The 461,373-nt window shown below is 31.1% G+C and carries 391 protein-coding genes, 3 tRNA genes, 18 pseudogenes and 1 riboswitch (2 of these 413 cut by a window edge); of the genes and pseudogenes, 172 read left to right on the top strand and 240 right to left on the bottom strand.

The features are described 5' to 3' along the window. The 5 genes from IPK18_04465 to IPK18_04485 form a co-directional block, all read right to left on the bottom strand. Nucleotides 1-1,019, bottom strand: the 5' portion of a protein-coding gene (locus IPK18_04465) for a hypothetical protein (GenBank protein ID QQR98778.1). Its footprint begins 154 nt before the window's first position; 1,019 of the gene's 1,173 nt are visible here — the first part of the coding sequence; its start codon is at nucleotides 1,017-1,019; its stop codon lies off the left edge, out of view. A 148-nt stretch (nucleotides 1,020-1,167) separates the two neighbouring features. After that, the gene (locus IPK18_04470) at nucleotides 1,168-1,770 is read right to left on the bottom strand and encodes a hypothetical protein (GenBank protein ID QQR98779.1); all 603 of its coding nucleotides are present in this window, start codon (nucleotides 1,768-1,770) and stop codon (nucleotides 1,168-1,170) included. Between the two features lie 74 nt (nucleotides 1,771-1,844). After that, on the bottom strand, nucleotides 1,845-2,354 hold the full coding sequence (locus tag IPK18_04475) for a class II aldolase/adducin family protein (GenBank protein QQR98780.1): 510 nt from the start codon (nucleotides 2,352-2,354) through the stop codon (nucleotides 1,845-1,847). Between the two features lies 1 nt (nucleotide 2,355). Next, nucleotides 2,356-3,888, bottom strand: a complete 1,533-nt coding sequence (locus tag IPK18_04480; protein QQR98781.1) for an FGGY-family carbohydrate kinase — start codon at nucleotides 3,886-3,888, stop codon at nucleotides 2,356-2,358. Nucleotides 3,889-3,907: 19 nt separating this feature from the next. Then, nucleotides 3,908-6,277, bottom strand: coding sequence for a penicillin acylase family protein (locus IPK18_04485; protein QQR98782.1), 2,370 nt, complete (start codon nucleotides 6,275-6,277; stop codon nucleotides 3,908-3,910). Nucleotides 6,278-6,377: 100 nt separating this feature from the next. On the opposite strand from IPK18_04485, the gene IPK18_04490 reads away from it, so the two are divergent. The 7 genes from IPK18_04490 (at nucleotide 6,378) to IPK18_04520 (ending at nucleotide 12,564) form a co-directional block, all read left to right on the top strand. Continuing rightward, entirely contained in the window at nucleotides 6,378-7,583 is a 1,206-nt protein-coding gene (locus IPK18_04490) for an IS4 family transposase (protein ID QQR98783.1), read from the top strand. 200 nt (nucleotides 7,584-7,783) lie between these two features. Beyond that, nucleotides 7,784-8,242, top strand: a complete 459-nt coding sequence (locus tag IPK18_04495; GenBank protein ID QQR98784.1) for an NAD(P)H-dependent oxidoreductase — start codon at nucleotides 7,784-7,786, stop codon at nucleotides 8,240-8,242. A 173-nt stretch (nucleotides 8,243-8,415) separates the two neighbouring features. Then, the gene (pckA, locus tag IPK18_04500) at nucleotides 8,416-10,014 is read left to right on the top strand and encodes a phosphoenolpyruvate carboxykinase (ATP) (GenBank protein ID QQR98785.1); all 1,599 of its coding nucleotides are present in this window, start codon (nucleotides 8,416-8,418) and stop codon (nucleotides 10,012-10,014) included. A gap of 13 nt (nucleotides 10,015-10,027) precedes the next feature. After that, a complete protein-coding gene (locus IPK18_04505) occupies nucleotides 10,028-10,459 on the top strand; it encodes a peroxiredoxin (GenBank protein ID QQR98786.1) in 432 nt (143 codons plus the stop codon). A 36-nt stretch (nucleotides 10,460-10,495) separates the two neighbouring features. Continuing rightward, complete coding sequence (locus IPK18_04510) at nucleotides 10,496-11,092, top strand: Crp/Fnr family transcriptional regulator (GenBank protein ID QQR98787.1); 597 nt, start codon at nucleotides 10,496-10,498, stop codon at nucleotides 11,090-11,092. Between the two features lie 90 nt (nucleotides 11,093-11,182). Next, on the top strand, nucleotides 11,183-11,596 hold the full coding sequence (locus tag IPK18_04515; protein ID QQR98788.1) for a hypothetical protein: 414 nt from the start codon (nucleotides 11,183-11,185) through the stop codon (nucleotides 11,594-11,596). A 5-nt stretch (nucleotides 11,597-11,601) separates the two neighbouring features. After that, entirely contained in the window at nucleotides 11,602-12,564 is a 963-nt protein-coding gene (locus IPK18_04520) for an N-acetyl-gamma-glutamyl-phosphate reductase (protein ID QQR98789.1), read from the top strand. Here the strand turns inward: IPK18_04520 and IPK18_04525 are convergent. The 3 genes from IPK18_04525 to IPK18_04535 form a co-directional block, all read right to left on the bottom strand. Beyond that, nucleotides 12,561-13,040 (bottom strand): OmpA family protein, encoded by a 480-nt coding sequence (locus tag IPK18_04525; protein ID QQR98790.1) that lies wholly within the window; start codon nucleotides 13,038-13,040, stop codon nucleotides 12,561-12,563. The two genes, IPK18_04520 and IPK18_04525, sit on opposite strands and share 4 nt — an antisense overlap. Before the next feature lie 129 nt (nucleotides 13,041-13,169). Next, the gene (locus tag IPK18_04530) at nucleotides 13,170-13,889 is read right to left on the bottom strand and encodes a CDC27 family protein (protein QQR98791.1); all 720 of its coding nucleotides are present in this window, start codon (nucleotides 13,887-13,889) and stop codon (nucleotides 13,170-13,172) included. Continuing rightward, nucleotides 13,879-14,436: a sigma-70 family RNA polymerase sigma factor gene (locus IPK18_04535; protein QQR98792.1), complete on the bottom strand. Its 558-nt coding sequence runs from the start codon at nucleotides 14,434-14,436 to the stop codon at nucleotides 13,879-13,881. Before IPK18_04535 ends, IPK18_04530 begins: the two co-directional genes overlap by 11 nt. A gap of 100 nt (nucleotides 14,437-14,536) precedes the next feature. Between IPK18_04535 and IPK18_04540 the strand changes: the two genes are divergently transcribed. Beyond that, on the top strand, nucleotides 14,537-15,283 hold the full coding sequence (locus tag IPK18_04540; protein QQR98793.1) for a hypothetical protein: 747 nt from the start codon (nucleotides 14,537-14,539) through the stop codon (nucleotides 15,281-15,283). Nucleotides 15,284-15,285: 2 nt separating this feature from the next. On the opposite strand, the gene IPK18_04545 is transcribed toward IPK18_04540, so the two are convergent. The 12 genes and pseudogenes from IPK18_04545 to IPK18_04600 all read right to left on the bottom strand — a co-directional run bounded on the left by IPK18_04545 (nucleotide 15,286) and on the right by IPK18_04600 (nucleotide 21,434). After that, entirely contained in the window at nucleotides 15,286-15,735 is a 450-nt protein-coding gene (locus IPK18_04545) for a DUF1801 domain-containing protein (GenBank protein ID QQR98794.1), read from the bottom strand. Between the two features lie 26 nt (nucleotides 15,736-15,761). Beyond that, nucleotides 15,762-16,175, bottom strand: a complete 414-nt coding sequence (locus tag IPK18_04550) for a YeeE/YedE family protein (protein QQR98795.1) — start codon at nucleotides 16,173-16,175, stop codon at nucleotides 15,762-15,764. 9 nt (nucleotides 16,176-16,184) lie between these two features. Then, nucleotides 16,185-16,742, bottom strand: a complete 558-nt coding sequence (locus IPK18_04555; GenBank protein ID QQR98796.1) for a YeeE/YedE family protein — start codon at nucleotides 16,740-16,742, stop codon at nucleotides 16,185-16,187. 30 nt (nucleotides 16,743-16,772) lie between these two features. Then, complete coding sequence (locus IPK18_04560; GenBank protein QQR98797.1) at nucleotides 16,773-16,979, bottom strand: DUF2892 domain-containing protein; 207 nt, start codon at nucleotides 16,977-16,979, stop codon at nucleotides 16,773-16,775. Nucleotides 16,980-16,995: 16 nt separating this feature from the next. Beyond that, nucleotides 16,996-17,291: pseudogene (trxA, locus tag IPK18_04565) on the bottom strand (thioredoxin). A gap of 3 nt (nucleotides 17,292-17,294) precedes the next feature. Beyond that, the gene (locus tag IPK18_04570; GenBank protein ID QQR98798.1) at nucleotides 17,295-17,747 is read right to left on the bottom strand and encodes an OsmC family protein; all 453 of its coding nucleotides are present in this window, start codon (nucleotides 17,745-17,747) and stop codon (nucleotides 17,295-17,297) included. 6 nt (nucleotides 17,748-17,753) lie between these two features. After that, nucleotides 17,754-17,990 (bottom strand): hypothetical protein, encoded by a 237-nt coding sequence (locus IPK18_04575; protein ID QQR98799.1) that lies wholly within the window; start codon nucleotides 17,988-17,990, stop codon nucleotides 17,754-17,756. A 2-nt stretch (nucleotides 17,991-17,992) separates the two neighbouring features. Further along, nucleotides 17,993-18,301 (bottom strand): rhodanese-like domain-containing protein, encoded by a 309-nt coding sequence (locus tag IPK18_04580; protein ID QQR98800.1) that lies wholly within the window; start codon nucleotides 18,299-18,301, stop codon nucleotides 17,993-17,995. A gap of 26 nt (nucleotides 18,302-18,327) precedes the next feature. Continuing rightward, a pseudogene (locus IPK18_04585) lies at nucleotides 18,328-19,735 on the bottom strand (MBL fold metallo-hydrolase). Between the two features lie 10 nt (nucleotides 19,736-19,745). Beyond that, entirely contained in the window at nucleotides 19,746-20,330 is a 585-nt protein-coding gene (locus IPK18_04590) for a methyltransferase domain-containing protein (GenBank protein ID QQR98801.1), read from the bottom strand. Between the two features lie 8 nt (nucleotides 20,331-20,338). Then, nucleotides 20,339-21,133, bottom strand: a pseudogene (locus IPK18_04595) (sulfite exporter TauE/SafE family protein). After that, nucleotides 21,133-21,434, bottom strand: a pseudogene (locus IPK18_04600) (winged helix-turn-helix transcriptional regulator). The pseudogenes IPK18_04595 and IPK18_04600 overlap by 1 nt, the downstream one beginning before the upstream one ends. An 84-nt stretch (nucleotides 21,435-21,518) precedes the next feature. Here IPK18_04600 and IPK18_04605 point away from each other — a divergent pair. After that, entirely contained in the window at nucleotides 21,519-21,893 is a 375-nt protein-coding gene (locus IPK18_04605; GenBank protein QQR98802.1) for a DUF3127 domain-containing protein, read from the top strand. 115 nt (nucleotides 21,894-22,008) lie between these two features. After that, nucleotides 22,009-24,960: an FAD-binding protein gene (locus IPK18_04610; GenBank protein QQR98803.1), complete on the top strand. Its 2,952-nt coding sequence runs from the start codon at nucleotides 22,009-22,011 to the stop codon at nucleotides 24,958-24,960. Here IPK18_04610 and IPK18_04615 read toward each other — a convergent pair. From IPK18_04615 to IPK18_04635, 5 genes are all read right to left on the bottom strand, one after another. Next, the gene (locus tag IPK18_04615; protein QQR98804.1) at nucleotides 24,949-25,110 is read right to left on the bottom strand and encodes a hypothetical protein; all 162 of its coding nucleotides are present in this window, start codon (nucleotides 25,108-25,110) and stop codon (nucleotides 24,949-24,951) included. The genes IPK18_04610 and IPK18_04615 overlap by 12 nt on opposite strands. 170 nt (nucleotides 25,111-25,280) lie before the next feature. After that, nucleotides 25,281-25,517, bottom strand: coding sequence for a hypothetical protein (locus tag IPK18_04620; GenBank protein QQR98805.1), 237 nt, complete (start codon nucleotides 25,515-25,517; stop codon nucleotides 25,281-25,283). A 2-nt stretch (nucleotides 25,518-25,519) separates the two neighbouring features. Then, nucleotides 25,520-26,548, bottom strand: coding sequence for a COX15/CtaA family protein (locus tag IPK18_04625; protein QQR98806.1), 1,029 nt, complete (start codon nucleotides 26,546-26,548; stop codon nucleotides 25,520-25,522). After that, a complete protein-coding gene (locus IPK18_04630) occupies nucleotides 26,538-27,518 on the bottom strand; it encodes an NAD-dependent epimerase/dehydratase family protein (protein QQR98807.1) in 981 nt (326 codons plus the stop codon). Before IPK18_04630 ends, IPK18_04625 begins: the two co-directional genes overlap by 11 nt. Continuing rightward, a complete protein-coding gene (locus tag IPK18_04635; protein QQR98808.1) occupies nucleotides 27,519-28,688 on the bottom strand; it encodes a 5-(carboxyamino)imidazole ribonucleotide synthase in 1,170 nt (389 codons plus the stop codon). 153 nt (nucleotides 28,689-28,841) lie between these two features. Between IPK18_04635 and IPK18_04640 the strand changes: the two genes are divergently transcribed. Beyond that, on the top strand, nucleotides 28,842-29,450 hold the full coding sequence (locus IPK18_04640; GenBank protein ID QQR98809.1) for a hypothetical protein: 609 nt from the start codon (nucleotides 28,842-28,844) through the stop codon (nucleotides 29,448-29,450). Nucleotides 29,451-29,455: 5 nt separating this feature from the next. Here IPK18_04640 and IPK18_04645 read toward each other — a convergent pair. The 3 genes and pseudogenes from IPK18_04645 to IPK18_04655 form a co-directional block, all read right to left on the bottom strand. Further along, nucleotides 29,456-31,153 (bottom strand): annotated as a pseudogene (locus tag IPK18_04645) (amino acid permease). 73 nt (nucleotides 31,154-31,226) lie between these two features. Further along, entirely contained in the window at nucleotides 31,227-32,375 is a 1,149-nt protein-coding gene (locus IPK18_04650) for a galactokinase (GenBank protein QQR98810.1), read from the bottom strand. After that, a complete protein-coding gene (locus IPK18_04655) occupies nucleotides 32,335-32,478 on the bottom strand; it encodes a hypothetical protein (GenBank protein QQR98811.1) in 144 nt (47 codons plus the stop codon). The genes IPK18_04650 and IPK18_04655 overlap by 41 nt, the downstream gene beginning before the upstream one ends. 318 nt (nucleotides 32,479-32,796) lie before the next feature. Here IPK18_04655 and IPK18_04660 point away from each other — a divergent pair, with 318 nt between their 5' ends. Continuing rightward, nucleotides 32,797-33,183: a hypothetical protein gene (locus IPK18_04660; GenBank protein QQR98812.1), complete on the top strand. Its 387-nt coding sequence runs from the start codon at nucleotides 32,797-32,799 to the stop codon at nucleotides 33,181-33,183. Nucleotides 33,184-33,213: 30 nt separating this feature from the next. On the opposite strand, the gene IPK18_04665 is transcribed toward IPK18_04660, so the two are convergent. Further along, nucleotides 33,214-35,868 carry a hypothetical protein gene (locus IPK18_04665; protein QQR98813.1) on the bottom strand — a complete coding sequence of 885 codons (2,655 nt, stop codon included), beginning with the start codon at nucleotides 35,866-35,868 and terminating at the stop codon, nucleotides 33,214-33,216. Nucleotides 35,869-35,981: 113 nt separating this feature from the next. On the opposite strand from IPK18_04665, the pseudogene IPK18_04670 reads away from it, so the two are divergent. Beyond that, nucleotides 35,982-36,801, top strand: a pseudogene (locus IPK18_04670) (hypothetical protein). A 252-nt stretch (nucleotides 36,802-37,053) separates the two neighbouring features. After that, nucleotides 37,054-37,632 (top strand): alpha-glucosidase C-terminal domain-containing protein, encoded by a 579-nt coding sequence (locus tag IPK18_04675; GenBank protein QQR99295.1) that lies wholly within the window; start codon nucleotides 37,054-37,056, stop codon nucleotides 37,630-37,632. Here the strand turns inward: IPK18_04675 and IPK18_04680 are convergent. From IPK18_04680 to IPK18_04695, 4 genes are read right to left on the bottom strand one after another with little or no spacing between them, the layout of a single operon-like run. Then, nucleotides 37,579-39,057, bottom strand: a complete 1,479-nt coding sequence (locus IPK18_04680) for a hypothetical protein (protein ID QQR98814.1) — start codon at nucleotides 39,055-39,057, stop codon at nucleotides 37,579-37,581. The two genes, IPK18_04675 and IPK18_04680, sit on opposite strands and share 54 nt — an antisense overlap. Before the next feature lie 5 nt (nucleotides 39,058-39,062). Next, entirely contained in the window at nucleotides 39,063-40,310 is a 1,248-nt protein-coding gene (locus tag IPK18_04685; protein ID QQR98815.1) for an ABC transporter permease, read from the bottom strand. A gap of 4 nt (nucleotides 40,311-40,314) precedes the next feature. Next, nucleotides 40,315-41,736 carry an ABC transporter permease gene (locus IPK18_04690; protein QQR98816.1) on the bottom strand — a complete coding sequence of 474 codons (1,422 nt, stop codon included), beginning with the start codon at nucleotides 41,734-41,736 and terminating at the stop codon, nucleotides 40,315-40,317. Between the two features lie 9 nt (nucleotides 41,737-41,745). Continuing rightward, nucleotides 41,746-43,518: a hypothetical protein gene (locus tag IPK18_04695; GenBank protein ID QQR98817.1), complete on the bottom strand. Its 1,773-nt coding sequence runs from the start codon at nucleotides 43,516-43,518 to the stop codon at nucleotides 41,746-41,748. A 65-nt stretch (nucleotides 43,519-43,583) separates the two neighbouring features. On the opposite strand from IPK18_04695, the gene IPK18_04700 reads away from it, so the two are divergent. Continuing rightward, entirely contained in the window at nucleotides 43,584-44,483 is a 900-nt protein-coding gene (locus IPK18_04700; protein QQR98818.1) for a TIGR01777 family protein, read from the top strand. Here the strand turns inward: IPK18_04700 and IPK18_04705 are convergent, their stop codons facing one another. Then, the gene (locus IPK18_04705; GenBank protein QQR98819.1) at nucleotides 44,484-44,852 is read right to left on the bottom strand and encodes a hypothetical protein; all 369 of its coding nucleotides are present in this window, start codon (nucleotides 44,850-44,852) and stop codon (nucleotides 44,484-44,486) included. Nucleotides 44,853-44,932: 80 nt separating this feature from the next. Between IPK18_04705 and IPK18_04710 the strand changes: the two genes are divergently transcribed. Continuing rightward, on the top strand, nucleotides 44,933-46,345 hold the full coding sequence (locus IPK18_04710) for a T9SS type A sorting domain-containing protein (protein QQR98820.1): 1,413 nt from the start codon (nucleotides 44,933-44,935) through the stop codon (nucleotides 46,343-46,345). 5 nt (nucleotides 46,346-46,350) lie between these two features. Here IPK18_04710 and IPK18_04715 read toward each other — a convergent pair whose 3' ends face one another. Continuing rightward, nucleotides 46,351-47,082, bottom strand: coding sequence for a DUF45 domain-containing protein (locus IPK18_04715; protein QQR98821.1), 732 nt, complete (start codon nucleotides 47,080-47,082; stop codon nucleotides 46,351-46,353). Between the two features lie 9 nt (nucleotides 47,083-47,091). Further along, complete coding sequence (locus IPK18_04720; protein ID QQR98822.1) at nucleotides 47,092-47,754, bottom strand: metal-dependent transcriptional regulator; 663 nt, start codon at nucleotides 47,752-47,754, stop codon at nucleotides 47,092-47,094. Nucleotides 47,755-47,815: 61 nt separating this feature from the next. Here IPK18_04720 and IPK18_04725 point away from each other — a divergent pair, with 61 nt between their 5' ends. After that, entirely contained in the window at nucleotides 47,816-49,132 is a 1,317-nt protein-coding gene (locus tag IPK18_04725) for an Nramp family divalent metal transporter (protein ID QQR98823.1), read from the top strand. 8 nt (nucleotides 49,133-49,140) lie between these two features. Here IPK18_04725 and IPK18_04730 read toward each other — a convergent pair whose 3' ends face one another. The 14 genes from IPK18_04730 to IPK18_04795 form a co-directional block, all read right to left on the bottom strand. Continuing rightward, on the bottom strand, nucleotides 49,141-49,365 hold the full coding sequence (locus tag IPK18_04730) for an alkylphosphonate utilization protein (GenBank protein ID QQR98824.1): 225 nt from the start codon (nucleotides 49,363-49,365) through the stop codon (nucleotides 49,141-49,143). A gap of 11 nt (nucleotides 49,366-49,376) precedes the next feature. Beyond that, nucleotides 49,377-51,629: a transglycosylase domain-containing protein gene (locus tag IPK18_04735; GenBank protein QQR98825.1), complete on the bottom strand. Its 2,253-nt coding sequence runs from the start codon at nucleotides 51,627-51,629 to the stop codon at nucleotides 49,377-49,379. Continuing rightward, a complete protein-coding gene (locus IPK18_04740) occupies nucleotides 51,619-54,741 on the bottom strand; it encodes a tetratricopeptide repeat protein (GenBank protein ID QQR98826.1) in 3,123 nt (1,040 codons plus the stop codon). The genes IPK18_04735 and IPK18_04740 overlap by 11 nt, the downstream gene beginning before the upstream one ends. A 291-nt stretch (nucleotides 54,742-55,032) precedes the next feature. Then, on the bottom strand, nucleotides 55,033-56,964 hold the full coding sequence (locus tag IPK18_04745; protein QQR98827.1) for an OmpA family protein: 1,932 nt from the start codon (nucleotides 56,962-56,964) through the stop codon (nucleotides 55,033-55,035). Nucleotides 56,965-56,969: 5 nt separating this feature from the next. Beyond that, entirely contained in the window at nucleotides 56,970-57,572 is a 603-nt protein-coding gene (locus tag IPK18_04750) for a hypothetical protein (protein ID QQR98828.1), read from the bottom strand. A 54-nt stretch (nucleotides 57,573-57,626) separates the two neighbouring features. Next, entirely contained in the window at nucleotides 57,627-58,631 is a 1,005-nt protein-coding gene (locus IPK18_04755) for a type IX secretion system membrane protein PorP/SprF (GenBank protein ID QQR98829.1), read from the bottom strand. 116 nt (nucleotides 58,632-58,747) lie between these two features. After that, nucleotides 58,748-59,656: a gliding motility-associated C-terminal domain-containing protein gene (locus tag IPK18_04760; GenBank protein QQR98830.1), complete on the bottom strand. Its 909-nt coding sequence runs from the start codon at nucleotides 59,654-59,656 to the stop codon at nucleotides 58,748-58,750. Continuing rightward, nucleotides 59,628-62,147 (bottom strand): hypothetical protein, encoded by a 2,520-nt coding sequence (locus tag IPK18_04765; protein ID QQR98831.1) that lies wholly within the window; start codon nucleotides 62,145-62,147, stop codon nucleotides 59,628-59,630. The genes IPK18_04760 and IPK18_04765 overlap by 29 nt, the downstream gene beginning before the upstream one ends. Beyond that, the gene (locus tag IPK18_04770; GenBank protein ID QQR98832.1) at nucleotides 62,095-63,810 is read right to left on the bottom strand and encodes a hypothetical protein; all 1,716 of its coding nucleotides are present in this window, start codon (nucleotides 63,808-63,810) and stop codon (nucleotides 62,095-62,097) included. Before IPK18_04770 ends, IPK18_04765 begins: the two co-directional genes overlap by 53 nt. Nucleotides 63,811-63,882: 72 nt before the next feature. Next, on the bottom strand, nucleotides 63,883-64,764 hold the full coding sequence (locus IPK18_04775; protein ID QQR98833.1) for a hypothetical protein: 882 nt from the start codon (nucleotides 64,762-64,764) through the stop codon (nucleotides 63,883-63,885). Further along, complete coding sequence (locus IPK18_04780) at nucleotides 64,724-69,361, bottom strand: hypothetical protein (protein QQR98834.1); 4,638 nt, start codon at nucleotides 69,359-69,361, stop codon at nucleotides 64,724-64,726. Before IPK18_04780 ends, IPK18_04775 begins: the two co-directional genes overlap by 41 nt. A gap of 145 nt (nucleotides 69,362-69,506) precedes the next feature. Further along, on the bottom strand, nucleotides 69,507-70,454 hold the full coding sequence (locus IPK18_04785; protein QQR98835.1) for a hypothetical protein: 948 nt from the start codon (nucleotides 70,452-70,454) through the stop codon (nucleotides 69,507-69,509). A gap of 287 nt (nucleotides 70,455-70,741) precedes the next feature. Beyond that, on the bottom strand, nucleotides 70,742-81,628 hold the full coding sequence (locus IPK18_04790; protein ID QQR98836.1) for a hypothetical protein: 10,887 nt from the start codon (nucleotides 81,626-81,628) through the stop codon (nucleotides 70,742-70,744). Then, a complete protein-coding gene (locus tag IPK18_04795) occupies nucleotides 81,612-87,224 on the bottom strand; it encodes a DUF4347 domain-containing protein (GenBank protein QQR98837.1) in 5,613 nt (1,870 codons plus the stop codon). The genes IPK18_04790 and IPK18_04795 overlap by 17 nt, the downstream gene beginning before the upstream one ends. 786 nt (nucleotides 87,225-88,010) lie before the next feature. Here IPK18_04795 and asnS point away from each other — a divergent pair. The 3 genes from asnS to purS are packed head-to-tail and all read left to right on the top strand — an operon-like array spanning nucleotide 88,011 to nucleotide 91,006. Beyond that, the gene (gene asnS, locus IPK18_04800; GenBank protein ID QQR98838.1) at nucleotides 88,011-89,432 is read left to right on the top strand and encodes an asparagine--tRNA ligase; all 1,422 of its coding nucleotides are present in this window, start codon (nucleotides 88,011-88,013) and stop codon (nucleotides 89,430-89,432) included. Nucleotides 89,433-89,482: 50 nt separating this feature from the next. Then, nucleotides 89,483-90,733, top strand: a complete 1,251-nt coding sequence (locus IPK18_04805) for a DEAD/DEAH box helicase (protein QQR98839.1) — start codon at nucleotides 89,483-89,485, stop codon at nucleotides 90,731-90,733. A 30-nt stretch (nucleotides 90,734-90,763) separates the two neighbouring features. After that, complete coding sequence (gene purS / locus IPK18_04810) at nucleotides 90,764-91,006, top strand: phosphoribosylformylglycinamidine synthase subunit PurS (GenBank protein ID QQR98840.1); 243 nt, start codon at nucleotides 90,764-90,766, stop codon at nucleotides 91,004-91,006. Nucleotides 91,007-91,072: 66 nt separating this feature from the next. Here the strand turns inward: purS and IPK18_04815 are convergent, their stop codons facing one another. From IPK18_04815 to IPK18_04830, 4 genes are all read right to left on the bottom strand, one after another. Beyond that, nucleotides 91,073-91,672: an outer membrane beta-barrel protein gene (locus IPK18_04815; protein QQR98841.1), complete on the bottom strand. Its 600-nt coding sequence runs from the start codon at nucleotides 91,670-91,672 to the stop codon at nucleotides 91,073-91,075. Between the two features lie 500 nt (nucleotides 91,673-92,172). Beyond that, nucleotides 92,173-93,315 carry a molecular chaperone DnaJ gene (dnaJ, locus tag IPK18_04820; GenBank protein QQR98842.1) on the bottom strand — a complete coding sequence of 381 codons (1,143 nt, stop codon included), beginning with the start codon at nucleotides 93,313-93,315 and terminating at the stop codon, nucleotides 92,173-92,175. 25 nt (nucleotides 93,316-93,340) lie between these two features. Next, nucleotides 93,341-93,916, bottom strand: coding sequence for a nucleotide exchange factor GrpE (locus tag IPK18_04825; protein ID QQR98843.1), 576 nt, complete (start codon nucleotides 93,914-93,916; stop codon nucleotides 93,341-93,343). A 77-nt stretch (nucleotides 93,917-93,993) separates the two neighbouring features. After that, the gene (locus tag IPK18_04830) at nucleotides 93,994-94,530 is read right to left on the bottom strand and encodes a TlpA family protein disulfide reductase (protein ID QQR98844.1); all 537 of its coding nucleotides are present in this window, start codon (nucleotides 94,528-94,530) and stop codon (nucleotides 93,994-93,996) included. Nucleotides 94,531-94,646: 116 nt separating this feature from the next. Between IPK18_04830 and prfA the strand changes: the two genes are divergently transcribed. Together prfA and IPK18_04840 are read left to right on the top strand one after the other, a co-directional pair. After that, nucleotides 94,647-95,717 (top strand): peptide chain release factor 1, encoded by a 1,071-nt coding sequence (gene prfA, locus IPK18_04835; protein QQR98845.1) that lies wholly within the window; start codon nucleotides 94,647-94,649, stop codon nucleotides 95,715-95,717. Then, complete coding sequence (locus IPK18_04840; protein QQR98846.1) at nucleotides 95,717-96,424, top strand: glycosyltransferase; 708 nt, start codon at nucleotides 95,717-95,719, stop codon at nucleotides 96,422-96,424. The genes prfA and IPK18_04840 overlap by 1 nt, the downstream gene beginning before the upstream one ends. Here IPK18_04840 and IPK18_04845 read toward each other — a convergent pair. The 3 genes from IPK18_04845 to IPK18_04855 form a co-directional block, all read right to left on the bottom strand. After that, nucleotides 96,421-97,251, bottom strand: coding sequence for a hypothetical protein (locus IPK18_04845; protein ID QQR98847.1), 831 nt, complete (start codon nucleotides 97,249-97,251; stop codon nucleotides 96,421-96,423). The genes IPK18_04840 and IPK18_04845 overlap by 4 nt on opposite strands. A 68-nt stretch (nucleotides 97,252-97,319) precedes the next feature. After that, nucleotides 97,320-98,198, bottom strand: coding sequence for a hypothetical protein (locus tag IPK18_04850; protein QQR98848.1), 879 nt, complete (start codon nucleotides 98,196-98,198; stop codon nucleotides 97,320-97,322). Next, the gene (locus IPK18_04855; GenBank protein QQR98849.1) at nucleotides 98,198-100,294 is read right to left on the bottom strand and encodes a hypothetical protein; all 2,097 of its coding nucleotides are present in this window, start codon (nucleotides 100,292-100,294) and stop codon (nucleotides 98,198-98,200) included. The genes IPK18_04850 and IPK18_04855 overlap by 1 nt, the downstream gene beginning before the upstream one ends. Before the next feature lie 145 nt (nucleotides 100,295-100,439). Here IPK18_04855 and IPK18_04860 point away from each other — a divergent pair, with 145 nt between their 5' ends. From IPK18_04860 to murI, 13 genes and pseudogenes are all read left to right on the top strand, one after another. Further along, nucleotides 100,440-100,934 (top strand): dihydrofolate reductase, encoded by a 495-nt coding sequence (locus tag IPK18_04860; GenBank protein ID QQR98850.1) that lies wholly within the window; start codon nucleotides 100,440-100,442, stop codon nucleotides 100,932-100,934. Further along, nucleotides 100,931-101,827, top strand: coding sequence for an LD-carboxypeptidase (locus tag IPK18_04865; protein QQR98851.1), 897 nt, complete (start codon nucleotides 100,931-100,933; stop codon nucleotides 101,825-101,827). Before IPK18_04860 ends, IPK18_04865 begins: the two co-directional genes overlap by 4 nt. Nucleotides 101,828-101,956: 129 nt before the next feature. Continuing rightward, the gene (gene typA, locus IPK18_04870; protein ID QQR98852.1) at nucleotides 101,957-103,765 is read left to right on the top strand and encodes a translational GTPase TypA; all 1,809 of its coding nucleotides are present in this window, start codon (nucleotides 101,957-101,959) and stop codon (nucleotides 103,763-103,765) included. A gap of 110 nt (nucleotides 103,766-103,875) precedes the next feature. Beyond that, nucleotides 103,876-104,335 (top strand): annotated as a pseudogene (locus IPK18_04875) (transcriptional repressor). 46 nt (nucleotides 104,336-104,381) lie between these two features. After that, a complete protein-coding gene (locus tag IPK18_04880; protein ID QQR98853.1) occupies nucleotides 104,382-105,191 on the top strand; it encodes a hypothetical protein in 810 nt (269 codons plus the stop codon). Then, entirely contained in the window at nucleotides 105,127-105,804 is a 678-nt protein-coding gene (locus tag IPK18_04885; GenBank protein ID QQR99296.1) for a BamA/TamA family outer membrane protein, read from the top strand. Before IPK18_04880 ends, IPK18_04885 begins: the two co-directional genes overlap by 65 nt. A gap of 4 nt (nucleotides 105,805-105,808) precedes the next feature. Then, on the top strand, nucleotides 105,809-106,684 hold the full coding sequence (locus IPK18_04890; GenBank protein QQR98854.1) for an NAD kinase: 876 nt from the start codon (nucleotides 105,809-105,811) through the stop codon (nucleotides 106,682-106,684). 120 nt (nucleotides 106,685-106,804) lie between these two features. After that, the gene (locus IPK18_04895) at nucleotides 106,805-107,659 is read left to right on the top strand and encodes an outer membrane beta-barrel protein (GenBank protein ID QQR98855.1); all 855 of its coding nucleotides are present in this window, start codon (nucleotides 106,805-106,807) and stop codon (nucleotides 107,657-107,659) included. Between the two features lies 1 nt (nucleotide 107,660). Continuing rightward, on the top strand, nucleotides 107,661-108,431 hold the full coding sequence (locus IPK18_04900) for an isoprenyl transferase (GenBank protein ID QQR98856.1): 771 nt from the start codon (nucleotides 107,661-107,663) through the stop codon (nucleotides 108,429-108,431). Next, entirely contained in the window at nucleotides 108,373-111,141 is a 2,769-nt protein-coding gene (locus IPK18_04905) for a BamA/TamA family outer membrane protein (protein QQR98857.1), read from the top strand. The genes IPK18_04900 and IPK18_04905 overlap by 59 nt, the downstream gene beginning before the upstream one ends. Nucleotides 111,142-111,191: 50 nt before the next feature. Beyond that, nucleotides 111,192-111,704 (top strand): OmpH family outer membrane protein, encoded by a 513-nt coding sequence (locus tag IPK18_04910; GenBank protein QQR98858.1) that lies wholly within the window; start codon nucleotides 111,192-111,194, stop codon nucleotides 111,702-111,704. Nucleotides 111,705-111,763: 59 nt separating this feature from the next. Then, nucleotides 111,764-112,315, top strand: a complete 552-nt coding sequence (locus tag IPK18_04915; protein ID QQR98859.1) for an OmpH family outer membrane protein — start codon at nucleotides 111,764-111,766, stop codon at nucleotides 112,313-112,315. Between the two features lie 8 nt (nucleotides 112,316-112,323). Beyond that, nucleotides 112,324-113,133, top strand: coding sequence for a glutamate racemase (gene murI, locus IPK18_04920; GenBank protein QQR98860.1), 810 nt, complete (start codon nucleotides 112,324-112,326; stop codon nucleotides 113,131-113,133). 1 nt (nucleotide 113,134) lies between these two features. Here murI and IPK18_04925 read toward each other — a convergent pair whose 3' ends face one another. The 8 genes and pseudogenes from IPK18_04925 to IPK18_04960 all read right to left on the bottom strand — a co-directional run bounded on the left by IPK18_04925 (nucleotide 113,135) and on the right by IPK18_04960 (nucleotide 121,928). Further along, entirely contained in the window at nucleotides 113,135-114,703 is a 1,569-nt protein-coding gene (locus IPK18_04925) for a GMC family oxidoreductase (GenBank protein ID QQR98861.1), read from the bottom strand. A gap of 50 nt (nucleotides 114,704-114,753) precedes the next feature. After that, nucleotides 114,754-115,893, bottom strand: coding sequence for an arginase family protein (locus IPK18_04930; GenBank protein QQR98862.1), 1,140 nt, complete (start codon nucleotides 115,891-115,893; stop codon nucleotides 114,754-114,756). Between the two features lie 70 nt (nucleotides 115,894-115,963). Further along, the gene (locus IPK18_04935; protein QQR98863.1) at nucleotides 115,964-116,605 is read right to left on the bottom strand and encodes a methyltransferase domain-containing protein; all 642 of its coding nucleotides are present in this window, start codon (nucleotides 116,603-116,605) and stop codon (nucleotides 115,964-115,966) included. Between the two features lie 15 nt (nucleotides 116,606-116,620). Next, nucleotides 116,621-117,938: pseudogene (locus IPK18_04940) on the bottom strand (hydroxymethylglutaryl-CoA reductase, degradative). 6 nt (nucleotides 117,939-117,944) lie between these two features. Next, nucleotides 117,945-118,976 (bottom strand): type 2 isopentenyl-diphosphate Delta-isomerase, encoded by a 1,032-nt coding sequence (locus tag IPK18_04945; GenBank protein QQR98864.1) that lies wholly within the window; start codon nucleotides 118,974-118,976, stop codon nucleotides 117,945-117,947. A gap of 6 nt (nucleotides 118,977-118,982) precedes the next feature. After that, a complete protein-coding gene (locus tag IPK18_04950; protein QQR98865.1) occupies nucleotides 118,983-119,507 on the bottom strand; it encodes a hypothetical protein in 525 nt (174 codons plus the stop codon). Between the two features lie 77 nt (nucleotides 119,508-119,584). Then, nucleotides 119,585-120,658 (bottom strand): hypothetical protein, encoded by a 1,074-nt coding sequence (locus IPK18_04955; protein ID QQR98866.1) that lies wholly within the window; start codon nucleotides 120,656-120,658, stop codon nucleotides 119,585-119,587. A gap of 7 nt (nucleotides 120,659-120,665) precedes the next feature. Beyond that, entirely contained in the window at nucleotides 120,666-121,928 is a 1,263-nt protein-coding gene (locus IPK18_04960) for a right-handed parallel beta-helix repeat-containing protein (protein QQR98867.1), read from the bottom strand. 117 nt (nucleotides 121,929-122,045) lie between these two features. Here IPK18_04960 and IPK18_04965 point away from each other — a divergent pair, with 117 nt between their 5' ends. Beyond that, nucleotides 122,046-123,431, top strand: a complete 1,386-nt coding sequence (locus tag IPK18_04965; GenBank protein ID QQR98868.1) for a hypothetical protein — start codon at nucleotides 122,046-122,048, stop codon at nucleotides 123,429-123,431. Here IPK18_04965 and IPK18_04970 read toward each other — a convergent pair. From IPK18_04970 to IPK18_05030, 13 genes are all read right to left on the bottom strand, one after another. After that, entirely contained in the window at nucleotides 123,406-124,506 is a 1,101-nt protein-coding gene (locus IPK18_04970) for an endonuclease/exonuclease/phosphatase family protein (GenBank protein ID QQR98869.1), read from the bottom strand. The genes IPK18_04965 and IPK18_04970 overlap by 26 nt on opposite strands. Continuing rightward, nucleotides 124,503-125,450 carry a rhomboid family intramembrane serine protease gene (locus IPK18_04975; protein ID QQR98870.1) on the bottom strand — a complete coding sequence of 316 codons (948 nt, stop codon included), beginning with the start codon at nucleotides 125,448-125,450 and terminating at the stop codon, nucleotides 124,503-124,505. Before IPK18_04975 ends, IPK18_04970 begins: the two co-directional genes overlap by 4 nt. A gap of 90 nt (nucleotides 125,451-125,540) precedes the next feature. Beyond that, the gene (locus IPK18_04980; protein QQR99297.1) at nucleotides 125,541-126,200 is read right to left on the bottom strand and encodes a rhomboid family intramembrane serine protease; all 660 of its coding nucleotides are present in this window, start codon (nucleotides 126,198-126,200) and stop codon (nucleotides 125,541-125,543) included. Between the two features lie 318 nt (nucleotides 126,201-126,518). Further along, nucleotides 126,519-127,472: a hypothetical protein gene (locus IPK18_04985; GenBank protein ID QQR98871.1), complete on the bottom strand. Its 954-nt coding sequence runs from the start codon at nucleotides 127,470-127,472 to the stop codon at nucleotides 126,519-126,521. Between the two features lie 327 nt (nucleotides 127,473-127,799). Further along, nucleotides 127,800-128,078, bottom strand: coding sequence for a nicotinamide mononucleotide transporter (locus IPK18_04990; protein QQR98872.1), 279 nt, complete (start codon nucleotides 128,076-128,078; stop codon nucleotides 127,800-127,802). Next, nucleotides 128,075-128,611 carry a GNAT family N-acetyltransferase gene (locus IPK18_04995; protein ID QQR98873.1) on the bottom strand — a complete coding sequence of 179 codons (537 nt, stop codon included), beginning with the start codon at nucleotides 128,609-128,611 and terminating at the stop codon, nucleotides 128,075-128,077. The genes IPK18_04990 and IPK18_04995 overlap by 4 nt, the downstream gene beginning before the upstream one ends. A 457-nt stretch (nucleotides 128,612-129,068) precedes the next feature. Beyond that, a complete protein-coding gene (locus IPK18_05000; protein QQR98874.1) occupies nucleotides 129,069-129,371 on the bottom strand; it encodes a hypothetical protein in 303 nt (100 codons plus the stop codon). Next, nucleotides 129,371-129,826 (bottom strand): hypothetical protein, encoded by a 456-nt coding sequence (locus tag IPK18_05005; GenBank protein QQR98875.1) that lies wholly within the window; start codon nucleotides 129,824-129,826, stop codon nucleotides 129,371-129,373. Before IPK18_05005 ends, IPK18_05000 begins: the two co-directional genes overlap by 1 nt. Before the next feature lie 14 nt (nucleotides 129,827-129,840). Next, the gene (locus tag IPK18_05010; protein QQR98876.1) at nucleotides 129,841-132,336 is read right to left on the bottom strand and encodes an Hsp70 family protein; all 2,496 of its coding nucleotides are present in this window, start codon (nucleotides 132,334-132,336) and stop codon (nucleotides 129,841-129,843) included. A 17-nt stretch (nucleotides 132,337-132,353) separates the two neighbouring features. Continuing rightward, nucleotides 132,354-132,737 (bottom strand): hypothetical protein, encoded by a 384-nt coding sequence (locus tag IPK18_05015; protein ID QQR98877.1) that lies wholly within the window; start codon nucleotides 132,735-132,737, stop codon nucleotides 132,354-132,356. 17 nt (nucleotides 132,738-132,754) lie between these two features. Continuing rightward, nucleotides 132,755-134,671, bottom strand: coding sequence for a hypothetical protein (locus IPK18_05020; GenBank protein ID QQR98878.1), 1,917 nt, complete (start codon nucleotides 134,669-134,671; stop codon nucleotides 132,755-132,757). After that, nucleotides 134,672-135,094 carry a hypothetical protein gene (locus IPK18_05025; protein QQR98879.1) on the bottom strand — a complete coding sequence of 141 codons (423 nt, stop codon included), beginning with the start codon at nucleotides 135,092-135,094 and terminating at the stop codon, nucleotides 134,672-134,674. A gap of 20 nt (nucleotides 135,095-135,114) precedes the next feature. Beyond that, complete coding sequence (locus IPK18_05030) at nucleotides 135,115-135,501, bottom strand: hypothetical protein (protein ID QQR98880.1); 387 nt, start codon at nucleotides 135,499-135,501, stop codon at nucleotides 135,115-135,117. Between the two features lie 685 nt (nucleotides 135,502-136,186). On the opposite strand from IPK18_05030, the gene IPK18_05035 reads away from it, so the two are divergent. The 8 genes from IPK18_05035 (at nucleotide 136,187) to IPK18_05070 (ending at nucleotide 143,093) form a co-directional block, all read left to right on the top strand. After that, nucleotides 136,187-136,681: a hypothetical protein gene (locus IPK18_05035; protein ID QQR98881.1), complete on the top strand. Its 495-nt coding sequence runs from the start codon at nucleotides 136,187-136,189 to the stop codon at nucleotides 136,679-136,681. A gap of 815 nt (nucleotides 136,682-137,496) precedes the next feature. Beyond that, entirely contained in the window at nucleotides 137,497-138,081 is a 585-nt protein-coding gene (locus IPK18_05040; protein QQR98882.1) for a hypothetical protein, read from the top strand. A 215-nt stretch (nucleotides 138,082-138,296) separates the two neighbouring features. After that, nucleotides 138,297-138,380, top strand: a tRNA-Leu gene (locus tag IPK18_05045). Between the two features lie 44 nt (nucleotides 138,381-138,424). Then, nucleotides 138,425-139,663, top strand: coding sequence for a BatA domain-containing protein (locus IPK18_05050; protein ID QQR98883.1), 1,239 nt, complete (start codon nucleotides 138,425-138,427; stop codon nucleotides 139,661-139,663). A gap of 197 nt (nucleotides 139,664-139,860) precedes the next feature. Beyond that, nucleotides 139,861-140,445, top strand: a complete 585-nt coding sequence (locus tag IPK18_05055) for a hypothetical protein (protein QQR98884.1) — start codon at nucleotides 139,861-139,863, stop codon at nucleotides 140,443-140,445. 15 nt (nucleotides 140,446-140,460) lie between these two features. Continuing rightward, complete coding sequence (locus IPK18_05060) at nucleotides 140,461-141,717, top strand: dihydroorotase (GenBank protein QQR98885.1); 1,257 nt, start codon at nucleotides 140,461-140,463, stop codon at nucleotides 141,715-141,717. Beyond that, complete coding sequence (locus IPK18_05065; GenBank protein ID QQR98886.1) at nucleotides 141,710-142,147, top strand: hypothetical protein; 438 nt, start codon at nucleotides 141,710-141,712, stop codon at nucleotides 142,145-142,147. The genes IPK18_05060 and IPK18_05065 overlap by 8 nt, the downstream gene beginning before the upstream one ends. 1 nt (nucleotide 142,148) lies before the next feature. Next, nucleotides 142,149-143,093, top strand: a complete 945-nt coding sequence (locus tag IPK18_05070) for a glycosyltransferase (GenBank protein ID QQR98887.1) — start codon at nucleotides 142,149-142,151, stop codon at nucleotides 143,091-143,093. 1 nt (nucleotide 143,094) lies between these two features. On the opposite strand, the gene rsgA is transcribed toward IPK18_05070, so the two are convergent. The 4 genes from rsgA to IPK18_05090 are packed head-to-tail and all read right to left on the bottom strand — an operon-like array spanning nucleotide 143,095 to nucleotide 147,423. Then, a complete protein-coding gene (gene rsgA / locus IPK18_05075; protein ID QQR99298.1) occupies nucleotides 143,095-144,033 on the bottom strand; it encodes a ribosome small subunit-dependent GTPase A in 939 nt (312 codons plus the stop codon). A 33-nt stretch (nucleotides 144,034-144,066) separates the two neighbouring features. Beyond that, nucleotides 144,067-145,800 carry a gliding motility-associated ABC transporter substrate-binding protein GldG gene (gldG, locus tag IPK18_05080; protein ID QQR98888.1) on the bottom strand — a complete coding sequence of 578 codons (1,734 nt, stop codon included), beginning with the start codon at nucleotides 145,798-145,800 and terminating at the stop codon, nucleotides 144,067-144,069. After that, nucleotides 145,781-146,509 carry an ABC transporter permease gene (locus IPK18_05085; GenBank protein QQR98889.1) on the bottom strand — a complete coding sequence of 243 codons (729 nt, stop codon included), beginning with the start codon at nucleotides 146,507-146,509 and terminating at the stop codon, nucleotides 145,781-145,783. Before IPK18_05085 ends, gldG begins: the two co-directional genes overlap by 20 nt. Beyond that, on the bottom strand, nucleotides 146,506-147,423 hold the full coding sequence (locus IPK18_05090) for an ATP-binding cassette domain-containing protein (GenBank protein QQR98890.1): 918 nt from the start codon (nucleotides 147,421-147,423) through the stop codon (nucleotides 146,506-146,508). The genes IPK18_05085 and IPK18_05090 overlap by 4 nt, the downstream gene beginning before the upstream one ends. A 63-nt stretch (nucleotides 147,424-147,486) precedes the next feature. On the opposite strand from IPK18_05090, the gene IPK18_05095 reads away from it, so the two are divergent. Both IPK18_05095 and IPK18_05100 read left to right on the top strand, forming a co-directional pair. Beyond that, a complete protein-coding gene (locus IPK18_05095; GenBank protein ID QQR98891.1) occupies nucleotides 147,487-148,209 on the top strand; it encodes a DUF2807 domain-containing protein in 723 nt (240 codons plus the stop codon). A gap of 6 nt (nucleotides 148,210-148,215) precedes the next feature. Next, entirely contained in the window at nucleotides 148,216-148,746 is a 531-nt protein-coding gene (locus IPK18_05100; protein ID QQR98892.1) for a hypothetical protein, read from the top strand. Here IPK18_05100 and IPK18_05105 read toward each other — a convergent pair. Genes IPK18_05105 through IPK18_05115 form a run of 3 tightly spaced genes read right to left on the bottom strand, consistent with a single transcriptional unit; the run spans nucleotide 148,743 to nucleotide 149,826 of the window. Next, entirely contained in the window at nucleotides 148,743-148,907 is a 165-nt protein-coding gene (locus IPK18_05105; protein ID QQR98893.1) for a hypothetical protein, read from the bottom strand. The two genes, IPK18_05100 and IPK18_05105, sit on opposite strands and share 4 nt — an antisense overlap. 53 nt (nucleotides 148,908-148,960) lie before the next feature. Further along, a complete protein-coding gene (locus IPK18_05110) occupies nucleotides 148,961-149,350 on the bottom strand; it encodes a RidA family protein (protein QQR98894.1) in 390 nt (129 codons plus the stop codon). Further along, complete coding sequence (locus IPK18_05115) at nucleotides 149,347-149,826, bottom strand: RecX family transcriptional regulator (GenBank protein QQR98895.1); 480 nt, start codon at nucleotides 149,824-149,826, stop codon at nucleotides 149,347-149,349. The genes IPK18_05110 and IPK18_05115 overlap by 4 nt, the downstream gene beginning before the upstream one ends. A 78-nt stretch (nucleotides 149,827-149,904) precedes the next feature. On the opposite strand from IPK18_05115, the gene gcvT reads away from it, so the two are divergent. Further along, entirely contained in the window at nucleotides 149,905-150,981 is a 1,077-nt protein-coding gene (gcvT, locus tag IPK18_05120) for a glycine cleavage system aminomethyltransferase GcvT (GenBank protein ID QQR98896.1), read from the top strand. 36 nt (nucleotides 150,982-151,017) lie between these two features. Next, nucleotides 151,018-152,538: pseudogene (locus IPK18_05125) on the top strand (glycine--tRNA ligase). A 355-nt stretch (nucleotides 152,539-152,893) separates the two neighbouring features. Here the strand turns inward: IPK18_05125 and mutL are convergent. From mutL to truA, 4 genes are read right to left on the bottom strand one after another with little or no spacing between them, the layout of a single operon-like run. Next, a complete protein-coding gene (mutL, locus tag IPK18_05130; GenBank protein ID QQR98897.1) occupies nucleotides 152,894-154,729 on the bottom strand; it encodes a DNA mismatch repair endonuclease MutL in 1,836 nt (611 codons plus the stop codon). 27 nt (nucleotides 154,730-154,756) lie between these two features. Beyond that, on the bottom strand, nucleotides 154,757-155,347 hold the full coding sequence (locus IPK18_05135) for a ribonuclease HII (protein ID QQR98898.1): 591 nt from the start codon (nucleotides 155,345-155,347) through the stop codon (nucleotides 154,757-154,759). A 1-nt stretch (nucleotide 155,348) separates the two neighbouring features. Continuing rightward, nucleotides 155,349-157,109 carry an ABC transporter ATP-binding protein gene (locus IPK18_05140; protein ID QQR99299.1) on the bottom strand — a complete coding sequence of 587 codons (1,761 nt, stop codon included), beginning with the start codon at nucleotides 157,107-157,109 and terminating at the stop codon, nucleotides 155,349-155,351. Next, nucleotides 157,106-157,846: a tRNA pseudouridine(38-40) synthase TruA gene (truA, locus tag IPK18_05145; protein QQR98899.1), complete on the bottom strand. Its 741-nt coding sequence runs from the start codon at nucleotides 157,844-157,846 to the stop codon at nucleotides 157,106-157,108. Before truA ends, IPK18_05140 begins: the two co-directional genes overlap by 4 nt. Before the next feature lie 85 nt (nucleotides 157,847-157,931). Between truA and IPK18_05150 the strand changes: the two genes are divergently transcribed. Beyond that, nucleotides 157,932-158,345, top strand: coding sequence for a DUF4293 domain-containing protein (locus IPK18_05150; protein QQR98900.1), 414 nt, complete (start codon nucleotides 157,932-157,934; stop codon nucleotides 158,343-158,345). Between the two features lie 3 nt (nucleotides 158,346-158,348). Here the strand turns inward: IPK18_05150 and IPK18_05155 are convergent, their stop codons facing one another. From IPK18_05155 to IPK18_05165, 3 genes are read right to left on the bottom strand one after another with little or no spacing between them, the layout of a single operon-like run. After that, nucleotides 158,349-159,152: a hypothetical protein gene (locus tag IPK18_05155; GenBank protein ID QQR98901.1), complete on the bottom strand. Its 804-nt coding sequence runs from the start codon at nucleotides 159,150-159,152 to the stop codon at nucleotides 158,349-158,351. Then, a complete protein-coding gene (locus tag IPK18_05160) occupies nucleotides 159,145-159,933 on the bottom strand; it encodes a UDP-2,3-diacylglucosamine diphosphatase (protein QQR98902.1) in 789 nt (262 codons plus the stop codon). Before IPK18_05160 ends, IPK18_05155 begins: the two co-directional genes overlap by 8 nt. Before the next feature lie 30 nt (nucleotides 159,934-159,963). Further along, nucleotides 159,964-161,445, bottom strand: a complete 1,482-nt coding sequence (locus IPK18_05165; GenBank protein QQR98903.1) for a proline--tRNA ligase — start codon at nucleotides 161,443-161,445, stop codon at nucleotides 159,964-159,966. 168 nt (nucleotides 161,446-161,613) lie between these two features. Between IPK18_05165 and IPK18_05170 the strand changes: the two genes are divergently transcribed. Both IPK18_05170 and IPK18_05175 read left to right on the top strand, forming a co-directional pair. After that, nucleotides 161,614-162,723, top strand: a complete 1,110-nt coding sequence (locus IPK18_05170; protein QQR98904.1) for a hypothetical protein — start codon at nucleotides 161,614-161,616, stop codon at nucleotides 162,721-162,723. Nucleotides 162,724-162,735: 12 nt separating this feature from the next. After that, nucleotides 162,736-164,229, top strand: coding sequence for a hypothetical protein (locus IPK18_05175; GenBank protein ID QQR98905.1), 1,494 nt, complete (start codon nucleotides 162,736-162,738; stop codon nucleotides 164,227-164,229). 1 nt (nucleotide 164,230) lies between these two features. Here IPK18_05175 and IPK18_05180 read toward each other — a convergent pair whose 3' ends face one another. After that, nucleotides 164,231-165,613, bottom strand: coding sequence for a hypothetical protein (locus IPK18_05180; GenBank protein ID QQR98906.1), 1,383 nt, complete (start codon nucleotides 165,611-165,613; stop codon nucleotides 164,231-164,233). A 497-nt stretch (nucleotides 165,614-166,110) separates the two neighbouring features. Here IPK18_05180 and IPK18_05185 point away from each other — a divergent pair, with 497 nt between their 5' ends. Beyond that, nucleotides 166,111-166,620, top strand: coding sequence for a hypothetical protein (locus tag IPK18_05185; protein QQR98907.1), 510 nt, complete (start codon nucleotides 166,111-166,113; stop codon nucleotides 166,618-166,620). Nucleotides 166,621-166,737: 117 nt separating this feature from the next. On the opposite strand, the gene hisB is transcribed toward IPK18_05185, so the two are convergent. From hisB to IPK18_05270, 17 genes are all read right to left on the bottom strand, one after another. Beyond that, nucleotides 166,738-167,871, bottom strand: a complete 1,134-nt coding sequence (gene hisB / locus IPK18_05190; GenBank protein QQR98908.1) for a bifunctional histidinol-phosphatase/imidazoleglycerol-phosphate dehydratase HisB — start codon at nucleotides 167,869-167,871, stop codon at nucleotides 166,738-166,740. Nucleotides 167,872-167,884: 13 nt separating this feature from the next. Next, entirely contained in the window at nucleotides 167,885-168,946 is a 1,062-nt protein-coding gene (hisC, locus tag IPK18_05195) for a histidinol-phosphate transaminase (GenBank protein ID QQR98909.1), read from the bottom strand. Nucleotides 168,947-168,964: 18 nt separating this feature from the next. Further along, nucleotides 168,965-170,242, bottom strand: a complete 1,278-nt coding sequence (hisD, locus tag IPK18_05200) for a histidinol dehydrogenase (protein QQR98910.1) — start codon at nucleotides 170,240-170,242, stop codon at nucleotides 168,965-168,967. Nucleotides 170,243-170,252: 10 nt separating this feature from the next. Continuing rightward, nucleotides 170,253-171,113, bottom strand: coding sequence for an ATP phosphoribosyltransferase (locus tag IPK18_05205; GenBank protein ID QQR99300.1), 861 nt, complete (start codon nucleotides 171,111-171,113; stop codon nucleotides 170,253-170,255). A gap of 191 nt (nucleotides 171,114-171,304) precedes the next feature. Continuing rightward, nucleotides 171,305-173,083, bottom strand: a complete 1,779-nt coding sequence (locus IPK18_05210; GenBank protein ID QQR98911.1) for a hypothetical protein — start codon at nucleotides 173,081-173,083, stop codon at nucleotides 171,305-171,307. A 117-nt stretch (nucleotides 173,084-173,200) separates the two neighbouring features. After that, on the bottom strand, nucleotides 173,201-173,854 hold the full coding sequence (locus tag IPK18_05215) for a VTT domain-containing protein (GenBank protein ID QQR98912.1): 654 nt from the start codon (nucleotides 173,852-173,854) through the stop codon (nucleotides 173,201-173,203). Between the two features lie 3 nt (nucleotides 173,855-173,857). After that, nucleotides 173,858-174,844, bottom strand: a complete 987-nt coding sequence (locus tag IPK18_05220; GenBank protein QQR99301.1) for an SDR family oxidoreductase — start codon at nucleotides 174,842-174,844, stop codon at nucleotides 173,858-173,860. 31 nt (nucleotides 174,845-174,875) lie between these two features. Then, nucleotides 174,876-175,712: a DUF4403 family protein gene (locus IPK18_05225; GenBank protein ID QQR98913.1), complete on the bottom strand. Its 837-nt coding sequence runs from the start codon at nucleotides 175,710-175,712 to the stop codon at nucleotides 174,876-174,878. 131 nt (nucleotides 175,713-175,843) lie between these two features. After that, nucleotides 175,844-176,224 carry an OmpA family protein gene (locus IPK18_05230; protein ID QQR98914.1) on the bottom strand — a complete coding sequence of 127 codons (381 nt, stop codon included), beginning with the start codon at nucleotides 176,222-176,224 and terminating at the stop codon, nucleotides 175,844-175,846. Continuing rightward, nucleotides 176,191-178,383 (bottom strand): PD40 domain-containing protein, encoded by a 2,193-nt coding sequence (locus IPK18_05235; GenBank protein ID QQR98915.1) that lies wholly within the window; start codon nucleotides 178,381-178,383, stop codon nucleotides 176,191-176,193. The genes IPK18_05230 and IPK18_05235 overlap by 34 nt, the downstream gene beginning before the upstream one ends. A gap of 54 nt (nucleotides 178,384-178,437) precedes the next feature. Continuing rightward, nucleotides 178,438-179,325, bottom strand: coding sequence for a type IX secretion system membrane protein PorP/SprF (locus IPK18_05240; GenBank protein ID QQR98916.1), 888 nt, complete (start codon nucleotides 179,323-179,325; stop codon nucleotides 178,438-178,440). Between the two features lie 236 nt (nucleotides 179,326-179,561). Further along, nucleotides 179,562-180,515: a gliding motility-associated C-terminal domain-containing protein gene (locus IPK18_05245; GenBank protein QQR98917.1), complete on the bottom strand. Its 954-nt coding sequence runs from the start codon at nucleotides 180,513-180,515 to the stop codon at nucleotides 179,562-179,564. Between the two features lie 166 nt (nucleotides 180,516-180,681). Next, nucleotides 180,682-182,757: a hypothetical protein gene (locus IPK18_05250; GenBank protein QQR98918.1), complete on the bottom strand. Its 2,076-nt coding sequence runs from the start codon at nucleotides 182,755-182,757 to the stop codon at nucleotides 180,682-180,684. Beyond that, a complete protein-coding gene (locus IPK18_05255) occupies nucleotides 182,714-183,508 on the bottom strand; it encodes a hypothetical protein (protein QQR98919.1) in 795 nt (264 codons plus the stop codon). The genes IPK18_05250 and IPK18_05255 overlap by 44 nt, the downstream gene beginning before the upstream one ends. After that, on the bottom strand, nucleotides 183,427-184,824 hold the full coding sequence (locus tag IPK18_05260) for a hypothetical protein (protein QQR98920.1): 1,398 nt from the start codon (nucleotides 184,822-184,824) through the stop codon (nucleotides 183,427-183,429). The genes IPK18_05255 and IPK18_05260 overlap by 82 nt, the downstream gene beginning before the upstream one ends. Next, nucleotides 184,746-186,080 carry a hypothetical protein gene (locus tag IPK18_05265; GenBank protein ID QQR98921.1) on the bottom strand — a complete coding sequence of 445 codons (1,335 nt, stop codon included), beginning with the start codon at nucleotides 186,078-186,080 and terminating at the stop codon, nucleotides 184,746-184,748. Before IPK18_05265 ends, IPK18_05260 begins: the two co-directional genes overlap by 79 nt. A gap of 24 nt (nucleotides 186,081-186,104) precedes the next feature. After that, nucleotides 186,105-198,257 carry a hypothetical protein gene (locus tag IPK18_05270; GenBank protein QQR98922.1) on the bottom strand — a complete coding sequence of 4,051 codons (12,153 nt, stop codon included), beginning with the start codon at nucleotides 198,255-198,257 and terminating at the stop codon, nucleotides 186,105-186,107. Between the two features lie 355 nt (nucleotides 198,258-198,612). On the opposite strand from IPK18_05270, the gene hisF reads away from it, so the two are divergent. The 3 genes from hisF (at nucleotide 198,613) to metH (ending at nucleotide 203,437) form a co-directional block, all read left to right on the top strand. Further along, a complete protein-coding gene (hisF, locus tag IPK18_05275) occupies nucleotides 198,613-199,365 on the top strand; it encodes an imidazole glycerol phosphate synthase subunit HisF (GenBank protein QQR98923.1) in 753 nt (250 codons plus the stop codon). 95 nt (nucleotides 199,366-199,460) lie between these two features. Further along, a riboswitch (SAM riboswitch) is annotated at nucleotides 199,461-199,628 on the top strand. An 87-nt stretch (nucleotides 199,629-199,715) separates the two neighbouring features. Next, on the top strand, nucleotides 199,716-200,717 hold the full coding sequence (locus IPK18_05280; GenBank protein QQR98924.1) for a homocysteine S-methyltransferase family protein: 1,002 nt from the start codon (nucleotides 199,716-199,718) through the stop codon (nucleotides 200,715-200,717). Nucleotides 200,718-200,764: 47 nt separating this feature from the next. Further along, nucleotides 200,765-203,437: a methionine synthase gene (metH, locus tag IPK18_05285; GenBank protein QQR98925.1), complete on the top strand. Its 2,673-nt coding sequence runs from the start codon at nucleotides 200,765-200,767 to the stop codon at nucleotides 203,435-203,437. Here metH and IPK18_05290 read toward each other — a convergent pair. From IPK18_05290 to IPK18_05300, 3 genes are all read right to left on the bottom strand, one after another. Further along, complete coding sequence (locus IPK18_05290; protein QQR98926.1) at nucleotides 203,434-204,390, bottom strand: Fic family protein; 957 nt, start codon at nucleotides 204,388-204,390, stop codon at nucleotides 203,434-203,436. The genes metH and IPK18_05290 overlap by 4 nt on opposite strands. Nucleotides 204,391-204,531: 141 nt before the next feature. Next, the gene (locus IPK18_05295; protein ID QQR98927.1) at nucleotides 204,532-205,410 is read right to left on the bottom strand and encodes an ethanolamine ammonia-lyase reactivating factor EutA; all 879 of its coding nucleotides are present in this window, start codon (nucleotides 205,408-205,410) and stop codon (nucleotides 204,532-204,534) included. Between the two features lie 4 nt (nucleotides 205,411-205,414). Beyond that, on the bottom strand, nucleotides 205,415-206,461 hold the full coding sequence (locus IPK18_05300) for a M42 family metallopeptidase (GenBank protein QQR98928.1): 1,047 nt from the start codon (nucleotides 206,459-206,461) through the stop codon (nucleotides 205,415-205,417). A 74-nt stretch (nucleotides 206,462-206,535) separates the two neighbouring features. On the opposite strand from IPK18_05300, the gene IPK18_05305 reads away from it, so the two are divergent. Next, nucleotides 206,536-206,994, top strand: coding sequence for a DUF1569 domain-containing protein (locus tag IPK18_05305; protein QQR98929.1), 459 nt, complete (start codon nucleotides 206,536-206,538; stop codon nucleotides 206,992-206,994). 2 nt (nucleotides 206,995-206,996) lie between these two features. On the opposite strand, the gene IPK18_05310 is transcribed toward IPK18_05305, so the two are convergent. The 5 genes from IPK18_05310 to IPK18_05330 form a co-directional block, all read right to left on the bottom strand. Beyond that, entirely contained in the window at nucleotides 206,997-208,802 is a 1,806-nt protein-coding gene (locus IPK18_05310; GenBank protein ID QQR98930.1) for a tetratricopeptide repeat protein, read from the bottom strand. A gap of 65 nt (nucleotides 208,803-208,867) precedes the next feature. Further along, nucleotides 208,868-209,860 carry an MBL fold metallo-hydrolase gene (locus IPK18_05315; GenBank protein ID QQR98931.1) on the bottom strand — a complete coding sequence of 331 codons (993 nt, stop codon included), beginning with the start codon at nucleotides 209,858-209,860 and terminating at the stop codon, nucleotides 208,868-208,870. Nucleotides 209,861-209,862: 2 nt separating this feature from the next. Beyond that, nucleotides 209,863-211,074, bottom strand: coding sequence for a phosphoglycerate kinase (locus IPK18_05320; GenBank protein QQR98932.1), 1,212 nt, complete (start codon nucleotides 211,072-211,074; stop codon nucleotides 209,863-209,865). Between the two features lie 35 nt (nucleotides 211,075-211,109). Then, a complete protein-coding gene (locus IPK18_05325; protein ID QQR98933.1) occupies nucleotides 211,110-212,336 on the bottom strand; it encodes a PQQ-like beta-propeller repeat protein in 1,227 nt (408 codons plus the stop codon). A gap of 1,132 nt (nucleotides 212,337-213,468) precedes the next feature. Further along, complete coding sequence (locus tag IPK18_05330) at nucleotides 213,469-214,461, bottom strand: hypothetical protein (GenBank protein ID QQR98934.1); 993 nt, start codon at nucleotides 214,459-214,461, stop codon at nucleotides 213,469-213,471. Nucleotides 214,462-214,576: 115 nt separating this feature from the next. Here IPK18_05330 and IPK18_05335 point away from each other — a divergent pair, with 115 nt between their 5' ends. Beyond that, nucleotides 214,577-216,244, top strand: coding sequence for an NAD+ synthase (locus IPK18_05335; GenBank protein ID QQR98935.1), 1,668 nt, complete (start codon nucleotides 214,577-214,579; stop codon nucleotides 216,242-216,244). A gap of 7 nt (nucleotides 216,245-216,251) precedes the next feature. Further along, nucleotides 216,252-216,722, top strand: a complete 471-nt coding sequence (locus IPK18_05340) for a hypothetical protein (GenBank protein QQR98936.1) — start codon at nucleotides 216,252-216,254, stop codon at nucleotides 216,720-216,722. A 32-nt stretch (nucleotides 216,723-216,754) separates the two neighbouring features. Here the strand turns inward: IPK18_05340 and IPK18_05345 are convergent, their stop codons facing one another. From IPK18_05345 to IPK18_05360, 4 genes are all read right to left on the bottom strand, one after another. After that, complete coding sequence (locus IPK18_05345) at nucleotides 216,755-218,215, bottom strand: NAD(P)/FAD-dependent oxidoreductase (protein ID QQR98937.1); 1,461 nt, start codon at nucleotides 218,213-218,215, stop codon at nucleotides 216,755-216,757. A 113-nt stretch (nucleotides 218,216-218,328) separates the two neighbouring features. Further along, nucleotides 218,329-219,285, bottom strand: a complete 957-nt coding sequence (gene metF, locus IPK18_05350; protein ID QQR98938.1) for a methylenetetrahydrofolate reductase [NAD(P)H] — start codon at nucleotides 219,283-219,285, stop codon at nucleotides 218,329-218,331. A gap of 52 nt (nucleotides 219,286-219,337) precedes the next feature. After that, a complete protein-coding gene (locus IPK18_05355) occupies nucleotides 219,338-219,529 on the bottom strand; it encodes a hypothetical protein (GenBank protein ID QQR98939.1) in 192 nt (63 codons plus the stop codon). A gap of 27 nt (nucleotides 219,530-219,556) precedes the next feature. Further along, entirely contained in the window at nucleotides 219,557-221,302 is a 1,746-nt protein-coding gene (locus tag IPK18_05360; GenBank protein QQR98940.1) for an ABC transporter ATP-binding protein, read from the bottom strand. A gap of 99 nt (nucleotides 221,303-221,401) precedes the next feature. Here IPK18_05360 and IPK18_05365 point away from each other — a divergent pair, with 99 nt between their 5' ends. After that, nucleotides 221,402-222,148, top strand: coding sequence for a glycoside hydrolase family 25 protein (locus IPK18_05365; protein ID QQR99302.1), 747 nt, complete (start codon nucleotides 221,402-221,404; stop codon nucleotides 222,146-222,148). Nucleotides 222,149-222,414: 266 nt separating this feature from the next. On the opposite strand, the gene IPK18_05370 is transcribed toward IPK18_05365, so the two are convergent. Then, nucleotides 222,415-222,846, bottom strand: a complete 432-nt coding sequence (locus IPK18_05370) for a PaaI family thioesterase (protein QQR98941.1) — start codon at nucleotides 222,844-222,846, stop codon at nucleotides 222,415-222,417. Nucleotide 222,847: 1 nt separating this feature from the next. Further along, entirely contained in the window at nucleotides 222,848-224,452 is a 1,605-nt protein-coding gene (locus IPK18_05375) for a peptide chain release factor 3 (protein ID QQR98942.1), read from the bottom strand. A gap of 156 nt (nucleotides 224,453-224,608) precedes the next feature. On the opposite strand from IPK18_05375, the gene IPK18_05380 reads away from it, so the two are divergent. The 6 genes from IPK18_05380 to IPK18_05405 all read left to right on the top strand — a co-directional run bounded on the left by IPK18_05380 (nucleotide 224,609) and on the right by IPK18_05405 (nucleotide 233,735). Continuing rightward, complete coding sequence (locus IPK18_05380) at nucleotides 224,609-226,306, top strand: PorP/SprF family type IX secretion system membrane protein (protein QQR98943.1); 1,698 nt, start codon at nucleotides 224,609-224,611, stop codon at nucleotides 226,304-226,306. Nucleotides 226,307-226,462: 156 nt separating this feature from the next. Then, the gene (locus IPK18_05385) at nucleotides 226,463-228,166 is read left to right on the top strand and encodes an AarF/ABC1/UbiB kinase family protein (GenBank protein QQR98944.1); all 1,704 of its coding nucleotides are present in this window, start codon (nucleotides 226,463-226,465) and stop codon (nucleotides 228,164-228,166) included. A 16-nt stretch (nucleotides 228,167-228,182) separates the two neighbouring features. Next, nucleotides 228,183-230,234, top strand: coding sequence for a polyphosphate kinase 1 (ppk1, locus tag IPK18_05390; protein ID QQR98945.1), 2,052 nt, complete (start codon nucleotides 228,183-228,185; stop codon nucleotides 230,232-230,234). 90 nt (nucleotides 230,235-230,324) lie between these two features. Then, complete coding sequence (locus IPK18_05395) at nucleotides 230,325-232,448, top strand: nitrite/sulfite reductase (protein QQR98946.1); 2,124 nt, start codon at nucleotides 230,325-230,327, stop codon at nucleotides 232,446-232,448. Further along, nucleotides 232,448-233,101 carry an alpha/beta hydrolase gene (locus IPK18_05400; GenBank protein ID QQR98947.1) on the top strand — a complete coding sequence of 218 codons (654 nt, stop codon included), beginning with the start codon at nucleotides 232,448-232,450 and terminating at the stop codon, nucleotides 233,099-233,101. The genes IPK18_05395 and IPK18_05400 overlap by 1 nt, the downstream gene beginning before the upstream one ends. Nucleotides 233,102-233,138: 37 nt before the next feature. After that, nucleotides 233,139-233,735, top strand: coding sequence for a bifunctional phosphoribosyl-AMP cyclohydrolase/phosphoribosyl-ATP diphosphatase HisIE (locus tag IPK18_05405; GenBank protein ID QQR98948.1), 597 nt, complete (start codon nucleotides 233,139-233,141; stop codon nucleotides 233,733-233,735). A 119-nt stretch (nucleotides 233,736-233,854) separates the two neighbouring features. On the opposite strand, the gene IPK18_05410 is transcribed toward IPK18_05405, so the two are convergent. From IPK18_05410 to IPK18_05450, 9 genes and pseudogenes are all read right to left on the bottom strand, one after another. Beyond that, complete coding sequence (locus IPK18_05410) at nucleotides 233,855-234,220, bottom strand: hypothetical protein (protein QQR98949.1); 366 nt, start codon at nucleotides 234,218-234,220, stop codon at nucleotides 233,855-233,857. A gap of 103 nt (nucleotides 234,221-234,323) precedes the next feature. Then, the gene (locus IPK18_05415; GenBank protein ID QQR98950.1) at nucleotides 234,324-235,730 is read right to left on the bottom strand and encodes a SusD/RagB family nutrient-binding outer membrane lipoprotein; all 1,407 of its coding nucleotides are present in this window, start codon (nucleotides 235,728-235,730) and stop codon (nucleotides 234,324-234,326) included. 11 nt (nucleotides 235,731-235,741) lie between these two features. Further along, nucleotides 235,742-238,885 carry a SusC/RagA family TonB-linked outer membrane protein gene (locus IPK18_05420; GenBank protein QQR98951.1) on the bottom strand — a complete coding sequence of 1,048 codons (3,144 nt, stop codon included), beginning with the start codon at nucleotides 238,883-238,885 and terminating at the stop codon, nucleotides 235,742-235,744. Between the two features lie 313 nt (nucleotides 238,886-239,198). Then, complete coding sequence (locus tag IPK18_05425) at nucleotides 239,199-240,647, bottom strand: T9SS C-terminal target domain-containing protein (protein QQR98952.1); 1,449 nt, start codon at nucleotides 240,645-240,647, stop codon at nucleotides 239,199-239,201. Nucleotides 240,648-240,751: 104 nt separating this feature from the next. Beyond that, nucleotides 240,752-243,487: a TonB-dependent receptor gene (locus IPK18_05430; protein QQR98953.1), complete on the bottom strand. Its 2,736-nt coding sequence runs from the start codon at nucleotides 243,485-243,487 to the stop codon at nucleotides 240,752-240,754. Nucleotides 243,488-243,757: 270 nt separating this feature from the next. Further along, nucleotides 243,758-244,876: a dehypoxanthine futalosine cyclase gene (gene mqnC, locus IPK18_05435; GenBank protein ID QQR98954.1), complete on the bottom strand. Its 1,119-nt coding sequence runs from the start codon at nucleotides 244,874-244,876 to the stop codon at nucleotides 243,758-243,760. A gap of 58 nt (nucleotides 244,877-244,934) precedes the next feature. Beyond that, nucleotides 244,935-246,036: pseudogene (gene ychF / locus IPK18_05440) on the bottom strand (redox-regulated ATPase YchF). Between the two features lie 78 nt (nucleotides 246,037-246,114). Then, nucleotides 246,115-246,519 carry a DUF3276 family protein gene (locus IPK18_05445; GenBank protein QQR98955.1) on the bottom strand — a complete coding sequence of 135 codons (405 nt, stop codon included), beginning with the start codon at nucleotides 246,517-246,519 and terminating at the stop codon, nucleotides 246,115-246,117. Between the two features lie 66 nt (nucleotides 246,520-246,585). Beyond that, nucleotides 246,586-248,381: pseudogene (locus IPK18_05450) on the bottom strand (ABC transporter ATP-binding protein). 108 nt (nucleotides 248,382-248,489) lie between these two features. Between IPK18_05450 and nusB the strand changes: the two are divergent. From nusB to IPK18_05485, 7 genes are all read left to right on the top strand, one after another. Continuing rightward, nucleotides 248,490-249,437, top strand: coding sequence for a transcription antitermination factor NusB (nusB, locus tag IPK18_05455; GenBank protein QQR98956.1), 948 nt, complete (start codon nucleotides 248,490-248,492; stop codon nucleotides 249,435-249,437). A gap of 105 nt (nucleotides 249,438-249,542) precedes the next feature. Continuing rightward, a complete protein-coding gene (locus IPK18_05460) occupies nucleotides 249,543-251,198 on the top strand; it encodes an AMP-binding protein (GenBank protein ID QQR98957.1) in 1,656 nt (551 codons plus the stop codon). A 204-nt stretch (nucleotides 251,199-251,402) separates the two neighbouring features. Further along, the gene (locus tag IPK18_05465) at nucleotides 251,403-252,791 is read left to right on the top strand and encodes an aldehyde dehydrogenase (protein ID QQR98958.1); all 1,389 of its coding nucleotides are present in this window, start codon (nucleotides 251,403-251,405) and stop codon (nucleotides 252,789-252,791) included. Nucleotides 252,792-252,889: 98 nt separating this feature from the next. Continuing rightward, nucleotides 252,890-254,179 carry a T9SS type A sorting domain-containing protein gene (locus IPK18_05470; protein QQR98959.1) on the top strand — a complete coding sequence of 430 codons (1,290 nt, stop codon included), beginning with the start codon at nucleotides 252,890-252,892 and terminating at the stop codon, nucleotides 254,177-254,179. A gap of 142 nt (nucleotides 254,180-254,321) precedes the next feature. After that, entirely contained in the window at nucleotides 254,322-254,915 is a 594-nt protein-coding gene (locus IPK18_05475) for a Crp/Fnr family transcriptional regulator (GenBank protein ID QQR98960.1), read from the top strand. A gap of 141 nt (nucleotides 254,916-255,056) precedes the next feature. Continuing rightward, nucleotides 255,057-256,076, top strand: a complete 1,020-nt coding sequence (locus tag IPK18_05480; GenBank protein ID QQR98961.1) for an iron-sulfur cluster-binding domain-containing protein — start codon at nucleotides 255,057-255,059, stop codon at nucleotides 256,074-256,076. Between the two features lie 19 nt (nucleotides 256,077-256,095). Further along, nucleotides 256,096-257,175: an acyl-CoA desaturase gene (locus tag IPK18_05485; protein QQR98962.1), complete on the top strand. Its 1,080-nt coding sequence runs from the start codon at nucleotides 256,096-256,098 to the stop codon at nucleotides 257,173-257,175. A gap of 24 nt (nucleotides 257,176-257,199) precedes the next feature. Here the strand turns inward: IPK18_05485 and IPK18_05490 are convergent, their stop codons facing one another. The 5 genes from IPK18_05490 to IPK18_05510 form a co-directional block, all read right to left on the bottom strand. Further along, a complete protein-coding gene (locus IPK18_05490) occupies nucleotides 257,200-257,910 on the bottom strand; it encodes a carbonic anhydrase (protein QQR98963.1) in 711 nt (236 codons plus the stop codon). Between the two features lie 44 nt (nucleotides 257,911-257,954). Continuing rightward, nucleotides 257,955-258,572, bottom strand: coding sequence for an SCO family protein (locus tag IPK18_05495; protein QQR98964.1), 618 nt, complete (start codon nucleotides 258,570-258,572; stop codon nucleotides 257,955-257,957). 6 nt (nucleotides 258,573-258,578) lie between these two features. Continuing rightward, nucleotides 258,579-259,286, bottom strand: coding sequence for a formylglycine-generating enzyme family protein (locus IPK18_05500; GenBank protein QQR98965.1), 708 nt, complete (start codon nucleotides 259,284-259,286; stop codon nucleotides 258,579-258,581). Between the two features lie 79 nt (nucleotides 259,287-259,365). Continuing rightward, nucleotides 259,366-260,829: a nitrite reductase, copper-containing gene (nirK, locus tag IPK18_05505; protein QQR98966.1), complete on the bottom strand. Its 1,464-nt coding sequence runs from the start codon at nucleotides 260,827-260,829 to the stop codon at nucleotides 259,366-259,368. Nucleotides 260,830-260,862: 33 nt separating this feature from the next. Further along, nucleotides 260,863-262,134, bottom strand: a complete 1,272-nt coding sequence (locus IPK18_05510) for an alginate export family protein (GenBank protein QQR98967.1) — start codon at nucleotides 262,132-262,134, stop codon at nucleotides 260,863-260,865. 139 nt (nucleotides 262,135-262,273) lie between these two features. Here IPK18_05510 and IPK18_05515 point away from each other — a divergent pair, with 139 nt between their 5' ends. The 6 genes from IPK18_05515 to IPK18_05540 all read left to right on the top strand — a co-directional run bounded on the left by IPK18_05515 (nucleotide 262,274) and on the right by IPK18_05540 (nucleotide 266,632). After that, a complete protein-coding gene (locus tag IPK18_05515) occupies nucleotides 262,274-262,696 on the top strand; it encodes an Rrf2 family transcriptional regulator (GenBank protein QQR98968.1) in 423 nt (140 codons plus the stop codon). Between the two features lie 49 nt (nucleotides 262,697-262,745). Then, a complete protein-coding gene (locus IPK18_05520; GenBank protein QQR98969.1) occupies nucleotides 262,746-263,024 on the top strand; it encodes a c-type cytochrome in 279 nt (92 codons plus the stop codon). A gap of 5 nt (nucleotides 263,025-263,029) precedes the next feature. Further along, nucleotides 263,030-263,179, top strand: coding sequence for a c-type cytochrome (locus IPK18_05525; protein ID QQR98970.1), 150 nt, complete (start codon nucleotides 263,030-263,032; stop codon nucleotides 263,177-263,179). 182 nt (nucleotides 263,180-263,361) lie between these two features. Further along, the gene (locus IPK18_05530) at nucleotides 263,362-264,540 is read left to right on the top strand and encodes an aminotransferase class V-fold PLP-dependent enzyme (GenBank protein ID QQR98971.1); all 1,179 of its coding nucleotides are present in this window, start codon (nucleotides 263,362-263,364) and stop codon (nucleotides 264,538-264,540) included. Between the two features lie 57 nt (nucleotides 264,541-264,597). Beyond that, nucleotides 264,598-266,091 (top strand): cysteine--tRNA ligase, encoded by a 1,494-nt coding sequence (locus tag IPK18_05535; GenBank protein QQR98972.1) that lies wholly within the window; start codon nucleotides 264,598-264,600, stop codon nucleotides 266,089-266,091. A 10-nt stretch (nucleotides 266,092-266,101) separates the two neighbouring features. After that, nucleotides 266,102-266,632 carry a CopD family protein gene (locus IPK18_05540; protein QQR98973.1) on the top strand — a complete coding sequence of 177 codons (531 nt, stop codon included), beginning with the start codon at nucleotides 266,102-266,104 and terminating at the stop codon, nucleotides 266,630-266,632. Between the two features lie 68 nt (nucleotides 266,633-266,700). On the opposite strand, the gene IPK18_05545 is transcribed toward IPK18_05540, so the two are convergent. The 5 genes from IPK18_05545 to IPK18_05565 all read right to left on the bottom strand — a co-directional run bounded on the left by IPK18_05545 (nucleotide 266,701) and on the right by IPK18_05565 (nucleotide 271,311). Continuing rightward, nucleotides 266,701-267,549, bottom strand: coding sequence for an SDR family oxidoreductase (locus IPK18_05545; GenBank protein QQR98974.1), 849 nt, complete (start codon nucleotides 267,547-267,549; stop codon nucleotides 266,701-266,703). A 99-nt stretch (nucleotides 267,550-267,648) separates the two neighbouring features. After that, entirely contained in the window at nucleotides 267,649-268,251 is a 603-nt protein-coding gene (locus tag IPK18_05550; protein ID QQR98975.1) for a hypothetical protein, read from the bottom strand. A 3-nt stretch (nucleotides 268,252-268,254) separates the two neighbouring features. Then, nucleotides 268,255-269,739, bottom strand: a complete 1,485-nt coding sequence (gene rpoN / locus IPK18_05555) for an RNA polymerase factor sigma-54 (GenBank protein ID QQR98976.1) — start codon at nucleotides 269,737-269,739, stop codon at nucleotides 268,255-268,257. A 79-nt stretch (nucleotides 269,740-269,818) separates the two neighbouring features. Next, a complete protein-coding gene (gene panB, locus IPK18_05560) occupies nucleotides 269,819-270,637 on the bottom strand; it encodes a 3-methyl-2-oxobutanoate hydroxymethyltransferase (protein QQR98977.1) in 819 nt (272 codons plus the stop codon). Nucleotides 270,638-270,660: 23 nt separating this feature from the next. Then, nucleotides 270,661-271,311 (bottom strand): DUF4126 domain-containing protein, encoded by a 651-nt coding sequence (locus IPK18_05565; GenBank protein ID QQR98978.1) that lies wholly within the window; start codon nucleotides 271,309-271,311, stop codon nucleotides 270,661-270,663. A gap of 126 nt (nucleotides 271,312-271,437) precedes the next feature. Between IPK18_05565 and IPK18_05570 the strand changes: the two genes are divergently transcribed. From IPK18_05570 to IPK18_05585, 4 genes are all read left to right on the top strand, one after another. Next, nucleotides 271,438-271,830: an HIT family protein gene (locus tag IPK18_05570; GenBank protein ID QQR98979.1), complete on the top strand. Its 393-nt coding sequence runs from the start codon at nucleotides 271,438-271,440 to the stop codon at nucleotides 271,828-271,830. A gap of 99 nt (nucleotides 271,831-271,929) precedes the next feature. After that, entirely contained in the window at nucleotides 271,930-273,207 is a 1,278-nt protein-coding gene (locus tag IPK18_05575; GenBank protein ID QQR98980.1) for a DNA polymerase IV, read from the top strand. A gap of 63 nt (nucleotides 273,208-273,270) precedes the next feature. Continuing rightward, nucleotides 273,271-273,762: a DUF4442 domain-containing protein gene (locus IPK18_05580; protein QQR98981.1), complete on the top strand. Its 492-nt coding sequence runs from the start codon at nucleotides 273,271-273,273 to the stop codon at nucleotides 273,760-273,762. Between the two features lie 39 nt (nucleotides 273,763-273,801). Next, the gene (locus tag IPK18_05585) at nucleotides 273,802-275,841 is read left to right on the top strand and encodes an NAD-dependent epimerase/dehydratase family protein (GenBank protein ID QQR98982.1); all 2,040 of its coding nucleotides are present in this window, start codon (nucleotides 273,802-273,804) and stop codon (nucleotides 275,839-275,841) included. 4 nt (nucleotides 275,842-275,845) lie between these two features. Here IPK18_05585 and serS read toward each other — a convergent pair whose 3' ends face one another. Then, nucleotides 275,846-277,114: a serine--tRNA ligase gene (gene serS / locus IPK18_05590; GenBank protein ID QQR98983.1), complete on the bottom strand. Its 1,269-nt coding sequence runs from the start codon at nucleotides 277,112-277,114 to the stop codon at nucleotides 275,846-275,848. A 213-nt stretch (nucleotides 277,115-277,327) separates the two neighbouring features. Between serS and rho the strand changes: the two genes are divergently transcribed. Both rho and IPK18_05600 read left to right on the top strand, forming a co-directional pair. After that, the gene (gene rho / locus IPK18_05595; protein QQR98984.1) at nucleotides 277,328-278,953 is read left to right on the top strand and encodes a transcription termination factor Rho; all 1,626 of its coding nucleotides are present in this window, start codon (nucleotides 277,328-277,330) and stop codon (nucleotides 278,951-278,953) included. A 32-nt stretch (nucleotides 278,954-278,985) separates the two neighbouring features. Beyond that, nucleotides 278,986-279,714: a tRNA threonylcarbamoyladenosine dehydratase gene (locus IPK18_05600; protein ID QQR98985.1), complete on the top strand. Its 729-nt coding sequence runs from the start codon at nucleotides 278,986-278,988 to the stop codon at nucleotides 279,712-279,714. A 27-nt stretch (nucleotides 279,715-279,741) separates the two neighbouring features. Here IPK18_05600 and IPK18_05605 read toward each other — a convergent pair whose 3' ends face one another. From IPK18_05605 to IPK18_05655, 11 genes are all read right to left on the bottom strand, one after another. Beyond that, nucleotides 279,742-279,930 carry a T9SS type A sorting domain-containing protein gene (locus tag IPK18_05605; GenBank protein ID QQR98986.1) on the bottom strand — a complete coding sequence of 63 codons (189 nt, stop codon included), beginning with the start codon at nucleotides 279,928-279,930 and terminating at the stop codon, nucleotides 279,742-279,744. A gap of 110 nt (nucleotides 279,931-280,040) precedes the next feature. Then, nucleotides 280,041-280,964 (bottom strand): hypothetical protein, encoded by a 924-nt coding sequence (locus IPK18_05610; protein QQR98987.1) that lies wholly within the window; start codon nucleotides 280,962-280,964, stop codon nucleotides 280,041-280,043. Nucleotides 280,965-281,009: 45 nt separating this feature from the next. Further along, nucleotides 281,010-282,347, bottom strand: a complete 1,338-nt coding sequence (locus tag IPK18_05615; GenBank protein QQR98988.1) for a leucine-rich repeat domain-containing protein — start codon at nucleotides 282,345-282,347, stop codon at nucleotides 281,010-281,012. 138 nt (nucleotides 282,348-282,485) lie between these two features. Continuing rightward, entirely contained in the window at nucleotides 282,486-283,373 is an 888-nt protein-coding gene (gene atpG / locus IPK18_05620; protein ID QQR98989.1) for an ATP synthase F1 subunit gamma, read from the bottom strand. 18 nt (nucleotides 283,374-283,391) lie between these two features. Then, complete coding sequence (locus tag IPK18_05625) at nucleotides 283,392-284,969, bottom strand: F0F1 ATP synthase subunit alpha (GenBank protein QQR98990.1); 1,578 nt, start codon at nucleotides 284,967-284,969, stop codon at nucleotides 283,392-283,394. Between the two features lie 27 nt (nucleotides 284,970-284,996). Further along, complete coding sequence (locus IPK18_05630) at nucleotides 284,997-285,182, bottom strand: F0F1 ATP synthase subunit delta (GenBank protein ID QQR98991.1); 186 nt, start codon at nucleotides 285,180-285,182, stop codon at nucleotides 284,997-284,999. Then, nucleotides 285,183-285,536 (bottom strand): ATP synthase F1 subunit delta, encoded by a 354-nt coding sequence (gene atpH / locus IPK18_05635; GenBank protein QQR98992.1) that lies wholly within the window; start codon nucleotides 285,534-285,536, stop codon nucleotides 285,183-285,185. A gap of 2 nt (nucleotides 285,537-285,538) precedes the next feature. After that, nucleotides 285,539-286,033: a F0F1 ATP synthase subunit B gene (gene atpF, locus IPK18_05640; GenBank protein QQR99303.1), complete on the bottom strand. Its 495-nt coding sequence runs from the start codon at nucleotides 286,031-286,033 to the stop codon at nucleotides 285,539-285,541. An 86-nt stretch (nucleotides 286,034-286,119) separates the two neighbouring features. Then, the gene (gene atpE / locus IPK18_05645; protein QQR98993.1) at nucleotides 286,120-286,323 is read right to left on the bottom strand and encodes an ATP synthase F0 subunit C; all 204 of its coding nucleotides are present in this window, start codon (nucleotides 286,321-286,323) and stop codon (nucleotides 286,120-286,122) included. A gap of 52 nt (nucleotides 286,324-286,375) precedes the next feature. Then, the gene (locus IPK18_05650) at nucleotides 286,376-286,915 is read right to left on the bottom strand and encodes a F0F1 ATP synthase subunit A (protein ID QQR98994.1); all 540 of its coding nucleotides are present in this window, start codon (nucleotides 286,913-286,915) and stop codon (nucleotides 286,376-286,378) included. Then, nucleotides 286,902-287,471 carry a hypothetical protein gene (locus IPK18_05655; protein QQR98995.1) on the bottom strand — a complete coding sequence of 190 codons (570 nt, stop codon included), beginning with the start codon at nucleotides 287,469-287,471 and terminating at the stop codon, nucleotides 286,902-286,904. Before IPK18_05655 ends, IPK18_05650 begins: the two co-directional genes overlap by 14 nt. A gap of 213 nt (nucleotides 287,472-287,684) precedes the next feature. Here IPK18_05655 and lpdA point away from each other — a divergent pair, with 213 nt between their 5' ends. Next, on the top strand, nucleotides 287,685-289,091 hold the full coding sequence (lpdA, locus tag IPK18_05660) for a dihydrolipoyl dehydrogenase (GenBank protein QQR98996.1): 1,407 nt from the start codon (nucleotides 287,685-287,687) through the stop codon (nucleotides 289,089-289,091). A 9-nt stretch (nucleotides 289,092-289,100) separates the two neighbouring features. Here the strand turns inward: lpdA and IPK18_05665 are convergent, their stop codons facing one another. The 5 genes and pseudogenes from IPK18_05665 to IPK18_05685 form a co-directional block, all read right to left on the bottom strand. Further along, nucleotides 289,101-289,904, bottom strand: coding sequence for a DUF2520 domain-containing protein (locus tag IPK18_05665; GenBank protein ID QQR98997.1), 804 nt, complete (start codon nucleotides 289,902-289,904; stop codon nucleotides 289,101-289,103). After that, nucleotides 289,891-292,107, bottom strand: coding sequence for a cytochrome c biogenesis protein CcsA (gene ccsA / locus IPK18_05670; protein ID QQR98998.1), 2,217 nt, complete (start codon nucleotides 292,105-292,107; stop codon nucleotides 289,891-289,893). The genes IPK18_05665 and ccsA overlap by 14 nt, the downstream gene beginning before the upstream one ends. After that, nucleotides 292,095-292,316 (bottom strand): hypothetical protein, encoded by a 222-nt coding sequence (locus IPK18_05675; protein QQR98999.1) that lies wholly within the window; start codon nucleotides 292,314-292,316, stop codon nucleotides 292,095-292,097. The genes ccsA and IPK18_05675 overlap by 13 nt, the downstream gene beginning before the upstream one ends. 3 nt (nucleotides 292,317-292,319) lie before the next feature. Then, a pseudogene (locus IPK18_05680) lies at nucleotides 292,320-292,702 on the bottom strand (cytochrome c maturation protein CcmE). A 113-nt stretch (nucleotides 292,703-292,815) separates the two neighbouring features. Further along, on the bottom strand, nucleotides 292,816-293,739 hold the full coding sequence (locus tag IPK18_05685; GenBank protein ID QQR99000.1) for a sugar kinase: 924 nt from the start codon (nucleotides 293,737-293,739) through the stop codon (nucleotides 292,816-292,818). Between the two features lie 74 nt (nucleotides 293,740-293,813). On the opposite strand from IPK18_05685, the gene IPK18_05690 reads away from it, so the two are divergent. Then, a tRNA-Asn gene (locus tag IPK18_05690) sits at nucleotides 293,814-293,887 on the top strand. 67 nt (nucleotides 293,888-293,954) lie between these two features. On the opposite strand, the gene IPK18_05695 is transcribed toward IPK18_05690, so the two are convergent. After that, complete coding sequence (locus tag IPK18_05695; protein QQR99001.1) at nucleotides 293,955-294,848, bottom strand: hypothetical protein; 894 nt, start codon at nucleotides 294,846-294,848, stop codon at nucleotides 293,955-293,957. Between the two features lie 132 nt (nucleotides 294,849-294,980). Between IPK18_05695 and IPK18_05700 the strand changes: the two genes are divergently transcribed. After that, on the top strand, nucleotides 294,981-296,939 hold the full coding sequence (locus IPK18_05700) for an acetoacetate--CoA ligase (protein QQR99002.1): 1,959 nt from the start codon (nucleotides 294,981-294,983) through the stop codon (nucleotides 296,937-296,939). A 35-nt stretch (nucleotides 296,940-296,974) separates the two neighbouring features. Here IPK18_05700 and IPK18_05705 read toward each other — a convergent pair whose 3' ends face one another. From IPK18_05705 to IPK18_05750, 10 genes are all read right to left on the bottom strand, one after another. Then, a complete protein-coding gene (locus tag IPK18_05705) occupies nucleotides 296,975-297,319 on the bottom strand; it encodes a single-stranded DNA-binding protein (GenBank protein QQR99003.1) in 345 nt (114 codons plus the stop codon). A gap of 48 nt (nucleotides 297,320-297,367) precedes the next feature. Then, nucleotides 297,368-299,611 carry a TonB-dependent receptor gene (locus IPK18_05710; GenBank protein ID QQR99004.1) on the bottom strand — a complete coding sequence of 748 codons (2,244 nt, stop codon included), beginning with the start codon at nucleotides 299,609-299,611 and terminating at the stop codon, nucleotides 297,368-297,370. A 6-nt stretch (nucleotides 299,612-299,617) separates the two neighbouring features. Continuing rightward, complete coding sequence (locus IPK18_05715; GenBank protein ID QQR99005.1) at nucleotides 299,618-300,925, bottom strand: HTTM domain-containing protein; 1,308 nt, start codon at nucleotides 300,923-300,925, stop codon at nucleotides 299,618-299,620. Nucleotides 300,926-300,934: 9 nt separating this feature from the next. Beyond that, nucleotides 300,935-302,026: an imelysin family protein gene (locus tag IPK18_05720; protein ID QQR99006.1), complete on the bottom strand. Its 1,092-nt coding sequence runs from the start codon at nucleotides 302,024-302,026 to the stop codon at nucleotides 300,935-300,937. 44 nt (nucleotides 302,027-302,070) lie between these two features. Next, nucleotides 302,071-302,658: a hypothetical protein gene (locus IPK18_05725; GenBank protein QQR99007.1), complete on the bottom strand. Its 588-nt coding sequence runs from the start codon at nucleotides 302,656-302,658 to the stop codon at nucleotides 302,071-302,073. After that, nucleotides 302,579-303,199, bottom strand: coding sequence for a hypothetical protein (locus IPK18_05730; protein ID QQR99008.1), 621 nt, complete (start codon nucleotides 303,197-303,199; stop codon nucleotides 302,579-302,581). The genes IPK18_05725 and IPK18_05730 overlap by 80 nt, the downstream gene beginning before the upstream one ends. A gap of 144 nt (nucleotides 303,200-303,343) precedes the next feature. Beyond that, a complete protein-coding gene (locus IPK18_05735) occupies nucleotides 303,344-303,655 on the bottom strand; it encodes a hypothetical protein (GenBank protein ID QQR99009.1) in 312 nt (103 codons plus the stop codon). Nucleotides 303,656-303,675: 20 nt separating this feature from the next. Beyond that, nucleotides 303,676-304,101, bottom strand: coding sequence for an SRPBCC family protein (locus tag IPK18_05740; protein QQR99010.1), 426 nt, complete (start codon nucleotides 304,099-304,101; stop codon nucleotides 303,676-303,678). A 12-nt stretch (nucleotides 304,102-304,113) separates the two neighbouring features. After that, the gene (locus IPK18_05745) at nucleotides 304,114-304,890 is read right to left on the bottom strand and encodes an alpha/beta hydrolase (protein QQR99011.1); all 777 of its coding nucleotides are present in this window, start codon (nucleotides 304,888-304,890) and stop codon (nucleotides 304,114-304,116) included. Nucleotides 304,891-304,898: 8 nt separating this feature from the next. Then, nucleotides 304,899-306,179 (bottom strand): sterol desaturase family protein, encoded by a 1,281-nt coding sequence (locus tag IPK18_05750; protein QQR99012.1) that lies wholly within the window; start codon nucleotides 306,177-306,179, stop codon nucleotides 304,899-304,901. Nucleotides 306,180-306,309: 130 nt separating this feature from the next. Here IPK18_05750 and uvrB point away from each other — a divergent pair, with 130 nt between their 5' ends. After that, the gene (gene uvrB / locus IPK18_05755; protein QQR99013.1) at nucleotides 306,310-308,325 is read left to right on the top strand and encodes an excinuclease ABC subunit UvrB; all 2,016 of its coding nucleotides are present in this window, start codon (nucleotides 306,310-306,312) and stop codon (nucleotides 308,323-308,325) included. Here the strand turns inward: uvrB and asnB are convergent. The 3 genes from asnB to IPK18_05770 all read right to left on the bottom strand — a co-directional run bounded on the left by asnB (nucleotide 308,320) and on the right by IPK18_05770 (nucleotide 312,973). Next, nucleotides 308,320-310,218, bottom strand: a complete 1,899-nt coding sequence (gene asnB, locus IPK18_05760; GenBank protein QQR99014.1) for an asparagine synthase (glutamine-hydrolyzing) — start codon at nucleotides 310,216-310,218, stop codon at nucleotides 308,320-308,322. The two genes, uvrB and asnB, sit on opposite strands and share 6 nt — an antisense overlap. A 43-nt stretch (nucleotides 310,219-310,261) precedes the next feature. Then, nucleotides 310,262-311,101: a transketolase gene (locus tag IPK18_05765; protein QQR99015.1), complete on the bottom strand. Its 840-nt coding sequence runs from the start codon at nucleotides 311,099-311,101 to the stop codon at nucleotides 310,262-310,264. Nucleotides 311,102-311,365: 264 nt separating this feature from the next. After that, nucleotides 311,366-312,973, bottom strand: a complete 1,608-nt coding sequence (locus IPK18_05770; protein QQR99016.1) for a fibrobacter succinogenes major paralogous domain-containing protein — start codon at nucleotides 312,971-312,973, stop codon at nucleotides 311,366-311,368. Nucleotides 312,974-313,262: 289 nt separating this feature from the next. Between IPK18_05770 and IPK18_05775 the strand changes: the two genes are divergently transcribed. The 18 genes from IPK18_05775 (at nucleotide 313,263) to IPK18_05860 (ending at nucleotide 327,165) form a co-directional block, all read left to right on the top strand. Next, complete coding sequence (locus IPK18_05775) at nucleotides 313,263-313,442, top strand: hypothetical protein (GenBank protein QQR99017.1); 180 nt, start codon at nucleotides 313,263-313,265, stop codon at nucleotides 313,440-313,442. A 3-nt stretch (nucleotides 313,443-313,445) separates the two neighbouring features. Beyond that, nucleotides 313,446-313,730 carry a virulence protein gene (locus IPK18_05780; GenBank protein QQR99018.1) on the top strand — a complete coding sequence of 95 codons (285 nt, stop codon included), beginning with the start codon at nucleotides 313,446-313,448 and terminating at the stop codon, nucleotides 313,728-313,730. Nucleotides 313,731-313,840: 110 nt separating this feature from the next. Then, nucleotides 313,841-315,436, top strand: a complete 1,596-nt coding sequence (gene nadB, locus IPK18_05785; GenBank protein ID QQR99019.1) for an L-aspartate oxidase — start codon at nucleotides 313,841-313,843, stop codon at nucleotides 315,434-315,436. A 12-nt stretch (nucleotides 315,437-315,448) separates the two neighbouring features. After that, a complete protein-coding gene (locus IPK18_05790) occupies nucleotides 315,449-316,903 on the top strand; it encodes a hypothetical protein (protein QQR99020.1) in 1,455 nt (484 codons plus the stop codon). 132 nt (nucleotides 316,904-317,035) lie between these two features. Further along, nucleotides 317,036-317,377 carry a heavy-metal-associated domain-containing protein gene (locus IPK18_05795; protein QQR99021.1) on the top strand — a complete coding sequence of 114 codons (342 nt, stop codon included), beginning with the start codon at nucleotides 317,036-317,038 and terminating at the stop codon, nucleotides 317,375-317,377. A gap of 28 nt (nucleotides 317,378-317,405) precedes the next feature. Continuing rightward, nucleotides 317,406-318,248, top strand: coding sequence for a hypothetical protein (locus IPK18_05800; GenBank protein QQR99022.1), 843 nt, complete (start codon nucleotides 317,406-317,408; stop codon nucleotides 318,246-318,248). 19 nt (nucleotides 318,249-318,267) lie between these two features. Continuing rightward, nucleotides 318,268-319,221, top strand: coding sequence for a hypothetical protein (locus IPK18_05805; GenBank protein ID QQR99023.1), 954 nt, complete (start codon nucleotides 318,268-318,270; stop codon nucleotides 319,219-319,221). A gap of 46 nt (nucleotides 319,222-319,267) precedes the next feature. Continuing rightward, nucleotides 319,268-320,110, top strand: a complete 843-nt coding sequence (locus IPK18_05810; protein QQR99024.1) for a hypothetical protein — start codon at nucleotides 319,268-319,270, stop codon at nucleotides 320,108-320,110. Between the two features lie 35 nt (nucleotides 320,111-320,145). Beyond that, nucleotides 320,146-320,439, top strand: a complete 294-nt coding sequence (locus tag IPK18_05815; protein ID QQR99025.1) for a hypothetical protein — start codon at nucleotides 320,146-320,148, stop codon at nucleotides 320,437-320,439. Nucleotides 320,440-320,475: 36 nt separating this feature from the next. After that, a complete protein-coding gene (locus tag IPK18_05820) occupies nucleotides 320,476-321,531 on the top strand; it encodes a DUF695 domain-containing protein (GenBank protein ID QQR99026.1) in 1,056 nt (351 codons plus the stop codon). 137 nt (nucleotides 321,532-321,668) lie between these two features. Further along, nucleotides 321,669-322,226, top strand: a complete 558-nt coding sequence (locus IPK18_05825; protein ID QQR99027.1) for a hypothetical protein — start codon at nucleotides 321,669-321,671, stop codon at nucleotides 322,224-322,226. Between the two features lie 24 nt (nucleotides 322,227-322,250). Further along, nucleotides 322,251-322,817, top strand: a complete 567-nt coding sequence (locus IPK18_05830; protein QQR99028.1) for a hypothetical protein — start codon at nucleotides 322,251-322,253, stop codon at nucleotides 322,815-322,817. Nucleotides 322,818-322,828: 11 nt separating this feature from the next. Beyond that, complete coding sequence (locus tag IPK18_05835) at nucleotides 322,829-323,551, top strand: hypothetical protein (GenBank protein QQR99029.1); 723 nt, start codon at nucleotides 322,829-322,831, stop codon at nucleotides 323,549-323,551. Between the two features lie 26 nt (nucleotides 323,552-323,577). Continuing rightward, the gene (locus IPK18_05840; GenBank protein ID QQR99030.1) at nucleotides 323,578-324,369 is read left to right on the top strand and encodes a hypothetical protein; all 792 of its coding nucleotides are present in this window, start codon (nucleotides 323,578-323,580) and stop codon (nucleotides 324,367-324,369) included. 12 nt (nucleotides 324,370-324,381) lie between these two features. Further along, nucleotides 324,382-325,104, top strand: a complete 723-nt coding sequence (locus IPK18_05845; protein ID QQR99031.1) for a hypothetical protein — start codon at nucleotides 324,382-324,384, stop codon at nucleotides 325,102-325,104. A 26-nt stretch (nucleotides 325,105-325,130) separates the two neighbouring features. Further along, entirely contained in the window at nucleotides 325,131-325,697 is a 567-nt protein-coding gene (locus tag IPK18_05850; GenBank protein ID QQR99032.1) for a hypothetical protein, read from the top strand. 20 nt (nucleotides 325,698-325,717) lie between these two features. Continuing rightward, entirely contained in the window at nucleotides 325,718-326,446 is a 729-nt protein-coding gene (locus tag IPK18_05855; GenBank protein QQR99033.1) for a hypothetical protein, read from the top strand. Between the two features lie 17 nt (nucleotides 326,447-326,463). Next, nucleotides 326,464-327,165 carry a hypothetical protein gene (locus IPK18_05860; protein ID QQR99034.1) on the top strand — a complete coding sequence of 234 codons (702 nt, stop codon included), beginning with the start codon at nucleotides 326,464-326,466 and terminating at the stop codon, nucleotides 327,163-327,165. A 117-nt stretch (nucleotides 327,166-327,282) separates the two neighbouring features. Here the strand turns inward: IPK18_05860 and IPK18_05865 are convergent, their stop codons facing one another. The 7 genes and pseudogenes from IPK18_05865 to IPK18_05895 all read right to left on the bottom strand — a co-directional run bounded on the left by IPK18_05865 (nucleotide 327,283) and on the right by IPK18_05895 (nucleotide 339,562). Beyond that, the gene (locus IPK18_05865) at nucleotides 327,283-328,599 is read right to left on the bottom strand and encodes a hypothetical protein (GenBank protein ID QQR99035.1); all 1,317 of its coding nucleotides are present in this window, start codon (nucleotides 328,597-328,599) and stop codon (nucleotides 327,283-327,285) included. Between the two features lie 17 nt (nucleotides 328,600-328,616). Continuing rightward, nucleotides 328,617-330,053: a hypothetical protein gene (locus IPK18_05870; GenBank protein ID QQR99036.1), complete on the bottom strand. Its 1,437-nt coding sequence runs from the start codon at nucleotides 330,051-330,053 to the stop codon at nucleotides 328,617-328,619. Continuing rightward, the gene (locus IPK18_05875; protein QQR99037.1) at nucleotides 330,046-330,765 is read right to left on the bottom strand and encodes a type III pantothenate kinase; all 720 of its coding nucleotides are present in this window, start codon (nucleotides 330,763-330,765) and stop codon (nucleotides 330,046-330,048) included. The genes IPK18_05870 and IPK18_05875 overlap by 8 nt, the downstream gene beginning before the upstream one ends. An 8-nt stretch (nucleotides 330,766-330,773) precedes the next feature. Further along, nucleotides 330,774-331,952: an amidohydrolase family protein gene (locus IPK18_05880; protein QQR99038.1), complete on the bottom strand. Its 1,179-nt coding sequence runs from the start codon at nucleotides 331,950-331,952 to the stop codon at nucleotides 330,774-330,776. 24 nt (nucleotides 331,953-331,976) lie between these two features. Beyond that, entirely contained in the window at nucleotides 331,977-332,285 is a 309-nt protein-coding gene (locus IPK18_05885) for a DUF3467 domain-containing protein (GenBank protein QQR99039.1), read from the bottom strand. A gap of 57 nt (nucleotides 332,286-332,342) precedes the next feature. Next, on the bottom strand, nucleotides 332,343-336,665 hold the full coding sequence (gene rpoC / locus IPK18_05890; protein ID QQR99040.1) for a DNA-directed RNA polymerase subunit beta': 4,323 nt from the start codon (nucleotides 336,663-336,665) through the stop codon (nucleotides 332,343-332,345). A gap of 167 nt (nucleotides 336,666-336,832) precedes the next feature. Further along, nucleotides 336,833-339,562, bottom strand: a pseudogene (locus IPK18_05895) (2-oxoglutarate dehydrogenase E1 component). A gap of 237 nt (nucleotides 339,563-339,799) precedes the next feature. Between IPK18_05895 and IPK18_05900 the strand changes: the two are divergent. Continuing rightward, nucleotides 339,800-340,057, top strand: a complete 258-nt coding sequence (locus IPK18_05900; protein ID QQR99041.1) for a 30S ribosomal protein S20 — start codon at nucleotides 339,800-339,802, stop codon at nucleotides 340,055-340,057. A 58-nt stretch (nucleotides 340,058-340,115) separates the two neighbouring features. Further along, entirely contained in the window at nucleotides 340,116-340,820 is a 705-nt protein-coding gene (gene radC, locus IPK18_05905; GenBank protein QQR99042.1) for a DNA repair protein RadC, read from the top strand. Between the two features lie 54 nt (nucleotides 340,821-340,874). On the opposite strand, the gene IPK18_05910 is transcribed toward radC, so the two are convergent. Then, entirely contained in the window at nucleotides 340,875-341,324 is a 450-nt protein-coding gene (locus tag IPK18_05910; GenBank protein QQR99043.1) for an Hsp20 family protein, read from the bottom strand. 107 nt (nucleotides 341,325-341,431) lie between these two features. Continuing rightward, the gene (locus tag IPK18_05915) at nucleotides 341,432-341,758 is read right to left on the bottom strand and encodes a nucleotide pyrophosphohydrolase (protein ID QQR99044.1); all 327 of its coding nucleotides are present in this window, start codon (nucleotides 341,756-341,758) and stop codon (nucleotides 341,432-341,434) included. A gap of 82 nt (nucleotides 341,759-341,840) precedes the next feature. On the opposite strand from IPK18_05915, the gene IPK18_05920 reads away from it, so the two are divergent. The 7 genes from IPK18_05920 (at nucleotide 341,841) to IPK18_05950 (ending at nucleotide 346,156) form a co-directional block, all read left to right on the top strand. Beyond that, the gene (locus IPK18_05920; GenBank protein QQR99045.1) at nucleotides 341,841-342,428 is read left to right on the top strand and encodes a hypothetical protein; all 588 of its coding nucleotides are present in this window, start codon (nucleotides 341,841-341,843) and stop codon (nucleotides 342,426-342,428) included. A 52-nt stretch (nucleotides 342,429-342,480) separates the two neighbouring features. Beyond that, nucleotides 342,481-343,470, top strand: coding sequence for a hypothetical protein (locus tag IPK18_05925; GenBank protein ID QQR99046.1), 990 nt, complete (start codon nucleotides 342,481-342,483; stop codon nucleotides 343,468-343,470). A gap of 75 nt (nucleotides 343,471-343,545) precedes the next feature. Beyond that, nucleotides 343,546-344,304: an SDR family NAD(P)-dependent oxidoreductase gene (locus IPK18_05930; GenBank protein ID QQR99047.1), complete on the top strand. Its 759-nt coding sequence runs from the start codon at nucleotides 343,546-343,548 to the stop codon at nucleotides 344,302-344,304. A gap of 9 nt (nucleotides 344,305-344,313) precedes the next feature. After that, the gene (locus tag IPK18_05935; protein ID QQR99048.1) at nucleotides 344,314-344,640 is read left to right on the top strand and encodes an MGMT family protein; all 327 of its coding nucleotides are present in this window, start codon (nucleotides 344,314-344,316) and stop codon (nucleotides 344,638-344,640) included. Then, a complete protein-coding gene (locus tag IPK18_05940; protein ID QQR99049.1) occupies nucleotides 344,613-345,701 on the top strand; it encodes a hypothetical protein in 1,089 nt (362 codons plus the stop codon). The genes IPK18_05935 and IPK18_05940 overlap by 28 nt, the downstream gene beginning before the upstream one ends. Further along, on the top strand, nucleotides 345,701-346,027 hold the full coding sequence (locus tag IPK18_05945; GenBank protein ID QQR99050.1) for a DMT family protein: 327 nt from the start codon (nucleotides 345,701-345,703) through the stop codon (nucleotides 346,025-346,027). The genes IPK18_05940 and IPK18_05945 overlap by 1 nt, the downstream gene beginning before the upstream one ends. Before the next feature lie 56 nt (nucleotides 346,028-346,083). Continuing rightward, nucleotides 346,084-346,156 (top strand) — tRNA-Phe (locus IPK18_05950). A gap of 212 nt (nucleotides 346,157-346,368) precedes the next feature. Here the strand turns inward: IPK18_05950 and IPK18_05955 are convergent. Together IPK18_05955 and IPK18_05960 are read right to left on the bottom strand one after the other, a co-directional pair. Then, nucleotides 346,369-347,709: a choice-of-anchor J domain-containing protein gene (locus tag IPK18_05955; protein QQR99051.1), complete on the bottom strand. Its 1,341-nt coding sequence runs from the start codon at nucleotides 347,707-347,709 to the stop codon at nucleotides 346,369-346,371. Nucleotides 347,710-347,738: 29 nt separating this feature from the next. Further along, on the bottom strand, nucleotides 347,739-350,336 hold the full coding sequence (locus tag IPK18_05960) for a TonB-dependent receptor (protein QQR99052.1): 2,598 nt from the start codon (nucleotides 350,334-350,336) through the stop codon (nucleotides 347,739-347,741). Nucleotides 350,337-350,490: 154 nt separating this feature from the next. Between IPK18_05960 and IPK18_05965 the strand changes: the two genes are divergently transcribed. From IPK18_05965 to IPK18_05975, 3 genes are all read left to right on the top strand, one after another. Continuing rightward, nucleotides 350,491-351,552 (top strand): endonuclease/exonuclease/phosphatase family protein, encoded by a 1,062-nt coding sequence (locus IPK18_05965; GenBank protein ID QQR99053.1) that lies wholly within the window; start codon nucleotides 350,491-350,493, stop codon nucleotides 351,550-351,552. A gap of 68 nt (nucleotides 351,553-351,620) precedes the next feature. Further along, nucleotides 351,621-354,599 carry a tail fiber domain-containing protein gene (locus IPK18_05970; protein ID QQR99054.1) on the top strand — a complete coding sequence of 993 codons (2,979 nt, stop codon included), beginning with the start codon at nucleotides 351,621-351,623 and terminating at the stop codon, nucleotides 354,597-354,599. Between the two features lie 30 nt (nucleotides 354,600-354,629). Then, nucleotides 354,630-355,136, top strand: a complete 507-nt coding sequence (locus tag IPK18_05975; GenBank protein ID QQR99055.1) for a T9SS type A sorting domain-containing protein — start codon at nucleotides 354,630-354,632, stop codon at nucleotides 355,134-355,136. A gap of 13 nt (nucleotides 355,137-355,149) precedes the next feature. Here the strand turns inward: IPK18_05975 and carB are convergent, their stop codons facing one another. Beyond that, the gene (gene carB, locus IPK18_05980) at nucleotides 355,150-357,966 is read right to left on the bottom strand and encodes a carbamoyl-phosphate synthase large subunit (protein QQR99056.1); all 2,817 of its coding nucleotides are present in this window, start codon (nucleotides 357,964-357,966) and stop codon (nucleotides 355,150-355,152) included. A gap of 180 nt (nucleotides 357,967-358,146) precedes the next feature. Here carB and tgt point away from each other — a divergent pair, with 180 nt between their 5' ends. Both tgt and IPK18_05990 read left to right on the top strand, forming a co-directional pair. Next, nucleotides 358,147-359,274 (top strand): tRNA guanosine(34) transglycosylase Tgt, encoded by a 1,128-nt coding sequence (tgt, locus tag IPK18_05985; GenBank protein QQR99057.1) that lies wholly within the window; start codon nucleotides 358,147-358,149, stop codon nucleotides 359,272-359,274. A gap of 3 nt (nucleotides 359,275-359,277) precedes the next feature. Continuing rightward, nucleotides 359,278-360,357 (top strand): LptF/LptG family permease, encoded by a 1,080-nt coding sequence (locus IPK18_05990; GenBank protein QQR99058.1) that lies wholly within the window; start codon nucleotides 359,278-359,280, stop codon nucleotides 360,355-360,357. Here the strand turns inward: IPK18_05990 and truB are convergent. Further along, nucleotides 360,350-361,039, bottom strand: coding sequence for a tRNA pseudouridine(55) synthase TruB (gene truB / locus IPK18_05995; GenBank protein ID QQR99059.1), 690 nt, complete (start codon nucleotides 361,037-361,039; stop codon nucleotides 360,350-360,352). The two genes, IPK18_05990 and truB, sit on opposite strands and share 8 nt — an antisense overlap. Nucleotides 361,040-361,102: 63 nt before the next feature. Between truB and IPK18_06000 the strand changes: the two genes are divergently transcribed. Then, nucleotides 361,103-361,483: a RidA family protein gene (locus tag IPK18_06000; GenBank protein QQR99060.1), complete on the top strand. Its 381-nt coding sequence runs from the start codon at nucleotides 361,103-361,105 to the stop codon at nucleotides 361,481-361,483. Between the two features lie 4 nt (nucleotides 361,484-361,487). Here the strand turns inward: IPK18_06000 and IPK18_06005 are convergent, their stop codons facing one another. Beyond that, nucleotides 361,488-363,782 carry a bifunctional SulP family inorganic anion transporter/carbonic anhydrase gene (locus IPK18_06005; GenBank protein QQR99061.1) on the bottom strand — a complete coding sequence of 765 codons (2,295 nt, stop codon included), beginning with the start codon at nucleotides 363,780-363,782 and terminating at the stop codon, nucleotides 361,488-361,490. 87 nt (nucleotides 363,783-363,869) lie between these two features. After that, on the bottom strand, nucleotides 363,870-364,169 hold the full coding sequence (locus IPK18_06010) for a hypothetical protein (GenBank protein ID QQR99062.1): 300 nt from the start codon (nucleotides 364,167-364,169) through the stop codon (nucleotides 363,870-363,872). Between the two features lie 144 nt (nucleotides 364,170-364,313). Here IPK18_06010 and gldD point away from each other — a divergent pair, with 144 nt between their 5' ends. Further along, nucleotides 364,314-364,868, top strand: a complete 555-nt coding sequence (gene gldD, locus IPK18_06015) for a gliding motility lipoprotein GldD (GenBank protein QQR99063.1) — start codon at nucleotides 364,314-364,316, stop codon at nucleotides 364,866-364,868. A gap of 9 nt (nucleotides 364,869-364,877) precedes the next feature. On the opposite strand, the gene greA is transcribed toward gldD, so the two are convergent. The 3 genes from greA to IPK18_06030 all read right to left on the bottom strand — a co-directional run bounded on the left by greA (nucleotide 364,878) and on the right by IPK18_06030 (nucleotide 367,008). Beyond that, nucleotides 364,878-365,351 carry a transcription elongation factor GreA gene (greA, locus tag IPK18_06020; protein QQR99064.1) on the bottom strand — a complete coding sequence of 158 codons (474 nt, stop codon included), beginning with the start codon at nucleotides 365,349-365,351 and terminating at the stop codon, nucleotides 364,878-364,880. Nucleotides 365,352-365,446: 95 nt separating this feature from the next. Beyond that, on the bottom strand, nucleotides 365,447-366,376 hold the full coding sequence (locus IPK18_06025; GenBank protein QQR99065.1) for a hydroxyacid dehydrogenase: 930 nt from the start codon (nucleotides 366,374-366,376) through the stop codon (nucleotides 365,447-365,449). A gap of 8 nt (nucleotides 366,377-366,384) precedes the next feature. Continuing rightward, a complete protein-coding gene (locus IPK18_06030) occupies nucleotides 366,385-367,008 on the bottom strand; it encodes a CoA pyrophosphatase (GenBank protein ID QQR99066.1) in 624 nt (207 codons plus the stop codon). A 172-nt stretch (nucleotides 367,009-367,180) separates the two neighbouring features. Between IPK18_06030 and IPK18_06035 the strand changes: the two genes are divergently transcribed. The 5 genes from IPK18_06035 to IPK18_06055 all read left to right on the top strand — a co-directional run bounded on the left by IPK18_06035 (nucleotide 367,181) and on the right by IPK18_06055 (nucleotide 373,178). Then, entirely contained in the window at nucleotides 367,181-368,203 is a 1,023-nt protein-coding gene (locus IPK18_06035) for an alkaline phosphatase family protein (GenBank protein QQR99067.1), read from the top strand. Between the two features lie 69 nt (nucleotides 368,204-368,272). Next, the gene (pheS, locus tag IPK18_06040; protein ID QQR99068.1) at nucleotides 368,273-369,295 is read left to right on the top strand and encodes a phenylalanine--tRNA ligase subunit alpha; all 1,023 of its coding nucleotides are present in this window, start codon (nucleotides 368,273-368,275) and stop codon (nucleotides 369,293-369,295) included. 11 nt (nucleotides 369,296-369,306) lie between these two features. Then, nucleotides 369,307-370,518, top strand: a complete 1,212-nt coding sequence (locus IPK18_06045; GenBank protein ID QQR99069.1) for a glycosyltransferase — start codon at nucleotides 369,307-369,309, stop codon at nucleotides 370,516-370,518. 162 nt (nucleotides 370,519-370,680) lie between these two features. Continuing rightward, the gene (locus IPK18_06050; protein QQR99070.1) at nucleotides 370,681-372,096 is read left to right on the top strand and encodes an MBOAT family protein; all 1,416 of its coding nucleotides are present in this window, start codon (nucleotides 370,681-370,683) and stop codon (nucleotides 372,094-372,096) included. Continuing rightward, the gene (locus tag IPK18_06055; protein QQR99071.1) at nucleotides 372,096-373,178 is read left to right on the top strand and encodes a hypothetical protein; all 1,083 of its coding nucleotides are present in this window, start codon (nucleotides 372,096-372,098) and stop codon (nucleotides 373,176-373,178) included. The genes IPK18_06050 and IPK18_06055 overlap by 1 nt, the downstream gene beginning before the upstream one ends. Here the strand turns inward: IPK18_06055 and IPK18_06060 are convergent. The 3 genes and pseudogenes from IPK18_06060 to IPK18_06070 all read right to left on the bottom strand — a co-directional run bounded on the left by IPK18_06060 (nucleotide 373,170) and on the right by IPK18_06070 (nucleotide 375,874). Beyond that, on the bottom strand, nucleotides 373,170-373,814 hold the full coding sequence (locus IPK18_06060) for a 4'-phosphopantetheinyl transferase superfamily protein (GenBank protein ID QQR99072.1): 645 nt from the start codon (nucleotides 373,812-373,814) through the stop codon (nucleotides 373,170-373,172). The genes IPK18_06055 and IPK18_06060 overlap by 9 nt on opposite strands. A gap of 1 nt (nucleotide 373,815) precedes the next feature. Continuing rightward, complete coding sequence (locus IPK18_06065) at nucleotides 373,816-374,370, bottom strand: hypothetical protein (GenBank protein ID QQR99073.1); 555 nt, start codon at nucleotides 374,368-374,370, stop codon at nucleotides 373,816-373,818. Between the two features lie 8 nt (nucleotides 374,371-374,378). Then, nucleotides 374,379-375,874 (bottom strand): annotated as a pseudogene (locus IPK18_06070) (2,3-bisphosphoglycerate-independent phosphoglycerate mutase). Nucleotides 375,875-375,975: 101 nt separating this feature from the next. On the opposite strand from IPK18_06070, the gene IPK18_06075 reads away from it, so the two are divergent. Next, nucleotides 375,976-376,368, top strand: a complete 393-nt coding sequence (locus IPK18_06075) for a DUF4783 domain-containing protein (GenBank protein ID QQR99074.1) — start codon at nucleotides 375,976-375,978, stop codon at nucleotides 376,366-376,368. A gap of 3 nt (nucleotides 376,369-376,371) precedes the next feature. On the opposite strand, the pseudogene IPK18_06080 reads toward IPK18_06075, so the two are convergent. Next, nucleotides 376,372-377,431, bottom strand: a pseudogene (locus IPK18_06080) (NAD(P)-dependent glycerol-3-phosphate dehydrogenase). Then, nucleotides 377,406-379,076, bottom strand: a complete 1,671-nt coding sequence (locus tag IPK18_06085) for a 1-acyl-sn-glycerol-3-phosphate acyltransferase (protein QQR99075.1) — start codon at nucleotides 379,074-379,076, stop codon at nucleotides 377,406-377,408. The pseudogene IPK18_06080 and the gene IPK18_06085 overlap by 26 nt, the downstream one beginning before the upstream one ends. A gap of 95 nt (nucleotides 379,077-379,171) precedes the next feature. On the opposite strand from IPK18_06085, the gene rsmA reads away from it, so the two are divergent. Beyond that, the gene (rsmA, locus tag IPK18_06090) at nucleotides 379,172-379,954 is read left to right on the top strand and encodes a ribosomal RNA small subunit methyltransferase A (GenBank protein QQR99076.1); all 783 of its coding nucleotides are present in this window, start codon (nucleotides 379,172-379,174) and stop codon (nucleotides 379,952-379,954) included. Here rsmA and IPK18_06095 read toward each other — a convergent pair whose 3' ends face one another. The 7 genes and pseudogenes from IPK18_06095 to IPK18_06125 all read right to left on the bottom strand — a co-directional run bounded on the left by IPK18_06095 (nucleotide 379,955) and on the right by IPK18_06125 (nucleotide 388,814). Further along, the gene (locus IPK18_06095; protein QQR99077.1) at nucleotides 379,955-380,323 is read right to left on the bottom strand and encodes a gliding motility lipoprotein GldH; all 369 of its coding nucleotides are present in this window, start codon (nucleotides 380,321-380,323) and stop codon (nucleotides 379,955-379,957) included. Between the two features lie 104 nt (nucleotides 380,324-380,427). Continuing rightward, nucleotides 380,428-381,876: an O-antigen ligase family protein gene (locus IPK18_06100; protein ID QQR99078.1), complete on the bottom strand. Its 1,449-nt coding sequence runs from the start codon at nucleotides 381,874-381,876 to the stop codon at nucleotides 380,428-380,430. Then, complete coding sequence (locus tag IPK18_06105; GenBank protein QQR99079.1) at nucleotides 381,863-382,660, bottom strand: hypothetical protein; 798 nt, start codon at nucleotides 382,658-382,660, stop codon at nucleotides 381,863-381,865. The genes IPK18_06100 and IPK18_06105 overlap by 14 nt, the downstream gene beginning before the upstream one ends. 58 nt (nucleotides 382,661-382,718) lie before the next feature. Next, a complete protein-coding gene (locus IPK18_06110) occupies nucleotides 382,719-384,455 on the bottom strand; it encodes an Ig-like domain-containing protein (GenBank protein ID QQR99080.1) in 1,737 nt (578 codons plus the stop codon). A gap of 23 nt (nucleotides 384,456-384,478) precedes the next feature. After that, nucleotides 384,479-386,342 (bottom strand): annotated as a pseudogene (gene mnmG / locus IPK18_06115) (tRNA uridine-5-carboxymethylaminomethyl(34) synthesis enzyme MnmG). A gap of 182 nt (nucleotides 386,343-386,524) precedes the next feature. Then, the gene (locus tag IPK18_06120; protein ID QQR99081.1) at nucleotides 386,525-387,559 is read right to left on the bottom strand and encodes a PorP/SprF family type IX secretion system membrane protein; all 1,035 of its coding nucleotides are present in this window, start codon (nucleotides 387,557-387,559) and stop codon (nucleotides 386,525-386,527) included. A gap of 4 nt (nucleotides 387,560-387,563) precedes the next feature. After that, a complete protein-coding gene (locus IPK18_06125; protein QQR99082.1) occupies nucleotides 387,564-388,814 on the bottom strand; it encodes a hypothetical protein in 1,251 nt (416 codons plus the stop codon). A 57-nt stretch (nucleotides 388,815-388,871) separates the two neighbouring features. Here IPK18_06125 and IPK18_06130 point away from each other — a divergent pair, with 57 nt between their 5' ends. From IPK18_06130 to IPK18_06175, 10 genes are all read left to right on the top strand, one after another. Beyond that, a complete protein-coding gene (locus tag IPK18_06130) occupies nucleotides 388,872-389,627 on the top strand; it encodes a segregation/condensation protein A (GenBank protein ID QQR99083.1) in 756 nt (251 codons plus the stop codon). 22 nt (nucleotides 389,628-389,649) lie between these two features. Continuing rightward, nucleotides 389,650-390,162 (top strand): hypothetical protein, encoded by a 513-nt coding sequence (locus IPK18_06135; protein QQR99084.1) that lies wholly within the window; start codon nucleotides 389,650-389,652, stop codon nucleotides 390,160-390,162. A gap of 92 nt (nucleotides 390,163-390,254) precedes the next feature. Next, nucleotides 390,255-390,665, top strand: a complete 411-nt coding sequence (locus IPK18_06140; protein QQR99085.1) for a hypothetical protein — start codon at nucleotides 390,255-390,257, stop codon at nucleotides 390,663-390,665. Nucleotides 390,666-390,774: 109 nt separating this feature from the next. Next, entirely contained in the window at nucleotides 390,775-391,374 is a 600-nt protein-coding gene (locus tag IPK18_06145) for an O-antigen ligase family protein (protein ID QQR99086.1), read from the top strand. Beyond that, nucleotides 391,367-391,951, top strand: a complete 585-nt coding sequence (locus tag IPK18_06150; protein QQR99087.1) for a nicotinate-nucleotide adenylyltransferase — start codon at nucleotides 391,367-391,369, stop codon at nucleotides 391,949-391,951. Before IPK18_06145 ends, IPK18_06150 begins: the two co-directional genes overlap by 8 nt. Before the next feature lie 546 nt (nucleotides 391,952-392,497). After that, a complete protein-coding gene (gene nadA / locus IPK18_06155) occupies nucleotides 392,498-393,514 on the top strand; it encodes a quinolinate synthase NadA (protein QQR99088.1) in 1,017 nt (338 codons plus the stop codon). Nucleotides 393,515-393,551: 37 nt separating this feature from the next. Continuing rightward, on the top strand, nucleotides 393,552-394,193 hold the full coding sequence (locus IPK18_06160; GenBank protein QQR99089.1) for a hypothetical protein: 642 nt from the start codon (nucleotides 393,552-393,554) through the stop codon (nucleotides 394,191-394,193). A gap of 11 nt (nucleotides 394,194-394,204) precedes the next feature. Continuing rightward, nucleotides 394,205-395,980: an SLC13 family permease gene (locus tag IPK18_06165; protein QQR99090.1), complete on the top strand. Its 1,776-nt coding sequence runs from the start codon at nucleotides 394,205-394,207 to the stop codon at nucleotides 395,978-395,980. 9 nt (nucleotides 395,981-395,989) lie between these two features. Beyond that, the gene (locus tag IPK18_06170) at nucleotides 395,990-397,546 is read left to right on the top strand and encodes a Rieske 2Fe-2S domain-containing protein (GenBank protein ID QQR99091.1); all 1,557 of its coding nucleotides are present in this window, start codon (nucleotides 395,990-395,992) and stop codon (nucleotides 397,544-397,546) included. Nucleotides 397,547-397,562: 16 nt separating this feature from the next. Further along, nucleotides 397,563-398,237 (top strand): hypothetical protein, encoded by a 675-nt coding sequence (locus IPK18_06175; GenBank protein QQR99092.1) that lies wholly within the window; start codon nucleotides 397,563-397,565, stop codon nucleotides 398,235-398,237. Between the two features lie 11 nt (nucleotides 398,238-398,248). Here the strand turns inward: IPK18_06175 and IPK18_06180 are convergent, their stop codons facing one another. Together IPK18_06180 and IPK18_06185 are read right to left on the bottom strand one after the other, a co-directional pair. Then, on the bottom strand, nucleotides 398,249-398,704 hold the full coding sequence (locus IPK18_06180; protein ID QQR99093.1) for a low molecular weight phosphotyrosine protein phosphatase: 456 nt from the start codon (nucleotides 398,702-398,704) through the stop codon (nucleotides 398,249-398,251). Between the two features lie 3 nt (nucleotides 398,705-398,707). After that, nucleotides 398,708-399,274 (bottom strand): aminoacyl-tRNA hydrolase, encoded by a 567-nt coding sequence (locus tag IPK18_06185; GenBank protein QQR99094.1) that lies wholly within the window; start codon nucleotides 399,272-399,274, stop codon nucleotides 398,708-398,710. A 197-nt stretch (nucleotides 399,275-399,471) separates the two neighbouring features. Between IPK18_06185 and IPK18_06190 the strand changes: the two genes are divergently transcribed. Both IPK18_06190 and IPK18_06195 read left to right on the top strand, forming a co-directional pair. Further along, nucleotides 399,472-400,740, top strand: a complete 1,269-nt coding sequence (locus IPK18_06190; GenBank protein ID QQR99095.1) for a carboxypeptidase-like regulatory domain-containing protein — start codon at nucleotides 399,472-399,474, stop codon at nucleotides 400,738-400,740. Beyond that, the gene (locus IPK18_06195) at nucleotides 400,741-402,783 is read left to right on the top strand and encodes a hypothetical protein (GenBank protein QQR99096.1); all 2,043 of its coding nucleotides are present in this window, start codon (nucleotides 400,741-400,743) and stop codon (nucleotides 402,781-402,783) included. Between the two features lie 95 nt (nucleotides 402,784-402,878). Here the strand turns inward: IPK18_06195 and IPK18_06200 are convergent, their stop codons facing one another. From IPK18_06200 to IPK18_06215, 4 genes are all read right to left on the bottom strand, one after another. Continuing rightward, nucleotides 402,879-403,205: a hypothetical protein gene (locus tag IPK18_06200; GenBank protein ID QQR99097.1), complete on the bottom strand. Its 327-nt coding sequence runs from the start codon at nucleotides 403,203-403,205 to the stop codon at nucleotides 402,879-402,881. Nucleotides 403,206-403,286: 81 nt separating this feature from the next. Further along, nucleotides 403,287-403,808, bottom strand: a complete 522-nt coding sequence (locus tag IPK18_06205; protein ID QQR99098.1) for a hypothetical protein — start codon at nucleotides 403,806-403,808, stop codon at nucleotides 403,287-403,289. An 18-nt stretch (nucleotides 403,809-403,826) separates the two neighbouring features. Further along, nucleotides 403,827-404,354 carry a hypothetical protein gene (locus IPK18_06210; protein ID QQR99099.1) on the bottom strand — a complete coding sequence of 176 codons (528 nt, stop codon included), beginning with the start codon at nucleotides 404,352-404,354 and terminating at the stop codon, nucleotides 403,827-403,829. A gap of 30 nt (nucleotides 404,355-404,384) precedes the next feature. Then, nucleotides 404,385-404,909, bottom strand: coding sequence for a sigma-70 family RNA polymerase sigma factor (locus IPK18_06215; protein ID QQR99100.1), 525 nt, complete (start codon nucleotides 404,907-404,909; stop codon nucleotides 404,385-404,387). Between the two features lie 81 nt (nucleotides 404,910-404,990). Between IPK18_06215 and IPK18_06220 the strand changes: the two genes are divergently transcribed. The 10 genes from IPK18_06220 (at nucleotide 404,991) to IPK18_06265 (ending at nucleotide 411,102) form a co-directional block, all read left to right on the top strand. After that, entirely contained in the window at nucleotides 404,991-405,551 is a 561-nt protein-coding gene (locus IPK18_06220; protein QQR99101.1) for a thioredoxin family protein, read from the top strand. Beyond that, nucleotides 405,552-406,271: a DNA repair protein RecO gene (recO, locus tag IPK18_06225; protein QQR99102.1), complete on the top strand. Its 720-nt coding sequence runs from the start codon at nucleotides 405,552-405,554 to the stop codon at nucleotides 406,269-406,271. Between the two features lie 71 nt (nucleotides 406,272-406,342). Further along, complete coding sequence (locus tag IPK18_06230; protein ID QQR99103.1) at nucleotides 406,343-407,605, top strand: methionine adenosyltransferase; 1,263 nt, start codon at nucleotides 406,343-406,345, stop codon at nucleotides 407,603-407,605. A gap of 69 nt (nucleotides 407,606-407,674) precedes the next feature. Beyond that, entirely contained in the window at nucleotides 407,675-407,866 is a 192-nt protein-coding gene (locus IPK18_06235) for a 30S ribosomal protein S21 (GenBank protein ID QQR99104.1), read from the top strand. 60 nt (nucleotides 407,867-407,926) lie between these two features. Further along, nucleotides 407,927-408,775 (top strand): tyrosine-type recombinase/integrase, encoded by an 849-nt coding sequence (locus tag IPK18_06240; GenBank protein QQR99105.1) that lies wholly within the window; start codon nucleotides 407,927-407,929, stop codon nucleotides 408,773-408,775. 68 nt (nucleotides 408,776-408,843) lie between these two features. Then, entirely contained in the window at nucleotides 408,844-409,143 is a 300-nt protein-coding gene (gene raiA, locus IPK18_06245; GenBank protein ID QQR99106.1) for a ribosome-associated translation inhibitor RaiA, read from the top strand. 106 nt (nucleotides 409,144-409,249) lie between these two features. Beyond that, nucleotides 409,250-410,104: a M23 family metallopeptidase gene (locus IPK18_06250; GenBank protein ID QQR99107.1), complete on the top strand. Its 855-nt coding sequence runs from the start codon at nucleotides 409,250-409,252 to the stop codon at nucleotides 410,102-410,104. A 16-nt stretch (nucleotides 410,105-410,120) separates the two neighbouring features. Continuing rightward, the gene (locus tag IPK18_06255; GenBank protein ID QQR99108.1) at nucleotides 410,121-410,525 is read left to right on the top strand and encodes a polymer-forming cytoskeletal protein; all 405 of its coding nucleotides are present in this window, start codon (nucleotides 410,121-410,123) and stop codon (nucleotides 410,523-410,525) included. Next, entirely contained in the window at nucleotides 410,488-410,715 is a 228-nt protein-coding gene (locus IPK18_06260; protein QQR99109.1) for an AtpZ/AtpI family protein, read from the top strand. Before IPK18_06255 ends, IPK18_06260 begins: the two co-directional genes overlap by 38 nt. Nucleotides 410,716-410,862: 147 nt before the next feature. Continuing rightward, the gene (locus IPK18_06265; protein QQR99110.1) at nucleotides 410,863-411,102 is read left to right on the top strand and encodes a hypothetical protein; all 240 of its coding nucleotides are present in this window, start codon (nucleotides 410,863-410,865) and stop codon (nucleotides 411,100-411,102) included. A gap of 8 nt (nucleotides 411,103-411,110) precedes the next feature. Here IPK18_06265 and IPK18_06270 read toward each other — a convergent pair whose 3' ends face one another. The 11 genes and pseudogenes from IPK18_06270 to IPK18_06320 all read right to left on the bottom strand — a co-directional run bounded on the left by IPK18_06270 (nucleotide 411,111) and on the right by IPK18_06320 (nucleotide 419,749). Continuing rightward, complete coding sequence (locus IPK18_06270; protein QQR99111.1) at nucleotides 411,111-412,916, bottom strand: acetate/propionate family kinase; 1,806 nt, start codon at nucleotides 412,914-412,916, stop codon at nucleotides 411,111-411,113. Nucleotides 412,917-412,997: 81 nt separating this feature from the next. Next, nucleotides 412,998-413,432, bottom strand: coding sequence for a dUTP diphosphatase (gene dut / locus IPK18_06275; GenBank protein QQR99112.1), 435 nt, complete (start codon nucleotides 413,430-413,432; stop codon nucleotides 412,998-413,000). 39 nt (nucleotides 413,433-413,471) lie between these two features. Continuing rightward, nucleotides 413,472-414,938 carry a polysaccharide biosynthesis C-terminal domain-containing protein gene (locus tag IPK18_06280; protein QQR99113.1) on the bottom strand — a complete coding sequence of 489 codons (1,467 nt, stop codon included), beginning with the start codon at nucleotides 414,936-414,938 and terminating at the stop codon, nucleotides 413,472-413,474. 111 nt (nucleotides 414,939-415,049) lie between these two features. Further along, on the bottom strand, nucleotides 415,050-415,331 hold the full coding sequence (locus IPK18_06285) for an N-acetyltransferase (protein ID QQR99304.1): 282 nt from the start codon (nucleotides 415,329-415,331) through the stop codon (nucleotides 415,050-415,052). Nucleotides 415,332-415,338: 7 nt separating this feature from the next. Then, nucleotides 415,339-415,548, bottom strand: a complete 210-nt coding sequence (locus tag IPK18_06290; protein ID QQR99114.1) for a (4Fe-4S)-binding protein — start codon at nucleotides 415,546-415,548, stop codon at nucleotides 415,339-415,341. Nucleotides 415,549-415,581: 33 nt separating this feature from the next. Next, nucleotides 415,582-416,160 (bottom strand): annotated as a pseudogene (locus tag IPK18_06295) (DUF1211 domain-containing protein). 42 nt (nucleotides 416,161-416,202) lie between these two features. Beyond that, nucleotides 416,203-416,694: a 4-diphosphocytidyl-2C-methyl-D-erythritol kinase gene (locus IPK18_06300; protein QQR99115.1), complete on the bottom strand. Its 492-nt coding sequence runs from the start codon at nucleotides 416,692-416,694 to the stop codon at nucleotides 416,203-416,205. Further along, nucleotides 416,694-417,671 carry a Dam family site-specific DNA-(adenine-N6)-methyltransferase gene (locus IPK18_06305; GenBank protein QQR99116.1) on the bottom strand — a complete coding sequence of 326 codons (978 nt, stop codon included), beginning with the start codon at nucleotides 417,669-417,671 and terminating at the stop codon, nucleotides 416,694-416,696. The genes IPK18_06300 and IPK18_06305 overlap by 1 nt, the downstream gene beginning before the upstream one ends. A gap of 64 nt (nucleotides 417,672-417,735) precedes the next feature. Beyond that, a complete protein-coding gene (locus IPK18_06310) occupies nucleotides 417,736-418,614 on the bottom strand; it encodes a pirin family protein (protein ID QQR99117.1) in 879 nt (292 codons plus the stop codon). A gap of 79 nt (nucleotides 418,615-418,693) precedes the next feature. Continuing rightward, nucleotides 418,694-419,287, bottom strand: a complete 594-nt coding sequence (locus tag IPK18_06315) for a Crp/Fnr family transcriptional regulator (protein QQR99118.1) — start codon at nucleotides 419,285-419,287, stop codon at nucleotides 418,694-418,696. A gap of 72 nt (nucleotides 419,288-419,359) precedes the next feature. Beyond that, a complete protein-coding gene (locus tag IPK18_06320; protein ID QQR99119.1) occupies nucleotides 419,360-419,749 on the bottom strand; it encodes a DUF1398 family protein in 390 nt (129 codons plus the stop codon). 110 nt (nucleotides 419,750-419,859) lie between these two features. Between IPK18_06320 and IPK18_06325 the strand changes: the two genes are divergently transcribed. Together IPK18_06325 and IPK18_06330 are read left to right on the top strand one after the other, a co-directional pair. After that, nucleotides 419,860-421,134 (top strand): DUF2851 family protein, encoded by a 1,275-nt coding sequence (locus tag IPK18_06325; protein QQR99120.1) that lies wholly within the window; start codon nucleotides 419,860-419,862, stop codon nucleotides 421,132-421,134. A 64-nt stretch (nucleotides 421,135-421,198) separates the two neighbouring features. Further along, on the top strand, nucleotides 421,199-421,408 hold the full coding sequence (locus IPK18_06330; GenBank protein ID QQR99305.1) for a PspC family transcriptional regulator: 210 nt from the start codon (nucleotides 421,199-421,201) through the stop codon (nucleotides 421,406-421,408). 11 nt (nucleotides 421,409-421,419) lie between these two features. Here the strand turns inward: IPK18_06330 and recQ are convergent, their stop codons facing one another. Beyond that, the gene (recQ, locus tag IPK18_06335; protein QQR99121.1) at nucleotides 421,420-423,624 is read right to left on the bottom strand and encodes a DNA helicase RecQ; all 2,205 of its coding nucleotides are present in this window, start codon (nucleotides 423,622-423,624) and stop codon (nucleotides 421,420-421,422) included. A 172-nt stretch (nucleotides 423,625-423,796) separates the two neighbouring features. Here recQ and IPK18_06340 point away from each other — a divergent pair, with 172 nt between their 5' ends. Beyond that, complete coding sequence (locus IPK18_06340) at nucleotides 423,797-424,879, top strand: mannose-1-phosphate guanylyltransferase (GenBank protein QQR99122.1); 1,083 nt, start codon at nucleotides 423,797-423,799, stop codon at nucleotides 424,877-424,879. A 2-nt stretch (nucleotides 424,880-424,881) separates the two neighbouring features. Here IPK18_06340 and IPK18_06345 read toward each other — a convergent pair whose 3' ends face one another. From IPK18_06345 to IPK18_06360, 4 genes are all read right to left on the bottom strand, one after another. Then, nucleotides 424,882-426,777 carry an amidophosphoribosyltransferase gene (locus tag IPK18_06345; protein ID QQR99123.1) on the bottom strand — a complete coding sequence of 632 codons (1,896 nt, stop codon included), beginning with the start codon at nucleotides 426,775-426,777 and terminating at the stop codon, nucleotides 424,882-424,884. A gap of 90 nt (nucleotides 426,778-426,867) precedes the next feature. Beyond that, nucleotides 426,868-429,579: a translation initiation factor IF-2 gene (gene infB, locus IPK18_06350; protein QQR99124.1), complete on the bottom strand. Its 2,712-nt coding sequence runs from the start codon at nucleotides 429,577-429,579 to the stop codon at nucleotides 426,868-426,870. Between the two features lie 43 nt (nucleotides 429,580-429,622). Then, complete coding sequence (gene nusA, locus IPK18_06355; protein QQR99125.1) at nucleotides 429,623-430,861, bottom strand: transcription termination/antitermination protein NusA; 1,239 nt, start codon at nucleotides 430,859-430,861, stop codon at nucleotides 429,623-429,625. 5 nt (nucleotides 430,862-430,866) lie between these two features. After that, a complete protein-coding gene (locus IPK18_06360) occupies nucleotides 430,867-431,343 on the bottom strand; it encodes a ribosome assembly cofactor RimP (protein ID QQR99126.1) in 477 nt (158 codons plus the stop codon). 187 nt (nucleotides 431,344-431,530) lie between these two features. Here IPK18_06360 and IPK18_06365 point away from each other — a divergent pair, with 187 nt between their 5' ends. From IPK18_06365 to IPK18_06380, 4 genes are all read left to right on the top strand, one after another. Further along, nucleotides 431,531-431,995, top strand: coding sequence for a hypothetical protein (locus IPK18_06365; protein QQR99127.1), 465 nt, complete (start codon nucleotides 431,531-431,533; stop codon nucleotides 431,993-431,995). 14 nt (nucleotides 431,996-432,009) lie between these two features. Beyond that, complete coding sequence (locus IPK18_06370; GenBank protein QQR99128.1) at nucleotides 432,010-432,501, top strand: DUF4112 domain-containing protein; 492 nt, start codon at nucleotides 432,010-432,012, stop codon at nucleotides 432,499-432,501. Between the two features lie 66 nt (nucleotides 432,502-432,567). Then, complete coding sequence (gene ppk2, locus IPK18_06375) at nucleotides 432,568-433,560, top strand: polyphosphate kinase 2 (protein ID QQR99129.1); 993 nt, start codon at nucleotides 432,568-432,570, stop codon at nucleotides 433,558-433,560. Nucleotides 433,561-433,649: 89 nt separating this feature from the next. Next, nucleotides 433,650-434,219 carry a hypothetical protein gene (locus IPK18_06380; GenBank protein QQR99130.1) on the top strand — a complete coding sequence of 190 codons (570 nt, stop codon included), beginning with the start codon at nucleotides 433,650-433,652 and terminating at the stop codon, nucleotides 434,217-434,219. Here the strand turns inward: IPK18_06380 and IPK18_06385 are convergent. The 7 genes and pseudogenes from IPK18_06385 to IPK18_06415 form a co-directional block, all read right to left on the bottom strand. After that, entirely contained in the window at nucleotides 434,214-434,561 is a 348-nt protein-coding gene (locus IPK18_06385) for a hypothetical protein (protein ID QQR99131.1), read from the bottom strand. The genes IPK18_06380 and IPK18_06385 overlap by 6 nt on opposite strands. Before the next feature lie 23 nt (nucleotides 434,562-434,584). Beyond that, on the bottom strand, nucleotides 434,585-434,746 hold the full coding sequence (locus IPK18_06390; protein ID QQR99132.1) for a hypothetical protein: 162 nt from the start codon (nucleotides 434,744-434,746) through the stop codon (nucleotides 434,585-434,587). Next, on the bottom strand, nucleotides 434,712-435,332 hold the full coding sequence (locus IPK18_06395; protein QQR99133.1) for an undecaprenyl/decaprenyl-phosphate alpha-N-acetylglucosaminyl 1-phosphate transferase: 621 nt from the start codon (nucleotides 435,330-435,332) through the stop codon (nucleotides 434,712-434,714). The genes IPK18_06390 and IPK18_06395 overlap by 35 nt, the downstream gene beginning before the upstream one ends. 33 nt (nucleotides 435,333-435,365) lie before the next feature. After that, nucleotides 435,366-436,037, bottom strand: a complete 672-nt coding sequence (locus IPK18_06400) for a glycosyltransferase (protein QQR99134.1) — start codon at nucleotides 436,035-436,037, stop codon at nucleotides 435,366-435,368. A 15-nt stretch (nucleotides 436,038-436,052) separates the two neighbouring features. Further along, nucleotides 436,053-436,340: pseudogene (locus tag IPK18_06405) on the bottom strand (glycosyltransferase family 1 protein). A gap of 15 nt (nucleotides 436,341-436,355) precedes the next feature. Next, on the bottom strand, nucleotides 436,356-436,496 hold the full coding sequence (locus IPK18_06410) for a hypothetical protein (protein QQR99135.1): 141 nt from the start codon (nucleotides 436,494-436,496) through the stop codon (nucleotides 436,356-436,358). Next, a complete protein-coding gene (locus IPK18_06415; GenBank protein QQR99136.1) occupies nucleotides 436,496-439,126 on the bottom strand; it encodes an AAA family ATPase in 2,631 nt (876 codons plus the stop codon). Before IPK18_06415 ends, IPK18_06410 begins: the two co-directional genes overlap by 1 nt. A gap of 74 nt (nucleotides 439,127-439,200) precedes the next feature. On the opposite strand from IPK18_06415, the gene thiL reads away from it, so the two are divergent. Continuing rightward, the gene (thiL, locus tag IPK18_06420; protein ID QQR99137.1) at nucleotides 439,201-440,229 is read left to right on the top strand and encodes a thiamine-phosphate kinase; all 1,029 of its coding nucleotides are present in this window, start codon (nucleotides 439,201-439,203) and stop codon (nucleotides 440,227-440,229) included. Here the strand turns inward: thiL and IPK18_06425 are convergent. Further along, nucleotides 440,226-442,817 carry a zinc-dependent metalloprotease gene (locus tag IPK18_06425; GenBank protein ID QQR99138.1) on the bottom strand — a complete coding sequence of 864 codons (2,592 nt, stop codon included), beginning with the start codon at nucleotides 442,815-442,817 and terminating at the stop codon, nucleotides 440,226-440,228. The two genes, thiL and IPK18_06425, sit on opposite strands and share 4 nt — an antisense overlap. Before the next feature lie 10 nt (nucleotides 442,818-442,827). Next, nucleotides 442,828-443,271 (bottom strand): hypothetical protein, encoded by a 444-nt coding sequence (locus IPK18_06430; GenBank protein QQR99139.1) that lies wholly within the window; start codon nucleotides 443,269-443,271, stop codon nucleotides 442,828-442,830. Between the two features lie 169 nt (nucleotides 443,272-443,440). On the opposite strand from IPK18_06430, the gene IPK18_06435 reads away from it, so the two are divergent. The 6 genes from IPK18_06435 (at nucleotide 443,441) to IPK18_06460 (ending at nucleotide 450,259) form a co-directional block, all read left to right on the top strand. Next, nucleotides 443,441-444,265: an acyltransferase family protein gene (locus IPK18_06435; GenBank protein QQR99140.1), complete on the top strand. Its 825-nt coding sequence runs from the start codon at nucleotides 443,441-443,443 to the stop codon at nucleotides 444,263-444,265. An 89-nt stretch (nucleotides 444,266-444,354) separates the two neighbouring features. Next, nucleotides 444,355-445,350 (top strand): zinc-binding dehydrogenase, encoded by a 996-nt coding sequence (locus IPK18_06440; GenBank protein QQR99141.1) that lies wholly within the window; start codon nucleotides 444,355-444,357, stop codon nucleotides 445,348-445,350. Between the two features lie 12 nt (nucleotides 445,351-445,362). Beyond that, a complete protein-coding gene (locus tag IPK18_06445) occupies nucleotides 445,363-446,364 on the top strand; it encodes a nucleotidyltransferase (GenBank protein QQR99142.1) in 1,002 nt (333 codons plus the stop codon). A gap of 58 nt (nucleotides 446,365-446,422) precedes the next feature. Further along, entirely contained in the window at nucleotides 446,423-448,144 is a 1,722-nt protein-coding gene (locus IPK18_06450) for a tetratricopeptide repeat protein (protein QQR99143.1), read from the top strand. Between the two features lie 8 nt (nucleotides 448,145-448,152). Further along, nucleotides 448,153-448,998, top strand: coding sequence for a DUF4292 domain-containing protein (locus IPK18_06455; GenBank protein ID QQR99144.1), 846 nt, complete (start codon nucleotides 448,153-448,155; stop codon nucleotides 448,996-448,998). Then, nucleotides 448,991-450,259, top strand: coding sequence for a peptidoglycan DD-metalloendopeptidase family protein (locus IPK18_06460; GenBank protein QQR99145.1), 1,269 nt, complete (start codon nucleotides 448,991-448,993; stop codon nucleotides 450,257-450,259). Before IPK18_06455 ends, IPK18_06460 begins: the two co-directional genes overlap by 8 nt. On the opposite strand, the gene IPK18_06465 is transcribed toward IPK18_06460, so the two are convergent. Together IPK18_06465 and IPK18_06470 are read right to left on the bottom strand one after the other, a co-directional pair. Continuing rightward, on the bottom strand, nucleotides 450,260-451,630 hold the full coding sequence (locus tag IPK18_06465) for a cation:proton antiporter (GenBank protein QQR99146.1): 1,371 nt from the start codon (nucleotides 451,628-451,630) through the stop codon (nucleotides 450,260-450,262). Next, the gene (locus IPK18_06470; GenBank protein ID QQR99147.1) at nucleotides 451,576-451,878 is read right to left on the bottom strand and encodes a cation:proton antiporter; all 303 of its coding nucleotides are present in this window, start codon (nucleotides 451,876-451,878) and stop codon (nucleotides 451,576-451,578) included. The genes IPK18_06465 and IPK18_06470 overlap by 55 nt, the downstream gene beginning before the upstream one ends. 170 nt (nucleotides 451,879-452,048) lie before the next feature. Between IPK18_06470 and IPK18_06475 the strand changes: the two genes are divergently transcribed. From IPK18_06475 to IPK18_06485, 3 genes are all read left to right on the top strand, one after another. Then, nucleotides 452,049-452,627 carry a DUF4082 domain-containing protein gene (locus IPK18_06475; protein ID QQR99148.1) on the top strand — a complete coding sequence of 193 codons (579 nt, stop codon included), beginning with the start codon at nucleotides 452,049-452,051 and terminating at the stop codon, nucleotides 452,625-452,627. A gap of 10 nt (nucleotides 452,628-452,637) precedes the next feature. Further along, entirely contained in the window at nucleotides 452,638-453,228 is a 591-nt protein-coding gene (locus IPK18_06480) for a DUF4082 domain-containing protein (protein QQR99149.1), read from the top strand. A gap of 114 nt (nucleotides 453,229-453,342) precedes the next feature. Next, complete coding sequence (locus tag IPK18_06485) at nucleotides 453,343-454,482, top strand: cystathionine gamma-synthase (protein ID QQR99150.1); 1,140 nt, start codon at nucleotides 453,343-453,345, stop codon at nucleotides 454,480-454,482. Nucleotides 454,483-454,667: 185 nt separating this feature from the next. Here the strand turns inward: IPK18_06485 and proC are convergent, their stop codons facing one another. Together proC and IPK18_06495 are read right to left on the bottom strand one after the other, a co-directional pair. After that, nucleotides 454,668-455,474 carry a pyrroline-5-carboxylate reductase gene (proC, locus tag IPK18_06490; GenBank protein ID QQR99151.1) on the bottom strand — a complete coding sequence of 269 codons (807 nt, stop codon included), beginning with the start codon at nucleotides 455,472-455,474 and terminating at the stop codon, nucleotides 454,668-454,670. Between the two features lie 4 nt (nucleotides 455,475-455,478). Further along, a complete protein-coding gene (locus IPK18_06495; GenBank protein QQR99152.1) occupies nucleotides 455,479-456,336 on the bottom strand; it encodes a pantoate--beta-alanine ligase in 858 nt (285 codons plus the stop codon). Between the two features lie 86 nt (nucleotides 456,337-456,422). Between IPK18_06495 and IPK18_06500 the strand changes: the two genes are divergently transcribed. From IPK18_06500 to IPK18_06515, 4 genes are read left to right on the top strand one after another with little or no spacing between them, the layout of a single operon-like run. Then, nucleotides 456,423-457,232 carry a glycogen/starch synthase gene (locus tag IPK18_06500; GenBank protein ID QQR99153.1) on the top strand — a complete coding sequence of 270 codons (810 nt, stop codon included), beginning with the start codon at nucleotides 456,423-456,425 and terminating at the stop codon, nucleotides 457,230-457,232. A gap of 10 nt (nucleotides 457,233-457,242) precedes the next feature. Then, nucleotides 457,243-458,595, top strand: coding sequence for a DUF4270 family protein (locus tag IPK18_06505; GenBank protein ID QQR99154.1), 1,353 nt, complete (start codon nucleotides 457,243-457,245; stop codon nucleotides 458,593-458,595). Between the two features lie 40 nt (nucleotides 458,596-458,635). Further along, nucleotides 458,636-460,483, top strand: coding sequence for a glutamine--fructose-6-phosphate transaminase (isomerizing) (glmS, locus tag IPK18_06510; GenBank protein ID QQR99155.1), 1,848 nt, complete (start codon nucleotides 458,636-458,638; stop codon nucleotides 460,481-460,483). Next, on the top strand, nucleotides 460,476-461,159 hold the full coding sequence (locus IPK18_06515; GenBank protein ID QQR99156.1) for a hypothetical protein: 684 nt from the start codon (nucleotides 460,476-460,478) through the stop codon (nucleotides 461,157-461,159). The genes glmS and IPK18_06515 overlap by 8 nt, the downstream gene beginning before the upstream one ends. On the opposite strand, the gene IPK18_06520 is transcribed toward IPK18_06515, so the two are convergent. After that, nucleotides 461,152-461,373: the 3' portion of a TIGR02757 family protein gene (locus IPK18_06520; protein QQR99157.1), read on the bottom strand. It continues 540 nt past the right edge of the window; only the last 222 of its 762 coding nucleotides appear in the window; its start codon lies beyond the right edge, outside the window; its stop codon occupies nucleotides 461,152-461,154. The genes IPK18_06515 and IPK18_06520 overlap by 8 nt on opposite strands.

Consider the following 461,373-nt stretch of genomic DNA (forward strand, 5'->3'; position numbering starts at 1 on the left):
GTATTACTATTCTGATTGCTATTTACTTTTGGTTGTTGATTGCTGTTGCTATTTCCAGAATTTTGCTTATTCCAATTGCCTTTGTTCTCGTCATTACCATTGTTAGAATTATTGCCTTGTTGGTTTTGTTTATTCCAATTTCCTTTATTTTCATTGTTATTGTTTGAGTTACCAGATTTATTGGAATCATTGCCTTGTTTATTTTTTTGGTAATTTCCATTATTGCTATTTGGATTGTTATTTCCATAATGGTTACCATTATTTGATTTTACATTTGGATTGCCATTATTTTTGTATGCATTGTTGTTGATGTTTGTATTAACTGTTTTTGAAACTTCTCTTTTGTTGTTGTAATAGTTATTATAATATGTTTGGTTAATGTAAGTGTTTCTTCTGCTATAATTATCCCAACCAAAGTTATTAAAATTATTATAATATACATTGTATGTTTTTATTGGTCTGTTGTTCCACCAAGTTGGATAGTTTGCCCAATGCCATGGCGAAGTCCAAGGATTGTAACCAACTTTAAAGATAACACTAACACATGGCCAAGCCCAAGCATTTACATACTGTACTGTGTTTACTTGTCCTGCAATATATGGTTCTATTATGTAGTTTTTACCATATAAGTTTTCATCACCAATAATTTGTACATGTACTACATTGTTGCCATTATCTTTTTGCAAATCTATGATAGCTACATCTTGTACTTCGTAGCCACTTATCATATCTTGTATTACAATTGTATGATAGTTGCCATTGCCATAGTCAGTTACTTTTAGATAATCAATGTAACCATCATTATTTAAGTCAAGATTATTTACATTGTAATTTGAATTGTTCAGCATATATTCAAAATTTTCTACTGAAGAGGCATCTTTAAACATATCTAATACAACATATAAATTCAAATTATCACCAGGCATGCCTGTTGCAACTGGTGGTGCTTGTCTGTAATCTGCTGCATTCAAATTTAGTGCAACCATTACAATCATTAATAAACTAAGTAATTTTTTCATTTTAAAATATTTAATTATAGGTTAGACATCAAAAACTCTGCGAGGTTTATTCATGCTAAACGAAATAGATATATTTTAAGATTTATTAAGAAATTTGGCAATTATTGCTCTAACAATATAGAATGTACATTGTATAGATAATTGGTATTTATTTATTCTTTTCTGCTTCTTTAGAATATTTTAGTCTGTAAAATTTATGCATTAACCATGCTTCAATTTTGTTGATACTTTTTGCGCCATCTAAATATTTTGATTCTAAGAATGCTTTACTTGTTTTTTCTACCAACCATGCGGCAACATAGGTATCTTCTAATGAATCGCCAATACTGTAAACTAATCCATTACTATCTATACATGCAAATCTGCCTCTAAGTGCTCTAATTACATAATCTCTATTTACATTAGCTGTTGTTTGTTTTATATGTGCAATTTTAATACTTACACCTAATAATTGTGCTTGATCGTCTAATATAGATGGTATTTCAGTTTTCACGCTAGAACCATACATTTGCTTTGCAATGATAACAGCTTGAATATTTTTTCTTTTTGCAAATATTTCTTTGATTACTACATATTGTAAATTATCTTGAATTGATTCGTTGGTAATATCTATTTCTTTATTTTCATTTACATTTAATACATGAATGCTATTATCTTTTCTTATTCCAACATATTGAATATCTAGATTTCCCCAAGATGCATAACCTTCTGCATGTGTTTGTAACTTATCTATCTCTGTTTGTATGCTCATTCTCTTTTATTTTTTCAATGATTCTACATAATTTTTGTAATGCTAATTCTAATGTTTCACAGACATTAAAAACATTATCCATATCTGTTCCAATACATACTACGCCATGATTGGACATTAGTCTTTGCATTAGAATTCTCAATTGCTTTTGCTGTGTCTACTGTAATTTTTTTTGTATTTGGCACTGCATAAGATGCTGCTTTAATTATTTCTCCACCTAATATTTGTTGGTGTTCTTTATCAAGCACTACAACATCTTTTTGTGCTGCTGCAATTATTGATGCATACATTTGGTGTGTATGAATTACTGCATTTATATGTTTTCTTGTTTTATAAACTTCGCAGTGTAGTTTTAGCTCAGATGATGGTTTTAATTTCCCTTCGTATTTTAATGTATAAAAATCTACCACTACCATTTCTTCTGGCGTAAGGTCATCATATTTGCGTCCACTTGGTGTTATTACCATTTGCGTATCACTTACTTTAATACTTACATTTCCCCATGTGCGTGCTACTAATCCTTTTTTCAGCAACTGTTTTCCTGCGTTGCACACATCTATTTTTGCTTGTTCAATTGATATCATTTTATTTTATTGAAAATCTTGATGAATTGATTGTTGTATAACTCTGTTTTAAATTTGCGTATACGTTTTTATACATTTGATATAACTCTTGATAAATTGGAGCATTTGCTGTATTTGGTGTATATGTATTTCTTACTTGAATGATTTTATTTATCTCTGAAAAATCTTTTAGTGTATTGCTACCAACCATTGCACACATGGCTGCACCTAAAGCACCTGCATTTTTGGGTTGTGTAGTTGTGAGTACTTTCCTACCAATGATGTCTGCTATTATTTGCATCCAAGTATTGTTGTGCGTGCCTCCACCTGTAATTTTTACCTGATCTATTTTTAGTTTAAAATCTTTTTCCATATTGTCTAATGTCCATCTAAGATTGTATGCAATACCTTCGAAATGTGCGCGTGCAATATGTGCCTTTGTATGTTGGTGCGTAAGATTAAAAATTGTAGCGCGTGTAGTTGTTGTACTTACTGGACATCTTTCGCCTAAAAACCATGGTGTCATAATTAAATAATCAGCACCAGCAGGAACTTGTTTAATATCATTTTCAATTAACTCAAACAATTCCTTTTCAGACATATTTCCAGCTGCGTCTTTATAAAAATTATCTATAAGCCAAAGTGTATTTGCGCCAGCAGATTCTGTAATTCCAACAATCAAATTTTTTGTTGGATCTGCGCTCTGTAAGCAAACTGCACCGTTTTTAAATTTTGGTGCTTTAGCTGTAGATACACCAACCCAAGCTGATGTTCCTGTATAAATATGTGCTTCTCCTTCTGCAATTGCAGTTGTTCCAACTGCGGCACTCTGTGTATCATCGCAACCACCAAAGACTGGAATACCTTCAATTAGGTGCATTTCTTGTGCTGCTTTTGTAGTAAGCGTTCCTACTACATCTGTAGATTTTACAAGGTCTGGCAATATGCCTGAACCTATTCCTGTTAGTTTAAAAAATAAATGCTCCCAATCTTTTTTCTTTATATCAAATGCATACGAACAGGCACCTGACCATTCTGCTACCATTTTGTTAGTGCATTTATATTTTAAATATCCATTGACATCTAGAACTTTATAAGTTTGATTAAAAATATCTGGTTTCTTTTCTTTGAGCCACATGAGTTTTGGAATAACATCTTTTCCTGTAATTTCGATACCAACAATTGCTTTGAACATTCGCCTTCCTCCAAATTTTTTCATTGCTTTTGCTGCTTGTTCTTCTGCTCTTCCATCTACCCAAGTAATATTTGGATATAATACATTGCCATCTTTATCAACTGGAATAATACCCATGGCTTGTGTAGTGTACACAATTCCTGCTATGTTATTTTTATCTATTGATTGATTTTCTATTAAAGTTTTTGTAGCTAAACATACTGCATTCCAATAGTCTTCTGGTCGTTGCTCTACCCAACCTGGATTTGGTGTTTGTAAAGGATATTCTTCTATAGCATGTGCAAGAATATTACCTAAATCATCTACCAAAATTGCTTTTACTGAACTGGTACCAATATCGTATGCTAAAAAATATTTCATTGTCTCAAAAATAATGATTTTATATTTTTTTCAGCCATAATGTATGTTTTCGATATTCGTCTACCTTTTCTCTACTAAAACTCATTGGAATATTTTCTCCATTAAGCCATTTATTTAATTGGTTTTTATAATATGGACTTGCCATATTTTCGCTATTACCTAATGGCATAATTATGGTAGATTTATCAAAATCAGAGAAATCAATAATTTGTCTATATGATACAGAATCTAATTCTCCACCGTATTTATGTTCGTCCATTATAAAAGTTTGAAAAGGTGTATCTGTATCGCCTCCAATTGGAATTGGTCCAATATTAAACACCTTATCCATTGGTGGTTTTGCTGCAAATGAATGTGGAAATACTATTGCGTGTAAGTTGCCCCATGTCCATTTTTTAGTATTGTTTCCATAATGTTGTTTTATCCATTCTATTGCATTTTTAAATCCTTGTTTTAAAACATTTTTTCTTCCACCTGCTTTTTGTATCCACTCAGATTCTTCATTATCTAGCATTCTAAATAATGCTACAGTATTGTGTCCCATAAATGCATTGAGTGGTTGATATATTTCATGAACACCAATTCCAAGAAGGCTCTTAATTAATGCTTTATCTTGTATATTTTTTTCATAAATATATTTTACAACTTCTTTTTTTGCTACTTTATAAAAACTTCCTTCTATTTGTTCTGGTCTTAATACACCATCCCATTTCAGCATAAGTTGTACATATTGGTTGAGTTCTAAATCATGCATATCAATATCTTTGTAATAAGCTATAAATTTAGTTGCTGGTGTACAATGCCAATCCATTTGCATATCTATAAAATCTTTTGGCGATAGTTTTGTTTTAGATTGAATCATATGTTCTAATCTCTTAGCTCTATAGCCATTCATATAATTATCTCCTAAAAAGTATGGAAAATCATCTGGTTCTATTTTATGATTTGCTGTAACTAAGTAGCCTTGTGTTGGATTAAATGCATGTGGCATTTGCTCAAATGGCACATCCTCTTTCCAATCGTTTTCACTTATCCATCCTGGCATTGGTACTGCTGTATCTTGTTTGGTTCTAATAGGAACTTTTCCAGAATTATAATATCCTATATTGTCTTTTACATCAGCATACACGATATTTAATCCTGGTGCCTGTATATGTTTAACAGCATCTACAAAATCGTTCCAGTTTTGAGCTCTGTTTAATTTCATCCAGCCATCAAACACATTTGATGGTTTGAATGCTCTGGAACACAATGTATACGCATGATGCTTTTCGTTCGTAATGTTTGAAATTAGTGTACCATGTATTGTATTGACTACTTTTTCAATATATGGCAATGATTCTCCTTTTATATATATTTTTTCTTCTATAATATTAGAGTCTAAAATTTTCCCATCGTACATATACGTAGAAAATGAATGATCTGTAAATTTTTCAACATACACATCTTCTATATCCGTAAAAGCTAAAGTAATGCCCCAACCAATATGTTCGTTGTGTCCAATTAGTACACCTGGTGTTGCTGGACAAGATACACCTGTGACATGTAATTCATCACAATGGATGTGCATTTGATACCAAATATTTGGATTTTTTAGCGTTAGGTGTGGATCATTGCAAAGATAAGGTTTCCCTGTATCTGTTTTTGAGCCATGTATTGTCCATGCATTGCTACCAGAAATATGTGGAATGTATGGTCCGCTCATGGCATCGAATTTTTCATCTATACGTATATGATTAAACTCAATTCCATTTGGTAACAGCACTGGATTTTCATTAGGATAGCTATTGTTTATTTCCATTGCTTTTTTTTCGCCAACAGATTCTATTAGTCTTGCTCTAATGATTTCATCATACCATCCAAATGTTAGCAAAGAAGTAAGCATTCTACTAAATGCACAAACATCAATAGGTGTCCAATCTTCAGGTTTGTGTCCAATTAATTTATACTCAACTGGCAATTTTAAATTATCATGTTTTAGATATGCATTTATTCCATTACAATATGCTTTAATTAATTTTTGAGTGCTTTCTGAAAGTAAATCCCAGTCTTTTTTGCCTACTCTATCATATCCAAATGTTCGTGCAATACGGTCAGCATCCAATCCATCTTTACCTATTACTTCTGATAGCTTTCCTCTTGCTGCTCTCCTATTTAGTTCCATTTGCCACAATCTATCTTGTGCATGTACAAATCCTTGAGCAAAAATTGCATCTTCGATGCTTTTTGCATATACATGCGCAACGCCCCATTCGTCTCTAATAACCTCAATATCTTGATCAATTGTTTTTATATAGAAATTTCCGTCTAGCTTGGGTAAAGACGCTCTGCTCATTTCTTTTATAATTGGTTTTAGAACACCTGCTGCTATTTTATTTAGTATTGACATAGTTCTATTTTCATTAGTGTCCGATAAAGATAAAAAAAGAGAGCCATAATTTTGGGATTATGGCTCAAAATATATAGTTTGTTTTTGCACAACTTACTATATGAATAAAAGTACGCATAATTTTGGTAATTCGGTTCTCGGACAGCTGATTTCTTTAATTCCTAATTCTATTATTGATACAGCTGTTAACAAGCATAACAGTGATAGATATATCAAACGATTTACAACACTAGAACATTTAGTAACGATGTTGTTTTGTGTTGGCTCCAACAGTACTTCGCTTCGTGAGGTTTGTACTAATTTATTAGGTTTAGAAGGCAAACTCAAACATATTAAACTCAAACAACCACCTAAAAAGAGTACGCTTGGTGATGCTAACAAACGTAGAAATGCTGTTGTGTTTGAACAAATCTATTATGACTTGTTGGCTTTTTATAAATCAACTTTATCGGACAGCCGATTTAGAGAAAGTTATGGTAAAGAGCTGTCCATTATCGATTCTACTACTATTTTCTTGTTTAAAGACATCTTAAAATGTGTTGGGCGTAAACCGATAAATGGCAAAAATAAAGGTGGTATTAAAGTGCATCTGCAAATTAGAGCAGATTATAATTTGCCTACTTTAGTAAAATTTACAGATGCTACTGTTCATGATAGTAACTTTATCCAGCATATTTCTTTTGACTCCAACACCATCTATTGCTTTGACAGAGGTTATGTTGATTATCTACTCTTTGAGAGATTTAATCAAACACAAATACCATTTGTAACCCGTATTAAAGACAATGCAAAGTTTAGTTCTAAAGAAGAATTTAGTTTGGATAACTGCAAAGATGATGCTATTTTGAAAGATGAGCAAATAGAATTAGACATTAGAGAAAATGGCACAATAACAAGACAATTGCCACTTCGTAGAATTGGCTATTGGAGCGAACAGCATAACAAATGCTACGAATTTATTACCAATATCTACGATTTAAAACCAGAACAAATTGCTACAATATACAAGCAACGATGGCAAATTGAGTTATTGCACAAACAACTCAAACAAAATTTTCCACTTAATTATTTTTTAGGTGATAATGAAAATGCAATTATTATACAGATTTGGTGTACGCTTATTTACAATCTACTTATCACCGTTATTCAAAGAAAAGTAGAAAAACGAAAATGGGCATTTGCAAATCTTTGTTCACTAATCAGAACACATTTATTTAACTATATTAATCTAAAATCATTCCTCAAAAATCCACAAAAACACTACATCGTTGCTACACAAAATCAAATACAATTATTTTCAGGATAACCTGCTTTTGTTTTATTGTAATTTTATCACACATTTATATTGATTATCAATATCAAAAAAATATTCCGTAGTTTTATCGGACACTAATGTTCTATTTTATAATATAAATCTACAATTTTTCTAAGACTCTATTCTTAATTAGCTAAATAATATTGACTTGCTAAAGTATTTTTGTATTCATTCGTCTTATCTTTATCATTGTGAAGAAAAATATTTTGCTAATCTATCATACACAATCTGGAAATACCAAAATGATATCTGATGCAATTGCAGAATGCTTGAAAGATGAATCAGACATTATATTAGCCTACAAAAAAGCCACAGAAACATTATTTGAAGATATATTACAAGCTGATGGTATTATTATTTGTTCTCCAGAATATTTTGGATATATGTGTGGTGCAATAAAAGATTTTTTTGATAGAACTTATTCTTTAGCAAGAGCAGTAGAATTAAACAAACCATACGCCTTAATTGTTTGTTGTGAAAATGATGGTACAGGAACAGAAAGAAGCATTGATACAATTGCAAGAGGATATATCTTAAAAAAAGCATTGGATACGCTAATCATTAAAGAAAAAAATATAGCCTCACAATTATCTGATGCTCGAGAGCTAGGAATTGGATTTGCAACAGGTATTAAGCTGGGAATTTTCTAATATTGTACCAAAATCTTGATAAGAATTCCTTTTTCAATTAAAACACACACATAACATAAGTAAATAAATTTTATGTAGATGAGTAAATTAGGCTTTTGCTATGTTACTAAAAGTTTAAGCAATAAAAAGTAATTCAAAATTCATTATTTTTGTAGAAATCAATAATAATTAACATGGATACTGTTATAGGCGAAAAGCGTAAGTCATTAAACTACATTGGAATCAGCAATCAGAACCTATTTTGGAATATTTCTAGAGAAGACTTAATAAACAAAGCATTAGATCTTGGTCTTGGAACACTTAACAATACTGGTGCACTGTGCATTAATACTGGAGAATTTACAGGTCGATCGCCAAAAGATAAATTCACTGTAAAAGATGATTTGACTACAAATTCAGTTGATTGGAATAATATTAATCAAGCTTTTTCTCCTGAGAATTTTGATAAACTACAAGAGAAAGTAACTAATTATATCAATCAGTTTAATGAAATATATGTTAGAGATGTGAGTGCTTGTGCTGATGAAAAATATAAAACTAACGTACGTGTAATTACTGAAACACCATGGGCATCTTTATTTGCTGATAATATGTTTATCAGACCAAGTGCAGATGAATTAGAAAATTTTGAACCAGAATGGACAATTCTTTGCGCTCCAAGCTTTAAAGCTAATCCAGCTGAAGATGGCACAAGACAACATAATTTTTCCATCATTAACTTTACAAAAAAAGTAATATTAATTGGTGGTTCTGGTTATACAGGCGAAATTAAAAAAGGAATTTTTACTGCATTAAACCTTGTATTACCACATCAAAAAAGTGTATTGAGTATGCACTGTTCAGCAAACATTGGAAAAGAAGGTGATACAGCATTATTCTTTGGACTTTCAGGCACAGGAAAAACAACACTATCTGCAGATCCAAACAGAAAACTAATTGGTGATGATGAGCATGGATGGAGTGATACTGGTGTATTCAACTTTGAAGGTGGTTGCTATGCAAAATGTGTAGACCTTACAGAAGAAAAGGAACCAGATATTTTTAGAGCAATAAAAGGTGGTGCAATATTAGAAAATATTGGCTTCTTTGAAGGAACAAATGAAGTGAATTTTGAAGATGTTAGCATTACTGAAAACACTAGAGTATCTTATCCAATTAATCACATTGAAAATATAGCAGTTCCATCTGTTGGTGGAATTCCTAAAAATATATTTTTCTTAAGTTATGATGCATTTGGCGTATTACCTCCAATTACAAAACTAACAGAAGCGCAAGCAATGTATTTATTCATTTCTGGATATACATCTAAAGTTGCTGGAACTGAAGCTGGTGTTACTGAACCACAAACTACATTTTCTGCATGTTTTGGTGCAGCTTTCTTACCATTACATCCAACAAAATATGCTGAGATGCTTGGAAAAAAATTAAAAGAAAGTAATGCAAATGTATGGTTAATCAACACAGGAATAACTGGTGGTGCGTATGGTGTTGGAAGCAGAATGAGCTTAAAATATACAAGAGCATTAATTACTGAAGCATTAAACGGAAACTTGGAAAATGTAGAATATGAAACTCTTCCTATATTTAATTTCCAAATACCAAAATCATGTCCTGGTGTGCCTAGCGAAATTCTAAATCCAAGAAATACTTGGGCAAACAAAGATGAGTACGATACAAAAGCAAAAGAATTAGCAGTTAAGTTTAGAGAGAATTTTAAAAAATATGAGCAACAAGCAAGCGAAGATATTTTAGCTGCTGCACCTCAGATATAATAAAAGCATACCTATGTTACAAGAAGGCACAAAAGCACCAAAAATAAAAGGTGTAGATTTTAGTGGAAAGGAAACAATATTATATTTCTATCCAAAAGATGATACACCAGGTTGCACTGCAAATGCTTGTGACTTTAGAGATAACTATCAAAGTTTAACTAGCAAAGGTTTTACAGTTATTGGCGTTAGTCCTGATGATGAAAAATCTCATACAAAATTTAAAGATAAATACGAGTTGCCATTTGAATTAATCCCAGATACAGACAAGCTTATTTCAAAAGCATATGAAGTTTGGGGATTAAAAAAAATGTATGGAAAAGAATATGAAGGTATTCTAAGAACAACATTTATAATAGACGGAAAAGGTATTATAAAAAAAGTAATCTCTAAGGTAGATACAAAAAATGCTACAGCACAAATTCTTGATGTACTAGAAATAAAATAAAAAATATGCAAATTTATAATACTTTTGCAATAAGATATGGATATTAAAAACCTTATAGCACGTTCGCAAAGTATTATTGAATATTATAAGATTCCTAATTTAACACCTAAAGATTGGCTACAAATCATTCCAATCTGCCATTTTAAAAACATAAAGAAAGGCGATAATTTTATTAAATCTGGACAAGTTTCAGAAGAATTGGCTTTTATTCTGAGTGGAAGTTTTAGATTTTTCTATGAGAAAGAAGATGTTGAAAAAACTGCTTATTTTGTATTTACTAACGAAATTATGGCATCTTTTGAGTGTATATTAGAAAAAAAACCAAGCAAAACAACCATTCAAGCATTAGAAGATAGTGAGATATTTGTAATTGATTACAGTAGTATGCGAAAACTATACAATACATCTTCAAAATTTGAACAAATGGGCAGATTAATTGGCGAGTATTATATCTTAATGTTACACAATCAGCTTTCTTCATTTTTATTGGACTCACCAGAAGAAAGATATGTAAAGCTTGTTGAAGATTTTCCAGATTTATTGAATAGAGTACCACTTCAATATATTGCATCTTATATTGGTGTAACTCCAGTTTCTTTAAGTAGAATAAGGAAGAGAATAATCACAAAATAATTTCTTCAATAAATCATAATTATTTTATTACTGAAAATCAATGTTGATTTCACAAATAAATGTTAATTTTGATTATGAAACACAGTATATATGAAGGTACATTTACTACTTGCTATATTTTTAATAACCATTCAGTTAGTTATAGCTAAGGAATCGAATGCCCAATCTACAAACTACAATAAAGAAAAAGTAAAGTCGAAATCTGGTTCTGTGTGGATGCACGAAATTAATTATCCGCCATTAACTACAAAAAGTGGATTAAGAAGTCAAGTTTATTATTTGATATTATACCAAGATGGTACATACGAACAACAGGTTTTTTTGATTCCTGAAGATAAAGAAGTATACAAAGGCATAAGATATTATGAACTAAAAGGAAAATGGACTAGCACCGACAAAGAAATTTCTCTTGATGAGAATGGTAAAATAGAAAAAATAGAAAATTCAGTTTTTTACACTAAATTTGAAAATATTGATAACATAATTGTGAACGCAACAAAATAGGAAACATGATAAAAGCTGGAATTGTAGGTGCAACTGGATACACTGGCGGAGAATTAATAAGAATATTACTACAACATCCAAATACTGAAATTGCATTTTGTTACAGCAGAAGCAAGCACAATATTCCTATCACATCAATACATGATGATATATTTGACACAGATATATTTTTTACCAATGAAATAGATACCAATGTTGATGTTGTATTTTTGTGTCTACCACACGGAGAAACAAGTCCATTTCTAAAACAACATACATTCAGCAATCATACTAAGATTATAGACTTAAGTAATGATTTTAGACTACAAGCAAATGCTCAAGATTTTGTTTATGGTCTTCCAGAACTAAACAAAGAAAAAATTAAAGTTGCCAATAAAATTGCCAATCCCGGTTGTTTTGCTACTGCAATACAACTCAGTTTGTTACCATTAGCTAAGCACCAATTATTGACAAATGAGATACATGTTTCTGCAACAACAGGTTCTACTGGCGCAGGAAATTCTCTATCAGAAACATCGCATTTTACTTGGAGAAATAATAATTTTAGTACTTACAAAACACTTACACATCAACATTTAGATGAAATAAATGAAAACCTTACACAATTGCAAACAAATTATAATCAAGAACTATATTTTGTACCCTATAGAGGCAATTTTACAAGAGGCATTTTAGCAACAAGTATTATTACTTGCAATGAAACTATTGATGATATATATGCTATGTACCAAAACTATTATGCAGCGCAACCATTTGTACAAATTCTTAGAAAAAACATACATCTAAAACAAGTAGTGAATACAAACTATTGTATCATCTATTTAGAAAAACAAAAAAACAAGCTTATAATTGTAGCTGCGCTTGATAATTTACTAAAAGGTGCTGCTGGGCAAGCCGTTCAAAATATGAATCTTATATTTGGATTAGATGAAAAAACTGGATTGATGCTTAAGAACTGTACATTCTAATCTTCGCAAGGATTATATAACTTAGGCGAAAAATCGTTTGTATATGGAATATTTCTATTCTTAGCTTCTTGAATAAAGAACTCTATTCTTGTGTTTGTATATTTATCAGTCAAGCTATCTACAGGATTTGTGTTGCCAAAACCAGATGCTGTAAGTCTACTACAATCTACACCTTTTAGTGTAAGATAATAAGTAATGATAGCAGCTCTTTGTAATGATAGTTTTGTATTTTCATTCTCATCTTTTTCAGTAAAAACATGAGATTCCACTCTAAGTTTTGTAATTCCAGGATTGTTTAGCATATATTGCGCTACATAGTCAATCATAGCATCAGTTGTATCAAATACATCATTTGCGTGCTCCTGAAATATAATAGGTTCTGGTAATATTAGTCTATTTTGTGAAATCTTGTAATTCGTTTGTGCTTGTGCAGCAAAAAAACCGAAAAGTAATAGCATAACAATAAATCGCCTCATCTAATTGCTTTTTTTGCTAAAATAAGCAATATAAAAAGGAACAAATACAAATATTTGTTAAATCAGTTACTTCTGAGCAGAATATTCATCTTCACCTAAAGATTCGATAATCTCTTTGGCATTTTCAGTTTAATATGATTTTGTATTAGATAATTTTTTAAAATAAACTCTAGCATTGTCTAAATCTTTTATTTTTAGATACGCCATTGCCAAATACCAATTTCTATCATCAAGGTATTTATTTTCAGTTGTTGTTGCGTCTTTCAATACTTCAATAGCTTTTTCTGGTTGAAAATTTGCCAAATACGACACGCCTAAAAACAATATATTTTTCTCATTATTTGGATTTTGTTCCAATGCTTTGTTGTAATATTCAATTGCTTTCTTATAATTTTCCTGTTCATAATATTGTATTGCCTGCGATGTGTAATTGTTATCATTACTTGCTTCATTACTTCGGACAACACCATCTGGATGTGTAAGTACTTTGAAATAACTTGCATAGATTTTTTCTGAATGCTTTCGTTTTTCAAACAAAAAATTTACAGAGAAAAACAAAACGCCAATAATGGCAGCAGCTACTGCAATTACTCTAAAAATTGGCATTCTAAATATAGATTTTTTCTTAGTAACTACAGTTGTTTGTTCATTGCGAACCTTATCTATTTTATCATCCAATTCTTGTTGTAGTTTGTCAAAAGAAATAGTTTTGTTTTCTTTCCATTCTGTTAGTCCATCTAAGGCTTCATCTAGAAAAGGATTATCAGAATAGGTTTGTTCTAGTTTATTTTTTTCTTCATTACTTAGTTGTTCTTCTAAGTATTTTTTTAATTCATGTTTATTCATCATGGCTATCATTTTTTTGATTAAAAAATAGTTTCAGATTTCTTTTTCCGTTCTGAATACAGCTTTTTACTTTTTTGATATCGTAGCCAGTGTGCAGTACAATTTCCTGATAGCTTTTCTTTTGCAGATAGAATTGATCAATACAGATTTTTTGTGAGTCGTTTAAGCTATTCAGTGCATGTAATAATTGTTCTTTATTTATATCTTCTATATAATGACGTTCATACTGCTCATTTTCCATAAATCTAACCTCAGAATTTTGGTTAATTTCTTCAATTTTAACATTTTTTTTACGCAAAAGGTTAAAAATCTCATTTTTAGACACAATGTAAAGCCATCTATCAAATCGTTCTACACTATCATCCAGCTTTTCCATCACTCTAATAAAAATATCAGTTACTGCATCTTTAGCCTGATCTTCGTCTTTTAGATATTTAAAACATAAGCCAAAAACCAAAGTAGCATAGCGCTTGTACAAGACAGCAATTGCTTCTTTATTTTGATCTTCAAAAAACAGCACAATTAATTCTTTGTCATTTAGATGTTCCATGGAATTAAGAAAAATTATCTTGTACAACAATAATTAACAAATCAAATATACAAATATACTTACATTTGTTGGCATGAGATTGCTCATCTTTTTTACAATTATGCTATGCAACAGTGTGTTTGTTTTGGCTCAAAACAAAGAAATTACACTTGAGGTAAATATTGTAAATGAGAATAGCTATTTAATTCCACATGTTGATGTTGCTAATAGGAAACAGCAAATATCTTTTTCATCAGACAAGAATGGTTTTTTTAGTACAAAGGCAATGATAAATGATACGTTGGTATTGTTTAAAAATGGATATCTACCACAAAAAATATATGTGAATGATAGCTTAGCAAAACAAGATTATAAGATAACTGTAACAATGAATAGAATTCCTATTGAATTGACAGAGGTACAGATTACAGCCATCAAAACACATCAGCAAATTAGAAAATCTATAAGTAATATTTATTTACCAAATACGGATTTGTATCCAGATGCAAAGCCACTACAAAACCCAATTTCTTATTTGTATGAATTAATTTCTAAGAAAGAAAAAGAAAAAAGACTTGCTGCAAATTTAGAAACCGAGTACACCAAAAGAAATGTATTGAAAGATATTTTCAGATTGTATAATGCTTATAATATTATAGATTTGGCAGAAGAAGATTTTGAAAGCTTCATTACTTATTTAGATATGCCTTATGAATTTATGCAACGTGTAAGTGATTATGATTTGGCTGTTACAATAAAATACAAATTCAAAGCATATAGAAATGATAAACAAAATTGGCTAAAAAAAGAAGTTTATCCAGCTGCCTTGGATGATTTAGAAAGAATAAGACAACAGCCTAAAAATTAGTATTACTTATTTCTAAAACTTTGTTCATACAATTTTACCCAATCTTCCCAAGTCATTTTTGAAACTAATTCTGCTATCAACTGAAATGGAATTTCATTAACTTTTTTGAATCGAATACAACTTTTGCCCATGTCTAATTTTGATTTGCAATGCTTAGGATATTCTTCTAAAAACCAACCATACAATTTTGGATCTGCATAAATACCCATGTGATAGATTGCAATAAAATTTTTCTGTGATGCAATATTTATAAAAGGCAATGGTAATTTATTATCGCAATGATAGCCATTTGGATATAATGTTTTAGGCACTACATATCCAATGCTTTTATAAATGAATGTTTCCTCAAAACCTTTTGGAATATTTTGCAATATTGTTTCTCTTAGTTGTTGCATTACCTTTTGTCTATCTTCAGGTAACTCCTGTAAATATTTTTTAATATCTTCTTGCATCTTATATTATTCGTACAAAAATAATACTAATGTGGCAATTTATCTTTAACTAAGCCATACAAAAATGTACCAAAAAGAGCTGCCATTAGTACAATAATAAATGACCAATAGCCACCACCAATTAATATATAAATTGGTCCAGGACAAGCACCAACCAATGCCCAACCTAATCCAAAAATAATTCCGCCAAATATACTTGCCTTATAAGTTTTTGGTTTTGGATCTATCTTTATTTCATTACCATCTATTGATTTTAGATGACTTCTTTTTATAATCTGAACAATGATAACACCTAATATAACTGCACTTCCAATGATTCCATACATATGAAAAGACTCAAAACGGAACATTTCATAAATGCGAAACCATGATATAACTTGTGCCTTGGCTAATACAATACCAAAGAAGACTCCTAAAAGCAAAAATTTTATATATTTCATTTTTATTTTTTAAAATATTATTGGAATAATTAAAAATGTCATGATTAATCCACCAATGAAAAAACCAATAACAGCAACTAGAGATGGCAATTGCAAATCTGATAAGCCTGATATGGCATGGCCAGATGTGCAACCATTTGCCCAACGTGTGCCAAAACCAATAAGCAAACCACCACCAATTAAAATACATAAGTTTTTTAATTTGAATGTTTCAGCATTCCCGAATATTTCGTTTGGTGCAAAAGATTGATTGGCTGTAATGTTTAATGCTTGCAATGCTTCTGCTGTTTTATCAGATACAATTACTGCATCGCCTGCGTGTAGAAACTGAAATGCAATAAAACCACCAATAATTGTACCTAATACGTAAACTAATAGCCATTGTTCTTGTTTCCAATTATAATTAAAAAATGAGCTGAATTTACCAGCACCCAACATGCTACATGTTGTTTTCATGCTTGTAGAAATTCCAAATCTTTTTTCAAAGTATAGTAACAAAAATAAGTTGATGGCAATTAATGGTCCAGCAATATACCACGCAAATGGCATTTGAATTATTTTATCCATGTAGAAAATTTAATAGAATGATTGTATTTTTTAGCTTTCTTTTTTATTCGTATTGATGCCAAGAACTGTGTACAGTGGACAAAAATTTATAAAACTTGTAACTGCAAATACTATTGCTAATACCAAAAGTACAATTGCTAATGTACCTGTAATAATTTTTGTAAAATATAAAACTAAAATTACTGTTGCAATAATTACGCGAATCATCTTGTCTAAAGAACCCATATTTTTTTTCATATAATTTTTTTTGATGTTATAAATAAGTATTGATAATTGAAATTAATTGATTTTTGGGAATAACGCCACTTTGCCTCCACTTTATTTGTCCACTTTTGTATAATATAAGTGTAGGCACACCTTGTATTTGCAATTGTTGTGCAATAGCTTGGTTTTTATCTACATCAATTTTGATGATAGTAAGTTGTTCACCTAAATCTTTTTTTACATCTTGAAGAATTGGTGCTAATGTTTTGCAAGGGCACACCATGTTGCAAAAAAATCTACCAATACTGGTTTATCTCCATTGATTAATTCCTGGAATTTATTCATAGATTATACTTTTACAATAGGATTAAATGTTATTGTACTATTTATTGAATTAGAAATTAAACATGCTTTTTCAGCTTTATCTAAAATTCGTTTTGTTTTATCTAGAAGTGCTTCGTCTTCAATTTGTACAACTGGATTTAAGATAACTTCTGTCATTAAAAATTTTCCTTCTACTTGCTCTAATTTTCCTTTAGCTTCGCAATCAAAAGATATAAAATTTATTTTTGAGTTTTCTGCAATAGCTAGGAATGTTGTCATTAAGCATGATGCAACAGCAGCCGTGTACAAATGTTCTGGACTAAAAACTTGTGGCATTCCGCCAGCAAATGGTGGTGGCGTTGCAACGCTAATTCCATCTTCTAAAATATTTTTTTCTAGATTAATTTCAGCTGAAGAAAGTACACCTAGCCTTCCTTCCTTCCATTGTATTTTTACTTGATAATAATGTGGTTCCATATTTAATTATTTTATTTCTTCGTATATAATAGTGTCATCGTTATTTATTGTACTATTATTATTTTTTGTAGAACAATTTGTGTTACAACATCCTACATTGAATATTGCCATTAGTAGAAAAACAAATCCCATAATTGGTAATAGTTTGTCGTTTGTTCTTATTCCTTCAACAATAATGATAATTGCAAGCACCAACCTAATGATACGCATTGCATGCCAATTTGTACTTAGTATCTGTAGCATGATTATATTTTATTTTTTAATGAATTCCAACCGCCAGCATTCACTACATTTTGTATTCCATTCTTTTTTAGAATAGATGCTGCGCTTGAGCTTCGCATGCCCGATTGGCAACAAACAATTATTTGATTGTATTTTTTTACCTCATCAATTTTATTTGGCAAGATATTTAATGGTATGTTTTTAGAACCTTTGATATGTCCGTTTGAAAATTCTTGTGGTGTACGTACGTCAATAATAACAGCACCATTTTGCAACATTTCTTTAAAATTTTGTTCTTCTGCTTTTCCGAATATTTTAGATAAAATTCCCATTTGTTTATTTTTTATTTGTTGAATAATTATTTTAATGTGCTTGGGCAAACATAGTTTGTCTTTGCAATATTTGTTTCTGTCATTGCTTTAAAGCCACCATCAATATCTATTACATTATGATATCCACGAGCTTTTAATATTGATATCATTATTACAGAGCGATAGCCACTAGCACAATGTATGTAATATGTGTTTGCTTTATCTAAGTCTGAAATCCATTCATTAATATAATCTAATGGTTTGTTTTGTGCTATTGCAGCATGTTCTGCATTATATTCTGTTGGTTTTCTAGCATCAATTAAATTAATATTTTCTTGAATTATCATTTGCTCTAATTGTTCAGCATCGATAGATTTTATGCTATCTGTTTCTTTATTTTCATTAATCCATGCTGCCATTCCACCTTTCAAATAACCTAGTGTATTATCATATCCAACGCGCGCCAATCTAGTTATTGCTTCTTCTTCTTTGCCAATTTCGCAAACTAAAAGAATAGGTTGTTTCAAATCTGTGATTAACGCACCAACCCATCTTTGCGAAACTTCCATTCAATCCTATAAAAATTGAATTTGGTATATGTACGTTCGTAAAATCTGCTTTATCTCTTGTGTCTATTATTAATGCATCAGTGTCGTTGGCAATTTGTTCAAACTCATCTGGATTCAATGCTTTTAAACCTTTTTCATATACATCATTTATGCTTTCGTACCCATTTTTATTTAACAATGCATTCTTTGGAAAATATTGTGGTGGTGGCGTTAATCCATCTGTTACTTGTTGCACAAATTCTTCTTTGGTTTTTGCTTGCAATGCGTAGTTATGTTCTTTCTGATATTTTAATGTACTAAAAGTATCTTTGCTCATATTTTTGCCACATGCAGAACCTGCACCATGTCCTGGATACACAATAATATCATCATGTAAAGGCATAATTTTTTGATGAATTGAGTCATATAATAATCCTGCTAAATCTTCTTTAGTAAGATGTGTTTTCACTGCCAAGTCTGGTCTACCTACATCACCAATAAATAATGTATCTCCAGAAAATATACATATATCATTGTTTTTTTCATCTTTTAGTAAGTATGTTGTAGATTCAATAGTATGACCTGGTGTGTGTAATACTTTGATGGTAACATTGCCTAGTTTTAATTCTTCACCATCTTTTGCAATATATGCATCAAAACTTGGTTGAGCTTCTGGACCGTATACAATTGTTGCTCCTGTTTTTTTTGCTAAATCTATATGTCCTGATACAAAATCTGCATGAAAATGTGTTTCTAATACATACTTTATTGTTGCGTTGTCTTTCTTAGCTTTTTCAATATAAGGTTGCATTTCACGCAATGGATCAATGATGGCTACTTCGCCTTCTGACTCAATGTAATAAGCTGCTACAGCTAAACATCCTGTGTAAATTTGTTCTACTTTCATATTGTATTTTTTATTTTTTAATTAATTCTATCCATAATTCTGTACCAGCACGCTGTGGTATTGATTGTGTACATTCTTCCATTTTTTGTATCAAAAATTTCTCTTGGAACAATAACTCATATTCAGATTTTGAGCCACCAAATGGTGGATTTTGTTCAAATTCTCTATTAAATAGTAACCCTGCAATTATTCCATCTTTATTTAATAGCTCATACATTTTATCCTTATAAGCTGTGCGCAAATTTGGTTTTAATGCACAAAAAAATGTCTGCTCAATAATTATATCATACTTACCTGAATGCATAAAAAAATCTCCAGCAATAATGCTTAGTTCTTTACCAACATATTTTTCAAATTTTAGTAATAATTGACTTACTACAGTTGGTGCTATATCTATAATTGTAATATTGCCAAATCCATTTGATAAAAGATATTCAGCTTCATATGCATTGCCACATCCAACAATTAGAATATTGTAATTCTTGTTTGGTAATGTTTTAAAATAATTTACAATTGGTGTAGAAGCATAGCCAATATCCCAAGCTGTTTGTTTGCTTTGCCATTGTTTGTCCCAAAAGTTTTTGTCTAAATCCATACTAACTCTTATTTAATCAATAATTCTTTAATCAGAATATATATGCCCATAGCTAATACAAACCAACCGAAGCCAATTTTTAGTTTTTGTGCATCAACCTTTTTGTTATAATGTGTACCTATAAATATTCCAACAATTGCGATAGATGTAATCTTTAATAAAAATGTCCAATCTATTTCTAAATGAGATAAATCTCCAACAAATCCTATTAAAGATTTTGTTGCAATGATTAATAGTGATGTGCCTACAGCTTTTTTCATAGGCAATTTTGTAAGCAATACCAATGCTGGAATAATTAAAAATCCACCACCTGCACCAACTAAACCTGTAAATAATCCAACTACCACACCTTCTATTAATATTAATGGATAATTGTATGAAATTTGACCATTAGTTTAATCTTCTACTGATTTAGATCTTATCATATTGTAAGATGCCACAATCATTAAAAGTGCAAAAATTATTAGTAAGAATATTTGCTTTGTAATAATTAATTGATTGAGTTGAATTATTGTATCTGGAATGAGTGGAATAAGAAACTTTCGAGTAAGAAATACTACAACAATAGATGGCGTACCAAATATTAAGGCAGTTTTAAAATCTATTAATTTATTTCTATAAGCTGATAAACTTCCAGCTATACTTGAAATACCTACTATAAATAATGAATATGATGTAGCTAATACTGCATCTACTTTAAATATATACACCAATACAGGAACTGTTAGGATAGAACCACCGCCACCAATCAGTCCTAATGATATTCCAATAAATAAACAAGCTATAAGACCAAATATTTCCATTACATGTTTGCATTACAATTTCTAATACAATCTATTACTTTAGCAACATCTTTTCTTTTAGAAAATAGAATATCTGTTTACCTTCACGTACACTACCCAATATTCCTTTTATTTTCATATTATTTAGATGATGCGATGTTAGCGATTGTTCTACTTCTATGCTTTCAATGATTTCTGTTACAGTAAGCCTATTGTTGTTTCTTAGTAATTCTATAATTGCTAATCTTGCTGGATGCGCAACTGTCTTTAGAATAAAAGCTGCTTTTTCTAGCTGTTCTATATTTTCAATTTTGTTTTTCATCGTACAAATATATGTAAATACTTTCATATTTTCATATAAACGAATATTAAATCTAGTTTAAAAAAATTTTCTTAGTTTTGTTGTATGGAAATTAAAGGAAAAATCACACAAGTAATGCCATTGGTAACAGGAGAAGGCAAAAATGGCGTATGGAAGAAACAAGAATATGTATTGGAAGTGCCAAATGGAAATTATGCACCCAAAAAAGTATGTTTTTCTATTTGGGGCGATAAGATTGAACAATCTAATGTTAAAGAAAACGGAGAAGTAACGATATCATTTGATTTAGAAAGTAGAGAATATAACGGAAGATGGTACACAGATGTAAGAGCTTGGAAAGTACAAAGACAATCTTCTGATTCATCTAGCTATTCAGCACCACAAAATTATCAACCAGATTATAGCCAAGAGCCAGTTTCACAAAGCTCAAGTACAATAGATGATGATTTGCCATTCTAGTATTGTTTGCTAAGTAAGATTTAAATCAATATTATATCTTGCTAATATTTCCAAAAACAAAGTATAACTGTGGTTATATGATTACTTTTGTAAATAGGAATTAAGCAATGAAATAATGATTGAACTAAGTATTTTACAACAATTTGGGTCTACGTTAGAAGGAGATTTTTTTACTGATAAAAAAATGCAGATTTTGTATGCCACAGATGCTTCTGTGTATAAAGAATACCCATTAGCAGTTGCGTATCCAAAGAATAATGATGACATTAAAAAATTAATTCAGTTTTCAAATCAGCATAAAGTATCACTTATACCACGAGCAGCAGGCACATCACTAGGTGGACAAGTTGTAGGCAAAGGTATTGTTGTAGATATTTCAAGGTATCTAAATAAAATAATTGATATAAATGAAACTGAAAACTGGGTTATTGTGCAACCTGGTGTAATTAGAGATGAATTAAATTATTATTTAAAAAAACACAACTTATATTTTGGTCCAGAGACATCAACTGCTAACAGAGCAACAATTGGTGGAATGGTAGGTAACAACTCATGTGGAACAAATTCTATCGTATATGGTTCTACAAGAAATCATGTATTAGAAATTAAAGGATTTTTGAGCAATGGAGATGAAATACACATACATCAACTATCTCCTGAAGAATTAAAACAGAAAACGACATTAACGACATTAGAAGGCGACATATATAGTTTCATCCAAGATCAACTAAGTAATAAAGAAGTTCAGAAAAATATAGAGGAACAATATCCAAGTACTAATATACATAGAAGAAATACAGGTTATGCATTAGATGCATTGTTAGAACAATGTCCATTTGCAGAACATGGCAGACCATTTAACTTGGCTGAATTAATTTGTGGATCTGAAGGTACCTTATTATTTATAACAGAAATAAAAGTAAATTTAGTTCCTGTACCACCACCACATAAAGTTGTTGTTGCTGCACATTTTAAGCAATTAGAAGAAAGTTTAAAAGCAACAGTTGCAGCTATGAAGCTATCTCCATCAGCTTGTGAGCTAATGGATAAGATTATATTAGATTGTACAAAATCTAGTATAGAATATAGCAAAAACAGATTTTTTGTAAAAGGAGATCCAGCTGCAATTTTATGTGTAGAATTTTCATCAGATGATAAAGAACAAGCATTAAAGCATGCAAAGCAATTTCAATTACTATTAGAAAAAGAAGATTTAGGCTACCACTTCCCTTTTCTTGAAGGCAATGATATACAAAAATTATGGAGTTTAAGAAAAGCAGGTTTAGGTTTATTAGCAAATATTCCAGGAGATAAAAAAGCAGTAGCAGTTGTTGAAGATACAGCAGTAGCTATAGAAGACTTGCCATCATATATCTTAGAATTTGAGCAAATGATGAAAAAGTATGGGCAACAATCTGTGTATTATGCACATGCTGGCGCTGGCGAATTGCACTTAAGGCCAATTTTAGATTTAAAAGTAAAAGAAGACAGGCAGCTATTCAGAACAATTGGGACTGAATCTGCTAAATTGGTAAAAAAATACAATGGTTCATTAAGTGGAGAACATGGTGATGGTAGAGTACGTGGCGAATTTATTCCATTAATGATTGGTAATGAGAACTATGAATTACTACGAAAACTAAAATATACCTTTGACCCAAATAATATCTTAAATCCAAATAAGATTGTAGATACACCACCAATGGATACTTCATTAAGATATGAAGAAAACCAAGTGACCAAACAATTTAATACTATCTTTGATTTTTCTAATGATGAAGGAATTTTAAGAGCAGCAGAAAAATGTAATGGTAGTGGAGATTGTAGAAAACTACCTTTGAGTGGTGGCTCAATGTGTCCATCTTATATGGCTACAAAGAATGAAAATGATACAACAAGAGCTAGAGCAAATATTCTTAGAGATTTCTTGACACAATCAACGAAAGAAAATAGCTTTGACCATCAAGAAATATATGAAGTAATGGACTTGTGTTTGTCTTGCAAAGGTTGCACATCAGAATGTCCATCAAATGTAGATATACCTACATTGAAAGCAGAATTCTTATATCAATATTATAAATCAAATGGCATACCATTAAGAACTAAAGCCATTGCAAACATTACAAAATTAAATGCATTAGGTTCAAAGATTTCTGGTATTAGCAATGTGTTTTTGGCTAATAAATTCTTTTCTGGTCAGCTAAAAAAACAATTAAATTTTGCGCCACAAAGAAGTTTGCCATTGTTGCACAAACAAACTTTAGAACAATATTTTAAAAAAATAAAGGATAAACAGAACGTAAAATTACGTAAGAAAAAGATATATTTATTTATTGATGAATTTACAAATTATAATGATACACCAATTGGAATAAAAACAATTTCTTTATTAAATTTATTAGGCTACGAAATAGATTATATTGCACATAAAGAAAGTGGCAGAACATACTTATCCAAAGGTTTATTAGATGAAGCAAAAGCATTAGCAAATTTTAATGTTTCTGTATTTAAAAGTTGGATAAATAGCGACACGCCACTTGTTGGCATTGAACCTTCTGCAATTCTATCTTTCAGAGATGAATATCCAAGATTGGTAGATAAACATCTGCAACAAGATGCAAAGAAAATTGCTGAAAATTGCTTAACCATTGAAGAGTTTTTATACAAAGAAATTCAATCAGGCAATATAAATAGTGATAGTTTTACAAAAGGAAGCAAACAAATAAAACTGCATGGACATTGCCATCAGAAAGCTTTATCGTCAGTAAATTATTCTGCATGGATAATGAGCTTACCAGAAAACTACACTGTAGATGTGATTCCTAGTGGTTGTTGTGGCATGGCTGGTAGCTTTGGCTACGAAGCAGAACACTATGATGTATCTATGCAAGTTGGTGAATTAGTTTTGTTTCCTGCTGTAAGAAATACGACAGATGATACTATAATTGCTGCGCCAGGCACAAGTTGTAGACATCAAATAAAAGATGGAACAAATAGAGTTGCGCTACATCCTGTTGAGATTTTGTTTGATGCCGTTAATAAACCAAAAAAAGATTTAGGCATCTAAATCAAGATAGCTTTCATACATTTCATAAGGAATATCATCATCTTGATTAGGTAAGTTTGGAATGCAAATACCATATGGTTGAATATGTTGTAATGTATTTTTTAGTACATCAAAATTTATTGCATTAATATATACATTATATTTATTCATATTAGTATTAATTAAATTAATATCATCATTATTATTAATATTAATTATTATATTTGAGTTTTGTTGTATGTTTTCTAATTGACTTAAATACTGTGTGTCAATTTGTATAAAAATGTCATTATACTTTTTGGATATACTATCAAATTCTGGATGATTATAATTTATTTGAATTAATTGTGCGTTTGTTTTTCTATTAAAAATGCAATTTCATCAGCTGATTGATGGTTAGCAATTTCAAGTATGACAATTGGTTGGTACAACCATTTCTGAATATCATTTAGTTTATCAATACTAACATGATTGGGTTCTAATGCATCAAGAGTGAAGCCAAACAAATTAATACCATGAGCAATAAAATATCTTGCTGTATGCAAGCTATTTGTCTGATTGATTTTAAATTGGTACAAAATTAAGTTCTTTTAGTTGCGAAAAAATACATTGAAATACTACTCAATAATATAAAGAATGCACCTAATTGATGTGCTTCTGCCCAAAAAATTGGTATTCTTTCTTTTGTAAAAAACAATGTCATTATACCTAAAAATAACTGTAAGAAAACAGCAAACAAAAGTACCCATCTTGTTGTATGAAATTGCTTGACGTAATCAAGTTTTGAGAATTTAAAAAACAAAATGATACTTATTGAAAAAATTAAGTACGCAAATATTCGATGAATGAATTGTAGTGTTACATTATTTTCGTGAATAAAATCTACATATGGCTGATGAAATCCTATATTTTCTGGAATAAAACTACCATTCATCAATGGAAATGTTGTGCAATTATACGCAGCTTTTGAACCAGCTACAAGTGCACCAAACCCAATTTGAATAAATATTATTATAATAAATAATGACAATATACTTTTTGTTTTATTTGAAAATTGTTTGATAGATGGATAAATATATCCTAATGCAAATCTATATGTTAGTCCTACTATCAATGATGCTATGAGTAGGTGACCCATCAACTTTACTGGATTTACTAGAACTTTATTTTTTTCTAATCCACTTGCTACCATTATCCAACCCATTAAACCTTCTAGTCCACCTAGTAATATTACTAAAACTAATTTGCCTATATCTTTTGGTAATAATATTTTTCTTATAATAAAATATATCATTGGAATAAATGCACACAATGCCATAAATCTTGCCCAAAAACGATGTGTAAATTCCCAAAAAAATATTTGCTTAAACTCTGACAATGTAAATGTAGAATTGACCAATTTGAATTGGTCTATTTGTTTGTATTGTTCAAATGCTGTGTTCCATTCTGTATCATTCATAGGTGGAATAAAACCCATGATTGCATTCCATTCTGTGATGGAAAGACCAGAACCTGTAAGTCGTGTAACGCCACCTAAAAATATTTGGACCATTAGCATAAACACGCCAATCATCAACCAATAGCCTATTATTTTTTCTCTATTTTTCATGTGGTAATTTTTTTACAATTTCTTGAATTGTATTTTCGAAAGGAATAAATTGATAGTTTAATGTCTGTTTTAATTTTTGGTTGTTATAGAAAAAATCTTGCATAGCAACTTTAGCATTTTCTTTAGTGTACGCTCTTTTTCTATTTGGATTTATAAAGCTTAAAATTGCATCCATAGTATATCCAATAGTAGCTATTATTTTAGGTAGTTTGTATTTTGGTGCTGGTTTATTTACAGCTTTTGCTATCATCTGAAAATAATCTTTGAAATATATATTCTCATTTATTGCAATAAACCTTTCTTTGTTGTACGCACCATTCATCAACAAAATTGATATATTCACAACATCTTTTACATCTATCATTCCATTTCTTCCAGGAACATAAAATGGCATTTTCCCTTTTGCAATTCTTTTAAATAATTGCATTATACTTTTTTGCTCATCATGGCCAACGCCAATAATGATTCCTGGATTAATTATTGTTGCTTCAAGTCCTTCTTCTATTCCTCTAAAAATTTGTCTTTCTGCCATTTGTTTGGTAACACCATACGCTGTATTCCATTCGTTTTCTTCCCATTTAGTTTCCTCATCAACAATTGTATTTGGCTTTGCTGCAAATGCTGCAATAGAACTGATGTACAATATTTTTTTTACGCCACAACTGAGTGCTGCATTTACAACATTGCTTGTGCCTTCAATATTTGTTTTGTACATAGCATCGTATTGTTTTTTATTGTATGCTATAATAGCCGCACTATGGTATATTTTTTCTACACCTACAAAAGCTTCTTCTAAGCTCATAATATCTAGAATATCTGCTTCTACAACATCGATTTTAGATATGATATTTTTTAGATAATTTATATTAGAATTTTTCCTTACTATAATTCTAACTTGTTCTCCATTTGCTACTAATTGATGTACCAACTCTCCGCCTACAAAACCTGATGCTCCAGTAACTAAAACCATCTATTCTATTATTTCGATTGATAATAAATTTCTAACTAAGTTTGTTGTATTTAATACTTCTTCTTTGGTAGGCAAACAAATTGTTATATGTCCTAATTTACGATTAGGCTTTGCTATCTTTTTCCCATATAAATGTACATAAACACCTTTCATGCTAGATAATTCTTTGATGTATGGTAGTATGTAAGTTCCTTCTTGATTATTGCCTGCAACAATATTCAACATGGCACATGGCATTTTGAACTCAGTTTTGCCAAGAGGCAATTTTAATAAAATCCTTAATAATTGCTCATATTGTGATGTATAGAAACCTTCGATGGTATGATGCGCAGAATTGTGTGGACGTGGTGCTATCTCATTCACCAATAAATCTAAATCTTCGCTTAAAAAAAACTCAATGGCAAACAAGCCTGCACTGTTGAATGCATTTAGACATTGCTTGGCAATTTCTTTTGCTTTTTCTTCTATGTAAATTGGAATATTTGCTGGCGTGTGTAAGTAGCTTACTAAATTTGATTGTTTGTCAAATTCCATTTCTATAGCTGGATAGATTTCGATATTGCCATAAGTATCTTGTGCTGCAAGTACAGCAATTTCTGCTTTGCATGGTACAAATTTTTCTACCATTACTGCATCATCAAATGGAATGATATTAACGTTTTCAATAATATTCCTACTTGTATCAATATACACACCTTTCCCATCGTATCCTCCAATGCATGATTTTACTACAACTTTTTCTGAATTAAAGTCTTGAAGTTTTTCTAATAACTCAGTTTTATTTTCTGCAATAAAAAAATCTGCAGTTGGAATTTTATGTGTTTGATAAAACAATTTTTGTTTGCCTTTATCTTGTATAATTTCTAATGCTCTTGGTGATGGAATAATTATTTTTCCTGCTTCTTCTAATTCTATTAGTTTCTGAGTGTTTGTGTGTTCAATCTCATAAGTTATTACATCAGACTGTGCAGCCAATTCATCTAAGCCTTCTACAGATTTGATATCTTTTATAATATGATGATGTGCGTATATTGCAGAAACACAATCTTTATCTTTGTCTAAGATAATAATTGGAACAGACCATTGCATAGCTTTTTGTATTAGCATTTTGCCTAATTGTCCGCCACCAATTACGCCAATTGTTGGAATTTTTGTTGCTTGCGACATCATAAGCGAAAGTAGAAATAAATTTCAAATTAAACATTAGTAAAATGTAATTTATTATTTTTAGCATCTTAAACAATGCTAAGAAATTTATACTATTTGATATTTCTATTGCTTTTTGTTGTGTCATGTACCAATACGAGGAAAATTGCATCAATCATGCAACAAGAGATTGGTAAAATAAAAAATGAAAACTATGGCATTGATTCCAATTATCTATTCTTGAGTTATGGAAAATTAGATACAACAATTGGTGATGTGCATGTTGAGAAAATAAAGTCTAAGCTAATTCCTGCAATATTTTATTGGCACAATTCAAGTTCTTATAAAATTAGCATCAATGATAGTATTGTTCAATTATTATTTTCAAAATATTTTTATGCATATGCTGATAGTCTTCAATTGAAACAATTACTACTCAACACTAAACTTTTAATACATGTTCCAACATTGTCAAATAGTTTTGAATATGATATTGTCACAAATACATCTGTGCCACTATTGTACGTGATGTATTCAAAAAATCAATTAATAAAATCAGAGACAGATAGTATAGCTGCAAATTATTTTATTTTCTATCAGAACAAAAAAGCTGCGTATGGTGAAATGATGTACAAGAATGACACTACATTTCAAAAGCAATCAAAACCAGTTTCAACTAAAAACTATTTAAAACAATATATTCAATATTATACACAAACAATATCATCATTTGCTAAATCAATTGTAGATAGATGTGCCTTATTATTAAACCAAAAAGAAGATTAAACTATCTATTTATTTGGATGTAGTTTGCTGTTTTTATAACTATACAATGCATATATTACAATACCTATTAACATCCAAACTAAAAATCTAATCCAGTTTTCTAGTCCTAGTGTTGAAAGTAGATAACTGCAAGATAATAATCCTAATACAGGAATTGCTGACCATCTTTTTATTATTGTCAGTATACTTATTACAATAAATATTAAAATAAATACCCAATTTAGTATTTGATGTTTCCATGTATCATATCCACCTTCTAATGAAAATGTTTGAGATAAATAATTTCTAGCTTGTGTATTTGTGCTAAATATTGCAATTAAAGCAACCCAAAGCACCAGCATTGCCCATGTTCCATTGATATATGGTACTCGAAACTTTGATACATATTGGTTGTTATCTTCTAGTTTTTCTTTTTGTTGTAAAATAAGAACGCCACCACAAACTAATACAAATGCAAATAGTGTGCCTATGCTACATAAATCAGTTACTAAATTTGCATCTAAAAATAATGATGGCACGCCAACTAAAACGCCTGTAACTATTGTTGCGTATGATGGTGTTTTATATTTAGGATGGATTTTTGAAAATCTTTTTGGTAATAAACCATCTCTGCTTATGCTCATCCAAATACGTGGCTGACCTATCTGAAATACTAATAGTACACTTGCTGTAGCAATGAGTGCAGAAAATGCTATTAGTCCACCAATCCAATTCATACCTACTTGTGTAAATGCATTTGCTAAAAATGCTTCATTATTTAATTTAGAATAATGCACCATTCCTGTGAGTACTAGACTAACTAATACATATAATAAAGTAGCGATGATTAATGCATAAAACATTCCTCGTGGCAGATCTCGTTGTGGATTTTTGCATTCTTCTGCTGTAGTAGAAATTGCATCAAAGCCTATGTATGCAAAAAATACTGCAGAAACACCTTTGATAACTCCAGAAAAACCATTTGGTGCAAATGGGCTCCAATTTTCTGGTTGCACATAAAAAATTCCTATTGCAATGATGATTAGTATAACACTTACTTTAAACACAACCATACTATTGGCAAATCTTTTAGATTCTTTGATTCCAATATATACTAATGCTGTGATGATAAAATTGATAAAGAATGCTGGTAGATTAATTATTATTGGAATTCCAAAAATTTGTGGTGCTGAAGCATACAATTCTGGTATGTTTTTTTGTGCTTCTACAAATTATGTTGTTAGGTAATATGGAAACTCATAACCAATATTATTTAACCATCTTTCTACGCCACAGTCTTGTAAGAATTTTACAAAATTGCCAGCCCATGCAATCGAAACTGTTATATTTCCAATTGCGTATTCTAGTATTAAATCCCAACCAATAATCCATGCAATAATTTCTCCGAATGTTGCATAAGCATAAGTATATGCACTTCCTGCAATTGGAATTCTAGATGCAAATTCTGCGTAGCATAATGCTGAAAATCCACAGGCAACTGCAATACCAACAAATAATAAACTTACTGCTGGGCCACCATCTGCGCAAGCTGAGCCAATAGTACTAAAAATGCCTGCGCCAACAATAGCTGCAATACCTAATGATGTTAAATCAACAACAGAAAGATTTTTGGTAAGTTGTGGAAAATCTTGAATATGATTTGATTCTTTCTCTGCTAGAATTTTATCTATAGATTTTACTCTAAATAAATTGCTCCAATTCATTTGAACAATGTAGTAAAAAAATAGTGAAATATGAAGATGATATAAGTAAAAATATTTAACGTTTATATCATTCTTACTCAATTCTTCTTATACCATCAGAAATATCGCAAATGTAAAATGAAGCATCGTATTCTGTATTTGTTTTGTATTGTGTTTCTATATATGTAATAAAATCGTCTTTTCTTTTTTCTTCTACTAATGCAATACAACAACCACCAAATCCTGCGCCAGTCATTCTTGCTCCTATACATGCATCGTGTTTGGTTGCATATTCTACAATTATATCCAATTCATGGCAAGATACTTCATAGTCTTCCGCCAATGATTGATGTGATAAAGTCAATAAATTACCAAATCCATTAATTTCATTTTTTTGCAATAATTCTGTTGCAATCATTACTCTTTCATTTTCAGTAATGGCATGTTTTGCTCTTTGATACAAAATATCATCTTCTAAATACGCTAATGAAATTTGATGCACATTACACAAACTTTCTGCAATATCGAAATTTTGTAGTGTTGAAAATGCTTTTTCACATTCGCTTCGTCTTTCGTTATATTTAGATTCTGCGAGTGCTCTAGGTTTATTGCTATTTATGATTACAATTTTATATTCTCCAAAATTTGCTGCACAATATTTGTATTCTAAACTATTACAATCAAGTAGTATTGCATTGTTTTTTTTGCCATGTGCAACAGCAAATTGATCCATGATACCACAATTTACACCAACATATTTTCGTTCTGCTAACTGTGCATCTAATGCTAGTTGAGTTCTGTTGCTATCGTAGTATTGCTCATTAAAAATAAAAGCAATTAAACATTCTAATGCCGCAGAAGATGATAAGCCAGCACCCAATGGCAAATCGCTTGCAAGATAGATATTGGTGCCTTGATATGATACACCATTATTTGATAATACTTGTAGTGTTGCTAATACATATCTCATCCAATTAGAATGATGATTGATATCGTATTGTTTTTGTATTTGTATTGTAAATTCTTCTTCAAATTCTTGAGCATAGATTTTGATATTGTTGTCTGTTCTTGTTGAAACTAATGCTGTAATACCTAATGATATTGCAACTGGAAAAACAGAGCCACCATTGTAATCTATATGTTCTCCAATTAAATTAACTCTGCCTGGAGAAAAATAAATTGCAGTAGGATTTTCTACAAATCTATGTTTGAAATTTTCTTTTAGTTGTTCTGTATTTAGCATTTATTAAAATAATTAATTTTATTTTCAATCTTACTAATTGTTGACATGAAATACCAAGTAAACGACCTAACTCATCTTGTTTCACACCATTTATTTCTCTCATCTTTTATGTTTCTGCGTATATTTTGCATATGATAGTTTTTAAGTTGTAATTTACAACATTATAATTTTATTATACAACTAAATTTTAAAACATTATATATAATTATATTCTATTTTTGAAACTAGAAAAATATAATATTATAAAAAAACAAAATATATTTAGTATATTTGGCAATTATAATATCATCAGTTTATATAATTAGTTGCAAGAAGGAATCTAATGATAATGATGCTATTAATTTTATTTATAAAGAAGAATGAGATTAAGTAAAAAATTACCTAATCCTTATTCCTATAAAAACAATTACAATTAATGCTTATGAAAAATATATTAACAATTACATTACTTATGTCTTTATTAGAATCTTGTGTAGTAAAAGAATGTGATAAGGACATATCAAATATTTATATAAACAATACTTCAAAAGACATCTACTTTACCGTATTTGATAATGATTATATCCAAATAGATACTATATTAATTAATGGTCAATTGCTAAAAAACAGATATACTATTGAAAAAGCTGATTCAATAATCATCAACTTTGAGCATGCAAAACAGATTAAGTATCTTTCTGAAATAGCAGACTGTATAAGCAAAAATATACTTTGTAACGATAGCTATATACTAAAAGATAAATGTCCTAAAATTTATACTTTCACATTCACAGAAGAAGATTATAATAATGCGACACCTATTCCTTAGTATACAAAATACAAATCTGAGATAAAATTATTATTTCTGCCAAGGTAGTTTACCTTTAAATTTTTCTTTTAAATCTTCGCCTGTTTTTTTGATATTATCAACTGGGTTGGTTGCTGTACTATCATTTTTATTACCAGAAATAAGATTATTTAATGTTTGCTTTGCTGTTTCTTTGGCTTGCGTTTTTAGTGTATCAAAAGTTTGTTTTGCTTCTTCTTTTATTTGTTGCACTTGCTCTTGTACTTGTTCTTTCACTACATCTTTCATTGCACCACTACCGATTTTTCCATCTGGTTTGCCTACAGTGATTTTTGGATCTTTGGCTGTGCCTGTTACTTTCAGATTAATTCTTACAACTTCTGGAATTGCGTTATTTAATTGTGGTATTGGATTTTTTGCTAATAGATTTTTTGCAAAAGCACCTGCTTCTTGATTTAAATCTTGCCATGGCACATCAATAGCAACTGCATAATCTAATGTTTGGTCTAAACCTTGCGAACCACCAACTGTCATGTTCATATTATTTGCTTTTACAGTAAATGGTTGTACTAAAATTCTACCATTAGCTATTGTTGTATTGATGTCAATGTTTTCTATTCTTATATTTTCTAATTGTTTCAATTTAGTTGTTTCAATGATTTTTTTCATTGTATTTACGCCACTAATATTTGCCCAAGGCATTTTGAAATTTGCTGTACCACTTATTGTATTCAATACTGGCGACAAATCTGGTGTTAGTGTAGATGTGATATTCATATTTGAAGTAAAGTTGCCTTCAATGTGTTTCATAATTGGTGCTGCTTGTTGTGCAACATCAACAAATTTATACACTTCTTGTATGTTAAAATTAGATATATTATAATTTAATTTTGCTGTTGGTATATCTGTTTTGGTATTATAAAAACCAGAAATGATTGCACTGCCACCTAATAATTGTGCTGAAAGATTATTGAGTGTTAGTTGTTCGTCTTTGATGTTTGTATTGCCTTCAATATTTTTCAATGTAAGCTTATCGTATAATAATTCTCCAACTTTTGTAGTAGCTATAAAATCTACATTCTTTGGTATACGTACAACTTCTTTGGCTTGTTGTGCTTTTGATTGATTGGCACTTGTTGAATCTGGCAGAAATTGGTTGGCATCTATTTTATTTGAATTGATATTTAGTTTTCCTGAAAGTACTCCATTATTTGATAAAAAATAACCAATGTAGTTTTCTAATTTTCCAGTAATATCAAAATCTGAATTTGCTAATAATGCTTTGCATTGTTCTAATGCTATGTATTGTGGCGAAAAATTCATTGTCAAATTGCTAACACTCACTGGCTTTGGAACATCTTTGGATGCATACTCAATATTGTTTCCTTGTACAATTCCACTTGCTTGAATAGCTGTATAATTTTTCTTTTCTACATCTGACATTCTTGCTTTTATTGCTAAATCTATATTTGCATTACCGCTTAATTTATCTATGTCTTCCATTGGATAGATTTTTAAAACATTAGCTAGATTTAATTTTCCTTTGGCAAGTAAATTTACATCTGGATCAGAGAGTGGTGTTGCAATTCTTAGTTTTGCTTGTATTGGTTCTGTTCCCATTTTAAAATCTAGTCTCGAAATATCTATTACAGTTTCGTCTAAGTTGCCTTGTTGGTGCTGAACATTAGCATTTATAAAAACATTATTTACTGCAGTAGGCAAATCTGGGTATTGAAACTGTCCGTTATCAACTTTTAGTAATGCATTGAAATTTGGGTAATTGTCGCCGACTAAAGTACCTTTTGCACTTCCACTTAAGTCTACATTTCCTGATGCTTTTATACTATTAAAATCTTTTGCATAGATTGCTGGAATAAGTGAAAGTATAGATTTAAAATTTGTTTTATCTGCTTTGAAATTAACATCAAGGTTTGTTTTGTCTTCTTCTGCTTGCACGAACCCACTGAACAACAAACCTAAATCATTTAATTCTAATTTATTATCTTTGAACGTATATTTATTTTCTTTCTGATTAATATTTATTTTACTATCAAATTTAAGTATTGCATTACTCAAGTATTTTATCAATCCTTGTTGAACTGATAGCTTCTCAATTTCTGTTGTTGAAATATAATCAAATATATCTGTGCTAAAATCGCCTTTACCTTTATGTTGAATATTTTCTACTTTGAGTACATCGCTAGTTTGTAAATTATCATAATATAGATTTACATTATCAAGAATCAGTTTATTTAATGCAAGTTTAAATTTTGATGGTTCACTTGTAGTTGTATCATCACTTGGTTTTATAATATTCCAGTTTGCTAGTCCATTTTTATTTACAATAGCATTTAATTTTACATCGTATAATTCAATTGCCTCAACTTTATATTCTTCGCCTTTTATTACACTCATTATATCCAATGATGCTTTTAAATTACCTAAGTTTAATAATGTATCACCATCAAATTCATTTTTGCCAACAAGTGTTACATCATCTAATGATAATGCAATGTTTGGAAAATTTCTAATATTCTTTAATATAGATAAATTTATATCTCCAACATTTGTCTTTGCATCTACCTTTTTTTCAATCTCATCGTATGCTAATTGAACGATTTCCTTTTTAAAAACTAACGGAACTATAATTGCCGCAGCAATTAAAACAAAAAATACTGCAGCTATGCCAATTAAAACTTTCTTCATGAATAAAAATTATTCCACTAAGATAATCAATGTGTTTGAATGAATTATTAATATTATCTTACATAACATCTATTAAACTTTATGATTTTTTATAATTTAATTTATTTATAATAATGAGTTGGATATACAAAACTACAATTTATCAAATTTATCCTAGGTCTTATAAAGACAGGAATGGCGATGGTATTGGCGATTTACAAGGCATTATTCAGCAACTAGATTACATAAAAAACTTAGGATTTGAAACCATCTGGATTTCTCCTTTCTATGCTTCGCCTCAAGTAGATTTTGGGTATGACGTGGCAGACTATTTACAAATAGCTCCAGAATATGGTACGCTAGATGATGCTAAACAATTGATAGATGAATGTCATCAACGAAATTTAAAAATAGTTTTTGATATGGTGATGAATCATACATCAGACCAACATCCATGGTTTTTAGAATCTAAGCAAAGCAAAAACAATCCAAAAGCTGATTGGTATATTTGGAAAGACAAACCAAACAATTGGAAAAGTATTGTTAGCCAAAGGTTGGAAATATTGTGCAGAAAGAGATCAATATTATTATGCTTCGTTTCTTCCATTTCAACCAGATTTGAATTATAGAAACGAAGAAGTAAGACAAACTATGTTTGATATTTGCAGATTTTGGTTGGCTAATGGTGTTGATGGTTTTCGTTTAGATATTTTTAATTGCATTATAAAAGATAAAGATTTTAGAGACAATCCATTTTCTTTGAAACATATTATTCCATCGCATGATTATCCTGGTGGAAATTTTCAGCTGAGAAAATATTCTGTAAATCAAGATGGAAATTTTGCACTTGCAAAAGAACTAAGGCAAGTAATAAATGAATTTGAACCAGAACGAATGTTGCTTGGCGAAGTGTTTGGCATTCATCAACTAAAAAGAAAATACTTAGGCAATAAAGATGGCTTACATATAATATTTTTATTTGATATATTATATTTTAAATTTAATGCAAAATTTTTCAAACATAAAATTGAAGAATATGAGCGTGAATATCAACATCCATTGATGCCTACAATTGTTTTCTCCAATCACGATCAATTTAGAAGTATAAGAAGAATTGACAATAATGTAGAAAAAGCAAAATTGCTTGCTGTACTAAAACTTACTATTCGTGCAGTGCCTACTACCTACTATGGTGAAGAAATTGGTATGCAAAACACCATCATTCCAATAAAAAAAGCAAAAGATACTTTGGCAAAATCGTTTACTTGGGTGCCACAGTTTGTAGCTAATCTATTGCCTGTAGCAATAAACAGAGATGCTTGCAGAACGCCAATGCAATGGAACAGTGCATTGAACGCAGGATTTTCTACCAACAATACCACATGGCTTCCTGTGCATCAAGATTATGCTACTTGCAATGTAGAAAATGCTATCCAAAATAAAAATAGCATTTATTATATATACAAAAAATTATTATCAATAAGAAAAGAGAATGAAGTATTGCAATCTGGTAGAATACAAATCATTGATATAAAAAATAAAAATGTATTGGCATATGAGCGTAGTTTAGACCATACTAATTTATTGATTGTAATAAATTTTTCTAGCAAGTCACAAAATATTGTACTTCCTGATACTTATAATAATTGCAACTTACTATTTTCTATACATGCTACTCAAACTAGTAATGCGATATTAGGTTTAGATGCTTGGATTTTAAAAAGAAATAGCTTAATAGCTAATTTTGACAAACTGAAGGTATCTTTTATTCTCACTTGGAATTAAGATAGAGTTTGCATCTAATTGTGTTGCTTTTTTAGGCAATAAGTTTAGTTCTTCTTTTAATGTATTTAAAATACTTAATCGTTTGTACTTGCCATTTGGATTTACGTTGTATTCTACAAAATTTCCTGAGTTGCTAATATCTTCATTATAGATAAATTTTAGCACATTGTTTGCCTCAAATAAGCTAAACGAAGATCTATAGGCATCATCATTTTCGCTTTGTTGTGTTTTATAAATATAATTTTTCCAATCTACTTTTCCGTTATTTGCAACTGAATATATAATTATATCTCCAATATTATTTTTTTGTATTGTTCTTACTGTTTGTGGTATACTTCCAAAAACTGGATTGTAGTAATTGCTGGTAACTGGTCTATCTTGAATTTCGTATGAGAATTCTCCTTCTACAGCAAAAACAAAACCACCATCGCTGCGTGGAATTATCTTTTTTGGTGATAATGTAAATACTTTATCTCTCCAATTTTTTAATTCATAAGTTTGACTATTCTTTACTTCTTCTTCAGTAACTTGCGTATATTTTTCAGTTAAAATATTATTGGTGCGCAAATCTACTATTCTATAATAAAATCCTAAGTCTTCTTTATTGACTTGATTTTTATAAGCACACAAAATGTATAAGATGTCTTTCTCTAAATTAATATCTGAAATCAATTTCTTAAATGCAATATTATAGTCTTTTATTTCTGACTCAAATATAGTTTTTGAATCTTGATTATAAATTAGAACTGTGTATTTATCAAAAGAATAGTCATCATTATTCCATCTATCTTCTTGACCAAAAATTCCATAAACAAATCCGTTGTTATTAATTTTTACTGAGCGCACAGAAATATTATCAGTGCCATTAACAGTAAATAAATTTTTTGTTAATGCTTTAAAATTTGCATCGTAGCTAGCAAAACGTATATGTGTATTTCCTTTATTTTTAATTATTGTAAATGATAATATTTTAGAATTGTCTGGAGATGATTTGGTGTAAAAATGGTTTTTATTATCTAATTTTGCTGAAATAGAATCTAGGGTAACATACTCTATAATATTTAGATTTTTCCCAAACACAATGCCTTTGCAATATTGTATATCATACGTATTTTGCACATAAGTTACTAGAATTTTATCATTCAAAAGTACCACGTCTTCTATGCTGTTGCTTTGTATGGCAATATCTTTCTTTGCTATAGAATTTAGCTTATCATCTAAAATACTAAGTTGATGACTTGATTCTCCATAATAATAAATTACTGTACCTAATTCATTTTTTCCAAGTATTTCGTAATCTGCAAACTTATTTAATATTTTTTCTTGCGATGATGTATATACATTTTGTGCATGTACTGTTTGTTGAAGACAAGCTAATATTAAGCATAAAGCTAATGATATAATATTTTGTGCAATGTATCTCATCAAAATTATTTTTTCTGTCTTGGGTCTAATGCATCAGTCAATCCTTCTCCAATTAAATTAAATAAAGTTACAGTTAGGAAAATAGCAAATCCTGGAAATATAGCAACCCACAATTCTGATTTTCCTCCACCTGCTAAAGATAACAATTTTCCCCAAGTTAATGTTTCAGGTGGTATACCTAAACCTAAAAATGATAAGAATGATTCTATTAATATAGCTGCTGCTATACCAAATGCAATTGTAATTAAAACTGGTCCTATGGCATTCGGAATAGCATGTTTTATAAGTACTCTCCATTTTGAATAGCCTAATGCATCTGCTGCTTCAATATACTCTAGATTTCTAATTTTTAATAACTCAGCTCTGATAAATCTTGCAATTTCTGTCCATGAGGTAAGCCCAATTACAACCATAACTAGAAATATACTTGGTTTTGCAATGGCAACAATTCCTATAATTAAAAATAATCGTGGTATAGAAACTAAGATTTCAATTAATCTTTGTACTAAAATATCAATAGGTATTGCTGATTTCTTTTTAAAGAATGGTATTGGCTTTAAAATAAAGCCTGCGAAATATGCTATGCAAATTGATAATAAAATAATAGCTAATCCTAAGAATAATTTTTTGAATGTAAATGCATAAAAGAATCCAAAGAATAAAAATATTGCAAGCATCAACATACTTGCTCTTGAAATTCGCAATCTATTATCGCCAAAGAAACCAGCTAATGCACCTAATATTATACCTATAATACTTGCAATAGACATAGAAATTATACCTACTAAAAATGCTACTCTTGTTCCATGTATTAATGCTGATAAAATATCTCTGCCAATTGATTCTGTTCCTAGCCAATGTCTCCATCTGACACTTGGTACGTCTTGTTTTTGGAATGGCGATACATATCCAAAATTTAGAATATCTTGTGTATTTGGAGAATATGGAATTAATGGTCTTATTGCAAAATCAAATTTTGTATCAATCCAAGAAATATTATTTAATTCTGCATTTGGTTTGGTTAATTTTAAACTAGATAAATATTCATTAAATATTGGAAAATATGTTTTGCCTTCATATGTGCAAACTATTGGTTTTTCATTTGCCAATACATCTGCAAAGATTGCTATAAATGCCATAAATACTACAATGTATAATGATATTACAGCACGTTTATTGCGTTTAAACTGTCTTTTAACATAAGACCAATAATCTTGCTTGATAGCTGGTGTATTATTATTCGTTTCTGTCATTGCATTATTTTTTATCAAACTTAATTCTTGGATCAACTACTGCATATAAAATATCTGCTACTAAATAACCAACTAATGTTAGAATTGCAGAAAACATTACTATAGTGTACACAATTGGATAATCTCTTGCCAACAAGGCTTCGTAAGCTGTTTTTCCCATTCCTGGAATTGTGAACTTAAATTCTAAAATTACAGCACCACTTATCAGCAATGGGAATACATTGGCAAATAATGTGATGATTGGAATTAGTGAATTTTTCAATGCATGTTTCCACAATACAGTTTCTTCGTCTAAGCCTTTAGCTCTTGCAGTTCTTATATAATCTTGTGACAAAGTATTAATCATTGCACCACGCATTTGTCTTGATAAAAATGCTAAGCTTCCATAAGTAAAACAAATAATTGGTAAAATTAGATGATGTGTTCTTGTCCAAATTTTTTCTATGAGTGACATTGAGTCATCAATTTGTCCAATTCCATTTGCTGGATAAAAGTCAAAGAAATCGCCTCCTCCAAAAAATAGAATTAATAAGGTTGCAACCCAGAAATTTGGTAATGAATACAACACAAATAATGATGTAGATATACTTTGGTCTTTTAGATTATCTTTATTTGCTGCTGATGTAATTCCTAATGGAATAGAAATTAAATAAGTAAGTACGATAGAAATAAAACTTAGTATTAATGTCCATCTTACTGCGCCCCAAATTACGCTTTTCACTGGTCTTCCATCTTGGAATGATGTGCCAAAATCTCCTTGAATAAAATTTGTAATCCAATTGTGAAATTGATTATTTGTGCCATACCAATGAATTGCTGGTATTAATCTTTTATTTGGTGTAGCTTGTTCTTTTATTGATGCATATGCATTTTCAGTCTTTACTGCAGAAGTTTGTAACTTATCTTTCAGTGCTACATCTTTATTAATATTTGCATTGATGTCATCGAATGCGTGTAATACAACAGCATCATCACTTTCAATAAAAAGCTTTTGTATATTTTCTCTGATTGAAATAAGTAAATCTGCATTTGATGAATCTGATACTACATCTGCTGTTTGATAAGAGAATTGTTGCAATTGTTTGTAGTAGGTGTCAATTTCAGTCCAATTACCATATTTATCAACTAAATTAGATAAATTTTGTCTGTGGAATTTTTTAGGTATTGTATATAAATCTTTAGGTGTTGCTTGGTTAGACACTGAAAAATAGAATACTGGCAAATCTAAACCTAGTTCTTTTCTTTTTGCTATGTATGCTTCTTCTGATGCTTTTGCATTTGCACTACTTCCTGCATCATTGTTGGTGGTTAGCATTTGCTCTACTGGATCTCCAGGCACACTCACACTAAGGTAGAATGTAGCTAATGCTATCATTAACAAAGTAGGAATAAAAATCAATATGCGTTTTAATATATATTTAAACATTTTATACTATTAATCTTTTACTTTATACTCTTTCTTTACTTGCAAGGAACTAAACCAGATACCTGGATAAACAGAACTTTCTATTACATTTTCAAATCTTTTATGGATTGCATTCCTATAATCTTGAACATATAAATAGATGTATGGCAGTTGCTCATGTTGTATTTCCTGCCATTTAAGGAAATGCTTATTTCTTTCTTCATCATCTAATTCTGTTCTTATTTCATCTAACAATCTATCTGATTCTGCGCTACCAAAACTCATATAATTTGAACCATCCACAGCACTTGATGTGTGATAGATTTGTTTATCATCATCAATTCCTGGTGCTGATACCCACCCTTGATACCACAATTGACAATTATGTTTTTGTAATTCATCTAAATACAAAGACCATTCTAAAGGTTTTATATTGACACTAATTCCAACTTGTTTGTACGATTTCTGAATCAACAATCCAACCATTTCTCTCAATGGATTTCCACTGTTGTAATTATATGAAAGTTCAAATTTAATTTTCTTTCCATTAATAATTTTATCTAAGACGCCATCACCATCTGAATCTTTCCATCCAGCATCTTTCAATAATTTTATCGCTTTATCTAAATTATATTCATAAGGAACTATTGTGTCATTATAGTATGCTTTTCCTGGTTGCACAGAGCCTATTGTGCGTTTTGCTTTTCCATAAAAAATCTTTTCTATCATTTGGTCTACATTTGTAAGATATGCTAATGCTTTTCTTACGCTCAAATCACTTAGAATTGGATCTTTGTGGTTCATACCTATACACTGATAACCAAGCATAACTGGATTAGATTTCACAAAATTCTTTGTGAATTTTGGCGACAAGTCTAAATCTATATATGGTTTTATAGGTGTAGAAAAAATAAAATCTAATTGTTCGTTTTTTAATGCTGTAAATGCTGTATTAAAATCGTTAATTACTTCGTATATCAAATATTTAGGATATGCTTCAAAGTAGTGATTTACTTTATTCATTTTATCGCCCCACCAATTTGCTTTTCTTTCTAAGATCACTCTTTGTCCTGTTTCAAATTTTTTCAATTTATATGCACCAGAACCCAACATTAAACTTTCATCTCTTGCAAATTTATCTGAGTTGAATAATTCTGTAAATTCTTTAATCTCTTTTGAGTTTTTTATAGATTCAGATGCGTCTTTAAATTGTTGTAATGTATATTTTCTTAATATCTTTTTAGAGTCAAAAATATATTCTGGCAATACTCTTGTTTCATAAGGAAAACTTGACAAGATATCCATGTACTTCGTACAAATAAAAGTAATCTTTCTGATATCCTCAGGATAGGTAATCATCTTTTCTATGAAATCACAAGCAGATTGTAAATGAACTGTATTTGCTCCAGGACACATTACACTTTTTATGGTGAATGCAACATCTGCAGATGTAACAGGTGTTCCATTATCCCAAGTCGCTTCTGGTCTAATATTAAATGTAACTTCTAGTTTATCTCCATTGGCAATAACTTCTGGTACTTCTGTTGCAAGCACTGGAATTAACTTCAAAGTTCTATAATCAAAGCTTATTAAATTTTGAAACATATATGGTGCAACATAGTTTCGTGTAGTAGCATCAGAAACTGTAATTGGATTAATTCCTTTTGGATCAGATAAATTATGTATAACTACTTGATTTTTATAAACTTTATCTTTACTTCCACCATAAAATTTTATTGATCCTAAAACAAAAAATATTAGGAATAGAACTAAGGACAGGAATATTATGTTCTTAATACGCATAATTAAATTTAGGTTAACTAGTTGTTGCAAATGTAGTAATTTTAATTCTTAAAACTCTATTATTTATGCCAAAAATAATAATAACAGGTGGAAATGGTTTTATTGGAAAAAGCCTACAATATTTATTAAAACAGAATGATATTGAATTCAATATTTTAACAAGAAATCCGAAGAAGGAGAACGAATATAGATGGAATATAGAAGATGGATATATTGATGAAAATGTATTTAACAATGCTACTGCAATTATACATTTGGCTGGAGAAAATATTGGTTCAAAAAGATGGTCATCTGCGCAAAGGAAATTAATTATAGATAGTAGAGTAAATAGTACAAAACTATTGTATAATTTTTTAAGCAAGCAAAAACATACCATTAACACATTCATTGGTGCTTCTGGAGCTGGCATTTACGGAGATGGTAAGGACACTTGGCAGAATGAAGACACAGCTGCTGGAAATGATTTCTTAGCTGATGTATGTGTTGCTTGGGAATCTGAAGCAAAAAAAATGCAATCATTAAATATAAGAACAGCTATATTACGTACTGGCATTGTATTAGATAAAGACTATGGTGTATTGCCAAAAATCATACAATCAACAAAATATTCTATTGGCACTTATTTCTCTGATGGGAAACAATATATGCCTTGGATACATCTTGATGATATTATTGCAATTTATCTTTACACAATACAAAACAACAATATCTCTGGAATTTTTAATGCTGTTGCTCCAAATCCTGTTTCAAATAAAGAATTTTCTGATAAAATATCATTGAAATTAGAGAAACATTTACCACCAATTGCTGTACCATCGTTTGCTCTAAAAATCGCACTAGGCGAAATGGTAATTATACTTTTGAATAGCAATAGATGTAGTGCAAACAAAATTATTAATGCTGGCTATCAGTTTAAATATATAAATCTTGATAATGCTTTAGATAATCTACTTATCCAACAATAATTATTTTACTTTAATATAAACAGATTTGTTTGGTGGATAATCCATCATCATACAAACAATACATTCTTGATTTGTAGATTCTTTAGGTACAACCTTAAAATAAAATTCATCATTCACATTTATTGTTTTAGGCATATCGCATTTATTGGCAACTGCAACTGCATTTTCTACAACTTTGTTCGTGCCCATTTCTGTCCATTTTTCAGCTAAAGTATAATAATTCTTATCTAAAATTTGAATTACTGTACTAGCACATGATTGCCTAATCAATTTTGCTTTGATATATTGTGTATCTGTGCTATTTTGTATTTGCTTTTGGTGTGTACATGAAAACAATAAAAATGTAATTGGAATTAAAAAATATCTCATACTCAAATCTAAACAATTTCCTTGCCAAATGGTTTAATTATGAACTCAAATAACTTATATTTATATTAACATTCCATTATATGAAAAAAAAATTACTGACATTCAGCTTTATTTTTAGTTTTTGCATTAATATTTATGCACAGCAATTTGGACAGTTTGCTTTCCAAAATAGGCTAAGAACCTATTGGTTATATTTACCAAAGGATTATTCTCCAACAGAAAAATTGCCATTGATAATTCAAATGCATGGCTTTACATTAGATGGAAAATTTCATATGCAATATACTGAATTTAATAAGGTTGCTGATACTGCAAGATGTATTATGGTCTATCCAAATGGTATAGATAAAAGATGGAATTCGGGTACATTCTTCTTCATACAATCTGGTGTGGATGATGTTGGTTTTTTGGCTGAGCTGATAGATAGAATACATTTAAAATATAATATTGATTTAGAAAAAGTATATGCTGGTGGATATTCTGCTGGTGGTTTCATGAGTTATAAATTAGCTTGTGATTTAAGTAATAGAATTGCTGCCATTGCTCCAGTTGTTGCAAGCATGGTGTACGATAATATAAATACTTGTGTGCCTAGTCGCAGTATGCCTATGATTGCATGCAATGGTTCCTCAGATCCAATAACACCGTACAATGGTATTCCGCTAAATTTTCCAAGTATAGATACCATCAAGAAAGTATGGCAAGAACATAATTTGTGTGATGTTGTTCCAAGTATAGATACATTACCTAATCTTGATAATACTGATAACAGTCGTGTAGTTACCTATACTTATAATAATTGTGCAGATAATGTAACAACAAAGTTTTACAAAATATTGGATGGTGGGCACACTTGGGCTGGCGCACCAAACTATTTTCTTGGATTAATTGGCAATACAAACAATGATATTAAATGGTCATCTTTATCATGGAATTTTTTTAAACAGAATACCATTCCTACAAATGTAATTTGTGATGCACCTCAAAATTTGCAAGCTATTGCTAATGATACTAGCAACTATTTGCTTACTTGGGATGATGCTCCAAACGTTAATGGCTATAAAATACAATTGCTAGACAGTGCAAATAATACTATAAAAACATATACTTCTAGCACAAATAGCATTTCGATACAAGTAGATGATGCAACAAATAAATACAATTGGAGTGTAGCATCAAACTGCAATTCTGGTTATAGAAATTGGGCAACACCAGTTAACCTAAATTATATTGTATCAAGCATTAAGAAAAATAGTATTAAATCAATTCAATTATATCCAAATCCAACTACTGAATTTATAAAATTTGAGTTGTCAAATTACAATAATGATGCTACTGTTCTAATCTATGATATGAATGGAAAGATGGTACATCAAGAACAGAAAAGTGGTCAAGAAATTTCGATTGCTGTGACCAATTTATCAAATGGAATCTATATGCTACATTGCATTACAGATAAAGATATTTTTCAAAGTAAGTTTGTAAAACAATAGGCAATTTAAAAATCATATTTACCTTGATTGAGTTTTAACCAACGTACATGTTTTTTATAATCTGGCATTGCTGTTTTTACTAATTTCCAAAATCTATCTGAATGGTTCATTTCTTTTAAGTGTGCCAATTCATGTATGATTACATATTCTATAATTTCATTTGGCATCAACAATAGTTTTGTAGAAAATAATAATGTTCTATCAGGATAGCATGCGCCCCATTTTGATGTAGAATATTTTAGTTTAATATCTTTGATAGCTTCATTAAAATACAATTCATTTAATCTTTTTGTTTCAATAATAATTTTATTTCTAAAAAATTTATTTGTAAATTTTATCAATAATTCTTTTATGAGTGACACATTATTTTGTTCAAATTCTTGTTTTAATAAATGTAATTCTATGGTATAATTTCCAATATAACTTAATTTATTTTTTGATGTTTTACTTTCAAGCACATGAATCAGAAATTCAGTATTGTATATTGTAATAGTTTTAAGATGATAATCTAAAACATTTGATTTGAATGATGCAAATAATTGTTTTTCTTGTATTGTCTTTTTTGCCCATTCAAGATGTTTGGCTGTAATTTCTTGTCTTTCTTCAGCACTTAGATGTGAAGGCAATCTAATAATTATATTTCGTGGCGTAACAGAAACAGTAGCATTATTTCTTCTTTCAATAAATAATTTTAATGGGACAGGAATGCCTTCTATTTTATATAATTTACTACTCATACATCATACTTAAACCAAAGTTACAAACAAGCATTTTGCAGCTTCTGCACTAATATAAATATCTTTTTTCGAACTATTTTTTATCCATACACTATTGTCAAATTCTTCAATGTCTACAATTAAAAATACTTGCTGCAATGATAAGTTTATTTTTTTCATGTACTTTAAAAATGCAGTACTGTGGTTGCTAAAATGTACTAATTTATATTTCTTATTAATAGTAGCATTAGATAGCATGGTAACTTCTATTGCTTCCATGTTGCCTTTTGCATCAGGAATTGGATCGCCGTGTGGGTCAAATTTTGGATAGTTTAATAATTTATCAATACTATCTATCAATTCATCTGAATGTATATGCTCTAATTGTTCTGCAATATCATGTACCTTATCCCAAGTAAAGTGCAATACTCTGGTTAAAAAAAGTTCCCAAAGTCTATGTTTTCTAATGATATGTAATGCTAGATTTCTGCCTTTCTTTGTCAGTTCTACACCATAATATTTTTTATACGTAATAAGGTTTTTACTTGCTAGTTTCTTTAGCATATCAGTTACTGATGCAGCTGAATAATTTAGTTTATATGCTATATCATTTGTCTTAACAATAGTAGAATTACTATTTTCTATTAATAGATAAATATTTTTAATGTAATTTTCTTCAACTATACTGTACATTTTTTTAGACAAACCTAAAAATTAAATTTGTAATATCAAAATTTTTAGATGACTTTTGTATATGTCGAAATGGAAATTTGAGCGAACGAGAAATAGTCTTCCAGAAATAAATGCTTCTGTGAATGTAAATAACATAAAAAATAATTGGAAAAAGTTATTTGCATTTGCTGGTCCAGGATTTATGGTTGCTGTTGGCTACATGGATCCAGGAAACTGGGCAACAGACATAGAAGGTGGCTCAAGATTTGGATATACATTACTAACAGTCATATTATTGTCAAATCTGTTTGCAATGGTATTGCAACACTTATCATTAAAACTAGGAATTGTATCAGGTAGAGATTTGGCACAAGCATGTAAAGACAATTACAGCAAACCTGTAGCATTTTCATTATGGGTTTTAGCAGAAATAGCTATTGCTGCTACAGATTTAGCTGAAGTAATTGGCTCTGCAATTGCTATCAATTTATTATTTGGCATTCCACTTTCTGTTGGCATCGTTATCACAGTTTTAGATATCTTAATTCTATTAGCTCTACAAAATAGAGGATTTAGATATATAGAAGCCTTTGTTGCTGGATTGATATTTATCATATCATTTTGTTTTATATACAACTTAGCATTAGCGCAACCTCAAATTGCAGAAGTGATAAATGGATTAATACCAAGAACAGAAATCATTACTAATTCTGATATGTTATATATTAGTATTGGAATTTTGGGTGCAACAGTAATGCCGCATAATTTGTACTTGCACTCTAGTATAATACAAACAAGAAATTACGAAGACACTGAATCTAGTAAACGAAGTGCTATAAAGTTTGCAACAATAGATTCTACTGTATCTTTGGCACTTGCATTTTTTATTAATGCTGCTATCTTAATTTTAGCTGCAGCAACTTTCCATAAAAATAATTTACATGATATTGCTGATATATATGATGCACATAGAATGCTTGAACCTATACTTGGTGCAAAAATAGCACCTACATTTTTTGCAATTGCACTGTTGGCAGCTGGGCAAAATTCGACACTTACTGGTACACTTGCTGGACAAATAGTAATGGAAGGTTTTTTGAATTTGAAAATAAAAGCATGGCTACGCAGATTAATCACAAGATTGATTGCCATTGTGCCAGCATTATTAGTATCATTAATCTATGGTAAAAATGCAACTGGAGAACTATTGGTGCTAAGTCAAGTAGTATTGTCTGCACAACTAAGTTTTGCTGTTGTGCCGTTGGTCTTATTCACAAGTGATAAGGATAAGATGGGCGTTTTCGTAAACTCAAAAATACTAACTGCAATTGTTTGGATAATAGCATTTATTATTATCTCACTCAATTTATATTTGCTTGCTGGTTTCTTCTTTGACTAGAATAAGCATTATCCTTTCTTTAGAAAACAAGTTTTAAGGACAATGCTTTGTCCATCTACTTTGCAATCTATTTCTTCTTCGTTGTCTGTTAATCTAATGCGTTTTATAACCAAACCTTTTTTCAAATTTAAGTTTGAGCCTTTTACTTTTAGGCTTTGAGTAAGTACAACTGCATCTCCATCATTTAATTGATTACCATTACAATCTTTTACTATTAATGTTTCATCTTCCATACTAATGCTATTTAATATTTATACTCTGTATCATAATTTTCTTCAATGGCATCTCCATTTCCTATAAAACTATCATCAATATTATATTCTTCTCCATCGCCAGAACAGCTATTTTTTACAAGTGTAGAATCTGATGGTGTAAAGAATTTCATATCTTTTTTGAGTTTTAATTTTGGATCATTGTATGCTTTATTCATAAACTTACCAAAAATAGGCATTGCAGAAGCAGAACCCATACCATTTCCTGTGTATAAGAAGTGTAAGATTGGATCATCGCAACCTACCCATACACCAGCAACCAATTGTGGTGTATAACCAATAAACCATCCATCTGTATTTTTGTTCGTTGTACCTGTTTTACCTGCAAGACCTTTAATATCTCCCAACCCAAATTTACCTCTTAGACTTGCTCCTGTTCCACCTGGACCAACTGGTCCTTTCATCATATCTACCATTTTATAAGCAACATTATCACTCATTACTTCACGCATTTCTGTGGTAAAGTTTTGTACTATATTTCCCTCTTTATCTTCTATTCTTAATAGATATTGTGGTTTTGTAGAAATACCTGCATTTGGAAATGTGCTGTACACTGTCATCATTTCACTTAATGAAATATCTGCTGCTCCTAAACAAATTGGTGCATAAGGTGGCAAATCAGATGTAATTCCCATTTTTCTTGATAAATCGATAATTGATGGAACTCCAAATTTTAATGTAATATATGCTGCAACTTTGTTATCTGATTTTGTAATAGCATGTTTTAATGTTTGTGGCCCACCGCTTCCACCACGTGGACACCAATTACCAATACAAATACTTCCTGGTGCTACGACCATACATGGCGACCAGCCGTTATCAACTGCTAGTGCATATACAATAGGTTTGAATGTAGAACCTACTTGACGTTGTGTATTACAGTGATCTAATTTAAAGTAATTGAAATTTGGTCCACCTACCCATGCTTTTACATAGCCTGTATTGGGTTCCATTACCATGAATGCAACTTGTAAAAATGACTTGTAATATTTTACAGAATCATATGGTGTGAGTGTGGTATCTTTTAATCCATTGTATGTAAAAACTTGTATTCTGTTTTTTTGTGTTTTAAATACTTCTAATATTTTATCATCACTCATACCTTCTGCTTTCATATTACGCCATCTGTCTGTATTTTTACAAGCTGAAAGCAATATTTTTTGTCCTATTTCTTTGTTCCAAGGATTCCAGCCACCTCTAAATTGTGCATCCATTATTTTTTGATGGTTGCGCAAATGCTCTACTGCTGCTTCTTCTGCATGTTTTTGCATTCTTGTATCTAATGTGGTATATATTTTTAAACCATCAGTATATATGTTGTATGATGTGCCATCTGGTTTTTTATTTTCTTTTGCCCATTTTTTTAGATACTCTGCCAATGTTTGTCTGAAGTATGGTGCTAAGCCATCTGATGCTGATTCTGCTGTAAAATTTAATTGTATTGGTCTGTCTTTTAATGCTTTATATTGTGCATTGGTAATGTAACTATTATCTATCATTAACATCAACACTGTTGCTCTTCTTGTTTCGCATCTTTTTTTAAATGTTTCGTTTCTACGTGGATTGTATAGTGATGGATTTTGTAGCATACCTACAAACATTGCTGCTTCTTCTATAGATAAATCTTTAGGTTTTTTTCCTAAGTATATTCTAGATGCACTTTCTATTCCAATTGCATTGTTCACAAAATCGAATGTATTGAAATACATTGCTATGATTTCGTGCTTGGTGTATCTACGTTCTAACATTACTGCAATTACATATTCTTTTGCTTTTTGGATTATTCTTTCAAAAATATTTCCTGCTTGTTTGTGAAACATGTTTTTAGCTAACTGTTGTGTAATGGTACTTCCGCCACCATCAGATGCTAACAAGCCAAAAGTTAATTTGTTTAAAACTGCTGCAAAAGTTCTATAAAAATCTATTCCTGAGTGGTCATAGAATCTTTTGTCTTCTGTAGATACTAGTGCTTTTTCTAACCATGGTGATAGCTGGTCGAAACTTACATTGCTTCTATTGTTGACATAAAATTTTCCTATTAATACAGAATCTGCTGAATAAATTTCTGATGCTAAGTTGGCGTTTGGATTTTCTATTTCTTCGAATGATGGTAATTTGCCGAAAACACCAATTCTAATTAATAGAAAGAAAAGAAAAAGTGCTCCAATACCTGCAAAAAAAGCATACCACACTATTTTAGGAGAACGGAATTTACTACTCTTCATTATTTATATATTTTTTAATAAAATATTCTTCATATTGTTTTAAGTCATTGAAAGATTTGATTCGTTTTAGATTGCTATTGGCTACTATATAATAACTAACTTGTTCTGACAATTCTTTAAACAGTTGTTTTTTGTCTATGTTTAGATTTAACATGAATTTTGAAGCCTCTTCAATTGTTTCAAATTTTCTGAGTGTAATTATGGTTTCTTTATTCTCAAAGAATACTGGATTTGGTTTTATTTTTTTATCACTTGCTTTGGTTTCTGCGTATTTTTTCAAGTCATTGACAACTTCTTGCAATTTGAAGTATGGACTATTTAATTGGACTACAATTAAGAAATCTGTTGTGTCAAACTCAAATTCTATTGTAGGTATTTTTACTGTATCTTTTTTTATTTCTGGTGTTGTAGCTATATTTTTTGTAGAATCTTTTAGGTTATTCTCAAATTGGATTAACGCAATTAGATAGTCTTGTGCTTTTTGTTTTATTTCTGTATTTGGGTATTTTAGAATTATATCTGATAGTGATTGTTTGTATTTTTTTAATTCTTTTTGTTTGCCATATGCTAATGCTTCTAAGAAATCGAACTGTGCTAAATCTGGATGTTGTGGGTATTTTTTTAATGCTACTTTTTTGTTCTCTAACACTCTTGGGAAATCATTGTCTTGGAATGATTGATAGGTTGATGCATAAAGTGTTGAAATATTATCATCATTTATTGTTGTATTTTTTGGTTGATTTAAACTACCTAATTTTTGTGCGACATCACTCAATGGGTAGTTTTCTAAAATGTAGCTTTTCTCTTTCTCAGCTAAACCATTTAGATTTTGTTCTAGATAAATTAGGTACAAATAATAGTGTGCAATAGCATCGTATTCGCTGTTTGGAAATCTTTTAATCAATTCATCAAATGATTGTTTTGATTTAGGTATATTCTTTAATTTATTTTTGAAGATAACGCCAATATTGTACAATGCATCTGCAATAAGTTTATCAGATTTTATAAAGTCTTCTGGTGTTTTTGGAATTTCTAATTTTATATCTTTTGATGTAACTTTTTGCGTGCTATCTTTCTTCGATACTACATCTAAATTTTCTGTTTCTTCAAACTCTGAATCAAAGATTGTTTTCTGACTTCTTCTCCAATTTGGTTCTAATGGTCTATTACCCCAAAGTAATTTGAATTGTTTGTATCCTTTACTTTTCAAATCTTGATTGTAAAAATACCACATTCCATTTGATGAGAAATTTGTAATAGCTGCCTCTGCACCTAAAAATCCTCCTTCGTTTTCTTCAACAGAAAGTTTTGACTTTTTCTTTAATAGTTTTTGTTTCTCAAATTCTAAATCAGCCAAATATTTTTCTAATTCTTTTGGTGATAATTTCCCTAATTTTTGAAGACTATCTTGTTGTACAACGATAGTATAATAGTTTGCCAAATCTTCTAAAACAGATTGTTTTAGTTCTGCATCTTTATATTCTATGTGTTCTTTTGGTAAGAATGCAATTGTGCTGTCATAATTATCTTTTGCTTTTGCATACAGTTCATTATTGAAATTAATTTTTCCCATTAGTAAATGAGAAAGTGCTTTTTGTTTTGTATTGATTGTACTTACTTCAACTGATTTTTGTAATTGCTCTAATGCTTTTGCTGTGTCTTTATTGTTGTTTAATGCATACAATGCTAACTCATAATATACTTCATCAGCTTCGTCTTTGTTTTTTCCAAAACGCACCAATTTCTCAAGCATTTTTTCTACGTTCTTATCAGATAATTCTGGGTAATGTGCAAAAATATCTGTCATTTTTAATTTAGAATAAAATGCTAATTTATCATCAGTAGTATGCTTAATTACTTTCTCGAAATAATCTACTGCATCTGCTGGTTGGTTATTTTGTTGGTATAATTGTGCAAGAATAAATTCATAATGTGCTCTTTCATCTTTTTTCTTTATTAATAACATTGCATTTTCTAATTTTTCAATAGCCAATGGTATATTATTTTTCTTTACGTACTGATAGGCATCTACTAAATGTATATCTTTTCTTTGTTTTTTAGTTAGCTTACGCAATGCTTTAGAATATGCTATGATTCCTGTTGCATCAGCTTCTCTATTCAATTCTATTAATGATCTTGCCATCCATACTAATGCTTCAGGTCTGCTTTGTTTGTGTTTTATTTTTTCCCAAAATGTTAGTTTATTCCATTGTTCTTCTTCTTTTTTAGAAAGCTCATCTTTCAATGGTTCATCTTTGTCTCTGTTTGTAGTATCAACAAAATATGGATTTTTCACCCATTCATCATCAATTAAAATGTATGGTTTTGTTTTATCAATTGTTTCTTTATTTTTAGTTGTGTTTGTTTCAGTAGGCTTTTCTTCTACTTTTGATGTAGAGTCAACTTTGTTTTTTTGTGGCTTTACCTTTGCTAATAGTTCTGGTGGAATCTTTTTGCCTTTTTTCTGTAATGCTATTATTTTTTTCTTTGCTTTAATAATTTCTTCTAGCTGTTTCTTTTTATTTGCCACAGCTTCTTGTTGCTTATCTCTTAGTTCATCAGCTTTTTTTTCAGCTTCTTTTTTATTTTGATTAAGTTTAAGTTCTATGATTTTTTGTTGTTCACCATTTTTCTTTTTTAGTTCCTTTTCTCTTTTTCTTAGGTACTTCATTCTATCCTTATTGCTAAATCCTACTTGAGCATTTAGTTTATCAGGCTTCATTGTAGTTACAATGTATTGAAAAGAGGTTAATGCTGTATCTACTTTCTCTTGCATATATTGTGCCTTCCCTAACAATAAATATGCATTATCTTTCCATCTACTATAATTTCTAATCTGTAAGACAATGCCCATTTTCTTTTCAATTGTTTGCATATCACCAGCATAACTTTTCATGCTCTCTGGTGTGTATAGATAAAATGGAATAGTCTGACTGTAATCTATTTTTTTTGCTAAATCATATTGTCTTAATGCTTCTTTGTATCTTTCATTAGCATTAAAGTACCAGTTGTTTCTAGTGGTCAAATCGCCCCAAGCTTTTTGTACAATATTTGCCTTTTTGTATGGAGAGTTTTTCTTGCTTTTTTTATCCTTTGCGTTGGAAAAAAACATACAAGATATCATTAAAATAATGACAACAAAATATTTCTGATAGATATTAGAATTTCTATGCATTTTCTTTAAAAGAAGTAATTGAATGCAATTTCTTAAAAAAAAATTACTTTTTGAAGTGTTTTTATATTATTAAGCAATTATTAGACTAATAAATGTTAAAATAGCACATAAATCTATCCACTATTAGGATTTGGTGGCTATTTTTTTTAATATTTAAAAAGATACAGCGTCCTGGTGTTGGACGCTGTATGCTTGTTTATCTTATTTTGTGTTTGTGTCTCTTACTTCTTAGAATGGACATTGTTTACACGGATCTACTTGCATATCAAATCTTTGTAGTGAGCTAATATCAAATTTACCACCTATGACCTTAAACTCTGTTCTTCTGTTTCTCTGATGTTCATACTCTGTACATATCACTCCATCTGTACAGCCATTCACTGGCTTTGTCTCGCCATATCCTTTCGGTTTTAATCTACTTCTACTGATGCCTCTCGCTATCAACCAATCTACTACACTCTGTGCTCTGCGTTGTGATAACTTGATATTGTAATCATACGGCGCTCTCGCATCTGTGTGTGAGCCTATCTCTACTATCGCTTCTGGATTCTCTTGTAAAAAACCTAATAACTTATTCAAGTCTCGCTCACTCTCCTCTCTTATGTACCATTTATCAAAGTCATAGTAAATGTCTCTCAATTCTATACTTGGCGCATCCATCTGATCGCCTGTCTTTGGATCTACCCACTTGCCTGTCTCTGGGTCATAGACATAGCCGTCTGGCATGCCTGGTATTGGATCTAAGATTACTTCTTCTTCTCTAGGATTAACTCCACATTTCCTGTCTATCTTACAATCGCCATCATCTTTGATAACTTCTGTATAGCCTGGCAAGTAACCTTGTGCATTGGCAACTATGATATAATCACAATCACATCTTACTATCTCGCATATCTTACCATTCTCATCTGCTACCAACGCTTTGGTCCAGCCTTCACACTTGCTAGACAATAGTATCTTTGCTCCTGCTAGTGGCTTTAAGTCTTCTGGACTTTTGCTGTCTATACTCTTTGGTGATGTTGGACTTTTGCTATCTATGCTCTTATTCTCTATATCTTTGTTTTCTATATTCTTGCTGTCTATACTCTTCGGTGATGTTGGACTCTTGCTATCTATACTCTTATTTTGTAATGATTTTAAGCTCTTGCCCAAGACCTGTACACTCATAGCATACTCTTGTCCTTTATCTAATGGTATTTTTACATATACCGTCTCGCCTGCTTTTACACCTTTTGTCGTAGCACATACTTTGTCATTGCTACTATATCCTTCTGCGCTCGCAACAAAACAATAATCCATGTTTCTTACTACGCCAAACTCAAACTCGCCATCACACTCCGTTTCCATTCTTCCTTCTTCACTCTGTGTCAGCTTTGCCTTCATTATAACTTTACTGTTGCATATCGGCTCGCCTGTCTTTGCATCTACTACAATTCCTTCTAAGTAAATACCATCATCCTCAAAACTATAGATATCATCTAAGCCATTGCCTTCTGGTCTGTTTGAGGTAAAATAACCTACTGATTTATCTTGTCCATATACTAAGCTAAAATCATCATAACTACTATTGATTGGTGCGCCTATATTTCTGATCTTACCATATTGATTTGTCTTAGCATCTGGCTTTACTCTAAAGATATCCAATCCGCCTAAGCCACCATGTCCATCACTAGCAAAATATAGTACACCATCTTCATCTACATACGGAAACATCTCCATGCCTTCTGTATTGATCTGCTCTCCTAAGTTCTTTGGCGTACTCCAGCTTTCGCCTTCTTTCTTTGTAATATAAACATCTGTGCCTCCATAGCCACCTGGCATATCGCTAATAAAATACATCGTATTACCATCTGGTGTAAGTGCTGGATGTCCTACACTATATTCATCATTGTTGTATTGGAATGGTTTGTCATTCTTCCATGTCGTACCTTCTACATCTGACTCAAATATCTTTAATTTGATTATCTTATCATCACTCGTCTTTGCCTTACCATGATAATAATTGTTTCTCGTAAAATATACTTTCTTATTGTCTGGGGTAAAGGTAGTCTTTGCTTCGTGGTATTTTGTCGATGCATCTGCTTTCATCTGTTTTGGCTTGCCAAAGGTCGTCTTCTCGCCTTCTACATAATACATATCAAAAACTGTGTGCCTGTCCATGTGTGTTATCTTCCTATTGCCTTTGAACTGTCTCGAGAACTAGAATAGACTAGTCCTTTCTCAAACCACATGGGTGCAAAATCATAACCCGAAGTATTAAAACTTAAATTCTTTATCTGATATCTATCTCTCGTTAATAAGTACTGTCCATAATCTGCACTCGCTTTTAACTGATTGCCTGCTCTCTTGTCTTCTGGAACACTCTGTTTGTAGGTAGCATACCATTTTGCCGCTTCTTCGTATTTCTCATTCGCCTGCAACATCTTTGCATAGTATAACTTATACTCCGGTTCTACATCGCCTTTCTCTACTGCCTTGCCATACCAATATTCTGCACGCTCAAAGTTTGAGGTTAATCGGTAGCAATCGCCTAGCTCACACATCGCTCTTGTGCTATCGTGCTTCTTTAGATAACTCTCATATAATGGTATCGCTTCATAGTAAGCTAAATCATTATACAACTTCTGGGCTTTGCCTATACCTCCTACTGTGGTACCTGCTCCTGATGTGCCTCCTTCGATAACCTGTGCGTCTATACTAGAAACTCCTATAACCATTAGTAATAGCACTAGCAATATCTGACGTTTAAGCTGTTTGATTGTATTCATATATTTTACTTTTTCCTTGCTTGGGTAAGTTTTATTGTTTTTCTTCTTCTTCTTTTAAAAATATCTCGGCGTTATTACTCGTTTCTTCTCAAAATTAAAATCATAGCCTAAGATAACCTCATAGCTTCCTTTGTTGTAATCTCCTAATTTCGTTAGTGTATAATCATACGCAAATCCTATCAATAACTGCTTCGTTGGCCATACTTCTAATAAAGCATCAAAGCTATCACTGTTCGTTAAGCCTGTCTTCTTATTGTGGAATGATGTTCTGTAGCTTCCGCCTATATTCACTCTATCATAAATCAATAAACTCAAGTTAAAATCTAAGGTATGGGGTATCTTCTGCTCCGCACTGGCTATATATCTGTACATCATCTGTGGACGTATTTTTAATACCTTGCCTGCTGGTATTACGCCTCCTGCCATGGTAATAAAATGTGGTGTACGGTGTGCACTTAGAAAACTCCCTGTATTATCATTAGCATAAGCTTTGATAACATCCTTATTGTGTAAATCGCCTTTGATAAAGTTTGGTACACTTGCTCCAAAATACCAATATTTATGGTATAAATATAAACCTGCGCCTACATCTGGTAGTATTCTACTTACATTCTGCTGAAAAACTACATCCTGTTGATTTTCTATGTTTAAGTCTGTTAGATTACTCTTGTACCACAATATACCTGCATTTATTCCTAAACTCAACTTAACGCCTTTGCCTAAGTTTACTCTATAGGCATAGCTAGCATCAAACCATGTCTGGTTTGTAACGCCTAGTCTGTCATTGACTAAATAGAAACCTATCGCTGAGGATTCCTTCTTCAATGGACTATGAATGGCAAACGTCGCTGTCTGTGGTGCACCCTTGATGCCTGCCCACTGATTGCGATACAAGGCGCGGATACTTAATACCTCGCGTGAGCCTGTGTAACCAGCATTCATAGGCAACTTATTGTACATGTATTGGGTGTACTGAGGCTCCTGTTGGCCATACAGCATCGATGTCATTAATAACAACATCGCTACAACTGTTATCCTCATTTGATTTAATCTTATCATGATTTTTACTTTTGCTTTTTATTTATCTTTTTTGAGCTGAATCTGTGCTTACCTTTTTTCCTTTTTCTAAGATAAGGTGGTAGCTCTGTTTGCTACCACCATCTCTTTATATCATCTTATCTATGTATAACGATAAACCCTGCTTTATTAATATCATCTCCTGCACTGTTTATATACTTGATAACATAGTAGTATGTACCATCTGGAAGTGGTGCACCTTTGTATCTACCATCCCACTCGCCTCGGTAATCCTCATTTCTGTAAACCTCGATGCCCCATCTGTTGTACACACAGAATACTATCGCACTTGAACTTGGACATGGTATCGTATAGTAATCATTTACTCCATCGCCATTCGGTGAGAAAGCATCATACAACTCACACTCATTTTCTCTTACTATTCTTACATATGCCCATGCTGTATCATTACCATCTGGATCACATATCACATATTGGAAGCTGTCTACTCCTGTAAAGTCTGTATTTGGTGTATAAGTCACATTTCCTGATGGTGTATTGATATTACTTAATGTTCCATTTACTGGGTATGTAACTATAGCATCATCACATAATTGTAATGGATCACTGTCTGTCTGGATATCATTGCCTATAACATTTATAACTACTGGTACATTAACTTTCGTTGTTGTGTCATTATTAATTGCTATCGGTGGTATACCTGTTACGGTTACATAAACTGTAGTCTCTATACACGTATCTGTGCCTGTAATGCAGCTCATAATACATAAGGTATCTGTACCTTTTACTTTACCTGCTGTGTATACTAAGCAACCTTGCTCGTTGATAGTCCATGTGATGTAATTTCCTGTTCCTGAGGTCTGACCTGCACAGCTCGTTACTGTGATGTCTGTTCCTCGTGGTTGTAAGAAATCACAAATACTATCTACGCTATTCACTGGTAAGCTATCTCTTATCGTGTCTCTTGGTGTCTCTACAGTAATGATGATAATCGTTGTATCGCAGTAGCCTTTGTCATCACATACTACTATACATGTCCGTATCATTACCTGTTTGTCCTTTTGATGGTGTGTATGTTATACATGGATTCAAGCCATCTATCGTTACTTTGTTATCCGTATCACATGTTGTAATACTAATTACTGTACCTGGTAACTCTGTTGTGTCTACACATACTGGTACTGGACAGTTATAACATGTCGTGTCTCTGATCGTATCTTTAACTGTACAGCCTACTACACATACTCGAACACTATCTCTACAGCCACTCTCCTTGCCCTCTACTACTACCCAATGACAGCCTGATGGAATGGCTAACTTAGTGCCAGTATATTCTACGTAATTATTGTATTTATTCTCAAAAGTACCTAATACTGGATCTAAGGCAAATATTGCTAATCCTGAGCCTGTATTATACAATCTGCTTGGGTTACCAGCTTTTATTGCCATATCTTCGGCATACCACATACCTTGTGCATCTACACTATTCATATATGATGCTAACTCTACTAAAGTTGTGAATTTAGTATTTGGAAATAAAGTTCTATTACTATCTATACCCCAACGCTCTAATACATGTTGTACACCATCTAGATATTCATTTGCATCAAAGCTATAAGCACCAGCTGCATCTACTTCTCCACAACTACTCTCTAAACTAAATAACAATGCCTGCATTGAACCATCAATATATACATTATACTCTTGTAATGTTTTAAAGTCTATTGGTAAGCAATAGTTTCCAATTCCTTTTTCACATTGTATTTCTACAAAAGTTTCTTTTATTAAACTATCGCATTCTATTATCGTGTCTTTTGGTATTACCGTAATTATTACTTCTGTGGTATCACATACTCCTAATACTGTATCGCATACTACTACACAGAACTTGTCTTCTCCGATATTCGTGCCTGTGTATTTAATGCTGATGCAGTTGCCTTCTTGTGTCGCTGTCGGTGTTGTGATATTATCTAATGTTCCTGCGCAGTTGATGATGTAGCTTGTATCTGCATTCATGCCTACTTCTATCGCTACACATACGCTGTCTGTATCGCCTATCTTAACCGTATCTCTGATTGTATCTCTTGTTGGTATGATTGGTACTTCTATAGTGATGGTATCACATACTGCTTTCGTGCTATCACATACAATTACACATAAGCTATCTCTACCTATGATACCATTTGATGTGTATGTTATACAACCTGTCGTACTGTCTATGCTGTATGTTCCTAAACCGCTTGTCGCTGTTTGGCTGCCATCGCATAATGTCCAGTGTCCATTCGTGATATTATATATCGTATCTATACACGCTGTCTCTGTACAATTATCACATACTGGTACTATTATTATCGTGTCTTTTGGTATTACCGTAATTATTACTTCTGTGGTATCACATACTCCTAATACTGTATCGCATACTACTACACAGAACTTGTCTTCGCCGATATTCGTGCCTGTGTATTTAATGCTGATGCAGTTGCCTTCTTGTGTCGCTGTCGGTGTTGTGATGTTATCTAATGTTCCTGCGCAGTTGATGATGTAGTTTGTATCTGCATTCATGCCTACTTCTATCGCTACACATACACTGTCTGTATCGCCTATCTTAACCGTATCTCTGATTGTATCTCTTGTTGGTATGATTGGTACTTCTATAGTGATGGTATCACATACTGCTTTCGTGCTATCACATACAATTACACATAAGCTATCTCTACCTATGATACCATTTGATGTGTATGTTATACCACCTGTCGTGCTGTCTATACTGTATGTTCCTAAACCGCTTGTCGCTGTTTGGTCGCCATCGCATAGTGTCCAGTGTCCATTCGTGATATTATATATCGTATCTATACACGCTGTCTCTGTACACGTATCACATACTGGTACTACTATTATCGTGTCTTTTGGTATTACCGTAATTATTACTTCTGTGGTATCACATACTCCTAATACTGTATCGCATACTACTACACAGAACTTGTCTTCGCCGATATTTGTGCCTGTGTATTTAATGCTGATGCAGTTACCTTCTTGTGTCGCTGTCGGTGTTGTGATGTTATCTAATGCTCCTGCGCAGTTGATGATGTAGCTTGTGTCTGCATTCATGCCTACTTCTATCGCTACACATACGCTGTCTGTATCGCCTATCTTAACCGTATCTCTGATTGTATCTCTTGTTGGTATGATTGGTACTTCTATAGTGATGGTATCACATACTGCTTTCGTGCTATCACATACTACTACACATAAGCTATCTCTACCTATCACGCCATTTGATGTGTATGTTATACAACCTGTCGTGCTGTCTATACTGTATGTTCCTAAACCGCTTGTCGCTGTTTGGTCGCCATCGCATAGTGTCCAGTGTCCATTCGTGATATTATATATCGTATCTATACACGCTGTCTCTGTACACGTATCACATACTGGTACTACTATTATCGTGTCTTTTGGTATTACCGTAATTATTACTTCTGTGGTATCACATACTCCTAATGTCGTATCGCATACTACTACACAGAACTTGTCTTCCAATATTCGTGCCTGTGTATTTAATGCTGATGCAGTTACCTTCTTGTGTCGCTATCGGTGTTGTGATGTTATCTAATGCTCCTGCGCAGTTGATGATGTAGCTTGTGTCTGCATTCATGCCTACTTCTATCGCTACACATACGCTGTCTGTATCGCCTATCTTAACCGTATCTCTGATTGTATCTCTTGTTGGTATGATTGGTACTTCTATAGTGATGGTATCACATACTGCTTTCGTGCTATCACATACTACTACACATAAGCTATCTCTACCTATCACGCCATTTGATGTGTATGTTATACAACCTGTCGTGCTGTCTATACTGTATGTTCCTAAACCGCTTGTCGCTGTTTGGCTGCCATCGCATAGTGTCCAGTGTCCATTCGTGATATTATATATCGTATCTATACATGTCGTTACTGTACATGTATCACATACTGGTACTATTATTATCGTGTCTTTTGGTATTACCGTAATTATTACCTCTGTGGTATCGCATACTCCTAATACTGTATCGCATACTACTACACAGAACTTGTCTTCGCCAATATTTGTGCCTGTGTATTTAATGCTGATGCAGTTACCTTCTTGTGTCGCTGTCGGTGTTGTGATGTTATCTAATGCTCCTGCGCAGTTGATGATGTAGTTTGTGTCTGCATTCATACCTACTTCTATCGCTACACATACGCTGTCTGTATCGCCTATCTTAACCGTATCTCTGATTGTATCTCTTGTTGGTATGATTGGTACTTCTATAGTGATGGTATCACATACTGCTTTCGTGCTATCACATACTACTACACATAAGCTATCTCTACCTATGATGCCATTTGACGTATAAGTAATACAACCTGTCGTACTGTCTATGCTGTATGCTCCTAAACCGCTTGTCGCTGTTTGGCTGCCATCGCATAATGTCCAGTGTCCATTCGTGATATTATATATCGTATCTATACATGCTGTCTCTGTACATGTATCACATACTGGTACTATTATTATCGTGTCTTTTGGTATTACCGTAATTATTACTTCTGTGGTATCGCATACTTTTAGTGTCGTATCACATACTACTACACAGAACTTGTCTTCGCCGATATTTGTGCCTGTGTATTTAATGCTAATGCAGTTGCCTTCTTGTGTCGCTGTTGGTGTTGTGATGTTATCTAATGCTCCTGCGCAGTTGATGATGTAGTTTGTATCTGCATTCATGCCTACTTCTATCGCTACACATACGCTGTCTGTATCGCCTATCTTAACCGTATCTCTGATTGTATCTCTTGTTGGTATGATTGGTACTTCTATAGTGATGGTATCACATACTGCTTTCGTGCTATCACATACTACTACACATAAGCTATCTCTACCTATGATGCCATTTGACGTATAAGTAATACAACCTGTCGTACTGTCTATGCTGTATGCTCCTAAACCGCTTGTCGCTGTTTGGCTGCCATCGCATAATGTCCAGTGTCCATTCGTGATATTATATATCGTATCTATACATGCTGTCTCTGTACATGTATCACATACTGGTACTACTATTATCGTGTCTTTTGGTATTACTGTAATTATTACTTCTGTGGTATCACATACTCCTAATGTCGTATCGCATACTACTACACAGAACTTATCTTCGCCAATAGCTGTGCCTGTGTATACTAACATTGATGCAGTTACCTTATTGTGTCGCTGTTGGTGTTGTGATGTTATCTAATGTTCCTGCGCAGTTGATTATGCTTAGGCTGTATCTGCATTCATGCCTACTTCTATCGCTACACATACGCTGTCTGTATCGCCTATCTTAACCGTATCTCTGATTGTATCTCTTGTTGGTATGATTGGTACTTCTATAGTGATGGTATCACATACTGCTTTCGTGCTATCACATACAATTACACATAAGCTATCTCTACCTATGATACCATTTGATGTGTATGTTATACAACCTGTCGTACTGTCTATACTGTATGTTCCTAAACCGCTTGTCGCTGTTTGGTCGCCATCGCATAGTGTCCAGTGTCCATTCGTGATATTATATATCGTATCTATACACGCTGTCTCTGTACATGTATCACATACTGGTACTATTATTATCGTGTCTTTTGGTATTACCGTAATTATTACTTCTGTGGTATCACATACTCCTAATACTGTATCGCATACTACTACACAGAACTTGTCTTCGCCGATATTTGTGCCTGTGTATTTAATGCTGATGCAGTTACCTTCTTGTGTCGCTGTCGGTGTTGTGATGTTATCTAATGCTCCTGCGCAGTTGATGATGTAGCTTGTATCTGCATTCATGCCTACTTCTATCGCTACACATACGCTGTCTGTATCGCCTATCTTAACCGTATCTCTGATTGTATCTCTTGTTGGTATGATTGGTACTTCTATAGTGATGGTATCACATACTGCTTTCGTGCTATCACATACTACTACACATAAGCTATCTCTACCTATCACGCCATTTGATGTGTATGTTATACAACCTGTCGTGCTGTCTATACTGTATGTTCCTAAACCGCTTGTCGCTGTTTGGCTGCCATCGCATAGTGTCCAGTGTCCATTCGTGATATTATATATCGTATCTATACATGCTGTCTCTACACGTATCACATACTGGTACTACTATTATCGTGTCTTTTGGTATTACTGTAATTATTACTTCTGTGGTATCACATACTCCTAATGTCGTATCGCATACTACTACACAGAACTTGTCTTCTCCAATATTCGTGCCTGTGTATTTAATGCTGATGCAGTTACCTTCTTGTGTCGCTGTCGGTGTTGTGATGTTATCTAATGCTCCTGCGCAGTTGATGATGTAGCTTGTGTCTGCATTCATGCCTACTTCTATCGCTACACATACGCTGTCTGTATCGCCTATCTTAACCGTATCTCTGATTGTATCTCTTGTTGGTATGATTGGTACTTCTATAGTGATGGTATCACATACTGCTTTCGTGCTATCACATACTACTACACATAAGCTATCTCTACCTATCACGCCATTTGATGTGTATGTTATACAACCTGTCGTGCTGTCTATACTGTATGTTCCTAAACCGCTTGTCGCTGTTTGGTCGCCATCGCATAGTGTCCAGTGTCCATTCGTGATATTATATATCGTATCTATACACGCTGTCTCTGTACATGTATCACATACTGGTACTACTATTATCGTGTCTTTTGGTATTACCGTAATTATTACTTCTGTGGTATCACATACTCCTAATGTCGTATCGCATACTACTACACAGAACTTGTCTTCTCCAATATTCGTGCCTGTGTATTTAATGCTGATGCAGTTACCTTCTTGTGTCGCTGTCGGTGTTGTGATGTTATCTAATGCTCCTGCGCAGTTGATGATGTAGCTTGTGTCTGCATTCATGCCTACTTCTATCGCTACACATACGCTGTCTGTATCGCCTATCTTAACCGTATCTCTGATTGTATCTCTTGTTGGTATGATTGGTACTTCTATAGTGATGGTATCACATACTGCTTTCGTGCTATCACATACTACTACACATAAGCTATCTCTACCTATGATACCATTTGATGTGTATGTTATACAACCTGTCGTGCTGTCTATGCTGTATGTTCCTAAACCGCTTGTCGCTTTTTGGTCGCCATCGCATAGTGTCCAGTGTCCATTCGTGATATTATATATCGTATCTATACACGCTGTCTCTGTACATTTATCACATACTGGTACTATTATTATCGTGTCTTTTGGTATTACCGTAATTATTACTTCTGTGGTATCACATACTCCTAATACTGTATCGCATACTACTACACAGAACTTGTCTTCTCCAATATTCGTGCCTGTGTATTTAATGCTGATGCAGTTGCCTTCTTGTGTCGCTGTTGGTGTTGTGATATTATCTAATGCTCCTGCGCAGTTGATGATGTAGTTTGTATCTGCATTCATACCTACTTCTACTTTAACACATACGCTGTCTGTATCGCCTATCTTAACCGTATCTCTGATTGTATCTCTTGTTGGTATGATTGGTACTTCTATAGTGATGGTATCACATACTGCTTTCGTGCTATCACATACTACTACACATAAGCTATCTCTACCTATGATACCATTTGATGTGTATGTTATACAACCTGTCGTGCTGTCTATACTGTATGTTCCTAAACTACTCGTCGCTTCTTGGCTGCCATCGCATAGTGTCCAGTGTCCATTCGTGATATTATATATCGTATCTATACATGCTGTCTCTGTACATGTATCACATACTGGTACTACTATTATCGTGTCTTTTGGTATTACTGTAATTATTACTTCTGTGGTATCACATACTCCTAATGTCGTATCGCATACTACTACACAGAATTTATCTTCGCCGATAGCTGTGCCTGTGTATACTACATTGATGCAGTTACCATTATTCGTTGCTATTGGTGTTGTGATATTATCTAATGTTCCTGCGCAGTTCACTATGCTTACGCTGTCTGCATTCATGCCTACTTCTATCGCTACACATACGCTGTCTGTATCGCCTATCTTAACCGTATCTCTGATTGTATCTCTTGTTGGTATGATTGGTACTTCTATAGTGATGGTATCACATACTGCTTTCGTGCTATCACATACAATTACACATAAGCTATCTCTACCTATCACGCCATTTGATGTGTATGTTATACAACCTGTCGTGCTGTCTATACTGTATGTTCCTAAACCGCTTGTCGCTGTTTGGCTGCCATCGCATAATGTCCAGTGTCCATTCGTGATATTATATATCGTATCTATACATGCTGTCTCTGTACATGTATCACATACTGGTACTATTATTATCGTGTCTTTTGGTATTACCGTAATTATTACTTCTGTGGTATCACATACTCCTAATACTGTATCGCATACTACTACACAGAACTTGTCTTCTCCGATATTCGTGCCTGTGTATTTAATGCTGATGCAGTTGCCTTCTTGTGTCGCTGTCGGTGTTGTGATGTTATCTAATGTTCCTGCGCAGTTGATGATGTAGTTTGTATCTGCATTCATGCCTACTTCTATCGCTACACATACACTGTCTGTATCGCCTATCTTAACCGTATCTCTGATTGTATCTCTTGTTGGTATGATTGGTACTTCTATAGTGATGGTATCACATACTGCTTTCGTGCTATCACATACAATTACACATAAGCTATCTCTACCTATGATACCATTTGATGTGTATGTTATACAACCTGTCGTGCTGTCTATACTGTATGTTCCTAAACCGCTTGTCGCTGTTTGGCTGCCATCGCATAGTGTCCAGTGTCCATTCGTGATATTATATATCGTATCTATACATTGCTGTCTCTGTACGTTATCACATACTGGTACTACTATTATCGTGTCTTTTGGTATTACCGTAATTATTACTTCTGTGGTATCACATACTCCTAATACTGTATCGCATACTACTACACAGAACTTGTCTTCGCCAATATTTGTGCCTGTGTATTTAATGCTGATGCAGTTACCTTCTTGTGTCGCTGTCGGTGTTGTGATGTTATCTAATGCTCCTGCGCAGTTGATGATGTAGCTTGTATCTGCATTCATGCCTACTTCTATCGCTACACATACACTGTCTGTATCGCCTATCTTAACCGTATCTCTGATTGTATCTCTTGTTGGTATGATTGGTACTTCTATAGTGATGGTATCACATACTGCTTTCGTGCTATCACATACTACTACACATAAGCTATCTCTACCTATGATACCATTTGATGTGTATGTTATACAACCTGTCGTACTGTCTATGCTGTATGTTCCTAAACCGCTTGTCGCTGTTTGGCTGCCATCGCATAATGTCCAGTGTCCATTCGTGATATTATATATCGTATCTATACATGCTGTCTCTGTACATGTATCACATACTGGTACTATTATTATCGTGTCTTTTGGTATTACCGTAATTATTACTTCTGTGGTATCACATACTCCTAATACTGTATCGCATACTACTACACAGAACTTGTCTTCTCCAATATTCGTGCCTGTGTATTTAATGCTGATGCAGTTGCCTTCTTGTGTCGCTGTCGGTGTTGTGATGTTATCTAATGTTCCTGCGCAGTTGATGATGTAGTTTGTATCTGCATTCATGCCTACTTCTATCGCTACACATACACTGTCTGTATCGCCTATCTTAACCGTATCTCTGATTGTATCTCTTGTTGGTATGATTGGTACTTCTATAGTGATGGTATCACATACTGCTTTCGTGCTATCACATACAATTACACATAAGCTATCTCTACCTATGATACCATTTGATGTGTATGTTATACAACCTGTCGTGCTGTCTATACTGTATGTTCCTAAACCGCTTGTCGCTGTTTGGCTGCCATCGCATAGTGTCCAGTGTCCATTCGTGATATTATATATCGTATCTATACATGCTGTCTCTGTACATGTATCACATACTGGTACTACTATTATCGTGTCTTTTGGTATTACCGTAATTATTACTTCTGTGGTATCACATACTCCTAATACTGTATCGCATACTACTACACAGAACTTGTCTTCGCCGATATTTGTGCCTGTGTATTTAATGCTGATGCAGTTACCTTCTTGTGTCGCTGTCGGTGTTGTGATGTTATCTAATGCTCCTGCGCAGTTGATGATGTAGCTTGTGTCTGCATTCATGCCTACTTCTATCGCTACACATACGCTGTCTGTATCGCCTATCTTAACCGTATCTCTGATTGTATCTCTTGTTGGTATGATTGGTACTTCTATAGTGATGGTATCACATACTGCTTTCGTGCTATCACATACAATTACACATAAGCTATCTCTACCTATCACGCCATTTGATGTGTATGTTATACAACCTGTCGTGCTGTCTATACTGTATGTTCCTAAACCGCTTGTCGCTGTTTGTTCGCCATCGCATAGTGTCCAGTGTCCATTCGTGATATTATATATCGTATCTATACACGCTGTCTCTGTACACGTATCACATACTGGTACTACTATTATCGTGTCTTTTGGTATTACCGTAATTATTACTTCTGTGGTATCACATACTCCTAATGTCGTATCGCATACTACTACACAGAACTTGTCTTCTCCAATATTCGTGCCTGTGTATTTAATGCTGATGCAGTTACCTTCTTGTGTCGCTGTCGGTGTTGTGATGTTATCTAATGCTCCTGCGCAGTTGATGATGTAGCTTGTGTCTGCATTCATGCCTACTTCTATCGCTACACATACGCTGTCTGTATCGCCTATCTTAACCGTATCTCTGATTGTATCTCTTGTTGGTATGATTGGTACTTCTATAGTGATGGTATCACATACTGCTTTCGTGCTATCACATACTACTACACATAAGCTATTCTCTACCTATCACGCCATTTGATGTGTATGTTATACAACCTGTCGTGCTGTCTATACTGTATGTTCCTAAACCGCTTGTCGCTGTTTGGCTGCCATCGCATAGTGTCCAGTGTCCATTCGTGATATTATATATCGTATCTATACATGCTGTCTCTGTACATGTATCACATACTGGTACTACTATTATCGTGTCTTTTGGTATTACCGTAATTATTACTTCTGTGGTATCACATACTCCTAATGTCGTATCGCATACTACTACACAGAACTTGTCTTCTCCAATATTCGTGCCTGTGTATTTAATGCTGATGCAGTTGCCTTCTTGTGTCGCTGTTGGTGTTGTGATATTATCTAATGCTCCTGCGCAGTTGATGATGTAGCTTGTATCTGCATTCATGCCTACTTCTATCGCTACACATACGCTGTCTGTATCGCCTATCTTAACCGTATCTCTGATTGTATCTCTTGTTGGTATGATTGGTACTTCTATAGTGATGGTATCACATACTGCTTTCGTGCTATCACATACTACTACACATAAGCTATCTCTACCTATGATGCCATTTGATGTGTATGTTATACAACCTGTCGTGCTGTCTATGCTGTATGTTCCTAAACCGCTTGTCGCTTCTTGGCTGCCATCGCATAGTGTCCAGTGTCCATTCGTGATATTATATATCGTATCTATACATGCTGTCTCTGTACATGTATCACATACTGGTACTATTATTATCGTGTCTTTTGGTATTACCGTAATTATTACTTCTGTGGTATCACATACTCCTAATACTGTATCGCATACTACTACACAGAACTTGTCTTCGCCGATATTTGTGCCTGTGTATTTAATGCTGATGCAGTTACCTTCTTGTGTCGCTGTTGGTGTTGTGATGTTATCTAATGCTCCTGCGCAGTTGATGATGTAGCTTGTGTCTGCATTCATGCCTACTTCTATCGCTACACATACGCTGTCTGTATCGCCTATCTTAACCGTATCTCTGATTGTATCTCTTGTTGGTATGATTGGTACTTCTATAGTGATGGTATCACATACTGCTTTCGTGCTATCACATACTACTACACATAAGCTATCTCTACCTATGATACCATTTGATGTGTATGTTATACAACCTGTCGTGCTGTCTATACTGTATGTTCCTAAACCGCTTGTCGCTGTTTGGCTGCCATCGCATAGTGTCCAGTGTCCATTCGTGATATTATATATCGTATCTATACACGCTGTCTCTGTATTGTATCACATACTGGTACTATTATTATCGTGTCTTTTGGTATTACCGTAATTATTACTTCTGTGGTATCACATACTCCTAATGTCGTATCACATACTATTACACAGAACTTGTCTTCTCCAATATTTGTGCCTGTGTATTTAATGCTAATGCAGCTACCATTGTTTGTCGCTGTTGGTGTTGTGATGTTATCTAATGCTCCTGCGCAGTTGATGATGTAGCTTGTGTCTGCATTCATACCTACTTCTATCGCTACACATACGCTGTCTGTATCGCCTATCTTAACCGTATCTCTGATTGTATCTCTTGTTGGTATGATTGGTACTTCTATAGTGATGGTATCACATACTGCTTTCGTGCTATCACATACTACTACACATAAGCTATCTCTACCTATGATGCCATTTGATGTGTATGTTATACAACCTGTCGTGCTGTCTATACTGTATGTTCCTAAACCGCTTGTCGCTGTTTGGCTGCCATCACATAATGTCCAGTGTCCATTCGTGATATTATATATCGTATCTATACATGTCGTTACTATACATGTATCACATACTGGTACTACTGGTATCGTGTCTTTTGGTATTACCGTAATTATTACTTCTGTGGTATCACATACTCCTAATGTCGTATCGCATACTACTACACAGAACTTGTCTTCTCCAATATTCGTGCCTGTGTATTTAATGCTGATGCAGCTGCCATTGTTTGTCGCTGTCGGTGTTGTGATGTTATCTAATGCTCCTGCGCAGTTGATGATGTAGCTTGTGTCTGCATTCATGCCTACTTCTATCGCTACACATACGCTGTCTGTATCGCCTATCTTAACCGTATCTCTGATTGTATCTCTTGTTGGTATGATTGGTACTTCTATAGTGATGGTATCACATACTGCTTTCGTGCTATCACATACTACTACACATAAGCTATCTCTACCTATCACGCCATTTGATGTGTATGTTATACAACCTGTCGTGCTGTCTATACTGTATGTTCCTAAACCGCTTGTCGCTGTTTGGCTGCCATCGCATAGTGTCCAGTGTCCATTCGTGATATTATATATCGTATCTATACATGCTGTCTCTGTACATGTATCACATACTGGTACTACTATTATCGTGTCTTTTGGTATTACCGTAATTATTACTTCTGTGGTATCACATACTCCTAATGTCGTATCGCATACTACTACACAGAACTTGTCTTCTCCAATATTCGTGCCTGTGTATTTAATGCTGATGCAGCTGCCATTGTTTGTCGCTGTCGGTGTTGTGATGTTATCTAATGCTCCTGCGCAGTTGATGATGTAGCTTGTATCTGCATTCATGCCTACTTCTATCGCTACACATACACTGTCTGTATCGCCTATCTTAACCGTATCTCTGATTGTATCTCTTGTTGGTATGATTGGTACTTCTATAGTGATGGTATCACATACTGCTTTCGTGCTATCACATACAATTACACATAAGCTATCTCTACCTATGATACCATTTGATGTGTATGTTATACAACCTGTCGTGCTGTCTATACTGTATGTTCCTAAACCGCTTGTCGCTGTTTGGCTGCCATCGCATAGTGTCCAGTGTCCATTCGTGATATTATATATCGTATCTATACATGCTGTCTCTGTACATGTATCACATACTGGTACTACTATTATCGTGTCTATACACATTGCAATTGATACTGTAACTGTTGTGGTTATAATACTATCACAACCAGCAGTAGCCATACATGTATCTTTATAAATACCAGCTGTTTTATAAACTTTGCCACTACACATTACCAAACTATCACCAAGACACAGTGTTACATTTTGAATTTTTGAAATAAATACACTTGATGTTAAAATAGTAGTTATTATGCTATCACAGCCATTTATATTAGTACAGGTATCTATATATGTTCCAGACTCTTTATATATCTTACCACAAACACTTATACTATCATTCAAACAAATCTGTACTCTCTTAGTTATGGTGTCTAAATTTCTAACTGTTAAGTTTAAGGTAATAATACTATCGCAGTTGTTCGCATTAGTTAATGTATCTACTGTTATGCCTGTTGTGTTATGAACTTTCGTTCCTACTACTACACTATCGCCATAGCATATTGTTCTTACTATCGTTTGTGTGTCTAATGGTAATACTGTTAAGTTTAAAGTAATGATGCTATCGCAGTTGTTCGCATTAGTTAATGTATCTACTGTTATGCCTGTTGTTTTGTATACACTTGTTCCTACTACTACACTATCGCCAAAACAGATTGTTCTTACTATCGTTTGTGTGTCTAATGGTAATACTGTTAAGTTTAAAGTAATGATGCTATCGCAGTTGTTCGCATTAGTTAATGTATCTGTAGTTACTCCTGTTGTGTTATGAACTTTCGTTCCTACTACTACACTATCGCCAAAACAGATTGTCTGTACTATCGTTTGTGTGTCTAATGGTAATACTGTTAAGTTTAAAGTAATGATGCTATCGCAGTTGTTCGCATTAGTTAATGTATCTACTGTTACGCCTGTTGTGTTATGAACTTTCGTTCCTACTACTACACTATCGCCAAAACAGATTGTCTGTACTATCGTTTGTGTGTCTAATGGTAGTACTGTTAAGTTTAAAGTAATGATGCTATCGCAGTTGTTCGCATTAGTTAATTTATCTACTGTTATGCCTGTTGTGTTATGAACTTTTGTTCCTACTACTACACTATCGCCAAAACAGATTGTCTGTACTATCGTTTGTGTGTCTAATGGTAATACTGTTAAGTTTAAAGTAATGATGCTATCGCAGTTGTTCGCATTAGTTAATGTATCTACTGTTATGCCTGTTGTGTTATGAACTTTCGTTCCTACTACTACACTATCGCCATAGCATATTGTTCTTACTATCGTTTGTGTGTCTAATGGTAATACTGTTAAGTTTAAAGTAATGATGCTATCGCAGTTGTTCGCATTAGTTAATGTATCTACTGTTATGCCTGTTGTTTTGTATACACTTGTTCCTACTACTACACTATCGCCAAAACAGATTGTTCTTACTATCGTTTGTGTGTCTAATGGTAATACTGTTAAGTTTAAAGTAATGATGCTATCGCAGTTGTTCGCATTAGTTAATGTATCTGTAGTTACTCCTGTTGTGTTATGAACTTTCGTTCCGATTAATACACTATCGCCAAAACAGATTGTCTGTACTATCGTTTGTGTGTCTAATGGTAATACTGTTAAGTTTAAAGTAATGATGCTATCGCAGTTGTTCGCATTAGTTAATGTATCTACTGTTACGCCTGTTGTGTTATGAACTTTTGTTCCGATTAATACACTATCGCCAAAACAGATTGTCTGTACTATCGTTTGTGTGTCTAATGGTAATACTGTTAAGTTTAAAGTAATGATGCTATCGCAGTTGTTCGCATTAGTTAATGTATCTACTGTTACGCCTGTTGTGTTATGAACTTTTGTTCCGATTAATACACTATCGCCAAAACAGATTGTTCTTACTATCGTTTGTGTGTCTAATGGTAATACTGTTAAGTTTAAAGTAATGATGCTATCGCAGTTGTTCGCATTAGTTAATGTATCTACTGTTACGCGTGTTGTGTTATGAACTTTTGTTCCGATTAATACACTATCGCCAAAACAGATTGTTCTTACTATCGTTTGTGTGTCTAATGGTAATACTGTTAAGTTTAAAGTAATGATGCTATCGCAGTTGTTCGCATTAGTTAATGTATCTACTGTTATGCCTGTTGTGTTATGAACTTTCGTTCCTACTACTACACTATCGCCATAGCATATTGTTCTTACTATCGTTTGTGTGTCTAATGGTAATACTGTTAAGTTTAAAGTAATGATGCTATCGCAGTTGTTCGCATTAGTTAATGTATCTACTGTTATGCCTGTTGTTTTGTATACACTTGTTCCTACTAATACACTATCGCCAAAACAGATTGTCTGTACTATCGTTTGTGTATCTAATGGTAATACTGTTAAGTTTAAGGTAATGATGCTATCGCAGTTGTTCGCATTAGTTAATGTATCTACTGTTATGCCTGTTGTTTTGTATACACTTGTTCCTACTAATACACTATCGCCATAGCATATTGTTCTTACTATCGTTTGTGTGTCTAATGGTAATACTGTTAAGTTTAAGGTAATGATGCTATCACAACCATTCGTTGCTACACACGTATCTACATAGGTACCTGTTGTATTATGTACTTTGCCACATACGGTTACACTGCCTCCAAAGCATACACTCAGTGTTTGATTACTTGTTGTGCTTGGTCTTAATGTCGTTATTGTCGTTACTATACTATCACATCCAATTGCTGCCGTTAAGGTATCTACTACGGTGCCTATATCTGATGGATTACAACTTGTAGCATTTATGGTAATTGATGAATATGGTGCTAATGTTGTAATAGTTGTTACTACACTATCGCAGCCGTTGGCTGCTGACAAGGTAGTTATTACAGTACCTACACTTAATGGATTACAACTTGTAGCATTTACAGTACTTGTAATTTGTGGTTCTACTGTTAAGTTCGTTGTAACTATGCTATCACAACCATTTGCTGCTACACACGTATCTACATAGGTGCCTGTTGCATTATGTACTTTACCACATACTGTTACACTGCCTCCAGAACATACAATTGTATCTATTGTTGTTGGTGGTATATTACACAGATTAGTATCAATATCTATTGCTATATTATTACTTAAGAATGTATCTACAGCACTTCCATCTAATGGTGCTAATACTCTTACTGAATTAACTAAGTATCCTGTATAACTTGATGGAATTGTTACTGTGACTGTATATGTTACAGTACCATTTACAGGTAATGATACACTATCGTTAATGGCTCCTATTTTTGTTCCTATAACTTTTGTTGAACTACCTGTAGATGCTACTGCTGTATAGCTCATAGATGTTATACCTGTAGGTAATGAGTCTATGACAGGTGCATTTACTACACCAAATGGTCCATTATTTTTTACAACAATTTTATATGTTGTTGTTGTTCCTGGTAAATATATGTTAGTGCTATCTGTTTTAGTAACGCTTAAATCTGTATAAAATGATATAGGAGCAAGAATACAATGAGCTCCATCATTACTAGAAGTAGCAGGTACACCTGATATTATTGTTAGTTTTCCAGTTAATTTATCAAATTGTACAAACCCAGCTCCATTATTTGCAGAACCATAAATAGCTCCATTACTACTTGCAAACATTGCACCATATACTGATGTGGCAGGAATTGTATCAGGATAAATATAAGTAACAATACCAGTTAATGTAATTGATATAACTCTATGAGAAAATACATCTACAGACCAAAGTTTATTATCAGTTGATGTATATGCGAAATCAGCAGTATTTATAAAAGCAGATAATGGTATTCTTGTTACTGCCAATGTATTTACATTTATCTTATACATTGCACTGTCTTGTCCCATTTTTATATAATAATTGCCAGATGTATCAAAGTCTCCGTTAACTATGTTTCCACTTTTTGTAACATTAGTATCTGCGATAGCTCCCAAATTATAAAAATCTCCATTAGCATCAATTTTATATAAATATTTTATGTAATTTTTTGTAGCTAACAATACACCATAGATAAAATTATCTTTTACATTGTATCCAATTGCATTAATAGAAACTGTTGTTGAGTCAATTGTATTTAAAACTAAAGGATTCGATATGCTATTTGTACTAAGTAATTTTGTTGGATCTCCATTTACAAAATACAATGCAGAACTACAAGAAAATGGCACTGCACAAGCTGTATCTTTTAATGCAGTATTAGTTGATGTTCCTGCTGATTGTCCGCCAGCAGCTATGATAGGAACACCATTGCTATCTACATTTGTTCCTAAATTTAGGTTGATTGGTTGGTTGTAGTTTCCTAACGTTGTACCAGTATTTCCGCCTGGCATAGATGAGGTGACTAAACTTGAGGTAGCAAATGCTGCACCGCCTTCCAATGCATCTGGACAACCATCATTATCACTATCTAAATCCAAAGCATCTGGAATACCATCGCCATCAGTATCTACATTACAATTACTAAATAATAAATAATAATCATCAAAATCGATGCTGGTAGCTGGACTAGTGAGTCCATAAAAATATATTCTTACATCATAAGAAGAATTTTTTATGATTGGATAATCTGTTGGCATATTAACATTCTTACGACCAACATTTGAACCTGACAAACCAATGCTATCAGGTTCAACTATCGAAGCAATATCTGTAAATGTGCTCATACTGTCATTTGACACACTATATGTTACAGAAAATCCATTTTGTTTTATTCGGTTTAAAAATCCTACATAAGAAATAAATGCGTCTCCTAAAAGATTATTCGTGTTGAATCTAAATTGGATATATTCATTAGCTGCTTTTGCTTGTGCTAATGTTGTTGAATTAATATTAGATATAATTAATGTATGTGCTGCATTCCAAGTTACTGTAAGACCACTACCGTCCACTCTTCTAGTAATACCAGCAGAATCAACTGGAGATTTTACTATTTGAGACATACGGAAATTATTATCTGCTTTTCTTCCACCATTTATTGTATCAGAAGTAGGCCCTTGAGAGAACATAAGCATTCTTAATGGTGTAACTACGTCTACAGATGAAGGATTTTGTCCATCTACTAAATAAACTGTAGGAGAACAACCTTCATTTATATCCAGTATTCCATCATTGTCATCATCTAAATCATCACTATCTGGAACACCATCCAAATCAGAATCTTTTAAAACAATTACAGTATCTGTAACTGTTTTACAATTTACTGGAGTTAATTTATCACATAGTTGATATACAACTGGATAAATTCCAGCAGTTGTACCTGCTACAACATTAACAGCTCCTGTAGATGTATTAAGTGTAATTCCTGCTGGCCAAGTGCCAACTTGAGCAATAGTTGAGTTATTTAATGTACTAGGTACACCATTCGTACTGTCATTAGAAAGTACATTTGATATTGCAATACCACCTGCTTGTGTTACTGTTCCAGATTCTGTTTTAGGATTAATGCATTTAGTAATTTCCACTGAAATAGTATCTCCTGGACTAAAACAAATTCCATTAGTATAATATACATAATAATTACCAGATTCTGTTATTGCTGTTGCTTGTGCATAGGTTAATGTATCATATAAAGAAGTTGGTGGATTATGATGACTTGCTACTAGTCTATAACCAGCAGGTGCTGTATTAAAATAATTAAGTGTTAAAATATTTACAGTTGTATCTGGACACGTATTTTTTGCTGGATTATTTGTAAATATTGGTGAAGTTTCAGAACAGCAAGCCGCATCTTGTGCAATGGCACTTTGGCTAGTACCAACTGACTGTCCTGTACCTGCAATTTTAGGTACTCCCATAGTTGTAGGCATATTTCCAACTAAATCACCTAAGTTTTGTATAACTCCATAATTAACACCTATATATCCTGTGCCAGTATTACCGCCATTCATTAAACTATTTACTAAGTTAGCCGAAGTAAACGCGGCACCTCCTTCTATTGCATCTGAACAACCGTCTCCATCACTATCTAAATCTAAATAATTTGGAATACCATCACCATCTGTATCGCAATAACTGCTTAATTCTAAATTAGCTAGTGTTAATAGATTCGAACTAGTATTGTTTCTAAGCAATTGGAAAGAAATTGAAACAATACCATTATTTAATGTATTGGGTAATCCAATAAAATGAATATCTGCTCCTGCTTGTTTGCTTCCGCCTAAGATTCTACCTTGAATAGCATGATATAGATTCCCTCCATAATTATATTGGAATTTTACTGGTCCATTTATTGGATTGGATAAATAAAAATCTACATTATTTAGAGTAGTACCATTCGCAAATTTTATTACAAAATTCCCAATTACAGTCTTACTCGTATCATTTATAAAGTTGATACTTTGTAAGGATAGGTTTGCTGATGTTACTGGATTGCTAAAGCTAAACTTATAAGTTGCTGGCAATGTAGTGTTATTATAACTTTCAGCAAAGACAAAATTGTTTCCTTGTGGATTATGTATTACACCATTTGTTGTAGAGAATATAGTTGTAACATTTGTTCCATTAAGATTTGCTGTTCCTATAGTATCTCGAGAAGGAACTACTATCTTGTTTTTTGCATAACATTCTGTACTATCTAATATTCCATCATTATCATTATCTAAATCACAATAATCACCAACACCATCATTATCTATATCTGAAAATAATGTACTTGTACTATTACATAAATCACATTCTGCACTTATATTTAATGAATCTTGAGAGGTACCTACTCCTTGTGGTGTACCATTTAATAGTAGTGGCAAACCTATTGAATCTACATCTCCCGATAAACTAAAGTTTTCAGCAATATCACCCAAAACAAATGGCCCTGTACCTTCAATTGCATCTAAACAGCCATCATTATCACTATCTAAGTCTAAATGATTACTTTTTCCATCAGCATCATAATCTGAAATAGAATTTAAACAATTTACTAAAATTCTATTAGTAGGCAAAGCTGATACGCCATCCCATCTTACTCCAACATATCCACTTGCAACTACTGAAGTATCTGTTCCAAAATCAAATTTAAGTAGTATATTTCCAAAAATATCTTTTACTACCACTGAATTTACAGAAACATCTGTTCCTTTATAAAATATAGAATAGCTTGAATTTACTGTTGGTGTATCTACTACAGTTTGAAATACACCTGCTGCTGTAGATACATTATGTATTGTTCCGCCATTCACAGATATGGTACCTGATCTTGCGCTAATATTATCTCCAACTGTGGTTTCAATAATAACATTAACTAATGCTGGAATTGTATTTATTAAATCAAAATCTAATTTAAATATATAATTATCTCCATAAATAAAATCTCTTCTTATACTATCTGGTGCATTGCGATCTCTTGAGCCATCTACTTTGCCTAATAATGAGTATGTTACACCTGTTGCATCACAAATACTGTATGATTCAACTGAATCTAAAATACCATCATTATCATCATCAACATCACAATAATTATTTAAACCGTCTCCATCAAAATCTAAAACAGTAGGTAATCCATTTGTACTTGCACCTAAAGTACAAGTATAATCACATTTTGATAGAGATGTATTTAATGCATAAGTAGTATATGTACTTGTATAAACTGTAGTAGTATATGGTAAATCAAAGTATTCTAGACTATTAGCCAATCCGTTTGTTCCATATGGTCCGTTTACAATACTATCATAAGGAAATAAAGAAGGAACTCCAGCTTCGAAAGCATCTGAACAACCATCATTATCACTATCTAAATCTAAATAGTTTGGAATACCATCTCCATCAAAGTCTGAAGAACAAGTTAATTTTGGATTAGCAGATGGAGCATAATTATTAAATGTAGAAAAATAGACTTCATTCGAGGCTCCGTTTATATTTATTCCGCCACCGCTTACCCAGTAAATTCTATAATATTTATATTTTGCACCATTCTTTGTAACAGGAAAAATATTAGCATTATTAGTTCCTGAAACACCTGGAACTGTTGTTACACCATTTGTAGCAGTTGTAGTTGTATAGGTTAATGTATCATTTAAATTAATCCAATTTAAAGTATCATTTGTTCCCTGTAATAATAATCTTGTATTTGCATTAAAATGCGTAAAAGTATTTACATATCCTAAGAAAATGGTATCTAACTGTACTGGCATTGGCATTTCAAAACGATATACAGCTACTGGTGCTGCAGTTGTTGTTGCACTAAATACTACTGCACGGTTTCCGACTGCTACTCCATTGTCGCCATCTACTAGTTCATTTGGAGCATTATACGTGGCATCCATAGCTAATTTTGTAATTACATTTATATCTGTTCTTCCACCTTGTAGCCATTCATTTGATGTATAAAAGCAAGTTGGACTTTCTACTGCATCTAATACTCCATCATTATCATCATCAATATCTATTATATCTGGAATACCATCACCATCACTGTCTTTACAGGTATTAATTACCGATGATAAGGCATAACTATATGTATAAATACCTTTATAGGTATTGGTATCAGCTATTGCTTGTAATGTATCTGAAAAACCATTTCCATTGTATGGACTTGGTGCTACTGAGTTAGCTAAACCAACTGTTGCTCCAAAACCAGCAGGTGCAATAGTTGTTATTGAAATTGCTGAAACGCCAGCTTCTGTAGCATCACTACAACCATCGCCATCACTATCTAAATCTAAAGTATTAACAATACTATCACCATCTGTATCTACACTACAAGTTAATTTTTGATGCGCAGATGGAACATACGGTTTAGTAAATGTAGGATAAAATCCTCTTGTAGAGCCACCTGCTGTATTACCAGACACACCATATATTCTATATGATATATATCCTTTTGTAGCATTACTTGTGAAATTGATTGAATTATTAGTTACCGTAGCAGATTGTAATGTTGATAATGTATCCCATTTAACACCATCATTAGAAGCTTGTACATAATATGTTGCACCTGCTGCAAAAATTGAAGTTGCATTTATTAAGCTATCTTTTATATTACTTAGCTGTATTGCTGTAGTATAGTTTATTTGGAAAACTGTTTTACCGGCAATAGCTTGTCCAGTTGTCATTGCAGCTGAGTTACTTTGGTCTGCATCGTAAGTATTCGCAATATTTGTTACGGTTAAATCACTTGTTACACTTGTTATAGTAGTAGCTTCTGCTTGTGTATAATAACAACTTGGTGCTTCAATAGCATCTAAAATACGATCATTATCCTCATCTATACCTATCAGTTCTGGAATACCATCATCCACTACAACCATCGCCATCACTATCTAAATCTAATTGATTAGGAATACTATCACCATCTGTATCTAAAGTACAATTAGGTTTTGGATTTGCAGATGGAACATAAGGTTTTGTAAATGTTGGAATAAAACCTCTCGTTGAACCACCAGCTGAATTTCCAGATACGCCATATATTCTATAATATAAATATCCTCTTGCGGCATTGCTTGGAAAATTTATTGCATTACCTACAACGGCTGCGGCTGTTTGTACTGCTGATACATCTGCCCAATTGATACCATCATTTGATGCTTGTACTTTGTATGTTGCACCTGCTGTAAATATTGAAGTTGCATTTAACAATGTATCTTTTAAATTACTTAATCCTACTTGTGTAGTATATTGTATTTGGAATACTGTTTTACCTGCTATAGCTTGTGATGCAGGAGAAAATGCTGATACGGAATTGAGATCAGTATCATAAGTATTAGCGATATTTGTTACAGTTAAATCACTTGTAACATTTACAATTGTAGTAGCTTCTGCTTGTGTATAATAACAGCTTGGACTTTCAATTGCATCTAATATTCCATCATTATCGTCATCAATATCTACTATGTCAGGAATACCATCATTATCTGAATCTAAACATAAATTAGATGTTTTAGTAATTGCATTAGCATAAGTATAGAATCCAATATAAGCATTGGTATCAGCTACAGTTTGCAAGGCATCTGAGAAACCATTACCACTATATGGACTTGGAGCTACGGCATTGGACAAACCAGTTGTAGCGCCAAATCCTGCAGGCGCTGGAGTTGTTGTTATTCCTGGCAAATCTGACACACCTGCTTCGTTTGCATCGCTACAACCATCGCCATCACTATCTAAATCTAATTGATTTATTATTCCATCGCCATCGGTATCTGTTGTACAAGTTGATTTTGGATGAGCAGATGGTACAAAAGGTAAAGTAAAGGTTGGAATTAATTCTCTTGAGATTCCAGCTGCCGTTACTCCTGAATCTCCATAAATTCTATAAGATAAATAACCTTGTGTTGCATTACTTGGAAAATTTAATACATTACCTGTTGTTGGATTGGCAGCAGTTTGACGTGTTGATACATTAACCCAATGTATTCCATCGTTTGAAGCTTGTACATAATATTTTGCATTATTTGCAAAAATTGAAACATTACTTGATAATGTATCTTTTATATTACTTAACTGAACAGGAGTTGGAAAATTAATTTGGAATATTGTTTTATTTACAACTGACTGAGATGCAGTCAAAGTTGAAGTATTATTTAGATTTTTATCATAAGTATTTGCAATAGTACCTATCGTTAAATCACTTGTAACGCTTGATATAGTTGATGCTTCTGTTTGTGTGTAATAGCAAGTTGGTGCTTCTATTGCGTCTAAAATACCATCATTATCATCATCTATATCTATTAAATCAGGAATACTATCATTATCAAAGTCATTACAAGCATTTAAAAACTTACTTAAAGCATAAATATTATATGTACTCATATAAGTAACATTAGCAGTCATGCTATCGTTTGTTTCTATGCCATTAGCCAAACCATTATTTCCATAAGAACCTGCAGCAATGGCATTACTTGTATTAATAACCGTATAAGAACCATTTGTTTGGTTAACAACATAACCAGAAAGTAAAGTACCACTTACACCTGCTTCTTTTGCATCAGGACAACCATCGCCATCGGAATCTAAGTCTAAATGATTTGGAATTCCATCGCCATCTATATCTTCTAAACAAGTAGTTGCTCTTGGATAATATTCAGGAACAAATGGATCGCATAATTTTGTTTCTAATTCATTGGTATAACCATTTGAACTAGTTGAACCTGTGATTCCATACAATCTATATTGCTGATAATAATTTGCATTTTTAGTTACAGTAAATACTTCTTGGTTACCTGTTGCTGTAGCATCAAGTAAGATTGTATCTGATAAATTATACCAAGTACTACCATCAAAAGCTTGTAAAATTACTTTGGAGTTATTACCTACAAAGCTAAATGCATCATTTGTTTTGAATGTGAACTGACATGCTTTTAATGGCATTAAATAAGAACACTTAAATACTTCATGATTTGCAATTAAAGTGGCATTGGCGAATCTAAAGTTGCTTGATGGGTCATTATCAATAATACTACTAACAAAATTAGAAGCATTTATTGGTGCTAATTCTGTACTAATACTTGTTTCTTGAGTTACTTCTGCCTCATTACTATAAAAACAGCTTGGAGATTCTGTAGCATCTTTAATTCCATCATTATCATCATCTAAGTCTGCAATAAAGTCTTTTATACCATCACCATCTGCATCTGCACAAGTATTAATATATTTTGAAGCTGCATAGTAATAAGTTATAAATGGAAATATTGTTGCTGTATTAAATGAATCTGTCTTTTCGATAGCATTAGCATAACCATTATTTCCATATGGTCCTTTTGCTATTGCACCTGCAATAATAGTTGTAGTATTAGGATTTCCATTAATAACATTACCAACTAATAAAGTATCAATTACAGAAGCTTCAGTAGCATCTGGACAACCATCACCATCTGAATCTAAATCTAATTGATTTGGAATACCATCGCCATCTAAATCTAAAGAACAGTTTAGTTTTTGATAAGTACTTGAGCCAAAAGATGAAGGAAGATTAAATTCAGCTTCAAAAAATCCAGCTGAAGTTGCTACACCAGAATCACCTACTAAACGATAGTATGAATATTTTCCTACATTTTTAGTTACATTAAATGTATGAGATAGCGATGCTGGATTTGCTGTATATGTTACAGAATTACTTAAATCTCTCCAATCATAAAAATTACTACTTCCTTGTAGTCTTAGTTTTGATGTTGAAAGTACACTATTTATTGAAGAATATTTAAACGTGATACCACTTAATTCTACAGGAACTGGGAATTGAACTTGATAGATTGTTTTATTCTCTATATTTTGAGCATTGACATCGAATCTTGTATTACTTGCTGTTGTATATATTCCATCTATACTTTTATCAATTGTATATGGACTAGCAGTTGAAAAATCAGAATATACATTAAGTACTGATGTTCTATTTCCAATACTTAATTCGTGTATTGTATAGTAACAATTTGGGCTTTCTACAGCATCAAATATACCATCATTATCGTCATCTATATCTATAATGTCTGGAATATTATCACCATCGCTATCTAAACAATAATTAAATGTGCTATCAATTGCATAGTAATAAGTTACATTATAATTGCTTTTTGCATTAAGAGAATCATTGGTTTCTACAGCAGCACCATAACCATTATTATTGTAAGGTGTTGCAACAATGCTATCATTAGCATTTTTAACCGAACCAGATTCATAACTATCAAAGCAACCGTCGTTATCACTATCTAAATCTAATCTATTAGGAATACCATCACCATCTGTATCAATATCTACGTAGGTACAAGGTGGTGTTGAATTATAAAATGTAGGTTGTATAGGATTCCAATTTGCGCCGCCATCAATTGAGTATTCCATGGAATGAGCCGGCCAACTATTAACAGGATCTACTTCCCAATTAGAAAAGTAATGACCATTTGCATTAACTTTTATTTTTGCTTGGAAAGCAGATGGTTGATCTCTTCGGTCTGGAATATTAATTGAACTTAAACCTGGACCTGCTGGAGATTGTGCTGTAGAAGTTGGTTCGTAAAATGGATAATCTGTATAACCAAAAGGTGGTTGGTTCCATCCTTGATAAGGATTATAAAACCCAGTTGTATTATTCATATCTAATAATGGCGTATTAGTAGCTGGTGCTACTGGATCTATCCAATTTTCAGGATGTTCATCTGATGAAATAACCCAAGCACCTGCACCAACTAATTGTATACCTACACCATTAGTTCTAATAATAATAGAATCTCCTATTAAATCAGAAGGGAAATGTATCCAACCTTGCCATCTTACTAAATCTATTCTTTGTGTATAATCTGTTCCTGCTGGTTGATTTAAACTAGTAACTGTCCCCGATAATGTTGGAGGTAAATTATTGGTTGGCATACCATATTGGTCTACATTTGGTAAAACATTTAAAGTATATGGACCACCAACACCACTTATAGGTACCATATCATGCCATCCAGTAGTTTGCCAATAGCTCCAAAATTCATAATTTGTTTTTCCATCTGTAGTAGAATTAGTATTACATATTGTTTGTTCATCAATATCTAATACACCATCATTATCGTCATCTATATCAAAAATATCTATGATGCCATCGCCATCTGTATCTGTACAGTAATTAATAGTTGAATTTATTGCAGCTACATTATATTGACTAGAATAATTAATACTAGTTGTTGCAGTATCTTTGATTTCTATACTATTAGCTAAACCATTTACTCCATAAGGACCTGCAATTGTATCTATATTATATGTACTACCAGGTACTTGTGCCTCATAAACATCTGGACAACCGTCGCCATCACTATCTAAATCAAAATGATTAGGGAAACCATCATTATCTGCAGCTACAGTACAAGTACTTTTAGGATAATATTCTGGTATAAAGTCGCAAATATTGGTTGTAATTGATTCGATATCGCCTAAACTATATACCACACCATTATTACCAAACAATCTATATTGTTTATAAAAACCTTGGTTTTTAGTAACTCCGAAGACTTCTAAACTACCAACTGCAGTATTATCATATAATATAGAATCTGATAAATTAACCCATGAAGTACCATTAAATCCTTGTAGTGTAACATATGTATTATATAAGAAACTATAAGTATTTCTCATATTAAAAATAAAGCTGCAAACATTGATAGGATACGAATATGACCAATTAAAAATTTCTTTCCCTGCAACATTTTGACCATTAGTTGTAAAATTGAAATAAGTATTGTTAATTGTATCATATAGATTTGCAAGATTTGCTGTACTAATTAATTGAGTTGTAACGTTTGTAATTTTTGTTACTTCTTTTTCTGTATAAAAACAACTTGGTGATTCTTTCGCATCTAATGTACCGTCATTATCATCATCTAAATCTAAGCTATTTATTATACCATCGCCATCAAAATCGCAAGTTCTGCATGTATCTGCTAATGTCCATGCTAAGTTATATTGGTAGTTTGAAAATTGAGCTGTAAAATCAATTGAACTATTATTAGATGTTTCTAAAATCCAATCGCCATCTTTACCTGTGATGTTTGTTGATGCAGCAACGCTGATATTTAATTTATCTTCAATATAATTTATAGCTTCTCTACCGTTTTTTCCTAGGGCAAACTCACAACCAAAAATATTTAGTTGTGTGATATTATTACTTATCTTAGGTTTTATAAACTCAACTATTTCTTTTGCATCTAACCATTGATTGTTTATTAATAAATATCCAGGTTTGCCATGAGCAAAAAGATTGTATGATTTATTATCTCTGTTTTTTACAATCTTTTCAAATATTGTTTTCTCCTGTACATTAATGTCTATAAAATTATTTTGGACGGTTGAGTTTTCTATTGTGTTAAAAGCTCCTACCATGTCTAGATAAGTTGCAGTTGAAGAACTTGGGGTAAATATGTTGGTAAATTGCATCATATTACTGGCATAGTCACTAGGATTGACTGATTTTAAACCTTTTTGTAATACTAGCAAAGTACCATCAGACTGTTTGTTACCTAGACGTAGATGTATTTTTATTTTTTCTGTTAATTTTTGTATATGATTGTTTATTGATATTTAAGTCAAGATTAACATAACCATTATCACAAATACTATTATATATTTTGTTACTATTCTTATCGTTTAAAGAAAAACCAGAATATATCGATAATATACAACAGATTGATAGTAATAATACTCTAAATGGAATATTTATTGATTTATTTTTCATATTAGTAGTTTTTATATATGTAATTAATTTATTCATTAGTATTATTATATTGGTGATAATTTATCTTTTGATAGATTTAAAATATGTTTTAGAAATAAATTCAGATTGTATCCTTCTAGATTCTCAAAACTATTATTGAAGAAATATAGTATTTGTGTATTACATATACTATGAATTATCTGTATATACAGATATGCGAGCATACCACAAATACTCAATGAGTATTCATTTGCAATAGATAACATTTTTTAATAATTAGTTAGTTAGTTTAATAAAATCCACTACAAAACTATTTGTTATTTTTGAATTAATCAATAAGTATTCATTTTATTTATTTCCAACTACTTACACAAAAACACTAAAGCATTGATAATTAATTATTTGTATATACAACTAATCGTGTTATTTGGATTTTTAACTTATTTTTAACAATAATTTATTATTTGGCTATGACTTTTTTCTTCTGTACTTTTGCATTTCTTAGAAATCTTATGCGAAAATCAATATATCAAATACTTACAACAAATGAAATTGGGCAAGAAACTTCTGTTTCTGGTTGGGTACGTACAAAAAGACAAAGTAAAAACGTTACTTTCATCAATCTAAATGATGGTTCTACCATTCATAATCTACAAATAGTTGTAGAAGGTGCAGTAAATGATGAAGAAACTTTATCGAAAATACATACAGGCGCATGTTTACAAATAACAGGTGGCATCGTTAATAGTGAAGGCCAGCAAAATATCGAACTTAAGGCAACTTCTATCAAAATTTTAGGTGAAGCTGACCCAGAAAAATATCCATTGCAACCTAAAAAACATTCATTAGAATTTCTTAGAGAAATAGCACATTTACGACCACGAACTCAAACATTCAGTGCTATCTTTAGAATAAGACATGCTTTAGCGTTTGCTATTCATCAATATTTTAATAATAATGGTTTTTATTATTTACATACACCAATTATTACTGCTTCAGATGCTGAAGGTGCTGGTGAAATGTTTAGAGTAACTACACTTGACATGCAAAATCCTCCAAAAAATGAAGATGGTCAAATTAACTACAAAGAAGATTTCTTTGGAAGAGAAACTAACTTAACTGTTTCTGGACAATTGGAAGGCGAGCTTGGTGCTATGGCGCTTAGTAAAATATATACATTTGGTCCAACTTTTAGAGCCGAAAATTCAAATACATCAAGACATTTAGCAGAATTTTGGATGATAGAACCTGAAGTGGCTTTCAATGAGCTGGAAGACAACATGAATCTTGCTGAAGATTTTGTAAAATATGTTATCAACTATGCGCTTGAAAAATGTGCTGATGACTTAGTTTTCTTAGAAAAAAGATTACTAGAAGAAGAAAAACAAAAACCTCAACAAGAAAGAAATGATCTTAATTTATTAGATAAATTAAGATTTGTAGTCGATAATAACTTTGAACGATTGAGCTATACTGATGCTATAGAAATTCTTAAAAATGCTAAAAAGAAATTCCAATTTCCTGTTGATTGGGGCACAGATTTACAAAGCGAACATGAAAGATATTTAGTTGAAAAACATTTTAAAAAACCAGTTATTTTAACTGATTATCCAACTGAAATAAAAGCATTTTACATGAAGCAAAGTGAAGATGGAAAAACTGTAAGAGCGATGGATGTTTTATTTCCTGGAATTGGAGAAATTATTGGTGGTTCTCAACGAGAAGACAATTATGAGAAACTGAAAACTAGAGCAGCACAAGTAGGTATACATGCAGAACAAATTTGGTGGTATTTAGAAACAAGACAATTTGGTTCTTGTCCACATGCTGGATTTGGTTTAGGATTTGAGCGTTTAGTATTATTTGTAACAGGCATGAGCAATATTAGAGATGTAATTCCTTTTCCTCGTTATCCAAAAAGTGCTGAATTCTAAGAAAGAATTATAGCTAAAAATATATTTAAAAAGTAGGCAGAAAGAAAGGAATGAAATTCTCAGAATATAATATTGCACCAGAAATAAAGTACAACTTAGAACAATTAGGTTTTAAAAAACCAACTGATATACAATTTAAAGCAATTCCATCCATATTGCGTGGCGAAGATGTACTGGCAATTGCACAAACTGGCACAGGCAAAACTGCCGCTTTTGCCATACCATTAATCAACCTTATCTACAATCAAAAAAACTCAAGTAGAAGCGATTCTATAAAATGTATTGTAATGGTACCAACACATGAATTGGCATTGCAAGTAGCAGAAGTATTTGATACCATTGCACACAAAACAAAGGTAAAGACATTATGTATTTTTGGTGGCGTAGAGCAAGCACCACAAATTCAGTCGCTATACAAAGGTGTAGATATTGTGATAGCAACACCAGGCAGAATGTTTGATTTAATACATCAAGGCGCATTAGATATTAGTAAAATAAAATATCTTGTTTTAGATGAAGCTGACCACATGTTGGATTTGGGTTTTATCAAAGATATAAATGATATGATGCGTTTTTTGCCGAAACACAGACAAACATTATTCTTTTCTGCAACCATTAATGAATACATCAAAAAAATAGCCTATTCATTGGTAACAAATCCAATAAGAATACAAATTTCTCCTAAAGATCCTGTTTCTAAAAATGTACAACATGCAGTAGCTTATATTGAAATGGATGAAAAAAGATTTTTTTTAGAACGTATCATTTCTGAGCATCCTGATAGTAAAATCTTAGTATTTGTGCGTACCAAGGTAAGAGCAGAACGTGTAGCTGAAGCTATGAAAAGAGTAGGTATTGAGACACTTACTATGCACAGTGATAAAGTGCAACAAGATAGATTAGAAATATTAAACAAGTTTAAAGAAGCTAAAATAAAAATATTAATAGCAACAGATATCAATGCACGTGGAATTGATATACCAAATGTAGATTATGTTGTAAACTATGATTTGCCTGAAAAAGCAGAAAATTATGTACACAGAGTAGGTAGAACTGGACGTGGCACCAAGAAAGGACAAGCAATTGCATTTTGTAGTCAGGAGGAAAAAGCAACTTTGGCAGAGATAGAAACATTTCTACACCAACCAATACATGTGATAGAAATGGATACTACTGAGAAAAAAGAAATATTGTTTGAGGCAGAAACCAAAACGATACCAGAAGGTGATTGGCGTGCATTGATTGCAAAGGCAGAAGAAGAAGACAGAATATATGCCTCAAAAAAAAGAAAAAAGAAATAAATTTTTGTAAAATAAAACTACATTTGTATTATGCAATTTGAAGTAGAAATAAAAGTAATGCCACTCAAAGAATTACTTGATCCACAAGGAAAAACGGTTGAACATAGTTTAGCTACATTAGGATTTAATGCAACACAAATAAGAATAGGCAAACATATTAGTCTAAAAATTGAAGCAGAAAGTAAAGAAGCTGCATTTGCAAATGTTGAAGAAGCATGTAAAAAATTGCTACACAATCCAGTGATGGAATATTTTGAGATAAATGTACTATAAATAAAAAAAGCGATGCTCTTATTTATATTTTGGCATCGCTTTTAAATTGTTGAGTGTTTGTATTACTTAGAATACATATCCAACTTTTACAAATCCTCCGTGTTGTTGAATATTTTTGTTGGTTAATAGTTTATATCCACCATTTAACAAAAGTCCAGCTTTTGGCGAAATTCTAAACTCTACACCAGTTCCTACATTCAATACAAACTTGTTTCCACTCATCATCACGTCTTCATTCGTCATAATTGGAATTCTAGATTTGTTGATACCTAAACCCAAAGAGAAAAATGGAGACACATCTTTTTTAAGAAAATTTGTTCTCACATCAACAGTTGCAGAAAGGTCAATTCTGTCAGCATTGTTAATGTTTAAGTGCATACCTTGTCCTACAAAAAAATAAGGATTTACTCTAACGCCCCAAGTTTCACTAATTGTAAAGAAAGTTTTATCGCCAATGTGTATTACACCAGCTTCTGTAACACTTGAGAATCCTTTTCTGAATTTTCCATCTATTAGATGGTTTTCATCGAAATCTTCTTGTTCTTCTGGCAATAGCACATTAGCTACTTGGTTGCTCTCAGCAACTGCTGTTGTTGAGTTGTTGTTTTCATTAGCGCTAGCCCAAATTGACCAACTTGCTAAAAACATAAAAAATACATGTTTCATATTTAAAAATTTAATTACTGCAAAGTTGGGGCAATAAATTACAATGTGCGTTATGTAGTGTTTATTTGATTATCAAAATGCAATTAGGAATTATTTAAGCAAATATTACAGAACTAGATACAATATTAAGTATGCTAATAATTTACGTGAACAATATGTATTTATATTGTAAATTTATTATTCATTCGCATGAAAATCAATCACTAATATCTATTTTCTCATAATTTTGAAAATGTTAACCTTTTTAATATTATGCAACCATTTAATGTTCTTATTTTATACTATAAAATATAGCATTTCACATTATTCACGTAAAAAAAACAAAGATTAAACTTAGGTATTCATCTATCTATTGGATAAAATACAATACATTCACGTATATTTTTACGATACATTCACGCAAATTTATTATGTAATAATTGAGGTGGTTATAAATAAAAAATGGTATTGAATTTCTATATAAAAAACCAATACCAAATATTATACATACGATTTAGCTTCTAACTAAATAATTTATCAAAAAATCCTTTGCTTTTTTCTTTCTGTGCACTCGGACTAAAGTTTTTTGATTGTCTCAATTTTTCAAGCAATGCAATTTCTTCGTTCGATAAATCTACTGGCGTAAATACCTTCACTTCTACAATTTGGTCGCCTTTCCCATAGCCATTAATACTTGGAATACCTTTGCCTTGTAGTCTGAATAATTTGCCACTTTGTGTACCTTTCGGAATTTTTATTCTTGCTGTACCATCAATAGTTGGTACATCAGCTTGTGTGCCTAGTGCAACATCTGCAATATTTAGATATAGATTGTACACCACGTTATTTTCTACTCTTTTCAAATCTGCGTGTGGTTCTTCCTCAATTCCTATTAATAAATCTCCAGCATAACCTCCACGTACACCTGCATTACCTTTTCCACTCATAGATAGTTGGATACCATCACTTACACCAGCAGGAATATCTAAACTTACAGTTTCTTCATCATATACTCTTCCTTCGCCTCTACATTTTGTACATTTATTTGTAATTATTTTACCTTCTCCATTACATGTAGGACAAGTTGATGTCGTTGCCATTTGTCCTAAAAATGTTTGGGTAACTTTGCGAACAGCTCCAGCTCCATTACATGTATTACATGTTTGGTATGAGTTGCTATCTTTAGCACCTACGCCACTGCAAGTATCGCAAGTAACATATTTTTTTATTTTTATTTTCTTGTTTGCACCATGTGCAATTTCTGATAAATTCAATTTTACTTTTACTCTTAGGTTGCTTCCGCGTTGTCCTTTGCCTCTCTCCTGTCTTCTGCCTCCACCACCAAAAAATGATTCAAAAGGATTGCCATCACCAAAGATATCTCCAAATTGCGAGAAGATGTCTTCCATATTCATTCCACCACCATAGCCTCCACCACCGCCACCAAATGCTTGATGACCAAATCTATCGTATTTTGCTCTTTTATCTGGATTGCCTAATATATCGTAAGCCTCAGCTGCTTCTTTAAATTTTTCTTCTGCTGCTTTATCTCCAGGATTTTTGTCTGGATGGAATTGTATGGCTAATTTTCTGTAGGATTTTTTTATTTCTTCTACACTTGCACTTTTACTAACACCTAATATTTCGTAATAATCTCTTTTCATTCTTTGTTTGATAATTCATTTATATTTATTTGCCTACTACTACTTTTGCATATCTAATGATTGTGCCATTAAGTGTATAACCAGCTTCTACTTCATCAAGAACTTTACCTTTAAATTCTTCATTTGGTGCTGGTATTTCTGCAATTGCTTCTTGTTGCTCAACATCAAAATCTTTCCCTATGCTCTCTATTTCTTTCAATCCTTTTTGTTGTAATACTTTAGTAAATTTTTCAAATATCAACTGTGCACCTTGAGCAAAGGTTTCTGCATTGTTATCTTTTACATAATTTGCGTTTGCTCTTTTAATATCATCTAAAACTGGCAATAAGTCTTTGATAATATCTTGACCTACTACAAGACTATATTCTCTTTTTTCTTTAGCACTACGTTTTTTAAAATTATCAAACTCGGCAAATAATCTTAGATACTTGTCTTTTGTATCTGCCAACTCTGTTTTTAGTTTTTCATTTTGATCCAAATCTTCGTCAAGATTCATTTCTTGAGAATCATTATAGCAATTTTCATCATTTTGGTGATTAGAATCATTATTATCTAATGCTTCATTATCTGATATCTTATCTTTTATTTCTTCTTGTTGCATAATTGTATTAATATAAATTCCTTTGGACAAAAACATTGCCAAAGGAATAAATCAGACATTTTGACACAAAAATGTGTTTATTTTGTAGTTTTCTTAGTAGAAGAAGATGTAGCTAATCTTTTATTCAGAAATTCCTCAATAAAAGCAATAGTAGGATTTCTTGCAATAACAAAGCCTTGCTCATCAATTAATACAGTTTGAGGTATAGATCTTATGCCATAAACTGCAGCTGGTGCTGAGTTCCATCCTTTTAAATCACTTACATGGTTTGGCCATGATAAATTGTCTGATGCAATTGCTTTTACCCAAGCATCTTTATTATTATCTAATGATACATTAAAAACAGTAAATCCTTTTGTTGTTTTATTCCACTTTTTACCCTGATATTTATTATATAATGCTACTACTTCTGGATTTTTTTTGCGACAAGGATAACACCATGATGCCCAAAAATCTATTAAAACTACATTTCCTTTTAAAGATGATAATTTTAATGGTGTTCCATCTGGTTTATTATTTTCAATTTCTGGTGCTTTTGCTCCTACTACCACATTCTGAGCTGATAAATTTACTGTCATTAATGCTGTAAGTGCTATAAAAAATAACTTTTTCATTTAAAACTTGTATTTGATTTCAAATATAATCAAATTCCGTACCTAATTTTGTTAAAATAATTTTGTTTCTATTTTCTATCGTTAAAAGTCAGCTAATATTTGCGTATTTTTGCGCCATGTTAGACAAATTAGAAGCATTAAGAATAAAATATAAAGATTTAGAACAACAATTATCTGACCCAGAAATTGTGACTGATGCTCAACGATTTAAAAAAGTTGGAAAAGAATATCGTGACTTAGAACCAATCGTAAATGCACTTGATAGATATAAAAATCTATTGAGTAATATAAGTTTTAACAAACAAGTATTGCAAGAAGAGAAAGATGAAGAATTGAAAGAACTTGCAAAGTCTGAATTGGATGATTTGCAAGAACAATTGCCAAAATTGGAAGAAGAAATAAGATTTCTATTAGTACCTAAAGACCCTGAAGATGACAAAAATGCAATTTTAGAGATAAGAGCAGGAACTGGTGGTGATGAGGCAAGTATATTTGCTGGTGACTTGCTAAAAATGTATTTGCGCTATTGTGATACAAAAGGCTGGAAGACAGAAATAATGAATGAAAATTCTGGTACTGCTGGTGGTTACAAAGAAGTTGTGGTAGAAGTAACTGGTGATGGTGTTTATGGTGTATTGAAATATGAAAGTGGTGTACATCGTGTGCAGCGTGTGCCTGAGACAGAATCTCAAGGTAGAGTACATACTTCGGCTGCGTCAGTAGCTGTGCTGCCAGAAGCTGATGAGGTAGATGTGGAAATAAATCCTGCTGATATAAGAAAAGATGTTTATCGTGCATCTGGTGCTGGTGGACAGCACGTGAACAAGACTGAATCTGCTGTGCGTTTAACGCATATTCCAACTGGTACAATTGCTGAATGTCAGGATGGACGTTCGCAACATAAAAATTATGAAAGTGCCATGAAAGTTTTGCGTACACGTTTGTATGAGAAAGCATTGGCTGTGCATAATGAAGCAATTGCATTGCAAAGAAAAACATTGGTGTCTACTGGCGACAGAAGTGCTAAAATACGTACCTACAACTACCCACAAGGTAGAGTAACAGACCACAGAATTAATTTGACATTATACAATTTAGGTGAAATTGTGAATGGTGATTTGGACCCAATCATAGAAAAATTGACATTCGAAGAAAATGCTGAAAAACTAAAAGTACAGAATTTGTAATGAATAAAATATCTATTGTAATACCTTTCTATAATGAAGAAAAACGAATACATAGATTCTTATTTGGATTGAAAAACTATCAGAATAAAAATCAGTTAGTACAACAATTAGTTTTGGTAAATGATGGAAGTACAGACAATACATTAGCAATTCTAAATAACATTAAACATGACTCTATTAATATAAAAGTTATAGATATTAAGGAAAATAGAGGAAAAGGAAATGCTGTAAAAAATGGTATTTTAAATTCAGACTGTGAATGGATTTTGTGCAATGATGCAGACTTATCATATAGTTTTGAACAAATTGATGAATGGTATGATAAGAAAATAATAAACCTTAATTCTGACAATACAGTATATCTCGGAAAAAGAATATTGAATGATAAGAAGAGTAATTTCTACTTACATAGAATAATAATAGGAAAAATATTTTATCTATTAATAAAATTAATTTTAAGTATTAAAATTAGCGATACTCAATGTGGATTTAAATTGTATAAATCAGAAATTGCAAAAAGGGTATTTAAAGATTTAAAAGAGGAAAGATTTGCATTTGATATTGAAGTTATTTATAGGTTGAAAAAGATAGATTGCAATATTCAATTAAATCCTGTTTCATGTAATGATGTTGGTAACTCTAAAGTAAATTTATTTACTGATAGTTTAAATATGTTTATGGCATTATTTAGAATTAGAAGGTACTAATTTAATTTAAAAGCAACTATTTTATATTTTACATCTTCGAAAAGTGGTTTGTGTTTATTTAGGCTATCGATAAATATTGCTTGTTTATTATATAATTCTAAAGCATTTGTATTGGTTGGTTTATAACCATTACTGTATAATTCTTTATTAATTATTACCAAAATATCCTTCTTATTTAGCTTTGCTGATATATCATTGTTTTTTATTCCTGTAGAAAATTCAAATAAATTTCTAACATACTGTAATGGTGTTCTGCTAAGCTTAGAATTCATCAATGGTAATTTAAAAATATAAGATAATTGAAATGCTTCTACACATGCACGATAATCTGGATCAATAGTATAATCATAATTCTCAGAGCCTACATTAAAATATGGAAAATATAGTATTGCTTGATAATTATCTGTGTTAACTGTCTTTTGTAGTATATTGTATTTAGCTAGGCTTGATGAATGAAAAGCAGAAACGGCTGGTTTAATATTAAACCTGTATTTAACAACAGACAATGCATCAATCACCAAAAATAATAATAGAAAATATATTATACTATTCGTTTTATATAAATATATTATCTTATCAATATAATATATTATTACGATATTAAATACTATTACAAAATACCAATTAAATCTTCCTAAGCATCTAAACTGTGTAACTTTTTCAGATATAAAATGCAAATACAACAATGGATTAAAAATATTCTTAATTGTGATATCTTCTGAAGAGAAAACTATATTTTCTCCAAGAGACACAGCAAACAATACAAATCCTGAAAGGAATAAAACGATTATAATACTATCTATCTTAGGTTTCTTTTTCTTAAACAATATATAAACAATAATATATAAGCTACTATACAATGCAAATGAGCCTAAATATGCATAGGTTTCTATCCCTAAGTTTTTTCATAATTGAATAAGAATGGAACTACAAACCATTCATTTCTCATAAATAAATTCTCAATTCTTAGTTTCCAACTTAGCCAATCATATCCATTTGCTTTTTCAAGTCTAAGAGATGAATAATCATCAATTAAATATAAAATAATATATACAACTATGATTGAAGATATTGTCACAAACATACTTACTGACGTCATCTTAAAAGATTGCTTGTTACGTTCAATTAACAAGACAAATAGATTGAAACTAATTGAGAATATACCAAAAATAAGAGTGTAGTACAAATGAAAAAATGAGCTAATAAATATTGACAAGAACAAAGAAACAAACCACAAATATTTGTTTTTATTAGATTTAAATGAGTATATTCTTATTAATGATAATAAATTCCAAAAGAAGAATACTGACATAGATAAATTAAAATGATTATCTATTCTAAAAAACTGAGGTAGAATCCATGGCAAACAAATAGAAGTTACTACTCTTAACAAACTATTCTTAATTATAACTTGCAATATTTTATACAACAAAAAAGATGATAGAATAATTGCTAAGATGAAAAACAAATTATGGATTGCTGTAGCATTATTAAGAACAAAATTTGATTTAATTAGCTTCACAAATATTGCAAACAAAGGGCTATTGTCTGTAAAAAAGACAAATTCACCATAAGGATAATTCATTAAGTTATAGTTGAAAAAACTATCTGAGGAATTGTATGAAATATAACCATACCAAGTAAAATAATTTTTTAGACCATCGTACCAATTATCAAAGAGAAACAAATTGGGAGATTCAAAAAATTTATAGAATGAAATGTATACTAGGATAGATTGCATTACTATAATTGATAATGATTCTTTCTTCAACATTATAAATGTTTTTTATAAACTAATATTTTATCAATTATAATATCACTTCCGCTCATCGTAATTAATATATCTCTTACATTATTAATTTCCAATTCATAATCTACACAAAGAAAATCTTTCTCAAAATTATAAGTATTTGTATGACACTCTCTCCAATCTTTTATAAATCTTTTCTCCCCATTATCAACATTATATATAGAACATATTGGCACAGATATTTTATTATCATTATTTGGTTTATACCAAAATAATACTCTGATTTTTTTATTTTTTTCATCAAGAAATTTGATTCTTAATACGTCTGTATCTTTTTTTATTTTTGATATACCACTCTTGGACTTAGAAAAATTATTCTCACCAATCAACTTATATGAATTTGTATCCACCCAATTATTATTCAAATTCAAAATATCCTTATTTTTCAAATTGTGTGGTTGTATAGCTAATAAACTCATTCCATTTGATGAATCTATGAAAGATGCCATCTTTATAAGTGGAATATTATCATTAAGTCTTTCATTTTGTAGCATCACTAAAGATGCTTTTTGTTTGTCAAATTTATGTACAATGTTCTTTTCAATATTATAAAAACCAGATAATTGGAAGATATCCATTGCTTGTTTAAATGATACTCTTGATGAGTGTACATTTGCCATTGGTAATCCAGTAATATATGAAAACCAAAAAGAGTATATCTTAGCATTCCAATCATTATCAATCCAAATCTTCTCAGTACCTTCAGTAGATGGTGGATAAACTATAATACATTCATATTTTTTTATATTAGGAATATTTTTGGTTATATCATCTGTAAAAGATTTGTATACATCTAATGCATTTTCTCTTCCAAACATATGATATCTCGATAAATTATATTGTGATGCATTGTATATATCATATGCAGTTATTGGTAGAAATAGTATTAATAATATAGTAAGCATTCGTTTATACTTTTTATATAGAATATTAAAAGCATAAAATGTATAAATAAGATATACATAATAAAAGACAGCAACAAACCTACCAGTTCCTCTAAATTGTTTAAATATATTTATAGGTTCAAATAGAGCTTCATTCCATCTAAATGGGATATAAAATGCAAACATCAATATTGGCAATGATGCAATCAACCAATGTTCTGGTGAGTTTATTTTAATTTTTGGAATGACAAATTTTCTTTTAATAATAATGTATAATGCATATACTATTATAAACAATCCAAATATTGTAACATAAGCATGTCCTTCTGTATAAGTGGTTGGTAAATTTAAACCTATATTATTTAAAAACTCTTTTACAAATCCATTTAATGGCAATAATAGCTCTTGAGGTTTTGCTGAAAATGCTTTTGCACCCCATGCTAAGTTTGGCCTATCTTTAATAGTATCTAATAACTTTAATGACACTATATAGATTACTATAGAAAGTGGAATTAAAAGATTCTTATAATTCACTTTCTTATTGATGAATATATAAAATAATTCATAAGATATGAAAAGCATATTGAGCATAATTAGAAGATAAGGATGAATATATCCAATAAGACTTAATGCAATAACAAAAACCAAAATTCTATTCTTAAGATTAATATAATACCACCAAAACAATGGAATAACGCCAATAGAAGCCAATGCAAAATGGTCACCAAATCTATACAACTGAGGTGATAATAAAATAATTATGATTGTTCCAATTATTGAAAAGAAAACTTCAACACCAAATTTTATTAGTATTAAAAAAATAAAAAACGATCCAACAAATATATTTACTATTATAATTACATGTATACACAATATAGGATTAACATATGAATGTGGAATTACTTTTTCAATTAACCAAATTATCCATACATACAATGGTTGTGCATCCATATATGTAATATGTTCTCCAAAAGGATAATTTAAACCTGTGAATCTTATACCAGAATCATAATTTAAGTAATATCCAAAAGTGTATAAATTCTTTAAACCATCACCAGAACTATCAACAATATTTTGACCCATCGGAAAGAATATTTCCTTGTGTAAGATTAGAAAAATACCTGTAATACATATTGCTACAATGAAAGCAAGTATATAATGTTGTTTTTTAGGCATTGTACAAATATATATAGATGAAGACAATGATTTTTATCTTAACACAAAATATTTTCAAATAAAGCCACAAGCCTATCAACTTATTGAGTAGTTTATCAGATTTGCTAGAGATAATATAATAATTATCTTTGGAAAAACTTTTATTATGCTCGTTTCCTTAATCGTTGCAGTAGCTGAAAATGGTGTCATTGGCAAAGACAATCAATTACTTTGGAAACTATCTGACGATCTTAAAAGATTTAAGCAGCTAACCACCAATCATTGCATCATTATGGGTAGAAAAACTTTCGAGTCTATCGGCAAAGCATTACCCAACAGAACCAATATTGTCATCAGTAGAAATAAAAAAATTGCCTATCCAAGTACTATAATTTGTGGCTCGCTTACTACAGCCATTGAGCGTGCAGCCATACTCAAAGAAACAGAAGTATTTATAATTGGTGGTGCAGAAATCTACAAACAATCAGTACACTTAGCAGATAAAATTTACTTGACTCTGGTAAAAACAACTATCGATGGCGATGCTTTCTTTAATTATACTATGGACGATTGGAAGGTTGTAGAAGAAACAAATTTTAATAAAGATGAAAAGAATGAGTACGACTCAAGTTTCATCATCTTAGAAAGAAATAAAATATGATAAGACCAAAATATTTGCAAGTAGGCGACAAGGTAGGCATCACATGCACGGCACGCAAAGTAGAACCACATGAAATTGAAAAAGCAGTTCAAATTCTTCAGTCTTGGGGTTTGGAAGTAGTATTAGGCAATACAATCAACAAAATCTATCATCAATTTGGTGGCACAGATGAAGAGCGTCTGGCTGATTTCCAACAAATGCTCAACGACAAAACAATCAAAGCCGTATTTGCAGCACGTGGTGGCTACGGCACAGTTCGCATTATAGATGATTTGAATTTTAATGTCTACATGCAACAACCAAAATGGCTTATTGGCTTCTCAGATTTTACATACGTACACAACATACTAAATTGCAATATTGGCGTAGAAACCATACATGCACCAATGCCCATAACGTTTGAAAACAATACGACACATTCCTTAGAAAGTCTAAAAGATGCACTCTTTGGCAAAACTTTAGAATATGATTTTGCAGCACATCCACTAAATAAAACAGGAACAGTAGAAGGCGAAGTAATAGGCGGAAATCTATCAATACTTTACAGTATTTTAGGTACAAAAACAATTCTATCTACTACAAACCAAATACTTTTTATAGAAGACTTGGACGAATATCTATATCATATTGATAGAATGATGATGGCAATGAAACGTGCCAACAAGCTACAAAATCTTAAAGCATTAATTATCGGTGGCATGACAGAAATGAAAGATAATGTCATTCCATTTGGCAAAACAGCCGAAGAAATTGTTTATGAGCATACCTCAAAATATGATTATCCTATCTGTTTTGGTTTTCCAGCAGGACATATTTCAGATAATAGAGCCATTGTATTTGGAAAAAATGCCTATCTATCTATCAACAAAGATGCTTGTATTTTTAGGCAATAACAAGAAATTAACTACATAATAATCATTCTCTTAATCTTTTCTTATTCTATATTGCAAGATTAAGTGCGTACCTTTGCAGAAATTTTGCAAATTCATTTTTGTAAATAAGCATTTAATTAACAATATAATATGTCACAAAATCTAAACGTAAGAAACATTGCTATCATTGCGCACGTAGACCACGGAAAAACAACGCTAGTAGATAAAATCCTGTGGGAATGTAAAACTTTTGCAGAACACGAAAACACAGGCGTACTCATCTTAGATAACAATGAACTAGAAAGAGAAAGAGGCATTACAATTACTACAAAAAATGCAGCTGTAAAATACAAAGACTTCAAAATCAATATTATAGATACTCCAGGTCACGCCGATTTTGGTGGTGAGGTAGAGCGTGTACTTAAAATGGCAGATGGAGTACTTTTATTAGTAGATGCTTTTGAAGGTCCAATGCCACAAACACGTTTCGTATTGCAAAAAGCATTACAACTAGGGTTAAAGCCAATTGTTGTTATCAATAAAGTAGACAAAGAAAACTGTACACCAGAAGAAGTACATGAAAAAGTATTTGACTTAATGTTCCAGTTAGATGCTACAGAAGACCAATTAGATTTTCCAACTATCTATGGTTCTGCAAAAAATGGCTGGATGAGCACAGACTATAAAAAACCAACAACTAATGTTATTGATTTATTAGAATGTATTATTGCTAATATTCCTGCACCAAAAACAGAAGTAGGAACACCACAAATGCAAGTTACATCTTTAGATTACTCTTCGTTTGTTGGTAGAATAGCAATTGGTAGAGTATTTAGAGGTACTCTAAAAACAAATATGCCAGTTGCATTAATAAAAAGAGATGGCAAAGTCATCAAATCGAGAATAAAAGAGCTACTATTATTTGAAGGAATGAATAAAATAAAAGTAGAGCAGGTACCAGCAGGAGAAATTTGTGCGGTTGTAGGTATTGAAGGTTTTGATATTGGCGACACTATTGCTGATGCTGAAAATCCAGAGGCAATGCCACCAATTTCTATTGATGAGCCAACAATGAGCATGCTATTTACAATTAATGATTCTCCATTCTTTGGAAAAGAAGGAAAATTTGTAACATCAAGACACTTAAAAGATAGATTAACTAAAGAACTAGAAAAAAACTTAGCACTTAGAGTACAAGCTGGTGATACTGCAGATTCATTTTTAGTATTTGGTCGTGGTGTGTTGCACTTATCTGTATTGATAGAAACGATGAGAAGAGAAGGCTACGAACTACAAGTAGGACAACCACAAGTATTATTTAAAGAAATAGATGGCGTAAAATGTGAGCCTATTGAAGAATTAAATATAGACTTGCCAGAAACATTGGCAGGAACAGCAATAGAAATGATTACTAAACGTAAAGGCGATATGAAAAACATGATTTTAAAAGGCAATCGCTCAATCATGGAATTTGAAATACCATCACGTGGGTTAATTGGTTTGAGAACAGAGATGATAACTGCAACATCAGGACAAGCTGTAATGTCGCACAGATTCATCAAATACGAAAAACATAAAGGCGAAATTCAAGGTAGAATTAATGGTTCTATGATTTCTAAAGAAACAGGAGAAGCCATTGCATATTCTTTAGATAAATTGCAGGACAGAGGAAGATTCTTTGTTGAGCCAGGAGAAGATATTTACACAGGTATGGTAATTGGCGAAAACTCTAGACAAGATGATTTAGTTGTGAACTGTACTATTACAAAGAAATTAACCAACGTACGTGCATCTGGCTCAGATGATAAAGTGAAACTACCACCACCTGTAAAATTCTCATTAGAACAAGCATTAGAGTATATACAAGGTGATGAATATGTAGAACTAACGCCAAAATCTATTAGAATTAGAAAAATATACTTAGACGAAGGCGAACGCAAAAGAAAAGGTGGCAAGTAGTTAATGTCTAGAATTTAGGTATTGTTTACAACAATCTATATTCTATAGATATTTGCATTAAAAAGTGAATACTTTTTTAGATTAATAGTTTTTTTATACTTTTGTACAATATGCTCAGCAAAATTCAACAAGAAGCAAAAGATATATTGACTAATTATATTGAGAAAAATCAATTGCGCAAAACACCTGAGCGATTTTCTATTCTCGAGATGATTTATGAAAATGATGGTCATTTTGATGCTGAACAACTATACATCAATATTAGAAACAAAAACATAAACGTAAGTAGAGCTACGGTATACAATACTTTGGAAGTATTAGTAGCAAGTGAGTTGGTTACAAAACATCAGTTTGGCAGTAATCATGCAGTATATGAACGTGCATATGGAAGCAGACAACACGACCATCTAATTTGTGTGGAATGTGGCGAAGTATTTGAATTTTGTGACCCAAGGTTGCAACAAATAAAACAGACAGCAAGCGAACTATTCCAACAAAAAAATAAGCAATCACTCATTAACTTTGTACGGAAGTTGTCAGAAAAAAAACTGTGCTAATCTTAAAAAATAATATTACCACATCTACGTTAGTATTTATTAAGCGTAAATCTTGTAAATTGAATAGGATTTGTAATTATGTAATTCTAATTATCTCATTGTTGATGTTAAAACCAACAATAGGTAACGACAGCATTACAATACGTAAAATATCTATTGAAGACAATAAAAAAACAAAAGATTATATCATCTATCGTGAAATGACGATAAAAGAAAATCAAAAAATAAAAGCTACCCAACTTGATTCTTTGATTTTGATAAATAGGCTGAATGTTTATAATCTTAGAATATTTAATGATGTAAATTTCAACATTACACACTGGGAAAATGATTCCTTAGATTTACACATTAAAATCAAAGAAAAATGGACATTAATTCCAGTGCCAATTATAAAACTTGCAGATAGAAACGTCAACGAATGGTGGAGGCAATACAATCATGATTTTTCAAGAATACAGTATGGCATCAGATTTAATTGGGCGAATGTTAGTGGTAGGAATGATGTATTGAGTTTTGCTACAAGTTTTGGACTAACACAAATGTTTGAAATTGGTTATCTAAATCCAACATTAAATAAAAAAAGAACCATAGGTTTTGGTGGTTATTTTTCATACAATAGAAGTCGTAGAATTCCAGTAAATACAATAGATGACAAGTTGAGCTTTATAGATTTGAATAAAAACTTTCACTACAATCATTTCCAAGTATCTACCACATTCTTGTATAGACCAAATATATATACAAACCATTACCTAAAAACTACTTACAGCTATTCTTCCGTATCAGACTCTGTAATAAGCGCAAATCCAGATTATTACATCAATCAAAAAAAGTCATCAAAACTATATAAAAATTGGATACTTATTTGAAAGTGACCATCGTGATGTACGTGCTTATCCAACGAATGGTTGGCTGTTGCAACTTGGAGTTGATAACTTTGGGCTAGGCTTAATGAAAGATGTACGGTTAACTTCAACTTACTTTAGAATGAGCAGTTATTTCCAATGGAAAAAGCACAAACGATTCTCATTAGCAAATTTTGGCAAACTATTATTATCCTTTCCTAGCAGACAACCTTACAATATTCAAGATATAAAATCACTTGGTTATAAAGAAAATTTAGTACGTGGATATGAGCTTTATGTGCTCAACGGGCAACATTATCTATTATTTAAAACTGAGCAAAGATTTAAAGCCTTAGATTTTAGACTGAATAAGTTTAAGAAAATACAATCAAAACCAATCATCAATAAATCTATTTCATACTTACCAATCAACTTAATCATAAAGACCTATTTTGATGCTGGCTATGTCTGGGACAAACAATTCGTAGATAAAAATAGCTTGAAAAATAAGTGGATATTTGGGTTTGGTGCAGGTATTGATGTTGTTACTTTCAATAATTCTGTGTTTAGAGTGGAATACAGTTTCAACAGGAAATTAGAAAATAGGTTATATTTACACTTTCAACAAGCACTATAATATTATGAATATTGGAATCTATAGTAGGATATTCAAACCAGAACACCTAGGTTATCTGAAATATCTAGTTAATAAATTAGAGAAAAACAAGTTCAATATTCTTATACACAAAGATTATAAAGACCAAATAACAAGCTCAAAGACAATACAAGCACTACAAACATTTCAACAACAAACAGAAATAAAAAAACTAGATTTAATTATTGCTATTGGTGGCGATGGAACAATCTTAGACACGCTTCATTTTGTAAGAGATACCAATATTCCAGTTGCAGGCATCAATATGGGAAGATTGGGTTTTTTGGCAGACATACACAAAGAAGAAATTGATGCATTAGTTCAAGCAATAGTGCAAAATAACTACACCATAGAGAAAAGAAATTTAATATTTGTAGATAGCAATAAAGCCACATTTGGAGAAATAAATTTTGGGTTAAACGAATTTACCATACACAAAAAAGATTCTGCATCGATGATTGTCATCCATGTGTATCTAAATGGAGAATTTCTAAACTCATTTTGGGCAGATGGCTTAATTATTGCAACACCAACAGGCTCAACAGCGTACTCACTAAGTTGTGGTGGCCCAATTATTTTTCCTACAACTAGTTCTTTTGTCATTACACCAGTTGCGCCACACAATTTGAATGCAAGACCACTCATTATTCCAGATGATACTGTACTTTCATTTGAGGTAGAAAGTCGTTCAAGCACATTTTTATCTTCTTTAGATTCAAGATTTATTACATTAGATAATAGCTATCAAATAGCAGTAAAAAAAGCACCATTCACATTCAATTTAATTCGACTACCAGAGAGCTCATATTTAAAAACATTAAGAGGAAAACTACGCTGGGGCGAAGACTCTAGAAATTCGTAACCATAATAATAAAAATCAACTCTTAATGCGTGTTAATTTATCCTAAAACATAAGATAATAAGCATTTTCGCATGAATATTCGATTGAAAATCTTATATTTGCTACCTGAATTTTTTCTCTTTGAAGAAAAGCATAAAAATATTATATCTACTGCTATCCATCATTTTGTGTAGCTACCATACTAATGCTGTAGCACAAGAAAAAGAATTTGGCGTTTGGGCAGGAACTGCTGTCTTTTTAGGTGATTTAAATCCAAATATGTCGTTTAAAAATGCCAGAAGCGCTATGGGTGCATTTTTTAGGTATAATTTTAATAATAGAATGTCTGTTAGAACTGGCGTAAATTATGCATTCTTACAAGCAAAAGATAGTTATCAAAAAAGATATCCTTACCTATTGCATAGAAATCTAAGCTTTAGCTCACAGATAATTGAAGTTGGTGCTACCTATGAAATCAACTTCTTTGCCTATTCTACTTCTGGAGAAAGAAAAACTAAAAACTGGACACCATATATCTTTGGTGGTGCAAGCTTATTCTACTACAATCCAACTACAAAACTGAATGGTAATAAATATAGATTAGAATATGTTGGCACAGAAGGACAAAAATCTGCAAATATTCAAAGTAGAACAAAAGGGTACAACAGTTATGCATTTGCAATTCCATTTGGCATGGGCATCAAATACGCATTAAACCAAAATTGGGCACTCAATTTTGAGGTAAGCTCAAGATATGCATTCACAGATTTTATAGATGATGTAAGTGGTGTTTATCCAGACATAAATGAAATAAATTATTATGGAAATGGTGTTAATCTTGGTGAATTACTTTACGATAGATCTACAGAAGTAGGCACTAAAACAGGAATTACAAATAAACAAAGAGGTACAAGTAGCGAAAAAGATAGATTTCTTTTTGTTGGTGTTACATTAACCTATACTATTTTTGAAACTAAATGCCCAAAAGTATTTTAAGATGATAAGTAGCAAAGAAGATATACTGACAGATTATAAATCATTAATTAATACAGAAGCATTGCCACAGCATATTGCAATCATCATGGATGGTAATGGTAGATGGGCAAAACAACAAGGCAAACATAGAGTATTTGGACATAAAAATGGTGTAAAAGCAGTAAGAGACACAACAGAAGCATGTGCAGAAATAGGCGTAAAATATCTTACACTATATGCATTCTCTACAGAAAATTGGAATAGACCACAAACAGAAGTTTCAGCACTAATGGAATTATTATTTCTTACAATTAGAAAAGAAATAAAAACATTGCAAAAAAACAATATCAGGTTAAATTCAATTGGAAATATACAATTTTTGCCAGAGAGTAGCCAAAAGGCACTTAAAGAAAGTATAGAAGCTACAAAAAACAATGATAGAATGACATTAACACTTGCATTAAGCTATGGTGCAAGAGAAGAAATTACAACAGCAGTAAAAAATATAGCTCAAAGTGTTAAAGACAACAACATAAATATCGAAGATATAGACCAAGCATACATTAGCAATCAATTATATACGCACAATATTCCTGATCCAGAACTACTTATTAGAACAAGTGGCGAGCATAGAATAAGCAATTTCTTATTGTGGCAAATAGCATATACAGAACTTTACTTTACACCAACATTGTGGCCAGATTTTACAAAAGATGATATTTACAAAAGTATTTATGAATATCAAAATAGAGAAAGAAGATTTGGAAAAACTAGTGAACAAATTAGCAAATAACATTACATACAAAGCATCAATGAATAAAAAATCATATTATATCTTCTGTTTAATTCTTACTACCATTCTGAGTTTTAACAATACTTTTGCACAAGAAACAGAGCCAACAAAAACTTCTGATAATGTTTTTATACTTGATTATAAGAAACCACAGACTTTTACTATCGAAGCAGTAGAAATAATTGGCACAACTTATTTAGATAAAAATATCATTAGATCTTTGAGTGGACTAAAAGTTGGGAGTACAATTACAGTTCCAGGCGATGATATATCAAAAGCAATAAAAAGCTTATGGAAGCAAGGACTTTTTGGTGATATCCAAGTTCAAGCATCAAAAATAGTTGGTGATAAAATATACTTAGACATAGTTGTAGAAGAAAAACCAAGACTAAACACAATTACAATTCTAGGTATTAAAAAAGGCGAAAAAGAAGACATTGCCAAAAAATTGGACGCACTAAGAGCAAAACCAATCACAGAAGCATTAAAAGCAAATATCAAAAGTATTGTTGCAGATTTTTACGAAGAAAAATCTTATCTATATCCAATTGTTGATGTTGTAGAATCTAAAGATTCTGGATTAATTAATAGTAATTCAGTCATTGTAAATATTGACAAAGGCCCAAAAGTAACGATCAACTCAGTACATATTGATGGAAGAGAAAATGTAGAAGTAGCCAAGATTAGAAAAATAATGAAGAACACCAAAGAAAGTACAAAAATAGATCTTGGGTATGATGCTAATCCACAATATTCTAAAAAGCAAAAAATAAAAAACACACTATATACACTTAGCAACCTAAACTTTGCTTCAGTAAAGGATTTCTTAGCAGATAGATTTAGAATTACTTTCAAAGGAAATAAATATAATGAAGCCAAATATGAAGAAGACAAAATAAACCTTATCAACTATTATAATACATTAGGCTACAGAGATGCTAAAATAATCTCAGATACTGTAATTAATAACAAGCTAGGAACAGTAGATATAAACATCAAAATAGAAGAAGGACATAAATATTATTTTGGAGATATTACTTTCAAAGGCAATTCTAAGTATAGTGATGAAGTGCTTCACAAACAATTAGGTATCAAAAAAGGAGATATCTATAATCTAGAGCAACTACAAAAAAGAATAAATGGCGATATGGAAAATGGCGATATCAGCTCATTATATTATGATGATGGCTATCTATTCTTTAATATAAATCCAGTTGAAGTTGCTGTAAGAAATAACGACACTATTGATATCGAACTTAGAGTATATGAAGGCGCTCAGGCAACAATAAAAAACATTATCATCGAAGGAAATGATAAAACAAATGAGCATGTAATAAGAAGAGAATTAAGAACTATACCAGGCGATAAATTTAGTAGAAGCAATCTAATTCGTTCTCAAAGAGAATTAGCCAACTTAGGCTTCATTGATCCACAAGAAACTCAAGTAGTACCTATCCCAAATCCATCTGATGGAACTGTAGATATAAAATATACCATAAAAGAAAAATCTGCTGACCAAATTGAGCTTTCTGCTGGTTGGGGCGGACAAAGTGGAGGATTAATTGGTACTTTAGGACTTAGATTCAACAATTTCTCACTGAGAAATATGTTTAGAAAAGGCACATGGTCGCCATTGCCAACTGGTGATGGACAACAATTTGCACTTAGAGTAGAAACAAATGGAAAGAGATATCAAAACTATAATTTCTCATTTACGGAGCCTTGGTTAGGTGGCAAAAAACCAAATGCATTTACATTCGCAGCATTTCGTTCAAGATTACAAGAGGTTTTAAATAAACAAGTATTAGGAAATCAAATAACAAATGGTTTGTCTGTATCAATTGGTACAAGGTTAAAAAAACCAGATGATTATTTCATATTCCAAGCATCAGCAGATTACTATGGATATTCATTAAATAATTTTGGTGGTAGATATTATGTAAATGGGAATCCACTTACTGATGGTAAGTTCAACAACTTAAACTTTAAGCTTGCACTTTCTAGAAATTCAGTGAATAATCCAACATTCCCAACTTCTGGTTCAAATGTATCTATGTCTGTACAGTTTACGCCACCTTATTCATTGTTCAGAGGAAAAGATGTAGACTATAGCGAACAAACAGATGCACAAAAATTCAAATGGTTAGAATATCATAAATGGAGAATAAACATGGAATGGTACACACCAATTTCTAAAAGCCCAACAAAGCCATTAGTACTTAAACTAGCTGCGAAATTTGGATACTTAGGTGCATACAATAAAAATATTGGTGTTACACCATTTGAGCGTTTCCAATTAGGTGGAAATGGTATACCAAACAACGTTACCTTATTTGGTACTACAATCTTAGCACAAAGAGGTTACGAAGGTCCATATTCTAACGAAGGTGGCGACCCAATATTTAATAAATTCTTGTTAGAATTAAGATATCCATTCTCATTAAATCCAACAGCAACAGTATATGGTGTGTTATTTGCAGAAGCAGCAAATACTTATCAATCTATAAAAGACTATAATCCATTTAAACTTAAAAAGAGTGTAGGTGTTGGTATCAGAGCAATTCTTCCAATGTTTGGTTTAATTGGTATCGATTATGGTGTAAGATTTGATAATGCAAACGGTAGTTCATTCAATTCAACATCTGGATTTTTTGACTATATTGGCAAAAATGGAAACATTACATTCATCCTAGGTTTTGAGCCAGAATAAAAGTTTGGTACGAATATTGGAATATATAATTCAAATTTAAAAAAGATAAAATGAAAAAAGTAACTTTAATCATCGCAGTATTTGCAATTTCTATTTGTGGTGCATTTGCTCAAAGGTTTGCTTATGTAGATACTAAGTATATTTTAGATAAAATGCCAGAATATAAAAAAGCACAAGCTACCTTAGATGAGCAAGCTGCGCAATGGCAAAAAGAAATAGACAACAAGTCTGAACAGCTAAAAAAGATGTACACAAAATACCAAGCTGAAGAATTTTTGCTATCTGCAGATTTGAAAAAACAAAGAGAAGATGAAATCATCAAAGCTGAAGATGAAATTCAAGAATTACAAAAAAAACGTTTCGGATATAGTGGCGATTTGTTCACTAAAAGACAAGAACTAGTTCAGCCTGTGCAAGACAAAGTATTTGATGCTGTACAAAAAATTGCAGAACAACGCGCTTACGATTTTATTTTCGACAAAGCATCTGGTGGCGCAACTATGTTGTACACCAATCCAAAATATGATGTAAGTGAAGAAGTATTAAAAAAACTAGGATTATAATAAAAATAAATAATTATACCATCATTAAATAAATTAATTAATCAAATCAATACAAAAAAATGAAAAAAATTATCACAGTATTAGCGTTTTTAATTGCCTTATCAAGCACATCATTAGCTCAAAATAAGTTTGGCTACATGAATTCCTTAGAGCTTATCTCATTAATGCCAGAAACACAAGTAGCAGACTCATCTTTACAAAAATATGCTTTTGAATTACAAACTTTAATGGAAAAGATGTATAAAGAATATGATACAAAAGCAAACGATGCAGCAACTAAAAAACAAAAAGGATTGCTAACACCAGAACAAGAAGAAGTTGTACTTATTGAGCTTCAAGACTTAGAAAAAAGAATTAATGATTTTCAAAGTTCTGCAGAAGAAAAAGTAGAAACAAAAAGACAAAAAGCATATGATCCAATTCTTAAGAAAGCAAATGATGCAATAAAAACTGTAGCAAAAGCAAATGGATATACTTACATTTTTGATACAAGTGCACAAGCTTTATTATATGCTGTTGAAGGTGATGATATTATTGAATTAGTAAAAAAACAATTAAACATCCAAGCACCTAAAACTACTGCACCTAAAACTACTACTGCTCCAAAATAATTTATAGAATGGATTTTAATTATCCTATCGGAATATTTGATTCAGGTATTGGCGGCCTAACGGTCGCCAATGCTATTTTAAAACAATTGCCAAACGAGCATATTGTTTATTTTGGTGATACAGCACACTTGCCTTATGGTGATAAATCTGCTGATGCCATAAAATCTTATGCTAAGAAAATAGGCAATTTTTTAGTTGATAAACATGCAAAAATAATTGTGATTGCATGCAACACAGCTTCTTCTGTTGCGTATGATTTACTAACCAAATCTACACCAGAGCATGTACAAATTATCAATGTGATAGACCCAGTTGTACATTATATCATTCAGAAAAAATATAAAAAAGTTGGTGTAATTGGTACACAAGGAACTATTAAATCAAATATCTATCAACAAAAAATACATTTGCAAGATAGTAGTATAAAAGTGCATCAACTTGCTACACCATTGCTTGCTCCAATGATTGAATCTGGTTTTGTACATGGACAAATTAGTGATTTGGTTATTGAAGAATATTTACAACATGCAAATTTACAAGACATAGATACTTTAATTTTAGGCTGTACGCACTACCCATTGATAAAAAAAGAAATAGAACATTATTACAATAAACATAATAAAAATGTGGAGGTGCTTGCTACTAATGAAATTGTAGGTAAGTATGTAAAACAATTTATGATAGAAAATGGTTTATTGAATGTTGCAGACACTGCAGCAAAACATAGTTTCTATGTATCAGATTATTCAGATACTTTTGCCAAAACAACTAACCTTTTCTTCGGTAAGAAAATAGAACTAAAAGCAATAAAGTTATAGACTACCCTTTATTTGGAATTTTACTCATGGCACGTTCTGTAATTGCTGTAATACTCAAACTTGGATTTACACCAGGATTTGCTGAAATCATAGCACCATCACAAACCATCATATTCTGATAATTAAACACTTTGTTTTCTTTATCAATTACTCCAGATTGTGCATCTTTTCCCATACATGCACCACCTAAAATATGTGCTGTAGTTGGAATGCCAAACAATGTTTCAGAACTCATTACCATTGCTTTTCCATCTACAATTTTTTCTACTTCGTGTGCAAGTTCTTGTGCTTTTGGATTGAATGCTGTTGGTGCTGGTCCATTATCCATATTTGTTTTCATGCCACCAAACATATTTCTTTTAAAACGCAAAGTAGAATCTATACTTTCCATATATAATAATATTTGTGTGCGTTTACTCCAATCATCCACAAAAAATGCTTTTAAATTATTAATTGGGTTTAGTATAAAATCTTTAATCATATTAAATAACCTTACCACAATATTTTTGCCAGTAACCATTGGCGCCATAAATATGCGCCAAAATCCTGATCCTTCTGAATATTTTACAGGTTCTATATGTCTATGTTCATCAATGTGAATGATAGAACCAATAGCTATGCCTTCTGAGAATGAAATATTTTTATCAAAAGTTGTAACACCTATTAAGCTTTCAGAGTTAGTTCTAATTCCAGAGCCTACTGTATCTGATAGGTTTGGCAATGATGTGTCTTTTAATTTTAATAATAAATCTACTGTACCTAATACGCCACCAGAAAAAATTACACCTTTAGTTTTTACACTATATTTTTTTGCAAAATAGGATAAAGAATCTTTGAATTTAATTTCATAACCTGCACTTCCATCATTAGATAATGGAACAACATCATAGACTATTTTTTCTGCTAAAATTTTTGCACCTAGTTGTTGTGCTAGATATAAATAATTTTTGTCCAAGGTATTTTTTGCATTAAATCTACAACCAATCATACAACCACCACATAGATTGCAACCTGTTCTGCTTGGTCCTTTTCCATCAAAATATGGATCTGGCACAGTTATATCTTTCTTGCCAAAATAAACAGCAACATTGGTTTTGTCAAAAGCATCTGGTCGTCCTATATTTGTTGCTAATTGCTGCATTACTTTGTCGCTTTTGCTCATGAATGGATTTCTTTCAGCACCCAACATTTTTAATGCAGTTTGATAAAATGGTTTTAAGTCTTCTTCCCAGTTTTCTAAGCCATTCCAGTGTCCAGAATTATAAAATTCTGATTTTGGTATAGGCAATGTATTGGCATATACTAAAGAACCACCACCAACGCCAACACCACTTACAATTGCAACATGACGATAGAATGTAAGCTTAAATAAGCCTTGCAATCCAAGTTTTGGCATCCACATCCATTTGCGCAAATTCCAGTTTGTTTTAGCAAAATCTTCTGGTTTGTTAAACCATTTTCCTTTCTCTATGACTAATACTTTATAGCCTTTTTCTGAAAGCCGAAGCGCTGATACTGAACCACCAAATCCACTACCTATAATTACATAATCATATTCTACATTTTCCATATACTAATTTAGGAAAATAAATTTATAATTAAATTAATGTTTGTAATTTATTAAGACAATCTAAGTACGTTTCTCATCCATGGTTCAGGAATTTCTCCGTTTCTGGCTGTATTGTAATCTTCGTACGTACATGGAATAAGATGATATATAGTGCTTTCGTTTCTTTTTACAGGAATTTTCATCCACCATCTTTCTGTTTTTTTGCTTTTTAAGAAAGTAAAATACTCACTATCTATACTAGTTGTATAATGATAGAAATTATCTTCGCTTGTAATTGGATAATCTTGTTTTCTTAGTTTTACACCTTCAATAAAATACCATACCATTTGCGCAACTTGATGTGCCGTAATGCCTTTTATATCTTCATTTGGATTGAAATTATAAAACCCAATTGAGTTTAGCATATCACTCATGCCTGCAAAACGTGCTAGCATGCATGCTTCATCTCCAAATAGTCCATTTGGTGATGGTGCTTTTTGTGCAGGTGCATCTGAATATCTGATTGCATTAATATCAAAACTTACTAAATCTGCTTCTCTAATTAATGGTTCTGCTTCAAATATATTTTGCCTTATTTTGCCTACTCTTAATGCATCAAATTGATAATTATGGATTATTTCTTGTATGCTTTTCTTTATAAAGTAAGATTGATATCCAACTAAATTATATCTTTTTAGATAATCTGTTTTTAGTATATCATAAATATATCTTTTATAATTGTCTTCTTGGTTGTCTTCTATATCTATATTTGAGCTAATTTGTGTGAGTTGTATTTCATTTTCAAAAATCTGATATGCTTGATATTGTGCTAGTGTGAATGAAATATCTCCACCAAGAATAATTATTTTCAAATTATTTTTAAAAGCATCTTTTATTGTTTCTGCAACTGCTACCAAAGTATCTTGATATGTAGTTCCTGCTTTGATATTACCTAAGTCTACTATTTTTGTTTGTTCGAAAAATGGTGCGTAGCTATATAGTTTTTTTCTAATAACATTTGGTGCTAGTTCTGTTCCTTTATTTTCTACATATCCTCTAAAATCTTCTATTCCTAGTAGTGCAATATCATAAGTTTCTATGTCTTCGGTATTCAATTTATAGAATGCAACATTACTATCTAATTGTTGATTTTGCAGAAGCAAATCATGGTATAATTCTTTTGGAATAGGCTGGACGAAATCAAAAAACATATTGTTATTTTGTGTGTTAAGTTAGTTAATGCAAGACTTTATAATGAAAAATAAACTCAACTTGTGTGGATTACTTTTTGGCTATGCACAGATAATAATCGAAGATAGGTTCTTTTTTTATTAAAATACTAGAAAATACATTTAAGTGCTCAGATTTTAGAAAAGCTTCATATTCTTGCAAGTCATATTGGTGTGGATGCAAAGCATCTCCAGGCAATATTTGAAATATTTTTTTGAGTATTGCAAATCTATGTGCATCTACAGAAACATATATTTGTCCACCTTTTTTTAATGCGTTTGCTAATTTATGATAGGCTAGTTGTATGTCTGCTACATGGTTGATAGCATTTAGACAAAAAATAACATCATACTTTTCAATTACATCAATTTCTTCGATGCTTTTGGAAATAAATTGTGTGTGTGTGTAATTGCTTACATCGAAATGTGGCAATGCTTGATATTGATTGATTAATGGATCTACGGCATCTACTTTATTTTTATCTAATACCATAAAAATGCCTGCTGGTCCACAACCTGCGTCTAATACTTGTAGTTGTTCTAATTTGGGTAAATCAGGAATATGTTGCAAAAAGTCTATCCAATATTTTTTTTTCCAGCTTAGGTATTCATCTACATTTTTATGTTTTAAATAGCGTTGCCACCATTTAATTTCTAGTTGTTGTGCTACTTTCCATTTTAGATTACTTACCATTCTGTACTTTAATACTTATTTGATAGTTTCTGCATTTCTGATTTGTTCTAGCATTACACGTACTGTAGTAAATGATACAATTTTATCTTTAAAATATTCTAATGCATATTTTTTCTCTTCATCAGTTGCATGATAGTGATTTAGAATGTTCAATAAATGCATTTTCATGTGTCCTTGTTGAATACCTACTGTAGTTAAAGCACGTAATGCTGCAAAATTTTGTGCTAAGCCTGCAACTGCACAAAATTGCATTAACTCTTCAGCATTTGGATTGCCAAGAATTTGTAAAGCAATTTTTACAATTGGGTGCAGTTGCGTTAGCCCACCAACTGTACCAACAGCCAATGGCAAATCTATCCAAAATTTGAATATATCATTTTCTATGGAACAGTGTGTTAAAGAACCATAGCTGCCATCTTTTGCTGCGTAAGTGTGTCCGCAAGCTTCAACAGCTCTAAAATCATTTCCTGTTGCAATGATTAAAGCATCAACGCCATTGTAAATTCCTTTGTTGTGTGTAGTTGCCCTGTGCGGATCTACTTCTGCAATTTTTACTGCCAATCTAAATTTTTCAGCAAACTCTTGTGCTGTAATACTTCCAAAGTTTCCAAGTTCTTCTACCTTACAAGATACTGTTGCTCTTACAATACAATTTGGTGTATAGTTTGAGACAATAGACATTATAATATTTATATTGCCTAATGCTTGTTCTTGCGCTATACTTTTCATTTGTGATGCAAATTCTTCTAAACATGTATTGATGAAATTTGCACCCATTGAATCGCATGTATTAAATGATGCTTTGAGTTGATAATAATTTGGTTCATGGTGTGTCATATCTATCAACTCAATATCTGTAATGCCACCACCACGTTGCTCCATGTTGAATGTGATGTAGTGTGCGGCATCTATTAATTGTTGTTTTATATTTGGAAATTGTTTTTTTAGTTTTGTACCATCGCCACCAAATTGAAAATGTACTTGACCTATTTTTGTTGTTCCTAATACTTCTGTTTTAAAACCACCACGTTCGCTCCAAAATTTTCCGCTTTTCGACATTCTTTGCTGCAACAACAGAACTTTCTTCTATTGCCATTGGCAAACAATACCATTTATCATTTATTAAAAAATTGGGTGCTACTGAAAATGGAAAGAAATAGTTTGTTATGGTGTTTTCAGAAAATTCGTCTAACTTTTTTTGTGTTGCCAAATCTTTGTGCCAAAATGATAGTAGTGTTTCTTTGGCTTGTTCATCATTATTCAGATAGTCTGCAACCAACCAATCTATTTTCTGACTTTTGCTTAACTTAGAATATCCTTCTATGTTTTTCATATATTATTATTTTGCTTTTAAAAATGCCTGTGCTAATTTTAAACCTTCAATCTGTGCATCTAAATATTGGTGCAATGCATCATAACTTTGTTCAGCATATTTTAATAATGTAGATGCTTGACCATATATACTATTTGCATGTAGTTTGCTCATTAGATAATAACCATCTAAGAAATTTTTTATTCCACCAGAAATAATAAATTCTTTGTCTTGTTGCAAAGTTCCATTATTTTCTTTAAGAATATCGTTAATAAAACTTACCATTTCTGTTGCACTATGCCCAATATTTGCAATTGAATCGTATAAACTTTGTTTTTCTGTTTGGTTTCTTAGCAGCTCTAATTTTGAGAAATTTGTACCACCATGTGCTGCAAACTCAATAGCTTGAATTGGTAATTCTAATAATTCTTTTAGACTTCGTTTTCCAAATCCTTGTCCAACTTCTTTTACAATAATATTTGTTTTTAGTACATCTATTAGTCTTTTTAATGTATCAATTGGTGGATATTTAATTTTATCGCCTTCTGGTTGTAGCCATTCTTGCAATGGATTGATATGTACTATTAAACCATCTGCTTGTAATTTATCTATTAGTTCAGTTATTTTATGTACGTTGTTTTGATCTAATAAAATCTCTATCTGTGCAATACCTAAATTTGCATAAAAAGGAACATCATCGCCTAATATTTTTCTTAAATCAAAATCTGGTAATCTATCATTGCTATCTAACAAAGAACGACAAGAACCTAAGCTCATGCCCATTTTGAAATGTGCGCAAGCTTGTGCTAAATTATGATTGATTTGATATGCTTTCTCAGTGCCACCAGTCATACTAGAAACCCAGATTGGCGTTTGTATTGTTTTGTTGAGAAATCTTTTACTAGTTAGGTTTTTATTTGGATGCGCAGCTAACAATGGCTCGTAGTAAAATCTATCATCTATTTGCTGTGTAGATACTTGTGCTTGGAAAGCCAGCTGAATATGGTCTTGCTTTCTATTGCTTGCATTACTGTCTTGTATGTTTGTTTGTTGTTCCAAAAATATTTATTTCTGTTTTAATGAATAGGCAATACCTTGTATATCTTTTTGCCAAAGGTCTCTTTTGTGTCTGAAACACCAACCAGCTGTTTGATATAGATGTTCATCTTTCCCTTCAAATAAATTAAATACAAAATACATTCTTTTTTCTTGATTTGTAGATGCAATGATACCAGAAATGTGTACTTCTCTAGTTTTAAATTGATTTATATTGAATGTTGTATCTTTTTCTACCTGTGGTTCTCTAATTCCATTTTTCAATTGATTGACTAATGAATCTGCCATGATGTTAAATCCATTTATTCCTGGTTTTTTGCCATAATCACAAAGTATAAAAAACACATCTCTATAATCATTTTTTAGTCCAAGTATTAAATTTTGAACCGGAAATACGTCTTTATCTTTTTTTAGGTATGATGGATATTCTATGCTAATATTATCGTTTTGAAATACTTTAGGTTTTTCGCTGTATTTGCAAGCTGTGATCAATAGAATAGTAAATAGGAAATAAATATTTGCACATTTTTTCATGGTACAAATATAATCAAATCTTCAAGCAGTTTGGTGTTTGATTTTTGTAAATAATTCTAAACGATATTAAATGTATTTTATTGTTTCATGCTGGCAATCCACTCTTTTATAAGTGCAACGCCTTCTGTGTGTACAGTGCTTCTTCCTAATTCTGGCATCATGGCTTCTAAGTCTGTACTTTCCATTCTATATGTAAGTATTGATTCTTCTGGTTTGCCTGGAACAATATCGTACATTCTGTCACCACTTCCTTTTCCTGCTGCTACTGGACTTTTCATTACGCCCCAACTTTCTGGATTTTTTTCTGATAATAAGAGCAACAAACCGCTTGTGTTTGCGCTGCCTTCTGCTCTATGGCAATGCGCACAATTTATTTCTAAGTATCCTTTGGCTCTTTCTTCTACTGTGCCACTGTGTACATCATCCCATTTTGCTATTTTATTCTGAATATTTTCTTCTTTGTTATATCCTGTTAGATATCCAAATTCTGTCCACTTATCTAATTGATTTTTTGAACCATCGGCGTATTTAAAATCATGGTTTAAGTATCTTACTTTTGGTCCAATTGGTACTGCAATATTCTTTAGGTTGTGGCAGTTTTTACATTGATTTTTATTTGGTACTGAGTAATTAATTTCATGTTTATTTTTTTCAGCATCAACATAAGCTATTTTATAATTTCCGCCTATCACTTCCAATGTTGCTTCTGTTTGCTCTTCATTCCAAACATAAGGCAAGGTTTCCCACTTATCTTTAGTCTTAATTAATAATCTTGTTTCTATAATTCTTTTGCCTTTGTCTAAGTTTGTATAATCATGATGATAATAGAAATTTTTGATTAATACTGTACCATCAGGAAAATCAAGTGATTCATCTTTATTGTATTTTGCTGCTGTGCCTTTTGGCATCCATACAAATCTTGCTTTCTCGGCATAATCTGTGAACAATGGCGTGATTAAGTCATATGGCAATACACCATCATTAGGTAATAAATCACTCATCTTACCTTTGAAGAAATTATACTGAGATAATTTTTCAAATGGTTTGGCATTGATGTCTACAGTAACTTGTTTATTGCTATTGGTTTTGCATTGGTATAGTACTAAAGATAACGTGAACAATACTATAGTTAATGCAATGTACTTTTTCATCTTTATTTTATTTTGAGTTGCTTCCTAATATTCCACTAATTGCACAATCGAATTTGGAAATATCATTATCATAAGTTTTAATTAAATCTGTTACACCTTCAGCTTTCCAAGCATTCAGGTTCATGAATTTGATATCACCATTATCTTTGATACATATTTTTTTATCTGCTGGTAGGTTGCCTTTTGCATCACGTACTCTTTTATCTGACGAGCCATCATACACAATATCTACTGGAGATTTTGCTGTAGCTACCATTAGTTTTCCTAAATCAGATTTTAAATCTGGAATAAGTGTTCCTTTGCGTGTAATATTGTTATTATGTATACTAATAGAGTAACAATATGGTCCATAAGTTGTGTCATTCAATTCTTTGCCTGTCATAAAATAACTTACAATTGCAATACCTACTGTTTTATTATCTGTGATAATATTGTCATAAACATCTACACTGTCTGTAGCCATGATTATCATTCCGCTTCCTGATGGAATGCTTGAAACAATCATGCCTGGTTTTCCAAAATTCTTGAAATTGTTATTGATGCATTTGTTGTTAAATACTCTTGCATTTCTTCCATGAGCTTGAAATAACTTTGGCAAATCGAAAATTAAAATTCCACCTGCGTTATTCTCTGATAAATTATCATAAACATCTGAATTGATGCAATTTTCTATTTCAATTCCTGCCACGTTGTGATGTGCGTAACAGTTTCTTACAATTACATTTTTTGATTGACCAACATAAACACCAGCATCTGCACAATAAGATACTTCGCATTTTTCTAAAAGTACATTTTCGCATTCAACTGGATAATAGCCATAATTTCCATTTGCTGTATCAGCACCAGTTGTCCAAGTAGAGTTCATATTTCTAATAACAACATCTGAGCAACCTTTTAGTTTTAGATTATCGCCTTTTGCATCTTGAATAGAGAAACCTTCTATGGTAATGCCTTTGCAATTTGTAACATTGATACCTTCTGCGCCTTCTGTTTGCCCAAAAAATGAAAGTATTGTTTTGTCTATGCCAGCACCTTTTATTGTAATATTATTTTTTCCTTCTAAAGAAATTGATTTAGTGAAAAGATATTTTCCTGCTGGAATTTCTATTGTGCCACCATCTTCAACTAAGATGAACTCTTCTTGAAGTTTTTTCTGAAATGCTTCGTCTACTTTAAATCCACTTGTATCTGCATCTTTTTTTCCGCTTTTGCACGATGCTAACATTACGATAGTTAATAATAATAAGCTGAATTTTTGAACTACTTTCATTTGACTAATTATTTTTAGTGAATTTAAGCATAAATCTTTTGATTTTATAATATTTCATTTAAAAAATGAAGCTGATATTTTTTTAGATTATAATTATAATAATACTAATTTTATCTAGTGAATTTTAGTAAGCAATCAAATTATAGATTAGTATTTCTTATTTCTGCAATGGTGGTGTTGCTTATATTTCTGTTGAGTAAACATCATCCATTTTTTTGGGATACATTATTAACGTCATCTATTCTGCAACATTTTATAGAAAATGGATTAGGAAATTTTATTCTACCAGAGAATTTAGATGCTGGACATCCACCATTTTTTTATGCATATCTATTTTGTGTTATAACATTGTTTGGTAAAAGTCTATTTGTTGCACATTTAGCAATGCTACCATTTCTATTTTTGCTTTGTTATGCTGTTTTGTCTTTGTTAGATTATTTCAAATTCAACACGAAAGAAAAACTATTGACTTTACTTTTTACTTTTAGTATTCCAGCTGTACTTACTCAGTCATTTTTGATAAGTTATGATATTGCAATTTTAGCAATAGGCTTGTTGTGTTTAAATTTTGCTTTGAAAAAGCAATTCATTTTATTTTCTATTTTTTCTGTTGTGCTTTGTAGTGTAAGTGTGCGTGGCAATTTTGTTTTGATTGGTATAGTATTTATTTCATTTTTGATGAATGATAGAAAATATATTGTAAGAACAATTATATCTTTAATTCCATCTATACTTTTTTGTGCAATTTGGTATGGCTACCATTATGCAGAAACTGGCTATTTTTTGCAAGGCAACAATGGCTGGCAAGAGCAACGAAATATTGCTGATGTACAAACTATATTTAAAAATATCATTTCGATAGGTAGAAAATTATTTGACTTTGGTATTGTCTGTTTGTTTGTTCTAAATATCATAAGTTTTTCAGATAAATGCATCGATAGAAAATTATTTCTTTGGATAATCCCATTTGTTATTTTGTCAATAATATTTGTATCATTTACAAATCCAATTGGACATAGATATTATTTAATTGTTTATGTATTGATGTTGCTTCCAATCGTAAAATATTTAGCAAAGAAACCAAGCTATTTTAGTGTAATACTTATTCTTCTGCTATTCATTTCAAATTATCAAATTTATGGTGCTAGAGTTTCAAATGGTTGGGATTGTACATTGGCGCATCTATATTATTTTAATATAAAGAAAGATGCTGACAATTATTTGAAAGAAAAAAATATCCAAGCTGAAAATATAGGCACCGTATTTCCGCTTACTGCATCATCGCAACAAATGTATTGGATTGGCGATACTGATAAGATGAATAATGTAAATGGTGAGAATTTAGATTCTACTCAATATATTTTGTACTCAAATATTGCTAATGATTTTTCTGACGAACAACTTGATGAGCTAAAAGAATGGAAAATAATTTGGCAAAAAAAATCGGTTGTTTGTAATATGATTTTATACGAAAATCCTACAATTGAAAACGAGCTACAATAGGATAATGATCTGAAATATTGTTTTTAATAATATTAAAATCAGATGCATTAACACCTTGTGTATGCAAAAAATAATCTATTCTCAAAAAAGGAATATTGCCACTGTAAGTGCTACCTACGCCAAATCCGTTTTCTGTAAAAACATCTTCCAAATCTTCAGAAATAGTGTTGTAAGTATATGAGTTTGGCAAATCATTAAAATCGCCACACAAAATATATTCTTGTTGTTGTGTGTTTAATATTTGTTTTAATGCATCTGCTTGTGTTGCTCTACGTTTGAATGCTTTTTTTAATTTATTCATCAAGCTGATAGCACCACTTTCATCTACTTGTTCTATCTCTTTTATATCTGTAATTGTTTTATAATCTTCTTTGCCAAAATGCACAGATTGCAAGTGTACATTTATAATTTGTATATGCTTTTTGTTGTAATTAATTGTAGTACAAATGCCTTTGTACGGATATTTTCCATAGAAGCTTTTGTGTTCTTGTTTTAATATTTTCTGAGTATCGATTATTGGAAATTTTGAAAATGTAGCAATGCCCCATTCTTCTGTATTTCTCAAGACCAATTCTTTTGAAAAGAAATAATATGTATAACCTAATTGTTTTAGTTTTTTTATGGTATTGAATTTTAATGTCGTGTCAGAATAAAACTCTTGAAAGCAAATTACGTCTGGATTTTCTGACTCTATAGTTTCAAATATTTTTTCTTGAGCTACCAAATTTTCACTCCAATTATACAAATCAAAATTCTTTACATTATAACTCATTACTTTCAATCCATTGTTGTTTGATGTTTCTTTGCTTATTGTAATGAGATTATTTATTTGCGTATAACTTAATAGCAATGACAATGTAGATACCCAAAAGAACCATCTTTTTCTTAATATCCAAGCAAAAACAAAGAGCACATTTAGTACAACTGCAACTGGAAATAAATAACCCAATAATGGTATAATTGCAATTTTTGCTGGACTAATATAACTTGCTGCTAAGGTAATAAATAAAAAAACGACACTAATGATATTGAGTGTTCTTGAAAAGAAGGATACGAATAATTTTATGAATTTCAATCTTCTTTACTTATTTGATATAAAAAATCTTTTTCATCTTTGTTCAGACTATCATAGCCAGATGAATTTATTTTATCTAAAATAGTGTCTAGCTGTTTTTGTTTCTCTTGTTTATTTAATGGTCTATTGTTGTTTGTATTTTTTTGATGTTGATGTTGATGTTTTTTAGTTTCTTCGGCATACACTTTTTCTTTTTTTTCGTTGTACACAACTTTCATCTTTGGTTTCTTCTTAAAAATATTTTTAAAGAAATCTATTATAGCATAAAATTTGTGTGCATAGTCGTTACCATTTCTTAGTTGAGTTATGAATAACCAACCAAAAAATGCACCACCTAAATGCGATAAATGTCCACCAAGATTTCCATCATTTAGAAAAATAATATCTAAAATAACTGTTACAAGTGCTATCCATTTTATTTTTACATTGCCCAATAGCAATAATCTTATTTCGTAGTTAGGTGCTAAGGTTGCTGCTGCTAATACAACAGCCATCACACCAGCAGATGCACCATACATAATGTTATTGGCATTGTATAAATCTGATTTACTGAAGAACAATATCGCACTGATGATTGAATATAATATAGCACCAAAAAAACCACCAATAATGTATAATGGAACAATTTTATTCTTTCCAATAAAATCACTTACAATGCTTCCAAACAAATGCAACCAAAGCATATTAAACAAAATATGCAGAAACCCAACTTGCGTAAATTGATAAGTAAGTATACTCCAAGGCTGATAAAGTAATTCTTTTGATGCTTTGAATGAGATAAGTTCTAAGGTAAAAGAGCCAAAGTTTGTTTTTGCAAAATAATCTATTACACTTAATAAATTAAGAATGATAAAAACAAATGCATTTATAAATATTATTTTGACCAATGGCGAACCATATTGATACTGCCACTTTAAGTCTTTCCAAATCGAATCGAACAACATAGATTAAAAGTACGAAATATTAAACTCAGTATTTCTCAAAAAACTATAATTTTTCTAAAAATATTACTAAAAAATGACAAGCATTTTGTGCTAATAAAAGTCTGATTTTTGCGTTTTGTTCCAATAATACATCAATGCAAACCCAAATATGGCACCACCAATATGTGCATAGTGCGCTACATTGTCTAAGCCATATTGAGCAAATCCAATATCGTATACCAAAATAACTAATGGTATCATATATTTTGCTTTAATTGGCACAGGAATAAACATAAACATTAGTTCTGTATTTGGAAACAAATAACCAAAAGCTGCCAACAAACCATACAATGCGCCAGATGCACCTACTAATGCAGGAAAATAAACCTGACCTAATGTATTGCTGGACAATGCCATTTCTTGATTGATAAAAGGAGTACCAGCAATGGTGTATGCAGTAACAGCGCCAACAATAAGATGCACTGCTATTGCTCCAAGCCCTGAGAAAAAGTACAAAAACAAAAACCTTTTAGCTGGTAAAACACGCTCTAGAATTGTACCAAAGCTATACAATGCATACATATTGAATAACAAATGGAATATGCCACCGTGTGCAAACATATGCGTTACAAGTTGCATAGGCTTGAACATTGGATTGGTTGGATAGTACATTGCTAATAATGTAGTGGCATTGGGCAGCACATTTTGTGCAATAAAAACTAAGACATTAATAATAATAATATTCTGAACTATAGGTGTCATTCTTTGCATGCCACCAAATCTCCCAAATTGAGTCATGTTTGTTTTTTTAATTAATGCTCAAATTTAAGATTTATTTCTTCTAATGTATATAAAATGGAAGTTTTTGTTCTATACTATAAACAAACATACCAGTTGCATTCATTTCCTTTGTTTATTTAATGTAACATACATTATAATGTATTAAATAATATCATTTATTTTATTTGGTAAGTAGATACCAGAAAAAAAGAAGAAAACAACAGCATATTAATATTAACAATATATAAATTATGTAAAACGACCAAAAAAAAACCGCGTTGCGCAACTGCCACCGATGTTAGCTGTAGACTATTTAAATTTGTTTACCGTATGATAAATATATGCTATTTCTTTACCTGGCAACTTAGATTCTTCTTGTAATAATTGAGCATTTTTTTTTTTTAATGGAAATATGTCTTTTAATGAAGTTGTATAGTTTCCTGTGCCAATATTTGATAAAAAATTAACAGAGGCATTAATAATAATTTCAATTTTAGAATTATTAAATTTCATTTTATGTAACTTGAACTGTTTTTTATACTCACTAAATAAATAGTCATACTCCTCTTTAATTTCTGATAATTTTAAGTTTGAATTTGAAATTTTATTTATCCAGTTTAATAAAGTCAAATACTTATTTTTAATATCTTCATCTGACCTATATTCTATTATATGTTCCCAAGAAACACTATTGTCTGGCGTTGGAATATCATTAAGGATAAATTGAATTACAGTTTGTTTTTTTTCTTTTTCATTAAACAAACTCATTGAATTCATCAAATATGGGTAAAACTCATTTATCTCGTTTAAATTTCTTAAATTAATAGTGTCTAATCTTAAATCGTAATCAGACGAAATCAAGTAAAGTTTATTTAAATCGTCTTGATATTTCTGTGATTCTTCGGAAGAAATATTTTTTTTAAATATTCTAAGATTTTTTTCTTTTCTATAAATTAATTCTTTGATTTGATTTCGCTCTATTAATATTTGACTGTCATTGTTAGTCAATGATTTGTCATTTGAAAAATTATATTCTTTGATAATATTTTTATCAATTAAAAAATCTAAAGTGCTACTCAGTTCTATTAAATCTTCATAGGAACTCGAGTTTAATATACTATCAATTCTTAAATTACTATTTAATACATTAATCCTATATTTATGAATATAAATATTCTCATACACCAACGAGAGCTTCTTTAGCTCTGACTGATCATTAACTTTTGGATTTATAAAAAAAGGATACAAAATATTTTTACCCATCTTCGTTTTTTTAGTTTACGGCTAACGTGCGGCGGATTTGCGAAGTTACGAACTGCAAACGAAGTTTGCAAGTGAAGTAATTTTGCAAATCCGTTGATGTGTTGAAGGTCGAGCGTAGCGAGCCTAAACGCATCATCGGATGTAATCCGCCGCACGATGTGCAAAAGGCGAAGCGTAGCGAAGACTTTTGCACATCGGTTGAAAATTAGTGACGGTTTTGCGTGTTTAGCACAAACCGAAACTTATTTACAAATTAAATATACTACACAAAACTTAAATTACCAAATCTACCAAAACTGTAACTAATTTTTGTTATAGACAGTATATTTATTGTCTAAAAAGTTTTTTTATTGATTTAAAAGATTCATCTTGATATTCTGATGGTTTTGATTTTTCTATATTATACCAATCAATATTTGTCTTAATATTTAATACAATAAAACTAACTTGAAGAAATACTAATGAATACAATTTTTCTTGAATTCCAAAAATTATCCATAAAATATTAGCAATAAATAACACTAGCAATCCTTTAAATCTGTGCTTGCTCATTAAATACCAACCAAGCAAACTAAAACAAACGCCTATCCAATCGAATTTAATCATTTTTCTGGAACATTATATACGTACAACAATGATTTGGGAAACTTAGGGTATTTAATACTTTCAGGAGTTACACCTATTTTTATCCAACCTAATTTTTCTACTATTTTTATCATTGCTATATTTGTTATTATTATTTTGCCATAAAACAACATAATTTCAGTATTGATTAATTCTTCTAAGCATATTTTCATAATATTATAACCGATATTTTTTCCACCAAATCCTATTTTAATATAAGTTGAACTTTCTGCTTGTTCATTTGTAACCACAGGGTTTGATTCTGTTCTATTTGAAGATTGAAAACCAATAATTATTGAATCATATTCAGCTACCCAAAATTTAAAATTTCCATCTTGGTTCTTAAAGTTATTTTGAAATCTATTTTTATATAAAAGTAAATTATTTTTAATATCTCTGTTTAAAGAGGTAACTTGATTGTCATACCAAATCTGAAATACTTGTTCAAAATCTTCTGGTTTTGAATGCCGTATTATATAAGTGAAATCATTTTCAGTTATAGTTCTCAAAATCATATTGGTCTCATTTGTATTGCCCATAACGTGCATGGATTTGCGAAGTTACGAACTGCAAACGAAGTTTGCAAGTGAAGTAATTTTGCAAATCCGTTGATGTGTTGAAGGTCGAGCGTAGCGAGCCTAAACGCATCAACGGATGTAATCCGCCGCACGATGTGCAAAAGGCGAAGCGTAGCGAAGACTTTTGCACATCGTTTTGGGGCTTGACGCAGTGGGGGATTAGAAGCACAAATGTTCAATTTACCACAAAAGCTCAATAGAGGTACAAATGTTGAATTTACCACTTCTGCCCCCATTGCGTTCAAACCCCTGTTATGCCCTAGTGCCTTTTTTCGTCTGTTCATTTCGTCTCTGTTTGTCGTGTCGTGGTGCGTTGGCTTGGTAGCTCTTTTGCATTTTTAGCGTTGGTTTGTGCGTTGGCAAAAAATGCAAATGTGCTAGCAAATGCGTTGGCTTAATTTCGTTGTCTTTGTCTGTCTATAAATATTGTTGCGATTAAAAATATACTTACGATTACATCTACAATATTCCAAATTTGTCTACCTAAAGCAATTTTAAAAAATGGTTGAAATAGTAAAGCAAGCCCAATAAAAATTATTGCCATTTCTTTTTGTTTGGTTTCGTTTGCTTGAAATGCTAATATACCAAAGCCAACAAGTCCTGCAAAACGAACAATTTGAAAATAGCCATAAGGCATATCCAAAAGGCAAAGTAAAAATAAAATTGTCAATACTACTTTAATAGCTGATTGTAACATTATATTGAAATTTCGTTTGTAAATTCTTCGTGTAGTCCGTAATTATTGAAGTCCATTAAATAGTCAATTTGGTGTGGAAATTTAACTATCAAAGTTTGCTCGTCTGTTTTGAGTTTTGACTTTGCCATTTGTAAAAACTTCAATTCGCTTTCCTCCACTTTTGTATCTGCTTGTATAATTCTTAAAAGAACTTCAATAAGTAAAATTTCTTGATGTTCGTTTAGGTCGTTTGTTACAATTTCTTGCAAGTATTGGTTAATGGCATTTTTGCCATTAACCTTAATGTTTTCAATATTGCCTTTTAAAGGTTCTTCAAAATCGTAACCCATAAAATAAATTTCATTAGCTACAATGTTTTTTATTTCGTTGATTTCTTCCTCTGCAATATCTCCGTCACAAGCCATAGCCATAACTGCCGACTTGAAAAGAAAAGTTTTAAAATCTGTATTTTTCATTTTGTTTCATTTTTTTATATTCCGTAACCAAATTTTGGTTGAATAATATTATCTCTTGTATTTTTAGGTAGTAAGTCAAGTAACTCAATGTCAATTTCTCTTAATCTATCCCAATTTTCACTAGCCAAAGCGAAATTGCCAGCATCAATGTGACTTTTAGCTTCATCTTGACTATTCATTTTTGATTGATTGTTCTTACAGAATTGAAAAATTCCTTTAAGAAAATCGGGGGTTCTCCACCTAATTTTACCAATAATGCTATGAAGTTCATCAGATTTTTCTTGAATTTTTATTGGGCTATTTGTTGCAAAGAACGCAATTTCTTGAGCAACAATATCATTAAATGTTTTTCTCTCGTGGTCGTTACCATTTTCATCTAACATTTTTTCGCACTCTTCTTTAGTTTCAAAATAATGAGCTTTTACTTGTTGTATGCGTTTATGTTTTGTTGCACTATCAATTTGCTGTGCAATTTTTCTTTTTTTATCTTCTAATTGGTAACGCTTATCCGTAACATCATCGCTCGTAAGGCTTCCTGTTTCTTCACTTACAGTTTCCATTTCTTTTTTGAGTTTACTCAACGCACCTGCCGTTTCAAAATCTTCCTTCTCTGTCGCTTCTTGTATTTCCAACTCTAATTTGTCGGACAAATCTTCAACTTGTTCTTTTAGAAATTCAATTTGTGTATGTCGTTCTTTTGGATTAAAGGTTTGTTTAAATATTTGGTCTGCCATATTTAAATACACCTCTATTTCTATATCTCTACTTTCGGAAATAGAAATTTTTATTTCAATGTCTGATCCTTTTGCAATATCTCTTTTAATTTGTGTTCCCCTAATTTCCATAAAACCAATTCCCTTATTTGCTTCAGGCAATGCCAAATGAGAACCTTCTAAAACATTGATATAAATAAAATCATCGTCATTGCCTTTTATCATTCCTTTATTCAATGGAAAACTTATACCTTGAGAACGCAAAGGCAATATTGCATTTTTAAAGAAAATTGGTTTTAGCCTTGTTTTACCTGGGTTATCGTAATCATCTACTTCTAAACATATATCCTCTGGAATTGGTTGCCCACTTATTGTAAATGAGCTGTTTACGTTAAACGAACTTAAATCAGTTTCAATTACATTATTATTATCATCATAAACAGTAAATTCAAAGAAATTAAATGCATCATTTACAAGAGGTAGTTCTTCATTAATAATTTCCGATAATTTTTTCATTCCCGAATTATAACCTCCATCACCTCTAGTAATTTTAAAAGATAAGTTTTCAAAATTACCGGTAACTTTTGCTGCAAATAAAACATCCTTTTCTTTTGACATTGTTGGGCAAGAATGCTTAACTGAAACTGTGTAATTCTTTTTCTCCTTATTGTCTATAATTTCTTTTTTTCTTGTTGCTGAATAATATGCTGCACCAATTGCTACTGCTGTTGTTGGGTCAATTTCACAATTTACAGGAATTTGTAAAATCTCCTCGACTCGACTTCGTACATAAGGAATGTAAGTAGAACCACCAACCATTAATGTAAATTGTAATTCGATCGGTTTTAATGAATTTCTTGTAAGGATTTGTTTAATCATTTCAATTGTTCCATCAATATTTGTTCTTATCAATTCGTTGAACTCGGAACGTGTTATAACAATTTCCATATCTACCTCGTTACCGTCTTCATCTTCAAAGCCATCAACTACTATTTCTGCTGATGTTTTTGAAGATAAAGTAATTTTAGCTTCTTCTGCCCTACGCAATAAGACGTAGTATTTTGCATTGAGTTTGCCAGATGCACTTTTCATATCATCTTCCAAATTTGAGAACTTAAATTTTTCGCAAATTTTTGGGATAACTAATTTTTCAACTATCATATTATCAAAGTCTGCTCCACCCAGAAAGTTGTCGCCCTCGTGGTCTAAAACTTTCATTTCTCCGTTTTTGATTTTGATTAAGGCTACATCAAAAGTTCCACCACCCAAATCATAAACCAACCATTGGCCCTCTTGCATTTCTCTAGCTTTCTTCATATTTGCGTAAGCCAAACTTGCTGCAATTGGTTCTTGTAATAATACAACTTGCTTAAATCCTGCTTGTATTCCTGCTTCTTTTGTTGCGTTTGATTGAATGGTGTCAAAAGATGCTGGAATAGTTATTACAACTGCATCCAAAGTATCGCCTGTGTTCACAAAGGTTTTAAGTTCTTTTAAAACTTGTGCTGATAATTCAATTGGTGTTTTTGATTCGTTGATAGATTTTATCTTGAAACTTTCTGTTGTTCCCATTTTTCTTTTGAAAACTCCAACTACACTTTTAGGGTCTTTTTCTAAAAATTCTTTTGCTTTGTTTCCAACTTGAATTTTATCTTTTTTATACATTACCACAGAAGGCAATGTATTTCTACCGTAATCTTGTGGATTTGAAAATATGACAACTTCTCCTTTTACAAATTTTGCAATTGCACTATTTGTTGTGCCTAAATCTATACCGTAATTTATTGTATTTTCCATTTTATAATGATTGTATTTTATTGATGAGTATTTTTTGATTGAACAATTACTACTGCTGGTTGAGCAATAATTTTAAATGTATTTTCATTCTCTTTATAAGAATAGAAGATTATTGGTTTTATTACCTCAATTATTTCAAGATTCTCAACACCTGTTCCTGAAATAGTGGCTTCACAGTCCGTCCTTGTGTCTGTATAGTTTTCGCCTAATGGGTTATGGTAAGTCAAACCAACATCTTTAAAAAATCCTTCTTCAAGCAAACCATTAATTCTATTGACATTTCGTTGAATAGAGTTATCCTCTTTTATACTTGTTGCTTTCTTCTCAATTTCAAATATTTGATTAACTAAATCAAGATAGGCTTGAGGTACTTTTACAGTTACTTTTTTTATTTCTTGCATTTGATATTTTGTTTAATTTATTTTCTAAAAAATTGAGATTGGTCTATAGATGATGAAGAAGCGTTTCCGTTTGCAACAGTATAAAGTGTTATAGTTGCATTTGTATATCCTCTTTCGCTATCTTCAAAATATTCAGTTCCGTCAAACTCCGAAAAATTTACATCAGATTCAAAGTTTCCCTTTGTACCGCAACTGTTTTCTAATTCAGGATTCCAGTCGTTGCCATAAAAGACTCTAATTTTATATTCGCCTTGTGCAATGTTTGACATTGTAAAACTTGAATTTTTCTGTACATATTCGTTTCTAATAGTTCTATCATCAGAAATGCTGTATAAGCAAATAATGGCATCTGAATTTCCTCCGTTCTTAATTGTCAATGTGGCGTTACCGCTATAAATGCCTTTACCAAAACAACCCGTTAAGGGTGATGCTCCATCTTTTAATTGGTTTCCTATATACTCACTTTGAACAGGTGGTGTGTATTCATTAGTTGTAGCTGGTGTAGAATTATCATTTGAATACGAATTGTCATTTGTTGTTGCAGGTGGTGTATAACTTTCAGTTGTAGTTGGGTAATCGCTTGACGATGATTTATTGGAATTTGCCCAAACAATAATTCCAATAATTACCACAGCCAAAATAATCCACACGCCTGCATTACTTTCATTAGATTTTGAAGATGTTGAAGTAGGTCTTGCAACTGGTCTTGTTTGAGTTGGTGTGGCAGTTCTTTGTCTTACTAAATTTGCTACATCTATTTTAGTTTTTAATTCTGTAAGTTGTTTTTTTGCGTCCTCTAAATTCTGTTTAGTTTCTGCTTTTAACCCCGTAATATTATTTGCTTTGTTGATTAAGTCAATGGATACATCAATGTTTGAAAATGAATTCCAAATTTCTACTGACATTGCTCTTAATGATAGTGCAACTTGATTTTTGATTTCATCAAATACACTTGGCAAGTTATTTACATCAGTTATTGAAATTGTGGAATTTACCCAACTTAATAAATTTATTGGTGTTGTAGTTTTACTTTCTATTTCCTTAATTTTTGTTTTTGTTTGAATTAAATATCCTGCATACTTTCTTAAAATAGGTGCATTGTTTTCCTGTTCTATTCTTTCTTGATTTTTCTTTCTTACAATGTCGTAATTTTTTTGAAAAGTTGGCTTGTCAAGTCCTCCAATATTTAAAGTTAAAACGTGTTCCAATAGGTCGTTACAAACCTGTGTGTTATCAAAATTATCCCAAATTACAACATTCAAATAATTGATTTCATTTGCAATTTTAAGTATTTGACTTTGGAAATAATTTGGTAAACAATTTAAAATTTCACTTGGAAAATACTCAATAACTAAATCAACGACTTCATCAATATCATCTTCATCGTAAGCACTTTCTTCATTTTTAATATCGTTCTTGATTTCTGCAATTTCAGAAATGTTTTTTTGAATATTATATGAAACACTTTTGTAAGCAATGTTTATTTCGCTTTGAGATATTAAAAACGAAGTTTTTAATATGGATTTTGTTTGTTCAATATCTTCACTTTCAAATGCTTTTAATAATGCTTTATCAAATTTTGGTGCAAAATATGGGCTTATGAATTTTATAAACTCTGGCAATTTAAAAATGCTGTCTTGTTTGAAATTTATAAAAACATCATTATTGCCATTAACTAAAAAGCTGTTGAGTTTTTTGTTTGTTGCCAAATACAAATAAAACTCTTTCAAGTCATTGTTTGTAAGTTCGTCAATTACTTTTTCACAGTCGCTTTTTGTTAATTGAAGTCCGTAATATTCAAAAAGTCCATTGTCTGATAAGTCAATGTCAGCAAATAATTTTCTTTTTGCTTTTCTTACAATTTCATTATCAATGCTTGTCGTGTCTTCTACATTTGATAATCCTAATATTTCAATTGGGTTGATATACTGCATTTATTTTGTCGTTTTAAATCCTTTGGGAATTTTATTAGAAATTTTTAAATGGTATGGATTTATATAGAGTGTACAAACTGTATCTCCTTGTTTATCAAATATTTCATACATATCTATAGATTTAGTTATACTAAATGTAGTTGTACTTCCTATTCTTCTCCATCTTGGTTTTAATCCATTTATAAACAATAATTTATTTAAATATATTTCATTTGCTGGTACGCCAAATGTTGGAATTGGATTAGTAATTTCTAGTCCAAATTCACCTACTCCTTGAGGTATTTCATCGTCTGAGCATTTTTGAGGATTTGAATAGATTTCTTCAAGAATAATTTCACGCATTTCATCAGGATACATATTGAAATACTCGGGAAGTTTGGTTGTCTTATTTTTTGAAAATAATTTAATTATTTTATTTAGCATATTTTATTTTTTATGATTAATTACCAAAGATATGTATCACCTTGTTTTCTTACTTCCGATGGCGTACTTCCTGAAAAAATTCTTGCTGAATTAATTGCCATAATATAATTATAGAATTCATCGACTTGTTTTTCGTTAAAATGCTGAAGGCAATAACCACCTAAATGTAATTTTAATCGCTCTTTATCAAATTTATCTTTTTCACTTGCTAAAAGACAAATAATATATGACCTTGTAATTATTGTCTTTGCCTCATCTAATGGAATTGAATGATTTAAAATATTTAGAAGTTGATTTGTTGCAGCTAAAATATCTTTGTCTCCCTTAGGAAACATTTGGTTAAACATTTTATCTCGCATTTCCTGAATAGGGTCAGGTTTTTTTTTGAAGAAGTCGAAAAATCCCATATTTATAATTATTTATTTTAATGATTTTTTTTGTATTTGGCTTTGGGTGGTGGGTGGGCTTGGGTGCGTTGGGGCAAAATTAAATGTGGTGCAAAAGCGTTGGCATTGTGAGTTGGCTTGCACCTCTTTTAATTTTGCGAAGCGTTGGCTTTCTGTCTTATTTTTTGTTTGTCTGTTCATTGTTGTACGGTGTCTTTTGGCATTGGGCATAACGTGCGGCGGATTTGCGAAGTTACGAACTGCAAACGAAATTTGCAAGTGAAGTAATTTTGCAAATCCGTTGATGTGTTGAAGGTCGAGCGTAGCGAGCCTAAACGCATCAACGGATGTAATCCGCCGCACGATGTGCAAAAGGCGAAGCGTAGCGAAGACTTTTGCACATCACACAAATATACGCAATAAATGGAGTTGCGTATATTTTTTTGTTAAAAATATTTTTTCCTTATAATCTTCTTATTATCAATATTCTATGTTAAATATGTTTTTGCGTATTTTGAATATCCTGTCGTATTGTTTTATCCATATTTCATTTGTGTATATCCAAAATGCGCAACTTGTTTTTTGCTTTCTCTTCAAATAATTAACATAAATATTTATGGAATTTTTCTGCTTTTCCGTCATTATTATAGCTGGGGGTACTTCAAACCTAAGCTGGCTTATTTTTTAACTATTAAAATTTATTATTATGTCAAACATCACCAACAACAAACTCTCTGCTACGCTTACAGCAGCGCAAATTTCGGCAGTAAAAACTGCCATCAACACCATTAAATCTAACTTGCCTATGCTCATAGGACTGACTACCGAAGAGCGACAAAGTATTCCTAAAATTGATGTGAACAACAAAGTTTTTGTTGAGGATACCATCAACGCTATGGAAAGCAATCCTACGCTATTGCCTGCTTATTTTAACACCGCAGAACTGAAAAAAGACTTAGAACTTTTTCAGCAATTAGAGCCTCTTTTGCAAGAAATTGCCAAACTGCACGAGCTTATAGACGATACTAAAATGCTGGCTGGCTCTGAGGCTTATGTTACCGCATTGGCTGCTTATAGAAATTTTGCAGCAGCAGCCACTGCTGGCATTCCTGGTGCTGATAGCGTGTACGATACGCTCAAAGCTCGCTTTGCTACGCTGTCTAGCTCAAGCAATTCAACAAATAATAATACACCTAGCTAGCTAGCTTTTTTAGCGGCTCAATCTAGCTCAGAACTTACCTAGCCTGTCTTTTTAGACGGGCTTTTTACTTTTTATGTGGACTGACTCGTGTTTTTACTGCGCTTACCCACTTAAAAACTGAGCTGGCTTAGTTAATAACTGAGTATCTCTAAGGTTTGAAGTGGCTATGGGTACTTGATAACTGAGCTAGCCGAGTTAAAAACTGAGTGCAAGGGGTACAAAAACTGAGTGTCACTAAGGTTTTAAGTGGCTGGGGGTACTTGATAAGTGAGCTGGCCGAGTTCGGAACTGAGCTGGCTTAGGTTTGAAGTGGTCTGGGGTACTTAAAAACTGTGTGGACTGACAAATTGGGTGGTACCCCCCACCCCCATAGGTGGGGGTACCCACTTCGGAAGTGGGGGTAAGTGTTAATTTTGTGCCATTATGGCAGTTTTTATTGATTTTTTATTGAAATTGTTTAATGTCATTGCCTTGAAAAAGGCAATCTCATGTTTCTAAGTGATTAGGAGATTACCACTTTCGTGGTAATGACAGTAAGGCTATTTTTTTATTGCCTTTTCCTTTATTAATGCATTGGCATGTTGGCTAGGAAACAAACATGGGCTAACTTCTTTCAACAATGAAAAAGTAAATACAATTATTCATGCATATGAGAAAATAATTGTATTTCTAAGGGAAAAGCATTATATTAGTAAAAATTATTATTTATAAACAAGATAAAACTATTATTTATTGTAAGTTTAAGTGTATTAATCTTTACAATTTCGTGTAAAAAAGACGAAGAAGTTAAAAAAGACAACATCTGGACTGGTCCTATGAAAACTTTTTCAAAATCTACAGGTGATGATTGGACTTTGCCTGCATTTCAGGACAAAATAACAGACAATGTTATTATTACAAGACAAGATTCAAAACCAATTTACAATTACGCTTGGTGGCAAAAAAATAAAGGTTCTGATGCAACATCAGATGAATTAGAGTCTGATTTTTGGGAAGACGGAGAAAATGAATTTACAGAAACAGGTGGCACTAAAGGAATAAAATGGGCTATTTTAGATACAACTGGATTTTTAGGCAATATACATCCAGATTTTGATTTATTTGGCAAACTTGGAGACACAACTAATTTCTATTCTTTCCACAATATTGCTTCAATTATTAATTATATAGATTCGACTACTAATGTAACTGGTATAGTTGATAACTTTGAAGTTAGATTAGAATATGATGGTGATGGAATTGATACTGCAAGTTCAACAGATATGCCAAGATTAGTTGGTAAAAATTTAGGTGCTTATTTAGTAGAAGACAAGATTTTTATAAAAGTAAAAATTACAAATTGGGGAACAGGCGGAGCTAATGGCGGAAGTTTCTCATATATGAGAAGTACAGAAGATTAATAAATACAAAAGAGAAGAAACTTCTGTTTTATATAGATAAGAAATAGCCATAATCATTTGATTATGGCTATTTTGTTTATAGATTATACTTTGCAACATAATATTACAATAAAAACAAATCTATTTCAAAGCCTTGTCTGTGGCAAGCTGATGTTAATAAATTATGCATAGTAGTAAATTTGTAAAGAATAAACTATTTTTGAATCCAGTTTTTTGCCCAGATGATGAAATTGGTAGACATGCTACTTTGAGGTGGTAGTGGCTTTACGGCTGTGCAGGTTCGAATCCTGTTCTGGGCACTATTAATACTATCGATTGGTATTAAAATTACTATATTTACAATATGCAATTTATTTCGCCACTTTTTTTAATTGCGCTGCTCGTTCTGGCAATTCCTATCCTAATACACTTATTCTATTTCAGAAAATATAAAAGAGTTTTGTTTTCAGATATTAAATTTCTGAAAGAAATAAAAGAACAAAAATCTACAGTAGAAAATTTAAAGAAAAAACTAATATTGGCTTGTAGATTATTAGCACTGTTTTTTTTGGTACTTGCATTTGCTCAGCCATTTTTTGGCAAAAAAAATTCTGGAAACGATAAAGGTAATGTGGCTGCTTGTGTGTATATAGACAATTCATTTTCTACACAGCTAAAATATTCATCGACCAATGTATTGGATATGCAAATTCAAAAAGCAAAAGAAATTGCATCTACATTTAATCTGGATGATAGATTGTATTTGCTAACGAATGATATGAGCTACAACCAGGGTTGGATGAACAAGCAAGATTTTTTGAGTGCCTTAGATAATATAAATGCATCTGCCGTAAGTAAAAATGTAGACGAAATATTGAATAGACAAAATGTAATTCTAAATAATGTAACGGCACAACAAAAATGGAGAGTTCTAATTTCTGATTTCCAAAGAAACATGATTCAGCAACAAGTAGATACTACTTTCGAAACATATATTTTACCTATACAAGCAGAAAATACCAATAATATATACATAGATTCTTGTTGGCTAGACCAACCTTTGGTATTGCTAAATATGAATAACAAACTAAAATATAAAATTCATAATAGTTCTAATGCTGGCGCAAAAGAGGCAAATGTATCTCTGAAAATTAACCAACAAACAAAATCTATACACAAACTAAGCATTGCAAGCCAATCCAGTATGGTAGATTCTTTTAGTTTCTCAGTAACACAAGCAGGCAATCAAAATATAGAAATCTTTGTAGAAGATTACCCAATTACCTACGACAATCATTTTTATGCATCACTAAATGTATCTAAAAATGAGTACGTACTTTCCATTCATGATGATGGTACGCCAAACTATATTCAGTCTATTTTTCAGAATGATGCGTATTTTATTTTAGAACAAAATCATGTAAATCAAATTAACTATTCATCTATCAATAAGTATAAATTCATTGTATTAAACCATGTTCATGATATAAGTTCTGGTTTGTCTATTGCACTAAAAAGCTATGTATCAAGTGGAGGAATTTTGTTTATTGTTCCATCAAAAATATCAATATCTCAAGTTATAATACACTGTTATCCAATTTAGGTATTGGTAGCTTTGCACCATTAAAACAACAAAACCTTACAGTACAACAGCTAAACCTTAGAGAACAAATTTTTAAAGGTATTTTCTTAGAAACACCAAAAAATATAGACTATCCAAAAGTAACTCAATATTATCCAATCAATATTTCTGCACAATCACAACATTATACCATCATTCCTACAAATTCTTCTACAGCATTGATAGATAAATTTGTTGTGCAAAATGGTATAGTCTATATCCAAACAGCACCATTAGACCAAGCATACACAGACCTTAGTAGCAAAGCAATTTTTGCACCTATCGTCTACAATATGGCAATCTATCAGAAAAATACAACTCAATTATATTACACTATTGGCAACCAACAGCTCATTGAGATAAAAAATGATAAGCCACAAAATTTTAATAGATTGATATTAAGCAATGGCAAGGCAGAGTTTGTACCAGAAAGCAGAATAGTAGGGAATATGTTGCTCTTAAATCCAAATGCATCTATAAAACAAGATGGTGTGTACAATGTATCTAAAGATGGTGTTGCAACAGCACAATCATTGGCGTTTAATTATAATAGAAAAGAATCCATATTAGATTTTTTATCTAAAGATGATATAAAACAAAAGTTTAATTACCCAAAATTTAATATTTTAGATATAAAAAAGGCAAATATTGGAGCACAAGTTAAACAATTGAAAGGTGGAATTATACTCTGGAAAATTTGTGTAATTTTGGCGTTGATATTTTTATTATTAGAAATATTGATAATTAGATTTATGAAGTCATAGAATTTATTACAACAGATGAATATATTAATAAAAAATGTAACAATTTTAGATGCCAATTCAAAATACCATCAGCAAGTAGTAGATGTGTTAGTTGAAAATGGTAGTATAAAAGAAATCAAAAAAAATATAGATGCTTCTGTTGATACATATGATTATGCTGGTCATATACTTTCAGTAGGTTTCTGTGATTTGGTTACACAAATTGCAGATCCAGGTTTTGAGCACAGAGATACAATTAGTACCATTGCAAAATCTGCCATAGCTGGCGGATTTACTGCCATTTGCGCTATGCCAAACAATCTACCAATTACACAAAATAAAGCGGCAATACAATACATAAAATCTAATGCACAAAACACAGCAATAGAAATATATCCAATTGCAGCACTTACGCAAAATTTTGATGGAAAAACACCAACAGAAATGCTTGATTTACACCACGCAGGTGCAATTGCTTTTTCTGATATTCCAAATACATCAAAAAATGCGGGTATATTATCTCGCGCATTATTATATACCAAACAATTTGATGGTCTTGTAATAGAAATGCCATTTGATTCAGATTTAATAGCTGATGCTTGTGTACATGAAAGTGAACTTTCTGTGAGATTAGGACTTAAAGGAATTCCAAATATTGCAGAATACCTTGCAGTTTATCAAGCTATAGAAATATTAAAATATACTGGAGGAAATTTACACCTTACAGGAATTTCGTGCAAAGAATCTTTAGATTTAGTTGCAAAAGCAAAAGCAGATAAGCTAAACATTACAGCATCATGCTTTGTACATCATTTAGTATCTACTGAAAATGAATTGCTAAATTATAATTCTAACTTTAAAGTATTTCCACCACTTAGAAGTGATGCAGATAGATTGGCATTAATACAAGGTGTAAAAGATAAAACAATAGATTGTGTAGCTACACAACACACACCATTAGATACAGAACATAAAGAACTAGAATTTGAATATGCAGCATTTGGAATGTTAGGCTTAGAAACTGCATTGAGTTTGTTGCTAACAGACACAGACATTGAGTTAGAAAGAATAGTAGAAGTATTAGCCACCAATCCAAGACAACTAATTAAACAAAGTAGCATAATTGCAGAACAGTCTAAAGCTGATTTTGTAATTATTGACCCAAATAAGGCATGGACATTTACTGAAAAGCATATCCAATCTTTATCAAAAAATTCGCCTTATATAAATAAACAACTGAAAGGAAGTGTAAAAGCTATATTCAGTAAAAATAATTTTATTATACATGAATGAACAGATAACAGATACGCAAAATAACGCACAAGGCATGCTCACAGGCATAATGATTACGCTATTTGCAGCACTTATTGGTGCATTAGGTTATTCTATTGTATTTAGTTTAGCTTATTACAAAGGTCATCCATTTGAGTATGTACAAAATATGGTATTTACCATTTTGTCTGTGTTGGTTGCAGTATTAATTACATTAATATTATCAAGAATGATACAAGGCAATAAGCTAACATTCTTGCAAGGATTTTTAGGAGGATGGATGGCAAGCTTAGTTTTGGGCATGTTTATAAGCTTTTTTTACTCAATATTTATAAAAATCACAGCAACTCAAAAATTACCAGAAGGCTCATTTGCTATGCGTATGATGCTTTTTAGTATGTTAGGAATTATAATTTCAGTAATTTTGTCACTTATTATTAAAAAGAATTAAATTGGATATATCAGTAGTCATACCTTTGCTTAATGAAGAAGAATCATTGCCAGAACTATTTTCGTGGATAGATAGAGTGATGCAAGAAAATAAATTTACTTATGAAATAATTGCAGTAGATGACGGTAGCATAGACAATTCGTGGAATGTAATAAGTGAATTATCTAAAAAGAATAATGCAATAAAAGGCATTCGATTCTTACGCAATTATGGTAAATCTGCAGCATTGCATACAGCATTTCAAGATGCACAAGGTGATGTAGTCATTACGATGGATGCAGATTTGCAAGATTCTCCAGACGAAATTCCTGCATTATACAAAATGATAAAAGAAGACAAATATCATATTGTATCTGGATGGAAACAAAAAAGATTTGACAATAAATTGACTAAAAATATTCCATCAAAACTATTCAATTTTGTGACACAAAGAGTCTCTGGTATTCATAATCTACATGATTTTAATTGTGGTCTAAAAGCTTATGATGTAGAAGTTGTGAAACATATAGAAATTTATGGTGAAATGCATCGATACATTCCAGTAATTGCCAAATGGAATGGTTTTACAAAAATTACTGAGAAAGTTGTGCAACATCAGAAACGGAAATATGGTGTGTCTAAGTTTGGAATGTCAAGATTTGTAAATGGATTTTTAGACTTGTTGAGCATCACTTTTGTTGGAAGATTTGGCAAACGACCAATGCACATTTTTGGCACATTAGGTACTATATCATTTATCTTTGGATTTATGATACTTATCTATTTGTCATTATCTAAAACAATATTTGGCGAAGGTGGCATATCAAACAGACCAGCATTTTACTTAGGTATATTGACGATTATTGTAGGCACACAACTTTTTGTTGCAGGATTTTTAGGTGAATTATTAGTAAGAAACAGTGCAGAGCGAAATTATTATCACATAAAACAGAAGTTGGGTTTGTAATTTATTTTCTCTCCCAATAGTTTGTTTCTTCTATATTTTGTATAATGTTTAGATAGTTCTCGTATCTTGAAGGTGCAAGTTTTCCTTGTTCTAAGGCTTCTACAACTTTACAATCTGGCTCATTGATATGCATGCAATTATTGTATTTACAATCTTTTGCAAAATGATTGATGTCTATAAAATATCCAGAAACTTCTTCAGGCTCTACATGTAGAATAGAAAATTCTTTGATGCCTGGTGTGTCAATAATATATGTGTCGGTTTCTATTTGGTACAGTGTAGCAAAAGTAGTAGTGTGCTTTCCTTTTTCCCATTTTGTAGAAATAGTACCAGTTTTAAGTTTTAGGTTTGGATTAATAGCATTTAATAAACTTGTTTTGCCTACACCAGAATGTCCAGCAACTAAAGTTGTCTTATTACGTAGTAGATTCTTTATATTTAATAAGTCTTCATCGTTAAATGACGATATAACATGAATTGGATAAGATATATGTTTGTATATCATTTTCCAATCTTCTAATTTTTGTAAATCTTTATCTCTTAAAATATCTTTTTTATTGATGATAATTGTAACTGGAATATGATAGCATTCTGCTGCTGCAATACATCTATCTAAAAATCCAATAGAAGTTCTTGGTTGCGAAATGGTAGCAATAATAAAAAACTGGTCTATATTTGATGCAATAATATGCCTTTGGTGTTTTTGCCTTGGAGATTGCCTGATGATATAATTTCTTCGTTCTTCTATCTCTGTGATAACAAAATCATTTTTATCATCTGAGTTTTCTACCAAAACATAATCGCCAACAGCAATTGGATTGGTTGTATCAATATCTTTTATTTTTAGCTTGCCTTTAAGTCTACAAGCAATAGTTCTATTTTGTTCTGCCAAATATACTTGGTACCAACTTCCTGTAGTTTGTATCACTCTACCACGCATTATAGTTTGTATTTCTTGCATCTGCTTGGCATTTTAGGTTGTATATTTTTTCTTTCTTCTGCTGTTATATAAATTCCCGAATAGTACAACAATACCAATTGGAATTAAAAACACTAATATCTGCGCAAGTTTTTTCTGATCTAAAATTTTTGCTTTATCAAGCAACCTCATTTTTACTTCTCTATTTCTTGCTTCAATTAAATTGTTGTCATCAATAAGGTATTCAAAACAATTTAGGATAAAATCTTTATTCGCATATTGTTGTTGTGTGTATTTGTCATAGCCAAGTGCCACAGGCGCACCTTTGCTATCTACATCATTCGATATTACATCACCATCAGCAATAACTATCATTTTGCTAGGCATGCTTTTGGCAATAAAAGTTGTATTTTGTTTGGCTAAAATTTGTCTTAAATCTGATGTAAATTGATTGGTATACAGAGAAGAAAATTCGCCTTCGAGCAACACTGCCAAAGGAATTTCTTTTGTATTAAATAAGTTTGGATTTGGTTTTTGTTTTGCGCCCAACAAATGAATTTCAAATGGCAGACTTTGAATTCTTGAATATGTGGAGGTGCTTGCCAATATTGTTTTATTGACATTTGGATTGCTCAAAACATCTATAGAACTAACAAACCTAAACCAAATTGGATCAAGATTTTTTATGATAGGATGATTGTTTTTTGGTATTGCAATTGGAAAAAATACCCAAGGAAATAATTTTGGTTGTGGATTGCCACCTATTGTTTCTACTATTGGAATTTGTGAGCAATATAAATCTAATGCTAGGTTGTAATTGATACGCACACCATATTTAAAAAGTATATCTTCGATATTGAGTTCTCTTGCTGTTGATACATAGCTTGGTGCTTGCTGGAAATTCTGCAAATCAGCATTGCTATGGTCTATCAGCCAAATTACCTTGCCACCATGCATAATGTATTGGTCTATCAAAAATTTTTCTTCATCAAACAAAGCAACTTGTGGTTTGGCAATGACTAAAATATCTATGTTTTGGTTGAGTAATGGTTCTGTTGCCAATTCTATTTTATCTACAATAAAATTTTGTTGCGTTAAGTGTTTAAGTATCTCTTGGATATTTGGCAATGGTAGCTCGCCGTGGCCTTGTAAGAAAACAACTTTTGGTGCATTTTTTCTTATTAATTTTTGGATACTATTGGCTAATTTATATTCTAAAAAATTAACTGAATTGTTGATGGCACCTTGTGCTCCAAATGCAAATTGACTTTCTAATATTTGCATTGGTATTTCTTTTCCATTTGATTTTAGAATGGCTCCTGGGAAAATTAGTTTTTCTATAAATCCACTGTTGGTATTTACTTCTAAGTTAATAGGTTTTATGCCTTTTTCTACTAACTCTTGCATCAGCTTCTGTTTGTCCTCAGCTTTTTTTATACCATTAATGTCAATATAATTAAATGCAATTTTTCCATTAGAATAGGTTCTAAATTCTCTGAGCAATTCTGTTGTTTCTTGTTTTAGTTTTTTTATTCCAGCTGGCAAATCTTTTCCTTCTAAGTACACATCTATAACAACATCTTGTTTCATGTTTTTTAATAGATTTTTTGTTGCATTAGTTAATGTGTATCTTTTTTCTGCAGTTAAGTCTAGCCTAAAATATAATCTACTAGCAATAGTATTAACTAAGAATAAGATTATAAATGATATAATTATATACTGTATTGATTTTCTTAAATTATAATTCATCTGGTTATATTCAATTGTTTTACCATTTTCTACTTTCAATACTTGTTTTGCTTAATATCAAGAACATTGCTATTATACTTATAAAATATATAATATCTCTACTGTCTATCACACCACGACTAACTGATTCGTAATGCGCACCTAGCCCAAAATACTGAATCCAGTAGTCTATACTTCCTGAAAAAATAGGTAGTGTACTTAATCTGAAAAATGCATCATACATTAAATAAGATAAAAATACACCTAAGATAAATGCCACAATAGTATTGTTCGTTATTGCAGAACTGAATAAGCCAATGGCTGCAAATACTGCACCTAAAAAGAATAAGCCAATATATGAACCATAACTTGCACCAACATCTATTGGTGCATTGCTCAAACTAAAATGTTTGACTACGATAAAATATATATAAGTTAATACAAAAATAAATAGCCACAAGCTGAGTATTGCTAAATATTTTCCGATAATAATTTGTGTTTCTGTAATTGGCTTTGTAATTAAGAATTCTAATGTGCCATTTTGCTTTTCATCACTAAATGTACGCATGGTAATTGCTGGAATTAGAAAAATTAATATCCAAGGTGAAAGTTTAAAAAACTCATCTAAAGTTGCATAACCATTGTCTAAAATATTGCCTTCAAATACAAATAAATTTAAGCCTAATACAATAAAAAATACGAGCATACTCATATATGCAATGAGCGAACTAAAGAATAAGTTTATTTCTTTTTTATATATTGCTATCATATTTTTTTCTGTGTAGCTTGTCTAAAAATATTTTCAAGGTCTTCTTTTATTTCATGCATATCTAAAATTGAATTTTGCTCATTTACAGCAAAATCAAATATAGTTTTCTTAGTTTGTAATGGATCTTTTGTAATAATTTCTATTGTTTTTGTATCTGCACTTGCTTCTACTATTTCAATATTATAAGATTTTAGTTTATTGGTGTCAATTCCATTTTCAAACGAAACTTTTATTCTAATATTGTTATTGTCATCATGTAGATTTTCTATGGTAGATTTTTTTACTATCTCACCTTGACTAATAATAATTACACTATCACAAACGGCACTTACTTCTTGCATAATATGTGTAGAAAATACGATTGTTTTTTCTTTCCCTAAATTTTTAATCAGCATTCTGATATCTGCTAATTGATTTGGGTCGAGTCCAGATGTTGGCTCATCTAATATTAAAATTTCTGGATTGTGTAGTAATGCTTGCGCCAAACCAACTCTTTGTTTGTATCCTTTTGAGAGTTGAGCTATCTTCTTGTGTTGTTCAATATTTAACCCAACAATATCAATAATTTCTTTTATTCTATTATTTCTTTGTTTGTGTTCTATGCCTTGTATTTCTGCTGCAAAATCTAAAAATTCTTTCACATACATATCTGGATACAAAGGATTATTTTCTGGCAAATACCCAATTTTCTTTTTTGCTTCAATGCTTTGAGTTACAATATCCAAATTACAAATACTAATTTTTCCAGCATCTGGAGGCAAAAATCCAGTAATCATTCTCATTGTTGTAGATTTTCCAGCACCATTTGGTCCAAGAAAACCTAATATCTCACCTTTATTTACTGAAAATGAAATATTGTTTACTGCTTTCTGCGTATCAAATTGTTTAGTTAAGTTTTCTACAATAATAGACATCTTACAAAATTAACATCTTTATCAGAATAAAAATTATTAATTTTAGTGAATTATTTTCTACATATGAAAAAATCTTTGTTGTATTTCTTAGTAGCCATGACCATGTTTGTTGCTATAGATGCATTTTCTACAAATATATCAACCAAAACATATGGTGTTGATGCATTTGATGCTATCTTAGTTCAAGATGCAATCCAAGTTGTTTTGAAAAAAAGTAATGTTTCAAAAGTAGAAGTTGAAACTGAACAAGATTATCAAGAAAAGGTTAGTGTACAAGTTTCAAATAAAAAATTAGTATTAAAAACAAAAGAGAATAAAAATAGTACAGTTGTTAAGAAATCATCAGAGATAGGAACAAAAGTAAAAGTATATGTGTATTATCAAAGTTTATCAGAAGTTTTTGCAAGTGGTGCATCATCTGTTGCTATGCAAGAAACAATGACAGGAGAAAAATTGTTACTAATTCTAAGTGGTGCAAGTAGAGTAAATTTTAGTGGAAACTTATCATGGTTGAGCGTAAATTGCTCAGGTGCTAGCAAATGTACAATATCAGGCAAATATGATAAGCTAAACATACAATGCAATGGTGCATCAAATATAAATTCTAATGCTGCGATTGCAAATTCAGTAGATGCACAAATTAGTGGCACATCACTGGCAAATATCTCAGCACAGAAAGATTTAGTTATTAATGCATCTGGCGCAAGCCATGTAAAGTATAAAATATCACAAGACACAAAAGTTGTTACAAATATAGCAGGAGCAAGTACTGCAACAAAAATATAATCTTACATGAAAAAACAATTATTACTATTATTTTTAATCATAAGCTCTAGTATGTTCTATTATTCTTGCACTTACAAGAATGCATCTATACCTGATTTAGAACAATACACAATAGATACAGTCATCACAGCTGAAGATACCTCTGGTTTTATTTATGGTAGATTATACCTGAATGGTTCTGAGTTAGGTTCTTTATTTGAAGTTTATACAGTAGATAATTATAATAATTATGATAGCATCTTATCAATATCAACTGTATATAAAAATGTACGAGTACTATTTTATTTGAATGATACAAGCCTTGGTGTTTATAATGCTACTACAAACTTAAACGCACCTAAAACATGCCTTGTACTTCTAGATGCGAATGTTACAAATTTAATAGATCAACCTGTTGTATTAAATGTAGGTAATGTTACTTTAAACTCATTTGATACACTAACAAAAGTGTACAGAGGTAGTATTAGTGTTTCTAATGTTGGTGTTGCAAAGACTTATGATATCAGAGGTACTTTGGCTTTTAAAATGAGGAACTAAAATAATTTATTTACTGGATCCATTTTATCACTTGAGCTTCCTTTTTTCTTTGGAGCTTTTTTGCTATTCATGTTTTTGGTTGTTGTCTTCTTCTTATCAAAATTATTGTAGAAATCATTAGGACAACCTATCTTTTTGTTGCAAGCAACAATCAATATCATAACACAAATAAGGTAAAGTAATTTATTTCGCATATGCTAATATAATAAATAATTTATATTTCCAATATTGCAGTCGCTTCAATTTCTACTAACAAATCACCATTTATCAACTTTGGTATTTCATACATGGCAGTAGCTGGCTTTATTTCTGCAAAATATTCACCATGTGCTTTGCCTATCTCTTCCCATCTAGAAATGTCTGTACAAAATATTCTTGTACGCACTACATCATTCATGCTTGCACCAAGCTCAGCTAATACTTTCTCAAATTTTTGTAAAATTGTTTTTGTCTGTAAATACATATCGCCTTTGCCTACAACTTCGCCATTTACAGTTGCCGTAGTGCCAGCAATTTCTATTGTGTTGCCAATTTTTACAGCTCTACAGTAGCCAATTTTAGTTTCCCATTCACTACCTTCTAAATAATTTACTCTTTTGCTCATAAAATTTTATCTATTGTTTTTAAAATTAAATCTAATTCAAATCCTTTTTGTTGTGCATAGATAATCAATTTTTGTCTTTTTTTATATTCGTCAGCTTCTTTTAGTAGTTTATTTTTTTTTATTAAAATTTGTTGGAGTTTGTCTTTATACATTTCATCATCAATACAATTTAGCTCATGTTCAATATAATTTGTGTCGATATTCTTTTGTTTGAGTTGGTAGGATATTTTTATCTTTCCCCAATTTTTTATATTTAATTTACCTTGTGTAAAGCGTTCAGTAAACCTCTTTTCATTCAAAAAATTATGCTCAGTGAGGTAATTAATAAACTGCTCATATTCTGAAATACTTACATTAAGTTGATACAATTTCTTTTTTACATCAGCAACACATCTTTCTTGATAAGCACAGAAATGTTCTAATTTTTCTATAACTTGCTCATCTGTGTATACCTTTGTAACTATTTTCTTTTTCAAACCAACGCAAATTAAAATAATTTATTAAAATCGAGTTACAATAAAAATACTTATTTTCGGTGTTTATATTACTTAGTTATGAAAACAACACCACTTACAGATGTACATGTAGAACTTGGAGCCAAAATGGTAGACTTCGCAGGGTTTCTGATGCCAGTTAGATATACATCAGATATTGAAGAGCATAATACTGTAAGAAATGGTGTAGGTGTTTTTGATGTATCGCACATGGGAGAATTTATTCTCAAAAAAGAGAATGCATTGCCATTTTTGCAAAAAATAGTATCTAACGATGTTTCAAAACTGGAGAAAGGACAAGCAATGTATGGTTATCTTCCAAATGAAAATGGAGGAATCGTAGATGACTTATTAGTATATCATTTGGATGATGGTAATTATATGTGTGTTGTAAATGCAGGAAATATAGACAAAGATTGGGAATGGTTTAATAAACATAATACGGAGAATGTAGAATTACATAACATATCTGACAATACAGTATTGCTTGCCATACAAGGACCAAAAGCCGCAGATGCCTTGCAAAGCTTAACAGATATTGATTTAAAATCTATACCATACTATCGTTTTCAAAGAGGCAGTTTTGCTGGAGTAGAAAATGTCATTATCTCAGCTACAGGATACACGGGCGCTGGTGGTTTTGAGTTATATTTTAATAAAGCACATGCAATAGATATTTGGAACAAAATATTTGAAGCTGGGAAAGCATACAATATACAACCAATTGGTTTAGGTGCGCGTGATACTTTGAGATTAGAGAAAGGTTTTTGTTTATATGGTAATGATATTGATGATACAACATCACCATTAGAAGCTGGCTTAGGTTGGGTAACAAAATTCAATAAAGATTTTATTGCTAAAGAAATTCTTTTAGCACAAAAAGAACAAGGCTTACCTAAGAAATTAGTAGGATTTAAGATGATAGAGCGTGGTATTCCTCGTAGTCATTACCCAATTAAAAATGAAAATGGCGAACAGATTGGACATGTAACATCTGGTACACAATCACCTACATTAGGTGTAGGAATTGGAATGGGTTATATTGATACTGAGCATACAAAAATTGGCACTAGTATATATATCGAAATAAGAAATAAATTGATAAAAGCAGAAGTTACAAAGATTCCATTTTTGTAATCAAGCAGATTAGAAAATAAAATACTACATATTATTATGGCACAACAAGATAATTTACAGAAAATAGTTTCGCATTGCAAAGAGTATGGATTTATTTTTCCATCATCAGAAATATACGATAATTTAGGTGCAGTATATGACTATGGTCCATTTGGTGCAGAACTTAAAAACCATATCAAAGAATATTGGTGGAAAAGTATGGTGCAATTGCATGAAAATATTGTGGGTATAGACGCTGCAATTTTTATGCACCCAACTACCTGGAAAGCTAGCGGACACGTAGATTCTTTTTCAGATCCATTAATTGATAATAAAGATTCTAAAAAAAGATACAGAGCAGATGTTTTATTAGAAGAAAAGATTGATAAGCTAAAAGAAAAAGGCGAGAAAGAATTAAGCAAGAAAAATTTATTAGATGCAGCTGAAGAAGAAAAAGCTAAAGCAAGTAGAGATTATGCCAAAGCATTAGAGTTAGAAGCAGAATATCAAAAAGCAGCAGCGGCAGCAGATTTTGTTAGATACAAAGAATTAATAGAAGCATACGATATTGTTTGTGAAGTTTCTGGCTCAAAAAATTGGACAGATGTACGTCAATTTAATTTGATGTTTGGCACACAATTAGGCTCAGTTGCAGAAGATTCTAATACTATTTGGCTAAGACCAGAAACAGCTCAAGGTATATTTGTGAACTTCTTGAACGTTCAAAAATCGGCACGTATGAAAATACCTTTTGGTATTGCACAGATAGGAAAAGCATTTAGAAATGAAATTGTGGCACGACAATTTATTTTCAGAATGCGTGAGTTTGAACAAATGGAAATGCAATTTTTCATTCAGCCAGGCACACAAAAAGAGTGGTTTGCAAAATGGAAAGAAATAAGATTAAAATAGCATTTAGCATTAGGCACCAATCCAGAAAGTTTGCGTTTTCACGTACACGAAAAATTAGCACACTACGCTGATGCTGCTGAAGATATACAATTCAGATTTCCTATTGGTTTCAAAGAATTAGAGGGCATTCACTCACGTACTGATTTTGATTTGGGTAATCATCAACAATATTCTGGTAAAAAAATGCAATATTTTGATAGTGAATTAAACCAAAACTATGTGCCTTATGTAATCGAAACTTCAATTGGTTTAGATAGAATGTTTTTGCGTGTAATGAGTGAAAACTTAAAAGAAGAAACATTGGAAAATGGAGAGATAAGAACGGTATTAAGTTTGCCTCTTGCATTAGCACCAATAAAAGTTGCCATATTACCATTAATTAAAAAAGATGGGTTGCCAGAAAAGGCACGAGAAATCCAAGATAAATTGAGATTTATTGGAAGAACTTATTATGAAGAAAAAGATACCATTGGCAAAAGATACAGAAGAATGGATGCCATTGGTACGCCATATTGCATTACTATTGACCACCAAACTTTAGAAGATAATACAGTTACATTACGCGACAGAGACACTATGCAACAAGAACGTATTAGCATCGAAAACTTAGAAAGATTAATTTCTGAAAAAGTAGACATGAACACACTACTAAAAAAATTGGTGTAGCAATTGCTACACCAAAAATATACTGATTAAAATAATCTATTATTCTATTTATTAATAATAACTCTATGTGGAATTGGTCCAGCAATTCCATTAGTATCAAAAGCTTTTTTCACAATTTCTTGTGCTCCAAAGTAAACTGTCCAATAGTCTTCTTGCCAAATTGTTTAATGAGATTACCACTTTCGTTGTAATGACAATTACGCTTCTGTATGATAAAAACTTTATTTTCTTAACGCTATTTTCTAATGCCGTGGTGGTCGGCAGTCGACTGTCGACAGTCAGCCGTGAATTGACGTTTGAACTTTTTTTTTATTTTAATCTGTTATTGGATTGCTTCACTTCGTTCGCAATGGCATTATTTTTCAAACTTGCTGTTTACTTCTTCGAATGTGTATGAGATAAATGTTTTTTGTCCGTTTGGACTAAGGTTGGGTTGGCTGCATGCAAATAGATTGTCTATCATAGTTTGCATACTTTTTTCGTCTAAGTATGTGCTTGTCTTTAATGCTGCGTGTTGTGCTAATGATTGTGCTATTTTTTGGTGCTTGTCTAAGCTGTCTATGTGTTTGCTTTCTTTATAGTTTTGCAATAGACTTTCTATTAGTTTTTGTTCGTCTTCGTTGGCAAGTTCTGGTGGCATGCCATGTACAATAATTGTGTTGTTGCCAAATGGTTCAATATCAAATCCAAGGTTTTTTAAGTCTGGTAATATTTCCTCCACATACATATAATCGTTGGCTGCCATGTGTATAGTTCGTGGAAATAAAGTTTGCTGTGAGCTTGTATTTTTTTGTTGTATTTGATGTAGGTATTGCTCAAATAATATACGTTGGTGTGCTTTGTTTTGGTCTATAAGTATAAAGCCGCTTTTTACTTGTGTTAGTATATACTTTTGGTGTATTTGTATTGGTTTAAAACTATTTTGTTGTACTTCATCATCATCATCGTTGTGTTGAATTTTGCTTTGTAAGGTTACTATCTTCTGTTCTGTTTCTTGGTCTAGCAAATATAGTTTTTCCCAATTATTAAAATTATCTACATGTCTTGCTTCTGTGTATTCTCTATTCAATTGGTTTGTCATATCGCTACGACTTGCCTTTGAGCTTAATGTTTTATACTCGCTCTCAATTGTATTTGATGTATCATTATTAGTAATGAAATTGAATTGAGTATGGTGCTCAAAATCTATAGTTGGCATTACACTGTATTGTGCTAGTGCATGTTTGGCTGATGCTCTGAGTAGTGCATACACTGATTTTTCGTCTTCGAATTTTATTTCTTGTTTACTTGGATGTACGTTAATATCTATTGCTGATGGTAATATATTGATAAACAAACAATAAAATGGAAATGATTTTTCTTGTATTAATTGTTCGTATGCACTTGCTATTGCATGATTGAATAGATTGCTTTTGATGTATCTATTATTTGTAAAAAAGAATTGTTCGCCGCGTGTTTTCTTAGATAATTCTGGCTTGCCAATAAAACCAAATACGCTTACGTATTCTGTTTTTTCATCTATTGGCACTAATTTATCATTATAATTTTTACCAAAAATACTTACAATTCTTTGTCTTAAGTTGCCTTGTTTTAGGTGATAAATTTCAGAACCATTGTGGTGTAGTGAAAAGAAAATTTGTGGATTGGCTAATGCAACATGTAAAAACTCATCTATAATATGTTTGGTTTCTATCTGATTGGATTTTAAGAAATTTCTACGTGCTGGTACATTATAAAATAGGTTTTTTACAGCAATAGAAGTGCCATCTGTTGTGGCACATGGTTCTTGAATAATTATTTTACTTCCTTCGATAATTACACAAGTACCAATATTTCTTTCTTGCATTTTTGTTTTTAGTTCTACGTGTGCTACTGCGGCAATAGATGCCATTGCCTCGCCACGAAAACCCATGGTGTATAAATTGAATAAATCATTGATGTTAGAAATTTTAGATGTTGCATGTCTTTCAAAGCACATACGTGCATCAATTTCACTCATTCCTGTACCATCATCAATTACTTGGATGAGTGTTCTTCCTGCGTCTTTAATAATGATTTTAATATTCTTAGCATCAGCATCTATAGCATTTTCCATTAATTCTTTTACTACAGACGCTGGCCTTTGAATTACTTCTCCAGCTGCTATTTGGTTGGCAATTGCATCGGGTAATAATCTAATCTTTTCTGCCATAATTGCAAATGTACGATATCATAAATTTTAAAACAAACTTAATTGCTTATTGATGTTGAAAGTAATTCTGTGCAAAGGTGTGTAGCCAAATGTCCACACTGCTTTTTTGTGTTCTGGTGTTGGATAGCCTTTGTTTTTTTGCCATTGGTATTTTGGAAACTGACTATCGTAGGCTAGCATTAATTCGTCTCTGTATGTTTTGGCTAAGATAGATGCTGCTGCAATTTCTACATAAGTAGCATCGCCTTTGATGATGGTTTGGTGCTCAATATTGTTGTATGGTTTAAATCTGTTGCCATCTATCAATAATAATTCTGGTTTTTGTTTCAAATTATCTATTGCTTGGTGCATAGCTAAGTAAGTGGCTTGTAGAATATTTACTTTATCTATTATTGTATTATCAATAATTCCGATTCCAAAACTTATTGCACTGCTTTCAATAATTGGTTTTAATTCTTCTCTTTGTTTTTCGTTCAGTTGCTTAGAATCATTTAGCAATGGATGAAAAAAATCTTTTGGCAAAATAACTGCTGCTGCAACAACTGGACCAGCAATGCAACCACGACCTGCTTCGTCTATTCCTGCTATTATTTTATTAGAAGCAAAATGTTTAAGCATATTATACTATTTGCTGTTCTATATTGAATTGCATATCATATAATTTTTTGTAGTAGCCATCTTCTTTTTGAATCAATGTTTGGTGGTTGCCAGATTCTATAATATGTCCATTTTCTAGTACGATGATATTATCTGCGTGTTGTATGGTAGATAATCTATGTGCTACAATAATTGATGTTCTATCTTTTACTAATTTTTCTATTGCATGTTGTATTAATATTTCTGATTCTGAATCTATTGATGATGTAGCTTCGTCGAGTACTAATATGCTTGGATTGTACACTAATGCTCGAATGAATGATAGTAGTTGCCTTTGACCAACAGAAAGTGTTGCGCCTCTTTCTTGAACTTTGTAATCGTATCCGTTTGGTAGTTCTATAATAAATTCGTGTGCACCTACCAATCTTGCTGCTTCTATTACTTTCTCTTTGCTGATGTCTTTATTTTTTAATGTAATATTATCTAATATACTTCCTGAGAATAAGAACACATCTTGCTGTACGTAGGCAAATGCTGATCGCAATAAATCAAGTTTATATTCTTTGATATCAATATCATCAATGAGTATTTCTCCTTTATTGACATCATAGGCTCTGTTTAATAAATTGATAGTGCTTGATTTTCCTGAGCCTGTGGTACCAACTAATGCTAATGACTTGCCTGCTTCTATTGTGAATGATATATTCTTTAATACATAATTTTCATCCGTATATGCAAAAGATACGTTGTTGAATTCTATTTTACCTTTAAATTTGTGTTGCTCAATTGTTCCGTTGTCTGTTATATATTCATTATTATCTAATAGTTTAAAAACTCTTTCTGCTGCAATGATGCCCATTTGCAATGTATTGAACTTGTCTGCTAGCATTCTTAATGGTCTGAATGCCATATTTAGATACATAATAAATGCTGCAAAAATACCTAAGTTACTTTCTTGCTGAATGACTAATTTGCTTCCGTACCAAATGAGTAAGGCAATTGCTAATGCTAATACAATTTCTACAAATGGAAAAAATATTGAAAAATATAGTACCGATTTATCATTGGCTTTGTAGTGTTCGTAATTGATTTTTTCAAACTTTTTGTACTCACTGTCTTGTGCATTAAATATTTGTATGATGCGCATGCCAGAAATATGTTCTTGTACAAATGCATTGAGTTGTGCTACTCTTTCTCTTACTGTATGGAATGATAATCTTACTTTTTCTTTAAAAATATAAGTTGCCCAAAGCATTAGAGGAAACGTAGTTAAGCATATTAATGTTAGTTTCCAGTTTAAGAAAAACATACATGCTATTACAAATATTAGTGTAAGTATATCTGTAAGTATGGTAATAAATCCTTCTGAAAAAATATTGTTTACTGCTTCTATATCATTAATTGTTCTGGTTGTAATAACACCAACTGGTGTTTTGTTGAAATAGCTTAATCTTAAATCTGTAACATGATTAAATAATTTTGTACGTAGGTACTTCATAATAGATTGTCCAAGTACTGTAGATTGTAAGCTAAATACATATTTTAGCATAAACTCTAATAATATATTAATGAAAATAAATGCAGACATCCATTTTATACCTATTCCATTTTGTTGAATAATATCATGGTCTATGGTATATTGTATGAGCATTGGACGTATAGGCGAAACAATGGAAAGTGCTACACCAACAACTACACAGAATACAAACTTTTGCTTAAATGGATTTGTTAAAGCGTATACTCTTTTTATTGTTTGCCAATCTGTAGTTTGCTTCTCTTTCATTTGTTTTCTTCTGTTGTATGGTATTGTACTTCCCACAAAAATAATCCTTTAGCTGGAACTACAACTTTTAATGGCATTGTTATTTGTTGTTGAAATATATCTATCCACGCATCTTTTGATATTTTGTTTGTGCCAACCATCAATAAGCTACCTGTGATGGCACGCACCATATTTCTTAAAAATCTATTAGCAGAAATTCTAAAAACAATATTATTGTTATGTACACTAAAGTTTGATTCGAAAACTGTGCATATAGAATTTTTATTATCACTTCCTTTCTTTTCAAAAGAAGAAAAATCGTGTGTGCCAATTAGATATTTGGCAACATCATTCATCAATTCAATATTTATTTCATTAGAAAATAAAAAACTATAATTTTCTTGGAATGGATTTTTTTGTTGATGTATAAAATATTGGTAGGTGCGTTTGTTGGCATCAAAACGTGCATGCCATTCATCAGCTACAGCGTTTTTTTTTATTGCAATGCTTTTCCCAAGCAATGCATTTAGATTGTATAAGATATTTTCAGGCAAAGCAATATCTGTATCAAAATGAGCAAAATATTGTTGTGCATGTACGCCTGTGTCTGTTCTGCCACAACCAACAATTTCTATTTTGTTTCGCAATATTGTAGACAAACTTTCTTCTATGGTTTGTTGCACAGAAATTCCATTAGGTTGATTTTGCCAACCACAAAATGTTGTTCCATCATATGCTAGTTCTAAAGCAAAGCGCATTTGTGGTGTAAGATACTACAGAAAACATTAAGCTATATTGAATTTATTGCTTAATTTTGGTCACCAAAGTATAAATTTCTATAATATGATACAAAGAATCCAATCAGTTTATTTATTATTAGTTGTAGTTGCTATTGTTGCGTTTATTTTTGTTCCGTTTGGTAGTGTAAAAATGGAAGATGTACAACAAGTTTTGACAATCAAAAAGGTTGTTCCTCTTACAATTGCAAGTGCTGTTGTTGGTATAGTTGCGCTTGTTTCTATATTTTTATTCAACAACAGACAATTACAAATGCGTATTGTGCTTTTAAATAGTTTTTTATCTATTGTACTAATTGGATTGTTTATTTATGGTTTACTAGCACATGTTGGTTTGGATAAATATTCTTTTGGTGCTGGTGCTATTTTTCCAGTTTTTATCTTCATTTTTAATTTATTGGCTTATAGTGCCATCAAATCTGATGATAAGTTGGTAAAAAGCATGGATAGATTGAGATAGGAATTAATAATTCCAAATTTCTATAAAGCCATTGGCATCAATTCCACAAATAATATTCTGACCAATTTTGATGTCTTTTAGATTAGGTACATCTATGAAATTTATGGTTTCGAATGACATCATATTATATGCAAAAATCTTATTGTTGGTTGTTGTATAAAGCAATAAATCTTCTTTTAGAGAAAACGAGTTTATATTAGGTATTGGCAAGTGATTTTTATATGTTCCTGTGTTGTCAAAAATATAGATGCCTTTGCTTGTGTCATTCACATATAGTTTTGTGGATATTTCTGAGATTGCATATGGCATAATGCTTGTGTTGGTATAGATATTCAAATTGCTTGTTGTGTAGATAGATTTTCCTTGTTGGTTGATTTTGATTAATGCCTGTTTGATTTCATCCCAAATCCATAGATTTTCATTATCGTAAGAGATGCCAATTGTAGTAATAAGGTAGTTTTCTATATTGTATGTGTCAATAATTTCTATTACACCAAATCGTTTATCTAACACAATTATTTTCCCAAAATCTTCGCAGAAAAGTACTGTTCTAAATGTATTTTGACTAATAATTTTTGTTTGTTCGTTGATATATATGCTTCCATATAATGCTAAGAATTTTCCTTGACTGTCAAATTTCTTTACTCTGCCTTTTTGAATGATTAGTACTTCATCAGAATAATTTACTTGAACATGAAATGCATTTTCTTTTAGTATTGCATTTAATTCTGGTACTTTAGCATTAATTAGGTTAATGATAAACATTAAAACTGAAAAACAAATTATATGTATTGACTTATTATTCATTTATGTTATTTTCAAATACATTTAATGCTAGATTGCTTCCATCAAATACTGCATAAGTGAAATTTACAATCCAATCTCCAAGATTTATGTACATTGAACTACTAGATATATCTAGCTTCATCGGCAAATGACGATGACCAAATATGAAATAATCTACATTATTTGTTTCCAATTTCTTCTTTGTATATGTTATTAACCATTCGCTTTCTTCTCCTTTAAATTTTTCTGTTTTAGGATCTGTAAAACTACTTCTACTCCAAATTTGTGCAATTTTTATACCAATATCTGGATGCACCCACGAAAACAGGTATTTACATATTGGATTGGTAAATATTTTTTTAAGTGTTTTATATTTGGTATCGCCTGGTCCTTTGCCATCGCCATGTGTAATGAAAAATGTTTTTTTATTGGCTTTGAGTAATATTCTATCTTCTACAAGTTTTATGTCTAATAGTTGCTCTAGGTAGTCACTCATCCACAAATCGTGGTTTCCTTTTATAAAGTAAATATCTATTCCTTTTTCTCTTAGTTCAATAATTTTTGCAAAAAAACGGATGAAATATTTTGGCACAGCATGTTTATACTCAAACCAAAAATCAAAAATATCGCCTACAAAAAAGATAGTTTGTGCATCATTTGCTATTGATGATAAGAAACGAACTACTATTTTTTCTCTTTGTAATGATTGTTGTTCATTTGGTGTACCCAAATGTATATCTGATAAAAAATATATTTTCCTATTGTTTTGTAATTCAATATTTAGAGACAACTCTTTGTACATCTATTATCTTCAATATAGTATTTTTATTTTTTAATATGCTTTAGCAAACAAAACTCTTTCTTTACTTGGATTTCCAGTAAGTACGCACTTTCCAGCTTCTTGTTCATTATTCAGAGGAATACATCTGATGGTGGCTTTTGTTAATTCTTTTATTTTCTCTTCTGTTTCAGAAGTGCCATCCCAATGTGCTGCAACAAAACCACCTTTTGTTTCTAATACTTGCTGAAATTCTTCGAAACTTTCCACTTTAGTAATATGTTCATCTCTATAATTTTTTGCATTATTAAACATATTCTGTTGTACATCATCTAACAATTGTTGTATTGTTGCTGTTGCATCATCCAAGTTGTAAGTTTGTTTTTCTTTAGTATCTCTTCGAGCAATTTCAATTAGATTGTTTTGCAAATCACGCATGCCCAATACAACACGCAGTGGATAGCCTTTGAGTTCGTATTCTGCAAATTTGAACCCTGGTCTTTTTGTTTCGTCAGTATCAACTTGTACTCTAATATCTTTTGCTTGTAAGGCTGTTTTTATTTCATTTACTTTACTGAGCAATGTTTGGTTGTCTATTTCATTTTTTCCTAATAGTGGAATAATGACTACTTGATGTGGTGCAATTTTTGGTGGCATTATCAAACCTTGGTCATCAGAATGTGCCATAATAAGTGCGCCAATTAGTCTGGTAGAAACGCCCCAACTTGTTGCCCAAACATATTCTTCTGTATTTTCTTTATTTACAAACTTTACATCAAATGCTTTAGCAAAATTTTGCCCTAAAAAGTGTGATGTGCCTGATTGTAATGCTTTTCCATCTTGCATTAATGCCTCAATTGTATAAGTATCTTCGGCACCAGCAAAACGTTCGTTAGCAGATTTTTTTCCAATAATTACTGGAATTGCCATGTAATTCTCTACAAAATCTGCATACACTTGTATCATTTGCTCGGTTTCTGCAATGGCTTCTTCTTTTGTAGCATGTGCTGTATGTCCTTCTTGCCATAGAAATTCTGCTGTGCGTAAGAATAATCTAGTACGCATTTCCCATCGAACTACGTTTGCCCATTGGTTTACTAGAATTGGTAAATCTCTGTATGATTGTATCCATTTTTTATATGTATTCCAAATGATAGCTTCAGAAGTTGGTCTTACAACTAATTCTTCTTCTAATTTTGCTTCTGGATCTACCATTAATTTTCCTGCTTCATCAGGATTTGTTTTCAATCTATAGTGTGTAACTACTGCACATTCTTTTGCAAAACCTTCAGCGTTTTTCTCTTCGGCTTCAAACAAACTTTTGGGTACAAACAATGGGAAATATGCATTTACGTGTCCTGTTTGTTTAAATTTTCTATCTAAAACATCTCTCATGTTTTCCCAAAGTGCGAATCCGTATGGTTTGATAACCATGCAACCACGCACAGCACTGTAATCAGCAAGTCCTGAATTTAATACTAAATCATTGTACCATTCGCTGTAATTTTCTGCTCTTGATGTAACTACTTTACTCATTTTATCTGTTAATAATTATATTTTGAAAGATTTTAAACCTTATAATAACCTAAGTCTATTTTAATTAACACTTTTTGGTATGTTTTTTGAAACTATTTTGTTGTAATTTTGATTATACAAATGTAGTAGAATTAATTTTGCTAAACAATTAAATATTATTTTATGAAAATGATAAAAATATATATACTCGCACTTCTTACAATACCAATGAGTGTGTTGGCATCTGATGATGTTTATGATGATTTTACACCAAGTGTAAAACAACAAAAGCAAAAAACCACATCGTCTTCTAGCCAAGGTTATAATAATTCTAACAGTAACAACGATTATAATTACTCTAACAATAATTATAACAAAAGTGGAAGTTATGGTGGTTATAATAATGGCAACAATAGTAATAACAACAACCAATACGATTCATATTATGAAGAAGATGGTTATAATAGCACCGTATCTTATACTGAAAGAATAAGAAGATTTCATAATCCAAATGTTCAGTTTGGGGTAAGCTTCAATTCATGTGGTTCATGCTATAGTAATTCATTTGCCTATAATGATTGGATGTGGCGTTCTGGCTCATTCTTTGGACCAAGTTGGTATGGTGGCAATAATGTAACCATAATTGTTCAACAAAATAATGGTTGGAATAATTGGAACTCATGGAATGACCCTTGGAATAGTTGGAATAGGTATGGGAATTCGTGGAATAGCTGGAATAGACCATATAATGGTTGGAACAACTCGTGGAATAGTTGGAACTCGTGGAACAGTCCTTGGGGAAATAATTATGGCTATAATAATTTTGGTTGGAATAATTGGAATAGTTGGGGAAATAACTATGGCTACAACAACTATGGTTATGGTTACAATAATTATTATAACAACTATCCTAGCAACAATAATAAAGCTAACAATACAGTAAATACACCAAGACCTAGTAATTCTACTAACAAACCAACTTACAATAACAATAGTAATTACAATAATTCAAACAATTCTAACAACAATAATAACACTACGATAAACAAGAAATCATCAAATCCAAGTAACAATAACTCTAACGGAGATAATAATATAAACAAAGGAGATAACAACTATTATAAACAACCTAAGCAAGAGAATAATAGCAATTATAAAAACTCTAACTCAAACAATAATAGCAACTATAAAAGCTCTCCGAGTCCAAGTCCGAATTATAATAATAATTATAAAACACCATCTCAACCTAGTCAATCTACTACACCATCTGGTATAAAAGTTAATAAAACACCAAAATAAAAATAAACAGACATGTACCCAAAACAAGCATATCTTATACTTGTATTTCTAAGTTTTGCCTTTACTCTACGTGCACAAAGTGATGTTGATGCGCTTAGATTGAGTCTACAATACAATACTGGCAATGCAAGAAACTTAGGTGTTGGAAATACAATGGGCAGTGTTGGTGGCGATATTAGCAATATCAATACCAATCCAGCTGGATTAGGTAGAATTTCTACTACTGAATTTAATATTACACCAGCTGTTACTATTTTTAATTCTTCATCAGAATATATTGGAAATAAGTTGGAAGACACAAAATTGAAATTTAACTTATACAATATTGGTGCAGTATTTGGCAGTAAATATGGCAAAACAGATAGCAAATTTGGCAAGATAAGATTTGGAATTAGCTTTAATAATATTGCAAATCTAAATCAGAACTTTTATATGTCTGGCTACAATAGCCACAATAGTCTAGTAGATAGATATTATGAGCAATTTTTAGATAATGCTACAACAACAAATGACTTAGAAAATATGTATCCTTTTGGTGCCAGCTTAGCGTATGCTACTGATTTAATTTATTTTGATACGCTTGATAATGGTATGTACAGTGCATTGAATAATGGAAATGTGCAACAAGATATTATTATACAAAGAAAAGGAAGTCTAAACGAAGCTGCATTTGCATTAGCCAGCAATTATAATAATAAGATAAGTTTTGGTGCAACTATTGGAATGCCTATTTTAAATTTTACAGAAACAACAAAGCACAAAGAAACAGATAAATTTGACAGTAGTTTTAATTTTAATTTCTTTGAACAAACTAATACTTATAAAATGAGTGGTGTTGGTGTAAATCTGAAATTAGGTATTTTGGCACAGCCAACCAAAAATGTCCGTTTGTCTTTAGCATTTCATACGCCAAGTATTTTATTTATTGATGATGCATTTAATAATAAAATTGATGCAGACTATAATACTTACACTGCTGATGCTACATCACCAGATGGCTTGGTAGAATACAATCTTAGGTTGCCTTGGAAATTATTGACTGGTGCATCATACATTAATAAATATGGTTTTGTATCTGCTGAGTATGAATTGAGTGATGCTGGCGCTGCAAAGTATAATTATAAAAATGCAAATGCTGATATTAAAGAAGAGCAAGCTCAGCTTAATGAAACTATACAAGATAAATACAAATTATTTCATACGATAAAATTAGGTGTTGAAGGAAAATTTGACCCAATAAGAATTAGAGCTGGTTTCCAATATCAAACTACACCATTTGACAATAGTGTTGTGGTTGATGCCAATTCTCAACGCAATTTTATTTATAGTGCTGGCTTAGGTTTTAGAAAGAAAAAGTTTTATGCTGATGTTGCTTATCAATTTGTAAAAGGTGTAGAAAGCTATACACCATATGTATTGCAATATGAAGATGCAAGTTTGCAAAACACAGCTCAGAATAGCTTTAAACGTTCTGTTGTTGCATTGACAATTGGATTTAAACTATAGGCTATTTTGAATCTATTACTTTATTAAACCAATCGAACTGTGGTGTTTCTTCAGTAAATTTTTCTTTTACCTTATCGCCTCTTAGCTGAATTAGTTTTTTGTGTGCCTTGTATATTTTTGTAAAATACTCTTTGTGATATCCAATATCTTTTTGTCTATTTACATAAGCAATAAATGCGTTCAATTGCGATTGGTACCAATCTAGCTCATTCATTTCATATAGTATTTTAAGTTGAAGGTTTTTTGCATTCAAATTCCACAAAACATCTTTTAGTACACTTGTGTTTAGAATGTCTAATGCTGCTGAATAATCTTCCAATTCATACAATATTTTTGCACGATTAAAATCGATTGTATTCTCTTTATATTCTTTATTTAATAGATACTCATACTTAATAATAAAATCTTCAGCATCAGTATATCTTTTTAATTTTATCAATACTGTAATGATATTTGTAAATGTAAATCTACTTATCTCATCATTTTCTAAGAGTAATTTTTGTTCTATGGTATAAATATACAAATCATATAAAATAGCATAATATCTTTCATTATTTGAATTTACCATTCTGATACAAAAGTTAATTGCCAATCGATACAATTCATTCAAATCATGTTCATCAAATAGTTGTTCGTGTTTTTTTACGTCTTCCAGAAAATCTTGATACATACTTTCTACACCATCTGTATGTATTCTATAAATATTGTAGTAAATTCTTATTTGCGGAATTTCTATTAATGTATCATCTTCTTCTATTAGTTTTAGTATATGTTTTAGCAAGATATTTTTAGCCTTTGTTGCTGTAATTTCTTTGATAGACATTAACCTAGTGCTGTATTTTAATACTTCAATAATTACGAAAGTATTTAGGTTTACAATTACCTCATTAATATTAAAATCACCAGATCTATTGTCTTTTGCTTGTATGTCGTATAGTATTCTGTTTAGCCTAAATAAATCGAAATAGTGATTTGCATTTTTTACAGTATTCTCTTTTACATTATCAATAGTGTCTGTTATTTTATTTTGTGCATCTTTCAACAATTCTTTTTTTACATAATACTCAGACAACAATACATCTTTTAAGATATCATTCTCATAAGCTTGCTTAAAAACAATGAAAGATTCAATCACTTTTGATGCTTGAAATATGAGTTGTCTCATATAAGTATCATTATATTCATTATTTGGAAAGATATATTCGAATACTCTATTCTTGTCTAATGATAATTTTGTTACGTTTTTTCTTGTCTCAATATATTTAAAAATACCTAAAACTTCTCTATATTTTATAACAAAACCAGAAGAATAGAATTTCTTAAACTGCCTCTTTTCTTCTTTATTTAATGAATTATATATGGTAACAAACCTAGAATTGTACATAATTGTTCTAAAAATCTTATAACAAATATAGAAATTTATATTTGATAGTATTATAACAAATATACAACTTTACATTGAGAACTAATTTAAAGTATTTTATTACTTATTGCTAACACGATTTAAAGATGAAAAGGAACTATAGAGAACTTGTTCATAGGATGAGTGGCATATTCATATTCTGACTCTTCTGCTTTATGTTGCTTGTGAAGGTGATAAGATAACAGAAGAACCAGATAAGAGTAATCAAAGAAAGATAAAAAAATCTGTAAAGATTCATGATGATAATATAAATGGTAGCAACTTGAGAATAGATGATATTAGAATACAACAAACAGCTAGTTACTTTATAGAAATGATGGAAGGTTAGATAGTTTGGCTGTGTTTACTGATAGTTTTGAAACTATTATGTTGCGTACATTAAAACTATACTATCTTCCAAATAATATTGTAAGAGGTTACCATTATGAAGGTTCTACATTAACTGTAATGGATTATCATTGACACAGAAACAGTTTACTGCATTTACAGATACTTTGAACACACCTAACTTTGGTATCTATTTTGCCTATAATGAAAATTATCTTATTGATATAAAAGCAATTTTTGGAACAACTATCCATTTCTCAAATTTCCTATACGATACTAACGATAATATTACTCAATATACAATTTCAGGGAATGGTGCTCCTTATGGAAAAACTACGCTTATAAAATACACTTATGACTATACAAAGACAATGCCTCAAAGTTTCGATTTGAAATTTAGTATAGCTGGAATAAGATTTTGGTATGCAGGTGGAGTCAATGTCATTTCACTGATGGGTATGAATGTAGGCAAAGGCAATAAAAATTGGTTGTTAGAGATGAAGCAGCTTGAACAAACAACAGGAAATACATTGAATGTCTTTAAATATCATTATACAACAGATAGTTATAATGATATATCAAAAAGAGATGTGATATTGAATGATACAGTGTCAGTGTTTTACAACTATATATATGAATAAAATTTAATTAAAATAACAAAAACTCCATATATCACACTTTAATTAGTTAGTTAGTTTTCATTTGGCTATTACGCAATGTAATAGCCTTTATTTTTTTATAGAAACTCAAACTGCTAATTACAGCATTCCTTTGGTGCTTGGCAAATCTGTGCCTTCAACTTTTACAGCCATTTTTATACTTTTGGCAACTGCTTTAAAAATTGCTTCTATTTTATGATGTTCGTTTTCGCCTTCAGCTTTTATATTCAAATTACATTTGGCTGCATCTGAAAAGCTTTTCCAAAAATGATAAAACATTTCTGTTGGCATGTCTCCAACTTTTTCTCTATTAAATTTCACTTTCCATACCAACCAACTTCTACCAGAAAAATCTATAGCTACTTGTGCCAATACATCATCCATTGGAAGTAAAAAACCATATCTACTGATACCTTTTTTGTTGCCTAAGGCTTGATGAAATGCTTCGCCTAATGCAATTGCTGTATCTTCGATGGTATGGTGCTCATCAATATGTAAATCTCCTTTTACTTTTATTTGCATATCACAACCTGAGTGCTTGGCTAATTGTTCTAACATATGATCGAAGAAATGCAGGCCTGTTTTAATGTCTGCCTTTCCCTTTCCATCTAAATTAATTGCAATACTAATTTTGGTTTCGTTGGTATTTCTAATGATATTAGCTGTTCTATTTTTGTTGGTAAGGAAACTTGCTATCTCATTCCAATTGTCGGTTTTTAGTGCAATAGATTTTTTTAGTTCACTTTGGTTGAGCTTGTTATCGTCTGTTTTGTCTGCACTTCTACCTATTAAAATTCCTTTTGAACCTAAGTTTTTTGCTAATTGAATGTCTGTTAGTCTATCGCCAATTACAAAAGATTTTTCTAAATCATATTTTGTGGTATCCAAATAGTTGGTTAACAATCCTGTGTTTGGTTTGCGTGTAGGTGCGTTATCTTTTGCAAATGTTTTATCAATAAATATATCTTTAAAAATAATATTTTCATTTTTTAAAATATCTAACATTAGGTTATGTACTGGCCAAAAGGTTTTTTCTGGAAATGCTTTTGTGCCTAACCCATCTTGATTGGTAACCATTACAAGCTTATAGTCTGACTCTTGTGCAATTTTCTTTAACGCAGAAATAGCATCAGGCAAGAATGATAATTTCTCATAACTATCAACTTGAAAATCATCTTTTGGTTCTACTATGATTGTGCCATCTCTATCTATAAATAATACTTTTTGTTTCATAACAAACTATAAGTTAAACATATTTCTTTAAAGCTTCAATAAATTTTTCGTTTTCAGCTTGCGTACCTATACTCACACGAAGGCAACCTTTTAGTAGTGGTGCTTTGTCTCTATTTCTTACAACAATTCCATTATCTAATAAATATTTGTATGCTTTGTTTGCATCTTCAACTCTAAATAAAATAAAATTTGCATCTGTTGAAAATATTTTTTGTATCCAATTAATTTTACTCATTTCAGTTAATAAATATGTTCTATTATTATTTAAAATATTTACATACTCCTTTTTTTTATCTACATTATGTAATGCTTCTATTGCTAAATTCTGTGAGTGTTGATTAACATTGTATGGCATCTTAATCACATTCATAAATGAAATTATATCTTGATGTGCGTATAACATACCCAAACGTGCATCTGCCATTCCCCAAGCTTTTGAGAAAGTTTTTATCACAACTAAATTTTGATATTCATTCAGCATAGACAAGCAACTTTCTTTGTCAGAAAAATCTTGATATGCTTCATCAATTACAATTAGTCCATCGAATTTTTGCAATAATAATTGTATATCATTTTTATTAATACTGTTGCCTGTTGGATTGTTTGGTGTACAAATAAAAATAATTTTAAGCTGTTTATTTTGTTCAACTTCTGTAATGATTTTGTCTATATCTAATTGGAAAATTTCTGGCAATAGATTTATTTCATTAATCTTTACATGATGTACATTTGCTGCATGCTCATACATTGGAAAAACTGGTGGACAAATTAAGATTTCATCCTTGCTACTATTGCAAAAACAACGAACCAAAACATCAATACATTCATCACTTCCGTTACCTAAAAATATTTGATCTGTGTTTAGATGTTCTATGTGTGCTAATGCTACTTTTATATCATACTGCAATGGATCTGGATATCTATTGTGTAATGTGTTGGTTACTGAACCCAAACTGTTTTCGTTGGCATCTAAAAATATAGCTTGCTTGCCATCGTACTCTAAACGTGCCGAAGAATACGCATGCATATTTTTTATATGTGCGCAAACTAAATTATCAATATTAATATTTTTCATTTATATTTTTTATATAAATTATTTTAATCTTATACTTACTGCATTTTTGTGTGCTGTAAGTTGTTCGTATTCTGCCATTATCTCAATAGTTTTGCCTAAGTTTTGTAAGCCTTCTTTTGTAATTTTTTGAAACGTAACTTTTTTTACAAAACTGTCTACACTTACGCCACTGTATGCTGTAGCATAACCATTGGTAGGCAAAGTATGGTTGGTACCACTTGCATAATCTCCTGCGCTTTCTGGTGTGTATGCGCCAATAAATACTGAGCCTGCATTGGTAATTTTATCTAATAATTCATCTGCATTATCTGTTTGCAATATTAAATGTTCTGGTGCATATTGGTTTGAAAACTTGATACATTCATCAATATCATTTAATAATATTAATCGACTATGTTCTAATGATTTTAAAATAATTTCTTTACGTGATAAATCTTCAATTTGTTTAAGTACTTCTTGTTCTACTTCTTCTAACTTTTGTTCATTATCTGTAAGAAATATTACTTGGCTATCTGCACCATGCTCTGCTTGTGCTAATAAATCTGCTGCTATAAATGCTGCGTTTGCATTTGCATCTCCAATAACTAATACTTCACTTGGTCCTGCTGGCATGTCTATAGCAACGCCATAATTATTTACTAGTTGTTTTGCTGCAGTTACATATTGATTTCCTGGTCCGAATATTTTATTTACACTTGGAATGCTTTCTGTGCCAAATGCTAATGCTGCTATTGCTTGTGCACCACCTACTCTGAATATTTGTGTAACACCACATTTATTTGCTGCATATAAAATTGCTGGATGAATTTCTCTTTTTTGATTTGGTGGAGAACACAATATTATATTTTTACATCCTACAATTTTTGCTGGAATTGCAAGCATTAATACCGTAGAAAATAATGGTGCGCTACCACCAGGAATGTATATGCCTACATTTTCTATTGGTAAATTTTTTCTCCAACAATTCACACCACTTGTTGTTTCTATTACTTGTGGTTCATTTACTTGTAGCTGATGAAATTTATAGATATTTTCATAAGCTATATCAATTGCTTGTTTGAGTTCTTCATCAACTAATGCTATTGCACTTTGTATTTCTTCAACTGATACTTCAAAATCTTGAATGTCTATTTTATCAAATTTTAATGAGTAGTGTCTTAATGCTTCATCGCCACCATTGTAGACATCATTAATAATTGGTTGAACTGTTGGTACTATTTCTGCTAAACTTTGTGATGGTCTTTCTAAGATACTTGCCCATTCTAAACCTTGCTCTGGATATTTTATAACTTGCATAATAATATTTTTAGTCAATTATTTGCTCGATAGGCATAACAAGAATACCTTCTGCTCCTGCATCTTTTAGCTTTTGAATAATTTTCCAAAAGTCTTTTTCTGGTATTACTGAATGTAATGAACTCCAACCTTCTTGTGCTAGTGGCAATATTGTTGGACTTTTGATTCCTGTAAGAATTTTTACTACTTTATCAATATTATCATTTGGAATATTTAATAATATATATTTATTTTTCTTTGCTTTTTTAACAGCATTTAGCCTAAACAATAAATCGTCTAAGATAATTTTTTTCTCATCAGACAATTGCTTGTTTCCAATCATTATTGCTTCTGATTGAAATATTTGTTCTACTTCTTTTAGTCCATTGCTGAGCAAAGTAGATCCAGTAGAAACGATATCACAAATGGCGTCTGCCAAACCTATGCTTGGTGCAATTTCTACAGAACCAGAAATTATATGTATTTCTGCTTGTATATTGTTTTTGTCTAAGTATTGTTGTAAGATTTTTGGATAAGAAGTAGCTATTGATTTTCCTTGCAAATCTTGGATTGATGTATAAGCGAAACTTCTTGGTACTGCCAATGATAGTCTGCATCTTCCAAATCCCATTTTCAAGATTTCGTCTACGTTTTTATCAGATTCTACTAAAACATTTTCGCCCACGATGCCAATATCTGCAACGCCATCTTGAACGTAATCTGGAATATCATCATCTCTTAGAAATAAAATTTCGAGTGGAAAATCGTAGCATGTTGCTACTAACTTTCCTGTGCTATTAGGAAAAGATATGGCGCATTCATTTATCAGTTCGATAGATTTTTCGCTTAATCTTCCTTTTTTTTGTATTGCAAGTTTTAGAATTGACATAATATAAATTTACTTTAGTAAAATTAAAAAATAGAATAAAATATAAAGATTGATATAAATATAAAATACACTCCTACTTGGAGTGATGTAGTAAATGAAAAATACTATTGTAGTTGTATATCATTGTAAACAAAGCTAAAACTTAAAATGTAACTATTTATGTATATTAGTTTAAAAAAATATTATCTATTATTTTATTGTGTGATAAAATTTGGTGTTCTTGGATTTTGAAAAAACAATGAATTAGTAAGTATCGTATTTAAATTTTGTTCATACAATCTGAATTGATATGGATTGACATCTGCTTGTTTTCCTTTGGGATAGAATGCAAATTGTAAATCTATATATGGTAATCCTAAATCTAAACTTCTAATTCTCATGCCTAAGCCAACACCATACTGAAAAAAACTCTGTGTAATTAATTTTTTATCGTTGTTACTTATCCAACCTATATCTGCAAATGCATATACCATTCCTTTTGATAGTGCTACTCTTTTATCTAGGAAAAAGTTTGCTTCTATATTAGCTGTGATGCTTTTTGAGCCTTTGAGTGATGGTGAATAGAAACTTCTAATGGCATTGTTTATTGTAAAATATCTATCTTCTGGATAAAAGAAACCGTAATTGAATTTTGCACCAAGTAATGTTCTAAAATGTGTATGTTTTCTTATTTTAATACTTTTTGCAATATAATTTTGAACAACAGTAAGCAACATTTGTTCTCCTTTTTTGTTTCTGATGTATCCACCATAGTTTACTTCAGAATATAAATAACCAAATTTCTTAAATTCTTTGCCATAATTCAGATTCATACTGAAATTATTTCTTCTGCCTAATAATTCATCAATTTGTGGTCCTATCCAGAAACTTAAATTCCATTTTTTTGGTAAAAATTCTGGCTGATCAATATAATATATATTATTGAATACATAGTAATCCCAAAATGCAAAACCAAAACCAAAGATAAAATCAGATATATTAATAAAATTTGTATTTACATTTTTATCAATAATAAATGGTCTTTCTTTATATTTTATATGATTGATTTTTGTTGAAATTATAAATTTCAATCTGTCTGTGCGTACATTACTAATTTTGCTTAATGATTGTGCGTATGAAAGCCACAAATTATAAGCATGAGATTTTGCCTTTACTAAAGAATTTATATCTCTTAGATTATTTGTTAAACTTACCTTTTGATTACTATATGTGTACGATGCATTAAAAGCCCATTTGGTAATTACTGATAGATAAGCTTTACTCAAACTTGTAGAAAACTTCTGAGTTAAATTTGAGTAAGTATATCTTGCATTAAAATCAATTTTTGAATTTAATATATTTCTATAAATATATTTTGTACTTAATATAAATAAATTATTTTTATTAAAATTAAAAAAGGTTGATAGATAAAGTGAATTAGGTTGTTTGAATAAATTATTTATGCTTCCTGTTATTAATAAACTTTCGTTACTATATCCTGTTGCCATTGTATATGACAATCTATCTACAAGATAGATATACACATCAACTTTATCATCTACTTCTCTTAGCTCATCATCGCAAGCTGGACTAACACTGATATTTACATATTTATATCTATTTCTTTCCCAAAGTAAGCGTTCTGCATCTGCCATTACACTTGGTGAAAGAATATCTCCTGCCTCGAATAATAAATCTTGTTTTGCTTGCCATTCTTTTGTGCTCAAATGAATTTTGTTAGCAAATTTCTGTGCTTTTTTTAATGTACAACTATCACAAGAAAATGGTTCTTCTACTTTTATGAATATTTGATTTATTTTCTTGCCTGCAAATGTTTGGTATTTCTCAGCTCCAAATAATTTAATGCCATCTCCTCTATCTACATAATTTAGATATGAAATAAACTTAAATGTACTTTCTATCTTCTGAGATTTGTCTTGTTTTTTTTCTTTGCTTATTACATTACTAATGCTATCACGCTTTGCAATAAGCATATTTTGAACATTTGCTAAAGAATCATAATTTGCAAAAAGATTGTTTGATGCGATTAGAATTATAAAAAATACATTAATTATAAATATATTTTTTATATTAACATACATAATAAAATATTATCTTTTTTTAAGATAAGTTTGTATGATTTTAATTATCATTGGAAGTATAGAAACAAATACAATTCCTAAAATAATTTTTTCTAAATTTTCTTCTACCCATGGTACATTTCCTAAGAAATAACCAACTATTGTAACACTTGATACCCAAAGAATGGCACCAATTACATTGTATGTGAAAAATATTTTATTATTCATATTGCCAATGCCAGCAACAAATGGCGTTACTGTTCTTATTATTGGCATAAACCTAGCAATGATGATTGTTTTGCTACCATACTTTTCAAAGTATGCATGTACTTCATCTATCCATTCTTGTTTTACAAGGTTTTTATTGTTTATTTTTAATGCTAATACTTTCTGGCTTAGATATTTTCCTACATAATAATTTACATTATCGCCAATAACTGCTGCGAAAATTAAGAGTGGTATTAGAATCCAAATATTGAGTGCTCCAGAGCCGATTGCACACAACATACCAGCAACAAATAGCAAAGAATCTCCTGGTAAAAATGGCATAATAACCAATCCTGTTTCTACAAATATGATTAAAAATAGTATTCCATAAATCCAATTTGGATATTGTAAAGTTAGATTTTGAATTATCTCTTTTGTGTTTGTTAGTAATTCTAGTAGAAAATGTATTATTTCCATGTATTAATTAAAAATAGATTTAAAATATTCTATAGTAGCTGGCAATCCTTGCTCAAAAGTATATTTTGGATTGTATCCTAATAATTGTTGTGCTTTTGAAATATCTGCTTGAGAATCTCTGATATCGCCTTGTCTTGCTGCTCTATAGTTTGGCAGAATTGATTTGTTTAGATATTTTTGAATTGCATAGTACATACTATTGATAGAATATCTTCCGCCAACTGCAATGTTATATGCCTGATTGAATGCTTCTTGATTTTGTGTGAACATTGCTAGCACGTTAGCCTGAACAGCATTATGTACATATGTAAAATCACGTGTTTGCTCGCCATCGCCATTTATAAATGGTGATTCATCTTTGAGTAATGCTTTTATAAATAATGGCATAACTGCAGCATATTCGCCATCTGGATCTTGTTTTGGTCCAAAAATATTAAAATATCTCAATCCAATTATTTCCATTTGGTATGTCTTAGAAAATACATCAGCATATACTTCATTTGTATATTTTGTTACAGCATAAGGTGATAATGGTTTTCCTATTCTGCTTTCAACTTTTGGTAAGGTTTTTTCATCTCCATACACTGATGATGATGATGCGTAGACAAATCTTTTTATGCCTGCTTCTTTTGCTGCGAATAACATATTTACAAATCCACCAATATTTACATTATTCGTTGTTATTGGATCTAAAATAGAGCGTGGTACAGAACCAATTGCTGCTTGATGACAAACAACATCAATATTTTTGCATGCATTTTTACAATCTTCAAAATTTCGTATATCTCCTTCAATAAAATTAAAATTCTTGTGCTGTAAAAAAGGTTTAATGTTATTGAGGTTGCCTGTGGCTAAGTTGTCTATAACTGTTACATGTGCATTGTGTGTTAGCAAATACTCAACTATATTTGAGCCTATAAATCCTGCGCCGCCTGTTACTAATATTCTATAATTACTTATATCTATATCAACTATCTTGTCTTTGTACATCATAAAGTTTCTAAAAATACAAAAATTAAAATTAATTATTAACTTCTAATCTTCCATTGGCTAAAAATACGCCTCTAAGTGCATCTTTATCAATTGTTATTCTTTCCAATTGTACGTCTGTAATATTACCTTGTATCCACTTCTTTTCTACTTGAAAATCATTTAACTGATTTTGCGCTTGTAGTTTAATTAAGTATAATTCTTCTCTAAAATTATAGGTAAGAAAAGAATTTAAAAAATCTATTATCTGGGTATGGTATATAGAATCTATCCAACGAAGCAAAAAACTATTTGTACTTATTGTATATGATAAATTTCTAGTTCTGATTGTAAATACTGGATCATTGAATACTAATGAACAATTGAATGTTGCTACACCATCATAAGTTTTTTTTAGATACCATTTATGTGTGTGTATTACAAATGGCACATCTATTTGTGCTTTAATTCCATTACTTTTTATCTTAAATTCTTTTAGTAATATCTCGTATTTATTTTCTTCTATTTCATATTTTTGATTTGCAAAATGATGATTGAAGAAATTAGCTACACTATCGTATTCTGCTTTCGCTTTTATAATCACATCAAACTTGTAGGCTTGCCTATTTATCTTCCAATCTAGGAATCCTAACATTAGATAACTTCTTACATTTGAGATTCTTTTTTGTACAATATTTTCTATGTATGCTTTAATATTTAGGTCGATTTTGGCTCCATCAACTTCTATATCTGTTTTTGTAGTATATATTTCTATTGGCTTGAAAGATAGAAGTTCCAGCCATCTTTTTTCATTAAATAAATATTGTTGAAACTGATGCCATACATCACCAAAAACTGAACCTCCTACAACTCTTTCAAAAATATTCACATATCAAATTTAAGGTATTGCTACTGATATTTTATTAGGTATTGATTTTTTAATATTTAAAAAGATACAGCGTCCTGATGTTGGACGCTGTATGCTTGTTTGTCTTATTTTGTGTTTGTGTCTCTTCTTTCTTAGAATGGACATTGTTTACATGGATCCACTTGCATATCAAATCGCTCTAATGACTGTAAATTGATCTTGCCACCTATTACCTTAAACTCTGTTCTTCTGTTTCTTTGGTGTTCATACTCTGTACATATCACTCCATCTGTACAGCCATTCACTGGCTTTGTCTCGCCATATCCTTTCGGTTTTAATCTACTTCTACTGATGCCTCTCGCTATCAACCAATCTACTACACTCTGTGCTCTGCGTTGTGATAACTTGATATTGTAATCATACGGCGCTCTCGCATCTGTGTGTGAGCCTATCTCTACTATCGCTTCTGGATTCTCTTGTAAAAAACCTAATAACTTATTCAAGTCTCGCTCACTCTCTCTCTTATGTACCATTTATCAAAGTCATAGTAAATGTCTCTCAATTCTATACTTGGCGCATCCATCTGATCGCCTGTCTTTGGATCTACCCACTTGCCTGTCTCTGGGTCATAGACATAGCCGTCTGGCATGCCTGGTATTGGATCTAAGATTACTTCTTCTTCTCTAGGATTAACTCCACATTTCCTGTCTATCTTACAATCGCCATCATCTTTGATAACTTCTGTATAGCCTGGCAAGTAACCTTGTGCATTGGCAACTATGATATAATCACAATCACATCTTACTATCTCGCATATCTTACCATTCTCATCTGCTACCAATGCTTTGGTCCAGCCTTCACACTTGCTAGACAATAGTATCTTTGCTCCTGCTAGTGGCTTTAAGTCTTCTGGACTTTTGCTGTCTATACTCTTTGGTGATGTTGGACTTTTGCTATCTATGCTCTTATTCTCTATATCTTTGTTTTCTATATTCTTGCTGTCTATACTCTTCGGTGATGTTGGACTCTTGCTATCTATACTCTTATTTTGTAATGATTTTAAGCTCTTGCCTAAGACCTGTACACTCATAGCATACTGCTGTCCTTTGTCTAATGGTATTTTTACATATACTGTCTCGCCTGCTTTTACGCCTTTTGTCGTAGCACATACTTTGTCATTGGTGCTATAACCTTCTGCACTCGCAACAAAACAATAATCCATGTTTCTTACTACGCCAAACTCAAACTCTCCATCACACTCCGTTTCCATTCTTCCTTCTTCACTCTGTGTCAGTTTTGCCTTCATTATCACTTTACTGTTGCATATCGGCTCGCCTGTCTTTGCATCCACTACGATTCCTTCTAAGTAAATGCCATCATCCTCAAAACTATAGATATCATCTAAGCCATTGCCTTCTGGTCTGTTGGATGTAAAATAACCTACTGATTTATCTTGTCCATATACTAAGCTAAAATCATCATGACTACTGTTTATTGGTGCGCCTATATTTCTAATTTTACCATATTGATTGGTCTTAGCATCTGGCTTTACTCTAAAAATATCTAAGCCACCTAAACCGCCATGTCCATCACTGGCAAAATATAATACACCATCTTCATCTACATATGGAAACATCTCCATACCTTCTGTATTGATCTGCTCTCCTAAGTTCTTTGGCGTACTCCAGCTTTCACCTTCTTTCTTCGTTATGTAAACATCTGTGCCTCCATAACCGCCTGGCATATCACTGATAAAATACATTGTATTGCCATCTGGTGTAAGTGCTGGATGCCCTACACTATATTCATCATTATTGTATGGAAACGGCTTGTCGTTCTTCCATGTGGTGCCTTCTACATCTGACTCAAATATCTTCAATTTGATTATCTTATCATCACTCGTCTTTGCCTTACCATGATAATAATTGTTTCTCGTAAAATATACTTTCTTATTGTCTGGGGTAAAGGTAGCTGCTGCTTCGTGGTATTTTGTCGATGCATCTGCTTTCATCTGTTTTGGCTTGCCAAAGGTCGTCTTCTCGCCTTCTACATAATACATATCAAAAAACTGTGTGCCTGTCCATGTGTGTTCTCTTCCTATTGCCTTTGAACTGTCTCGAGAACTAGAATAGACTAGTCCTTTCTCAAACCACATGGGTGCAAAATCATAACCCGAAGTATTAAAACTTAAATTCTTTATCTGATATCTATCTCTCGTTAATAAGTACTGTCCATAATCTGCACTCGCTTTTAACTGATTGCCTGCTCTCTTGTCTTCTGGAACACTCTGTTTATAGGTAGCATACCATTTTGCCGCTTCTTCGTATTTCTCATTCGCCTGCAACATCTTTGCATAGTATAACTTATACTCCGAATCTACATCGCCTTTCTCTACTGCCTTGCCATACCAATATTCTGCACGCTCAAAGTTTGAGGTTAATCGGTAGCAATCGCCTAGCTCACACATCGCTCTTGTGCTATCGTGCTTCTTTAGATAACTCTCATATAATGGTATCGCTTCATAGTAAGCTAAATCATTATACAACTTCTGGGCTTTGCCTATACCTCCTACTGTGGTACCTGCTCCTGATGTGCCTCCTTCGATAACCTGTGCGTCTATACTAGAAACTCCTATAACCACTAGTAATAGCACTAGCAATATCTGACGTTTAAGCTGTTTGATTGTATTCATATATTTTACTTTTTCCTTGCTTGGGTAAGTTTTATTGTTTTTCTTCTTCTTCTTTTAAAAATATCTCGGCGTTATTACTCGTTTCTTCTCAAAATTAAAATCATAGCCTAAGATAACCTCATAGCTTCCTTTGTTGTAATCTCCTAATTTCGTTAGTGTATAGTCATACGCAAAACCTATTAACAACTGCTTCGTTGGCCATACTTCTAATAAAGCATCAAAACTATCACTATTGGTTAAGCCTGTCTTCTTGTTATGGAACGATGTTCTATAGCTTCCGCCTATATTCACTCTATCATAAATCAATAAACTCAAGTTAAAATCTAAGGTGTGTGGTATCTTCTGCTCTGCACTGGCGATATATCTATACATCATCTGTGGTCGTATTTTTAAAACCTTGCCTGCTGGTATTACACCACCTGCCATCGTGATAAAATGTGGCGTACGGTGTGCGCTTAAAAAACTTCCTGTATTATCATTGGCATAGGCTGCTATAACATCTTTATTGTGTAAATCGCCTTTGATAAAGTTTGGCACACTTGCTCCAAAATACCAATATTTATGGTATAAATATAAACCTGCCCCTACATCTGGTAGTATTCTGCTTACATTCTGCTGAAATACTACATCCTGTTGATTTTCTATGTTTAAGTCTGTTAGATTACTCTTGTACCACAATATACCTGCATTTATTCCTAAACTCAACTTAACGCCTTTGCCTAAGTTTACTCTATAGGCATAGCTAGCATCAAACCATGTCTGGTTCGTAACGCCTAGTCTGTCATTGACTAAATAGAAACCTATCGCTGAGGCTTCCTTCTTCAATGGACTATGAATGGCAAACGTTGCTGTCTGTGGTGCACCCTTGATGCCTGCCCACTGATTGCGATACAAGGCGCGGATACTTAATACCTCGCGTGAGCCTGTGTAACCAGCATTCATAGGCAACTTATTCTACATGTATTGGGTGTACTGAGGCTCCTGTTGGCCATACAGCATCGATGTCATTAATAACAACATCGCTACAACTGTTATCCTCATTTGATTTAATCTTATCATGATTTTTACTTTTGCTTTTTTATTTATCTTTTTTGAGCTGAATCTGTGTTTACCTTTTTATTCCTTTTCGGAGATAAGGTGGTAGCAATGTTTGACTACCACCATCTCTTTATATCATCTTATCTATGTATAACGATAAACCCTGCTTTATTAATATCATCTCCTCCGCTGTTGATATACTTGATAACATAGTAGTATGTACCATCTGGAAGTGGTGCACCTTTGTATCTTCCATCCCACTCGCCTCGGTAATCCTCATTTCTGTAAACCTCGATGCCCCATCTGTTGTACACACAGAATACTATCGCACTTGAACTTGGACATGGTATCGTATAGTAATCATTCACACCATCGCCATTAGGTGAGAAGGCATCATACAACTCACATTCATTCTCTCTTACTATTCTTACATATGCCCATGCAGTGTCGTTGCCATCTGGATCACATATCACATATTGGAAGCTGTCTACTCCTGTAAAGTCTGTATTTGGTGTATAAGTCACATTTCCTGATGGTGTGTTTATGTTACTTAATGTTCCATTTACTGGATGTGTAACTATAGCATCATCACATAATTGTAATGGATCACTGTCTGTCTGGATATCATTGCCTATAACATTTATAACTACTGGTACATTAACTTTCGTTGTTGTATCATTATTAATTGCTATCGGTGGTATACCTGTTACCGTTACATAAACTGTAGTCTCTATACATGTGTCTGTACCTGTGATGCAGCTCATAATGCATAACGTATCTGTACCTTTTACATTGCCTGCTGTGTATACTAAGCAACCTTGCTCGTTGATAGTCCATGTGATGTAATTTCCTGTTCCTGAGGTCTGACCTGCCCAACTCGTTACTGTGATGTCTGTTCCTCGTGGTTGTAAGAAATCACAAATACTATCTACGTTATTCACTGGTAAGCTATCTCTTATCGTGTCTCTTGGTGTCTCTACCGTAATGATGATAATTGTCGTATCGCAGTAGCCTTTGTCATCACATCCTACTATACATGTCGTATCATTACCTGTTTGTCCTTTTGATGGTGTGTATGTTATACATGGATTCAAGCCATCTATCGTTACTTTGTTATCCGTATCACATGTTGTAATACTAATTACTGTACCTGGTAACTCTGTTGTGTCTACACATACTGGTACTGGACAGTTATAACATGTCGTGTCTCTGATCGTATCTTTAACTGTACAGCCTACTACACATACTCGAACACTATCTCTACAGCCACTCTCCCTTGCCCTCTACTACTACCCAATGACAGCCTGATGGAATGATAACCTCACTACCTTTAGGTAATTCATTGATATTGTATCCTACCGTATGTCTTACACCTGTATTTGTACTTAAGATACGCATATCGCCATATATGCCTCCTCGGCGACCACCTGCTACTCTATCTCCATCTACTACCCATGCTCCTAATGGATCTATGCTATTTAAGTAAGCTACTAACTCAGTGTAAGATGTATAGCTAAATGGACCATATTTTACTCCATTTATTCTAACACTATCTAATCTGTGTAATACACCATTGTTATAACCTCCTGATAAGATATGTGTACTGAAGTCATACCCTGCTGTTGTATCATAATCACAGCCACTCATATCAAATGTATTCAATCTTGTCTCATCAATATAAACATTGTAGTTTGTTAAATCTACAAATGCAATTGGTAAACAGTATTGACCTTCTCCATTTACACAAGGCACTTCAACATAAGTCTCTTCTATTATGCTATCACATTCTACACATTCTACACAAATTAGAGCACTGTCTACACAGCCTGTTATTGTATCTTCTAACACAACCATATGACAACCTCTATCAAGCATTAATTTACTTCCTGTATAGGTAACATAGCTATTGTATTCATTTATGAATGTTCCAACTCTTGGATCTAATGCAAAGATTTGTAGTCCTATTCCTGTATTATACAATCTGCTTGGATTACCTGCTTTGATTATCATATCTTCTGCATACCACATGCCTTGAGCATCTACACTATTCATATACACTACTAACTCTTCTAATGTTGTAAAGCTGATATTTGGTGATAAAGTTCTATTACTATCTATACCCCAACGCTCTAATACATGTCCTACACCATCTAGGTATTGATTAGCATTAAAGCTATAACCACCAGCTACTTCCTCTTCACCACAACCACTTAATGAACTAAATGCCATTGCTTGTTTTGTACCATCTATGTAAATATGGTATTGTTGTAATGTTTTCATATCTAATGGTAAACAATAAGCTACTTCCTCTTCTCCTCTACATGGTAATACTGTATCTCTAATGATATCTTTACAGTTTGGTAAGTTAGAGATAATCGCTACTGTTGTATCACTGATGCCTGTCGTTGTATCTGTCTTAACGATACATAAGGTATCTAAGTTGTAACCTACTACGCCACTTCTTGTAATCGCAATACAACCATCTGTTAACGCTGTATATACATTGCCACTATTGTTCATCGCTCCTGCACAGTCTACTATCGTTGTTCTGATATTACTCATACCATTATCTATACTAGCACATATTGTGTCTGTTGTATAGATAACATTCGTATCTCTGATCGTATCTCTTGTCGGTGTATTACTAATAATTACTACTGTCGTATCTGTAATACCTGTCGTTGTATCTACTGTTACTACACATAATGTATCTAAGTTATAGCCTACTTTATTGCTTCTATCTACTACGATACATGTTGTGCCTGGTATTACTGTGTATACATTACCACTGTTGTTCATCGAACCTGCACAGTCTACGATGTAGATACTGTCGGCATTCATGCCTAACTCTACTTCTACACATACTGTATCTGTCGTGATGATAACATTTGTATCTCTAATGGTATCACGTTTCGGTAAGTTGCTGATAATTGCTACTGTTGTATCACTGATACCTGTTACTGTATCTGTCTTAACTATACATAAGGTATCTAAGTTGTAACCTACTACGCCACTTCTTGTAATCGCAATACAACCATCTGCTAATGCTGTGTATACATTACCACTGTTGTTCATCGCACCTGCACAGTCTACTATCGTCGTTACGATATTACTCATACCATTATCTATGCTCGCACATATTGTGTCTGTCGTATAGATAACATTCGTATCTCTGATAGTATCTCTTGTCGGTGTATTACTAATAATTACTACTGTCGTATCTGTTATGCCTGTCGTTGTATCTACTGTTACTACACATAATGTATCTAAGTTGTAACCTACTTTATTGCTTCTATCTACTACGATACATGCCGTACCTGGGATAACTGTATACATTACCACTGTTGTTCATCGAACCTGCACAGTCTACTATGTAGATACTGTCGGCATTCATGCCTAACTCTACATCTACACATACTGTGTCTGTCGTGATGATAACATTCGTATCTCTAATCGTATCGCGCTTAGGTAGATTACTGATAATTGCTACTGTTGTATCACTGATGCCTGTTACTGTATCTGTCTTAACTATACATAAGGTATCTAAGTTGTAGCCTACTACGCCACTCCTTGTAATAGCAATACAACCATCTTCTAATGCTGTGTATACATTACCACTATTGTTCATCGCACCTGCACAGTCTACTATCGTCGTTACGATATTACTCATACCATTATCTATGCTCGCACATATTGTGTCTGTCGTATAGATAACATTTGTATCTCTGATCGTATCTCTGCAAAGGTGAGTATAAACATTTAATATTAAAGTATCTGTACAACCTTCTTCACTTGGATAAACTATCTGATATGTTCCTGTGCTACTGAATGTCTGTCCATAGTAACTTACACTCTCGCCTGAACATATAGCCGTATCTACTACTTCTTTACTTCCGCCATTCTCTATCGTTACGTTGATTGTTACTATACTATCACAACCTAATGCATTCTCTAACACTTGTGTGTAAGCTCCTGTCGCTGTATATGTCTGTAAACCTATTCTTACTACTCCTTCACTGCCGCTGTATCTATAACTGAACTTGTCGATACATTCTCGGTAACTGTCAACGCTATCGTGCCTGTACACGTGCCTGTGCTTAATTCTATATAATGTAAGCCTGCTCCATAATTAACTCCGCCTATAGCTACTGAATCACCTTCACATACCGCCTCTGACATCTCTATCGTATCATTTGCTAATAATACCTCTACGCTAACTTCTACTATACTGTCACAGCCTGTCGCATTTGTTAATGTTTGTGTGTAAACGCCTGTCGCATTATATGTATATCCGCCTATCTCTACCGTCTCGCCTAAACATATTACTGTGTCTATTACTGTTGGTAATAGCTCTGGCAATACTGTTAAGTTTAATGTAATTACACTGTCACAACTACTGCTGCCTGTTGTAACTACTGTGTATGTACCACTCTCACTGTATACCTCGCCGCCTACATTTACATATGAACCATAACATACTGTACTGTCTATTTCTGTACTGTCTATCTGTGTCTCTGTTATCACTAAATGTACCATGCCTGTACATTCTACATTGTCTACCTCTATATACTCATCCATTGCGCCACAATAGTTAACACCGTCTATCACTACACACTCGCCTTCACATATTGTTCTTGATACTTCTATTGTATCGCCGTCTTCTAACACTATCACATTTACTGTATATACTGTATCACATCCACCTATCGTACTTGGTACTACAAATACATCGCCTATCGTGGTCGTTGTATAAACTCTACCGCGTACTTCTACCTGCTCGCCTTCACATATCGTAGCATCTACTAATACTTCTGGTGATTCTAACTCCTGGATATCTATCACTAGAATACTATCACAACCATTTGAGCCTATTAACACCTGCTCGTATACGCCGCCTGATGTGTAGCTTATTCCATTGATATCTACAACACTGCCTATACATAACATTGTGTCTATTCTTGACGCTGTCGGCTCTAATACTATAACATTTGTTGTAATTATACTATCACAACCCGTTATCTCTGATGCTAAGGTATCTACATATACTCCTGTCGCATTATAAGTACTTGTGCCTACTGTTACTGTACTGCCTAAGCATATCATCGTGTCTATCGTTACTGTAACTGGATAATTAACTAACACATTCAACACTAAAGTATCTGTACAACCTTCTTCACTTGGATAAACTATCTGATATGTTCCTGTGCTACTGAATGTCTGTCCATAGTAACTTACACTCTCGCCTGAACATATAGCCGTATCTACTACTTCTTTACTTCCGCCATTCTCTATCGTTACGTTGATTGTTACTATACTATCACAACCTAATGCATTGTCGCTGTATCTATAACTGAACTTGTCGATACATTCTCGGTAACTGTCAATGCTATCGTGCCTGTACATGTGCCTGTGCTTAATTCTATATAATGTAAGCCTGCTCCATAATTAACTCCGCCTATAGCTACTGAATCGCCTTCACATACCGCCTCTAACATCTCTATCGTATCATTTGCTAATAATACCTCTACGCTAACTTCTACTATACTGTCACAGCCTGTCGCATTTGTTAATGTTTGTGTGTAAACGCCTGTCGCATTATATGTATATCCGCCTATCTCTACCGTCTCGCCTAAACATATTACTGTGTCTATTACTGTTGGTAATATCTCTGGTAATACTGTTAAGTGTAATGTAAGTACACTGTCACAGGTACTGCTTCCTGTCGTAACTACTGTGTATGTACCACTCTCACTGTATACCTCGCCGCCTACATTTACATATGAACCATAACATACTGTACTGTCTATTTCTGTACTGTCTATCTGTGTCTCTGTTATCACTAAATGTACCATGCCTGTACATTCTACATTGTCTACCTCTATATACTCATCCATTGCGCCACAATAGTTAACACCGTCTATCACTACACACTCGCCTTCACATATTGTTCTTGATACTTCTATTGTATCGCCGTCTTCTAACACTATCACATTTACTGTATATACTGTATCACATCCACCTATCGTACTTGGTACTACAAATACATCACCTATCGTGGTCGTTGTATAAACTCTACCGCGTACCTCTGTCTGCTCGCCTTCACATATCGTAGCATCTACTAATACTTCTGGTGATTCTAACTCCTGGATATCTATCACTAGAATACTATCACAACCATTTGAGCCTATTAACACCTGCTCGTATACGCCGCCTGATGTGTAGCTTATTCCATTGATATCTACAACACTGCCTATACATAACATTGTGTCTATTCTTGACGCTGTCGGCTCTAATACTATAACATTTGTTGTAATTATACTATCACAACCCGTTATCTCTGATGCTAAGGTATCTACATATACTCCTGTCGCATTATAAGTACTTGTGCCTACTGTTACTGTACTGCCTAAGCATATCATCGTGTCTATCGTTACTGTAACTGGATAATTAACTAACACATTCAACACTAAAGTATCTGTACAACCTTCTTCACTTGGATAAACTATCTGATATGTTCCTGTGCTACTGAATGTCTGTCCATAGTAACTTACACTCTCGCCTGAACATATAGCCGTATCTACTACTTCTTTACTTCCGCCATTCTCTATCGTTACGTTGATTGTTACTATACTATCACAACCTAATGCATTCTCTAACACTTGTGTGTAAGCTCCTGTCGCTTTCTATGTCTGTAAACCTATTCTTACTACTCCTTCACATGTCGCTGTATCTATAACTGAACTTGTCGATACATTCTCGGTAACTGTCAATGCTATCGTGCCTGTACATGTGCCTGTGCTTAATTCTATATAATGTAAGCCTGCTCCATAATTAACTCCGCCTATAGCTACTGAATCGCCTTCACATACCGCCTCTAACATCTCTATCGTATCATTTGCTAATAATACCTCTACGCTAACTTCTACTATACTGTCACAGCCTGTCGCATTTGTTAATGTTTGTGTGTAAACGCCTGTCGCATTATATGTATATCCGCCTATCTCTACCGTCTCGCCTAAACATATTACTGTGTCTATTACTGTTGGTAATATCTCTGGTAATACTGTTAAGTTTAATGTAATTACACTGTCACATGTACTGCTTCCTGTCGTAACTACTGTGTATGTACCACTCTCACTGTATACCTCGCCGCCTACATTTACATATGAACCATAACATACTGTACTGTCTATTTCTGTACTGTCTATCTGTGTCTCTGTTATCACTAAATGTACCATGCCTGTACATTCTACATTGTCTACCTCTATATACTCATCCATTGCGCCACAATAGTTAACACCGTCTATCACTACACACTCGCCTTCACATATTGTTCTTGATACTTCTATTGTATCGCCGTCTTCTAACACTATCACATTTACTGTATATACTGTATCACATCCACCTATCGTACTTGGTACTACAAATACATCACCTATCGTGGTCGTTGTATAAACTCTACCGCGTACCTCTGTCTGCTCGCCTTCACATATCGTAGCATCTACTAATACTTCTGGTGATTCTAACTCCTGGATATCTATCACTAGAATACTATCACAACCATTTGAGCCTATTAACACCTGCTCGTATACGCCGCCTGATGTGTAGCTTATTCCATTGATATCTACAACACTGCCTATACATAACATTGTGTCTATTCTTGACGCTAATGGCTCTAATACTATAACATTTGTTGTAATTATACTATCACAACCCGTTATCTCTGATGCTAAGGTATCTACATATACTCCTGTCGCATTATAAGTACTTGTGCCTACTGTTACTGTACTGCCTAAGCATATCATCGTGTCTATCGTTACTGTAACTGGATAATTAACTAACACATTCAACACTAAAGTATCTGTACAACCTTCTTCACTTGGATAAACTATCTGATATGTTCCTGTGCTACTGAATGTCTGTCCATAGTAACTTACACTCTCGCCTGAACATATAGCCGTATCTACTACTTCTTTACTTCCGCCATTCTCTATCGTTACGTTGATTGTTACTATACTATCACAACCTAATGCATTCTCTAACACTTGTGTGTAAGCTCCTGTCGCTGTATATGTCTGTAAACCTATTCTTACTACTCCTTCACATGTCGCTGTATCTATAACTGAACTTGTCGATACATTCTCGGTAACTGTCAACGCTATCGTGCCTGTACATGTGCCTGTGCTTAATTCTATATAATGTAAGCCTGCTCCATAATTAACTCCGCCTATAGCTACTGAATCGCCTTCACATACCGCCTCTAACATCTCTATCGTATCATTTGCTAATAATACCTCTACGCTAACTTCTACTATACTGTCACAGCCTGTCGCATTTGTTAATGTTTGTGTGTAAACGCCTGTCGCATTATATGTATATCCGCCTATCTCTACCGTCTCGCCTAAACATATTACTGTGTCTATTACTGTTGGTAATAGCTCTGGCAATACTGTTAAGTTTAATGTAATTACACTGTCACAACTACTGCTGCCTGTTGTAACTACTGTGTATGTACCACTCTCACTGTATACCTCGCCGCCTACATTTACATATGAACCATAACATACTGTACTGTCTATTTCTGTACTGTCTATCTGTGTCTCTGTTATCACTAAATGTACCATGCCTGTACATTCTACATTGTCTACCTCTATATACTCATCCATTGCGCCACAATAGTTAACACCGTCTATCACTACACACTCGCCTTCACATATTGTTCTTGATACTTCTATTGTATCGCCGTCTTCTAACACTATCACATTTACTGTATATACTGTATCACATCCACCTATCGTACTTGGTACTACAAATACATCGCCTATCGTGGTCGTTGTATAAACTCTACCGCGTACTTCTACCTGCTCGCCTTCACATATCGTAGCATCTACTAATACTTCTGGTGATTCTAACTCCTGGATATCTATCACTAGAATACTATCACAACCATTTGAGCCTATTAACACCTGCTCGTATACGCCTGATGTGTAGCTTATTCCATTGATATCTACAACACTGCCTATACATAACATTGTGTCTATTCTTGACGCTGTCGGCTCTAATACTATAACATTTGTTGTAATTATACTATCACAACCCGTTATCTCTGATGCTAAGGTATCTACATATACTCCTGTCGCATTATAAGTACTTGTGCCTACTGTTACTGTACTGCCTAAGCATATCGTCGTGTCTATTAATATGGTATTTGAATCTAATGTTGTAATTGTAGTTATCATAGTATCACAACCATTAGAAGCAGCTAATCGAGTTATAACAGTCCCTGTATCAGAAATTTCACATGTCTTTTTCTCTATTGTAATCATATAAATACTATCAATATTAATTGCATCACTAGTGCATATACTACTACAATTATTATTAGTTACTGTTAGATTTAATGTATAACTTCCAGTTAATCCTGCATTAACACTTACAGACTGTCCTGTTGATGAACCTACTATAACACCATTCCCATTTATTGTCCATAAATAAGTATTCATTCCAACAGGACCTGTATAAATTCCACCTATATTTTCTGAACAAACTGAAGTACTACCATTTATATTACAAAGTGGAAATTGATTTGCGGTAACTGTTACACATGAGGTGTCTCTACAACCTGCAGCTGTCTGTACGATAACTGCATATGTTGTCGTCGTTGTCGGACTTACTGATAATGTTGTGCCTGTTGCGCCTGTGATTATTGTAAATGATGTACAGCCTGCATTTGATGTGTACCATTGCTGTTGACTGATTGTGCCACTCGCTACACTATATCCTAATGTTGTACTTGTACCTGAACATATCGCAGATGGTGTCGCTGTTGCTGTTACATCTGGTTTGGCTCCTACGGTAACTGTTACACATGAGGTATCTCTACAACCTGCAGCTGTCTGTACGATAACTGCATATGTTGTCGTCGTTGTCGGACTTACTGATAATGTTGCGCCTGTTGCGCCTGTGATTATTGTAAATGATGTACAGCCTGCATTTGATGTGTACCATTGTTGTTGACTGATTGTGCCACTCGCTACACTATATCCTAATGTTGTACTTGTACCTGAACATATCGCAGATGGTGTCGCTGTTGCTGTTACATCTGGCTTTGCTCCTACGGTAACTGTTACACATGAGGTATCTCTACAACCTGCAGCTGTCTGTACGATAACTGCATATGTTGTCGTCGTTGTTGGACTTACTGATAATGTTGCGCCTGTTGCGCCTGTGATTATTGTAAATGATGTACAGCCTGCATTTGATGTGTACCATTGTTGTTGACTGATTGTGCCACTCGCTACACTATATCCTAATGTTGTACTTGTACCTGAACATATCGCAGATGGTGTCGCTGTTGCTGTTACATCTGGCTTTGCTCCTACGGTAACTGTTACACATGAGGTATCTCTACAACCTGCAGCTGTCTGTACGATAACTGCATATGTTGTCGTCGTTGTCGGACTTACTGATAATGTTGCGCCTGTTGCGCCTGTGATTATTGTAAATGATGTACAGCCTGTATTTGATGTGTACCATTGTTGTTGACTGATTGTGCCACTCGCTACACTATATCCTAATGTTGTACTTGTACCTGAACATATCGCAGATGGTGTCGCTGTTGCTGTTACATCTGGTTTGGCTCCTACGGTAACTGTTACACATGAGGTATCTCTACAACCTGCAGCTGTCTGTACGATAACTGCATATGTTGTCGTCGTTGTCGGACTTACTGATAATGTTGCGCCTGTTGCGCCTGTGATTATTGTAAATGATGTACAGCCTGCATTTGATGTGTACCATTGCTGTTGACTGATTGTGCCACTCACTACACTATATCCTAATGTTGTACTTGTACCTGAACATATCGCAGATGGTGTCGCTGTTGCTGTTACATCTGGTTTGGCATTTACTATTATTGTATTACATACTGTATCTCTACAGCCAGTTGTACCATCTACAAAAATAACACGACCAGTATATGTACCTATATTATTTATTATCTGAGACGGTAAATTAACAACACCAGTACTATTTGAAATGTTACCTATAAATGAACCTGTTTGGCAGTTTTGACTACCAGAACCAAAACTAAAATAAAATATTCCAGAACTTGATGATGTAGCTGTCATTGTTGTACTTACTCCTATTCCACAAATATTAATGTTAGATAACGTTACATCTGGACAAGCTAACTCTAAGCCTTCTATATCTACAAGTCCTGCAGCAAAAGTATTTGCTAAAAATATATTCGAACCATTACCTGCTGTAATTTCAAAAAGGTTACTAAAACCACTAGCAGAATTATCCTCGAACCCAATTAATCTATTGCCACTAAAATCCCAAGTTAATCCATCCAAACCATTTGGTGCTGTATTATCATCATATGTGGATATTCCTGAACCTGTAGTTGAATTGATGATATATACATCCTTGTCATCGGTCTCAGATACATACAAATTTCCACTATAATCAAAAGTAAGGGACTCCGCGTCATTCAGATTACCGCCTCCTGGTTTTGTCATTTGTACAGGATAACCACTTATAATAGCAGCTGTGGTCTTATTAAACTTGTACAAATCTCCACCTGCTTTAGAACCACCATACAAATCCCCAGTTGCTGGATCTATGGCAAGACTTTCGATATCCTGACCTCCTGCAGCAATAGAGCCTATCACAGTTGCACATGGCTGCTGACCATTTACGAGGTCATTTATTTTGATTTTGAGTAGTACAGGGGCATTGAATGAACCTAAGGACTTATTAGATGTGAAATAATATTCATTTGTAGTTGGGTCCCATGCGGCAGACTCCAATTCGGAACCTCCGGAAATATTGATATTAGTGCTACTAACACAGTTGTTACTAGACCATTTAATTAGCCCCCAATCTGTTGTAGTGCTGTTGACCCCTGATTGTGTAGACCAATTTGTGACTGAAAATAAATGTCCATCATTTTCATTTATTGCCCATAAAGCGGAATTAAGACATGGTATTGGAGCACTAGAACAATTAACTGGTGCAACCACAATTGTTGTATCCTTAAAACAGGCATTGCTACCATTAAACAAGCGTAAAGTATAAGTTCCGCCTGTATTAGGTATTGCCGTTTGCACATCTTGAGGTAAACTAATAGTAGATGCCGATGCATAATCAGGTGTGCCACTATAAACAGCACCCGTGCTCACTCCATATCTGTCGGCGTTTGACACACCTGTTAAGGTTATTTTTCCATTGTTATTAGCAGTTGCCCCGGTACATGTTGGGGCTGTTTGGCTTGTTGTAATTGCCGAAGGGTTTGTACAAGAACTTGAACACGATGCTGGTGCAGTATAGGTTGAAGTGCCACTACATGCTACATCCGCACTAAATACTGCGGTAACAGTATATAAATTAGTGGCTGTTCCTACTGTTGCTGTAGATGCAAAATCTATTAATAAATTATCTAACACCAATACGATTGAATCTACATTGTATAATGGTGTAATAAATAATGGATAACATGTTGAGGTACTTGGATCGCATGGTGTATTTAATTCTCCTGTGAATACAATGCCACAACCTGATTCTATTTGATAATTGTCTTCTGATACAAATTCTGGCTCTGGTACATTTACAACTAATACTTCGCCACTATTGGTTCTTGAGGCACAATTAACCGCAAGTGTTGTATAATACCAATCAAAATCAATCTTTGTCGTGTCTTCATTATACGTATAACAACAGGCTGTCCATTTAAAATTCATATTTACCATCAATAAACTATCCGGATTTTGGATTGAGTCTATGATGATTGGCCATGAATTGCCTATATTATATAATGTTATTGTTGTCGTATTATTTGCAATGTTTTGTTGTACTAATACTTCTCCTGCTCCGTCTCCTACTACTGTACATGAACCATAACGGTTACAAACATCTATTAATCCTAAAGTATCTACTAATGCTGGTACTGATATTACTAATGAATCTACTGTATACTTTAAATCAAATATCATATCTCCATTATTATCTAATGGATAACATTGATTTAGTGTTCCTGAACAGTTATTGGCTAAACTAAAGTCTAATGATGCTTTACATCCTAATTCGTATGCTAAATTTGCAGCTGTAGTGAAATTATCAAATACAAATAAATCTATATCGTCTGTTGCTGTCTTAGTTCTTGGTGAACATGAGTTTGGTAAATCTCTGTAATGGTAATTTATATTATAATATGCATCTTCTGCAATCTGATAACAACAGCCATCATACTCTAATGTCATATTAAATATATATAAACTATCAAAGTTTTGATAGTTATCTTCTTTTATTGGCCAGTGGTTACCACCATTGCTAAGTACTATTCTTGTACTTGTTGCAGTTGGGTGAGTAACTGTGATGCCATCTCCTGCTGTACTTCCTATAGTATAGTTTGTACCATTTGATAGACGTAAAGTCGCTCCACTTGGTAAACTATCTAATCTTAATCCTACAAAATTTAAAGTAATTGAATCTAAATAGTATTGTGGTCTAAATTCATTTGGGAATCTATCTGTAACACCATTCGCACAATCATTCACAATGTATGAACTAATATCTACCTTACAGTTTGGCACTGCTGTATTATGTGTTGCATATACTTTAATACTATCATTATTATTGTAATATGCTATACTATATGCCTCATCTCTATATCCATATGAGGTTTCTGATGGTTTATGGTAGAAAGTCTCATAAGTAATCATGTCTGGAGTAGCTGCTGTATCTATAACCTGATAGGAGTTTACAAAATTGATTGGTGGATAGCTTTCTCTAAATGTAAAATTAAATAGATTATTATTACATGCATATGGTGCTTGACTTGTATTTACCTTATAATAGGTTATAAAATATAAGCTATCTCCTGCCTGAATTGTTCTTCCTGTACATGGTAGACTTAATCTAAAAGTATCTATAATTCTTGTACCTAAATCTCTTGTTGTTCTTGTGATACAACTTGTAGAAATACCTATATATGTTCCTGCTTGTGTTACAAAATATACTGAATCTACCATTAAGAAATCTAATGGATCATTATATCTTGGTGTGCCTCCTGGTGCATATTGGTCATTCACCCATGTGAACACACTTAATGTTGTGTCAAAATTGAAACTCACCTTTGACATAACTCTTACTGTATCACAGCTCGCTTGTATATCTCTACTATTACCTGGATTTGCTAATCCACTTAGTGTACTATCTTGATATCCTAAAGTTATTCTGCTTACATTAAATGTATGTACATTCACTAGCCATGGACATTCCGCTCTTACTCCTCCAACTGCATAACTAGTTTCTCCTGAACAACTTCTCTTAAATTCGCAACAAACTGTGCCATCTGTTTGACGGCATGCATAGGTTAAATCTTTACTTTGTATATAACCTGCTATTGGTCTAGATAATAGTGGGTATGGTACACATGGGTAAGATGGTCCATAACCGTTGGTTACAAATTTGATGGATAAATTATTTGTTCCTCCTGTTGGCGTTTGTACTTGTTCCTTTAAGTATAATTTTAAACAAACAATGCTATCACCACTCACAACTGTAGTATCATAGTGATGTCCTAAATATCCTGGATTAAGTGCTAACCACTGTGCTGGTGTAATATCTGTATGATGAAAATAGCTTCCACCAAAAAATGATGGATCTATATTATTATTTCTAACACTATCTGCATGTGCCTTATTTTTAGTATTATTCATACACACTTTTAATACCAACTGTGTATCGTTCGGGCATTCGGCTATACCAAAGTGTGTATAATCATATCTTAAGGTATGTAAGTTCGCACCTCCGTATGGTGTAACAGATACATCATCCGATAATTCGTTATTGAGTGAAGTATTGGAACCATCTGAACGCTCATCCATTAGTATGCCTCTCTGTGCATTTTCTGTTGTACATATTCCGCCTGAAGTACCTGATATACTACCATCACAGTTCTTTGTCGTATCTGGTGTGATACCAAAACATCTATCAAAGAATAACTGTGCATCTGGACGGTAACAAAAATCGCCTAGTGCTGTACAACTTCCTCTATTTTCTGTTGTGCCACTTGCTTGGCATTTTAATCTAAGTGCTGCTCTTATCGTAATATCTCCTGAAAACTCATCTATGAAGCCATCGGTATCTAAACCTGAATTGAAAAAGCCTGGAATGGCTGTAGTGTTATTCGCTAAGTTTACAGTCCATCTTCTTTGGGCATCTACTGTAATACCACTACCTGATATGGCTACTCCATTGATGTAGACCGTATCAATATCATACATATTACAATTTCTGCTATCTAATACAAACTTAAATCCGCCTAAGGTATCGGCACCTACTACTTTTACTTTATAATCTACATATCCATTAGAACAATAGCTTGGCATCGTGTAATTAAAACTATCTAATGATACATTTGAAATGGCATAAATAGGTTGGTTGATTTGTGCTGATGCTGTTTGTCCACTATATAATAATGAATCTCTGAACTCACCTGAAAAACATAAGCGATATATTGCCTTAAATGTTGGGTATACACATGTATTGGTAACTAGCCCTAAACGATCAATCTGCCATGATACATTTGTTATTGTATTTGTAGCATCTATAAATCCATCTCCATCTAATCCATCAAAGAAACCTGGAATCGCAGTTGTATTGTTGGTTAAATCTACCGTATAGATGCCACCACTATATTGTAAGTGACTTCCGCCTAATCTTACGCCGTTGATAATCACACTATCTACTGTATATTGTGTACAGCCTCTAGTATCTAACTGGAATTTAACCTCTGATATTGTATCATATTGTGCCCCACCTGATAGTTGTAATCTGTGGTTGATATAATCTAAACCACAATAGCTACCACTTGTATAACCTTGGTAGGTTGGTATGGTTACACTTCTTGAGGTTGGGTTACATACTCTGTTGGCTGGTGTGAATGGGAAAGAGCCATATGCTATTGTTGTGCTGTCTCTAAAGCCTGGACATTGATTGTAAGCTCCGCTTATGCTTGGATAGAAACAACATAGATTGGAACCTACTGAATTAGGATTTAATTGTATCGTTATGGTAATGTTCTGGTTGATATCGTCTACAAAACCATCGCTATCTAAATCTACAAAACCTGGAATGGCAACACTATTGGTATAATCTCTTAGGTTTAATACGTATCTGCCTGAAATATCTTGGGTAAATCTACCTGCATCTATTAATACGCCGCCTACTCTTACATTTATGGTATTGATATTATATAAATTACAACTTCCTCTGTCTAAATAGAAAATCGCATCATAGATGCTTCCCAGTTGGCTAATGTCTACTTGGTGGGTAACGCTGTTATCGCCACATAATTGTATGGTTGAGCTACTTTGGTTGGCTTTTAAGCTTGAAGAAGCTGGCAAGTTGGTGAAAATAATTTGTGGACGTGTGCTTAAACTTATAACGTTTTGACCTGATTGTCTGCCACTATTTAATAAGGTGTTAGAATCTCTTAGCGCTGGACAGATATTGTATGCAACTTTGTAATCTGGAAACGCACATTGTGCATTAAAATTACTGATTGGTGAATTGATTGATGTAAAATATTTTACTTTTATGCTGTCTGGTTCTTCGTCTAAATTACCATCGCCATCTGCATCTATAAATCCTAATTGACTACCTAATGTATTGTTTATATTATTTAAGTCTATACATATACTACTTCCATTTACACTCAACATGCCACTTGGTATTGATATCCCATTAATATGTACACTATCTATATCATATAATCCACATGATTTTGTGTCTAAACATATCATTAAGTTACCAAAAGTATCTTGCACTGGTGATAGTGTTGTATACTCATAATAGCCAGGTGTACAAAATCCAAATTGTAGATAACTTGTAAGACTACTGCTTACCCAATTACTATATGCTAGTAATGAATACTGTGTATTGGCATCTTTTCCACTATATGGATATATTGCAGAATTTACTGATGATTGACAGAAATTATATGCATCTACACTAAATGTAGGATAACTACATGCTGTAGTTGTATTAAATGTATAGTTAAATCTTACTGTAAAACTACTTTGATCTGTATTGATATTGTCATAAAATCCTGGAATGGTAATAGCATTTGAGGTTAAATCTACAGTTGCAATGCCACCTGATACTGTGAATGGAACTGAAACACCATTGACAAATGCTTCTGTTATAGTATAAAAATTACATCCATTAGTGTTTAAACTAAATTTAAATCCTCCTACTGTATCATCTAGCTCAGATAAATCTATGGTGTATTCCATATGACCAGCATCACAAACTCCTACTTGTGCCTCACTTGACAGTTCGATACCCATATTTAAACATGGTATTAATCCCAAATTCTTCATACCATCTAAACCTACTCCCAATCTATGATACTGTGCTGTATAACTCTTAGCACATTTATCTTTGTATGTAGTTGTAATATATGGCTTACGACAATCTGAACAGTTTACCGTACAGCTCGTACTACAAGCAGATTTATAATAAACATAAAATTTATAAGCATTATCTCCAGTTGCTGGCAATACACCCATTGTAATAGGTGCTATACTATTGATTGCCGCACTGATATTAAAATTTAAAATTGTACCTGTGCTTGATACTGGTGTTACTTGAACTGTTTGTCCTTGATATTCTACGAAAAATCTATCGTAATTGAACAAATTACATCCTCTTGTATTAAAACCTAGCATAATACTGTTTATACCTGCATTGGTATCTAAACCTGCGCCATAAGTAGATGCATTGGTTTGAGTATATACAAATAAACCTGTATCTGCTGAACATGAATAAGGAACACTTGTCTCGTTACTACTTAGTGTTATCGTTGCTCCTAAGTCAACTATATAACTATAGTTTGCATTGGCTGTTTGACAGGTACCTGATGGTGCACAGCCCCATGTCGCTCTAACTATGCTCGTATTTTGACCAACTGGACATGTCGCTAATAAATCATACTCTACAATTATACTATCCTGCTCCTCGAATCTGCCTGTTAGATCATACACAGATGCCTTAATTGGAAATTGCATACCACTAGCTGTAATATTGGGACTTGCTACTGTAATACCATTTACCATTACACTACCTGGTACTATATTTACTGCCGTTGAAGCTATATCTCTATAATATATGCTATCTAAATAGGCTAACTGTCCTGTTTGATTGATAACTACTCTTCTATGTACTGTACCTCCTATGCTAACTGTTGGTATTGTGCCTTGTGATTGAACTACTAGTACTGGACGATAAGTATTATTATTTAATGCTACTGTATTTTTTCCTGAATAAGTTTCATAGGTTGGTGTCCAGCCTCCTGTTGTTCCTGGACATGATAAACATGGAAAACGCTGATAATTTAAATTATAATTTACAAATAAATCTCCACCCAACAAGTTAACCCCACAACGTGCCTTTACGCCTAAATATACTACAAATACTTCATTCGGATTTAAGCTTGAGCCAATCGTAAAATTATAGCTACTACCACTTGGATTAATAACCTGAGTCAATGGCACCAAGAAATCAGTTACTGGAGCTCCTGGATGTGCATCTAAACTATCTAATGGCAGTCTAAATATTTTACCATAACCACTAAACTCATAACCTGATGGCAATGTAGTGCCAAGTGTAATGCCTTGTAAGATTACCGTGTCTTCTATCGCTGTAATGGCAAGCGCTAATGTGTCTTGGTCGCCACAGATGGTCATATTACTCAATTCTGGAAAACTTCCTTTACCATTGATGTCTACAAACAATGCATCGAACAGTCCTTGTGCTTGTGTACTCAAAAACATGAACATTGAGAACACTAAAACGCAAATTTTACGTATCATATATCTATAATTAACTTTTTTTAATTTACCCCTAGATAGTTTTTAACGTATTTTAATCTACAAATTTAGTTTTTTTTTTTGAAATAATCAACAAAAAGTAAAAATGTTAATAACTTTGCAATAGCATTATCATACTAAATGTGAAGAAAGAATACTATTTTATTGATTTTCTTAACCAAAGTATATATTAAAAAAACCTTAAATCGCATATATATATTTATTTTAGATGGTTCTTTAGGAAAACTATTTATTAAATTACCTTAAAGAGCATAACAAAGTCATGTAAGAATAAAATTATATATTTGCATCTGTGTTAGCAAAAAGAATAATTCCTTGTTTAGATATAAAAGATGGACAAACTGTAAAAGGTATTAATTTTATAGATTTAATTCATGCTGGAGACCCTGTGGAATTATCACAAAAATATGTAGAACAAGGTGCAGATGAATTAGTTTTTTTAGATATCACTGCAACTGTTGAGAATAGAAAAACATTTGCAGAACTAGTAAAAAAAATAGCATATACAATAAATATTCCTTTCACTGTTGGTGGCGGAATTTCTACGATACAAGATGTAGATGTATTGCTGGGTGCTGGTGCTGATAAAGTTTCTATAAACTCTTCCGCTGTAAAAAACCCAGGTTTAATAGATGAACTTTCTAAACAATTTGGCTCTCAATGTATAGTTGTTGCTATAGATACAAAATTGGAGGATGATTGGAAAGTTTATGTAAAAGGTGGGCGAGAAGCAACATCTATTTATACCAAAAATTGGGTTCTGGAAGTACAAGAACGTGGTGCTGGAGAAATACTATTAACATCAATGAACCATGATGGAACAAAACAAGGTTTTGCATTAGATATTACTGAATATTGTGCAAATACACTAAATATTCCAGTTATTGCAAGTGGTGGTGCAGGAAATAAAGAACACTTTGAAGGTATATTTAAAATTGCAAAAGCAGATGCTGCATTAGCTGCATCTATATTTCACTTTGGAGAAGTTCCAATTCCTGAATTAAAACAATATCTAAATACAAAAGGAATATCTATTAGGATATAATAATCAGTTTCCTTAGTACAAAAATTTGTTATCATGTGACATTTTTTAATTCATACTTTTATTGTAATATTGCATCATAGTTCTTTAACTTAATGTGCTTATTACGAAAGACGGAGGGAATAGGCCCAATGATGTCTTGGCAACCTTGTAAGATACTTGAAAACTGATTATAAAATAATTTATTAATTATTTGTATCTAAGAGTAGAAACAATCTGACAAAAAGGTGCCAAATCCTACCTTATTATTTGAGGAACGATAAGTAGACTTTTATCTTCTCTTATTTAGTAATTAAATTTATCATTAATTTATTGAATTTATTAATACTAAAAATTATTATTTAAATATAATTATGACACACCAATTATACAATATTGCTCAACAAAAAATTCTCATCCTTGATGGCGCAATGGGAACAATGATTCAACGTTATAAGCTAAATGAAGAAGATTACCGTGGCGAACAATTTAAGGAACACATTTCTCCACTTAAAGGAAATAATGACTTATTGTCTATCACACGTCCTGAGATAATAAAAGAAATTCATCGACAATATTTTCAAGCAGGCGCAGATATCGTAGAAACAAATACATTTAGCGGAACAACTATAGCACAAGCAGATTATCATTTAGAAGATGCTGTTTATGAAATAAACTACCAATCAGCAAAAATTGCAAAAGAGGTAGCACAAGAATTTACTGATTTTCCAAGATTTGTTGCTGGAGCAATGGGACCAACCAATCGTACAGCATCAATATCTCCAGATGTAAACAATCCAGGATTTAGAGCAATAAGTTTTGATGAACTAGTTAATGCATATTATTTTCAAGCAAAAGCTTTAATAGATGGTGGTGCAGATATTCTATTAGTTGAAACAATCTTTGATACTCTAAATGCAAAAGCAGCATTATTTGCTATCCAAACTTTATTTGAGGAAAATAAGTCAGAAGTTCCTGTTATGGTTTCTGGTACAATTACAGATGCTTCAGGACGAACATTGAGTGGACAAACAACAGAAGCATTTCTAATTTCTATGTCACATGTTCCATTGTTTTCTGTAGGATTAAATTGTGCTTTAGGTGCCAAAGAATTAAGACCATATTTACAAGTATTAGCAAAAGAAGCTCCATTTTTTGTAAGTGCTTATCCTAATGCAGGCTTGCCAAATGCTTTTGGTGGATATGATGAAACGCCAGAACAAATGGCAGATGCAGTAAAAGAATATTTAGAACTAGGAATAATAAATATACTTGGCGGCTGTTGTGGTACCACACCAGCTCATATCAAATGTTTTGCTGAAGTAGCAAAAAGTTATCAACCAAGATTAATCAATAAATTACAACAACAATACTAAAGTATTTTATATAAATCTAAAATAAACTATAGGTAAATACAATAAAAATGAACGAATCTGACTGTACAACCTTAAGATTATCAGGACTTGAACCTTTGATAATTACACCTCAATCTAATTTCATTAACATTGGAGAACGTACCAACGTAACTGGCTCTAAAGTCTTTTTAAAGATGATAAAGGAAGAACGCTACGAAGATGCACTTTCAGTAGCTTTAGATCAAGTTCGTGGTGGTGCTCAAGTACTTGATGTAAATATGGATGAAGGTATGATAGATGGTGTAAATACTATGGTTACGTTTTTAAATCTCATTGCTTCAGAACCTGATATTGCACGTATTCCAATCATGATAGACTCTTCAAAATGGGAAATTATCGAAGCAGGACTAAAATGTGTACAAGGAAAATCTATTGTCAATTCTATTTCATTAAAAAGTGGCGAAGAAGAGTTTATTAAACAAGCAAAATTGATAAAAAAATATGGTGCTGCTACAGTAGTAATGGCTTTTGATGAAAATGGACAGGCAGACAATTATCAAAGAAGAATAGATATATGCAAAAGAAGCTATGATATCTTAGTTAATGTAGTCAAATTTAATCCTAATGATATTATTTTCGATCCAAATATATTTCCAGTTGCCACAGGAATGGATGAACATAAAAACAATGCCCTTGATTTCTTTAATGCTACAAAATGGATTAGAAAAAACCTAAAAGGTGCGCATGTTTCTGGTGGTGTTTCCAATGTATCATTTTCTTTTAGAGGAAATAATGTAGTTAGAGAAGCTATGCATTCAGCATTTCTTTACCATGGTATACAACATGGAATGGATATGGGCATTGTAAATCCTTCGATGCTTGAAGTGTATGATGATATAAATAAAGAACTATTAGAAAAAGTAGAAGATGTATTATTAAATAGACGTGATGATGCAACAGAACTTTTATTAGAATATGCAGAAACCGTAAAAGGCACTGCAAAGAAAAAAGAAGAAGATTTAACATGGAGAAATCAAAGTGTACAAGAGCGACTAAAATATGCACTAGTAAAAGGAATTGTAGAATATATTGATGAAGACACTGAAGCTTGTAGACAACAATATAGTAGACCAATTGAAGTAATAGAAGGACCATTGATGGATGGCATGAATGTAGTAGGCGATTTATTTGGTGCAGGAAAAATGTTTTTACCACAAGTAGTAAAAAGTGCACGTGTAATGAAAAAAGCAGTTGCATTTTTACAACCATTCATCGAAGCAGAACAACAAGGTGGTGCAAGAAAGCTAGGAAAAATATTATTAGCAACTGTAAAAGGCGATGTACATGATATTGGAAAAAATATTGTTGGTGTAGTTTTAGCATGTAATAATTTTGAGATAATAGATTTAGGTGTAATGGTGCCTGCAGAAAAGATTTTAGATGCAGCAATTGAGCATAATGTTGATATAATTGGATTGAGTGGTTTAATTACACCATCATTAGATGAAATGGTAGATGTTGCCAAAGAAATGGAGCGTAGAAATATAAAAATTCCATTGCTAATTGGTGGCGCAACAACATCAAAATTGCATACAGCAGTAAAAATAGAACAGAACTATTCTGGAATAACAATACATGTATTAGATGCATCACGAAGTGTGCCTATTGCTACACAATTAATGAATGTAGAAGACACAAAGAAACTTAAGATCCAGATTCAAGAAGAATATGAGCAAATGCGTCAGCGTCATTATAGTAAGCATACAACTAAGGACTATATTTCTATTGATGAGGCAAGAAAAAATAAAACTGTAATAAATTGGGCAAATTACACACCACCAAAACCAACTTTTTTAGGATTAAAAACTTTTGAGAATTATGATATTGCCGAATTACGCAATTATATAGATTGGACACCATTCTTCCAAGCATGGGAACTACATGGCAAATATCCAACAATATTAGATGATAAAATTGTTGGCGCAGAAGCAAAGAAATTATTTGCAGATGCAAATGTTATGTTAGATAAAATTATTCAAGAAAAATGGCTAACAGCAAAAGCAGTTATTGGCTTCTTCAAAGCAAATACAATAAATGATGATGATATAGAAATTATTGCCGATAGTAAAATCATTACATTACACCATCTACGCCAGCAACTAAAAAAAGCAGATGGTTTGCCAAATATATCACTTGCAGATTTTGTTGCTCCAATCTCATCACAGAAGGAAGATTACATAGGTGCATTTGCAGTAACAGCAGGAATTGGCATAGAAGAAAAAATAAAAGAATTTGAAGCACAACATGATGACTATAATTCTATCATGATAAAAGTACTTGCTGATAGATTAGCAGAAGCTATTGCTGAGCGCATGCACGAGCGTGTACGTAAAGAATTTTGGGCATATGATAAAACAGAAGACCTTAGCAATGATGAATTAATAAAAGAAAAATACAATGGAATTCGTCCAGCACCAGGCTATCCAGCATGCCCAGACCACACAGAGAAAATTGCATTGTTTGATATATTAAATGCAACAGAAAATGCAGGCATTACACTTACAGAAAGTATGGCAATGTACCCAACTGCAGCAGTAAGTGGTTGGTATTTCTCGCATCCTGATAGTAAATATTTTGGAATAGGCAAATTAGCCAAAGACCAAGTAGAAGACTATGCTAATAGAAAGAACATGCCAATAGAAAAAACGGAACGTTGGTTAGGTAGCATTTTAGGGTATTAAACCTTCCTTTTTCGCTCTCGTCTTTTCATATAGTCTAAAACAGCATCTTTGGTAGTTAGCCAATTTCTGCTATCTTTATAAGCATCTATTTTACCTTGTCTTGCTAAAAGACTTACATACTCTTGTCCGTAAGGAACTCCAGGCTCTGATACAATATTACTAATAGGCTGATAATCTTCGTAAGTATTATTTAAGTTAGATAAATAAATATCCAAAGAACGTTCTACTGATTGTATTACTAATAATAATAACTTACTATAGTTTCCTTTATTGGCTAAGTTTAATGCAGTATAATATTTTTTTCTATCATTCTTTAAAATAATAGCTGGTGGAAAACCTGCTTGCATCAATAATAGATTACTTATTAAACGCACAGTTCTTCCATTGCCATCAAAAAATGGATGTATCCACACAAAACGATGATGAAAAATTGCATTTTTTACAATTAGATTTAATTCTGAATGATTATTCCAATAAATCAATTCTTCCATTAAAGTATTTACTTTAAGTGCATTTGGTGGTATGTAATTTGCACCAGCAATTCTTACACCACCAGTTCTATATCTTCCAGCAAAATCTTTTTCTATTTTTTGTAGAACTAAGTTATGTGTTTCCATAATATCGTATGTATTTAATTTATACTTATCCGATATTAAATTTTCTATAAAAACAATTGCATCTTGATGATTTACAGCTTCGAAATGTTCTCTTAATGATTTCCCTTTAATTGTAAATCCTTCTTCAATTATCAATTTGGTTTCTTGTAATGTAAGTGTATTTCCTTCTATACTATTAGAATTATAAACCCATTCCAAGTTTAGGCTTTCTTTTATTGATTTTAATTGATAAGCTGGAATCGGTCTAAAAGAATCTAACAATAGCTTTTTCTGTTCTATTCTTTGTAGATATTTATCTAAGCCATCAAACTCATATGGATAGTTTTGCCATTCCATACTACAAAAATACTATTTTTTATTAATATCGGCTAGCTATATTTAATTATTTATCCGATATTAGTATCATTTTACAAAACTTTCTAATTAAATAAGAAATTTCTATTCTAAATACTATAAAAGAAATGTAAAAGAAGATTATTATTTATAATGCTCGTACATGTAGTGTATCATACCATCACCTAGGCCTACTTTGGGTACCATCAATGATGAAATATTTGCATGGTTCATTATAAACTTAAATATTTTTGCTGCTGGTACTATTACATCAGCTCTGTCTGGTCGTAAGCCAAATTGTATAATTCGTTCATCTATACTTAGATGTTCTAACTTATCTAGTGTGTTTTGTATATCATGCTCATGCACAAAAATAGATTTAGCTTTAGCAAAACTTTTTTGTATTGTATTGATATTTCCACCAACACCAATGCCTTGAATATGCTTATACTTTGTGCTAATTTCTGTTAGCCATTTTTGCATCAATCGCCATTGCTCTTTTTTGTCATTGCCCATACTTATTCTAAGTGTGCCTATATTGAATGACTGCTTATCTATTGTCTTGCCTTTGCTTAATAAAATTAATTCTGTACTTCCACCACCAACATCGATATACAAATAATTGTGATGGTGTTTTAAGTCTAATGTTTCAACATGATTAGATAAAACAAACTCTGCTTCTCTATGTCCAGAAATAACTTCGATTTTTATTCCTGTTTTTTTGAATACTTTCTCAACAATTACTCCAGAATTTTTTGCATCGCGCATAGCTGATGTAGCACAAGCCATAACTTGTACTGGCTGATGAATAGCTATTAAATGCTTATAAGCTTTCATCGTAGACAAGATATCTTTTGTTTTCTTCTCAGAAAATTCTCCATTAATGAATGCTTCTTCACCTAATCTAAATGCTACTCTATACATGGCATCTTTTACATATTGCACACCATTTTCTGTTTCGTATACATTTACAAAAATTAGCCTTACAGCATTTGATCCTATATCTATTGCAGCAAATTTCATCTAATTAGAATTCTAAATCTATTGTATCTAAATGTTCGCAACAATGTTTTAGTAATAGAATTGCATTTGCAATATCTTCTTTATGTGCCATTTCTATTACTTGGTGCAAATGTCTAGTTGGAATTGATATTGCTCCAGCAACAGCACCTGTTTTTCCCATTCTTTGAATACCTGCAGTGTCTGTGCCACCCATTGTAAGCAATTCAGGTTGCCATTTAATATTATATTCAGTTGCTATTTTCTTTTGGAATTTTACCATTCTGTAATCGCAAATGGTACTTGAGTCCATAATTTTTATGGCAACACCATTACCTAGTTGTGTTACTTGCTCTTCTGGTTTTGAACCTGGCAAATCGAATGCAATGGTTGTATCTAATCCAAAACCAAATGTAGGATTGATATTGTGTGCAGCAACATTTGCGCCACGTATACCTACTTCTTCTTGTACTGTAAAAACACCATATATATCATAAGGACAATCTTTTAAAAGCTTTAGTGTTTCTATTAAAATATATACAGCAACTCTGTTGTCTATTGATTTACAGTTTACACAATTGCCCATTTCAATTAATGTACGTTCGCGTGTAATTGGATCACCAATTGATATATTTGATTTTACTTCTTCGGCAGACATTCCTAAGTCTATAAAATAATCTGAGATGCTTGCTGGTTTTGCTCTTTCTTCGGCAGTCATTATATGAATTGGCTTACTGCTCATTACACCAACTACATCTTTTTTACCGTGTACTATTACACGCTGTGCAGTTAATGTTTTTGGATCAAATCCGCCTAATGTATGAAATCTTAGAAAGCCATTTTCATCTATATGTTTTACAATAAAACCTATTTCATCCATGTGTGCAGCAATCATCACACGTTTGCTACTATCTTTACCTTTTTTTATTGCATATAGATTACCTAAGTTATCTACTTCAGTAACTACGTCTATATTCTTTAACTCTTCTAAAACTAATTTTCTTACTTGTTGTTCGTATCCAGATGTGCCTGGTGTTTCGCAAATTTTTGCTAAAAGTTTAACGTTTATTTCCATATCTAAATATATTGAACAAAATTACTAAAATAAATGCATATACTTAAAATTTTATACCTTTGCGAAAAAAACTTATGGCATTACCAAGTGTATTTCAAGAAAATATTGTAAATCAATTAAAAGAAAGAATTGAGAAAGTAACTCCTGAAACAAAACCAATTTGGGGAAAAATGAATGCTACACAAATGTTGGCTCATTGTAATGTAACTTATGAATATGCATTTGATGAAAGAAAAGATAGTCCTAATTTTTTGGTGAAAATAATGCTTAAAAAATTTGTAAAACCAATAGTTGTTAGTGAACAACCTTATAAAAAAGATTCAAAAACTGCTCCTGCATTCATCATAACTGATGAGCGAAATTTTGACAAAGAAAAACAAAGACTTTATACCTACATGGATAATGTTTTAAAGAAAGGAACTTCATTTTTTGAAGGGAAAGAATCTGTGTCTTTTGGTGTATTAAATGCTATTGAATGGAACAATATGTTTTACAAGCATCTTGACCATCACTTGCAACAATTTGGTGTATAGTTTTAGCTATCTCCTCTTAGTTTTCTGTATCTTTTTCTTGCTTCAATACTGAAAGTGCTGTCTTTATAATTCAGAATTATTTTTTCATAATAATTCTTTGCTAGTTCGTCATTGTACAAATAATATTGATATAGTTCTGCTATGTAAAACAAGGCATTGTCTATCAAAATATCATCACTAAAATTATCTTCTATTTTTAATAAATAGTCTAATGCTTTGGTATATTGTTGTTCGCTTCTTTCTATCTTATAAAATAAATAGTATACATCGTCTTCTAACGATGAACCTTTGTTTTCTTTAATAATTTGAGTTAATGTATCTTTTGATTCTGCTTTTCTATTTTGAAATTGTAGCATATCTGCTTGCGCAAATTGGATTAAAGCAATATCTGTTTCATCTGTGTTTAGATTATCTAAAATAAAAACTGATAAATCTATTGCATCGTTGGAAATATATTCTGTTGTATTAGCTTTTATGATTTTGAGTTGTGTTTGTGCCCATTCAAAATCTCCTTTAAAATAAGATAGTCTGGCATTTCTATATTTTGCATCTTCACCAAGTGGTGTGCCTTTCATATCTTTTTCTACTTGTGTGTATAATAGTCTAGCATCCCATGGGTTGTTTTGTATTATATAGTAATCGCCCAAGCTAAGTTTAGCCTTTGCTAATAACTCATTATTTATTTTTGGTTGTTGAATAATATACTCTATTCTACCTATTGCAGAATCTGTTTGGTGTAGATACAAAGCTTCTAGGTTAGCAAGTTCTATTATTGCATCAAAAGTATTTTCGTTGTTTTGATGTTGATTAATGAATGATAAATAGGTATCTTTTAGTGATAATATATCTTCTGTATTGTATTTTGATTGTTGTAGTAGTTTTTCTTTTTTCGCGTTGATTAAGGCTAAACTTGCATTTAAGAACCAATAATTATGTGTTCCTTTATTAATTACATATTGAAATCCTTTTATTGCTGCATTATAGTCTTTTTGTTGCATTGCTGCATTTGCAATTCTCATTACGCTTGAGCCATCACCATTTCTTTGCATATCCAGTGATTTTGCTTGAATAATTGCGCCATCAAAATCATTGCGATGCATATACAACCAAACCAGAATATCTTGATACACTAATAGTGTTTTATCTTTCCCAACTCTTTGTAATAATGATTTTTCAATATAATCTTTTTTCTCTTCTGTAGTCATTGCTGTGAGCAAACCATTGTAAATTGCATTTAGATTATCTGTTTGTGAAGTTGCTTCATCTAAATATGCTTGAACCATACTATTAAAATCATTTTTTAATAGATAAATATTTGCAATTTCTAGATTAAACAGTTGTTTATTTTTCAGCAATTCCTTTCCTTTTATGTAACATTTAAAAGCTTCATCGTATAATTGCGATTGAATAAATTTATCTGCTATATTTTTAATTTGTATTGTACTATTAGGTAAGTCTTTTATTATTTTGTCGTACAATTTATTGGTTTCATTAATTTTATTTTGATTTTTATATATATCTGCTAAATCTATTAAATAAATACTATTATTTACTGATTTTTTATAAGCTGATTTTATCATCTTTTCTAATGCTACATAATCATTTATTTTTAGTAAAACATCCAAATACTCTTGGTAATACATTAAGCCTTGGTCTTCATTAAATAATTCAGCATAGTATTCTGCTGCTTTTGCAAACTCTCCATTTTCTGCAAATTGCCTTGCTAAGTAATGATTGTAATTTCCATCTTGTGCATTAGATAGAAAGAATGACAAAACAATAATGAGTAATATTTGAATTCGTAGCATTATAACAATTAAATATACAAACTTTAGACTAAGATTGTTATTAAAATTAGTTAATTAGATTTCTATTAATTAGATAAAATATACGTTTCGCCTACGTCTAATATTTTTAAATCTGCTGATAAAATATTGTCATTTTTCTGTTGTGCTGTTATTTTTATTGGCTCTGATGCTGGTTCATCACTCAAATCGTAAGTGCCATAATGCATTGGAATAAAATTTTTCACATTCAATTCATTGCTTGCATGCACAGCTTCTTGTGGTGACATGTGTGCCCACTCCATAATGTATTTTGGTTTGTATGCGCCAATTGGCATTAAGGCAACATCAAAATATTTATATTGTTCTTTTATAGTTTTAAAGTGGTGTGCATAAGCTGTATCTCCTGCGAAATATATTTTCTTTGTATTAGAACATATGGCAAAACTACCCCAAAGTGTTGTATTAAAATCAAATACATTTCTTCTGTTCCAATGTTTGGCTGGCAGAAAATCTATTTCTATTTTTTCAGTAATATACTTTTGCCACCATGCTGCTTCTTGTATTTTTTTAAATCCAATATTGCTTAGCATATCATAGAAACCTAATGGGCACAATACTTCTACATCTTTATTATACTTTAAAATATTTTTTAAAGAAGGAATATCTAAATGATCTCTATGTCCGTGAGACAGTAAGATGTAATCTATATTTTGTAAGTCTGCAATATTGCATGGTAATGCATGTCTGCGATGCATGCGTATTGGTGCCAGATTAAAGAAAACTGGATCTGTAATAATGCGCACATTATTTATTTGAATATAAAAAGTTGAATGCCCTAACCATACAATTTTATCTTCTTCGCCTTTTGTTATTTCATTATTGATAATAACATTTGGTGCGTATTTATCCTGTTTTTTTTTGTCTCTTTGTGGATTTCCATTAAACATCCACTTGACTAAATTTTGGTATGGGATTTTTTCAATCTTAGTATCAAACACAAATTGACCATCAATATATAAGTTTCCTTGTATATTGTCTCTTATAAACTTTAAGTTTGGATTTGATTTATATTCTGGCATTATTATAATAACACTGCAACGCCTGGTAATGTTTTTCCTTCAAAATACTCGAGCATTGCGCCTCCACCTGTGCTTACATAGCTTACCTTATCTGCCAAATTGAATTGATTGACTGCTGCTACGCTATCGCCACCACCTACTAAACTAAATGCGCCATTTTTTGTTGCCTCAGCAATAGCTAATGCAACTTGTTTGGTACCATTTTGGAATGTTGGCATTTCAAAAACACCCATTGGTCCATTCCACAAAATAGTTTTTGCATTCTTTATTACTGAAGTAAATTCTTGAACTGCTTTTTCACCTATATCCAATCCCATCCATCCAACTGGAATATTGTTATTTTCTGCTATTTGTGTATTTGCTTCGTTGTCAAATTTATCAGCAATAATACTATCTGGTGGCAATAATATTTGTACGTTCTTTTGTTTTGCTTTTTCTAAGATTTCTAATGCCAATGATAGTTTATCTTCTTCTACTAATGAGTTTCCTATTTTGCCACCTTGTGCTTTAAAAAATGTATATGCCATGCCACCACCAATGATGATTTGATTGGCAATGTTTAATAAATTTTCTATAATTAATATTTTATCAGAAACTTTGGCACCACCCAAAATTGCTACTAATGGTTTTTCTGCTTGTTTGAGTACTTTATCTGCATTTTGTAATTCATCATTCATTAATAATCCAAAGCATTTTTTATTATCCTCAAAATAATTGGCAACAATTGTGGTGCTTGCATGTGCTCTATGTGCTGTGCCAAATGCGTCATTTACATAGATAGTTCCATGTTGTGCTAATTTCTTAGCAAAGTCTGCATCGCCTTTTTCTTCTTCTTTATAGAATCTTGTATTTTCTAATAATAAAACTTCTCCGTTTTTAAGTTGTGATGATGATTGTAATGCGTCATCACTAATACAATCATTAGCAAATTTTACTTCTTTTTGTAATAAAGCTGATAAGTGTGCTACTATATGTTTTAGACTAAATTTTTCATAATCAATAGTTCCATCTTCTTTTAATTTTTTTAATGGACGACCTAAATGTGACATCAATACAACTCTGCCGCCATCGTTTAGTATTTTCTGGATTGTTGGCAATGCTGCTCGTATACGTGTATCATCAGTAATATTAAATTGTTTGTCTAATGGCACATTAAAATCTACACGAATAAGTGCTCTTTCATTTTGGAAATTGATGTTATTGATTGTTTTCAATTTTTATTAAGTATTTTTAAAACAATAGATTTATTTTACAATTGTGGCTCCGAATAAATAATTTTATTAGACGAATGAAGTTGTAATTTTGCATTTATCTCAAACCCTTGAATACTATCAATAATAGATTCATTTGCATTATATTGCCATATTAGATTGAAATTATTTTTTTTGATTGCAAATATTTTATTTACTGTGTTAAAGATTATAGTTGAATCTGTGCCTAACATTGAAAATCTTAGATAACCACTTATTCCTCCTGGATATGTAAAAAAGTTATTGTCAAATTTTTCTGATACTAATGCAATTTCTCCATCAGAAATATTTCTTTTAACTACTTTAAAACTGTCAGTAAGAAAATAACAATATTGATTATCTATAGAATATGTTTGTAAATATTTTGAATCCGTTGTTTTTGTCCAAAGCACATTACCATTATCAGTATTTATTAATGAAATTTCATTATTTGTATTTGAGATAATAGATTTGTTAGTATATATGTTTATTGGATCATATATTTGTGCAAGACTAAATTTTTGCCAAATGATACTTCCGTCTCTTTTATCAATGCAATTTAAAGTATTAGAGCTATGATACATAATATGATTGTTATATATTGAAAATTCAGGTATGCCTGCTATCCTTTTTTTCCATATTGTACTGCCATTAGTTTTATTTAAGCAATAAAGAGTATCATAACCTTTAAAATAGATATTCTGTGTATCATAAAATATTGATATAGGAGAGTATATTGAAATTTTATTTTTCCATATTTGTGTATTTGTAATTGTATTAATGCACGTTAATGTTCCTGACGAATCTAAATAAGTATTATTTCCATCATAAATCAAATAAGAAGCAATATGAGATTTATAAAATGTTATATTCCCATTGTTAATATCATAGTTAAATACTGAATCGATAACAACATAATCTCCAGTACTATCATCATATATTCTATCAGATTTTGCCAAATATATATTATTGTCATTATAAAAAGAATAAATATATCCAAATATACTTCGAGATATATTATGTTCTTTTACTAAAGTTCCTGTTTCTCCATTTATATTTAATATATATTGTGTCATTCCGTAGCTTCCTATTTGAGAAGTGAATAATAATTTTGTATTTTCTAAATCATTTCCAGTAGTATCAACAGGAATAGGATTTTGTGATACATTGCTTTCTGGGTTACATGAAATGTTAATTAAAAAAGAAAATAATAATAATGAAATAAGAATTAAAAACGGTTTTTTCATAAATATATCTTTAAGAATTTATATAATGCAATATAGAATATATTTTCATAAACTCAAAATTATGGCTTTTAAAATTACCTATAATATAGTAGTTATTTAGAAAAATGCTTACTAATATTGGAACTAAAAAAAAATATGTCTTTATTCTAACTTTATTATATGTAACACAAACTAATAATAATATACTAAACATTGTATAACTAATACTTCTTGTAATATCTTCAACTGTATACATATAAAGTAACTGTGATATATAAAATACAGAAAATAACGCTACATATAATACTTTCTTTTTTGTTGAAATATTTATATATATTATAAAAAACAATACACATAATACAATTCCTTTATATGTGTAAACGATTGGAGTGACTATATATTTTATATTTTTTATAAATAAAATTATTTCACCTAATTGAAATGTCTGAATAATTTTTAATCCAAAAAAATACCCCAATACAAATCTTAAAATAGCATACAACATTACTATAAATACATATGTTATGATATTCTTGCACAAATATTTATAGTTCTTTTCTTCTAATATATTGTGGTTTAAAATTATAAAAACACTTACTGAAGCAATAATTGATCGTTCATCTACAAAGAATGATAAAAAGAGTAGACTATATTTAATTATATAATTATCAATAATCAACACCCACAACAACAATAAAAATGCTATCGAATCGAAATAAGGAAAAAGTTGAGTAAATGAATTTGTAAAGTAAGTAAGTGAAAAGAGTATTACAAAACAATACGAGTGATTTCTTCTAATACCATATTTCAAGAAAAACTTATGCAAAGAATATAAAAAAATTGGTTGTAAAAGAAATTGTATATATATCATTTCTTTTACATTTAAATTAAACACTTTACAAAATATTGGCACAAACAATCTGAACGAAGTATTATAAAAATGATTGTCTAAACCTGAATAATTATTTGTAATTACATTTACTTGACTAAATGGATGAATAATTACTAAATCATATATTTGATATGCTGATTTTAGAAAAAATTCCCAATTGTAATTTGGAAAACAAAAACAAAATGAAAAAATGGAAATAAGAAAAACAATTAAAAATTCATTGTTTTTTATTTTTTGAATAATTTCTGTCATTCAAACTTTTTATGGTTTATAATTTGCTGCTTCTAATATTTTTTGACTTTCTTTATTGCTAATGAGTTGTTTTAATGTTGTATTAGGATTGTTTTTCATATAATTTCTAATAATCTGCCAGCCTAGCCACGCACCTACTCTTCCTGGTGATGTTTCTGGCATTCCGTATGTGCTTGGTGCATCTTCAACATATTTTATATAGTCAGGTTTAGTTTCGTACAGTAGTTTTTTATCTAAGAAATATCCCCAAATTTGTCTTTGGTTGTTCTCGCACCACTCATATTGTTGTTTTGTATATCTTATAATATCTTCTTGTTTGGTTTTGGGCAACATACTTTCTATAAAATATAATATTTTGCCATATACTATTATTTTATCTAACAAAGTTGATTGTGCTGATGGTGCATCAATTTGGTTGGTTGCCATGACATTCATAGCTTGTATTGCTAAAAATGGCTTATCTAAACTATATAATTGGTAATCGTGAAAGAAGTTTGGATAGTAAATATATTTTGGCCCTAAGTAATCATCGATACAAATACCTAATAAACTATCGCCGAAAGTAAATGCTGGAAATCCTGCAAATTCTGTAATACATGTATAAACTTTTGGAATAGGTTTTTCTGGAAAATAGCTTTTAAAATTTACAAATGCTTCTGTCAATTCTTTTTCTAAAAAATCTAAATTAGGATATTTTTTCATTACACTATCATACAAACCAAGCATATTTGGTTTGGTGATAAAATCTCTGACAATTTGTTGTTGTTGTGCATCGTTTCCCATTCTAGGAAATTCCATTACAAAATTGTAATAGGCATTAAACATCATTGGATGTTGTTGTTGTAATTTTTTTAGTTCGCTAGGAATATCATTAGGATTCATAGCGTACCAATCTTTTTCAAAACGATAGATTTTGATATCAACTTCTGATTTTTTTACTTCTATTTCTTTCTTTGGTTTGTTTTTCTGCTGCTCGCAAGTACATGAAGAAATAAGAAACAAAACAGTAGTAATGTATAAGAAATACTTAATTTTTGCATCTATAATTTTTCACAAATGTAAAGAATAGATTTCTTAATATTGATTTTAGAAACAAAAAATAACTTATTTTTAGGCTATGAAGATTGCATTAGCTCAGCAAAATTATATGATTGGAGATTTCGAGGGAAATTTTCAGAAGATAAAAAACGCCATTGAAATTGCTATTACACAAGCAGCAGATTTGATTCTATTTCCAGAATTGGCAATATGTGGTTATCCTCCACGTGATTTTTTAGAATTTAATCATTTTATACAACAGTGTGAAATTGATATACAAAAAATATGTGCTATTGCTCAAGATAAGATTGCTGTGGTAGTTGGTGCGCCATCTCGAAATCCAACTAAGAATGGAAAAGATTTGTATAATTCTGCCTATTTCATTGCTGATGGAAGTGTACAATATATTGCACATAAAACCTTATTGCCAACTTATGATGTTTTTGATGAGTATAGATATTTTGAGCCAAATACTAATTTTAATTTAGTAAGCTACAAAGGAAAGAAAATTGCACTTTCCATCTGTGAAGATATTTGGGATACTGGCGTAGAAAATCCATTGTATAAGATAAATCCTATTGCTGAATTGGCAAAAATGCAACCTGATATTTTATTGAATCTATCAGCATCGCCGTTTAATTATAGACAAGCCAAAAAGCGTATTGATGTTGTAAGAAACAATGCTACTCAATTTAATATTCCTGTTTTTTATTGTAATCATGTTGGTGCGCAAACAGAATTAATTTTTGATGGTGGCAGTATTGTAATGGATGCCAAAGGCAATCTGATTGATGAGATGGCATATTTTGAAGAACAAATTTCTGTTTATGAATTAAAATCATCTTCGGAAATAGAAAAAACATTTTCTACAAAAACAAATCAGCATCAACCTACAAAAAATGAGATACAATTGATACATGATGCTTTGGTTTGTGGCATTAGAGATTATTTTAAGAAATTAGGATTTAAGAAAGCAATTTTAGGCTTAAGTGGTGGTGTAGACTCAGCATTGACTTTGGTTTTGGCTGTGCGTGCATTAGGTGCAGAAAATGTTTGGAGTATTTTAATGCCTTCGCAGTTTTCTACCAATCATTCTGTAGATGATAGTTTGAAATTAGTGGAGAAATTAGGTTCGCCACATAAAATTATTCCAATAAAAGAAGTATTTGATGTATATGAAAATATTCTTAGTCCACATTTTGACAATAAGCCATTTGATGTAACTGAAGAAAATTTGCAAGCAAGAATACGTGGAAACTATTTGATGGCATTGAGCAACAAACATGGTTATATTTTGCTAAATACTACGAATAAAAGTGAAGCTGCTGTTGGCTATGGTACTTTGTATGGTGATATGTGTGGTGGCTTGGCTGTATTGGCTGATGTATATAAAACTCAGATTTATAAAGTATGTGAATACATCAATGAGCAGGAAGAAATAATACCTAAGCATATACTAACAAAAGCACCAAGTGCAGAACTTAGACACGACCAAAAAGACTCTGATTCTTTGCCTGATTATGGTGTATTGGATAAAGTTTTGTATGAATATATTGAAAATAGAAAAGGTCCAGATGAAATTGAAAATATTTTAGGATATGATGATGCGTTGGTAACAAGAATTTTAAAATTGGTGAATAGAGCAGAATTTAAACGCCACCAAACGCCACCAATTTTGAGAGTATCGCCGAAGGCATTTGGAAGTGGAAGAAGATTGCCTATTGTTGGGAAATATTTGGAGCAATAATTTTTCAATGTCAATTTTTAATAATAAAAAACATTTCTTACATCAATATATAAGCTATATTGAATCAACTGGAATTGATGGTAAGAATGGTGGATTTAATCAATTTTTATCTGAATTAGGTATATCTACTATTGGAACATATTGGGATTTTGACCATTCGGTAATTGATTGGAATAACACAAAAAATCATCATCAGTTTTATTTTGATTATATTGATAATAATGCTGAAATAACTAATTTTTTAAAGAATAGTGATTTATCAAATTCTGGATTTCTTTTTACTTGGCTTGATTGGAATGATCCAATTATTAAAATAAAGACTATTGACTTTATAGAAAACTGGGAAGCATTTTATCGTGCGAGTGTTGAAGGAATGGTACTTACAACTACTGATGGTAAATTCTATTTAGAATTTACAAATGATTGGAAATATCACCTAAATAGTAATTTTGAAATCAAATCTAATACAAGTAAGTAAAGATTATATTAAAATATATTTTATAACTTAATTTAATAGAATTTCATATAGCTATCTTTAACTGAGCCAAAATTCATATCTATTGCTTCAAGAATGTAATTTTGTTTTACTAGCCATGGTTCTTTTTTACCTTGGCTTGGTAGAATTCCTGCTTCCATTGCTCGTTTTATATATCCTGGTTGGAAATCAAACATTGGTCTAGTTTCTAATTTTCTATCACTTTTAGTTACAAATATTTTCTTTCCAGATTTTTCTGTTTCATTTATTAATCTACAAAAATAGGTAGATACTAAATCTGCTCTCAAGGTCCAAGATGCGTTTGTATAGCCAAATACAAATACAAAATTAGGTATGTCTTTTATCATCATGCCTTTGTACACAATTGCTTCTTTTGGATTATACTGTTTGCCATCTACAAATGCTTTTATGCCTCCAATCAGTTGTAGCTCCAAACCTGTTGCTGTAATAATGATATCTGCTTTTAATTCTTTTCCTGATTTTAGTAATATTCCATCTTTGGTAAACGTGTCAATTTGGTCTGTAACTACGCTTGCTTTGCCTTTTTTAATTGCTTTAAACAAATCACCATTTGGTACTGCACATAGTCTTTCGTCCCAAGGATTGTAATTTGGTGTAAAGTGCTTTTGTATATCATAATCTGATGGTAATTGTTTTTTTGCATTTTTAATGAAAAAGTTTTTCATCATTTCTGGTTGATTTCTACTCAATGCATATTGAATTACTGTAATGCCCAAATGTGCAGTCCTGTTTATATTGTACATTATATCTGGTGGTAGTAGTTCGTTCATTTTTTTTGGAAACAAACTTCTATTTGGTACACTTACTACATATGTTGGCGAACGCTGCAACATAGTAATGTGTTTTACTTTGTCTGCCATTGCTGGTACTAAGGTAACTGCTGTGGCACCACTACCAATAACTACAACTTCTTTGTCTTTATAGTCTAAATCTTCTGGCCACAATTGTGGATGAATGATTTTGCCTTTGAATTTTTCTCTGCCTTTAAACTCTGGCGTAAATCCATGGTCGTATTTATAATAACCCATGCAAGAATGAATATAATTGCATGTGTAGGTGACTGTCTTTTTTGTTTTTGAATTTTCGCATATTATCGTCCAAAGGTTTTCATTGCTGTCCCAATGTGCTTCTATAACTTTTGTATCATAATGAATGTTTGATGTTACATTATTTTCTTCTGCTGTTTCTTTAATATAATTTAGAATATCTGGTCCATCTGCAATAGATTTTGGATTAGTCCATGGTTTGAAATTATAGCCTAATGTGTACATATCTGAATCTGAGCGAATGCCTGGATATTTAAACAAATCCCAAGTGCCACCCATTGATGATCTGGCTTCTAAAATAGCGTATGATTTTTTTGGACAGTTTTTTTGTAGATGGCATGCTGCACCAATTCCTGACAAGCCTGCGCCCATTATAATGACATCAAAATGTGAAGCGTTATTTTTCATATAGCGTAATTTTATGTAATAAAAATACTACTCTATATTTGAAATACACTTAGCAATTGTAAAAAAAAATTACTTAATAACTAAAATATTCTATTTAAGAAGAAAGTATAAAATTATACTGTAGCTTGGCAAATTCTCGATATCGTTTTTACATCGCCCATAGTATAAAAATGTAGGCATGGTACGCCAAACTCAATAAGTGCTTTGCTTTGTTGTATACACCATTCTATTCCTAATTCTTTTACATCAGCATCATCTTTACATTTTTTTGCTTCTCTTACTAAATCATCTGGCAAATCTATATAAAAGGCAGATGGTATAGAATTGAGTTGTCCTAAACGTGTGATTGGTTTTATACCTGGAATGATTGGTACATTAATATCTATTTTTCTACAATCATTTACAAACTTAAAATAGGCTTCATTGTCAAAAAACATTTGTGTTACAATGTAGTCTGCGCCAGCGTCTATTTTTTTCTTTAAGTATTGTAAATCTTGTTCGTAATTGGCTGCTTCAAAATGTTTTTCTGGATAACCAGCAACACCAATACAAAAATCTGTTTTTACTGGATTGATTAAATCTTCATCTAAGTAAGACCCATTATTCATATGATTGATTTGCTCTACCAAATCTACTGCAAATGCGTGTCCGTCTGGTTCTGGAACAAATTTTTTCTCAAGTTTTCTGGCATCACCACGTAATGCTAATATATTTTCAATTCCTAAGAAACCTAAGTCTATCAATGCATTTTCTGTTTCTTCTTTGCTAAATCCTCCACATAAAAAATGAGGAACAGCTTCTACATTGTATCTATACTTTATTGCTGCGCATATACCAACTGTGCCTGGTCTTTTTCTAACTGCTATTTTTTCGAAATATCCTTCAGGATTTTGTTTGTATTCAAACTCTTCTCTGTGGTAAGTTACATCAATAAATGGTGGTTTAAATTCCATCAAAGGATCTAGTACTTTTGTAATAGATTCTATGCTTTTACCTTTTAATGGTGGTAAAATTTCAAATGATACTAAGTTATGTCCTTTATTGTTTTCTAATATTTCTGTAATCTTCATTGCTAAAAAATAATCAGCAAAGATATAAAAATGCAACTAAATGATATAATAATTATTTGAGTTCTTCATAATCAATATCTTCAGCATCATCAAAAATATGATTATTGGTGTTTTCTTGTGTTTGGTTGTTATTTCGTTGTGGTGTTTCTTTAGGTACTTCTTTTTGTTTTTTTGTACCAAATATTTCTTTAATTATTTTATATCCTAATAGAAATATGATGATATATTTAAGGACTTTTAGCATAATACTACAAAGATAAAGAATAAATTATTATAATTTTCTTTCGCCTATTTGTTGTCGCCACATGGCATAGTACAATCCTTTTTCTTCTATCAATTTAGCATGGTTCCCATCTTCAACTATTTTACCTTTTTCTAGAACAAATATCTTTTGTGCATGCATAATGGTTGATAGTCTATGTGCAATAAGTATTACAATGCGATTTTTTTGATTGGATATTTGTTGTATTGTTTGCGTTATTGCTTCTTCAGTTAATGAATCTAATGCTGATGTTGCTTCATCAAATACTAAGATATTTGGCTTTCTGAGTAATGCTCTTGCAATAGACAATCTTTGTTTTTCGCCACCAGATAATTTCATTCCACCTTCTCCAATTATTGTATCTATACCTTCTTCACTACGTGATAAAATACTATTGCACGATGCCTGACTTAATGCTTCATTCATTTCTTCTAAGGTAGCACTTGGATTTACAAACAACATATTTTGTCTGATGGTACCTGCAAATAGCTGTGTATCTTGGCTTACAAAGCTGATTTGTTTTCTAATATTATCTTTATGAATATGATTACTATCTACATTGTTGTAAAGTATTTCTCCAAATTCTGTTTGATATAATCCTACTAATAGTTTTACCAATGTACTTTTTCCTGAACCAGATGGACCAACGAATGCAAATGTATTTCCTTTTTGAATAGTGAAATTTATATTCTCTAAAGCAAAATATGTTGCACTTTGATGTTTGAATGATACATTTCTGAATTCTAAGTTTTCTATATTATCAATTACTACTGGTACTTCTGGCGATGATTCTATTGGCTTAGAAAGTAAATTTGTAAAATTACTTAATGATGCTTGTGTTTCTCTATAGCTCAAAATCACATTTCCCATTTCTTGTAATGGATTAAAAATAAAGAAAGAGAAAAACTGTAAAGTCATTAATTTTCCAACTGTTAGATAGTCTTTAAAAATTAAATATAATAGTGTAAATAAAATTGCCTGTCTTAGAAAATTTACTATTGTACCTTGAATGAATGCAATACTTCTAAGTTGCTTTACCTTTGTAAGTTCTAATTCTAATATATCTTGTGTGGTACGGTTTAGTCTATTAATTTCTTGTTCTGTAAGTCCTAAACTTTTTATCAATTCTATGTTTCTCAAACTTTCTGTGGTTGCGCCAGCTAGCCTATTGGTTTGTTGTACAATGTTGGTTTGTACTTTTTTTATTTTTTTAGATAATATATTTATTACTGTAACTAAAACAAACGAAGCCACAAAATATACTAAAATTATTAATGGATAAATTTGTAATGAATATATAATTACAAATACAATACCTACGATTGCAAAATAGACAACATTCATAAAGTTGAGTACAAATCGTTCGATGTCTGTTTTTACTCTTTGTAGAATATTTAAAGTCTCTCCACTTCTTTGGTCTTCAAATGCTTGATATGGAAGATTCATAGCATGTTCCAATCCATCAGTATATATATTGGTGCCAACTTTTTGAATAATTAGATTAGTTGTGTAATCTTGAAATGCTTTAGCAATTCTACTTACCATGGCTACACCTATTAAGCATAGAAAAAGTACACCAGCACCTTTTATGAATTCTACTTGAGTATATTCATCTGTTTTTGTAGCATAATTGTCGATTATTTTACCTAATAATATTGGATCTAATAATGCAAATCCTTGATTAATTGTAGCCAAAATAAATGTAAGTACAACTAATGATTTATGTTTTTTTAAGTATAGTAACAGCGTATTCACGCAACAAAACTACATATTTAGTGCTAATATTTCTGAAATTCAATCTTATTAAGTCTAAAATAATTTTATTTTACATATTTTGGACTCCAATCAAGTTTTATTTTAAAAGTGAAGAAATATTATTTACTCATTCTATTATTAATTCCGATTTCATTTTTATTATATAAATTATATTATGAATTACATTTGCCCATCAGGTATCCAAATTTTGGAATACGTATTCCTGCAGGATATGAAATACATGGTATTGATGTATCTAAATATCAGGCGAATATTGATTGGAATAGTGTAGCAGAAATGAGAGATAGAAATGCCAAAGTTTCTTTTGTTTTTATGAAGGCAACACAAGGCACCTATTTGGTAGATAAACAGTATAAGAGAAATTGGAAATCATCAAAAAAAGCTGGTGTAATTAGAGGTGTTTATCATTACTTTGATATGCGCAATAATGCAACTAAGCAAGCAGATTTTTTTGTAAAAAATGTACAACTTGAAAATGGAGATTTGGCACCTGTTCTAGATATTGAAGAAACAAAGGGTTTTAGCACTGCTCAAATTCAGGAGAAGTGTAAGATTTGGCTGAATTTGATTGAAAACCATTATAAAATAAAACCTATTATTTATACCAATGTTGCATTTTACGATGATTATCTTGGAGATGATTTTGATGAATATCCACTTTGGGTAGCACATTATAAGCAACCATTAAGACCAAGAATAAATAGAAAGTGGCATTTTTGGCAACATAACGACAATGGTACTGTAAATGGCATTTTACATCCTACTGATTTTAATATTTTCTATGGAAATGTTGATGAATTATCAGAGTTTAGGATAAAAAAGTAGTAATATTTACATAATATGTATATACAAATATTGAGCAATGTCAAAAAAAAACGTATTAATATGTCACGTTTTTTACGATTATAAATTTTATTAAAATATTGATTTTGAATAATTTATAAGTTTATTTTTGAATAAAAACCCATTTAATCATGTTATAATACATTCAATAAAGAATAGAAATTTAGCGTATATTTATCTATAATTGTAAAACATTTTTTACCCAAAATAGTTAGTAGTTTAATTTAGGCAGTCTGCAATGGATTGCCTTATTTTTTTTCTGGCATTCTTACCAAGTTACTTACAGCCTTTGCAATCATTCTGTTTTCACTGTTGTATAGCTTAGCTTCTGTATGCATTATTGTATTTCCTGGCTTTAGAACAATACCTTCGCCTATGAGTGTCTCGCCTATTTTTGCTGCTGTTAGATAATCTACTTGCAAATTGATTGTAGCAAATAAATGCGGTTTATTCATTGTCCAAGCCGCACAACCCATTAATTCGTCTAGCATAGTTGCCATAATACCACCATGCAAAATACCATTTGGGTTGAGCATATTTTTATCTACAAGAAAACTAAATTTGACATTGCCTTCATTTACTTCTAGCACTTGTCCGTTTAGCATCTTTATTATTGGATATTTTTCTTGCCAAATATTATTTCCTATAGAATGCCTAAGTAGTGTAACTCTTTCGTTCATATTATTGATTTATCACTTCATCTTTACTAAATTCAGATGTTGTATGGAATGTAATTTTCGGATAATCTTGTTGTGTTAGTTTATATATCCATTCACTACTTGCCAAAAATACAGGTTGTTGGTCTATATCAAATGCTATGTAGTTTGATTTTGTTCTAATAAAATTTTTTATTTCTTGTGCATCATCTGCAGTAATCCAAAATGCTTTATAATATTGCATTGGCTTAAAAGTACAACTTGCTCCATATTCGTGTAATAGTCTGTATTGTATTACTTCAAATTGCAAATCACCAACAGTGCCTATTATTTTTGCATTAGTTTGATGTGTAGTAAACAGCTGTGCAACACCTTCTTCCATTAATTGTAAGATGCCTTTCTCTAGTTGTTTGGTTTTCATCGGGTCTGTATTCACCAACTCTTTAAAAATTTCTGGAGAGAAACTTGGAATACCTTTAAAAACAATTTTTTCGCCTTCAGAAAGTGTGTCGCCAATCTTAAAATTTCCAGTATCATTCAATCCAATTACATCACCAGCATATGCATCTTCTACTATACTCTTATCTGATGCCATAAATGTAACAGGATTGCTAAATCTCATATTTTTATCTGAACGCGTATGATAATAAAATTTATTACGTTCAAATTTTCCAGAACATACACGCAAAAATGCTATTCTACTTCTATGGTTTGGGTCAATATTTGCATGTATTTTAAAAATAAATCCTGTAAACTTCGGTTCTGTTGGTTGTATAATTCTGCTTTCTGTATTTCTTGATCTTGGTATTGGAGAAATTCTTATGAATGCTTCTAATAATTCTCTAACACCAAAATTATTTACAGCAGAGCCAAAAAATACTGGAGCTACATTTCCTTCCAAATATTGGTGCACATCAAATGGTTCATATACGCCATCAATCAATTCTACATCTTCTCTAAGTTTATTAGCTTCTTTTTCTCCAATCTGTGTATCAAGCTCACCATCAGCTATATCATTTATAGATACATATTCTTCTTCAACAGAAGTACCTGAAGCTCTAAATAAGTTTAAATTTTTATCAAATATATTATAAACTCCTTTAAATAGTTTCCCACCACCAATTGGCCAAGATAATGGTCTTACTCTTATTTTTAGCTTTTGCTCTAGTTCATCTAGTAAATCAAAAGGATCTTTACCATCTCTATCTAATTTATTAATGAATACAATTACAGGTGTTTTTCTCATGCTGCATACTTCCATTAATTTTTCAGTTTGTATTTCCACACCTTTTACACAATCTACTACTAAAATCACACTATCAACAGCAGTAAGTGTTCTATAAGTATCTTCAGCAAAATCTTTGTGACCTGGCGTATCCAATAAGTTAACTAACGTATTCTGATACTCAAAACTCATTACAGATGTTGCAACCGAAATTCCTCTTTGTTTCTCAATTTCCATGAAATCAGATGTTGCTGATTTTTTTATTTTATTGGATTTTACAGCACCTGCCGTTTGGATAGCACCACCATATAACAAGAACTTTTCAGTAAGTGTTGTTTTACCTGCATCAGGGTGAGAAATGATGGCAAATGTTCTTCTTTTATTTAATTCACTTTCTATCGACATACAAGACGCAAATATATATATAATGAAATTACCTAAAGTTTAAACATTTCTTGCTGTTTTTCTTAAAGAATATAAAAAAATATTTTTTTTATAATATTAATTGGTGCATCAAATATCAATTTAATTGTATCTTTGTGTTTTATAGAAAATTTTGTTATGAAGATAAGATTTGCATTATTGTTTGTAATTGGTTTGATGTGTGTTCAGACTATTAAAGCTCAAGACCCACACTTTAGCCAAATACAATACAATCCAATTTATTTGAATCCTGCAAATGCAGGTTTTGCGAAGAAAGACAATAGGATTGCTGGAATATATAGAGACCAGTGGAGAACGGCACCTGTTCCATTTTCTACAACTCATGCATCTTATGATAGAAAATTTAAACAATGGGAAAAAGGCTGGAGAATTGGTGGTGGCGTTAGCTTTTTGTATGATAGAGCTGGAGATGGTGTTTTAAGTACGTTTAATCCAAATCTTACACTTGCTGTTGGTAAATTCTTCAATAGTGGAAAACAATTAATAAATATTGGTATTACATCTGGCATTACTATCAAATCGTTAAACTACAACAGACTAACATTTGACAATCAATATATTGTTGGTTCTGGATATGATCCAAATGCTGGAACTGGTGAAGTATTCTCAAACAACAATGCAACCTATCCAAATTTTACTGTTGGCTTAAACTTCACAACTAAAATGGGAGAGAAATCTTCATTAGATTTAGGTGGAACAGCAAGCAATCTCCATGAGCCAAATCAGAATTTCTTATATTTCTCTGAGTCTAAATTGCCAGCAAGATATAGTGCTTATGCAAAAGCACAGATAGGAATAGGCAAGAAAGATAATTGGAATTTACAACCAGGTGTATTTTATAATTTCCAAAACAAAGCAAATAATATACTTGCCAATGCAATTGCAGAAGTAAGGTTTAAAGAAAATCAAAAAGGAAAGAATTTCGGATTAGGATTTGGAGCTGGATATAGAATCCAAGATAATGATGCTGCAATAGCTTATGTTTCTGTTTTATATGATGACTTAAGAATAGGTGCAAGTTATGATGTGAATGTATCATCATTTAGAAAAGCTACAAATACAGTAGGTGCATTTGAAATTGCATTAGTGTACGAATGGGGCGAAAGTGCAGATAAGAAGAAGAAAAAAATAGATACTATTAGAATCAAAGAATTAGAAATATTAACAGATACAATATATGTAACTAAAACAGATACTGTAGCACCAGCAAATAATATTAATGTTAATGCAGAATCTCCTTGTGACCCACAATTGGCAGAATGGAATGATGAGTTAGCAAAATTATTGCCAGCTGTGGCATATTTTGATAATGATAGACCAAATCCAAAATCATTATCAGAAACGACATCAGATAACTACAAAGACTTATATGATGCATACTTAGGCAAAAAACCATATTATGTAGATAATATTGGACAACTAGGTGCAAATGAAATATTCAATACAGTAACATCAGAGTTTGAAAAACTAGAGAAAATACATGATGTGCTTAAAGAAGCATTAGATGCTGGAAAGAGTGTAAAATTACAATTCTTAGGATACACATCGCCATTAGCTAATGCGCAATACAATCTAAACTTAGCTAAACGTAGAATTGAAAGTGTAAAAAATTATTTCTATAGTATAGACAATGGTAGCATTAAAAAATACATAGATAACAATCAGCTTGTATTTGAATTCTTACCACTTGGAAAAACAAATGCACCACAAGGATTGAGTGATAGATTAAATGATATCAAAAACTCAGTTTACAGTAAAGATGCATGCATGCAAAGAAAAGTAGAAATTAAATATATACAAATCAGCAAAGATTAATATAAATTATATAAAATAATCTGCCATACTAATAAAAAAAGCATCGATTAATTCGATGCTTTTTTTTATATGACTTTTCAAAATTGAAAAAAATATAAAAATTTCATTTTTTAATTAGCTTTTACTAACTTCATAAAAATTTATACTTAATTATCTATGAATGCAAACACTTCAGATGCAACAACTAATTTTTTCGGATTAGATCAAGAAGAAAGAGTTTATGAAGAATACATTGAACAGAAACCACAATCATTAATCTTAAGATTCTTTACAACACAAAGGCATATAATTGGACTATGCTTAGGTGGTGGGTTTGCCTATCTTAGACATAGATCAGAAACCAAAGCAAAATTTAGTATTTCGAAAGATATTTTCCTCAGATTATTCCTTTGGTTGCATTGGATATTCTTAAAAAAGAAACTAATCAGACAACCATTTAAAGTTCAACTAAGAAGAAGACTTGAAATGTTAGGTGCTACTTATATAAAACTAGGTCAAATAATGAGTTTAAGGGAAGATGTGTTACCTAAAGATATTACAGACGAATTAAAAAAATTATTAGATACATTACCAGCCGTAAAATACGAACGATTTGTAGAGCTAGTAGAAGAAAACATCCAACAACCAATTCATAGAGTATTTTCTGATATTGGCACAACTCCACTTGGTTCTGCATCTATTGCACAAACACATAGAGCTACGCTAAGAACTGGAGAAGATGTCGTAATTAAGCTTTTAAAACCTGGGACAAGAGAATTAATACAAACAGATAGTAAAATTATTATTTTTATTGGTAGCGTATTAAATTGGTTTGTACCACATCTGCAACCCAAAAATATGTTCACAGAATTTTGTGACTATACAAACAAAGAAGTAGATTTTAGATTAGAAGCAGATCATGCAGAACTCTTTGCAAATAATTTCATCAAGCAACCAGATATCGTATTTCCTAGCATTTACAGAGAATATTCTAATAGAAATATGGTTATCATGGATTTCATAAAAGGAATGAAGCCAGACCACAAAGCCTATGAGAAATACAATGAAGAAGAAAGAGAAAAGATAGTAGACATTGGCGCATATGCAATTATACAAATGCTATACCACGATGGATTTTTTCATGCAGATTTGCATCCAGGCAACTTAATAATACTTGATGGAGAAAATGGACCGAAATGTGGATTTATTGACCTTGGAATGGTTGGTAGATTTGAAGAAGCCACAAGAAAAACAATGTTATATTATTTCAATAGTTTAGTAATGGGCGACCCAGAAAGTGCAGCAAGATACCTTACCATGCTTGCAAAAACCGATAAACATAGCGACATTGAAGGCTTTAGAAAAGAATTTATTATAGTTGGCGACAAATGGCTGAAAGCACCAAATTTTAAAGATTTCTCTTTAGCAAGATTAATTATGGAATCAGTTATTTTAGGAGCAAAATATAGATTATACTATCCATTGGAGCTAGTACTAATGGTTAAAGCAATTATTACCTACGAAGGTGTTGGCAATGTTATTCTTCCAGGTTTTGACATTCAAAAAGTATCAAAAAAACATATAAGAAAGATGTTATTGGTTGAAGTAAATCCAGTTGAGCTATTAAAACACCAATTGCAAAATGCACCAGAAATCATGGATATCATCATGAAAGCACCAATGCTCATTGCAGAATCCATAAAAAGATATGAAAACAAATTAGTAGAGAAGAAAGCAAAAACTGGTTCTGACGGAATAAAACATATGATTTTTGGTAGTTGTTGTATTATTGGTGGCAGTATTATGGCTGCAGCAGGATTAGAATGGTTTGCTTATGTACCATTATTTTTAATTGGAACAATAATTGCAATTAAATCTTAATACAAATAATATATTGATGCATAAGACAAATATAATTAATAGAGATATTTCATGGTTATCTTTTAATGAAAGAGTCTTACAAGAAGCCGAATCAGATAGCGTTCCTTTAATTGAAAGATTAAAGTTTTTAGGTATTTTTTCAAACAACCTAGATGAATTTTTTAGAGTGCGAATTGCGACCATCAACAGAATGGTAGATTTTCAAAAACAATCTAAAAAAAATTTAAACTTCAATCCAGCAAAACTATTAGAAGAATTGCAACAAAAAATTACACTTCTACAAAAAAGATTTGATAAAGCATACTATCAAATTCTCAAAGACCTAAGCCAACAAAATATATTTATTTTAAATGAAACTCAGCTAAGCAAAGAGCAAGGAAAGTTTATTACAAATTATTTTCACGACCATGTAAGACTTGAAATTTTTCCAATAATTATCAATGACGAACAACCATTCCCAACATTGCAAGATTCATCAATCTATCTTGCAGTAAGATTAAATATAAAAAAAAATAAGAAAAAAATATATTCTATACTCGAAGTACCAACAAATGTAGTTTCAAGATTTATTGTATTACCATCAAAAGATGATAGAAAAGACATCATGTTTTTAGATGATGTTATTCGATACAACTTACAATCTATCTATAAAATTTTTGATGCAGATACCATCGAAGCGTACACCATCAAATTTACACGCGATGCTGAACTAGATATTGACAACGATGTTGCTATAAGTTTTTTAGAAGCAGTAGAATTAAGTTTAGAAAAAAGAAAAAAAGGTGAAGCACTTAGATTTATTCATGACGCACAAATGCCAAAAGACTTTTTAAATTTCTTAATCAAAAAACTAGACTTAGATAAAGAAGCACATGTTGTTGCTGGCGTTCGTTATCACAATTTTAAAGACTTTATTAAGTTTCCTAATCTAAATATAGATAAACTATTATACGAAAATATAGCAAACATAGAACATCCAGACTTAAAATACAGCAATAGCATACTAGACAAGATGAAACAGAAAGACATCTTGCTCTACTTTCCATATCACTCATTCGATTATTTTTTAGACTTAATTAGAGAAGCCGCAATTGACCCAAATGTATCACATATTAGATGTACATTATATCGTGTATCAAGCAATTCAAATGTCATCAAATCACTACTTACAGCAATCAAAAATGGAAAAGATGTAACTGTTTTTATAGAATTAAGAGCAAGATTTGATGAAGAAGCAAATATAGAATGGGCAAATACACTCAGAAAAGAAGGCGTAAAAGTAATTACAGGAATTGCTGGACTCAAAGTACATTCCAAACTATGTTTAATAACGAGAAGAGAAAAAGGATTAAAAATATATTACGCAAGTATTGGCACAGGAAACCTTCATGAAAAAACTGCGAAAGTGTACACAGATGCAATGCTACTCACAGCAAATCAAACACTAACCAAAGAAGTTAGAAGCATTTTTACGTTCTTTGATAAAAACTATATAGTACCAAAACTAAACTCACTACTTGTCGCACCGTTCAATCTCAGAATGAAACTTGTTTCACTTATCAATAGAGAAATAAAACATGCAAAGCATGGAAAAGAAGCATCAATATTCATAAAACTCAACAGCTTAGTTGATGAAGAAATGATACAAAAACTATATCAAGCAAGCAATGCAGGCGTAAAAATTAGAATCATAGCCAGAGGCATATGTTCACTAATACCACAAATGCCAAAATATAGCGAAAACATAGAAGCCATAAGCATTGTAGATAGATTTTTAGAACATACTAGAGTCTTTATATTTCATAATGACAACCAAGCAGAATACTATATTGGCTCAGCAGACTTAATGGCAAGAAACTTAGATTATAGGATAGAAGTCGTTACACCAGTTACTGATAAAAAAAATCAAAAAACATTACAAGGTATAATGGAATTACAATGGAACGACAATACCAAAGCAAGAGTTTTCTCAATAAATCAAAATAATAGCTTCAAAATAAACGACCTTTCACCTGTCAGAAGCCAATACGACATTCTTAATTTGCTAAAATCAAATAGAAAATCCTAATAATTTATTTATACTAGGTATAAATAATTACAGTATATTTGTAGATAACACATATGTAATATATTTTTAAATATAAAATGATAAAATATAATGAGCTTAACTATAACTAAAAACATATCTGCTGCAGCAACAAAAGATATTTTTGAATTACAAAATAAAATTCAAGATTTTTTAGATGGTGCAATTCCAGAAGATAAATTCAAACATTTTAGGCTTACAAGAGGCGTATATGGTCAAAGACAATTAGGTGTACAAATGTTTAGAATAAAAATTCCTATGGGAAGAATTACACCAAATCAATTAATTAGAGTTGCAAATCTATCAGAAGCATATGCATCAGCAAATTTACATCTTACAACGAGACAAGATATTCAATTACACTATGTAAAAGTAAAAGATGCGCCATCAATTTGGGTAGGCTTAGAAGATTGTGGACTAACAGGTAGAGAAGCTTGTGGCAATACAGTTAGAAATATCACAGCATCAGCTACAGCAGGTATAGATCCGAACGAACCATTTGATGTATCAGCTCATACTTACGAAGCATTTTCGGTATTACTAAGAAACCCAATCTGTCAAGACATGGGAAGAAAAGTAAAAATTGCATTCTCAGCAACAGAACAAGACACAGCATTCACTTACATCCACGATTTTGGTTTTATACCAAAAATACAAGATGGCAAACGTGGCTTTAAGATTGTAGTTGGTGGTGGCTTAGGTGCACAATCATTCTTAGCACAAACAGCATATGAATTTTTAGAAGAAGAAAAAATAATTCCATTTTTAGAAGCAGGATTAAGAGTGTTTGATAGATATGGCGAACGCCAACGCAGACATAAAGCAAGAATGAAATACCTAATCAAAGATTTAGGATTAGAAAAATGGATGCAGCTAGTAGATGAAGAATTTACAGCAAACAAAATAAAAGTATATCCAATTAATCACAATATTCTACCAGAAGCAAAACCTGCTGATGCAGTAGCAATTCCTGATGTAACTATTGAAGATGAAAAGAAATACCAAGATTGGTTAAAGGCAAATACGTTTGAGCAAAAACAAAAAGGATACCATGGTATCTATCTTAAAGTTACCAATGGAGATATTAAGCCAGATACAGCAAGAGCTTTAGCTGCATTAGTAGATTCTTATGCATCACAAGATATGCGTATAACTATGAACCAAGGCATGCTTGTTAAATTTGTTAGAACAGAAGCATTACCATATATGTTCACCGAGTTAGACAAATTAGGCTTAGCAAATATAGGCTTCGGTACTATAGCAGACATTACAACTTGTCCAGGCACTGATACATGTAATCTAGGCGTAACAAATAGTATGACATTAGCTAGAATATTAGAAGATGTCATACAAGATGAATATTATGACTTAATATTTGATAAAGACATACATATAAAAATGAGTGGTTGTATGAATGCCTGCGGACAGCATATGGCAGCAAATATTGGACTACACGGAAGTTCTATTAGAGTTGGTGATAAAGTTGCACCAGCAATGCAAATCATTTTAGGTGGTGGTGTAGACAGAAATGGTGTTGGAAGTATTGGCGATAAAGTTGTAAAACTACCAACTAAAAAAATGCCTGATGCATTAAGAACTATCTTGGATGATTATGAAAATAATGCAACAAAAGAAGAATATTATAATGATTACTACAAAAGACAAGGTAAAAATTATTTCTATACATTATTGAAACCAATTGCAGATACTACAAAATTTGTAGACGATGATTATTTTGATTATGGACATGATGAGTATTTTACACCAGAAGTAGGCGTTGGCGAATGTGCTGGTGTAGCATATGATATGATTGGAGTAATCATCAAAGACGCACAAAATAAATTAACAGAAGCAAGTGATGCTTTAAATAATAATCAATTTCCAGAAGCAATATATTATTCATACACTGGGTTTGTCATTGCAGCAAAAGCAATGCTTCTAAGCAAAGATGTTGAATGTAATACACAAATTAAAATCTTACAAGATTTTGATACACATATTGTTGAAACAAGTATTATAGATATTGATGGTGGGTTCGAAAATTTAGTATTATCTATCAACAAAAATGAACCAGAAGAAACATTTGCTACTATATATTATAATAAATTCAAAGAATTTTTTGATGCAATAATTCAATATCGTGAAAATACGATGAATGCAGATAAATTAGTAGTTGAGAGTGCTTACAAAGCATAATGACAAACTATTTTATTTCTGGAATAGCCTCAGATTATAGAGCATTTTTACCACAGTACGAAGCAATAGAGAATGCTGTTTATTTGCCGTTTCCTAAGCACGAGTCAAAGGATACAATGAATAGCTATGCACAAAAATTTGTACCTTTAATAAACCAAAATGAACCTTTTAATATCATTGCACACTCAATGGGTGGCATTATTACAATGGAACTAATTAAATATGTAGTGCCACAAAAGATTATTTTACTTTCAACCGTAAAATCAAGAGATGAGATGCCTGCAAAACTCACGCATATGAGATACACAAATGCTCATAAACTACTACCTGGCTATGGTTTTATAAAAAGTATAGAAATTGGTTCTACATTTTTTCCAGAAATTAGAAACAACACACAACTCAGGAAAACTGTGGTTGATATGGCAAAAGCAAACAAGCCAAAATTTTTATATTGGGCAGTAAATGCAATCATAAAATGGAATGGAACTAATGATTATAGAAAGGATATCATTCACATTCATGGTACTAATGACAAAATGTTTCCATATAGAAACATCAGAAATGCAATTCCTGTTTTCAACGGATCACATGAAATGCATGTACTAAGAGCAGAAGAAATCAATAGACTAATTAATTATTATCTAGCAAAGTAATAAGAAATTTGACATAAGAATATAATATCTTTGTATTATGCAAATTGATTTTAATAAATTAAATGGGCTAGTTCCAGCAATTGTACAAGACGCACATACAGGAACTGTGCTAATGCTTGGTTTTATGAATGAGGCAGCCTATCAAAAAACATTAGAACTAAAAAAAGTAACATTCTTCTCAAGATCTAAAAATAGATTATGGACTAAAGGAGAAGAAAGTGGGCATTATTTAGAACTTATTTCTATGAAGCAAGATTGCGACAATGATACTATTTTAGTAAAAGCAAATCCAATTGGTGCAACATGTCATACAGGAACAGACACCTGTTGGAATGAAGAAAACAAAGAACAATTCTCATTCTTATATGAATTAGAAAGCATCATTCAGAATAGAAAAAATGAGCCCAATGAAAGTTCATATACAAGTAGTCTATTCAAGAAAGGAATTAATAAAATAGCTCAAAAAGTAGGAGAAGAGGCTGTAGAATTGGTGATTGAAGCAAAAGACAATAACGCTGATTTATTTAAAAATGAAGCAGCCGATTTGCTCTATCATTATTTAATTCTGCTTGCAGCAAAAGACTTCACATTGCAAGATATTGTAACAGTATTGAAAGCACGTCACAACAAATAAAATCATTTCTTATATAGTTACATCGAAAAATTTATAAAAGAAACCTAACTAAACTTTAAGTAAAACAAAAAACCCAACACTATGTGTTGGGTTTTTTATAATATAAAGTTAAAGGAGTATTAAATAGTTGGAGCTACTGCTGCACTAATTCTAATAGCTTTCTTAACAATATTAGCAGAAGCAATATTTTGTCTTCCTATAATAACTCCATTTGTTGCAGATCTTAAAAACAAAGTATCAGTAACTAATTCTGTAATATCATAATTAGCTGGTACTGTCAATCTCAAAGTATCTGATCTTTTGCCTTTTTCTACTGTAAATGAACCAGTCTGTGGGTAGCTACCTGCTAATTCATAATTTACAGTAAAGTCTTCCCATTGAGGTGAGTAAATTGTCACATTTACTGCTTTAAATGTACCTCCAGCTGTAACTGTTTCTGTGGCACTATTGGAAAAGTGTATGTAAGGTCCATAATTCTGACCCATATCAACGTTTCCCAAACTCTCATCCTCACAAGACATTGTAAATACGAGAGTAAATAATAACATTAATATACTTAATTTTTTCATATTATATATTTTAAATTTTTTATAAATCAAACCACATTTTAGTGTCTAATGGCTTATTAGCTTTCGCATTCGCATTTGCAGCTTGTTCAGTTGGTGAATAAGACAATCTTCTAATAATATCACTTATCTCTGCATATTCAGGAAGTGTTAAGGCTGGATATTCTGTTCTTCTCCATTGAGTCCAAGGTTCTAAAGCTCTATCAAATAGATCTAAATATTGTTCATGATAAATTAATACTAAAGCATCACTAGTACTTGCTGAAGCAAAATCAAGGTTAGTAATATAGGTAGATGCATCAACACCAGACACACCATAATGATCCATTGAAGCACTAACACCGCTAGCAAAATTAGATGCTGCATCACCTGATGCAAAACCTCTAGTAATTGCTTCAGCAATTAAAAGCTCTTGCTCTGCATAGGTCATCATATAATCTGGGTATGCACCATTAACGATATTTGTACTTACTCTTGAACATTCACTAATATATGCTGTATTTGACTCATACGGATCTATACCTAGATAGTCGGTTGCATCTGGGCCTAATTCATAAAATTGTTCAATTCTTGGGTCATTGTTTGATTGTAATAAATCTAATACGACATTAGATGCTAACCAACATTCTTGATCACTACCATAATATTTCTCAACAATCATCCAAATAGGGTTTTTCTTTCCTGATTCATTGATAAAATTGAAACTCCAATTATCACTATTTGATGTCATAAATCCGCCATCTGAAATTAAATCTCCAATTTCTGATGCTTTAGTTGGATCTGCATCAACCATAGTCATTAACACTTTTAATTTTAATGAACGTGCTAATTTTTTCCATTTAGAAATGTCTCCAGAAAACCATGGGTCATTAATTTTTTGATTGTTTCCTGTATTAAATTTATCTATGGCATCATCTAATAATGACAAAACACCATTTAATACAACTTGTTGGTCATCATACTTTGGTGCAACAATCGTATTGATTTGACCAACTTCTGTAAATGGCACATCTTCCCACAACATTGATACACTATAGAATACATACGCCTTCCATACATCAACTTGTGCAACAGCGTTATCTGGCTCTGAAAATTTGATTAAAGCCTGCTCTCGTGCTTGATTTGCATTACTTATTACATCTCCATAGGTAATAGACCAAAAATTATTTGTAGTAAATGGACTTACTGTAAAGAATTCATCATCCCAAGCATTATATTCTCCTCCCAACCAAGTTTGAGTATAAAGTCTCGTGCCATATATTTCAGCCATTCTTTCATTTGCAAATGCTGCTGCTGAAAAATTTAAAAGATACTCAGGTTCCGTTTTGGTTGCAGCATCTGGGTCTGTATTTATATCTAAGTAACCTTTTCTACATGATGTTACAATAGATAATAACAGTATAATGTATAATAATTTAATTTTATTCATATCTATTATTTTTAAAATTTAAGGTTAATATTAAATCCGTATGATCTTGTTGATGGTGAATTTAAGAACTCATATCCTTCACCTATTAAACTAGTCCCAAATACGTTTGTCTCAGGATCAACGTGTGGAACATGTGATTTTAACAATGCTAAATTTCTACCTGATATTCCTATACTAAATCCTTTAATTGATTTACTATTTTCAAAGAATTTACTAGGAAGTGCATAGCTAATTGCAATTTGTCTAAGTTTTATAAAAGATGCATCAAATACATTTGCCTCTGTTAAACTTGTAGCATAATTGTTTTTCCAAAAATCTTCAATACTAGCAACAGGAACATCATTTGGTCTTGTAGTACCATCTCCATTTAATAATACTCCATCATCTATAAAAGAACCTTCTCTGTTTATCGCAGTTTCAGCTGCAAGTCCACTTGTTCTCAGAGCCGAAGTAGTGCCACTATACATCACTCCACCTTTTCTAAAATCAAATAATACACTTAATGTTAATCCTTTTATATATATATCAGCACCTACGCCCATATTCCAATCTGGATATATATCTCCAAATCTCTTAGGGCTTCCAGCAGTTTGTCTTAATCCATTTGAAGGATTGATAATATATTTACCCGAAGAGCTATCTCTTAGATATGCAGTTCCATATAATCCGAAAGTTTGTCCTTCTTCCGCTTTAATCTGAAAACCAGAGAATCCTGATGTTAGTATATAATCTTTTAATCCTGGATATAATTTCTCTAATTTCTGATGATTTTTAGTAAAATTCATATATAAATCTACTGCGTAATCTTTGTTCTTTGACTCATACACTGTTGCAGATACCAGTAATTCATGTCCCTTATTAGAAACAGAACCTGCATTGATAATTTTTGATGTGAAACCTGTTGATGCACTTATTGGTAAAGCTATAATATTATCTTTACTTATTTTTTGATAGTATGTATAATCTACTCTCAATCTATTTCTAAAGAAATTAAACTCTCCTCCTACTTCCCAGTCATTTTGTCTTGAAGGTTTAAGATTTGGGTCAGGATATGATCCTGTAGATTCAAAACCAACTAAACTGCCATAAGGCATAGTTATGCTTGTTGCAAATTGACCATAGACAGAACTAACAGGATTGTAAGTAAAGTTAGTTAAATATGCTGCATAAGAAGAACCAACTTGAGCATAAGAACCTCTTAGTTTAATATAGCTTAGCCATTTATCATTCCAATTTTTTATTAGAGATAATGGTAGAAAACTTCCACTAACACCAAAATAATGATATATTCTATTGTCTTTTGGTAATGTTGAATTAAAGTCTGTTCTAAAACTACCATCAATATAGAATGCATCCCAAAGACCAATATTTAAGTTATGATACAATCCAATTAGTCTTGTTTTTAGTTTATCTTCTGTAGTTACAACAGTTTTAGCATTTGCATATGTATACAATTCATCTGCTACTAAGTCTTGTGCGGCTATATCTACAATCCTTCTTGAAGAATTTCTAATGTTTAAACCTGTAAGGTAAGTTAAAGATATATTTTTCCATTTTTTATGGAATGTACTTATCAAATCTGAGTTTAACTGTGATTGTACAATATCTGTAGTTGAATATGCGCCATTTAACATTCTAAGCGTATTTTTTCTAGTTATTGCCATTCTATTTTCAGAAATATAATCTACACCTACTCTTGTTGTAAAGCTATACCAACTGATTGGTTTAATAATCACCTCACCTGTTCCAAAAAATCTAAAACTTTTATCAGAAACAGGATTGTTTTGTGCTACCCAATATGGGTTATTTACCTGTCTTTGTCTATATCCATCCATACCTAATACATTTCCTAATGTATCGTATAAATTATTTGCTAAATCTGACATGTTTATTGTTCTTGGCATACCAAGAACAATTGAAGGTAGAATACTTTCATTATTAGACCCTTGTCTAGTTCTACCTGTAGTAGTATTAGTAACCAATGATGCTGAAACTCTAGATTCTAAGTACTCATTTATTTTTCTACCTGCGTTGATTGTAAATGTATGTCTTCCTAATTTTGATTCAGGCAGAATTCCTCTTTGTGTTAAATTACTATATGCAAATCTATAATCCGTTTTCTCATCTGCGTTACTAATTGAGAAATTAGAAATAACGCTTAATCCATTTTGAAAGAAATCACTTACATTATTATTATATGCTTTTAACTTTACAGAATCGCCAGTAAAATATAAAAAGTTCTGATCTTGCACCGCACTAATCTTAGGTCCCCAACCATTCATTAGTCTTTCGTTATATATTCCATAATTACCTTGTGCATACTCGTTTTGATAAGTTGGTAATTTTAATGGATTCTCTCTAAACACTGAAACTCCAATATTAATTGAAGGTACTTTAGATTTTGATACTTTACCTCTTTTTGTTGTAATTATGATAACTCCATTTGCTGCTTGTGATCCATATAATGCTGTTGCTGCTCCACCTTTTAAAATTGTCATTGACTCTATATCATCAGGGTTAATCTCTGCAAACTTGTTACCTTGGTCTACCCCACCACCTATAATTTGATTTCTAGTTGCAGTACTTCCTAGATTAGAGACAGGCGTACCATCAATTACCATCAGTGGAGTACCTCCAGACAAAGAACCAACACCTCTAATTGTGATTTTAGACCCAGATCCAATTGAACCAGATTGAGAAGTAATATTTACCCCTGGAGTTTTAGCTGCCAATGCATTAAGTAAATTTGTCTCTTTAACCATATTAAGTTTATCGCTATTAACTGTTGTAGCTGAATAACCTATTGACTTCTTTTCTTTCTCAATTGCTACTGCAGTTACAACTACTTCGTCAATTATTTGTTGATCAGCTGCCATTGCTACGTTTATTACTAGAGACGTAATTGGCTTCTCAATGGTTGTATAACCAATATAAGAAAATGTTAATGCTGTTACTTCTTTTGGTAGTTCTAATGTGTACTTACCATCAATGTCTGTAACAGTACCTGATGCAGTGCCTTTTCCTGTAACGTTTACACCAATAAGTGCCTCGCCAGTTGCAGCATCTGTGACCGTCCCACTCAAGGTACGATTTTGTGCAAATACTTGTGCTGTAACTATTAAGCCAAGTATCCATAATGCTAATGCTTTCTTCATAAATAAGTGTCTGTTTTGTTAATTAATCTTAATAAAATAATACTTTACTGGGCAAACGTAGTTAATATTTATTAAAAAAAAAATTATTTCACATTTTTTTTGTGCTAAATAGCCATTTATAGTGGAGTTTTAACACATTTCCTATTAAAATAGTCGATTAATATTTGTCATTTAAGAATATTTATCGCCTTTGCTTATAATATTTATATTTTTAGAACAATGTTTCTGCTAATAAAAAAACGTCGAAGCAAGCTTCGACGTTCATCACACACAGATTAATCATTTTATATTATTTGTATAAAATGATATATTTTTATCTTACATATTCTGTTGTTGCTGGGTTGAAATTTGTCCAACCGATTGTCCAATCATCTGTACTATTGAATGCACCTTTGTAAGTTACAGTAGTAAAAAATGAAGGTAAGCCTATAAAGCTTGCTCCACTTAATAATACTGAGCCTGTATTAGGTAAAAAATTTGGATTTGTATTGTTGTATAAATTTGCAGGTGTAAATCCAGCTGCTGTAACATTAGCTACTGTGCTATTGTTTTTGGCGGCATCATTAAACCATGTAGAAACATTGAACCCTGATTGGTCTGATTTGTATGGTAGATATGCTGTCCAATTGTCTAATAATGATAAGACAGAATTTTTAATTACTAAATCTCCATTTTCTGCATTAGTTTTGGTAACTGCACCATCAATAACTAGACCTTGAGGATAACCTGTGAAAAATGAATTGTAGATTTTAATTTTGTTGCTTCTTCTTAAATGCATTGCTCTTCTAAAGTTTGCATCTATTGTTGTTGTAGAATCATTTTTTGGACCAAATATAGATACATTAGAAAATGTTGGTGCTGTAATTGGTGTGTTTGATGTGCCTGTTCCATCATTGTCTACTTCAAACCCATTTGAGCCAGAAAGTGCATCTGCTAATCCTGAGTTTCTGAATGCAACAGCAAATTGTACATTTCCTGTATAGCCAAAATCGCAATCAAAATCATCGTCAGTTGTTGAGAATGCAATTAAATGTGAGCAATTTACTGTGCCTCCAAACCATTCAAAAGCATCATCATTTCCAAAGCTTGCTTGAATATGATCTATTTGAGTACCTCTACCAACTGAACCTAATGTTAAAGTATTAATTTCTTTATCTTGTAAGATAGGAAACCCTGCATACTCTAATCTTACATAGCTTAAAATACCTGATGTATCGTTATCATCATTGCCGCCATGAAATGCACCATAGCTACCTTCTAATTCTGCTACACCACCTGGTTGGTTGTTTTTAGCTTTTCCACATATTACTAATCCGCCCCAATCGCCTGGTGCTTTTGTTACTTCTGCTGATGTAAAAATAATTGGATTACTTGATGTACCTATTGCATAGATTTTACTTCCTCTGTGTATTAATAATGTGCCTGGATTTGCTGTGCCTGTTGTTCCTTTTTTTCCAATAATTACAGTTCCTGCTTCTATTGTTAAGATGCCTGTTGCTTCTGGTGTTGTGTTGTTTACATTTGCATCTATACCTACGTTTACTACACCATTTAAACGATATACGGTATCTTTATCTAAAAATCTATTTCCTGTTATATTGCCAGATAGTTCTACAACTGGACGTTGAAATGGTGGTAATGTATCTTCATCATCATAATTAATTTCTTTTTTGCATGATGAGAAGATTGTGGCAATACATAATATTGCTACAAATATTTTTGCTGATGTAATTTGTTTTTTGTTGTTTTTTTGATGTGTCATACTTGAATTTTTAAATGATTAAGTTTCGTATTAGTTTTTTGTGCTTTTTTATTCTCTAATACTTATTTTATAACTCTAATCATGCTTTAGCCTTTTCTTGATGATTAGAAGTTATATTTTATTCCAAAAGTAAATGTCTGTCCTGTTCTATATTTTTGGAATATTTGATCTTCGTTGCGTTTTAGTTTTCCATCTCCATTGCCATCTTGTATTAATAAGATTGGTGCATTGATTAAATCATTTGCTGCAAAGCTTAATTCTATATTATTTTTAAATCTATATCTGATATTGAAATCTAATAAACTACGTGGCATTTCATATGTGTCTGGATTGTCGTCTGTACCTACAAATGCTATTCGTTTACCAATAATATTGTAAAGCAAACTTGCTTGTAAGCCTAATTCTTTATCTTCAAAATACAATCCTGAATTGATAGAAAATGGTGATTGTCCTTGTAATGGTCTATTGTTGCTTTGTCCTACAGATTCTGCACCTAAATCTACTTTGCTATATATATAAGATGCGTTTGTCATTACGCCTAAATGTTGGAATAAATATTTTTTTGCGTTTGTAAATGATTTTTTAATTTCAAGTTCTACTCCAATTACATCTGAGCTTTTTGCATTGGCAAACGAGAATGTACTACCACTTGTGCCTACTACTGCTTTTGTTTCAATTGGATTGCTAAACTTTTTATAAAATACTGACACATTGATTACTTCTGCATTGCTTGGATAGAATTCCCATTTTGCATCTATATTTTGTACTGTTGCATTTACTAAATTTGGGTTTCCTTGTATGGTGTATCCTGTATAAAAATCATCAAATGCAAAAGGTGCTATCTCTCTAAATTCTGGTCTGTTCACGCTCATACCATAGGCTAATCTTACTAACATTTTTGATGTTATGTTGTAACTTAAGTTGATTGATGGTAGTATGATATTTTTTACAAGATTTACATTCACGTTTTCTGATGCTGAGCCTGATTGTAGGCTTTGGTTAGAATGCTCAAACCTTGCACCTGCTACAATTTTAAATTTATTTTTTATAGCTAATTCTGTATTTACATATGCAGCAGCAATGAGATTGTTTGCTTTATAAGAATCGAATGCTCGCGTTTGTTCACTTAATAAAATTCCATCTGTTGTATTGATATGTTGTAACAAATAATCTATTCCTTGACTTGTGTATTCACTATTAAACAATGTAAAATCTGCTTTTCTAAATCCGATGTTTCTGGCACTAAAATCTCTATTTTTATATTCGGCATATACTCCTGTGCTGATTGATGGTATAATGCCTTTATCCATAGTTTTATAAAATTTATGGTTGGAGTTGATGCCTGCAGTAATGATATTTTCTTTCATATTTGAGAAAAATCTACCCATTTGATTTGGATTTGTTGAATTGGGCAATACATTGATTTCGAAGATATTTGTACCTGTATTTAATGTTGATGTGTATCTTCTAAAATCTGGTTCTTTTCTATATGCTCTACTGTAACCTAAAACCCAATCTATACTATTCTTTTCTGATTTTATCTGATGTTTTCCCATTAATTGGGTAGCATAGATGCCTTTGTATGAGTTATATAATGCAAAATTGTTGATTGTGTTACCTGATGAAAAGTTTTCTCCTGTTCTATTATTATATTGAGATAATGCATTCATATTATATAAATTTTTTATCTCAATAGTATTGTTCTTTATTTTAAATGCCCAATTGTGTAATACACCTAATCTTACAGTGTTGTTATATTGCTTGTCTATATAATTGTATTTAGGTTGCGATTTGTTACCATCAAAATTATACATATCATAATCTGCCCTAAAGATTTCATTACTTTGTTTTGAGATGCTATAATTAATAGAAGTAATCATTCCAATTAAATATTTATCGCTCTGCATGCGTCTACCAAAGCTGATACCAATTCTTTGGTCTGGTATAGATGCCATTTTATAAGCATTCCAGTCATTATTCATACTTTCTGCCACTGTACGTAATGAACTTAATGATACATTTCTTACATCAGTAGGATAGTTTGATGCTAAATTATTTTTATTATCATATCCTAGATAAAATAAACCACTATTTTTTTGATTGTAAAATGGCTTGAATGTGGTACCAACTCTTACTGTTGTTGAGTATGATACATCTACGAAATTATTATCTGGAAAACTTTTTGTAAATACTTTTACCATACCACCTGCAAACTCGCCAGGTATGTTTGCTGAAGGACTTTTTTGTACTATTATTCTATCTAACTGAGCAGATGGAATAATATCGAAAGCGAATGATTTAACATCAGACTCAACAGATGGTGCCATAGCATTGTGCAACTGTACCGTATTATATCTTGGATTTAAGCCTCTGATGTTTATAAAACTGCCTTGTATTGTTACTCCAGGTATTCTTTTTACAACTTGTGAAGCATCTCTATCATTAGATTTTTGTATTTGCTGTGCAGATATGCCACTTGAAACTTGATCTGCATTCTTTAATTCTAATAATACAGTAGCTTCTGTATTGGTTTTCTTAAAATCAACAATTGTTACTTCTGCCAACTCATTTTTACCAACACTCATTGCTACATTCAAAGGTGTAGTTTGGTCAGCTTTAACTTGTATGTTGCCTACCTTCTTAGTTTCATAACCTAAGTAAGTAATTATTAGAGTATATATGCCTTCATTTAATTCTAATTCATAATTGCCATCGAAATCTGTGATTGTTCCATCAGATGATTGGTCTATAGAAATATTTACACCTATGAGTGTTTCTTGTGTAATTCCGTCAATAATCTTCCCTGAGATTTTGCCTTTCTGGGCATTTGCCAAAAACATTGTGCTTATAAAAAATAAGCATGTTAATAATTTTTTAGTTGTGTTCATGTGTCTGTGTTTGATGCTGCAAAGTAACATCATACACATTGCTAAAGAATAAAATTGAATTGAATGTTTGGTGGTTTTTTGCTTGATTTTTGTGTACTTAATTGTCGTTTTGTGTTGTTATTGTGTACACATTGTGTTTTGTAAGATTTATATATTATACCTACAATCACTCAAGATGTATGTGTGCTATGTTTTTGGTACAAGAAGTTTGATAATAAAATACTACACAATTTGTTCTAATATTTGTGTAGGAAATTCTCTAAACTCATATTGTTGGTTGCGCAATTTGGGTTCAAATCCTGCATCCTTTATTGCTCTTTGTATACTTGTTGAAGTGAAACGATGTGGTGCGCCTGCTGCTGAAACTACGTTTTCTTCAATCATAATTGAGCCAAAATCATTTGCACCTGCATATAAGCAAACTTGTGCTGTTTGTTTGCCCACAGTAAGCCAAGATGCTTGAATATTCTTGATATTTGGCAACATCATTCTACTTATTGCTACCATGCGTATATATTCATCTGGTGTTACATGATTTCTAATGTTGCGCATTTTTTTGAGCAATGTGCCTTCATCTTGGTATGGCCAAGCAATGAATGCCAAGAAGCCTTTTGCATGTTCTGGTTTTTCGCTTTGCACTTGTCTTATCCAACTTAGGTGTTCCATACGTTCATATATTGTTTCTATATGACCAAACATCATGGTTGCTGATGTTGTAATGTTTAGTTGGTGTGCTGCACGCATTACATTAAGCCATTCTTCACCAGTGCATTTTCCTTTTGCTAAATATCTACGTACTCTATCGTTGAGTATTTCTGCGCCTGCACCAGGAAGTGAGTCTAATCCTGCTTCTTTTAGCTTTGTTAGTACTTCTGTATGTGATTTGTTTTCTAGTTTACAAATGTGTGCTATTTCTGGTGGTCCAAGTGCGTGTAGTTTTATGGTTGGATATAATTCTTTTATTTGAGAAAAAGTATCTACATAAAATTGCAAGCCAAGCTCTGGATGATGTCCGCCTTGTAAAAGTAGTTGATCTCCACCAAGTGCTATTGTTTCGTCTATTTTTTGTTTGTATGTCTCAATGTCTGTAACATAAACTTCTTCGTGACCTGGTTTTCTATAAAAGTTACAAAATTTACAATTGGCTACGCAAGCATTTGTTGTGTTCACATTTCTATCAATTTGCCATGTTACAATATTATCTGGCTTTTGTATTAGTCTAAGTTGGTGTGCTATTTGCATCAACTCTGATGTAGGTGCGTTTTCAAAAAGAAAGATAGCTTCTTCAATAGTTAACCATTCGAAATTAAGTGCTTTTTGATATAGTTGTTTTAATTGCATCTAAAAAGATATTTTATCTATTAATTGATAACAAAGATCATCAAAAATAGTTTGTGTTTTACACATTAAATCTAAAGTGCATCAAATCGCCATCTTTTACAATGTATTCTTTGCCTTCTATTCTTAGTTTTCCGTGTTCTCTGCAAGCTGCATCACTGCCATATTGTATAAAATCTTGGTAGGCTGTTACTTCTGCTTTTATAAATCCTTTTTCAAAATCTGTGTGAATTACACTTGCTGCTTGTGGTGCTTTCCAACCATTGTGTATAGTCCAAGCTCTTACTTCTTGTACGCCAGCTGTAAAATATGTAATTAAATTTAATAATGAATATGCTGTTCTGATAAGTTTGTTTAAGCCTGGTTCTGTTAATCCATATTCTGATTGGAAAAGTTCTCTATCATCTTCGCTCATGTCAGAAAGTTGTGCCTCCACAGAGTTGTTAAGTACAATTACTTGTGCGTTTTCTGTTTTTGCCATTTCTATCAATGCTTCAGAATATTTGTTTCCTGTAAGTATAGATGCTTCATCTACGTTGGCTACGTATAAAACTGGTTTTTCTGTAAGTAAGCATAAATCTGCTGTTGCTATTTTATCTTCTTTAGATAAATTTAGTGTTCTAATGCTTTTGCCTTGCATTAGATGTTGTTGGCATTGCTTTAGAATTTCATATTCTTGTTTTGCTTTTGCATCATTGCCTACTCTTGCTTGTTTTTCTATTTTTTGTATTTTCTTTTCTACGCTTTCTAAATCTTTGTATTGTAGTTCTGTGTCTATAATTTCTTTGTCGCCTACTGGGTTGATGTTGCCTTCTTCACGCAAAATATTATCATCATCAAAACATCTGATTCGTATTTATTATTGCATCTACTTCTCTGATGTTTGCTAAAAACTTATTGCCTAAGCCTTCGCCTTTGCTGGCACCTTTTACCAATCCTGCAATATCTACAAACTCTATGGTGGTTGGTACTATTTTATTTGGATTGACTAAAGCTGCTATTTTATTTAATCTATCATCTGGCACATCTACTAAGCCAACATTTGGCTCTATGGTACAAAATCTATAGTTGCTTGCTTGTGCTTTTGCATTGTTGCTTACTGCATTGAATAGTGTAGATTTTCCTACGTTTGGCAAACCTACAATGCCACATTGTAATCCCATTTTAAAAAATTTTGTGCGAAGGTACAAAAAAAGGCTCAAATTATCTTGAGCCTTTTGGTTATGTTGTTGTTGTGATAATTAATCCCATTTATCTACTTCTTCATCATTTGCAGGATTTGTAATGCTTGATGTTTGTGTTTGTGTAGGTACTTCTTCTTCGCTAGATGTTGATGTTGCTTCTGACTGCTCATGTGATTCGTAATCTGGAACTGCATCAAAATCGAAATCTGGTAGTAGTTCTGTTTTTACGTGGTCAATAGTTTCTTGCATAGATTCTATAAACTTTTTGAAGTCTTCTTTGTAAATAAAAATTTTGTGACGGTCATATCCATCTGCATTAAATCTTTTTTTACTTTCTGTGATTGTAATGAAGTAGTCATTACTTTTTGTAGTACGTACATCAAAAAAATACGTTCTTCTCTTACCTGCTTTTACTCTCTTTGAGTACACGCTGTTTTGGTCAAAATTTTTTTCGTTCTCCACTTTTTTCTATTTTTAAAGTTCAATAATACTAAATAAAACTATTTTCAAAAAATATTTTTTGATTTTTTAATTATTATTCTCCTTTTCATAAAGTTGTATCTGATACATATCAAAATATATGCCTCTTTTTTGCAATAGTTCTTGGTGTGTTCCTTGCTCCATTATTTCGCCATCTTCCAGTACTATTATTTTATCAAAATTCATAATCGCAAATATCCTATGTGTAATAAAGATGGTAGTTTTGTTCTGTACGGTTGCATCAAGATTTTCTATAATTTGTTTTTCGGTATTTGCATCAACAGCAGACAAACAATCATCTAAGATAATAATTTCTGGATTTTTGATAAGGCAACGAGCTATTGAAATGCGCTGCTTTTGTCCACCAGAAAGCATTACACCACGTTCGCCTATTATGGTTTCATATTGTTTTGGAAATTTTTGTATATCATCTGCTACGCAAGCCATCTTTGCAAAAATTTTACATCATCTTGGCTTGTCGCTTGGTTGGAGAATTTTATATTATTTTCTATTGTATCAGAGAATAGAAAATTATCTTGTGGTGCGTAGGTTATTTTATCTCTATAAGTTGGTAGATGTATGTTTTTTATATCTTTTTTATTAATTAAAATATTTCCTGATGTTGTATCATAAGTTCTAAATAATAATTCTATTAAAGTTGATTTTCCGCTTCCTGTTTTGCCAACAATTGCAACTTTTTCGTCTTTTTCAATTGTAAGGTTAATGTTTTTTAGTGCTTGTATATTTGTGTCTTGATAGGTGAATGACACGTTCTCAAATTTTATTTGTTCTATTGTGACGTTCTGCTGTGCATCTTTTGCTGGATATTTAATTGTTTCATCATTTTCTAAAAATTGATTGATTCTTTTTTGTGATGCTGCTGCACGCTGCACCAAAGAAACTGCCCAACCTAAAGATGCTACTGGCCATGTAAGCATATTTACATAGTATATAAATTCTGCTATGTTGCCTGCTGTAAAGCTTCCATTCTTTACTTCTTGTCCTCCAATAAAAATTACCATCAGCGTACTAATGCCTATTAAAAATAACATTAATGGTACAAAAAAAGATTCTGTTTTTGCAATGTCTATATTTTTTTGTTTGTAGACTTCGCTAATATCTGCAAATTCTGTTTGTACTTGTTTGCTTATTGCAAATGATTGAATTACTCTGATACCTGAAAATGTTTCTTGTGCTGATGTAGTAATCTGAGATAATGCTATTGAAATCTGTTCGCTTTTCTGATTGATGATAGAACTTACTTTATATATTAATATGCTTAGTATAGGCAATGGCAACAGTACATAAATTGATAAATAGGCATTGATAGAAAACATTGTGTAAATAACCATTGTAAACAATGCCACTAAGTTGATTGAGTACATTATTGCTGGACCAAAATACATTCTAACTCTTGAAACGTCTTCTGAAATTCTACTCATTAAATCACCTGTATTATTCCTTTTGTAGAATGTGGTGTTTAGCTGTTGGTATTTTTTGTATATCTGATTTTTTTGGTCGTATTCTATTTTTCTTGACATAACAATCAATGTTTGTCGCATAAAAAACATCAATATTCCTTTAATAATTGATGTGAGAATAATCATTAATGCGAAGAACAATATATACTTTTTGAATAAAAAATATTTATACTCAACTTGCAATTGACTATTTTCGAGATCTTGATATAGCAACAAATTTTCTTTGAGTATATCAATACAATTTCTTATTAATATTGGTGGCAATAAGCCAAAATAATTGGAACTAATAACAAAAAAAACGCCTGATATAAACAACCACTTATACTTGATAAAATAAAAATGCACTGATTTTAGTTCCTTCACAAAATAAAAATACTACAACTTGATGTTATAGAAGTATTATATCCAAATATTTATTATTAGATTAATGTTTGTTGCTGTACATTTGCATCCAATAAGTTCTTATACAAAATGATAAACAGAAGAAGCGTTAGAATAAAAACCATGCAAACTATTTATGCTTTTGAATGTGCCTCAAATGCTCAGAAGAAAACATACGAAAACTACTTAGAGCAAAGCATTCATGGTGTAAAATCACAGTATCTTTATATTTTGTTAGTTATCCGAGAAATTGCCAACTTTGTAGAAAAAGATGCGCAAATAAAAGCTAAAAAATTTATTAAATCTACAACAGATAAGAACTTTAACACCAAATTTCTTAGCAACACTTTTATACAATATCTTAACCATGATGAAGAGTTTCTGAAAGAAATTAAACAATTGAATATCCAACAATTTATTAATGAAGAAGAAATTAGAGATTTGTATAAAATTTTCATTGAAACACCAGAATACAACAATTATATTAATAATAACTTAGAGTTTAACAATGAAGAAGATAAAAAAATAATTTCTTTCTTATTTGAAAAATTCTTATTAGAAAATGAAGATTTTTTAGCTGCCATTGAAGAACATTTTATCAATTGGAATGATGATGCAACATTAGTTGTAGATGCTGTTCAAGATGCCATAAAGAAAAGCAAAAATGAACTAGCTTTTCACTTAGAAAAACAAAAGATAAAATCTAAAATAGAAGAACTTAGTTTATTTGGGCGAGATTTATTTGTAAAAACAATAGAAAGCAAAGACGAATGTCTACAAATTATTGAACCTAAATTGAAAAATTGGGACAAAGACAGATTAGCAACAATAGATGTCATTATTCTAAGAATGTCTATCACTGAGTTTTTAGAATTTCCAAGTATACCAACCAAAGTAACTATCAACGAATACTTAGATATCGCTAAAGAATATTCAACACCAAAAAGCAAAGATTTTATCAATGGTATATTAGATAAAACAATGCAAGAACTACTCGGTAATGGCAAGATAAAAAAACTTGGCAGAGGATTGGTTTAATAACTTCTTCTTTTTCAATGTTTTTTACAAAAATCGGTACTAAGATATTGCCTAGTTAATATTTTTTTTTATTTTTAAGAGATTATTAATAAATAGTAAAAAAATATGAGTCAATATACTTTGCCTATTGAAAAATTCTATCAGTGGGAAAATGAACTTGCAGACAAGACTTTTTTCAGACAAGCCTATAACGGACAATGGCTACACACAACTTGGAAAAAAGCTGGAGATGAAATTCGTAGAATGGCAAACTACCTAATTTCTTTAGACTTACCACCACAAAGCAAAATTGCTATCATCTCAAAAAATTGTGCGCACTGGGTCATGAGCGATTTAGCTATCATGATGTCTGGACATGTTTCAGTGCCATTGTATCCAACAATTCCTGGCGATTTAATCAATTATTGCTTAGAGCATAGCGAAGCAAAAGTTTGCTTTGTTGGCAAATTAGATGATTGGAGCAAACAACGTCATGGTGTACCCAATGATGTCAAAGTAATCACTTATCCATTGTGGACAGAACAAGGCGAAAACTACACCAATTGGGATGACATTACAAAAAACACAGAACCTATTAGAAACAATCCGATTCCAAAACCAGATGATTTGATTACCATCATATACACATCAGGAACAACAGGATTGCCAAAAGGTGTTCTGCATAACCATCATGCATTTGCATTTGCAGCATATAGTGCTATTAATATTTTAGCAGAATTAGGTAGCTCAGACAGATTTTTTTCTTATCTACCATTATCACATATTGCAGAAAGAATGTTGGTAGAAATGGGCAGCATTTACACAGGTGGTTCTATGTCTTTTGCAGAAAGCTTAGATACTTTTGCAGCAAACCTTAAAGATACAAAACCCACTGTTTTTTTAGCAGTACCTAGAATTTGGACAAAATTCCAAATGGGTATTTTAGGAAAAATGGATCAACGCAAATTAGACATTCTTACCAAAATCCCAATTGTTGGTGGTGTTGTAAAAAATAAAATAAAAGAAGGACTAGGATTAGACAAAACTAAATTTTTACTTACTGGTGCAGCACCATTACCTGCAGCAACCATGCAGTGGTTTGAAGATATTGGATTCATCATCTACGAAGCTTATGCTATGACTGAGAATTGTGCTTACTCACACCTAAGTTTGCCTGGAAAAAGAAAAATTGGTAGCGTTGGTTGTTCTTTACCAAACAATGATGTAAGACTATCTGAAGAAGGAGAAATACAAGTGCGTAGTGATGCTGTAATGATAGGCTATTATAAAGAAGATGAAAAAACAAAAGAAGCAATAACTAGCGATGGTTGGCTATGTACAGGCGACCAAGGAGAAATTGACGATCAAGGTTTCTTAAGAATTACAGGAAGAGTGAAAGATTTATTTAAGACTGATAAAGGAAAATATGTTGCGCCAGCTCCGATAGAAAATGAATTATCTAAATGCACATTAATAGAGCAAGTATGTGTTGTTGGTGCAAATCTACCACAAACAATAGCATTAATTGTACTATCTGCTGATGCAAAAGCATTAGATAAAGCTGAAATAGAAGAGAAATTAGTAGAAGCCATTAAAGATGTAAATAAATCATTAGACAAACATGAGAAGATGAAGAAAGCTGTTATCATGCAAGAAGAATGGACGATAGAAAATAATTTAATGACACCAACATTAAAAGTAAAACGTAATATCTTAGAGAAACAGAAGAAAGATTTTTATGCAAAATGGTACAACGAAGGTGGCAATATCGTTTGGGAATAATTATAGATTTATGAAATTATCTTAAGATGATTTTCTGTATTTAGCTGGATAAAATAAACTTTAGATAAGCATAGATATTAAAAAAAATTCTTTCCTTAGCATATAATATAATTGTAATTTTTTAACTGTGTAATTAAACATAAGTAGTATATAAAATTTATAATTATAATATCTACGTTTATGAATCTACAAAACATTTAAGAAATGGCAACAAAAAGCACTACAAAAACAAACGCAATACAAAGTATAATTGAGAAACAAAGACAATTTTTTGAATCAGAAACTACAAAATCAATAGATTTTAGAATTGATGCTTTAAAAAAGCTGAAGAAATCTATTCAGAATAATGAAGAAAAAATATACGATGCATTATATCAAGATTTTAATAAATCAAAATTTGAAACCTATACATCAGAAATAAGTGTACTGTACGAAGAAATTAATGTAATGCTCAAAAACATTAAAAAATGGGCAACACCGCAAATTGTAAAAGATACTATTGCTAATTTTCCATCTAAAAATTATATCTATCCAGAACCTTATGGCGTTTGTTTAGTTATCGGTGCATGGAACTATCCACTACAATTAACTGTTGCACCAATAATTGGTGCAATTGCAGCAGGAAACACTGTTATTGTAAAGCCACCACGTGCAGCCATTCATACTTACTACATTACACAACAAATACTTTCTGTTTTTGATGAAGAATATATAGCAACACTTCCAGAAGATAGCCAAAACGATGAGATGCTTGAATGTAGATATGACTATATCTTTTTTACAGGTGGCGTAGAAGTTGGTAAAAAAATTGCAAGAGCAGCTGCAGAACACCTAACACCAACAACATTAGAACTAGGTGGCAAAAGTCCTTGTATTGTAGACAATACAGCAGATATAGATATTGCAGCAAAAAGAGTAGCTTGGGGAAAATTTTTCAATGCAGGACAAACTTGCGTAGCACCAGATTATTTATTAATTACATCAAAAGTAAAAGAGCAATTTTATCAATCATTCAAAAACCATGTCAAAACATTTTATGGTAGTAATCCGATATCAAGTTCAGACTATCCAAGAATCATTAATGATAGACATTTTGATAGATTAAGTAAAATGATTAAAGATGGAAATATTATTGTTGGTGGACAAACAGATAAAGAAACAAGATATATTGCACCTACTTTGATAGAAGTTAATAGCCTAGATCATCCACTAATGAATGATGAAATATTTGGACCAATTCTTCCTGTAATTGAAGTGAATGATATAGATGATGCTATTCAAGTTATTAAACAATTTGAAAAACCATTAGCATTTTATTTATTTTCCAATCATTATGCTACACAACAAAAATTATTAAACACTATCTCTTTTGGTGGTGGTTGTATTAATGATACCATTTCTCATTTTATCAATCATGAGTTACCATTTGGTGGCGTAGGCAATAGTGGCATTGGTGCCTATCATGGAAAATTTAGTTTTGATACATTCACACACTTCAAAGGTATAGTACACAAAGTAAATTGGCCAGATGTGCCATTGAGATATCCACCATACCAAGCAAAGCTTGCTATAGCAAGACAAGTAATGAAATAGTCTTACATAATTAACAAAAGATAATTAATAATTATCCAATAAAAAACTAAGATATATTCTATTCATTTTCATTAACTTAGTTTTAAACAAGTTAATTTATGTTAAAAATCTATCTTAGTTTATTTATTGCTGTTTGCTTATGCATGCATAGCATTGCTGAAGATTGTAGTAACGGAAGGTATCAAAAAACAATTTTTACACAAGTAGATGTAAAAAAGAATATTGTTTATGCTACCAAGTTACAAAGTGATGGTAGACCAATCAATCTAAGATATGATGTGTATCAGCCAAAAGGCGATACTGTTGCTCAGCGTCCAGTCATGTTGCTTATTCATGGTGGTGCGTATCTCAAATTATTAGACCAAAACAGTCCAGATATAGTTTTGATGTGTAATCATTTTGCAAAAATGGGCTATGTCACTGTTTCCTTAGATTATAGACAAGAACCCAATCCACTTTCATTACTATCACAAGAAAAAATGGTAAAAGCAGTTGGTAGAGCATTGATTGATACTAAAGATGCAGTAGATCATTTTATGCTTACTTACCAAAATGGCAATCCATATAGAATTGACACATCAAGAGCATTTATTGGTGGCGTTTCTGCTGGTGGCGTTTCTGCATTATTCATTACATTTCTTGATAGCTTGGCTATGTTGCCTGCAAATTTTCAAGAATGGATTATAGAATCTAACGGAATAGAAGCTGACTCTATACTAAAACATAAATTTGATTTGGTAAAACCAAAAGCGGCTATTAGTATTTCTGGTGCTGTTTCAGATTTGAGTTGGATTAGAAATGTTGGAATTGATTTATTTTTATGTCATGGTTCTGCTGATGAAATTGTACCGTATAGAACTGCAAAACCATTTAATATTCCAGATTTGCCATTGTTGAGTGGAAGTAAAGACATTTATCCATTGGCATTAAATGCTGGAATAAGAACTTTTTTTGAAGATTGGGAAGGACGAGGACATGTGCCATTTATGAATTTAGATTTTGGTAGTATTATCACCTTGCAATTAATTAATCAGAAAATATTGGATACAACACAAGCAAACATTGCAAGGTTTTTGTATCCGTTGGTAAATTGCAACAATATTGTGAGTAGCATAAAACAAAATAAAATTGCTGATTTAAAGTTATTTCCAAATCCAAGTGTTGGTACATTCTATATGGAATTGCCAAAACGCACCGATGCAAAAAATGCAATCTTAGAAATGTTTGACTTGACAGGAAAAAAAGTATTAGAAAAAACTATAGAAGTACAGCAAGATGTTATAAAATTAGAAGAAAAATTGCCAGCAGCGCAATACTTCATCAAACTTTCATATGCCAAAAATGATAATATTGAATATTACACCTCAAATATATTAATAATAAACTAGATAATTAATTATAATATGTATCGAACTTATTATAATATTATTTTATATTAGCTATATTATACTTATAAATTTTAATTGTCTATGTTTATTTCTTTTCCCAAGTTTATTCATTATTGAGTAAAATTTCTTTATATTTATAGTGATGGAAAAAGAAGATTTGATTGATGTAGTAAGTAAAGGAATAAAAGCAAATTTTCCTAACCTAAGTTATAATACAATTCTAGAGTTACTACCTCATTTTGAATTTCAGGAAGTACAGAAAAAACAAGAAGTTATAAAAATTGGACAATACAACGGAAAAATTATCTTTGTAATCTCAGGTTTGTTTAGAGCTTATTATTACCAAGATGATACAGAAAATACATTTTGGTTCAGAGAAGAATTTACCGTCTTTGCGTCACACAAAAGCATACTGCGAAACAAACCATCTACCATTGCTTACCAAGCATTAGAAGATAGTGTTATTTCAGTGATAGATTATTCTATATTAAAAAAATTTGGAGAAGAAAATCCAGCAGTTGCAAATAGCATTATCAGCGTGCTCGAAAGTCTAATCTTAGAATTAATTGATAGAGTTGAAGAGTTTATTACTCTCAATCCAGAACAACGATATCAAAGTTTTTTAGATAGAAATTCTAAAGTACTCAATAGAATTCCACAAAATCAATTAGCATCATTTTTAGGTATTACACCAGAATCATTTAGCAGACTAAAAGCTAGAATGATGAAGAAATAGTTATGTGGCTTTTCTTACCTAAAGTCAAGACCAATGCATAGATACTAGAGATAACTTTGTCTTATAAATATTAAGCATATGTCTTTGCCAAGTATAAACAAGTTAATTGAACAGTTCAACATCACGATGTTCAATACAGATATGAAGTCTTACTTTTTTCCAATAACAGAAAAACTAAGATTATCAAAAAATGTATTTGCATATCATGCTACTGTAAAAGCAATAAAATTAGAAAGAGATGATGTGATAAACATTACATTACAACCATCAAAAAATTGGAAAGGATTTATTTCAGGACAATTCATAGATATTATGTACAAAATTGGTTCTATATTTTATACAAGAACATTTAGTATATCATCAAGTCTAAAAGAATTTAAACAAGATGGCACTATACAATTGAGTATTCAAATACAAAAGAATGGAAAAGTAACACCACAATTACTTGATGGTTTAAAAGTTGATGATATTATTGGAATAACAGAAGCGAAAGGTGATTTTATTCTACAAGCAAATCAAGAAAAATTATTATTCATTGCAGGCGGAACAGGCATCACACCATTTAGAGCAATGCTTTATCAATGTATTGATGAAAACAGAGATGTTGATATCATTTATTCTTGTAAAAAAGGAAAACATCTTTTTGCAGATGAATTGAAAAGATTAAACACTTCAAACATTAGAGTACATTTCCTAACATCTGATGTAGATGGAAGATTAAATGCTGAAATATTAAAAAATAAAATATTAGATATTGAAATTAGACCAATTTATATTTGCGGACCATCAGCAATGATAAAAGATACGATTGCTTGCATTCAAGAACATCAATTATCTAATCAAGAAATATATCATGAATATTTTCATGCAACAGATGTTTCTAATTTTGTTCCTACAGAAAAGATAGACAGCAAGATTGAATTAAACAAAAAAAGAATTGAAATAAATTGCGACAACCAAAGTACAATTCTTGAAACGCTAGAAAAAAATAGCATAAAACCAAAACACGGATGTAGAATGGGACTTTGCAAAGAATGTACTTGTACAAAACTTAGCGGGAAAGTCTATAATAAACTTACACAAAAAATATCAGACAACAATACTGAAGATATTCAAATATGCATCTCAATTCCAATTGGTGATGTAAAAATAAATTTATAATACAAAAAAAACGTATAATATGAAAACAGCAATGCCATCTAAAGAAACACTAGCATCTTTTGAAAAAGAACTAGAAACACTTAGATTAGAAACTAGAGCAAAATTAGGTAAAACTGATGAGCAATATATTAAAAGAGTAATTCTAGTTCAAAGATTGACAGAAGTATCTGCAAGAGCATTATTACAATTTGGAATCTTTCCACCATTTTGGTTGGTAGGTACTGGATTGCTAGGCATATCAAAAATATTAGACAACATGGAGATTGGTCACAATGTAATGCATGGACAATATGATTGGATGAATGACCCAACGATACACTCAAGTAATTTTGAATGGGACACAGCATGTGATGGTCATTCTTGGAGAAGAACGCACAATTATGAACATCATACATATACAAACATTCTTGGAAAAGATAGAGATTATGGCTATGGCGTTATTCGTTTAGATGAAGATATGCCTTTTAGAAATGAAGACTATTTTAATATCTTTAAATTAGCTATGTTGCAAATATTTTTTCAATGGGGCGTTGCTGTTCATGAGTTAGAAGCAGATAAAATAAGAGATAAAGAAATTTCTATAAAAGATAAAATTCCATTCTTAAAACAATTTGCAAAAAAAGGATTTAGACAAGTATTTAAAGATTATATGTTTTTTCCAGCATTAGGTTTGTTTACTGGTTCAACTATTCCAATCTTATTGGGTAATGCAACAGCAAATCTTATTCGTAACCTTTGGGCATCTACTGTAATATTTTGCGGACATTTTCCAGAAGGTTCTTATACATTCTCTGAAGAAGAATGCGAAAATGAAAGCAAAGGACAATGGTATTATCGTCAAATTTTAGGTTCTTGTAATTTTGAAGGTGGAAAAATAATGCATATTATGAGTGGACATCTTAGCTATCAAGTAGAGCACCATTTATTTCCAGATATTCCATCTACACGTTATCCTGAAATGTCTAAAAAAGTAAGAGAAATATGTAAAAAGCACAATATTCCTTACAACACAGCACCATTGCATGAGCAATATTTTTCAGTAATCAAAAAAGTATTGAAACATTCTGTTCCATCAAAAAACAAAGTAGCAGTTGCATAAATCAATCCATAATAAATATTTCTATTATTGATTAATATTAAGGTCTAAGTAAGAAGTGTAGAACTCTACTTTTCCGCTTTCTATATTGTAGAATGCACCAATGATATCTATATCTTTTTTAGCATAATATGATTTTATCAATTCGCTTTTATGTAGAATATCAATAATAGTTTGATGGATATTTTTCTTTGCAGTTTCATCAGAAATTTCATCAAATTCTACATGCTCTCTTGGAATACCATGATTGTTTGTGTTGCTATTCTTATTTTTTGGTATAGATGGTTTTATTTGTTCTGCAAGTTGCGTTAAGTGGCTTACATTTATATTCTTCAATGCGCCTTTTACAGCACCACAATGGTTGTGTGCCATTACAACGATGAGTGGTGTATGTGCATATTTTATAGCATATTCTATGCTTGCAAGCACATTGCTATCTTCAATATTTCCAGCAACTCTTACTGTAAAAATATTACCAATACCTTGATCAAAAATTATTTCAGGTGGCACTCTAGAATCCATACAAGATAAAACAATACTGTGTGGATGTTGTCCTTCTTTTGTTTGTTCTATTTCTTCTAAATAATGATGATGAATACTCTTGTCATGTAGAAATCTATCATTACCTTTCTTAAGTTCTAAAATAGCTTGTTTAGAATCTGTAATCCATGTTTTGTAATGATGTTGCTTATTATCTATACTATCATGTACACATGCGTTACATAAATTGATAATCAAAAATGCAATTAACGCGATTTTTAATTTATGATGATAAAAGCACATTATTTAGACAATATTGATTTGATGATATCAATGCTTTCTGTTGGGTTAATATCAAGACCAATTTGCTGATGCACAATGTTTCCATTACTGTTTATAATATGAATAATATTTGAATGATCAAAGTTTCCATCTTCTGTTTTAGTAAGTTGAACATTAAATACATTAGCAAATTCTAATACTTCAGATGGTGTTGCAGTAAGCAATGTCCAACGTTTTAAGTCTAATTGATGTATGCCTGCAAATTCTTTTAGTTGTTCTGGCGTGTCTCTATCTGGATCCATAGTTACCAAAACAAAAGCAACATTGTCCAATTCATCTTTTGGAATTTCTTTTTCTATACGTTGCAAATCAGCAGTAATTCTTGGGCACGCAGCCTTACAGTTAGTAAATATCATTGCTAGCACTATAGCTTTTTTTTGTTTAAAATCACTTAAGGACATTTTGTTATTTTCTTGGTTCGTCCAAATAGTTTCAATATCATACAAAGTGATGTCTGTATTAAATTTTTTCTCATCAGTTGATGTTTCTGGTTTTTTGCAACATGCATCTTCTTGTTTTTTATTTTTACAAGAAATAATGATGCTGACTAACATTATATATATTAATAGTTTTTTCATTATACTTTATTTTTTAATACTTTTTACACATCTAAATCCTAAATTCGGTTGACTATAATTTGCCTTTAAACTCGAGCGCATAGCATAACGCATGAATGCAGCATAGTTACTTGGGTTTTTAGAACCACTTGAGGCAGCTCCACAAAACTCATTTTTGTCTAAGTTGTTTCCATTTCTACTGTCTTTGGTAGACAATGCTGAGATAAAATCTAAATTCCATTCCCAAACCAAACCATGGATATCATACACACCATATATATTTTTAAATCCTTTGCCAACATTGGGCATTACTTTGGGATTTGGTCTTCCGTACCAATCTAATATTTTTTGATAAAATGCTAAATCTTTTGCTGCATTTTTCTTAGTTTCACTTGCTATTGCAACATATTCCCATTCATCTACTGTTGCCAATCTCTTTCCTTGACACTCACAATATTTCTTTGCTGCAAACCACGATATGTTCACAACAGGACTATTTTCTATTTGTGTATTATTGCCAAGTTTATCTGAATACTGCCAGTGTTGTAGATAATTTTTATCAGCATAGATGGCTTTAACATTTCCTTTTTGCCATTCAGGAAATTTCTGAACAAATACTTGATATTCTTTATTTGTAACTGGATATTTATCTATATAAAATGATTCTATTTTTACCTTTCCTGAATCTATTAAATCATAAAGCGGCACATACGTGCCGCCTTCAATAAAAATCATATTATTTGCTATTTGTGCTATAGCCGAGTTTGCTAGAAATATCAATATAAATTTTAAACAAATTTTCATTATTCAATTTCTATTTTTTTCTTACTGGTGCTACTTGTGCTGGTGTTACTTCGCCACCTTCGTTTCCAAAATTATTTAGTATGTAAGTTACTACATTCGCAACTTCATCATCACTTAATGATTGTTTTGGCATAATACTATTGTATGATTTTCCATTAACAGTAATTTGTCCTGTTAAACCATTTACAACAGCACTAATTGCTTTAGAAGAATTGCCTTTAATGTAATCAGATTTAGCTAAAGGTGGGAATGAATTTGGAATACCATTTCCATCAGCTTGGTGACATGCCTGACAGTTTGAAACATATACTTGTTTACCTTTCGCGATTCTTTCCTCTTTATTCATTGCTTTAGGTGCCAATTTTGCTTCTTCTGGCATCGTTTGTATAGTACCACCTTCAATTTGATAAATTCTATCATCAGATTGTCCTGAATATATTGTTGTATTTTTTTCACCTTCAACTTTTAAGATACCTAATGCACCTTTATTAAATGTTCTAAATATTGAGTGGTCAACAAGTACTAGGTTGCTTGCTCTCTTGTATCTAAATTCTGTAATTGCTGAACCACCTGCAGGAACTATTGTAGTTTGCACATTATGATTAACTAATGTTCCACCTTCTACATATACATTGTCAAATACTTCACCAATCACGTGAAAAGATGATACTAGGTTTGGTCCACCATTTCCTACAAACAATCTAACTTTTTCACCAACTTTTGCTTTAATAGCATTGTCTCCTGCTATTGCACCTACTTTTCCATTAAATAATACGTAGTCTGGAGTTTCTTCTAATGCTTTTGACATATCAAATGGTTGTGTTCCTGATTCTCCATATGCACCTTTTGTATAAAAATCTCCTTGGCAAACATAATATTCTTTATCAACTTTTGACATTCCTTCTTTTGGTTCTACTAAAATTAAACCATACATACCATTTGCAATGTGCATACCAACTGGTGCTGTTGCACAATGGTAAATAAACAAACCTTTGTTTAATGCTGTGAAGGAAAATACCGTTTCATGTCCAGGTGCTGTAAATGTAGCCTCAGCACCACCACCTTGTCCTGTTACAGCGTGTAAATCTATATTGTGTGGTACTTTACTGCTTGGATGGTTTTTTAAGTGGAATTCAACTAAATCGCCTTCTCTTACTCTAATAAATTTACCAGGTACTGTACCACCAAATGTCCAGAACATGTAATTTACACCATCCATAATTTCCATTTCTTTCTCAACTACTTCTAATTCTACAATTACTTTAGTTGCGTGTTTTCTTGTAATTTGTGGTGGTACCATTGGTGGATCAGTAAGAATTGCTTTTTCTTCTCCTACAATTTTTTCTGTTGGGTCGGCAGACCAAACTAATTCGTTACTCCCTTGTTTATCTGTTTTACAAGAAACAAAGAGTGCGCTAATGCTAAATAATAGAAGCATTAGTAGTCCTATTCTTTTAAAATTTGTTTTTTTCATGCTATTAATTTATTTGTTTATTAATGTGTTTTTTTATTCTCTTTCATGTTTAAATAATGTAGGTTTTAATGTCAGCATCACATAACTCCACCCATTATAGTGTTTTCTATCTCCACCTTTTATAGCTTCCATTGATGATGAGGCAAGCATAAATGAATAGCCTGCATTAATTGTAAGAAAATCTAATGGTTTATAAGAACCATATATATCCATTTCAAATCCTAATGGAAGTTTTAAATATTCTGTGGTAGAACCTGATTTTGCAACTTTATTTGCCAGAAAAAAATAATGTGCATCCGCACCTAACATCCCTTTTGGTTTTGGTTTATAATTTACTCTTAGATATGCATCTTGCAACCCACCTAGTTTTGTATCTGTTGGAATATCTAAGAAGTAATCCATATGTCCATAAAACTTATGATTAGTTGGATATAATGTATGGAATGCTTTATATTTTTTATCTGAAGTCTTTGAGGCATTATTTCCAGATAAATAATCATAACCTAGTCCTACGTTTATTTTTGGGCTTGTATACTCTGCATATACAGTTGCCATATATGCTAATATCTTATTATTATTGATAGTCTTTCCAGATTGTACATAAAATGAAGCATTTGCGGATATATGTTTGTATTTAAGTTCTACTCTTGGTCCTGTTGTCACCCTAAAGAATGTTGTTGGTATGCTATCTTTATTTGGTATTCCATCAGAAATTAGATAATACGATAACGATACTCTACTACTATCAAATTTTTGATTTAGCCATGCATAGTTTAGAAACTTATAGTTGTTTAGTTTATATACCGTCCCAAAATTATTCTCTGCAGATTGATTGAATACACTTCCAACATGTAGTTTTGTATTTTTCTTTTGAAATTTTATAACCAATCCATCATGGCTTCTTGCTTGTTGTACCCAATCTAAATTACCCAATAGTCTGTTATCTTCATAAGATAATTCTTGTCTACCCATTTTAAAAGAGACCACCTTTTTTATATCAAATTCTGCCCAACCTTCGTGTAATCCAAAACTTCCAAAATTTTTAACTTGCTCTTCATTTCCCCAAACTCTATAATCTTGTAGACTAACATATAAGTTTATAAATTTGTAGTTATACAAAGCATTTAGTCTTAATCTTTCTGAAATAAAGAAGGCGCTTTTGCTACCATCACTGGCTAATGTTCTATAGCCTAGTCGTTGTTCAAATCTTGGTCTAAACTCTGCTCCTAATTCAAATTTGTGTTGCGCATGTGCATTCAAAATATATAAATTTGCAATCACTAAAAGTCCTATTATTTTTTTCATAATCTTTTATAAGTATATTAAGATATTAATATCCAAAATTAAACAATCTATCATGATACAAATCTGATTTGTATCAATAAAAATTATGATATTTATCAATCTTATCTAATTTTTGTATCTTGTCAGCGAAATATATAAGATGATTTTTTCCAAAAGTTGTGAATACGCATTAAAATCTGTAATTTATTTATCTGCAAATGCAAAAGATGATAATAAAGCAAATGTAAAAGAGATATCTAATGCTATTAATTCTCCAGAACCGTTTACTGCTAAGATATTACAGCAATTAAGCAAACAAAAATTGATAACATCCACAAAAGGCCCAAATGGTGGGTTCTATATAGAAAAATCTACAAAACCAATTACTATATATAAAGTAATTGAAGCGATTGAAGGTCCAGAATTTTTTGATAGATGCATACTTGGGTTGTCTGATTGCTTAAATAAGAAACCATGTCCTTTGCATGAATATTTTGTAAAACATAGGACTGAATTGAAAGAACTATTTATGAAAAAAACAATTAATGATATTAGTTCTATTGAAAAATTAAATTTAAAATAATTTTGGTTATTTAAAATAAAAAGATATTTTTGTCTTAAAATAATTTTTTATGAAAAAAAATATCTTAAAATCTAGTTTATTACTATTGCTTATTTCATTTGCTACTATTGGATTAAACTCATGTGGCAGCAAAACAGAAGAAAAATCTACTACCGAAGATGTTGTAACTGATGAGCCAACAAGTATGATTGAAGAACCTACTGCAAATGCAGAAAATGGTAAGGCTATCTTCGATACTAAATGTATTGCTTGTCATAAAGCTACAGATGAGAAACTTATTGGCCCAGGACTAAAAGGCGTTACAGCTAAAAAGATGAAGAATGGATAGTAAAAATGGTTAAAGACCCTGCAGACATGATAGCAAACGACCCAGAAGCAAAAAAATTATTTGAAGAATATAAAACACCAATGTTGCCGCTTGGATTAACTGATGCAGAAATTGATGATGTGTACGCATATCTAAAACAAAATGACGCACAGTAATATTCTGTAGCTGAACTTGTTTGTGTTTTAAGTCTAAAATTATTATCTCTTATCTTCTTAAAAAAGATAAGAGATTTTTTGTTGTTCTTTTTTAGTACAAATGTATTATATGCCTTAATGATAATAATGTCTTTATCATAATGTGTTTATTCCTTTGTATATTTGTAGTTCAATATTAGTTGATGAATAAAGAGTACCAACATTTTGCTACAAATGCGATACGTACACAACACGAAAGAGCATTTAGAGAACATAGTGTGCCTATGTATATTACTTCATCTTTCACATTTGATGATGCAGAACAAGCCAGAGCATTATTTGCTGATGAGTATGTAGACAATATCTATTCTAGATTTTCAAATCCAAACGTTAATGAGTTTGTAGAGAAAATGTGTGTGCTGGAAGGCATGGAAGATGGTTTTGGAACTGCTACAGGAATGGCTGCTGTATTTGCATCTATGATGCCATTTTTACAACAAGGAGATCATATTTTAGCATCATCTGCATTATTTGCATCTTCTACAAGAATTATCAAAGATTTTTTACCAAAATGGGGCATTGAACATAGCTTTTTTGACATAAAAAAACCTGAAACTTGGGAAAGTCAAATTCAGCCAAATACAAAAATGATATTTGCTGAAACACCATCAAATCCAGGATTGGTATTAATTGACCTAGAATACTTATGTACAATTGCCAAAAAACACAATGTACTAGTAAATATAGATAATTGTTTTGCCACACCATATTTACAACAACCTGCCAAATATGGCGTAGATATTATAACACACTCAGCTACCAAATTTATTGATGGTCAAGGTCGTGTAACTGGCGGTATTGTATTGGCTAATAAAGAATTGACTAAAGAAATTAGACAATTTTGTAGACAAACAGGACCATCTATGTCTCCATTTAATGCGTGGGTATTATCTAAAAGCTTAGAAACGCTGCATGTAAGAATGGACAGACATTGTGAAAATGCTTTAGCATTAGCAACATGGTTAGAATTGCATCCAGAAATAGTAGATGTAAAATATCCATTCTTGGCATCACATCCACAGCATGAATTGGCAAGAAAACAAATGGCTCAAGGTGGTGGTGTTGTTACTTTTGAGGTAAGTGGTGGAATTGATAGAGGAAGGAAATTTTTAGACGCATTAAAGATGTTTTCACATAGTGCAAACTTGGGCGATTGTAGAACAATAGCAACACATCCAGCATCTACAACACATAGTAAAATAGACGAACAAGTAAGAAAAGCAGCAGGAATTGAAGATGGCAGCATTCGTGTATCTGTTGGACTAGAACATATAGATGATATTAAAGCAGATATAGAACAAGCATTAAGTAATACCAAATAAATATTATCGTTCTTAAATTAATTCAAAAATCATTTATAGTAATATACAAATTAAATTATGTCAGATTTATTTATATATAATTCATTAAGCAGACAAAAAGAACCATTTAAGCCACAACATCCACCATTTGTAGGCATGTACGTATGTGGGCCAACTGTATATAATTATGTACACTTAGGTAATGTGCGCACATTTATTGCATTTGATGTCGTGTATAGATACTTAAAATATCTAGGATATAAGGTTAGATATGTAAGAAATATTACTGACGCTGGACACCTAACAAACGAACAAGGTGAAGGGAAAAATAGAATGGAAGACCAAGCCAAGTTGGAACAAATTGAACCCATGGAAATTGTACAGAAATATACTTTGAGTTTTCATGATGTATGTTCTATCTTCAACTTGCAAGCACCAACTATAGAACCAACAGCAACAGGACATATTGTTGAGCAAATAGAAATGACACAAGAACTTATTGATAAAGAATTAGCTTATGAGTCTAATGGTTCTGTGTATTTTGATGTAAAAGCATACAACGAAAAAGGCTATGATTATGGTGTGCTTTCAGGTAGAAATATAGATGATATTGTTGCTGGATATAGAGATTTAGATGGACAAGATGAGAAACGTAGTTCTGTAGATTTTGCACTTTGGAAAAAAGCATCACCAGAACATATAATGCGTTGGAAATCGCCATGGAGCGATGGTTTTCCTGGATGGCATATAGAATGCTCTGTAATGAGTACAAAATATTTGGGTAAAACATTTGATATACATGGTGGTGGTATGGACTTGAAATTTCCACATCATGAGTGTGAAATAGCACAAAACGTAGCATGTACAGGAGAAGCGCCAGTAAAATATTGGATGCACAGTAATATGCTAAATTTTAATGGACAAAAAATGAGCAAATCATTGGGTAATTCTATTTTGCCATTAGAATTAATAACAGGAGAACATCCTTTGTTGGATAAAGCATATTCTCCAATGGTGGTTAGGTTATTATTCTTACAGTCACATTATACATCAGAATTAGATATTAATATCAAATCATTGCAAGATGCAGAAAAGAATTTGAGAAAATTGTTGAATGCTGCAACTTACTTACAAACCTTAAAACACGAAGGCGAAACAAGACCTAATCCTGAAATAAACGATGCAATAAGCGAGCTTTGTTTAGGTTGTAAAGAAGCTATGGATGATGATTTTAATACAGCAAAAACAGTGGCAAACTTATTAGCATTAGCAACACATATTAATATTTTCTATAACGAAAAAAGCATATCTAATATTGATGTGAGTACCTACAACTTATTAGAAAAAATATATAATGAGATGTTGTTTGATGTTTTAGGTTTAAAAAACGAAACCACACAAGATGCACAAACAGACACTTTAGATAAAGTAATGCAATTAATCATTGATATTAGAAAACAAGCTAGAGAAAATAAAGATTGGGCAACATCAGACAAAATTAGAGATGCATTGAAAGAAGCTAAAATCAATATCAAAGATGGAAAAGACGGCACATCATATGAATTATTATAATATATAGACTATGTTTTTATACATAAAAGCATTACATATTATTTTTGTTATTACTTGGTTTGCGGGTTTATTTTATATTCCACGTTTGTTTATCTATACTGTAGAAGCAAATGAAAAGCCTGAGCCAAACAGAAGTATTTTATTAGAACAAAATTTATTGATGCAACAAAGATTGTGGTATATTATTACATGGCCATCTGCAATTATTACACTACTATTAGGTATAACTATTCTTATTCAAAATCCATTTTTTCTTAAACAAGGTTGGTTGCACATAAAATTGACATTTGTAATATTATTGTATATCTATCATATCTTTTGCCATAAAATATACATGCAACAACAAAATATGGAATTCAAATACAGTAGCAAGCAACTCAGAATTTGGAATGAATTGGCTACAATTCTATTATTTATAATTGTATTCTTGGTTGTGGTAAAATCTCAGCTAAGTATATTGTTTGCTTTGCTTGGTGTTTTTATACTTTCTATTATATTAATGTTGGGTATAAAACTATACGCCACTATCAGAAAGAAATAATAATTATCAAAACAAAACATTACCTATATCAAAGTAATTTGATACATTATAAATATTCTTAAACAATATTATTTTTTAGATTTTTGTGGTATTCTTTCTTTCTCATTTCTTCCTTCGAAAGTATCCATAGAATTATAAACGCCTAACCATCCAGCAAAAACATCAAATACCTTTGCAGGTAATATTCCTTTAAACATAGGCACTAAACTAAGGTTACCAGGTTCCATTAATATCGCTACATCATTCTTAATTGCTTTAAATGTTTTATCTACAATTTCATCTGGTTTTAATAATGGAAAAAGGAATGGGGCTTTAACTCCCTTAAACATTCCAGTATCTATGTAACTAGGACAAATTGTGGTTACATGAACTTTTGTTTTTGCTTGTTCTAATTCTTTTCTAAGTGATTCGCTCCAACCTAAAACTGCCCATTTACTTGAAGCATAAACAGAACCCTTTGGTAAACTAATAAAAGAAGAAGCAGATGCTATATTAATAATATGACCTTTATTTTGTTTAATCATATCTTTAATAAATACTCTTGTAACATGCATCACACCATTAACATTAATATTAATGGTTTTCTCAATCTCTCTTTCACTATATTCCCAAAAATATTTTTTTCCAGCCACAACGCCAGCATTATTAAATAATATATCAATATTACCTATATCTAATAATACTTTGGTAGCAGCAGATTCTATATCATTAACATCAGATACATCTACTACAAATGTATGTACATTTTTGAAGCCTTTATTTACAAATTCCTCTTGAGTCTTTTGTAGATTATCTTCGTTGATGTCCCAAATTACTAGCGTAGCACAACCTTCTTGCAGTGCTTTTAATGACATAATTTTCCCTATTCCATTAGCACCACCAGTAACTAATACATTTGCATTTTTAATTTTTGACATTATTATAAATTTTTAGAAATTAAATTTAATCAAATAAAATGAAAATAGCATTCGACAAAAGCATTTCTTATCTTTTGTTAGGTAGTCTATTTTAGATGCTTAGCCAATAAAAAATGCTGCTAATGACTGTCCTGCTATGCCTACAATAAATCCTGTATTAATTTCTTTTGGTGTATGTGCATCTAAATAAAGCCTTGCGCTAGCTACAATACCTACTAATACAATTGCTAATAAGAAATAATTTTGCACATTGTTTTGGGCATAAAAAAACATCATCATTACAGCAATTAATCCACCAGAAATAGCCACCATGTGCAAACTCAATTTGTGAAATACATTGATAACAAATGATAGTGATAGAGAAATAACGGCACCCAAAACAAACCATGTGTATGGAATAGGAAAAGCAGTTTTCTTTACTGAAAGGTATGCCCAAATATAACATATCATGGCAACTATAAGTGGAATGATACGTTGTTGTTTGTCTGGCATTTCAAAAGAATCTATAAATTCTAGTTTTTTCATTAATACAATAGCTAATGCTGGAAAAAAGAAGGTATTTATAAAAACAATACCAAATGCTATTTGAGGTTGTAATGATGTAAAATAAACACTATTAAGTTGGATAAACAACAATAAAATATATGTTGGAATTAATAAAGGATGGAGAATGTAGGATATTATTTTGGAAAATATTTTCATAAATTATAGTTCTTTTCTTAGTCTTGCAACTGGAATGTTGAGTTGTTCTCTATATTTGGCTACTGTTCTTCGTGCTATATTGTAGCCTTTTTCTTTTAATAATTCTGTTAAGTCTTCGTCGCTCTTAGGCTTAGATTTTTCTTCACTATCTATAATATCTTGCAATATTTTTTTCACTTCTCTCGTAGATACTTCTTCGCCGCTATCTGTTTGTAAGGCTTCTGAGAAGAAATGTTTTAGCAAGAAAATTCCAAACTCTGTTTGTACATATTTGCTATTGGCTACACGCGAAATAGTAGAAATATCTAATCCTGTGATTTCGGCAATATCTTTCAGAATCATCGGTTTTAGGTCTAGCTCATCTCCTGTTAAAAAATATTTTTTCTGAAGATTGACAATAGCTTCCATGGTTACAAAAAGTGTGTGTTGCCTTTGTTTAATGGCATCTATAAACCACTTTGCTGCATCTATTTTTTGCTTGATGAACGTTACTGCCTCTTTTGTTTTTTTGTCTTTGGTGTTTCCTTTTGCATAAGAATGCAACATCTCTTTAAATGAATCTGAAATTCTAAGATCTGGTGCGTTTTTTCCATTTAATAATACTTCTAATTCTCCATTTATTTCTTCTACTGTAAAATCTGGAATGATTGTTTGATGATTGATGCTTGTGCTACCAGCAGAAGTGCCACCTGGCTTTGGATTTAGATGTAAAATTTCATCTAATATTTGTTTTAATTCTTCGTCTGTAAGATTAAATGCTTTAGCTAATTTGTCGTAATGTTTCTTTGTAAATGCATCAAAATAATCTGTGATGATTTGTATTGCCTTTTCTACATTTTTTGTTTGTACTTTTCTTTCCAATTGTATCAACAAACATTCTTGAAGACTACGTGCGCCAACTCCAGCTGGGTCAAATCTTTGAATTAGTTTTAATAATTCTTCAATTTCTTCGTGGTTAGTGGTAATGTTTCTCTGAAAAGCCAAATCATCAATAATCGCATCAACTTCTCTTCTTAGGTAGCCATCATCATCAATACTACCAACAAGATGGTCTGCAATTAAATATTCATGTTCGTCTAAATCTTGCAAAGCCAATTGCTCTGACAAACTATCATGAAATGTTTTGCCTACAGTGAATGGCGTTTGTTTTTTCTCTTCCTGATGATGAGCATAACTATCATCGCTGTCATTATAATCATAGTCTTCTTTGGTATATTCTGCAATATCTAAGTTATCTGAGAAATCATCGTCATCACCACTACTTTCTGAGAAATCGTCATCGTTATCTGTAATTTCTTGTGGTTCTGCTAAGTCTTCCTTTTGATTGTCAAAGTCAGTTTGACTTTCTTCTAAAGCTGGGTTTATTTCAAGCTCTTCTTTTATTCTTTGTTCTAATAATGACGTAGGCACTTGCAACAATTTCATCAATTGTATTTGCTGTGGCGACAGCTTTTGCAACATTTTCTGAGATAGTCTTTGTCCTAACATTATTGGAGTAATATATTGGGTAAATATAACAATTTACCTATTAACCTTTTGTAAAAAAAAGATGAAAGCTTTTTTATTTTTAATATTGTTCCTTATCGTTTGGAAAATCATTGGATTTAATATCTGCAATATATTGTTCTGTTGCTTTTTTCATCTCATCGTATAGATGTAAATATTGACGTAAAAATCTTGGTTTAAACTCATGTGTTATACCTAACATATCATGCGTTACCAATACTTGTCCATCTACAAAACCACCAGCTCCAATACCTATTACTGGAATACTTACACTTTCTGCAACCTTTTTGCCTAATTGTGCTGGTATTTTTTCTAATACAATAGCAAAACAACCTATACTTTCTAAATATTTTGCATCTTCTACCAACCTATCTGCTTCATCTTCTTCTTTGGCACGTACAGTATATGTACCAAATTTATAAATGGATTGTGGCGTCAATCCAAGATGTCCCATTACTGGAATGCCTGCCGTTAATATTCTAATCACTGATTCTCCAATTTCTTGTCCACCTTCTAATTTCACACCATGTCCACCTGTTTCTTTCATTACACGAATTGCCGCATTTAGGGCTTCTCGTGAGTTTCCTTGATATGAACCAAAAGGCAAATCTACTACCACAAAACAACGCTTGATGGCTCTTACCACACTTTGTGCATGGTATATCATTTGGTCTAGCGTAATTGGCAGTGTTGTTTCATGTCCAGCCATCACATTTGATGCTGAGTCACCTACCAATAAAATATCAATTCCTGCATCATCTAATATCTTTGCCATAGAATAGTCATAAGCAGTAAGCATAGATATTTTTTCGCCACGCTGTTTCATTTCTTTAAGGTTGTGCGTAGTTACTCTCTTTAATTCAGATTTAATAGCAGACATATTGGTATTTTTATTTATAATTATTAACTAGAATACGCAGCTTTGGGTATTCGTTTTTTAAAGTATCTTATCATAAGAAATAAGATAACGAATGATAGAATACAAACAACTGTGGCAATAAGAAAAGGCATGACTAAACTCAATATACTACCTCCAATGGCTAACCCATTCTCTGCTGTAGCAACAACTGGATTAGCTGTACCAGCTGTCGTTACTGTTGATGTAGCTCTCGTAAGTGCTGTGCCTGCTTGCACCACGCCTGCACTTCCTCCACCTACAATAATACCTAAACCCCATTTTAGCATTGGATCCATTTCCGGTGTTAATAAAGATGCTGTAAGTAATGTGCCTGCTGCTACTGATGCTGGTGTCGTAATTGTATCTAAAATATTATCTACAAATGGGATATAGTATCCACCTATCTCAAATACTGTAGCTGTAGCAAATGCTATCAATGCTGGTGTGCTTGCCATCCAAGCAAAGCTATCGCCGAGTGTAATGATACCCATTTTAGATGCGACACTTGCTACTAATAACGGAACAAAAACTCGAAAGCCACAGCTAGCACTTAAACCCAAGCCTAATGCTAAGCCTAAAAGTAATTTGCCTTGTGGCAAAACATTAACAACTTCTTGTGGAAGATTTTGTATGTTTTGAATAATGTCTAATATCATATCATAAAGTTATATAAAAAGTGTATATCAAAACCACTGCCAAATTAATTATTCTGTGTGAATATAAAATTATGATTTTTTATGCTAAAAAATAAGTTTATGGCTAACTTTAAGCAAAATTCTAGTATGACAATATTTTCCAAAATTATAAAAGGTGAAATTCCTTGCTACAAAATTGCTGAAGATGAGCATTATTTTGCATTTCTAAATATACGTCCATTAAATGCTGGACACACTTTAGTTATACCAAAAATAGAAACTGATTATATCTTTGATTTGTCTGATGAACAACTTAGTGGTTTAATAATTTTTGCCAAAAAAGTTGCTAAAGCTATAGAAAGTGTAGTTTCTTGTGAGCGTATTGGCATAGCTGTCATCGGACTTGAAGTGCCACATTGCCATATTCATCTTACACCTATCAACTCAGTACACGATATAGATTTTAGAAATACAAAAGAAATTTCTAAAGAACAAATGCAAGAATTAGCTATACAAATAAGTGCTGCTGTAAAATTGTAAGAACAAACCTAGTAGTCTATATAATATTCAACAAATATTTTTGCACATAGGACATTCTTAACATCAGAAAAGGCATACATCGTGTAATTTTATCAAACAATGAATGCAAATTCTTTAGATATAAGACTAGAACCAAGAGTACTATTTATTGATATGAATAGTTTTTTTGCTACTTGCGAGCAACAAACCAATTATTGGCTACGTGGCAGACCAGTAGCTGTGTGTGTGTACACTGGAAAATATGGTTGTGTGATTGCACCATCTATTGAGGCAAAGAAAAAAGGAATAAGATTAGGCATGCGATTGAATGATGCAATAAAAATATGTCCAGATTTAGTGCCATTAGAAACAAATCCAAATAAATATAGAAGCTACCATATAAAAATTATGAATGTACTTAGGCAATATGCAGATGATGTGGTACCAAGAAGTATTGATGAAGCAGTTGTAGACTTAAGTAATTACAAGAGAATATATCCAGACATGGTTGCTGTGGCACAAAAAATAAAGCAAGATATAAAAGAACAAGTAGGCGATTGGCTACAATGTTCAATAGGAATTGCTCCCAATGCTTTTTTAGCAAAACTTGCCTCAGATATACAAAAACCAGATGGTTTAGTAGTAATAAATCCAGAAAATATAGATTCTGTAATCTCAAAATTGGAATTAACTGATTTCCCTGGAATATCAAATGGAATAAAGCAAAGGCTTAATAAAGTTGGCATATATACACCTTTGCAGCTAAGACAATCAACGCCAGAAGTTTTAAAAGCAGCATGTAAAAGTATTATTGGATTACATTGGTACTATAGATTGCATTTTCAAGAAGTAGACATGCTCTCTTCTGATGACTATAAGAGCATATCTGCAATGCGACATTTATCAAAAGAACAAAGAAATGATATTGATAGTATTAAAGAAGTTTTTATGTTATTGTGTCTTACTTTGGAAAGAAGATTAATGAAAAAAGGACGTTATGCTCAAAATATAAATTTCTTTTGCAAATATGAAGATGGAACTAGTTTTGAAGATAAGTTTCACACAGAACAAGCACTACGTGATGGTATGGAAATTTATCATATTTTATTAGATAGGCAAAAGCAATTTAGAGATAAAAATAATATCGACCAACAGATACTAAACAACAATATTATAAGTATTGGTATTGTAATACACAAATTTGTAGAAGAAGGTGCAACTCAACTAAACATGTTTAACAACAAACATATAGCAAAAGATAAAGCCATGAAAAAAGTATATGAAATAAAACAGAAATATGGCGAAAATAAAATTAAACGAGCGTCTGAAATGAGAGCTGATGATACCCTATTTGTAGATGATGTAATTGGGTTCGGAAATATAAAAGACTTACTATAAAAAAATACAATGCATGCATTGTATTTTTGTTTTTTATCATTATCTTGTTTAAAATTTTTATCTATGTTATCTAAAGAGCAAGAGAATTATAGAAAATTAATGTCTAATCCCATTTCTTTCAAAGCAGGATTATATACTAAACTTCCTATGGCAGCAATAGCAGACTGTAGAATTACTCAACTAGATGAAGAATGTTGTAAAGTTACTGTACCATATAAATTCTTAAATAAAAATCCATTCAATACAACATATTGGGCAGTTTTGGGCATGGCAGCAGAAATGGCTGGTGGTGCATTACTAATGATGTATGCGCACAAAACACAACCATCTATGTCAACTTTTGTTACAGCATGCACCTCTAAATTCATAAAAACAGCAAAAGGCATTACCACATTTGTTTGCAACGATGGTGCAATAATTAGAGAACGTGTAGAACAAGAGTTGATAAACAAAAAAGGAGACAGTTTCACAACGACAACTACTGGCTTTGATAAGGATGGAAATATAATTGCAGAATTTAGCTTTGAATGGAGCATTAAAGCAAGAAAAAAATAGTTATAAAAGATTTCGTACTTTTGCTCGTATTCTATCATCATGCAAAAAATAGTAATTTCAGGTGCTGGCGGACACATTGGGTATAATGTTGTCAAAAAATTATTAGAGAAAAATTATTCTGTATTAGTTTTAGATAGATCTCTAAATACTAATGTTATAGAATTAAAAGCGCTTGGCGCAACTATACATAATTGTAATTTACTAGATGAAAGTTCTTTTTTAGACCAAATAATGGGTGCTGATGTATTCTTTCACCTAGCTGCAGAGAATACAACATCTATGCAACATGAAGAAAGAATAATACAAAACACTGATGGCATCACCAAAGTAGTGCTTAATGCATGTTTAAAAGCAGGAATCAAGAAAATTATATACACCAGTTCTGTCGTAGTATTAGGTAGAAGCTCTGATAAAAACATACTAATTAATGAAGAGAATACAGTTGCAAACCCAGAAAGTCCATATGTAAAAGGCAAACTATTAGCAGAACAATATGTAAAAAACTTTGCACAACAACACCAATTAGACATTCGTCATATTTATCCATCTTGGGTTGTTGGTCCTGGCGATTGCAAGCTAACACCACCACATAAAGTTATTAAAGATTTTGTAGAAAAAGGACAACCATTTTATTTTGAAGGTGGCATTTCTATAGTAGATGTAGAAGATTTAGCTAATGCGCAAATTGCTGCCATGGAAAATGGCAAGCCAAATGAAAAATATATTGTAGCTGGCGAAAATATCACATTCAAAGAATTCTATGATATATTATCAGAGTTTTCACAAAAGAAAAAACCTAAAATAAAAATACCAAAATGGTTTATATATTTAGGTGCCAAGGTTTTAGATATTATATTAAAAATATTTGGCAAAGCATCACCTGTAAGTCCAGCATATATACAAAGTGTAATTGGCAACTATTCTTGGTACAGTAGCAAAAAAGCTGAGAAAGAACTAAATTATAAAATTACACCAGCAAGAGAAATTCTTAGAAAAGCTGTGCAAGAAACATACAAACGTATGGCAGGCACCATAGTTTTAGGCAAGAAAACAAATCTTTTACCTGATATAAAGGATCAGAATCAAGATGGTACGTTATTAATTACAGGCGTTCCTGGTTGGTTGGGCAACAGAATGATTGATATATTAATTAATGGAGATAGATTTGGAAATTATAGAACCAACAGGAAAATAAGAGTGTTAGTGGAGCCTAGATTTAAAGGCATGCTCAATTTGCCAGCAAACTATGAAATAGTATATGCAGACATTACAAACAAAGCTCAGTTGCTTGATGTTGTAAGTGGTGTGCAAAGTGTTTTTCATCTAGCTGGCGCCATTTATCCAAAACATGTAGATGTTTTATATAAAGTAAATGAACAAGGCACAAAGAATTTAGTAGACGCATGTATTGAAAAGCAAGTGAAAAGATTCATTTATATGAGTACAGATTCTACTTGTGGCTATGGAACAAAAGAGCAACCAATTTTTGATGAAAACACAAAGCCAAATCCTTACAAAAATTATGGAAAAAGCAAGTTGTTAGCAGAAGAATATGTATTGCAGAAATCTAAAGAAGGAAAAATAAATGCTACATCACTGCGTGGTTTTTGGTTCTTTGGTCCATTTGCTCCAGAAAGAAATTTAGCGTTTGCTAATATGTTTTTTTGGCCAAGACAGATTGTTTTTGGCAATGGCAAAAATCTCAGAAGTATCTCACATGTAGATAATATCATTGCTTCATTTTTAATGGCAGAAAACAATACAAATACTTACAATAATTGGTATTGGATTGGCAATGATGCACCATATGCAACAGTTGATGAAATATACAAAACCATAGCGAATGCACTTGGCGTACCTTACAAACCAATCTATATTCCAAAATTTATGTGTAGATGTTTTGAGTATTCAGAAGATATCTTAAATAAATTCAACTACATACAAGCTACATTACAAGCTGCAGGAAAGTTTGATTATAACATAGCTGGAAGCATTAGTAAAGCAAAGCAAGACTTTGGCTACAATCCTAGAGTTACCTTAGAAGATGCTGCACAAGAGCTCAAAAAAATGGTTGGGTAAAAAATTATATTTTCTCAAATCTTGTGTATGGTACTAATGCCTTAGGTATCAATATGCCATCTTCAGTTTGATGATTTTCAAGCAAACAAGCAACAATTCTTGCCAATGCCAAAGCACTTCCATTTAATGTATGTGCCAAAACCTTGTTGTTGTCTTTATCTTTTATTCTTAATTTTAATCTATTTGCTTGGAATGTTTCAAAATTTGAAACAGAACTTACTTCTAACCAACGTTTCTGAGCTGCACTATACACTTCAAAATCGTAAGTCAGTGCAGATGAAAAAGTCATATCTCCACCACACAATCTCAAAATCCTATATGGTAATTCTAATGCTTGTAACAATTTTTCTACATGTTTTAGCATCTCATCCAATGCTTGATAAGAATTTTCTGCTTTTTCAATTCTTACAATTTCTACTTTATCAAATTGATGTAATCTATTCAATCCACGCACATCTTTTCCATAACTTCCTGCTTCTCTTCTAAAACATGGTGTATAGCCTACGTTTTTTATTGGCAATAGTTTTTCATCTACTATCTCATCTCTGTAGATATTAGTAATTGGCACTTCTGCTGTAGGTATTAAATAAAAATCATCTTGCTGTACATAGTACATTTGTCCTTCTTTGTCTGGCAACTGTCCTGTTGCAAATGCAGAATCTTTATTGACAACATGTGGCACTTGTACTTCATTGTAGCCAGCCAAGGCAGCTTGGTCTAAGAAGAATGAAATTAAGGCACGTTGCAATACAGCACCTTTTCCTTTGTAAACAGGAAAACCTGCGCCTGTGATTTTAACACCTAATTCAAAATCTATTAAATTATATTTCTTTGCTAATTCCCAATGTGGCAAAGCACTATCAGGCAATTGTGGTAATGTATCTACACAATAGGTAATCTCATTATCTTCAGGTGTTTTGCCTTTAGGTACAATCGCATTAGGAAAATTTGGCAGCTGAACCAATTTCTCTTGAATTTGCTGCTCAATTGTAGTTAATTCTACATCCAACACATCTGTTGATTCTTTTATTGTTGCAATTTCTTGTTTTAATGCTTCTGCAGCAGCCTTATCGCCTGATTTCATTAATCCACCAACTTCTTTAGAAATTGTGTTTCTTTGAGCCAAATAATTATCTAAGCTTGTTTTTATCGATTTTCTTTTTGTATCTAACGCTAAAATTTCATCTACAAATTCTACATCTTTAAAGTTCTTATGAGCTAATCTTTCTTTTGCAAATTCTACGTCTTTCTTTAATTGTTCTATTGTTAGCATGGCTATATTTTATTGCAAAGATAGAAAATTAAGCTGCATTTTTTTTATCAATAGAAATGATGCTAATTTTATTTTTTTTCTAAAAAAATAGGATATTTATAAAAAAAGTAGTTTATTTGCAACATCAATCAAAAACGGCAATAGTCTTTGCCATTATCCATTGAGTTTTATACTATTCATGTTTTTAATCAAATTAAATCTTATTATTGTTTTATGATGCACAACGAAGCTCAACTTCAGGTTCTTACCGTATCAGACTTAAAAGCTATTGCTGAAAATCTGTTAATCCCAAAATCAAAAATTATTAAATCAAAAAAACCAGAATTAATTGAGCTTATCTTAAAGAAAGCTGAAACAACAGAACTTCCAACTGATATAGAAGAAAATATTGATATTGCTCCTGAACATACTGAAAATAGTATTGATATAATCAACGAGCCACAGCAAGATATACCATCTGAAATTAATACTGAGGCAGAACTAAAACAGATTAATCAAGAGAAGAAACATAGAAACAGAATTAAAAAAGTAGTTCAGAAAGTTGAGCTACAAATACCATCTAAAACTATAGAGAATAAGCCAGTTGAAGAAAATAATACTGAAATTGATATTGTAATTGCACCTAACAAAATAGATGATGCTAAATTAATCCAAAACAACCAACCTGAAGAGATAGCACCAATAGTTATTGAAGAAGAAAAGAAAGAGGTTTTTAATATTGACCTTGATGGTATGATTAGTGGCGAAGGTGTATTAGAAATTATTCCAGAAGGTTATGGTTTCTTACGTTCTGCTGATTATAATTATCTATCATCTCCAGATGATATTTATGTATCTCCTTCTCAAATAAAATCTATTGGATTAAAAACTGGTGATACTATTGTTGGAACTATTCGTCCACCAAAAGAAGGCGAAAAGTACTTTGCTTTGCTTAAGGTTGATACCATCAATGGAAAATCTCCGCATGAAATTAGAGATAGAATTCCTTTTGATTATTTGACACCATTATTCCCAGAAGAGAAGCTGAATCTATTTAACGAAGCAGGTATCTATACGACAAGAATGGTGGATTTATTTGCGCCAATAGGAAAAGGACAGCGTGGAATGATAGTAGCACAACCAAAAGTTGGTAAAACAATGCTACTTAAAGATATTGCAAATGCAATTGCTAAAAATCATCCAGAAGTATATTTAATCATCTTATTGATAGATGAAAGACCCGAAGAGGTAACAGATGTACAAAGGAGTGTAAATGCCGAAGTAGTAGCATCTACCTTTGATGAGCCAGCTGACAGACACGTAAAAGTATCTAATATTGTTTTACAAAAAGCAAAAAGATTGGTTGAGTGTGGGCATGATGTTGTAATTCTTTTAGATTCTATCACAAGATTGGCAAGAGCATATAATACTGTTGCGCCATCTTCTGGAAAAGTTCTTTCTGGTGGTGTGGAGGCTAATGCATTGCAAAAACCTAAACAGTTTTTTGGTGCTGCAAGAAATATAGAAAATGGTGGCTCACTTACTGTGGTAGCTACTGCATTAATAGAAACTGGTTCAAAAATGGATGAGGTAATTTTTGAAGAGTTTAAAGGAACAGGAAACATGGAACTTCAACTGGACAGAAAACTTGCCAATAGAAGAATTTTCCCAGCTATAGATGTAACAGCATCTTCTACAAGAAGAGATGATTTGTTGTTAGATAAAGACACTTTATCTAAAATGTGGATTTTGAGAAACCATTTAGCTGACATGAATTCTGAAGAGTCTATGAAATTCTTACTCAACCAAATGAAAGGTACACGCACCAACGAAGAATTTTTATTAATGATGAAAAGATAAATATTATATTTTAACTAATATTTGTATTTTTTATGAAAGATACTGCTTGGTTATCTAGAACAGAATTATTAATTGGCAAATCAGGTATAGAAAAATTACAAAATGCCAATGTTTTGATTGTTGGGTTGGGTGGCGTTGGCTCTTATTGTGCTGAATTTATTGCTCGTGCTGGTGTGGGCAAAATGACCATTGTTGATGGTGATGTAGTTGACCCAACCAATAGAAATAGACAATTGCCTGCACTAAATTCTACACATGGCATGAGCAAAGCAGACTGGATGTATGATAGGATTTTAGACATCAACCCAGAAATTGAATTAAAAAAAATAAAAGTATTTCTTAGTCCAGAAGAGGCAAACCGTATTGTTACATCAGAAAATTTTGATTTTGTAGTAGATGCTATTGATAGCATTACACCTAAACTAAATCTATTGATAGCTGCATACAGAAATAAAGTGAAAATTGTGATGAGTGGTGGTGCTGGTGGCAAAACAGATGTAACAAAAATAAAAGTAGATGATATCTCAAAAACACATGATTGTTTCTTTGTGCGTACAGTAAGAAAAAGACTTAAGAGAGAGAAAATTTACAGCGGAATTCCTGTTGTATTCTCACCAGAACTACAAGATAAGAATGCATTGATAAGAACTGATGGTAGTAATTATAAACGCTCTGCCTATGGTACTATTTCTTATATGCCAGCAACTTTTGGTGGTGCTTGTGCAAATGTTGTCATTCAATCTATATTAAAACAAAAATAGCTTGAAGTAATCAAAAATAAGGGTTCTCTACTTCAATATCATCACCTTAGATGTTGATACTTTGCCATCCATTTCTAATGATAATAAATATGTTCCATTAGCAACATCATTCACATCAATGGTAAAACGATTGGTGTTTTTATCAATATTGTTTTGCATGATTACATTTCCTGAAATATCTATGATATTGTATTTACCATTGCCTGTATAAGGCAACTCAACCGTAATTGTAGACGTTGTAGGATTTGGAAATAACTTAAATGCTAACTTTCTGTTGCTCGCAACACTTGTTGTAATTTCAACTCTTGTTTGTGCAGTATTTGTTATTACTGGAGCATTGTAATCAAAAAGATAGATGCATTATTATTAATCTCTGCATCAATTGGCAATCCAGCTTTAGGTTTAAATTCTAATTGTACAAAGCCATGTGATTTCGCTTCATTTGTATTAGAATCAGGTAGCTGAATATTTGGGAAAGTAACCTCAATTATATTCTTCTCTCTTACTATTAATTGATATGGATGACTCGCGTTTACTACTTGCAATGAATTAACTTCTAAATTATTAAGTACCTCATCTCTTACTATTACTGTAAATGCAGTATCTGTACCTGTATTTTGAAAACGAATAGTATACAATAATCTATCATTTTCTGCATCATAAGTTGATGGTAAAGATGTTTTATCTACTAATTTATCATTTGGATCAAAAGAACCACGAATTGTTTCTGTCCATATTGCATAATTATCTAAGTAGAAATTGTCCCCTTGTGTTCCTCTCGACCATGCTTCATATATTGCGTTATCGCCCAATAATGCATCTTCTGGTACTTGTAACTGTATATTAATAGATTGATGTTCAAAAAAATTAATCATAATATTATTCCATATCAATGTATCGTTATTTATTGATGATGGTACAATTGAAGTACTTAGTACATCAAAATTATTCGGTTTTTTTAGTTTAATTGTAATATTTGATTGATCTACTGTACCAATATTTTTGGCAGTAACTGTTATGTTGGTAACAAAACCTGGTCTTGCTGGTGATGAACCTAATGTTGTTTTTAAATCTTTTATGTTTGGAGTAATATGAATACCAAAATCATAGCTGCCACTTTGCAATCCAAAACCGTGGATATCTGCTAATGAATAAGATGTTGGAGTTATTGTTGCATATTTATAATTATCTACTGCAATCCAAGTATTATTTATGTCAGTATCTATCTTTACATAATAACTTCCATTCAAATTACTTGCACCAAACCAATTATTGTGAAATACATTTACAATTTGTTAAGAGATTAATCGCTCACCTATGCTATATTTACCATTATGCTTTCCATCAATATAAATTTTTCCCTGTACATAAGGATTCACTTTACAAATACTAGATGTGGAGGTGCAAATAGGTATTGTTATGTCCACTGTTGCATTAGTATTTATTGCATTAGGCAAACAGGTAATGCCTGTATTATAAACATATAGCCCTAATAAACTTGCAGGTAATACTGGTAAACAATACAAAGAGTTATTACCTCTAACATATAAAGTATTTAAAACACTACTCAAAGACGGAAGGGCTTCTAATCGATTATTTTCACAATATAGATACTGTAACGTATTTGGTAAGGAAGGTAATTCTCTCAATTGATTATTACTACAATTAAGACTATATATAGTATTTGGTAGTATTGGTATCGTCGTTAATTGATTGCTATTACAGTATAGAACTATTAACGTAGATGGCAATGGAGGCAAATCTGTTATCTGATTACCATCACAAACCAATCCTTGCAGCATATCTGGTAGGGTTGGTAAGGCTGTTAATTGATTATTTCCACAATCCAATTGATATAAGGTAGAAGGAAGTAGGAGTAATTCTTTTATTTGATTATGCCTAAATTTCAAATCCTTTAATGTTGATGGCAGTGATGGCAATTCTGTTATCTGATTATTACTACAGTCTAGATAATTTAACGAAGTGGGTAATGATGGTAAGTATGTTAATTGGTTGTTGTAACAATGCAAGGACATTAATGAGGACGGTAGTGATGGTAATTTTGTCAGAAGATTTGAGTGACAATCTAAATCTACTAATGTAGAAGGCAATATTGGTAAATCTGCTATCTGGTTATAGCCACAATTCAAAACTACTAATGTAGACGGCAATATTGGTAAATCTGTTATTTGGTTAACATCGCAAAATAAATCTGTTAATGTAGATGGCAATATTGGTAATTCTATTATTTGATTATTATTACAAAATAATTTTTCTAAGGATGGTGGCAGAGTTGGCAAATTTGTTATTTGATTATAACTACAGTCTAAATAAGTTAACGAAGCTGGTAGTGATGGCAAATTTGTTATCTGGTTATTATAGCAATTCAAATAAGTTAATGAAGTAAAATATTGAATGCCAGAAATTGTTGCTATGTCATTATTTTCTATACTTAAACTGAGTTCATTTACAATTTGACTGCATGTTACGTCCATTTTATCACTTGCATCAAAACAAGTTGGGTACAATGCTTTCAACACAGCTCTAAAATTATCATCTGGTATGATTACATACTCTGCTTTGCATATTTGTATCCCAATTAAGAATACAAACACTAATAATAAGTTTTTCATTAGTCATAATTTTATATCAAATATAAACAAGTATTCTCTATTTTTAAAATGTTTAAATAAAAAAAACCGAATACATTAAGTATTCGGTTGAGATTATATACTTCCAATGTTTCTAGGACATCGAAAGTAACCTATATATTATCCGTTGCTAAGTGCAGCTGCACCAGATACGATTTCTGATAATTCAGTTGTAATTGCTGCTTGTCTTGCTCTATTGTACATGATATTTAATGTTTTCAATAGTTCATTTGCATTTTCAGTAGCTTTGTCCATTGCTGTCATTCTTGCACCGTGCTCAGAAGCATTTGAATCTAACAAATATCTAAAAAATTGAGTTTTTAATATTTTTGGTACTAAATCTTTCAATATTTTTTCTTGCTCTGGCTCAAAAATATAATCTGCTTTTTTCTTAGCTGCGCCTGTATTCTCTGTAGATATTGGTAAAAACTGCTCTACTGTATTTATTTGTGTTCCAGCATTTTTAAATTTACCATATACTACATCTACTCTATCATATACTTTTTGCTCAAAAGCATACATAATATATTCTGCTGCCTTTGCTGCATCTTCAAAATTCAAGTGATGAAATATGTTCACAAAGTCTTTATTTACATAACCTTTGCTTCCTGTTTTAAAACCTTCAAAAGCTCTTTTACCTATTGTAAGTAAATCTACTTTACCTTCAGCATTTAAGTCAGCGTATTTCTCTGAAAGTAAATTTTTAGTTGCTTTTAATGTATTTGCGTTGAAAGCACCACACAAACCTTTATCTGATGTTATTACAACAATTAATACTTTATTTATGGTTCTTTCTTCAGCGTAAGAAATATTTACTTCGCCTTGTAGATTTGCCACTAAATTTTGTAATACTTCAGAAAGTTGATCTGCGTAAGGTCTTATTTGTACAATTCTATCTGTTGCTCTTTTTAATTTAGCAGCAGATACCATTTTCATAGCCTTTGTAATCTGTATTGTTGATTTTACAGACCCAATTCTTCCTCTTACTTCTTTTAAATTTCCTGGCACGTCTTATGTTATTTTAGATTATGCAAATGATGATTCTAAATCTTTAGCTACTTGCTCTAATTTTTTCAAATCTTCATCTTCTAATTTGCCTTTTTTCAAGTTTGCTAATACATCAGCATGTTTTTGTTCAACAGTTGATAAGAATGCATCTTCAAAAGCGCCAACTTTATCTACTGCAACATTTCTCAATAAACCTTTTGAACCTAAATATATAATAGCTACTTGTTTTTCTACTGTTAATGGAGAATATTGTGCTTGTTTCAATATTTCCACGTTTCTCTTACCTTTATCTAACACTGATTTTGTAGCTGCATCTAAGTCTGAACCAAATTTAGCAAATGCTTCTAGTTCTCTATATTGTGCTTGGTCTAATTTTAATGTACCAGCTACTTTTTTCATAGATTTTATTTGTGCATTACCACCCACACGCGATACAGAAATACCTACGTTGATAGCTGGACGAACACCTGAGTTAAATAAATTTGACTCTAAGAATATCTGACCATCTGTGATTGAAATCACGTTGGTAGGAATATAAGCAGATACGTCACCAGCTTGTGTTTCAATAATTGGTAATGCAGTAAGTGAACCACCACCTTTTACAATACCTTTTAAAGATTCTGGTAAATCATTCATATTTGCTGCTATCTCATCACGTGCAATAACTTTTGCTGCACGCTCTAATAAACGTGAGTGTAAGTAGAATACATCACCTGGATATGCTTCACGTCCTGGTGGTCTTTTTAATAATAATGATACTTCACGATATGCCACAGCTTGTTTAGATAAATCATCATAAACGATTAACGCTGGACGACCTGTATCTCTAAAAAATTCTCCAATTGCTGCTCCAGCAAATGGTGCGTAGAATTGTAATGGTGCTGGATCTGATGCATTTGCTGCTACAATAACAGTATAAGGCAATGCTCCATTCTCTTCTAATGTTTTAGCTATATTTGCTACTGTAGATGCTTTTTGTCCACAAGCTACATAGATACAATATACAGTTTCGCCTCTTTCGTAAAACTCTTTTTGGTTGATGATGGTATCAATAGCAATTGCAGTTTTTCCTGTTTGTCTATCACCAATGATTAACTCACGTTGTCCACGACCTACTGGAATCATTGCATCAATTGCTTTAATTCCTGTTTGTAATGGCTCGTTCACTGGTTGTCTAAAGATAACACCTGGTGCTTTACGTTCTATTGGCATAGAGTACGTTTGTCCAACTATTGGTCCTTTGCCATCAATTGGCTCACCTAATGTATTAATTACTCTACCAAGCATTCCTTCACCAACATTAATTGATGCAATCTGCTTAGTACGTTTTACTTTGTCTCCTTCTTTTATAGAATCAGTAGCACCCATCAATACAACACCTACATTGTCTTCTTCAAGGTTTAATGCAATAGCTTTTACGCCACTGTCAAATTCTACTAACTCTCCAGCTTGTACTTCTGTTAATCCGTACACGCGAGCAATACCATCACCTACTTGTAATACAGTGCCTACTTCTTCTAGTTCTGCTTCTGTAGATACGCCACCTAATTGTTTGCGTAGTATATCTGATATTTCATCTGGTCTTACTTCTACCATTTTATTTAGTTTAGAGTTGTTGTATAATTATGCTAATAATTCTTGTCTAATCTTGTTTAATTTATATTTGACTGAGTTATCTAGAATTTTATCTCCAAAATCAATCACAAAACCACCAAGTATAGATGCATCAACTTTTTGATTGATTTTTACATTTGGTTTTCCAGATTGTTTTTTAATAAAGTCTTCTATTTTATTTTGTGTTGCTTGCATCTAGCTCTCTGCTACACTTACATTTACTTCTGTAATGCCATTTACATCATTGTATTTATTCACAAATTTCTTTAAAATTAGTGGCAAATACATTTCTCTTCTATTGACAATCAATAATTTTAAGAAATTCATCGTAACAGTGTCTAGCTTACTTGCAAATAATTCTTGAATTACGCTTTGCTTTTTGCTTGTTTCAATGATTGGGTTTTTAATAAAATTATCAAAATCTTTACTTACAGTAATTGTTTGCGCAATTAGATTTACATCTTGCTTTACTTTTTCTAATTTTTGATTTGCTACAGCATCATCAAAGAAAGCACTTGAATATCTATTGGCTAATTTTTCTGCTGACATTATTAATTTAGATTTACTTTATCTACTAAAGAATTGATAAGGCTTTGATGATCTTTAGAACTATCTAATTCTTTGCCTAATACTTTTTGTGCTATATCAATTGACAACTGACTAACCTCTTTCTTAACTTCTGCAATTGCAACTTTCTTTTGACTATCAATCTCTAATTTTGCATCTGCAACAATTTTTGCTGCATTATCTTTAGCCAACTGATGTGCTTCTGCAATAATAGACTCTTTAATATCCTTTGCTTCTTTTAAAATTCTTGTACTCTCCTCTTTTGCTTCTCTCAATAGATTTGCATTGTCTGCTTGCAATTTTGTCATATCAGCTTTTGCCTTATCGGCTGCGTTCAATGCATCATTGATAGCATCTTCTCTTTCTTTGATTGCACTTGCTATTGGTTTTAGTGCTTTTTTGCCTACTAAGAACCAAAAAGTTAGGAAAATAATTGTAGTCCAAAACACCAAGCCTAAGTCTGGTGTTAATAAAGACATAGTATCAAACTTTAATAACATATTACAAGTTTTTAATTACAGCAACTGCTGTAATGGTTATAAGAAATAATTTACTAAAGCCTGTATTAGTTCATCAAGAATGATAAAATCATACCGATGATAGCTGCACCTTCAATCAAAGCTGCTGCTAAGATCATAGCACCTCTAATATCGTTTGTTGCTTCTGGTTGACGCGCAATACCTTGTACTGCATTGCTACCTACTAATCCGATTCCGATTCCGGCTGCCAATGCTGCCATGCCTGCTCCTAATGCTGCAAATCCTGTCATAACTTTAAAAATTTAATTTTTTTGTTTAATAATTTGATTTATAATAATTAATTTAATGATGTTCTGCATGGTGATGTTCCTCAACTGCTGCTCCAATAAATATTGCAGTCAATAATGTAAATACATATGCTTGTAAAAATGCTACAAATAATTCCATTGCATTTACAAACAACAATATTGGGAATGCAATAAATCCTCCTGCTGCTGCGCCACCCATTTTTTCACCCATTTCACCCATAATAAATATCAAAGATACAATACTTAATACTGCGATATGACCACCTGTTATGTTTCCAAATAGACGTAACATTAATACTGCTGGCTTCAAGAACACACCTAATATTTCTATTGGTGTTAAGATTACTAATACCCATTTAGGTACACCAGGCATAGCAAATACGTGTGTCCAATAATCTTTATTACCATTAAGATTTATTAATAACAAAGAACACATAGCTAATACTAATGTGAATGAAATATTTCCAGATGAGTTGATGCCACCTAAAAATGGTACTAATCCTAATAAATTATTAATTAATATGAAAAAGAAAACTGATAATAAGTATGGTAAAAATTTTTCATATTTTGTCAATATTAGGTTTTGCAACTTCATTTACAAGAAATACAATGATTGGCTCAAAAAATGATTGAAGTCCTTTAGGTGCTTGTCCTTTTCGTTTGGCATATGCTCCTTTTATACTATAGAAAATGATAGTTAAGATTATGAATGCTATCATCATATTAAATACATTCTTTGTTATTGACAAATCATAGAATGTATCTCTTTTTCCTGTTTGTGCATCAACAACTCTGCCATGTTCTAATTTATATCCATCTATTTCATGCGTTTTGTGGAATGCTGATGACATTACAAAGGTAAGTTTCTTTGTTTCTTTATTGATTAATATACAAGGCAAAGGAATAGAAATGTGTTTGTGTCCTATTGATCCTAGGTGATTTTCATTTGCATCAGATACGTGATGTAAGATAGTTTCTACAATATCTACTTCCTCTTCAACAACTTCTGCAATTCCTTCTTTATTATGATTTTCTGTACTTGGTGCGTGCGTCTCTGCAAACATTGCTGTACTTACAAATAAAGAAATGATGATGAATAGATAAGAATATTTTGCTGATGTTTTGAACACTTGTTTAAATTGTGTCGCAAATATAATATACTAAGCTTATTTTTTCTAAAAAACATTAAATTAAATGTATGTTAAGTGTATTAATTTATTGAATTATTTTATTGAATTTAGAGAAAGTAGTTAATAAAACATAAGCATTAGCTAGTGTATAATTTAAAAATCAACAATATTAATGTATCTTTGTTTTATAATATTGAATAAATATCTATTAGAATGAATAAACACGATATAACAATTATTGGTTCTGGTCCTGGTGGTTATGTAGCTGCAATTAGATGCGCACAGCTAGGGTTTAATACTGCAATTATTGAAAAATATAGTACTTTAGGTGGTACTTGTTTAAATGTAGGTTGCATTCCATCCAAAGCACTTTTAGATTCTTCAGAGCATTATCATAATGCCGTACATAATTTTACTGAACATGGTATAGATTTGCCAAAACCACCAAAAGTCAATTTTAAGCAAATGATTGACAGAAAAGCAAAGGTAGTTGCTGTTAATTGTCAAGGTGTTGACTTCTTGATGAAAAAAAATAAAATCACAGTTTATAATGGATTTGGCTCTTTTGTAGACAAAAATACCATTCAAATAAAAAAACTAGATAATAGTACTGAAAATATAGAATCTACCTATACTATTATTGCTACTGGCTCAAAACCATCTTCACTACCTTTTTTACCTATTGATAAAAAAAGAATTATTACATCTACAGAAGCTTTAGAATTACAAGATTTACCCAAAAGCATGGTAATAATTGGTGGTGGTGTAATTGGACTGGAATTGGGTTCTGTGTACCAACGTTTGGGTACAGAAGTAGCTGTTGTAGAGTTTATGGATAAAATCATTCCAACGATGGATGATGATTTAGGAAAAGAACTACAACGCAATTTGAAAAAACTTGGAATGAAATTCTATTTATCACACAAAGTAACTGGTGCAAAGAATAATGGAAAATCTGTAAGTGTTACGGCTTTAGATAAAAAAGGACAAGAAATTACTTTAGAGGCAGACTATTGTTTGGTTGCTATAGGTAGAAAACCATATACAGACAATCTTGGATTAGAAAATATTGGATTAAAAACAAATGAGCGTGGACAAATAAGCATAGATGCTCATTTACAAACAGAAGTACCAAACATATATGCTATTGGTGATGTGGTGCGTGGTGCAATGCTGGCACACAAAGCAGAAGAAGAAGGTGTATTTGTGGCAGAAACTTTAGCTGGACAAAAACCTCATATCAATTATAATTTAATTCCTGGTGTTGTGTACACTTGGCCAGAAGTTGCTTCTGTTGGGCAAACTGAAAAACAATTGAAAGAACAAAATATTGGTTATAAAGTTGGTAATTTTCCAATGCGTGCATTAGGTAGAGCAAGAGCAAGTATGGATATTGATGGTTTTGTAAAAGTATTGGCTGATGCTACTACTGATGAGATTCTTGGTGTACATATGATTGGTGCCAGAGCAGCAGATATGATAGCTGAAGCTGTGGTAGCAATGGAATATAGGGCAAGTGCCGAAGATATTGCTAGAATGAGTCATGCGCATCCAACATACACTGAAGCTATGAAAGAAGCTTGCTTGGCTGCTACAGAAAACAGAGCGATACATGTATAGGTAACATTACTATTTCTTCTTCCCATGGTACATGGAAATGATACTTGTTGTAAGTGCTTGGTAAATGTTTTTCGTCAAAATATCATCATTCAGCATGTCTAAGTGTTTATGTATAATTTCTTGATCGTTTCTTTTGGCTGGTCCTGTTTGTGCATCAATAGCTGGTACAGTATCTATTTTACTAATTGTTTGATAGATTAATGGTTTAAGTAAATTAAAATCTAAATTATTGTCTTTGCAATAGTGTTGTGCAATTGCAAATAGATGATTGACAAAATTATTAACCAATACAGCTGACAAATGCAGATGTTTTCTATCATCATCGCTTATTATAAATGCGTTTTTTGTTATTCGTGATGATAGTTCAAGTAAATTATTTTGCAATGTTTTGTTTTCTGTTGTAATGCCTATTGGAATTTCAGAAAAATCAACAGCATTATTTTTAGAAAAAGTTTGTAATGGATAAAAGATACCAACTGCTTCAAATTTATCTTTTATACTATCAAAAACTTCTAAACCAACAGTACCTGATGTATGTACAATATATGGTATTCTTTTTTGTTCTGCAATTTTATTACTAATCTTAAAAATTAAATCGTCTTTGGTGCAACAAAATATGATATCTACATTTTCTTTGATATCATTGATATGGTCTATTGCTTCTGCATTTACTTTTTGTGCTAATATTTCTGCATTAGATATTAAACGACTACAAATTTGATTAATTACAATTCCTTTTTGAAACAATATTTGTGCAAGATGAGTTGCCACATTTCCACTTCCAATAAAAGTTGCAGATTTAATTTTTTGCATACAATCTTTTGTTGTCTTTGATACGTTTTTGGATACTTAAGAAAATACCAAATAGCATAACCAAAATACCAAACCATAAAACATTGATGAATGGAAACTGAATGGCTTTCATGATTATGTACTTATTCAGTTTTTGTTCTACAATAAATTCAAATTTATTTTGTTCTGGAATAATTTTACTTACAGCAATTCTTACTTGATTGTTGTGCGAATTTGCAGCAATAGATGTTGCAAACATATCTCTGATAAAGTAAATTGGCTCTATGATGTATTGCGTGTCTAAATCTATATATTTTAGTTGGATGCCTACTGCCACATCACCAGCTTTTTTCTCAAAACCATCTATCGTTGCATTTGCGTTGATGCCTTGTATAATTGCAAATGCATTAGATGCCATTATGGTATCGCCAATGCCTAATGTATAAGTATCTTTAATGATAGAGTCTGGTTGTGAGCCATCCTCTTTTAGTGGTGCCATGGTAATGTGTGTGTACAAATCAGATGTGAGCGTTTTACGTGTTGATGGCACTGGATTGTTACCCATCTTTGCATTTATCAAAATATTTGGACTTAAAACAAAACTCTTTCCAAAAGAATTGTCTTTCTTAATTTTTTGATATAATACATTAAAATAAATATTTTTTTCACCAACAGAATCACCTAAATATGTAACTAAGTATTTTCCCATTTTCTGTGGTTCGTTTTGGTATAATAAAATATTCTCTGCACTTTCTTCAGTTGTAAAACCTGAGCCATAGTTTATACCATAACTGTTTAATGAAATTACTTCTTGTTTTCCTTGCGAAACAATGATTCCTATTAAAATTAATCCGAAACCAATATGCGAAACAGCGCCTCCACTTACTTTTATTTTTCCTTTTAGTACTCTAAATATATATTCTGCATTTGTAAAAATTACAAACCATGCTGTAATTAGCATTAATATATAATCTATACGATAAATTTTGAATGGTATAATAAACAATAAGCTACATACAATACTTAGTATAGTACTTATGATAAAGTTTTTATAAAATGCTTTTGTTTCTGTTTGTGTGTATTTGAAATATTGAGTGATGCCTGCGATTATTGCCACAAATGCAGCCAGCCAAATTTGCACGTTATTGTAATGTGATATAATATCTGATGGTGGTGCTAATTTATTTTTTATAAATGGCAACTTATTGAAAACAGGAAATGATGTCAACACAATAATATGTAATGCTGAAACGATAAAGAACAATGCACCTATAAATAACCAAAACTCTCTTGAGTATGTTTTTTCTTCTTTTTCTTTTGCTGGAATTTGTTTTTTATAATTTCTATATATAAATAATATTATTGAAGGAACAAGAAATACAAAAATAGTAACTACCAATTGACCACTCATGCCCATGTCTGTAAATGAATGTACTGAAGAATCGCCTAGAACGCCACTTTTGGTAAGAAATGAAGAATATAATACTAATAAAAATGAGCTTAAGAAAAACAAATAGGTAGCATGCAATGAGTAGCCTGTGTGCTTATATGCTAATAATGTATGTAAGCCTGCTGCTAATACCAACCATGGTACTAATGATGCATTTTCTACTGGATCCCAAGCCCAGAAACCACCAAAACTTAATGCCTCGTATGCCCAAGCGCCACCCATTAATATTCCTGCACTTAATACTAACAATGCTAATAATGTCCATGGTAGAACAGCATTAGCAAATTGTGTGTATTCTCTTTTCCATAAAGATGTGAAAGCAAATGCCGCAGGAACTGTAGTTAATGCAAAACCTAAGAATAATGTTGGTGGATGAATGACCATCCAATAGTTTTGTAATGAAGGATTTAAACCTGTTCCATCTGCTGGTACATAGTTTGGATTCATCTTAAAAACTGGAATATCCATTGTATCTTTTAGTAATGCAAATGGATTGCTTCCTAATTTAGAGTCTAAAATATAAATGGCGAGTAGCATAGAACCTAATAGTACTTGTGCTAATGCCATAAAAAACAACACACCAGACTCATAAGATTTTGCTCTAACGATAAGTACGCAACCTACAATGGCTATCCAAAACATCCAAAGTAGAGTGCTACCTTCCTGTCCTGCCCACATGGCTGAAAATACGTAGTAGAATGGTAATTCATTTGATGAATGTTGCCACACATATTTGTATTGAAATGCGTGTGTTAATAATATTATGTATAACAAACAAAAACTGCAATTACAGCAATGGTATGTACAACGAAAGTTTTGCGTCCGAATGCTATCCAAGATCTTGCATTTTCTTTATTTTCTGAAAATTGTGTGGCTATAAAATAAGCAATAGCACAAACAATGGCTGAAACAAAACTTAATATGATAAAAAAGTGTCCTAACTGACCGTAGATAATGTCTTTGGCATCGCTATATATATTCATTCATTATATTTTTACCTCTTTTTCTTGGTATTTGCTCGGACATTTCATCAAAATATCATCTGCAACAAACACATCTCCATTCATTTTTCCAATTACAACTATTTTTTCACTACGTTCTATATCTCTTGGTTTTGCTTTTTTTACAATTACTTTTTTTCTTCGCCTTCTGCATCTAACACATACATTGAAAATAAGTTTGGATTTTTTGTTGGTTCGTATTCTATGCCCTTTTCTTTGTTTAGCACACCTACGACATTAATTTCTTTACCTTTTTTTGCATAATTTGATTCAAAGGTTTCGTATCTGCTAAAATCTCCAAGTAGTGCAACCAATACACCTATCATGATTGCTACTAACAATAATGCAATGATGTGTGTTTTTTTCATCTTTATAAAAAATTAATCTACAAAGTTATAAGTAATCAGCAATAAAAGAAGAAAAATAGCTGTTATTGAATAATGAATTTATTATTCTCACATATATTATGTTGTTTGAAAGATTAGGCTAGTACTATTTCAAAATCTACTAGCTCTACAAATACTTCTACTCTTTCTTCTATTTCTTCTTGTGTAAGTTCTTTCAATCTTTGTGGACCAAATTTTTCTACACAGAAAGAAGCCATTGCAGAACCAAATATTACTGCACGCTTCATATTTTCGAAAGATAAGTCTTGTGTTTTTGTTAAGTATCCCATAAATCCACCAGCAAATGTATCTCCAGCACCTGTTGGGTCAAAAACTTCCTCTAGTGGTAATGCTGGTGCGTAGAATACTTTATTTTCGTGGAATAGCAATGCTCCATGTTCTCCTTTCTTAATGATAAGGTATTTTGGACCAAATGTTCTAATTTTTTGTGCTGCTTTTACTAATGAATATTCGTTTGTTAATTGTCTTGCTTCTTCATCATTTACAATTAACAAATCTACCATTCCTATTACTTTCATTAGATTGTCTAATGCTATATCCATCCAGAAGTTCATGGTGTCCATTGCAATTAGCTTTGGTCTTTCTTCTAATTGCTCAATTACTTTTATTTGTAATGCTGGATCTATATTACCTAAGATTAGAAATTCTGGTTTTTTAAAATTGTCTGGTAATATTGGATTAAAATCTGCTAATACATTTAGGTCGGTAACTAAGGTATCTCTTTTGTTTAAATCCATGTGATATTTTCCACTCCAAAAGAAAGATTTTTCTCCTTTTTTTATATCAATTCCAGAAATATCTGTACCAATACTTTTAAGATAATCTAGTTCTTCTGTAGAAAAATCTTCGCCAATAACACTTACTAATTGCATATTTTGGATAAACTTCCCAGCAGAATGTGCGATATAATTGCCTGATCCTCCAGTGATTTTATCTGTTTTTCCGAATGGTGTTTCTATTGCATCAAAAGCTACTGTACCAACGATTAAAAGACTCATAAAAAAAATTTTGTGCAAATATTGCATATTTATTTTAAAATACCTACATTTGCACATCATTATTTAAAAATGATGCTTCCTTAGCTCAGCAGGTTAGAGCAACTGGCTGTTAACCAGTAGGTCCTTGGTTCGAGTCCAAGAGGGAGCGCAAAAAAGCAGACCCCAAAAGGTCTGCTTTTTTGTTTAATATATTTTCTTTCTAAGTATTGTATTTATTATAGTTTATCCCAAGTTTTTTGTGCTAATTGGTAAGTAAGGTATTCTACATAATAACTACCTTTTGTAAATTCTTCTTCTATTTTAAAGTTGCTTTCTAAGCTTAGAATATTCTTTACATTTCTAGCTATTCTATTGCCTAAATTTGTGTTCTCATGAGGATGAACAATGATTCCAAAACAAGCACCAAGTATTGCACTCATTGTTTCTGTTGTATTTCTTAGAATATTATTTTCTAATACATCATCGCTTCTATTTTCAAAGCCAGTTTCTGCTATTAAAGTAATTTCTTTATTGCTTTGATGCAATCTGTTTAGTTGTGCAAGCAACCATCTAAATGCTCTGAATTTGGCAACTTCTAAAAAGAAATTTTGTCCAACTATAAAATGTACACGAAATTGTGTTTCATCACTATGGTATATTCTAAGTAATGCATAAAGCAATTCGTTTACTTTGCTTTTTTGTTGTGGTACATATATTTTCGATATTGTACTCTTAGGTATTTTGTCTTCTAATATGTGTTTTGATGTTTGTATATAATTATCAAAAAAGATAGGTGCATATTCTGCTTGAATATCTTGAACTAAAACATCTACATCTAATTGTGTAATATCTTTATTTTCTACATCGAATATTATAGCTTGAATGCCTTGTTGTAGTAACTGTATTGCTTGTGCATTGGCTGCTTTTGCATCAGATACTTTTACTATTGCTGTATTTAAACAATCTTGGTATGAAGTTGTTGGTATTTCTAATTGATATTTATGATTATCATCAGTAGTATAAAATGGTAAAATTTCTATTCCATCTTCTGTGTTTGAAATTAATTCATTAAAATCTTTTTCTTTTAAATCCTTAATAATTCTATTTTTCCAAGCTTCTTTGTCAGCCATTGGAAAGTTACTATATATTTGTTCGAATGTAGAATTTATCACTTTTAATCGATATTTGTAAAATTACTAAAAAATCCTTTGGTTTTTATTTCAGATTTAATAAATAGATAATTACTTTTAAGAAAAAAACAAATGGCATTATTGTGGCAAGGTAGTCAAGCATTCATTAATGATTCGAATCTTTATAAATATCAACAATTTATAGAAGATAGATATTCGGTATCTTTTAGTAATTATCATGAATTGTGGCAATGGAGCATTGAACATATTTCTGAGTTTTGGGAAAGCCTTACTGTTTTCTTTAATATCAAATTTCATCAACCATATAAAACAATACTACAAAGAAGTGACACTCGAATGATAGATACCAAATGGTTTGATGGTGCAACACTAAACTATGCAGAACATATTTTTAGAAATAAAAACGCTGAAAATCATGCAATTGTCTACAAAAACGAAGACAATGCTACACAATATATTTCTTGGCAAGAATTAGAAAAGAAAGTACTAAGCATTCAACAATACCTGATAAGAAAAAATATACAAAAAGGTGATAGAGTAGTTGCTTACTTACCTAATACGCCAGATGCAATTATTGCTTTTTTAGCTTGTAATAGTATTGGTGCTATTTGGTCTTGTTGCTCACCAGATTTTGGCACAGAAAGTATTATTGATAGATTTCAGCAAATAGAACCAAAAGTTTTTATTGCAGCAGATAGCTATCAATATAATGGAAAACGATTTAATAAAATAGAAACTATACAATCTATAGTTCAAGGTATTCCATCATTAGAAGATGTGATTCTTATTTCTGATGATAAGCATCCCAATTTTTCAAGTTGGAATGAGTTATTGAATGACAAACAGGAAAAGGAAAACTTAGAATTTGTTGCAGTGCCTTTTGATCATCCAATTTGGATATTGTATTCTTCTGGAACTACAGGAAAGCCAAAAGGAATTACACATAGTACTGGTGGCAATCTCATTGAACATTACAAAGCATTGGCATTACATCAAGATTGTAAGCCTGGAGAAAAATTTATGTGGTATTCAACAACTGGTTGGATGATGTGGAACTTTGCTTTATCTTCATTATTGGTAGGTTGCACATTATGTATTTATGATGGTGCGCCCAATTTCCCAAGCATTACATCTGTTTGGGAATTTGTAGATAAAGAAAAAATCAATCATTTTGGTATTGGTGCCGCATTTTATATTTCTTGTATGAAAGAAAAATTAGACATCAGCAATACTTATGAATTAAAACATTTACGCTCATTAGGCTCAACTGGTTCGCCATTACCAAATGATGGTTTTGAATACATTTATCAAAAAATAAAAAAAGACATTTGGTTGATTTCTATTAGTGGTGGTACTGATGTTTGTAGTGCTTTTGTTGGTGGTTGTCCGTATTTGCCTGTGTATGCTGGAGAAATACAATGTAGAATGCTTGGTGCAAGTGTACATGCATGGAATGATGAACAAATTTCTGTGTTGAATGAATTGGGCGAACTTATGATAACTGAGCCAATGCCAAACATGCCTGTATATTTTTGGAATGATGAAGACAATAAAAAATATCTACAAGCATATTTTGAACATGACCAAAGTGTATGGCGACATGGAGATTGGATTAAAATTACAAATAATGATGGTGTAATTATCTTTGGTAGAAGTGATGCTACACTAAATAGAGACGGTGTAAGAATAGGTACTGCTGAAATTTATAATGCTGTTGAAGGTATAGAATTAATCAAAGATAGTCTTGTAATATGTATTGAAAAAGATAATGGCTCATACTATATGCCTCTTTTTGTAGTACTTTCTGATACTCAATCTTTAGATGATACATTAGTAAAAGAAATAAAACAAACATTACGAAGTAAGTATTCGCCACGACATGTGCCTGATGAAATTATACAAATAAATGCTGTGCCATACACAATAAGTGGCAAAAAAATGGAGATGCCCATCAAAAAAATTTTAATGGGCATGCCATTAGAAAAAAGCATTTCTCTGGATGCTATGAAAAATCCTGAATGTATAGATGAATATCTAAAATTATATGATTCATTAAAGCATAATCTATAATTGGTTACTCAACTACTTAGAAAGTTTTTCCTTGATTAGTTTTGAGATTTTTTGCCTAGCATTAATATCTCATTGGCAATAATTTCTGTAATAATTTTCTTATTACCATCTTTATCTTCATATTGTCTGTAGACAATTTTGCCATTTAATGCAATTTCTGCGCCTTTGTCTAAATAAGTTTCGCATATTTTTGCTGTTTTGCCAAATGCAACAATATTGTGCCATTGGGTTTCTTGTTTCTTCTCGCCTTTGTTATCTACATAATGGTCTGATGTAGCTAGGCTGAATGTGACAATTTGTTTGCCACTGTCAAATGTTTTTACTTCTGGTTTTTTACCAAGGTTTCCGATTAAATTAACCTGATTTCGTAATGCTGTCATAAATTTGAATTTATATAATGACGCAAAAACTTCAGAATTCCATAAAAATTATTGAACTTTTTTATTTTTTTTATAATCCCAATCAAAAATTAGCGTAGCTAAAAAGTTGATAGGCTCAGCTGGGATGATGCCTGGACCAGGATAACCAGCTGCTCGTCTTGTAAAATATCTGTTATTACTTAGGTTATTGATATTTGCTTTTAATGTAAACCATTTGTATGTGTAACTTGCCGAGAAATCCATAACATAATATGCTGGAATAATGCCAGAAATAGCATTTACTGTTGGTATTTCTGCGTTAGATGCATCTGAAAATTGTTCAGAAACATAATTGAATTGAAATTGAAGATTAAGTGTTTTGTATGCAAATGCAATTCCACCTCTTGATATAAAATCTGGTGCGTATTCTACTTTATTATTGCCTAAATTATGGTCTTCACTTTTCTTATATCTAGCATTGAGATAGGAAAGGTTTGCAAATAATTTGAGAGAAAAATCTTGATTTATGGTGCTTTTAATTCTAAGTAAATCTACTTCTGATGAAACATCAAAGCCAACTGCTCGTGATTGTGCAATATTGGTTCTGTATCTATATATTGCGTAGGTTGCTGTATTTTTTTGTAGTACTTCGCTTATTCTATTATTGTATGATAGATAAAATACACTTGCGTTATAATTAAATATATTTTTATAAATACCTCGTGTTCCAATATCAAAACTATATCCTTTTTCATCTTGGATATTTGGATCTACTCTTAGTCCAGCTAAAGCAATTCTAATATCATTGAAATTAATAGCTCTATAGTTTTGAGAAAAATTTGCAAACACTTCTACGCTTGTATTGGGTTTGTAGCTTACGCCAATTCCTGCTAAGAAAATATGTCTTTTCCTTTCTCTTGTTTCATAAATTGTTGTGTCTTTTATAACAACTTCATTAAATGTGCTAATTTCTCTATATTTTCCATCCGCTTTGGTTTGTATGTATTCGTATCTGATGCCTGGTGTAATTGAGAATTTGCCTATGGTAAATAGGTGCTCTGCAAATAATGCTGAGTTGAAACTTGGAAATTTATAATCTGAACCTTGTGATAAACTATCTGCTAAAAAGTTGAATGATGCTGTTGTTGATGTATCGCCTAAATCTTGTATTTTGGTTGTATGGCCTTTGTAAAATCTTGCGCCAACAAGTAATACAAAACTATTTTTTTGTGTTGTTTTATATTTATACAACCATTTTGTTTCATTGCCAATATTTTTATATTTATCTTTAAAATATGTACGTGGTGTTCCTAAGACATCTTGTTGTTGTATATTGCTTAGGTTGCCAATAGCATCTCTTCCTGCTATTAATCCAAAAAATTGTGTTTGTATTTGTGCTTTAGGTGTTATCTTATATTTTAAATTTAATGCCAATAAATTCCAATTTACTTTAAAGAAATTTCTGCTTCTGTTAGATTGTTTTGGGTCTTGTTCAAATTGTTTGTCTGTCAATCCGCCTGGTTGTTGTGCTACATAATACATGTATGTATATTGTGTATTGATGCTTAGCTTTTCGGTAATATCATAATTTAGATTGATGTGTGCATGATGTGATTGAAAGTTAGAATTTGGTCGCCAGCTATTTCCTCTTCTATATTGATAGAATGTGTAATAGTTGAAATTTTTGTACTTACCACCAATGCTATTGAATGTATTAAAAAACTTGTATAAGCCTACTGTTTGTTGTAATGAAATGTGCAATGGTGTATTGTAATTTGAACCATCTTTCAGTTTAAAATTTATCAAACCACCGAACTGTGTACCATACTGTAATGATGCTGCACCACGCACAATTTCTATTCTATCTACAGCATCTGTTGGTGGTGTATAATATGCATCTGGGTAGCCAAGTGCATCTGCAGACATATCGTAACCATTTTGTCTGATATTGAAACTTGACGAACGATTTGGGTCTAAGCCACGTGTTGCTATATCTAATTGCAAGCCTGAGGCATCACTTTCTAAGATATTTAGACCAGCTACTTTCCCATAAATTTGTCTGCCTACATTTCTTGCTTTTATGGTATATAATTTATCAATAGAAATTATATCTGTTTTTTTTGCTGCATATATTGCAAATTGTTCTACACTTTTTAAGTAAGATTGGTCTATTCCATTATCAAGTTTGTTTTCTGTAATAGTTACATTATCAATTTTAACTACTGTGTCTATTGCTAATAATGAATCAAAATCTTGTGCGTACAAGGAAATGCATAAAAAGTTTAGTATTATATATAATAAGTTTTTATTCATATTGTATTATCCAATCTTTTTGTTTCCAATTATTTTTTGCAAAGATAAGTCAATATTTGTGTGATTGAATAGCTTGCTACCTTTACCATTAAGTGAAATATAGACTTCTGCATATACTTTTGGATTTTTGAAGCCTAATTGCGTGTATTTTTTTTGTAGAAATTGTGCGTATTGTACCATCATGTCTGGTTGTGTATTGAGCATCTTTATCTGCGTACGTGTTAGGTATTTTTGGTTATCTACTGCTACGATTTCTTTTCCATCAGATTTGATATAGAATGATGCATAGCCTACTTTTTCAATTAGCATTACACGCCATGAGAAGCGAAAACCTTGCTCATGCCAAAACAGATTGCCTTTGTATAATAAATATCTAAATGGCAATAATAATTGGATGATAACAAATATTATTAGAAATGTAATTACAAATTTTTGATGTGCTGGTTGGTATATATTCTTTTGTATTGTTTTCCAATCAGATCTTAATAAAAAATCTTGTATTTTTTGATGTGTGTTTTCGCTAAAAAATACTGTAGTTAAGCTTATCATAATGAAAGGAAAAACGCCAATAGGAAACAACCATGATGTGAGTAAATGAAATGTTATTAGCGCAAAATATCCGAATATTCTTGTTTTTTTATTAATTAATAAAAAGAAGATACTCAAATCAAAAAGGCAACCTGCCCATGAGAAGAAATAGGCTGTTGCTTTTTGCGTAAGCAAATTACCAATAATTGGATAATTGTATTTTGCTTGTAGCCAAATTTTTAGTGGTAGTGCTTCTAACAGCCAATCTGAATTTATTTTTGCTACGCCTGCAAAAAAATAAACAATGCCCAACATTAACATTAGTATATTGATATTGTATGCTGAAATGTGAGTTACATTCTTTCTTTTAAATATCAAATTATCTATACTTAATGCTCTATTAGCTGGCAAAAATATAAGTACAAAGCTGACTAAACTTATGAAATAATAATGGTTGAGATAATTGCTCTTATCTAACAACTCAAAATAAGTAAATATAATAAAATAAATTATTATAAATAATCTATATAAAAAGCCGAATGCAATTGCCAATGATGCAATTGCCATAAGGTAAAACAAGTAATAGGTTGTTTGTTCTGGAAGTGGTTTTATAAAATCAAAAAAAGAGAAATAAAATTCTGGTTCTATAAATAATTGAGCAACCCAACCTCTGTTTATAAATCTTGTGGTGCTAAAGAATGTAAGTAATCCGAATAATATTCTAAAACTAATGAGTGGCGCAATGTGTATTGGCTTAGATACTAAGTTATAGAATATTCTATTCACATTATATTATTAATCGCCGTCTGTGTCTTGATAAATAATATCGATACTCATAGCTGACGCAACATCTACTTTTAGTGTAATAACTAATAACTGAAATGCTTGAAATAGTTCTTTTACTTTTTGTCTATCATCTACAATTTCGCTTGCATATGGTTCTTCTAATGCATTTATTTTGGTTTTGATATTAGCTACTTGTGTTTCTATGATTGTACTGAGCAATGTGCCATTAAATTTTGCATCTATATCATTCAAATAATCATCATAGCCGAGACCATTATTTCCACTTAAAAATGAACCAAATGCATCTATGTGTGCTTTTAATAATTCTATACTGATTTGGCTATGTCTTGCTTCTATTAATTCTAATCTTGGTGTTGTGCCTTCAAAGATTCCGTTGTAGCCTAATGGTATACCAACTTTCGCTGTTCTACCATATTTTTCGATATTTTCTACTAATGCATTGGTCATTAAAAAAAATGAACTGGAACGGTCTATGCCTTGTCTTTCTTTGAAAGTTGTTAGATATTGGTTGTTCCAATCAGTATTTACCAAATCTGTTAGTCTTTTTATTTCTGCTGTTACAGCCTTTACATAAGATTTTGCATTTGGTGTATTTGTGTACCAATTTACTAAATCTGTAGTTGAATAATCTCTAACTGCGTACAATAAATAGTCTAATGCTTGTAAGCCTTTTGCTTTGTTGGAAATTGTTTGAATGTTGTAGCTATTGCTTTGTATTGCATTTAGTATAATTGTTGTATCTTCTGGATAGTTGTTGAAAGCATCTATTATATTTAGCTCTAATGCTTTGCCAAAGTTTATGAATTGTACTGTTTGAAATGATTTGTATGTTTTTACAAATGCACTTCTAAGTTTTAGTAGATTTTGTTCTGTAGTATTTGTTTGAAAAGAATCAGCATATATATTTAAACTATCTGCATCTGTTTTTAGTTGTGTATAATTTTGTACAATTATGTTTCCCAAGTTATCTAAGATAGCAGCTCTGTCTATATTTTGATCTGTATCGTCGTTACTGGTTTTGCTACAAGACAATACGAATACAATTGTAGTAAGTAATAATATATATGCTGATTTTCTCATTATTTGTGTATTTATTTTTTGCAAAAATAGTATATTATTTTATACTATCTACCTTCTGCTGAAATCCAGTTTGCATTGAAGTCTGTCATTTCTGCATCTGTAAAGCCATATATTTCTTGTACATAATCTCTTGCATCATCTAATCCATCTATAGTTGTAGCTGGTTCTGTAGCAAATAAGTACATAGTGCTACTTCCACCTGCTGGTGCATTTAAGTATGTTAATAATTGATTGATTTGTGCATCTGTAATCTTTCTATTGCTTTGTGCTATACCTTTAAACCCATGAACAAATCCTACACACTCAGATAAATCATGTATTGCACCAATTTTTTCTGCATCTGTTGGCATGTCTTTGTTTATTTTAGTTTTTGCACTATTCATATAGTTTACAACTGTTGCTAATAATGCTTTTTCTACTAATAATTTGATAGAACTAATAGCTTCATTTTTTTCTTGGTTGTAATCGCTACCAGCATTTACTGCTGCTTTTAGTTTTATAAATTCTGCTTTTATTTGTCTGTACAATCCTGTTGCATTTGCAGATCTATCTCTACGTGCTGTGTACAATGCTATGTATGTGTCTGGTGTTGTTGTATTTGTTTGCTGTATTGGTATTTGGAAAACTACCATGTGCACCATAGATATATAACATTCTATCTACTGTAGCTGCTGTAACTGTGCCTTGAGATAGTGTAACCAAATGGTTGTATAATGTTGCTGCAAACATACCTTTTTCTGTTTCTTGCAACATTTCTTTGCCTTTGCTGTCTAATAGTCTATTGATGTACACGCCACCTACTGTATTTTCTGGTGTTGTTGTAATATCAAAACTATTTTGGCTTGCTGTAACTATGTTTGCAAACCATGTGTTTTCTATTAAATTAGTATAATAAGATACAGTAGTTGATTCTAAACTTGGTGTGCCTATTGTAAAATAATAGTTTAAAGAATCTGATGCTAATTTGTTGGCTACATTATCACCTTTGCGTATGTATGCTGCAAAGTTTGACAATTGAGTTCTAAGGTTTCTTTCTGTTTCTACATTAGCTGAAAATCCAGTAGTATCGTAAGTTGTTGGAACAACAAGTGGCGTTTTTGTTTCATCATCTTTTTTGCATGAGATAACTAAGATAGAAACTAATAATGCAATTGAAAGTGTAATTTTGTTCATTTTTTATTCTTATTTAGATTAAATTAAAATTGTAAACAAAAATACATTTACTGTATTGCTCCTGCAATACCTAAATTAGTTAAATTGATACCTAAAATTAGGTAATTATGGGGTTTTCTTAGATTTTTCTATAAATATAGATTTTCACGCTACTTTCTTCATCACATAGAAGTTGCCTACAAGCAATAGTATAATTGTGAGTATAAATAATGTGAACCAATAATTGGTGTATTGCATTTTGAAAAGTGCTGTTGTATGTGTGTAAATTGGAAATAGTGATGCTAAGAAATAAATTGGTCTATTAAACATAAAGTATTTATGCAAACTCAGCATACAAATGCTATAAGCAAGAATATGAAATAGATGCCTTAGTAATAATTCGTTACCATGTATTTTCCCAAAATAAATATTGATTGCTATTCCAATAATTAAAAAGATAGTTAGCAATGAACGCATTATTTTCATACTAAAACAATTTAGATACTACTATTCCTTAGTTTCTTTAGTCCATTTCTAATGCTCTTTTCTAAGAAAAACTTTACAATAACATCTACAAATGGAATTGTAGAACCAAACTGAATAGTATAATGTAATGCAGAACCATTTTCTGTACTTGAAAAGTGAATTTTGCCAATATGGTCTTTTAGTGGACTTCCTTTTGTGATTTTGTATTCTATCAACTCATTTTTTTTGTAAGCTGTGATGCTTTCTTCAAATGGTGGTTCTATAGCTATTTGCAAACTACGCACTGAGCCAACACCATATTTGTCTGTTTTGCCTGTTTGTATAGTTTTTGCTTTTACTGGTGTAAATAGATTAGAAAGATTTTCATGTACTTCCATGTATTGAAAGAGCTTTTCAACCTCAAACGGAAATGTTTCGTTTATTTCTATATATTGCATTCTTGATGTTTTTTATTTTAGCCATTCATCTACTGACTTATTAAATTCGTCTGCTTTATCTATCATTACCCAATGTCCAGAATTAAATGCTTGTACTTTGTTTTTTGGGTTTAATAATAATTCTTCTGTCCATTTTTTTGAATGAAACTGAAATGGTTTTTTTGCTGCATATGCATAGAAAAATGGAAACTTAGGATGCAACACTTTTAGTTTTTTTAGTCCACCAGCAACATTGAACCATTGCATGGCATAAGGTAAGCCCATTCCTGCATGAATGTTTTCTATATTGCTTCTTGCTTTAAGTGCTTTTGCCATGCTTTTATGTACAAAATCATTTTTTACCAACCAACCAACTGCCAATGTAAATTGATAAGCAAACACCATTAGTTTTGCTTGTATTGATAATGAATTGGCAAAATCTTTGGATGCAGCATCACCAATATCTATGCCTATCATTTTTGCTATTCTTTCTGGATTTCTAATTACATATTCGTAGCCAAATACGCAGCCCCAATCGTGCACCAACAATATTACTTTTGATTCTGGTGAAACAGTATCTATAATATTTTTTATTCTATCTACAATTGTATCTAATGAATATTTTGTATCATCATTTTTTGCAAAGCCAGGTAGAGTAAATGTTACACAAGTATATTTTGGACTAAAATATTCTATTTGTTTTGCCCAAATTTCGTGTGTATCTGGCCATCCGTGAATCATTACAATAGTATCTTTACCTTGTCCTTGTATGTATACTTCTGTACCTTGTACGTTTATTGTTTTAATCATATTTGTTGTTATTTGTATGCTACGACATTATTTTTAAAAGTTCTAAGATAGAAATAAATTGCCATGCTAGAAGATATGCAATAGAATATTAGAATAATAATATTTCCATTTGGAATAAATTGATTTAACCCAAACCAATCATTGGTTTGTAATGATATATATGTTGCCATAATAAGTGCAATGATTTCTGTAAAAACACCTATTATGTTCTTATCCATTAATGTAGTAAATGAAAATATATTGAATAATAAAAACAGGCCGTAATAGAAATATTGGTAATCGTCTCTTATGTTTTTCATATTAAAAAACATAAATCCCATTAATAAAAAAATAGATATTAATCTTATTAAACTCCAAAGTTGGAATGTGTTGGTGTATGTTGGTGTATACTTTTCAAAATTATAAACATCATCTCCTTTTAGGTAAAAAACTGGATATTTTTCTGCAACATCAGCTGGGCGCCAACCTGTAGGTTTTACCCAAATCAAGAATTTATCTTTTATGCTTTTTGTTCTAAATGAGTCTTTTATTATCAACCACAAGTGTTGGAAATTAATAATAAATGGATTCCAAGTTCGTGCTGGTCTACGCACACCATAAACGCATGGTTCTGTTTCTAGCTCTTCTTGAAATGTACCAAATAGCTTATCCCAAATGATAAAAATTTGAGCATAGTTTTTATCCATATAAATATCATTCATAGAATGGTGCACACGATGATGTGATGGTGTTACAATGATGTGTTCTAAGAAGCCCATTTTCTTTATTAATTTGGTATGGTACCAAAATTGCATAAAAAGATGTATAGGTGCTGTAATGATGTACACTTCTTTTGGTATGCCTATTATAGCTAAAAAAATACCAATGCATAATAAGGACAAAAAGTTAGTAATTGTTGCAAATTGTTGTCTGAGTGCACATGGCAAATTATACTCTTCGCTGCTGTGATGTACAATATGTATGTTCCAAAAGTAATTCACAGTATGTGAAATTCTGTGCTGCCAATATCCGCCAAAATCCATAACGATGAATGCAATAATATAAGTAAATGCATTGACTTGTTTCCAATGTACCAATGCTAAGTGATCTACAAGGTATCCATAAGAAAAAATTACGATAATCAATCCTAAGACATCTTTAATGGTGTTTGTCATGCCAGAAAACAAACTAGATATACTGTCCATGTGGTTATAATCTAATTTATTTAATTTATAGATTATAAGTTCAACAAGAATTAGAATAATAAAAATTGGCATTGCAATCAATAAGATTAAACCGTATGTGTCCATTTCTATCTATTTATTTCAAAGTTAATCAACAAATCTTTTCTTTTCATCATTTTAAACATAAATCTTTAACTTTTTTAATTTATGATTCTTAATGTAAGATTGTATAGCTTTATATCCTTATTTTTACAGTGTGAATTTTGAAATCCATAGTCATTTTAGACCAGCTGGCGACCAACCATCAGCAATACAAAAACTAGTTGATGGTCTTAATCATCATGAAAAGCATCAAACACTTTTGGGTGTAACTGGCTCTGGAAAAACATTTACAGTTGCAAATGTTGTAGAACAAATACAAAGACCTACCTTAGTATTATCACATAATAAAACCTTAGTAGCTCAATTGTATACTGAGTTTAAGACTTTTTTTCCTGATAATCGTGTTGAGTATTTTGTATCCTATTATGATTACTATCAGCCAGAAGCATATGTACCAACAACTGATACTTATATAGAAAAAGACTTATCTATCAACTCAGAAATTGAAAAACTGAGATTGAGTACAACGTCTGCATTAATGAGCGGAAGACGTGATGTGTTGGTTGTTGCATCTGTTTCATGTATTTATGGCTTAGGTAATCCAACTGAATATAAAAATCAAATTATTCATTTACAAATTGGACAAACTGTATCAAGAAATACTTTCTTATTCGAATTGGTTTCTGTATTGTATGCCAGAACAACTGATGAATTTGAGCGTGGCAATTTTAGAGTAATTGGCGACACTGTTGAGGTATTTGTTGCCTATGATGATTATGCCTATCGTATTACATTTTGGGGCGATGAAATTGAAAACTTAGAAGTAATTGACCCAAAAACTGGAAGAAAAATAGAAAGTAGAAAACAGATTTCTATCTATCCAGCCAACATATATATTGCACCAAAGGATATGATGCCTACAATAATCTCAGAAATACAAGATGAATTGTATGCTCAGATTCAATATTATAATTCTGTAGGAAAGATAGCAGAAGCAAAAAGAATTGAAGAAAAGACAAATTTCGATTTGGAAATGATGCGAGAATTAGGTTACTGTTCTGGCATAGAAAATTACTCAAGATATTTTGATAGAAGAAATATTGGCGAAAGACCATTCTGTTTGTTAGATTATTTCCCAGATGATTTTTTATTAGTTGTTGATGAAAGCCATGTTTCTATTCCACAAGTTGGTGCCATGAGTGGTGGTGACAGAAGTAGAAAACAAAACTTGGTAGAATATGGTTTTAGGTTGCCTTCTGCATTAGACAATAGACCATTAAATTTTCATGAGTTTGAAAGTATAGTTAATCAAACAATATATGTTTCTGCGACTCCTGGTGATTATGAGTTACTTCAAACTGAAGGAGAATTTATAGAACAGATTGTAAGACCAACTGGCTTATTGGACCCACCAATTGTTGTAAAGCCAAGTATTAACCAAATTGATGATTTGCTTGAACAAATTAGACTTCGTAAAGAAAAAGATGAACGAGTTTTGGTTACTACATTAACCAAAAGAATGTCTGAAGAATTAACAAAATATTTAACAAAACTAAATATAAAATGTAAATATATACATAGTGATGTAGACACGATGGATAGAGTAGAAATAATCCAAGGTTTGCGTTTGGGTGATTTTGATGTTTTGATTGGTGTAAATTTATTAAGAGAAGGTTTGGATATTCCTGAAGTAAGTTTGGTTGCAATTTTGGATGCAGACAAGGAAGGATTTTTAAGAAATACACGTTCTTTAACGCAGACAGCAGGACGTGCAGCCAGAAATGCAAATGGTTTGGTTATTTTTTATGCTGATAAAATAACTAAAAGTATGCAACAAACTATTGATGAAACGAATAGAAGACGTGAAAAACAAATTGCCTATAATATTGAGCATAATATTACACCAAAAACAATTTATAAGTCTAAAGAAGACATCATTAATAGTGCAAGTATTTTAGATGTAAGAAACAATAAAAAACCAAAACCAACTGAAGATAAAAATCCATTGAATATTGCTGCCGAAGAACAAACAAAGTATTATACAAAAGAACAACTAAAGCAAGCTATAGAAAAAACAAAGAAAGCTATGCAAAAAGCTGCGCAAAAAATGGACTTTATGGAAGCTGCACGTCTAAGAGATGAAATGTATCAATTAGAAAAGCTATTATAACATATATTTCTTATAGAAATTTTGGAATACAATTAATGCCCAAATTTTTGCATGTACATCATTTGTATTGTTTGAAGACAAATTTCTTTTGAGTGTTTTGATATAATTCACATCAAAAATATTTTGATGTCTAATAAATTCTTCATCAAAAATTTCCTTATCTATATATGATTTTAAATCTGTTCTAAACCATTGTAACAATGGCACTTCAAAGCCTTTTTTTGGTCTATTGTACAATTCTTCTGGCAATACTTTTCTAAATGTATCTTGTACAATTCTTTTCTTCTGTTGCGCGTTTATCTTAGATGAAACTGGTAATGAAAATGCGTATTCAACTACTCTATAATCTAAAAAAGGTGTGCGTATTTCCAAAGAGTTTCGCATACTCATTCTATCTACTTTTACCAACATGTCGTAAGCCAAAACTAAAGCAACATCAGCACGTAGACAATCATTTAATGTACCATCATGTTGAATAAACTGCGTAAAATTTTGTCTAGTTTTTATTATTTCTGGCAATACTTGTTGCGTCTTGTCTTTTAGAATTGAGTTTACTTCATTAAAATTCATAAAACTACACCATTTCCAATATCGTTCTGCTGCATCTAAGTTCATGCCTTCTGCAAATCGCTCTAACTGTCTTATTTTATTACTTATTCCTCCACTTCTAGATTTTGGTAATGACTTCCAAATAGGCAACAGTTCTTGTATTAATTTTGCTTTCCAACCACCATTTCTACTTTGCCATTCACCGTAGTGTTTGTTGTATCCAGCAAATAATTCGTCGCCACCATCGCCAGAAAGTGCTACTGTTACATGCTTTTTGGTATATTTTGATAATAGATTTACCAACAAAGCTGATGAGTCTGCAAATGGCTCGTCTGTATAGTCTAATAATTCATGCAAACTATCTAACAAATCATCATTCTTTAGTTTGAATACAGTATGGTTTGTATTAAAATGCTTGGCTACTAAATTTGCGTAATGTGTTTCATCGAAGAATGATGCATCTTCAAATCCAATAGAAAAAGTATTTAAGTTTTGTGTGTATTTAGATGCCAATGCTACCATCACTGATGAGTCAATACCACCACTTAGAAATGCACCCAAAGGAACATCTGCTACCAATCTCAATCGCACAGCATCATCCAATAATTCATACAATTTATCTTGTTGTTGTTGATAGTTTAATGGACTTTTTTCTGCTTCTTGCGCATTATATGGTAAAAAGTACCACTGTTTAGCTTCAACCTTATTGTCTTTAATTGTGATGCAATGTCCTGGTTTTAATTTATAAATATGCTTAAAAATGGAATGCTCATCTGGAATATAATTTAATTGAAAATACAAAGAAACAGCCGTCCAATTCAGTTCTCTTGGTAAAGGAAAAACTAACATTGCTTTCAGCTCAGATGCAAAATATATTTTATTATCATAGATTGAATAATACAATGGTTTTACGCCATATCTATCCAATGCAATAAATAATTCATTGGTATGTGTATCGTAAATTGCAAATGAGAAAAAACCATTTAATCGTTCTAAACATTTTTCTTTGTAATGTATATAAGCATACAATAAAACTTCTGTATCTGATGTTGTAGAAAAGTTATAACCAAGATTAATTAAGTCTTCTTTTATTGTTTGATAGTTAAATATTTCTCCATTAAAAACAATCGTATATCTTTTTTCTTTATCAAAAAATGGCTGGTTGGCACTGCTACTTACATCAATAATAGATAGTCTTGCGTGCACAAGCACTACGTTCTGTATTTCAACAATAGATTGATTGTCTGGCCCACGTTTGTTTAATGATGTTGCAACGTTTTGTAATACATCTTTTGGTGTATCTACTTTAGACGAAATTGCATATACTCCTGCGATACCACACATAACAATACAAGTTAAGAATTATATGCTAATAAAATAAAAATAGTTAGTAATCACCTAATGTTTCTTCTAACTGTGCTAATGCTTTTGCTAATTGTTCATCATTTGGTGCAGAACCATGCCATTTGTGTGTGCCCATCATATAGTCAACGCCATTGCCCATTTGTGTTTTCATTAGAATTACAATTGGCTTACCATTTCTTGCTTTTAGTTGCGCTTCCGTTAGGGTAAATATCACATCTTCCATCACATTACCATTCATATTCATCACTTCCCATCCAAATGCTTTGAATTTTGCATTCAAATCACCAAGGTCGCAAACTTCTTGTGTGCTTCCGTCTATTTGTGCGTCATTCCAATCTACAGTTACAATTAGGTTGTCTACTTTTTTTGCAGCAGCAAATATTACGGCTTCCCAAATCTGACCTTCTTGCAATTCGCCATCGCCTGTTAAACAATACACTAAATTATTTTCTTTGTTCAATTTTTTTGTAAGTGCAGCGCCAATTGCTACTGAAATACCTTGACCAAGTGAGCCACTTGCAATTCTAATTCCTGGCAAACCTTCGTGTGTTGTAGGATGTCCTTGTAATCTAGAATTTATATGTCTAAATGTTCCTAATTCTTTTACATCAAAATAACCTCTGCGAGCCAATACTGAATAAAATAACGGAGAAATATGTCCATTCGATAAGAAAAACAAATCTTCATTGGTACCATTCATGTTAAAATTGGTATCAACTTTCATGATTTCAAAATAAAGTGCCGTAAGATAATCTGTGCAGCCCAAAGAGCCACCTGGATGTCCAGATTTACATTGGTGTACCATGCGTACAATATCGCGTCTTACCTGTGAGGCTACTTTATTTAACTCTGCTATTTGCATTTTCTAATTTTTTACAAAAATATTAAAAATAAAGCATAGAAAAAATTAAATATGTATGAAATAGACTGTTTTTAATATTGAATTGTAAATATAAAATGATTAATCAATAATTCTATTTTTTAAATCCATACGCCACGCTTCCTAAAAATATTATCACCTTCTGACTTATACAAAAATAAATATGTTTGTATGTTGGAAAATAAGGTATTTAGGCGACTGGTCATAAGACCTGTTGAGGGCGAGGTAAATAAAAGTACAAAATAATTAATCCTTGATACAACGCACACTAAAGCCATGGCGGTCATTGGCGTAGTCTCTGAAGGCACCCGAATAATTGTAATCCAGACTGCGGTACCACGCAGCGTTTGTACCGCTCTTTGTTGAAGACCAAAAGTAGGTGGTGGAGCTAATAGAGAAGAACGATTCATAGTAGTAACTGAAGTTACCTGCAGGAAGACCTGTAAAGCCACTACTATTGGTGTTGGTAATGCCTGCAAAAGCTGTCCACAAAGTGGTAGCTTTCATTTTATCGCCTGCTACACTTTCGCCACCTAAATAAGTAGTAAGTGTTGTCCATTCTGCATCGGTAGGTACATGCCAGCCAGCAGGTGCCAATTTGCCCGTGTTTACTGCGTACCAATTGTACAATTTGCCGTAGGTGGTATTGTTGGCTGCATTGTTATCATAAATAGCATACGCACCATTAGTTGTTGCTTGCCAAGCAGCAACGCTTAAGCCAGTTGGTATTGCTGTGCCATCATTATATCGTGTAGTTTTTAGGTTTTCTACCATCCAAGTTTGTGTGCCTATTTTTACAGTATGGTATATATTGCCATCTATATCTGTAACGGTTTCGCTACCATCATCTTCAACCTTAAATATAATTGATTTGGAAAACTTAGCTTTATATTTGTTATCCGTTGCAATAGCATAAAGGGAGTGATAGCCTTTAGATAATGTATTAGCAGGAATAATAAAATGGTTAAGGTCAGCATCTACTCCTGCTACTTTTGTACCCTGCTTAATGCCATCAAGGAACAAACTCACAGAAAGTATAGAACCATCTATATCATAAGCATATATAGAAACATTAATATTTTCAGAACTAGGAATTTTGTCACCATCTAATGGAGTGGCAATGAAACACTGAGGAACTTCGTTTTGTGGCGTTGGAGGTTTTGGAATTGTATTTGTATTAGAAGTAGGGCTTGGTGGAATATATTCATTCTCCTTTGGTTCATAGCGATCCGAAGTTGGGCTTTCGCGAAAATCATTATAATTGACATCTACGCCACCCCGTGTTAGACTCTTAATCTCATTATTAAGGGACTCTATACCATCTCTTAGAGAATTACTAAACAAGCCAAAAGTACTTCTGTCCGTTCCTGCAGTAAACTCATTCAACCATGTTTGGAAATTTTCAACCCGAGTGTGTATATCTTTTTCCAATTGTTTTATTCCTAAAAAATCAAACTCTATTGGTGGCTCCTCCTCTGTTTTTCTTGCTCCATCTGTATCTTCGTTAATATCAAAACTATAAGATTCAATAAATACATCTGTTTGGTTACTCCAATTATAATCAAAGAAATTTATTGTTAATAGGCTATCATCTTCGTCTATTTTATTTACACTACCTAATTTAGTACCGTTTTTTAAGCTTGGGTATGCTAAATATATCTTTTTATTTTCGTCCAATATATAATTGTATACCGTATCTGAATTTTTATTTTCTAACACAATACTTTTTATTTCTTTTGGAATGCCCTTATCATTATAACTTCCATAGAAATGCGTTTTATATTGTGTTTCAGCATCATACACATCTGCCAATAAGCCATCTTCTTTGTTGGCTTCATCTTTATAAATGTTCACGTTAGGCTGTGCATTATTTATTGTTTTATCTTTCTTACAAGCAAAAACAAAGAGGGCAAATAATAAAATTGAAATTAGTTTTAAATTTTTCATAGCATTAGCATTTTAATTTAAAAGTAAAGCTAATTATTTTATTTAAAACAATGCAAATATTTTCAAATGTTTTTCTAATTGCAGCAGCATTAAATATAGAGCCAAAAGATTTGTTTGATTTCAGTATTTTGGCAGAAGAATAAATTTGTGTATTTTCTTATTTATGAATAACTTTGTAGTACAAAACTTTTATTAAATGAAAATAGGAGATAAAGCACTAATAGACCCAAAAGTTACAGGTTTAAGTAATTGGATAGAAGGTATTATTATAAAAATTAGAAACAATCCATTTTTAGGTAAAGAAATTGCTATAAAAGATAGCAATGGAAATATTTTTTTTGATGCTGTGAAATATTTTAAAATAGTAAGTCAATAAGAAATGTTTGCTATTAGTTTCGACATGTTAATTGCCGATTTAAAAGATAATTATGGTGAATCTTACAATAATGCTTATTATGAAATAAGTGTTGTTTTAGAAGAATATGATTTTTATAGAGCACAAGGAAGTGTTTATCTGTCTGAAAAAAATGATATGGCAAACCTAACCAAGGCTATGATAAAACTAAAAAGCATAGAATGGTTTAGAAAATCCGTAAGAGACATTAGAGCTTTTAAAGTAGAAGATTGGTCAAACTTCACTGATTTTATGAAAGAAGATGAATAGTATTTTTATAAATAATAAGATATTATACACAAAACCTAAATGAATTATTCACGTTCCAAATAACACAAAGGATTCTAAAATATCGTTGCTAAATTATTTATCTTTGTTTTATGTATGATTTTTTAGTAATAGGTTCTGGTATCGCAGGACTAAGTTTTGCGCTGAAAGTAGCAGACAAATACCCAGAAAAAAAAGTATTAATTCTGACTAAAGCTAATGAAGACGAAAGCAACACAAAGTATGCACAAGGTGGAATTGCTGTGGTTACAGACTTTGTAGTAGATAATTTTGAGAAACATATCCAAGATACACATATTGCAGGCGATGGCTTGTGTAACCCAAAAGTTGTTGACTTTGTAGTTAAAGAAGGTAGACAAAGAGTAGATGAATTAATAAATTGGGGAACAAGGTTTGATAAAGACAATGATGGTGATTATAAATTAGGAAAAGAAGGTGGCCATTCAGAATTTAGAGTATTACACTACAAAGACATCACTGGTTGGGAAATTGAACGTGCTTTATTAGAAAAAGTACATCAATATCAAAATATAGAAATTAAGCAACATTTCTTTGTTATTGACTTAATTACTCAACATCACTTAGGTAGAATACTTACAAGAGTATCTGAAAACATACAATGCTTTGGTGTTTATGCATTAAATAAAGAAACAAACCATATTGAAAAAATATTAAGCAAGATAACTGTTTTGGCAACTGGTGGATTTGGACAAGTGTATAGAAGTACAACCAATCCAGTAATTGCAACAGGAGATGGCATTGCTATGGTATATAGAGCAAAAGGTAGAGTATCTAACATGGAGTTTGTGCAATTTCATCCAACAGCATTGTACGAACCAGATGTGAGCCCAAGTTTTTTAATTACAGAAGCTGTGCGTGGCGATGGTGGCATTCTAAAATCTAAGAATGGCGAAGAGTTTATGAAAAAATATGATAAACGAGAGTCGCTTGCACCACGTGATATTGTAGCAAGAGCCATAGATAATGAAATGAAAATTCGTGGAGAAGAATGTATGTACCTAGATTGCAGACACATGGACTTTGATAATTTCATTCATCATTTCCCAAATATTTATGAAAAATGTAAAAGTGTAGGTATAGACATTACAAAAGATATGATACCTGTTGTGCCAGCAGCACATTATGCTTGTGGTGGCATTACCATTAATGAAAACGGACAGACATCAATCAATAATTTGTATGCCTGTGGCGAATGCACCAATTCTGGATTGCATGGTGCCAATCGTCTTGCATCTAATTCTTTGTTAGAAGCAGTTGTGTTCTCACATAGAATTGCAGAACACGCAATAAATAACATACTCAATATTACTATTGATGAAAATAAATTTCCAGAATGGGATGCAACAGGCACCAGCGAACCAAAAGAAATGGTATTGATAACACAAAGCATGAGAGAACTCAAAGACATTATGAGTAATTATGTAGGTATTGTTAGAAATAATATAAGATTAAGTAGAGCTTCTGGTCGTTTATATTTACTATTCAAAGAGTGTGAGGAAATGTATAATACCACCACAATTTCGCCACAATTGATGGAATTAAGAAATTTAATAACTATTGGATATTTAATTACAAGAAGTGCGTTATTAAGAAAAGAAAGTAGAGGTTTGCATTATACAACAGACTACCCACAACATGCTGAATTTACTGAAGATACTGCGTTATAAAACATATAAATTATGCTGCAACATCCCATTGTTTTATTAGTTCAAAATATTGAAAGCTTATATCCTAAGGAAATTCAAAAGCACTTTAGCATAATAAAAAAACAACGTTCAGAAAAATTATATAAATTAATTGCTCAAGCAAAGAATGATGAGCAACTAGAAAAAACATTATTGTTTAGGAAACTTTTTGGCAAAGCATATACTGAAAAAAATGATTATTTGTGGCGCAACGAAATTCGCTTGCTAAAAGAAGAATTAGAATCTTTCTTAATTCAAAAAGAACATGAATTTATATCAAAGAACAATGAAGCTTATAATCAATGGTTGTTAGTACAAGCATATGACAAGATGAAGTATTTGCAAGGCATTACAGAAAAATATGAAAGCTTAGTAAATGAAAAACATGAATATGCATCTTATCATTATGCCTTAGATGCACAATTTATTTTATTACAAAATCTACAACATATTACACCAGACGTTACAAAACGAATGGAAGCTTATCCAAAATATATTGAAACTTGGAAAGAATTACTAAAAGACAGTTTTGCCGTAGATAGTGCACGTATCAATTTGTCTATTGCACAATTCAATTGGTTGTGCAATGCACATCAAACAGAGATTGTTACACCAGCTTTAGATGATTATTTTACTGGAAAATTGAATGAAAATAATTTGAGTGTTTTCTTTAATAATTTTGGCAAATCATATTATCCAGAATTAGAACTAAAATTAGCAAGCTTTGATAAAGCAATTAAAGCAATAGAGATTGTAACTCAAAAAAATGCCCTGTACAACGAACACAGCATAATTATACAGATGGCATTAGGCAAAGAGCTTTCTTCTAACGGACACTTTGCTAAAGCACATGAAATATTGAGTAAAATAAAACCAACGATTGATAAAGACTTTGCAAAACACAGAACCGTTTTTTATGTAAATTATGTGACAAACTTGGTTAAAAACAAAATGTTTAAAGAAGCATTATATGTCTTAGAACATGAATTTACAACAGATAATCAATTGTATAAAAATATGTTGTTGCAAAGTAGACTATTGTGTTATTTATATTTAAAAGATATAGATAATTTATCTACATATATATCTTTTGATTTGGATACAGCACCATTTCCTCAAAACTATATGCTAAAAGTAATAAAGTCTGCATATTTTTATTTATTACAAGAATATGATACTGCGTTGAGTATTATTAATAGTCTAATCCAACCTAAATTTGCAGATGGAATCATGAAGTTTTATAATCCAATTACATTACTGTATAAGAAATTATATACCATCACTCAAAAGAATGTTTTACAAAAAAATTGGTCTGAAAAAGACGTGCAAGCACTACAAACTATGATTATAGATTTTGAAGCAACTTGCGACCCAGAAATAAAATTAGTTTCCATTTATACTTGGTTAAAGATAGAAATTGAAATAAATATTGCCAAAAAACAAGCATAAGGTGTTGTTTTAATTAATTTATTATCAAAGGATTATAAGATATTTTTTAATAATTCCTCTCACAAAACACATTTTTTTCATTTTTTTTCAAATTCTGTTTGATACAACTTTGTATCAATAAAAAATAAAACTATGAAAAATCTAATCTTTATGCTGTTGTTTACAATAAACGGAATTATTGCTGTCGCTCAAGACAACAACACAATTAAAACAAATGCAACTTGCCAACTTGGACAAGAAAGAATCATTAAAGAACTAAAACAATTGGATGGTGTATTTGATGTAAAATTTGATGTGCAAGGTACAATTACATTAGACTACAGTTCTGATGGAACACCTTACAATGATATTGTACAGAAGATAACAGAATGTGGTTTTACTGCAAATGGCATTGCACCAAAAGGTGGCGATAAAAATTTATGTAAAACAACTACTATACAAAAAACAAGCACAAAGTCAAAATCAACAAAATAATAGTATTATATAATTAAAAAAACAAATCATGAAAAATTTATTAAGTTTAATTTTAATCGTTTTAGTTGTACTTTCTTCATGTAACAAAACAGAAGAAAACATTCAACCAGAAAAATGGCAAACTACAAGATTAGTTAACGCCAACTTAAGTACGTCTGGTTATTTATATTCTCTAGATTTTTATCAAAAGAAAGGTAATGAATGGCGTATTTTACAATTTGAGCCAGATGACTATATTACTTTCTTAAATATAGATTCATTAGCAACTACAGATTATAATTTACCTGTAAAAAATGAAAATGCTTTTATAACAAGCAATATAGAACTCTTCAATATACAAGAAGATAAAATTTATTTCCCATATAAAGCAAAATGGCTAATTGGCGATCCTGTGTTATTCAATGAAAATAAATCTTTTAGTGAACAATTTCCAGATCTGCCAGCTACTTGGAAAAACGCAAATAAAATAACCACAGCAACTTATTCGTATGAAAAAGCATATGATAATAATGACAAGGTTCCAACATATATCTTTTATGATTTTACAAATCAAAAATATGTGTATTATGCTATTAAAAATGGGACAGACTTAGTAATAGAAAAAAACTTAACAGACTTGCTACCATACTCTAATCTTATAGATTGGACAGGTATTGATGCAGTAACGTGTACCAACTCTTCAGATGATGCAGACTTTTATTATTTCTTTGATTTTGATGCACAAAAAATGTATGTACTTAACAGAACAGGAAAGAATACCAACAAACCTAAGTTCGAATTAGATCCAAATAATATTGTAAATCTATCCGAATCTTTTTTTCAAAAATCTATACCAAACCAAGATAGAGTAGCATACGATTTTAGTAAATAAAATATTAAAATAAAAAGTTATGAAAACATACACAAAATTTATTTCAGCATTGGTACTTACCATATTAATAGTATCCTGTAAAAAAGAAAGCACAACACAAAAAACTGTTGTTAATTTAAAAGGGGAAATTGCACCATCACTTGCTATGCAAAAAGATGGTATTATTGAATTTTATGATTTAAGAGATGCTAATAATCCTCAAAAAGCAGCCTTTAATGTCGTGGGAACAACTGCAGATAAATTACAATTACAATATGTAAAAAGTAGACCAATCGGTAGTAAAACAATAAAAGCAAATTACGGTGACTTAAATAATTATTCCAATAATGAAATTTATTTAGCAGATAAAAATTGGCCAAACTGGACAAATATTTCAGTTGTAGGAAATTGGTTAGTTATGAATAATGATAGTACCAATCAACTCTATCCAGCTTATCAAGAGACCGAAGGTATTTCTAAAATTTATACCTATACTTCTATGTTTAATAAATTTTCTGGTTTGGGCAACTGGGCAACACCAGGTACTATTAATGGTTGTATTGAAGTCTATGAAAGCTATAATAAAACATACTATAATGCAATAAATAATACAAGAAATGCTTTCTTCTTTAATTTCAGAACTCAAGAATATTTATTTGATTATGATATAAATGATGCTGGCAGGCATTATACTGGATATAAAATAACCGATTTAGTAAAAAAACCAAATGGAAATATGGATACAGATCCTATAGATTGGACAAAAGCTGATTTTGCATTTGATATTTCATATGGTCCTAGTTACACAGATATCAAATACAATGGAAAAAAAGTAACAGTTTTTGTATTTGTTGATTTAGACACCAAAACCTATGCTGCTTTTGTAAGAAACACTGAAGATGATGCTATAAATGGCGCAGACAAAGCAAGACAAACATTACTCACTACATCTTGGCAACCTTTGAGCAATTTATTTAAAGGTTGGGATTTATAACCAAAAGGATAAATTAATAAAATAATATATAATTAAATAGCAAATTATGAGAAATTTATTAAGTTTAATTTTAATCGTATTAGTTGTATTATCTTCTTGCAATAAAGCAGAAGAAAACGTTCAACCAGAAAAATGGCAAACTACAAGTTTAGTAAACGCCAACTTAACTACGCCTGGTTATTTATATTCTCTAGATTTTTATCAAAAGAAAGGTAATGAATGGCGTATTATACAATTTGAACCAGACGATCATATTCATTTCTATATGGTAGATTCATTGGCACCAACAGAATACACTCTACCTATCAAAAATGAAAAAGCATTTATGACAAGCAATGTAGAATTGTTCAACATACAAGAAGATAAAATTTACTTTCCGTACAAAGCAAAATGGTATTTTGGAGATCCTGTTTTATTTAATGAGAAGAGATCTTTTAGTGAACAATTTCCAGATTTGCCAACAGCTTGGAAAAACGCAGACAAAATAACCACAGCAACATACTCACGTGAAAATGCTTATGATAATAATGGCAAAGTTCCAACCTATATCTTTTATGATTTTCCAAATCAAAAATATGTGTACTATGCTATTAAAAATGGTACAGATTTAGTAATAGAGAAAGACTTATCAGATTTGTTGCCATATTCGAATCTTATAGATTGGACAGGCATTGATGCTGTAACATGTAACAATTCTGATGCTAATGAAGACTTCTATTATTTCTTCGATTTTGATGCACAAAAAATGTATGTGCTTAGCAGAACAGGAAAGAATACCAACAAACCTAAGTTCGAATTGGATCCAAATAATATTGTAAATCTATCCGAATCATTTTTTCAAAAATATATTACAAATCAAGAGAAAGTTGCATTTGATTTTAGTAAATAATAAATATTTCAAGAACCATAAAACTATAAAAAACTATGTGTACACATCTAAAACCAATTGAAGATTTTCTAAAATCTAAAGGATATGTAGAAACCTACCGTGGGCAAGTATGGTCAAATAATTGTAGAGAATGGATTTACTTTAATACTATACTTCAACCAAAAGAATTAATAACACAATTCAAATTAGGAAGTTTTATTACTATTCACGATTATGAAGATATAAAAGTTGGTTCTGAATTAGGATTGGAATGTACCTTATGCAAAGATGCGATAATGGGTTATCATCCAAGCTCTGCCTATTCAAAAGAAAAATATCAGGTGTACTAAAAAACCATTTTTAAAATATTAAAATAAAAACATACTATGTTGGCAATAGAACAATATGCAACAATATATCTGCCTATGATGGCAGCAGCTGGAAATCCACAACAAGAAGAAAGTATCTGTAATAACAATGGAATTACAATAGCACAATGGAACGAAGCAAAAGATTTTTATACTAAGAAAATGATGGATCCAATGGATATGGGAAAAACTGCCATGGCATTTTCCGCTGCTATGCAAGCAGCACCAGCAGTCTCTCAACCATCTTTTACACCAGCCAATTTTGTTGTCGCAAATCTAAGTATTTATATTAATGAAAATGATATTCAATTTGTCGAGTTTTTAAACAAAGCATCAAAACAACATATTGTATTACAATTAGGCTTTGAAGTTCATGATGATTTTGAAAAAAATTATATTAATGGACGAGTATATATTTCTATCAACGAGCCAAAATATAGTTTGTATGGTGGCGTAGCAAAAGTAGAGTTAAGTAGTAAAGAAGTAAAATTCATTTTTGATGATGAAGGCAAAGAAAGAATGAAATGTGATAGCATCACAGCCTACTTAGATATCAATGCAAAATATTATAATTACTTGAAAAGAAAAATGAAATTCATGTATAAAAATATTTTAGAGATACAAGAAGAAGCATTGCCAGAAACGTATGAAATAAATGGTATTTCTTTTAAAGACAATTGGTCGGCATTTACAAATGGTGCCATGAAAATTAGTGTTCGCCCACACCTAGAAGAAATAAAAATATCTGGAAAATACCCACAAGTTGTGTTTGTAGATTTCATGTCATCTACAATTGGACAAGATGCAAATGAGTTAGCATTACTAAATGAGATGGAAGCCTGTTTGATAGATACATTAGAAAAAGACTTGGCTGCTGTTCTTACATTTCATGTAAGCTATGCAGAAAAACGCCGCTATTTCATATATACTTATTTAAGTCAGAATGATTTTATGATTCGTATTAATGATGCATTTAAGTTATTACCACAATTGCCCTTACAATTTAGTGGCGGAATTGACGAAAAATGGGAAAATTACAACAATTGTTTAGCTGACTTAATTGAAAATAGATAGTTGGTTATAAACTAATTATGACAAAAATATATAAAACAACTCTCACAAAACCTAAAAATATAAGTTGTAATAGTATTCAGTTAGAATAATCTTTGTAATACAAATAAAAAAATATTATTCACTAAAAACAAACAAAAATGAAAACACTTAAAAAAATCAGTATGTTGCTATTGTTATCTATAAGCATGTTCTGCATCAGTTGCAGCAAAGATTCTGAGAATGATACAACAAATCCAGACACTACATTCAATAAGAATAACTATACAGAATACCTTATCTGCAAAGCAGACGGCGTACAATATGCGGTTGGAAACAATAGTAAGATTTCTGTTGCTCTTGTCAAGTTTATATTGTCAGGAAACTTGTATGTAAATGCTTCAAATGGTGAGTTTGTTCCAGGTAATGTGGCACCAATGCAAATCGAACTTCAATTCAAATCTTTTAGTAAGACTGTTGCTAAGAACTATGACATACCAACAAATTATCCTACACTAATACTAAAGCTAAATGGTACAGACGATCATTATACTACAGATAATGGCAAATCTACAGTACAAACAAATGCTTTACGTGTTACAAAAATTGAAGATGGTTATATGTATGGTACATTCGACTTTACTGCGTACGATGAAACAGATAAAACAAAAAGCATAAAAGTAACAGACGGAGAATTTAAAGTAAAAATACCTGATTAATTTATCATACAAAATCATAAAATTATGAAAAATCTAATTTATCTTATTAGCATCGTATGTATCTCATTTACTGCTTGCAAAAACAAAACAAAACAAAGTAAAATGGCTGAAGATATACTTCAGGAAGCACACGAAACCACTGCTATTATTGCCAAAGAAGGAAAGGGAAAGATAAGCTTACAATATGGTGATGGCAAAACAATGGAAATTAATGGCATTTGTGGTGCTATTACAACCATGAGTACTATAATGGTAGCAGTACGAGATGATAAGGTGCCAGCAAAAGTATTTACTATCAGTTTTGCTACCGAAAAACTACCAGATGTAACTACTACCTATACTATTCTTGGGTCAACGTATGATGTAAAAGGTACCAATGCGGTATCTATTGGTTTTGCAGATTTTTCTGATGCTGTAAAAGCAAGTTGGGACAGTGATAAAAAAACAGGTAAGTTAGATTTTGTAGTAAATGGCAATGAAATAAAATGCACATTTAGTAATCTTCCATTACAACCAAATACATTGATCAATAATGATGAATTTGATACTCCAGCAACTGTTTCAGGAGAGTTAACTATTTATAAAAATTAAAAATATATATCATGAAAAAATTAATCTTATTACTCATCTCAGCTATGCTGTTTTTATCATCATGTAAAAAAGATAATTCACTACTTGGCACAAGATTAAAAACTTTTACATTTAAAAGTTCACTTATAGAAGAAAAGAGTACAATTCAGTACAACAGTTTTAATAAAGTTGACAATGTAAAAGTTGAAAAGAATGGTGCACACATATCTACCAAATATTGCATTTACAAATCAGACCATTCATTAGATAGTATAATAATAAAAAATGCTACAGGTACTATAACAGAAACTATAAATGTGGAATGTACCAATTACAAAGTAACAAGATATACATCAGAATCATTTGACATACAAATTAACTATAACAACAACGGTACACTTAATCAACTTAAATCTGATAAAATCACTTTGGGCTTTGCCTATACCAGCGATACTGTATCTATTAGTAAAAAAGAGGTAGGTAACCCAACAATATCTTTAATATTTTATACTATTCGAAAAGATATAAAGAATCCATTTTATATTACAGGATTTGAATCTGAAATGTATATTGTTTTAGGCGCTCTATTGTCTAACACACACACTCCATATACAGCCTTTACATCCTATGCAGAATCCAAACTGTTCACATCTGGAAATATATCATTTACCTATGAAGGCAACTTTAATGGTTATCCTTTAAAACGCTTTTTTGATGATGGATTTACAGAAACCTTTACCTATGAAGAATTTTAATTTATAAATCTCAAAATTATTATATCATGAAAAAAATACTAATCTTACTTCTAATGGTTTCTTTCGCCTTTATTGCTTGCGAAAAACCTATAAAAACTATATTTGATAAAAAAGGCACACGATTAAAAACATATACAAGTTATCTATATAGATATGACGACAATCCTGTTGATTTCTCAAATGGCAATAAATTTATACCATATTACAATGGATTTAACAAGATTGATAGCGTTCAAATATTAAATAGTGATGATGCACATATAGCCACCTACAGATGTATCTATAATGCAGATAAAACCTTAGATAGTATATATTCATTTTCTGCAATATTTGGAGTTATTTTAGAGCGATTCAATGTTGAATGTGATGGCAATGGTAGAATTATTCTTTTAGATACACAACCAGGTACAGCTAGTGGTAAAGAAGTCATTACTTACAACAGTGATGGTACGGTACATACAGAATCTTATAATGATATTGTTCTAAGGTACGAATACTTTGAAGATAGTGTGAATATATATGAAAAATTTGAAACACGTCCTGAAGTCTTACATCAAAAAATAAAATTTTCCCAAACAATAAAAAACCCATTTTATATTAATCAGTTTGATAAAGAAGCATATATTATGCGCTATCTAATTATTCCTTCATGGAATTTAGGATTGTTTCCTATGGCTGTAACAGAAATTGAAACAATAGGTAAGTCAACTAGAACACTCAACTATTCAGGTTCATTTAATGATTATCCATTAGAGATGGTAGATAATTTTGGCGGTGAAGAAATCTTTACTTATGAAGAATTTAAATTATTAAAATAAAAAATATACATCATGAAAAAGATACAATTTATACTAATCACATTTTCATTATTATTTTATGCATGCGACAAAGAAGAGGTAATTAAGAAAACAAGACTAAAATCTTATACTTTTTCAAGAGATGGCGTGAATATTAATTATACAATATACTATAATAGTTTTAATAAGATTGATAGTACAACTACATATTTTGGTAATAACCATTATTTAACCATTCGTTGTATTTACAAAGCAGATAAAACAATAGATAGCATTGGGCATAGACTTTATTCGCATGATCGATATGATGATATAGATGTAACCTATAATAATATAAATAAGATTGCTTCTATACCAGCAATGCATAAAAGCTATTATTATGATGCAAATAATAAAATAAATCAAATAACAATAGAAGGTATTTCAAATAATTATGAATATAATGATGATAGTCTTTTGGTGTATATGCAACCTATAGATGAACCAGATTTGATGTTGTATAAAAATGATAAAATAGCTAAATCCATCAATAATCCATTTAATATTATAGGATTAGAAAATGAATTGCCTATTATATATGAGCTTTTAGGATTCTCAAACGTAATGTATCCATTTTTAAGTCATGCAATAGCTTCTTCATACAATGAAGAAACTGGAGAAGAAATCATCTATAACTATGAAGGCAGCATTAATGGCTATCCATTAAAACTAACTTATGAAGATATTACTCAGACTTATACTTACGAAGAATTTTAATTTACTAATACAATAAATATAATATCATGAAAAAATTAATTTTATTATTCATCACAGCAATGCTCTTTTTATCATCTTGTAACAAAGATGAAGTAAAAAAAACGGAATCTAAACCAAGTGAATTTGTTTTAGATTCCATTCAACGAGATTTTACAAGAGAAATTTCAAATGGGTCAAATGGTCAATTTGCAGTTGGTTACGACTTCTGGGTTACCGACAGTGGTGTTATTAACCAACTTGCGTTAATAACACCATCAACAGGAAGCTATAAGGTTTATATTGAAAATACAGATACTGAGAAAAAAGATTCTGCTACTATCAATATTACAGTTGCAGACACTGGTAAAGTTATTTACAAAAGTATTAATCCTATGATTGCAAATGCAGGAGATTATTTTCGTATTTCATTTAATGACTTAGACAAACCACAATATCAATATATAAAAGCAGGTGGAATGAATCATTTATATGGTCATATACGTTTAAAATGGTATGTTTTTCAACAAACAACTTCGTCAGTTGTAGGTTCCCCTTTTGGTCATTCTATGGATTACACTTTTGGTGGTGTTGGATTTACTTATATAAAAAATTAACAATATATAAACACAATACCATGAAAAAATTACTTTTCTTACTTATCTCTGCAATACTCTTTTTATCATCTTGTAAAAAAGAAGCAGCTCAAAAAAACACAAGAATAAAAACTTATGAAGTAAAATATTTAACTCTTGACCCTTTAAAACTAATATTTAGTTATAATAGCTTTAATAAAATCGATAGCATTGAAATTTTAATTAGTGGTACAAAACAATTAACTTATTATTGTAAATATAAATCAGACCATTCTTTAGATAGCCTAATAAATACATATGGTGCAAATCGCATTGCAAGAAAAGTTGAATATGAAAATTTTAAAATAAAAAAACTTGGTAACTATACCATCACTTACACTAATAGTGGATTTATCAATACATTTACAAACGATACTTATTTATATAGATACGAATACTCAGGTGATAGTATTATGACCTATCAAAAGATTGGGAATGATCCAGAACAACCTGAAAAAATATATAAAATTTCATCAAATATAAAAAATCCATTCTATATAAATGGCTTCACAAATGAATTCTCTTTATTTAGTTGCATACAATATGAGCTTGAAGCGTATGTAACAGATGATTTATTTGCACCATATTGTGTAACAGAAATTAATTTAGGTTCACAAAAAACTACCTATAATATTGATGGTCTTTTTAATAATTATCCATTAAAAGAAACCGTAAGCTATAGTACTTCTAGTTTTATTACAACTATGAAATTTACTTACGAAGAATTTTAAACTATAAACACAATATCATGAATAAATTACTTTTCTTTCTCATCTCAGCAATGCTCTTCTTATCATCTTGTAAAAAAGAAGAAGTAAAACAAAAAAACACAAGATTAAAAACTTATTCTTTTTTAGGAATGGCTTATACCATAACATATAATAGTTTTAATAAAATAGACAATTTAAAGGTTGTTAATGGTACAAATATTTCCTATACCTATTGTAGATATAAAGCAGACCATTCTTTAGATAGCATAATATTGTTTAATGTTGATGGAAACGTATATCGTAGTATTGACGTTGATTGTTCAAATTTTAGAATAACAAAGTATGATGACAATGTAATTACCTATAATAGTAATGGCAATATCAATACTATAACTAATTTTTATTATTATTATGGCGATTTGCATTATCAATACAGTGGCGATAGTTTAATGATATATAATAGTTCTGATATATTGATTGATAAATATCAGATTTCAACAAGTATAAAAAATCCATTCTACATTACTGGATTTGAAGCTGAACGATTTGTATTATATTATCTGTTAGACTATGCCAGCCCTTTGTCTTCTGCATTATTACCTTATGCTGAAACTAAAAAATATCTTGAATCAGTATATACTAATTATACATACGAAGGAAATTTTAATGGTTATCCATTAAAACGATATTTAGGCACAAATACTGAATATGTAGAAACTTTTACTTATGAAGAATTTTAATTACAAAAAACATTAACTATAAAATTATAGTCTTATACTATAATACTTTACACTTTCAATAAAAAAGCGAAGCCTTTCGGGCTTCGCTTTAATGTTTATTATCTACAAATATAAAACCTATTTTACTTGTACTGTTGTTTCTTCATTTATCCAACATTTGATGGTGTAAGGTGCACCTACTTTAAGTTTCTTTGCGTTTACTTCAGTAATTGTTGGCAAATATTGTTTGTATGTTGCTAATAAATTGCTTGCTTCTTTTTTCACATCATCATCGCCATATTCTACTGCTTTTCTAAAATTATCGAATGCTGGCCACAATACTATTTGTGATTGGAAACCTACGCCTGGTCCACACAATTTTCCGCTTGATGCATATAAATAGCCTATTAATAAATATGCTCTTGCATTGTTTGGTTCATATTGTAATGCTGTTCTTGCTAAAGTTCTTGCTGTTTCAAAATCATTTTTATCAGTTTTCATATTTGCTAATAACAAGTACAAACCAGCAATTTTTGATGAGTCTTTTTCGTTTTTTATTGCATTCTCATACAATGTATATGCTTCAGCTTCTTTATTAGATTTCATATAGATGTTTGCCAATCTAATAGCATAGCTATAATTTGGATTTAATTGATTTAGTTTTTGTAACAATGTAACGTTGAAAGCACTATCAGCACAACCTTTTGTTTTGTTGTACACATTTTCAACTGTTGCTAAATCATTAGGTTTTTCGTTATATTTTTTCATATAAATCTCCATCAATTTTGCACAGTCAGATGGATCTTCTTTGTTTGCAAAATTTTGAATATATATTTCATCTATTGATTTCTTTGCATCTTCGTAGCTAGATTTATATGAATCATTTTTAGCTATATTTTTATCTAATATTGCTACTAGTTCATTATATTTTTTAGTTAATGCGTCTTCTGTAATTTGTCCAGCACCATATTCATAGTTCAATAGATTAAAATATGTACGAATAGCCAATGGATATCTACTTGATATTTGAATTGATTTTTCAAGTGCTTGTTTGGCTGCTGGCACATCATTTTTGTAGGTAATGATTGCTTGTGCTTTTTTTGTACCAAGCACAAAATCTTCGTTTCCATGACATACAATCCACTTGTCATACATTTCTAACAATGTGTCTGTATATTTTGCTTTTAGCGTAGCATCTGTTGTTTTTTCAATTTTCTCTTTTAGAATTTCTTCTCCTTCATAAAAAATAATTGAAGAAAGTCCTGGAGCTTTATCATACAGTGTACGCCAGTATGGATATGCTTTTTCAAAATCGTGTTTTTTGTAAAACTGTTTGTAGTAAAAATAGACTGGAGCTGTTTTTAAGCTATCTCCATCTATGTGTTTTGGACAATTGTTAGCTTTTGCATTTAAAAATGCTGCAAAAATGAATACAATAATTGCAATTTTTTTCATCTACTTTTTAATTTTTTTTAGAAATATTTGCGTTTAACAAACCATTTATCATTCAATGAGAATCCTACTTTTAGCCTAACGAAGTTTTCTTGTACTAAATTATTATTCGTTGTGCCTCTCTTTCCAATCTGCAATCCGATATTAAATGGATACGTAATATATGATTGCGTAAAACCTTCATTGCTTGAGAATCTATTAAACATCGGTATACCTACTCCAAAGTCTATGCCAAATTCTTGAATATCGTTGTTATTAATTGTAATATTTGTTTTGCTGTAATAAAATCCTGCTCTATATTTTAGTTTAGAAAAGAATTTATTGTACTTGTTTATGTTAGGAATAATTTCTCCACCAAAGCCTATTTTCCAACTGTTTGATAGTTTTGATGTTTCATTATCTTCAAATCCTCTGTACTTGCTCCAAGGTTGGTATCTGAAATCAAATCCAATTTTGTATTTATAATCTTGATAGAAAATTGCGCCTACATTAATTGCTGGTGGAATGTACACATCTAATTGGTCTAGGTTTTGAATGCTAATTGTATCTGGCACAAATTGTTTCCAATAATTTGTATTGCCACTCAATGTGTATACATTCTGTAAATATGTTTGGTTCTCTACTTTATCATTAATAAAATCTGCTAATGATTCATTTAAAGCTCTAGTTCCCAAAATTTGGTTGGAGAAACTTCTAAGTTGGTTGGTTTGGCTTTGGCTTTTATTTAATGAAATTGGTGAGTTTGCAGAAACGCCAAAATCTATTTTATATGGTTTTAAAGTATCTTTTTTATTTTTAATACTCAATGTGTATTGTGCACCAAAATCTAAGTTAATTTGTTTTACTTCTGTTGCAGATTTTTGGTATGTAGTATAGTCTGATGATGAGTATAATCCATTAATTGCAACATTTGATGCTGATACGTTTACAATTTTTCCGAAGGTATAGCCTAAAGAAAATCCAAGAGAAAGTCCTTTTACTTTAAATCCATTTCCCCAATAAACTGTATTTAGATTACCACTTCCATTTCCTTCCAACACATTTGATGTTATAGAATCTATTTGTATTGTATTTTTTACATTATAATCTTTTTTTGCATAAGGCAATAATCCAATGCTTGTTGACCAGAAATTTTTAATTGGAACAGAAAAAGATAGATAATCTAAATTGAAAGCATTTTGTTTTGCTTTTTGGGTTGATGTTTTAATATTTTCAAACACACCAGAAATTCCAGCATCAAAAGAAATAAGTTTGATGGCAGAAATTGAAGCTGGATTGAGGTAGTTTGGTCCTTCTATTCCACGATAACTTGCGCCTAATCCGCCCATCATATTTGAAGCATGATTGTTTGAGTTTGACATCAGTCCTAGTCCGTACCTACTATACATAGATGCCTCTTGTGCAATAAGTGCAACAGAAAGCATTTGTACTAAAATATATATATAAATTTTACGCATTGTATTCCAAAATATGATTTAGCCCAAGCAATGTAAGATTGGGAATTGCAAATATCTTATTTTTAAGCAAAGAAACCAAAAAATCTGCATCTCCACCAGTAATTATTATCTTTAATTTTGAAAATTTAACTTTATAGGCATCTATCATAGCATCAATTTCTTTTGCTGTTGCCACACTTGAGCCAATTGTAAGATTTTCAATAGTATTTTTCCCGATTAGGTTTTTATTTGTTTGTATTTCTACCAATGGTAGATTTTTTGTAAAATAATTCATGGCTTTAATCCTCATTTTTAATCCTGGATGTATGCTTCCACCCAGAAATTCATTTTTAGCATTGATAAAATTATATGTAATGCAAGTGCCACATCCAATTACTAAAACATTTTGTTTCGGAAATAAGTGTTGTGCTGCTGCAATCAATGCAATTCTGTCTTTGCCTAGTGTATTTTGAGTACCGTATTTATTCTTAAATGGTAGTTTTGTATGCTCATCCAAATAGATGGAAATTGGAATGTTTCTTAGTTTGTTTTTTATAATATTTGAAATGTTTGATGTTGTTGAGATAATTGATTTTTCAATTTTAAAAGCTTCAAATGCTTCATTTATTTCTATTTTATTGGTGTTTTCAAATGTATATATCTGTTCAATATTAGTTTTATTGAATATTCCGACCTTTGTTCTTGTGTTTCCTATATCAATTGCTATATTCAAAATATATATTAAATAATTATTTTTGACTCTGATTTTATAGAAATTTTACCGTTTTCTATGTGATTAATATGAACCAACCCTGGCTTTTTTCCAAGCTCAAAGCTGCCTAATTCTTGTTCCCAACCAAGAGCTTTTGCGCCATTAATAGTTGCCCAAGTTAGTAGTTTTTCAAATTCAATATAGTTGCAATATTTGAGTATCGTTTTTATTTCTTCAAAAATAGATAGTTGCCAATTTGATGTTAAACTATCTGTGCCAATACATACTTGTGCATTTGTATCTAAAAATGTTTTATAACTTGGTAGTTTATTTTCGATATATAAATTTGCATTTGGACATGTGCACCAAAATGTTTTGTCTTGATGTAGTTTTGAAAAAGTATATTCTATGTCTTCTTTGGTAGTATTTGTATTATGTACAAATAGATTTATATTATTCTTAGATAAAAAATCTAATGCGTAATAAATTGATTTTGGATATTGTGGTATTTGGTTTGTGCTGTATTGAAGTTGGTTGTAAAACTTAATAAAATTACCTGATTTATTACTAAACAACAGATCTTCATCAACTATTTCTTGATTGTGTATTGATATTGTTTTTGCTGGCGCGCCGTCAATTACATATTCAAAAAGTTCTTTAGAAACAGAATATGGTGCATGTGGTACTTTGCTTAATTTGTTTGAAAAATTAGGCTGCATTGCATTGAATACTGCATCATATTGTTGTATACAATTTGGTGTGTTGTTGGTCTGAAACAAATCAAAATACTCTACGAAAGTGTAGTATTTTAAGTTGTTCTTTTGTTTTTGTTGAAATGTATCTGTTGTATTAGAAATATCACCTACTGCTACAATGCCACTGCTTAGCATTTGTTGCTCTGCTTGTTGGATTTGTGCTTGAATAACTTCTATGCTGTGATTTCTGTTTTTTATGACTTGTCCTATAAAATCTATCAATCCTGTGCCTGTTTGTGCAACATTTTTTAGGTGTGATAGTTCTAAATGACAATGTGCGTTTACAAATCCTGGAACAATAATACCATCATAAATTTCTAACTCTGCTTCATCAAATGCTGATGCTTTGTCTATTTTTTGTATAACTAGATTTTCATCAACAACAATAACACCATTTTCTATTTTTTCTGATGTGATTGGATAGACAATATCTGCTTTTATTTTTCTATACATCAGCTTCTAGGCTAATTAATGAAACTATGCTTGTGTGGTTGGATTACCAAAGTTTAATGGAATAGAAACTTGGTCGTTTTCTTTAATTTCGCCATGCAATTGTTCAAACTTTTTTACATTTTCCATCAATGCTTTCATAAATCTTTTTGCATGTTGTGGTGTAAGTACTATTCTTGATTTTACTTTTGCTTTTGGTACGCCAGGTGCTACTCTTACAAAATCTAGTACAAACTCTTGATTAGAATGTGTAATGATTGCTAAGTTGCTGTATTCTCCTTCTGCAATATCTTCAGGAAGTTCAATGTTTATTTGATTTTGATTGTTATTTTCCATATGTCATTGAATTAAAAAGGTTGTCCGAAGACAACCTTATGTAATTAAAAAATATTTTTAGTATTCATCTTCCTCATCAGCTGCAAGTGCTGCTTTTCTTACTGCACGTTCATATTCCTTTTTATTTGCTACTGCAATATTTTGGAATGTTCTCACACCTGTACCTGCAGAAATTTTATGTCCTACAATTACATTCTCTTTCAAGCCTGCCATATTATCTACCGCACCACTAATTGCTGCTCTATTTAATACTTTTGTTGTTTCTTGGAATGATGATGCTGATATCCAGCTTTCAACACCTAAAGATGATTTTGTAATACCTTGTAACAATGGGCTTGCTGTTGCTGGCAATGCATCTCTATACTCTAGTACTTTTCTGTCATTACGTTTTAGTGTTGAGTTTTCTTCTCTGATTTGACGCATTGTAACAATTTGTCCTGCTTGGATATTTGCAGAATCGCCTGCATCTGTAACTACTTTTTTGTCAAAAATATTATCGTTTTGAGAAATAAACTCAAATTTATTTACAGTTTCTCCTTCTAAGAATTTTGTGTCTCCTGCATCTTCAATCAATACATTACTCATCATTTGTCTAACAATTACTTCGATGTGTTTGTCATTGATTCTTACACCTTGTAATCTATAAACCTCTTGAATTTCATTTACTAAATATGCTTGTAATGCATTTGGTCCTTTTATTGTTAGAATATCTGATGGTGTAATTGAACCGTCTGATAATGGCATACCTGCTTTTACAAAGTCTCCATCTTGTACTAAGATGTGTTTTGTTAATGAAACTAAGTATTTCTTTTGAACGCCATCTTTTGATGTAATTGTGATTTCTCTATTACCTCTTTTTACTTTTCCGAATGTAACTTGACCATCGATTTCAGAAACTTTTGCTGGATTTGATGGATTTCTTGCCTCGAATAACTCTTGTACTCTTGGAAGACCACCCGTGATATCTCTTACTTTACTTAAAATTCTAGGAATTTTTACCAATATTGTACCTGGTTTTACCTCATCGCCATCATTTGCAATGATGTGGCTACCTACTGGCATTGAATATGATGCAATTTCTTTACCTTTTTCGTCTGTAATTAATATAGCTGGTACTCTTTTCTTATCTCTCGACTCGATAGTTACTTTATCAATGTGACCTTTTTGCTCATCTATCTCTTCTCTATAAGTGATACCTTCAATGATGTCTTCGTATTTTACTTTTCCTTTAAACTCTGATACGATTACATTGTTGTATGGATCCCAAGAACAGATAACGTCTCCTTTTTTTATTTTCTGACCATCTTTTACATTAAGAATAGAACCATATGGTATATTGTTTGTAATTAATACTCTTTCTGCCTCATCAATAATACTTACTTCACCTGTTCTTACAATTACTACATTTCTTACTGTTCCATCTTCTGCTTCTTGTTTTACAGTTCTAATGCTATCAAACTCTAATCTACCATCAAACTTAGCTTGCATGTTAGAATCTGAAGCAACGTTTGCTGCTGCACCACCCGTGTGGAATGTACGTAATGTAAGCTGTGTTCCTGGCTCTCCAATTGACTGTGCTGCGATAATACCTACTGCATCTCCAAGTTGAGCTGGTTTATTGTTTGATAAGTTACGTCCGTAACATTTTGCACAAACACCTCTACTTAACTCACATGTAAGTACAGATCTAATTTCTACTTCTTCTATGCTAGATTCTTCAATTCTCTTCGCTGTTGCTTCGTTAATTAATATTCCCTCTTCTGCTAATAATTCTCCAGTAACTGGATCTACGATATCTTGTAATGCTGTTCTGCCTACAATTCTATCATATAATGATTCTATTACGTCCTCTCCTTCTTTTAGTGCTGCTGTTGTTAAGCCTCTAAGCGTTCCGCAGTCTTCAGCATTGATGATTACATCTTGTGCTACGTCTACTAATCTTCTTGTAAGGTAACCTGCGTCTGCTGTTTTTAACGCTGTATCTGCTAGACCTTTTCTTGCACCGTGCGTAGAAATGAAATATTCTAATACGTTCAATCCATCTTTAAAGTTAGATAAGATTGGGTTTTCGATAATCTCACCACCTGTTGAGCCTGATTTTCTTGGTTTTGCCATCAAGCCTCTCATTCCAGCTAACTGTTTAATTTGCTGTTTAGAACCTCTGGCACCAGAATCAAGCATCATGTACACTGAGTTGAATCCTTGTTTTGCAGAAGAAATTTCTTTCATTAATCCTTCTGTAATTCTTGTATCCACACGTGTCCAGATGTCAATTATCTGATTATATCTTTCATTGTTTGTAATTAAACCTTGGTTGAATGTTTGCCATACATTTTCTACTTCTTGTAGTGCTTCATTCAATAATTTCTCTTTGAAATCAGGAATAATTAAGTCATCAATATTGAATGATAATCCACCTCTAAATGCTTGTCTGTATCCTAATTCTTTGATATTATCCAAGAAATTTACTGTTGTTGGTATATTTGTTGTTGTAAGTACTAATCCAATTACATCTTTTAAGTTTTTCTTTGTAAGTAGTACGTTTACAAAACCACATTGTTTTGGTACAAATTCGTTGAATAAAATTCTACCTACTGTTGTTTCAACAATTTTATTTTGCAATACACCACCTTCTAATACTTGTGCTTTAATTTTTACCCAAGCATGTAAGTTTGCTCTCTTTTCGTTTAATGCAATTATTGCTTCTTCTGCAGAATAGAAAGTTTTTCCTTCGCCTTTTACGATATCATCACCAACTGTTTTTCTACCTTTTGTTAGATAGTATAATCCAAGTACCATGTCTTGTGATGGAATGGTCATTGGTGTTCCGTTTTGTGGATTTAGGATATTGTGAGATGCTAACATTAAAATTTGAGCTTCTAATATTGCTGCATTACTCAATGGTACGTGTACTGCCATTTGGTCACCATCAAAGTCAGCATTGAATGCTGTAGTAACTAATGGGTGTAATTGTATTGCTTTTCCTTCTATTAATTTTGGTTGGAATGCTTGTATTGATAATCTGTGTAAAGTTGGGGCACGGTTTAATAAAACTGGGTGTCCTTTCATTACATTTTCTAAGATATCCCAAACTACTGCTTCTTTTTTATCTACTAATTTTTTTGCAGATTTTACAGTTTTTACGATACCTCTTTCTAATAATTTTCTGATAATGAACGGTTTGAATAATTCCGCTGCCATATCTTTTGGTAATCCACACTCGTGTAATTTAAGTTCTGGTCCAACAACGATTACTGAACGACCTGAATAATCTACACGTTTTCCTAATAAGTTTTGTCTGAATCTACCTTGTTTTCCTTTTAATGAATCTGATAATGATTTTAATGCACGACCACCATCTGCTTTTACTGCATTAGATTTTCTTGAATTATCAAATAATGAATCTACTGCTTCTTGAAGCATTCTTTTTTCGTTTCTAAGAATAACTTCTGGTGCTTTAATATCTATTAATCTTTTTAAACGATTATTTCTGATGATTACTCTTCTGTATAAGTCATTTAAATCTGAAGATGCAAATCTACCACCATCTAATGGAACTAATGGACGTAATTCTGGTGGAATTACTGGTAAATATTGTACGATCATCCACTCTGGTCTATTTTCTGTATGTTCGTTCGCTTCTCTGAATGCTTCTACAATGCTTAATCTTTTTAATGCTTCTGATTTTCTTTGTTTTGAAGACTCATTTGATGCTCTGTGTCTCAAATCAGCAGCTAATGCAACTAAATTAATTCTTGCTAATAAGTCTCTTACGCCTTCGCCACCCATTTTTGCTATGAACTTATTTGGGTCTTCGTCTGGTAGGTGTTGGTTGTCTTTTGGTAATGCTTCTAAAACGTCTAAGTATTCTTCTTCAGTTATTAAATCTAATACTTTATACGTTTTCTTTTCTCCATTTATTGTAATACCTTCTTCTAAGATACCTGGTTGGATTACTGCAAATCTTTCATAATATACGATAGACTCTAAATTTTTTGAAGATAAGCCTAACATGTATCCTATCTTATTTGGTAAAGATTTGAAATACCATATATGAACAACTGGTACCACTAATTTGATGTGTCCCATACGCTCACGTCTTACTTTCTTCTCAGTTACCTCAACGCCACATCTATCACAAACAATACCTTTGTATCTAATTCTCTTGTATTTTCCACAATAGCATTCATAGTCTTTTGATGGTCCGAAGATTCTTTCACAAAACAAACCTTCCATTTCTGGTTTGTATGTTCTGTAGTTAATGGTTTCTGGTTTTTTTACTTCTCCAAACGAACGTTCTAAGATTACATCTGGTGAGGCTAATTTGATTGTGATTGTGCTAAAATCAGCTTTAATTTTGTTATCCTTTTTAAAAGGCATAAATAAAAATTTTTAAAATTAAAAATATTTGTTACAAAAAAATTTGCACAAAATGCAAATGAACGTGCAAAAGTACAACATATTACTTAAATAACATAAAAAACTGAAAATATTTTTTTGTTAATTGAGTTGTTTTTATGATATGTGCTCTTATCGTTGTTATTCTACTACTTGAATGCTTCTTCTACTATTTGTTTTTGTTCTTTTTCGTGTATTTTGCTAAATCCTGTTGCTGTAGATGCACTTTGTGCTCTACTTATCAGTTTTAAATTGTTTGCATTTGGATAATTTGTTAATATAAAACTCCATGCGCCCATATTTTTTGGTTCTTCTTGTACCCAAACGTACTCTGCTTTTGAATATTTGTCAAATATCGCTTGGTATTGATTTTTAGCTAATGGATATATTTGCTCGATTCTTACAATTGCAATATCCTCTCTGTTGTCTGCTTCTTTTTTGGCTAATAAGTCGTAATATATTTTTCCTGTGCAGAACAATACTCTTTTTACTTTGTTTGGTGCTGTTGTTTTGTCATCATCTATGATTTCTTTAAAGTTGCCTTCATAGATTTCTGATATATCTGAAACGCATTTTGGATGCCTTAATAATGATTTTGGTGTCATCACAATTAATGGTATTCTGAATGGTGCAACGACCTGTCTTCTAAGTGCGTGGAAGAAATTTGCTGGTGTTGTAAAATTACAAACATACATGTTGTTTTCGCCAAAGTTGTAAGTATCTTTCTAGTCTTGCTGAACTATGCTCTGGTCCTGCACCTTCGTAACCATGTGGTAATAGCATTACTAAGTCACTATTTCTATCCCATTTTGTTTCTGATGAGCTAATGAATTGGTCTATTATTATTTGAGCTCCGTTTGAAAAATCACCAAACTGTGCTTCCCAAATTACTAATGGATTTGGACTTGGAAGTGTGTAGCCAAACTCGAATCCTAGTACTGCATATTCTGATAAATGTGAATTATATATTCTAAATTTTGCTTCTTGGTTGTCTTCAATAAAATTTAGTCTATTGTACTCTTCTCCTGTTTTTTCGTCGTATAAGCATGCATGTCTGTGTGAGAATGTACCTCTTTTTACGTCTTCTCCACTCATTCTTACATCTTTTCCGTCTAATAATATTGAACCATATGCTAATAATTCTGTTTGCCCAATCTACTGAATTATTTTCACGCATCAATACTCTTCTTTGGTCTAAGTATTGTTGTATTTTTTTACTGGCGTAAAGCTATCTGGATATTTAATTAATGCTTTAATTATTTTTACTAAGTTTGTTTTAGTAATTTTAGTTTTTATTGGCTGTCCAAAGTCTTCGTCTGTTGCTTTTCTAAGTGCTTGCCAAGCTATTTCTGTTTTTTGAAGTGTGTATTTTTGTGGTTTCTCTTTATAGTTATTAAGTCTTGCTTGTAATGCTTCCCAAAACTCTTTTTCCATTGTTTTAGTTAACTCATCACCAGCTACTCCCCAATCTCTTAATTTTCTAAAATATAAATCTCTTACGCCTGTATGTCCTTTAATTGCTTGATACATTTGAGGTTGTGTGTACTGTGGGTCATCACCTTCGTTGTGTCCCCATCTTCTGTAACACACCATATCTATAAACACATCTTTATTGAATTTTTGTCTATACTCTGCTGCTAACTCTGCAACATAGGTAACTGCCTCCACATCATCGCCATTAACATGAAAGACTGGTGCTTGTATTGTCGCTGCTATTGATACACAATAGTTTGATGTTCGTGCATCATCAAAATCTGTTGTAAATCCTATTTGATTATTTATAACAAAATGTATTGTACCACCAACGGTATAACCTCTTAATGATTGCATTTGCAATACTTCATAAACAATGCCTTGTCCTGCTACTGCTGCATCACCATGTATTGTGATTGGTAATATTTTATCATAATCTGAATTGTATATTGCATCTGCTTTTGCTCTACAATAGCCTTGTACAACTGGATTTACAGCTTCTAAGTGAGATGGATTAGGTAATAGTTTTACATACAACTCATGATTGTCCATAGTGTGATATTGTGAAGAATATCCAAGGTGATATTTTACATCTCCTGTACCTGAAAATAAATCTGCTGGTGAAATGCCTTCAAACTCTGAGAATATTTCTTCGTATGTTTTGCCTATAATATTTGATAATATATTTAACCTACCTCTGTGTGCCATACCAATTACTGCTTCTTGCACACCATATTTTGCTGATACATTAAGCATTGAGTCTAATGCTGGAATTGTAGACTCTCCGCCTTCTAATGAGAATCTTTTTTGTCCTAAAAACTTAGTGCCTAAGAATTTTTCATATACTTCTGAGTCATTTAATTTCTGTAAAATTCTTTTTTTCTTCTCTATTGGATGTTCATAATCAATATATCCGTGCTCTACTTGTTGTCTAAGCCAAGCTCTCTCGTCTCTGTCTAAGATGTAGTTGTATTCCCAACCAATAGTTCTTGTGTATATTTTTTTAGTCTTTCTATAATTGTTCTTAGTGTTGCCTTGCCTATTCCTAATTCTTTTCCTGCATAAAATTCAGTATCTAAATCGCTTTCTTCTAATCCAAAAAAGTGTAAGTCTAGATCTGCGTGTCTGTCTTTTCTTGGTCTAATTGGATTGGTATTGGCAACTAAATGTCCTTTATTTCTGTATCCAGAGATTAATTTTAAGACTTTAAATTCTTTTGGTGATGTATTTGTTAATGGTATGTTATCTGTATTTCCATCGTGTTCAAAATACTTGTACGCCAAATCAAAACCTGCAAAGAATTTTCTCCATTCTGCTTCTACAGAATTTGGGTCTTTTAAGTAGCTTTGGTATTGACTGTCTATAAAACTTGGGTGGGCATTCATTAATATTGAGATATCCTGCATAATATATTATTTCGACTGCAAATATCGAAGTTTTTGTTGGATTAAAAATGCTTTAGAATGATAAAAAGTGTAAAAAAAAATAATACTATCACTTCTAATGTGATGTTTTTCTGCTTTTCCATGTCAAATTATAATTTATCATAGAATATTGATTTGTAAATAATTTAATTATAATTTCATTTTTAAGTGTTTGTGTTTTAAAAAATTTTTGTATCTTTGCACTTCAATTTTAGAATAATGGCACATCATAAATCGGCACAAAAAAGAATTAGACAAACGGCAAAACGTAGATTAGAAAATCGTTATTATGGAAAAACGACAAGAAATGCTATTAGAAAATATATGGCATTGACTGAAGTTTCTGAGGCACAAGCTCAAATGGGTAATGTAATTTCTATGGTGGACAAATTGGCTAAAAGAAATCAAATTCACAAAAATAAAGCATCAAACATCAAGTCTAAAATCATGTTGCATTTGAATAACATGAAAAAATAATATCCAAATTTTATGGAATTTTCTTAAAAAAGCGTCTTTATTATAAGACGCTTTTTTTATGTACAATGGTTCAGATAATCTTACAATAAAATATTGGGCTGAAGAAGATAGACCAAGAGAGAAATTATTACTCAAAGGCAAAGAATCTCTTTCTGATGCTGAGTTGTTAGCTATAATTATTGGTTCTGGCAATAGAACCCTAAGTGCTGTTTCGTTGTGTCAGCAAATTTTGGCTAGTTGTAAAAACGATTTGGCGCTTCTGTCTAAGAAAAGTATTGTTGATTTAATGTCATTTTCTGGTATTGGCGAAGCAAAGGCAATTAGTATAGTAGCTGCTTTAGAACTTGGCAAGCGAAAACAATATTTGCCTGCAAAAGATATTATTCAGATAAAATGTTCTAACGATATTTTTATGGTGATGTGCCCACTTCTTTCTGATTTGTATTTTGAGGAATTTTGGATTATTACTTTAAATAAAAACAACAGAATCATTAGAAAAATAAAACTGAGTAGTGGTGGTATTTCTGGAACTGTTGTAGATTATAAAATGATTTTTAATTATGCGTTTCAAGATGCTGCTTCGTCTATGATTCTTGTACACAATCATCCATCTGGAAATGTAGAACCTAGTGAGCCAGATAAAATAATTACGAAAAATATTGTTTCTGCTGCAAAGCTTCTAGAAATTACTATTTTAGACCATCTCATTGTTGCTGGTGAAAAATATTTTAGTTTTGCTGATGAAGGTATAATTAACATCTAATAAAAGAGTCAGCTATTAAAAGCTGACTCATTAAAATAATCGCCAATTGATAAATTACACTACTGTAATTGTTTTTACTTTTTGTTCTGGTTCTACTTTTGCTTTTTTAGATAAATGTACACTTAGTACACCATTATCTACTTTTGCGTCAATTTTTTCTGTGTCAATAGCATCATTGTCAATTGTAAAACTTCTTTTAAAAGTAGTATAGCTAAACTCTTTTCTTGTATAAATTTCTTGCTGCTCACCTTCTTCTTTCTTCACTTCTGATGAAATAGTTAAAACATTTTCGTTTAATTCTACTTTTACGTCTTCTTTTTTTACGCCTGGAATGGCTACATCTACTATAAATTCATGTTCTGTTTCTTTGACATTTACTGCGGGAATTGTTTTTGGTGACTTACTTTCTGCATTTGGAAAGCCGAAGAAATCTCTTACAAAGAAATCATCAAAAAAATTTGTCGTTGTTGGTGTGTTTCTGTGTGTTCTTACTAAAGTTCTCATTTTTAATTTATTTAAGTTTATTAATTGTAATTTACTTTACTTAAACAAATCAAATACCAAGCAAAAAGAAAAGACATTTTGTCTGTTTTTTCGCCCTGTGTAAGACATTATTTCAGTTTTTGGTTGTTTTTATGCCTTTCTTTATCTCTTTTTGTCTTTTTATCAAGATTTTTTTGCAAAGCATCTGTTAGATTTACGCCAGTTTGGTTGGCAATACAGATAAGAACAAATAACACATCTGCAAGTTCATCTGCAAGATTTTTATCATTATCACTTTGTTTAAACGATTGTTCTCCATATTGTCTAGAAATTATTCTGGCTACTTCTCCTACTTCTTCAGTAAGAATTGCCATATTGGTTAGCTCCGAAAAATAACGAACGCCATACGTTTTTATCCAATTATCTACTGTGTTTTGTGCTTCTTGTATTGTCATTTCAGAATATTGTGGTATCGAATATAAGTTTAAATAATTTATTTTTTATATTTTGCAGTAGATGTTTTCTGTTTTAAGAAAAATGCTTTATCAATCGGAAGCTGAAAAATTTAGCTATTTAAAATTAGTTGCAGGAATTTTATTGTTGCTTGTTGTTGGATTTAAGCTAATTAGAGATTTTAATGCCATAGTAGATATTTCATTTGATGATGAGGTGCAATACATGAAATATGGTATGGATATGTTTGATACAATAAGAACAGATTGGGGACCATCTTACAATTTGTGGTACAAATTTCTTTCTTTCTTTGAAAAAGATGCCATTCAACTATATCTACTCAATTTTAAGGTTTTGGTTTTATTATTTCCATTAAGTGTTTTTGTTTTTTTGTATAGTTATCGTTTCTCTTTTATCTTGAGTTTTTGGATAGCTTTTTCATTATTAATCTCTACAACAAATATTCTTACCTATCCAAGAATTTCTCATTTTACAGTATGTCTGCTACTTTGGGCTCTGACCATAAATCGTTTGTTTATTACATCTAAGCCAAAACAATACATTGTTGTTTTGTTTGCTGTATATGTTGGTGCATTTGCAAGACCAGAATTGATGCTTAGCGTAATGATCTTGAGTTGTGTTTTTTATTTATGTCTTAATAAAGAAATATAAGCTTAGAGAATATATCTTCTTCTCACTGCCTTTTATAGTAATTATGCTTTTAATGTATTTTTATATAGGCACACCATCTAGCACATACAAAGAAATAGATAGAACATACATTGCTTTTTGTCAACATTATACGATAAAATACATCATTAGTCATAAAGAAAGTTTTAATTTATTTATTGATTGGATTGCGTTTAGTAAAACGCAATTTCCTGGCTGTGAAACATTTAAAGATATTGTTTTGCAGTATCCGCTTGTTGTTATAAAAGGTTTTTTCTTTAATGCAGGCATGTTCATATTATTGCTTATCAAAAGCACTGTTGACAGTTTCTTTCCATATGAACTTTTTCCGTTTAAGCCTATTCAATTTTTATCATACATAGTTTTTGCATGTGTATTATTGTATGTTTTAATTAAGAAGAATATTAGAATAAATATTTTTGAGAATATAAGAAAACATCAATGTTTATTTTTTATATTAATTATATATATTTTACCAAGCCTTGCAAGTTCTATCGTTTTCTTTCCAAGAATGCACTATATGCAATTGTTTTTACCATTAATTGTGCTTCTAATGGCAACAATTCTTGAATCTATTTTTAAGACAAAATATTTAAAACTATTTTATCTAATTCCCATTTTTATTATTTTTTATATTAAAACTCCAAATATTATTAGATATAATACGCCAGCTATTGTTAGTGGTAGCTGTCCAAATCAGTCCTACAAGGATTTTGTAAAGGAATTAAATAAAAAAGATGGCACGCATGTAATATTCAGCAATATTCATAACTTAAGTATGATGACAAAAGGCAACTTTTCTGATTTTGAAGCTGAATATGATTATGATAATTCCAAAACATTTAAAGAACAAATGCTGTCTAAAAATATAGACCATATCTTAGTTACAGAATTTCTAACAAATGATAGAAGACTAAGCAAAGACAGTACTTGGGCAAATTTTATTCAGAATTATGATGGCTATGGCTTCAAAAAGAAAATATTGTTTAAAGATTGTCCAACTTATTTGTTGTATAAAAATTAAAAATAATGATAGAAAATATTCAATTTTTTATAAATAAAAAGAATAACATAAAAAACTAGTATTTTTATAGCAGATATGTCAAAAACAATATTTATAACAGGAGCCACATCAGGATTTGGAAAAGCAACAGCAAAAAAGTTTGCAGAAAATAATTGGAATATTATTATTACAGGAAGAAGAAAAGAGAAACTTAAACAGTTACAGCAAGAAATTGAAGAAAAATTCAAAGTAAATGTTTGTGTTCTATGCTATGATGTTCGCAATCTTCCAGAAGTACAACAAGCTATAAGTTCATTAACAGACAACTGGAAAAAAATAGATGTATTATTGAACAATGCAGGTTTGGCAGCAGGAAGAGGACCAATACAAGATGGCAGCTACGATGATTGGGAACAAATGATAGATACCAATGTAAAAGGCTTATTATACATGACCAAAGAAGTAGCACCATTAATGATAGCCAGAAATGAAGGACACATCATAAATGTTGCCTCATTAGCTGGATGGGAAGCATATGGTGGCGGCAATGTATACTGTGGCACCAAGCATGCTGTTCGTGCTATTTCTCGAAGCTCAAGAATAGATCTATTACCACACAATATTAAAGTATCTGTCATTTCACCTGGTGCAGCAGATACAGAATTTAGCTTAGTACGCTTTAAATGGGACGAAGAAAAAGCAAACGCAGTATATGATGGCTACAAACCATTGCAAGCAGAAGACATTGCAAACTCTATCTATTTCATAGCCACACAACCAGCACACGTTAATATCGAAGAAATATTTATTCTACCAACTGCCCAAGCAACATCAAATATTATTCAAAAATCTTAGTGAATATAAATGAATGATTTTTATAAAAGTGTCTTTGTTGTTGTAAAAAAAATCCCATATGGCAAAGTGTGCACCTATGGTGATATTGCAGAATACATTGGTGCAAAATCAGCATCAAGAATGGTTGGGTATGCCATGAATCTATCTCATCAGTTTGATGCTAATATTCCAGCACATAGAGTAGTGAATAGAAATGGTCTGCTTACAGGAAAATATCACTTTGGTGCACCAACAATTATGCAACAATTGCTAGAAAGTGAAGGATTTATTATTCAGAATGACAAAATAATTAACTTTGAAGAAAACAGATGGTATCCACTAAAAGAATTAAAATAATATTGTTTCTTGTTGTTGTCTTGTTGTACAACAAATCTATATCCAATTCATTTGCTGTTTGGCAAGGTTTTGAGCATCAGTGGAAATACAATCATAGATTGAATAGAATTGGAGATTATATTGCACAATCTAACACACCAACAGACCAAAAAAAATACTTTTCTAGTGTACATACTGGAGCAACTGGCTTAGGAAAAGATTCTGCTGTTTTTAAATCCTATTTTTCAACTATAAAAACAGATCTAATTGATTATTCTCCTGGTGTAGAAACATTCACCATACAAGGCAAACAAGCCAAATATTATGAATTTACCAGAATTGTTTTTGTACCAATAACAAATATAAATCATCAAAAAAATGTCACAGCAATACTCAATGGTTTTGATATCGTTTCAAATTCAGGCGCAGATAAAATTCAGATGTTAAATCTAGAAGTTACAGATGTAGAACAATGTCAAAAACCAGATACATTAAGATTTAAGATAAAAATTGCTTTAGTATTCAATTGTACTTCTTTTGAGTGTAATAGACTGAATAAAAAAATTGATTATACCATTACTTTAAGGTACTTGCTACTAGGCGCCAAACCACAAAATATACATGCTAGCATTATTCCATATCACTACAAACTAAACTGGACTAAAAATGAATTTTTATCTCCAACTAAGTATCAAAAAACTATTCCTACTCAAAATCAATTTGATGGTGGATTTTTGGCATATAAGCACATCAATATTATTCTGAATACAGACCACTGGTTTGTAAGTTTTGCAAATGCCATTACAAACACAACATACAATAAAGCACAAAAAAACATAGTGTACAATACAACTTCGTATTTTAAACAATGGGAAAAAGGCATGCAGAAAACATCAACTCAATCTAAGTTTTCTTCAGCAAAAGCAGGCTGGGGCATTATTACAGGAAGTTTAGTATTGATAGAGCTAAAGCAAGCCCAAATTAATAACTATGTACAAGATGGTTGTATTTTTTGGAATGGAAAAAACAAAAGACCAAATACAAATGAGTGTGTTAATCTAAATCAAATAGAAATTATATAATGAAAACTATCGTTCTTCTAATCATTTCTAATACATTTATGACTTATGCATGGTATGGACATCTAAAACAAAGCAACCTATCAATGCCCAAAGCAATACTAATCAGTTGGCTAGTTGCGTTTTTTGAATACTGTTTTATGGTACCAGCAAATAAAATTGGCTATCAGAGTTTTTCTGTTTTTCAATTAAAAATTATACAAGAAGTAGTATCTATTGTTGTATTTGTATTATTTGCCTATTTTATGTTTCAAGAAAAACTAAAATTGAACTATGGATTAGCATTTTTATGTTTATTGATGGCAGTTTATTTAGTTTTTAAAAAATAAGATTAATTTAAAGCGACAAATTAAAAGATATTTATTAACTTTGCACCCTACAAACTGGTACCTTAGCTCAGTTGGTAGAGCAAAGGACTGAAAATCCTTGTGTCCCTGGTTCGATTCCTGGAGGTACCACGCAAAAAAAGCTACTCTTAATGAGTAGCTTTTTTTATTTTTTCCATTTGTTATAAATTAATTTGGACACATGTGGCTACAATTAATGCCGCAGGGCAAGGTGTCTACAGTGACTCAGCTACAAAAACAGTACCTTAGTATTTATTAGCTTCTTAATAAAAAACGCTCCAATAAATGGAGCGTTTTTTTATGTATTATATTATAATATTATCTTATTCAAAATAACTCACGCTTACATCATCAATATTATACTGAGTTGTATTTCCAGGATCACCACCTGTGTATCTAAATGCAATATATATATTACCAGAAATACTATTTAATGATATTGGTGTTGCCGCAGACCAAGCTGTTGTAACGTTTGGAACACTGCCTAATACATTCCATGTAGCTGTTGATGGATTTCCACTACCAGAATAGTCTGAAGAATATAATACCTCTAAGATTGTAGCGCCTGCAGGTTGATATATATTTGTTCTAAAGTTTAATGTTTCTCCTGTAGAACCATCTAAATTAATAGACGGTGTTATAAGCCATGCAACATTTGATGTTTGTCCTGAATTATAAGCACTTACGCGGGCATTTTTGTTAGTAGACGATCCTGTTCCATACCAATATTTTGTTCCTGCCGTTGAGAAGTTTGTCCAACCTGAAATAGCTAAATTTCCAGATGTAGATACTCCATTAAAGTTTTCAGAAAATAAAACTACTTCTACTGGTACTGCAGGACATGTTGTTGTAGATGTCGCTACTTCATTAATATCTCTTATTGCAAATTGTTTATCTGTTCTATAAACGCTATATATGCCTATAATGCTTACCTTTTCGGTTGCTGCTGGTGTGTTTGTATTAGCAAAAGTAGAGAAATTACTTGTTCTTACTAAAAATTCATTTCCTTCACAATCTAAAATTGTTCTACTTAAAGATTGTTCTGTTACAATATTTGCATAAGGTACTCCAGCAGAAGCATCATCAAAAGAAACAGGATCTAATTCTATTAAAATAGATTGGTCTGTAGTTAAATTTAATTGTGCAAAACTGCTTATCTTTCTTGGTACAATTGGTGTAACCATTGGTCCTTTTACAATATAATTGTTTACTAATGCACTTTGTATTTCGCCTACCGAAGGTTGTGCTCCTGTATAATCTATATAACCACCTAATTGCTTATTGTTGCCATATTGACCTAATACTAAACCATTACACTTTATATAAACTTTTCTACCAACAGGATAGTCTGTATATAAGCCAGATTTGTTTACTAAAACTGGAATAGCTCCTGTTGAGTCTTGTATTATAAATTGCTTATAGAAATTACCTGTTCTGTCATCAGCAGTTACTACGCCACCAATAATAATATCATCTGTTACCGTAATTGGATTGCCACTTGTAAACAATGATCTTAATTCTGCTATTGTAGTATTGGCAATATTTGGATCTGTAATTTCGTGTGGTGGTTCATCAAAATTATCTTTTTTACATGATGTAATAGATAATGTAGTCAATAAAGCTATTGACATTAAAATACGATTGATTGTTGTAATCTTTATCATGGATTATTATTTGTATTATTTATATTAAATTAGAATCTAAAAATTAAGTTTAAATAAAAGTTGATACCAAATGCGTATGTATATTTTGTTGGAAACTTATTGGCGTCTTTGTCTGTATAGTCAAAACGCAATTGCTCTCTTCCACTTACAATAAATTTCTTATTATTCGTTAGGTTGCTTATTCCACTATTTAATACGATGTAATATTTTCCTGCATTTTTACCATCCATTTTCTTAAATGTAGATTTCAATCTCCACGAATAACCACCAGACATATCTAGTGTCCATTGTCCTTTTTTGTTATATCTTTCTTGGTTTACAATGCTATTCCACTGCTCAGATTGGTATGGTACTAATTCTACAGCACGTTCTGTACGGTGTGTAGGTGCATATTCTGTATAGAATCTATCAAAGAAATTTACATTCATCCCTAAATACCAATATTTTGGAGAACGATAGAATAAGCCTAATGTATAGGCTTGTTGTGGTATATTAGGTACATAGAAGTTTTCGCTATAAATTGTTTCGTTTTGTAGAACATTTGGTTGGTTGTCTATTGTTAACAATCCATTTTGGCGACTTGTGTAATAGAATTTACCTATTGATGCTGCTAATGAAACAGTTAATCCTTTATAAACTTGTACTTCTGTTCCAAGTTCTCCTCCATAGTGTACTTTATCTATATTTGTTAATGTGTAGCTTGCTAAGCCAAAATAATCATCATCAAAATAGACTAAAATATTAGAGCCGTTTTTAAAATTCGTATAATAACCACTTGCTCTTAATTTTACTTTTGGTGAAGCCCAAACATAACCACCTTCTATAGAGCCTATCTTTTCACTACCTGGGTTGTTTGCTATGTTTCTTATACGTGGTGAGATAAATACATTATCCCAAAAAGGTGCTTTTGTTTCATAAGATCCATTCGCATATATATAATGACGCCCATTTATTTTATATGTTAACCCTGCTTTTACAGAATAGTTGTTATAAGAAAATACTGTTGATTTTCCTTTAGAGTTATTTACATCTAATCCATTTTGATATTTCCCTTCGCGCCATTGAGTGGTATTAGAAAATTTTGCTGCTGCAAACCAATCTATGTGCTTAAGTTGTTGGCTTGCTTGTCCCCAAACATCAATTTTATGTACTATTGATGAATAGTCGTAGCCATATTTATCTCCAACTTTTACAACGTGATTAGGTTGGTTTACATCAGGATATGTCGATGTAACATTAGTTTCTACAGAATCTGTTGTAAAGCTATTTTGATCTAAATAAAAATCACCGCCTAAAAGATCTCTAACTGTTTTATAGTTATTTACTTTAGAATATTGATATTGCACACCTGCTGTTATGTCTACATTTTTCACTGTAATGTTATAGACAGAATTTAGGTTAAAACGGTTGTAATATTGTACATTATTAGATAAAATATATTTGGAGTTTTTCCCAGTAACGCTACCACCTTGTCCATCTACATTATTAATAGTAACTGCATCTTGGTTGTTATTTACATCATAGATTCTGTCCCAGTTCACTTGCAATAAATCTGGATTCGCTTTCAATTGATTGTACAATTGTTCGCGCATATTTACCTGATCACTATCATTCAGATAACTTGGTAAGTATTTATAATAATCTGGTCTTGGGTCATCTATATTTTGGTTTCTATCAAAACTTGATACACTTCTTTCGCCAAATGAATATCCTGCAGATGTCATCCAATTAGATTTGTCTGAAGGTTGCCACTCATGTGTAAGAATAATTGTTGGTTGATGTCTATATTCTATTCTTGAGTTTCTTATTTTTCCATTTTGATAACCCCAATTAGGATTATAAAAATTTGTGCCAGCTAAATCATAAGCTTCTTGAGTTGCTGCTGTTGCTTTACCTTGTTTGGTTGGTGTACCAAAAATTGTTAATGCTAAGTTTTGTTTCTTAAAGAATTTTTGTACTGATGCAAAATAAGATACACTTTGCATAGATGTTCCTTTTATGTAGCCACTTTTTGCCCATCTTCCAAATAATGAGAAAGCAAAACTCCATCCTTTTTTAGTAATTCCAGAACCATAAGTAACGCCTCCACGCAAATCATAGGTTCTATTTGAAGTACCAAGTGTTATACTTAACTGTTGTCTTTGTTTTCCTGCACGAGCATCTATTCCATATAATGCACCAATTCCACTATATGCAAAAGTTGATGGTCTTAGGCCTTGTACGCTTTCTCTGTTTCTTGTTACATCATTTAAGCCTGCCCATAAATTGTATGCACCAAAACCATTATCTATATACTCTGTTGGAATTCCATTTAAATATGTATCAAAATAATCATTATCATATCCTCTTATTCTAAAACGTGCTATACCAAATGTAAATGATGCAGCATTTAGAAATGGGTCTCTTCCTGCATTTAATATTGGCGAAACAGATTGATCTGATGCTCCTTCATCATTTGTTTCTTCATCTTCTAATGTTACAACAGGTATCACAAATAACTTAGTTGAATCTTGTACTTCAATACTATTATTTGATGTTGTATCTATATTTTCATCTTGAGCCTTGGTGTCTACTATATTAAATAAAACAAAAAATATTAGTAGTAAGTAAGCAATGTTTTTATTCATAAAAGTTGGTATCTTTTTTGATTAGCCAAAGATAAGTTAATTTATGTGAATAAAAAAAGTTAAAAAATAAAGCAATTTTTATGTTTATGTGTATTTTTTGACCTAAATAAATGTTTTTAATACTCAAAATAAAATTATGACATATCTTTATAAAATGATTAATAGAATTCTTATCACTTGTTTTGTTTTGTTTTGTACAATAATTGCTGTTGCCCAAAGTACAACAACACAGCCAGCACAATATAAAGTAGTAATTGCTGGTTTTTATAATCTAGAAAACTTATTTGATACCATAAATGATCCAAATACTTATGATGAAGACTTTACTCCTGATGGTCCGTATCGTTATACAGGAAAAATATATCAAGATAAATTAGAACGACTATCTGATGTTATCTCACAAATTGGCACTGAAGTTTCTCCCGATGGTTTGGCATTTTGGGGTACTGCAGAAATAGAAAATGTTGATGTTTTGCTAGATTTAGCTGCAATGCCTAAATTGGCAAAAAGAAATTATCAACCTATACACTATAATGGTGGCGATCCTAGAGGAATTGACTGTGCATTTATGTATAATCCCAATTATTTTAAACCAATATATTCTAAATCTATTCCTATAAACTTGTCTTTGGCAGTAAAAGATGGCAAACCAACTAGAGATGTCCTTTGGGTACGCGGTGTACTTACAGGAACAGATACTGTAGATGTTTTTGTTGGGCACTGGCCATCAAGACGTGGCGGGGAAGCATTAACAGCTCCTATGAGAAACTATGTTGCCAAAATAATCAAACAATATACTGATTCATTAACCCAAATAAGACCTAATGCAAAAATATTGGTAATGGGAGATTTGAATGATAACCCTACAGATGAAAGTATAGAAAAATATCTAAAAGGCGTTGATAAAAAAGAAAAAATGGATAATTCTAAATTTCTAAATCCATTTATAGATATGTATAAAAAAGGGTATGGTACATTAGCTCATAATGATGCATGGGGATTGTTTGACCAAATTTTATTATCAAATGCATGGATAGATACAAAACAAGAAGGTTGGTTCTATAAAAGCGCTTATATATTTAAGAAAGATTTTATGGTACAACTTAATGGAAAATACAAAGGATATCCAAAAAGATGTTGGAATTTTAACTTATATAATGCTGGCTATTCTGACCATTTTCCTACATATATTCAGTTATTACAAAAAATAAAATAAAAAAAGTTAGCTTAAATACTTGATTTATTAGTTCTAGAATTTTATCTTCGTATAAAAATAAATTGCTTATGATTAGATATTACATCATTTTATTTGTTTTATTGGTTACAAATATTACAATAAAAGCTCAAACTCCCGACTTAGTTAATTTTCAAGGAATCGCAAGAGATGCAAGTGGAAACATCTTACCTAACAAAAACATTAGTGTAAGACTATCTATCATTAATGATAATACAAGTGGCAATCTTTTGTATTCTGAAACAAGAAATATTACTACAAATATTCTTGGTTATTTTAATATCATTATTGGTGGAAGTGGAGCAATATCTACATCAGGTGTTTTTTCTGATATTGACTGGTCTAGTGAGAATAAATTTCTAAAAACTGAAATTGACCCAAATGGAGGAAGTTCTTTTATTAATCTAGGAACAACACAATTAATTAGCGTGCCCTATGCACTAAATTCAAAAACTGCAGAAGAACTGAGCCCAGAGGCTAAAATAAATTTAAATAATATTAGTCAAAATGGTGCATTAGCAGGACAAGTTATTAAATGGGATGGTACAAATTGGGTTGCTACTCAAGATTTACAATCAACGACAGGTTCTAATCTTATGGCTGGCACTGGTTTGTTTATAGATAACAACAATATTATATATAATATAGGAGATGGTGATAGCTCATCTACAAATGAGCTTCAAACTTTAAACCTAACAGGAACAACATTAAGTCTTTCTAATGGTAATAGCGTTATGCTACCTACTGGCACTACTTATTCTGCTGGCTCTGGTATTTCTATCACTGGTAATACTATTGCTGCTATTGATAATTCGGCAACGAATGAATTTCAAACTATTTCTAAAGCTGGAAGCACTATAACACTTTCTAATGGTGGTGGCTCTATTTCTGATAGAGATAGTCAAACACTTTCTATTTCTGGTACTACGCTTTCTATCTCTGGTGGTAATAATGTAACATTACCTACTGGTACTACTTATTCTGCTGGTTCTGGTATTTCTATCACTGGTAATACTATTGTCGCTATTGATAACTCGGCAACTAACGAAATTCAAACTATTTCTAAAGCTGGAAGCACTATAACACTTTCTAATGGTGGTGGCTCTATTTCTGATAGAGATAGTCAAACACTTTCTATTTCTGGTACTACGCTTTCCATCTCTGGTGGTAATAACGTAACATTACCTACTGGTACTACTTATTCTGCTGGTTCTGGTATTTCTATCACTGGTAATACTATCGCTGCTACTGATAGTTCTACTACTAATGAATTTCAAACTATTTCTAAAGCTGGAAGTACTATAACGCTTTCTAATGGTGGTGGTTCTATTTCTGATAGAGATAGTCAAACACTTTCTATTTCTGGTACTACGCTTTCCATCTCTGGTGGTAATAATGTAACATTACCTACTGGTACTACCTATAATGCTGGTTCTGGTATTTCTATATCTGGAAATACTATCGCTGCTACTGATAGTTCTACTACTAATGAAATTCAAACTATTTCTAAATCTGGAAGTACTATAACGCTTTCTAATGGTGGCGGTTCTATTTCTGATGCTGATGCACAAACTTTATCTATTTCTGGTACTACACTTTCTATCTCTGGTGGTAATAATGTAACATTACCTACTGGTACTACCTATAATGCTGGTTCTGGTATTTCTATATCTGGAAATACTATCGCTGCTACTGATAGTTCTACTACTAATGAAATTCAAACTATTTCTAAATCTGGAAGTACTATAACGCTTTCTAATGGTGGCGGTTCTATTTCTGATGCTGATGCACAAACTTTATCTATTTCTGGTACTACACTTTCTATCTCTGGTGGTAATAATGTAACATTACCTACTGGTACTACCTATAATGCTGGTTCTGGTATTTCTATATCTGGAAATACTATCGCTGCTACTGATAGTTCTACTACTAATGAAATTCAAACTATTTCTAAATCTGGAAGTACTATAACGCTTTCTAATGGTGGCGGTTCTATTTCTGATGCTGATGCACAAACTTTATCTATTTCTGGTACTACACTTTCTATCTCTGGTGGTAATAATGTAACATTACCTACTGGTACTACCTATAATGCTGGTTCTGGTATTTCTATATCTGGAAATACTATCAGCAATATTGGTGATAATGATGCAAGTAATGATATAACAACATCTACAACTGCTGGTGGTGATTTAAGTGGTACTTATCCAAATCCTAATGTTGTTAAGATACAAAACAGAACAGTATCTAGTACTGCACCAACGAATGGACAAGTTTTACAATGGAATCAAACAACATCACGTTGGGAACCAACAACGATATCTGGTGGAGCTAGTTTATGGACTGCAAATGGTAATGATATTTATAATAACAACACTCAAAACGTTGGTATTGGAATTAATCCTCCGCTTGCAAAGCTACACATAAGTAGCAACAGCAATAACACTACGGAAGGATTACTAATAGAAGAAACAGAAAACGATACCAATAGAGTTGGATTTAAGAATACAAATGGTGATGGTTGGATGCTAAAAGCATATACAGGTGGCACTGCTACAAATTCTTCTTTTTCAGTTTTCTCGGTAAAAGGTGGTGGAAATATTTTAAGAATGTCTGGTGATGGTAATTCTTATTTCTCTGGTGCTGTATTTACATCTTGTGGTATGCCAAGTTGTTCTGATGTTAGATATAAAAAAGACATTTACAAAATAAATAATTCTTTATCTAATTTAATGAAAATTAGAGGTGTGAATTATTATTTTAAATACAATGATTTTAAAGACAAAAACTTCTCTAAAGAAAAGCAAATTGGTTTTATTGCTCAAGAAATAGAAACAATATTTCCAGAGTTAGTTTTTACTGATGAAGATGGATACAAATCTGTTGATTATGCAAAAATAACGCCTGTACTTGTAGAGGCAATAAAAGAATTAAAAAATGAAATAGATGGTTTGCGTAATGAGAATAATACACTTAAGGCAGAAATAAATGATAGATTATTGAATCTTGAGAAAGTTATTTTACTATAAAATTCATTTTCTAAAACAGAGAAATAATATATGGTAAGGTTATATTTATTAATGCTGGCATTTTTTAGCTTTGTTGCAATTCAAGCACAGAGTATCACACCAAGTGTGATTAACTCTACTGGTAATTTTGTTCCATTAAATAATGAATATTACCAATGGTCTGTTGGTGAGACATATATCAATATGGATGTTGCTTCAAATATTATTGTTTCTAGTGGTTTTGTGCAGCCAGATCAGGACTTTATTACTAAAATAAAAGAGACAATCAAAGCAAATGAGTTGGGTATTTATCCAAATCCTGTTTATAATCAATTGACTGTAAATACAGATTTTGAACAAAATGGTACTTTAAAATATAAAGTTTATCAAGTTGATGGTAAATTATTATTTATGTCTGAAAAACATATTACAACTAAAGAGTTATTTTTAATTGATTTTGATGACATTAGTGCTGGTAACTACATTCTAGATTTTACATTCGAAAATGAAAGTAACAAAAAGAGTTATTTTGCGTTCAAAGTTCAGAAAAAATACTAATCAAACTATTTGATTATTTACTCAAAAACATAGATTTATCTTTATACAATTGTCTAAAATAAGGATCGTATAGGTCTTTAATAAAATAGATTGCTTCGCCTGTAGATTTCATTTCTGGCCCTAATTCTTTATTGACATTTGGAAATTTTTCAAATGAAAATACTGGTTCTTTTATAGCATATCCTTCTAATTTTGGATCAAATTTAAAATCTGATAACTTGTGTGTTTCTAACATTACTTTTGTTGCAACATTAAGATATGGTATTTGGTATGCTTTGCAAATAAATGGTGTTGTGCGTGATGCTCTTGGATTTGCTTCTATGACATAAACCATATCATTTTTTATGGCAAATTGTATATTGATTAAACCACGAATATTCAGTGCTTTACATATTTTTTCTGTGTACTCTTTCATCGTTTCTATGATGATTGGGCCAAGTGAATATGGTGGCAACACGCTATTGCTATCGCCACTGTGAATACCAGCTGGCTCAATATGTTCCATCACGCCTAAAATTTGCATTTGTTCGCCATCATAAATAGCATCTATTTCTGCTTCTTTAGCTCTATCCAAGAAATGGTCTATTAATATTACATTATCAGGAATGTCTTTTAATAAGTTAACAACTGCTGTTTCGCACTCATCATCATTAATTACAATACGCATTCTTTGTCCACCTAATACATAACTTGGACGAACCAATACTGGATAACCAACTTTGTTTGCAACAGCTAATGCTTCATCTGCATCTCTTGCTGTTCCATAATCTGGATATGGAATATCTAAAGCCTTTAATAAATCTGAAAATCTACCTCTGTCTTCTGCAATATCCATATTATCATATGATGTACCAATTATCTTAATTCCTTTTTCGTGTAGTTTTTTAGATAATTTTAATGCTGTTTGTCCGCCCAATTGTACAATTACGCCTTCTGGTTGTTCAAATTCTATGATTTCCCAAAGATGTTCCCAAAAAACTGGCTCAAAATATAGTTTGTCTGCAATGTCAAAATCTGTGGAAACTGTTTCTGGATTGCAGTTTACCATAATTGCTTCGTAGCCAACTTCTTTAATTGCTAAAAGACCATGTACACAACAATAATCAAACTCTATACCTTGACCAATTCTGTTTGGTCCTGCACCTAAAACTATTATTTTTTTCTTATCAGATAATTTGCTTTCATTTTCTGTATCAAAAGTAGAATAGAAATATGGTGTCTTTGCTTCAAATTCTGCAGCACATGTATCTACCATTTTATATACACGTTTTATGCCTAATGCTTTTCTTCTTTCATAAACATCGTCTTCTTTTATTCTTCCTAATAGAAAAGCTAATTGTGCATCACTATATCCTTTGGTTTTTGCTAATTTTAGTAAATCAACAGGTATTGTGTCTAATGTATATTTTTTTATTTCTTTTTCTAATTTTGATAAGTCTTGGATTTGTGTTAAAAACCAATTATCTATCTGTGTTAGTTTATGAATAGTATTGATTGGAACGCCTAAGTCAATTGCATCTTTTATTTTAAAAATTCTGTCCCAACTTGGATGTTCTAGGCTGTCTAAAATATCTTCTGTTTTTGCTAAGCTCTTACCATCTGCACCTAATCCTATTTTATTATTTTCTAATGATTGACATGCTTTTTGTAATGCTTCTGTAAAATTTCTTCCAATACCCATTACTTCTCCAACAGATTTCATTTGAAATCCTAATGTGGTATCGCAACCATGAAATTTATCAAAATTCCATCTTGGTATTTTTACAATTACATAGTCTAATGCTGGTTCAAAATATGCTGAAGTATTTTTTGTAATTTGATTTTGTAATTCGTCTAAGTGATATCCTATTGCTAATTTAGATGCGATTTTTGCAATTGGATATCCTGTTGCTTTTGATGCTAATGCTGATGAGCGTGATACTCTTGGATTAATTTCTATTACAATAATTTCTTCTGTTTCTGGATTTACAGAAAACTGAACATTGCAACCACCTGCAAAATTTCCTAAGCCACGCATTAACTTCATTGCTTGGTTTCGCATTTCTTGAAATACTGTGTCTGGCAACGTCATGGCTGGTGCTACTGTGATAGAATCTCCAGTATGCACACCCATTGGATCTAAATTTTCTACTGTACAAATAATAACTACACTATCGTTGGCATCACGAAGTAGCTCTAACTCAAATTCTTTCCATCCCAAAACTGCTTGTTCTACTAATACTTCATGAACTGGAGAACATTTTAAGCCATGTGCTAATGCTTGTTCAAATAACTCTGGATTTCTTACAATTGCGCCTCCACTTCCACCAAGTGTATATGATGGTCTAATTACAATAGGAAATCCTATTTTCTGTGCTGCATCTTTACCTTCCAACATAGAATTGGCAATGATAGATTTTGCAACGCCCAATCCCATGTTGATACAATATTGTCTAAATTCTTCTCTATTTTCTGTTGTTTCAATCACATTCAAATCAACACCAATTATTCGTACATTATATTTTTGCCAAAGTCCTATTTCTTCTGCTTCTTTACATAAATTCAATGCTGTTTGTCCGCCCATTGTTGGCAATACACAATCAATATTGCGTTCTTGTAATATTTTCTCTAAGGAACTTGTTGTTAATGGCAGTAGATAGATATAATCTGCTGTTACGCTGTCTGTCATTATTGTAGCTGGATTAGAGTTTATCAAAGTAACTTCTATTCCTTCTTCTCTAAGTGAACGTGATGCTTGAGAACCTGAATAGTCAAATTCGCAGGCTTGACCTATAACAATTGGACCGCTACCAATGATGAGTACCGATTTTATTGAATTATCTTTTGGCATTTTTGGAAAAGTTTTACGAAAATACGCAATAGAAATAAGTTAGAATAATAAAATGTTCTTTATTGTTGCATTAAGAAAGAAATATTAACCTAAATATCTATGTATTAGTATAAAAAGTACAGTATCTTTTTATATTATCTTTTAGATACTTTTTAATATCCTTATATTTGTAGAAAAAAGTTGAAATTTACTATACATCATAATGATTCAAAGTCTAATGCACGCGCTGGAACTATAGAAACTGACAACGGCAGTATAGAAACGCCTATTTTTATGCCTGTTGGTACGCAAGCTACTGTAAAAGCTGTACACTTTAGTGAATTGGAAAATGACATTCAAGCACAAATTATTTTGGGTAATACTTATCATTTATATTTGCGTCCTGGAATAGAAATATTAGAAAATGCTGGTGGATTACATCAATTTAACTCTTGGAAAAGACCTATTTTAACAGATAGTGGTGGCTATCAAGTATATTCATTAAGTCATAGAAGAAAAATTACAGAAGAAGGTGTTACTTTCCGTTCTCATATTGATGGTAGTAAGCATTTATTTACACCAGAAAATGTAATGGACATTCAACGTAGTATTGGTGCAGATTTTATTATGGCGTTTGATGAGTGTACGCCTTATCCTTGTGAATATCATTATGCAAAAAAATCTTTGAGGCTAACTCATAGTTGGTTGGATAGATGCATCAATAGATTTGATACCACAGAACCAAAATATGGCTACGAACAAACTTTGTTGCCTATTGTACAAGGAAGTGTGTATAAAGATTTAAGAATAGAGTCTGCACATTATATTTCTGAAAAAAATAGGTTTGCAAATGCAATTGGTGGCTTGGCTGTAGGTGAGCCAGCCGAAGAAATGTATGCAATGACTGCCATAGTGAATGATATTTTGCCTAAAGAACAACCTAGATATTTGATGGGCGTAGGTACACCAGCCAATATTTTAGAGTCTATTGCACTTGGCGTAGATATGTTTGATTGTGTAATGCCTACCAGAAATGCAAGGCATGGTTTGTTGTTTACTACAAATGGAATTATTAGTATTAGAAATACAAAGTGGAAGAATGATTTTTCTTGTATTGATGATAAAGTATGTGCAACAAGTAAAATACACAGCAAAGCTTACTTAAGACATTTGTTTGTTACTGATGAAATTCTTGGAATGCAGCTAGCAACACTACAAAATCTAAGCTTTTATCTTTGGTTGGTTGGTCAAGCAAGAGAAAAAATAAAAGATGGAAGTTTTGCAGCTTGGAAAAATACTATTATACCACATTTAATGCAAAGATTGTAACCATTGAAAGTTTTAGATAAATATATAATAAAGCAATTTTTAATTACTTTTTTCTTTGCTATCTTTTTGTTGAGCTTAATTGCCATTATTATTGATATCACTGAGAAGATTGATAATTTTTTGACTAATAAAGCACCATTTTCTGCTATTGTTTTTGATTATTATCTCAATTTTATTCCTTGGATAACGTTGCTTATTTCTCCATTATTTGTATTTATTTCTGTAATCTTTTTCACATCTAGATTAACGATGAATACAGAAATAATTGTGATGCTAAATGGTGGTATGAGTTTTTATAGACTTCTAATGCCATATCTTTTTACATCTATTCTTCTGGCATTTAGTATTTCATATTACAATCATTATATATTGCCTAAACAAAATGTAACTCGTATTGCTTTTGAAGAATCTTATGCATCGAAGAAAGAAAATCAAGTGTTTCAGATTAACTATCATTTTCAGATAGGAAAAGATACGATGATATACACACAATCTTACAATAAGCAAAACAAATCTGGATATAAGTTTACCATGGAAAGATTAAAAGATTATAACATAACTTATAGAATAGATGCTGATAATATTGCTTGGGATTCTTTAAAAAATAAATGGAAATTACAAACTTATACCATAAGACAACTGCAAGCAAAAGATGATATATTAATCAAAGGTGCTGACACATTGATGCGACTTCCTATTGTGCCTAATGATTATGATATTCAAGTGTATGAAATGGAAAAAATGACGACACCCAAGTTAAAACATTTTATACATGACCAAGTAATAAAAGGTGCAGAAAATGTGAAGTTTTATCAATTAGAATTACACCGAAGAACTGCAATTCCGTTTAGTGTTATTATCTTAACAATTATTGCTGTAGCACTTACAACTCACAAAGTAAGAAATGGAATGGGCATTTATTTGGTGCTTGGCTTGCTGATTAGTGGTGCGTTTATTATTGTTCAGCAGTTTTCGAGTGTGTTTGCAATAAAAGGAAATTTAGATCCACTTATTGGTGCCTGGATTCCAAATATTGTTTTTAGTGTTTTGGCTGTTTTTCTAATTATTAGAGCACCTAAGTAGTTTCCAAATTATCAATTTGCTTTGCCAATTCTTCTACTTGAAATGCATCTTTCACATCGTAGTTGCCTATCTTTTCTCTTCTTAATGAAAATAAATATGCTACATTTTGTAATTTTTTTCCAAAATCGTGTGCAATAGTTCTAATATAAGTTCCTTTGCTGCATTCTATCTTAAAATATACATATGGCAAATCTATTTGGGTAATTTCAAATTGATAGATATGTACCAATCTTGGTCTTACTTCAACATCAATATTTGCTCTTGCTAGTGAATATGCTCGTTTACCATCAATTTTTACTGCAGAATGTTTGGGTGGATATTGTAATTGTTCTCCAACAAATGTTTGAGCACAATCTAATACTTGTTGTTCTGTAATGTGTGCAATACTTTGCTGATTGATGGCTGGCTTTTCTGTATCGTAGCTTTCTGTTTCTGCGCCTAAAAAAATACAACCAGAATAGGTTTTGTTTTGCTGTTGTATTTCATCAATAGTTTTTGTTTTTTTTCCTGTACAAATTACTAATAATCCAGTTGCTCTTGGATCTAATGTGCCTGCATGCCCAATTTTGATATTTCCAAATTTTCTTTTAAGTGGATATTTTAGTTTGTTTACAACATCAAAAGATGTCCAATCTAGTGGTTTGTCTATCAGCAGTGTTTCTCCATCAACAAAATTATACATAAAAAGAATTGCAAAGATACTTACAATTTTTTATAGCATTAGATATTTTATTATCTTTGAAACATGACAAAAAGAATAATTTATACAGAAAATGCTCCTGAGCCAATTGGTCCATATTCACAAGCTGTATTAATAGATAATACATTGTATGTTTCTGGTCAGGTTGCTATTGATCCATTTATTGGTGATGTGGTTAGAAATGGTGTGGAAGGCGAAACTGAACAAGTAATGCAAAATTTAAAAAGCATATTGTCTGCTGCAGAAATGAATTTTAGTAATGTTGTTAAATGTTCTATTTTCTTAAAAGACATGCAAGATTTTCCGAAAGTAAATGCTGTTTATGGCAAATATTTTTCAGAAAATCCGCCTGCCCGCGAAACTGTTGAAGTAAGTTGCTTACCAAAAAATGTTTTGGTAGAAATTTCTTGTATTGCTGTGAAATAGTTTATTACAATCTTAAGTCTGCTACTGAAAAATCTGGATTTTGCTCATCTCTGATGTATTTTACATCATCATAAAATTCTACTGTGCCTGTTTCTATATCGTACATTGCACCAACAACACCAATTTCTCCATTTTCTACCATTTTTTCAAGTATAAAACTTCTTTCGATAATATTTTTCACATTACGTTTTACGTTTAACTTTGATACGTTTTCTACAAAAGTTACGTTGCTTGAGTCTCTTTGTGTTGTAGTTGTTTTTTCTGCATAAACTGCTGGCTGTAGTTTTGATAATAACTCAGTTAGATTGCCCATTTCTACATTATCGCACGCACCTTTTACTGCACCACATTTTGTATGTCCTAAAACAACAATTAGCTTTGAACCAGCTACTTTGCATGCAAACTCCATGCTACCTAAAATATCTGTGTTTACGATATTTCCTGCTATACGTACAGAAAAAACATCACCTAAGCCTTGGTCAAAAATCAATTCAGCAGATGTTCTACTATCAATGCAGCTTAGTATAATGGCAAATGGCCACTGCCCATCTTGTGTTGCATTTACTTGTTCAAGTAAATCTCTGTTTGCCTTTAGGTTATTTACAAATCTTACATTGCCTTTTTGTAATATTTCTAAGGCATTTCTTGGTGTTATTTTCTTTTGTAAATCTGCGTTTTGTGTTATTGTTTTCATATATCTTAATTTAAAATCATTTAATAAATTTTCGCTTTCTATTGATACTGCTCCATCTTCTTCAATGTTGTACACTTCTTTAAAGTTGACAAGCGCAACTGCAATGTTTTTATTTTTTGCTTGATAATCTCTAAATTCTTTTATTAATTCTAATACATCAAAATCTATATAGGTTGATGCTGATGCATCTATAATTACTTTACTATTTTCTGGCAAATGAGCTAAGGTTTGTTTTATACTTGCTTTGTTTAGGAATGATACTTCTTCTGCCAATTTTATTTTAATGATATCACCCATTTGGTGTTTTTCATTATGAAAATAATAAGCATGTTTCATATTTCCTTTTAAAATTGCTAAAACACTTACTACAATACCAATACCTACACCTTGCAATAAATCTTGTGTAAATACTGTTGCAACTACTGTAATAATAAATGGCCACCATTGGTATTTTCCATTTGCATACATTTCTTTGAAAATTGAAATTTTTGCCAACTTATATCCAGTTATTAATAATATAGATGCTAATGCTGCTAATGGTATTTTATTGATAACACTTGGTATTGCTATTACACTTAATAATAATAATAAGCCATGAAATATTGTTGAAACTTTGGTTTTACCACCAGAATTTACGTTTGCAGAACTTCTAACAATTACACTTGTTATTGGCAAACCACCAATTAATCCTGAAACGATATTACCTATACCTTGAGCTTTTAATTCTCTATTGGTATTTGTTATTCTTTTTTGTGGATCTAATTTATCTATTGCTTCTATACTCAAAAGCGTTTCTAATGATGCAATGATAGCGATTGTGATACCTGTTATCCAAACGTCTTTGTTGGTTATTTGTGTAAAATCTGGAGTTGTAAAAAACCCAATAAAATCAGAAAAACTATTGGGTACTGGAATATTTACTAAGTGGTTGCCTAAAACTGCCAGAGATAAATTGCCTGCAATAAATATTTGATTTAAAACTACACTTACAATTACTGCCACCAAACCTGCTGGAATAAATCCAACTCGTTTTTTTATTGCTGGTTTATCCCAAAATACCAAAATTAATAACGATACGATGGTGATAATAATTGCTCCAAGATGCACATGTTCTATTGAATTTATAATAGATGTGAATGAGTTTTCGCCATTTAATTGTATAAATGATAAATCGCCTTCATAGTCTTCATCATAGCCAAGTGCGTGTGGAATTTGTTTAAGTATAATGATAATACCTATTGCTGTTAGCATCCCTTTTATTACGCCATTTGGAAAATAATTACTAATGCTTCCTGCTTTAATGATGCCCAATATCGCTTGTATTGTTCCGGCAATTACTACTGCTAATAAAAATGTCTCGAATGAGCCTAAGCTAGAAATTGATGCTAATACCAATGCTGCCAAGCCTGCTGCTGGACCACTTACACTTAGTGCTGAGTTGCTCAATGCACCAATAACAATACCACCAACAATACCTGCTATCATTCCTGAGAAGAATGGTGCACCTGATGCTAATGCAATGCCTAAACATAATGGCAATGCGACTAAAAATACGACAACGCCTGCTGATAAATTCTCTTTAAGATATAACTTTCCTTTTTCCATAAATTTTTTTTGATTAATTAATAAATTCTAATGTGCTTCTTATTTCTACATGTTAGAAGTGTATGAAGCAAAAATGTATAAAATAGCTTAGCAAAAATCTGGAGGAGAAAAGATGTTTTTACTGTATTTGGATTCTATTATACTATAAAAATAATTCGAGTTGAATTGATATATAAATCTGTTAGATGATGTATGACAATATTCTAAATATTCGTGGTTGTTTTGTTGTTTTCTAAAATCAAACTTATGAACTTCTTTTTCGTTTTCTTCTATTTCATTTAAACTAATTAGGCTTGATGCATCTTTATAAAAAGACAATGCATGAATGCTTATAAAATAAGTTGCTATGATATTAAAGAATAATATGAAATAGAATTTTCTCAACATTGACAAAGATAGATAAGTTGTTACGATTATAATATTTTAGTATGTTAAACAATATTAATGTTTAATTGTTCAAAAAATTTATATTTTTGGATGTTAATGACATACATGCGACAATATGTTATAATATTCTTTGTAAGTTTTCTAATGCTTATTGCTTGTAAAACTAACTACACACCTAAACGAAGTGGGTATTTTAGAATTGATTTTCCTGAGAAAAGAAGTTTAGTTACTTATGAATCAAATCAATGTCCTTTTGCTTTTGAATATTCTAATCTTGGAGCGATAGAACAAGATGTAAATGATATGAATGAAATGCATGAACATCCTTGTTGGTTTAATATTTATTTTAAAGATTATGGTACAAAAATATACTTAAGCTATACCTCAATAAGCAGTAAGAATACTTTAGAAAAATTAATAAAAGATAGTTATACGCTCACTTTTAAACACACCATTAGGGCTGATTATATTGATGAAACAGTTATAAAAGGCAAAAATAAAAATGTAAGTGGTATGTTGTATGATGTTGGTGGTAATGCTGCTTCTGGTGTTCAGTTTTATGTAACAGATAGTACGCACCATTTTCTACGTGGCTCTTTATATTTCAATACAGCACCAAATATTGATTCTTTGGCACCAGCTATTGAATATTTTAGAAATGATGTATTGCTTTTAATCGAAACGCTTAGATGGAAATAAAATTTAGCATTATATGCTAATATCTAAAACTTCTAAGTCCATTGCTCCTGCTGGAGTTTGCACGGTAACTTTATCACCTTTTTCTTTACCTAACAACGCAGCACCAATTGGTGATTTTACGGAAATCTTCATTTGCTTTAGGTCAGCTTCATTTTCAGAAACTAATTGATAAGTAAAATCTTTTTTCATCTTGATGTTTTTTACTTTTACCTTGCATAAAATAGATACTTTTGATGTGTCTATTTTACTTGTATCTAATATTCTTGCACTACCTATTGCTGCTTCTAGTTTTCTGATTTTAAGTTCTAATAATCCTTGTGCCTCTTTGGCTGCATCATATTCTGCATTCTCAGATAAGTCACCTTTTTCTCTTGCTTCTGCTATTGCTTTTGAAGCTGATGGTCTATCAACAGATACTAGTTGTTGTAATTCCTGTTTCATTTTTTCCAAAGTTTCTTCTGTTACATATACTAATTCTGACATAATATTATATTTTATATGAAAAAAATAGACACGTTCCTTTTGAGAACGTGTCGTACATTGCAAAGTTATATCTTTTTACAATAAAATCAAGAAAATTAACAGTTTTCTTTTATTATTGGTAATATTTTATCCCACAATACTTTTACCAATTTGTACTTGGATTGCACTGTCCATCCAGCAATATGTGGCGTGGCAATAACATTTTCATTATTAATTAATTGATGATACTTTTCTATTGGGTGTATCTTGTTTTGATAGATAGGTTCGTCTTCATAAACATCTACACAAAATCCTTTTATTTTTTTTGTTTCTATTGCATGTATTATTGATAATGTATCTACAACAGCACCTCTTGATGTATTAATGATAATTGGTTGTTTGTGGCAATTATTGATGAAACTATCATTTATAAAATGATGTGTGCTTTTATTATAAGGCACATGTAAGCTTATTACATCACATTCTGATTGTATTTGTTGAATATCAACTTGGGTTTTGTATTTGTTGGGCAAAATATCATTTACTAATATTTCTACATCAAATCCTGCCAATTTTTTTGCAAACGCAGCACCTGTGTGCCCAAAACCAATAATTCCAATTGTTTTTCCATCTAATTCTTCTCCTCTAAAATATTCTCTATTCCAAATATTATTTTTTATTGCTTGATTAGAAATGCTTATCTTATTTAATACATTAAGTAACATAGACAAAGCATGTTCGCCTACTGCGTTGGCGTTTCCTTCTGGAGAATTTACAACAGCAATTCCTTTGCTATTTGCATATGCAACATCTACATTTTCTAAGCCACTTCCAACTCTTGCAATTACTTTTAAACTTTTAGCAGCGTCAATTGTTGTTTTGTCTATTTTTAAATATGTTGTAATCACTATTAAATGATATTGGCTTATTATTTCTACTAATTTCTCTTTTGAAATATTAGTAATCACATCAACTTCAAAACCAAATTCTTTTAGTTTATCTTCTAAATACTCATGAATATTATCTGTGATTAGTGCTTTTAGCATTTTTAGAATTATCTTGTAATATGAATCAATTCACTTGTTATCATTGCAGTTGCTCCCCAAAGAATTTTATCTTCAATTGTAATATATGGTGCTTGCAATACAATACCTATACCTGATTTTATTGGTTTTTCTTCTATTTTTGCCTGCTGCAAATATGCAAGTGGTACTTCCAATACTCTCTTCACTTCTACGTTTGTTATATAGTTTGGTGGCTGTTGCATATATCCAACAATTGGATAAATGATAAAATTACTTGCAGCTACAAATACCTTGCTCATTGAGCCTAAAACTTCTATCTCTGAACGTTGAATACCAACCTCTTCTTCTGTTTCTCTGAGAGCAGTATCAATATAATTAATATCAGATGGTTCAACTTTTCCACCTGGAAAACTAATTTGCCCACTGTGAACACCAGTATTTTCTGGTCTTTCAATAAAAAGCACATATGGCTCATCTTCTTTTTTAAAAACAAGAATTAATACAGCACTTTTTTTGGCTAATGGATTTGTAGGAATAGTAAAGTTTTTTGCATTGCTGTAATATGGCTGCATTATCTGATGTGCCAAAACACCAGGCAGTTTATTACTTTCTATTGTCGTAGATATTTTAGCTAATATTTGATTGAAATGCATTATTGAACTCTAAATACAATATTACATCTATTTTTTTAAGAAAAAAAACTGTAATATTTGTGTAAAATATCTGAAAAGTTAATGTAATATTTATGTATCTTTGAAGTGATAAAATTTATATAAAATGAGAAATAGATACTTTATAACAATCTTTTGTTTCCTAACAATATTTGTGTCTTGTAAAAAAGATGGTGCAAATACAGATCCAAATCGTACACTTAAAAGAATTTGTTTTGGTTCATGTTCTTCTCAACATGTTAATAATCATGATATATTTAGGTATATCAGAGCACAATATCCAGATTTATATATTGCTGGTGGCGATAATATATATGGTGATTTTTTTGCTATTATTCCTGGTTCTAAAGACTATATGATTAGAGCATACCAAAATCAATGGAAACACAAACCTGTGACAGATTTGTATAATAATGTTGAAACATTAGCAACTTGGGACGATCATGATTTTGGACAAAATGATGGTGTAGAAGATAATTCTGCTAAATATTATGCAAAAGAATTGTTTTTTCAATGGTTTAAAATTCCAGAAGACCATCCGCGTAGATTTAATCCAAGTGGCGAAATATACGCTGTGCAAGAATACGGAGATGCTGACCACAAAGTACAAGTATTATTATTAGATCTAAGATGGTCTCACACACCTTATAAAGTTGGTGGTGCTGCTGGTGCATTGTCTGGCTATGATACAATAATGGATACAAATGCAAGGATGATGAGTGATGAACAATGGACTTGGTTGGGTACTCAACTTGAAAAACCAGCAAAACTAAGAATTATAGTATCTAGCTTGCAGTTTTCTGCATCATATAATGGTGGTGAAGCTTGGAATGTATTACCTTTAGAGCAACAAAGAATGATTAATCTTATTAAAACAAAAAGAGCAAATGGTGTTCTTTTTATAAGTGGTGACGTGCATTTCGGTGACCTTAATGTAATAAAACCTACAGATTGCTATCCTTTATATGATTTAACATCAAGTGGTTTAACACATCGTGAAGAGAAACCATATAAAAGTACTAATAGAGTTCCTGGTGTTGGAGCACCGCTCAACAATTTAAATTTTGGACAAATAGATATTGATTGGGATAACCAAAATATTACAATGCTAGTAAATAATAATAAAGCTGTTGCAAAAATTAAAAAAACAATTCCTTTTGCTGATTTGAACTTTTAATCTCAAAAATATTAAATTAATAATTTTAAAAAGTGGCTTATTTAAAGTCACTTTTTTTATTTTTGGTGTATGGATTTATTTGAACAAACAAAAAGTATACAAAAAGATATTGATGACTTTAGCATTAGTGATGCTGCTACTTTAGAACAATTTAGAATAAAATATCTTGGTACTAAAAATGTATTGAAAGATGTTTTTGCTGAAATAAAAAACATTCCGAATGAACAAAAAAAAGCATTTGGACAATTGGTAAATGAAGCTAAAATAAAAGCAGAAGAAAAGTTTGAGCAATATAAAGATAGTTTCAGTTCAACATCTAATAAAAAACAAGAAATAGACTTAACACTTCCTGGTGTAAAACAATCTGTTGGTAGTAGACATCCTGTAAATATTGTGAAAAATGAAATCATTGCGATACTAAATAGACTAGGTTTTGCTGTGGCTTTAGATAGAGAAATGGAAGATGATTGGCACAATTTTACAGCACTAAACATGCCAGAAGACCACACAGCCAGAGACATGCAAGATACTTTTTACTTACAAATAAATCCTGCGATGTTATTGCGTACACATACATCTTCTGTACAAATTAGAGTGATGGAAAAACAACAGCCACCAATTAGAATTATTGCGCCTGGACGTGTGTTTAGAAACGAAACAATTTCTGCGCGTGCGCATTGTTTCTTTCATCAAGTGGAAGGTTTGTATATTGATAAAAATGTAAGCTTTGCAGATTTATTACAAACACTAGATTATTTTGTAAAAGAAATGTTTGGCAAAGACACTAAAATTGGCTTGAGACCATCTTATTTTCCATTTACAGAACCATCAGCAGAAGTTGATGTATCTTGCTTTATTTGTAATAGCAAAGGTTGTAATGTTTGTAAATATTCTGGTTGGGTAGAGATTTTAGGTTGTGGAATGGTAGACCCAGCTGTATTGAAAAACTGTAATATTGATCCTAAAGAATATTCTGGTTTTGCTTTTGGAATGGGCATTGAACGCATTACTATGCTTAAATATCAAATTAATGATTTAAGATTGTTTTCAGAAAACGATATGCGTTTTTTAAAACAATTCAAATCTGCATAAAATAAATCTTATTGATAACATTTTGGATAATTATATCAATAATACTGTGTGTTGGCTATGCTTGTCTACAGTTTTTTTATGTATATCAATGGAAACAAATAGATGTTGATTTAGCAACAACAATACATAAAGAACTTTATGTTGCACTTATAATTCCCACCAGAAATGAGGCAAATAACATTGAATCTCTGCTACATTCTATAGCAAAACAAAACTATCCAAGTTCTCAAATAGAAATTATAATTGTAGATGATTTTTCGGAAGATGATACTGTAGAAAAAGCAAAAAATATATTGCAACAACTTCCTTATCAATATAAAATTTTACATCTAAAAAATTATATAACTAATCATCTTGCGCATAAGAAAAGTGCTATTGAATATGCAATTGCACAAACTAATCAAGAACTAATTATTACTACTGATGCTGACTGTGTAGTACAACCTTATTGGATAAAAAATATTGTACAAATGTTTGTAGCAACAAATGCAAATTTAGTCGCATCGCCTGTTGCCTTACAAACAAAATCTATTTCAAATATTTGGAATCGTTTTGAGTGTTTAGATTTTTGTGGTATGCAATTAATAACTGGCGCAAGCATTCAAGCAAAAATTTTTAATATGGCTAATGGTGCAAATTTGGCTTATTTAAAAAGTGCTTTTCTTGCTTGTGATGGCTACAAAGGAATTGACAACAATGCAAGTGGTGATGACATGCTTCTGATACACAAGATTGCTCAATTAGATAAAGAGAAAATTTTTTTTCTAAAAAATGGTGATGTTATTACCTATACATCTACAACAAACAGTATAAAAGAATTTTTACATCAACGATTTAGATGGACAAGCAAAGCAACTTTGTATCAAGATAAAAGAATAACAATAATGCTTGCTTTGGTATTGTTGTTCTGCATTTCTATACTTGTCAACTTATTACTTACGTTGGCATTTCCAATATATTATAGTATTTTCCCAAATCATAGTTTAGATGGTTTGTTGTGTTTTTTAAATGTCTTAATCTTTGCTGTTTTATTTATTTTTCAATTTATATTTAAAACTATTGCTGATTATTATTTATTAAAACAGGCAACTCGTTTTTTTAATGCTCCTATTTTGATGAACAAATTTATAGTTTCTGAGTGCTTGCATATTGCATATATTGTATTTGTTGGTACTTTGGGCAACTTTGTATCATCAAATTGGAAAGGAAGAAAAATAAAGTAGATTTATTATCTAAACTAATTTTCTCGAAAAAATGCTTATTTTTGAAAAAATGTAATTTGAATATTCATGCTTTTTAATTCATTTAGTTTCCTGCTATTTTTCCCTATCTTTTTGTTGTTATACTTCAAAATTGCAAAAAAGCATCAATGGAAACTATTGCTATTGAGTGGATATTACTTTTATGGTTCATTTGCTCCAAAATATTTACTGATTTTGGTTGCCATTACACTTAATGATTATTTTGCTGGACAAAAAATTGAATCATCAACGACAAATGCTCAGAAGAAAAGATGGTTATTTTTGAGCATAGGCATGAACTTAGGTATCTTGTTTTTCTTTAAATACATAGATTTTTTAGATGATAATGTGCGAAGCTTATTTGAACTCTTGCATTTGCCGTACTTTGTTCCTAATGATTTTTTCAATAATATTATTGTGCCTGTTGGTGTTTCGTTTATCACATTTCAATCATTAAGTTATACCATAGATATATACAAAGGATTGATAAAACCAGAAAAACACTTAGGGTACTTTGCTACGTTTACTGCATTTTGGCCAGTAATGGTGAATGGTCCAATTGAAAGAGCAAAAAACTTATTACCACAATTAAAGGTTGCTCATGATTTTGATTATGACAGAACACGAAGTGGGTTGATAAGAATGTTGTTTGGTTTCTTTAAAAAATTAGTGATAGCAGATAGATTGGCATTTTTTGTTGATGATATGTATTTGCATTTTAATGATGCAAGTGGATGGACAATAATATTGGGTGCTACGTTATTTTTCTTTCAAGTGTATTGTGATTTTTCTGGATACTCAGATATTGCCTTAGGTGCAGCAAGAATAATGGGCATCAATATTACTGAAAACTTTAAACGACCATTCTTTTCAAAAAATTTGGCTGAGTTTTGGACAAGATGGCATGTTTCATTATCAACTTGGTTGACTGATTATGTGTTCTTTTATTTAGGTGCATACAAATCAACAGGAATGAAAGTTGTGTTTAATGTAATCTTCGTTCTTACCATATGTGGTTTATGGCATGGTGCAAATTGGCCAATGATATTGGCATTTTCTATGATAGGTGTTGCAATGGCAATACGCTACTTGTGGCAATACAATGTAGTAAGAAACATTAAACCAAGCAATGCTTATAAACTGTTTGATAAATATTTTCCAGATTGGGCACATGTAGCAACAACAATTGCTATTTTGGTTTTTTGTTTTTTATTATTTAGAGTACATACAGCTCAGCAAGTTTGGAATGCTATGCATCCTACAGAAACGACAAGTTGGTGGCATATTGCATCATTACTATATACTAAACTATTTCATCTTGCTAGTGCCAATTATTTTTATGCTTGGATAACACACAAAGGCATTGTAGAATTTGTTTGTGGTATATTCTTTTTAGCAACACTTGTTTTTATAGAATACAAAATAGGTGATACACCAATTGATACTGTGATTATGAATAAAAGCAAAAATATTAGATGGTTAATTTATATACTTTTTGCTTTGTCTATTACCTGGTTTGGTGTGTTTAATAATACATCATTTGTCTATTTTCAATATTAATGAAAAAAGTAATAAAAAAAATATTTATACTTTTTATTATAATTGTTTGTACATCAACAATCATACATTTATTTGTACCATTTTTTTGGGGCGATTATACTCAAACTACAAAAATATTACACTACCAAAAAAATTATGCTAACTATAATACTTTATTTTTTGGTGGTAGTTTAGAGTATAGACACATACATCCAACTGTGGTTGATGCCACTTTGAAAAAAGAAAACATTCAACTAAAATCTTTTAATATGGGTGTTGATGGACATAATATCATTCAACAACTACGAGATGTTGATGGTGTTTTGAGGATAAAAAATCCGAACCTAAAATATATTTTCATTTCTTTGTCTAGTGAGCCATATTTCTTTAAGCCTAATAGAAATACAGCCAAATGGATTTCGTGGCACAATACCAAATCATATTTTAATGCCATGAGCATATTGCCTACCTTGGAAGATGATTGGGCAATAAAAGGTAGATATATGTTTTACTATACAATGTCATACATTAAAAACAAACTTTTTTTTGGTATTGTATCAAATTTATTACAAAGTTATAAAGATAGAGCTGATTTAGATTTGGCATATTTGGGCAAAAATAAAGATGGTTTTTTCTCTTACAATGAAGAGGAAAAATTATTATTACAAGATTATAAATGGGCTGATGAATTTGTATTAGAATCTAACGTTGTGTACAAAAATGATAAACGAAAAAGAGATAGCTTGACAAATAGTATTGCTGAATCTTTTAAAAATAGCAGCAAACTACAAAAAGTGAATAAAGCTGAATTAAATGTACTTCTCAACTTAGTGAAAAAATGCAATAAAAAAGGTATTGATGTCTATTTTATCTTGCCTCCACGTGCAAGAACAAGTTATAATTTTTTGTTGCCATTATATAATGCACTACCAGAAAACAGATGTATTGAATTGGCAAATCCTTTGCAATATCCTGAGTTTTATGATGTTCGTTATGGTTACAATTTTCATCATCTAAATTTGGAAGGCGCTAATTTGTATAGTAAAAAATTGGGCGAAAAAATTGGGCAACTTTTTAATAAAAACATTTCTGCTTTACAATAAAATTGACAGTTCTATTTTTTTTATATTGAGTATTTCGTCTTGATGTGTGGTGCATACACTTGCACTATATTGTTCGTCTATTTTGAGTAGTTGATAGTACATTTTTTGTTCATCGCAAAGTAACGATGATTCATCATAAATATTTGTTTTTCCTAAGATTTCAACGCCTCTTCCATCGCATTTTATGGCTGATTCTTTGATTGCCCAATAATCAAAAAAAACACTATTTGGGTTGCTTGCTTCTTGTATTCTTTGCCATTCTACATCATTAAAATATTTTTTAAATAATGTATTGTCTATGTTTCTGTGTTTTTCAATATCTATACCAATATTGTTGTTTTGTACTAATGCTAAAATTACATAATCGCCAGAATGCGATATATTGAAATCAATATCTTCTGCTAAGTATGGTTTTTCTTTTTTATGGTATTTTATGTCTGAAAGTGTGTATGCAATATTGTTTTGTTGTAATGCAAATTCTAATAATTTTTTGCCTAAAAATGTGTGCCATTGTTGTTGTTCAAACTTGTATTGTTTAATTTCATTTACAATATTTTGTGGCATTTCTTGTAATGCTTTTTCTAAAACATCATTATTATATTCTTCTTTTAATTCAGTATAATAAATACATATCATTTTATAAAAAGCTGATTTCTATATTTGATTTAAAATCTTTCATGAAAATGGCGCGCTGAGTTGCTTTTATTTTCAGCAATTTTGTTGGTATATATTCGATATCTTGTTCGCTTGAAAAAATTAAATTTTTAATTTCTTTATGTATTATAATTTTTTCTGTCTCGTTTCTTTTTCTATAAATGTACATGCTTTTGATTGGTGTTTTTGTTGATGTTGCATTATACATTTCTACTGCTACACTATCAAGTTCATGAATATAATTTTGTGTGTATAAGTGTTTTATATTTTCTTTGTTGATATCGCATTCTAACAAAACATTTAGTGTTTTACTCCAATCTACACTATCTTGAATTTGTGTTTCTTGTTTATCGTTTATTGTAATTGTTTTTTTTGCTTTCTTATTTTCTAATTGATTGTTGTGTATGTCTTCCTCCACCAATTTTGTAATATCAAAATTGTCTGGTGTTGTTTGCTTTATATTTTTTGCTTCCTTATTTTGATTGCAAGCAAATACAATTATTAATATAAATATGTAGTATATTTTGTTGTTTAACATGGTCATTTTTAATCTATCAATACATGACCTTCCATTTGTTTTGGAATTTCTAATTGCATCATCTTTAATATTGATGGTGCTATGTCTGCAAGTTTTCCTGGTCTTAGTTCGCCCTTATATTCTTTGTCTATTAAAAATAATGGTACTATGTTTTTGGTGTGTGCTGTATTTGGTGTGCCATTATCATTAATCATAAAGTCTGCATTTCCGTGATCTGCTGTTAGGAAAATGGCGTAATCTAATTCTAATGCTGCATTTACTAATTCTTCCACACATTTATCTACTGTTTCTGCTGCTTTTATGCCTGCTTCAAAAACGCCAGTATGTCCTACCATATCTGTGTTGGCAAAATTTAGGCATACAAAGTGTGGCTGATTTTCTTGTATAAATTGTATTGCTGCGTCTTTTATTTGGTATGCACTCATTTCTGGTTGCAAATCGTAGGTGGCAACTTTTGGTGATGGAATTAAAATTCGTTGTTCGCCATCAAAAGTTTGTTCTCTTCCGCCAGAAAAGAAAAATGTAACATGCGGATATTTTTCTGTTTCTGCAATTCTAAGTTGAGTTAGATTATTTTTTGCAATTACTTCTCCTAGTGAATTTGGTATATTATCTTTTCCAAAAATTGTTTTTACATTGATAAATGTTTCATCATAAATGGTCATTGTTACATAATACAATGGTATGATGTGCATGTCTAATTCTGGCATATCTTTTTGTGATAATACCTGTGTAATTTCTCTACATCTATCTGTTCTAAAATTGAAACATATTACTACATCATCTTCTTGAATTACTGCTTTTGGTTGTTTATCATCATTCAACAAAACAATAGGTTGTATAAACTCATCTGTTACATCATTTTGGTATGATGCTTCTATTGCTTCGCTAATATTTGAATAGGCTGTGCCTTTTGCGTGTACTAATAAATCGTATGCTAATTTTATTCTTTCCCAACGTTTATCTCTGTCCATTGCATAGTATCTACCACAAATGCTTGCAATTTGTGTGGTTGTATTTTTGCAATATTGTTCTAAGTTTTGTAGATATACCAATCCAGATTTTGGATCTGTGTCTCTTCCATCTGTAATTGCATGTACAAAGCAATTTTGTATTTGGTGTTCGTTGGCTGTTTTTATTAATTCTTTTAGATGGCTGGTGTGCGCATGAATGCCTCCATCTGACACTAAGCCCAAAAGTGAACTTTTTTATTATTTGTTTTAGCATAATTAAATGCTTCTAATAATGTTTGGTTTTGTTTTAGCTCTCCTGTTTCTCTTTTTTTATTAATTAATAATAAATCTTGATAGATAACTCTGCCTGCTCCTAAGTTCATATGTCCAACTTCTGAGTTGCCCATTTGGTCTGCTGGCAAGCCAACATATTCGCCATGTGTTAATAGTCCTGTGTTTTTGTATTTTAGATACAAACTATCTATGAATGGTGTTTTGGCTGCTTCTATTGCACTGTTTGCTGGGTTTCTGTTGATTCCCCAACCATCCATTATTGCTAATATTACTTTTTTTTGTTTGCCTTTCACGAATATTATTTTACTTTTGCGTACTTTGGCATAATATATGCGAGATATTATACGAATTTACTATTATGTTTGCTAGAATACAATTATTTGTTATCATTTTTTGTTTATGTTTTGTTCAACCTACAAGAGCACAAGATAATTCTAATGTTATTTTAAGTGATATTCAACAAGCCAATATTAATGATTTATCAAAATATTTTAATAAAAGAATAGATATTACTATTAATCAAAATGAGAATAACTATAGTATTGAACAAGCTGCTATTATTCTAAAGAATTTTTTGAGTGGTTTGACTGGTAGAGAAGTTGTTTTGTTGCAAAAAGGAAAATCTGAAGATAATACTCAATTTATTATTGGTTCTTTAAAATCAAAAACTGCAAAGTATAAGACATATATTCTTCTAAAAAATACGACTAAAGGATATCTTATTCATGATATTCGATTTGAGAAAGAATAGTTGTTATATGTAATCGGCATCTTGTCCAAATCTGTATTCCATTAGGTATTTTAATGCTTGCTCTACGCTCAAATCTTCAAATAGTACTTTGTACACATGATCTATGATTGGTGTTCTTACATTGTAATAGCTTGCAATTTTTTTACTGACATTGGCTGTTTTTATACCTTCTGCTACTTCTGTAGATGTTGCAATTATATGTTCTAATGTCTCTCCTTTTGCTAGCCTTGAGCCAACTGTAAAGTTTCTACTCATTGGGCTGGTGCATGTAGCAACCAAATCTCCAATGCCTGCTAAACCTAAAAATGCGTTTTTGTTTGCACCCATTGCTGTTGATAGTCTAATGATTTCGCCCATACCTCGAGTAATAAGAAATCCTAAGGCATTTTGTCCAAAACCTAATCCGCTTAATGCACCAGCTGCTAATGCCATTGTATTTTTTAATACGCCAGCTAGTTCTACTGAATAGATATCATTATTACCATATACTTGTAGTCTTTTGCTTCTAATGGCTTTTTCGCCTTCCTGAATTACTTCATTAAACTTGCTTGCTATTACGGTTGCTGCTGGATGCATGTTTGCAATTTCGCGTGCAAGGTTTAGCCGGACATACATCCTATTCTTTTTACGCTGTTTCTTCTAGTATTACTTGGCTCATCGTTTTTACATCATTGACATTTAGTTTTAAATCTTTATCTAACAATGATGTGCCTTCTTCTAGTTTTATATCAAAGCCTTTGGTGCAATGTATTATAATATGATCTGGATGTAATAGTGGTGCTATTTGTTTTATTGTACTTCTAAAATTATCTGAAGAAAGTGATGGAAAAATTAAATAGCATTGGCTTGTAATTTCTTGAAAGTCTGTGGTTGCTGTAATATTTGGATGAATTTGTTGTCCATTATTAGTTCTATCTCTATTAATGCTATCAACGGCATCTTGTCTTTTGGAATGCAGGTAAACTTTTTTGTTTTCTGCTAAGAGATTTGCTACTGCTGTACCAAAGCTTCCTGCACCAATTACTGCAACTGGATTATTATCTGATATATTTTTCAAGTCCATATCCGTTCATTCTATTGTGATAATAATATAGTAGGTTTAAATCTTCGCTTGTAATATTTCCATCTTTTGTTTTTAGTAAAGGTAGATTTGTATGATATATACTAATATTATGTATACCTATTTCTATAATTTCATCTAGTTCTTTTGTCGTTAAATTGGAAGAAAGTTTTAGTTTGTCTTTACTATTAAGTATGTATAATTCGTCTAAGATAATTTTCATATTCATTTTAAAGCTTTCCCAATCTATTTCTCTGTCTTCTTCTGGTAATCTTAGAATTGTGTACACATCGTTAGTATTTATTTTCTTTTTTAATAATTCAAAAGCAACAAATGGTACTACATGTGCTGTTTTTACTACATTATTTCTATGAAAACTATCTACTATTTTTTCGCCTAAGTATTGTGTGTATATTGTTTCTCTTTGGTCGTCTTTTTTAAATACGCCATTTGAATAAAAATATTTTTCTATATCTATTTTATTCTTATTTTTATCTATACTATTTCCTTCATCATCTATATCATTACCAAAAACATCCATTGGTTCTCCTAATGAAATATGTACATCTGATGATTTTGAAAATGTTTCCCAGAAAAATTTCCAGATTGTTTTGAATGGTAATTGTGTGCTTTCTTTTACTAAATATTGTTCTTTTCCTGTTCTTTTCAAATAGTCATCAATAAGTGAAGATGCTTCTAGTACAAAATTATAACTCAACACTAATGGTACTACAAATATTTTTGGTGCAAGACTAATTGGATTGGTTTCATAATGTTCTCTTTGTGCATCTAAGACAGTTCCTAATAATCCTAATTTTAAGTTAGTTTCTATTTCTCCATTTCTTGAACGTGTGCCTCCAGGAAAAAATATGGTATGTGCACCAGCAACAATGTTTGTTTTTGAGTATTGTTTGAGTGTTTCTATATATATGCTGTTCTTTTTTCGTCTATCTAATTTATAAGCACCTAAGTTGCCCATAAATAGTGAAAAAAACTTTGAATTAAATAGATTTAATCCTGCGCCGTATTGAAATGCTGGCATTCCAATATAATCCATTGCAAAACCAATCATCACTGAATCTAAGTTGCTAAAGTGTGTTGGTACAAGCACTATTGTGCCTTTGGTAGCTAAGCTTCTTATTTTTTCTACTTGTCCAGATACAATTAGCTTATCTAATAATGAATCTTGTGGTCTAAATATTTCCTTGATTCCTCCAAAATGTGAGTTGAATAATCTGGCAAAAAATCTTCTCAGTATTTGTCTTGCCAACCAATAAAGTTTTGGACTAAAGTTTCCCCACATTTCATTGGCATATCTTGTGGCTATTTTCTGTAAAATATCTTGATTGGTTTCTTCTAATTGAAATGATTCTTGTTCATTTGCAGTTTTTAGTGTTTCCTTTTTTATTCCTGACCAAAATTCTTTTTCATCTTCAGGATCTACTTCCCAAGGTTCTGTTTTTATTCTTATTCTTTCTTGGTATAATGTTTTTTTAATTTCTTCCTGAATCTTTTTTTCGGATTCGTAATTTTTATTCAGTTGAATTATTGTTTCAGATACTGTTTCCTGAAGTATCTTGTCTTTTTGTAAAGCAATTTTACTTATAGGCCAATCTTTGATTTTGTCTATAACTGGTTTGTAAATCATATTCTTTACATTTTGTTTTTTGCTAAATTAAAAATAACTAAAAATAAACAAAGAAAAGCAAGAATTAAAAATTACCTTTGTTTTGATAAATTACCATGATAAAAGCACAAAAGAGTTTTGGGCAGCATTTTCTGAAAGATAACAGTATTTTGAGTAAAATTGCAGATGAAGTAAAACTATCTGACAATGATTATAATAGAATAGAAATTGGTCCAGGCATGGGTGCCTTGACAAATTTCTTACTTCTACAAAATAAAAAACTTAGCTGTATTGAAGTAGATAAAAGATGTGTGGCTTTTTTAGAAGAAAAATATCAGAAGAAAATTGCTGAAAATCTTTTAGAAATTGTTGAAGCTGATTTTTTAAACATAAAACTAAATAGCTTTTTGCAGCAACAAACATTAATTGTTGGAAATTTTCCATATAATATTTCATCACAAATTATATTTAGTGTATTAGATGCTTATCAAAAAGTGCCAGTAATGATTGGTATGTTTCAGAAAGAAATGGCTGCGCGTGTGGCTGCTGCACATGGTAGCAAAACATATGGTATTATTAGTATTCTTACACAGTTTTATTATGATGTTACTTTTTTGTTTGATGTGCCACCATCTAGTTTTGTGCCTGCACCAAAAGTTGATAGTGCTGTAATAAAATTAGTTAGAAAAGATAATATAGATGAAAACTTCAATTATAGTTTACTCAAACATATTGTAAAAATGAGTTTTAACCAACGCAGGAAAATGTTGCGTTCTTCTTTGAAAAGCATTGTTCCTGCTGATATTTTGAAAGATGAATTTTATAATCTAAGACCAGAACAATTGAGTGTTTTGGATTTTATAGAGCTTACTAAAAAGTTGGAAAAACTCAACCAATAACTATTCTAAAACAACACCTACATCTTTTATTCCAAGCAATGGTTCTTGTCTCATTAGTTGAATTACTTTAATGGTGTACTTGCCTTTGTTTTTGAATTGTATGTTTTTTTCTATCGGGAAAATTTGTGTACATAAGCTACCTGTACATTTTCCATATGGCTTTCCAAGCTTGTTGTACAATGGTATTTCTATGTTTTTTAAATCTGGATTTTCTTTTGGTGTTTTTTGTATTATTCTTACCCAAAAATTATTAAACTCATAGTTTTTATTGTGCCTTACAGCTAGTTTTAATTGGTATTTTTTGTTTATGTCTTCAACATTTATTTCAAAGCTTAATGTGTCTTTTGCTTTCCATCCAGCTTCATTCACATTTTTGTACTGTGCATTTTTGTTGCTTAAGCTACATTAAACAATAGCAAACAAAGCAATAAAATATAGAATTTGTAATTTTTTCATGGAACACAAATATACAATTAGATTTTGGGTTTAACATTATTTCTATTGATGAAAGAAATTAATGCCAAATTTACAAAGAAAAGAGAGCCAACTTTGTTTGCTTCCACCAAATCACTTAGTGTATTGTTTACTAAAAAAGTCATGATGCTCATGGCAATTGCCATTACTAATATTTTGTTTTCTTTACTTTGTTGATGATGATATATTTTTTCAATATTTAATATTATATAATAAATAAATATTACAAATAAAATTAAGGCAAAAATACCTTGTTCTGTTAATAACAATAGAAAGTAATTATGTACTGTAGATTGTTCTTCATTGTCGCTAATGTATGTTTGATATGCAGCCACTGTGTATAGTTTGTAGTTGGCTGTAAAATTTCCTGCGCCTACACCATGCCACAACGTGTGTTTGGTCATTTTTATTGCTGCTAACCATCTATAAAATCTTTCAACTGTGCTCATGTCTTCCATTTCGAAAGTTGAATTTAGGTGTGCGTTCAAATCATCATGATAAATTGTAGTATCGTAATTTGGTGCGTATTTTAAGTAGTTATAATTTGATAATATATATGTTGAGAATAATATAATTGCTAATGTTGTAATTATTAGTAAATATTTACTCCATCTCATTTTGATGATAAATATATAAATAGGCATTGCCAACAAAGCTAACCACGCACCACGTGTGTAAGTAAAATATATAGCTGCTAATGTTGTAAGTATACTTATATCTATGAATAATCTTTTTATTGATTGTTTTGATGTGTTTATCCTTAAATAAAATAAAAATGGCAAAAGCATAGTAATGAAAACGCCATAGTTGACATGGTTTCTATAAATTGGAATAACTGCATTGTTTATAGTGTCAAAAGAAAAATTGTCTATTGCATGTAAGACTAATATTGTAATAATTGTAAAGAATGTTGGTATCCAAAGTGTCCAAAGTAGTTTTATTAATCTTTCTTTTTTTTGAATAAAAAATAGTGTAGCTAGATAAAATGACAATATGTATGCTGTTTTTACAATACAAATTTTGAGTGATACTATAATGTTTGTAGAAAGTATTGTACTACAATATGTAATGCATAAATGCAATATTAAAAATAAACTGATGGTATTTTTTTGTAGTATTTCTTTGCTTTTTTTAGTGAACAAAATACCAAATAGTGTTGTGTACATTGCCGTCAAAAACATTAATGGTTCTGATGGAATATCGAAAACGCTTTTATTAAAATCGTATTCTATTGTAAATGGCAACACAAATAATAGTAAAAAATATAGATGTGTTGGTTGATATATAAAATATATTCCAAATAAACATATTATTGGAATTATTGAAAAATATATACTATCAAAATATACTGATGAAATTAATATTATAATAAATAAAATAGAAAATATTATAAAACTTTTTTGTTTGTCAAAATAAAAATAGCTGTCTATTTTATTACTTGTTGGCATGTTTCACTTGTTCGTACACAATGGCAAATAACAAAGCTGTAGCAAATGTGATGATGCAAGAAAATAGCACAATTTGCCAACGCACTGGTTTTGATTTTTTTGGAGAAACATATGCATCTTCAATGATATAAATTGTTTTAAAATCATTATTCACAGAAATACTATACTGATTTCTTAAATCTTTGAATTTCTCCATGTTTTCAATTGCAACTGTATTTGTGTTTGATACTTTGCTGTTTTCTGCAATTAGTTGTTCTATTTGTTCTAATACTTTTTGTTTGTTTTCGAGAATTATTTGCTGTACTTTTTTTTCTGATAAGTGAACAATATCTTTTGCAATATTTGCTGCCAATTGTGCATCTGTGTCTAAAACAGTAACTTCTATTGCATCAGCATCATTTCTTTGAATAGTTATTAATGATGCATATTCTTTTTGTGTATAAAAATCTTCTAATGCTTTTGTTTTTTGTTTTATTTTATAATGTTTGTTTAATTTGTATTTTTCTATTATTTGTTGCGTGATTGATGATGATTTTGCTACAGCAATAAATCTGTCTGCATCATCTCTGCTGCCAAACATTGATATGTTTGCTGTATTCTCTTGGTTAAAAAGATTGGCTCTGTCTGTGCTTTGTGGATTTGTAACATATAGCTCTATCTTGGACTCAAAATATGGTGGCATAATGGCTGGCATTGTAATAATGCTACTCAACACAATTGCTAATATTGATAAACCAAGTATGTACTTTTTCCATTTAAAAAACATTTGAAACAATTCTGCCATAGGTATGCTAAGATAAACAAATATTAGTAATTATAAAGTCTATGAAATTTTGAGAAAACTATCTATCGCTTTTAATTCTATTATTTATATTTTCTTTTGGTATGTTTTTTTTGTTTATATTATTTTGATTTATTTCTTCTTTTAGATTTTTATTTTCGCTTGTCGCTTTTTGTATTTGGTTAAAATTTGGTTTTATGGTTTCTTCTGCATCCCAATTTTCTTTTACAATAATTGGTGTGTGTTTGTATGTTTTTTCTGGCAATGATTTTGTAGAAAAATTTCCGCTATTCCAAATTTCATTGTCATTATCATCTTTGATAAATTCTGCTTGATGGCTTCCTGCTTGTGTTAATCCAATGTTAATTTTAAACGAACGAGAATTGCGTAAATTTTGTTTTTCTAGTACATTGCCTTGATTATCTTTTAAAATGAAGATTAAATTGGTATAATTTGTGTCTAACTCAATGTTTATCAATAGCTTACCTCCTTTTTTGTTTTCTTCTACCAAAAACGAAATTTCTTGCATTTTGTTGTATTTTCCTGCTAAATCTTGCAAACTTGAATCTTGAAATATGATTTTGTAATTTTGTGCAGGTTTAAAACTACTTTTTATAATATATGTTTTTAAATCTTCTTTTCTCTCAATATTCATTTCAATTTTGTTTCCTGAAGAATCTATTAGTTGTATTTTGTTTGTATCAATATCTTGGATAGAATGAAAAATAGAAATAAGTTGTAAAGAATTGCTTTCTAATATTTTTAGATTTTTGGTTTTTGTTGTATCAAAAAATAATGCTAAATCTTTTTTTGATGTAATTTTCGTTTCTATAGAGTCGATAATTTCATCATTATGCTTGATAAAAAATTGTTGCATTCCTGTGTCTTGTTGCAAATTTGTAAAATATAGTTGTAGTTTTTTATCTTCTGGAAATGCAATTGCGTTAATATTGTTTGGTGTTAGTATTTGAATTTGATCTTCTTTTGGTGAAAATGTTTTGTTCCACGTGATGTTATATTTTCCATTTTGTATGTTTTTGTCTTTTTCTACTATGCGCCAATTTTCTTCTTCTGGCAAGAAAAATGGGATATTGATGTTCTCTAAATTGCTATCTACAACAATTTTATTATCTAAAAATCCGATTTGTTCTGTTGGCAAATCGTAATAATAATTACTGTTTTTATCATCTAATGCATAGATTTTATATTGTCCTGCTTTTAGGTTTTTCAAAGAAAAACTACCGTCAGTATTTATTTTTGTGATGTAATATGGTCTTTTGTTTGTAAAAGCAGAATCGTTCAAATCTTTGTATAATGTTACAAAAGCATTGGCTGGCAATTTATCTTCGTAGTTATGCAATTTTCCTTCAACAGAAATAGAATCTATATATGCGCCAGTAGAAAAAACGTAGGCATAATTATCTATTGGATTTCCTTCATTATTGTCTTTTAATTCATTACCAAAAAATATAGAATATGTTGTATTGCTATCTAGTTTTTCTTTGAATTGAATTTGTAATTCATTCTTTTTTGCTGTAATTTTTGGTTTTGGATCTACATCTGGTGTTATCAACACATTTTGTGGGTTTTGTAATGTTATCCATTCATCAAATAGAATTGAAATATCTTTTGAGCTGAAATTGGTTGAATTGTTTGCTGGTAAAGATGCTTTTACTTTTGGTGGTGTTGTGTCTTTTTCTCCACCTGTTGGCGAAGAAACTACAGCACAGCCATTGATAATTAAACAATGTAGTAATGCAATAATGTAATAATTTATCTTGCTTTTTAAATGGTACATTATTTAATTTTTTCTTTTGTTGATTATCTTCCTAAAAATACCATTAATACAGAAATATCTGCTGGCGAAACTCCAGAAATTCTACTTGCTTGCCCAATAGTTTCTGGCTTTATTTTGTTTAATTTTTGTCTGGCTTCTATAGATAAAGAAACTATTGTATTATAATCAAAATCTGGTTTTAATTTATAATGTTCTAATTTTTCCACTTTTTTTACTTGCTCGTATTCTTTTTCTATATAACCTTCGTATTTTATATTGATTTCTGCTTGTTCCAAAAACTCATTTTCATACTTATCTAAATGTGCTTTTATTGTAGGTACATTTTCTAGTAATGGTATTAGATTAATTTGTGGTCGTGTAATTATCTTCTCCAATTTAGTTTTTTGGTATAATGCAGTTGTTCCTACACTTTCAAAATAAGTATCTATATCATTTGGTTCTACGCTATAGTTTTTGGCAAAATCTGTTATTTCTTGTGTTGCTTTTATCTTTTCGTCTACTCTTTGTAGTCTTTCGTCTTCAGCAAAACCCAATTTATGTGATAATTCAGTCAATCTAATGTCTGCGTTATCTTGTCTGAGTAGTATTCTAAATTCTGCTCTTGATGTAAACATTCTGTATGGTTCTTCAGTTCCTTTGTTCACCAAATCATCTATTAGAACACCAATATAAGCTTCAGATCGTTTTAATATTAATGGTTCATTTTCTTTAACTGCTAAATGAGCATTTATTCCAGCCATCATTCCTTGTGCTGCAGCTTCTTCGTAGCCTGTTGTGCCATTTATTTGTCCAGCAAAGAAAAGGTTTTTAATTAGTTTAGTTTCTAATGATGTTTTAAGCTGTGTTGGTGGAAAGTAATCATATTCGATAGCATATCCTGGTCTAAACATTTTGCATTGCTCAAAACCTGGTATTTGTTGCAATGCTTTGTATTGTACTTCTTCTGGCAATGATGTAGAAAAACCATTTACATATATTTCCACAGTATTCCAACCTTCTGGTTCTACAAATATTTGGTGTCTATCTTTATCTGCAAAACGATTGATTTTATCTTCAATAGATGGACAATATCTTGGTCCTAAACCTTGAATTCTACCTTGAAACATCGGAGACTTATCAAAACCTTCTTTTAATAGTTCATGTACATTAGAATTGGTGTATGTTATCCAACAACAACGTTGTTCTTTTGGTTTTTCTATATTTTTGTATGAAAAGCCAACCACATGCTCATCTCCATTTTGGATATCCATTTTTGTATAGTCTAAGCTTCTGCCATCAATACGTGGTGGTGTTCCTGTTTTCATTCGTCCACTTTCAAAGCCCAGTTGTATTAATTGTTCTGTAATTCCAGTTGCTGCCTTCTCTCCTGCTCTTCCGCCGCCAATTTGTTTTTCTCCAATGTGAATAATTCCATTTAAGAATGTACCATTGGTTAATACTACTGCTTTTGCTCTAATTTCTGTGCCTAAACCTGTTTTAATACCACAAACTGTATTGTTTTCCACAATTAAACCATTCACCATATCTTGCCAGAAATCGATATTTGGTGTTTGTTCCAACATATCTCTCCACACTAAATGGAAATTCATTCTATCGTTTTGTGTACGTGGGCTCCACATTGCTGGTCCTTTAGAAAGATTGAGCATTCTAAATTGTATCATAGTTTTATCTGATACTATTCCTGAATATCCGCCCATTGCATCAATTTCTCTTAGAATTTGACCTTTTGCTACGCCACCCATTGCTGGATTGCAAGACATTTGTGCTATGGTTTGCATATTCATGGTAACTAACAATACTTTGCTACCCATTTTATTAGCCGCACACTGTCGCTTCACAACCTGCGTGTCCTGCTCCTACTACTATTACATCATACGTTTGAAACATATTACAAAGATAGAATTTAATTATTAAAAGGATTTTGAATTTTTATATGTTTTGGCTTATCTTACTAATCAACGATTTTATTCACATGTTTATAAGTGTTGTGTTTATATTGTGTGTATTGTTTCACGTGGAACTAATTTTGTTCTTTCTTTTAATTATAAATTATATTGTTTCACGTGGAACTAAAACTTAGGACAAAATAGTGGCATATTTACTTTTTGGTTTACTGGTTTTCCTGCGTAAATAATTGACACTTCTAATCCACCAACAGAATTTATTGCTTTATTAATGTCTTTAACCAAATTAGCGTCAGAAGAAATTGAAGTAAGAAAGTTTTTATATTGTATGCCTAGGTTGGTTGTTAGTATTCCATTTCCATCATAAAAAAAACCAACAATACCAGATGTTGTAAATGCATATCTTTTTTCAGATAGATTGAATGCTAAATTTGTTCCTACATTCCAGTCTAAATATTTTTTTTGCATAGTAAAAAATGCATTTGGTAAAATCATCATAATTTGTTTGATTTTGATTGACGCACCTGTGTGTATATTGTATCTTAGTTCTCTTTCATAAGATGAATTTAAAAATGTATATTTTGGCTGAAATGTATTGAAAAGTGAAATGCCTGCATAAATACCATATTTGTCCTTTTTGAATGATGATGACCATAATATTCCTAAATTTATTTCTGGTTTAATAAACTTATTTCTATCAAATTGTTCTAAGCTTGGCTTGGACAAATCAAACTCATCGCCTGTAAATTGTGATGCAAAATATAAATTATTATAATCAATAGCACGTTGTAGAAAACCAACTTGAAAACCTGCGCTTAAATAATGTTTTTTTCCATAACCCAAACCTTTGTGATACGCAACTGAAAGATTTAATTTATTCGTTCTTAAAACTGTTTGTCTATCATTGCCAAATAAAATACCTACGCCTAATATATCTTGATTAAGTTTCTTTCTCAATAAACCAAAATCTGCAGATGCTGCAATTGTTGTATATGGTGATGGTGCTTGTACTGTAAAATATTGCATTCTATAATTTGCAATAAAACGATATTCACTATTTATTTTTCCTGTCAATGCTGGATTTAAATTGAGTGGAGAATTGAAAAATTGAGCGAATTTATAATCTTGTGCTTTTGTAATGTTTGAAAAAACAAGAAGAAAACAAATTAAGCAAGTCGATAATGTTTTTTTTCTATTCATTTGTTTAATATTCTTCTATTAAGTATAATAATTTTTTATAAACATATTGATTTTGCAACAAATCATTATGAAATAATGAAACAAAATTACCATTTATTTTTTGTATATCTTCCAATTGTTTTTCTACGATTTGTGTAATACTATTATCATCTATCTTTTGGTAATACTGATACGTGGCATCCATAAATGAAAATGGTTGTATTAATAACGTTGTTTGTTCATTCTTCGTTAAATCAAAAAAATAAAATGCTTGTGTGGTGCCTGCTCTACAAGCTGAAATATTTGGATAACCTAATGAAAAATCTTTTTTGATTTCTTGTTTATTTAAAACCTGGAAATAGTCTGGAATCTTTATTTTTAGAAAATGTTGCCTGTTTGTTTCAATCTTTTTGTCTAAAATATATTCTAATTGCTTCTTTTCTGCAACAAAGTTTTCTTCTGAAAAAAAATATGAAGGATGAATGCCAATGGTTATTGAATTTTTGAATCTTTGAATAATTGCATGCAACATTTTATTCTTTGGACACACATTGCTGTTTTTCTCACCATCATCATTTAATAAGAAAAAGAAAAAAACTGGATTTTTTGTTTGTTCTATAAAAGCTGTGATTTCATCAAAAGTATCAAAAGCATCTTTGTGTTTTTGAAACAATACATTTCTAACTTCTTTTTTTAAAATATTTGGTGGATGCTTGAGCCAATTTCTGCCTTTGTATTGAAATGCATGATCGATATCAAAAGTATATGTTTTACTGAAAGTATGTTTTTTAAAAGTTAGATTTGGATCTTGTGCTAAAATTTGTTCTTTAAAATATATCAACCAAATTTCTACAATTGGTCTAAAATTGAAAACTGGTTTTGAAAGAATTGAATTGGATGAAATGTATCTTCCATGTTCGTCACTTTCGTTGGATAGATATTCTTCGTATCTGGTAATTAAATAAAAAATTGCTGAAAAAATATCAAACTTAATTGTTGTATTTTCATCTGTAGGAAATAAAATTGGCATCTCTCCTTCTTTTGAAATAAATACTTTTTGTGGTACAATATTATCTTCAATAAGAATATTTTCTTGTGGAATATTAAAAGTGTTTTGGAAAATGGTATTATTATAATTTATTTTAAAATCTTTGGATGCCAAAAATTCAATTTCGTTTGTAGTGATATGATAATCTAAATTAAAATATTGTTGAAACACAAAATCAAATACATATTTTATTCTGTTAGTAACTTTTTTAGTGTAGATAACTATCATCAATCAAAAATAAGAAATATTGTAACTTAGCATATCATAATAATGAACTAAAAAAATATGTCTGCACCTTTTTTAATACATCTTCCGCAATTTGAAGGACCTTTCGATTTGCTTTTATTTTTCATTGAAAGAGATGAACTGGACATTGAAGATATTCCTATTTATAAAATCACTACTGATTTTTTACAATACATACACAACTTAGAAAAATTAAATATTGAAGTTGCTAGTGAGTTTATGTTGGTAGCTGCAACATTAATGCGCATAAAAGCAAAAATGTTGTTGCCAAGAAAAGAACTAGATGAGCAAGGTAATGAAATAGATCCAAGACAAGAATTAGTACAACAACTATTAGAATATAAAAAAATAAAAACTGTAGTTGAAGAATTAAAAGACTTGGAAGCAAAACGTAGTTTAAGACATGTGCGTGGCAATCAAAAAAATGAAGTTGAACAATTAATAAAAATATTAGCTGAAGATGTAGATTTAGAAACTGTATCTATGTTCAAACTACTAAAAGCATACCAACGTGCATTAGACAAATACAAAACCAGAACAGAAAAAATAACACATAAAATAGTACAATATCAATATACAATAGAAGAAGAAAGAGGAAATCTTGCATTGTTTGTACAAAACAGAAAAAAAGCTTCTTTCTCAGATATACTATCATCTTGCCAAAATAAAATACATGCTGTGTTTATATTTTTGGGTATGCTTGAGCTTATTCAACAACAAGTTATTTTCTTAGTACTAGGCGAAGGAAATAATAACTTTTGGCTGAGTAGCACTGCTGTTGAAACAGAAAACTAAAAAATCAATAAAACTATTAAGTATGCAAAAAATAATATTAATATTAATAATAAGTTTTTTGCTATTAAGTAACACAAATGCACAAGAAAGCAAAGGTGCTATTGGCTTGCGTTTTGGTTATGGTTGGGGACTTTCTGGAAAATATTTTTTAGATAGAAATGGAAATGCATTAGAATTTACTTTAAAGCAAGGTGTACATGGTGTATTGTATAGTACAAATTTTGTAAATATTGCTACAACATACCAAAAACATTTTGAAATAGACAGACGTGGAAAATGGTTTTTCTATGTGGGTGGTGGTGGCGCATTTGGTGCAGGAAAAACAAGAAGTGACCAAAAAATAGTTTCTACTGGAATAGTACCAATTATTGGTTTAGATTTTTGGACTCAAAATTTAGTAGTGCCTTTCAATCTATCTTTTGACTACGCACCATCTATGTATTATGATAGAAACACAACAGCAAAGAAAAATGATTTTACCATAAATTATTTTAACTTCAATATTGCTGTGCGAATAGGTTTGGGTAGATTATAATTTTTTTCTAATTTTAGTCTATACTTTCAAACTAACTGAAATCAAATATACAATCATATTATTCACATGCATATTGCTTCACATTGTTATGCATGATAGTTGGTTTGTTTTTTAGTAATGCCTTGTTGAGCATTAGCACAGGCGTTTTGTTTGTTGTGTCAGGCATCAATCAAATTTATAAACAAGAAAAAATAAAATTCAATATATTACAATATGCATTTCTAAGCTTATTTATAATTTATTTTATCTGGAGTTTTTATCACTTTTCTACAATTAATGATAGTATAAAAATTATTGTTTCAAAACTAAGTTTGCTTGGTGTTGCATTGTTTTTACCTAATATTATTATACAAAAAAAACAACAGCAAACATTAATAAACATTGCATTATCTATTATTTTTATAATTTCATTATATACAATAATTCTATTTTTTAATGATACTATTTTTTTGGAAAGATGCTTACAGCAAAGGACAAGTATTGCCAACATTTATACATCATAGCAAATTTAGTTTTATACTATTTTGTAGCGTTGTTGTATTAATATTTAATTATAAAAACAAATATTATTATAATATATTAATTATTTATTTTATAATATACTTACATTTTTTGTCTGTAAAAACTGGTTTATTATTATTGTATCTATTTTTATTTTGTGTAATACTATATCAAATCGTCAACAAAAAATGGTACTACCTTTTGTTGTTTTTAGTTCCAATTATATTATATAAAGCAAGTCCAACTTTGCAGCAAAAACTTGCCTATATTGAGTACGATATTCATCAATTAAAAAATAAGAATAGTATAGAATATTCTGATGCACGAAGAATAATTTCTTACCAAATAGCATTTGATATTTTTAAAGAAAATAAATTATTGGGTGTTGGTTTGAGTAATTATAAAAACATTACACAAGAAAAATTTATAGAAAAATATAACTATTATGACAATGAAAAAATGATGTATGTACACAATTCATATTTACATATATTAGCAAGTTGTGGTATTTTAGGATTAATACTATTTTTAATAAGTATTATTAGTATAATATATTATTACATAAAAAAACAAGATTTTTTAGTTTTTAGTTTAGTTGCTTCATTTTTTATATGTTGTTTTTGGGATGCATACACAGAACAATTAGCTGGTTTGAGTATATTGATTTTAATTGTAATTTTAGGCAAACAATATGCAAACAAAAATGAATAATAAAATAATAGGTTTATACTTTGGTTCATTTAATCCAATACATATTGGACATTTGTTAGTTGCTACACACACACGTGAAGCAGCACAACTAGATGAAGTTTGGTTTATTGTTTCACCACAAAATCCATTTAAGCTCAATAGTGAATTAGCTGATGAACAACACAGACTAAATATGGTACAATTATCTGTTCAACAAGTTGATTATTTTAAAGCATCTGATATTGAATTTAATTTGCCAAAACCATCGTACACTTATATTACATTACAACAATTACAAGAAAAACATCCTGAGCATACATTTAAACTTATTATTGGTGAAGACAATGTAGCAAAGTTTGACAACTGGAAAGAAGTACAATGGATAAAAGATAATTTTGAAATATTGGTTTATAACAGGCAAACAAATAATAGTGAAAACACATTTATACACAATACATCATTCACAATTTTAAAATTACCAATGTTAGATATTTCTTCTACAGCAATTAGAAAAAGAATAAAAGAAGAAAAAATAATAACATTTTTTACAAGCAATAATGTAGAAAAGTACATAAAAGAAAATAATTTATACAAATAAAAACTAAAAAATATTTACACACACCAATGTTGGTAATATTTAAAAAGTATTGATTTTCAATTGTACTTATTCACACTAAAAAGAAGTGCATAAGTTTTCTAATTGTGAATTGAAGTAGATAAAAAAAAATAAAAAATTACTGTAAAAAAAAAATCACATACAAGTGAAAATATTAAAAATAAATGCACACTAAAAACAGAGAAATAGACATAAACCAACATAAATAAATATACACAATTAGTGTGTATTAATACTATACAGCAATGTTAGTATAAGTAGCTAAGAATATTATAAAATAGTATAAAAATCTACTAATCAATTCAATAAAAAAGTGAATAACTTGTGAATAAAGTCAAGCTATATAAAAACAAACAATTAAAAACTATACATCATAAAATATTTTTTCCACGAATTCACACAGGTAATAATGTATAATAAAATTTTAATTTTTTAATAAATTATAATACATTATTAGCATCACACTAAAACCAAAAAAATTTAAAAAAAATAAAAAATCAAACTATCTTGCATCATCAATTGTAAAAAATGGAAGAAATAATAGATTTTAAAGAAAAAGTTGCCGAGCTACCCAATCGTGGTTTTTTAGATATTCACATAGATCCAACATTAGATTTATTTGCAGAAATAGAAAAATTAAAAAAAGAAAAAAATGCAGTATTGTTGGCGCATTATTACCAAGATGCAGACATACAAGACATTGCAGATTTTATTGGAGATAGTCTACAATTGGCACAACAAGCAGAAAAAACAACAGCAGATATTATTTTGTTTGCTGGTGTGCATTTTATGGCAGAAACAGCTAAAATTCTTAATCCAACAAAAAAAGTAATTTTACCAGATTTAAACGCAGGTTGCAGTTTAGCAGATAGTTGCCCAGCTGATGATTTTGCGGCTTTCAAAAAAAAATTTCCCGGCTACGCCGTCGTTTCTTATATCAATTGCACAGCCGAAATCAAAGCTTTGTCTGATTATATTGTTACTTCATCAAATGCAGAAATTATAGTTAATTCAATTCCAAAAGAGCAAGGAATTATTTTTGCACCAGACAAAAACTTGGGCGCATACTTAGTAAAAAAATTAAATAGAGAAATGGTGTTGTGGGATGGTGCGTGCATGGTACATGAAATTTTCTCACTGGAAAAAATTATCAAGCTTAAAGAAAAACACCCAAATGCCAAATTGATTGCACATCCAGAGTGCGAAGCAGCAGTTTTGGATATTGCAGATTATATTGGTTCTACAACAAACTTATTAAAATATACGATTAATAGCGACGCAACAGAATTTATTGTGGCAACAGAAACAGGTATTTTGCACAAAATGCAACAATCATCGCCAGATAAAACATTTATACCAGCGCCACCTAACAACAGTTGTGCTTGTAACGATTGTCCACACATGAAGTTGAATACATTAGAAAAAATATATTTGTGCCTAAAATATGAATTACCAGAATTGTTGATGGACGAAGAATTGAGAATAAAATCAAAAATTCCAATAGACAGAATGCTTGAAATATCAGCACAAGCAGGTTTGAAATAAAAACATTAAATTGTAAATAAAACAAAGACAAAAAACTATGAAAAAAATTGCAACTGTATTATTAATTACTTTTTTATTGTATAATTATACTTTAGCACAAAAAAAAGCCATTACCGAAGAAGGAAAAGAAGTATTGCTTTTTGAGAATGGTACATGGAAATATACTGAAGATGAAGAAGGCGAAATAGAAGAAGTTGTAGAAATACCAGTAAATAATAAAAATTTTTTAAAAGACGAAAAAGCATCTTTTTTATTAAAAAGCACCAAAAATGAAATTGGTTATTGGCTTAATCCAAAAAAATGGACTTTCAAAAAAGCACAAAAAAATGAAGATGCAGAATATGATTTACAATACAAAGATGGCGATGCATATGCTATGATAATATCAGAAGGCATGGAAATTCCATTAGAAACACTAAAAGATATAGCTATAAACAATGCAAAAGAAGTATCAGCAGATGTTTCAATATCAAAACAAGAATATAGATATGTAAATGGTCTAAAAATATTGTACATGGAATTGGATGGTAGTATTAAAGGAATGAAATTTTCTTACTTAGGGTATTATTATTCTAATGAAAGTGGAACAACACAATTTGTATGTTTTACAGCACAAAACTTAAAAGAAAAATACAAAGAAGAAATAGTCACATTACTTAATGGAATAGTTGAGTATTAAAAAAGCTAAGTATGAGCCTTGAAATAATCATAACACTAATAATTATTATCATAGGCTTGGTATTATTCATCAAAGAATTTTTTTCAGTAGATACCACAGCTATCATCATCATGTCGCTGTTGATAGTTACTGGAATACTAACACCACAAGAAGGTTTTGCAGGTTTTAATAACAATGCCACTATCACAGTTGCTTGTATGTTTGTATTAAGTCATGCTGTTTTTAAAACAGGAATTTTAGATGGATTTAGTGATTTGATACTTAGAATAAGTAAAAAAAACAGCTACTTGTCTGTAGTTGTTTTAGTGTCGTTTGCAACATTATTATCAGCATTTATAAATGTAACAGCAATTGTTACTATGTTTATTCCTGTTGTATTAAATATATCAGAAAAAACAGACATCAGCCCAGGAAAATATTTAATGCCACTTTCGTTTGGTGCATTATTAGGTGGCGTGTGTACACTCACAGGCACATCTACAAATATATTGGTAAGTAGTATTGCTCAGTCTCATGGATTGGAGCCTTTTGGAATGTTTGAATTTTCAAAAGCAGGAATTTGGATTACGATAATTGGTTTGGCATACTTATTTTCTGTAGGCTATTTGCTATTACCCAATAGAAAAAATAAAAACAAAAAACTAAGTGATGAAATAACCAAATACATTACACAAATAAGAGTAAAAGCAACATCTACAAGTATTGGAAAAACAGCCGAAAACACAAATCTAATCATAAAGTATAATGCTAAAATTTTGCAAATAAACAGAAACAACGAACAAACCATACCATATCCTACATATTTACTAAACGACCAAGACATATTAACAATAAGCATTTCGCCAAAAGACTTAATAGAACTTAGACAAAACTCAAATTATCATATCAGTAGTGAGTTTAATTTTAATCTAGAAAAAATTAATAATAAAAATCAAAAATTAGTAGAAGTATTAATTCCAATAGGTTCACAATTTTCTGGCTTTAGTGCTGAAGAATTAGAGTTTAATAGAAAATATGATTCCGTATTAATTGCAATACGTAGTCATAAGCACACCAATATCAACGACACAAACAATGTAAAATTATTTAGTGGAGATATTCTTTTATTGTTGGCAGACGAAGATAGCTTAGAAGACTTGATAAAAAATAATGATTTGGTTTTAATATCAGAAGACAATAAAAAGCAAAACAAAAATAACTTTAAAGCAGGAATTGTATTATTGACAATATTTGCAGTAATTGGAAGTGCAGCAGTAGGCATTACAAGCATAGTTATTTCAGCAATGTTGGGCTGTTTATTATTAATAATACTAAAAATAGTAGAACCACAAGAAGCATACAAAGCCGTAGAATGGAAAGTAATATTTATGTTGGCTGGTGTTTTGTCAATGGGTGCAGCGATAGAAAAAACAGGTGGAGCACAACTTATAGGTCAGTTTGTGCAACAAAACTACGGACAACTAAACCCAAAAATTATACTCACAGTATTAATATTCATAAGCATTTTATTAACCAATTTTATGTCGAACAATGCAACAGCAGCATTGATGGCACCAATTTGCATAGGCATTGCACAAGAATTAGGCTTTTCAGAAAAACCATTTTTGATTGGGATAATGTTTGCCGCATCACTTAGTTTTATGACACCAATGGGCTACCAAACCAATGCAATAATTTATACACCAGGAAATTATAAATTCTCAGATTATGTAAAAGTAGGTACACCATTAAATATAATGGTTGGCTTTATAGCATCTATTACCATACCATATTTTTTTCCATTTTAATCTATAATTTTGAAAATACATTATCTCGGACACGCAGGCTTTTTGGTAGAAACAGAAAATGATTTACTTATTATAGATCCTTGGCTAAGCGCAAATGGAGCTTTTGATATGGCATGGTTTCAATATCCTTGCAATCATCACTTAATGCCAATTATTCAACAAAAAATAAAAACCACTACAAAAAACATTTACATATATATTAGTCACGAACACAAAGACCATTTTGATATAGATTTTTTGAGTAGCATAGCACATACAAAAATTACTTACTTAATACCAAACTATAGAAAAAAAACTTTAAAACAACATATACAAAGATTTTCAGAAAACGATATTTTATTAATTAATGATAATGGTGAACACCAAACAAAAGATTATAGAATAAAAATATATGTTGATGATGCAGAACTCAACAGAGATTCCGCTATTCTGATAGAAGACAAACACACAGGTAAAAAATTTTTAAACCTCAACGATTGTAAAATCTACGATAGGCTACATCAAATAAAACAAGAAGAAAAAGAAATAGAAATATTCACTTGTCAGTTTAGTGGCGCCACTTGGCATCCAACTTGCTACGAATACGATGCGGCAACATATGAAAATATAGCGACACAAAAAATGCAAACAAAATTTTTGGCAGTTACAAAAGCCATAGAAACAGTACAGCCAAATTTATTTTTTCCATCAGCTGGTCCAGCTTGTTTTTTAGACGCAAATTTATTTCATCTCAATCAAGAACCAATAAATATTTTTCCCAAAGCACAAGTATTTTTACATTACTTAGAAAAACAAAAAATAGCCAACGATACAGAAATTATTTATCTAATGCCAGATGACGAGATTGAATTAGAAGAAAAAACAATTATAAATCACAATGCACAACAAATAAAAGATGAAAACGAATATATATTAAAATATCAAGAAAAATATATTGAAAAAATTCAAAATAGAATACAAAACAGACCAATTGTCACGCCATCAAAATTATTAATAGAATTAAAGGAAGAATTAGAAAAAAAACTAAAAAATTTTGAAGCAAAATCGCAAATAACAATACCATTGTATTTTATCTTTTCTGATGCACCACAAACATTTTTAAAAATAGAATTTCAAAAAAACGATATAAAAATAGTATCAAGCATACAAGAAGAAAACTATTATACAATAAAAACATACAGCTATGATATACAGCAAATATTAGACAAATATCTTACTTGGGAAGATTTTGCACTAACCTTTAGAATGAAACTAAACAGAACACCAGATGTATATCAAACATTAATTCAAGGATTTTTAATATTAGAAAAAGAAGATTTAATGTATTTTAGTAAAAAAATGTTGGAAAAAAATAACGACAGAGTTATTATTGAAGTTGGCGGAAGTAAATATTTGATAGATAAATACTGTCCACATCAAATGGCAGACTTAGAGCATAGTTGGCAAACAGACGGAAGATACATAGTTTGTCCACGCCATGGTTGGAGATTTGATTTGCAAAACGGTGGAAAATGTATGCACAATAATGACACAATCAATGCCATTTGCTTAGACGAAGAATTATAATATATAAAAAACAAATATGATAAATTCAGCAGAAGAACTAGAAATACGCAAAAGAGCAGAAATAAGAAGAAAGTTTACAGCCTTACCAAAATTTATAAAGCAATCAATCTATGCATTAATACGCATATATAGAATTACTTTGTGGAAACTTAAAGGTAGTCCAGTGCCACCACCACATGTTATTAAGCAAAACACAATCAAAGAATATAATAAAAACAACAAATACAAATATTTTATAGAAACAGGCACTTTTCTCGGAGATATGTTAGAAGCATTACAATACAATTACAACACATTGTATTCGTGTGAATTGGTACCATTTATATATGATTTAGCAGTTAAAAGATTTGAAAAAGCTAAAAACATCAAATTATTTTTAGGTGACAGCACCTACGCATTACCACAAATGATAAAAGAAGTAAACGCACCAGCTATTTTTTGGCTCGATGGTCATTATTCTGGTGGCGATACAGGCTGGAGTGATGTAAATGCTGGTTGTCCAATTTACGATGAAATAGATGCCATATTTGCATCACCATACGAACACACAGTAATTATAGATGACGCAAGATGCTTTAATGGAGACGATATAGGCTATCCTGTTTTAGAAGATTTTATCAAAACTGTAAAAGAAAAATACCCAATAAAATCAATAGAAGTAAAACACGATTTAATTAGAATTGAAAAATAATTTGCAAAAACTTATTTTTTATACTTTTCAATAATTTTATCACAAGCTTCATCTAGCATTTTAAAAACAAGCTCAAAGCCATTGTCGTTCCAATAAGGATCAGGTACACTTTCAGGATTTTTGGTATCTATTTCACTCATTATTAATTTGATTTTTTGAGCTTCTTTATTATCTAAAGCCCAAGCCAACAAATCACTTTCATTACTTTTATCCATGGCATAAATCAAGTTATAATATTCATAATCATTGCTATTTACGGTTCTGGCTTTTTGTTGGCTAATATCTATACCATATTTTTTAGCAACTTCAATAGAACGTTTGTCTGGTTGACTACCAATATGCCATTTCCCTGTGCCAGCACTATCAATTTCCCAGTCTAAGTTTTGTTGTTCACATTTATGTTTTAATATTCCTTCGGCCAAAGGCGAACGACAAATATTTCCCAAACAAACCATTAATATTTTCATAAATTATTTATTATTATATTGATTCATAGTGTTTTGCAAACCAGCAGTGCAAAAAGAAATTACAATATCTGAAGCAGCTTCTATCCTACTATCCAAATCAATCAATTCATTTTTATTCCATTTGCTCAAAACAAACTCAGCCTGTCTACCTTTTGGAAAATCATTGCCTATCCCAAATTTCAATCGAGCATATTCTTGAGTAAGCAATTCATTTGCTATAGATTTCAAACCATTGTGTCCAGCATCACTGCCTTTTGCACGCAACCTGAGAGCACCAAAAGGCAATGCCAAATCATCCAATATTACTATTATATTTTCAATATTTATATTTAAAAAATTCATCCAATATTTAATTGCCTTTCCACTCAAATTCATATAAGTAGTTGGCTTTATAATATGTATTTGTTTGCCTTTATGATTTGTGGAGGCATACATGGCTAATTTATCAATCTTAAAATCTGCATCAAGGCGTTTTGCAATATTATCAGCAACATCAAAACCAATATTGTGTCTTGTATGTGCATACTCAGTTCCAATATTACCAAGTCCAACAACTAAAATCTTTTGCATATGCAAAAATAATCATTAATAAAATATAAGCACAGAAAGTCAACAAAATAGTCTAAATCATTATTTATCGTTACCTAAATATTACGAAAATTAAAAAAAACGCCATAAATATGTACTAAAGGTTAAAAATACATTAACAAAAACTAACATAATATAAAAACAAGTTGTATCTTGCACAGAGATAAATAAATACAAATATGAATAGATTAAGTAAAAGTTTATTAAGCTTGTTCTTTATGCTAGTTGGATTTGTTTCTTTTTCACAAACCACAGTAAAAGGAAATGTATCTGATGAGGCAAAAGAACCAGTAATTGGTGCAAACATTAGCATCAAAGGAACAGCCGAAGGCACCATCACAGACATAGATGGAAACTTCGAATTAACAACAGAACAGGCAACACCATTCACTATTGTAATTTCGATGGTAGGTTTAGCCAATGTAGAAAAAGAAATTACAGGCAACACGACAGATTTAGCTGTAGAAATGAAAGAAGAAACCAACTTATTAAACACAGTTGTTGTTTCTGCTTCAAGAGTAGAAGAGAAAATCTTGGAATCACCAGTTACCATTGAAAAAATGGATCAAAAAATGGTAAAACAATCATCATCTAATGATTATTATGACGATTTGTCTAAACTAAAAGGTGTACAAGTAATTCAAGGTTCTATGACACTAACATCAGTGAACACAAGAGGTTTCGGTGGTATTTCAAACACACGTTTCGTTCAGTTAATGGACGGAATGGACAATGCAGCACCATTATTAAACTTCCCAACAGGTAATATTGTTGGTATTGGCGAATTAGACATTCAAAATGTAGAATTAGTACCAGGAGCAGCATCAGCACTTTACGGACCAAATGCATTCAATGGTATCTTATTAATGAATTCAAAAAATCCATTTGATGCACCAGGATTTTCTGCACAAGTAAAAGGCGGTTTTGCTCAAGCAAACAATAGTTATGGTATTAACCCACTTGGAAGTGTAGCAATGAGGGTTGGCCATGTATGGAAACGCAAAGGACAAGAATATGTGGCGATTAAATTTAATGCCAATGCATTTCAAAGTACAGACTGGGTAGCTGATGATTATACAACAACAAGAAACAATGCAGGAACATTAGGTTCACAAGGTTTTGATGGTATGAATCTTTATGGAGATGAAACAAATATTTTTGATGTTAGTCCAACTGCTTTAAGTTCTGCTACAACAGGAGCAACAAATGGAACAAACTCAATTAAAAATGGCGTTGGTCAAATTATAGCTGGAGTTACTGCTGCTGTAAGAGCCAATGTAACAAGTCAAGTTACACCAGTTGTAAGAGCCAATGTAACACAACAAGTTACAGCTGCTGTAAGAGCACAATTTCTTGCAAATAATCCAGGCGCTACAAATGCAGATGCAGATGCATTTATTGCATCACCAACGGGTCAAGCAACAATAGCTGCTGGAGTAGATGCATAAATGCAAAGCCAAACTGTTCAAGATATTATTACTTCACAAGTAAATGCACAGATGCAAAGCCAAAATGTTCAAAATATAATATCTACTCAAGTACAGGCATTAGTAAGTTCAAACATACCAGTGCCAATTAGTGATCCTAATTATGTAGCAGGAATGGATGTTCAGGCTTTTTATGATTCAATTAAACCATTATTGGATGAATTTAATTCAACAGGATTAAGAAGAAATGGACTTGCAGAAGGAGATATTAGAAAAATGATAAACGATAAAAATAAAGCTAATTCATTCAAAGGAGATATAGGTATATATTATCGTCCATTCAAAGATAAATCTTATGAATTCTCTTACAATTATAGAATAGGGTTTGGTAATTCAGTGTATCAAGGTTCTGATAGATATGCATTAAGAAATTTCACACAACAATTTCACAAAGCAGAAATAAAAGGAAAAGATTTCTTTGTGCGTTCATATATGTCACAAACAAATGCAGGAGATTCGTATAACTACACAGCAACAGGCGCCTATGCAAATGAAGCAGCAATAAGTACTCCAAATTGGGCAAGTAAATATTTAGGTACATTAGCAGGTAATATCGTTGGTTTATCTACAATGGAAGGTGGAGCTTCTATGTTATTAGCAAATGATGGAGCATTATTTAATGCATTATTAAATGCAGCTAGAGATTCTGCGAATGCAAAATGGGATAATATGTCAGATGAGGAAAAAGCAGCATTAGTACAACAAGTAAGAGATGGCTATTTCCAAAAAGGAGGTTCTGGATTTATAGATAATTCTCGTTTATTCCATACAGAAGCAATGGTAGACTTATCTCGTTGGACACACAAAATAATAGATGTTCAAGTTGGTGGAAACCACAGAATGTATAGTTTATTTACAAATGGTACAGTATTTAATGAAGATCCAGATGGCGATAATAACTATGAAAGAATAAATATCCAAGAATATGGCGCTTACTTACAGTTAAAACGCAAGTTATTCAAAGATATGTTAACACTACAAGGTTCAATCCGTTATGATAAAAACCAAAACTTTAAAGGAATTTGGTCTCCAAGAGTAGCAGCGGTATTAACATTTGGCAAAGATAGAAATCATAATATTAGAGCATCTTACCAAACAGGTTTCCGTAACCCAGATACACAAGCACAGTATATCTATTTCTCAACTTCATCAATTCTTTTAGGTGGAACAGAAGCTAATGCTTCAAGATATGGTATATACAATGGTGGTGCATGGACTCAAGCATCATATACTGCATTTTTACAATCTAGCCTTAATCCAGCAGCAAGAGATTCGAGTTTATTAGTAACAGCTAATTTAAACTATGTAAAACCAGAAAAGTTACAAGCAATGGAATTAGGTTACAAAGCTATTTTTAATAAAAAATTATTAGTAGACTTAAATGGATATTTTAATATATATGATGATTTTATTGAGCAAGTATTTGTAAATAGCAAAGACACAACATATCATAAAGGAATAGCAGTACCAGCAGGACAACTTTGGTATCCTTATACAAACTTCAACAATAGAATTTATTCTTATGGTGCAGGTGTAGGTGTATCTTATGTATTACCTAAAAATATGATGGTTAAAACGAGCTATAACTACATGGACTATAAAGTAAAAGGAGATAATAATGACGAAATCAGAAATCAATTAAGCTTCCAATCTTCTCAACATCAAGTATATGTTGGCTTAAGTGGTGATAAAGTATGGAAAGGTTTAGGTTTTGCAATAGATTACAGATGGCAATCAAAAATCAATTGGGTATCTTCTTTTGCTAATGGTGTAGTAAAACAAAGAGGCGTTTTAGATGCTAACGTTTCATACATCATTGACAAAATCTCAACTCAAATAAAAGTTGGTGCTACAAACATAGCAGGACCAGGTTATAAAACAAATGTTGGTGGACCACTAATCGGAAGAACATTCTATGTTGGTTTAACATTTGATCAAGGCAAAGCATGGAGAAAAAATTCTCAAGCAATTGATGCAGCAGCACAAACAGCTGTAGCTTATTAATAGCTATTTTTTCTTTATAAATATTAAAAAGGCTGTCAGAAATGACAGCCTTTTCAATTTAGTATTGGATTTTGATAACATGATGCATTAAACAACTACCAAGCTTCTTCGTCATCTACAATATGTTGTTGCGATTTGAATTGTTGTCTACTAATTGCTTTCTGTTTTTGTCTTTCTAAAATTAAATCAGTAATAATTTCTGCTGCATAAACATCAGTATTATTACTTAAAAGTGTTTTAATTCTTTCTTCAGAAACATCTATTCTATATAACAAGAACATTAAGTATTGAAAGTCAGAATTAATTAGTTCATTAATATATTTGATGATATATTGTCTAAAAGAAATAAAAGAATCGAGTTCTGGATTTTTTAATGCTAATAATTGCAATGTAGATTGTTCTATTTCTTTTTCTAATTCCACAACAATAAAAGTAATAAAATTATTTTATGAATAAAAAAAGGCTCGGCATTTGCCGAACCTAAATATTAAAATGAATAAGATTTATTTTGGTGCTGGTGGTGCTGGTGGCTCTGGCATTGGTTTTTTCCCAGGCATATTTGGTTTCATTCCAGCTTGATTTACTAACATCTTTTTGAATTTATCTTCAGATACCAATAGCTTAGCAACTTGTTTGGTGTTTAGTACTTTTTTGTATTCTGCAACATATTTTTTAGTCAAATCTAAATCTTTAGTTTTAAAAGAAAGATAGTTGTTTATCATTTCATTAGCTTCGTCATCAGTTAGTTCATCAAGTTTCATGTCGCCTTTTTTGACACCATCAAAAGAACTTTTTCGCAATGCTTTTTTCTCATCTTCTTGTTGGTTGTAAATTGGCCAAAACGTTTTTGCTTGTTGTTCAGTAAGTTCCAATTCTTTGGTAATAAAAGCAACTTTCATCGCCTCCATTTTTTCTTTGTTGGCTTCCATATCTGCTTTTGTTGGCTTCGGTTTTGGGTCTGTTTGTGCCATTATTGTTGTAATAGAAAGTATTAAAACAATAATTAATAAATTGATTTTTTTCATATTAAAAATATTTAAAGATTAAAAAAGATTTTCTGAGTCATGGTAGATTAAATCATCTATACTTGTTGGATTTTCAGCCAAATAGTTTTCTATAACATCATTATCTAAAACAATATTATCTTCTGTTAATGTTGCTGTATCTATGTTCTGTTCTTTAAAAACAGTGTAAATGTCTTTTGATTCAAAATCAGTCAAATTTTCTGTCATATAGTTTTGTATTTCTGTTTGTGTAACTTTTGTTTCTGTATTTACAGCAATCGCTGGTTCTATTGTGTTTTTATTGTCCATCATTTTTAATCCAAAAAATAAACACAAACCAACAATACATGCAGCAATAGCAATTGGTTTAAAATAACTTGATATGCTTTTTACAATAGTTTGTTTTTCTTCTTTTACAGTTGAGCGATTTATTTTTTGTAATAAGTTTTCCTCAAAGTTTTCAAAATAGTTTTCTAGTACTTCGTTATTTCCTTCTTTGTTTTTTACATCAAACAATAGCTTGGAAATACTTTGCAGTTCGTTTAATATTTCTTTTTTATTGCTCATATATATTAGACTATAGTTTTTAAAAAAAGTTTAAATAGATAAAATAATTGTTTCAATTTTTTTTGCCGCATGATGATAAGATGCTTTAAGTGCACCAATAGATGTTTCTAAAATCTCACTCATTTGTTCGTAAGGCATTTCATCATAATATCTAAGAATAAATACTTGTTTTTGTTTATCAGGAAGCTGAGCCAAAGCAAAAGCCAGCTTTTCTTCTATTAAATGCGCATCATCAATACTACTATTTGCAGATTTTGTAATATTGGTGTTTTCAATATTTTCAGCTAGGTGTTTTTTATTTTTATTAATAAAAGTGATAGATTCATTTCCAGCAATTTTATACAACCAAGTATATAAAGAACATTCTCCTTTGAATTGATTAATTGCATTCCAAACTTTTATAAAAGTATTTTGCAAAATATCATTAGCATCTTCATGTTGTTGCACATATTTTCTAATGTGGAAATACAACGGTTTTTGGTATTGTTGCACTAATTTTTTAAATGCATTTTCTTTTAATGAGTCATTCTGTAATTCTAATACCAATTCTTCCATGAAGTTCAATTCAGCAAGTTAGACTAAAAAATAAATAAAAAGTTTAATCGTATATTTTTTAATTTTGTGAAAAAATCTTAAATGGCAGCAACACCAACCATACAAATACCATTAGGCTACACAGCACCTGATTTTAATTTGTTAGATACAACAAGCAACACATTCAAATCTCTTGATGAATTAAAAGGAGAAAAGGCAACAGTTATTATGTTTATATGCAATCACTGTCCGTATGTAAAACACGTAAATAAGCAACTTGTACAATTGGCAAACGATTATATACCTAATGGCATTTCTTTTATAGCAATTTCTAGTAATGATGTAGAAAACTATCCAGATGACGCACCAGACAAAATGAGCATTGTAGCCAAAGAAGAAAACTATCCTTTTCCATATTTATATGATGAAACACAAGATATAGCAAAAGCATATCAGGCAGCATGCACACCAGACTTTTCCATTTTTGATAAAGATTTGAAATGCATCTACAGAGGACAATTAGATGACTCAAGACCAAAAAATGATAGTATAGCAGATGGAAAAGATATTAGAAATGTATTGGAATGTTTGCTAAACAACCAAGAAATTCCAAGCACACAAATACCAAGCCTAGGTTGCAATATAAAATGGAAACCTGCATAAATGTTAGAAAAAACAGAAGGTATTGTACTCAAAACAATTAAGTATGGCGAAAGTAGCTTAATTGTAAAATTATTTACAGAGAAATTTGGATTAATTCCAATATTATTCAAAGGAATTAGAACCAATAAAAACAAAGAAGCAAATATATTTCAACCAGGATTTATTATTGATGTAAGTATTTATTTCAAAGAAAATAAGAACATATTATTATCTAAAGAAAGAAATATAAACTATGTATACAAAAGCATTACCAATAATATGTCCAAACTAAGCATAGTATATTTTATAGTAGAAATTATATTACATTGTACCAAAGAACAACAAATAAATACAGAAGAATATCAATATCTCAAAGAATTTTTATTACAAATAGATAACGAAACAGAAAATCTTGAAAACTATCCATTAATATTTATGTACCAATTATCAGCAATTCTAGGCTTTAAGCCAATGTGCTTTGATGATGATGAAAACAGATATTTTAATTTAGAGAAAGGCGTTTTTGAAGAAATACCACCGCAACAGCAGAACATAGATGCACAAAAATCCAAATACCTATATCACATGCTAAATACTTTAGACAATCAACAAAAAATCAAATATACAACAACAGAAAGGCAAATATTATTAGATATTTGGATAAATTATTATCAATATCAAATTACAGAATTTAAAAAATTAAACACACCTACAATTTTGCATCAAATTTTACATAAATAAAAGCTTGAATAATATAATAGACTTTTGTACATTTGTCCAAAATTTTATAATAAAATAATCTAATTTAAAACATGGCATATTTATTTACTTCAGAATCTGTGTCAGAAGGACACCCAGACAAAGTAGCAGACCAAATATCAGACGCACTTATAGATAATTTTTTAGCTTATGATCCAACATCAAAAGTTGCCTGCGAAACGTTAGTAACAACAGGACAAGTAGTACTTGCTGGTGAAGTAAAATCTAAAGCAAATTTAGATGTACAACATATAACAAGAGAAGTAATTGCTCAAATAGGATATACAAAATCTGAGTATATGTTTGAAGCAAATTCTTGTGGTATCCTTTCAGCTATTCACGAGCAATCACCAGATATCAACCAAGGTGTAGAAAGAAAAAAACCAGAAGAACAAGGTGCTGGTGACCAAGGTATGATGTTTGGCTATGCAACAAAAGAAACAGATACCTACATGCCATTGCCATTAGAGCTATCTCATCTTTTGTTAAGAGAATTAGCAGCAATTAGAAAAGAAGGAAAATTAATGAAATATTTGCGATTAGATGCAAAATCGCAAGTAACTATTGAATACAATGACAATAATCAACCAATAAGAATTGATGCAATTGTAATATCTACACAACATGATGATTTTGGAAAAGAAGCAACCATGTTGAAACAAATTAAAGAAGATGTAATTAAAATTTTGATACCAAGAGTAATGAAAAAATTACCTAAAAGAGTGCAAGCCTTGTTCAATGATAAAATAAAATATCATATCAATCCAACAGGAAAATTTGTAATAGGCGGACCACACGGAGATACTGGATTAACAGGAAGAAAAATAATAGTAGATACATATGGTGGAAAAGGCGCACACGGTGGAGGAGCATTTTCAGGTAAAGATCCAAGTAAAGTAGATAGAAGTGCAGCTTATGCTACAAGACATATAGCTAAACATTTAGTTGCTGCAGGCATTTGCGATGAGGCATTAGTACAAGTAGCTTATGCAATTGGTGTAGCACAACCAGTAGGTTTGTATGTAAACACTTATGGAACAGCAAAAGTAAACAAAACAGATGGCGAAATTGCTCAAATTATCTCAAAACTACCTGAGTTTGACATGCGTCCGTATTTTATAGAAAAAAGATTCAATTTAAGAACACCAATCTACAGCGAAACAGCAGCATACGGACACATGGGACGTGAAAGTAAAGTTGTAGAAAAAACATTTAATAAAGGCAAAGACAACCAATTAAAAGTGAAAGTGAAATTATTTCCATGGGAAGAATTAAATGCACTACCACAAGTGAAAAAAGCTTTTGGTGTTAAATAAAAATTACCAAGCTACAAAAATCAAATAATAATAGTATATTTGCCGTTCAAAAATAAAAAGAACTAACTTATGTTAATAATTGACGCAAGAGAGCAAGATTCGATAGACAGAGCACTAAAAGTGTACAAAAAAAAGTATGAAAAAGCTGGCATCATTAAACAATTGAGAGCAAGACAAGCTTTTACATTACCTTCTGTAAAAAAACGTTTCACGAAATTGCACGCAGTTTATATTGAGCAATTAAGAAAAAGCGAAGATTAATTTGCTTTTTTCAAAAGTATTTTGTAATTTCCTATTTCATTTGAAGTACGGAAATATATTATGCTCAATTCTTTCTTAGATTACCTACGTTACGAAAAAAGATATTCTTCACTTACAGTACTTGCTTACCAAACAGATTTGGAGCAATTTCAGGATTTTCTGAGTGCTGAGTTTAATGATACTTCTATTCAAAAAGCATCTTATCAACAGATTAGAGCTTGGGTAGTATCACTTACAATAAAACAAACAAAAGCGAGTAGCTTAAAAAGAAAAGTTTCTGCACTCAAGAGCTTTTATAAGTATTTGCTTAAAAAACAAATTATCAAAGATAATCCTGCAAACAAAATTGTAACACCAAAAATGCAGGAACGATTGCCAAAATATATTGAGCAAGACAACATCAATCAATTACTAGACCAAACAAAAGAGCAATTCTTTTCCGAAGATTACAAAGGAAAACAAGAAAAGCTAATCATAGAAATGTTGTATCAAACAGGAATGCGTAGAGCAGAACTGATAAACCTACAATGGAAAGATGTAGATTTCCATCAACAACAAATAAAAATTACAGGAAAAGGTAATAAACAAAGAATAGTACCAAGTTCCGTTTATTTACTAAACCAATTGCAAACATTTAGACAAGAACAAAAAGATTTTTTTTCTAATGATGTGCACGATTATGTTTTTTTAACAGAACAACAGCAACCTCTATATCCAAATTACGTTTATAGAATAGTAAAACATTATATGAATTTCTGTACAACAGCCACCAAAAAAAGCCCACACGTACTCAGACATAGCTTTGCCACACACTTGAGCAATAATGGTGCGAAACTGAATGATATAAAAGAATTGATGGGACATTGCAAGTTTAGCATCTACGCAAGTGTACACACACAACACAATTGAACAATTAAAAGAAGTTTATAAAAATGCTCATCCAAAAGCATGATTTTTTCACTAATAAAAATTACACAATGAAAGTAGAAATTCAATCCGTACATTTTAATGCAGACGCAAGTTTATTATCATTCATCAACAAAAAAATGAATAAGCTAGAAACGTTTTATGACAAAGTAATTGGTGCTGATGTTATTTTAAGCTTAGACCAATTGGGTACGCAAGTAAAAGACAAAGTGGTAACGATAAAAACTATAGTGCCAGGAAATGTACTCATTGCCAAAGAAAAAAGTAAAAAATTTGAAGAAGCTGTTGATTTAGCAACAGAATCTATCAGAAAACAAATTGAAAAAATAAAAGGAAAAAACCAGAGTTAAATATTTTTTTATAATATTAAAATTTGCCTGAGTAATATGCTCAGGCATTTTTATTTTATTCTGTAGAATATCATTATATTTACATAGTAATTTGTTACACACAGCAATGAAACAACAAGAAGAAGGAAAATGGAGGCAATGGTGGAATAAACTAAAAAATGTTTATAGACTACAACTTGTAGAAGAAAAAACATATGATGTCAAATTTGTTCTTGAGCTAAATAGATTAAATGTAATTACACTTGCTGGTATATTAATTGCAATATTTACAGCAATAAATTTCTTGCTAATTGCATACACACCACTCAAGCAATATATTCCAGGATATGGTTCTGCAAATAGTAAGAAAGAACTAGTAGAATTAAAATTAAAAACAGAAAACCTTGAAGATAAAATTGCCGCTAACGAAAAATATAATAGCAATTTAAAGAATATTTTAAAAGATAAGATAAAAGTAGCCAAACTTCAAGATGATATCCAAAAAGTAAATATAGACTCTAATATGTTGACTAATTTGAGTAGAAATGAAGCAAAATTTATATCAGATATAGAAAAAGGATTGAAAAATGCAGAACTGTATGATAACCTAAGATATAAAAACCAAAATAACATACTAAAAACCTTGCACCTTAATCAAGTTTCAGAGCAAGCAATTGCACAAAAATATTCTAAAACAAATACTGCAATTGCTTATCAAGCACTAGCAAATGCACCAATTTATACATCATTAGATGGAAAGATAATAAGTATAGAACAAAATACAGCAAATAATACATACACAGTACTAATTCAACATGCTAATGACTTGATTTCTAAATATAAAAATATTAACACAATTAAATATAAAATAGCTAACTTTGTAGAAGCAGGAGCTGTATTAGGCAAATCAGATGATAAAAACAATCCACAATATGAATTGTGGTACAAAGGTTCTCCTATCAATCCTGAAAAATATTATTAATATTAAAATATAATATATGTTTGGTAAAAATACAAATGCAAATCAAAATGGAAGTTTAGTTGCAAACCATATAAATGATAATACAACAATAAATGGCGACATACAAGCAAACAGCGATATGCGTATAGATGGCAATGTGAAAGGTAATGTTGTTTGTACATCAAAAGTTGTAATTGGCAAATCATCAAAAGTAGAAGGCAATATTAAGTGCGCAGATTTGACGATAGAAGGAGTTGTAAAAGGTGATGTAATTGCAGAAAATGTATTACATTTTAGACAAACTGCTACCTACGAAGGCAATATAAAATATGGTAAATTAATTGTTGAAGAAGGTGCAAACATAATTGGTTCATTATTGCAAAACAGAAAAAATGTATCTATAAATGAAACCAAAACCACCAGCCAACAACAAATCGCTTAATGCGCAGTTATTAGAGTTTAGTGGCATGGCATTTGAAATGCTAGTAATTATTGGCATATTTGTATTGCTCGGAAGATTTATAGATAAAAAAATAACACTCGAACTTCCTATTTTTACTATTATTTTAAGTTTAGTTGGACTAGCTGCATCATTTTATCAAATATTTAGAAGACTACAAAAAAACGAGTAGAATATTGCTATGTCTGTTGTAAAAAAGTGGTTACTTACCTTGCTCATTTTATTGTTATCTTTTTATTTGTTGAGTAATACATTGCCTCAATTAAAAAAATGTATTATTTATTTTAATGTAATGTCTTTTTTTATCTCAATAATATTTATGTTCATCAACATATTAGCAGAAAACCAAACAGCATCAGGCAAACTAGCATACACATTAGGCTCAATCGGAAACAAGTTTATATTATCTATCATAGCATTTATTGGATATTTTTATACCTTGTACAAAGGCACTAAAATAGAAATCTTAACAGCATTTGGCATTTATTTTACCTATTTTATTATATCTTATTTATTTTTATTTCAACTAGGAAATAAAAAGATATCTAAGCTCAAGTAATGATGATTTTATATTTTCTTATCATGCAAAACACATGATAAGTTGCTTGGCATAAGCACGCCACTTTCGCCAGATTTTAATTCTGCAGCATTGCCTTCATCTGTGTCAATATGCATTTCGAGTTTGTATTTATCAGAAACTCTAATCAATACATTTTTGAAAGTAAGCGGACGCTCATCATCATCAATATCTACACTAACAATATCTTTATCTTTTACACCAAAAGTTTCAGCATCTGTTGGGTGCATATGTATATGCCTCCACGCTTGTATCACACCTTCAGCAATTTGAACTTTGCCATGTGGTCCTTCAAGCGTAATTCCTGGTGAGCCTTTTGTATTTCCACTTTCGCGAATAGGTGCATCTAATCCTAAGAAAAACTCATCAGTTCTTGATATTTCAACTTGATCTTTTGGTCTTAATGGTCCAAGTATTCTCACATTATCAATTCTATTTTTTGTACCAATAAGATTTACAGTTTCATTCGCTGCATATTGCTCAGGTTGCGATAGTGGCTTAAATTCTGTAAGCTGATAATCTTTTCCAAATAATATGTCTAAAGTTTCTCTACAAAGATGAACATGTCTTGCAGATATGGCAATAGGTATTCTTGGTAGCACATTTACTTTATTCTCTTCTTCAATAATTTTTTGAGTATCCAAAGCAATAGCTAATTCCTCATTTGTTTTTACAGCCAAAATTTTTACTCTAGATGTTTCATCCTGAAGTTCAATGACTGTTTTATCATCCGTTATTTTTTCAAATTTGTTTTTATCATTATCTAAATGAATTCCCATAAATGCCAAACGACCACAAACTCTATTTCTAATTTCAGCAGCATTTTCGCCAACACCACCCGTAAAAAGTAAAATATCAATGCCACCCATAATTGCAGCATATGCGCCTATATATTTTGTAATTCTGTGCGTATATACTTGAAGCGCCATTCTACAATCTTCATTTCCTTGCTCAGCTTGTTGCAAAATATCGCGCATATCATTGCCAATGCCACTTAGCCCAGCCAATCCAGATTTTTTATTTAATAATTCATCTATTTGTTCTATTGACCAATTGTGTTGCTGAGCTAGTGATAAGATAATTCCTGCATCAATATCGCCAGAGCGTGTGCCCATAACCAAACCTTCTAGTGGTGTCATGCCCATAGATGTTTCTGCACTACGTCCATATTCTACAGCACATACACTTGCACCATTGCCCAGATGACAAGATACTATACGCAGTTGTTTAATATCTGTTTGTAGATATTCGGCAGCCTTGGTACTAACATACTGATGTGATGTACCATGAAATCCATATCTTTTTATTTGATATTGCTGAGCAACATTTTTGTCTATGGCATATTGTTTTGCTCTATTGGGTATTGTTTGGTGGAATGCTGTATCAAAAACAGCAACTTGAGGTACACTATCAAATATTTTTGAACAGGCTCTAATTCCAGCTAAATTCGCAGGATTGTGTAAAGGCGCTAATTTTATAAATGCTGCTATTTCTTGTTCTACAGAAGCATCAATCAATGTTGGTTGAGTATATTTGTCGCCACCATGCACTACTCTATGTCCAATAGCAACAATATTTAAGTCATTAATGTGTTGTTTTAATTGTTGTAGACAAAAACTTAAGATAGCATCAAACTCTAAAACACCATTATAACTAATTTCATTTTTGTTGATAGTAATTTTAGGTTGATTGAGAAGACGTTCTGCTCTAAGTATTAGTACAGTTTGCTTAGATGTGGTATCAATAACATCAGCTTTCAAAGAAGAACTACCACAATTAACAACAAGTATATGCATAAAAAAATTTTTGCAAATATATCTTGTTATAAGCTACTTAACAAATATAAGATATGAATTTATAAGAATGTAATATAATGATTATTTTACGCCAGTGTGTCCAAAGCCACCTTCGCCTCTTTCTGTTTCGCCTAATTCATCTACTTCTTTTAAAGTAACTTTCTCGTATTTGGCAATTATCATTTGTGCTATGCGCTCTCCTGTATTAATAACAGTGGTTTCGTTAGAAAGATTAATCATAATTACTTTTATTTCACCTCTGTAATCAGAATCTATAGTACCTGGTGAGTTTAGTATTGTTAATCCTTTTTTTAAGGCAAGTCCGCTTCTTGGTCTTACTTGTGCTTCGTAGCCATCAGGTAGTTCTATCGATAATCCAGTAGGAATTAATGCTCTTTGTAATGGTTTTAGCATAATAGGTTCTGTAAGATGTGCTCTTAAATCCATACCAGCAGAACCTAATGTTTCGTATGCTGGCAACTGATTATCTGACTCATTAACTACTTTTATTTTCATAATTCTTTATTTTATTCCTTACAATACAAATATAAATATCTAATTGGTAATATTGGTTATCGTTTTGTTTTTTTCTACTTTATAAACAATACCAGAATAGGTGCCTAAAATGAATACAGACAACAATACTTGAAAAAACAAATTTGGAATGTGTTGTTCTATCACCATTTTATAGATGACAAAAATAAGCATGGTAATGGATAGATAGAGTCCAATTCTTTTATAGGCATATGGAATTGGAAAATACTTTCTTTCTAACACATAACCAACCAATAACATAACAACATAACAGGCTAATGTAGACCAAGCTGAACCAACATATCCAATTTTAGGCACTAAAATAATGTTTAGAACCACAGTAACTGATGCACCAATAACTGAAATTATAGCACCAAAATATGTTCTGTCTGTAACTTTGTACCAAGTAGATAAATTGAAATAAACGCCTAAGCACATATTGGCCAATAATAAAATAGGTACAATAAATAATCCTTGAAACAATACTTGCGCAGTTGGTGTGTACCAAATAAAAAAAGCTTTAAATAATGGCATTAGTGTAATGATAGCTAAAAAAATGAAACAGGCACAGATAATATAAAACTTCATCATTTGTGCGTACATATCTCTATTATTTTCTGATGATGCCTCTTTAAAGAAAATAGGTTCTGCAGCAAAACGATAAGCTTGCAAAAACATAGTAATTGGCATGGCAAACTTATAGTTGAAACTATAAATACCAAGATGTATTTTATTGGTTATGGTATCATAAGGCAATAGTTTGGTCATCATGGCACGGTCTAGCATTTCATTTGTCATTCCTGCTAAGCCAACCAACATAACAGGCAAACCGTAGATGAGCATTTTTTTATACAATTGAGTATCAAAAGAAATAGAAAGTTTTGGAATTTGAAATAATAGAATAATAAATGTAAGTACACTGGCAATCAGATTTGAGATAAATATGTATTCTACTTTAGGTATGTTTAGTTTGATGTTTAAATATGGTAAAACAATAAAAAATATAATATTTGAAAATATAAACAATAAGATATTTAGTATTTTAAAAAAGGCAAACTTAAGTGGTCTGTTTTGTGCTCTTAATGATGCATAAGGTAATGCACAAAACACATCAAACACCATAATGAAAGCGAATATTTTTATAAGCTGCGCAGATTCTTCAACAAAGTTTTGTATTGGACTAATTCCTAAAAAAACAAACAATACAAATAATAAAGTACAGCCAATAACAGAAGAAAACGCTGTAAAAAAGGCATTGTTTTTTGAGTCTTCTTTGTGGAGGAAACGAAAGAAAGTTGTTTCCATACCATGCGTTAGAAATACTAATAGAAAACCAGCGTAAGCATACAATTTACTATATACACCATACTCTTCAGCAGAAATGTAACGGATTATAAATAATCCGAACAAATAATTGATAAACCGAGCTAAAATACTACTAACACTATAGGCAGCAGTTTCTGAGGCTAATTTTTTCGCTAAACCCAAAATTTTATTTTAGGCAAAAGTAATCATTTTAATTATGAAAACATCATACCACGATGATTGTTAGCTTAGATTAAAACAATAAATATTGAATATTTTTTCTGAAAAACGAGACTAAAATTTTACATCTTGGATAGATGCATCTTTTTCAAATTGTGCCTTAGCAAATGGACATAAAGGCATAATTTTTATATTGTTTGCTCTAGCAAAATCAACAGCACTCATTACTAGCATTTTTCCATATCCTTTGCCTCCAAAAGCATTTTCTACACCAGTATGGTCAATAATAACTTTTGATGTACCTGCCCATTGGTAAGTCATTTCTCCAGCAAAGACATCATTTTCATAAATTACAAAACGACCTTCTCTGCCATCTTCTTCACGTTCTATTTTTATATTCATACTATTTTTGTTTTATGCTTAAAGCACCAGAAGGACATTTTGCTACTTGCTCCAATAATTGTTCAGATGTTGCATTTTCTATTTTTATCCAAGGCTTTTCTTTTGGATGATATACTTGTGGTAATGTTTTTACACACATACCAGAATGTGTACATTTTCTATCTTGCCACAAGATTGTGATTTCGCCATTTGTATATTCTTTTTCAGACATAATATTTTATTTAAGTATTATAAATATAGTATTTTATTGTGACAAATGTTTTTCTATTCTAGTGTCTGGTATTAGCCAAACGATGGCAACAACGGTGTAGCATGCAGCACTAATTATTGGCATAAAAAAAGATAGACAGATGCCTGAAAAATATAAAAATAATGACAAAATCTCTTTTTTCCTGTCCTCTAATGCCATTCCAATAACAGACTAACGACCTTCAAATTTTATTGCTACTCTTTCAAGAACAATGTATGCAAATGCACATAATAATAAGTTGATTCCATATAATGCTACTGGATTTTTATCGAATTGATTTTCTCCCATCCATGCTGTTGTAAATGGTATTAGTGATAGTGCAAACAGTAAAAATAAATTTGCCCATAAAACTTTTCCATTAACTTTTTCAATGGCTTGAAATAGATGATGATGATTGTTCCAATAAATGCCTACATATATGAAACTTAAAATATAAGATAAAAATTTTGGTATGAGTGGCTTTAAGCTTGCAAAATCTGAGCCATTTGCTGGTGCTTTCATTTCTAAAACCATGATTGTGATAACGATGGCTAAAACACCATCACTAAATGCTTCTAATCTTCCTGTTTTCATTATTTTAAAAAAGATATGTTACTATGATGTTTTTATTGGGTTTTATTTTTCGAATGTGTTATTTGCCCAAGTAAAAAATTCTGTTAGTGAAAATACTAGTACATTTTTGTTTTCGTTATTCTTAGTTGTATAAAGTTTTTTTGACACAGCATCTTTCAACCATTTTTTAGCACCTGACTTAAAACCATTACCATCAATCAATATTATAATATTGTTTTCAGGCATTGACTCAATAGTATTTAAATATAAATAGGGTAGTTTTTCATCAACAGAACCAGGAGATTGTTGCCATTTACATTCTATTCTTATTTTTAATTTATATTTTTCTGACAAGAGCAAAAATTCTGTATTTCCTTTATGTCCATAAATTGTTGTAAATGGCACATTTTTTAGCAATAGTTCTTTCCCATAATTTTCAGGATTCTCGTCCCATTTTCTATACATTTCGATCTCAAAACCTTTTGAAAATAATACGGTTTGAACTGCTTTTTCGAGTTGCGTTCCTGTAATATTAGTTTTTCTTCCCTTTTCCATTAATAGTTTGTTACAACAATTTCTTTTAGTGAATTTCTCTTTTTTCCATTTGAGTTTATTGATCTTCTTGCATCTACTCTTGTAATTTTATAGTTTGAGTAAATCATATCAAAAAAATCATCTTCTATGTTTGTATTTTTTGGATCTGAGTTGCTTAGCATTAGTTTAAGTCCTTTGTTATCAAGTTCATAAAATAAGCTGGCAAGTTGCAATTGTTCATCATCATCAAAATTAAATTTGGAATATGATGTAAATGATGATGTTGAGCTAATTGGTCTATACGGTGGATCGAAATATACAAAGGCATTTTGGGTTGAGATGTCTTTTTTTATTTCTTTAAAATCTGCTTTCTTTATGATTGCAATACTAAGTAATTTAGCAACATTTATTAGATTCTCTTCGTCTAATATTTTTGGGTTTTGATATTTACCTTGTGGCGAATTAAATGCACCTTTGGAATTAAATCTAAATAATCCATTAAAACAAGTTTTATTTAAAAAAATAATTTGTGCAGCTCTTGGAATCCAATTTTCAGAATATTTTTCATAGTCTATATTAAATCTATTAAGATTAAAACCTTCTCTTAATTCATAATAATATTCTTTTTGTTTTTTTTCTGATTGTTTTTTATATACTTGTTCATATTTTGCTAAGAATTCAATCAATTTTATTACATCTTTTTGAATGACTTTGTATGTTAATATTAATTCTTCATTTATATCATACAAATAAGCATTTTCAATATTATATGTCTGTGCAACATCAAAGAAAACTGCTCCGCCACCAACAAATGGCTCATAATAATTTTTTATTTTATTTAATTTTAATTCTAAAGGATATAGGTTATAGAATTGATCTAATAGTTGTCTTTTCCCACCAACCCATTTAAGAAATGGTTTTGCAATGTTTCTATTTTCACAAACAATAGTTTGTATATTCTTTATTTTGGGAATATTTTCATAATTTATTAGTTTCATATTTAATTCTAGAAATCAAATATACAACTTTCGAACTATAGTCGAAAGTTGTATATAGAATAATTTAGTCTGCTAAATATCCAAACTTACCTTGATTGAAATCTACAAATGCTTGAGCAATTTCTTCTTGTGTATTCATAACAAATGGTCCATGTGTTGCAATTGGTTCATTAATTGGTTCGCCACTTAAGACCAATACAACACTATTTTCTGAAGCTTTTACATTAAAAGAATCTCCATCGTTTGCCATTAATGCTAAATGGTTAGTTGGTACATTTTCTGTATCATTTATTACAATACTTCCTTCAATTACTAATAATAATGTATTATAAATTGCTGGAAAATCTAGTTCAATTTGAGTACCACTATTTAGTTTTGCATTGTACATATTTAATGGTGTAAATGTAGATGCAGAACCATCCACATCTTTATATTTTCCTGCAATAACTTCTATTTCGCCACCATTGTTTTCTATGACATAACGATTAATATCTTTGTTGCTGATAGCTTGATATTTTGGCGTACTCATTTTGTCTTTTGCTGGTAGATTTACCCAAAGTTGTACCATTTGAAATTCGCCACCTTTTTTGCTCCATTCTGTTTCATGATATTCTTTATGCAATACGCCACTGGCTGCTGTCATCCATTGTACATCGCCTTCGTCAATTATACCACCACCACCACTACTATCATGATGTTCTACTCTGCCTTTGTATGCTAATGTTACTGTTTCAAAACCACGATGTGGATGCACACCAACACCTTTTGGTTTAAGTGCAGGTTGAAATATGTGTTTAGATGCATAATCTAACATAATGAATGGATCTGTTCTTTTCATGCTTAAACGGAACTCATTAGGTACAAAATTATGTACTCTAAATCCGTCTCCAACCCAATGTGGTTCTCTTGGGCTTGCTACCATTTCTACTGTTCTTTGTTTCATAATGTTTCTCCTTTTTATTTTTTTTATACTGCAAAGCTATAACCATATTTTTCCTTACACATTGATGTATGGTAAGAACTTAACGATTCATATTTTTATTGGCTAATTCTTTTCGAACTCTGCTTAAACTCTCTGGTGTGATGCCTAAATAAGAAGCAACCATTAATTGTGGTACACGCAATAATACATCTGGGTATGTTGTTGTAAATTGTAAATATCGTTCTTCAGCATTTTCGCTTAGCAACATCATAATACGATTTTGTAACGAACGAATGTTGTTGTGTAACATACGTTGATTAAAATCACTAAAATTTGGAATATCTTCTTCCATCTTTTTGAATGAAACATCATCAATCATTGTTACTCTTGTATCTTCTAGTGCTTGAATATAATATTTTGAAGGCTGATTGAAGAAAGTGCTTTCTCGGTCTGCAAGCAACCAAGATTCTGGTGCAAAATGTAGTATATGTTCTTTGCCTTTACTATCAATAGAATATTGGCGCAATAATCCTTTTTCTACGAAAAAAATATGTTTGCAATATTCGTTGCTACGCAATAGAAACTCATCTTTCTTATATTCTTTAACGATACAATTTTGTTGTATTGAAAGAATTCTTTCTTCGTCAATATTTAGTTTTGACGCTAAATAGGTAATGAAACTGATTTGATTCATGCTCAAACACTTAAGACCAAAAATTAAGAATGTTAGTAGTTAATAGTAATACAAATAAAGGAAAAAATTTGCTTATTGTGGAATTTTTTCCGACAATATTTTATTTTTCATTTTATCGTAATAAGTGCAAGTATTCTCGTTTAAGTCAACTGTCCATTTTTCTATGCCTGATTTTGCACAATCATTACAAAAAGTGGCATAATCTGTTTTACCTTTTTGGTGTTTTTTTAAAGCAGATTTGAATTGCTCAACATCAACATTATTTGAAATAATAATACTTTCATGCTTTTTTCCAGTTGATACGGAATAATCATTATTTCCTAAAAAGGTTGTATTTCCATCAGCAACAAAAGTTTCATAAGATGAAACGCCAAGTTTTTTAATTACTTGAATATATGCTGGAAAATCTGCACCAGATTTTACTTGTTGGTGTGCTGTTATTATTTCATCTAATGTGAACATATGTTTGATTTTTATGGAACACAATTTTTATAAAAAAATGAAATTATAATAATTTTTTATGGAATTTCTTAAGTTTTCCGTCTTTATTATAACTGAAATGCTAAATCGATATGAAAGAAGAACTATTACACTATGTTTGGAAGCACCAATTAATTAAATTTGATTGTCTACAAACAACAAATGATGAAAGAATTGAAATATTGTATGTCGGAAATTACAATACCAATGAAGGCGCTGATTTTTTAGAAGCTAGATTAAAAATTGACAACACACTTTTAGTTGGAAATATTGAAATACACTTATTTGCATCAGATTGGAAAAGACACCAACACCAAGTAAATAATAAATATAACAATGTAATTTTACATATTGTATGGATAAATGATGAGCCATTAGAATATGTGCCAACATTAGAACTTAATGGTAAAGTTTCACAACTATTATTACAAAAATATGCCTATCTGATGCAACATAGCACGCCAGTACCTTGTGCCAAAAGTTGGAATGATATAGAGCATATAAATATTGTAAACATTCAGGAAAGAATGTTATACGAAAGATTGGAACATAAAAGTGAAAAAATTATTGTACAATACAATTTACTTAACAAAGATTGGTTGCGAACAAAATATTATTTGCTTTTGCAAAGTATAGGTACAACGATAAATAGTTTTGGATTTGAGCAATTAGCACAAAGATTAGAATATAAAATTCTGATTAAACATGCTGATAATTTATTACAAATAGAAGCATTGTTGTTTGGTACAGCAGGCTTTTTAGAAGCTAGATTTTTGGAAGATATATATTATAACAAACTAAAAAATGAGTATGCATTTCTAAAAGAAAAATATGGTTTAGTATCTATGAATAAATCGATTTGGAATTTTTTAAGAATGCGACCTGCAAATTTTCCGACAGTAAAAATTGCGTTATTAGCAAAGCTAATCTATCATTCGCCACAGTTATTTCACTTACAAAATGTTGATGATACAAAGGATTTTTTATCTACGATAGTAGCATCAGAATATTGGAATACGCATTATCAATTTGGAAAGAATAGTAGTTTTTTGCCTAAAAAATTTGGAGAAAAAAGCATTCAGGCATTGCTTATTAATTATAATATTCCTGTTTTTTATACTTATCAAAAATATTTTGAGCAACAAGATGTTTTGCAAGCATGTATTGAAAGTTATGAAAAAATGAGTTTTGAACAAAACCATAAGGTGAAATATTTTTTAGAATATGAACAAACGAAAACAGCAGCAGACAGTCAGTTTTTATTAGAATTGTACAACGAATATTGCTCAAAAAGAAAATGTATGCAATGTAAAATTGCCTATCAGATATTGAAAAATGAAACAAAAAATGTGGAGGCAACAATATGATTTTTTGTATATTTACAATAGTATGGTACTTGAAAAACCACTAGAAGTATTGAAGCAGAAAAGCATACGTGATGCTATAGAATTTAGTGTGTATGGTGTTTGTGCATACTTGGGTAGAAAAATGTCCATTCCATCAAAAAGAGTGCGTTTGTTTTTTATATATGCTAGTTTTTTAGCATTGGGTTCGCCAATTATATTTTATTTGATATTTGCTTTTGTTTTTAATTTAAAAAATATGATAAAAACAAAAAGGAATCCAGTTTGGGATATATAAAAAATGTAGAATTAGTTGGCAACGTCACTTATAAATTTGATACGAACTAATTGAATCTCTTCAAATTCAATATCATCTTCTTTCAAAACTTTGTGAGCTAGTTTTAAGTCTGTTGTGTCAGCTGATTTAAAATAGTCAAAAATTTCTTCAATGATATCTTCGTCAATTTTATCATTTAGGTAATAATCAATATTTACCTTAGTACCAGAATTTACAATAGTTTCAAGCTCAGCCACCAAATTATCTAAACTCATATTGAATGATGAAGCAATATGCTCTAATGGCATTCTTTTATCAATTGCTTTTATAATATTTATTTTGGTATTGGAGTTTTTGTCAGCACTTTTTATCGTAGAAAAATCAGAGAAACGTTCTATATTATTTTCTTCTACATACAATTCTATTGCTTTTAGAAAATCTTTTCCATATCGTTCTGCTTTTCCTTTGCTCACACCATAGATGTGCGACAATTCTTCAGTAGTTATTGGAAAAAATGTAGCCATATCTATCAAAGAAGCTTCTTGAAAAACAATATCAGTTGGCACTTTATGTTGTTTAGCTATTTTTCTTCTTACATCTTTTAAAATGTCCAAAAGTTTTGGTTCTAATACATTGTTGTTTTTTTGTGTTAATGTAACAATGTCTTCATCATCTTCACTTTCTTCAAATTTATGATTGATAACACCTTTAATATTTTCTGGTTTTTTTAGGAATTTTTTTCTTTTTTCAGTGAACTTTAAAACACCAATAGCTTCAATTTCTTTTCTTACTAAGTTTTCTAATATTATTTTATTTACCACAGAACTCCAGAAAATCATGTCTTTTTCTGAGCCTTTTCCAAAAACTTTTATTTTATCTAGATTTTTGGTCGTAATCTCAGCAGACTTTCTTCCTACCAATATATTTACTAAGTTTAGTGCATTTGTTTGCTCATTTGTTTGTTCCAAAGCTTGAAGTGCCAACAACACATCGTCTTTAATTTCAATAGGTGTTTTAGGTTTCAAACAATTGTCGCACATACCACAATTATTTATTTCTTCTCCAAAATAATGCAAAACCACTTTTTTTCTGCATTCTGCACTTTGAGCAAAGGTTTCTACCTCATTTAGTTGTTGTACAGCAATCTCTTTTTCGGTAACAGATTTTTCTTTATTGCTCAATATATATTTTTCAAACTTATGAATTTCTTTAGGCGAAAAATAGGTAATACATTCGCCTTGAAGTCCATCTCTGCCTGCTCTTCCAGTTTCTTGATAGTAGTTTTCTAAAGATTTTGGCACGTCAAAATGTATTACAAAACGCACATCTGGCTTGTCAATTCCCATTCCAAATGCAATTGTTGCTACAATAACTTGTACTTCTTCTCGCAAAAAATTATCTTGCCTTTCTGTTCTTGTATTTGCATCTAAACCAGCGTGGTATGCCGTTGCATTTATGCCGTTTACAACCAATATTTCTGCAATTTCTTCTGTTGTATTTCTGCTTAAACAGTAAACAATGCCACTATTTGTACCTTGTTTTTTTATGTATTTTATAATGTCTTTTAATGCTTCTTGTTTGCTTGGTTTAGGTTTTATTTCATAATAAAGATTTTCTCTTAAAAAGGATGAAATAAATACGCGATGATTTACTAAGCCAAGAGTTTTTACAATATCAGATTGTACTTTTGGTGTTGCTGTTGCTGTTAATGCAATGATTGGAATATTTTGCTCAATTTCGTTGAGCATTTGACGTATTTTTCTATATTCTGGTCTAAAATCGTGGCCCCATTCTGAAATACAGTGTGCCTCATCTACAGCAACAAAAGATATTGGAATTGTTTTTAAAAAATCTATATTTTCCTGTTTAATCAATGATTCTGGTGCAACATAAAGTAATTTAGTGATACCTGATGTGATATCTTTTTTTACAGTAGCAATTTGAGCTTTGTTTAATTGAGAATTTAAAAAGTGAGCAATATTATCTACATTGCTGTAGCCTCTTATTAAATCTACTTGGTTTTTCATTAATGCAATTAATGGAGAAACAACAATTGCTGTACCTTCTGATAGAATTGCAGGCAATTGATAACAAAGAGATTTTCCTCCACCAGTTGGCATAATAACCAAAGTATCTACCTTATCTAAAATACTTTGTATAATTTTTTGCTGTTCGCCTTTAAACTTATCAAATCCAAAATGTTGCTTTAGATTTTCTTCTAAATTATGATTATCCATTCTTTGTTTATTCGTGAATACTATTTGCTATTCTTAGGTAGCAAAAGGTATATAAATATAATCAAAAATACAAATATTTACAGGCATAAAATAAAGTCTATTTTTATAGAATTTTTAATTAATTGTATATCTTCGCTTGTAATTTTGAACGCTTTGTTTAATTTGATTTAATATGAACAACAATACTTATGTAGCAATTATGGCTGGTGGCATTGGAAGTAGATTTTGGCCAGCAAGTAGAACTGCTCTTCCTAAACAATTTTTAGATATATTAGGTACAGGAAGAACACTGATACAGGGCACATATCAACGATTTTTAAACTTATGTCCTAAGGAAAATATATTTATTCTAACTCACGCAGATTATATAGATTTAATTAAAGAACAGCTTCCTGATATAACCGATGAACAGATATTGGCAGAGCCAGCAAGAAAAAACACAGCACCTTGTATTGCTTATGCATCATTTAAAATAAGAAAAATAAATGCGAATGCTAATATTATTGTTGCACCATCTGACCATATTATAGAAAATGAAGCAGAATTTGTGCGTATTGCCAAATTAGCATTAGATTTTGTATCGAAAGAGAATGCTTTGATAACTTTGGGCATTAGACCAACAAGACCAGATACTGGCTATGGCTACATCCAATATTTGGAAGAAGCTGCTGCCGAAGAAATATTTCCGGTAAAGACATTTACAGAAAAACCAAATAAAGAAGTTGCAGAGCAATTTGTAGAAAGTGGTGATTTTTTGTGGAATGCAGGAATTTTTATTTGGAATGTAAATAGCATAGTTGGTGCTTTAGAAAAATTACTTACTGAAGTTTATGATGCATTTTTAGAATCAGAGAATGATTTGTGTACAACAAATGAAAGAACAGCGATAGAGAAAGCATTTATTACATCTCCAAGTATTTCAATAGACTATGGAATATTAGAGAAAGCAGATAATGTTTATGTTGTTCCATCATCATTTGGTTGGAGCGACTTGGGTACTTGGGCATCACTATTTGCAGAAAAAGAGAAAGATTATTACAATAATGCTGTAAATGGCGAAAATGTAGTTGTGTATGAGGCAAGTAACAACATTATTCATATTAATAAAAATAAACTAGCAGTAATTTGTGGCCTTGAAAACTATATTGTAGTAGATACTGATGATGTGTTGCTAATATGTAAAAAAGACGAAGAGCAACGCATAAAAGAATTTACTTATGACATTAAGAAAAGTAAAGGCGATACGTTTTTGTAGACTTAGTAAGCTCTATCGTTTCTGCCTTCCATGTAATTGATAAATGCTTTTAGTGCAACTTTATTTCCACCAGCAGTTGGATAATCTCCTGTAAAATACCAATCACCAAGATGATTTGGGCAAGCTGTATGTAAATCTTCTATTTTTTGATATACAATTTCTACATCAGAAAAGATATGCTTTGGTTTTACAATATTGCCTATTTCTTTTGATATTTCTTCGTATGTAAATGGTGCATAAACTTCTTTTACCAAGTTGTTCATTTCAGAAACTGGCTTAAGCAATTCTTCTTTACATTTTTGGTAAATATCTTGTAGTTGTTTGTCTTTTTGTTTTTGTTTCCAAAGATTTATTGCTGCTTGGAATGCCACGAATGTGCCCATTTTGCTCATATCTATACCGTAGCAATCTGGATATCTGATTTGTGGTGCTGATGATACTATGATTATCTTTTTTGGCTGAAGTCTATCTAACATGGTTAGTATACTTTCTTTTAATGTGGTGCCACGCACAATAGAATCATCTAAGATGACAAGTGTATCTTGATTGTTTTGCACAACACCATAGGTAACATCATATACATGGTGTACCAAATCATTGCGAGAATTATCTTCAGTAATAAATGTTCTCATTTTTACATCTTTAATGGCAATTTTCTCAATGCGTGGCATAATTGCCAAGTCTTTTTGTAATTGTTCTGAAGATATTTTTTGTTGCTGAAAGCTATTTATTTTTTGTTGTATGTGTTCTTTCTGAATTTCTTCTACCATGCCTAGAAACGCAACTTCTGCTGTATTTGGAATGTATGAAAAAACAGTATTTTTTAGGTCTGATGATATTTTATTTAGTATTGTTGGAACAAGTAATCTTCCAAGCATTTTTCTTTCTTGATAGATTTCAAAATCGCTACCACGTGAGAAATAGATTCGCTCAAAACTACATGCTTTTTTTTCTTTTGGTGCTGAGCATTTTACTTCGCCACAGCTGCCATCTTTTTTTATTATTAATGCATGCCCTGGTTGTATTTCTTGTATTTTGCTTCTGTGGATGTTAAAAGTAGTTTGTATTGCTGGTCTCTCAGAAGCAACAACAACAACTTCATCATCTTTATAATAAAATGCTGGTCTGATGCCATTTGGATCTCTGATAACAAAAGCATCGCCGTGTCCAATCATTCCTGCCATGGCATAACCGCCATCAAAATCTTCACAAGAATTTTTTAATATATTACTAATATTTATATTTTCAGCAATTAGATTTGTAATGTCTGCATTATTGAATTGCTGTGTTTTGTATTTCCTGAATAGTTTTTGATTTTCAGAATCTAAGAAATGCCCAATTTTTTCTAAGACAGTCATTGTATCTGATTTTTCTCTAGGAAACTGACCAAGGTTCACTAGGTTATCAAATAGGTCATCTACATTTGTAAGATTAAAATTTCCTGCAACTAAAAGAGTTCTTGTTTTCCAGTTGTTTGCTCTAACTCTTGGATGGCAATTGCTCATATCATTTCCACCATGTGTACCATATCTTAGATGTCCGAGCAATAGCTCGCCCATAAATTCGTAGTTCTGTTTTAGGTGTTCGCTATCGTTGAGTAGTAGTTTTTCTTCTTTGCCAAGGTCTTTGAATTGAGCAAATATTTCTTCAAAAATTACTTTAATTGCTTGTTTATCTACACTTCTTTTTCTGTCTATGTATGCAAAACCTGGTTGTGTATCTAATTTTATTGTGGCGATTCCAGCACCATCTTGTCCTCTGTTGTGCTGTTTTTCCATGAGTAAGTACATTTTACTCAGGCCATAATGCATATCGCCGTATTTTTCTTTGTAGTAGCTGAGTGGTTTTAGTAGTCTTACTAAAGCTATTCCACATTCGTGTTTTATTGCATCACTCATTTAAGTGTACAAAAATACATTTTATGTGTAGATAATAAAAATTTTATCTGTTATCTTATGAAAAAAATAAGTGATATATTTTTGTGTAGATTAGTTTAGCTTACGCTTAACTTCAACATGTTCGAATGATTCAATAACATCGCCTTCTCTAATGTCGTTATAATTTTTAATTTTTATACCACATTCGTAGCCTTTTGTTACTTCTTTCACATCATCTTTGAATCGTTTTAATGAGTCTAATTCGCCTTCAAAAGCAACAATTCCATCTCTGATGATTCTTATTTTGTTTGCTCTAATGATTTTTCCATCAGTTACATAACAACCAGCAATAGTACCTACTTTACTTACTTTAAATACTTCTCTTACATCCACATTTCCTACTATTTTCTCTTCGTATTTAGGTTCTAATAGGCCTTCCATCGCAGATTTAACTTCTTCGATAGCATCGTAAATGATTGAGTAATGTTTGATTTGTATATCTTCTTTTTCTGCAATTGCTTTTGCATTTGCTGATGGTCTTACTTGGAATGCAACGATAATGGCATCTGATGCTGATGCTAATAATACATCTGATTCAGAAATTTGACCCACACCTTTGTGAATGATATTTACTTTTATTTCTTCAGTAGATAGTTTTAATAATGAATCACTAAGTGCTTCTACCGAACCATCCACATCACCTTTTATAATTAAATTTAATTCTTTGAAGTTGCCTAATGCTAAACGTCTACCTATTTCATCAAGAGTAATGTGTTTTTTAGCTCTTAGTCCTTGTTCTCTTAGTATTGTAGCTCTTTTGTTTGCTATTTCTTTTGCTTCACTTTCTTCGCTATATACTTTTAATTTGTCTCCAGAGTTTGGTGCGCCTAATAAGCCTAATACTTGAACTGGTGTTGATGGTCCTGCTTCAGTAATTCTTGTTCCACGTTCGTTGTACATTGCTTTTACACGTCCGTAGTATTGTCCTGCTACCATTACATCTCCTATTTTCATGGTGCCTTCTTGTATCATTACTGTAGATACATAGCCACGTCCTTTATCTAAGCTTGCTTCGATTACTGAACCAACGGCATATTTATTTGGATTTGCTTTTAGTTCTAAAAGTTCAGCTTCTAATAGGATTTTTTCAAGTAATAAGTCAATATTTGTTCCTTTTTTAGCTGATATTTCTTGAGATTGGAATTTTCCGCCCCATTCTTCAACTAAAATATTCATTTCAGATAATTGTTTTCTGATATTATCTGGATTTGCTGCTGGTTTGTCGATTTTGTTTATAGCAAAAATCATTGGTACTTCTGCAGCTTGCGCGTGACTAATTGCCTCTCTTGTTTGTGGCATTATATTGTCATCTGCTGCTGCTACAATGATTGCAATATCAGTAAGTTTAGCACCACGTGCACGCATTGCTGTAAATGCTTCGTGACCTGGTGTATCTAAGAATGTTATTTTATCTCCTTTTGCTGTTGTTACTTCGTAGGCACCAATATGTTGTGTTATTCCGCCCATTTCACCAGCAACTACGTTTGCTTCTCTAATGTAGTCAAGTAATGAAGTTTTACCATGGTCTACGTGTCCCATTATGGTAACAATTGGTGGTCTTGGTATTAAGTCTTCTTCATTATCTGTTGATTCGTCTTCGTCTATTTCTACTTCTTCTAATGAAGTGAATTGGATTTCGTAACCGAATTCGCTTGCTACAAGTTCTATAATTTCAGCATCTATTCTTTGGTTGATAGATACGAAAACACCTAAGCCCATACATGAACTAATGATTTGTGTTGGTGACACGTTCATTAAGCTTGCTAGTTCTGATACGGTGATGAATTCTGTTACTTGTAAGATATTTGTGTCTTCTGCTCCTTCTTCTGCTCTTTTTGCGTGTTCTTCTCTTTTTTCTCTTCTATATTTTACGCCAGATTGCTTAGTTTTTGAACCAGCAAGTTTTGCCATAGTGGCTCTTATTTTTTCATTGATATCTTTTTCAGATACTGTTTCTGTTGTTTCTTTTGTAGTTTTTCCAGCAGGTCCTCTTCTGTTGTCTTTTCTAAACCCGTCTGTTTTGCCTGGATTTGTTTTCTCGAAAGTTTTAACGTCTACTTTGTTAGCGTGTATTCTTGCTCTTTTCTTTTTTTCCTCTTGTTTGGCGTCTTCTTTCTTTTTCTCGTCTTCTTTTCTTTGTTTTTCTTCTTTTCTATATATCTGTTCTGGGCTTTTTTCTTCTTTTAAAGAAATTTTGCCTAATATTTTTGGACCAGATAGTTTTTCAGCTTCAGCTTTTATTACGGTGTCTTCTACAGGAGTTTCTACAACAGGAATTTGTTTTACTTCTTCTACGTCTATAGTTTCTTCTACTTTGTTATCCTCGAAAATATCTAATTGAATTTTTTCAACTTCTGTAGTTTTTTCTACTGGTGCAACCTCTTCTTGTTTCTTAGCAGTTGATTTTTTTGTTTCTTCTTTTTTTGGTTTGTTACCATCAAGGTCAATTTTTCGAATTACTTTAGGTGTTTCTACTTCTACCTTTTGTCTTACAACAACTTCTTCTTCAGGTTTTGTTTCTATTACTTTTTCTTCATCTTCTTTTCTTTTGCCAATATTTAGCTGTTCTGCTTTTTCTTTGATGGCAATTGATTGGGAAAAATCTTTTAACAACACATTATATTGCTCTTCTGATAGTTTTGTATTGGGCTTGCTGTCAATATCTGGGAATCCATTATTTTGCAAATGTTCTACAATGGTGGCAATACCCACATTGAGCTCTTTTGCGGCACTGGCTAGTCTTAATGTTTTTGTTTCGGACATAATCTGTTGTAAAAGTAATATTTTTGTTTCTGATTACAGAATTTTATTCAAATTCTGATTTTAATATTCTAATAATTTCGTCTACGGTTTCGTCTTCTAAGTCAGTTCTTCTAATTAAGTCTTCTCTGTCAATTTCTAGAACGCTTTTTGCTGTATCGCAACCAATTTCTTTGAGTAATTTGATAATCCATTCGTCAATTTCATCTGCAAAGTCATCTAAATTAACATCATCATCATGCATTTCGTCGGTGTCTCTGAATACATCAATATCATAACCTGTAATTTTTCCTGCTAATTTGATATTAAAACCTCCTTTTCCGATTGCTAATGAAACTTGATCGGGTTTTAAGAATACTGCTGCTTTTTTTCTTTCATCATCTAATGATATAGATTCAATTTTTGCTGGTGTAAGTGTTCTTTGTAACATCAACATTATATTGCTTGTATGGTTGATGATATCTATGTTTTCATTTCTTAATTCTCTAACAATTCCATGAATTCTTGAGCCTTTCATTCCTACGCAAGCTCCAACTGGATCAATTCTATCATCGTAAGATTCTACTACAACTTTTGCCCTTTCGCCTGGTTCTCTAACTATTTTTCTGATGATAATTAATCCATCAAAAATTTCTGGTACTTCTTGTTCTAATAATTTTGCAAGGAACTCTGGCGCCGTTCTTGAAAGAATAACTAATGGCGTGCTACCTCTTAGTTCTACGTCTTTAATGACTGCTCTAATGGTATCTCCTTTTTTGTAGAAATCTGTTTTTATTTGTTCGTTTTTAGGTAGGATTAGTTCGTTACCTTCATCATCTAACAGTAAAATTTCTTTTCTCCATACTTGGTATACTTCTGCTGAAATAATATCTCCAATTCTATCTTTATATTTTTTGTATACTTCGTCTTTTTCTAAGTCTAAAATTCTAGAAATTAGTGTTTGTCTTGCTGCAAGAATGGCTCTTCTGCCAAATATTTCTAATGGAATTGGCTCATACAATTCTTCATCTACTTCCATGTCTGGCTCTATTGTTTTAGCGTAAGATAGTTCTACTTCCGCAAGTTTGTCTTCTACCTGACCATCTTCAACAACATTTCTATGTCTCCAAATTTCTAAATCACCTTTGTCTGTATTTACTATAATGTCAAAGTTTTGATCTGAAGTGTATTTTTTTCTAAGGAGTGTTTTAAAGACATCTTCCAAGACACGCATCATTGTTGGTCTGTCTATGTTCTTAAACTCTTTAAATTCCGAGAACGACTCTACTAATTCTACAGTATTCATGTTTTTTAAATTTTAAAAATGAAATGTTTTTTTATTGATTTAATTTCTGATAATAATATTGTTTTATTTTCTGTGATTATTTCTTTTTTTACCTTTTTTTCTGTTTGAATTTCAACACTATCTGGATTGTATGCAATCAGTATTCCAATATCTTTTGTACCATCATTCATTAGTATTTCTACATTTTTATCTATATTTTTTAGAAATTGTTGTGGTACTTTAAAAGGTTGATCCATTCCGGGTGATGATACCTCTAATGTATATTTTTCACCTACTAATTGATTTGACTCTAAATATTCTTCTAGCTTTCTGCTGGTTTTTGCACACTCATCTATCGTAATATTTGTATCTGATCTATCAATAAATACTTCTATCTTATTCGTTGGCAATACTTTAACATCAACCACAAACATAGTTGTGTTGTCAATATTATTGTTTAAATATTGCTCAATTTGTTCCTTTAATTGAATAGAATTTTCCATTATTTTTTATAAATAAAAAGAGGACTTTGTCAAGTCCTCTCATCAATCTTGGTGCAAAGATAAGTATAAATTTGTATAAAACAAATATTTTTTGCTTTTTATAAGTAGCTAAACTTAAAATATCTTAATATGTCTAAAAAAATAGCTGAGAAAATATTATTTTCGTGCATTAATATAAATAGACATTATGACAATACCACAATTTGAACACTTAAATAACGAAGAAAAAGAATTGCTTTTTGATGTTCCTGCAATTATTACATTACTAATTGGTTCTGCAGATGATGATTTAAACAGTGAAGAAATTAGTACTGGGCTTAGAATAATTTTAGTAAGAAAAGATAGTGGTGACAAATTGTTACAAGATTATTATGAAGCTGCAAACAATGTTTTTGATAGCTCATTAAACAAATATAGTTTAGCATACGAAAACTTAGCTACTGAAGAGCGTATTGAAAAATTGAGTGTTATTTTAACTCAACTAGATACAATTCTACCAACTATAGATCCATTGTATGCAAGTACCTTGATAAAATCATTTAGAACATTTGCAAAAGAAATAGCTGAAGCATCTGGTGGTTTTGCAGGAATAGCAAGTGTATCTAATGTAGAGCAACAACTTGTATCTTTACCAATGATTAATTTTCATTAATTGTATTTAATACAATGCAAACAATAAACGAAAAGAATAAGCTTCCAAAGGAATTGGTAAATGTGTCTAAGTATGTAAAGCTAATGGACAGTGCATTTAAAATTCCAGGAACAAATAGAACATTTGGAATAGATCCAATATTAAACTTAATTCCATATGGTGGTGCCATTGCTGGATATTTAATTTCTGCGTATTTGTTAATAGGTATGTTTAGAAATGGAGCAAGCTCTAAAGTGATTGGCAAAATGATTGGTAATATTACTTTAGACGCAGTTGTTGGTGCTATTCCATTTTTAGGTACTGTATTTGATTTTATGTTTAAGGCAAATAAAAGAAACCTAACATTAGCCATAGAACATTTTGAAGAAGGAAAACACCAAGGCAGTATTTTACCATATCTTATTCCAATAATAATTATTCTTATAGTACTGTTTGCTTTTGTTGTCTATATTACTATCATTGCATTTAGGTTCTTTTTTGATATACTAAATCAAATACAACTCTGACAAATATCATAACAACAATTAACTAATATCATATATTAAACAACTTTGTTGGAATATTTTTGCTAAATGGCAAAAGTAAATCCAAACACAAAGACAAAGACAAAAAATCTTGAGGTACAGAAGACTAATGTACCAAACACAAAAGAAACAACACTACCATTAGACAACAAAAATGGAAGTGATTCTACTAATGAAATAAAAAATGAAGAGCAATCTATTTTGATTAGAGACTTGAATAATCTAAAATCAAAAAAAGATTTAGCAGAATTAATAAAAAGCGAAGGTGCAAGCCCAAATAAAATTCTATCAAATATTGCTTATGAAGAACAGTTGCATGATTTACAGATAGAATTGGTGCAATTACAAAGATGGACACAAGAAACAGGTGCAAGAATTGCTGTTTTATTTGAAGGAAGAGATGCTGCAGGAAAAGGTGGAACCATCAGAAGATTTACAGAACATATAAATCCACGTGCTATGCGCGTAGTAGCATTACCAAAACCTAGTGATGAAGAAAAAGGACAATGGTATTTTCAAAGATATATTAAACAACTACCAAATAAAGGAGAAATTGTCTTTTTTGATAGAAGTTGGTATAATAGAGCAGTTGTAGAGCCAGTAAATTATTTCTGTACACAACAACAGTATGAAGTATTTATGCAGCAAGTAACAGAATTTGAACATATGCTCTACGAAGATGGCGTTATCATTATAAAATTTTGGTTTTCTATATCAAAAGAAGAGCAATTAAGAAGATTTGAATCAAGGAAAAAGAACCCATTGAAACAATGGAAGTTGAGCCCAGTTGATATGCAAGCACAGGAAAAATGGGATATCTACACAAAATATAAAGAAGAAATGTTTAGACGTACGCATACTTCTTTCTCACCTTGGATAATTGTAAAAGCAAATAACAAGCAAAAAGCAAGATTAGAAAGTATTAGATATGTTATCTCTCTAATTCCATATGTAGATAAAATAAGTACCAAAACGCGTACACATCCAGACCCAAATATTGTAGCAAGATACCATAGAAAATCGCAACAAGTAGATAATTAATATTTTTCTTCGCACATTGTCTATTAAATTATTTCTCGTTTATATAATAAATTATATAAATTTACGACATCTTTTAATAGACCTAAAACATGAATGAAAATAAAAACCAACACGAACTAAATGTTTGTTTGGATGAATGTCTATTGTATATACATTCATTCTTAAAAGGAAAAAAAACAGTTGTAAAGACATTGCAAATTGGATTAGCTGATGGCAAACTTGCAAACACCATTGTAAATGCTACTCAGAAACCACATATTGTTGTAGACCCAAGACAAGAAATGCACCAGTTTTCAGGAATTAAATTCTTAAAAGCAGAAGACAATTGGGATTTGATTGATTTCAGAGATGATAATTCGTACGCAGTTTTACCAAAACTTTTAGAAGGAAACATATTGCCTGAATTTATAGTAATTGATGGTGACTTGCGATTTGATGCAATGCTCACAGATTTCTTTAATGTGGATTTGATTCTTAAGAAAAATTGCTTTGTCTTGATTAGAAAAAATGAATTGGAAAGCACAAGATTGGTGCATCAGTTTATACAAACAAACAGACAAGAATATACTATTGTAAAAGAACTAAACCAATATATTCTTTATCAGAAAGAAGCTAGAGATATAAGGAAAATGGATTTTTTTGAGCCTTTTTATTTATAAAGAACCTACTAAGTTTTTTACTTGCTTTTGCTCTCTATCTTTTGTAGGATTTGATTTTTTGCCAATAAAATGCAAAATGACAGTAAGTAGAATTGCCAAACCAAATTCTATGAAAACTAATGCTGTATTTCCTATAAACTGTAAAAAATATACTAGAATAATGAATAATATATTCACAAAAAACAATACAAATGATACTTGGATATGTGTCATTCCTAAGTCTATTAGTCTATGATGGATGTGTATTCTGTCTGCAAAAAAAGGTGATTTTTTTCTTATAATTCTAAGCGTAAATGCTCTTAATGTATCGTATATAGGAATTATAAGCACTGCAATTGCCATTGCTGGAGATGATACAATTGGTATTAAATCACTTTTCCACTTTTTAGAACAATTTCATTTTTCTCAATAAATTGTATAGCTAAGATGGCTACCAACAGACCAACAGACAGACTACCAGAATCTCCCATAAATATTTTTGCTGGTGTATAATTAAATCTTAAGAATGCAAGAATAGAACCAACCATAGCAGCAGACCATTATTGCATAATTGGTAAAACCATAATGTTGAAACCACACACCAAATGCTGTGGCAATAATAACACCAACACCACCTGCTAGTAAATTTATTCCATCAATAATATTAAATGCATTAATAATAAATACAATAGTAACAATACTTAGAAGTATGCTTGGAAACTCTGATAGCATAGAAATACCAAATAAACCATACATACTTGTTAATCTTATTTTTCCAATAACAACAATGATAGATGCCGCAAATATTTGTCCAACAAATTTTTTATAAGGCACCAATTCTACAATATCATCTTTGGCACCAACCATAAAAATAAAACACAGTGCAGCTAGTATATATCTTATTTCATTAACAGAATCTAATAATGAAAACAAACAAAATGAAATAAGAAAGCCACCAAATATGGCAATTCCACCTAAGTTTGGAATGGCAGCATCATGAGATTTTCTTTCATTATCTGGTGTATCATATAGGTGTTTAATATCAGCAACTTTAATAATTGATGGTATAAACATATACGTCAATATAAAAGAAGTTACCAACGAAGCAGGAAGAAACAAATCAGTTTTTGACATTAGCATCTCAAAATTAAAAAGAATTCTTTTATTTTATGAATGTTTGTTAATTAAAATTAAAATTTCTGCTAAATAATTTTTAGCAATCAGTTGTACAGAGAATCTAGATTCTGCTCTTTGTCTGGCATGTTTTCCCATTTCGATTTTTGTAGTATTATCCAATAAAATATATTTTTCCATTGCCTTGTATAATGATGTTGTATCGGCAACATCAGCAAATAAAGCACATTGCTCGTCTACAGCATCTTTGCATCCAGCAACATTTGTAGCTATACATGGTTTTTGCATAGCCATAGCTTCTAGCAAAACTCTTGGCAAACCTTCTCTGTATGATGGCAATACAACACAATCTGAAGCACAAATAATATTTCTTGTATCTTTTACATAGCCTTGATATATTATTTTGTCTGTTATCAATGTACTTGTTAGTTTTTCTTTTTGAATGCCACTCGGATTGTTTTCATCAAAATCTCCTACGATTGTAAATGTTGTATTGTTGTACTTTTTAATTATTTTTTGTGCTGCGCCAATGTATTCATATATTCCTTTGTCTTTCAATAATCTACCTATAAACAAAAACCGAACCAAACTATTTTCAAGCGCATTTTGTTTGCAAAAATTTGGATGAAAATAGTCTACATCGATTCCTGATCCATTAATAATTTTAGTTTTACTATTGTTTACTAATTTTTTTTTGGCGAACAAATTTGCATCTTCTTGATTTTGGAAAAACACCAAATTTGAGCGTAGAAATGCTATTTTATATAATAGTTTAGATATGCTAGATGCTATACTTTTGTTTAAAAATGTATAGCCTAAACCAGTTACGGTACATATTGTTTTTGTTTTGCCAAATAGTGTAGCTAAGCTTCCGTAAATGTTTGGCTTAATTGTGTACTGAAGTGCAACATCAATTTTTTCTTGCTTATATATTTTTCTTAGTTCTAACAGAAGTTGTAAATCTTGTATTGGATTGGTTCCTTTCCTTGTTAGTTTTTTGATTGGAATAAATTTGAAACCATTTTATACAATAGTTTTAGCGTAATCATCTTGTGGTGCAATGGCAATGACATTGATATTGTTTTCTTTCAGAAAATGCATCAAAGGCAATCTGAAATTAACAATGTTAAAAGATGTATTGGCAACTATTGCTATATTATGCATTAAAACCCTATTGAATTTCTTAAATTTTCTTTATATGCAAGATGTTGTACGTCGTCAATAGTTATGGTATGTATTGCTTGTTGTGTTCTACTGTTTTTATCTAAGGTTGCCATTCTTATATTTTGTTTTTTGATAACATCTTCAGTGGTTTGTCTTACTGTTCTTGCATTTCCAAAAAACTTGTCTTTATTTTTATACAAAAGTGCAAAATATTGTTGGATATGTTGTTTTGCAATTTCATCTACTTCTAAATCATCTTTTTTAAATAATGATTCTGCAATTTGCCACAATTCTTCTGGTGTATAGTCATCAAAATGTATTTTTTTGTCGAATCTTGAGTTTAATCCAGGATTTGATAGTAGAAATTCGTTCATATTGTCTGGATAGCCAGCTGCCAATACTACGAATTTTCCTCTATTATCTTCCATTCTTTTTAAAATTATTTCTATTGCCTCAGAGCCAAAATCGTTGCCTGATGATGCATTTTTGGTTAATGCATAAGCTTCATCAATAAATAAAACGCCACCCATTGCTTCTTCAATTTTTGAGCCTGTTTTTATTGCTGTTTGTCCAATAAATCCAGCAACTAATTGTTCTCTGTCTACTTCTACTACATGGCCACGTTCTAAAATTCCTAGTGATTTGAATATTTTACCTAAAATTCTGGCTACAGTTGTTTTTCCTGTGCCTGGATTTCCAGTAAAAACAGTGTGTAATGAAAATTTATTGAGTACATCTTTTCCAATTTCATTGTAGTACATTATTAATTTTACAAGCTCATCTATTTCTTTTTTCACAGTATTCATTCCTATTAGTTGGTGTAATTCTGTGAGTGCATCTTGCAATTCTACAATATCAACTTCTAGTACTAACTTCTTATGCTCTTCTTGTTCTGTTATTTTTTTTACATCTTCTAAAATTATGGTAGAAAGTTCTTCTTTAGAATATTGCTTAGATGCATCTTTCATTAGTCTAATACCTAATTCCATTTTGGCTGAGCCAACTACGCCTTCTACAAACCTAGCATTACCAAAGTTTTTATCTCTTTTTCTATATGCTTCTGTTAGATATTCTTTTAGTTCTACTTGAGCTTCTTTACTAAAAGTAAGTTTTGATTTTTCAGCAATTTTTATGGCAATTTGAAATAGTTCTTCTGGCAAATAGTCTTGAAAATTGAAGTATTGTCCAAATCTTGATTTTAAACCTGGATTTGATTGTAAAAACACTTCCATTTCTTTTGGATATCCTGCGCAGAAAATGGCAATATCGCCTGTGCCTTCGCTCATTTCTTTAATAAGTATTTCAATAACTTCTTTGCCATAGTCTTTACTGTCTTCTCCACTTCTTGCTAAAGCATAAGCTTCATCAATAAATAGAATTCCACCTTTAGATTTCTCAATTACTTTTTGTGTTTTTGGTGCTGTTTGTCCAATAAATTCTGCTACTAAATCAACTCTATTAACTTCGTTTAGATGTCCTAAACTTAATAAATCTAATTTGTGATATATTTTTCCAAGCAAGCGCATAACTGTGGTTTTTCCCGTGCCTGGATTTCCATACGCAACAGCATGTAGTTTTATATTTGCATCATCATCAATTCCTTGTTGTTTTCTTAAGTTTGCAAATTTTAGATAAGTAATTTGTTCGTTGATGGTGTTTTTTACATTCTCTAATCCTACAAGTTCGTTTAGTTCTACAAGTAGTTCATCTAATGTTTTATCTGTATCTAAATTATCACTAGCATTTGATTTTTGAGCAGAAACTATATTTTCTATTTTTTTGGTTAATGGTGTTTCGCCTTCTACATCTTCTTTGCCACATTCAAAAGCAGCCAAGGCAACAGAACAATCCATAAATACAACATCTAATATATATTTATCATCTTTCCATCCACCAGGCACATCACTTCCCCAGCCAACATCAAAAGTATAAGTCCAATCTTTTTTAGATGCTTCTATCTTACCTATTCTAAATGTCTGAGCTTTGTGCTGCCAAGCATCATCATAGTAATTGAAAAATATTTCATAATCCCAAGGTTTGTTTGTAAGATTTGTGAGCTTCATTTCTAGCCAAACATACTGTGTTGCTGCAGAATTGAATTTCTTCAAATATTTTCTTTCAGATTCTGGAATTATGTTTGCATTACCATCACCAGAAAATAACTTAATGTACTCTACTCTAAAATAAGGATTGTTATTATTTGTAACTAGTCCAATGTCGTTAATGATAAATTCTTTTTCTCCAATAAATTCTCCATCCAAATAGGCTTTCCAAAGGTAGGTGCCTGCTTTCCAGAAAGTTCCTTTTGTAGGAACGCCCCATCCATCTCTGTAGTAGATAATATTATCTTCTTTAGATACTTCTAAATTTGCATCTAAATTACAGATTGCCTTTTCTAAGTCGTTTTTATTAAACGCTTTAATTTCTATTTTACAACTCCAATCTTCTTCATCAAATAATTTATTATAAATTGCAACTTCAGCATTTAGATAATCAACTTCAGCAACATCATATACTGTTCTGTACTTTTTGGTACTATTTGCCATCCATTCAGTAGAACCATATACATTGATATGTTTTAGTTTAAATTTATTGTTTGCTTCTGAATTGTTTTTTTGAGAAAAAAACATGTGTTGTAAATTTTTTATCTAAAAATAATACTTTAATCTTAAAACGAATACACTATACCTAACTATATTTGTATATGGAAAAAAGAACAGAAATAGGCAAAATAGGTGAGTTTGGGTTAATTGATAGACTTACAAAGGATATAGTACTTAAACAAACATCAAGCATAAAAGGCATTGGCGATGATGCTGCTGTTTTGGAATATCAGAAAGCGCAAGTAGTTACAACAGATTTATTGGTAGAAGATATTCACTTTGACTTAGTGTACACACCATTGAAACACTTGGGATATAAAGCAGTAGTGGTTAATCTATCTGATGTTTATGCAATGAATGCAATTCCAAAGCAAATACTGGTAAGTTTTGCAATTTCTAATCGATTTTCTGTAGAAGCAGTAGAAGAAATCTATGAAGGCATAAAATTAGCATGCGAGCGTTATCAGGTAGATATTATTGGTGGCGATACAACGGCATCATCAAAAGGAATGATTATTTCTATAACAGCAATAGGCGAACAAAGTGCAGAAAAGATTGTATACAGAAATACAGCAAAAGAAGGTGATTTGTTGTGTGTTTCAGGCGATTTAGGTGCAGCATATATTGGCTTAAAAATGTTGCAAAGAGAGAAACAGGTATTCTTAAATGCACCCGATGCAAATATAGAATTGGATAAGCATACTTATATTGTAGAAAGACAATTGAAACCAGAAGCTCGTAAAGATATAATTGCATTTTTTGAACAAGAAAATATTGTGCCTACAAGTATGATAGATATTTCTGATGGCTTAAGTTCAGAGCTTTTACATATTTGTAAACAAAGCGATGTTGGTTGTCTATTGGAAGAAGCTAATATTCCAATAGCAAATGAAACGTATGATACTGCTTTAGATTTTAGTATTGATCCAATTACTTGTGCATTAAGTGGAGGCGAAGATTATGAGCTATTATTTACTATTGATTCAAAAGATAAATCTAAACTAGACAAACACCACGATATTGCTATCATAGGAGAAATTTTAGATGCCAACTTAGGTATAAAATTGCATACCAAAGGCGACAACTATCATGATTTAATTGCGCTTGGCTGGGATGGTTTAAAATCTTAGTCGTACAAGCTTTCTTGAATTATTAAAGACAAGTTTTTTCTGTGTGCTTTAGTTAAACTGTTTCCACTGCTTATTGTATCACACCATTGTTTAATTCTTTCCACTTGTGCCAAAGCAGCAGCTTTTATACTATAAGCTTGCCCAGATTTATTTTCAACGATATTCAATAAGCGCTCAACATATTCTCCTTGTATGTTTTGTCTTAGAGAATTTGTATTACTATATAAGTCATCTTTAAATATTGCATCAGTTAAATCTTTAAGCATTGTATTAATATCATACTTATTGCCATAAAGTTTTGTATCTACAATTCTTTTCAATACATCTTTGTGTAATACTTGGTCAAGAACAGATTTTTGGATGTTTAAAATTCTATCATGAATTTTTGGATCTTCATTACCTTCTCTGTTGTATCCTCTTCTTTGAATTTGTAAATAATTATATATATTTGAATCGAAATTTAAAGCATCTGGTGCAAAACAATATTTACTTAAAACGCTCATTGCTTTTTTCTGAGTTTGTAAATCAACTGGCGTGTATGGCTTATTCTCAGTTTCTTGGTTATTAAAAGATCTATCCATATAAACACCACCAATGTATTTGCTAACGATAGAAAGATTTCTTCCAATATTATTAGTAATTACAATATATGCATTTCTAACTGCATGATAAGATTGCTCCTCATCAGAATAAATATCTAATAATTTACTGATGGTATTTTTTAGCATAATAGTGTTTTCTGTAGCATAGCCTATTGGGTCACTGCTCATATCATTTAGCATTACTCTTGGATCCATTCCTTTTCCTGGTGCTCTCATGTCATCACCATCATTAAAAAATCTGTTTTCTTTCTTTGTAGATTGAGCAAGAATTTCTTCTAATCCTTTTTCTTCTTCTTCTTTGTTATTATAAGTTGAGTAGCCATATTTTATTGCCCATTCATCATATAGTCCAGGTTTAATATCAAAATATAATCCTTGTTTGTTTTTATCTGGAGAAATATTTGGGATAGTATAGTCCATCACAGAAGCAGTAAGTCCTATTGTAGAACCTAAAACAACATCTTGCATTTCTTGCTTATTATGCAATGTGCTTGCAATAAAATTATGGTTTAAGCCCATAGTATGTCCAAGCTCATGTAAAACTAAATCATACAATGCTTGTTTCAAAAATTCTCTTTGTTCAAAATCAGAGAAATCATTTGCTTTCAATAGGTTTATTCCTGCTTGAACATTATTATGCATTTGATTTCCAAAGCTACATCCAAAAGGATTTTCATGTTGTGCATCATTATCTAAGCTTGAAAAATCAAATAATTTTTCATAAATCACTCTATTGGTTAGATAAATATATTCCAACATAATATCAGCACCTAATATTTGTCCAGTTCTTGGATTTACAAAATGTGGTCCATAACCACCAAAAGGTGGACGTGGTGATGATGTCCATCTCAAAACATTATATCTTATATCTTCGGCATCCCAAGTAGCAGAATCTGGTTGTACATATACTTCTATTGCATTCTTGAATCCAGCTTTTTCAAAAGCAATATTCCATGTTAAAGCTGCATTTTTTATTGATTCTCTAAATTCAACAGGTGTTGTATTTTCTATCCACCAAACAATTGGAACAATCGGCTCAGAAATAACCTCGTTTGGATTCTTTTTTTGTAAATCCCAACGATGAATAATATCTCTAAATGGTGTTGGTGATGTTGATGTTTGGTCGTCTACCTTATTCATAAAATAACCTACACGTGGGTCATCGTTTCTTGGTTGATAATTATTGATTGGTACTTCAATAAAGCTATGTTGAATATCAATAGAAACAAAACGAGCATCTGTAACTTCTGTGCCACCACTGTTTATAGGAGAAGGATTGTCAAATACGTAAGAAACAGCTACATCAGTATTGCTTGGATAGTTCTTTATTTTAATATATTTTGTTTTTGATTTGCTTAATGAGCCTAAAGAAAAATCATCAGGTTTTGAATTTGGCGATTTAGAAGGTTTTATTTGTTTAATGGTTTCTGCAAAAAATAAGTTGTCTGCATCTATTAAGAACGCATCTTCATCTTTTGCTATTATTTTTTCAGATAAGAATAGTGGTCTATTAATATTTGAATTTTGAGATTTACTTAATGAATTATTTGGATCAAAATAATAGTTAGTATTTTCTAAATAGAAATCAAGTCTATCAAAATATTTTTCTATTTTAAATATTTCATTTTCACGATAACCACCTTTTGCATAGCCAGCATCTATTATTCCATTCATATCATGTGCGAAGTAAATGAATTCTTTAGAGAGTTTATCTTTTGTTACTTCTAGGTACAGTTTTCCATTTGTGCTATCTTGATAAAGGTTGAATAAACCACTTATTTTATTACATTTTTTGGTATAATCTTTTATAGATTTTATCTCGTCTTTCTTTTCAGATTTTGTAGCAGTACTATCCTTTTTTACAACAACAGTATCTTTCATAATTTGTACAGAAAGTGTATCTGATTTCTTATTCTTTTTTTTGTCTTTAGCACTTATTGTAAATAAATTAAATGCAACAATTAATGCGATGATTAGTATTCTCATATTTTATATACTATTTTTTGGGTACAAATATAGCCATTTTAGTTGAACTTATAAAGGGAAAAGGCTTTGCGAATGCAAAGCATTTTCCCTTATAAATATAAAAATGTAATAAAATATTATTTTGCATCACACTTTTCGCAGCACTTATCGTCTGGTGTGCATTTACCTTCGCATTTGTCACAACAAGGTTCGGTAGCATCTGCACAACAAGTTTTTTATGACATGAAGCAGAAGTAGAATCTGTATCAGATTTTTTACAACAAGCTTTCTGGTCTTCTAAGTTACATTTGTCACAACATTTATTATCTGCAGTGCACGTACCTTCACACTTATCACAACAAGGTTTTGCTGTACATTCTTTTTTACCTTTACAACATTCTTTTTTTTGTTTGCATGCTCGTAAGCCAAATACAACAAATATTGTCAAAAGAAGTATTCCTATTGTTTTTTTCATGATATTATTTTTTTTAATTATGAAATATATTACAAATATAGACAAATATTACTCATTATTCAATGTTATTTATTGAGAATTAAAATATGAGATATATCCTAAATTCAGACTTTGTATTAAATATCAGTAGATTATTATAAAATAGATTTAAAAATATTAACTTTGGATAATGAGTTGGCTAAGCAGCATTAAAGAAAAAATAGATAGTAATAAAAACTCTAACAAAGACTTTTTATCAAAATTTCCAAACAAGGTAGGCACATATGGTTATGATGCTTGGGGATTTAATTTAAAAGGAATAAAACCATTTGTCGAAGCAGGTAGATTTATATATGAGAATTATTTTAGAGTAGAAACCTATGGATTAGAAAATATACCAAAAGATGGAAGTGTACTTATTATTGGAAATCATAGCGGACAACTTCCAATAGATGCAGTACTCTTAGGTTATTCTCTAATAACCAACAAATATGCACCAAGAGTACCTAAAGGTATGTATGAAAGATTTGTACCACAAGTTCCATTTATTGGTATGCTTTTTAGCCAATGGGGTGGCACCTTAGGCGATCCAGAAAACTGTGATAAGATGTTAAGCAATGGAGAAGCTGTGATTGTATTTCCAGAAGGAGCGAGAGGAATTTCTAAACCAACAAGTAAAAAATATCAATTGCAAAAGTTTGGCAATGGATATATACACATGGCTGTAAAAAACAAAACACCTATAATTCCTGTTGGAATCGTAGGTTGCGAAGAAATACTAATAAATTTTGGAAACATAGATTTATTTCAAAAATTATTTAAGTTTCCAGCATTCCCATCTTTGTTGCCAGTAGTATTTCCATCTAAAGTTATTATGCATTTTGGTAAACCAATCTATTTTGATGGTGATATTGGAAAAGAACACATCATGGAAGATATGAACCAACAAGTAAAAAACGAAATAAAAAAGCTAATAGATCAAGGGCTACAAAAAAGAAAAGGAGTTTTCTCTTAAAATGTTTTTAGAATAAAAACAAGGCACTATTTTTTATTATTTTGTAATAATGCATATATTTATGCTTGACTAATAAATAATAGAAAGGTATGAAGGCAATAATATTAAAAGAAGATGGAAAATTAACGATAGAAGATATTGCTCAACCAATTTTAAAGGAAAATCAAGCATTAGTAAATATAAGTTTTGCAGCACTAAATCATCGAGATGAATGGATTAGAAAAGGACAATATGCAAAAATACAGTTGCCAGCAATTTTGGGCTCAGATGGAAGTGGCGTAGTGTATAGCGTTTCAAATCCAAAAGATGAACATTGGATAGGAAAGCAAGTAATAATTAATCCAAATCAAAATTGGGGAAGCAATGACAAAGCACAGTCTAAAAATTATAATATTCTAGGCATGCCTACACAAGGCACATTGGCAGAATTTGTTGCTGTAGATATTGACAGACTATACACAATTCCTTCACATTTAGATTTAGAACAAAGTGCAGCATTTCCATTAGCTGGTCTTACAGCATACAATGTAAGTTTCAACAAAGCAAAAATAAGCAAAGAAGATACTGTACTTATTTCTGGTGTAGGTGGTGGCGTTGCACAATTTGCATTTTTATATAGCATTGCAGTTGGAGCAAATACATATGTTACATCCAGCAAAGAAGAAGTAATACAACATTGCATACAATTAGGAGCCAAAGGTGGTTGTAGTTACAAAGATAAAGAAGCAATGAAAAATATGTCTGCATCTTATGGAGGATTCAATGTTGTTATAGATTCTGCTTGTGGTGATGGAATGAATGACTTATTATCAATTCTAAACCCAAATGGAAGATATGCATTTTATGGTGCTACACGTGGATTACCATCAAATTTGAATATGAGAAATATTTTTTGGAATCATTTACAACTATTTGGCTCTACAATGGGCAGTGATAATGATTTTAAGCAGATGGTAAAGTGTGTTGAGCAACACCAAATAAAACCAATTATAGCTAAAGTTTTTGATTTTGAAAATGCTGAAGCTGCTTTTGATAGAATGCAAAATGGCGAGCAATTTGGCAAAATAATTATAAAAATTAAATAAATACAAATATATATGAACATTATAATTCCAATGGCTGGAAGAGGCACAAGATTACGTCCACACACATTAGTAACACCAAAACCATTAGTACCAATTGCAGGAAAACCAATTGTAGAATGGTTAGTAGAAGACATTATAGCACTTTGTGCAGAAAAAGTAGAAAATATTGGATTTATCATTGGTGATTTTGGTACAGAAGTAGAGCAAAATTTATTAGAAATAGCCGAACATTTAGGCGCAAAAGGACATATCTATCATCAAAAACAAGCACTAGGTACAGCACATGCAATTTTGTGTGCAGAAGATATATTACAAGGAAAAGTAGTTGTAGCATTTGCAGATACATTGTTTAAATGCGAAGAAAAAATAAATACAGATGCAGACGGAATTATCTTTGTACAAAAAGTAGAAGATCCACGTGCATATGGTGTTGTAAAAATGGATAGCAACAACAAGATTACAGATTTCGTAGAAAAACCACAGGAATTTGTTTCAGACTTAGCAATTATTGGTATTTATTATTTTAAAGATGGCGATAATCTAAAGAATGAATTACAATATTTGATAGATAATAACATCACAGAAAAAGGAGAATACCAATTGACCAATGCAATGGAAAACATGAAGAATAAATCATTGGCATTTTATCCAGGTAAAGTAGAAGAATGGTTGGACTGTGGTAACAAAGATGCAACAGTGTACACCAATCAACGTATACTAGAAATTAAAAAACATAAAATAGCTACTCCAATTCAATTAAATAATGTTAATTCCTTAGTGATAGAACCATGTTTTATTGGCAAAAATGTTACCTTAGAACATTCAATAATTGGTCCTCACGTGAGCATTGGAGCAAATTGTATTATAAAAAATTCAAATATCGAAAATTCGATGATACAGAATAGCACAAAAATAAATAATAAGATTATACAAAATGCAATGATAGGAAGTAGTGTAGAGATAAATGGTAATGTTGAGAACTTAAGTGTTGGAGATTATACAACAATTAGATAAATGAAAATAACAATAAAATACATTTTTACTTTCATCATTATGCTCAGCATAATGAATTTTGTATCAGCAAAAGATAAAAAAAAGCAAAGGTAGCAAAGGCAATACAACTACAAGTAAAATTGTAAAACCAAGTAACAAAAAAGAACAAATATATGTAGAAACAACATTTATTGAAGCAGTACAAGCAAGCTTACTTGGAAATAGACAAGAGGCAATCAATAAATTTAATGAAGTACTCAATAAAGATAGCGAGAACGATGCTGCATTATTTGAATTAGCAAAAATATATTACCAAGCAGGCGCAGTACAACAATGCGTTACATATTGCCAAAGAGCAATAAAGATAAATCCAAACAATGAATATTATTATGTGTATTTGGCAGAAGCACTAGGCGAAAACGGCTTATTTGTAGATGCATCTAAAACATATGAAACACTATTAAAACTAAAACCTAAAGAATATGACTATTACTACGATTGGGCATATATGCTTGCACAAGCAAAATTGTATAAAGAATCTGTAGATGTTTTAAATCAATTAGAACAAAAAATTGGCGTTAGCGAGCATCTTATTTTATTGAAACAACCACTGTGGATACAACAAAACAAAGTAGAAGAAGCTGTAGCTGATGTAGAAAAACTAATACAACTATATCCAAGAGAAGCAGATTTCTATTTGATGATTGCAGAAATATACGAAGCAAACAATTTAGATGATAAAGCACTGCAAACCTATGAAAGACTAAACAATAAAATACCAGAAAATGCTTCAGCATTGGTAGGCATGGCAGAAATCTATAGAAAAAGAAATAACCAACCAAAATATCAAGAGTACTTATCAAAAGTATTTGATAGCAAGTCAATAGATATTGATGATAAAATTCTGGCAATTATTCCAATATTAGATAAATTAGAAAAAGACACAACACTAAGAGAACCTGTACTCGGAATGGTAGACAAGTTGGTACAAAGTCACCCAAATGATATAAAAGCAATTACAGCAAAAGCAGATGTATTGTACAACATCAACAAAAAAGAAGAAGCCTTTGATTATTATAAAAAAGCAATAGAAATAAATCCAGATTCGCTGCCAGGCACAGTATGGATACAAACATATATACTTGCAGCAGAATTAGAAAAAAATGATGAATTAATTAGTATCACCGAAAAAGGCATAAAATATGATAAAGATGATGCTTTTGGATATTTTTATAATGCAATTGGACATCAACAAAAAAAGCAATATGTAGAAGCTGCAAAAAGTGCTAAAAACGGCATAAGCATTGCAGAAAAAGCATCTATAAACAATTATAATAAACAACTAAAATTACAAATGCTTATTATTTTGGGTGATGTATCCTATGAGCTTAAAGAATATGCACAAATGGATAGTGCTTACGAAGCGGCATTAGAAATTGATCCAAATAATCCAACATTACTAAACAATTATGCATACTATCTATCTGAGAGAAATATAGATTTTGAAAAAGCAGAACGCATGAGTAAAAAATCAAACTTGCTACAAGATGGCAATGCTGCTTTTGTAGATACTTATGCATGGATAATGTATAAAATGAAAAATTACAAAGAAGCATTAAAATGGATTGAAGAAGCTATGAGTATACCTGGCGCAACAGAAAGACCAGATATATTAGAGCATTATGGCGAAATTTTGTATATACTAAACAGAAAAGATGAAGCAAAAGAGCAATGGAAAAAAGCAATAGAAAAAGGTGCTGATAAAATAAAATTGGAAGATAGAATTAAAAATGTAAAATAATTTAAAGAATGAGAAAGTATCTATTGTATTGTATAATATCTATCGCAATTATCTCTTGCAACACAGCTAAGAAGACAACAAAAAGCAAACAAGCAGATAGTAGCATTACTACCACACAAAAAAATAGCGATACAACTAAGACAACCAAACCTACAACACCAACTACCACACAACCTACAGAAAAACCAATAGATGCTAAGATTCAAAAAATATTAGATGCAATAGCTAGCAACGAACTTCAATTCACAAATTTTTACTCAAAAATTAAAACCAAAGCCACAATAGATCAAAAAAAACAATCATTTACAACACAACTAAGATGGCTCAAAAATAAAAAAATGTGGATGTCTATGTCAATCATAGGAATAGAAGGCGCACGTGTATTAATTAATAAAGACAGTATTCAAATTATAGATCGACTCAATCAAAGAAATATTCTAAAACCAATTAGCTACATACAAAAGAAAGCATACATCAACCTAACATACAAAGACATAGAAAAAGTTTTCTTAGCTCAACCAATTTTATTCAACAAACAAAAATTAGAACTTTCTGAAACAACAACAGAAAATATTCTAAAATCTAATGATGAACGTTTCAATACCATCATCACATTAGATAAACAAAATAATGTAAAGTCAATATTTATTACAGATAAACTAAAAAACCAAACACTATTATCAGAATATAGTGACCATACTTTGCTAAATGGCAAACAATTTCCGAAAGAACGATATATAAAAATTATAAATGGACCTGAAATATTTGAACTAAATATGACTTTTGATGATATTGACCTTGCAAAAAGTTTAACTTTTCCATTTGAACCAAATCCAAAGTATAGTAATGAATAAAATTCTTTTATTGTTCGTCGTTGTTTCTATATTTAGTTTTGAAGCTCTAGCTCAAAACAAAGAACAATTGGAGAAGAAAAGAGAGCAACTTTTAGAAGAAATAAAATACACCCAAAACCTATTAAAATCTACAAAAGCTAATAAACAAATTTCCATTGCAGACTTAAATGCAATTAATAAGCAAATAGAACTTAGACAAAAATTAATAAACAATACACAAGCACAAGTAAACTTATTCAACAACCAAATAGTTGGGCAAAAAAATGTAGTAGAAAAAAAATCTGCGGAACTTGAACAACTTAAAAAAGAATACGCAGAAGCTGTTGCAAAAACATATCAATACAATAAATTTTCAAATAAACTATTATTCATTGCAGATGCAAAATCATTTTCTGAAGCATATAAAAGATTAAAATATTTGCAGAAATATGCACAAGCAAGAGAAAAACAAGCTGAGGAAATTGCTAATAAATCAAAAGAAATACAAGATAATATCAAACTTATCAATCAAAAAAAATTAGAGAAAGAAGCACTATTAAACAACCAAATAACAGAAAAAAGCGAACTCAATAAAACGCAGCAAATAAAAAATAAAATTGTCTTCGACTTAAAATTGGAAGAAAGTAATTTGCAGAAAAAATTAGCAAACAAAAAAGCAGAGGCAACGAAACTAAACAATCAAATTGCTGCAATAATAAAGAAAGAAATAGAAGAGGCCAAGAAGAAAGCTGCCGCAGAAGCTGCCGCAAAAAAAGCAGCCTTAGAAAAATCCAAATCAACAAGTACAACATCAAGCACAACAAAAGCACCAGTTGAAGTAACGACAACACCAGAGTACGATAAATTAACCAATAGTTTTTTAGGCAATAAAGGCAAACTTCCGTGGCCAGTTGATAAAGGTTTTATCTCAAAAAGTTTTGGAAAATACAACCATCCAGATTTGCCTGGCGTATTAATAGAAAACAATGGTGTAGATATAAGAACAGATCCAAATGCCACAGTAAGAACAATTTTTGAAGGTACTGTTGTTGGCATAATTAATAATCCAATATTCAAAAATGCTGTAATTGTAAGTCATGGTGAGTATTTTACAGTATACTCAAAATTAGAATCAGTAAGTGTAGCCAAAGGACAAAAACTAAGCACCAAACAATCTGTTGGAAAAGTATATACAGACACCGAAAATCAAACAGAAGTACACTTAGAAGTTTGGAAAGGCTCAGAAAAAATAAATCCAGCATTGTGGATTTATAAAAAATAATCATTTACTATCCATAGGATAAAATTCTTCGTACATCTTTTCTGCAAAGTCTGCACCAACGAGCTTTTTATAATTATATACAAAATCAATACCAAGCTCTTTCATGAGCAATTCTTGGTCAGGATAATTTACAATAACACCAACCTTATATGTTTTATGCTTAAGCTTTTTTATTTCATTAAATGTATTCAAATTAGATTGAAAATCACTCATGGCCAAAAGAACCATATCTATGTTAGAGAAATCAGTATTTTCCCAAAATGTAATATCAGTTGAGTCGCCCCAAACTACATTTCTATTTTTTCTTTTTAAATCTTTAATTGTATCATGACTATAATCCATTCCAATAACCTTATTGTTGCTCACATTTGACAAAAAATCTAATGCAGGCAAACCAACAGTACCCAAACCAATTACCAAATATTTTGCATTGTCTAAAGAAATTGGATTTTCATCAATTTTTTTATAAGGTGCTTTGATGTTTAATCTTGTAATCAATGGATTGATGTAATCATAAATTTGATGTACATATTGGTTAATTGGCGACGATAGTATGAAAGATACAGCAACAGCCAAAGCAATAGCAACCAACCATTCTTGTTGTATCAAGCCAAATTTAAGAGCTGTCATTCCAACAATTAACCCAAACTCACTATAGTTTGTCAAACTCACAGCACTCAAAAAAGAAGTTCTTCCTCTAATATTAAATCGAGTAATGATAAATACATAGAACAAACCTTTTAGTGGAGGAAATACCAAGAGAAAAATTGCAATTATTATAGCATTTATGGTAATATCACCAGACAAACCGATGCTCATAAAAAAGGCAACAAGAAAGAAGTCTTTGTATTCAAGCATTTTTTTATACAACTCTTTCGATTTTGGATGATTTACCAACAACATGCCCATGATTAATGCACCTAAATCTGGTTTTAGACCAACAATACTAAAACTTAAAGCACCAGCAACAAACGTTGCAAAGAAACCAAATATACTCAACAGTTCTCCATGTTCAGAATCATATAATAATTTATAAAGTATTTTTTTTATTAACCATAAATACAATGGCAATGCAAGCGCCCAAATGCTTGGCATTTTTTTATTTGATAAGGCTAAAAATATTACGGCAAAAATATCTTGTATGACTAAAATTCCGATAGCAATTTTACCATGGAAAGAACTGAGTTCGCCTCTATCTTCTAAAACTTTTACAACCAATACAGTACTTGAAAAACTAAGTGCAAATGCAATGATAATTGATGCTTCTAAGCTTAGACCAGCAAATTGTGATAACCCAACTGAGCTTAGCATAAATATCACGCACCAACAACTAATGTTGTCACCAACATATGTATAGTTGTAGTTGCCCAAACAACAGGCTTTACAAGCTCTTTAATTTTTACTTTCAAACCAATGGTAAACAATAACAACATGATGCCCAAATCAGACAACATATCAATTATAGTATTAAGATAGCTATCTGTTTGTCCTGTGTATTTGATAAAGAATCCAGCAAATAAAAAACCGATGAGTGGTGGTTGTTTTAGTCTTTTTGCTAACAAACCACTCAACAAAGCTATACTAACCCAAATTGCATCTACTTGCCAATTTGTTTCCATTCTTGCTGATTTTTACGATTTCTATGAAAATACAAAAAAATCTGCAAAAATATATTGCGAAAAGATTAATTTACTTCAAACATTTATAGATTATTATATCTGTGTTTTATTAAGATAAAGTTTGACACTTATCAATATATTGTATAATATTGTAATACAAAACTATTTCTATGAGAAAAAAGAATCTATTGTTTATATTTTTATTTGCAATGCTGTGTTTCGCTTGCAATAAAGAAGATAAGCAAAATTACGGAGCAAGCATTTCTCCAATTGAGCACGCAGTGAACACATCAAGTTCTATCGAATATACCAATCGTGGTAATTGGACAATTGCAACAAAGTTTGTTAGTAACAAAGATGGTAGAATTACACATCTTGGAGCAAGAATTGGAAAAGGTACTTATGTGGTTGCTCTTTGGGATTCAATAACGCAATCAGTTATAACTTCAACTTCAATAATAGTAAATGATTCTACAATATTTACATATAAGGACATTCCAGATATAGATATTAAAGCAAATACAAAATACCTTATTAGCATCAATACAAAAAGACAAGATGTAAATGCAACTGGATATTATGCTATATGTACTTACAATATATTTCCTGTAACACAAGGTAATATAACTATTTTATCACGTTATGAAAGACAGACAACCTCAGCGTTGTTGTTATTTCCAGCAGATAATGCTGAAATAGAATATGATTTTGTAGGCATTGCCTCTTTTAAATTTGAACCAAAACAATAAATTATAAAATATGAAAACAAAAGTTTTATTATTTGTAGCTACATTTGCAATATTGGCTACATTCTCATGTAAAAAAGAAGAATCAAAAGAAATAACGTACGGTGCAAGTATATCTCCAGTAGAAAATGTGGTCAATAATTTAGGCACAATATATTATTTTAGAGATGAGCCAACGACTTTTGGTATTAAATTTAAAAGTTCAAAAGATGGAAGAATCACACATTTAGGTATTAGATCTGGAAGCGGAACATACACTATTGCTCTTTGGGATTCATCAGCACAAAGTGTAATTACAGCAACATCAATAAAAGTTACAGACTCAACAGTATTTGCCTATAAAGATATTTTAGATATAGATATATTAGCTAATAAGGTGTATATTATAAGTATGGGCAACCAAATATCAGAAGGTGGCTCAGGAGCAAATGCGTACAAGAATTTAAGCGTAGATTATCGTTTTCCTTTTACTCAAGGAGATATTACTTTGCTAAGTTCTTGCTATAAATTTACAAACAATGCATTAACATTATTTCCTATTTCTACAGAAGCAACAGGAATAATTTATGGTTTTGCAGATATAAAATTCGAACCAAAAAAATAAAGGCAATTGATAGATTACCATATGGCAACTTTTGGGCTTGTCTTTTTATTTTTAATCATTATACAATATTGTAATCTACAAATTCATTTATCTTTATTCTAAAATATTAAAGAAATGAAGTTTGCTACAAAAGTAATTCACGCAGGAATAGAACCCGATTTGTCATCTGGTGCTATCATGACACCCATTTTTCAAACCTCAACCTATGTACAAGAAAGTGTAGGTGTACACAAAGGTTTTGAGTATGCTCGTACACAAAATCCTACGCGCAATGTATTGCAAAATCAATTAGCAGCATTGGAAAACGGCAATTTTGGAATTTGTTTTGCTAGTGGATTGGCAGCAACTGATGCTATTATCAAATTATTTAAAAGTGGCGATCATATAATATCTTGTAATGATTTATATGGTGGAACTTATCGTATTTTTAATAAAGTATATGGCAAAATGGGCATACAATCTACATTTGTAGATATGGGTAATGTACAAAATATTACAAATGCCATTACACCACAAACAAAACTAATTTGGATAGAAACGCCAACCAATCCAATGTTGAATATTGTAGATATTGAAGCTGTTTGCTCTATTGCTAAACAACATAATATTTTAGTCTGTGTAGATAATACTTTTGCATCACCGTTTTTGCAAACACCATTAGATTTAGGGGCTGATATTGTAATACATTCTGCTACCAAATATTTAGGTGGACATAGCGATGTAATACATGGTGCTATTGTTGTAAAAGATAAATCAATTGCTGATGAATTGTACTTTATACAAAATGCAAGTGGCGCTGTGCCTGGTCCACAAGATTGTTTCTTAGTACTTCGTGGTATTAAAACATTACACCTAAGAATGGAACGTGCTTGTGAAAATGCACAAAAAATTGCTGAGTTCTTATTAATACATCCAAAAGTAGAAAAAGTAAATTATCCTGGATTTTCTTCACATCCATCTCATGATATTGCTAAAAAACAAATGAAACGTTTTGGTGCAATGGTATCTTTCTCTTTGAAAGAAAATAGCATAGAAGCAGCCAACAAAGTGTTGTCTACAACTCAATTATTTGCATTGGCAGAAAGTTTGGGTGGCGTAGAAAGTTTAATCGGACATCCAGCAACGATGACGCATGCATCAATTCCATTAGAAGAAAGACAAAAAACTGGTGTTGTAGATTCTTTAATAAGATTAAGTGTTGGAATAGAAGATGCTGATGACTTAATTGAAGATTTGGCTAACGCATTAAAATAATGTTATAAACATTTGTGCATGTTTTAACATTCATTATGCATTAAAACAATTGACTATATGTGTTTTTTTATATAACTTAGAAGTATAAATTCTATGTTATGGTTCAATATATACAAATAGCTAAATACACAGCCTACTTAGGTCTGATATTTATATTGGCTTTACTTTGTAGTTAGGTAAATCGATTAATCGATTTTACTCATTTCTACTGAACGATTTAAGGCAGATTGCATACCTTCTTGAATTGTGTTGTCTAATTTTAATTGATTAAACTTGCTTATTGCTGCTTCTGTGGTGCCACCTTTTGATGCAACTCTGTTTATCCATTCAAGGCAAGATAAATTATTCGCTTTATATAAGGCAACTGCACCTTCAAAAGTTTGGGCAACCATGTTGCATGCTTCATCTTCAGAATAGCCAAATTGCTTTGCTTGTTCTATCATGGCGTTCATAAAATAAAAGACATAGGCTGGGCCACTGCCAGAAATTGCTGTAATGCTATGTAGTTCACTTTCTTCTTTTAGTTGAATGGCTAATCCAGTGCATTCAATTAATTTCTTAATCTCGACGGCTTTTTCGGCATCGATACTTTTATCAGCATAAAATCCTGTAACTCCAATTCCAAGCTGACAAGGTAAGTTTGGCATACATCGAACAATCTTTGTTGTACCTAATTGCTGGCTAATGGTTTCAATGGTAATGCCTGCCATAATTGATAAAATAATTTGATTTGGCTGTATATATTCTCTTAGATTAGAATAAACAATATGCGCATCTTGAGGTTTTGTAGCTAAAATAATAACATCTTGTTTTGGTACAAAATCTCCAAAATCAGGATAAATATTTGTAATATTTAATTCTTTTAATGGATTTTGTTGCTTTTCGTTTTTTTCTATAACTGAAACTTGGTTTGGATTTAAAAATGCATCTTTTAGAAAACTTTCAATAAAAGCTTTGCCCATATTTCCTGCACCAATAATTAATACCTTCATGTGTCTATCTATTTAAAATTAAATTGTCAATTAATCTAATATTTCCAACTTTTGCAGCGATTAATGTAGTAATTGGAATGTTTTCTTGATATTCTTTAATATTTTCAAGCGTTTTCCCATCCACAATTACTAAATATTCTACCTGAATTAATGATTCTTCATTTAATTTCTGAATATTGTTATCTATTAATGTTTCAATGTTTTCTCTAGCATATTTGTCTTGTATATCTTTCAATGCTTGATATAAATTTACAGCCACACTTCTTTCTGCACTACTCAATCTCATATTGCGAGAACTCATAGCCAATCCGTCTTTTTCTCTCATTGTTTCGCAAATAATTATATTAGTTTTGATATTAAAAACATCTATCAACCTTTGAATGACCATACATTGTTGATAGTCTTTTTGTCCAAGGAATAAAAAATCTGGTTGTACAATTTCTAGTAATTTCTTTACAACTTGTACTACGCCTTCGTAATGTCCTGGTCGTTTTTCGGCTTCTAATGTAGTACCTAAGAAACCTAAATCTATTTTTGGTTTTTCTTCATCAACACCATTAGGATATATTTCTTCTACATTTGGCACATAAACAATATCACAAGATGCTTCCAAAAGCATTTCCAAGTCTTTATCTATTTGAATTGGATATTTGTTAAAGTCGTTAATATCATTAAACTGTGTTGGGTTAACAAATATACTTGCAATTGTAATATTGCATCTTTGCTTGGACTGTTTGATGAGTGATATATGCCCATCGTGCAGTGCGCCCATTGTTGGTACAAATCCTATTGTATGGTTTATATCCAAGTTAAGTTCTTGAATATAACGCCTAAGTGCTATTTTGTCTTGAAATACTTTCACAATAAAAAAATAAGCAATATTAACACATTAAATTCGTACCTTTGCGAAGTAATATATAAAATTTTATAAAAAAAGAAAGGTAGCGCATGGAAACAAAGAGATTATTATTTGTAGCACAGGAGATGGATCCATATCTAGCTATCACAGAAATGGCTAATTTGGTAAAAAAATTAGCACCAATTTCTAATGATAATGGATGGGAAGTAAGAGTGTTGATGCCTCGCTTTGGTGTTGTAAACGAACGAAGAAATAGATTGCACGAAGTAGTTAGACTAAGTGGAATTAATATCATTATTGATGACTTAGATTACCCATTAATCATAAAAGTTGCGTCACTGCCTGGCACAAGAATTCAAGTGTATTTTTTAGATAATGAAGAATTCTTTAAAAGAAAAGCAGTTTTTAGAGATGAAGATGAGAAGTTTTTTGATGATAACGGCGAAAGAATGATTTTTTTCTGCAAAAGTTTGATAGAAACTGTTCGTAAATTTGGATGGACACCAAATATCATTCATTGTCATGGTTGGTTCACCAGTTTGATTCCTTTATACCTAAAAACACATTACGCTAAAGATCCAATATTTGCCAATAGCAAAATTGTTTATTCTTTGTACGAGCAAGAGTTTAAAGAGAAATTCAATAAAAAACTGCTAAAGAAGGCAAAAATATCTGATTTGGTAAAAGAAAAAGATATAGAACTTTTAGAAGGATTAAATAATGATGCACTAAATAAAATTGGCATAAAATATGCACATGCAGTCACTGTTGGTTCAGATCAAATAAAAGATGTTGCAGAATTAAAAAAACTAGCAGGTAAAAAACCATTTCTAAACTATCAAGAAGAAGTAGATGTACAATTAAACTACTTAGATTTTTTTAATAAACTAATTGAATAATAACTAATAAATGAATAAATATTTTCTTTTATTTCCTATGGTTTTCCTTTTAATTTTTTCATGTAAAAAAGCAGAAAACATAGGGCAAGATTTACTTCCAGATGAAGATTTCCTAAATTTTAATTATACAGATACCTTTGTTGTTTCAACAAAAACAGTAGCAGACGAACCATCAAGAACTGATAAACTCACAGGATTGTATCTTGGTACATTAAATAGTACAAAAATGGGAAAAAGCACAGCTAAAATAATGTTTGAGCTGTCAAACCCACTTAGCTTACCAGCAGATAGTTTAGCGCCATTTACTATAGATTCTGCTGTATTGTTCCTAAAATACATTGTATTTTATGGTGATACACTACAAGCAAATGATTATGTAGTAAAGAAATTAAATGCAAATATTGCTGATGACCAAATATACAACTCAAACCAAACAGGTATTTTTGGCACAACAGAAATTGGAAGAGCAAACAACCTAACACTGAATCCAACACAAGAAGTACGTACATATCTTACAGATTCTACTGGAACACAGTCAGTAATTAGAATTCCAATGAATACATCTTTTGCACAAGAATTTGTAAATAAAATAGGCTCAGCAGATAGTGTCTTACATACGTTCACAAAGTTTGATGCATATTTCAGAGGAATTGAAGTATCTATTGAGAATGCAAGTGCAAATACAATGGCTTTGATTAATCTAAATAGTTTAGCAACTAAGTTTTCAATCTTTTATAGAGACGTAAATGGTACAGCAAGAGAATTAACTTTTCCAGCAAGATTATTCACAGTTTCAAGTAGCTTACAGGCATCATCTATTAATAATTTTGAATACACAAATAGTACAACTACACAAGATGCGATAAACTCTACAAATCAAACAGATAGTGTAAATTACATCATCGGACAGTCAGGCACATTAAACAAAATCACATTACCAGATATTTCTACATTCCAAAATGCGGCATTCAATAGAGCAGAACTATTAGTAACTCAATTAGAATCTAATATAGACACATCACAAAACCCTACAACATTATATTTAATTTATAAAGATAATTCTGGAGAATGGCAGAGTGGAGCAATTGGCTCAAGAGATTCAGTATTAATTAATAGCTTGGGACAAAAAGTAGCGAGATATTCATTTAATATCACAAAACTATTAAATGATATGAATTTGAATAGAATCACAACAAGAGAAGTATACTTGTCTAATCACTATGCACCAATTACACAAGTATCAACATTAAATTCATTATTATCAGTTGGCGGATTTCCACCAACAAGAATTATAGTTGGAGGTAGTAATAGTTCAGATCCTTTATTAAAAACAAAGCTTAGATTATATTATTCTAAGAAATAATTTTGTATTTTCATTTCACAAAAAGTACAAGGAGAAAAATATGTGTGGAATTATTGGATATATAGGAAAAAAACAAGCATTTCCCATCATTATTAATGGGCTAAAAAGACTTGAATATAGAGGTTATGATAGCTCAGGTGTTGCGCTTTTAAGTGAAAACTCAGATATTAAAGTGTATAAGAAAAAAGGCAAAGTTATAGAAATGGAAACTTATGCCAAACAAAATGATACACAAGGAAATATAGGTATTGGACACACAAGATGGGCAACACATGGCGAAGCAAATGATGTAAACGCACATCCACATCTAAATGAAAACAAAGACATTGCCATCATACACAATGGAATAATTGAAAACTATAACTCATTAAAAGTTGCGTTACAAGGAAGAGGTTACCATTTTGCATCTCAAACAGATACCGAAGTTCTTGTACATTTGATAGATGATATTATAAAAAACACAGGCGCTGATTTGGCAGAAGCAGTAAGGCTTGCACTAAATGAAGTTATTGGAGCATACGCAATTGTTGTAGTCTCAAAAAGAGAACCCAATAAATTAGTTGTTGCAAAATTGAGTAGTCCTATGGTTGTTGGTTTTGGCGATGGAGAAGTTTTTGTGGCTTCAGATGGTTCACCATTAATAGAACACACCAAAAGAGTAACATACTTAGAAGATGGACAAATGGCTGTTTTACATCTTGATGGAAACATAGATATAAAAAATATAAAAGACAATACATCACATATTCCATATATAGATGAATTAGAATTAAGCCTTGAAGCAATAGAAAAAGGTGGTTTTGAATATTTCATGATGAAGGAAATACACGAACAACCACAAGCAATACTTAATAGTATTCGTGGAAGAATGAGTGTACCACAATTAGAAGTAAATTTGGGTGGAATTAGCCAGTACGAAAATATTTTTAAACAAGCAGAAAGAATAATTATTGTAGCATGTGGCACATCTTGGCACAGTGGATTGATTGGAGAATATTTAATTGAAGAATTTGCACGTACAAATGTAGAAGTAGAATATGCAAGCGAATTTAGATACAGAAATCCAGTAATTAGCGAACGAGATATTGTTATTGCAATTTCTCAATCTGGAGAAACTGCAGATACAAAAGCAGCATTAGAATTGGCAAAACAAAAAGGCGCATTTACATTTGGCATTTGTAATGTAGTTGGCTCAAATATTGCACGTATGACAGATGCTGGAGCATACACACATGCGGGACCAGAAATTGGCGTAGCATCTACAAAAGCATTTTCTACACAAGTAAGTATTTTAATATTAATAGCAATTAAATTAGCAAAAATAAAAGGTACTATTTCTAATACATTGTTGAATGAATTGCTATCAGAATTGGAAACATTACCTTCAAAAATTGAAGAAATATTAAAAAGTAATGACTACATCAGTGAAATTGCAGAAACGTTTAAAGATGTATCAAATTTTTTATATTTAGGAAGAGGATACAATTTTCCAGTAGCATTAGAAGGCGCATTAAAACTAAAAGAAATATCTTACATACATGCAGAAGGATATCCAGCAGCAGAAATGAAACATGGGCCAATTGCATTGATTGATGAAAATATGCCAGTGGTTGTTTTAGCACCAAACTCACAATATTACGAGAAGGTATTGTCAAATGTGGAAGAAGTAAAAACAAGAAAAGGAAGGATAATTGCAGTTGTAACCAAAGGCGATACAGATATGAAACATTTGGCAGAATATATTATTGAAGTTCCAAATACTGTAGAAGCGCTTTCACCAATACTTACGGTTGTTCCTTTGCAATTGTTAGCATATCATATTGCTGTAATGAGAGGTTGTGATGTAGACCAACCAAGAAATCTTGCAAAAAGTGTAACTGTTGAATAAATATCAAAAAATACTCAAGTATACAATATTTGTAGGCATTGCATTATTTGTCTTTTCGTTAGTTTTACAATTTACAAACCCAAAAGCTGAAGATAATTTACCTGCAGGTTTTAGCACACCAATTATTGCATTTGAATTTATTCAAACTAAAGAGCAAGTTATTGCCTTTTTCAAAGTGGAAGATGTAGAAAAATATATGCATAACATGCATTTAGGTAATAAAATTGACTATATTTTCATGATTACATATAGTGTATTCTTGTTTTTAATAGCCAATTATTTATATACAAAATCAAAGGCAAGAATACTAATATTAGCAATGATTTTAGCACCATTAGCTTGTTTGTTTGATGCATTAGAAAATTTCCAAATTTATAATATTATTAAAGACATACACGCAAATTTAGACATTTTACTTTCAGATTTAAGATTATATACTTGGTTAAAATGGGGTTCTTTAGCAATCATTTTTACAATTTTTGGCATGTCTTATCTAAAAAATAGAAACAAATGGTTTGCTTTAATAGCAATCGTTCCAATTTGCATTATGCCAATTGCTATTTTTAGTTACAATACCATCAATGAAGTTTTTTCATTTAGCATAATCCTAAACTTTCTTGTGGCATTTATCTTTGTTGTACTAGAATATAGAAAAGCATTATTAGAAACTAAATAAGTAATTTATTTTCAATGCCCATTCCAAACAAAGCATAGTCAAAACGAACTGGGTCTTTTGCATCAATTTTCTTCAAGTTATCTGTTAATTCTACCACAGTCTTCCAATCTCTTTGTTTTCTCTCAATTAAACCCAATGCACGTGCGTGGCGTTCAACATGTACATCCAATGGAATAAATAATTGATGCGGTTTTATCTTATTCCAAATTCCAAA

Source organism: Sphingobacteriales bacterium, from assembly GCA_016699615.1.
In the GTDB taxonomy this organism is placed as follows: domain Bacteria; phylum Bacteroidota; class Bacteroidia; order Chitinophagales; family JADIYW01; genus JADJSS01.

What these genes read in the sequence shown, in the direction of transcription:
- IPK18_04470 (QQR98779.1), bottom strand. Translation starts at nt 1,770, where the DNA reads ATGAGCATACAAACAGAGATAGATAAGTTACAAACACATGCAGAAGGT.
- IPK18_04475 (QQR98780.1), bottom strand. Translation starts at nt 2,354, where the DNA reads ATGATATCAATTGAACAAGCAAAAATAGATGTGTGCAACGCAGGAAAA.
- IPK18_04480 (QQR98781.1), bottom strand. Translation starts at nt 3,888, where the DNA reads ATGAAATATTTTTTAGCATACGATATTGGTACCAGTTCAGTAAAAGCA.
- IPK18_04485 (QQR98782.1), bottom strand. Translation starts at nt 6,277, where the DNA reads ATGTCAATACTAAATAAAATAGCAGCAGGTGTTCTAAAACCAATTATA.
- IPK18_04490 (QQR98783.1), top strand. Translation starts at nt 6,378, where the DNA reads ATGAATAAAAGTACGCATAATTTTGGTAATTCGGTTCTCGGACAGCTG.
- pckA (QQR98785.1), top strand. Translation starts at nt 8,416, where the DNA reads ATGGATACTGTTATAGGCGAAAAGCGTAAGTCATTAAACTACATTGGA.
- IPK18_04505 (QQR98786.1), top strand. Translation starts at nt 10,028, where the DNA reads ATGTTACAAGAAGGCACAAAAGCACCAAAAATAAAAGGTGTAGATTTT.
- IPK18_04510 (QQR98787.1), top strand. Translation starts at nt 10,496, where the DNA reads ATGGATATTAAAAACCTTATAGCACGTTCGCAAAGTATTATTGAATAT.
- IPK18_04515 (QQR98788.1), top strand. Translation starts at nt 11,183, where the DNA reads ATGAAGGTACATTTACTACTTGCTATATTTTTAATAACCATTCAGTTA.
- IPK18_04520 (QQR98789.1), top strand. Translation starts at nt 11,602, where the DNA reads ATGATAAAAGCTGGAATTGTAGGTGCAACTGGATACACTGGCGGAGAA.
- IPK18_04525 (QQR98790.1), bottom strand. Translation starts at nt 13,040, where the DNA reads ATGAGGCGATTTATTGTTATGCTATTACTTTTCGGTTTTTTTGCTGCA.
- IPK18_04530 (QQR98791.1), bottom strand. Translation starts at nt 13,889, where the DNA reads ATGATGAATAAACATGAATTAAAAAAATACTTAGAAGAACAACTAAGT.
- IPK18_04535 (QQR98792.1), bottom strand. Translation starts at nt 14,436, where the DNA reads ATGGAACATCTAAATGACAAAGAATTAATTGTGCTGTTTTTTGAAGAT.
- IPK18_04540 (QQR98793.1), top strand. Translation starts at nt 14,537, where the DNA reads ATGCTATGCAACAGTGTGTTTGTTTTGGCTCAAAACAAAGAAATTACA.
- IPK18_04545 (QQR98794.1), bottom strand. Translation starts at nt 15,735, where the DNA reads ATGCAAGAAGATATTAAAAAATATTTACAGGAGTTACCTGAAGATAGA.
- IPK18_04550 (QQR98795.1), bottom strand. Translation starts at nt 16,175, where the DNA reads ATGAAATATATAAAATTTTTGCTTTTAGGAGTCTTCTTTGGTATTGTA.
- IPK18_04555 (QQR98796.1), bottom strand. Translation starts at nt 16,742, where the DNA reads ATGGATAAAATAATTCAAATGCCATTTGCGTGGTATATTGCTGGACCA.
- IPK18_04560 (QQR98797.1), bottom strand. Translation starts at nt 16,979, where the DNA reads ATGAAAAAAAATATGGGTTCTTTAGACAAGATGATTCGCGTAATTATT.
- IPK18_04570 (QQR98798.1), bottom strand. Translation starts at nt 17,747, where the DNA reads ATGGAACCACATTATTATCAAGTAAAAATACAATGGAAGGAAGGAAGG.
- IPK18_04575 (QQR98799.1), bottom strand. Translation starts at nt 17,990, where the DNA reads ATGCTACAGATACTAAGTACAAATTGGCATGCAATGCGTATCATTAGG.
- IPK18_04580 (QQR98800.1), bottom strand. Translation starts at nt 18,301, where the DNA reads ATGGGAATTTTATCTAAAATATTCGGAAAAGCAGAAGAACAAAATTTT.
- IPK18_04590 (QQR98801.1), bottom strand. Translation starts at nt 20,330, where the DNA reads ATGGATTTAGACAAAAACTTTTGGGACAAACAATGGCAAAGCAAACAA.
- IPK18_04605 (QQR98802.1), top strand. Translation starts at nt 21,519, where the DNA reads ATGGAAATTAAAGGAAAAATCACACAAGTAATGCCATTGGTAACAGGA.
- IPK18_04610 (QQR98803.1), top strand. Translation starts at nt 22,009, where the DNA reads ATGATTGAACTAAGTATTTTACAACAATTTGGGTCTACGTTAGAAGGA.
- IPK18_04615 (QQR98804.1), bottom strand. Translation starts at nt 25,110, where the DNA reads ATGAATAAATATAATGTATATATTAATGCAATAAATTTTGATGTACTA.
- IPK18_04625 (QQR98806.1), bottom strand. Translation starts at nt 26,548, where the DNA reads ATGAAAAATAGAGAAAAAATAATAGGCTATTGGTTGATGATTGGCGTG.
- IPK18_04630 (QQR98807.1), bottom strand. Translation starts at nt 27,518, where the DNA reads ATGGTTTTAGTTACTGGAGCATCAGGTTTTGTAGGCGGAGAGTTGGTA.
- IPK18_04635 (QQR98808.1), bottom strand. Translation starts at nt 28,688, where the DNA reads ATGATGTCGCAAGCAACAAAAATTCCAACAATTGGCGTAATTGGTGGC.
- IPK18_04640 (QQR98809.1), top strand. Translation starts at nt 28,842, where the DNA reads ATGCAACAAGAGATTGGTAAAATAAAAAATGAAAACTATGGCATTGAT.
- IPK18_04650 (QQR98810.1), bottom strand. Translation starts at nt 32,375, where the DNA reads ATGCTAAATACAGAACAACTAAAAGAAAATTTCAAACATAGATTTGTA.
- IPK18_04655 (QQR98811.1), bottom strand. Translation starts at nt 32,478, where the DNA reads ATGAGAGAAATAAATGGTGTGAAACAAGATGAGTTAGGTCGTTTACTT.
- IPK18_04660 (QQR98812.1), top strand. Translation starts at nt 32,797, where the DNA reads ATGAAAAATATATTAACAATTACATTACTTATGTCTTTATTAGAATCT.
- IPK18_04665 (QQR98813.1), bottom strand. Translation starts at nt 35,868, where the DNA reads ATGAAGAAAGTTTTAATTGGCATAGCTGCAGTATTTTTTGTTTTAATT.
- IPK18_04675 (QQR99295.1), top strand. Translation starts at nt 37,054, where the DNA reads ATGCAAAACACCATCATTCCAATAAAAAAAGCAAAAGATACTTTGGCA.
- IPK18_04680 (QQR98814.1), bottom strand. Translation starts at nt 39,057, where the DNA reads ATGAGATACATTGCACAAAATATTATATCATTAGCTTTATGCTTAATA.
- IPK18_04685 (QQR98815.1), bottom strand. Translation starts at nt 40,310, where the DNA reads ATGACAGAAACGAATAATAATACACCAGCTATCAAGCAAGATTATTGG.
- IPK18_04690 (QQR98816.1), bottom strand. Translation starts at nt 41,736, where the DNA reads ATGTTTAAATATATATTAAAACGCATATTGATTTTTATTCCTACTTTG.
- IPK18_04695 (QQR98817.1), bottom strand. Translation starts at nt 43,518, where the DNA reads ATGCGTATTAAGAACATAATATTCCTGTCCTTAGTTCTATTCCTAATA.
- IPK18_04700 (QQR98818.1), top strand. Translation starts at nt 43,584, where the DNA reads ATGCCAAAAATAATAATAACAGGTGGAAATGGTTTTATTGGAAAAAGC.
- IPK18_04705 (QQR98819.1), bottom strand. Translation starts at nt 44,852, where the DNA reads ATGAGATATTTTTTAATTCCAATTACATTTTTATTGTTTTCATGTACA.
- IPK18_04710 (QQR98820.1), top strand. Translation starts at nt 44,933, where the DNA reads ATGAAAAAAAAATTACTGACATTCAGCTTTATTTTTAGTTTTTGCATT.
- IPK18_04715 (QQR98821.1), bottom strand. Translation starts at nt 47,082, where the DNA reads ATGAGTAGTAAATTATATAAAATAGAAGGCATTCCTGTCCCATTAAAA.
- IPK18_04720 (QQR98822.1), bottom strand. Translation starts at nt 47,754, where the DNA reads ATGTACAGTATAGTTGAAGAAAATTACATTAAAAATATTTATCTATTA.
- IPK18_04725 (QQR98823.1), top strand. Translation starts at nt 47,816, where the DNA reads ATGTCGAAATGGAAATTTGAGCGAACGAGAAATAGTCTTCCAGAAATA.
- IPK18_04730 (QQR98824.1), bottom strand. Translation starts at nt 49,365, where the DNA reads ATGGAAGATGAAACATTAATAGTAAAAGATTGTAATGGTAATCAATTA.
- IPK18_04735 (QQR98825.1), bottom strand. Translation starts at nt 51,629, where the DNA reads ATGAAGAGTAGTAAATTCCGTTCTCCTAAAATAGTGTGGTATGCTTTT.
- IPK18_04740 (QQR98826.1), bottom strand. Translation starts at nt 54,741, where the DNA reads ATGTTTTTTTCCAACGCAAAGGATAAAAAAAGCAAGAAAAACTCTCCA.
- IPK18_04745 (QQR98827.1), bottom strand. Translation starts at nt 56,964, where the DNA reads ATGGACAGGCACACAGTTTTTGATATGTATTATGTAGAAGGCGAGAAG.
- IPK18_04750 (QQR98828.1), bottom strand. Translation starts at nt 57,572, where the DNA reads ATGAATACAATCAAACAGCTTAAACGTCAGATATTGCTAGTGCTATTA.
- IPK18_04755 (QQR98829.1), bottom strand. Translation starts at nt 58,631, where the DNA reads ATGATAAGATTAAATCAAATGAGGATAACAGTTGTAGCGATGTTGTTA.
- IPK18_04760 (QQR98830.1), bottom strand. Translation starts at nt 59,656, where the DNA reads ATGATACGGACATGTATAGTAGTATGTGATGACAAAGGCTACTGCGAT.
- IPK18_04770 (QQR98832.1), bottom strand. Translation starts at nt 63,810, where the DNA reads ATGTTAGTATACACAGGCACAGCTATTGGCGAAGATAAGTTCTGTGTA.
- IPK18_04780 (QQR98834.1), bottom strand. Translation starts at nt 69,361, where the DNA reads ATGAATGCAGACACAAGCTACATCATCAACTGCGCAGGAGCATTAGAT.
- IPK18_04785 (QQR98835.1), bottom strand. Translation starts at nt 70,454, where the DNA reads ATGAATGCAGACACAAGCTACATCATCAACTGCGCAGGAGCATTAGAT.
- IPK18_04790 (QQR98836.1), bottom strand. Translation starts at nt 81,628, where the DNA reads ATGGTTGTAGTGGATGATGGTATTCCAGAACTGATAGGTATAGATGAG.
- IPK18_04795 (QQR98837.1), bottom strand. Translation starts at nt 87,224, where the DNA reads ATGATGCAATTTACCAACATATTTACCCCAAGTTCTTCAACTGCAACT.
- asnS (QQR98838.1), top strand. Translation starts at nt 88,011, where the DNA reads ATGCGAAAATCAATATATCAAATACTTACAACAAATGAAATTGGGCAA.
- IPK18_04805 (QQR98839.1), top strand. Translation starts at nt 89,483, where the DNA reads ATGAAATTCTCAGAATATAATATTGCACCAGAAATAAAGTACAACTTA.
- purS (QQR98840.1), top strand. Translation starts at nt 90,764, where the DNA reads ATGCAATTTGAAGTAGAAATAAAAGTAATGCCACTCAAAGAATTACTT.
- IPK18_04815 (QQR98841.1), bottom strand. Translation starts at nt 91,672, where the DNA reads ATGAAACATGTATTTTTTATGTTTTTAGCAAGTTGGTCAATTTGGGCT.
- dnaJ (QQR98842.1), bottom strand. Translation starts at nt 93,315, where the DNA reads ATGAAAAGAGATTATTACGAAATATTAGGTGTTAGTAAAAGTGCAAGT.
- IPK18_04825 (QQR98843.1), bottom strand. Translation starts at nt 93,916, where the DNA reads ATGCAACAAGAAGAAATAAAAGATAAGATATCAGATAATGAAGCATTA.
- IPK18_04830 (QQR98844.1), bottom strand. Translation starts at nt 94,530, where the DNA reads ATGAAAAAGTTATTTTTTATAGCACTTACAGCATTAATGACAGTAAAT.
- prfA (QQR98845.1), top strand. Translation starts at nt 94,647, where the DNA reads ATGTTAGACAAATTAGAAGCATTAAGAATAAAATATAAAGATTTAGAA.
- IPK18_04840 (QQR98846.1), top strand. Translation starts at nt 95,717, where the DNA reads ATGAATAAAATATCTATTGTAATACCTTTCTATAATGAAGAAAAACGA.
- IPK18_04850 (QQR98848.1), bottom strand. Translation starts at nt 98,198, where the DNA reads ATGTTGAAGAAAGAATCATTATCAATTATAGTAATGCAATCTATCCTA.
- IPK18_04855 (QQR98849.1), bottom strand. Translation starts at nt 100,294, where the DNA reads ATGCCTAAAAAACAACATTATATACTTGCTTTCATTGTAGCAATATGT.
- IPK18_04860 (QQR98850.1), top strand. Translation starts at nt 100,440, where the DNA reads ATGCTCGTTTCCTTAATCGTTGCAGTAGCTGAAAATGGTGTCATTGGC.
- IPK18_04865 (QQR98851.1), top strand. Translation starts at nt 100,931, where the DNA reads ATGATAAGACCAAAATATTTGCAAGTAGGCGACAAGGTAGGCATCACA.
- typA (QQR98852.1), top strand. Translation starts at nt 101,957, where the DNA reads ATGTCACAAAATCTAAACGTAAGAAACATTGCTATCATTGCGCACGTA.
- IPK18_04890 (QQR98854.1), top strand. Translation starts at nt 105,809, where the DNA reads ATGAATATTGGAATCTATAGTAGGATATTCAAACCAGAACACCTAGGT.
- IPK18_04900 (QQR98856.1), top strand. Translation starts at nt 107,661, where the DNA reads ATGATAAGTAGCAAAGAAGATATACTGACAGATTATAAATCATTAATT.
- IPK18_04905 (QQR98857.1), top strand. Translation starts at nt 108,373, where the DNA reads ATGAATATCAAAATAGAGAAAGAAGATTTGGAAAAACTAGTGAACAAA.
- IPK18_04910 (QQR98858.1), top strand. Translation starts at nt 111,192, where the DNA reads ATGAAAAAAGTAACTTTAATCATCGCAGTATTTGCAATTTCTATTTGT.
- IPK18_04915 (QQR98859.1), top strand. Translation starts at nt 111,764, where the DNA reads ATGAAAAAAATTATCACAGTATTAGCGTTTTTAATTGCCTTATCAAGC.
- murI (QQR98860.1), top strand. Translation starts at nt 112,324, where the DNA reads ATGGATTTTAATTATCCTATCGGAATATTTGATTCAGGTATTGGCGGC.
- IPK18_04925 (QQR98861.1), bottom strand. Translation starts at nt 114,703, where the DNA reads ATGGAAAATGTAGAATATGATTATGTAATTATAGGTAGTGGATTTGGT.
- IPK18_04930 (QQR98862.1), bottom strand. Translation starts at nt 115,893, where the DNA reads ATGTTTTTTGATTTCGTCCAGCCTATTCCAAAAGAATTATACCATGAT.
- IPK18_04935 (QQR98863.1), bottom strand. Translation starts at nt 116,605, where the DNA reads ATGGTAAGTAATCTAAAATGGAAAGTAGCACAACAACTAGAAATTAAA.
- IPK18_04950 (QQR98865.1), bottom strand. Translation starts at nt 119,507, where the DNA reads ATGAAAAAATGTGCAAATATTTATTTCCTATTTACTATTCTATTGATC.
- IPK18_04955 (QQR98866.1), bottom strand. Translation starts at nt 120,658, where the DNA reads ATGAAAAAGTACATTGCATTAACTATAGTATTGTTCACGTTATCTTTA.
- IPK18_04960 (QQR98867.1), bottom strand. Translation starts at nt 121,928, where the DNA reads ATGAAAGTAGTTCAAAAATTCAGCTTATTATTATTAACTATCGTAATG.
- IPK18_04975 (QQR98870.1), bottom strand. Translation starts at nt 125,450, where the DNA reads ATGTTGTTCGATTCGATTTGGAAAGACTTAAAGTGGCAGTATCAATAT.
- IPK18_04980 (QQR99297.1), bottom strand. Translation starts at nt 126,200, where the DNA reads ATGCAAAGAATGACACCTATAGTTCAGAATATTATTATTATTAATGTC.
- IPK18_04985 (QQR98871.1), bottom strand. Translation starts at nt 127,472, where the DNA reads ATGGGTAAAAATATTTTGTATCCTTTTTTTATAAATCCAAAAGTTAAT.
- IPK18_04990 (QQR98872.1), bottom strand. Translation starts at nt 128,078, where the DNA reads ATGATTAAATTCGATTGGATAGGCGTTTGTTTTAGTTTGCTTGGTTGG.
- IPK18_04995 (QQR98873.1), bottom strand. Translation starts at nt 128,611, where the DNA reads ATGATTTTGAGAACTATAACTGAAAATGATTTCACTTATATAATACGG.
- IPK18_05000 (QQR98874.1), bottom strand. Translation starts at nt 129,371, where the DNA reads ATGTTACAATCAGCTATTAAAGTAGTATTGACAATTTTATTTTTACTT.
- IPK18_05005 (QQR98875.1), bottom strand. Translation starts at nt 129,826, where the DNA reads ATGAAAAATACAGATTTTAAAACTTTTCTTTTCAAGTCGGCAGTTATG.
- IPK18_05010 (QQR98876.1), bottom strand. Translation starts at nt 132,336, where the DNA reads ATGGAAAATACAATAAATTACGGTATAGATTTAGGCACAACAAATAGT.
- IPK18_05015 (QQR98877.1), bottom strand. Translation starts at nt 132,737, where the DNA reads ATGCAAGAAATAAAAAAAGTAACTGTAAAAGTACCTCAAGCCTATCTT.
- IPK18_05020 (QQR98878.1), bottom strand. Translation starts at nt 134,671, where the DNA reads ATGCAGTATATCAACCCAATTGAAATATTAGGATTATCAAATGTAGAA.
- IPK18_05025 (QQR98879.1), bottom strand. Translation starts at nt 135,094, where the DNA reads ATGCTAAATAAAATAATTAAATTATTTTCAAAAAATAAGACAACCAAA.
- IPK18_05030 (QQR98880.1), bottom strand. Translation starts at nt 135,501, where the DNA reads ATGGGATTTTTCGACTTCTTCAAAAAAAAACCTGACCCTATTCAGGAA.
- IPK18_05035 (QQR98881.1), top strand. Translation starts at nt 136,187, where the DNA reads ATGTCAAACATCACCAACAACAAACTCTCTGCTACGCTTACAGCAGCG.
- IPK18_05040 (QQR98882.1), top strand. Translation starts at nt 137,497, where the DNA reads ATGAAAACTTTTTCAAAATCTACAGGTGATGATTGGACTTTGCCTGCA.
- IPK18_05050 (QQR98883.1), top strand. Translation starts at nt 138,425, where the DNA reads ATGCAATTTATTTCGCCACTTTTTTTAATTGCGCTGCTCGTTCTGGCA.
- IPK18_05060 (QQR98885.1), top strand. Translation starts at nt 140,461, where the DNA reads ATGAATATATTAATAAAAAATGTAACAATTTTAGATGCCAATTCAAAA.
- IPK18_05065 (QQR98886.1), top strand. Translation starts at nt 141,710, where the DNA reads ATGAATGAACAGATAACAGATACGCAAAATAACGCACAAGGCATGCTC.
- rsgA (QQR99298.1), bottom strand. Translation starts at nt 144,033, where the DNA reads ATGCGTGGTAGAGTGATACAAACTACAGGAAGTTGGTACCAAGTATAT.
- IPK18_05085 (QQR98889.1), bottom strand. Translation starts at nt 146,509, where the DNA reads ATGATAGCAATATATAAAAAAGAAATAAACTTATTCTTTAGTTCGCTC.
- IPK18_05090 (QQR98890.1), bottom strand. Translation starts at nt 147,423, where the DNA reads ATGTCTATTATTGTAGAAAACTTAACTAAACAATTTGATACGCAGAAA.
- IPK18_05095 (QQR98891.1), top strand. Translation starts at nt 147,487, where the DNA reads ATGAAAAAATCTTTGTTGTATTTCTTAGTAGCCATGACCATGTTTGTT.
- IPK18_05100 (QQR98892.1), top strand. Translation starts at nt 148,216, where the DNA reads ATGAAAAAACAATTATTACTATTATTTTTAATCATAAGCTCTAGTATG.
- IPK18_05105 (QQR98893.1), bottom strand. Translation starts at nt 148,907, where the DNA reads ATGATATTGATTGTTGCTTGCAACAAAAAGATAGGTTGTCCTAATGAT.
- IPK18_05110 (QQR98894.1), bottom strand. Translation starts at nt 149,350, where the DNA reads ATGAGCAAAAGAGTAAATTATTTAGAAGGTAGTGAATGGGAAACTAAA.
- gcvT (QQR98896.1), top strand. Translation starts at nt 149,905, where the DNA reads ATGAAAACAACACCACTTACAGATGTACATGTAGAACTTGGAGCCAAA.
- mutL (QQR98897.1), bottom strand. Translation starts at nt 154,729, where the DNA reads ATGGCAGAAAAGATTAGATTATTACCCGATGCAATTGCCAACCAAATA.
- IPK18_05135 (QQR98898.1), bottom strand. Translation starts at nt 155,347, where the DNA reads ATGCTTAAACATTTTGCTTCTAATAAAATAATAGCAGGAATAGACGAA.
- IPK18_05140 (QQR99299.1), bottom strand. Translation starts at nt 157,109, where the DNA reads ATGAAAGAGAAGCAAACTACAGATTGGCAAACAATAAAAAGAGTATAC.
- truA (QQR98899.1), bottom strand. Translation starts at nt 157,846, where the DNA reads ATGCGCTTTGCTTTAGAACTAGCATATGATGGAACAACATTTTGTGGT.
- IPK18_05150 (QQR98900.1), top strand. Translation starts at nt 157,932, where the DNA reads ATGATACAAAGAATCCAATCAGTTTATTTATTATTAGTTGTAGTTGCT.
- IPK18_05155 (QQR98901.1), bottom strand. Translation starts at nt 159,152, where the DNA reads ATGAATAATAAGTCAATACATATAATTTGTTTTTCAGTTTTAATGTTT.
- IPK18_05160 (QQR98902.1), bottom strand. Translation starts at nt 159,933, where the DNA reads ATGTACAAAGAGTTGTCTCTAAATATTGAATTACAAAACAATAGGAAA.
- IPK18_05165 (QQR98903.1), bottom strand. Translation starts at nt 161,445, where the DNA reads ATGAGTAAAGTAGTTACATCAAGAGCAGAAAATTACAGCGAATGGTAC.
- IPK18_05170 (QQR98904.1), top strand. Translation starts at nt 161,614, where the DNA reads ATGATAAAAATATATATACTCGCACTTCTTACAATACCAATGAGTGTG.
- IPK18_05175 (QQR98905.1), top strand. Translation starts at nt 162,736, where the DNA reads ATGTACCCAAAACAAGCATATCTTATACTTGTATTTCTAAGTTTTGCC.
- IPK18_05180 (QQR98906.1), bottom strand. Translation starts at nt 165,613, where the DNA reads ATGTACAATTCTAGGTTTGTTACCATATATAATTCATTAAATAAAGAA.
- hisB (QQR98908.1), bottom strand. Translation starts at nt 167,871, where the DNA reads ATGAAACAAAAAGTATTATTTATAGATAGAGATGGCACAATCATAGTA.
- hisC (QQR98909.1), bottom strand. Translation starts at nt 168,946, where the DNA reads ATGAAAAATATTAATATTGATAATTTAGTTTGCGCACATATAAAAAAT.
- hisD (QQR98910.1), bottom strand. Translation starts at nt 170,242, where the DNA reads ATGCAAGTTATAAAATATCCAGAGCAAGGTTTAGAATGGGCAAGTATC.
- IPK18_05210 (QQR98911.1), bottom strand. Translation starts at nt 173,083, where the DNA reads ATGCTTATTGCAAAGCGTGATAGCATTAGTAATGTAATAAGCAAAGAA.
- IPK18_05215 (QQR98912.1), bottom strand. Translation starts at nt 173,854, where the DNA reads ATGGAAATAATACATTTTCTACTAGAATTACTAACAAACACAAAAGAG.
- IPK18_05220 (QQR99301.1), bottom strand. Translation starts at nt 174,844, where the DNA reads ATGTACAAAGACAAGATAGTTGATATAGATATAAGTAATTATAGAATA.
- IPK18_05230 (QQR98914.1), bottom strand. Translation starts at nt 176,224, where the DNA reads ATGGTACATAAGAGAGAGAGTGAGCGAGACTTGAATAAGTTATTAGGT.
- IPK18_05235 (QQR98915.1), bottom strand. Translation starts at nt 178,383, where the DNA reads ATGAATACAATCAAACAGCTTAAACGTCAGATATTGCTAGTGCTATTA.
- IPK18_05240 (QQR98916.1), bottom strand. Translation starts at nt 179,325, where the DNA reads ATGAATGCTGGTTACACAGGCTCACGCGAGGTATTAAGTATCCGCGCC.
- IPK18_05250 (QQR98918.1), bottom strand. Translation starts at nt 182,757, where the DNA reads ATGTATACAGTTATCCCAGGTACGGCATGTATCGTAGTAGATAGAAGC.
- IPK18_05260 (QQR98920.1), bottom strand. Translation starts at nt 184,824, where the DNA reads ATGTACAGGCACGATAGCATTGACAGTTACCGAGAATGTATCGACAAG.
- IPK18_05280 (QQR98924.1), top strand. Translation starts at nt 199,716, where the DNA reads ATGACACACCAATTATACAATATTGCTCAACAAAAAATTCTCATCCTT.
- metH (QQR98925.1), top strand. Translation starts at nt 200,765, where the DNA reads ATGAACGAATCTGACTGTACAACCTTAAGATTATCAGGACTTGAACCT.
- IPK18_05290 (QQR98926.1), bottom strand. Translation starts at nt 204,390, where the DNA reads ATGGAATGGCAAAACTATCCATATGAGTTTGATGGCTTAGATAAATAT.
- IPK18_05295 (QQR98927.1), bottom strand. Translation starts at nt 205,410, where the DNA reads ATGAAATTTGCTGCAATAGATATAGGATCAAATGCTGTAAGGCTAATT.
- IPK18_05300 (QQR98928.1), bottom strand. Translation starts at nt 206,461, where the DNA reads ATGGAAATAAACGTTAAACTTTTAGCAAAAATTTGCGAAACACCAGGC.
- IPK18_05305 (QQR98929.1), top strand. Translation starts at nt 206,536, where the DNA reads ATGGCATTACCAAGTGTATTTCAAGAAAATATTGTAAATCAATTAAAA.
- IPK18_05310 (QQR98930.1), bottom strand. Translation starts at nt 208,802, where the DNA reads ATGCTACGAATTCAAATATTACTCATTATTGTTTTGTCATTCTTTCTA.
- IPK18_05315 (QQR98931.1), bottom strand. Translation starts at nt 209,860, where the DNA reads ATGCCAGAATATAAATCAAATCCAAACTTAAAGTTTATAAGAGACAAT.
- IPK18_05325 (QQR98933.1), bottom strand. Translation starts at nt 212,336, where the DNA reads ATGAAAAAACCGTTTTTAATTCTTATTTCATTATTATTATTTTCTTTT.
- IPK18_05335 (QQR98935.1), top strand. Translation starts at nt 214,577, where the DNA reads ATGAAGATTGCATTAGCTCAGCAAAATTATATGATTGGAGATTTCGAG.
- IPK18_05340 (QQR98936.1), top strand. Translation starts at nt 216,252, where the DNA reads ATGTCAATTTTTAATAATAAAAAACATTTCTTACATCAATATATAAGC.
- IPK18_05345 (QQR98937.1), bottom strand. Translation starts at nt 218,215, where the DNA reads ATGAAAAATAACGCTTCACATTTTGATGTCATTATAATGGGCGCAGGC.
- metF (QQR98938.1), bottom strand. Translation starts at nt 219,285, where the DNA reads ATGAAGATTACAGAAATATTAGAAAACAATAAAGGACATAACTTAGTA.
- IPK18_05355 (QQR98939.1), bottom strand. Translation starts at nt 219,529, where the DNA reads ATGCTAAAAGTCCTTAAATATATCATCATATTTCTATTAGGATATAAA.
- IPK18_05370 (QQR98941.1), bottom strand. Translation starts at nt 222,846, where the DNA reads ATGAACGAAAGAGTTACACTACTTAGGCATTCTATAGGAAATAATATT.
- IPK18_05375 (QQR98942.1), bottom strand. Translation starts at nt 224,452, where the DNA reads ATGTCGATAGAAAGTGAATTAAATAAAAGAAGAACATTTGCCATCATT.
- IPK18_05380 (QQR98943.1), top strand. Translation starts at nt 224,609, where the DNA reads ATGAAGATAAGATTTGCATTATTGTTTGTAATTGGTTTGATGTGTGTT.
- IPK18_05385 (QQR98944.1), top strand. Translation starts at nt 226,463, where the DNA reads ATGAATGCAAACACTTCAGATGCAACAACTAATTTTTTCGGATTAGAT.
- ppk1 (QQR98945.1), top strand. Translation starts at nt 228,183, where the DNA reads ATGCATAAGACAAATATAATTAATAGAGATATTTCATGGTTATCTTTT.
- IPK18_05395 (QQR98946.1), top strand. Translation starts at nt 230,325, where the DNA reads ATGAGCTTAACTATAACTAAAAACATATCTGCTGCAGCAACAAAAGAT.
- IPK18_05400 (QQR98947.1), top strand. Translation starts at nt 232,448, where the DNA reads ATGACAAACTATTTTATTTCTGGAATAGCCTCAGATTATAGAGCATTT.
- IPK18_05405 (QQR98948.1), top strand. Translation starts at nt 233,139, where the DNA reads ATGCAAATTGATTTTAATAAATTAAATGGGCTAGTTCCAGCAATTGTA.
- IPK18_05410 (QQR98949.1), bottom strand. Translation starts at nt 234,220, where the DNA reads ATGGGTCAGAATTATGGACCTTACATACACTTTTCCAATAGTGCCACA.
- IPK18_05415 (QQR98950.1), bottom strand. Translation starts at nt 235,730, where the DNA reads ATGAATAAAATTAAATTATTATACATTATACTGTTATTATCTATTGTA.
- IPK18_05420 (QQR98951.1), bottom strand. Translation starts at nt 238,885, where the DNA reads ATGAAGAAAGCATTAGCATTATGGATACTTGGCTTAATAGTTACAGCA.
- IPK18_05425 (QQR98952.1), bottom strand. Translation starts at nt 240,647, where the DNA reads ATGACACATCAAAAAAACAACAAAAAACAAATTACATCAGCAAAAATA.
- IPK18_05430 (QQR98953.1), bottom strand. Translation starts at nt 243,487, where the DNA reads ATGTTTTTGGCAAATGCCCAGAAAGGCAAAATCTCAGGGAAGATTATT.
- mqnC (QQR98954.1), bottom strand. Translation starts at nt 244,876, where the DNA reads ATGCAATTAAAACAACTATATCAAAAAGCACTTAATTTCGAATGGTTA.
- nusB (QQR98956.1), top strand. Translation starts at nt 248,490, where the DNA reads ATGATAAACAGAAGAAGCGTTAGAATAAAAACCATGCAAACTATTTAT.
- IPK18_05460 (QQR98957.1), top strand. Translation starts at nt 249,543, where the DNA reads ATGAGTCAATATACTTTGCCTATTGAAAAATTCTATCAGTGGGAAAAT.
- IPK18_05465 (QQR98958.1), top strand. Translation starts at nt 251,403, where the DNA reads ATGGCAACAAAAAGCACTACAAAAACAAACGCAATACAAAGTATAATT.
- IPK18_05470 (QQR98959.1), top strand. Translation starts at nt 252,890, where the DNA reads ATGTTAAAAATCTATCTTAGTTTATTTATTGCTGTTTGCTTATGCATG.
- IPK18_05475 (QQR98960.1), top strand. Translation starts at nt 254,322, where the DNA reads ATGGAAAAAGAAGATTTGATTGATGTAGTAAGTAAAGGAATAAAAGCA.
- IPK18_05480 (QQR98961.1), top strand. Translation starts at nt 255,057, where the DNA reads ATGAAGTCTTACTTTTTTCCAATAACAGAAAAACTAAGATTATCAAAA.
- IPK18_05485 (QQR98962.1), top strand. Translation starts at nt 256,096, where the DNA reads ATGAAAACAGCAATGCCATCTAAAGAAACACTAGCATCTTTTGAAAAA.
- IPK18_05495 (QQR98964.1), bottom strand. Translation starts at nt 258,572, where the DNA reads ATGAAAAAACTATTAATATATATAATGTTAGTCAGCATCATTATTTCT.
- IPK18_05500 (QQR98965.1), bottom strand. Translation starts at nt 259,286, where the DNA reads ATGATTTTTATTGAAGGCGGCACGTATGTGCCGCTTTATGATTTAATA.
- nirK (QQR98966.1), bottom strand. Translation starts at nt 260,829, where the DNA reads ATGAAAAAAACAAATTTTAAAAGAATAGGACTACTAATGCTTCTATTA.
- IPK18_05510 (QQR98967.1), bottom strand. Translation starts at nt 262,134, where the DNA reads ATGAAAAAAATAATAGGACTTTTAGTGATTGCAAATTTATATATTTTG.
- IPK18_05515 (QQR98968.1), top strand. Translation starts at nt 262,274, where the DNA reads ATGATTTTTTCCAAAAGTTGTGAATACGCATTAAAATCTGTAATTTAT.
- IPK18_05520 (QQR98969.1), top strand. Translation starts at nt 262,746, where the DNA reads ATGAAAAAAAATATCTTAAAATCTAGTTTATTACTATTGCTTATTTCA.
- IPK18_05525 (QQR98970.1), top strand. Translation starts at nt 263,030, where the DNA reads ATGGTTAAAGACCCTGCAGACATGATAGCAAACGACCCAGAAGCAAAA.
- IPK18_05530 (QQR98971.1), top strand. Translation starts at nt 263,362, where the DNA reads ATGAATAAAGAGTACCAACATTTTGCTACAAATGCGATACGTACACAA.
- IPK18_05535 (QQR98972.1), top strand. Translation starts at nt 264,598, where the DNA reads ATGTCAGATTTATTTATATATAATTCATTAAGCAGACAAAAAGAACCA.
- IPK18_05540 (QQR98973.1), top strand. Translation starts at nt 266,102, where the DNA reads ATGTTTTTATACATAAAAGCATTACATATTATTTTTGTTATTACTTGG.
- IPK18_05545 (QQR98974.1), bottom strand. Translation starts at nt 267,549, where the DNA reads ATGTCAAAAATTAAAAATGCAAATGTATTAGTTACTGGTGGTGCTAAT.
- IPK18_05550 (QQR98975.1), bottom strand. Translation starts at nt 268,251, where the DNA reads ATGAAAATATTTTCCAAAATAATATCCTACATTCTCCATCCTTTATTA.
- rpoN (QQR98976.1), bottom strand. Translation starts at nt 269,739, where the DNA reads ATGTTAGGACAAAGACTATCTCAGAAAATGTTGCAAAAGCTGTCGCCA.
- panB (QQR98977.1), bottom strand. Translation starts at nt 270,637, where the DNA reads ATGTCTGCTATTAAATCTGAATTAAAGAGAGTAACTACGCACAACCTT.
- IPK18_05565 (QQR98978.1), bottom strand. Translation starts at nt 271,311, where the DNA reads ATGATATTAGACATTATTCAAAACATACAAAATCTTCCACAAGAAGTT.
- IPK18_05570 (QQR98979.1), top strand. Translation starts at nt 271,438, where the DNA reads ATGACAATATTTTCCAAAATTATAAAAGGTGAAATTCCTTGCTACAAA.
- IPK18_05575 (QQR98980.1), top strand. Translation starts at nt 271,930, where the DNA reads ATGAATGCAAATTCTTTAGATATAAGACTAGAACCAAGAGTACTATTT.
- IPK18_05580 (QQR98981.1), top strand. Translation starts at nt 273,271, where the DNA reads ATGTTATCTAAAGAGCAAGAGAATTATAGAAAATTAATGTCTAATCCC.
- IPK18_05585 (QQR98982.1), top strand. Translation starts at nt 273,802, where the DNA reads ATGCAAAAAATAGTAATTTCAGGTGCTGGCGGACACATTGGGTATAAT.
- serS (QQR98983.1), bottom strand. Translation starts at nt 277,114, where the DNA reads ATGCTAACAATAGAACAATTAAAGAAAGACGTAGAATTTGCAAAAGAA.
- rho (QQR98984.1), top strand. Translation starts at nt 277,328, where the DNA reads ATGATGCACAACGAAGCTCAACTTCAGGTTCTTACCGTATCAGACTTA.
- IPK18_05600 (QQR98985.1), top strand. Translation starts at nt 278,986, where the DNA reads ATGAAAGATACTGCTTGGTTATCTAGAACAGAATTATTAATTGGCAAA.
- IPK18_05615 (QQR98988.1), bottom strand. Translation starts at nt 282,347, where the DNA reads ATGAAAAACTTATTATTAGTGTTTGTATTCTTAATTGGGATACAAATA.
- IPK18_05625 (QQR98990.1), bottom strand. Translation starts at nt 284,969, where the DNA reads ATGGTAGAAGTAAGACCAGATGAAATATCAGATATACTACGCAAACAA.
- IPK18_05630 (QQR98991.1), bottom strand. Translation starts at nt 285,182, where the DNA reads ATGCAAGCAACACAAAATAAAATAGAAGACTTTATTAAAAAACAATCT.
- atpH (QQR98992.1), bottom strand. Translation starts at nt 285,536, where the DNA reads ATGTCAGCAGAAAAATTAGCCAATAGATATTCAAGTGCTTTCTTTGAT.
- atpF (QQR99303.1), bottom strand. Translation starts at nt 286,033, where the DNA reads ATGTCTTTATTAACACCAGACTTAGGCTTGGTGTTTTGGACTACAATT.
- atpE (QQR98993.1), bottom strand. Translation starts at nt 286,323, where the DNA reads ATGACAGGATTTGCAGCATTAGGAGCAGGCATGGCAGCATTGGCAGCC.
- lpdA (QQR98996.1), top strand. Translation starts at nt 287,685, where the DNA reads ATGAATAAACACGATATAACAATTATTGGTTCTGGTCCTGGTGGTTAT.
- IPK18_05665 (QQR98997.1), bottom strand. Translation starts at nt 289,904, where the DNA reads ATGCAAAAAATTAAATCTGCAACTTTTATTGGAAGTGGAAATGTGGCA.
- IPK18_05675 (QQR98999.1), bottom strand. Translation starts at nt 292,316, where the DNA reads ATGAATATATATAGCGATGCCAAAGACATTATCTACGGTCAGTTAGGA.
- IPK18_05685 (QQR99000.1), bottom strand. Translation starts at nt 293,739, where the DNA reads ATGAGTCTTTTAATCGTTGGTACAGTAGCTTTTGATGCAATAGAAACA.
- IPK18_05695 (QQR99001.1), bottom strand. Translation starts at nt 294,848, where the DNA reads ATGGCTGACAAAGAAGCTTGGAAAAATAGAATTATTAAGGATTTAAAA.
- IPK18_05700 (QQR99002.1), top strand. Translation starts at nt 294,981, where the DNA reads ATGGCATTATTGTGGCAAGGTAGTCAAGCATTCATTAATGATTCGAAT.
- IPK18_05705 (QQR99003.1), bottom strand. Translation starts at nt 297,319, where the DNA reads ATGACAGCATTACGAAATCAGGTTAATTTAATCGGAAACCTTGGTAAA.
- IPK18_05710 (QQR99004.1), bottom strand. Translation starts at nt 299,611, where the DNA reads ATGAATAAAAACTTATTATATATAATACTAAACTTTTTATGCATTTCC.
- IPK18_05720 (QQR99006.1), bottom strand. Translation starts at nt 302,026, where the DNA reads ATGAGAAAATCAGCATATATATTATTACTTACTACAATTGTATTCGTA.
- IPK18_05725 (QQR99007.1), bottom strand. Translation starts at nt 302,658, where the DNA reads ATGGTAGTTTTCCAAATACCAATACAGCAAACAAATACAACAACACCA.
- IPK18_05730 (QQR99008.1), bottom strand. Translation starts at nt 303,199, where the DNA reads ATGAACAAAATTACACTTTCAATTGCATTATTAGTTTCTATCTTAGTT.
- IPK18_05735 (QQR99009.1), bottom strand. Translation starts at nt 303,655, where the DNA reads ATGCGTTCATTGCTAACTATCTTTTTAATTATTGGAATAGCAATCAAT.
- IPK18_05740 (QQR99010.1), bottom strand. Translation starts at nt 304,101, where the DNA reads ATGCAATATATAGAAATAAACGAAACATTTCCGTTTGAGGTTGAAAAG.
- IPK18_05745 (QQR99011.1), bottom strand. Translation starts at nt 304,890, where the DNA reads ATGATTAAAACAATAAACGTACAAGGTACAGAAGTATACATACAAGGA.
- IPK18_05750 (QQR99012.1), bottom strand. Translation starts at nt 306,179, where the DNA reads ATGGACACATACGGTTTAATCTTATTGATTGCAATGCCAATTTTTATT.
- asnB (QQR99014.1), bottom strand. Translation starts at nt 310,218, where the DNA reads ATGTGTGGTATCGCAGGAGTATATGCAATTTCGTCTAAAGTAGATACA.
- IPK18_05765 (QQR99015.1), bottom strand. Translation starts at nt 311,101, where the DNA reads ATGCAAATAGCAGAGTTAAATAAAGTAGCCTCACAGGTAAGACGCGAT.
- IPK18_05775 (QQR99017.1), top strand. Translation starts at nt 313,263, where the DNA reads ATGAAAATAGGAGATAAAGCACTAATAGACCCAAAAGTTACAGGTTTA.
- IPK18_05780 (QQR99018.1), top strand. Translation starts at nt 313,446, where the DNA reads ATGTTTGCTATTAGTTTCGACATGTTAATTGCCGATTTAAAAGATAAT.
- nadB (QQR99019.1), top strand. Translation starts at nt 313,841, where the DNA reads ATGTATGATTTTTTAGTAATAGGTTCTGGTATCGCAGGACTAAGTTTT.
- IPK18_05790 (QQR99020.1), top strand. Translation starts at nt 315,449, where the DNA reads ATGCTGCAACATCCCATTGTTTTATTAGTTCAAAATATTGAAAGCTTA.
- IPK18_05795 (QQR99021.1), top strand. Translation starts at nt 317,036, where the DNA reads ATGAAAAATCTAATCTTTATGCTGTTGTTTACAATAAACGGAATTATT.
- IPK18_05800 (QQR99022.1), top strand. Translation starts at nt 317,406, where the DNA reads ATGAAAAATTTATTAAGTTTAATTTTAATCGTTTTAGTTGTACTTTCT.
- IPK18_05805 (QQR99023.1), top strand. Translation starts at nt 318,268, where the DNA reads ATGAAAACATACACAAAATTTATTTCAGCATTGGTACTTACCATATTA.
- IPK18_05810 (QQR99024.1), top strand. Translation starts at nt 319,268, where the DNA reads ATGAGAAATTTATTAAGTTTAATTTTAATCGTATTAGTTGTATTATCT.
- IPK18_05815 (QQR99025.1), top strand. Translation starts at nt 320,146, where the DNA reads ATGTGTACACATCTAAAACCAATTGAAGATTTTCTAAAATCTAAAGGA.
- IPK18_05820 (QQR99026.1), top strand. Translation starts at nt 320,476, where the DNA reads ATGTTGGCAATAGAACAATATGCAACAATATATCTGCCTATGATGGCA.
- IPK18_05825 (QQR99027.1), top strand. Translation starts at nt 321,669, where the DNA reads ATGAAAACACTTAAAAAAATCAGTATGTTGCTATTGTTATCTATAAGC.
- IPK18_05830 (QQR99028.1), top strand. Translation starts at nt 322,251, where the DNA reads ATGAAAAATCTAATTTATCTTATTAGCATCGTATGTATCTCATTTACT.
- IPK18_05835 (QQR99029.1), top strand. Translation starts at nt 322,829, where the DNA reads ATGAAAAAATTAATCTTATTACTCATCTCAGCTATGCTGTTTTTATCA.
- IPK18_05840 (QQR99030.1), top strand. Translation starts at nt 323,578, where the DNA reads ATGAAAAAAATACTAATCTTACTTCTAATGGTTTCTTTCGCCTTTATT.
- IPK18_05845 (QQR99031.1), top strand. Translation starts at nt 324,382, where the DNA reads ATGAAAAAGATACAATTTATACTAATCACATTTTCATTATTATTTTAT.
- IPK18_05850 (QQR99032.1), top strand. Translation starts at nt 325,131, where the DNA reads ATGAAAAAATTAATTTTATTATTCATCACAGCAATGCTCTTTTTATCA.
- IPK18_05855 (QQR99033.1), top strand. Translation starts at nt 325,718, where the DNA reads ATGAAAAAATTACTTTTCTTACTTATCTCTGCAATACTCTTTTTATCA.
- IPK18_05860 (QQR99034.1), top strand. Translation starts at nt 326,464, where the DNA reads ATGAATAAATTACTTTTCTTTCTCATCTCAGCAATGCTCTTCTTATCA.
- IPK18_05865 (QQR99035.1), bottom strand. Translation starts at nt 328,599, where the DNA reads ATGAAAAAAATTGCAATTATTGTATTCATTTTTGCAGCATTTTTAAAT.
- IPK18_05870 (QQR99036.1), bottom strand. Translation starts at nt 330,053, where the DNA reads ATGCGTAAAATTTATATATATATTTTAGTACAAATGCTTTCTGTTGCA.
- IPK18_05880 (QQR99038.1), bottom strand. Translation starts at nt 331,952, where the DNA reads ATGTATAGAAAAATAAAAGCAGATATTGTCTATCCAATCACATCAGAA.
- IPK18_05885 (QQR99039.1), bottom strand. Translation starts at nt 332,285, where the DNA reads ATGGAAAATAACAATCAAAATCAAATAAACATTGAACTTCCTGAAGAT.
- rpoC (QQR99040.1), bottom strand. Translation starts at nt 336,665, where the DNA reads ATGCCTTTTAAAAAGGATAACAAAATTAAAGCTGATTTTAGCACAATC.
- IPK18_05900 (QQR99041.1), top strand. Translation starts at nt 339,800, where the DNA reads ATGGCACATCATAAATCGGCACAAAAAAGAATTAGACAAACGGCAAAA.
- radC (QQR99042.1), top strand. Translation starts at nt 340,116, where the DNA reads ATGTACAATGGTTCAGATAATCTTACAATAAAATATTGGGCTGAAGAA.
- IPK18_05910 (QQR99043.1), bottom strand. Translation starts at nt 341,324, where the DNA reads ATGAGAACTTTAGTAAGAACACACAGAAACACACCAACAACGACAAAT.
- IPK18_05915 (QQR99044.1), bottom strand. Translation starts at nt 341,758, where the DNA reads ATGACAATACAAGAAGCACAAAACACAGTAGATAATTGGATAAAAACG.
- IPK18_05920 (QQR99045.1), top strand. Translation starts at nt 341,841, where the DNA reads ATGCTTTATCAATCGGAAGCTGAAAAATTTAGCTATTTAAAATTAGTT.
- IPK18_05925 (QQR99046.1), top strand. Translation starts at nt 342,481, where the DNA reads ATGTATTTTTATATAGGCACACCATCTAGCACATACAAAGAAATAGAT.
- IPK18_05930 (QQR99047.1), top strand. Translation starts at nt 343,546, where the DNA reads ATGTCAAAAACAATATTTATAACAGGAGCCACATCAGGATTTGGAAAA.
- IPK18_05935 (QQR99048.1), top strand. Translation starts at nt 344,314, where the DNA reads ATGAATGATTTTTATAAAAGTGTCTTTGTTGTTGTAAAAAAAATCCCA.
- IPK18_05940 (QQR99049.1), top strand. Translation starts at nt 344,613, where the DNA reads ATGGTATCCACTAAAAGAATTAAAATAATATTGTTTCTTGTTGTTGTC.
- IPK18_05945 (QQR99050.1), top strand. Translation starts at nt 345,701, where the DNA reads ATGAAAACTATCGTTCTTCTAATCATTTCTAATACATTTATGACTTAT.
- IPK18_05955 (QQR99051.1), bottom strand. Translation starts at nt 347,709, where the DNA reads ATGATAAAGATTACAACAATCAATCGTATTTTAATGTCAATAGCTTTA.
- IPK18_05960 (QQR99052.1), bottom strand. Translation starts at nt 350,336, where the DNA reads ATGAATAAAAACATTGCTTACTTACTACTAATATTTTTTGTTTTATTT.
- IPK18_05965 (QQR99053.1), top strand. Translation starts at nt 350,491, where the DNA reads ATGATTAATAGAATTCTTATCACTTGTTTTGTTTTGTTTTGTACAATA.
- IPK18_05970 (QQR99054.1), top strand. Translation starts at nt 351,621, where the DNA reads ATGATTAGATATTACATCATTTTATTTGTTTTATTGGTTACAAATATT.
- IPK18_05975 (QQR99055.1), top strand. Translation starts at nt 354,630, where the DNA reads ATGGTAAGGTTATATTTATTAATGCTGGCATTTTTTAGCTTTGTTGCA.
- carB (QQR99056.1), bottom strand. Translation starts at nt 357,966, where the DNA reads ATGCCAAAAGATAATTCAATAAAATCGGTACTCATCATTGGTAGCGGT.
- truB (QQR99059.1), bottom strand. Translation starts at nt 361,039, where the DNA reads ATGTATAATTTTGTTGATGGAGAAACACTGCTGATAGACAAACCACTA.
- IPK18_06000 (QQR99060.1), top strand. Translation starts at nt 361,103, where the DNA reads ATGACAAAAAGAATAATTTATACAGAAAATGCTCCTGAGCCAATTGGT.
- IPK18_06005 (QQR99061.1), bottom strand. Translation starts at nt 363,782, where the DNA reads ATGGAAAAAGGAAAGTTATATCTTAAAGAGAATTTATCAGCAGGCGTT.
- IPK18_06010 (QQR99062.1), bottom strand. Translation starts at nt 364,169, where the DNA reads ATGTTGAGAAAATTCTATTTCATATTATTCTTTAATATCATAGCAACT.
- gldD (QQR99063.1), top strand. Translation starts at nt 364,314, where the DNA reads ATGCTTATTGCTTGTAAAACTAACTACACACCTAAACGAAGTGGGTAT.
- greA (QQR99064.1), bottom strand. Translation starts at nt 365,351, where the DNA reads ATGTCAGAATTAGTATATGTAACAGAAGAAACTTTGGAAAAAATGAAA.
- IPK18_06025 (QQR99065.1), bottom strand. Translation starts at nt 366,376, where the DNA reads ATGCTAAAAGCACTAATCACAGATAATATTCATGAGTATTTAGAAGAT.
- IPK18_06030 (QQR99066.1), bottom strand. Translation starts at nt 367,008, where the DNA reads ATGCATTTCAATCAAATATTAGCTAAAATATCTACGACAATAGAAAGT.
- pheS (QQR99068.1), top strand. Translation starts at nt 368,273, where the DNA reads ATGGATTTATTTGAACAAACAAAAAGTATACAAAAAGATATTGATGAC.
- IPK18_06055 (QQR99071.1), top strand. Translation starts at nt 372,096, where the DNA reads ATGAAAAAAGTAATAAAAAAAATATTTATACTTTTTATTATAATTGTT.
- IPK18_06060 (QQR99072.1), bottom strand. Translation starts at nt 373,814, where the DNA reads ATGATATGTATTTATTATACTGAATTAAAAGAAGAATATAATAATGAT.
- IPK18_06065 (QQR99073.1), bottom strand. Translation starts at nt 374,370, where the DNA reads ATGTTAAACAACAAAATATACTACATATTTATATTAATAATTGTATTT.
- IPK18_06075 (QQR99074.1), top strand. Translation starts at nt 375,976, where the DNA reads ATGTTTGCTAGAATACAATTATTTGTTATCATTTTTTGTTTATGTTTT.
- IPK18_06085 (QQR99075.1), bottom strand. Translation starts at nt 379,076, where the DNA reads ATGATTTACAAACCAGTTATAGACAAAATCAAAGATTGGCCTATAAGT.
- rsmA (QQR99076.1), top strand. Translation starts at nt 379,172, where the DNA reads ATGATAAAAGCACAAAAGAGTTTTGGGCAGCATTTTCTGAAAGATAAC.
- IPK18_06100 (QQR99078.1), bottom strand. Translation starts at nt 381,876, where the DNA reads ATGCCAACAAGTAATAAAATAGACAGCTATTTTTATTTTGACAAACAA.
- IPK18_06105 (QQR99079.1), bottom strand. Translation starts at nt 382,660, where the DNA reads ATGGCAGAATTGTTTCAAATGTTTTTTAAATGGAAAAAGTACATACTT.
- IPK18_06110 (QQR99080.1), bottom strand. Translation starts at nt 384,455, where the DNA reads ATGTACCATTTAAAAAGCAAGATAAATTATTACATTATTGCATTACTA.
- IPK18_06120 (QQR99081.1), bottom strand. Translation starts at nt 387,559, where the DNA reads ATGAATAGAAAAAAAACATTATCGACTTGCTTAATTTGTTTTCTTCTT.
- IPK18_06125 (QQR99082.1), bottom strand. Translation starts at nt 388,814, where the DNA reads ATGATAGTTATCTACACTAAAAAAGTTACTAACAGAATAAAATATGTA.
- IPK18_06130 (QQR99083.1), top strand. Translation starts at nt 388,872, where the DNA reads ATGTCTGCACCTTTTTTAATACATCTTCCGCAATTTGAAGGACCTTTC.
- IPK18_06135 (QQR99084.1), top strand. Translation starts at nt 389,650, where the DNA reads ATGCAAAAAATAATATTAATATTAATAATAAGTTTTTTGCTATTAAGT.
- IPK18_06140 (QQR99085.1), top strand. Translation starts at nt 390,255, where the DNA reads ATGATAGTTGGTTTGTTTTTTAGTAATGCCTTGTTGAGCATTAGCACA.
- IPK18_06150 (QQR99087.1), top strand. Translation starts at nt 391,367, where the DNA reads ATGAATAATAAAATAATAGGTTTATACTTTGGTTCATTTAATCCAATA.
- nadA (QQR99088.1), top strand. Translation starts at nt 392,498, where the DNA reads ATGGAAGAAATAATAGATTTTAAAGAAAAAGTTGCCGAGCTACCCAAT.
- IPK18_06160 (QQR99089.1), top strand. Translation starts at nt 393,552, where the DNA reads ATGAAAAAAATTGCAACTGTATTATTAATTACTTTTTTATTGTATAAT.
- IPK18_06165 (QQR99090.1), top strand. Translation starts at nt 394,205, where the DNA reads ATGAGCCTTGAAATAATCATAACACTAATAATTATTATCATAGGCTTG.
- IPK18_06175 (QQR99092.1), top strand. Translation starts at nt 397,563, where the DNA reads ATGATAAATTCAGCAGAAGAACTAGAAATACGCAAAAGAGCAGAAATA.
- IPK18_06180 (QQR99093.1), bottom strand. Translation starts at nt 398,704, where the DNA reads ATGAAAATATTAATGGTTTGTTTGGGAAATATTTGTCGTTCGCCTTTG.
- IPK18_06185 (QQR99094.1), bottom strand. Translation starts at nt 399,274, where the DNA reads ATGCAAAAGATTTTAGTTGTTGGACTTGGTAATATTGGAACTGAGTAT.
- IPK18_06190 (QQR99095.1), top strand. Translation starts at nt 399,472, where the DNA reads ATGAATAGATTAAGTAAAAGTTTATTAAGCTTGTTCTTTATGCTAGTT.
- IPK18_06195 (QQR99096.1), top strand. Translation starts at nt 400,741, where the DNA reads ATGCAAAGCCAAACTGTTCAAGATATTATTACTTCACAAGTAAATGCA.
- IPK18_06205 (QQR99098.1), bottom strand. Translation starts at nt 403,808, where the DNA reads ATGAAAAAAATCAATTTATTAATTATTGTTTTAATACTTTCTATTACA.
- IPK18_06210 (QQR99099.1), bottom strand. Translation starts at nt 404,354, where the DNA reads ATGAGCAATAAAAAAGAAATATTAAACGAACTGCAAAGTATTTCCAAG.
- IPK18_06215 (QQR99100.1), bottom strand. Translation starts at nt 404,909, where the DNA reads ATGGAAGAATTGGTATTAGAATTACAGAATGACTCATTAAAAGAAAAT.
- IPK18_06220 (QQR99101.1), top strand. Translation starts at nt 404,991, where the DNA reads ATGGCAGCAACACCAACCATACAAATACCATTAGGCTACACAGCACCT.
- recO (QQR99102.1), top strand. Translation starts at nt 405,552, where the DNA reads ATGTTAGAAAAAACAGAAGGTATTGTACTCAAAACAATTAAGTATGGC.
- IPK18_06230 (QQR99103.1), top strand. Translation starts at nt 406,343, where the DNA reads ATGGCATATTTATTTACTTCAGAATCTGTGTCAGAAGGACACCCAGAC.
- IPK18_06235 (QQR99104.1), top strand. Translation starts at nt 407,675, where the DNA reads ATGTTAATAATTGACGCAAGAGAGCAAGATTCGATAGACAGAGCACTA.
- IPK18_06240 (QQR99105.1), top strand. Translation starts at nt 407,927, where the DNA reads ATGCTCAATTCTTTCTTAGATTACCTACGTTACGAAAAAAGATATTCT.
- raiA (QQR99106.1), top strand. Translation starts at nt 408,844, where the DNA reads ATGAAAGTAGAAATTCAATCCGTACATTTTAATGCAGACGCAAGTTTA.
- IPK18_06250 (QQR99107.1), top strand. Translation starts at nt 409,250, where the DNA reads ATGAAACAACAAGAAGAAGGAAAATGGAGGCAATGGTGGAATAAACTA.
- IPK18_06255 (QQR99108.1), top strand. Translation starts at nt 410,121, where the DNA reads ATGTTTGGTAAAAATACAAATGCAAATCAAAATGGAAGTTTAGTTGCA.
- IPK18_06260 (QQR99109.1), top strand. Translation starts at nt 410,488, where the DNA reads ATGAAACCAAAACCACCAGCCAACAACAAATCGCTTAATGCGCAGTTA.
- IPK18_06265 (QQR99110.1), top strand. Translation starts at nt 410,863, where the DNA reads ATGTTCATCAACATATTAGCAGAAAACCAAACAGCATCAGGCAAACTA.
- IPK18_06270 (QQR99111.1), bottom strand. Translation starts at nt 412,916, where the DNA reads ATGCATATACTTGTTGTTAATTGTGGTAGTTCTTCTTTGAAAGCTGAT.
- dut (QQR99112.1), bottom strand. Translation starts at nt 413,432, where the DNA reads ATGAAAATAAAAGTAGTTAATGAGTCAGATAATCAGTTGCCAGCATAC.
- IPK18_06290 (QQR99114.1), bottom strand. Translation starts at nt 415,548, where the DNA reads ATGTCTGAAAAAGAATATACAAATGGCGAAATCACAATCTTGTGGCAA.
- IPK18_06300 (QQR99115.1), bottom strand. Translation starts at nt 416,694, where the DNA reads ATGGAAAAGGGAAGAAAAACTAATATTACAGGAACGCAACTCGAAAAA.
- IPK18_06305 (QQR99116.1), bottom strand. Translation starts at nt 417,671, where the DNA reads ATGAAACTAATAAATTATGAAAATATTCCCAAAATAAAGAATATACAA.
- IPK18_06310 (QQR99117.1), bottom strand. Translation starts at nt 418,614, where the DNA reads ATGAAACAAAGAACAGTAGAAATGGTAGCAAGCCCAAGAGAACCACAT.
- IPK18_06315 (QQR99118.1), bottom strand. Translation starts at nt 419,287, where the DNA reads ATGAATCAAATCAGTTTCATTACCTATTTAGCGTCAAAACTAAATATT.
- IPK18_06320 (QQR99119.1), bottom strand. Translation starts at nt 419,749, where the DNA reads ATGTTCACATTAGATGAAATAATAACAGCACACCAACAAGTAAAATCT.
- IPK18_06325 (QQR99120.1), top strand. Translation starts at nt 419,860, where the DNA reads ATGAAAGAAGAACTATTACACTATGTTTGGAAGCACCAATTAATTAAA.
- recQ (QQR99121.1), bottom strand. Translation starts at nt 423,624, where the DNA reads ATGGATAATCATAATTTAGAAGAAAATCTAAAGCAACATTTTGGATTT.
- IPK18_06340 (QQR99122.1), top strand. Translation starts at nt 423,797, where the DNA reads ATGAACAACAATACTTATGTAGCAATTATGGCTGGTGGCATTGGAAGT.
- IPK18_06345 (QQR99123.1), bottom strand. Translation starts at nt 426,777, where the DNA reads ATGAGTGATGCAATAAAACACGAATGTGGAATAGCTTTAGTAAGACTA.
- infB (QQR99124.1), bottom strand. Translation starts at nt 429,579, where the DNA reads ATGTCCGAAACAAAAACATTAAGACTAGCCAGTGCCGCAAAAGAGCTC.
- nusA (QQR99125.1), bottom strand. Translation starts at nt 430,861, where the DNA reads ATGAATACTGTAGAATTAGTAGAGTCGTTCTCGGAATTTAAAGAGTTT.
- IPK18_06360 (QQR99126.1), bottom strand. Translation starts at nt 431,343, where the DNA reads ATGGAAAATTCTATTCAATTAAAGGAACAAATTGAGCAATATTTAAAC.
- IPK18_06365 (QQR99127.1), top strand. Translation starts at nt 431,531, where the DNA reads ATGACAATACCACAATTTGAACACTTAAATAACGAAGAAAAAGAATTG.
- IPK18_06370 (QQR99128.1), top strand. Translation starts at nt 432,010, where the DNA reads ATGCAAACAATAAACGAAAAGAATAAGCTTCCAAAGGAATTGGTAAAT.
- ppk2 (QQR99129.1), top strand. Translation starts at nt 432,568, where the DNA reads ATGGCAAAAGTAAATCCAAACACAAAGACAAAGACAAAAAATCTTGAG.
- IPK18_06380 (QQR99130.1), top strand. Translation starts at nt 433,650, where the DNA reads ATGAATGAAAATAAAAACCAACACGAACTAAATGTTTGTTTGGATGAA.
- IPK18_06385 (QQR99131.1), bottom strand. Translation starts at nt 434,561, where the DNA reads ATGGCAATTGCAGTGCTTATAATTCCTATATACGATACATTAAGAGCA.
- IPK18_06390 (QQR99132.1), bottom strand. Translation starts at nt 434,746, where the DNA reads ATGGTTGGTTCTATTCTTGCATTCTTAAGATTTAATTATACACCAGCA.
- IPK18_06395 (QQR99133.1), bottom strand. Translation starts at nt 435,332, where the DNA reads ATGTCAAAAACTGATTTGTTTCTTCCTGCTTCGTTGGTAACTTCTTTT.
- IPK18_06410 (QQR99135.1), bottom strand. Translation starts at nt 436,496, where the DNA reads ATGCATAATATAGCAATAGTTGCCAATACATCTTTTAACATTGTTAAT.
- IPK18_06415 (QQR99136.1), bottom strand. Translation starts at nt 439,126, where the DNA reads ATGTTTTTTTCTCAAAAAAACAATTCAGAAGCAAACAATAAATTTAAA.
- thiL (QQR99137.1), top strand. Translation starts at nt 439,201, where the DNA reads ATGGAAAAAAGAACAGAAATAGGCAAAATAGGTGAGTTTGGGTTAATT.
- IPK18_06425 (QQR99138.1), bottom strand. Translation starts at nt 442,817, where the DNA reads ATGAGAATACTAATCATCGCATTAATTGTTGCATTTAATTTATTTACA.
- IPK18_06430 (QQR99139.1), bottom strand. Translation starts at nt 443,271, where the DNA reads ATGAAAAAAACAATAGGAATACTTCTTTTGACAATATTTGTTGTATTT.
- IPK18_06435 (QQR99140.1), top strand. Translation starts at nt 443,441, where the DNA reads ATGAGTTGGCTAAGCAGCATTAAAGAAAAAATAGATAGTAATAAAAAC.
- IPK18_06440 (QQR99141.1), top strand. Translation starts at nt 444,355, where the DNA reads ATGAAGGCAATAATATTAAAAGAAGATGGAAAATTAACGATAGAAGAT.
- IPK18_06445 (QQR99142.1), top strand. Translation starts at nt 445,363, where the DNA reads ATGAACATTATAATTCCAATGGCTGGAAGAGGCACAAGATTACGTCCA.
- IPK18_06455 (QQR99144.1), top strand. Translation starts at nt 448,153, where the DNA reads ATGAGAAAGTATCTATTGTATTGTATAATATCTATCGCAATTATCTCT.
- IPK18_06460 (QQR99145.1), top strand. Translation starts at nt 448,991, where the DNA reads ATGAATAAAATTCTTTTATTGTTCGTCGTTGTTTCTATATTTAGTTTT.
- IPK18_06470 (QQR99147.1), bottom strand. Translation starts at nt 451,878, where the DNA reads ATGGAAACAAATTGGCAAGTAGATGCAATTTGGGTTAGTATAGCTTTG.
- IPK18_06475 (QQR99148.1), top strand. Translation starts at nt 452,049, where the DNA reads ATGAGAAAAAAGAATCTATTGTTTATATTTTTATTTGCAATGCTGTGT.
- IPK18_06480 (QQR99149.1), top strand. Translation starts at nt 452,638, where the DNA reads ATGAAAACAAAAGTTTTATTATTTGTAGCTACATTTGCAATATTGGCT.
- IPK18_06485 (QQR99150.1), top strand. Translation starts at nt 453,343, where the DNA reads ATGAAGTTTGCTACAAAAGTAATTCACGCAGGAATAGAACCCGATTTG.
- proC (QQR99151.1), bottom strand. Translation starts at nt 455,474, where the DNA reads ATGAAGGTATTAATTATTGGTGCAGGAAATATGGGCAAAGCTTTTATT.
- IPK18_06500 (QQR99153.1), top strand. Translation starts at nt 456,423, where the DNA reads ATGGAAACAAAGAGATTATTATTTGTAGCACAGGAGATGGATCCATAT.
- IPK18_06505 (QQR99154.1), top strand. Translation starts at nt 457,243, where the DNA reads ATGAATAAATATTTTCTTTTATTTCCTATGGTTTTCCTTTTAATTTTT.
- glmS (QQR99155.1), top strand. Translation starts at nt 458,636, where the DNA reads ATGTGTGGAATTATTGGATATATAGGAAAAAAACAAGCATTTCCCATC.